The organism is Paraconexibacter antarcticus (genome assembly GCF_024220175.1).
GTDB classification, from domain to species: domain Bacteria; phylum Actinomycetota; class Thermoleophilia; order Solirubrobacterales; family Solirubrobacteraceae; genus Paraconexibacter; species Paraconexibacter antarcticus.
In genome coordinates this window covers 2,227,912-2,670,350 of record NZ_CP098502.1, presented here as the reverse complement: position 1 = coordinate 2,670,350, position 442,439 = coordinate 2,227,912, and the positions used below count along the sequence as shown (strand labels likewise).

Sequence of the window (442,439 nt, the reverse complement as noted above, 5' to 3'; positions counted from 1 at the left end):
GGCCGCCACGACAAGGACCTCGCCACGATGTGGGAGGCCTGCTACTACACGACGGGCAGCGACCCCGGCGTCATCGCCGGCCCGGGTGGCGTTCCCGTCGGCGCCGCGGTTTGCTGGGAGCTCATGCGCACCCAGACCGTCCACCGGCTGCGCGACCGCGTCGACCTGCTCGTCGGCGGCTCGGCATGGTGGTCAATCCCGGAGTACCCGCCCAAGGCGCTGACCCGCAAGCTCGAGGCCGCCAACGCGCGCACCGCGGCAGGGGTCGCGCCGGCGATGGCGCGGGCGCTCGGCGTGCCCGTCGTCCACGCGGCGCACTGCGGCTCGATCGTGTGCGGCGTGCCGTGGGTCCCGGGCCTGCCCTACCGCGGGCACTTCCAGGGCGGGGCGGCCATCACCGACGCCCACGGCGGCGTCCTCGCGTGGCGACCGGCGTCGGCCGGCCAAGGGATCGTCATAGCCGACGTCGACCCGCGACAAGTCGCGCCGACGCTCGACGTCACCGACGGCTATTGGCTGCACCCCCGCGGCGCGGTGGCGTCGGTGTTTTGGACCTATCAGCGCGCGCACGGGCGCCGCTGGTACGAGCGCCACGCCCGCTCACGTCCCGCAGACGCCCGGAGCCTTGACGAGCTGCTCGGCGCCCGCGAGCACCAGACGGCCTGAGCGCCCGCCGCCGCACCCAGTGCAGCAGCCGCTCCGCGGCGTCTCGACGACCGAGCTGCGCGGAACTGGGCCGCGCCGCGCGCCGACCGCCGTGCGGGCTGCCGGCCGACGACCGCCACAACGGGCTGGTCGTCCATCTTCACGTCGCTTGATGCCGTTGCGGCCGGCCCGTCGGCGCGGACGTCGCGCGAGCTGGCCCGCGACCCCAGGCGCGCGGGACTCCGCGAACCCCGGCGCGCAGACGACACCTGGCAACCAAGCCTCGATCCACCGTTGTGAGTTGTCGTCGCCGGGCGCGGCGGCCGCGCGCTCGTCGAGGCGGTCGCGAGTGTCTCGGTGGGGCCGCGATGCGGGCAAGCGAACGCCGGCGGTGTGGCACGGATGGTCGTTGCGGAGCCGGGCCGGGTCAGGCGGGTGGCGGCAGCGCGCGGATGCGGGCCAGGGCGGCGAGGAAGTCGTGTGCCCAGGGCCAGCGCGCGGATCGCGAGCTCGACGACGGCGTGCTGGCGGTGCTCGGCCTCTACGATTTCCAACGGTTCGGTGCGGTTGGTCAAGGACGCGAAGTGCCGCCAGTTAGGCCACAGTTCGGCTTGCGCACCGAGCAGCCGGGTGCGGCGCACGACCAGACGCTGGGTGCCGATCATCGTCTGCGCGATCTGGGCCTCGCCGTCCGCGGGGTAGTCCTCAAGCGGCTGCCAGCGGTCTCGGGGATCGCAGCGATCGCGGCAGGAATCTTGCCCTGGCGGCGCACCCCGATCGAATAGGTCCAGCCCGCGGCTTCGAGCTTGGCCATCAGCTTCTTGTTCCAAAACCCGGAGTCCGTGCGCAGCAGCTTCGGGCCGGTGGGCGCCCTGCTTGGCATGGCCGTTGAGCCGTCCCGGGATCGACGGGGACTTCTGAAACAGGCATTCGGTCTGTTGAGAGGAAGTACGTGGTCATATGGCTCGTGGAAGGAAGTACCCGCCGGAGTTGCGTGAGCGGGCCGTCAAGACGGTGCTGGAGTCCGGGCGTCCGATCGCGCAGGTCGCCCGCGACCTGGACGTGCACAAGGAGTCGCTTCGGAACTGGGTGCGGCTCGCCGAGGCCGACGCCGGAACGCGCAGCGACGTGCTGAACACGGTCGAGCGCGACCGGATGCGTCTGCTCGAACGTGAGGTCAAGGAACTGCGGCGGCAGAACGAGATCCTCAAGGCCGCTTCGGTGTTTTTCGCCAAGGAGCTCGACGGGACCCCGCGGAGGTGAGCGCCTTCATCGAAAAGCAGCGGGCGGCCGGCTTCGCTGTCGAGCTCACCTGCCGCACCCTCGGGACCTCGCCCTCGGCGTTCTACCAGCGCGCGACCGGGGTGTTGTCGACCCGCGCGCAGGAAGACGCCGTGTTGCTCGAGCAAATCCGGGCGGTGTACCGCGCCAACTACGAGGCGTACGGATCGCTGCGCGTGTGGAAGGCGCTGCGCCGTCAGGGCGTGCAGGTCGGCCGCGGCCGCGTTGAGCGGCTCATGGCAGCGGACGGTCTGATCGGGGCCAAGCGCCGCGGCCGAGCGTGGAAGACCACGGTCGCTGACCCGGCCGGCTCAGGGCGACCGGACCTGGTCAACCGCCAGTTCACCGCGACCCGGCCGGACGCGCTGTGGATCGCCGACTTCACGTATCTAAAGTCGTGGGAGGGCGTGGGGTTCTTCAGCTTCGTCCTTGACGTCTACTCCCGCCGGGTCGTCGGCTGGCAGCTCGCCGGCCACATGCGCACCGACCTCGTGCTCGACGCGCTGAAGATGGCCTTGGGCACCCGCCGACACGGCGCCGATCTACAACTTATCCATCATTCGGACAGGGGATCGCAATACACGAGCTTCGACTTCACCCAAGCGCTCCTGGACAACGACGTGCTCGGCTCGCTCGGCTCGACCGGTGACGCGTACGACAACGCGATGGCCGAGAGCTTCGTGGACAGCTTCAAGACCGAGCTGATCCGCGACCGCGTCTGGCAAACCCGCACCCAACTGGAGCTCGCCGTTGTGGAGTGGGTCGGCTGGTACAACCACGACCGCCTGCACTCCGCGATCGGTCACATCCCGCCCGTCGAATTCGAGACCCTCTACGCGATACGGTCCGGCTCACCCCTCTCCCACTGACGAGAGAGGAAACCCAAACAACAAGTCTCCGTGAAACCGGGACGGCTCAACTTGCCCGAGGGGAAGTGCGCGAGCGCCTGATCTTTGAGGTCGCGGATCGCGAGCTCAACGACGGCGTGCTGGCGATGCTCAGCCTCGACAATCTGGAGCTCGTCGGTGCGGTTGGTCGCGAACGGGTAGTGCTCCCAACTCGGGAGCAGCTCGCCTTGCTGGGAGAGCGTCCTGACTCGGCGGATGATCATGCGGAAGTCGCCGATCGTGGTCTCGGCGATCTGCGCGACAGAGGTCTTGGGGTAGTCCTCCAAGGTCACCCAGGCGTCCTCGTCGATCGCGTCGACGAGCGCGCGAACGTGAGGCTGCATGCGGATCCCGATCGAGAACTGCCAGCCGGCCCGGTCAAGCCGCACGAACGTCTTCTTCGCCCAGAACCCCGAGTCGGTGCGCAGCAGCTTCGGGCCTGTGGCGCCGGCGCGATCAACGCGGGCGATGAGCTCCTCGCAGAAGCGGAGCATGCCGCGGGAGGTGTTCGCCGAGCCCTTCCGCAGCCGGATGTGGAGGACCTCACCGGTGTCCGCGCGGGTCGCGAGCAGTGGGTGGTAGCCGAGCTTTCGGGTGTAGCCGTAGCCCGCGCCCTGCTTCTTGTAGCCGTGGACCTCGCCGACAAACGAATCAACGTCGATCACCAGCCGCTCGTCGCCCGGGCCGGCGCCCGCGGCCCACGCGCGTTCAAGCGCGAGGCCAAGCACGCGGTCTAGCTGCCTGACGTGCCCGAACGTGAACGCCCGCAGGAACGTGCCGAGCGTTGACGGCGCCGCAACGCGATGCCCGAGTACCGCGCCGGTCTGTCCTGAGCGCAGCAGATCGCAGTCGTCGATGCAGTCCGCACCGAGGACCATCGCCGAGCACATCGTCATGACCTTGCGGCCCGGATTCGCCGCGCCAGGACGGTCGCCGAGATCCACGCACTCTTCGATGAGTTGCTCAAGCCCGAGGCGCTGCGCGAGGAGCGCGGGGAGCATCACCCCAGCGTTCGCGACCGCCCGCGCATCATCGAACACCACGACCGCCGACTCGTTCACCATGAGGGTGACCTCCTGAGCAGAGCCGCGGTCGCCGCGAACGACCGCTTTCAAGCCCTGCTTGGGAGGTCACTCCACTTCAGACCCCGGATGGATCGGTGGATCGAGGCTTAGAAGCTGTCTCAATACCTCGGCGGGGAGGGCTTGGGGGCGGCGTGGCGAACGTAGCCAGGGAGACATAACCCTGGCTGTGGAGGTGGCTGGTGGCCGCGTCGATGTGGAAGGTCCGCGACGAGCTTTGGGAGGTCGCGGCACCGCTGCTTCCGGTGCACCGACCTGATCCTCGGGGCGGGCGGCCGCGCGTGGATGATCGGGTGTGCTTCAACGCGATCGTGTTCGTGTTGTTCACCGGGATCGCGTGGCAGCATCTGCCCCGTGAGGTCGGCTGCTCGCCGGCGACCGCGCACCGCCGCCTGGCCGAGTGGCAGGCCGCCGGGGTGTTCCACCGACTCCATCAGGAACTGCTGCGCCGACTGAACACCGCCGGGCGGATCGACTGGTCCACCGGGGTTGTCGACGGCAGCCATGTCCGTGCTCTTCAAGGGGGCCTTGACCGGGCCCTCGCCGGTTGACCGTGCCCGCACCGGGTCAAAGCACCACCTGCTGACCGACAGTCACGGCATTCCGCTGGCGATCAGCCTGACCGGCGGCAACCGCAACGACGTCACCCAGTTGCTGCCGCTCGTCGACGGCGTCGGCCCGGTCCGCGGGAAGGTCGGCCGCCCCAGGACCCGCCCCGACAAGGTCCTCGCCGACCGCGGCTATGACCACGACAAGTACCGCCGCGAACTGTGGAAACGCGGCGTGAAGCCGGTCATCGCCCGTCGCGGGGTCGAGCACGGCTCACACCTGGGCCGCGAGCGCTGGGTCGTCGAGCGGACCTTCGCGTGGCTGCACAACCTGCGCCGGCTGCGGATCCGCTACGAACGCTCCGGTGAGCTGCACCTGGCGTTCATGCTGCTCGGCTGCGCCGTGGTCTGCCAGCGCAAGCTCGCTGAGTGACGGTCACTCACCATCGTCATCGAAGGCGCGACGGCCGTACTGATCGGGGATCGAGCCCCACCCCCAGATCGCCACCGGGCCCGGGGGCACCGGCCCGTACTCCTCGGCGGGGTCGGCCTTCTCTGGAAGCACGGTGCAGTGGTGCTGCCAGTTGTCGCCGAAGTCAAAGACGTACTCAAACTCATCACCGGGCTTCAGCTCCCGCGCGACCTTCAGCTTCGCGTGGTCAAGCCACGTCATCTCCGGGCCGAACGAGTCGTCGGGGTAGCCGATCAGCCGCTCGTCCGCGAGCTCGAAGTTATGCAGATGCGAAAGGTCCCACCGCGCGAACGCGGAGTTGATCGCATCCGCGAACTGCTGAAACGTGTGCCCCGGACCAACGATGAAGATCCGACCCGGCGAGGGACGACACCGCACTCCACGCCCACCGACCAGGTCGACCTTGATCTGCAACCACGTCCGCGCCATCCCCGCGACAGCCTACGCAGGTATTGAGACAGCTTCTTAGGCGTCATCCCGCGGCGGAGCTCGGACGGCGACAACCGGTTCGGCTGAAGGTCCGTCACGCTCGCCATCCGCTTCGCCCAGTTCACGGCCTCGTAGGGCTTCAGCGGCGCCGTGCGCCCGACCCCGGGCGATCTCACCCTTCTGCCCTCGGCTTGACGCACAGGACCCCGTCGGCGGCCTCGGTGAGCCTGCCGTCGGCGACGAGCATGTCCACGGCGAGCTCGAGGATCGCCGGATGCCAGTACGCGACCTCGGGCATGCGTGAGATGTCGCCGACCGTGTGGACCGTCTCGGGTCGTCGGCCGATCCACTCGGCGAGGAGGTCGGCGCGCGCCTGCGCGATCGACAGGGAGGTGCGCCGGTTCATGCCGCCGCCTCATCCGCGGAGTCCCGGAGGTAGCGCTCGAGCTCGGTGATCGGGTAGAGCCGCAAGGTCCCGACGCGGACCGAGCGGAGGTGCACGCGGACGTGCTTGTCGAACACGTCGACGGACACCCCGATGGCTTTGGCGGCGTCTTCCCGGCGGAGCGCGAGCCGCGGAATGACGCCGAGGCTGTCGCTACGCTCAGTCCGTGGTGTGTGGGGCATGGCGTTGCCCTTCTCGAGAGCAACCCTGGCCGGGGTTGCTCTCGCTCGTTGTGGACTCGACGAGGGCCGCGTGGACGCGCTTGAGGACTTCCGAGCGACGAGGCTCGTAGCCCGCTTCAAGGAGCGCGACGCTGGCTCTTGAGCACCCGGCCTTCATGGCTAGCTGCACCTGGGTCATGCCGGCTTGCTGTCGCATCTCGGCAATGGATGCGGTCGGCGCGTGGGTTCGCACGGAAGCCACCTTTCGGAAACGTTCTTGGGCAGCCGTGCTCACAGCGCCTCCCGAACGGAAGACGGCTGGGTTGCTTTAGATGCCGCGATGAGGCGCCCTAGGCGTGCTTTCGTGCCCGGGTACGCGAACGGCCGCCATGGGCGGCCGTGGGTCCTTAACTCCTATGGGTCGAACAGGTGAGCGATTTTGGTCGCACCACTGGTGACGTGTGGGACAGAGTCTAGTACACGCTGAGGCGGCAAAAGAAAGGCCGCTCCATGGCGGCCTCTGATTTTGGTCGCACGTGTGGGACGTGCTCGGACACCGATACTAACCGACGCCCCGGCGGACCCTGTCCGGTCCTCAGAAACTGCAGCGCGCGCTGCAGTCGGTGGCGGTTTCTAGCGGTCTGTGGCGGACACAAACCCAGTGTTCATGGGCTTTACGCCCCCCACAGGACCCCTATTTTAGATGTAGTACATCGTGACCCCGGCCGCCCGGGTCTCGGCCTCGACGACATCCGCGATCGTCGTCTCGCCGAGGACCTTGCGGGCGGCGGCGGCGGCGTCGGCGAAGATGCCCTCCGCGTCCCGGCCGAGGGGGCCGTCGAGCAGCTCGACGACCTCCAGGACGGTGATCGTCGCGGGCTCACGGGCGAACGAGTAGCCGCCCTTCACCCCGCGCTGGGACTTCAGGACGCCGGCGCGGCGCAGGGTTGCGAAGAGCTGCTCGAGGAACTGGACCGGGACGTCCCGGCGACGGGCGAGCTCACCGATCGGCACCGGCCCGCTGTCGCCGGCGCGACCGAGCTCGGTCAGCGCCTTCAGGGCGTAGGGGCTCTTCGTCGTGATCGAGATCATCGGGGACCTCGATCGTATGGCACCGGACGGCGGGCTTCCCCGCCCGGGATGTTCCGGGCCCCTGGGCGAGGAACTCCCAGTGGTTCGCCGAGCCGCTAGGCGAGGCGAATCACAGCCAGCCCCGCTCCGTCGCCATCAGCACGGCCTGGGCGCGGTCGACGGCGCCGAGCTTGCCGTAGATGTTGTGCAGGTGGGTGCGGACCGTGCTCGTGGAGAGCTGCAGCTCGAGGGCGATCTGCTTGTAGACCTTGCCCTCGGAGAGGCGCTTGAGGACCTCGACCTCGCGGGAGGACAGCGGGCACGGGTCGATCTGGCGGGTGCGGCCCGTCGTCGGGTACGGGAGGTCGTACATGACCGAGCGCAGCTCGGTCGGGCCGAGGCCGATGACGCGGGCGCAGCGCAGCAGCTCGGTCGGGGAGACCGCGCCGCCCTGGGCGTAGTGGGCGAGCATGTCGGCGAGGCGGACGAACGCGGCCTCACCGGTCGCGTCGTCGGAGTGGTGACGCTCGATGACCGAGGCGACGGCCTTCGGCAGGCCCCAGCGGCGGGCGAGGACGCCGCCGACGAGGGCGTGATCGACGCCGAGCTCGCGGCGCTCACGGTGGATCCGCTCCTCGGGCGTGCGCGCGCCGGCGTGCACCTGCTGCGGGTAGCCCGGGTAGGCGTGCATGAGCACGAGCTTGCCGATGTCGTGCAGCAGCGCGGTGACCATCAGGCGGTCGCGGTGCTCGTACTCGGCCTCCTGCGCGAGGCGGTCGGCCGCCCGCTGCGTCGCGACGCCGTGCAGGCGAAAGCGCTCCGGCGCGGCGTCCCAGACGCTCGAACGCTCGAAGAAGTCGAAGGTGCGCGCGCGGGTCGCGAGCGACTGGACGGCCTCCGGCGAGAGCAGCTCGACGGCCTGGACCACCGACTCGACGCGGCCGCGGGTCTTGCCCTCGACCTGGTTGCCGAGCCGCAGGACGGCGATGACGAGGGCGACGTCGGACTCGACGGCGCCGACGACCTCGCTCGTCGAGACGCGGTCGGCGGAGACGAGGCGGAGCAGGCGGTTGCGGGACTCGGCCAGGGCGGGGAACGCCTCGAGGGCCTCGAACGCGGCGGTGAGGCGACGGCCGTGACCTTCGTTGTGATGACGCTGGGTGCCTGCCTGGTCGGCGCCGGTGGCGGTGTCGGGGCCGGGGGTGGTGGCGAAGGCGGCGGCGGGGGTGTTCATCGGGATAACGCTCTCAGGTCGATCCGTGGACGTCGGTACGACCCCTTCATCGGCAGATGTGGACGGATGATTGAACGATTCCGGAAAAGAAGTGTCAGATCACCCCTTCGGCACACCGCGCGCGAGACACCGTCCACCGCCCGGATTCCGGCGCGCGGGCCGTCGGCGCGGGCCGTCAGCGGGCGGCGGCGATGCGCTCGAGCGACGGCTCGCGCCCGAGGACGGTCAGCGTCTCGAAGATGCCGGGCGACACCGCGGTCCCGGCGAGGGCCACGCGAATGGGCTGGAAGAGCGCGCCGGGCTTCAGCTCACGCGCCTCGAGGACCTCCTGCAGCGCCGCCTCGATCGAGGGATGGTCCCAGGCGGGCAGCGCCGCGAGGGCGTCGTGTGCGGCGCCGAGCGTGGCGCGGCCCTCCTCGGTGAGCCACTTCGCGCGGGCCTTCTCGTCCCCGTCGGTCGGCCCGTCGAAGATGAAGCCGGCCAGCGGCCAGAAGTCCGCCAGCGTCTGGATCTTCTCGCGGGAGATCGCGACGGCCTCCCGCAGCCCGGTGCGCCCAGTGAACGCCTCGAGCTCGGCGGTCAGCTCGTCGAGCGAGAGCCCGCGCAGGTAGCGACCGTTCATCCAGCGCAGCTTCTTCTCGTCGAACTGCGCCGGGTTCTTCGACACGCGGGAGACGTCGAAGCGCCGGACGAGCTCGTCGGTGCTGATGAGCGTCTCGTCGTCCGTGTCGCCCCAGCCGAGCAGCGCGATGTAGTTGCGGATCGCGGCGGGCAGGTACCCGGCGTCGCGGAGCTCCTGCACCGAGGCGGCGCCGTGACGCTTGGAGAGCTTCTTGCCGTCGGGACCGTGGAGCAGCGGCAGGTGCGCGAACTGCGGCGGCTCCACGCCCATCGCGACGTAGACGAGCAGCTGCTTCGGCGTGTTGGAGAGGTGGTCCTCGCCGCGGACCACATGGGTGATGCCGGCGTCGGCGTCGTCGACGGCGACCGCGAAGTTGTAGAGCGCCGTGCCGTCGGCCCGGGCGATGACCGGGTCGTCGAGGTGGACGTGCTGGAAGGTCGTGTCGCCGCGGACGAGGTCGTGGACGACGGTCGCGCCCTCGTCCGGCACACGGAGGCGGACGGCGCCCTCGGCCTCCGGGGTGCCGCGGAACCCCTTGTCGGCCCCGTGCTCGGCCTTGTAGGCCTTGACGTCGTCGCCCGTCGCGGTGCTGCGGTAGGCGTGGCCCGCGTCGAGGAGCTGCTGCAGGACCTCCTCGTGGCGGCCGGAGCGCTCGACCTGGGAGATCGGGCCCTCGTCCCAGTCGATCTGCAGCCAGCGGAGCGCGTCGAGGATCTGCTCGACGTTCTCAGGCGTCGACCGCTCGCGGTCGGTGTCCTCGATGCGCAGGACCATCGTGCCCCCGCTGCCGCGGGCCATGAGCCAGTTGTAGAGGGCGGCGCGGGCACCACCGATGTGGAGGGCGCCGGTGGGGCTGGGGGCGAAGCGGACACGCATTGGGGACATGATGCCCGTGCGGGCTTCCGGCCCGCACCCTGACCCCCTCGACGCCATCCGGGCGTCATCCTTGTCCGATGCTCATCGGTTGCCACGTCTCCCCCGCCGGCGGGGTCTACAACGCCGTCGCCCGCGGCACCGAGCGCGGCGCGCGCGCCATCCAGATCTTCAACCAGAGCCCGCGGATGTGGCGGCCGACGGTCTACAAGGAGGCGGACGTCGCGCGCTTCCGCGCCGACATGGGGGCCTCGGCGGTCGACGCCCTCCTCATCCACGCGGTGTACCTCCTGAACGCGGGCTCGGACGATCCGGAGATCCGCGCGAAGACCCTCACGTCGCTGACGGCGTCGCTCGCGGCCGGGGACGCGCTCGGCGCGCACGCGGTCGTCCTGCACCCCGGGTCGGCGAAGACCGGCGACGTCGGCGAGGCGATCGCCCGCGCCGGCGCGCTCATCCGCGAGGCGCTCGCGGAGACCGAGCACTGCGCGCTCCACCTCGAGAACACCGCCGGGGCGGGCGGCACCCTCGGTCGCTCCTTCGACGAGCTCGCCGCGCTCATCGAGGCCGCGGGCGGCGACGAGCGCCTCGGCCTCTGCCTCGACTCCTGCCACCTCTATGCGTCGGGGCACGACATCCGGACGGCCGAGGGGCTGGCCGCGACGCTCGACGAATGCGACGCGAAGGTCGGCATCGGCCGCCTCGGCTCGCTGCACCTCAACGACTCCGAGGTCGGCCTCGGCTCGAACCGGGACCGGCACGCGGACATCGGCAAGGGCGAGCTCGGCGAGGACGGCTGCGCGGTCTTCCTGTCCGAGCCGCGCTTCGAGGGGCTGCCCGTCGTCCTCGAGACCCCGGGCCCGGACCGCAAGGGCACCCCGGCCGAGGAGCTCGCGCTCTGCGCCGTGCTCCGCGAGCGCGGGCTCGCCGCCCGCGCGTGAGGGGCCCCGGCCCTCGCCCGAGGCCCCCTCGGCCCGCGCCGCCGCCCGCGCCTGAGGCCGGAACCCGTTTTTCGTCCCCCAGTCGGGCGCTTGTCGGGTTTCGGCGGTTCGCCGCGGCGCGCCGGCCGTCGTCAGCCGCCCGCGAGGACGGCGTCGAGACCCTCGGCGGCGAGGAGCTCCATCACGGCGTCGCGGTGGTCACCCTGCAGCTCGATGACCCCGTCCTTGGCGGACCCGCCGACGCCGCAGCGCTTCTTGAGCTTGCCCGCGAGGTCACGGAGGGCGTCCTCGCCGAGCGGGACGTTCGACACCGTCGTCACGGTCTTGCCGCGCCGGCCCGAGGTCTCGCGGCGGACCTTCACGCGCCCGCCGGCGGCGGCGGCCGGCTTGGGGTCGCGGGCCTTGCGCAGGTCCCCGTCCGAGGTCGAGTAGACGACCCGGCTGCTGTCGCGCTTGGCCATGCCCGGGACGCTAGCGGGCGCCGCCGCTCAGGCGGGCTGCGGCGCGGAGTGGTGCTCCTCGTCGCCGGGCGCGAAGGACGGCTCCTGCGGACCCGGGTCGCCGTCGTGGCCGTCGTCGGCCACGGCCACCGAGACCTGGACCTCCTCGGTCACCACAGGGCGCCGGATCGTCGCCGCACCGAGGAGGTGGTCGAGCTCGGCCTTGAGCGTCGGAGAGGACTTCACGCGGTAGGCGTCGCCGAAGCGCAGCCAGCGCTGGCCCTGCGTCGTCTCGAGCGCGAGAACGAGCTCCGACTCCCCCGGGAACGTCTCCAGGATGTACTTCAGGTCGTCGATGATCGTGCGCGGGAGCTTCGTCGCGTCCACGTGGTATTGGATCGGCTGCGGGCCGACGGGGATCTTCGCGACGGCCTCCTTCGCCGCCTCGACCTCCTTCGCCGACGGCGTGAAGGGCTTGATCTCCTGGACGATGACGGAGGTGCCCTTGTCGCCGTGGTCGACCTTGCCGCGGACGATGATGACCTGGTCGACCTGCGGCTCGTGCTCCTGCAGCGTCTTCGGGAAGACGAGCAGCTCGACCGACCCCTCGAGGTCGTCGAGGGTCGCGAACATCATCGGGTCACCGGACTTCGTGCGGATCTTCTTCGCCGCGGTGACGATGCCGCCGACCTTCACCCACTCCTGGTCCTTGACGTTCCCGAGCTCGGACAGCCGGTAGTCCGTCTTGACGATGAGCGCCTCGCGGACCTCCTTGAGCGGATGCGCCGAGAGGAAGAGGCCGATCGACTCCTTCTCGAGGGCGAGGAGCTCGGTCTGCTCGAACTCCTCGTTCGGGATCGGCGGGTGCAGCGGCGCCGAGAACGCGGACGGGGCGTCGCCGCCGCCGGCGTCGAACATGTCGAAGATCGACCCCTGCCCGATCTGGGCGTCCATCTGCGCCTTCTGGCCGGCCCCCTGCGCCTGCTCGAGCACCTCGAGCATGCCCTTGCGGCTCGCACCGGTCGAGGAGAAGGCGCCGCACTTGATGAGCGACTCGATCGCCTTCTTGTTCACCGCGCGGGGGTCGACGCGCTCGCAGAACTCCCACAGCGACGAGAACGGGCCGCCCTCGTCACGGGCGGCCTTGATCGCCTCGACCGCGGCGTAGCCGACGCCCTTCACGGCGTCGAGGCCGAAGCGGATGTTGCCCTCGACGACGACGAACTCGTGGTCGGAGAGGTTCACGTCGGGCGGGAGGACCTCGATCCCCATCTCGTCGCAGCGGGCGGCGAAGAACGGGACCTTGTCCTTCGTGTCCATGACGGACGAGATGAGCGCCGCCATGTACTCGGCGGGGTGGTTCGCCTTCAGCCAGGCGGTCCGGTAGGAGATGAGGGCGTAGCAGGCGGCGTGCGACTTGTTGAACGAGTAGTCGGCGGACTTCTCGTTCGTCTCCCACAGCCAGTCGATCGTCTGCGGGGCGACGCCGTTCCTCGCGCAGCCCTCGCGGAACGCGGGCTCGAGCTCGGCCATCGCGGCACGGTTCTTCTTGCCGATCGCCTTGCGCAGGTCGTCCGCCTTGGCGCCGGAGAACCCGCCGAGCGCCTTGGAGATCTGCATGGCCTGCTCCTGGTACAGGATCACGCCGTACGTCGGGCCGATGATCGGGTCCAGCCGCTCGTCGCGGGACTGCACCGACTCGGGGTCGCGCTTGCCACGCGCGTAGGTCGGGATCTGGTCCATCGCGCCGGGGCGGTAGAGCGACACGAGCGCGACGAGGTCGTCGAACTCCGTGGGCTTCACCTTCTGCAGCGCGCCCTGCATCCCCTCGGACTCGAACTGGAAGACGCCGACGGAGTCGCCGCGGGCGAGCATGTCGTACGTCGCCTTGTCGTCCATCGGCAGGTTCGCCATGTCCGGCCGCGTGCCGGTGGACCGCTCGAGGATGTCCAGCGCGTCCTCGATGACGTCGAGGTTGCGCAGGCCGAGGAAGTCCATCTTCAGCAGGCCGAGGTCCTCGACCGGCTTCATCGAGAACTGCGTGACCTGCTTGTAGACCTTGTTGCCGTGCTCGTCCGTCGTGCGCGCGTCCGCGAGCTGCAGCGGCACCACGTCGGTGAGCGGCATGCCCGCGATGACGACCGCGGCGGCGTGGATCGAGTTCGAGCGGACGATGCCCTCGAGGCCGCGGGCGACGTCGATGACCTGCTTGGCGGTCGGGTCCGAGTCGTAGGCCGCCTTCAGGTCCTGCCCGTCCTGCAGGCAGGACTCGAACGTCGGCGAGCGGCCCTGCTCGGGGTCGGGGATGAGCTTCGCGAGGCGGTCGCCGACGCCGTAGTCGTGCCCGAGCACGCGGGCGGCGTCCTTCGTCGCCGCGCGCGGGAGCATCTTGCCGAAGGTGATGATCTGGGCGACGGACTCGCGGCCGTACTTCTCCACCACGTACTGCATCACGCGCTCACGCCCGCGGACGGAGAAATCGATGTCGATATCCGGCATCGACACCCGCTCGGGGTTCAGGAACCGCTCGAACAGCAGGTCGTGCTTGATCGGGTCGAGGTCGGTGATGTTCAGCGTGTACGCGATCAGCGAGCCCGCCGCCGACCCACGCCCCGGACCGACCGCCACGCCGTTGTCCTTGGCCCACTTCACGAAGTCCCACACGATGAGGAAGTACGCGTTGAAGCCCATCCGGTCGATGACCCCGAGCTCCATCTCCATCCGCTCGATCGCCTCCGCCGGCAGCGGCATGCCGTACCGGGCGTGCATCCCCTCCATCACCCGGTCACGCAGGTACTGCCGCTCGTCCTCACCTTCCGGGAGGAACCGCGGGATCAGCTGACCCCCCAGCGGGATCTCCACCTCACAGCGCTCGGCGATCTCCACCGTCGCCGCCAGCGCCTCCGGCCACTGCGCAAAGTCCTGAGCCATCTCCTCGTTGGACTTCAGGAAGAACTCGTTCGTGTCGAACGTCATCTTCGGCATCGCGAGCGTCGACTTCGTCTGCACGCACAACAGCGCCGTGTGGTGGTGATAGTCCTCCTTGCGCAGGTAGTGCACATCACCCGTCCCCACCACGGACGCGCCGAGATCACGCGCGATCCGCTCGATCCCCGGATTCGCCTTCTCCTGCGCCGCGATCCCGTTCTTCTGCAGCTCGAAGTACACGTTGCCCGGCCCGAACGCCTGCACGAGCTGATCGGCGTACTCCCGCGCCTCATCGTCACGATCGTTGATCAGCCGCTGGCAGAGCCGGCCGGCCAGGCACCCCGACAGGGCGATGATCCCGTCCGAGTGCGCCTCGAGCTGCGCCATGTCCACGCCCGGCTTGCCCCCGACCAGCCCCTCCAGAAAGCCCAAGGACGAGAGCTTGACGAGGTTGCGATACCCCTGATCAGACCGCGCCAGAAGCGTCAGGTGGTTGCGCTCGATCCGCCGGCCCGACCCCGGCTCCGGACGATCGGCGTGATCGTCCACGTAATAGACCTCACACCCCAGAAGCGGCTTGATCCCGACCTTCTTACACGCCTTGTAGTGCTCGATCGCCCCGTTCATCACCCCGTGATCCGTCAGCCCCAACGCCGGCTGACCGAACGACGCCGCCCGCTCGGCGAGCTTCTCGATCTTGCACGCACCGTCCAACAACGAGTACTCGGAGTGGACGTGCAGATGGGCGACAGGCGGGGTGCTCACGGCCTACGAGAGTACGCCCCGGTGCGGATGGTCCGGCCGGTCCCCGGAGCCTGCCGGTGATGACGCTGACCGCGCCGGGGGTCAGCCATCGAGGCCCTGGGCGATGTCGGCCCAGCCGAGCAGCAGCACGACGAGCTCGACGTCCCCGCCGACCCGGGCCCCCGCCTCGCCGGCGAGGAACCTCGCGAGCTCCCCGGGCGCGGTCCGGACGGTGGCGGCGGTGTCGACCGGCTCGCCCGAGCGGACGACGAGTGGCACGCCGTCGTCGACGACGACGTGGGCCACGAACGGCCCGTCGCCCTCGGCGAAGGCGACGCTGAAGCGCTTGCCGCGCGTCAGGGCCGGGTCGATCGCCCCGGCGACGAGCGCGAGCAGCGCCTGCGGCTCGAGCGGCTCCGGCAGCTCGGCGATCGCGTGCAGGCCGACGGGGTCCCGGAGCGCCTTCAGGAGCTTGCGGGCGCGGCGGCGCCGGCCGCTCACGGTGACGCCGTCCGGCGCGCGCCGCCCGGTGCCGCCCCCGGCGTAGGGCGCGAGCGCCTCCAGCGTGCCGGAGAGGCGGAAGTCGGCGCCGGCGGGTGGCTCGTCCTCGCCGAGCAGCTCCACCGTCGCGGTGCCATCCGCGTGGAGGCTGACGCGCTGCTCGGGAAGCTCGCCGATCGCGAGGTCGTACGTGAGGTCCTTGCGCAGGCGGTCCGCCTGGACGGTGACGAGCGCCTTGAAGAGCTCGGCGGCGGCCGCGTGGTCGCGGCGCGAGAGCACGAGCAGCGCCGGCGTGAGCCATAAGCCCCCCGCGACGCGGCGCGTGCTCGCGGCCGGCACGCGGGCCCCGAGCTCGACCTCGGTCAGCGGGAGCGCGGGCGCGGGCGCGGGCACGAGGTCGGCATCGGCATCGGCGTCGGCCGGGCCATCGGCCTCGGCCGGGTCCTCGGCCTCCGCGGCCTCCCCCTTCGGGGCGCGCAGCCGTGCGGCGGCGCGAGCGAGGTCGATGATCACCGAGTCGGGGTCCCCGGACGACGCGCCCGGGTCGATGTCGCCGTCGTCGACCTCCCCCTCGGAGCCGGCCGCGCCACGCCCCGTGAGCGCCGGATGGTCGGCCGGCGGCATCGGGGGCGGCGGGCGAAGCGTGGTCCGGACACGCTCGAGCTCGTCCTCGAGCTCGACGATGCGGTCCTCGGCGCGGGCGCTGGCCGCCTCCTCGCGCGTGAGGTCGGCGCGCAGCCGCGCGATGTCCTCCCCGGTCGGCTCGCCGGCCGCCGGCTCGGGGGCGGGAGCGTCGTCACCCTCCGCGCCGGGGCCGCCGGCGCGGGCACGGGCGAGCTCGGACTCGAGCGCCTGGCGGGCCGCCTGCTCCTGCGCGAACTCCCCCGCGAGCTCGGTCGCCGCCGCACCGAGCTGCGCGCGCAGCTCGGAGACCCGCGACTCCATCTCGCCGATCTCGCCGGCGAAGCGCCCGCGCTCGGCCTCGAGGGCCTGCTCGGCCGCACGGGTCATCGCCGCGCGGTCCTCCTCACGGGCGGCGGCGAGCGCGAGGAGCTCACGCTCAAAGCCCTCACGCAGCGACGTGGTGGTGCTCAGGAGCTCGCCGAGCAGCGCCTCGAGCTGCGCCTCACGGGGGACGCGGGCCTTGGCGTCCACGCGGACCTGCTCGAGCTCGGCGCGCAGGCTCGCGAGCGACGCGCGGAAGTCGCCCTCCACGACGCTGCGGGTGTCGAGCTCGGCGCGGGCGGCGGTGAGCGCGTCGATGAGGCGGTCGCGCTCGGCCTCGGCACGACGGGCGCGCTCCTCGGCAGCGACGGCCCCGGCCAGCGCCGCCTCGGCGCGGGCACCGGACTCGGCGATCGCCGCCTCGATGCGGCCGTGCTCGGCGGCCAGGGCGGCCTGCGCCTCCGTGAGCTCGTCCTGCGCGGCGGCGAGCCGGCTCTGCAGCTCGCGCGCCTCGAGGATCCGCCGCTCGCGCTCGTTCGCGTAGGCGGCGCGCTCGGCCTCCAGCCGGACCTCCAGGGACTCGCGGCCCTCGCGCTCGACCTGGACCTGCGCCTCGGCGGCGGTCCGGGCCGCGCGCTCCACGCCGATGCGAGCGTCGATCTCGGTCTCGGTCCGGATGAGCCGCTCGCGGACACCGGCGACGCCCTCGCGGACGGCGGCCATCTGCGTCTCGAAGCTCGCACGCTCGCGGGCGACGACGGCCTCGAGCTCGAGGCGGTGCTCGGCGATGCGCTCCTGCAGCGCGTCCCGCTCCGCGGCGAGCTGGAGCTGCAGCTGCGCCTCGGCGCGGGCCCGCTCGCGCTGCTCGGCCTCGAGGCGGGCGCCGATCTCCCGGGCGCGCTCCTCGGCGGCGATGACCGCATCCTCGGCGACCTGGAGCCGCACGCGGTTGCGCGCGGCGTCGGTGCCTGTACCGGGCAGGTCGCTCGTCGCCGCCTGGATCGACGCGCGCAGGCGTGCGAGCTCGGCCTCCGTGTGCGCGAGGGCCTCCTCGCTGCGCTGCAGCCGCTCGTCCCGCTCGGCGACGTCGGCCCGGGCGGCCGCGAGCTGATGCTCGAGCTCGCCGCGCTCGACGTGGAGCACGGCCAGGTCCTCCCGCAGCGCGGCCGCGGTGGCCGCGAGCTCCTCGAGCGCCGGCGAGCCGACGGACGTGCCCTCGGCCCGGGCACGGGCGGAGCTCAGCTCGCCGCGGAGCTCGGCGAGCTGCCCGGCGACAGCCTCGTGGATCTCGGCACGGCGGTCGAGCTCGTGCTGCAGCAGCGTGACCTCGGCGGCGGCGCGCTCGCGCTCGTCCTCGAGCGCCTGCACCGCACGGGCGCGGGCGGCGCGCTCGGCGGCGAGGGCATCCTCGAGGCCGGCGATCAGCTCACTGGTGTCGGCGAGGCGCTCCTCGAGACCGCCCCGGCGGGCGTCGAGCTCCGTGCGTGCCGCGGCGAGCCGGTCCTCGACGGCCTGAAGCTCGGCGAGACGCGCGGCGAGGACGGCCTCGGCGTCGGCGAGCTCCGCGCTGCGCCCACCCTCGCCCGTGAGCTCGGCGACCGCGGAGGCGAGGGCGTCGCGACTGGCGGCCTGCGCGGCGGTGCTCGTGCGCAGGGCCCGCTCGAGGTCCTCCTCGAGTTCGGTGACGCGCTGCTCCTCGGCCGCGAGGGCGAGGCGCAGCGCCGTTGCCTCCTCGTCGGCCTCGCGCCGCGCGACGGCGAGCTCCTCCTCGACCTCGGTGCGGCGGGCGCTCTCCGCGTGCTCCCCCTGGCGGGCGGCGCGGAGGTCGCGCTCGACCTGCTTCAGGCGGGCGGCGAGCTCGGCGCGCTGCTCGTGGGCGCCCTGCAGCTGGGCGCGGGCCAGCTCGAGCGCCCGCTCGGCCTCGCGCGCGCGGTCACGCATGGCTCCCTCGTTGATCTCCGCCCGGCGAGCCCGCCGTTCCGCGATGACCTTCGGGTCGATGACCTGCCCGGGATGTTCGGGGTCGTGAGGTTCTTCCACCGGCTGCACCGCGGCCGAGCGTACCCGCAAAACGACCGTTGTCGAGAAGCGGCCGGGATCTTTCGCCCGAAGCGGAAGGAATCCGGCGCCGGACGACGACGCGACGGCCCGGCCACGTGCACGCGCGGCCGGGCGGAGCGGGTGGGTTCCTACTCGGCGGAGCGCTCGCGGAGGCGGTGGGCGAGGCGGGACTGCAGCGACCACAGCTCGATGAAGCCGGGCGAGGCCTGCTGGCTGAAGAGGCCGCCGGAGGTCTCGAACGTCGCGAGCTGCGCGTCGTAGACGGCGTTCGGCGAGGAGCGGGTGACGACGCGGCAGTGCCCCTTGTAGAGCTTCAGCCCGATCTCGCCGGTCACCTGCTTGGAGACCTCGTTCATGTACGCGTCGAGGTCGGTGCGCAGCGGCTCCCACCACAGCCCCGCGTAGACGAGGTAGGCCCACTTGCGGTCGAGCTCGCCCTTGAACTGGTTCTGGTGGATCGTGCAGACGAGCCGCTCGAGCTCGGCGTGGGCCTGGAGGATGAGCGTCGCCGCCGGCACCTCGTAGATGTCACGGACCTTGAGGCCGACGATGCGGTCCTCGATGTGGTCGACGATCCCGACGCCGTGCTTGATGCCGAGGTCCTGGCAGCGGGTGATGAGCTCGACGAGCCCGAGGCGCTCGCCGTTGATCGAGACGGGGACGCTCTGCTCGAAGCCGATCGTGACGATCTCGGCCTCGTCGGGCGCGAGCTCGGGCCGCGTCACGAGCTGGAAGACGTCGTCGTCCGGCGCGTGGTCGAGATGCTCGATCCACTTGCCCTCGGAGGAGCGGCCCCAGAGGTTGTCGTCGATCGAGTACGGCGTCGTCTCGGCGCCGCCCTTGATCGGGATCCCGTGCTGCCGCGCGTAGGCGATCTCCTCCTCGCGGCCCATCATCCAGCCGCGGACGGGGGCGATGACCTTCAGCTCGGGGGCGAGCGTCGCGACGGTCGCCTCGATCCGGACCTGGTCGTTGCCCTTGCCGGTGCAGCCGTGGGCGACGGTGTCGCAGCCGTGCTTGCGCGCGTACTCGACGGCGAGCTTCGCGATGAGCGGCCGGCCGAGCGCGGTGAAGAGCGGGTAGGCGAGGCCGTAGATGGCGTTCGCCTTGATGGCCGGGAGGATGAAGTCGGTGGCGAACTCGTCGCGCGCGTCGACGACCTCCGCGGCGACCGCGCCGAGCTGCAGCGCCTTGCCCTTGACGACGTCGTAGTCCTCCCCCGGCTGCCCGAGGTTGATCGTGAGCGCGACGACCTCGGCGTCGTACTCGTCCTGGATCCACTTGAGCATGACGCTCGTGTCCAGGCCGCCCGAGTAGAGCAGCAGGACGCGGTTGACCTCACCCGGTTCGGCGAGGTAGCTCGCGGTGCGGGTGTTCTGGGCGGAGGGAGCGGCGTCGGTCATCTGCGCGAAGCGTACGCGAGAGCACCATCGGGCCGCCTCCCAGGTGGAAATCCCACAGTGAACAGGAGTACAGTCGATCACCTTCCGTAGGGGAAGCCAAGGCACCGGCAGGGGCTGGCGCTGGAATCGGCAACAGGGGGCACCACCATGCAAGCACCGGGCAACCGGGCCGCGCGCGCACTCGCGCTCGGTCTCACCGCCTTCGCGGCCACCGCTCCGGCGGCGTTCGCGGACACGACGTATCCGACGGCGAAGGGCAGCACCTTCGACAACGGCAGCGCGCAGGGCTGGACGGACGCGGGCAAGTCCTGCGGGATCCTGCTCAACCTCATCCAGAACACGCTGTGCACGGTCGACAGCGGCACCTCGCCGACGATCGGCGCCGGCGCGCCGCCTGCCCTCCCGGGCTCGCTGCGCCAGGACTACACGCCGGTGGCCGGCGCGCTCACGCCGCTGCTCGGCGGGGCGTCGGTCTCGCAGCGCTCGCCGTCGTTCACGGTCGCGGGCTACCCGACGATCAGCGGCGCGAAGCTCAACTACGACCGCCGGTTCACGAACCCGGCGCTCATCAACATCATGCCCGGCACCGTGACGCAGGTGTTCCTCGTCGACGAGACGCCGAACCCGGCCGTCGCGGTCCCGCTCGGCCCGGCCGAGGACATCAGCAACGTCAACGTGTTCTCGTCCCGTCCCGAGCTCCCGATCGACGCGGCGAAGTTCACGGCCGGTCACACGTACCATCTCGTGTTCCAGACGACGTACGCCCCGCTGCTGCAGGCCCTGCTCGGGACGAACGAGGCGCTGTACGACAACATCCGGCTCACCGTCGCCGACGGCAGCGTGCTCGCCACCGCGACGACGCTGCCGGCGACCAACGTCTCCGGCTCGGGCGCGACCCTCAACGGGTCCCTCACGACCGGCGGCCCGACCGTCACGTACCACTTCGAGTACGGCACGACGACCGGCTACGGCTATACGACGCCGGAGCGCACCGCTGCGACCAGCGGGCAGGTCCCGGGTGAGCCGATCGGTGGCCTCGCGCCGCTGACGACGTACCACGCGCGGATCGTCGTCACGAGCGCGGACGGCCGGGTGGTGGACGGCAACGACGTGTCGTTCGCGACGCTCACGACGACGGGTGCGACCGGCGCAACGGGCGCCACCGGCGCAACGGGCGCCACCGGCGCGACGGGCGCCACCGGCGCAACGGGTGCCACCGGCGTGGCGGGTGCGAACGGCACCAATGGGACGAACGGCGCCACCGGCGCCACGGGCGCGACCGGCGCCACGGGCCCGGCGGGTGCGAACGGCACCAACGGGACGAACGGCCCCGCCGGCCCCGCCGGACCGATCGGGCCGGTCGGACCCGCGGGCGCAACCGGCGCCCCCGGCCCCGCCCCCGTGTCGGGGTCCTCCACCGGCAAGACGATCATCATCCAGAACGGGTCGACGAAGAGCCTCATCAAGATCCGGGCCTCTCGCGTCACGCTCGTCACGCACGGACGCCTGAAGGGGCAGGTCCGCCTGCCGATCTTCTGCAGCGCGAAGACCGGCAAGGCCTGCGCCGGCACGGTGAAGATCCGGACGCTGTCGAAGATCAACCCGGCGACCCGGCCGCCCGCGCGCACGCCACGCCGGGTGACGCTCGCGACGTTCGACTACCAGCTCGCCCAGGGCAAGTCGGGCTTCGCGTTCGCGTACCTCAGCCAGGACAAATTCGACCTCATGTCGCGCCTGAAGTCGGTGGCGGTCACGATCAGCATCCAGGTGACCGACTCCCAGGGCAACCGCCAGATCGTGGTGCTGAACGGCACCCTGGTCGGCAAGCGGACCGCCTAGCCGCAGAACAACGTGCCCCATGACGAGCCCGCCTCCGGGCGGGCTCGTCTCCCCTAGGAAATGAGCTCGGCGAGGCGGGTGACCGCGTCGTCGAGCTCTTCCTCGGTGATGACGAGGGGCGGCAGCAGCCGCACCGTCGTCGGGCTCGTCGCGTTGAGGACGAGGCGCTGCTCCTTCAGCGCCCGCCCGACGAGCGCCATCGCATCGATGCCCTCGAGCTCGATCGCCTGCATGTAGCCGCGGCCGCGGACCTCACGGACGGCCGGCAGCTCGGCGAGGCGCGCGGTGAGCCGCTCGCCGGACGCGCGCACCCGCGCGAGGAGCGCCTCGTCGGTGACGATGTCGAGGACCGCGAGGCCCGCCGCGCACTGGACGGGTCCGCCGGCGAACGTCGAGCCGTGGTCGCCGGCCGCGAAGACGTCGGCCATCTCGGGACCGGCGACGAGCGCACCGACGGGCAGGCCGCCCGACAGCGCCTTCGCGACCGTGACGGCGTCCGGCTGCACCCCGGCGTGCTGCCAGGCCCAGAGGTCGCCGGTGCGCCCGAGGCCGCACTGGATCTCGTCGAAGATGAGCGCGGCCCCGTGGGCGTCGCAGGCGGCGCGCGCGGCGCGCAGCGTGTCGGCGTCGAGCGCGTAGACGCCGCTCTCGCCCTGGACGGGCTCCAGGATGAGCGCGGCGGTCCCTGAGTCGACGGCGGCGGTGATCGCCTCCGCCGTCGGCTCGACCGCCTCGAAGCCCGGGACGAGGGGCGCGAACGGCGCCTGCTTGCTCTCCTGCGGCGTCGCGCTGAGCGCGCCGTACGTCCGGCCGTGGAAGCCGCGGTGCACCGAGATGATCTTCCCGGCGCGGCGGCGCTTACGGGCACACTTCAGCGCCGCCTCGACCGCCTCGGTGCCGCTGTTCGTGAAGAAGACGCGCGTGCCGTCGCCGAGCGCCGAGACCGTCGCGAGGCGCTCGGCGAGCCGCACCATCGGGTCGGTGTAGAAGAGGTTGCCGACGTGGATCAGGCGGCCGGCCTGCTCGCGGATCGCGGCGACGACCGCCGGGTGGCAGTGGCCGACGGAGTTGACGGCGAGGCCGGTCTGCAGGTCGAGGTACTCGTTCCCCTCGGCGTCCCACAGGCGGGCGCCCTCGCCGCGGACGAACTCGACCGGCTGGCGCGCGTAGTTGTGGGTGAGGAAGGCGTCGGAGATCGTCATGTGGTGTCCCTTCGGTGCGCAGGAAGGCGAGCCTCACGGGCGAGCATCCCCGACGGTGAGCGAGCCCCTCGGGCGAGCCTCACCGCGCCGCCCTGATCTTGGTGCCGATGCCGGCGTCAGTGAAGAGCTCGAGGAGCAGCGAGTGCGGCACGCGCCCGTCGACGATGTGGGCGAACGTCACGCCGCCGTGGATCGCGTCGATGCAGGCCTGGAGCTTCGGGCGCATGCCGCCACTGATCGACGGGAGCGCCGCCTCGACCTCGTCGGCGTGCGCCTCGGAGATGACCGACGTCGGGTCCGCCGGGTCGCGCATCCAGCCCTCGACGTCCGTGAGGAACATGACCTTGTAGGCGCCCATCGCGCGCGCCACCGCCGTCGCCGCCTCGTCCGCGTTGACGTTGTAGGAGGCGCCGTCGGCGTCCGCCGCGATCGACGCGACCACCGGGATGTAGTCCTGCGCGATGTGGTTCAGCACGTCGACGTCGACCTTCTCGATGCGGCCGACGAAGCCGATGTCCTGCCCGCCGGTCGCGAGCTGCTTGGCGGCGCGGAAGAGGTTGCCGTCGTCGCCGCTGAGGCCGACGGCCGCCTGCCCGTAGCGGTTAATGCGCAGGACGATGTCCTTGTTCACCTTGCCGATGAGGACCATCTTCGCGATCTCGACGGTGTCGGCGTCGGAGACGCGCAGGCCGTCGACGAACTCGACCTCCATGTCGAGGCGCCGCATGTACTTCGTGATGTCGGGGCCGCCGCCGTGGACGACGATGACGTTCAGGCCGACGTACTTCAGGAGGACGACGTCGCGCGCGAACTCCTCGCGGAGCGCCGGGTCGGTCATCGCCGCGCCGCCGTACTTCACGACGATCGTGCGGCCGTGGAACTCGCGGATGTACGGCAGCGCCTCGAGGAGCGTGCCGACGTCGCGGGAGGGCCGGATGCCAGGCGTCTTCATCAGGTGGTGTACTCCGCGTTGATCGTCACGTACTCGTGGGAGAGGTCGGAGAAGAAGACCTCCGTCTCGTGGCCGTCGCCGGGCAGGCCGATGACGTAGTCGACCTCGTCACGGTCGACGAGCTGCGCGAGGGCCGCCTCGTCGAACCGGGCGGCGGCGCCGGCGACCGCGACCTGCACGCCCTCGATCGCGATGTCGAACGCGATCGGCGCCGACCCGTAGAGCGCGCCGCCGATCGCCTGCGCGATGCGCCCCCAGTTCGGGTCGCCGCCGTGGAGGGCGGCCTTCACGAGCGGCGAGTTCGCCACCGCACGGGCGACGACCTCCCCCGCCCCGTGGTTGCCGCCGCGCACGGTCACGCGACCGACCCGCTTGGAGCCCTCGCCATCGCGGACGATGTGCAGCCCGAGCTGCCGCAGCAGCGCGTCGAGGGCCTGGCCGAAGCGCACCTCGTCCTCGCTCTCGGGGGCGACGGTGACGCCCGAGGCGCCCGAGCACTGCAGGACGACGGTGTCGTTCGTCGAGAGCTGGCCGTCGACGGAGATGCGGTCGAAGGAGCGCTTCACGGTGACGCCGAGCAGGAGGTCGGCGGTCTCCGCCTCGAGCTTCGCGTCGGTCTGCACGAAGCAGAGCATCGTCGCGAAGCGCGGCTGGATCATGCCCGCGCCCTTCGCCTGCGCGGTGAGCCGGACCGGCCCGCCGGTGAGCTCGACGGTCAGCGAGGCGCGCTTGTCGAACGCGTCCGTCGTCATGATCGCCCGCGCGAATGCCTCCTCACCCTCCGCGGTCAGCTGCTTGCTCGCGTCGAGGATGCCGCGGGTGACCTTGCGCCCGTCGAGCTGCACCCCGATGACGCCGGTGGAGCACACCGCGACCGCGTCCTCCCCCACGCCGCTCGACATCGCGGCGGCACCCTGCATGCGGGCGGCCTCGTCGAGGCCGCGGCCGCCGGTCGCGGCGTTCGCGTTGCCGGAGTTCACCGCGACGACCTTGATCTGCGCCGCGTTCGCGCGGTCGCGCGTGACGAGCACCGGAGCCGCGACGACGGCGCTCGAGGTGAAGCGGATCGCGCTGGCGAGGTCGGGGCCGTCGCAGCGCATGAGCCCGAGGTCGAGGCTGCCGCTCTCCTTCAGCCCGCAGGCGACGCCGGCGGCGCGGAAGCCCTGCGGCAGCGCGCCCGGCGGCTCCTCGGTGACCCACTCCGGGACGTCGACCCAGCGAGAGGTGAAGAACGCGCCTGTCATGAGATACCCGTGGTCTCCTCGTAGCCGAGCATGAGGTTGAGGTTCTGGATCGCCTGGGACGAGGTCCCCTTCCAGAGGTTGTCGATCGCCGCGAAGACGAAGACCTTGTGCGTGCGCGGGTCGACGTGGACGTGCAGCCGGCAGAGGTTCGTGCCGCGCACGTCGCGCACGCCCGGCGGGCGGTCGACGAGCTCGACGAACGGCTCGTGCGCGTAGGCGGCCTCGAAGGCCCCGTGGACGTCCATCGGCTCGCGGAGCGTCGCGTAGCAGGAGAGCAGCTCGCCCTGGTCGAGCGGCAGCAGGTGCGGCGTGAACGTCGCGACAAGACCGGTCGCGCCCGCCGCGGCGAGCTCCTGATCGATCTCCGGCATGTGACGGTGGCGCCCGACGCCATAGGGCGTGACGTTCTCGGTGACGCTGACGAAGTGCGTCTTGTCGGTCGCGCCGCGGCCCGCGCCGGAGACCCCGGTCTTCGCGTCGATGACGACGTCGGCGAGATGACCGGCGAGCGGGGCGAGCGCGAGGATCGCGGCGGTCGGGAAGCAGCCGGGGTTGGCGACGAGCTCGGCCCCGCGCAGCTCGGCGCGGTAGCGCTCGGGCAGCCCGTAGACGGCGCCGTCGAGGAGCTCCGGCGCCGTGTGGTCGACATACCACTCCTCGTACGTCGCGCGGTCCCGCAGCCGGAAGTCGGCGCTGAGGTCGACGACCTTCAGCCCGCGCTCACGCAGCGCGGCGACCGTCTGGGCGGCCGCGCCGTGCGGGTAGGCGACGATCGCGGCGTCGACCCCCTCGGTGTGACGGTCGAGGTCGAGCTCCTCGAGGACCATCGGCACCCGGTGGTGCGGGAAGAGCTCGTCGAGGCGCTGCCCGGTGTAGGACCGGGAGGTGACGCCGCTGAGCTCGAGGTACGGGTGGCCGTCGACGAGCACCGCCGCGAGCGCCCCGGCGTAGCCGGAGGCACCCGCGACGAGCACCCGGGAGAGGGCGGGCTCAGCCACGGAGCTCACCCCCGAGCAGCGCGAGCTGCTTGACAAGCTTGGCCCGCAGGCGGGTCACGTCCTCCTCGCCGAGCGTGCGGTCCTTCGCGCGGAAGGCGACGTGGAGCGCGATCGACGTCCTCCCCTCCCCGACCTGGCTGCCGGTGTACACGTCGAAGACACGGACCTCGTCGGCGACCTTCGCGACGCACGCGACGACGTCGGCGGCGGCCACGGTGCCGGGGACGACGACCGCGAGGTCCTGCCGGACGGCGGGGTAGCTCGTGAGGTCCTCGTACGTGATGACCTCGGGGGCGGCGTCGATGAGCTGCTGCAGGCGCACGGCGAAGATCCCGACCGGCCGCGCCTCGAGGTCCCAGTGGGCGGCGACCGACGGGTGGACCTCCCCGACGAAGCCGACCCGCTGTGAGTCCAGGAGCACCTCGGCGCTGCGGCCGGGGTGCAGGAACGGCCAGTCCGCGCAGGGCCGGAAGCTCAGCGTCACGCGCAGCGCGCCCGCGACCGCCTCGAGCAGCCCCTTGGCGGAGAAGAAGTCCGCCGGCGGCGCCGCGCCACCCCGCCACGACGGCGGCGCGGCGGCGCCGGTGACGAGCGCGGCGAGCGCGTGGTGCTCGTCGGCGAGCGGCTGCGCCGGGTCCTCGTCCTGCAGGTAGACGGTGCCGGACTCGAAGATCGCGACGTCCCCCATGCCGCGCGCCGCGTTGTGGGACGCGACGTCGAGCAGCGAGCCGACGATCGTCGGGCGCAGGATCGACTGCGCCTCGCTCATCGGGTTCTCGAGCTCGACGACCTGGCGCATCCGGTGGCCCTCGGGGATCCGGAGCCGGTCGAGCAGCGCGGGCTGGGTGAACGACCAGCCGGCGATCTCGTGCAGGCCACGGCCGACGAGGACGTCCTCGGCCCGGCGGCGCAGCCGCTGCTGCGGGGTGAGCCGCCCGGGGAAGCCGGTCCGGTTCTCCTGCACCGTCGAGGGGAGCGTGTCGAACCCGTTCAGCCGCGCAACCTCCTCGATGAGGTCGGCCTCGCGCGTGACGTCGCGGCGGCGGAAGGCGGGCACGGTGACGTCGAGGCCGTCGTCGGCCTCGGCGACGCCGAAGCCGAGCGCGGTGAGGATCCGCGAGGAGGTCTCCCGCGCGACCGGCGCCCCGAGCAGCGCGACGACCCGCGCGTCGCGCAGGCGGATGGTCTGCAGCTCCGGGGCGGGCGGGATCCAGTTCACGACGTCGATCGTCCCCCCGAGCGGCGTCGCGCCGGTGAGCTCGACCATGAGCTGCGAGGCGACGGCCTGTGCCTCCATGACCTGCTCGGGCGCGAGGCCCTTCTCGTTGCGGGCGCCCGCCTCCGAGCGCAGACCGAGCTTCGCCATCGTCCGGTTCATGTTCGGGCCGTCCCAGTTGGCGACCTCCATGAGCACGCGGGTCGTGCCGTCGTGGACCTCCGAGCGCTGGCCGCCCATGACGCCGGCGATCGACGTGGGGCCGTCGGCGTCGGCGATGAGGACGACGTCGGGGTCGAGCGTGCGCTCGATGTCGTCGAGTGTCGTCAGCTTCTCCCCGTCGCCTGCGGCCCGGATCGTCAGCGACCCGCCCGCGACGCGGTCGAGGTCGAAGGCGTGCAGCGGCTGCCCCGTGAGGAACATGACGTAGTTCGTGATGTCGACGACGTTGTTGCGCGGGCGCTGGCCGGCCGCGAGCAGGCGCTGCTGCAGCCACAGGGGCGAGGGGCCGATCGTCACGTTCTCATACGCCCGGACGGTGAAGCGCGGGTTCAGCTCCGGGACCTCGACCGTGATCGAGACGCCGGGGATCGTGTCACCCGCGGGGTGCGGGTCGGTCGCCCACGGCGGCGGCGCCAGGTCGGCGCCGGTCGCCGCGTGGGCCTCCCGCGCGACGCCGTAGACGCCGAGGCAGTCGGGCCGGTTGGGCGTGATCTCGAGCTCGAGGACCGTGTCGCTGATCGGCAGGACGTCCCCGAGCGGCGTCCCGGCCGCGAGGGCGTCGTCGAGGACCATGATCCCGCCGGCGCGCTCGGCGGCGAGGCCGACCTCGGCGTCGGCGAGGATCATCCCGTTCGACGGCTGGCCGCGCAGCTTGCTCGCCTTGAGCTTCTGCCCGTCGACCATGATCGCCCCGGGCAGGGAGACGGCGACGGTCTGGCCGGCGGCGACGTTCGGCGCGCCGCAGACGATCTGGGACGGCTCGCCGTCGCCGACGTCGACCATGCAGACGCGCAGGCGGTCGGCGTCGGGGTGCTGCTCGGCGCTGAGGACCTTGCCGACGACGAAGCGGTCGAGGGCGTCGACGCCGTGGTGGTCGATGCGGTCGACCTCGGTGCCGGTCATCGCCAGGCGCGTCGCGAGGGCGCGCGGGTCGAGGTCCGGGACCGTGTAGTCGTGGAGCCAGCTCAGGGGGAGTCTCATCGTCGTGCCTCAGCCGAACTGCGCGAGGAAGCGCAGGTCGTTCTCGTAGAAGAGCCGCAGGTCGGGGACGCCGTGCTTGAGCATCGCGATCCGCTCGATGCCCATGCCGAAGGCGTAGCCCTGCCACCTCTCGGGGTCGTACTCGCCCGTCGGGACCATCCCGAGGACGTTCGGGTCGACCATGCCGGACCCGAGGATCTCGAGCCAGCCGGTGCCCTTGCAGAGGTTGCAGCGCGCGCCGGTCCGCGGCAGCGCGCCGGTGCCCGAGCACTGGAAGCACGAGACGTCGACCTCGACGCTCGGCTCGGTGAACGGGAAGAAGTGCGGGCGCAGGCGCACGTCGCGCTCGTCGCCGAAGATCGCGCGGGCGAAGGCGAGCAGCGTCCCCTTCAGGTCGGCCAGCGTGATGTCCTCGTCGACCGCGAGCCCCTCGATCTGGTGGAACTGCGGCGTGTGGGTCGCGTCGCTGTCGCGCCGGTACACCCGGCCGGGCACGATGATCTGGATCGGCGGGGCCTGGCGCTCCATCGCCCGCGGCTGGTTCGGCGAGGTGTGGGTCCGCAGGACGACCTCCCGCGAGGGATCGGGGCCGACGGCGTCCAGCACCGACTGCGGCCGGCGCACGTAGAACGTGTCGGTGCGGCTGCGCGCGGGGTGCGCGGGGTCGTGGTTGAGCGCGTCGAAGTTGTAGTGGACGAGCTCGACCTCGGGCCCCTCGACGACCGTGAAGCCGAGGCCGCAGAAGACGTCCTCGATCTCACGACGGGTCGCGGTGAGGACGTGCAGCCGGCCGACCGGCTGCGACGGGACGCCGGGCAGCGTCACGTCGACGGTGTCCGCGACGAGCTTCGCGTCGAGCTCGGCGCCGGCGAGGGCGCCGCCCCGCTCCTCGATGAGCGCCTCCAGCCGCTGGCGGGCCTGGTTCGCCGCCTTGCCGACGGCGCCGCGCTCCTCGGGCGGCAGCTGCGCGACCCCGCGCAGGAGATTCGGCAGCTCGGCCTTACGGCCCAGGTAGCCGACGCGCAGCTCCTCGAGGTTGGCGGTCGTCGTGGCGTTCTCGATGGCGGTGGACGCCTCGTCGGTCAGGGCCGCGATGCGGTCCAGTGTGCTGCTCATGTCAGGTGTTCCTCGTCATCTCGTACAACCCCACGGTGGCCGCCATCGCGGCGTTCAAGGACTCGGCGCTGCCGCTGATCGGGATGTGCGCGGTCTGCGCGCACGCCGCCAGGACGTCGTCGGGAAGGCCGGTGCGCTCGGCGCCGATCACGAGCGTGCCCGCCTGCGGGCCGCGGACCGGCTCGCCGGTGCGCGCGGCCAGCGCGATCGCGGGCGCCGGAAGCTCGTTGACCGACCGCACGCGGGCGACCGGCACCGCGAAGACCGCGCCCATCGAGGCGCGGACGGCCTTCGGCGAGAACGGGTCCGCGCACCCTGGCCCGACCGCGACCGACGCCGCGCCGAAGGCGAGCGCGCTCCGCAGCACCGTGCCGACGTTGCCGGGGTCCCCGACGCCCCACAGCGCGACGCAGACCGGGCCGGTCGGCGCGGGCGCCCAGCGCTGCTCGTAGACCGCGATGACGCGGGAGCCGGAGCCGAGCGCGCTGACCTTCGCGAGCAGCCCGGGCTCGACGAGGACGCCGGGGAGGTCCGAGTCCGGCGTGACGTACTGCTCGACCGCGGTCCAGCCCGCGGCCTCGGCGGCGAGGACGAGGTCCTCCCCCTCCGCGACGAAGCGCGAGGAGGCGCTGCGGAAGCGAGCCCCACCCGCCCGGGCGAGCCTGCGGACCTCCTTGAGCTTCGCGTTCTGGGGGCTGGTGATCATCGTGTTCGTGTTCGGACGGCGGGCGGGTCGGGCCAGGGCAAAAGAAAGGGCGCCGTCCTGATGATCAGGAGCGACGCCCGGGAAGACTGTCTGTCGGTGGAGTGCTGAGCTACGCAGCAGCAGTGGCCGACGACGCCTCACGGGCGGCGTCGACAAATCGCGAGAACGTCTCGGGATCGCGCACGGCGATGTCCGCGAGGACCTTGCGGTCGAGCTCGATGCCGGCCAGCTTCAGGCCGTGGATGAACGTGCCGTAGGTCATCCCGTTCAGGCGCGCGGCGGCGTTGATGCGGGTGATCCACAGGCGGCGGAAGTCGCGCTTGCGGTTGCGGCGATCGCGGTACGCGTACGCGTCCGCCTTCATGACCGCTTCCTTGGCGCGCTTGTAGTTCGAGTTCGCCTGGCCGCGGAAGCCCTTGGCGCGCTCGAGCGTCGCCCGGCGCTTCTTCTTGGCGTGGAGGCTGCGCTTGACGCGGGTCACTTGGTCTTCGCTCCCAGGAGCTTCTTCACGGTCTTGGCGTCCGAGGCGCAGAGCACGAGGTCGTTGCTCTTCGCACGCTTCAGCTTCGGCGACTTCTTCTCCAGGATGTGCGACATCCCGGCGTGACGCGCCTTGACCTTGCCCTTGGCGGTCAGCTTGAAGCGCTTCTTGGCGCCCGAATGAGTCTTCATCTTCGGCATGGCGGACGCGGAAGTATGGCAGACAGGCAGGGTCCGGCGCGGTCTGGCCGCGCCGGACGACAGGCCTGGCGGCCTGCTAGGAGGCGGGCTCCTCTTCGGGCTCGGCGTCGGACGTGGTCTCCGCCTCCGGCCCGGGCGCCTCGTCGACGTCGTCCGGGGCCTCGGACTCGGCGGCGGCCACGTCGGCCTCCTCCGCGTCGAACCCGGCGTCGTCGGCCTCCGGCTGCGCGGCGGCCTGGGCGGCCTCCCCGCGGGCGGCGGCCTCGGACGCGGCGATCGCCTCGTCCTCGGCCTCGGCGGCCCGGAGGGCCTCCTCGGCGGCGGCGGCCGCGGCCATCTCCTCGTCGAGCGTGCCGGCGAGCACGGCCTTGGAGGGGCCGAGCAGCATCGTCATGTTGCGGCCGTCCTGGATCGGGCGCTGCTCGATCTGGCAGAGCGCCGACAGGTCCTCGGCGAGGCGGTCGAGGATCATCACCCCGCGCTCGGGGTGCGTGACCTCACGCCCGCGGAACATGATCGTGATCTTGACCTTGTCCTTGTGGCGCAGGAAGCGCTCCACGTGGCCCTTCTTCGTCGCGTAGTCGTGCTCCGCGATCTTGGGCCGGAACTTGATCTCCCGGATCGTGATCTGCTGCTGGTGCTTCTTGGCGGCCTTGACCTTCTGGGCCTGCTCGTACTTGTACTTGGAGTAGTCCAGCACCCGGCAGACGGGCGGCTTGGCCTCGGGGGCGACCTCGACGAGGTCGAGATCCTTCCCCTGGGCGTACCGGAGGGCCTCATCGGTGCGCATGACGCCGACCTGGGTGCCCGTCTCATCGATGAGACGGACCTCCGGGACGCGAATGCGTTCGTTGATGCGCGTGTTATCGCGCTCCGGCATCCGCCGGTCGAACCTACGAGGGACCGGCACTAGCTGTGAGGACGCGTGGACGGCGCGTCGCGGCGGTGATTAGCAGTCAACCCGCGGGAGTATAACCAGCCTTTAGCTGCGGATGAGGATCAGCTCACGCCGACCGCGACGCGCTGACATCCGCCAGGCGCGCCGCGACATCGGCCACGGGCTCCGAGCCCTCGTCGCCCTCGCGGTGGCGGCGGACCGCCACGGTGCCGTCCTCGGCCTCGCGATCACCCACGACGAGCATGTACGGGACCTTGCGCAGCTCGGCGTCCCGGATCTTGCGCCCGACCGACTCGGTGCGCTCGTCGACCTCGACGCGCAGCCCCGCGGCCTTCAGCGTCGCGGCGGCCTCGCGCGCGGCGTCGGCGTGCCGGTCGGCGATCGGCAGGACGATCGCCTGGACGGGCGTGAGCCAGAACGGCAGCTCGCCGGCGGTGTGCTCCAGGAGGATCCCGATGAAGCGCTCGTAGGAGCCCATGAGCGCGCGGTGCAGGACGACCGGGCGGTGCTCGGCGTTGTCCGCGCCCGTGTAGGTGAGGTCGAAGCGCTCGGGCGCCTGGTAGTCGAGCTGGACGGTGCCGAGCTGCCAGGAGCGCTTGAGCGAGTCGGTGAAGTGGAAGTCGATCTTCGGGGCGTAGAACGCGCCGCCGCCCTCGCCGATCTCGTAGGCGATGCCGTTCGCCTTCAGGGCGTCGGCGAGGATGCCCTCGGCCTGGTCCCAGAACTCGTCGGTGCCCAGCCGGTTCTCGGGGCGGGTCGAGAGCTCGTACTTGATGTCCTCGTCGGTAAACCCGAAGAGCGCGTACGTGTCGCGGGCGAAGGCGATGCACGCGGTGATCTCGTCGAGGAGCTGGTCCTCGGTGACGAACAGGTGCGCGTCGTCCTGGCAGAAGTGCCGCACGCGCATGAGGCCGTGGAGGGCGCCGGAGAGCTCGTTGCGGTGCAGGAGCCCGGGCTCGCTGAAGCGCACCGGCAGGTCCTTGTAGCTCCACTTCGTCAGCCCGTAGAGCTCGAAGTGCCCGGGGCAGTTCATCGGCTTGAAGCCCATCGGGCGGTCGTCGCCGGTCTGGGTGAGGAACATGTCCTCCTGGTACTTGTCCCAGTGGCCGGACTTCTTCCACAGCTCGGCGTCGAAGAGCTGCGGGGTCTTCACCTCGGCGTAGCCGCGGGTGTCCCCCATCTCGCGGCTGAGCTCGACGAGCTGGTTGAAGACCGTCGTGCCCGCCGGCGTCCAGAACGCGGAGCCGGGCGCGGCCTCGGAGAAGTGGTAGAGCCCGAGCTCGCGGCCGAGCTTGCGGTGGTCGCGCTTCTTGGCCTCCTCGAGCAGCTCGAGGTGCGCGGCGAGCTCCTTCTTGTCGAAGAACGCCGTCCCGTACACGCGCGTGAGCTGCGTGCGGTTCGAGTCGCCGCGCCAGTAGGCGCCGGCGACGGACTGGAGCTTGAAGGCGCCGATGCGCTTGGTGCTCGGCGCGTGCGGGCCACGGCACAGGTCGGTGAACGGGCCGTTCGTGTAGAGCGACACCGTCTCCACGCCGGTGTTCGCGATGAGGTCCTCGATGAGCTCGACCTTGTACGGCTGGTCCTCGCCCTTGAAGCGCTCGAGCGCCTCGGCGGTGGTGACGTCCTCGCGCAGGAAGGCCTCGTCGGCCTTCACGTGCTCCTTCATCTTCTTCTCGACGGCGGGGAAGTCCGCGTCGGTGAACGTCACGCCCTCGGGGAACTCGAAGTCGTAGTAGAAGCCGTCGTCGATCGCCGGGCCGATGGAGATCTTCACGCCCGGGTAGAGCTCGAGCATCGCCGCGGCGAGCACGTGGGCGGTGTCGTGGCGGACGAGGTCCAGCGCGTCCTGCCCGGAGCGCTGGGTGATGATCTCCAGGGCGACGCCGTCGGGCAGCGGCGCGGAGAGGTCGTGGACCTCGCCGTCCCACTTGACGGCCAGGGCGGCGCGGAGGAGCCCCTCGCCGATCGCGCCGGCCGCGTCGGCGCCGGTGGCGCCCGCGGGAAGGTCGAGCTTGGTGCCGTCGGGGAGGGTGACCGTCATGGGGTCCCGATGCTACGACAGCGCGCCCCGCGCCACGTTCCGCTGCGTGAGGAGCGTCACACAGGCGAACGCGTGTTCGATCGACGGTGCTATGGTCTGCGTCCGGAGTGGTCCGCGCCCTCGTGCGCGCCGTCTGCCCGGGTGCCACCGACAACGCGTGAGCACCCCGGACGGTCGCCGCTCCGTCTGACCCCGACCGGTCCCCACCCGTCCCGCGCCCAGGCTCCTGCCGGGCGCTTCCGCGACACCGGGGCCCACAGGAAGGACGCCTCTTGCCCACGCTCTCCCCGAACACCCGTCGTGCGCTCGCGTTCGCCGGCCTCACCGGCGCGCTGGCCGCGCCGGCCACGATCGCCGCCGCGGCCCAGACGAGCGGCTCCGCCGCGCTGTCCCCCGTCTCCCTCACCGCCCCGGCCGACAGCCTCGACGTCGTCGCCACGCACCTGCAGGCGCACCTCGCCGAGACGCGTCACGACACGGTCGTCCGCCGCACCCTGCGCACCGCGCGGCACGCGGCGACGCTTCGTGGCTCGCACCTGCCGCACGGCTACCGCACGGTCCTCGACCGGCGCACCAACGCGGCGCTGAAGGCCAAGCGCCGTCATCTGCTGCGCGAGATCCGGACCCTGCGGAGTACCGCCGGCGCGCCCGCGATCGCCATCCCGGCCCAGCTCGCCGCGATCGCGGCGTGCGAGTCGGGCGGCAACCCGCAGGCGATCGGCGGCGGTGGCGCGTTCCGCGGCAAGTACCAGTTCGACTACGGCACCTGGGCGTCCGTCGGCGGCAGCGGCGACCCGGCCGCGGCCCCCGAGGCCGAGCAGGACCGCCGCGCCGCGATGCTCTACGCCCGGTCCGGCGCGACGCCGTGGCCGGTCTGCGGCCGCTGACGACGCCGCCCCGCCCCCGGTGGCCGGCGCCGCCTCGCGCCGAGCTGACCGACGTCGCCCCTTCCCTCCCGAGTGACAGCTCACGCAGACGTGTCCTGCGTCAGCTGTCACTCACCGGCGCCGGGCGCGACCCCACGCCCCGGACGCCCGCACCCGGGCCCGCACTACGCTGGCCCCATGGACCCTGCGAGCTTCCGTGAGCAGTTTCCGGTCTTCGAGCGGACGGCGTACCTGAACGCCGGCTCGTGTGGGCCGTTGCCGGGGGCGTGCCTGCGCGCGGCGGTGGATGTCGCGCTCGAGGCGGCCGAGGCGGGCCGCGGGATGCCCTACTTCCTCGCGACGACCGCGGCGGCGACGACGCTCCGCGGCCACTACGCCGCGGCCCTCGGCGCAGCCTCCCCCGCCGACGTCGCGCTCACGACGTGCACGTCCGAGGGGCTCGCGCGGATGATCGAGGCGCTGCGGCTGCAGCCCGGCGACGAGGTCCTCACCGCCCCCGACGAGCACCCCGGCCTGCTCGGCCCGCTCGCCGCCGCGCGCCGGCACCTCGGGATCGAGGTGCGGACCGCCCCCCTCGCCGAGATCGATGCGGCCGTCGACCCGGCCCGCACGAAGCTCGTCGCCTGCTCGCACGTGAACTGGACGACGGGCGCCCTCGCCCCGGCGGGGCTCGCCGACGTCGGCCGCGAGATCCCCGTGCTGCTCGACGGCGCGCAGGGCGCCGGCGCGATCGACGTCGACGTCACCTCACTCGGCTGCTTCGCGTACGCCGCCGCCGGCCAGAAGTGGATGTGCGGGCCGGTCGGCACCGGGATGCTCTGGGTCGACCCCGCCTGGCGCGAGCGCCTGCACGACATCGTCCCGGGGTACGTGAACCTCGTGGTCCCCGCGGACGGGCTCGAGGCCGCGGCCTGGGACGACGCGCGCGCCTTCGACGCCCCGGCGCTGTCCCGTGAGGTGATGGCCGCGGCCGCGGCCTCCGCCGAGGTCCTGGGCCGCGACGGGTGGGACGCGCTCTTTGCGCAGGCGCAACTGACGTGCGACGAGCTCGTGGCCCGCCTGGAGGCCGCGGGGCACGACGTCGCGCCCCGCGGGCCGTCGACGCTCGTGAGCTGGACCGTCGACGACGCGGCCGCCGTCGTCGAGCGGGCGAGCGCCGCGGGCGTGACGATCCGCCCGCTGCCCGGGACGCCCTACGTCCGTGCCTCGGTCGGTGCGTGGAACGACGCGGGTGATCTGGAGCGACTGCTCGCCGTGCTGTAGGCGCGCGATCGCGGGACGCCCCGCTCCCCTCGGCGCCGCCCCGAGCCCGGGAACGAGAACCCCCGGACTCCCGGGGTCTTCTTCTTCAGAGGCGACCTGGGATCGAACGCGCAGCGCGGGTCGGGGCTGGTAGGTCGGATTGCGGCGTGCTTAGCGCGCGTTCAGCGCGATCAAGTTCCATCGTGCTCGTGTCGTCCGCTTTGCGTTGATGTGAAGGAGTTGCCGCTCACGTAGAGTTCTGACCGGACGATGACGCGAATGACAGGACGCGCTTGCACGCGGACCGGAACCCTGCGGAGTTGAGCGCGTTACTCCGGGTGCGGGGCCGCCTGATGCCAACGACATCGGCGGCCCCGCTAACCGACGTCGGCACCACGACTCTCGATCGGTGCAAGTGGGGCATGTTGTCCGTCACACCCTTGTCCTAAGGTTCCGCCAACCTTCACGAAGGCGCGGCGTTGAGATAGAACGCGCGGCGTCGAAGCATGTAGCGAGGTCGCCCTATGCCAACGACTTAGGGCGGCCTCGCTACCTCCTTCGACGCCAGTCATAGACCGGGGACGTGCCCAGGGGTGCGTCAGGCGCACGCACCGGGACGGTCGGCTTGGCCGGCACTCGGGCCGAGTCGAGTCGGGCCGATCGTCAAGGTCGGCGCGGTGCGGGTGGCGGTGTCGCGGGCAGGCCCGATGCGCTTGCGCGCGGAGCTCGACGGCGTGATCGCCGTCGGCGCTGACCGGATGCCGGCCCGGCAGACCACGCGGATCTCGTTGTCGGCCTTCGGGCTGCTGTCGTAGGAGGTCGATCAGCCCAAAACGCTGTTCGGAAGGATCGGGTCACGCATGACCCGCCGACCATTGGCTTCCCTGGACGTCAATGCAACCATTGGGTTGCGTGCAGGGACTGGGACCTCGATTTTGGGTCCCGAAACGCGAAACGCCCGCTTTTGCGGGCGTTTCTGTAGTGCGCGATACTGGGCTCGAACCAGTGACCCCCGCCTTGTCGAGGCGGTGCTCTCCCAGCTGAGCTAATCGCGCCGGGGTCGGAAACTGTAGCAACGGCGATCGAAATGTGCGCGGCCGATACCGTGGTGGGCCGTCCGCCGACCCTCTGGAGCCGCCCCGATGTCCGAGTTCGTCAAGCCGTTGATGACGCGCCAGAAGGTGCAGCTCGCCGACGGCGACGTCCTGCCTCCGGGGCCGCCGCTGCCGGCCTTCGTGCAGACGCCATTGCTGTGGCTCGCGCGTCCGAGCTGGCTGCGTCTCCTGGCGCGCCGCTACGGCCGGACGTTCACGCTCAAGGACACGATGGCGGGCCGGATCGTCGTCCTCGCGGACCCGGTCGACGTCAAGGCGCTCTTCACCGGCTCTCCGGACGTCTTCCTCGCCGGGGAGGGCAACACGCTCCTCGGGCCGATCGTCGGCGAGCACTCGGTGCTGCTGCTCGACCGCGAGGAGCACCTGCGCGAGCGCAAGCTCCAGCTGCCTGCCTTCCACGGGGAGCGGATCGCGCGCACGGTGGGCCTGATGCGCGAGCTCACGGAGGCCGAGGTCCGGACGTGGCCGGTCGGGGAGCCGTTCGCCCTCCACGAGCGCACCCGTGCGCTGACGCTCGAGATCATCATCCGCGTCGTGCTCGGCGTCGAGGACGACGAGCGCGCCCGACGGCTCCACGACGCCCTGCGCGCCGCCGTCGAGTTCCGCCCGTCCTACTTCCTCCTCTGGGTCGCCCCCGCGCTGCGCCACGTCGGCCGCTGGAAGCGCTTCCTCGCCGGGATCGAAGCCGCCGACGAGCTGCTGTTCGCGGAGATCGCCGAGCGGCGGGCCGTCGCGGGCCGAGCCGACCGCGGCGACGTGCTCTCGATGCTCCTCGACGCCCACGACGAGGCGGGGACGCCGGTCGACGACCGCTGGGTGCGCGACGAGCTCATGACCCTGCTCGTCGCCGGGCACGAGACGACGGCGACCGGGCTCGCCTGGGCCTTCGAGCGCCTGCTGCGCCACCCCGAGGCGCTCGCGCGGGTCCGCGCCGGCCTCGACGACCCCCGCGACCCCTACGTCGACGCGGTCGTGAAGGAGACGCTCCGCGTCCGCCCGGTCATCCAGAACGTCGCCCGCGTCCTCGCGCGGCGCACGCGCGTGGCCGGGTACGACATGCCGCAGGGCACGCTGCTGCTCCCGTCGATCGCGCTCATGCACGAGAGCGACGCACACTTCCCGGAGGCGGCGGCGTTCCGGCCGGAGCGGTGGCTCGAGGGCTCCGGTGAGCCGTACACGTGGATCCCGTTCGGTGGCGGCGTGCGCCGCTGCCTGGGCGCGACGTTCGCGCTCACCGAGATGGCGGAGGTCCTGCGGACCGTCCTGCGCGAGGTCGAGATCGAGGCCGTCGGTGAGCCCGAGGCGGCGCACATGCACCACATCACGCTCGTCCCCGCGCGAGGCGCGCAGGTGCGCGTGCGGGCGCGACGCGATCGGGCCCAGGCAGCGGACGGAGCCGGCGCGGCGCCCGCGCCCACCCCCCTCGCGACCGCCTGACGGCGCCCGAAGACGTACACTCCGCGACGCGACTCGGCGACGTGGCGGAGTGGCTACGCAGCGGCCTGCAAAGCCGTGTACACCGGTTCGATTCCGGTCGTCGCCTTGATGAACCGGCCGGGTCCCCGATGGGCGGGGATCCGGCTTGTTGCGTTCTGGCGCGGGTGACGCGTCCTCCGACCAGAGGAGGATGCCGTGCCGCTGGTGCGGCTGGCAGGCACCACGACCCAAGCCCCCACCACCGCTGAACGGGGTCAGCGCGCGTCCGTCGCGGACGTTGCTTATACTTCGCCTCCCAGCGCGGCTGTAGCTCAGTTGGCTAGAGCGTCTGCTTGCCATGCAGAAGGTCGAGAGTTCGAGTCTCTTCAGCCGCTTGTTGGAAAAGCCCCGCAAACCGCGGGGCTTTTCTTTTGCCTGGTTTGTGGTGTGAGCGTGCTGTTTTCGCCAGCGGACCAATCCAGCGGACCAATCTGCGCGCGAAGTGCGTCAGCGCCTACGGGTTAGGCGGGCCCGCTAGCCTTGGTTTCGCGATGTTCGACATGCGAAAGCTGGAGCCGTCGAGGCTCACCTCGCTGACCTCCGTCGAAGCTGAGGCGCTACGTCTGGTCGTCGACGGCGCAAGCCCGCGCGACATCGCCGAGCGGCTGAGGATTCCCGAGGATGCGCTCTACCGCCTGGTCACGTGGGCGCTGGACGAGGTCGAGCCCGCTCCCGGGGGCCGCACCATCGATGACGTCCACTCCGAGCGCGGCAGCCGGCCGGCGACGGCGGCGGAACTGCTCGATTTCGAAGCCGCCTACGGGGCATCGCTCCCGCCCGACCACGAAGGCTGAGCGCGGGTGCCGCCGGTTCGTGGACCGGGGGCTCCGGCCTCGTTCGACGACGCGCTGTTCACCGCGGATCTCGCTCGGACGTCGGACCGCGGGCGTGCCGTGCTCCAGGCCGCACGGTCACGCATGGAGCAGGTCGGTGTTCTCGCCGCCGAGCGCCGGACCTGCGCTGCCGGGCACGCCTCCGGCACCGACCTCCCCGGCTGCGTGAAGGTCTACGTGCCCGACATGGCGGGGCGGTGGCGCATCCTCTTCTGTGTCGCCCGCCTGGCCGACGGCCGGCTCGGCCTCGAGTACCTCGCTGCGGGCATCGCGCACCAGCCCCGCGAGAGCCGGCGCCGCGATGTGTATGAGTTGGCGCACTACCGCCTGCACGGCCAGTGGCCGGTACGGCGAGGCTGACCCCCTCACAGGTCGCCTCATGCGGCTGGGCTACTCCCCCCCACCCTGTTCTGCGTCGAGGATCACCTGGACGACGTGGCTGCGGATGAAGCGCACGTGGCGGCCGAGCTTCACGCGGGGCAAGGTGCCGTTGCGGCCCCATTCGCGCACCGTGGACACCGGGACGCCGACAAGGTCGGCGACCTCGGTGGCGGTCATGAGCTCGGCGCGGGTGAGGCCGCGGGGCTCGTCGAGGTCGTCGAGCGACAGCTGCGGTCTCATCGTCCGGGCATTCCGATGTCCGGCGGGTCGAGGTCGCGATCGAGCAACGCGTTGACCGGCCAGCGGTAGGGGCCATGGTGTGGGCGGTCCGACGGCGTGGGCTCGGTGATCGCCGAGAGCCGGCGCTCGGCGGTCGTCTCGATCTCGTTGCGGTCATCGAGTTCGCGAGTGACAGCGAGTAGGCGGGCGGTGTCGGGGCCGTGACGCTCGAGCCACTGCTCGTCCGCTGCGCGCTGCCGGTCGTGCTCGGCGGCGAGTTCGTCCCGGTGCTCGCGCTCACGGGCCTGCCAGGCGTCGTTCCTTGCGATCCGCTGGCCGAGCGTCTGGTGCCGGCGGCGGTCGAACCACCTGAGTGCGTCGCGCTCGTCGACGAGCTCGCGCCCGGCCGCGGCGGCCGCCTCGACGGCCGCGTCGGCCCGGGCGAGGTCGCGCTCGTTCACCGTCGGTCTCCGGGGCGGCGGATCGGCCTGCAGCGCCGCGCGGACCCGTCGGTCCTCAGCCTCCAGGGCGTCCCGCCCAGCCTCGCTCAGTGAGTCGAGCGCGAGCTGCTGCGCGCGGGAGCGCTCGAGGAGGCGCGTGATGCCGCTGACCACGGGGTCGTACTCGGGCGGGGCGTCGCGGTGCGACTCGAGGTCCGGTCGGGCGACATAGAAGCGAGCCTCGCGCCGGTGCCTTGAGAGCGCGGTGTAGCCCCATTCGCGGTAGAGCTCCTCGGAGCCGAGGACGAACGTGCGGTCGACGGTGGCGCCCTGGGCGCGGTGGGCGGTGATGGCGTAGCCGTGGTCGAGGTGGCCGGGCCGTAGGTAGGTGTCGCCAAGCTCGACATGCCGGCCGCTGTCGAGCTCGACGTCGAGTGACCGGTGTTGGTGGTCGATGGCGACGATGGTGCCACGCTCGCCGTTGAGGATTCCGGCCTGGCGGTCGTTGCGGGTGGCGATCACGCGGTCGTGCTGGGCCCAGCGGCGACCGCCGGAGCTCAGCTCGTCTGGTCCGAGGTCGCCGCGGGCCTGACGGAGCTCGCGGGCGCGATGGTTGAGGTCCGCGACGTCATCGCGGCGTGCGGCGATCATGAGCGCGTCTCCCCCGGCCTGCGACCAGTCGTTGACGAGCGCAGCCCGGGTGTCGCGTGCATTGTCCGCAACGGTGATCCGCCCGCGCTCGCGGTAGGCCCGGGCCCAGCGGTCGACCTCACCGCTCCGAAGGGCGTCGAGCGCGGAGCGGTCCCACGCGGCCTCCTGACGACGGACCTCGCGTAGCTCGATCGCGTCCAGGCGCTCGGCGAGGGCGCGGAACGCGCCGCCGGCCTGGATCTCGGGGAGCTGGCGGTCGTCGCCGACGAGGACGAGTTTGGCATCGGCGACCTGGGCGGCTGCCGCGAGGTCGGCGAGTGCACGCGTGCCGACCATCCCGGCTTCGTCGACGACGAGGACCGATCGCGCGGGTAGCTGCCAGCCGCGGTCGAGCTGGTTCCGAAGCGCCGCGATCGTCACGGACTCGATCGCGGCCTGGTCGGAGAGCTCGAGCGCGGCGCGGGCCGAGAGCGCGCACCCGCGGACCGGGATGCCGGCGGACTCCCACGCCTCGCGGGCGGCGTCGAGGGCGAAGGTCTTCCCGGTCCCGGCCGCCGCGCGGACCACGGCGACGCCGTCGCCCCGGCCACACAGTCCGTCGACGAGAGCGCGCTGATCGCTGGTCAGTCCCCGGCCGTCACCCGCGCGCTCGATGGCCACGGCGGGCGCGACTGCGACACGGCAGCCGCGGCGCCGGAGCGCACCGTCGATGAGGTCCCGCTCGATGCGCAACAGGTCGCGGGTGGAGTAGCGGCGCTCGGTGATGGACGCGGCAGCGATGCCGTCGCGGAGCCTGACGATCCCGCGGTCGTCGAGGCTGGTGGCGGCGAGTTGCTCGAGGTCGGCGACTCGAGCGCCGGCGGGCTGGGCCTCGGCGAGGGCTTGGAGGAGTTCCGGGCGGCCGAACGTGCTCGCCTGCTCGGTCAAGACCTCCGGGTTGATCGCCTGGACCCGCGGCGCGTCCCGTCGTGCCGTCTGGCCGGCGAGGTCGGCGACCCGGTCTGGGGTGAGGCCGTGTTCTGAGGCGCGGGCGCGCCACTCCGTCCGCTGCCGGGCGAGCGGTGGTTCGCCTTTGGCGCGGCGGGTCTCCAGCGCGGCGACCTGGGCGGAGGCGGCGGAGCGGCCGCCGTGCTCGGCCATGTGCTCGAGGATCTCGCGGCGGCGCTGGGAGAAGTGCTCGACCACCTCCCGAGGCACTACAACGAGATCGGCGACGCCATGCTCCACCGGAGCCCAGTCAAGTCCGGTCCGCTCCGTGATCTCCGCGCGCAACACCGCCTGGTACAGGTAGCCCGCCGTCTTCGCCTGCCGATACAGGTGCCGCGCGTCGAGGGCGGTCCAGCGGCCGTCGGGACCTTGGGTCAGATTCCCCACGACGACGTGGGTGTGCAGCAGCGGATCGCCGGCCCGGGAGGCGCGATGCATGAACGCCGCCCCCACGAACCCACCACCGCGGACCTGGACCTTCCCGCCCGCTCCGCGGCGGGCCCAGCACGCCTCCCGCTCCAGGTAGCCCAACGCCTCCTGGACCGCCACGACATGCGCGGTGCGGAGCTCGTCGCCGAGCTCCTCGGGGCCGACCGCCCACAGGACGCTGACCGACTTCGGAGCGCGGAAGGTCAGATCGATCCCCACCACGCCGCCGGTCTTCGGCGGCCGCCGCAGCCCCGCGCCGCCGAGCAGGTGCGCGAAGACGTCCGCGTCGACCTCCCCCTCCCACCCCAGGACGGCGGCGCCGGCGCCGACCCACTGGCCGGGTTCTTCCTTCTGCCCGGCGTAATAGTCCTCCTGGCCGCGCGCGACCTGATCGGTGTAATACCGAGCGGCACCAGGTCCAGCAGCGATCTTCCCGAGCGACAACACAAAAGCCCTCACTTACTAAGTCGTGCGAGCGCCGAAACACCCCCCGGCAACCTTTCGGTAAATCGGCGGTTCTGGTTTCGGCACTGACGACCCGGCCGCGAGCCCATTCCTCCGCGGCGTTCGGCGACCGGACACGCAGCGTGCGCGGCAGCCACGTCGCTGGCGGCGACCTTCCCGATGAAGTCCATGCTCATCTAGGCGCAGCAGAGACCAAACACCCCAGGGCGACTTCGCGGAAAGACGAGATTTCTGATCGCGCGCGAACAGGTGCAGTACTCGCGCCGAGCCGATCACTGGCCCGGCGCGAAGCCGCGGCCGTTCAGGCACGCCCTCTAAACCTCGATCCACCGTTCGCCTTGATGTGGGCCGCGTCAGCGGCCGAGTGGGTCAGCTCGGGGTGGCGGCGCGGGTGATCGAGCGCGCTGAGGGATTCGCAGTGCGGGTGGGGCCAGTTGAGGCCGTCGCGGTGGCGTGAGTTTGGGTGGTCGCGGGCAGGCCGAGGCCAGCGGTCCTGCGGCTGAACGTCGGGAGCCCCTGGTGTCAGGCGGGTGGCGGCAGCGCCCGGATCAGGTCTAGGGCGGTGAGGAAGTCCTGTCGCCAGGGCCAGCGGGCGGGCATCCGCAGCAGCGTGCGGCGGCCGCTGCGGGCGAGTCGTCCGGGGACCTGAAGCAGCCGCCGGCGGAGGGTCCGCGCGGTGCGGGTGGTGGCGTCCGGGAGGGCGATCTTCTGGGTCCAGCGCAGCAGGTTGTGCGCGAGCGCGGCGATCACGGTCCAGGCGGCGTTGGCGTGGTACTTGCCCGAGGGGAAGTGCGCGAGCGCCTGATCTTTGAGGTCGCGGATCGCGAGCTCAACGACGGCGTGCTGGCGATGCTCAGCCTCGACAATCTGGAGGTCGTCGGTGCGGTTGGTCGCGAACGGGTAGTGCTCCCAACTCGGGAGCAGCTCGCCTTGCTGGGAGAGCGTCCTGACTCGGCGGATGATCATGCGGAAGTCGCCGATCGTGGTCTCGGCGATCTGCGCGACAGAGGTCTTGGGGTAGTCCTCCAAGGTCACCCAGGCGTCCTCGTCGATCGCGTCGACGAGCGCGCGAACGTGAGGCTGCATGCGGATCCCGATCGAGAACTGCCAGCCGGCCCGGTCAAGCCGCACGAACGTCTTCTTCGCCCAGAACCCCGAGTCGGTGCGCAGCAGCTTCGGGCCTGTGGCGCCGGCGCGATCAACGCGGGCGATGAGCTCCTCGCAGAAGCGGAGCATGCCGCGGGAGGTGTTCGCCGAGCCCTTCCGCAGCCGGATGTGGAGGACCTCACCGGTGTCCGCGCGGGTCGCGAGCAGTGGGTGGTAGCCGAGCTTTCGGGTGTAGCCGTAGCCCGCGCCCTGCTTCTTGTAGCCGTGGACCTCGCCGACAAACGAATCAACGTCGATCACCAGCCGCTCGTCGCCCGGGCCGGCGCCCGCGGCCCACGCGCGTTCAAGCGCGAGGCCAAGCACGCGGTCTAGCTGCCTGACGTGCCCGAACGTGAACGCCCGCAGGAACGTGCCGAGCGTTGACGGCGCCGCAACGCGATGCCCGAGTACCGCGCCGGTCTGTCCTGAGCGCAGCAGATCGCAGTCGTCGATGCAGTCCGCACCGAGGACCATCGCCGAGCACATCGTCATGACCTTGCGGCCCGGATTCGCCGCGCCAGGACGGTCGCCGAGATCCACGCACTCTTCGATGAGTTGCTCAAGCCCGAGGCGCTGCGCGAGGAGCGCGGGGAGCATCACCCCAGCGTTCGCGACCGCCCGCTCATCATCGAACACCACGACCGCCGACTCGTTCACCATGAGGGTGACCTCCTGAGCAGAGCCGCGGTCGCCGCGAACGACCGCTTTCAAGCCCTGCTTGGGAGGTCACTCCACTTCAGACCCCGGATGGATCGGTGGATCGAGGCTAAAGGGTGCAAATCTGTGCTCGCTGTTGGGGTCTTCGGGGTGGGGCGTCCGGAACGGCCCGGGCGGTTCGCGTGTCGGTCGCGGAGTGCGGGCGCTGGCCAGCGTCCGATGCCGGCACGTCCCCGAGGTCGGCCAGGTCGGGCGGTGCGCCCTGCCGCGGAGTCGCAGCGCGGTTCCGCAGCAGGAACTCGGTCCGCGGTTGCGTCGTACCGGCGGCGGGCGCCGAGGCTGCTACTTCCAGACGCGCACGTAGTCGACCTGCGTCGTCGCCGGGAGCGGCGTGGTCGCGGGGTCGAAGGCGTTGTTGCCGATGCCGAGCGCCTGGGTGAGGGCGATGATGAACGGCTGGTCGAAGGGCTGCGGGCTGATGAGCGGCGCGGCCGGGTTCCAGGTGTCGACGAGGCACGTGGTGCCGTCGTAGACGATCTTCAGCGTGCTCGTGGTCCACTCGACCGCGTAGGAGTGGAAGGCGGCGACGTCCGAGATGAAGCACGAGGTGTTGGTGACGTTCGGGTCGAACGCGCCGGCGTTGTAGTGGATGTAGGGGATCGCGCGGTCGGCGTACTGGCTGTAGACCTCGGCGATGTCGATCTCGCCGGAGCCCGGCCACGCGCCGTACTTGTACGGGTTCACCGGCCACAGCCAGAAGGACTCCTGCAGACCGGCCACCGTGGCGGCCGGCAGCTTCGCGCGGACCTCGAAGCGGCCGTAGGCCTGCCCGAAGCGGCCGTACGTCGAGACCATCCCGCTCGTGTACTGCGTGGTGAAGTCACCGGCGGGGTCGGTGCAGGTTAACGGCGCCGCCTCCTTGCGGGCGGTGAGGTTCAGCGTGCCGTTCGCCACCGAGATGTTGTTCGGGCTGTTCACGAAGCACGCGGTCAGGCCGCTCGTGTAGCCGCTGTTGGCCGTCTCCTGGGCGATCCACTTGGACCCGTCCAGGCTCGTCCCGCCGAACTCGTCGTCGAAGGTGCACGTCCACGCGCTGCCGCTGCTCTTGTAGATCGTCGTCCCGCAGGTCGGGGCGGACGGCTTGGTGGGCTTGCCGGCGGCCTGGGCGCTCGAGGGAGCGCCGGCCGTGGCCACGCCGGCGGCGAGCAGGAGGCACAGCGCGGAGCGGCGGAGCGAGAAGTTCACGGGTGGTCCATTCGGTTTGGTGCTGCGGGGATGTCCCGACGCGCACCGGAGGTGACGATCTGCTTGTTGGGGCTTCGGCACCGCCGGTCCCATCCTTGAGCGTGCGGCCGAGCGGGCGCCGGCACCGAGCGCGGTCCGGCGCCGCGCGCGCATCCCCTAAGCCTCGATCCACCGATCCATCCGGGGTCTGAAGTGGAGTGACCTCCCAAGCAGGGCTTGAAAGCGGTCGTTCGCGGCGACCGCGGCTCTGCTCAGGAGGTCACCCTCATGGTGAACGAGTCGGCGGTCGTGGTGTTCGATGATGAGCGGGCGGTCGCGAACGCTGGGGTGATGCTCCCCGCGCTCCTCGCGCAGCGCCTCGGGCTTGAGCAACTCATCGAAGAGTGCGTGGATCTCGGCGACCGTCCTGGCGCGGCGAATCCGGGCCGCAAGGTCATGACGATGTGCTCGGCGATGGTCCTCGGTGCGGACTGCATCGACGACTGCGATCTGCTGCGCTCAGGACAGACCGGCGCGGTACTCGGGCATCGCGTTGCGGCGCCGTCAACGCTCGGCACGTTCCTGCGGGCGTTCACGTTCGGGCACGTCAGGCAGCTAGACCGCGTGCTTGGCCTCGCGCTTGAACGCGCGTGGGCCGCGGGCGCCGGCCCGGGCGACGAGCGGCTGGTGATCGACGTTGATTCGTTTGTCGGCGAGGTCCACGGCTACAAGAAGCAGGGCGCGGGCTACGGCTACACCCGAAAGCTCGGCTACCACCCACTGCTCGCGACCCGCGCGGACACCGGTGAGGTCCTCCACATCCGGCTGCGGAAGGGCTCGGCGAACACCTCCCGCGGCATGCTCCGCTTCTGCGAGGAGCTCATCGCCCGCGTTGATCGCGCCGGCGCCACAGGCCCGAAGCTGCTGCGCACCGACTCGGGGTTCTGGGCGAAGAAGACGTTCGTGCGGCTTGACCGGGCCGGCTGGCAGTTCTCGATCGGGATCCGCATGCAGCCTCACGTTCGCGCGCTCGTCGACGCGATCGACGAGGACGCCTGGGTGACCTTGGAGGACTACCCCAAGACCTCTGTCGCGCAGATCGCCGAGACCACGATCGGCGACTTCCGCATGATCATCCGCCGAGTCAGGACGCTCTCCCAGCAAGGCGAGCTGCTCCCGAGTTGGGAGCACTACCCGTTCGCGACCAACCGCACCGACGACCTCCAGATTGTCGAGGCTGAGCATCGCCAGCACGCCGTCGTTGAGCTCGCGATCCGCGACCTCAAAGATCAGGCGCTCGCGCACTTCCCCTCGGGCAAGTACCACGCCAACGCCGCCTGGACCGTGATCGCCGCGCTCGCGCACAACCTGCTGCGCTGGACCCAGAAGATCGCCCTCCCGGACGCCACCACCCGCACCGCGCGGACCCTCCGCCGGCGGCTGCTTCAGGTCCCCGGACGACTCGCCCGCAGCGGCCGCCGCACGCTGCTGCGGATGCCCGCCCGCTGGCCCTGGCGACAGGACTTCCTCACCGCCCTAGATGGTTCGTTCCACGGATCGGTCAGGCGTAGTAGGCAGTGAGGTTGCGTGGTGGGCGGCCGAGGCGTTCGTTGAGAGCGATCGCGGCGGTGAGAGCGAGGAACTTGGCGGCCAGGCGGGTGCGGAGCGTGTGGAGCTCGCGGGCGCGGTGGTCCTCGAGGTTGAGCATGTCTTTGCATGTCCAGAAGATCGATTCCACGCATTGCCGGATCGGGGCCAGGTGCGGCTCTTTGCCGGCCTCGTCCTTGCGTCGGGGGCGGACGATCGTGGCGCCGAGCGCGGAGGCTTGGGCGTGGAAGTCGCGGCCGGAGTAGCCCTTGTCGCCGATGACGGTGACCGGGCCGTTGCGGTGGCAGCGGGCGAGCATGTCCAGCGCGACGTCTCGTTCGCCCGTTTTCGGGGAGGTCAGGGCAAGGGCGCGTGGAGTGCCGTCGGTCGCGAACAGGCCGTGCAGGCGGAAGCCCCAGAAGAAGCGGGAATGGCTGGCGCAGTAGCCGTACTCCGCGGCGTTGCCCAGGGCGCTGCGGCGCGTCGTTTCGACCGAGCGACCGCATTCGACCGGTGTGCTGTCGACCACGAGCAGGTCGTCGTCAAAGCCGTTGGTGTGGCGGGCGAACTCGAGGATCAGCGCTTCGATTTTGTCCGACAGGCGCTGGCGGCGTTTGACGAAACCCGGGCGCTTGGGCAGTCGCGGGAACAGGTGCCCCAAGCGATGCGGTGCCATCGCCCAGAACTGCTCGTCAGAGCTGATCCGCAGTACCTGCTGAGCCACGCTCAACGTGACGACCTCCGCGTCGGTCAAGATCCGTTTGGCGTTCTTGCCCTTCGCAGGCAGGAGATCGTCGCAGGTGCAGTAAACAGCGATCAGCAGCAGGTCGAGGTCGGCGTCCATCGAGGCCCCCAGGGTCGGCGTTGGCGAGATAGCACCGCCGACTTCGACCTGCCTGCTTATGTCACCTGCCTACCCGACTCCTCCGCCCCCGCCGTGGAACGAACCATCTAGTGTCCTGATTGATTAGTTCTGTTGCAGCGGGGGCATGGATACTTCATGCCTATCGCTGCCGCCCGTGAGATCGTGTTGACCGACCAGGAGCGCGCCGTTCTGGAGGGCTTCGCGCGGCGCCGCAAGAGCGCCCGGGGGTTGGCGCAGCGCTCACAGATCGTGTTGGAGGCGGCGGCCGGGCGGACGAACACGGAGATCGCGCAGCGGTTGCGTGTGAGCCGGCCGACGGTCACGCGGTGGCGCAACAGGTTTGTCGAGCGGCGCGTGGACGGGCTGCTGGATGAGCCGCGTCCGGGGCGCCCGCGGACGATCACCGATGAGGATGTGGAGGCGGTGGTGGTCAAGACTTTGGAGTCCACGCCCAAGGACGCCACGCACTGGTCGACGCGGTCGATGGCCAAGGAGGCCGGCCTGACGCAGAACGCGGTCCTGCGGATCTGGCACGCGTACGGGTTGCAGCCGCACCGCCAGGAGAAGTGGAAGCTGTCCAAGGATCCGTTGTTCGTCGACAAGGTCCACGACGTCGTCGGCCTCTACCTCAACCCGCCCGAAAGAGCTGTCGTGCTGTGCGTTGATGAGAAGTCCCAGATCCAGGCACTGGACCGCACCGCCCCGATCCTGCCGATGCGCCCCGGGACCCCTGAGCGCGTGACCCACGACTACAAGCGCTTCGGGACCTCAAGCCTCTACGCCGCGCTGGACGTGAGAAGCGGGCAGGTCATCAGCGCACTGCACCAGCGCCACCGCGCCGTCGAGTTCAAGAAGTTCCTTCAGCGCATCGACAAGGCCGTCCCGGCCGACCTGGACGTGCACCTGGTCCTCGACAACAGCAGCACGCACAAGACCCCGGCAATCCAGCGCTGGCTCAAAGCGCACCCCCGGTTCGTGCTGCACTTCACCCCGACCAGCAGCAGCTGGATCAACCTCGTCGAGCGCTGGTTTGCCGAGCTGACCCGCAAGCTGCTGCAGCGCTCAGCTCATCGCTCAGTTCGCAAGCTGAACATGGACATCACCAACTGGGTCGCGACCTGGAACGAGGACCCCAAACCGTTCACCTGGACCAAGAGCAGCGACGAGATCCTCGAATCCATCGCCATCCGCTGCAACGAAACTAACCGATCAGAACACTAGACCTGATCCGGGCGCTGCCGCCACCCGCCTGACACCAGGGGCTCCCGACGTTCAGCCGCAGGACCGCTGGCCTCGGCCTGCCCGCGACCACCCAAACTCACGCCACCGCGACGGCCTCAACTGGCCCCACCCGCACTGCGAATCCCTCAGCGCGCTCGATCACCCGCGCCGCCACCCCGAGCTGACCCACTCGGCCGCTGACGCGGCCCACATCAAGGCGAACGGTGGATCGAGGCTTAGAAGCTGTTTCGGAATGAAGTGGAAGTCCCCCGGTCTGGTGGACAGGTCGGGGTTAGGCCGCGTGAGCGGCCGTTGTTGTAGTCAACAGGGTCTGGTCGGGGGAGGGGGAGAAAGCCGTTCCCGTATCGCGTAGAGGGGTGTTCTCGTAGTCCACGGGGCTGAGCATCCCGAGGCGGGAGTGGCGTCGGCGGCGGTTGTAGAACGTCTCGATGTAGCCGAACACCGCTGTTCGCGCCTCGGTCTTGGTCGGCCACGAGCGGCGGTGGATGAGGTCCTTCTTCAGGCTCGCGTGGAAGCTCTCCATCGCGGCGTTGTCGTAGCAGTCGCCCTTGGATCCCATCGAGATGTCGATGTCCACGCTGCGGCAGCGCTGGGTGAAGATCAGAGACGTGTATTGCCCGCCCTGGTCGCTGTGATGTATCGGCCGCCCGTCGGGCCGGCGCCTGGCGACGGCCATCTCCAGCGCGTCGATGACGAGCTCGGCGCGCATGTGATCGGCCATCGCCCAGCCGACGATCCGGCGGCTGTAGCAGTCCATCACCGACGCCAGGTAGAGCCACCCTTCCCACGTGCGGATGTAGGTGATGTCGGCGACCCACAGCTGGTTGATCCGGGTCGGGTTGAAGTCGCGCTCCACCAGATCGGGTGCGGTCCGCACGCCCTGCACGCGGATCGTGGTGCGTCCGCGCCGTCGTTTGTGCAGGCCCGAGAGGCCGGCGTTGCGCATCAGCCGCTCCACGCGTTTGCGGCCGACCAGAACGTCGTGCTGCAGCCGCAGCTCGGCATGGATCCGCGGGGAGCCATAGGTCTTCAGCGCGTCCGTGTGGATGACCGAGATCTGGTCGGTGAGCGCCGCGTCAGCGACGGCCCGGGCCGACGGCGGCCGAACGATCCAGGCGTGATAGCCCGAGCGCGAGACCGCGAGCACACGGCACATCAGGCTGATCGAGTGGCAGGCCTTGTTCGCCAGAACGAACCGGAAGGCGATCACCGGTTCTTGTTCTCTGCCACGAAGAAGGCCGCTGCTTTTTTTAGGATCTCACGCTCCTCCGCGAGGATCCGGTTCTCCTTGCGCAGGCGCCGCAGCTCCTCGCGCTCGCTGGTGCTCAGGCCCTCCGAGCGACCTTCGTCAGCGTCAAGCTGCTCGCGCCAGCTGCGCAGCGACCCTTCCGAGACTCCGAGCTCCTTCGCCAGCTGCGGGACGGTGCGGCCGCTGGACCGCAGGAGCCGAACGGCCTCCAGGCGGAATTCCAACGAGTACGGCGGGACCTTGGGCATATGCAGACATCCTCTCGGGCTGAGCAACCTCAGCCATCAGATGTCCACGAAACCGGGGGAACTCCATTGAACGCGCCACGTCGCTGTCGCCGTAGCTGGGCTGACCCCATCACTCAGCCAATCCGGTGAGTCCTCGCGCCAGGGCGGCATCACGAAGACCGGCTCGACGCTCGCCCGCCGGCTGCTCGTCGAGGCCGCCTGGCACTACAGCCGAGAACCACGGCTCGGCGCGACGCTCGCAAACCGCCAACAGGGACAGCCCGACCCGTCCTGCAGATCGCAAACCGCGCTCAGCAGCGGCTCTACCGCGTCAGCTGCCGGATGCGGTCCCGCGGCAAGCCGCACAACGTCAGAGTCGTCGCCGGTGCCCGCGAACTCTCGTCTTCCTCCGGGCCGCTGCGACCGCCGATTAACCCCGCCCACGGACCCACAGTCGGTGGGCCGGGGCGCCGGGCCACAGGCGGCCGGCACGCGCGAATCTACTATGAGCAACACCCGATAGACGGGCGTCCGGAACCTGTCGGCGGGCGGGCCTCGGTTACCGGCGCCGGCAGTTGAGTCCGGCGAAGGCGACCGCCGGGTGCAGGGTGAGGTGGCTGGTGCGGTCGCGGAAGTAACCGATGCCGGTGATGTCGGCCTGGCCGCGCAGGTGGACGGTGCCCCGTCGCCTTCTGAGGCCGCAGCCCTGCAGAACGGCGCGACGGGCACGGGCGGCGGCGACGCGCAGGGCGTTGGGAGCCCGCGCGAGGCAGCCGGGGGCGGGGAACGCCGCCGTTGCCGTGGCCTGGTCACCGGGGTCAGACAGGGTGAGGGTCCACGTGCCGTCGGTGCTCAGGCGGGCTTGTGTGATGCGTCCGAGAACGTGGTAGCGGCGGCGCTCGGCTGCGGTTCGTGCGGCGCCGAGGCCGGCCGGGGCGCGGAGTTCGTGTAGATGCGAGACGGTTGTTGACGAGACCGTCCTGGAAACCTGTCTGGCGCCGGCGTCACCGAGGTCGCTTATCGTCGCCCGTCCCCCAGCCAGGCCGCAGACCCCGCCGCCGGTGGATCCTACGGGCGTCGAACCGGTGGTGTGCGTCGTGGTCGTGTGGGGCGTGGTGGCGGTCGTCGTACTCGTCGTTCCGGTTCCGGTTGGTGTCATCCCCTGATCGGTGACGGTGTGGCAGTAGTAGTGGACGCCGCCGTAGTCGATCGGCGTCTGATCTTCGGGGAGTCGCTGCGCGGGGTCTGATGTGCAGGAGAGGCCGCTCCAGACATACGAGTGGTCGTCGGACGGGCAGGAATGATCGCTGTGGCACGAGTTGGAGTGGCCGGTAGCGATCCCAACGAGCGCGCCGCCAACGGTCGCGGCAGCAACGACAGCCATCACCGCGAAAAACTGAACCTTGCGACGCACGGCGAACTCCCCCTGGACGTAAACACGGCCACGCTGACCATACGCCTCGCCACGGGCAAGCGACAACGCGGATCCGTCACATTCCGTGCCAGCACGCAGGGTCACCTACAACCGTCGGAATGCGTCAAATTACTCGTTGACAACCTTGTGCTAGGAAGAGGAGTGTTGCGGTTGTCGTCGACGCAGAAGGGGATGTCGGACGGCGGCCAGGGATGACGGACGGCGTCTGCGCGGATTGCGGAGGCGATGGTTCTGTGCGCCGCGATCGGGAGTGCTTTTTCCAATCCGTTGGGGGACTGCCACATGAGGTTTCCGAAGCTGCTGGCCGCACTTGGCCTGCTCGCCGCACTGATCGTCGGCGGGGTGTCGGTGGTTGGCGGCTCCGATGGACCGGGTCGTGCGCGCTCGGAGTCCCGCACTGGGCCCGGCCGGGAGCCGAGGGCGCAGGAGCACGAGAAGCAGGAGCAGCGCGAGATCGCGAAGAAGCTCCATGCCGACAAGAGCGGCAAGCTTCGCGCGGACCTCTATCGGGCGGCCAGTCGGCAGTGGGCGCGGCAGCGTGTCGATGCGAGCGTGACGATTCCCAGCGGCTCGACCTCGACCGCCCCCGGGGTCTCGCCGAGCATCGCCTCCGGCGGCGGCGTGGTCGGCGTGCAGTGGAGCCAGATCGGCCCCGCCCCGCTCGTCGTCGACAAGGAGCAGAACTACCAGGGCGCTGGCCCCGACGCCGGGCAGGCGGTCGCGATCGCCATCGACCCGCGCAACGCGACCGACAAGACGGTCTACGCCGGCTTCAACGACGGTGGCGTGTGGAAGACGACCGACGGCGGCGACAACTGGGCGCCGCTCACCGACCAGATGCCGAGCCTGTCCACCGGCGCGATCGCGCTTGACCCGGCCGACCCGTCGACCGTCTACGTGGGCACTGGCAACATCTACAACAACGGCTACTTCAAGGGCGTCGGCGTCTACCGCTCGTCCGACGGCGGGGACACCTGGGCTCTCACGGGAGACAGCGCGAAGCTCAACGGCATCGGCATCAACCAGATCGTGATGCCCGCCGCGAACACGCTGCTCGTCGCCACCAACGGCGGCCTGTGGCGCTCGACGAACCAGGGGGACACGTTCACGCAGGTGCCCGTCGGCGGCACGACGGGCGCGTTCATCACCGACATCGATCTCGACACCCAGAACCCGAGCACCGTGTACGCGGCGGTGTCTGGCCAGGGGATCTTCGTCTCGACCGACGGCGGCGTGACCTTCTCCGCCGCAAGCAACCTGTGGGGCAACGGGACCGGCGGCCCGACGGGCAGCTACGCCTTCGTGTCCTTCGCGCAGAGCACGACCGACAGCGGCCACACGATGTACGCCGACACCCAGGCCGTCGGCGGCACGTCGAACTTCGGCGGCATGTGGAAGTCCACCGACAGCGGCGTGAACTGGACGAGCATCACCGGGCAGGCCGATGCCGGCGGTCAGCTCGACGGGTGCCAGTGCGGCTACGACCAGACCATCGGTGTTGATCCCGTGGACGCCGGCAGCGTCTACATCGGCTTCCAGCAGCTGTGGCACTCCGGCGACGGCGGCGCGACGAACTTCACGAACATCAGCGACACCAAGACCCACTGGGACCACCACGCGCTCGTTTTCAGTCCGCCTGCCCACCGGACTGCCGGCGACCCGTCCACGCGCGTCTGGCTCGGGACCGATGGCGGGGTGCACTACACCGACGACATCGGCGGCTCTTACAAGCAGCGCAACGGGAAGATCGCGACGAACCTCTTCCGTGCGATGGACATCGGCCGCGGCTCGGCGGCGAACAACGCCTACAGCTACGGCGGCGCGCAGGACACCGGCACGATGGCCCGCCGGCCCGGCGACGCCGGGACGGACTGGCACGAGGCCGTCGACGCCGACGGCGGGCCCGTCGCGGTCGACTGGCAGCAGCCGAAGAATGCTTTCGGCATCTCCAACGGGCAGTTCATCCGCACGAGCGACGGCGGCGACAACTGGACCCGCCCCGGCTCCTCCGACCTGAGCTGCACGCCCACCACCGGCGCGGCGGCGGTCGACCCGAACGACGGCCAGAAGGTCTTCGTCCCGGTCAACAACGGCACGCTGAAGACCGATGCGTCCGGGAACCCGGTGCCCTGCCCGCAGGCCCAGGGCAACGGCGTCTTCCGCAGCACCGACGGCGGCGCGAACTTCCCGGGCGGGAATTTCGTCGGCACCTCCGCGGCGCCGGCCTTCCTCGCCACGACCCCGACCGACTCGAACGTCATGTGGGCGGCCTTGGCGAACGGGAAGGTCGCGGTGAGCACGGACATCGAGGGGGCGACGCCGACCTTCACCGACCACACGGTGCCCGGGGCTCCCGGCGCCCCGATCTCGATCGCGATCGACCCGTCGAACACGAACACGGCGGTCGTCGTCTTCCCGGGCTACTCCGGCAGCGCCGCGGGCGCCCTCTCGAGGCACGTGTTCCGCACGACGGACGGCGGCAGCACGTGGACGGACATCGGCGGGACCGCCGGCGTCGCGAACCAAATGGTGCCGGACACCCCGCTCTACTCGGTCGTCATCGACCCGCAGGTCACGCCGCACGCGATCATCGTGTCGACCGACTTCGGCGTTATGCGGACCAGTGACGGCGGCGGCACGTGGCAGATCCTCGGCGTCGGCATGCCGAACGTGAACGTCACGTCGCTGCAGCTCGACTCGTCCGTCACCCCGTCGCTGCTGCGTGCGGGCACCTACGGGCGCAGCGCGTTCGAGCTCACGACCGCGGCCGGCCCGCAGCTGCAGGTCAACTGCGACCTCGGGTTCGGCTTCACCGACGTGGGCGCGACGACGACGAAGCAGTGCACGCTCTTCAACGTCGGGTCGGCCGACCTGCACGTGAACTCGTTCACGCGGTCGGCCGGCAGCGCCGAGTTCTCGATCCTCTCGGGGCCGGCCACGCCCGTGACGATCGCCCCCGGCTCGCACATCGACTACACGCTGCAGTTCGCCCCGACCTCCGCGGGCGACAAGACGGCGACGTTCTCGATCAACAGCGACGACCCGTCCACCCCGGTGCTCCAGCTGCCGGCGAGCGGCACCGGCGTGGTCGGGCAGATCGCCCTGAGCGGCTCGCTGAACTTCGGCGTCGTCGCCCGTGGCCAGACCAAGGACAAGGACGTCATCGTCCAGAACGTCGGCAAGGGAACGCTGAAGCTCTCGAGCGTCACGATCACCGGTGACGCCATGTTCAGCATCGTCACTGGGCCGTCCACGCCGGTGTCGATCGCCCCCGGCTCCCAAGTGACGTACACGGTGCGGTTCTCCCCGCCCGCGAACGCCGGGCCGGGAACACACACCGCGACGTTCAGCATCGCGAGCAACGACCCGTCGTCCCCGACGACGCTCAGCGCGACCGGGGACGTCGGGGTGCCGACGTTCTCGCTCAGCACGACGCACCTTGCGTTCGGCGGGGTGCCGGTCGACAACCGCACGACGCCGTCGTCGAAGACGCTGACGACGACGATCTCCAACCAGTCCTCGTGCTCGGGCTGCGATCTGAACGTCACGGGCCTGGCGATCACCGGGGCGAACCCCGGCGACTTCACGCTCGTGTCGCCGCCAACCACGCCGTACACCGTCAGTGCCGGCAACGCCCTCGACCTGCAGGTGCGCTTCAACCCGCCGATCGCCGGCGGCCGGTCGGCGACGCTGACGATCACGACCGACGACCCCACCCACCCGTCGCTTACCGTCGACCTCGACGGCACCGGCCTCATCCCGGCGATTGACGCGGCGACCGCGCCGCTGATCTTCGGGCCCACCGTGTTCACGCCCGCGTGCGGCACGCTCTGCGGCAACACTCTGACGGAGAAGTTCACAAACAGCGGCGCCGCCGAGCTGATCGTCGACAAGGTGACGTTCCCGAGCTCGCCGGACTTCACCGGGCCAAACGCGACGACGCCGCCGACGCGGGTTCAGGTCGGCGCCTCGTTCGACGAGCCGGTGACGTTCACGCCGACGAGCGCCGGGAAGAAGACCGGCACGCTGCACACAGAGGACAGTTTCCTCGACCCGGGCGACACCCAGCCGCCGGTGACGAAAGACGTCACGCTCTGCGGTGAAGCGGTGGGCCGCGGCATCCGGGTGCTCGTGGTGAACAAGGCCGGCACGCCGGTCCCGAAGGTGGACATGCTCAAGCTGCAGGCCAACGGCGTCTCCTCACCGCCGAACATCAACCTGAAAAACCTGCCGCTGACGAACGTCACAACCAGCTGCCTGGCCTCGCAGGAGCACTATGAGAACCAGAACCTCTCAACGACCGACCAGACCGCGCCGAAGTCCTCCTACTACACGCTCAACGTCACCGTCGGGACCAAGAAGACAACAGTGACCTTCGGGCTGAAAGTCAACGAGTTCAAGATCATCGTCCTGACGGTCGGCTGACCGCCCCGGCGGGCGCCCCCCTGGGACGCCCGCCGCCTCGCCCAAGGGCCCACCGCCCGCTACCCGCCAGGCCGGCCGCGTGGCGGCACCGACCCCGACCGCCGCAGGTGCGGCTCCCGCGTGAGGAAGCGCGCGGTGCGCGGTACTGGCGCGGACCCCGTTGAGGCGTTGACACCTTGGCGGTGAGGAATCAGGGGGCGCCTCGCAGCGTCGGCAGCTCAACCCCGACCTGCAGCCCGGCGACCGCGCCTGTGACCTCGCCCGCAACGCGGCCCATGCAACCCTCAGCGCCGTTGTCGACACCCTGGCCGAGAACCTCTGGAGCTGAAAGGAAGATAGCCTTGGCCCCTACGGTCGCGCCGCAGGCGAACGCCAGCAGCCGCACGAGCCCCGGGGTCAGGCGCGGGGCAATGGGCGGTGCGGTCAGCACCCGCTCAATGTAGCCCCGGCGGGCGGCCGAGTCCCGCGGCGGCGGCCACTGTGCCCCCCGCCGGACTGGTGCTCGTGCGCCGGGTGTGGTCGACTCGCCGGATGCCCGCTTTCACGACCACCGACGGGCGCGAGCTGACGATCGTCCCGGGTTTCCGCGAGGCCGTGCTGCGCGGCCGGCCCTCCGGGACCCCGACGGCGGCGTGGACGCAGGCCGACTACGACCTCGCGGCGACGCGGCGCGTCGTCGCCGCCCGGCGCCGGATCGCCGACGCGCGACTCGCACTCGGGCAGCCCGGCCCGCTGCGGGCGCTCGACATCGGCTGCGGTGCCGGCCTGGAGAGCGTGATCGCGGCGGCGGACCGCGTGGGCGAGGTGATCGCCCTCGACCGGGTCCCGGCACTGCTGGCGCCCGGTGACCGCGGCACGCGAGCGCACCGGCTGGTCACCGCGGCGCTCGCCGCGGCCGGCAGTGCTCTGAACTCACGGGCGGCCCTCGCCGAGCTCCCGCTTCAGGTCCGCGCGGCCGATGCCGCCGCGCTCGGCCTGGCGGACGACAGCATCGACCTGGTGTGGTCACGCGCGGCGCTGGAGCATCTGCAGCCGTTGGACGCGACGCTGCGCGAGCTCACCCGGGTGGTGCGGCCCGGCGGCATCGCCCACCACGTCATCGACCCGTACTTCTGGGTCAAGGGCTGCCACGCGGGCGGCCTGATCGACATCCCCTGGGCACACGCGAGGCTGGCCCCCGAGGATTTCGCCCGCGCGGCGCTGCAGATCGCGGGCGCGCGGCGGGGCGTTCGGCGTGCGCAGTTCGTCACGTCGCTGAACCGGCTCGGCATCGCCGCATGGCGGGTCGCGCTGCTGGCCAGCGGGCCGTGGGACCTCGTCAGCTGGAGCGTGGAATCGTCTTCTCTGGCCCGGAGCCTGCTCGGTGAGCACCCTGAGGTCGCGGACACCGTGCTGGCCGGGGTGACCGGTCCGGACCTCGTCAGCCAGTCGATCACCGCGATCCTGCGCCTCCGTGATCCCGGCAAGTTTCATGCCGAGGTGTGATCTTGCCGATGCACTGGTGTTATCTCGATATGCCTGTTGCTGCGCGCGCTCCATCCGATCCCGACCTGATCGTCGTCCTCAACGGCTTCCCGCGCCTGTCGGAGACGTTCGTCCTGAACGAGCTCCTGGACCTCGAGCGCCGCGGCGTGCAGCTACACATCTTCGCCCTGCGTCATCCCGAGGAGATCATCGAGCAGGACCTCGTCGCGGATCTGCGGGCGCGCGTGGACTACCTCGACGACGCCCAGCCGGCCCGGACGATCGCCGTGCGCGCCGCCCACGCCGCCCTGCTGCTCCACGGCCGCGACCGGTACCTGTCGGGTGTGGCCGAGATCGTGGCGTCGCCGGACTTCTCTCGCGCGCGCTTCAAACAGGCGGCCCTACTGGCCCACCGGATGCTGCGCCTGGGTGCGCCCCCCGTCTACATCCACTTCGCGCACAAGCCCGCCACCATTGGCCGCTTCGCCGCTCTGCTGGCCGGGACCCCGTACGCCATGTCGGCTCACGCCAAGGACGTCTGGCTGACCCCCGTCAAGGAGCTGCGGGCGAAGGTGCGCGGCGCCGAGGCGGTTCTGGCGTGTACGCAGGAGTCGAGGGATCACCTGCAGGCGCTCGCGGGCTCGCACACCCCGGTGCACCTCATCCACCACGGCGTCGAGGTCCCGCCCGCCGCGCGCCCGGAGCCGGCCAACGACGTCCCCATCGTGCTCGCCGTGGGCCGCCTCGTCGAGAAGAAGGGCTACGACACGCTGCTGCGCGCGGCAGCGCTGCTGCGCGACCGCAGCGTGAGCTTCCGGCTACGCATCGCGGGCGACGGACCCTCGTGGGGTGGCCTGCAGCGTCTGGTCCATGAGCTGCATCTGGATGACGTGCTGACCTTTCTTGGCCCCCTGGAGGCCGCCGAGGTGCGGGCCGAGTACGACCGCGCGGACGTCTTCGCGCTCGCCTGCCGCCAGTTGGCCGATGGGGACCGCGACGGGCTCCCGAACGTCCTCGTCGAGGCGATGGTCCGCGGGCTGCCGGTCGTGGCGACGACCCTCCCCGGGATTCAGGAAGCCGTCCAGCACGGCGAGAGCGGGCTGCTCGTCGCGCCCGACGAGCCCGTCGCGCTGGCCGACGCGCTGCAGCGCGCACTGGCGGACCCCGGCCTGCGGGCGGCCCTGGGCGCCGCAGCGCGTACGAGCGCGACTGCGAGCTTTGACCGCGCCGCCAATCTGCCGTCGGTGTCCGCCGCCCTAGCGGCGGCTGGCATCGTGGCGGGAGACGTGGCGGGATGACCCCCCGCGTGATGTATCTGAACGCCGATCCGGGCGTCCCCGTCCTGGGTCTCAAGGGCGCCTCGATCCACGTCCGTGAGCTGACGCGCGCGCTCACCCGGGCGGGCGCGCACGTCGTCGTGGCGGCCCCGCGGATCGAGCCGGAGGGCGCCGATCCGCCCGCGGACGTGGACCTCGTCGCCATCCCGGGCGTCCTGCCTCGCAAGCTCACGCTCGCGGCGCTGGAGGCGGCGGTGGACGACCAGGCCGCCGCGGTGCAGACGGCCGCGCGCGCAGGCGGGGTCGACGCCATATACGAGCGCTTCTCCCTCTTCTCGGCCGCCGGGGTGCGCGCCGCCCGGGCCCTGGGCATTCCGCACGTCCTGGAGGTCAACGCGCCGCTACGCGATGAGGCCACGCGCTTCCGCACGCTTCCGCATCCGGAGCAGGCGCAGTCTCTGGAGCGCGAGATCCTCGCGGCCACCGACCACGTCATGGTCGTCTCGCCGCCACTGGCCGCACACGTCGTCGCCCACGGCGCGGACCCCGCGCGTGTCGCCGTGGTGCCCAACGGGGTCGACGGGGATGCCCCGGTCTCAGCCGGCCCCGGCGCCGGCCCCCTCGTTGTCGGGTTCGCGGGCAGCCTGAAGCCGTGGCACGGCGTCGAGGTCCTGCTGCAGGCCTGTGCGCTCGCCGCGCAGAACGTCCCCGGACTCGTCCTGGAGGTCATCGGGCACGGCCCGCTGACCGACGCCGTAACCGCTGCGGCGGTCGCGCCCGCCGAGCTGCGCCACCTCGGTGCTCTGGACCACGCGGCCACGCGCGCGCGCATCGCCACCTGGGACGTGGGCGCCGCCCCCTACCTGGCACTGGACGACTTCTGGTTCTCGCCGCTGAAGGTTCTGGAGTACATGGCGGCGGCGGTCTGCCCGGTGGCCAGCGCCCTGGGCGAGCTCCCGGAGCTGCTCGGCCACGGGGAGCGCGGTGTGCTCGTGGCACCGGGTGACGCCGTGAACCTGACGCAAGCGATCGTCGCGCTCGCCCAGGACCCCGCCGGGACGCACGCCCGCGGGCGTCTCGCGCGCGCGCACGTCCTGCAGCACCGTTCGTGGGCGGCGATCGCCCACCAGGTCCTGACCACGATCGCCGCCGGCAGGAGGCTGACGGCGTGAACCCCGGCGCGAGCACCCCGAAGGACCGTGCGGGCCGCGGGCGGATGGTCATCCACCGCTTCCGCCGCGACATCCGCAAGCGCCGCGGGGCGCTGGGTGCGGGCACGGCGTTCGCGGTGATCTACGCGCTCGCGCGGGTCGCGGAGCCGTGGCCGCTGAAGGTCGTCTTCGACCAGGTCCTCTTCCATCGCCCGACCGAGTACAACTGGCTGATCCGGCCGTTCACGGTCTTCGGTACCACCCCCCTGGCGTTGCTGGGAGGGGCGGCGCTGATCCTCGCGGTCCTCGCCGTCATCCGCGGCGTCGCCTACCAGTGGCAGGACTACCTGCTCTCGCGCGCCGCCCAGGAGATCGTGTACGGCATCCGCACGCGCCTGTACCGGCATCTGCACCGGCTGCCGCTGTCGTTTCACCAGAGCCGCAGCACGGGCGACACGCTCATGCGGCTGACCTCCGACATCGTGCTGCTGCGCGACGTCCTCATCGACTCGATCGTCAACCTCAGCACCGGCATCGTGCTGATCATCCTGATGCTCGTAGTGATGACGCTCGTGGACCCGGTGCTCACGCTCGCGGCGGGCGTCGTGATGCCACTGGTCATCATCATCTCGAGCTTCTACGGCGGGCGCATCCGCGTCAACGCCAAGCGCCAGCGGCGCCGCGAGGGGCAGACGGCGGCGATCATGCACGAGGCGCTCGCCGGGATGTCGGTGGTGCAGCTGCACACTGCGGAGGAGCGTGAGCAGGAGCGCTACCACGATCTCAACCGCCGCAGCCTCAAGCAGGGCATCAAGGGCGCCCGGCTGGAGGCGAAGATGAACCGCAGCATCGAGCTTGCGCTGGCGGCGGGCACGATCGTGGTTCTTTGGGTCGGGACGCTGCGCGCGATCCACGGCGCGCTCACGCCGGGGGAGCTGATCGTCTTCATCTCCTACCTGCGCGCCGCCTACCGGCCGCTGCGCCGCGCCTCCAAGACGGTGCAGCGCTCCGCCAAGGCGCTGTCGGCCGCCGAGCGCATCCTCGACCTGCTGGACACCGAGCCCGACCTGCAGGACCTCCCCGGCGCGATCGAGGCGCCGCCGCTGACCGGCCGCATCGCCTTCGATGACGTTCATTTCGCCTATCGCCCGGACGAGCCGGTCCTGGAGTCGATCACGCTCGAGGTGCAGCCGGGGAGCTCGATCGCGATCGTCGGCGCGACCGGCAGCGGCAAGTCGACGCTCCTGCGGATGATCCCGCGGCTGTTCGACGCGACGGCCGGCCGCGTGACCGTCGACGGCCATGACGTGCGCGACGTGACGCTGCACTCGCTGCGCCGGCAGGTCGCTCTCGTCGAGCAGGACTCCGTCCTCTTCGGGCTGTCGATCGCCGAGAACATCCGTTACGGGCACCCCGACGCCAGCGACGAGGAGGTCGCGGCGGCCGCGGCCGCGGCAGGGGTGGACGAGTTCGCCTCGCGCCTGCCCGAGGGCTACGACACCGTCGTCAGCGAGCGCGGCGCTTCGCTCTCCGGCGGGCAGCGCCAGCGCGTGGCGATCGCCCGCGCACTCGTCCGTGAATGCCCCGTCCTGCTGCTCGACGAGCCCAGCAGCGGGCTGGACCCCGTCACCCGCCAGGAGGTCTTCGACGCGCTCACGGTGCTCATGCACGGCCGCACGACCGTGCTCGTCACGCACGACCTGCGCCTGGTGCGCGACTGCGACCAGATCATCGTGCTCGACGCGGGCCGCGTGGTGGCGCAGGGCGATCACGACACGCTGCTGCGTGACTCCTCGCGCTTCCGCAGCCTGGCGGCCGAGTTCGAGGGTGCCGGCCGGCGACCCCCCGGGGCACCCGAGCGCCGCGCCAAGCCGCGCGGCGTCGCGGGCCAGCGGATCCTCTTCTACTCCCACAACGGCGTCGGTCTGGGCCATCTGCAGCGCCAGCTGGACCTCGCGACCGCCTTCCACGCCCGGCATCCGGAGACCGCCATCCTGATGGTGACCGGATCGCACGCTGCCGGCATGTTCGAGTACCCGCCCGGGATCGACTACGTCAAGCTGCCGTCGCTGGCGATGGTTGACCGCTACCGGACCTGGCGCGCCCGTGACCTGCCACTGGCCCACGCCGACATCATGTCGCTGCGCGCGGAGCTTTTGGAGGAGACGGTGCGCCGGTTCCGTCCGGACCTGCTCGTCGCCGACTTCCTGCCCGCCGGGCCCCACGGTGAGCTGCTCGGCGCTCTGGCCGAACTCGAGCGCGGCGGCGGCCGTGCCGTGGCGGGCTTCCGCGACGTCATCGACGAGCCGCCTTTTGTCCGTGAGCTGTGGGAGGCCAACGGCACCTACGAGGCGCTGCACCGCTATTACGCGGCGATCTGCGTCTACGGGGACCGCTCGATCGCCGACTTCGCCACCGACTACGGACTCACCGGCGCACTGGCCGACCGCACCCACTACTGCGGCTATCTAGGCCGGGGCGCACAGAGCGACATCGACGTGCCGCTGCTCGAGCGCCCGTTCGTCATCGCGACCAGCGGCGGCGGCGCCGACGGCGGACTGCTGCTGGAGCCGTTCGTGCACGCGGCCGCCGCCGTGCGCCCCGGGCGCGGCGGCACCTGGATGATGGTGACCGGACCGCTCATGGACGGCGTCGAACACGACCGCCTCGCCGCAATGGGCGCCGCCGCCGGCATCACGGTGCGCCGGGTGATTCCCAACCTGCGCGCCCACGTCGCGCTCGCCGACTGCCTGGTCGCCATGCCGGGCTACAACACCACCTGCGACCTGCTGTCCTTCCGCCTGCCGGCTGTGATCGTGCCGCGGCGCGGGCCCAGCCAGGAGCAGGCGCTTCGCGCGGCGCGGCTGCACGCCTGGGGTGTTGCGCAGGCGGTCACTGCCGACGCCGGCTGCGCGGACCATCTGGGCGCAGCGATCACGGCCGCGCTGGACCGTCCCCGCCCGCCCGTCGCGCCGGTCCCGCTGGACGGGCTCGCGCGCGCCGTCGACGTCTTCGAACAAGTGCTCGCGGGCACGCTGACCAAGGAGGATCATGTCCCGACAAGCACTTGAGCCGCAGACCCCGTACACGGCGCTCGTGACCGGTTGCGCGGGCTTCATCGGCTCGCACCTGGCAGCGCAGCTGCTCGCCGACGGCCACCAGGTGATCGGGGTGGACTGCTTCACGCCGTTCTACCCGCGGGCCGTCAAGGAGCGCAACCTGGGGCAGCTCACCGGGCTGCCCGGCTTTTCCTTCCGCGAACTGGACCTTGGTGTCCGGCGCGTCATCGGCCTGCTGGAGGGGATCGACATCGTCTACCACCTGGCGGGCCAGCCGGGTGTGCGCCCGAGCTTCGGCGGTGGTTTCAAGACGTACGTGCGCAACAACATCCAGGTGACCCAGCGCCTGCTGGAGCAGGCGTCACGCAACCCGGTGCAGGCGTTCGTGTACGCGTCGTCCTCCTCGGTGTACGGCAACGCCGAGCGCTACCCCAGCGGCGAGGACGATCCGCTGGCGCCGATCTCGCCGTACGCGATGAGCAAGCACGCCACCGAGGAGATCGCGAAGGTCTACCACCGCACCCGCAACGTCCCGGTGATCGGGCTGCGCTACTTCACCGTGTACGGGCCCCGCCAGCGCCCGGACATGGCGTTCACGCGGTTCTTCGACGCCGCGCTCGCCGAGCGACCCCTCCCCGTCCTCGGCGACGGCCTGCAGCTGCGCGAGTTCACCTACGTCGATGATGTGGTGCGCGGCACGCTCGCCGCTGCCGAGCACGGCGTACCGGGGCACGCCTACAACATCGGCGGGGGCTCGGCCGTGAGCCTCGAGGAGGTCATCGGCCGGATGGAGCACGTCGTCGGCCGCCCCCTTGAGCGAACGTACTCCCGCGCCCCGCGCGGCGACGTCCGCGAGACCCGCGCGGACGGCACCCTCGCCCTGCGCGACCTCGGCTACCGCGCGCTGATCAGTCTCGACGACGGCCTGCGGGCCCAGTACGCCGCCCATGCCTCACTCACCCCCTTGCCGGTTCCCATCCCATGAAGGAGTCCCGCACCATGTCTGACACATCCACACACCGACCGCTTCGCACCGCGGCCGCACTCGCCACCGGCCTCGCCGTCGCTCTCGGAGCTGGTTCCATAGGCAGCTCGAGCGCTGCGGTGACGCCGACCGTCAAGCTCAAGGTCAAGGGGCCCGGCAGCCATCACCACGCCCGTTTCTGCGGCAAGCACAAGAACGTCTACATCTTCCCCCGCGGCTCGAAGCTGAAATACAAGGGGACGGTCACACCGGCGCCCCCCAAGCACTTCCCGGTCGACATCAAGGTCGAGCGCTGCAGCGGGCGTCACTTCCGGCGCCTCACCACGCTGCACATCACCGGCGGGAGCGGGACCGGTGTCTTCAAAGCGCTCATCAAGGCACCGACGCCGAGGGGTCATGCCCGCGTCACGTACTTCTCGGCCGTGGCGGTCGCCGGCGGCAAGTCCAGCAACAAGCGCTACTTCGGCATCCACCGGTGAAAACCCCAGCGAGCACCCGCCGAGCCGGACGCTCCACGATCACCGCCGGGGCGCTCGTCGCCACCGTCCTCCTACTGAGCGTGGCGGCATCGCCCGCCCTCGGCGGGCCCTCGCTCAGCAGCCTGAAGACCTCCGTCACCAAGGCGCTCAAACTCGCCAAGACCGCGGACGCACGGTCGCGCAAAGCGCTGAAGCTCGCGGCGCGGCCCGGCCCCCGTGGCCCGTCCGGCCCCCCCGGCCCGGCCGGTCCCGCCGGCGGGACGGGGGCCGGCGGATCCGCGGCGGCCACCGTCCTGGACTTCCGCGCCGACCCGGGCACCACCAACCAGGTGATCTACGACCACGGCGGCCTGGTGCTCACAGCGAGCTGCACGACCGGCCCGACGATCCTCGTCACGGCGAAGACGCGCGTGGACCACGCGATCCTGCACGCGGCGAACATCATCGGTGGCACGCCCCCGGCGACGACGACCGAGTTGGTGCAGAAGAACGACTTCCTGATCAGCGGGACGCAGACGATCGCCTCCACCGGTCACCTCCAGGGCACCGCCACGTTCTCCACACCGACCGGCGGCGTGACGACCCTCGCCTACGGCGCCGAGCAGGGCGCCTTCGGCGCGGGGTCCGCCAAGGGCTGCTGGTTCGGCGGGACGGCGAACTCGGGATGAGCGTGCGGGCCGCGTGGCACGCGGCACCCCTCGTGCTGACGGGCGTCACGCTGCTGGCGTCGGGATGCGGCTCGGGGTCCTCGGGGCGCCCGGCCACCCCCGTCCCCGGGCTCCCGCGCGTGACCCTCATCCTGCGTCACAGCGGGGCCGACCACCAGCTGCTGGCCTGCTCCATCGTCCACCACTACGCCCGCTTCACCGCCCGGCGGCCGATCGTGTTTGAGGGCAACCTGCAGCCACGCGAGCACGCCAGCCATTTCAAGATCAAGATCAAGATCAAGCGCTGCGTCGACGGACACTTCCAGGACTCCGGGTCGTGGGACATCCGCGGCGGCCGCAACGGCCGCTTCCAGGGAATGCTGCCCATCCCCGGCAAGGGGATCTACTTCGCCCGTGCGCGCTACCGCAACGATGTGGGGACCGCGACAAGCGACAAGGTGTACTTCGACGTGGCGTGAGGCGTACGGCCGGCTCGCCGGCCGGGGTGGTCGAGCGGCTTGACGGCGCTGAGAGGGGGGTGCTGGTCGCCCGGTTGGCCACGAGGTCGCGCTGGGTGAGGTGCATGTAGCCCATGATCTTGCGGAACTGGCGTTCGGCTTCGAGCATGCCGGCGGCGGTCCAGCGCAGGCATATGTCGCCGGACTTCCCAGCGTTTGACGTTCCGTGAGGTGCGGCGGACGATGCCGATCATCGACTCGATCGGGTTCGTCAAGGACAAGGTCTTCCAGAGCTTGTGCCGTGCCAAAACGCGCGGATGCGCGATGAACGCTGAGGATTCGCCGAAGGTGGCGGTCGCGGCAGGGTTGGCGTCGTGGCCGTGCGTTTGCTCTACTTGGTGATCATGAGGGTCTTCGCGTGGCTTGCGCTATTGGGCCGGTCGGACGGTGCGAAGGAGGCCGAGATCTTGGTGTTGCGTCATGAGGTCGCGGTGCTTCGTCGTCAGGTCTCGCTTCCGCGGCTTCAGTGGTCTGACCGGGCATTGCTCGCGGCACTGTGCAGGGTGTTGCCGCGGGAACTGCGAGCGTTTCGACTGGTGACGCCGGCGACCCTGCTTGCGTGGCACCGCAGGCTGGTCGCGCGGCATTGGCGCTACCCGAACGCCACCGGGCGGCCACCGGTGCAGGACGAGGTCCGCGCGCTCGTGATCCGGCTTGCGCGCGAGAACCCGCGGTGGGGGTACCGTCGGATCCAGGGTGAACTCGGCCGGCTTGGCCACCGCGTTGGGGAGGGAACGATCCGCCGGATCATGGCTGCCGAGGGTCTGGGCCCGGCGCCACGCCGATCCACCGGGAGTTGGCGGGCGTTCCTGACAGCGCAGGCTCCTGGCTTGCTGGCATGCGACTTCCTCCACGTGGACACCGTTCTGCTGCGGCGGGTCTACGTGTTCTTCGTCATGGAAGTCGGAACCCGCCGGGTCCACATCCTCGGCGGCACCGCTAACCCGACAGGACCGTGGGTAGTGCAGCAGGCCCGGAACCTGCTGATGGACCTTGACGAGCGCGCCGGCAGTTCACGGTGTTGATCCGCGACCGGGACCGCAAGTTCACCACGGCGTTCGATGCGGTGTTCGCGTCGATCGGGGTCCGCACGCTGAAGACGCCAGTCCAAGCGCCGATGGCCAACGCGTATGCCGAGCGATTCGTCGGCACGCTCCGACGGGAGTGCCTGGACCATCTGCTGATCCGCAACGAGCGCCACCTTCGCGACGTCCTCGCTCGGTACGAGGCTCACTACAACGCCCACCGACCTCACCAGAGCCGCGGACAGCTCCCGCCGGATCACGACCTTGGCGAGGTCCTCGACTTGACCGCACGCATCCAGCGACGCCGCGTCCTGGGAGGCCTGATCAACGAATACCACAGGGCCGCTTGAGCGTTTTGGCACGGGACAGGGCCCGCCGGTGCACTTCGACGCATCGTCGTTCACCGACCCCGAGGCGCTCATCATCGGCTACCTGGGACGTCGACGGCGACGGCGTCGCCGGCAAGGAGACGACGGGCCCACGGCGGCGTTCGCCTACACCGGGCATGCGTCCTTCACAGCGAAGGTTGCGCCGACCGACTACCTGGGCGCCCGAGGGGTCGGCGAGCAGGACGATCTCGGTGTCGGGCCCGGTCAAGCCGGCGGGTGACAACGGGCCGGCCGGACCGACAGGCGTGGGTGGGCCCGACGCAGCACAGCGCGCCGGGTCCGACCGGACCGAAGAGCCCGGGGGAGAACGGCGCCGCCGGCTCGCGGGTCCGACCGGTCCAGCCGGCCCGCGCGGCCCCGCCGCCCCGCCGCCCCGGCCCACGGCGGCGGCCCTCCGCGCCCGGTTCGGAGTGTGGTGCGCGACCCACTGCTCCGACCGCTGCATCGTCGCCAGGCACCTCGGCGCGTTCACCCGTGGCGGGTGCCGCAACCACGGACTATGGCGCCACGACGGCCCCGGCGGAGGGTCACGATCCCCATACGCTGACGGGGCGCCCGATCTCCCCGAGCGCGATGTTGGAAAGTTGGCCACCGTCCCCCCCGCCCCGCGCAAGCGAACCACCGAACGGCAAGAACCCCACAAACGCGGGATTTCTCGGACAGCCGACGAGCAGATTCGTACCGCTGACCCCTTCAGCACGAGTGGCCAGATCGTGTCCGCCCAACGACGAGCGATCGCACGGCCGAGAGAGCGCCGAATCGTCGGCAATCGCGCCGAAACCGCGCGAAACCGGACCCCGCAGCCACTAGTGGCTACTCGCCCTCTCAAATGGCCGGCCGAATCGGCACCGACAGCACCGGCGGTTCTCCCCGCAAGCGGCGTCTTCTTCACGAGGGGTGAGCGACGGGACTCGAACCCGCGACCGCCTGGACCACAACCAGGAGCTCTACCAACTGAGCTACGCCCACCGCGCCCGCGGGAGGATACCGACGCGGGGGCGACGGTGCGGACCCGCACGTTCCGTCCGTACGCGAACAACGGTGTCTACCGGTCCCGCATGAACACGGGCAAGTACGACAAACGTCCGCAAATTTGGCATTAGACCGAAGGGACGTGGGTAAGACCAGTGACGTGAATCCAGAGATCGTCACCATTCTCGACGAGGACCCGGACCTGTCGCGGACCATCACCGAACCCCGCCTCGGCGCTGCTCGCCGGGAGTGCCGGGCGTCCGTCATCGACGTGCCCCTCGGCTCGTGGGACGCGCAGAGCGCCCTCGTGCCGGCCCGAGGCGGATACGGCCTGCTCGTCCTCGACGGCGTGCTCGCCCGCCGCGCCGGCCGCCGGCGCCGCCACGGGGTCGAACTGCTCGGGCCCGGCGACCTCATCCGCACCGAGGACGCGGCGGCCGACGGCGCCACCCTCCCCTTCGCCGTCACCTGGCGCGTCGTGGAGAGCGCGCGCCTGGCCGTGCTCGACACGGGCTTCGTGCGCCGGTCGGCGCCCTATCCCGAGATCGGCGTGCGCCTCATGGCCCGCGCGACGGGCCGCGCGCGCAACGTGCTCGTGCACCTCGCGATCGCCCAGCACGCCCGGATCGACGCCCGGCTGTGGCTCGCCCTGTGGCACCTGGCCGACCGCTACGGCCGCGTCACCCCGGACGGCGTCCTCCTACCGCTCCGGCTGACCCACGAGCTGCTCGCCGATCTCATCGCGGCCCAGCGCCCGTCGGTGACGCTCAGCCTCCAGCAGCTCGAGCGTCAGGGGCGCCTCGCCCGCCGCGACGGCTCGATCGTCCTCCTCGGCGACCCGCCGACCGAGGGCAACACCGGGACCACCGGCGCGCCGGCCGTGAAGAGCACGTCGTCGCCCGCCTGAGGTCCCGCGGGACCTCCACCAAATCGCCCGCCGTCGTCGCCGTCACCTGCCGGTGCGCGATGATGGCGCCGTGGCGGTGAGCGACGAGCACGGGACGGCGGAGACGCCGCGGGGCGTCCGTGCCGTGCTGGCCGCCCCGGGCGCCGCGCGCCTCATCGCCGCATCGCTCATGTCGGCGATCCCGGCCGGCGCGATCTCGGTGCTCCTCATCCTCCACGTCCGCCACCTCGGCGGGTCCTACGCCCTCGCTGGTCTGGCCGCGGGCGCCTACACGTTCGGCGCGACCGTCACCGGCCCGCTCGTCGGCCGGCTCGTCGACCGCCATCGGATCGTGCCCGTCCTCCTCGGCTGTCTCACGCTGACGGCCGCGGCGATGACCGGCCTCGCGCTGCTCCGCGCGTCCGACCCGCGCTGGCTCATCGTCGCGCTCGCCGTCTGCGGGGGTCTCACTCACCCGCCGGTCGGCGCGGTGACCCGGACGCTGCTGCCGGTCGTCATCCGCGACGAACCCACCGTGCACGCTGCCTACGCCCTGGAGTCGAGCGCGCTCGAGCTGAGCTACATCGCCGGTCCCGCCGTCATCGCCGGCCTCGTCGCGACCCAGTCGACGCAGGCAGCGCTGCTCGTCGACGCCGCCGTGCTCACCGCCGGCATCCTCTGGTTCGTGCGCCAGCCCGCCGCCCGCACCTGGAGGGCGGATCCTCCGGCGCCCGGCGCGGTCGCCCCCGCCCGCGCCGGTGCGCTCCGCATCCCGTCGGTCCGCCTGCTGCTCGGCGTCGTCACAACGTTCAGCCTCTCCTTCGGCGCCATCGAGGTCGCGGTCGCCGCGGCGGCCGGCCACCTCGGCCACCGGTCCCTCACCGGCCCCCTGCTCGCGCTGTGGGGGCTCGGCAGCCTCGTCGGGGGCCTGGTCCTCGCCGGGCGCCCGGCGCCGGCGGCAGCGCAGCGCCGGCTCCTGTGGCTCCTCGGCGCGCTCGCGCTGGGCGACGTGCTGCTCGTCGCGGTCGCGGGCACCTGGGCGTTCGCCGTCCTGCTCCCGCTGTCGGGTCTGGGGATCGCCCCGGCGTACGCGGTCGCCAACGCGATGACGGGCCTCGGCGCCGTCGGCGGCACGTCGACGGAGGCCTTCGCCTGGCTCGGCACCGGGACGAGCGCCGGGTTCAGCGCCGGTGCCGCGCTCGCCGGCCCGGCCGCGGACGCGGGCGGGGCCGCGGCGGCGTTCGCCGTCTCGCTCGGCGGTGTCGCCCTCGCGATCGTGCTGACGCTGTCGGGCGCCCGGGTTCTCGCCCCCGCCACCGCCGGCACCCGGCAGGCGTGGCCGGACGGCGACATCCGCGACCCGGGGCCCGCAGCACCCGCGCACGGCACACTGGCCCCGTGAACGTCCGTCGCCTCGTCCATCCCGTGGCCGCCGCCGTCATGGCGCTCGCCGTGCTGGTGCCGCTCACCGCCGGCCACGCCGCGCGCGCCCAGGTGCCCGCGGAGCCGCCGTGCGCCCCGGCCCCGGCTGATCCCGCGCCGTTCACGACGAACACGAACCGCACCGGGCTCGTCGACCTCTTCTTCTTCAACGCGCAGGGCGCGACCGTCACGTACTACGAGTGCGTCGGCGCGCGGGCGGTGAAGCTCGGCGAGCAGACCACGCCGAACGCCGGGGTGACCGAGCTGCGCTCGGCGGCGCCCTGGCGCTGCGGCCGCCTGGAGCGGCACTTCGCCGCGACCGCCATCGTCGACGGCGCGCCCCAGCGCGGACTGGCGAGTGTCCGCACGATGTCCTGCGCGCACCGCTTCCGGATCGAGGCGCCGCGGACCGCCGCGCTCGGCCGCACCACCCGGGTCCGCCTCGTCGACCGCTGGCGCCTCGGCGGCATCCGCACCCGCCTGTGCGTCACCGCGCCGAGCGGGCAGCGCGACTGCCACACGATCCCGTTCGCGGCGGCGAAGGCGACGCTCACGCGGACCTTCCGGCCGGCCGAGCGCGGCCGCTGGACGCTCGACCTCGCCGTCGCCGGCTTCCATGTCCACGACACCGTCGCCGTCGGCGTGCGCAGCGTCCCGGTCAAGCCGCTGCCGGTCGTGCTCGCGACCGGCGACTCCACGATGCAGGGCGTCGAGAGCTCGCTCGCCGACGACCTCGGCGCCGCGGCGGACGTCGTCAGCGACGTGCACCCGGGGTACTCCATGAGCCTCAACGACGGGTGGCCCGCGCTCGCCCACCGGCAGGTCGCCGCCTCCCACCCCGACGTCGTGCTCATCTCGCTCGGTGCCGCCGAGGGCTTCTCCATGAAGACCGCCGACGGGACGAGCCACGCCTGCTGCGACGCCGCCTGGGTCACCGAGTACACGCGGCGGGTGGCGCGCGTCATGGACATCTACCGCCGCGGGGGGACCCGGGTCTTCTACGAGACGATCGTCGCCCAGCGGGCACCGGCGCGGCAGGTCGTCGTGAACGCCGTCAACGCGGCCATCCTCGCCGCGGCCAAGGGACGCACCCGGGTCACGGTGCTCCGCGCGGACCTGCTGTTCTCACCGCACGGGTACCAGGAGTACCTGCACGACCGGGGCCGCGACGTCGACGTGCGTGAGCCCGACGGGGTGCACCTGAACGCGTCGGGGACCGCGATCGAGGCCCAGGAGGCCGCCGCCGCGATCCGCGGCAAGCCGTCTCCCGCGCCCTGAGCGCGCGCGGACGGCTCAGCCGTCGAAGAGCCGAGGGCGATGTGGCGGTGGCCGGGCGGCGACGTCAGGTCGCCGCGACCGAGTACACCGGCGGCAGGCGGGTGGCGACCTCGAACCACGTCACCCCCGCGTCGCCGGTGCCGAAGACGTCCCCCGACGTCGCGCCGAAGTACAGCTCGAGCCCGTCGCCCGCACCGTGACGCGTGAAGGCCTGGCGCAGCACGGTGAGGTACGCGTGCTGCTGAGGCAGGCCGTCGCCCCGCGCGGTCCACGTGGCACCCGCGTCACGGGTCTCGAACACGTTGACGCGGCCGTCGGGCGTGACGCGGTCGGTGTCGGCGGTGAGCGGGATGACGTACGCGCTGTCGGGGTCCGCGGGATCGGTCATGAGCGGGAAGCCGAAGTCCGACGGCAGCCCGTCGCCGATCGCCGTCCAGCCGGCTCCGCCGTCGTCCGAGCGGTAGACGCCGCCGTGGAACTGCATGAACAGGCGTTCGGGCCGCTGCGCCGAGCGCTCGACGTGGTGCACGCAGAGGGCGACCTCGTCGGGGGACACGTCCTCGGGGAGGTACCGGGGGCGCAGGCCGCCGTTGCCGCGCCGCCACGACTCGCCGCCGTCGTCGGTGAGCCACATGCCGGCGGCCGAGACCGCGATGGCGAGCCGGTCGGGCTCGCCCGGCCACGGAACGATCGAGTGCAGGCACAGCCCGCCGCCGCCGGGCTGCCAGGTCGGGCGGGAGGGCTCGTTCCACAGCGCCTCGTTGAGCGTCCACGTCTCCCCGCCGTCGCGGCTGACGAACAGCACGCCCGGGTCGCCGCCGAGGTACACGAGCCCGTCGGCCTCGCCCGTGGTGATGACCCAGATCCGCTCGAGCGCTGCCTCGCCGCCCTCCGGCAGGGCGACGCCGGCCGCCTCACGCCACTCGCCCGCCGCGTCATCGGCGTACATGAGCTTCGGCCCGTAGAACGGGGACGTCATCCCCGCGAGCAGCCGTCCGCTACGCGGGTCCCGGCAGGCGTACTCGACCGGCTCCCCCGCGAACGCGCGGGCGGTGACCGCGAACGGGCCGCCCGCCTCGCCCTCCAGCACGAACAGGCCCTTCTTGGTGCCGATGACGAGCTCCGTCATGTCGATCCTCCCGAAATCGCTGGTATGACCTCGACGCGGTCGCCGGCGGCGACCCCCGTCTCTCCGTCCGCCCACTCACCGTTGACGAACACGTTGATGTGGCGGCGGATCCGCCCGCGCTCGTCGACGATCCAGCCGGCCACCGCCGGATGCTCGCGCTCGAGCGCGCCGAGCACCTCCGCGACGGTCGCGCCGGCCAGCTCGTGGTCGGCGCGGTCGCCGGCGAGCTGCTTCAGCGGTCCGCGGAGGCGCAGTAGGGGCATCGTCCCCCAGACCGCCGCCGCCCGCGAAACTCATCGGTCCGCCCGCTGGCGCCGGCGCGGCTTGGAACACCGCGAGGCGAGGAGTACCGTCGGGCCATGCGGTTCGTGGTGGCCGGGGGCGGCGTCGCCGGGCTCGCGTGCGCGCTCGCCGTGGCGCGTGCGGGACACCGTGCGGTCGTGCTCGAGCGCGACGCGGTCCCGCCCGGCATCGCGGCGGGCGATGCGTTCGGCGTCACCCGGCGCGGGATCCCGCACTACCGGCAGCCGCACGCGCTGTTGCCGCGGGGGCGCAAGGTGCTCGGCGAGCTGGCCCCGGACGTCCTCGAGCTGCTGCTCGACGCCGGCGCCGAGCCGCAGGACCTCGCGGCCGGGCTGCGGGGCCCGCCGCAGCCCGGCGACGAGGACCTCGTCTACCTGTGGGCGCGTCGTCCCGTCATCGAGTGGGCCCTCCGGCGCGCGGCGACGTCCGAGCCGGGCGTCGAGCTGCGCGGCGGGACGCAGGTCACCGGCATCCTGCGCGCCGAGGACGGACGCAGCGCGGGCGGCGTCACCGTCGCGGGCGCGGAGCCGGTTCGCGGTGACGTCGTCGTGGACGCGCTCGGCCGCTACCGCTGCCCGGCCGGCTGGCCCCGCGCGGGGTCCGAGCCGACCGATTCCGGGGCGATCTACTTCTGCCGGTACTTCCGCCTCGCCGACGGCGCCGAGCACCTCGCCTGGCCGCTGCTGAACCCGCGGGGTGACCTCGGCTACCTCGGCTTCAACACGTTCCGCGGCGACAACCGCACCTACGCGGTCATCCTGCTGGCGCCCGCGGCCGACCGCGAGCTGCGCGTCCTGCGCGACGAGCGCGCGTGGATGGGCGCATGTGCGGCGATCCGGCCCCTGGACCGGATGACGTCACCGGGCCACGGGACCCCGATCACCGAGGTCATGCCGATGGGCGGGCTCATGAACACCGCGCGCTTCGCCGATCCCGGCCTCCGGCGGGTGGTGACGGTGGGCGACGCCCTGTGCCACACCGACCCGGCCTTCGCCTACGGCGTCTCGTTCGCGCTCGTCCACGCCCAGGCCCTCGCCACGGCCGCCGGCGACGCGGCCGGGCGCGACGACGTGCGCGACCGGTTCATGGCGGCGGCGGCGTCCGAGGCGCGCGAACGCCACGGGCTCGCCTGCGCGGCGGACGCGGCGCGCAGTCGCCGCTGGGCCGGCGAACCCCTGGACGTCGGGCGTGCGGACGGCTGCTACGAGCTGTTCTCGTTCGCCACCGCGCTCGCCGCCGCACCACACGACGACGCGGTCCTCCGGAGCACGATCCGCCGCATCGGCCTGCTCGACCGCACCGCCCGGTTCGACGACGACACCGCGCTGCACGCGCGCATCGAGGCGATCTTCGCCGGGCTGATCCAGGCGCCCCCGCCGCCGCCGGGGCCACCCCGCCCCGAGCTGCTGGCCCGCATCCACGGGGCCGTCATGGCCTGAGCCACGACGGCCGGCGGCGGGCCGGCCGCTCAGAGCGCCTTGAGGATGTCCTCGACGCGGTCCTTCGCGTCGCCGAAGAGCATCTGCGTGTTGTCGCGGAAGAACAGCGGGTTCTGGACGCCCGCGTACCCCGAGGCCATCGACCGCTTGAAGACGATGACGTGCTCGGCCTCCCAGACGTGGAGGACCGGCATGCCGGCGATCGGGCTGCCCGGGTCCTCCGAGGCGGCCGGGTTGACGGTGTCGTTCGCGCCGATGACGAGGACGACCGACGTGTCGGCGAAGTCGTCGTTGATCTCGTCCATCTCCAGGACGATGTCGTACGGGACCTTCGCCTCCGCGAGCAGGACGTTCATGTGGCCGGGCAGGCGGCCGGCGACCGGGTGGATGCCGAAGCGGACCTCGACGCCGGCCTCGCGGAGCTTGCGCGTCAGGTCGGCGACGCCGTGCTGCGCCTGGGCGACGGCCATGCCGTAGCCGGGCGTGATGATCACGGACTTCGCCGACTTCAGGAGGTCGGCGGCGCCCTCGGCGTTGATCTCCCGGTGCTCGCCGTAGTCCGTGTCGTCGCCCGACGGCGCCTCGATGCCGAAGCCGCCGGCGATGACGGAGACGAACGAGCGGTTCATCGCCTCGCACATGATGTAGCTCAGGTACGCACCCGAGGAGCCGACGAGCGCACCGGTGATGATGAGCGCGTCGTTGTCGAGCAGGAAGCCCGACGCCGCGGCCGCCCAGCCGGAGTACGAGTTGAGCATCGAGACGACGACGGGCATGTCGCCGCCGCCGATCGAGGCCACGAGGTGCAGGCCGAGGGCGAGCGCGAGGACCGTCGCAAGGGCGAGCGGGACCACGCCGGGGCTCGAGCAGAACCACACCGTCAGCAGCGCGAAGACGACGAGCGACCCGAGGTTGATCGCGTTCTTGCCCGGCAGCATGAGCGGCTTGGAGTTGATCTTCGCCGACAGCTTGAGGTTGGCGATGATCGACCCGGTGAACGTCACGGCGCCGATGAAGATGCCGATCGCGACCTCCGCATGGTGCACGCCGAGCGTCCCGAGGACGTCGAGGTGCTGCCACTCCTCCCCGTTCTTGCGATGTTCGACCTGGAGGAAGCCGTTCCACCCGACGAGCACGGCGGCGAGGCCGACGAAGCTGTGCAGGAGCGCGATGAGCTCCGGCATGCCGGTCATCTCGACGATCCGTGCGCGCCAGAGGCCGATGGCGGCACCGACGCCGATGGCGATGAGCATGAGGACGAGGCCCGAGCCCTGGATGTCGCCGTCGATCGCGAGCCAGATGGTGGCGACGAGCGCGATGCCCATGCCGGCCATGCCGTACTTCAGGCCGACCTTGGCGGTCTCGTGCTTGGACAGGCCGGCGAGGGCCGCGATGAAGAGCAGCGCGGCGACGATGTACGCGGCCTGGGCCGCGACCGTAGGAGTAAGGGACATGGGGCTCTAGCTCCTGGAGAACATGGCAAGCATGCGGCGGGTCACCGCGAAGCCGCCGAAGACGTTGATGCTCGCGAGCAGGATCGCGAGGGTCGAGATCGCCGTGATCCCGTCGTCGTGACGCCCGATCTGGATCAGGCCGCCGACGACGATGATGCCGGAGATCGCGTTCGTCACCGACATGAGCGGGGTGTGCAGCGCATGGTGCACGTGCCCGATGACGTAGTAGCCGATGACGATCGCCAGCGCGAAGACCGTCAGGTGCGGCACGAGCGTCGCGGGCGCGATCGCGGCGAGGATGAAGAAGACCGTGGCGGCGGCGAGGACGATGACGAGCCGCTTGTCGTCGGACATCGGCTCGGGGGGCGCGACCGGCTCGGGCGCGGATGCCGACCCACCCGCCCGCGCGGCCGGCGCGGCGGAGACCTGCACCTCCGGCGGCGGCCATGTCAGCTCGCCCTGGCGGACGATCGTCATCGACCGCTGCACGACGTCGTCGAAGTCGAGCACGAGGACGCCGTCCTTCTCGGGCGTCATGAGCTTCATGAGGTTCACGAGGTTCGTGCCGTACAGCTGCGACGCCTGCGCCGGCAGGCGGCCGGCGAGGTCGGTGTAGCCGATGATCGTCACGCCGTTCTCGGTGACGACCGACCGGCCCTTGACGGTGCCCTCGACGTTGCCGCCGTTCGCGGCGGCCATGTCGACGATGACGCTGCCGGCCTTCATCGACGCGACCATGTCGGCGGTGATGAGCGTCGGCGCCGGGCGGCCCGGGATGAGGGCCGTCGTGATGATGATGTCGACGTCCGGCGCGAGCTTCGCGTAGAGGTCCGCGGCACGCTGGTTGTAGTCGTCGGACATCTCCTTCGCGTAGCCCGTCGCGCTGACCTCCGCCTCGGCGGACTCGACCGAGAGGTACTCGCCGCCGAGCGACTTGACCTGGTCGGCCACCTCGGGCCGCGGGTCGGTCGCGTAGACGATCGCCCCCATGCTGCCGGCGGCGCCGATCGCGGCGAGGCCGGCGACGCCGACGCCGGCGACGAGGACCTTCGCGGGGTTGACCTTGCCGGCGGCGGTGACCTGACCGGTGAAGAAGCGGCCGTAGGTGTGGGCGGCCTCGACGACGGCGCGGTAGCCCGCGATGTTCGCCATCGACGAGAGCACGTCGAGCGACTGGGCGCGCGAGATGCGCGGCACCGCGTCCATCGAGAGCGCCGTGATCGGCCGCCGGGCCAGGTCGTCGACCATGTCCTGGTCGAGCCGCGGGGAGAGCAGCGAGACGAGCGTCGCCCCCTGCTTCAGGCCGTCCAGCTGCGCCTTCGACGGGGCGTTCACGCCGAACACGACGTCGGCCGACAGCGCATCTCCGATGCTCGCGCCGGCGTCGACGTACGCGTCGTCCGTGAAGCTCGAGGCCTCACCGGCCTCGCGTTCCACGACGACCTCGTAGCCGAGCTTGAGGAGCTGCTCGACGGTCGCCGGCGTCGCGGCGACCCGCGTCTCTCCCGCTTGCGCCTCCTTCAGCACACCGATCACCATTTGCCAACAGCTCCTTGTCCGTCGAGAACGTCCGGGTGGGCGCCCGGCAGCCGGTGCCGGGAAGACCAGAGACCGCGCGCACCCGCTCGCGGTCTACGGCGTCAAATACGCCGCGCGGCGCAGAACAGTACATGCCGCCGCAGGCGGCCCGGCGTCCGCTCCGCCGAGATCGCGCGTTCGGGCGGGTCCTGCGCCCGCCCGCGCGTGCGTCTCGGTCGAGGGCTCCCGGCGCCGGGGGCGCGCCGTGACGGGCGCCGCGGCGCCCGCGCGGACGGCGCCGCTGCCGCGCGATCGGGTGCGCCGGCGCCCACCCGCCGCCGGTCAACGGCGCAGCGTGATCGACCGCCTCGCCGATCGGTGCCTGGAGGCGTAGGTCGCCGTCGAGACCAGCGTGATCCTGAGCGCGCGCAGGCGCCGCAGTCGCGCGGACGCCTTCCGCGAGAGGCGCAGCGACAGCGACACGGCCCCGGCACGCTTGAGCGTGACGATCCGCCGGGTGAGCGTGACGGTGCGCGCGCCGCGGCGCACATGGAGACCGAGGCGTCGCGCATCGCGCGTACCGACCAGGGCCTGCACGGTCAGCGGCCTGCGGCCTGAAGCCGGCAGCGCACGATGACCGCCCGGCGCCGGACGATCAGGCGCGGCGACTGCCGGGGCACCGTGAGGACCGGCGCCGCCGCCCTCGCGGGGGCGCGCTGCACGGTCGGAACCGTGGTCGGACCCGACGCGGAGGCAGTCGGCGTCGGCGTCGGCGTCGTCGTCGTCGTCGGCGGCGGTGACGTCGAGCGTCTCGCAGCCGGTCACCACGTCGATGGCGTCCACGTGCGCGGTGTCGGTGCCGGGCCCGCCATCGATGGTGTCCTTCTCGCCGTCCTGTGCGTAGATCGTGTCGTTACCCGACCCCACGGTGCAGGTGCCGTAGATCGGGCCGTAGAAGCACGCAGCGGTGCGGTCCCCGCCGATGTCGTCCTGACCGGGCCCGCCGGTGATGACGTCGTTGCCGAACCCGCCGGAGATCTGGTCGGCGCCGGCACCCCCGTCGAGCGTGTCGGCCAGATCGCTTCCCGTGACGACATCATCCCCGCCGCCTGCCGAGACGGTGCCGTTCGTGAAGATCAGGTTGAAGGTCTCCGCCGCATCGCTGCCCGTGTACCTCGCCCCGGGTGCCGGATGGGACGGTTGGTAGCCGGTGTCGATGCGCTCGACCGCCTGCACGTCGTCGTTCTCGCCGGGACGGCCGTCGTTCGCCACACCGTCGAGGGTGGCGGTGGGCGCGGGATCCTCGTCGTTGGCGTTGCCGTCGTAGCGATACCAGTCGCCGTAGACGGTGTCGGTGCCGGCTCCTCCGTCGAGAACGTCGTGGCCGATGCGGGCGTTCTGGTCGACGGCGTCGCCGGTGAGTCGGTCGTCGCCGGCGCCGCCGTGGAGGATGTCGTCGCCGCCGTTGTCGATGGTCGAGTACTGGGAATCGCCGTCGCCGGACAGCGTGTCGTTGCCGTCGCCGCCGTCGAATGTGTCGCTGCCGCCGCGCCCGGTCAGGCGATCGGCCCCGCCGCCACCGGCGAGCGTCTCATCGGCGTCGCCACCGATCAGCGTGTCGTTGCCATCGTTGCCGTCGGCAGCGAGCTTGTAGGGCGCGCCGGCGGGGAAGCCCCCGGTCGCGCCCGCCTGGTAGAAGACGACGCCGTCGTTGCCGGCGCCACCTTCGACGCGCAGCCCGCTGTGGTCTGGATCCAGGATGCACGACAAGTCGTTGCCGGCCTCGACCGCGCAGGCCGACGGGTACGACGTGAACGCGTCGCCGTAGAAGGTCGCGCAGTCGTAGGTGACGCCCCCCGACGTCACGCAGCAGCCTCGTAGCCAACCGCCGTGTTCAACGTCTCGCCACCGTCGGCCGTGTAGATCAGCTGACCGTGGTCGCCACCGGCGTAGGACACCGTCGCGGCGTCGACGGTTGCCGGGGCCGCTGCTGCGGTCCTTCTGCGAGGGCGCCGCCGGATCGGCACGAGTGCTTAGGGCCGGGTGCGAGCCCCTTCTGACCCCGCGCCCGCTCGGGGCCGCTGTTGGACATCGCCGGCTCGGTCGGCGGCGACCTCGAGCAGGAGCCGGCGGCCGGCGCGGAGCCGTGGGGTGTTGCGGCGGCGTTGACGCGAGAGCTGACCGGCGGAGTTCCCTTCGACCGTTCGGACTCGGCCGCCGCGGGGACGTCCGATGACGAGGGCCTCGTGGGATGCGTGGTGTCCGGCGGGCATCGCCTGGTTCAGCGCGAAGAACACGATGTCGCCCGGTCGCACCGACGCGATCGGGATGCGCGTGAGCCCGTTCACTCAGCGGTCCGAAAGCGCTTTGACGCGATCGAGGTCGCGCTCGCCGCCGCCCACCAGACGACATTCATCACGGTCGGCCTCGCGCCACTACGGGCCGCGGAGAGCACCGCCGATGTCATGGCCCGAGCTGACGCGGACCTCGCCATCCGGCGATCACGACCTGACACGCCGCACTCAGCGCCTCGCCGGCAACACCAGCACCGGCCGCCGCCGGACTGACCCGGTCACAAACGGACCCGGCAGACCTGGCCGAATGGTCGAATCTTCGTGCGGATCGTGACAAACGCGCGCCCCCGGTCTTCCGCGCGGGGGTAGAAGGGGTTTGGTCCTGTCCCGATCCCGAGGAGTCCCATGAGCTCTGCCTCGCCTACCGCCCTGCCCGGACGTCGACGCTCGCCCTTCCACCGCCTCTGGAACCGTGAGCTGACGAGCTATCCGGAGAACGGAACGCGGTACACGAGCCTCGCGATCGTCGTGCTCACGACCGTCATCCTGTATTACCAGCTATATCTTGCCGGCGGCGTCGCGACGAACATCCTCCGCGACCTCCACATGTCGTTCGTCTACTACGTGAACGTCAGCGTCATCGGTTATCTGTTGGGGGCGGTCGCCTCCGTCGTCGCGGGCCTGGCCGATCGCTACGGGCGCGCGAACATCGTGACCTTCGGACTGCTCGTGGTCGGCCTGCTGTGTCTGTTCGCGCTCCCGAACGTGACCTCCAAGACCGGCTTTGCCGCCGTTTACATCGCGATCGGCTTCGTCGAGGGGATCATCCTCGTCGCGACGCCGGCGCTCGTGCGCGACTTCTCCCCCCAGCTCGGCCGCGCATCGGCGATGGGCTTCTGGACGCTCGGACCGGTCCTCGGCAGCCTCGTCGTCAGCGGCGTCGTCTCGAACTCCTCCGACACCACGACCTGGCAGGACCACTACCAACTCGCCGGCATCATCGGCATCGTCGTGTTCGCCATCGCGCTCGTCGGCCTGCGCGAACTCGCCCCTCGGCTGCGTGACCAGCTGATGGTCTCCTCGAAGGATCGCGCGCTCATCGAGGCGCGCGCCAAGGGCCTCGACATCGAGCTGGCGCTCAAGCACCCGTTCCGCCAGATGCTCCACGCCGACATCCTCGGGTCGGCGCTGGCCATCAGCCTGTTCCTGATCATCTACTACGTCGCCGTCGGCTTCTTCCCCGTGTTCTTCCAGACCGTCTTCGGCTACAGCCAATCCAAGGCGAACGCGCTCGGCAACTGGTTCTGGGCGTTCGACGCGGCCTCGCTGCTGCTCGTCGGCGTCCTCTCCGACCGCCTTCGCGTCCGCAAGCCCTTCATGGTCGCCGGCGCCGTGGCGGCGATCGCCTTCACCACGGTCTTCGCCTTCAAGGCGTCGGACGCGGGCACCTCGTACACCACGTTCGTCGTGCTGCTCACGCTGATCGCGGTCTCGCTCGGCACCGCGTTCGCCCCGTGGATGGCGAGCTTCACCGAGACGGTCGAACGGCGCAACCCGGCCCTGACCGCCACCGGCCTGGCCGTCTGGGGACTCATCATCCGCGTCGTGATCGCGGTCTCCGTGTTCTTCGTCCCGAAGATCGTCACGACCGTCACGCCCCTCGTCGAGCGGGGCCCCGTCATCCAGGGCATCCTCGGCGACCAGACCCCGGTCGGGAAGACGACGATCGGCGCGGTCGCCACCGCCGCGGCCGGGCATCCGGACGTCACCACGAGGCTCACCGCGATCAAGCAGCGGGACGGCGTCCTCATCAAGGCGCTCCAGGAGAACCCGACGGTCGCGCAGGCCCTCACCGCCGCCCAGGCGGCCGGGGTGAAGCCGACCGCCGCCCAGCTGGCGCAGGTCCGGCAGGCGCTCGGTGACGCGGCGTTCGCCATCCTCGTCAAACCCGGGACGCCGGCCGACCTGACATACCTGGCGACCACCGCACCCAAGGCGCTCGGCGCCGCCGAGTTCGCCGCCCTCAGCGCCCCGCCCCCGGCGCTCGAGCAGGCGCTCACCACGTTGGCGACGGACGGCCCCGGCGTCGCGAAGGCTGCCGCCGACTCACCCGACCAGTGGCGGACGTACTTCCTGATCGGCGCCGCCGGCCAGGTCGTCTTCATCCCGCTGGTCTTCCTGATGGCGGGCTTCTGGGACCCGAAGAAGGCGAAGCGCGCCGAGGAGGAGCACGCGGCGATGATCGAGGCCGAGATGGCGCGCCTCAGCGGGACCGGCCCACGGACCGCCTGACCACGAGGACCCGGCGATCGCCGCGGCGCGCGCGAGCGTCGCGGCGCCGACGACACCGGCGGCGTCGGCGAGCGCCACGGAGACGAATCGGAGGTCAGCGGTACTCGTTGATCAGGCCGCGGAGCATCTGGCGTTGCTGGGTGCGCGAGGTCAGGTCGACGACCTCGCCGTCGTCGTGATCGGGAGGGAGTTGCCGGCAGGCCTGGTGAGCGCGGTGGGCCATGTGGTGCGTTTAATACTGGCGAGAGCGCCGCGTCAATGCCGTTTGTTGCGGATCAGCCGGTGGTCCAAGCACTCTCGGCGGAGGGTGCCGACGAATCGCTCGGCGCATGCGTTGGCCATCGGCTTGCACGTGTGTCAACGGTCACAGATCCATCCCGTTCTCACGACGCTTATCGCCCTTACCGTGCCGCACGACGAGCGAACCGCGCCGCACGTCCAGATCCGTCTCGCTCAGCGTCGGTGCCTCACTGATCCGCAGGCCAGTTCACCGGGGTCCGCGCCAGTGCGCGCATCCGCAGCGCGCATGGACTGGTCCCGCGCGCCCGCATGACCGCGATGATCTCCTCGACCCCCGGCGGGGCCGCTCGATAGCGCATCCCCTTGTTCGCCGGGGCTCGGCCGGCAAGATAACCCGGCGCGGTCGCGGGCGAGCCGCAGAGCACCCAACGAGGTCCACACCTACCGAAGCCGACATGCCGACTCCTCAGTCGAAGTCACCGTCGTCTCCGGATGCTCCTCATCACTGCAGAAAGCGAGCCGATATTGCCGTGCTGAGTCAGGTGCAAAGCAGCACTGCGGCGCCCCCGCCCGTGTCGCCGTCTCTCCCGCTTCCCGTTTCGCGTGGAGGGGAGCGTTTCGGCACCGCCGCCCCTCGACGGCTACTCCAGGTCGAAGGCCATCGCGATTGCCTCGGCGAGGGCTGGTTCCTGGCGGTCGAGCAGGACACCAGTCTGCTGACCAAGCGCCGCGACGGGGATCGTTGTGATGTTGTCGCAGCTCACCACCGACGGGCCGGAGAGGCCGTTGGGCGGCCCGACCGGGACCTCGGTGGAGAGGCCGCGGATCGTGGTGGTGATCGGTGCGACGGTGACCGACCTCAGGTGAGCGCGCACCAGTTCGCGGGTGAGCACCAGGACCGGGCGGGTCTTGTCGAGCCGCGCGATATGGATGGGGCGCATCAGTCCAGGTCCAGCGGCACGCGCGCGGCGTACTCGGCCAGGCCCGCGAGCTCCGGGTCGCCGCCGGCGCGCGCGAGGATCTCGGCGTCGCGGGCGGCGGCGAGCCGGCGACGTTCACGCTCAAGCGCGCGGGTGACGACGGCAGCCCGGCTGCGCTCATCCCCCGACTCGACCACACGATCGACAAACGCCACCAACTCGTCCGACAGACGCACCGCGATCTGCTTACTCATAGGCTCATGGTACCGATCCGGTACCACCCCGCGATCGAGTCCAGAGCCCGACAGCAGCACCGAGAGCGCGCCCGTCCCGCGGCCTCAGATCAACGTGGCGTCCGGCACCGGCTCGCCGCCCAGATCGACCGCAAACGCGGCCGACAGCTTCGCTGCCGCGTCGGTCCGCGGCACGTGATGGACGTACCGCATGGTCGTGGTGATCGACTGATGACCCATGTAGGCCTGCACGTCGGTGAGCGGGAAGACCCGGACAGCGATCGTGCCGAAGGTGGGGCGCAGGTCGTGGAAGGTCATCGGGTTGCCCTTCTCGCGCACGTAGCCCAGGCCGGCGTCGGCGAGGCCGCGGTAGAACTCGTCGCGCACCCGCTTGTCGTCAAGGAGGCCGCCCTCGCGCGTGGGAAAGACGAGCGCCTCGGGCCCGGCCGGCAAGCCGTGCCGCACCAGGTGCCGGCTCACGCGGTCGAGCGCCACGGCGGCCACATCGATCACGGGGACCGACCGCGCATGACGCGACTTGGGTGCGTTCAGCTTCGAGCCGGCGGGCGCGGACACCGGCGCGTTGCGGCGCACGTGCAGCGTCGCGCCGGCGGAGTCCACGTCGCGCCAGCGCAGCGCGCGCAGCTCGCCGAACCGCAGCCCGGTGTAGGCGGCAATACGAAGGAGGTCGGCCATGACCGCCCGGCGCTCGGTCATGACCTCGAGCCCCCGCGCGTCGATGTCCAGGGTCTCCGCGCCGGAGGCGGCCCGGTAGTGCGGCACCTGGTGGTCGCGCACGGCCGCGATCGCCCGGGCGACGGCCTCGACCTGCCCCGGCTCGAGGTCGTTGAAGTCGCTGCCGGCCTCGGGCTGCGGGATGATCGCCGGGTTCTCCCCGAGCCACCCGAGGGCGACGGCCCGCGCGAGGATCATCCGCAGCATGATCATCCGGTGACAAACGGTGGCGCGCCCGGGGATCTGGCCACCGGGCGGCGGCACGGTCAAGCAGCGCTCCTGGTACTCCTCGAGCTGCCGTGGGGTGATCTCCCGCAAGAGCAGCTCGGGCGGGAACGCCTGGGCCAGGACGTTCACCACGGACTCGTAGCCGCGCAGCGTGCTCGGCGCGATTGCCCCGCGGCGCCCGCCGACCGTCGCCGCATGGCCCAGGAACGCCGCCGTTGCCTCCCCCATCGTCTTGTTGCGTGCCCATGAGGGCGTGGCCGCCTTCGCCCGCTCGCCGTCGAGGATCTCCTCGAGAACCGCCGCGGCGGCCTTCGGCGTCAGGTGACCGACCGGACACGAGCCGACGGCCGCACGCCACACCGTCGCCCCGCGCGAGCTGCGCCGCGCGCTCGGCTTCACCCACGCAGGCCCCAGGACCCGCCGCCGCTTGACCTTCCCGCTGTCGACGGGCCGACACCTGGAGAACATGATCGGGAACATGATGAGACGTTCAGTTTCGAACGTCTCTCCAAACAGGTCGTTTTGCAGGGACAAAACGAGCACCCCCACCAGGATTCGAACCTGGGACCTGCAGATTAGAAGCGCGGCGCCCCCTGCTCGTGGCGTGCGTGCTCGTCCGTCAGATCGCCCATTCCATCGGGGATCACGAGGCCCGGGTCGGACTGGCCCGCACGCTCCCGCACACCGGAGTCCGACCCCGGTCCGACCCCTTGTGCTCCCCCGAAGAGGTCCAGCGGGGCGCCGACGCCGTCGTCGAGGAGGTGCGCGTAGACGGTCAAGGTGAACGCCGGCGAGTGGTGGCCGAGCCACTTGCTCACCTGGACGATGTTGCGTCCCTGGTCGATGAGCGTCGACGCGCAGAAGTGCCGGAACGCGTGGAACCCGGCCCAAGGGACACCGGCCTCCTGGGCGGCGGGCATGAGCGTGCGCTTGCGGAGGTTCTCGTCGGCGATCGGCGTCCCGGTGGTCGACGGGAACGCGAGGTCGTCGGGGTGCGGCCACTCGGTCTGCGCGTGACGGGCCCGGAGGGCGTAGACGAGCGTCGGGGACAGCGGGACCGACCTCCGGGAGTGCTCGGTCTTCGGCGGGCCGAAGACGCCGCGGACGCACGCGCGGCGGACGCGGAGGTGCGCGGCGCCGCCGTCGAGCGTGAGGTCTCGCCAGCGCAGCGCCGTCGCCTCGCTGAACCGCAGGCCCGTCTCGGCCAGGAGGTGGAAGAACGTGCGGTGGCGCTGGTCGACGATTGTCATGAACGTGTCGAACTCCTCGCGGGTGAGCGTCTTCGCGGGGCCCTCGTCGTCCTCGTCGTCGATGCCGGCGGCGAACTTCCGCAGCCGGTCCCGGCCGGACGGCAGGGTGACGTCACGGGAGACGTTCGTCGGGATGAGGCCCTCCTCGGCCGCGGTCGCGAGCAGAGCCGAGAGCGGCGCGAAGAGGCGGCGCATCGTGGCGTCGGCGATGTAGTCGCCCTCGTCGCCGCCGTCGCGGGCCGCCAGGCGGTCGATGACGCGCCGCAGGTCCGCGGCGGTGATCGAAGCCACGGCGCGCGCGGAGAGGCTCGGGAGCCAGTAGAGCTCGATGTGGCGGCGGTAGTCGTTCCGGGTGCGCTCGCGGACGGCGCCGCGGCGGCCGGCGTAACGCCCGCGGGCGGGCTCCTGGCCGTCGGCGCGGGTCAGGTCGGCGCCGTAGAGCTCGCGGGCGTAGCGGCCGAACGTCGCCTTGCCCACCTCCGGCGCAGCAGGGGCTCCCTCGCGGGCTTCGCGCTCGCGGTCGGCCTTCCGGGTGCGGGCGTCGGCGAGCGTCTCTGCGGTGGCCCGCTGCCGCTTGCCGGCGGCGTTCGTCCACTCGTAGACGTACCGGGCGCCGCGCTTGTAGATCCCCGGGTACTTCGTGGCGACGAGCTTCGCGCCGGCCATCAGCGCCCTCCCCCGTCTCGTGCCTCGTGCGGCCGCGGCGCGCGGAGCTCGCGGACGAGCGCGTCGCGCTGACGAGGCGTGAGGTCCCACAGCGCCAGGTCGGGGCCCACGTCGGCGCGCGAGAGGATCTGGCGGGCGTACCACCGGCCCACGCCGCGGCAGGCGGCAAGGAGCTGGCGAACGGTGAGCCGGTCGAGCGCGGGGTGCGTCGCGTCGACGTGCTCGGCCGCGAGGTCCCGCGAGACGTGGCCCGGGGTCGCGGTGCGGATGTCGCGCAGGATGCGGGCGCGGACGGTTCGGGTGCGGGTCGCGGCCGCGGTGCGGCCGGTCGTCGTGGTCGTGGTGGTGGTCATGCCGAGGCCTCCCAGGTGCCGGGGCGGTCGATCTCGCGGACGACGCGGTCGACGAGGTGGTGTGCGTCGGGCCTGCGCGGCGAGTCGGCCGCGAGACCGTAGAGGGCGTGCGCGATGAGGTCGAGCTCGCCGGTGCTGAGGATGATCTGGTGCTGGTTGTGCGCGCGGGGCCGGAGGGTGCCGAGGTGGCGCTCGACGGCGTGCGCGTCGGCTCGGGCGGCGCGGCGCGCGTCCTCGGGCGTGTCGGGCGCCTCGAGGATGCGCTCAAGGGCGCGGAGGTGCGTTGCGACTCGGGCGTAGTCGCGCGAGCCGAGGACCTTGGCGGTCGTCCTGTAGCGCGGGGCGCGGGCGGCTGAGCTCGTCATGCGAGCGCCGGTGCTGCGTCGAGGAGCTCGAGGATGGTCGCGAGCGTGTGGCGTTCGTCGCGCTCTTCGTCGGCCTCGCCCGGGCCGCTCCAGTCGCAGTTCTCGAGGAGGTTTCGCTGGCCCTCGGCGAGCCACGCGAGCGTGGACGTCAACTCTTCGGGCGGCATCGTGAGGTGGTACTCGGTCCGGGGGTCATCCGGGGACCATCCGAGGTCGTCGAGGAGCCACAAGGTGCGGTGCATGTGTCGGCGCCAGGTCGGGCCCTCGGTGCCCTCCGCGAGCGCGATCACGGCGAGGTCGAAGTAGAACACGACGAGCGGCTGCAGCGCGGCGCGCTGGGCCGCGGTGACGAGCGCCATCGCGCTGGTCTCACCGGTACGGTGCGGGTGCATGGGAGTTACGGCTCCTTTGCCATGCCCCGGGATCGCTACCAACGGTCGCCGGGGCGCTTTTGTATGGAGACGCGAGCGTACTCTCGCCCTCGGCGGGGTCAAGCGCACTTCCCTGTCACTTCGAAGGGACGCAGACCGGACGGCTGTGCAGCCGGGGTGGCTGGCGTTAGGGTCGCGGCTCGTGGCTACCGCTCTCGGGATCGTCGCCGTCGTCGTGTCGCTGGCCTCGCTCGGGCTCGGGGTCGTGAACTTCCGCTCGCAGGCGGTGAGGCGGCGCCTCGACGCGCTGGAGCTCCGCGAGAAGTCGGTCCCCGGGATCGTGAGGTCGCTCGACAGCGTGTCGCAGCGGATCGAGAAGCAGCGGGTACCGCTCGCGCTGGAGCGGATAGCCACGGCGCTCGAGTCACAGCGCGAGGACGACGTGCCCTGAGTCACCGGTCACGCGCTGATCGGGTCGGGTGGGGTCGAGGCCGGCGCGGAATGTCGCCGAGCGTGCGCGGCGCTGGGCGTCGAGGTCGTAGCGGGAGAAGCGCGTGAGCCCGTCGGGGTCCAGGCGCCCACCGGTCCAGGTGCCGTCGGCGACGCCGCGGCGGAAGGCTGCGTAGCTGATCGCGAGGTGCGCGGCCGCCTGTCGCGACGTCAGCCACTCGCCGACTGGCGCGGATGGGACGGGTCGTGCCGGCGGTGCCGGGTCGGTGTTCGGCGGGGGCACGAGCGTGAGGCGAGGACGATCGGTCACGGAGCGACGTCGGAGCGGTAGTAGCCGAGGAAGCCCTTGGGGCCGGTGGTGGTTGCGGGGCCCTTCTCGGGGTCGCCCTGCATGCCCATGGAGATCGCTTGGCCGTTGCCGACGTAGACGGTCACGTGGGTCGTGTGGGCTTCGCTGTCGCCGAAGAAGCAGAGGTCGCCGGGGACGGGGGCGCCGATCTTCGTGCAGTGCGCGATGAGCGAGCCGGTGGCGCCGATCGGCGAGTAGTCCTGGTGGTTGGGGTCCGGGAGGCCGGCGGCCTTGTAGCAGAGGGTGGCAAACGCGCTGCAGTCCATGGTCCGGGGTGCGGGGCCGAAGAGGGTGCCGCGGTTTCCGCGTGCGTTCACGTCCTCGGTGTAGACGTACTTGTCCTTCTGCTGCAGGGCGATCTCGGCGGCCTGGGCGACGCCGGCGAGCTTCCCCTTGGTCACGGTGTTCGTGGTCGGCATCGCGACCGCTCCGGTCGCCGTGTCCTGCGCGCGGGGCTCGGGCAGCGGCTCGGGCGGGAGGACGAGCGTGAAGGTGGTGTGGATGTCGGCGAGGTTGTTGCGGGTGGCGTCCTGGACGATCCAGCGGCCGTCGGCGGGCCCGCAGCCGCGCAGGACGAACACCTCGCCGGCGCGGTACTGGTCCGGGGCGCACACGAGGTCCAGGTGAACCTCGGAGGGGGCGTCGGCCTTCGCGACGCGTGAGGGCGTCTTCTTCTTCCCGGTGGTCGGCTGCACGTGGGTGAACGACGTGTTGTCGACGCTCGTGTCGAGGCGGCTGATCATCGCCCGGTCCTCCACCCGGTCCAGGTACAGGGCGGGAGTCTGGCCGATCAGGTCCGGCCCCGACATGAAGTACACGCTGAGCGTGTCGGCAAACCAGAACCAGTCGACCTCCTGCGCCAGGCGGCTGCCGCAGTCCCAGGAGTCCTCGTCGGGGTTGTCGAGGGTGCCGCGGGTGAGCTGGCTTACGTCGCTCACGGGGGCGGCGGAGGCGCCGGAGAGGGCGTCGGCTTGGGAGCCGAGCGCGATGCCGCCGTAGGCGGCGATGATCGCCCGGGCCTCCGGCGCCCACTGGCCGTAGAAGCTCCCGGGCTCCCCGGACGCCTCGACCTTCGTGGCGATCTCGCCGGGATCGCTCACGGTGCGGGAGAGGGCCATCGCGCCGCCGGCCTGGAAGCCCTTGCCGCCCTTCAGGAACGCGGCGGCGAGCGCCGTGGGGTCGTGCACGTCGATGTTCGCGGGGTCGCCCTGCAGGACGCCTTGGTACTTCGCGGTGAAGGTGTCGGGGGCGGCGCCCATGTCCGACTCGCCGATCCCTGCGCAGATCAGCGCGACGGTCGCGAGCGGCCCGGCCTTGAGCAGTTCGGCGGTGCCGAGCAGCGCGTTGATGTTCGCGATCTGCACCGCGTTCGCCGGCTGGCCTTTGACGGTGATCGCCGCTTTCGGATGCACGCCGCGGGACTTTGAGGCCTTGGCGGCGGCGGCCTTCTGCTGCGCCGGGGTCTGCACGATCGTGGTGCCGGAGAGCGCGGTGAGCTGCGCCGGCGTCGCGGACGAGCTGGCGACGGCGGTCGTCGTGTCCGCGGCGAGGGGCTGCACGTCGGGCAGCGACGGGCAGACGAACCGGAGCTTGGGCACCCCGCCGGTGCGGCCGACTTCGTCGACGTTCGACTTCAGGAACTGCGCGCGGGTCGTCGTGCCGGGCGGCACGGTCTTCGGTCCCCAGTGATCGCGCAGGTACGCGACGACCCGGTCCTCGAAGGTGAGGGTGACGTTCGGGCCGCTGAGGTCCAGGGAGGCGTCGACGCCGACCAGGCGCCACCACGAGTCCGACCCGTCTGGATAGTTCACCTCGATCGTGTCGAGGCGGCCGTTCTCGTCGAGGTCGAGGAAGCCGCTGGTGAGGATGACCCAGTCGGGGTCGATGAGGTCGACGGTGAGGGTGCTCGCCCCGCTGATCTGTGAGCGGGTCTGGATCTCGCTGATCGCGGAGGCGAGGTCGATCGTCGACGGCGTCTTTCCCCCCGCCGAGCGCGTGATGTCGGCCGCGACGAGGTGCGGGATGGCTTGAGCGTCGGAGCGGTCGTCGAGCGTGTCAGTCACCGGTCAGGACCTCCAGCCGCCGCAGAAACCCGAGGATCTCCGCCTCGACGAACTCATCGATCCCGTGCTTTTCGCGGTAGGTCTTCGGGTCGCCGGTGAGGGCGCAGTGCCGTTCGCGCTCGTCGGCCATTTGGTAGAGCTGCCCGACGGTCTGGATCCCGACGCGTTGCAGGGCTTCGCGCGCCCGTTCGCTGAGCACGTCCTCGGCGCCGCTAGGGGACATGACGTGCCGGATGTCGTCAATCGTGGCGTCGATCCCTGAATCTGGCCAGATCACGTCCGAGGCCTTCAGCTGCAGGCCGCCTTCTTCCACAACGAGCTGGCGAAGCGTCTGCAGCTGCGCTGCGGTGGCCTCGGGCAGCTCGCTCTCGAGGAGGTCGTCTAGCGACGAGACGACGACGGTCGCGAGGTACTGAACCTTGGGATGAGGACGGGTCATAGGGCCTTGATAACCGAGAGGGGCACCTTGATGTGGGTCCCGAGCGGAAGGTGCTTGATGAGGTCCTGGTCGATGGACGGACCGAGGTGCAGCTTGCGGTTTGCGCGGTTGGCCTTCAGGACCTCGACGGCGGCGGAGTGCAGCGGGTTGTGGGCGTCGAAGATGGTGATCTTGCGGATCGTGTTGTGCGCGCTCGTGACGGGGAAGCTGGTGAACTGGTCCGCGAGCGGCTTGCGCGCCTGAGCCCGGACGGCGGGCGAATCCGCCGACATAGAGAACGACGTGGCCACGTACTCGGTCAGCGTGACGGTGACCGCCTGGCGGGTCCGGTCGCCGTGGGCGTTGCGGATCGGGTTGGTGTCGAACGCGAGGCTCGTCACGACCCACCGCAGGCCGTCGGTCTGGTACTGAGCGGGGACCAGAGCGCTCGTCACCCCGTGGGCGTCGACCGTCGACACGACGACGAGGGGCGAGTCGCCGCGCGCCGGCTGCCCGATGCCGGTCCGCTCGAAAAGAACGCCGCGGCCGCCCATCCACTCGAGCTTCTGGATGTCCGCCTCGACGTCGCCGGCGGGGCCCTTAGCGGCGTCGAAGAGGATCGGTATCTCGAGCGTCAGGGGGTCGTACCCGTCGAGGACGGTGATGCCCTTGCGTTGCGGCCGCGGGATGACGTTCCACCGCGCGAATCCGCCCGTAGGGGTCGGGCCACCATCGCCCGCGAGCACCGTGAACGTCTCCTTCGCGAAGTGCGCGCCGTCCGTGATCGATCCGATGAAGGTGATGTGCTGCGCGCGTGTCGACGGGCGCGCCGCAGCGGGCCGGGGACGCAGACCGGGAAGCAGTCCGCTCCCGACCGAGACGTCGCCCGTGATGGTGATGCGCACGCTCATGCGCCGCTCCTGGCGACGAGAGGTTCTCTGGCGTCGCGTGCGGTCACAGGTCCGCCGGCGGGACGAGGGACTTCTGCAGCGTCGCGCGCTCGCTCACGAGGCGGGCGTGCTCGTCGTCGAGCTCGCGGATCAGCTGCGTCCGGCGGGCGGTGTGCTCGAGGAGCTCGTCGGCGATGCGCGCCAGGCGCTTCTCGGTGCGGGCGTGATCGCGAGCGTGCCGGGCGCGCCAGGCCTCCTCCCTGGCGTCGCGTGCGGCCTGCGCCCGGATGCGGGCCTGCCGGCTGCGTTCGTTGGCTTCGGCGATCTGATCGGAGAGCGCCTCGTGGGAGCTCGGGACCGGGACACCGCCGAGTGAGCTGTCGCGTGCGGCGGCTTCGGCTTCCAGGCGCTCCAGGCGGGCGAGCAGGTCGGCGTCGGTGCTCACGGGCGGTTCCCCTCGGTCTCGCGGGCGATGCGCGCAGCGTCAGCGGTCGCGCGTCGCTCGAGATGGTCGTTCAGCAGGACGGCGCACTCGTAGCGGCCCTGGGCGGCGAGCTTGTGCGGGCCGGCCGCGGCGTGCGCGCCGTACAGCAGCTCTCCGACGGCGACCTCGAGCGCCGCGACGCGCGCGGCGAGCGCGGCGAGCGCGGCCTGCTCGGCGGCGCGGTCGGGCTCCGCGGCGGCGCTCACGACTGCCACCCGGCCTGGACGACCATGCCGGTGCCCGTGAGGACGGCGATGCCGGTCGGGATCCGGGCGACGAGCGCGGCGGCGTAGGTGCGCATCTGCACGCGGGCCTGCAGCGTGTCGGACTGGACCTCGGTGAACACGCTCATCCTGGGGACCGACTCCCAGAGGAGCATGTCCGTCGGGCGGCAGGCGAGGATCGCGTCCTGGGTGCCCGGGGCGCCGCCGAGGGTCTGCGGGATGGCGTCGTCGGGGAAGACCGGCCAGCCGAGGAGCGACGCCACGCGGGAGGGGCGGCCGTCGTCGAAGAGGTACGGGACGGCCGGCGGCGGGGTGTGTCCGGGGACGGCGAGCGGGAGTCCCTGCCCGTCCTCAGCAGATCCGAGCCAGGCCCAGCGCGCGGTGCGCATGAGCCAGACCTGGGGCGGCATCAGGCGGTTGTTCCCGATCCGGGCGGCGGCCTGCCCGGCGTACGGGAGCATCTTCGGGCCGGTCGGGGTGCCGTCGGTGTAGGTGACGGCGTTCGCGGCGCCGGCGCCGGTCGGGACGTTGAGCAGGCCGAGGATCTGGCCATTGGCGCCGGTGCCGGCGACGAGCTGCTGCTCGAGCTGCGCGTCGTAGGCGGCCGTGGCGTCAGCCCAGATGATCTCGTCCAGGTGGCCGCCGCCGACGGGGCTCTGCTCGAGCGCCTGCAGGCTGACGTCGACGCTCGCGGGGATGAGCGTCACGGGCGAGGTGACCGCGGCGTCGGTGACATCGGCCTCGGCCACGGCGGTGGTGTCAATGTGCGGCGTGCCGTTCGCGCCGACGATCAGCCGCGGGACGCTGACGCTCTGGCAGCCGCCGGGGAGCTCGTAGGCGCCGGGGATGAGGTCTGCGAGGACGCGGCCGGGGCGCGGCTGCTTGGCGAAGAGGTCGGTGAGCCACAGCGGCGGCGCGAAGCTGCCGCCCTGCCCGGGGTTGCGGCTGGGGTTGACCCTGCGCTCGAAGCTCACGCCGTCTGGGCCGTCGGCGCGGCGCTCGCGTGCCGGTCGGGAGCGCGTCTCGAGCTCGACCTCGCGGTCGTGACGGTCCAGGCGGGCGCGGGCCTCGGTTCCGTCGTTGCCGGACGCCAGGAGCTGGTCCACGAACCAGGAGTGCGGGGACTCCTCGGCGTAGGTGAGCGGTTCGACGGAGATCTCGACGCGGTGCTCGAAGTCGATCGCGCGGCTGGCCCACCGATCGGAGTCCGCGAGGGCTCGGTCGACGCTGGGCAGGTCGGTGCGTCCGCCGAGGTCGATCGCGCTGGCCGCGCGGCGGGCGTGCGCGTCGCGCTGCTTGACGGCGTGGGCGGCGAGGACCCGCAGCTCGTCGCGGGTGATCGGCGGGTCGGTGGACGTGCGGCTCATGTGCGGCTCCTGCTGATGGCGGTGGCGGGGTCGATCCCGTAGGCGAGGACGTCGAGGACTTCGCCGGCGAGCGCGGCTGCCTGGCGAAGGAACGGCGGGGCGGCGGTGTCGGTGGCGAGCGCGGCGGCGAACGCGCGACGCCTGTCGATGACGCGGTCCGGGAGCATCCGGACGCCAAGGGAGAGCTCGTCCAGCGTCATCGCCCGGCCCGCCCTGCCCGCAGCAGGATCAGCTGCTCCTGCGCCAGTTGGAGGGAGTCCGGGCCGACCGCGCCCGCCGTCGGCCGCGAGTGTGGCGCCAGCGCGCGGGCGCGCGAGCGGAGTGCAACAGACGTCGCGGGGTTCGCGGGGTTCGCCACGACGGAGACGTCGCCGCCGTCGAGGCTCAGGCTGCGGATGGTGCGCAGCGTGCCGTCGGGGGACCAGCTGTCGATCGCGTCCTTGAAGGCGAAGCTCATCGCCGAGAGCGCGCCGCTGCGCAGCTTGCTGGCCAGGAGTGCGCAGTCGGCGTCGTCGGGGTCCAGGTCGGCGCTCACGAGTAGGCCGTTGGCGTCTTCGGCCAGGCGCAGACGCCCGCTGCCGGTGCGGGCGAGCGGGAGCCCGCTGCCGGCACGGCCGTGATTCATGTTCAGCACGACGTCCGGCGCGCTGGCGAGCGCGTTGCGGAACGCGCCGGGCGCGATCTGCTCGCGGAACGGGCCGTAGTCGTACGCGTCGAAGGTGGAGGCGTACCCCTCGAGCTTCAGGACGCCGTCGGAGGAGCGGAGCGAGAGCCCAACGGCGCAGGCCCTCACCTCGAAGTCGGTGGCGGTGCTCATGATGCGGTCCCTTCGGTCGGAGAGGAAGGCGTTCCCGTCGTCGCGGGTCCGCGCCCGGGACGCACACCGTTGGGGCCTCCCGAACGACGGACCTCATCGGACCCCGGACGCGGACCCGCCACGACGGTTGGACGACATGCAGCGCACTGGACGGCCGCGCCGTCAGCGGTGCGCACGAAGGTGACGAGCTGGCCGCAGCCCGGGCAGGTGCCCACAACGATCGAGCCGCCGCGGATACCGCCCGGGGCGCTGGGCTCGTCGCCGACGAACGTCGCCGGGTCGCCGATCGCTGACGTCCCCCGGCAGGGCGGACAGAGCCCGTGCTGCGGGCCGTCCTGCTCGGGCGGGAACCCCGCGGCGCAGACTGCGCAAGCACGCTCGGTGTCCTTCGGTGAGCGAGTCGCCGCCATCAGTGCCAGACCCTCGAAGTCGGATTCGACCGCTGCGTCGGCGGAACGGGGCTGCAGCGTTCGTGCGCCGGGACGTAGCGCAGGGTCGGGGCATCGCAGACGAGCTTCCAGGCGGCGTCGGCGCCGATGACCTCGGCGCAGACGCTGCAGGTAACGTCGCCGCGGGCGACCCGTTCGGCCCAGCGGCGTCGAGCGGCGGTCAGGCGGGTTCGGCCGGCGTCGGTGATCTCGCTCATGCTCAGTACCAGACCCTCGAGTGCCGGGTGGGGGCCTGCGCGGCGCGGGGCGACGGCGGCCGGCGGCCGGCGGTCGCGCGGTTGCAGCGGGCGTGCGACGGGCCGATGTAGCGCGAGCGGTCCTGGTCATCGTGGTCGAGGTCCCAGGGCTCCCCGGGCTGAATCAGGCGGCGACAGCGAGCACACGCGACGTGGCCCTGCTCGACCTCGCGAGCCCAGCGCCGGCGCAGGCGCTTGTGGGCGTAGTTGTAGCCGCGGTCGGTCGTGCTAGCCATGCTGGCTGCGACCCTCCAGAGCATCGGGGGGAGAAATGTCGACGGCGTGGGTCGACACACCCACCGGTCCAGAGTCTGGACGCACACGCCCCCCTGAAACCCCACGACCAAAGGGCGAAAGGGCTACGCGCGCCGTCGCTCGCGCCCACTCCGGCGACTTTCTCTCCCCGGCAAGATCCGCGCGACGTGACGCCAGACGAGGCGTGTCCCACGGCGTCGCCTCGTTGATCGCCACGTCGATGAAGTCCGCGGCGGTGAGGAAGCGGCCGAGGCGCATCTCGAGGCAGCCGACGCACAGGTAGCCGGCGGGCGCGCCAGCCTGGGCCCACACGGTGTGGCTGACCATGTACCGCTCCCACGCGCCGTCGTGGCGACACCACGGGCGGTTCGTGCACGGCATCGTGTCTGTGGCGCAGTCCTCGCAGGGTGCGGGCTCGAGCGGGTCGCCGAGCCGGTGCGCGCGCGGGCCAGGCAGGCGCCAGCGGATGCGGTCGAGGACGCTCACGCCTGGCTCCGCTGATGCCGGGCGATGCGCGCCGCGTTCTCGGCGTGCGCCTGGTCGATGGCGTCCTGCGACACGCCGAGGCGAGCGAGGACCTCGCGGCAGGTGAACTCGGCGGACCGGGCGCCGCGCGCACTCGGCTCGGCGACGAGCCCGGTGAGCTGCACGTGGAGGCCGACGAGCATCGCCTGCGCCGCGGTGATCGCCTGCTCGTACGCGCTCGCCACTGTGTCGCCGCTCTCAAGCATCGACGGTGCCCTCGATGGCCTGCGCCGCGCGCCCTGCCTTCCACCGCTCCTCGTACTGCTGCGAGGCAGCGGCCACCAACTTGACCGCAGCGAGAAGCTCGACCTTCGGCGCGACCACGCTCGAGAGGTAGGTCTGGCACTCGGCGAGGTGGCGGGTCATCGACGCCAGCGCGTCGGGCGTCGGGTTGCTCTCGAGGGCGTGGCGCTCCTCGAAGAGGTCCTTGATCGGGCCCTCTGCGAGGGCTTCGAGCACGTCGCGGTAGGCGGTGTCGCGGTTCAGGATCACGACTACATGCTCCGGCCTGATGAGGCAGAAGCTGACCCGGCTTGGCCCGGCAGTCCCTTCGCCTCCGCGACAGCGCGCCATGCGTTGCGCTCGTCGGTCAGCACCTCGACGCGCTCCATCAGTCGCCAGATCTCCGCGTGCAGCTCCTCGCGCTCGTCCGCGAACTCGGCTATGACGAGGGAGCGCAGGTCGGCCGCCGACGGCGCCGGCAGACGCCGCCATAGGCGCCTGGCGGGCATCGTGCTCGTCCAGTCCGTCTCGAGCTCCTCCGGGTGCGCCTTCACAAAGTCACGGACGGCGCGGGAGAACGTCGACCTGGAGAACCTTGCGGCGGACGCACGTTCACGGATGTCCGTGGCCGAGCGCCACTCGCCGTCAGGTGGCAGGCCCTCGTCCTCGAACCATGCCAGCGCTGCCGCGCGGCTCACGTCCGCCTCCTGGTCGCCGACCACGGCCGGAGATCGGGGCTCGGGTCGCGCGCGAGCTGGGCCAGCGGCGGCGGTGCCACGCGGATGCGGCGGGCGTGGTCGTAGCGCGCCACCTGAAGATCCATCAGGCGGCGTCCGGGTCGGGGACGAGGAAGATGGCCGGCTGGGGGTCACGGCCCACGACACCCGCCCCCTTAAGGGGGTCGGGCCGGGTGTCGATGGCGTCGTGAGGTCGCGTGACCCCGTCGTGAGCAGTGTTGGTGGGCTTTCGTGATCCCGCGTGACCTTCGCGTGCGGGGGTCACGCTCGGGGTCACGGGGGTCACGGCCGTGTTCGCGGCCGCGTATCTCGCGGGCTTCCCGGGTGTCGTCGGGAGCTTGCGCGCGTCGCCGCTGAAGTGCAACGCGTCGAGGGTGCGGCGGGCTTTCTCGACGTCCGCGGGGCTGACGCTTCCGTACAACGCCCGCGCGGCGTCTCGAACCGTGACCGTGTCCTCGGTCCGCAGGAGCTCGAGCGGGTCGATGTCCTGCACGACCGTGCTCAGGCCAGCCTCGTGGTCGTGGACGACCCTCAGCGGACCGACGACGTCGGCGGGTTGCTTGAGGTGCAGCAACTCGACGATCGGGTCGCCCGCCTGGCCGTGCAGCAGGACGACGCTCCCGGCGCCGGCGGTGATCCAGGTCGAGCCGTAGACGTCGTCGAGCTTCGTGGGCTTGCTGTTCTCGCCGCCGCTCTTGCGCTGATGGTGCAGAGCGCACACCTCGATGCCGGCCTCCGTGAGGTGGGTGAGCATCAGCTTCACGGCGCTGCCTACGGCGTCGTCGCTGAGGCGCACCGCGACGTCCTTGAGCGAGTCGATGACGACCGTGCCTACGCCGTGGAGCGCTGCGACCTGCGCGAGCCGCTCGGGCTCGCTGACCGGATCGAAGTCGAGCGGCCCGCGCCAGACGATGAGCCGCCCGTCGAGGGACGAGAGGTGCTCGGCGGTGACCATGCGCCGTAGCGAGCGGGCGATCTGCGCAGGACGATCCGCCGCGACGTACAAGACCTTCCGATCGGGGTCGGGCGTGACCGTGAGCCCGAGGACCGTCGAGGGCGCCCAGAGGCCTCCGATGCGCGCTAGGACGATCTGCTGGACGAGCGTCGACTTCCCGACGCCGGGCGGCCCGCAGAGAAGCAGCGGCTCACCCATGGACCACAGAACCGAGGTCCCGTCGCCCCAGTTTGCGGGGACGTGCTGCTCCGCATCCCCGATGAATGCCACGCCATCGACGAACGGGCTCATGTTGCCCCGGTCAGGTAGGCGTCGAGCTCGTCGCGGTGGAAGAGGAGCCGGCGGCCGTCTCGGTGGCTCGGGAGCCGGTCGGCGGCGACGAGCTCGTAGACCCGCTTGCGGGCGCAGCGCAGTCGCGCCGCGGCCTCGTCGGGGGTGAGCCATGGCGACGTGGGCTCGCCCTCTGGCTTCAGCCGCGGCGCGAGGAGCGTCGCGAGGCGGTCGAGTGCCTCGTCGTCGAGGGACGAGAGGAACGCGTCGACTATCGCGGCGCTCATGACGCCGCTCCTGCGTGCCGCCGGCCGTGAGGGGCCGGCGGCGGTGGTTCGCCTGGGCCGTCGCCGCCCGAGTCGCCGCTCGCCGCGGAGGAGCGAGTAGCGCTACGCGAGCGGTGCGCCCGCGTGCGGGCGCCCGTGCGGCGGGACGCGGACGGACGTCGCGCCTTGGGAGCCACTGCGGCCCGCTGGCGAGGGAGCTTCGCGAGCCACCTGGAGGTGATCCGATCGTTGGCGCGATCGTGGCGCTCGTCGCGGTGGCGGGAGTCGGAGTAGTCGCACACCTGGACGATCGCGTCCCAGTCTGCGGCGTCGAACCCAGAGCCAGGCGTGCCGATGCCCTCGAGCGTCGCCTCGGCGATCGCGAAGGCCTCGGGGTCGTCGCCGACGATGGCGTTGAGGCGTTCCCAGTCGTCTAGGTCGGGCCATGCGGCGATGGTCTCGTCGGCGACGCCGAACCGACGCAGACGCTTCGGGATCTGGATCGTCCAGTCGTTCGGGTCGGCTCGCGTGAGGCGGACGGCCCATGCGGCGCGCGTCGCGGTCGGAAGGCCTGCGAAGTCGCGTGAGTGCGCGTCGCGGGCAGCGGGGGTGTGAGCGCCGTCTACTCCAGGCACTGTGGTGGTCTTGTCGTGTCGTATCTCATTCGCGCCGACGATCGTGGCGGATCGCTCGGACGGCTCACGCGCGAACGATCAACGCCCGCCTCTCACGTGCGCGAGCGACGGGCGTTGTCGGCGAATGGACAGCCACGAGAGGCAGACCGAGAGTGAGTGTGTCAGGGGACCCGGCGGCACCGGGCGGTGTCGTACGTCTCAGGAGAGAACCCGACCCCGGTCCGACCCCTCGCCCAGTCGGCCTGATCGGCGCTCGGGAGGCGCTCGAAAAGATGCCGTTTTGCAGGTAGTTCCTAGCACCCCCACCAGGATTCGAACCTGGGACCTGCGGATTAGAAGTCCGCTGCTCTATCCAGCTGAGCTATGGGGGCGGGTCCGCGGCGGCACGCGCCCCCGGGCGGGGGCGCGTGGCACGGAATCGGGGCGGCCGGACTTGAACCGGCGACCTCCGCGTCCCAAACGCGGCGCTCCACCAGGCTGAGCTACGCCCCGTGCACCCGGGAACTGTACGGCCCGGGCGGACGGCGGCGCGACGACCTGCGCTCGCCCGCGTGCGTGAGACGACGGCGGGGGCCCCGTGACGTCGGACGAATGTCCAGGACCGGGGACCACAAGCGGCGGCCGGCGCTGCGGCGCCGATGACGGGAGTGCGCCGCCTGTCCCCCCGCCTCGGCGCCCCACCCCCATGCTCTCGCTCCGCTCACGCCTGCTCTCGCTCGCCGCCACCGCCGTCACGGCCGTCGCGGTCGTCCCCGCCGTCACGGCCTCGCCGGCCACCGCGGCGAGCCTCCCGTGCGTCACGGTGCCCGGCGTCGTCTCGACCTGCCCCGCCCCGGCGCGCGAGGCGTGCCGGAACGAGTCGCTCGTCCCGACGCGCGGCAACCTCGGCGCCGTCGGGCGCGCGACACTCTGCCTCGTCAACCGCCAGCGCGCGCGCCACCACCTCGCGCCGCTCACCGCGCAGCGCACGCTGTCGCGGGTCGCACGTCGCTTCGCCGGGCTCCTCGTCGCCGACCGCTTCTTCGACCACACGACGCCGAACGGCACGACGATGGTCGACCGGATCAAGCACACGAGCTACCTGCGCGGGGGCCTGTCGAGCTGGTACATCGGCGAGAACATCGCCTACGGCACCGGCGTCCTCGCGACCCCGAAGGCGATCGTCACCGCGTGGATGCACTCCCCCGGCCACCGGGCGAACATCCTGGACCGGCACTTCCGCGAGGTCGGCCTCGGCGTCGCGATGGGCGCGCCGGACGGCTCGGCCGGCGGCGCCACCTACGTGCACGACTTCGGCGGCCGCGTCCGCTGACCGGCGGCCCGCCCGGGCCGCCACGCCGCGACGCGGCGCTACCGTCCTCGCGGATGGCCGAGATCCAGCCGCTGCGGGCCGTGCACCACGCCCTGGATCGGGTCCCGTCGCTCAGCGCCGTCATCGCCCCGCCGTACGACGTGAGCGACCCGGTCATCCGCGCCCGGCTGCTGGCTCGCACGCCGCTGAACATCGTCGCGGCGGACCTGCCGGACCCCGACCGCCCGGACGACCACGGCGACCCGGCCGGCCGCTACGCGCACGCCGCCGAACTGCTGCGCGAGTGGGCGGACACCGGCGTCCTCGTCCGCGACGAGCGACCGGCGCTGTGGGCCCTCGAGCAGCGCTTCCCCGGCCCGGACGGTACGACGCTCGTGCGGCGCGGCCTCTTCGCCCGCACGCGGGTGACGGACTACGGGGCGGGCCGCATCCGCCCCCACGAGCGGACGCACCCGGCCGCGGTCGAGGACCGTCTCGAGCTCACGCGGGCGACGCGCGCGAACCTCTCCCCCGTCTTCGCGCTGCACGACGACGCGGGCGGCGAGGTCGCGGCCCTGCTCGCGCCGGTCTTCGCCACGCCGCCCGTGGCGAGCGCCGTCGACGACGAGGGCACCGAGGACCGCCTCTGGCGCATCGGCAACCCCGCGGTCGTGGCCGCGCTCCGGGAGGCGCTGGCCGGCCGCGAGCTGCTCATCGCCGACGGCCACCACCGCTACGAGGCCTCCCGGCGGTACGCCGCCGAGCGCGGCGGCGAGGGCGAGCACCACCTCGCGCTCGTGCTGCTCGTCGCGATGCAGGACGACGGCCTCGTCATCCAGCCCACCCACCGGCTCGTCCGTGGCCTGACGCCGGCGGCCCGCGCCGCCCTCGACGCCCTGCTGGCCCGCGCCTTCGACGTGACCTCCGTCGCGCCGGCCGACCTCGCGCCCCCCGCCGGCGACGGCCCGTTCACGCTCGGGCTGCTCGATCGCGGCGGCCCGGGCGGGGAGCCGAGGGCCCGCCGCGCGGTCCTGCGCGACCCCGCGGTCGCGGACGCCGCGATGCCGCCGGACGTCCCCGCGCCCTACCGCCGGCTCGACACGGCGGTCCTCCAGCACCTCGTCCTGACCCGGACGCTCGGGCTGAGCCAGGACGCGATCGACCGCCGCGACGGGCTCGGCTACGCCCGCAACGACGAGGAGGCCCGCGAGCTCGTCGCCGACGGCACCTACGAGCTCGCGCTCTTCGTCCGCCCGTGCGCGGTCGAGCAGGTCCTCGCCGTCGCCCAGGCGGGCGCGACGATGCCCGCGAAGTCCACCTCGTTCGCCCCCAAGGTCCCCACCGGACTGCTGCTCAGCCCCCTCGGATGACGGCCGCCGGACGGACGGTCGAACACCCCGTCGGATTTGCCGCGGAGGCTCTACCATCGGAGGGACCATGAAGGCTCCAGACGCCATGAAGGCCACCTCGACCCGGTCCGGCGGGTTCAAGCAGACGGTGAAGGTCCGCTCGCACCAGCTGCTCGCCGACGAGCCCGCCAGCGAGGGCGGCGAGGACACCGGCCCGTCGCCCCAGGAGCTGCTCGCCGCGTCGCTCGCCTCCTGCACGGCCATCACGATGGAGATGTACGCCCAGCGCAAGGGCTGGGACCTCGGCGCGACCGAGGTGACGTGTCAGTACACGCCGTCCGACCGCGGCTGCCCGACCCGCTTCGACCTCGTCCTGCGCCTTCCCGACTCGCTGAGCGACGAGCAGGTCTCGCGCCTGCGCGTCATCGCGGCCAAGTGCCCCGTGCACCGGACGCTCGACGGCGAGGTCATGTTCGATGAGCGCATCGAGCGCGTGACGCTCGTCTCCTGACGCCTTCCGCGTGACCACCGCCCCGCGAGCCGCACCGCAGGACCGCGCCGCGCTGGCCGGCGCCCTGCGCGACGTGCTGCTCGACCCCGCCGAGGCGGCGGAGCTCGAGGTCCACGGCCGCACCCAGGCCGCCGTCCTCGTCCCGCTCTACATCGCCGGCGACGGCGAGCTCACCGCGGTCCTCACCCGCCGCCGCGACGACATGCGCCGTCACGCCGGCGAGATCTCGTTCCCCGGCGGCCGCCGCGACGAGGACGAGAGCGACCTGCGCGTCACGGCGCTGCGCGAGGCGCACGAGGAGATCGGCCTCGACCCCGTGGGCGTCGAGGTCGTCGGCGCGCTGCAGCCGACGCCGACGATCGCCACCGACTACGCCGTCTACCCGTTCGTCGGGCTGATCGAGCCCGGGCAGGTCTGGCGGCCGTCCGAGCGCGAGGTCGCCGAGGTCCTCGAGCTGCCCCTCACCGCGCTCCGCGCCGGGCACGGCCGGCGCCGGCTGATGCGCCGCGGCATCCCCTTCCGCACCGACGTGTACGTCGTCGGCGAGCATCTCGTCTGGGGCGCGACGGCCCGCATGCTCGGCGACCTGCTCGAGCGTCTGCCGGCCGCAGTCCTCGGCGTCGCCGCCGCCTGACGGGACGCCCCTGAATTGCGACGGGCGGCCACTGGGGCCGCCCGGTCACGAGGGATGTTCGTCTCATTCCCCGTTCGTGCAGGAATTCCTGCATCCGGCGGTGCATCCGGTCACCAGACCGACCATGATGTCCCCATGGAGGAGAAGAAGGCCGACACGCCGCCACGGATGGACCTCTCGAACGTCCGGGACCTGCCGCCGCCCGAGCCGCGTCCGAAGCGCGAGATCAAGGTCAAGCTGCTGCCCTACGACCAGCGCACCGGCATCTCGGCGCACGACCGCCTGCTGGCCGCGAAGGCGAACCGCCCGTCCGCAGCCGAGCGGATCGCGAAGGGGCTGATGGCGCTGCTCGTCGTGGCCGCGCTGCTCGTCGGGCTCTTCTTCCTCCTCAGCGCGTTCGACAGCGGGGAGCCGCCGCCGGCGCCGTGGTCGCACCAGAACGCCCCGATCGTCACGCCGGCGCCGCTGAGCGCCCAGTAACCGGCCGCGCGCTGGCCCGCGCCCCGCCCGCTCAGCGCGGGGCGCCGGCCACCGGCCGGTCGACGAGCAGGCCCTCGATGGCGGCACGCGCCGCGGCGACCCACGCCGCCTCGTCGCGGGCGTCCGCGTCGAGCAGCGCGTACGGGATCTCGTTCTTCTCGTTCGCCCAGCGGATCTCGTGGAGACCGGACGCGAACGTCGCCTCGTCGAGGCTGCCGGTCATCTCGTAGACGACCCCACGGACCGTCGTGTCCGTCGTCTTCTCGAGCATCATCTTCAGCCGGGAGCCGTGCAGCGCGGCGACGCTCTCGGGATCGTCCCCGCTCGCGTTGCCGAGCGCCCACACGAGGATCGTCACGTTCTCCAGGGCGTAGCGGAGCGTCCCGATGCGGTCGGGCGTCCCGATCCAGCACTCGCAGCCGGCGTCCTCGAGCTCGGCCCGGCGCGCCTCGGTGCGCGTGACCGCGCGCACGGCGTGCCCGTCGGCCACGAGCTCACGGGCGAGCGCGAGCCCGCGGGCCGAGCTCCCGACGAGCAGGACCCTCATGCGCCGCCCCCCCCGAGCTCGGTGCGGTACTGCTCGGCGGTGATCGGCGCCAGGCCCTTCTTGCGCCGGCGCCGGTTCTTGATCTCCAGCATCTGCTCGATCTCCTGGTCGGCCTGGTATTCGTCCCGCCGCCGCGAGGTCTCCGCCGTCACGGCGGCGATGCTCGCGTTCAGCGACTCCTCGGTGAGCTCGGGCGCCCCGCGCCGCCGGCGGCGGGAGTTCGCCGCCTCGAGCATCTGCTCGAGGTCGTCGATCTCGTTCTGCGCCTCGAGCTCGGGCGACCGGGTCGGCTTCCAGTCGAGCACGTCGGCCCCGTTGCCCGGGTAGAACCGCCCGAGCAGCAGGCAGGCGACGACGATGCCGCCGACACCGCCGAGGATGATGACCGCGAACGGGTCCATCGGGCGAGTCTACGCCGGGGCCGGACCCCGGCGAGGTGCGATGGCCCGACACGGCGCGACGGACGTACCCGTCGTGATGACCGCGCTCCTCCTCACCGCCGCGAGCGCCTGGTTCATGGCCGGCGCGGGCTGGATCGTGCAGGCCGTGCACTACCCGCGTTCGCGGGCGTCGGGGCCGACGGCTGGCTCGCCTACCACGCGGCGCACAGCCGCCGGATCACGTTCGTCGTCCTCCCCGCGATGTCGGTCGAGCTGGTCGGCGCGCTCGTCGTCGCGGCCGGGCAGCCCCGCGACGTCGGCGCCGCCCTCGCCCTCGCCCTCGCCGGCTTCGCCTGCGCCTTCGCGACGTGGGTCATCACCGGCCTCGCCGCCGTCCCGGCGCACACGGCGCTCGGCCAGGGCTTCGACGCGGCCGTCCACCGGCGGCTGCTCCGGGTGGACCGCGCGCGCACCCTCCTGTGGAGCACGCACGCCGTCCTCGCCGCGGTCATGGTGGCCCAGGGCGCGGGGTAGGCTCGCGCGTCATGGACTTCGCCCTCACCGACGAGCAGCAGCTCATCCGCGAGACCGCGCGCGACTTCGCCGATCAGGTCATCGCCCCGCGGGCGCGGGAGAGCGCGCGCCACCACCGCTTCGATCTCGAGCTCGCCGGCCGGATGGCCGAGCAGGGGTTCCTGGGGGCGATCGTCCCGCGCGAGTACGGCGGAGCCGGCCTGGACTACCGCAGCTACGGCCTCGTCGTCGAGGAGGTCGGGCGCGCCGACTCGTCCGCGCGGACCGTCGTGAGCGTCGTCACCTCGCTCGTCTGCTCGGCGATCCTCAAGTGGGGCACCGAGGAGCAGAAGCAGGCGCACCTGCCGAAGCTCTGCTCGGGCGAGTGGCTCGGGTGCTTCGCCCTCACCGAGCCGGACACGGGCTCGGACGCGGCGAACCAGAAGACCCGGGCGACGAAGGTCGACGGGGGCTGGCGCCTCAACGGGTCGAAGATGTGGATCTCGCTCGGGAACGTCGCGAAGGTCGCGCTCGTGTTCGCCCAGACCGACCCGGCGCTGAAGCACAAGGGCGTCGCCGCGTTCCTCGTCGACACCGACCAGGACGGCTTCCGGCCGAGCGAGATCCACGGGAAGATGGGCCTGCACGCGTCGGACACCGCGTCGATCGCCCTCGACGACGTCTTCGCCTCCGACGACCAGCTCCTCGGGCAGGTCGGCGACGGCTTCCGGATCGCGATGACCTCCCTGGACTCCGGGCGGTTCTCGGTCGCCGCGGGCTGCGTCGGCGTCTGCCAGTCGTGCCTGGACGAGTCCACGCGCTACGCGACCGAGCGCGAGCAGTTCGGCCGCCCGATCGCCGCCTTCCAGCTCGTGCAGGCGATGCTCGCCGAGATGCGGGTGAAGACGGACGCGGCGCGGCTGCTCGTGTGGCGCGCCGGCTGGCTGAAGGACACCGGGCAGCCCAACACGACCGAGACGTCGATCGCGAAGCTCTTCGCGAGCGAGGCGGCCGTGTGGGTGTCCAACGAGGCGATCCAGGTGCACGGCGGCGCGGGGTACGTCGACGACCATCCGGTCGAGCGCCACTTCCGCGACGTCCGCGTGACGACCCTCTACGAGGGCACCTCCCAGATCCAGAAGCTCATCATCGGGCGGGCGCAGACCGGCATCAACGCGCTCGTGCCGACGTGAGCGGGCCGGTGGGCGCCCACGCCCGCGCCCGCTCCCCCGTCCGCCGCGGCGCCTGACGCGCGATCTCACGTCCGGCCCGTCCGCGACGTTCTGCCCGTAGCCGTGCCCGCCGCCACCCCCACGCCCGTCCCCTTCCAGCGTTTCCTGGACGCCCACCGCGACCTCGTGTGGCGCTACCTCGCGGGCATGGTCGGCGCGGTCGACGCGGACGACTGCTTCCAGGAGACGTTCCTCGCCGCGCTCCGCGCCTACCCCGAGCTGCGGCCGGGCTCCAACGAGCGCGCCTGGGTGCTCACGATCGCGCACCGCAAGGCGCTCGACCACCTCCGCGGGCGGGGCCGCCGCGCCGTCCCGACCGACACCGTGCCCGACGTCCCCCACCACGATCCGCCGCCCGGCGAGGACGCGATCTGGGTCCGCGTGCGGGCCCTGCCGCCGAAGCAGCGCGCCGCGCTGACCCTCCGTTACGCGGGTGACCTCACCCACGCCGAGGTCGCCCTCGCCCTCGGCACGAGCGAGGAGGCCGCCCGGCGGTCCGCCCACGAGGGCCTGAAGACCCTTCGCGCCCAGGAGGCCGCCCGATGACCCGCCCCGACGACGAGGACTTCCCCGTGCCCGCCCCGACCCTCGATCGCTCCGCCGCCGCGGCCGCCGCGGCGCGCTTCGCCGCGAGCGCCGCCGCGAGCGGCGCCGCCGACCTCGCGTACGCCCAGATCGACTCGCCGGTCGGACGGCTCGTCGCCGCCGCGACCCCGGTCGGCCTCGTGACGCTCTCCTACGAGGACTTCCGCGGCGGCCTGGACGCGGTGCTCGAGGAGCTCGCGGCGAAGGTCTCGCCGCGGATCGTCGCTGCCCCCGCGCGCCTTGAGCAGACCCGGCGCGAGCTCGACGAGTACTTCGCCGGGCGCCGGACGCACTTCGACGTCCCGCTCGACTGGTCGCTCAGCCGGGACTTCACGCGGCGGATCCTCCAGGCGACCGCGGAGATCCCGTTCGGCGCGACGGCGACGTACGGCGCGATGGCGACGGCGGCGGGCAACGCGCGGGCCTCGCGCGCGGCGGGCCGCGCGCTCGGATCGAACCCGATCCCGATCATCGTGCCGTGCCACCGCGTCATCGGGACGAGCGGGCGGCTCACCGGCTACACCGGCGGCATCGAGCGGAAGATCAAGCTGCTCGAGATCGAGGGGATCAGCCTCGGCTGACGCCGCGCGTCCACCCCGCGAAATACCAAGGAAATCGATGTTTCGTGACGAACATCACCGAAGAACTCCCGCCCAGGCCGTAACACTTGAGCGGTTGCGGCGTTCTTCCCCTTAGATCCACATGGCACCTCATCACTTCACGTATCCCAAGGTCACACCCGTCAGCCGCCCGCAGCCCACGACGCCGTCCGCGTCCACCGGCTCGGCCGCCGCGCCGAAGACGCTCCCCGTCTCGGGCTCCGCGCTCCGCGCCGCCTGATCGCCGCTCCCGGTAGCTTCCGGGAGCGATGCGCAGCACCCCGCGGCCCGCCCCGCCCGCATGACGACCGGTCCCGCGCCGTCCCCGGCGCCCCGCGCCGGCTCGCTCGAGTGGCTCGCCGACCAGCAGCCCGACGCGATCGCCGTCGTCGACGCGCGTACCGGCCGCACCCTGACGCGCGCCGCCCACGAGGCGGCCGCCGCCGCCCTCGCCGACGGCCTCGCCGTCGAGCACGCGGTCGCCGGCGGCTCCCAGGTCGCGCTCCGCCTTCCCGCCGGCCCCGAGCTCCTCGTCGCCCAGTACGCCCTCGCGAAGCTCGGCGCCGCGCCGCTCGTCCTCGACGCCCGGCGCCCGGCCGACGAGGCCCGCCGGCTCGCGGCCGCCGCCGGAGCCGTGCTGCTCGTGACCGACGCCCTGCCGGGGCTCACGGCCGCCGGTGCCGTGCCCGAGTTCCCGGCCAGTGGGCTCGACCCCCTCATCGCGCGCCACGTCGGCTCGGGCCGGCGCCTGAGCGGCGAGCAGCCGCCCGCCGACGGCATCCAGGCGACGGACGGCGACGCGGGGCCGCCGGTGCTGCTCCTGCGCCGGCGCACGCCCGAGCGCGTCGCGCGCCTCGGCGCCGCCGTCGGCGACATCCTGGGCCGGGCCGGCCTGCCCACCGGCGGCGTCCACCTCCTCGGAGCCGCCGCGGCCGCCGGCGAGCCCCAGTTCTGGGCCTCGGTCGCGCTGCTCACCGCCGGCACGGTCGTCACCCAGCCCGACCCCGCCGCGGCCGCCGTGCTCGCGACGCTCGGCGCGCACGAGGTCACCTCCGCCGTCCTCACCCCCGCCGAGCTCCGCGCCCTCACGGCGCTCCCCGAAGACGTCACCGACGAGGCGGACCTCACGGCGCTGCAGCGCGTCCTCGTCACCGGCCCGGTGGACGCCGCCCTCGCGGATGTGGCCGCCGACCTCCTCGGCGAGGACGTCGTGCACGTCCTGCTCACGACCGCGCAGAGCGGGCCGTTCGCGCTCGCGCCCGCCGGCGAGGCCGTCGCGGACGGCGTGCGCCCGCTCACCGGGGTGACGGTCACCGCGTCGCCGGGCGGCGACCTGCTCGTCGTCTCCCCGCTCGCCGCGGACGGCGCGCTCGGGGACGGCGCCGCGCGCGGCGGGTGGCCGGCGCCGCCCGCCTGGACCGGCGCGCCGGTGCCGACCGGCCTGGCCGGCGCCGTGACGGCCGCCGGCCGGGTCCTCCCCGCCGGCTAGGAGGCCGGCTCGGCCGCGCCCTCGCCGGCCTCGGCGAGCGGCTTCAGCGGCGTGTCGCGCAGGTACCACTCGGCGTCGAGGGCCGCCTGGCAGCCGGACCCGGCGGCGGTGATCGCCTGCCGGTAGGTGTGGTCGACGAGGTCGCCGGCCGCGAACACGCCGGGACGGCGGGTGCGGGTCGACTTGCCCTCGGTCACGACGTAGCCCTCGGCGTCCGTCTCGACCTGGCCTGCCGCGATGCCGGACTGCGGCACGTGGCCGATCGCGATGAAGGCGCCCGAGATCTCGAGCGTCTCCTCGCTGTCGTCCTCGGTGTTGCGCAGGCGGACGGTCTGCAGCTGCGGCTCGCCCTCGAAGGCGATCGGCGCGAACGGCGTCTTCAGCTCGAGGTTCGGCACGGCCTTCGCGCGGTCGAGCATGATCGCCGAGGCGCGGAACTCGTCGCGCCGGTGCACGACGACGACCTTCGAGGAGAACTTCGCGAGGAAGATCGCCTCCTCCATCGCGCTGTCGCCCCCGCCGACGATGACGGTCGGCTTGTCCTTGAAGAACGCCGCGTCGCACGTCGCGCAGTAGGAGACGCCGCGGCCGCCGAGCTCCTCCTCACCGGGGACGCCGAGCTTCTTGTGCTCCGCACCCATCGCGAGGATGACCGTCCGCCCGAGGTAGACGTCGTCGCCGACGTGGACCTCGTGGACGCCGCCGGGCTCCTCGGAGAGCTTGAGCTCCGTCGCCTCGTCGGTGATGTAGCGGGCGCCGAACTCCTCGGCCTGCGCGCGCATCTTCGTCATGAGCTCCGGGCCCTCGATGCCGCCGCCGGGCCAGCCGGGGAAGTTCTCGACCTCGGTCGTCTGCTGGAGCAGGCCGCCCCACTGCCAGCCCTCGATGACGAGCGGCTCGAGGTCGGCGCGCGCGGTGTAGAGGGCTGCGGTGTAGCCGGCCGGGCCGCTGCCGACGATGATGACGTTCTCGACGCGGGGCTGCGTGGTGCTCATGGCAGTGGTGGTCTCTTCGGTCTCGTACGGGGGAGTCGCCTCGGAAACGAGGCACTTCACTTTGTATAGTGTAGCCTGATTACGGGGCGCTAAACGGCGTGCTGCAGCGCCTTGCCGGCTCGCCGCTGCTCCTGCCAGCGGCCGACCGTGGTGCGGAGCTGGAAGTAGGCGATCGCCCCCGGGACCGACGGCAGCCAGAAGGCGAAGAGCCGGTAGACGAAGACCGCGACGAACGCGTCGCCCCCGTCCACTCCGAAGGCGACGAACGCGCCGATCATGCCGCCGTCCACGCCGCCGACGCCGCCCGGGAGCGGCAGCAGGTTGCCGAGCAGGCCGACGAAGTAGCCCATGATGAGGACGGCGACCGGCGGGGCGTCGCCGTACGCGCGGAAGGCGGCGTAGAGGACGGCGATGTTGAAGCCCCACCAGCTGACGGTGCCGATCATCGCCGCGTCCGGGCGGCGCAGCGCGCCGAGCGCGAAGCGGACGCCGCCCGACAGCGAGGCCGGCCCCGTCGCGAGCCGGCGGACGACCGAGGCGAGCCGCGGGTTCTTCGGCTTGTAGCGCTCCAGCCGCCGCTCGAGGTCGTCGGGCACGAGCCCGACCGCGAGCATGATGAGGATCGCCGCGAGCGCGAGGACCCCCGGCAGGAAGGTCAGCGCGAACGTGCCCGGCCCGGGGAAGATCCCGAAGTAGAGCCCGAAGCCGCAGACGAGCAGCGCGGCCATGTAGACGCCGTAGAGGAGGACGAGGAAGGCGATCATGCGCTCGGCGACCTCGCGCCGCGGCATGCCGGACCGCCGCAGCGCCCAGGCCGTCAGGGCGACGCCGCCCGCGCCACCGGCCGCGAACAGCCGCGTCGCGGCGAGCCCGGCCATCGTGATGAGGTAGCTCTCGCGGTAGGTGATGACGGAGCCGGGCGGGACGTGGATCCCCTGGAAGATGAGGACGTAGCTGCCCATCGCGAGGATCTGGAAGCCGAGCGCGATCGTGATCCAGACGGCGTCGCCGTTGCCCAGGCGCCCCCACGTGTCGCGCACGTCCGACAGCTGCGGGAGGACGAAGTAGAGGAAGGCGATGGCCGAGACGACGAAGAGGCCGAGCAGCAACGCGCGGTCGCGCGTCATCTGCATCTTGGGCATCGCCTCCTCGAGGTCCTCCTCGGCGGTCGGCTCGCGATCGGCCGGCTGAACGCCCGCGCCCGACGTCATGTGGCGACCGCCCGCTCGAGGCGCTGCACGAGCCGTCCGACCACGCCGAGGGCCGGCGCCACGCGCGGTGCGGCGGCCCGGACGCCCTCGGTGAGCGCGAGCCCGGCGAGCAGGTCGACGACGTAGTGCTCCCCGAGGTAGACGAGGGCGACCCCGAGCGTCGCCGCGTAGGTGAAGCCCACGGCGCCGTGCACCGGCCCCACCTCGTCGAGGAGGTGTGCGGCCATCACGGATGTGGCGAAGTGGAGCGACGGCATCGCGGCCAGAGGGTTGCCTCCGAGGAAACCGTACAGCGGTTCCCAGCGGTCACCCCAGAAATCCTCACCGTGCTCGAGCATCATGCGCCGCAGCTCGGGGGCCCGGCCCTGCTGGGCGGCGTACCACGGAGGCGCCGTCGGAAGCGCCCAATAGGCCATGACGCCGAGGTCGAAGACCGCGTAGGTGTGCAGCGCCGCGTGCTCGAAGCGGTCGCGGTGCCGTGCGAGCATGAACAGCACGGTGCCGTGCGGCACGAGGAACCACAGCCAGTGGGACCAGACGAGCACCTGCTCGGGCCCGCGAACCGCGCCGGGGGCGCCGAAGCGACGCTGCAGCCGGGCGCCGGGCAGCTCCCCGAGGCCGAGGATGCGGTCGATCCGCACGGGATAGTCGACGCGGACCCGGGCCTTGAGCGCCTCGGGGTCGTCGTTCGGCATCTCGTAGTGGGCGAGATACCCCCACATCTGCAGGACGAGGGTCGCCACGTCACGGGTGCGGCTGCGGGGGACGACGGCGCACAGCGCGATCGGGGCCGCGACGGCGCAGCCCGTGACCACGGGAACGGGCAGGCGCGCCTTCCGGCGGGCGAGGGGTGCTGCGATCCCGGCGGCGACCACCGCCCAGGCAGCGCCACGCTTGGCACGGGTGGACAGGCGCAAGGCGCGGTGAGTATAGGTCGCCGGCGGGACGGGCCGGAACGCGCCGTCCGGCGGCGGGGCGGCCACGTGCGTCACTTCGTCCTGGCGGGCCGCTCGGGTAGAACCTGCGCCAGTGAGCAGCGAGCTGCAACCGGGCGACGCCTTCGCCGGGCACCGGATCGACGCCGTCGCGGGCCGCGGCGGGATGGGGGTCGTCTACCGGGCGACCCAGTTCGACCTCGAGCGGACGGTGGCGCTGAAGCTCATCGCGCCCGCCCTCGCGGAGGACCCGCTGTTCCGCGAGCGGTTCATCCGCGAGACGCGCGTCGCCGCGGGCATCGACCACCCGCACGTCATCCCCGTCTTCTACGCGGGGGAGCACGAGGGCCGGCTGTACCTCGCGATGCGGTACGTCGGCGGCGAGGACGTGCGTACGCTCGTCCGCCGGGAGGGCCCGCTCGCCCCCGAGCGGGCGGCGCGGATCGCCGCGCAGGTCGCGTCGGCGCTCGACGCCGCGCACGCGTCGGGCATCGTCCACCGCGACGTGAAGCCCGCGAACGTCCTGCTCGGCGCGGGCGAGCACGCCTACCTCACCGACTTCGGGCTCACCAAGCGCGTGCACTCCGCCACCGGCGCGACGCAGGCGGGCGGCTGGGTCGGGACGCTCGGCTACGTCGCCCCCGAGCAGATCCGCGGCGACCGTGTCGACGCCCGCAGCGACGTGTACGCGCTCGGGTGCCTGCTCGCGCAGATGCTCACGGGCGCGGCCCCGTTCCAGCGCGACACCGACGAGGCGACGCTGTGGGCCCACCTCTACGACCCCCCGCCCACCTTCGGGCCCGAGGTCCCCGAGGCGCTCGGAGCCGTCGTCGCCCGCGCGCTCGCGAAGGAGCCGGACGACCGCTTCCCCTCGGCCGGCGACCTCGGCCGCGCGGCCCTGGCCGCCGTCGGCCTCGACCACGCCGAAGGCCCCGAGCGCACGGTCGCCACCGGCGCCGCGGCGCCCGGCGGCGGCGACCCGCCGGTGGACGAGGAGACCGTCGCCTCCCCGGGCGGCACGGCCGTCACCGACGCGGCCGCGGGCCGCGGCGAGCGCAAGGCGCACCGCACGCGCCCGCAGACCGCCTTCCTCGCCGTCGTCGGCCTGAGCCTCGCCGTCGTCGCCGGGATCCTCGCGCTCGCGCTCGGCGGCGGGGACGGCGCGCCCGCCGGGGCGACGAGCACCCGGTCGACGGCGAAGCTCCCTCCGGCCGCGCCGCCGCCCGCGCGCCTGGCCGGCAGCGTCCCCGCGGGGCACAGCCCGAACGACGTCGTCGTCACGAAGGACGTCGTGTGGGTGTCGAGCTCGCAGGACCCGACGCTCACGCGGATCGCCACCGCGACGCCGACGGCGACGACGCAGGTCGACGTCGGGCTCGGCGTCCAGGCGCTCGCGACGGGCTACGGGACGCTGTGGGTCGCGAAGGGCAAGACGCACTCGCTGCGCCGCCTCGACCTCCGGACCGGCCGCCCGGCCGGGCGGGCCTTCACCCTGCCCGCCGGGCTGCCGGTCGCGGTGCAGGCGGGCGAGGGCGGCGTGTGGGTGGGCCTGCGCGGGACGAGCCTCCTCGTGCGCGTGAACCCCCGCACGGGCGCGATCGAGAAGCAGGCCTTCATGCCGCGCGGGATCCAGGACATGGCCGTTGGCGCGGGCTACGTCTGGGTCGTGAACCGCCAGGGGCGCGCGGTCACCCGGGTCGACCCGGACACGCTCGCGCACCGGACCATCCCGGTCGGGAGCGCGCCGAAGGGCATCGTCGTCGGCGGCGGCTCGGTGTGGGTCTGCGTCAGCTCCGGCAGGTACGTGCAGCGGATCGACCCGGCCCGCGCGCGCAAGAACGGGCAGGTCCGCACCGGCGACACGCCGACCGGCATCGACATCGGCGGCGGGCGGCTCTGGGTGAGCAACCGCCTCGACGGCAGCGTCACCGAGATCGACATCGGCGGCGCGCGGCCGGCCGTCATCGGCACGGTCGACACCGGCCTGACGAACCCGTTCGCGATCGCGGCGCGCGGGTCGGACGTCTGGGTGACCGACCCGGCCTCGGGCCGCGTCGCCCACCTGGCCGGCTGAGCCACCTCAGAGGTCGCGGACGCTGACGAGCCCGGCCTGCAGCGCCTCGGCGACGAGGCGCGAGCGCTTCTGGTTCTGCGGCAGGTGCTCGATGCCGAAGCGGGCGAAGAGCGTGCGCAGGTGGGCCTTCACCGCGTCGACGGAGAGATGCAGCTCGTCGGCGATCTGCTGGTTCGTCGCCGGAACGGCGAACTCGTCGTGCTTGTAGGGGCGCGCGAGGGCGACGAGCACCTGGCGCTGCAGCGGCGGCACGTCCCCCGCCGCGACGGGGGCACGCCCGCCGGCCCCGCCCGCGACCTGCGTCGGCATCGAGTCCTCGCGTTCGGGGCGCTTGAAGGCGAGCTGCGTGCGGCCGACGCGCACGACGTCCCCGTCCCGCAGGCGGTGGCGGCCGCTGATCCGCGCGCCGTTGACGAACGTGCCGTTGCGGGAGAGCCCGTCGTCGCTCACCGTCCACTCGCCGCCGATCTGCTCGAGCTCGGCGTGGAGCCGGCTGACCTCGGTGTCCCACGGCAGGTCGATGTCGTTCTGCGCGGCGCGGCCGATGCTCAGACGGGTCGCGTGCGGCTCGAGGTCGACGATCCGCTGGGGGCGGGCGGGGTCCGAGTGGTCCCGGAGCACGAGGAACGGCCGGCCGCGGCGCTCGGCCTCGATCCGGTCGCGCAGCTCGGCCGGGGATGCGGCGTGCGCGGCCAGCGGTGAGCGCCTCTCGTCCATCGCGTGCACACGATGCCACACGGTCCGGCGCGCGGCCGCCGCAGCCGTCAACCCACCCTGGGTGTGGAGACGCGACACCTCGGGTGGCCACGCCACACCCTCGGGCGGCTGGGCGCGGCGCCCGCGCGGCCCGATCCTCGACGGACACCCCGTCCCGTCCAGGAGCACCACGCCATGTCGCCCGCCACCGTCCTCATCCACCCCACCGCCACCCGCGTGAACGCCGCCGACGCCGCGCTCGTCGACCGCGTCCGCGCCGGGGACGACGGCGCCTTCGCCCTCATCGTCCGCCGGTACGAGGCGCCGCTCACCGGCTACGCGCGCCAGGTCCTCGGCGGCGCCCACCACGACGCCGAGGAGTGCGTGCAGGACGCGTTCGTGCGCGCGCTCGGCTTCCTGCGCACCCGCGCCGACCGCGAGATCGCGCTGAAGCCCTGGCTACACACGATCGTCCGCAACGCCTGCGTGGACCGGCTGCGCGCCCGCGCCGCCCGCCCGACGACCGACCTCGACGCCCTCGAGGCCGTGCTGCCCGACGGCGCCGGCGACCCGCTCGAGGCGCTCGACCGCCGCGAGCGGCTCGGCGTCGTCGTGCGCGGCCTCGGCGCCCTCCCCGAGCGTCAGCGCGCCGCGGTCGTCATGCTCGAGCTCGAGGGCCGCTCGCACGAGGAGCTCGGCCGGGCGCTCGGCGTCTCGGTCGGCGCGAGCAAGGCGCTCGTCTGCCGCGCGCGCCAGGGCATGGCGCACCTGCGCGCGGCCGCCTGAGAGCTCCCGCGGCGCGCGGGGTCAGGCCGCGCGGGCGTTCCGCGCGGCGGCGGCCTCGGCGACGAGCGCGCCGACGACCGGTGAGGTCTCGTCCGCCTCGGGATGCCACTGCACGCCGAGCGCGAAGCGGCGATCGGGCAGCTCGAGGGTCTCGGGCAGCTCGAGGGTCTCGGGCAGCTCGTCGTCGGTCGACCAGCCGGTGACGACGTACCCCTCGCCGACGGCGTCGACCGCCTGATGGTGGTGCGAGAGCGTGCGGTGACGCTCCTCCCCCGCGACCCGGGCGGCCAGCGAGCCCGCCTGGAGGCGCACGTGGTGGTCGTTGCCCGCGAAGGTCCCGACGTTGCGGCGATGCCGGTCGTGGCCGACGACGTCCGGGACGTGCTGGAGCAGCGTGCCGCCGCGGGCGACGTTCATGACCTGCATGCCGCGGCAGATCCCGAGCAGGGGCAGGTCGCGCTCCATCGCCCGCCGCGCCAGCGCGAGCTCGAAGTGGTCGCGCTCGGGCACGACGCCGAGCGTGTGCGGCCCGGCCTGCGCCCCGTAGGTCGCCGGGTCCATGTCGACGCCGCCGGCGAGGATCAGGCCGTCGAGGAGGTCGAGGACCTCGTCGGGGTCCTGCTCGGCGTGGGCGTCGGGCGGAAGCAGGAGCGCGAGGCCGCCGGCCCGCTGCACCGCGGTGATGTAGACGAGCGGCGTGAGCGCCGCCGGCTCGTGCCAGGCCCCGTACTGCGCGGGTTCCAGCGAGGTGCAGATGCCGATGCGGGGCCGTGTCACGGAGCACACGGTACGCCTCACGGCACCGGTGCCCGTCCGTCCATAGGATCCGGCGCATGAGCGACTTCGAACTCGTGCACGAGTACGACACGGTGAACCTCTGGCGGGACGGAGGCGCCGCGAAGATCGAGCTCGCGCGCCCCGACGCCCTGAACGCCTGGGACGCCCAGCTGTCGGCCGACCTGCGCACGGCCCTCGACCTCGTCGGCCCGGACCCCGAGGTCCGCGCCGTCTGCCTCACCGGCGCCGGCCGCGCCTTCTGCTCCGGCGCCGACCTGAAGGCCGTGGGCAACACGAAGACGACGCCGAGCGGCCGCCCGGACCTCTACAGCTCGCTCGTCGACCGCTACCACCCGGTCATCGCCGCCGTCCGCGCGATGCCGAAGCCCGTCGTCGCGGCGGTCAACGGCCCCGCGGTCGGCGTCGGCCTGTCGCTCGCGCTCGCCGCCGACCTCGTGATCGCGGCCGAGAGCTCCTACTTCCTCCTCGCCTTCATCAACATCGGCCTCGTGCCCGACGGCGGCGCCTCGGCCTTCGTCGCGAGCCGCGTCGGGTTCGCCCGCGCGACCGAGATGGCGATGCTCGGCGAGAAGATCGGCGGCGCGAAGGCCGAGCAGTGGGGCCTCGTGAACCGCGTCGTCCCCGACTCGGACCTCGCCGCCGAGGCCGAGGCGCTGACCCTCCGCCTCGCGTCCGGCGCGACCCTGGCCTACGCCGGCGCCAAGCGCGGACTCGACGCCTGGATGTTGTCCGGTCTGCACGGCCAGCTCGAGCTCGAGGCCCGCATCCAGCAGCAGATGGGCGCGAGCGACGACTTCGTCGAGGGCGTCACAGCCTTCATGCAGAAGCGACAGACCTCTTTTCAGGGTCGCTGACCGTGCCCCCTTCCGACCCCACGTCCACTTCGTGAATAGAATCCCGCCCGCCTTGCGACCGAATCGCTTCACCTCATCCCGCCGGCGCCTCGCGCTGGCCGCCGTCGCCGTCGGTGTCCTCTGTCTTCTGGAGACCTCCACGGCGTCCGCCTTCTTCACCCCGGAGTCCGGCGGCTCCCCCAATGCCGACAAGATCGACACGCTCTACAAGCTGATCCTCGCGGTCGCTGTGGTCGTGTTCGTCGGCGTCGAGGGCGCGCTCTTCTACTGCCTCTGGAAGTTCAAGGCGAAGAAGGGCGCCGTCGCCGCGCAGATCCACGGCAACACGCGCCTGGAGATCGGCTGGACCGTCGGCGCCGCCGTCATCCTCGTCGTCCTCGCCGGCTTCACCTTCGCCGCGCTCCCCGGCATCCGCAACCCCCAGAACACGGGGCCGAACGGGTACCAGACCGCGAACGGGGTGCTCACCGCCGGGACGACCAAGCGCCTGCCGCCGAACGGCAAGTCGCTGAACATCGACGTGAACGGCCAGCAGTACGTGTGGCGCTTCACCTACCCGGACAAGACGCCGAACACGACGCTCGACAACCCCTTCTCGTACGAGGAGCTCGTCGTCCCCGTCGACACGGCGATCACGCTCGACATCCGCGCGCAGGACGTCGCCCACTCCTGGTGGATCCCGAAGCTCGGCGGCAAGTTCGACGCCATCCCCGGCTACACGAACCACACGTGGTTCAGGATCCCGGCCAAGCTCGCGGGCCAGAGCTTCACCGGGCAGTGCGCGGAGCTGTGCGGCCGCAACCACGCGAACATGATCGCGCGGGTCAAGGCGGTGACGGCGACGCAGTTCGAGCAGTTCCTCGCCGACCAGAAGACGAACACGGAGGCCGCCGACAAGGCCGCCGCCGTGGCACGTAAGGCGTTCGAGAAGACGCTCAGCACCAACCAGTCCGCGACGCCCTAAGGCCCCCCTTTCATGGCTACTCAAGACATCACCATGCCGGCGCAGCGCACGCTCGCGCCCGTCCCCCAGATCACCGCGCACGAGGTCAGGCGCGAGAGCACGGGCTGGACGTCGTGGGTCACCACGACCGACCACAAGAAGATCGGGATCATGTACCTGGTCCTCACCTTCGTGTTCTTCCTGCTCGGCGGGGTCGAGGCCCTGATGATCCGCCTGCAGCTCGCGCAGGCGGACAACACGCTGCTGACGCCGCAGACGTACAACGAGCTGTTCACGATGCACGGGACGACGATGATCTTCCTGTTCGTCGTGCCGATCATGGCCGGCTTCGGCAACTACTTCGTGCCGCTGATGATCGGGGCCCGGGACATGGCGTTCCCGAAGCTCAACGCGCTGTCGTTCTGGATGCTCGCCGCCGGTGGCGTCGTCTTCTACGGCTCGATCTTCTTCTCCCCGCCGGAGTGCGGCTGGACGTGCTACTCGCCGCTGAGCTCCTCCCAGTACCTCCCCTCGGGCGGCGTGGACGCGTGGATCTTCCTCATCCACCTCACCGGCATCTCGTCGCTCGTCGGCGCGATCAACTTCTACGCGACGATCGTCAACATGCGCGCGCCCGGCATGGGCTGGGGCCGTCTGCCCCTGTTCTGCTGGTCGATCCTCACCTACGCGGTGCTGCTCATCCTCGCGCTCCCGGTCATCGCCGGCGCCGTGACGCTGCTGCTCACCGACCGCCACTTCGGCACCCACTTCTACGACGCGTCCAGCGGCGGCTCCCCGCTGCTGTGGCAGCACCTCTTCTGGTTCTTCGGGCACCCCGAGGTCTACATCATGGTGCTGCCGGGCTTCGGGATGATCTCGGAGATCCTCCCCGTCTTCGCCCGCAAGCCGATCTTCGGCTACAAGGCGATCGCCGCGTCGACCGTCGTCATCGCGTTCCTCGGCCTGCTCGTGTGGGCGCACCACATGTTCGCGACGCCGTCGCCGACGATCGTGCTCGTCTTCTTCATGATGAGCTCGTTCCTCATCGCGGTCCCGACGGGCGTGAAGATGTTCAACTGGATCGCGACGCTCTGGCGCGGGACGATCGAGTTCACGACGCCGCTGCTGTTCTGCGCCGGCTTCCTCTTCACGTTCCTCATCGGCGGCATCACGGGCATCTTCCTCGCGGTGTTCCCGGTCGACTGGCAGCTGACGGACACGTACTTCGTCGTCGCCCACCTGCACTACGTGCTCGTCGGCGGCGCCGTCCTCGCGATCTTCGCGGGCATCTACTACTGGTTCCCGAAGATCACGGGCCGCATGCTCGGCGAGGGCCTCGGCAAGCTGAGCTTCTGGCTCATCCTCGTCGGCTTCCACGTGACGTTCTTCATCCAGCACGCGATCGGCCTCGACGGGATGCCGCGCCGCGTCTACGAGTACCCGAACGTCGGGCACCTGCAGCTCTACAACCTCATTTCGACCGTCGGCTCGTTCATCCTGGCCCTCGGCGTCGGCGTCACCGTCGTCAACGTGCTCATCTCCCTGAAGAAGGGCGCCATCGCGGGCCCCGACCCGTGGAAGGCGAACACGCTCGAGTGGTTCACGACCTCGCCCCCGCCGGTGAACAACTTCGACACGGTCCCCCGCATCCGCTCGGTCGAGCCGATGAAGGACATCCGTCGTCAGGTCGCCCGGCAGGCCGAGCAGGCGCCCGCGGAGCCCGCGCCCGTCGGCTAGGGCGGCAGCCCTCGCCGAGGCCGTCTAGGCTCTCTGTCCTCCATGGAGGCATCCACCGTCACGACGGCACCGGTCATCCGGACCGGTGCCCGACAGGTCTTCGCGGACTACCTGGACCTGACCAAGCCCAAGGTCCAGTCGCTGCTGCTGCTGACGACGGTCACGACGATGCTCGTGGCCGGCACCCCGTCGGTCGGGCTCATCCTGCTGACCTGCCTCGGCGGGTACCTGTCGGCGGGCGGCGCCGGCGCGGTCAACCACTGGTACGACCGCGACATCGACCTGCAGATGGCCCGCACCGCGGACCGCCCCGTCCCCTCGGGCCGCGTCTCCCCGCGGGCGGCGCTGACCTTCGGCATCGGGCTCGCGATCGCGTCGTTCGTCCTCATGTCGCTGACGATCAACGTCCTCGCGGCGTCGCTCTCGTTCTCGGGCTTCGTGGGCTACGTCGGCGTCTACACGATGTGGCTCAAGCGCCGCACCGTGCAGAACATCGTCATCGGCGGTGCCGCCGGGGCCGTCCCCCCGCTCGTCGGCTGGGCCGCCGTCACCGGCAGCGTCAGCTGGATTGCCGTCTACCTCTTCGCGATCGTCTTCTTCTGGACGCCTCCGCACTTCTGGGCCCTCTCGATCCTCATGAAGGACGAGTACGCGAAGGTCGGGGTGCCGATGCTCCCCGTCGTCCGCGGTGAGCAGGAGACGCGTCGCCAGATCCTGCTCTACAGCGTCCTGCTGTACGCGGTGACCCAGCTCCCGTACTGCGCGGGCGGGTTCGGCACGATCTACCTCGTCGCCTCGCTCGGCCTCGGCCTGGCGTTCATCGGCGGGGCCGTCAAGCTGTACCGCGACGCCGATCGGGCCGCCGCGCTCAAGCTCTACCTCTTCTCCCTCGCGTACCTGGCGGCGTTGTTCGTCTCGATGGTCGCCGATGCGAAGCTCTGACCGACAGCAAAAGGAACCTGACACCATGGACCGCCAACTCGCTCGCAAGAACGTGCGCTCCGGCCTCATCGTCGGCGCGGTGTGCTTCTTCATGTTCGGCATGACGTTCGTCGCCGCCCTCATCTACAACGCCTGATCCAGATGAGCTCACTCGAGAAGCCCGTCCCCCCCGCCGGCGAGGAGATCCACCTGCCCGGTGGGTCCCTCCACCCGCTGCTGCTGACTGTCGGCATCACCTGCGCGCTCGTCGGCATCACGACCTTCACGGTCCTCCTCGTCGGTGGCCTGATCCTCACCGTCGGCGTGCTGTTCGCGTGGATCAAGGACGCCCGCGCGGAGATGGCCTCCCTGCCCACCTCCCACGGCGAGCACTAGGCTCCGCGCCCGTCGCGGCGCGCGGGATCCGGCCCCACGCCGGGCCGGGCGCGCCGCAAGCTGAACCGGTTTCAGCTACAACCCGGGCATGTCATCGCTCGATCCGCGCACCCCCGTCCTCGTCGGGGCCGGCCAGCTCTCGGTCCGCACGGAGGCGGGCGACGTCCCCTCCACGCTCGACCTGCTCGCCGGCGCCGTCCGCGCCGCGCTCGCCGATGCGGGTGACGCCGGGCCGGCCCTCGCCGCCCGGGCCGACGCCGTCGCCGTCGTCGATCTCTTCTCCTGGCCCGTGCCGGACCCGGCGGCCGCGGTCGCCGCCACCCTGGGGCTGACGCCCCGCGAGACCGTCCTCAGCGCCCGCGGCGGCAACGGGCCGGTCGCGCTGCTCGGCGCCCTGGCGGCCGACGTCCTCGCGGGCGACCTGGACGTCGCGATCATCACCGGCGGCGAGGCCATGACGCCGTTCATGCAGGCGGTGAAGACGGGCACCGAGACGGGCTGGCCGACCCAGCCGAAGGGCACGGCGCCGACGCGCATCGTCGGGCAGGACCGCGACGCGAGCCACGCGGTCGAGACGGCGGCCGACCTCCTCGCGCCGATCTTCTACTACCCGCTCTTCGAGCAGGCCCTGCGCCGCGAGGCCGGCCGCACCCCCGAGGCCCATCAGGAGCATCTGGGCCGCCTCTGGGCCCGCTTCGCCGCCGTCGCGGCGGACAACCCGTTCGCGTGGACGCGCGACGCCCCGGACGCGGACGCGATCGCCCACCCGTCCCCCGCCAACCGGCAGGTCTCGGCGCCGTACACGAAGCTCATGAACGCGAACATCCAGGTCGACCAGGCGGCCGCGCTCGTGCTCTGCTCGGTCCAGGCCGCCCGTGACGCCGGGGTCCCCGAGGAGCACTGGGTGTACGTCACCGCGACGGCGGGCGCCCACGACCACTGGTTCGTCGGCGAGCGCGACCGCCTGGACCGCTCGCCGGCGATCGCGGCCGTCGGCGCCGCCGCCCTCGGTCACGCCGGCCTGGAGATCGGCGACATCGACCACCTCGACCTCTACTCGTGCTTCCCGTCGGCCGTCCAGGTCGCCGCCCGCGAGCTCGGGGTCGACCTCGAGGACCCGGCGCGTGCCCCGACGGTGACCGGCGGCCTCACGTTCGCCGGAGGGCCCGCCAACGCGTACGTCGTGCACAGCCTGGCGACCCTCGTCGGCCGCCTGCGCGGGCGCACGGGCGAGCACGGCCTCGCGACCGCGGTCGGCTGGTACCTCACGAAGCACGGCGCCGCGATCCTGTCGAGCGACCCGCCGGCGCGCCCGTTCGCCGCCGTCGACGTGCAGCAGGAGGTCGACGCGCTCCCCCGTCGCGAGCTGACGGCCGCCCCGATCGGCGGCGCCGCGGTCGAGACATACACGGCGATGTACGGCCACGGCGGCGAGCCGACGATGGCGATCGTCAGCGTGCTCGACGCCGACGGCCGGCGGGGCCTCGCCTCCACGCACGACCCCGCGACCGTCGAGGCGTTCCTGCTCGCCGGCGACCCGCTCGAGCGCACCGTCGACCTCGACGGCGCCTCGGGCTTCACCGTCGCGGGCTGAGCCCGGCCGCACGCGGCCACCCCCTGCGCAGCGTGCGGTCCGGTAGGGGCCATTCCCCCACGGGACCGCACGCTGCGCGGGCAGGGCCGGCCGGTGGGACGCGCGGGCGGAGCTGGTCGGGCGCCTCAGGCCGCGCGGCCCACGCTCGCGGGAACGTCGCACGAGGCGCCCTCCCGCGTCCACACCCGCACGACGTCCCGCACCGACAGCATCCCCGCGATCTCCGCCCCGTCGAGCACGATGAGGTGGCGGAACGAGCCCTCGACCATCGCCGCCGCGGCCTCCTCCAGCGACCAGTCGGGCGCCGCGAAGACGATGTCGGTCGTGAGGTGGTCCGCGACGACCTCGTCGTCCGGGTTCTCGCCCCGGCCGACCGAGAGGAGCACGTCCCGCTCGGTCAGGATCCCCGGCCCCGCGCCGTCGGGATCGATGACCACCGCCGCACCGACGCGCCGCTCGCCCATCAGCCGGGCGGCCTCGCGCAGGGTGTGGCCCGGCCCCACCGTCAGGACCAGCGTGCTCATGCCGTCAACGACCTTCATCGCTACCCCCATACTTTGTATCGAATGCCTCAATGTAGCGTGCTGCGCTACGCTCTGGTGAGCGTTTGTGCGCCAACTAGCGGTCCTTTGCCCACCGACCATGCATCCAGTTGTGCCAGACCTTCCGCACTCCCTTACGACCATGCATCGTCCCGCCACCATCCGTCACCGCACGAGCCTCCTCGACGACGCCATCGCGATCGTCGAGGTCGAGTTCGCGTCGGACCTCGCGCTCGACGACATCGCGCGCCGTGTCGCGTCCTCGCGCCGACAGCTCCAGCGGGCCTACGCGGAGATCGGCGACACGACCTTCCGCGAGCATCTCGCCGCCGTCCGCATGGAACGGGCCGCCGAGATGCTCCAGAACCGCGGGCTCACGGTCCGCGAGGTCGCCCACCGCGTCGGGTACCGCCAGCCCGCGCAGTTCGCCAAGGCCTTCCGCCGGCACCACGGCGTCGCCCCGTCGGACTACCGCGCCGGCCGCCGCGCGCCGGCCGCCGACGACCTGTCCGTCGCCGCGGCCTAGCTCCGCCCGGCCTCGCGCGCGCCCGCACACGCGGGGGCGCACCCGGGCCATACTGCATCCGGCCGCTTCGTGCGCTGCGGTCGCGGTGCTCGCGCAGCGCCGCTGCGCCCGTTCGCGGAAGGGTGACGTCGGGCGTTGTCTCCGTCATCGGGTGCGGATAGGGTCGCCCCATGGCGGTCGACCCACGCGCAAAGACAAACCCCCGCACCATCGTGCAGATGGTCGTGGTGGGAGTGATCGCGTCGGCGATCGGCATCGCCCTCGGGCTGGCCATCAACTGGTTCCCCGTGCAGGGGTCCACCCAGTCGAAGAAGATCGACGACCTGTGGAACCTCATGCTTATCTTCGCGGTGCCGGTCTTCGTGCTCGTCGTGGTGGTGGTGCTGTTCGCGGTGAAGGAGTTCCGCCAGCGGCCGGGTGAGGAGAAGCTCGACGGCCCGAACATCCACGGCAGCACGAAGCTCGAGATCATCTGGACGACGGTCCCGTCGCTCATCATCTTCGTGCTCGTCGGCTACTCCGCCACGGTCCTCAGCGACATCGAGGCGGCCCCGGCGAACGCCGCCCAGGAGCTCAAGGTCGACGTCTACGGCCAGCAGTTCGCCTGGACGTTCAAGTACACCGGCGTCGACGGCAAGCCGGTCAACACGACGCGCCTGTACCTGCCGAACCACCAGTCGGTGAAGTTCAACGTCCACTCCAAGGACGTCATCCACGACTTCTGGATCCCCGCGATGCGGATGAAGATCGACGCGGTCCCCGGGATCACGACGAGCTACCGCATCACGCCGATCCGCGAGGGCAGCTACCCGGTCGTCTGCGCCGAGCTCTGCGGCCTCGGCCACGCGGTCATGCGCCAGACCGCCTACGTCCTGCCGCCCGCGAAGTTCAAGGCCTGGCTGACGAAGCAGTCCCAGCCGGCCGGCGGCGGCGCGGCGGCGGGCGGCGGCGCGGCCACCGCGGCGATCGACGCCAAGACGCTCTTCACCAAGGGCAACGGCAACTCGACCGCCTGCGGCAGCTGCCACCAGCTCACCGCCGCGGGCACCCCGGCCGGCGGGATCGGTCCCGACCTCGACACCGCGCTCGCCGGCCAGTCCGCCGCCCAGATCAAGCAGTCGATCGTGAACCCCCAGGCCGTCATCACGAAGGGCTACCCGCCGAACGTCATGCCACCGAACTTCGCGCAGACGCTCAAGCCCGCCGAGATCGACGCGCTCGTCCAGTACCTCCTGAAGAACCAGAAGAAGTGAGGAAGGCCCCATGACCGCAGCAGTTCGACAGCCCGGTTGGACCCGCGCGATCACCGCGATCGTGTTCGGGATCGCCTTCTCGTACGGCCTCTCCATCGGCGCCCGCGCGCTCTTTGGGTACGACCCGTACCTCGACGGCGAGGCGGTCCTCCAGATCGCGCTCATCGCGACCCCGTTCTTCTTCATGGTCGGGCTGGGCCTGTTCGACTACTGGGGCTACTGGATGTCGGGTCGCCCGACCCGTCCCGAGGACCACTCGGGCCACGGCGCGAAGAGCTGGAAGAGCTACTTCTACCCCAACACCGACCACAAGGTCATCGGGGTCCAGTACGTCGTCCACTCGTTCTTCTTCCTCTTCGTGGGCGGCCTCTTCGCGATGCTCATCCGCGCCGAGCTCGCCCAGCCGGGGCGCCAGTTCCTCGACGCGAACACGTACAACGGCGTCTTCAGCGTCCACGCGTCGCTGCTCATCTTCCTCTTCATCATCCCCGTGTTCGCGGGGCTCGCAAACTTCGTCCTGCCGCTCATGATCGGCGCGCCGGACATGGCGTTCCCCCGCCTGAACGCCCTGTCGTTCTGGATGCTCCCGATCGCCGGCGTGATGATGCTCGGCTCGTTCTTCGCCCCCGGTGGGTCGTTCGCGTCCGGCTGGACGGCGTACGCGCCGCTCTCCTCGTCGGCGCCCATAGGCCAGGTGTTCTTCACCATCGGCGTGCAGTTCGCCGGGGCCTCGTCGATCGCGACGGCGCTGAACTTCCTCGTCACGATCATCACCATGCGGGCACCGGGCATGTCGTTCTTCCGCATGCCGCTGCTCGTGTGGGCGAACTTCGCGACGTCGCTGCTCGTCGTCATCGCGACGCCGTTCATCGCCGCGTCGCAGTTCTTCGTCCTGCTGGACCGCGCGCTCGGCTTCAACTTCTTCGACAACGGCCAGGGCGGTGACGTGCTGATGTACCAGCACGTCTTCTGGTTCTACTCGCACCCCGCGGTGTACATCATGATGCTGCCCGGCTTCGGCATCATCAGCGAGGTCCTCGCCGTGAAGTCGCGCAAGCCGGTCTTCGGCTACCGCATGATGGCCTTCTCGCTGCTGGCCATCGTCGTGCTCGGCTTCACCGTCTGGGCCCACCATATGTTCGTGTCCGGCATGCAGACGTGGATCCGCGTGCCGATGATGATCACGACGGCGATCATCGCCGTCCCGACCGGCATCAAGATCTTCAGCTGGCTCGCGACGCTCTGGCGCGGCGTGCTGAAGCTCGACACGCCCATGCTCTTCGCGCTCGGGTTCCTCACGATGTTCACGTGCGGCGGCATCTCCGGCGTGATGCTCGCGATGATCCCCATCACGATCCACGTGAGCGACACGTACTTCATCGTCGCCCACATCCACTACGTCCTCTTCGGCGGATCGCTCTTCACGATCTTCGCCGGGACCTACTACTGGTTCCCGAAGATGACGGGCCGGATGTACGACGAGAAGCTTGGCAAGATCCACTTCTGGCTCACGTTCGTGTTCTTCAACGCGACGTTCGCCCCGATGCACCTCATCGGCGTCGAGGGCATGCCCCGGCGTGTCGCGGACTACGCCGACCAGTACGCCGGCTGGAACCTCGCGATCTCGATCGCGTCCTTCGGCCTCGGCCTCAGCACGCTCGTGTTCGCCTACAACATGATCTCGTCGTGGCGCGGCGGCCCGCGGGCGGTGGGCAACCCCTGGCGGGCGCTCACCCTCGAGTGGCAGGTCAGCTCCCCGCCCCCCGTGTTCAACTTCGACACGATCCCGACCGTCGTCGGCGGCCCCTACGAGTACGGCATCCCGGGCGCGGTGCACGGCGTGTTCGCCGACACGCCGCCACCGGTCACGGCCCGCACCACCCCCGCGACCACGTCGTCGCCGGCGCGCGACTAGCCCCGGCCCGACACGCCCCACCCGCAAGAACCCCAGGAGCAGCCCACCGTGAAGACCATCCTCGCCGTCGCCAACGAGACCATCGGCGGCAAGCACCTCATCGACACGATCAAGGAGAAGGCCGGTGGAGGCCAGGCCCGGCTGATCATCTGCGTGCCGCGGACCCAGCCGACGCACGGCAACGTCATCTACGACGACGCCGTGTACGACGCGGCGCGCGTGCGCGTCGACCTCGCGCGGACCTTCCTCCGGGGCGAGGGCATCGACGCGATCGGCGAGGTCGGCGACCCGGACCCGTACAGCGCGACGATGGACGCCGTCCGCGAGTACCACCCCGACGAGATCGTCATCTCGACGAGGCCCGCGGCGAGCTCGGGGTGGATGCGACGCGACCTCGTCGAGCGCATCGAGGACGCCTCCGGCCTCCCCGTCACCCACGTCGTCACGGACATCGACTCCGAGGGCATCGCCTTCGACATCACGCTCGTCGTCGCGAACCGGACCGCGTCCGGGGACGCGCTGCTCGACCAGCTGAAGGAGAAGGCGGCCGGCGACTCGCGCCAGGTCTTCATCGTCGTCGTCCCGCAGGAGGGCGGCGAGGGCACGGCCGCGAGCCGCGCTCGCGCCCGGCTCGTCCAGCTCGTCGACCGCCTGCGCGCGGCCGGCCTGCTCGCCGCGGGCATGATCGGCGACCCCGACCCCTACACGTCGACGATGAACGGCGTGCAGTTCTTCCACGTGAACGACATCATCATCTCCACGCTGCCCGCCACCCGCTCGGGCTGGCTGCGCGCGGATCTCATCCAGCGGGTGGCCTCGGCCACCGGGAAGACCGTCACCCACGTCGAGGCGTCGGCCCGGGCCGATTCCGCGGCCGCCTGAGACCAGGAGCACCTGACCCATGGAAGCCGCCGCAATCCCCGCAAACGCCGCCCACCACGACCACCACGGGCCGCCCGAGGCGAACCGCAGCTCGCGCGTCGATCCGCAGATGCTCGGGATGATGCTGTTCATCATCAGCGAGATCATGGTCTTCGGTGCGTTCTTCACGGCGTACTTCTTCATCCGCGTCGTGCACAACGACCCGTGGTTCCCGATCAACGGCGTCGAGCTGCCGAAGCTCGTCGCCGGCTTCAACACCGCGATCCTCGTCTCCTCGTCGCTCACGCTGCACTGGGCGGAGACGTGCGCGAAGAAGGGCAACCGCTTCGGGCTCAAGGCGGGCATGCTCACGACGTTCCTGCTCGGCCTGACGTTCCTGTTCGTCCAGATCAACGAGTACGTGCACATCGGCTTCGCGCCGCACGACCACGCCGAGGGCTCGATCTTCTACGGCCTCACCGGCCTCCACGGCGCCCACGTCGCCATCGGCCTGACGCTGCTCGCGATCGTCAACATCCGCGCGTTCAAGGGCCACTTCACTCCCGAGAACCACCTCGGGATCAACGTGCCGGGCATCTACTGGCACTTCGTCGACGTCATGTGGCTGGTCGTCTACTTCACCGTCTACATCCTGTAGATGGCGGCCGACCCCGGCCGTCGCGACGACGACGACCCGCCGCGCTGGCTGCGCCTCCTCGAGCCGTTCCGCACCGAGGAGGCGATGTTCCGCGTCCTCCTCTACGCCCTCGCGGTCTTCGTGGTCCTGACCGCCGCGATCTTCATCGGGCGCGCCGTCTTCTGACCGTAGGCCGCCCCGCGGCGGGGGCCGGTTCGGGCGCGACGCGGCGCGGGTATCCCCCGAGGCGTACCCGAGAAGAGGAACGGAGCACGCATGCTCGTCGAGCAGCTGGAGCAGTGGATCGGAGCCGAGGTCGTCGACCCCGACGGCGCGTCGGTCGGACGGCTCGGCGAGGTGTACTTCCGGGGCTCGGAGCCGGTGCTCATCGCCGCCAAGGGCGGCCGGCTGAGCCGCAAGCGCCGCCTCGTCCCGCTCGACGGTGCGACCGCCTCGCGCGACCACGTGCGCATCGCCTTCCCGGCCGGGCGGCTCCTGGAGACGAAGGGCGGCGCCGACCCGCTGAGCGCCGAGGACCTCGCGGCCGTCGCCGAGCACTACGGCGCCGCGCACGCCGCAGACCCCGCCGAGCTCGAGGGCTCGCACGCGCGCGCCGAGCGACTCCGGGTCGCGGCCGAGGCCGAGCGCCGCGCCGCGGAGCTCGAGGCCGAGGCCGAGGCGCAGGCCGCCCGCGCCGACGACGCCGGCCAGCGGGCCGAGCAGGCGTCGGAGGCGGCCCGCCGGGCCGAGGAGGAGCGCCGCGAGGTCTCCGCCCGCGCCGAGGCCGCGAGGGACGCCGCGCGGCAGCTCTGAATGTCGTGAAGGAGGGCCTCCCGGTGGCACGCTCCAGCGTGTCACCGAAAGAGCAACCACGAGGAGGCCCGCTCACATGTTGCATGCTGGATTGGATCTCAGCCGCAAGCGGCTGGACTATTGCCTGCTCGCCCCGGATGGCAAGCAGATCGAGGCCGGCGCGACGCCGCCGGACGCTGACGGGCTGCGCGGGTTCGCGCGCGGCGTAGAGACCCGGCATGGGCCGGTCCTAGTGCGGGCGGCGATCGAGTCGATGAACGGCGCCCGGTTTGTCCATGACGAGCTTGAGCGGCTCGGATGGGAGGTCGAGGTCGCCGACGCGCAGAAAGTCAAAGGCCTCGGCCCGTTGGCGTGCAAGACCGACCGGATCGACGCGTGGGTGCTCGCCGAGCTCTCACGGCGTGACCTGGTCCCCGCGGTGTGGCTTCCGGGCTTCGAGCAGCGCCAGGAACGCGAACGCGCGCGCTGGCGCCTGTTCTTGGTGCGCAAACGCAGCTCGCTGAAGCACCGCATCCACGCGCAGCTGCTCGCGTTCGGCCATACCTGCCCGGTGTCGGACCTGTTCGGCGCCCGCGGCCGCAAGCTCCTTGCGCGGCTCGAGTTCCCCGAGCCGTGGCACTCAGGGGTCCTCGCCGCGGTGCAGATGATCGACGAGCTCGACGCCGAGATCGCCGCGATCGACAAAGAGCTCAAAGCGCTCGGGGCCGATCACCGGTACATCCCGCTGCTGATGAGCGCCCCGGGGATCGCGTGGATCCTCGGGTACACGATCGCCGCGGAGATCGGCGACATCACCCGCTTCTCGAGCCCGAAGAAGCTCGTCGGCTACACCGGCCTGTGCCCACGCGTCTACCAGTCCGGCAACACCGACCGCCGCGGCCCCTTGACCCACGCCGGCCCGAAGTACCTGCGCTGGGCCTTGATGGAAGCCGCCGTTCACGCCTGCCGCCATCAGGTCTACGCCGCCCGCTACCAGGCCAACAAGAAGCGCCTGGGCAAACAGCGCGGCGCCAAGGTCGCCCAGGTCGACATCGCCCGCCGGCTCGCCGAGGCGATCTGGCACATGCTCACCCGCAACACCACCTTCGCTCCGGCAGGCGCCACGCGCGCTCTGGCCGCATAGACGGCCCTCTCTGAGATGCGCCACCGGAGCGATGCCCCTACAGCACCTGGTCCTCACACGATGAGGCGATAGAGAGTTGAGCCCCTGCTCCACGACCGACCCAGAGGACAACGACCCAGAACCCACACTTGACACCTCACCCTCCTTCATAGAGAGCGCCCGCGGGCCGCCTCAGGCGGCCCGCCCCACCGTCACTTGACGGTGAGGGTGCCCTTCATGCCCGCGGCCTCGTGGCCCGGGACCTCGCAGAAGTACGTGTAGGTGCCCGGCTTCAGAGTCGCCTTGAAGACGGACTTGCCCTTCGGGATGACGGGGCTCTTGCCGACGCCGGCGATCGCGATGTTGTGCGGGACGCCCGAGGTGTTGTCGAGCTCGATCGTGATCGGGCCGGCGGGGGCGGACGCCTTCGTCTCCGTGTAGGCGAGCTGCCCGCTCGGGTCGGCGTCGATCTTCAGGACGCCGCCGGCGGCCACCGCGGGCTTGCCGGAGCCGGGCGCCTTGACGGCGGTGGCGAGCAGGCCGGTGTCCTGGCCCTTCTTGCCGACCGAGGCCGCGACGTAGGCGGCGATGTTCGCGGCGTCGTCGCCCGTCACGAGCTTCGCCGGCATGATGCCCTGCCCGGCGTAGCCCGGGCGCGACGGGTACTCGATCTGCTTCTTCACGACGCCGCGGATGGCGTCGTCCCCGAGCCCGTCGACCTTCGCGCGCTGGAACGCCTCGTCGAGGTTCGGGCCGACGTTCCCCTTCGACCCCGCCCGCGCGAGCGTGTGGCAGGAGCCGCACTTCGACACGAACAATTGCTTGCCCGCGATCAGGTTGGGGTTGTTGTCGCTGACCGAGCAGCCGCTCGCAGCAAGGGCTGCGGCGACCATGATCGACGACACGGCAATGGGCTTCCCTCTCATGCTGCGCCGACCCTATAGGACGGCGCCGACACTGCGCCAGAGCAGCCGGGGGCGAGCAATCGGTAAGGTTCGCCCCGTGAGCATCCGTACGCGTTACCGCCTGCGCACGCCCTCGACGGGGCGCGAGATCTTCGTCGAGGCCGAGCCGGGCAAGACCTATCGGGACCGGGACACCGGCGAGGAGCTCGAGGTCGTCGGCAAGGTCCTCCCCCTCCCCCCGTCCGACTCGAACCTGCCGTGGGCCGTCGAGAACCTGCGCTTCTGCCCCTGGTGCGACCAGATGGCTCAGCGCGACCTCAACGAGTGCCCCACCTGCGGCCGGCGGATGGGCCCGATCCACGCGCACTGAGGCTCGGATGCTCCGGCCCCGCCCTGCCGCCGCCGTGCTGAGCGCCCTCGCGCTCGCCGCCGGTGTGGGCGCTTGCGGCGGGAGCACCCCGACCGGGGACGTCGTCCCGAAGAACCTCCCGGTCCTCCTCCCGCCCAGCAACTCGAGCCTGGCGCCCGCGGCGGCCACCGCGTCGGCGGCCGGCTCCACGTCGGCGACGAGCACCGACACGACGAGCGCCGACGCCACGAGCACGGACACGACCGCCACCGACTCGACCTCGGTCCCCGACACGACGGGTGGCGCGGCGGCCGGTACCGACCCCGGCGCCGCAACCGGCACGGGGAGCGCCGCGACCGGCACCGGGGGCGGCAGCGCCGCGACCGGCGGCGGGGCGAGCGCGACCGGGACCGGCGGCGCAACGGGTGGCACGACCGGCGACACGACCGGCACCGGCACCGGGACGGGAGCCACGGGCGGCGGCGCCGACGCCGGCGGCTTCAGCACCTTCTGCAAGGACAACCCGGGAGCCTGCCCGGGCGGCTGACGCCGGACGCGGGCCCGGCCCGCGTCCCGGCCCCGCCGCGGCCGGCCTCTACGACGCCGGCTTGGGGTCCGCCACGATCGTCGCGCTGTAGGCGAGCCGGGCGGTGCGGTAGAGGCAGTAGAAGCGCGTCACGTTGTTCGTGCTCGTCTGCGCGCTCTGCGTGTCGAAGTTGTTGCACTCGCCCTTGCCGCGGGAGGCGCGCCACGACGTCGTCCCCGGCTGACCGAGCGAGAGCGCGGGCGCCCACGTCGGGACCGTGATGCCGATGATGTACCCCTTCTTCACCGGGATCGACTTCTGCAGCGCGAACGTCGTCTTCTGACCGAAGTACGGCGTGAGCTTCACGGGCTCGCCCTGAGCGATGACGCGCGCGTAGAGCTTGTGGCCCGGGCGCAGGATCGTGAGCTGGGCCTGGGCCTCCCCGCCGAGGTTCTGGTTGAAGAACGCCGTCTGCTTGGGCCCGGGCTTGGAGAGCGTGATCGTCCACGCCACGATGCGCCCGTCGGCCTGCACGACGTCGACGGCCCTCGCGTCACCGACCTTGACCTGGTAGCCGGTCGTCCGCGGGATGGCCTTGCACGGCGGCGACGGGCACGACGGGACGACGTCCCCGCCGGCGTCACCGACCTCGGAGATCGTGGCCGGCGTGGCGGCCATCGCCGGGAGGGCGAGGATGCCGGCCGTCGCGACGCCCGCGACGGCGAGCAGGGATTTCGGAGAGCGCTTCATCACGCCTATTGAACACCAGCGGGCCCCGGAGTTGCGCTCGCGGGGCGGAACCGGTTGCGCATGCAAGTACCTGTACCCTGCGCGCATGGTGGCGATCGAGGTGTCAGGACTGGAACGGAAGTACCGGAGCGGGTTGATGGCCGTCGACGGCATCGACCTGCAGGTCCAGCCGGGCGAGGTGTACGGCTTCCTGGGGCCCAACGGCGCCGGGAAGACCACGACGGTCCGGATGTTGGTCACGCTCCTGCGCCCCACCGGCGGACGCGCGACGGTGGCCGGATTCGACGTCGCCCGCGAGCCGCAGAAGGTCCGCCGGAAGATCGGCGTCGCTCTCCAGGAGGCCGCGCTGGACCTCCTCATGACCGGCCGCGAGCTCATGGAGCTGCAGGCGACCTTGCACGGGATCCCGGCGAAGAAGGTCCACGCGCGCGCGGAGGACCTCATCGCGCGGGTGGGTCTGAGCGACGCCCAGGACCGCCGCGTCGGGACCTACTCGGGCGGCATGAAGCGCCGCCTCGACCTCGCAATGGCGCTCATCCACGCCCCGGAGGTCCTCTTCCTCGACGAACCGACGACCGGCCTGGACCCGACGAGCCGCGCGACCCTGTGGGACGAGGTCCGCCGGCTGAAGAACGACGGGACCACCGTCTTCCTCACGACCCAGTACCTCGAGGAGGCGGACCAGCTCGCCGACCGCGTCGGGATCATCAGCGCCGGGAAGATCGTCGCCGAGGGGACGCCCGCGGCCCTGAAGGCCGAGGTCGGGCGCCCGCACCTCGACCTCTGCTTCGACGGCGACGCCGACGTCGGCCGGGCGCGCGAGGTCCTCGCCGGCTTCGGCGAGGTCGCCGCCTCCCCCGCGGACGGCGTCGACCTGTCGATCGGCGTGCTCGAGGGCTCCCGGGCCATCGCCCCCGTCATCCGTGCCCTCGACGAGGCCGGGATCGTCGTCGGCCGCGTCGAGCTCGTCGAGCCGTCGCTCGACGACGTCTTCGCCGCCCGGACCGGCAGCCACCTCGAGGGGGCGGGCGCCGCCCCGGCGCCCGGCGCGGCGACGGTGTAGCCGTGGACCCCTTCTTCTTCCGTGTCGTCTGGGCCCTCGCCCGGCGCTCGCTCCGGGGGACGCTCCGGCGCCCGCAGTTCATCGCCCCGCTCGTGCTCTTCCCGTCGATGTTCCTCGCGGTGAACGTCGGTGGCCTGACGCGGACGACGGCGCTGCCCGGCTTCCCGAAGGTCAGCGGGTTCCTCGACTTCCAGCTGGCCGGCGCGATGACCCAGTCGCTGCTCATCGGCGGGGTCGCCACCGGGATCGCGACGGCGCTCGAGATCGAGGGTGGCTTCTTCGACCGCCTCGTCGCCTCCCCCATCCCCCGCGTCGCGCTCGTCTTCGGCCGGCTGCTCGCGACGAGCGTCGTCGCCGCCGGCCAGATCACCTACTTCCTCGTCCTCGGCTTCGTGTTCGGGGCGTCGGTCCAGGGCGGCGTCGGCGGGGTGCTCGTCGTGTACCTCATCGGGGTCGTGGCGGGCGTCGGCTTCGGCGCCATCGGGCAGGCCATCGCCCTGCGGGCCAAGAACGCATCGACGGTGCAGGGCATCTTCCCGCTCGTGCTCGTCGTCCTCTTCGCGTCCAGCGCCTTCTTCCCGCGCAAGCTCCTCTCGAGCCCGGTGGACACGGTCGCCCGGGCCAACCCGCTGAGCTACATCGCCGACGGCATGCGCACGCCGATCATCCAGGGCGTCGGCGCGACGTCGGTCACCGAGGGGATCGTCGCCGCGGTCCTCGTCGTCGGCGGCGCCTGCGGCATCGCCCTGCTCGCCCTCCGCGGAAGGCTGCGTGAGGCATGAGCCGGAGCGTCACCGTCATCGGCGCCCTCGTGCGCCGGGCCCTGAACGAGATCTCGCGTGTCCCCGGGGCCGCGATCCCCGGCGTCCTCGCGCCGACGATCTTCATGCTCGGTCTCTCGAGCGTCTTCGGCAAGGCGTCCGGCCTCGGCGGCTACCACGCGGACTTCCGCACGTTCATCGTCCCGGTCGGGCTCCTGCAGGGCGCAGGCTTCACCGGCGCGGCGACGGGCGTGAACCTCGCCCGCGACATCGAGGGCGGCTGGTTCGACCGCCTGCTCCTCTGCCCCGCCCCGCGCGCGACGTTGCTCGCGGGGGTCGTGGCGAGCGCCGCGCTGCGGGCGCTCATGCCGGGGACCTTCCTGCTCGTCGTCGCGTTCGCGCTCGGCGTGCCGGTCCCGACCGTGACCGGCCTGCTCATCGCGGCGCTCCTCGTCATGGGCCTCGCCTGCGTGATGGCGTGCTTCTCGATCACGATCGCGTTGCGCTTCCGCACCCAGCAGGCCGCCCCGCTCATGCAGATCGCGTCGTTCATCGGCGTGCTCTTCACGACCTCCTACGCGCCGAAGCCGCTGCTCACCGACTGGCTGCGGACGGCATCCGACATCAACCCGGTGACCCACGTCCTCGAGGGCGTCCGCCAGGGCTTCATCGGCGGGGTCGAGTGGCAGCACACGTGGCCGGCCTTCGTCGCTCTCGCGGGGATGATCGCGGTGCTCGGGACGCTCGCCGCGCGCGGGCTGCGGCGCTACGGCTACTGACGGTCAGCGTTCGGGCGGCGCCTCGAGGCGCAGGATGAGCTTCTTCGTCGCGGGCGCGTCCGGAAGCGTGTCGACGCAGCCGAGGCGGACGCAGCCGGCCCGGGTCGCCTCGGCGGCGAACTGGATGACGGGCGGCCTGCCGATGACGCTCTGGCTGAAGCGCAGGACGATCGAGCGCCTGCTCGGCCGCGTGACCACGGCGCTGCCAAGGCGCTTGGGCAGGGCGTTCACCTGCTCGGCCATGACGGTGCCGCGGAGCGTCCTGCCCTTCGCGTCCGGGGTCGCGCAGACGAGGAAGTCGGGCGGCAGGACGCCGGGCGTCGCGGCCGTGTAGAGCCGGAGGCAGACGGATCCGGGCGGGCCCGACGTCGCGACGAGCGCCGATTCCGGAAGGTTCGCGGCGAGGGTGATGCCGGCGCGCAGGCGCCCGTCGCTGCTGCGCCGGAGCGAGACCCGGGTGAGGTCCGGGGCGCTCGCCGCCGCGTCGCCGGCCTTCTCGGTCGCGACGACCGGGGCGCCCGGGGTGGCCGCGAGCGCGGCCGTCGCCGCGAGCGCGGCCGCAGACCCGAGGGCCGCGACGGCGAGCGCGGGGCGGGATGGCGCGCGGACGGACATGCGCCCGATCATACGAGGCGGCCCCGGCGGCCTCGGCCCGCTGCAAGGGGCCGTGCGCCTGGCACCGGCAGCGAAGCCCACCCATGCGGTGGGGTCCGCTGCCGCTCCGGCTCAGCGGCCGGTGTACGTCGCCTTGCCGGGGCCCTCGTCGAGGAACGAGCGCACCGCGCCCTTGAGGTCCTCGGACCCGAACAGCGGCCCCGACGTCTCGGCGACGATGGCGTCCGCCGCCCGGGCACCGCCGTTCAGCTGCTCGCGGACGAGGCGCTTCGTCGCCGCGTGGGCGAGGGTCGGCCCGTTCGCGATCTTCAGCGCGAAGGCGTGGGCGGCCTCCGCGAAGCCCTCGTCCGGGAGGACCCGGTTGACGACGTTCCACTGCTCGAGCGTCGCGGCCGGGTACAGCTCGCCGGTGTAGACGAGCTCGCGCGCGCGGGCCGGGCCGGCGCGCTCGGCCAGCCGCTGCGGCCCGCCCATCGACGGCGTCAGGCCGACGACGATCTCGACGAGGCCGAACTTCGCCTTCTCCGCGGCGAGCAGCAGGTCGCAGGCGAGGCTCAGCTCGAACGCCGCGGTGAGGCACAGCGCGTGGGCGGCGAAGACCGTCGGGAAGGGGAAGTCCTCGACCGTGTGGATGAGCGCCAGCAGGTCGTCCCACAGCTTCCCGCCCTGATCGGGCGTCAGGCCGTCGAAGAGGTGGACGTCCACGCCGCCGGAGACGGCGCGGCCCTCGGCGTTGATGAGCAGGCCGCGCGGATGCTCGGCCGCGACCTGGTGGACCGCCTGCGAGAGGGAGTCGATGAGCGCCTGGTCGAAGAGGTTCAGCGGCGGAGCCGTCAGGGTGATGACGGCGAGCGGCCCGTCGGTGGTGAGGGTGACCGGCTGTCTCATGCGGTGAGCTCCTGCGCGACGGCCTTGATGTCGTCCATGTCGCCGGGCGCGGGGATCCACGGGAGGCGCAGCGGGTCGCGGTCGGGGTCGTCGCGGTAGCGGGGGATGACGTGGATGTGAAGGTGGAAGACGGTCTGCCAGGCGTCGGCGCCGCAGCAGTTCAGGAGGTTCACGCCGTCGCAGCCGAGGCGCTCCTTCATGCGCCCGGCGAGACGCTGGGCGGCCAGCACGGTCGCCGTGAGGTCCGCCTCCGGGACGGTGAGGAGGTCCTGGCTGTGGTTGCGCGGGATGACGAGCGCGTGGCCGCGCGTGCCGGGGTTGATGTCCATGAAGGCGAGCGTGTGCTCGTCCTCCTCGAGCACGAAGGCGGGCAGCTCACGGGCGACGATCTTGCAGAAGATGCAGTCGGCCTCGGTGTGCGTGGGCGGGGACAGGTCGGCCATGGCGGGGAGTCTATGCGGGGCGGTCGGGACCGCGCGGTAGCCTCAGCTCCGTGACGACCGCCACCCCGACCCGCCCGCCCGAGCCCGACGCCGCGCTGCTCGAGAAGACCGTCCGGCACCTCGGCGCGATGGACCGCCCGTCGGCCTCACCGGGCGAGAGGGACGCCGCGTTCTGGATCGCCGAGGCCCTGCGCGCCGAGGGCGCGACCGTCCGCGTCGAGCGCGAGCGCGCGCACGGCGGCTACTGGTGGCCGCTCGGGCTCATGGCGGGGGCGGCCGGCCTCGCGGGCCTGCGGCGCGGCCGCGGCGCGGCGCTCGCCGTCGGCGCCGCCGCCGCGGCCGGCATCTTCGACGACATCTCCGGGGGCCGGCTCGCCTTCCGCCGGGCCGTCCTCCCCCATCACGACACCCACAACGTCGTCGCGACGCTCGGCGACCCGGACGCCGACCAGACCGTCCTCATCGTCGCCCACCACGACGCCGCCCACTGGTCGCTCCTCTTCCACCCGGGGGCCGGCGAGTTCGTCGGGGACCGCTGGCCGCAGCTGCTCGAGCTCTCCGACGACACCCCGCCGGTGATGTTCCCCGTGTTCGGCGGGCCGCTGCTCGTCGCGCTCGGCGCGCTCACCGGGCGCCGCGGCGTGCAGGTCCTCGGCGCGGTCGTGAGCACCGCCGTCGCCGCGGTCATGGCGGAGATCGGCTCGCGCTCGACCGTGAGCGGCGCGAACGACAACCTCACGGGCGTCGCGACGCTCCTCGGCGTCGCCCGGACGCTGAAGGAGCAGCCGGTCGAGGGCCTACGCATCATCCTGCTCTCGACCGGATCGGAGGAGAGCTTCATGGAGGGGATGCAGGCGTTCGCGCGGCGCCACTTCGCCGCGCTGCCGCCCGAGCGCACGCACGTCATCTGCGTGGACACCGTCGGGTCGCCCCAGCTGCTGCAGATCGAGGGCGAGGGCATGATCCGGATGCGCGAGTACCCGGCCGCCTTCAAGGACCTCGTGTCGGACGTCGCTGCCGAGCGCGGCGTGAGCCTCAGCCGGGGCCTGCGCCTGCGCAACGCGACCGACGGCCTCATCGCGCTGAAGGCGGGCTACCCGTCGGTGATGATCGGCTCGATGAACGAGTACCGGCTGCCGGCGAACTACCACTGGCCGACCGACGTGCCCGACAACGTCGTGTACGAGACGGTGGCGGACTGCGTGCGCGTCTGCGACGGCGTCGTGCGGCGGCTCGCCCGGACCCTCGGCCGCCCCGGCCCGGCCGGGGCCGGTCAGCCCTCGGCGAGCACGCCCGCCGCGTAGCGGACGGCGCCGGCCTCGTCGGCGACCTCGCCGGCGTAGCGGGCCTCGTCGATGGCGGCGAGCAGCGGCCCGAGGGCCGGTCCGGGCGTGATGCCGAGCTCGCGGGCGAGGACGTCCCCGCGGACGAGCGGCGGCTGCGCGCGCCACGCCGGCCAGGCGAGGGCCGGCCCGATGACCTGCCGCGCGAGCTCGAGGTGCGCGGCGATCGCGGGGGCGGCGTTGTCGCCGCGCGTGGCGAGGCGGTCGGCGACGGACAGGAGCGTGACGTCGACCTGGACGGGGTCGCAGGCGCGGAGGTAGGCGTGGAGCCCGCGGGCGTCCAGCGGCCGCTCCTTCACGCGGTACCCGAGCCGGAGGTGGTGGCGCGTCAGGTCGGCGACGTGGGCGCGCGTGCGCTCGCTCGCGCGCAGCCGGGTGAGGATCGTCCGGCTGAGGTCGGCGCCGCCGGTGTCGTGGCCGGGGAAGCCGACGAAGCCGTTCTCGTGGAGGGTGCGCGTGGGCGGCTTGGCGATGTCGTGCAGCAGGGCGCCGAAGCGCAGGGCCTGGCCGCGGGTGAGCTCGTCGGCGAGCGGCGTCGCGAGATGCGCGCGAACCGCGGCGGCGTGCTCGTCCCCGACGTGCGGGGCGGGGTCGTCCTCGAGGTCGATGACGGCCTGGAGCACCGCGAGTGTGTGGTCGTAGACGTCGAGATGGTGGAAGCGGTTCTGGGTGACGCCGGCGAGCGCGGAGAGCTCCGGGAGGACGGCCGCGGTCACGCCGAGCGCCTCCATGAGCTCCAGGCCCTCCAGGGCGGTCGGCGCGGACACGACGCGGGTGAGCTCCGCGAGGATCCGCTCGCCGGCGACGCGCTCGAGTGCCGGGGCGTGGGCGCGGGCCTCGGCGACGGTCGCCGCGTCGGGGGCGAGCCCGAGCTCGCAGGCGAAGCGCGCGAGCCGCAGCACCCGCAGCGGATCGTCGGGGAAGGCGCGCGGGTCCACCATCCGCAGGCGGTGCGCCGCGAGGTCGCCGGCCCCGTCGTGGGGGTCCAGCAGCGGTCCGCCGCCGAGCGGCTCGGCGATCGCGTTGACCGTGAAGTCGCGCAGCCCGAGATCCGCTTCGATCGAGCCGTCGCGCAGCGGGCAGAGGTCCACCTGCCAGGCGCGGTCCGGACCCATGACGCGCCACGCGCCGAACTCGTCGCTGAGCGGGAAGGCGGGCCCTCCGGCGCTCAGCCCGAGGTGCCGCGCGGCCGCGCGGACGTCACCCGCGACGACGACGTCGATGTCCCCGAGGGGGCGGCCCATGAGCCGGTCGCGGACGGCGCCGCCGACGAGCCACGCCGCCTCGCCGCGCAGCGCCGCGCGGACCGCGTCGAGCGCCACGCTCATCCGGCCGGGATCCCGGAGCGATGGTGGGCGCGCGCGGTGCGCGGCAGCAGCGCCGTCGTCACCTCGTAGTTGATCGTCTCGCTGCGCGCGGCGACCTCCTCCGCGCTCAGCCCCGGCCCGACGAGCACGACCTCGTCCCCCACCGCGACCTCGTCGAGGCCGGCGGGCCCGAGGTCGACGGTGATGTTGTCCATGCTGACCGTGCCCACCTGCGGGCGGAAGGTCCCGCCCACCAGGACGTCCGCCCGGCCGGTCGTGGCGCGGCGCCAGCCGTCCCCGTAGCCGACGGGGACGGTCGCGAGGACGGTGTCGCGGTCGGCGACGAAGCGGCGGCCGTACCCCGTGCTCTCCCCCGCCCGGCACCGCTTCACGGCGGCGACGTGGCTGACGAGCGCCAGCGCCGGCCGCAGGCCGGCGGCGGCCGCGTCCTCCCCGAAGGGGTCCAGGCCGTAGAGCGCGACGCCCGGCCGGACCATGTCGAAGTGCGCCGCGGGCTCGCGGAGGATCGCGGCGGAGTTCGCGGCGTGGACGACGAGCTCCGGGCGCGCCGCCCGCAGCGGCCCGACCCAGGCGGTGAAGCGCTGCAGCTGCTCGTCCATGAAGGGGTCGGCGCGGTCGTCGGCGGTCGCGAAGTGCGTCATCGCGCCCGCGAGGCGCGCCCCCGCCTGCTCGACCAGGCGGGTCGCGAGCACCGGATCGCGGGTGCCGAGGCGCCCCATCCCGCTGTCGAGCTTCACGTGGACCCGGGCGGTCGACGGGAGCGCGGCGAGGAACGCCTCGTCCCAGACGACGATGTCCGCGTCCGCGGCGAGGGCGAGACCGAGGTCCTCGTCGTCGAGCGAGCCCATGACGAGCAGCCGTCCCCCGACGCCGGCCTCGCGCAGCGAGGCGGCCTCCGCGGCCCCGGCGACGGCGAGCCAGTCCGCGCCCGCGGCCTGCGCCGCCCGCGCGCACGCCTCGGCGCCGTGACCGTAGGCGTTCGCCTTCACGACAGCGCACAGGCGCGCGCCGGACGCCGCCGCGGCGAGCGTCCGGACGTTGTGGGCGACGGCGTCCAGGTCGACGCGCGCGACCGCGCGGGCCATCGCCGGCGCTACTCCCCGGCGAGCGCCTGCAGGACGTCGATGCGCGTGACGACCCCGACGAGCAGGCCGTGCTCGACGACCGGGATGCGGTTGTGGCCGGAGCGGGAGATGAGCTTCGCGGCCTCCTGGACGGTGGCCTCCGGGCCGATCGTGTCGGGGTCCTTGGTCATCATGTCCGCCGCCGTGCCGGCGAAGGCCTTGCGCAGCCGCTCCTCGTACTTCTTGAGCGACTCGAGGTAGATGACGCCGCCGAAGAGCTCGATGTAGTGCGGGAGGTGCAGGTCGCCGTCGTCGCCTCCGATGATGAGGTCCGCCTCGGTGACGATGCCGACGAGCCGGCCCACCTCGTTGACGACGGGGACGCCGGGGAGCTCCTGCTCCTTCAGGGTCCGGACGACGGTCTCCACGTCGGTGTCCGGCGCGACCGAGAGCGGCTCGGCGTCCATGATGTCGGCGACGGTGATCGTGCTGCTCTCGGTCATTGGCGCCCAGCGTACCGTGCGCTCGCGATCGCGCCCGGGAGGGCCGCGACGATGTCCGAGGCGACGACCCCGTCGGGCCCGTGCGGCGAGGCGGCGCGGCGGCCGGCGAGCAGGTGGGCCCTGACGGCGGCACACGCGGCGTGCCACGGCTCCAGCCCCGCCGCGAGGCAGGCACCGACGACGCCCGCGAGGACGTCGCCCGTCCCGGCGGTCGCAAGGCCCGGAGCACCGCCCTCGCTCACCGCTACCGGGCCGCCGGGATCGACGACGAGCGTGTCGTCGCCCTTGAGGACGACGATCGCGCCGCTGCGGAGGGCGACCTCGCGCGCGCTGGCCAGGCGCGTGAGCTCGACCTCGTCGCTCGTGCGGCCGAGGAGCCGGGCGAGCTCGCCGGTGTGCGGGGTGAGGATCGTCGGGGCGCTGCGGGCGGCGAGGGCGTCGGCGTCCTTGGCGAAGGCCGCGAGGCCGTCGGCGTCGAGGACGAGCGGGCGGGGGGACGTCAGCGCGACCTCGCGGACGCACGCGAGGGCGCCGTCGGTGCGGCCGACGCCGCCGCCGAGGACGAGGACCCCGCCGCGGGCGGTGACCGCCTCGACGATCGGGCCGGCCGCGCGCGGGACGAGCGTGCCGCCGTCGTCCGGGAGCGCCCGGGTCATGACCTCCGTGAGCTTCACCTCGAAGATCGCCTCGAGGCTCGCCGGGACGCACGCGATGACGTAGCCCGCCCCGGCGCGCATCGCCCCCTCGGCGGCGAGGCAGACCGCGCCGGTGAGGCCGCGGGAGCCGCCCGCGACGACGACGTGCCCGGCGGTGAACTTCGTGGACTCCGCGGCCCGTGACGGCAGCGCCTCGAGCACCTCGTCGTCCGTGATGAGCCCGACGATGGCGTCGCGGTCCGCCCGCACCCCGATGTCGACGACGTGAACCGCGCCCGCGCAGCCCTTGCCGGGGGCGATCCAGAGGCCGGGCTTCGCGCCCGCGAAGGTCACGGTCGCCACCGCGTGCACGACGGTGTCCGGGTCGGGGACGGCGCCGGTGTCGGCGTCGACGCCCGAGGGGATGTCGCAGGCGACGACCGGCAGGCCGGAGGCGGTGAGGATCCGGATCGCGCGGGCGACGGCGCCGCGCGGCTCCCCGGTCACGCCGGTGCCGAGCATGGCGTCGATCACCCCGGCGCAGCCGTCGAGCGACTGCAGGTCGAACGGCCGCGGCTGCTCGGAGAGCCGCGCGAGGTTCTCGGCCGCGTCGCCCTGGGAGTCCTCGCGGGCGGCCGTCGTGAAGACGCGCACCTCGCGGCCCGCGCCGTGGAGCAGGCGCGCGGCGACGAACCCGTCCCCGCCGTTGTTGCCCTTGCCGCAGACGACCGCGATCGGGCCCTCGGGGATGATGTGGTTCGCGAGCATCGCGAGGCCACTGCCGGCGCGCTCCATGAGCGCGAGGCCCGGCGTCCCGGCCTCGATCGTCGCGGCGTCGGCGGCGCGCATCGCCGCGGACCCGGGGAGTGGGGCGAGCCATTCGGGGAGCGTCATGCGGAGCCTTCCAGTTCGGGCGAGGGAGCCTCGTGCGCGATCGCCACGGCGCCGGCGGTCGTCGGCGTGTGCGTCAGCGAGACGCGGACGTCGAGCCCGCGGGCGGCGGCGGCCTTCGCCGTCTCCCCGCTGAGCATGATCCCGACCTCCGCGCTGCCGCCCCCGCGCACCTCGATCTCGAGCGGGCGGAAGACGTCGAGCGACAGGGCCTTCGTCACGGCCTCCTTGGCGCAGAAGCGGGCGGCGAGGTGCTGGCCGGGCCGGGCGCGGCGGGCGGCGTACGCCTGCTCGCCCGCGGTGAAGAGCCGATCGGCGAGGCCGGGCCGGCGGGCCAGCGCACGCTCGAGGCGATCGATGTCCAGCAGGTCGAGTCCGATGCCGACGCTCATCGGCTCAGCCGAGGGCGCCGGGCACCAGGGCGACGAGGCGGGCGCAGACGTCGTCGGTCTCCTCCGCGGTCGGCGCCTCCACCATGACGCGGACGAGCTGCTCGGTGCCGGAGGGGCGGACGAGGACGCGGCCGCGACCGTCCAGCCCGGCCGACTCCGCGTCGACGGCGGCGAGCAGCGCGGTGTCGGTCATCGCCGCGTCCCGATCCCCCACCTTCACGTTGACGAGCTTCTGCGGGAGCTTCTCCATGCCGCTGCGGTCGGCGAGGTCGCCCCCGTCGAGCGCCTCGAGCGTGAGCAGGGCGCTCGCGATGCCGTCACCGGACGGGACGAAGCCCATGTCGATGATGTGGCCGGACTGCTCGCCGCCCAGGGCCCAGTCGCGGCTGCGGAGCTCCTCGAGGACGTAGCGGTCGCCGACGCCCGTCGTCGCGACCTCGATCCCCGCGGCCCGCATCGCGGAGTGGAAGCCGTAGTTCGTCATGACCGTCACGGCGACGCCGCCGCCCTTCAGGCGATCCTGGCGGCGGAGGTGGAGGGCGGCGAGGGCGATGAGCTCGTCGCCGTCGACGACGGCGCCGGTGCGGTCGACGGCGAGGACGCGGTCCCCGTCCCCGTCGAAGGCGAAGCCGATCGCGTGGCCGCCCGCGACGACGGCCTCGCCGAGCGCGGCGACGTGCGTGGAGCCGCAGCCGTCGTTGATGTTGCGGCCGTCGGGCTCGTCGGCCATGACGTGCACGGTCGCCCCGAGGCGGCGGAAGATCTCCGGGGCCACGCGGTAGGTGGCGCCGTGCGCGCAGTCGAGCAGGACGTCGACGCCGCGGAGGTCGAGGTGCTGGAAGCGGACGTGCAGCTCGCGCAGGTAGTCCTCCTGCGTGCCGTGGAGCGTCCGCACCCGGCCGATGCCCCCGTCGGGCGCGACGCGCGTGGCCGCCGCGTCCTCCTCGAGGAGCTCCTCGATGCGGGCCTCGGTGGCGTCGGTGAGCTTCAGCCCGTCGGCGCCGAAGAACTTGATGCCGTTGTCGGCGTACGGGTTGTGGCTCGCCGAGATGACCGCGGCGACGTCGAAGCCGTAGCGGCGGATGAGCAGCGGGGCGGCGGGCGTCGGCAGGACGCCGCCGAGGAGGACCTCCCCGCCGGCGCTCGTGACCCCGGCGGCGAGGGCCGCCTCGAGCATCTCCCCCGACTCCCGCGTGTCGCGGATGACGAGAGCGCGGACCCGCCCACCCTGCCGGGCGTCGGCCGCGAGCGTGACCGCCCGCCCGAGCGCGAGCGCGAGCTCCGCGGTGAGCACCTCGCCGGCGACCCCGCGGACCCCGTCGGTCCCGAACAACTTGCGCGTCATCGATGCACCGACCCCATCTGCGGCAGGCCGGCGCCCGGAACCGCCGCGCCCGGAACTGCCTTCCGGCGCGGCGGACCCCCTGGGAGCTGCCGTGGCAGTTCCATTTCGACGAAGTCGGACTAGCGCTTCGAGAACTGCGGCTTCTTACGGGCCTTCTTGAGGCCGGCCTTCTTGCGCTCCTTTACGCGCGCGTCACGCGTCAGGAAGCCGCGGCGCTTAAGCTCGCCACGGAGGTTCGGATCGGCCTCGAGCAGCGCCTTGGAGATGCCGTGGCGCAGGGCGCCGGCCTGCGACGAGACGCCGCCGCCGTGGATCGTCGCGATGACGTCCATACGGTCCTCGTACCCGACGGTCTCCAGCGGCTGGCGGATGTTCCGCTGCAGCGTGACGCGCGGGAAGAAGTCGTTCAGGTCCTTGCCGTTGATCGTGTAGACGCCGGTGCCCGGCTTCAGGATCACGCGGGCGACGCCGGTCTTGCGCTTGCCGGTCGCGCGGTAGCGCGCGTCGGCGGACAGGTCGACGTTCGCGACGATCGGCTGGTCGTCGATGACATCGCTGTCGTCGTCGTCCTGGATGATCTCCTCGCCGTCCTCGTCGTACAGCGTCTCGCGGCCGAGCGCGTCCTCGCCCTCGCGGACGATGTCGACCTCGAGGTCCATGCCGGGGATCGCGGGCTTGACGCGGGGGGTCTCGTCGACCTCCTCCTCGTCGTCCTCGATCTCCTCGACACCCTCGGCGTCGGCGTCGGCGTCGGCCTCCGCCTCGGGCGTCTCGGCGGCGGGCGCCTCGGCGACGGGGGTCTCGTCAGCCGCGGGCGCGGCCTCCTCGGCGGCAGGGGTCTCCTCGGCGGGCGCCTCGGGGGCGACGGCCTCCGGAGTCTCCTCGGGGACCTGCTCGTTCGGCGTCTCGTCAGCCATCAGGACTTGATCTCCATCGGGGTCGGGCTCTGCGCGGCGTGCGGATGCTCCGCGCCGGCGTAGACCTTGAGCTTCGTGATCTGCTTACGGGCCAGCCGGTTGCGCGGCAGCATGCCCTTCACCGCGATGCGGATGACCTCTTCGGGGCGACGCTCGAGCATCTCCTCGAGGGTGCGGGACTTCAGCCCGCCCGGGTAGCCCGAGTGGCGGTAGTACCGCTTCTCGGCGCGTTTGTTGCCCGTCACGCTGATCTTCTCGGCGTTGATGACGACGACGAAGTCACCCGTGTCCACGTGGGGGGTGTACTCCGGCTTGCGCTTGCCGCGCAGCGCGTCGGCGATCTGGGTCGCGAGGCGTCCGAGCGTCTGCCCGTTGGCGTCGACGAGCACCCAGTTGCGCTCACGGTCAGTTGGATTTGCGACGTAGGTCTTCACGGCTTGTGTGGCCGCGCTGTCGGCGCGCGGCGGCGGTGGAGTGTAGCGACGGAGCGCCTCCAGGCGCGCTGTGACGCGCAGCCGGGACAGGCCTTCCTGCGCACAGGGTATCCTGCCAGCGCAATCCATGACTGCCGAGTCCCCTCCCATGCCGCCGGGAGGGGAGCGGGGGACCCAAAGGAGCCCAGGCTCCAGGGGCGAATCCGGATGTGAATCCGGTAGCGCGGACCTTGACCGCGCGAGCCCGTCAGCTCACCCCGTAGGCACCGAACAAGGAGTCGTACCGCTTGCCGCCTACCCCGCTGGACCCACGTCGCCTGGCCGCGGCCGCCGCCTGCGCGCTCGCCGGCGCCGCCGCCGCGGGGGTCCTCGCCGTCCCCGCCCTCGCCCAGAACAGCGGCGGGGCGTCCGCCGACCCCGGCCGCGCCGCGAAGCCGGCTCCCGCCGCCTCCGGTGCCCAGCGGGTCACCGACGTCGGAACCCCGGCCGCGGTCACCACCCCGCCGAAGCCGCTGCTCATCACCTGCCGGACGGCGTGCGCCGGCCTCGACATCGTGCGCGCGGGCGGGATCGTCCGGGTGACCGGGGACGGCATGGACGGCGCGAGGACCGTCGTCTTCACGGGCGCGAAGGCGTCCGGCGACGAGGTCTCCGCCCCGGCCGTCTCGGTGAGCCCGGACGCGGTCGACGTCGTCGTCCCGGCCGGCGCCGTGACCGGGCCGGTCCAGGTGCTCGACGCCGCCGGCGCCGCGTCCCGCACGACGCGCAAGCGCATCACGATCGCCTCCGCGACCCGCGCCTCGTCCGCCGCCGCAGCCCCCGCCGCCCGCGTGGACGTCAAGAAGGTCTTCTTCCGCGGCCCGCACCGCGCGACGGTCAGCGTCTTCATCCCCGACGGCCCGCCCCAGCACGTCGTCGTCGACCTCGTCCGCGCGACCGACGGCGTCTCCGTCGGGCACTGGGAGCTCGACGGGGCCGGGGGGACGGTCCAGTCCGCGAGCTGGGGCGGCGTCGTGGGCGGCAACGTCCAGCGCGACGGGCGCTACCGCTTCCAGATCCAGCTGCCGAACGCCGCCGGCGCGTCCGCCGCGCAGGCGTCCCCCACGCTCGCCCCCGCGTTCACCTTCCTCGGCGACATGTTCCCCATCCGCGGCAGGCACACGTTCGCCGAGGGCGTCGGGCGCTTCGGCGCCGGGCGGGCGGGCCACACGCACCAGGGCCAGGACGTCTTCGCCGCGTGCGGGACGCCGCTCGTCGCCGCGCGCGGCGGGACGGTGAAGTTCTCGGGCTTCCAGAGCCGGGCCGGGAACTACGTCGTCATCGACGGGGCCGGCACGGGCGACGACTACGTGTACATGCACCTGAAGGCGCCCTCGCCGGTGAAGAAGGGCGACAGCGTCTACACCGGCGAGCCGATCGGCGAGGTCGGGGACACCGGCGACGCCGTGGGCTGCCACCTGCACTTCGAGCTCTGGACGGCGCCCGGGTGGTACACCGGCGGCGAGCCCGTCGACCCGCTCCCGAGCCTCAGGGCCTGGGACGCACACTCCTGAGCGACCGTCGGCCGCCGCGCGTCGCGCCTCGACCACGCGCGCGGGGACGCCGTGGACGCGGCCGCGGGCGGGGAGGCCGCGATCAGCGGGCCTGCGGCCCGCTCACTCCCACTCGATCGTGCCCGGCGGCTTGGACGTGATGTCCAGCACGACGCGGTTGACCTCGCGCAGCTCGCCGATCATGCGCGCGGCGATCTGCTCCAGCAGGTCGTAGGGCAGGCGGGCCCAGTCGGCGGTCATCGCGTCGTCGGAGGTGACGGCGCGGATGACGACGACGTAGCCGTAGGTGCGCTCGTCGCCCTGGACGCCGACGGTGCGGACGTCCGGGAGGACGCAGAAGGACTGCCACAGGTCCCGGTAGAGGCCGGCGTTCCGGATCTCGTCCTGCAGGATCGCGTCGGCGTCGCGCAGGAGGTCCAGGCGCTCCTTCGTCGCCTCGCCCCCGACGACGCGGATCGCGAGACCCGGGCCCGGGAAGGGCTGGCGCCAGACGAGGCGCTCGGGCAGGCCGAGCTCGGCGCCGACGGCACGGACCTCGTCCTTGAAGAGCGCGCGCAGCGGCTCGACGAGCTCGAACTCGAGGTCGTCGGGGAGGCCGCCGACGTTGTGATGCGACTTGATCGTCGCGGCGCCGGTGCCGCCGCCCGACTCGATGACGTCCGAGTAGAGCGTGCCCTGCACGAGGAACTTCGCGCCCTCGCCGCCCTCGGCGAGCTTCAGCGCCTCCTCCTCGAAGACGCGGATGAACTCGGTGCCGATGATCTTGCGCTTCGCCTCCGGCTCGCTCGTGCCGGAGAGCTTGGAGAGGAAGCGATCCTCGGCGTCGACCGCGACGAGCGGGACCTTGAAGGTGTCGCGGAACGTCTTGACGACCTGGTCGCCCTCGTTCTTGCGCATCATCCCGTGGTCGACGAAGACGCAGGTGAGCTGGTCCCCGATCGCGCGGTGCACGAGGAGCGCCGCGACGGACGAGTCCACGCCGCCGGAGAGGCCGCAGATGACCTTCTTGTCCCCCACCTGCTCGCGGATGAGGCGGATCTGGTCCTCGACGATGCTCGCGGCCGACCACGTCAGGTCGCAGCCGCAGATGTCGCCGAGGAAGCGCTTGAGGATGTCCTGCCCGAACGGCGTGTGGACGACCTCGGGGTGGAACTGGATGCCGTACGTCGCCTTCTCGACGGACTCGAAGGCGGCGACCGGGGAGACGGTCGACGACGCGAGCGCGGTGAACCCGGGCGGCGGCGCGTAGACCGTGTCGCGGTGGGACATCCAGCAGGCCTGCTCGAGCGGCAGGTCGGCGAGCAGCCGGCCCGGCTCGTTGACGGTGAGCGTCGAGCGGCCGAACTCGCCGACCTCGGCGCTCTGGACGTCGCCGCCGAGCGCCTGGGCGACGAGCTGCATGCCGTAGCAGATGCCCAGCACCGGGATCCCGAGCTCGAGCAGCGCGGGGTCGAGCGCCGGGGCGCCCGGCGCGTACACCGATGCGGGCCCGCCGGAGAGGATGAGCCCCTTCGGCTTGCGCCGCGCGACCTCGGCCGCCCCGACGTGGTGCGGGAGCAGCTCGCTGAACACGCCGCACTCGCGCACGCGCCGGGCTATGAGCTGCGAGTACTGACCGCCGTAGTCGAGGACGACGACCTCGTCGGTGCCCCGGGGGACGTCGACGGGCGCCGACTCGTCCGCCAGCTCGGTGGCGGCGGTCGACGCCGTGACGACGCTGTCCGGGTGGCTCAAGCGGAGGTCTCCGCGAGGGCCGGGGTCTTCTCCGCCGGGCCGTCCGCCGGACGCGGGGCCGGGACGGCGCTGCCGCGCGAGCCCATGCCGACGCCCTGCGACTGCTGGAGGAGCTTGCCCTCGGTCTGCAGCGCCGGGGCGATCATGAGTTCCGCCCGGTTGAACTCGGCGATGTCCTGATAGCCGCAGGTGGCCATCGAGGTGCGCAGGCCGCCCATGAGGTTGAACGTGCCGTCGTTCTCGTGGGCCGGGCCCATGACGATCTCCTCGAGGGAGCCGTTCTGGACCGTCTGCACGCGCGCACCGCGCGGGAGCGTCGGGTGGAACGTCGCCATGCCCCAGTGGAAGCCGCGGCCGGGCGCCTCGTAGGCGCGGGCCAGCGGCGAGCCGATCATGACGGCGTCGGCGCCGCAGGCGATCGCCTTGGACACGTCGCCGCCGGTGCGCATGCCGCCGTCGGCGATGACCTGGACGTACTCGCCGGTCTCCAGCATGTGGGTCGAGCGCGCGCCGGCGACGTCCGCGATCGCGGTCGCCTGCGGGACGCCGACGCCGAGGACGCCGCGCGTCGTGCACGCCGCGCCGGGGCCGACGCCGACGAGGACGCCCGCCGCGCCGGTCCGCATGAGGTGCAGGCCGGTGTGGTAGCTCGCGCAGCCGCCGGCGATGACCGGGATGCCGACCTCGCGTATGAACTCCTTGAGGTTCAGCGGCGTCGAGGTCATCGACACGTGCTCGGCGGAGACGACCGTGCCCTGGATGACGAGGATGTCGAGGCCGGCCTCGAGCGCGAGCTCGTAGTACTGCGCGACGCGCTGCGGGGTCAGCGAGGCGGCGGTGACGACGCCCTGCTCCTTGATCTCGCGGATGCGCTGCGTGATGAGCTCGGGCTTGATCGGCTCCTGGTAGATGGCCTGCATCTCCCGGGTGGCGACGTCCTTCGGGAGCTGCGAGATGCGCTCGAGCTCCTCCTCCGCGTTCTCGTAACGCGTGAAGATGCCCTCGAGGTTCAGGACGCCGAGGCCGCCGAGCTTGCCGAGGATGCCCGCGGTGCGGGGCGACACGACCCCGTCCATCGCGGAGGCGAGCAGCGGCAGCTCGAAGCGGTACGGGCCCAGCTTCCAGGTGATGTCGACGTCGTCAGGGTCGCGTGTGCGGCGCGAGGGCACGATCGCGATGTCGTCGAATCCATATGCGCGGCGGGCCTTCTTCCCACGCCCGATCTCGATCTCCATGGCGGTAAATCCTCAGTTTGTGGCGATGACGAAAAGACCCCGCGCAGGCGGGGTCGGGGAACGACGGATCCGGCGACCTGTGAGGCGGCAACCCAAGGTCTCTAGGAGGGTATCAGCGGACCTGGACGGGAAGCCACCGGGCCCGCCGCTCCGTACCCCCCGCATGACGCGTCCGCCGCTCGCCGCCCACTGGGGATCCGACCCGCGGGAGAGCAGCCTGCCGGCGACGGCGGACGCCCTCGTCCCCGGCGCCGACGAGATCTGGCTGCGTGCGGTGGACATCGCGGCGCCTGCGGCCTGCGTCTGGCCCTGGCTCGGGCAGCTTCGCGTCGCCCCCTACAGCTACGACTGGATCGACAACCTCGGGCGCCAGTCGCCGCGCGAGCTCACCCCGGGCCTGGCGCCGCTCGCCGCCGGGCAGCGCATCCTCATCGCCTTCACGGTCGCCGCCGTCGACCCCGGGCGCGACCTCACGGTGCTCACCCCCGGCTCGGCCCTCCTGCCCCGCATGGCGATGAGCTACACGCTCACCCCGCGCGGTGAGGACGCGTCCCGGCTCGTCGTCCGGATCGCGATCGACGCGCCGCGGGCGCTGCCGGGCCCGGTCGGCCGTGCCGCCCTGGCGGCCCTCCGCGCCGGCGACCTCGTGATGATGCGCCGCCAGCTGCTGAACCTCCGCGCGCTCGCCGAGCGGGACGCCCGGCGGCGTGTGGCCTAGAGCAGGTATGGCGTGGACGACACCGCACGCCGCCCGCGGGAACGAACGCGCTACGAGACCTCGACCGGCGTGGTGAGGCGCTCGACGCCCGGGCAGCGCCTCCCCCGGCGCTACGGGACCTCGACCGGCGTGGTGAGGCGCTCGACGCCCGGGCAGCGCCTCCCCACACGCTACGGGACCTCGACCGGTGTGGTGAGGCGCTCGATCGCTGTCTCGGCCACGATCCGGTCGAGCTCGCGCGGCTCGATGAGGCCGGCGCCGAGCCGCTTCGTCGACTCCGCGCCGCAGGCGACGGCGAAGCGCAGCGCCTGCTCGGCGGCCTGGCCCTGGTAGCGGGAGGCGACGTAGCCGGCCAGGAAGGCGTCACCGGAGCCGACCGCGGCGACCGCCTCGCGCGGCTCGATCCAGACGCGGGAGAGCGTCCGGTCGCCGTTCGGCTCGAGGATGGACGCGATGCAGCCGTCCGGCATCGTCATGAGCGCCTCGCGCGCCCCGAGCTGGATCATCTCGCGGACCGCGATGGCGCGGTCCTCCTCGTCGTTGAACTCGTGGCCGACGAGCTCCTCGGCCTCGAGGACGTTCGGCGAGATGACGTCGGGCTCGGCGCGGACGGCCTGGCGCAGCGGCTCGCCGTCGGTGTCGACGACGGTCAGGACGTCCATCCGCTTGAGGTCGCGGACGAGCCGCGCGTAGAAGTCGGTGTCCACGCCGCGCGGGAGCGAGCCGGCCATGACGACGATGTCGGCCCCGCGGGCGAGGTACAGGAGCTTGTCCCGGAAGAGCTCGATCTCCTTCGAGGTGACGGCGGGTCCGCGCTCGTTGATCTCGGTCTGCTGGCCGTTCGTCGGGTCGTACACCGCGGTGTTCGTCCGGGAATCCTCCCGGATGCGGATGAAGTCGTTGAGGATCGACTCCTCGGTGAGCTGCTCGACGATGCGGGTGCCGGTCGGCCCGCCGGCGAAGCCCGTCGCGATGACCGGCTGGCCCAGCGTCTTGAGCGTCCGCGCGACGTTGACGCCCTTGCCGCCGGCCATGGTGCGCTGTTCGACGGTGCGGTGGCGGCGGCCGAGCCGGAAGCTCGGGACCGACAGCGACTTGTCGATGGCCGCGTTGAGGGTGACGGTGATGATCATGCGATCTCAGCCTCGGCGCCGCCGTGCTCGCCGCGATGGGAGCGGCGGCGCAGCAGCACCAGGAGGAGGCTACCGCCCAGGAAGGCACCGAGCAGCAGCAGGGTCCCCGGGCGGCGTCCGTAGTCCGACAGGCGCTCGGTGGCGGTCGCCGCCGGGACGGCCCGCGCGGCGACGAGCGCGACGCGGTCCACGGTCCTCCCCCGCTGCCGCACGAGGATCGTGCCGAGCCGTGCTCCCTTCGCGAGCGGGCCCTCGACGGCCTTGGGCGCGCCGACGACCTTCGTGAACAGCCGCTGGCCCCGCCGGACGGTGCGTGAGACCGTCCGGGACGCGACGAGCTCGAGCGTCTGCCCGTCGCGGTAGCGGACGTCGGCGCTCGCGAGCGGCGTGCCGGCCTTGACGGCCGGGATCACGTGGTAGCGCTGCAGCCCGTAACGGAGCAGCCGGAGCGAGTTGCGGTCGCGGGCCTCCTCGGACCCGGTCCCGAGGACGACGCTCACGACGGTCACGCCGTCGCGGGTCGCCGACCCGACGAGGCAGTAGCCGGCCTGGTTCGTGTGCCCGGTCTTCACGCCGTTGACGAACGGGATCCGCTGGACGAGCGTGTTGCGGTTGACGACCCGGATCGTGCGCCCGCCGCGCACGCGCAGCGTCGCGTCGGGACGGTCGGTCGTCTCCCGGAAGAAGGCGTACGTGCGGAGGACGAGCGCGAGCTTCGCGAGGTCGGCCGGCGTGGAGTAGTTGCCGGGCGTGTCGAGCCCCACCGGCGTCTCGAAGTGGGTGTTCCTGAGCCCGAGCGCGGCGGCCTGGGCGTTCATGAGCTTCACGAACGCCGCGCGCGAGCCGCCGGTCCGGACCGCGAGCGTCTCCGCGGCGTCGTTGCCCGACGCGAGGAGCAGGCCGCGCAGGTAGTCCCGTACCGACATCCGCTCGCCGGTCCGGAGCCCGACGAGCGACTCGGCGCCCGCCGCCGCGTACGGGACCTGGGCGAGGACGTCGTCGAGCGAGAGCCGCTTCAGGGCGACGAGCGCCGTCATGAGCTTCGTCGTGGAGGCGATCGGCCGTCGCTGGTTCGCGCGCCGCTGGTAGACGATGTCGCCCGTCGCGGGCTCGATGAGCACGGCGGCCGGCGCGTCGATCGGGGGCGGCCCGGCGGCGGCGGTCGCCGCGGCGGCCTGCGCGCCGGCCGGGCGCAGGGCCGCGCCGAGGAGCACGACCGTGAGCAGCGCCGCGACCGCGGCGCGCAGGGCTACTGCCGGAGCTTCAGCGTGTGGCCGACGGCGAGCGTGTTCGCGTCCAGGCCGGGATTGAGCGCCTCGATGTGCGCGAGCGACAGCCCCGTCGTCTCCGCGATGCCCGACAGCGTGTCCCCGCTCTTCACGACGTACGACTTGGCGCGCCTCGGGCTGCTCGGCGAGACCTTGTGCGTCTTGGTGGTCGTCACCGCCGGCAGCGTCGTCGAGGCGGAGCCCGAATCCATGGTCGGCTGCACGAGGGCGTAGACCGCGATCGCCGCGGCGATCAGCGCGGCCGGAGCCAGGAAGCGAGCAGGGCTGCGATACGCCATCTGCAGGGGAATGTAGTCCGCGGGCCGCGGCGCGCAAGCTCATGCAAGCCCCCATGCGACGGCGCGTAGGCGCTCGGCCTCGGCGCGGGCTGCCGCCGCCGGATCGGCGGAGGCGCCGTCCGCCTCGTGCGCCCGGACGATCGACCGCGAGGCGGTGATGAGGCCACCCGCCGGGCCGGGCGCGAACGCGGGGGCGAGGTCCTCGACCCTCCCGCCCTGGGCACCGACGCCCGGCAGGAGGAACGGCGTGGACGGCATGATCGCCCGCAGGCGGGCGACGTGCTGCGGCGCGGTGGCCCCGACGACGGCGCCGACGTCGGAGAGCCCGCTCTCGGGACCGGGCTCACCGAGCGCATCGACGCGGCGGGCGACCTCCTCCCACACGGTGCCGCCGGACGCGAGCTCGAGGTCCTCGAAGTCGGCCGCGCCCGGGTTCGAGGTGCGGACGAGGACGATGACCCCCGCCCCCACGGCGCGGGCGGTCCGCAGCAGCGGCGCGATCGTGTCGGTCCCCATGTACGGGCTCGCGGTCATCGCGTCGGCGCCGAGGCCGGCGACCTCCCCGAACGGGGTCGCGGTCGTGCCGAGCAGCGACTGGGCGTAGGCGAGCGCGCTGACGTCGATGTCGCCGCGCTTGGCGTCCGCGAGGACGAGGAGCCCGGCCGCCTGCGCGTGCTCGGTGACGCGGCCGAGCGCGGCACGGCCCGGCGCCCCGAGGCGCTCGAAGCACGCGAGCTGCGGTTTGACGGCGACGACGACGTCGGCGACGGCGTCGAGGACGGCCCGGCAGTGGGCCTCGACCGCGGCGGCGGCGGCCCCGGCGGGCGTGCGCGTGTGGCCGGCGCCGGCCGCGGCGTCGCCGGCCCCGGGCCACAGGCGGGCGGGGTCGGGGTCGAGGCCGAGGACGATCTGCGAGTGCCGTGCGGTGACGGCCGCCGCGAGGCGGTCGCCGAAGTGGGGCCGCGCGCCAGGCCCCGTCAGGACCGGACCGCCTTCTTGAGCGCGGAGCCGGCGGTGAAGCGCGGGATCCGCGTGGCGTCGATGACCATCGCCTCGCCCGTGCGCGGATTCACGCCGGCGCGGGCGCCCCGCTGGGCGACGTGGAACTTGCCGAACCCGGTGAGCGTCACGGCCTGACCGTCGGCGAGCGAGGACTCGATGACGGCGATCGCCGCGTCGACGGCCCCGAGGGCCTGCTGACGCTCCAGGCCGGCCTGCGCGGCCACCCGGTCGATGAACTCCGACTTGGTCACAAAGGCCCTTCCGGCCGGATGATTCGCACCTGCACTGGCCCTGACGCTACCAGCCGCGCAGGTCGTCCAGGGTGGCCAGGAGGTCGTGGATGACGACCGCCTCGAGGGCCTGCGGGCCCATGGCCACGCCCAGCGCGTGGGCCCCGCTGCGCGCGGCGAAGAGGGCCCCGTCGCCGTACGGGGTCTGCCGCGCGGCGTCCGGCGGCGCCCCGGCGAGGAGCCGCGCGACGTGGGGCTCGAGCGCGGCGTCACCGGCGAGGATCGCGCCCCCGGCGTCGAGGACGACCGCGGCCCGCAGGTCGGCCGACAGGGTGGCGAGGTAGGCCAGGGCGATCGGGGCGGGCACCGCGTCCGTCATCGGGATGCGGGAGGATGCCAGGCGTGGACATCGGGCGCATCGGTTGGCTGCTCACGGTCGCGCTCTGCGCCGTCGTCGCCGTCGCCTGCCTCATCTCGGGGTACCAGGGCTACGCCGCCGTGACCGGCGCGGTGTTGCTGGCGGCCGCGATCAACCTCGCCGACTGACGCCGCGGCGCCCTGGCATCCGCGGCGCCGAGCGACGGCGCCGCGCTCGTGACGACCCGCGGGCCTACCGGGTCGCAAGCCACGCGCCGAGCTCCCGCGCGGCCCGGCCCCGGTGGCTGATGGCCGCCTTCTCCTCCGGGGTGAGCTCCGCCATCGTGCGCCCGTCGGCGATGTCGTCCGGGCGGAACGCCGGGTCGTAGCCGAAGCCGCCGTCGCCGCGCGGGCGGTCGTCGAGGACGCCGGTGCAGCGCCCCTCGAACGGGATCGCGGTCCCGTCGGACGGGTCGACGTAGACGAGGGCGCAGACGTAGGCGAGCGCGCTGCCCGCGGGGGCCTCGGCGAGCAGCTTCGCGAGGTTCTCGGCGTCGGTGGCGTCGGGGCCGGCGAACCGGGCCGAGTAGACCCCCGGCCGCCCGCCGAGCGCCTCGGACACGATGCCCGAGTCGTCGGCGATCGCGGGGACGTCGAGGGCCGTCACCGCGGCCATGGCCTTGATGAAGGCGTTGTCCTCGAAGGTCTCCCCCGTCTCCGGCGGGAGCACGACGTGGTCGGGGAGCGGGACGATCTCGTGGCCGGGCAGCAGCAGCTCGAACTCCTGCGCCTTGTGGGCGTTGCGGGTGGCGAGGACGAGCCTCACGATGCCGCCTCCCCCGCGCCGGCGGGCGCATCCGCGAGGCCTCCGGCGCCGACGGCGATCGCCATCTCCTGCGCCGCGCGGAGCTGCTCGATGCCCAGCGCGGCGAGCTCGAGCAGCGCGTCGAGGTGCGCTCGTGAGAGCGGGGTGCCCTCGGCCGTCGCCTGGACCTCGACGAGCCCGCCCTCACCGGTCATGACGACGTTCGCGTCGACCTCGGCGGTCGAGTCCTCGGGGTAGTCGAGGTCGAGGACCGGGACCCCGCCGACGATCCCGGCGGACACGGCCGCGACCGAGCCGGTCAGCGGGGAGCGGCGCAGGAGCTTCTGGGCGAGCAGGTGCTCGACGGCGAGCGCGAGCGCGACGTACGCGCCGGTGATCGACGCGCAGCGGGTGCCCCCGTCGGCCTGCAGGACGTCGCAGTCGAGGTAGATCGTCCGCTCGCCCAGGCGTTCCAGGTCGACGACCCCGCGCACCGAGCGGCCGATGAGGCGCTGGATCTCGATCGTGCGGCCGTCGGGCTTCCCCGTCGCGGCGTCGCGCCGCTTCCGCTGCCCGGTGGAGGCCGGGAGCATCCCGTACTCCGCCGTGACCCACCCCGAGCCGCGGCCCTTCATCCAGCGGGGGACCTGCTCGTCGACCGACGCGGTGCAGATGACGCGCGTCTCCCCGATCGAGATGAGCGCGCTGCCCGTCGCGGTCCGCACGAAGCCGGGCTCGATGGCGACCGGCCGCAGGCCGTCCGCGGCGCGGCCGTACGAGCGGCCGTCGGCGGCGGTCATGCGAGCGCCGGGCCCCCGCCGGCGAGCGCGCCCCCGGCGACGTCGACCTGCGCGACCTCGCCGAGCGGCATCTGGAGGAAGCGGGTGCCCATCGTCCGGAACGGCTCCGGGTCACCGGTGCAGAGGAACGAATAGGTGCCCTCCCCCTCGGTACGCCCGGCCTGGAGCGACCGCGAGCCGAGCACGTGCTCGACCTGGCGGGCGAGCGGGGCGCCGGAGCTGATGATCGTCACGCCCGGACCGAGCATGCGCTGGAGCATCGGGCGCACGAGCGGGTAGTGGGTGCAGCCGAGCACGACGGTGTCGACGCGTGCCTCGCGCAGCGGCGCGCAGTACCGGCGGACGGTGTCGACGACGCGCTGGTCGAACGGGAAGCCGCCCTCGATGATCTCCGTGAGGTCGGGGCACGGGACCTGGACGAGGTCCACGTGCGGGTCGGCTGCGGCGATCGCCTCCGCGTATGCGCCCGACTCGACGGTCGCCGTCGTCGCGAGCAGCCCGACGCGGCCGGTGCGCGTGGCGGCGACCGCGTGCACGGCCCCGGGACGCACGACGCCGATGACGTCCACCCCGAGCGTCGTGCGCATCATCCGCTCCTGGAGCAGCGGCAGCGCCGCCGCCGTCGCCGAGTTGCAGGCGACGACCAGCAGCTTCACCTGCCGCCGGATGAGCTCCTCGGCGATCTGCAGCGAGAACTCCTGCAGCTCGGCCTGGGAGCGCTCGCCGTACGGGAAGCGCGCCGTGTCGGCGAGGTACACGAAGTCCTCCTGCGGGAGCTGGACGAGCAGCTCGTGCAGGACGGTCAGACCGCCGACGCCGGAGTCGAAGACCCCGATCGGACGGTCGCGATGGGTGGAGGCGACCACGCAGGCCATGGTACGTCCCGGCCCCGGCGGCTCACTTCCTGCTCGTGCCGACGGTCGTGATGACCTCCTTGAGCTTCGTGCCGATCGTGGTGCCGATGTCGAAGTGGCCGTGGGTCTGCGTGACGACCGCGGTGAGGATCGCCGCGACGAGGAGCAGCAGGGCGACGTACTCGACGGTCCCCTGGCCGCCGTCGCCACCGAGACGGACGGCGAGGGCACGGGCACGGCGGGCGGGCGTGGTGGGCTGGCGGGGCATGGATCGGTCCTCCCGGATCGAGGTGACGCGGGTCCCGGACGGGGCCCGCTGTGGTCGGTCACCAGCGTCCGGCAGGGGCCTGTGACGGGACAACGGCACTCCTGTGCCGGACCTGCGACGACTCTGCGACGGTCTCCGCGCTAAGGCGGGGGCGCCGTCCGCTCCGACCCGCCACACTGCCCGGAGCCCGTGCGCGCTCTCGTCATCACCAACATGTGGCCGTCCTCCGAGGACCCGTCCTTCGGGGCGTTCGTCGCCGATCAGGTGCGCGCCCTGCGCGCCCTCGACGGCGTCGAGGTGGACGTCTTCTCCTTCGGCCCGGGCGGGTACCTGAAGGCGATCCGCGCCCTCCATCGCGCCCACGACGCGCACGACTACGACGTGGTCCACGCGCACTTCGGCCTCACGGCGATCCCCGCGGTCACCCTCCGCGGCGCCCCGCTGGCGATCACCCTGCACGGGACGGACCTGCGGCACCGGCGCTCGGGACGTGTCACGCGAGCGCTCCTGCCGCTCACCGACCTGGCGGCCGCGGTGTCGAGCGGGCTGGCGGCGGAGATCGCCGGCGCGGGCACGACCCGACGGGTCGCGGTCCTGCCCTGTGGGGTCGACCTCGACCGCTTCAAGCCGATCCCGCGCCGGGTCGCGCGGGAGCGGCTCGGGCTCGACCCGGCCGAGCCGTGCCTCCTCTTCCCCGCCGACCCGGCCCGGGCCGGCAAGCGCCACGACCTCGCGATCGATGCGGCCGACGGCGTGCGCCTGCTCTCGCTCGGCGGGATCCCGCCGGCCGACGTGCCGCTGTGGATCAACGCGGCGAACGCCGTCGTGCTGCCGTCCGAGGCCGAGGGCTTCGGCCTCGCGGTGCTCGAGGCGCTCGCCTGCGACGTCCCCGTGGTCGCGACGCCGGTCGGGATCCACGCGCTCGCGCTCGCCGACGTCGCCGGGACGCTGTGTGCCCCGTACGACAGCGCCACGTGGCGCGCGGCGCTGCGCCCGCACGTCGCGGCCGTCGAGCCGCGCGTGCCCGGGCGCCGGCGCGCCGCCCTGTTCTCCTCCGAGCGCATGGCGCGACGTGTCGCCGCCGCGTGGTCGGAGCTCACCCCTCCGCGGCTATACTCCGCCGCCGCGGTGCCAGAGGAGACATCGCCCCCGTCATGAACGGCCGTCTGCCAAAGCTCCGTCGCCCCGGCGACAGCACCCCCGCCGGCCCCGCACCCGCGGGCCCCACCGCCCCCTCGGAGCAGCCGACCGCCCAGGCGCAGACGCTCTTCGCCGAGCCGCCCCCGCCGCCGGTGCCCGCCGACGTGGACCCTGCCGCGGAGAGCGAGCCGAGCTTCCGCGACCGCGGCCGCTACCGGCGCCGCCTGCGCTATCTGCGGCGCGTCCGGGAGCTCGGGTTCCGGGACCTCGGCGGTCTCGTGTTCGACCTGCACCGGTTCGGGCGCAGCGGCGACCAGCTCATCGCGAGCAAGCTCGCCGCGCTCGCCGCGGTGGACCGCGAGCTGCGTGCCCTCGAGCGCGTCATGCGCGACGAGCAGGCCTTCACCGACCTCCGCGAGCCCGGCATCGCCGCCTGCGCGCGCTGCGGCGCCCTCCACGGCAGCGACGCCCGCTTCTGCCCGTCGTGCGGCATCCAGCTCGGCGGCCCGCGGGCGCTGAACGAGCTCGCCGTCGTCGCCGCGCCGGTGCCCGCCGCGGGTGCTCCCGTCCCGGTTCCGGTGCCCGTCGCGCCGCACGTCCCGCCGTCCGCCGCGACGGTCGCCGAGCCCGAGCCCGACCCCGCGACGGACGTGCCCGTCATCCCCTCCGCAGGCCCCGAGCCCGTCACCGAGATCATCCGCCCGGGTGAGGGCTCAGGCCCGGCGCCGGCCGACGCGACCGGCGGCCCCGCGCCCGCCGCCGAGGCCGAGCCGACCTCCGAGCCCGCCGCCGAGCGCGCGCCCACCGCCGACGCCGAGCCGGAACCCGCCCCGGCCCCGCCGGCTCCGCCCACGTCCTCGACGCTCCCGGTCCCGCCCCCGCCGCCGGTGCCTCCGCTGCCCCCTGGCGGAGCGGGCCCCGGCGCCCGCGGCTGAGGGTCCGGCCGTGAGCACCCCGCCGACCGCCCCCGAGGCCCCCGAGGCGCAGCCCCCGCTCCCGCCGCCGGGAACGATCCCGTGCCCGCGCTGCCAGGCCCTCGTCGGCCCGCAGCAGGACTGGTGCCTGAGCTGCGGGGCCCCCGCCCGCACGCGGCTCGCCCCCGCGCCGAACTGGAAGCTCCCGCTCGCGATCGCGGGCTCGCTCATGGCGCTCGCGGCCATCGTCCTCGTCGTGGCCTTCGTCGCCCTGACCAACAGCAGCGACCCCGCGACCGGGACGACGATCACGACGAGCACGACCGTGCCCCCCGCGGCGACGACGCCGGGCGTGACGACGACCCCGGGCGGGGGGACGACCGTTCCCGGGACGAGCACCGCGGCGCCCGCCCCGGGCGCCACGACCGCCACGCCTCCGGCGGCGACCCCGCCGGCGACCACGACGAACCCGGCGACCTCGACGGTCCCCGGCCTCTCCGGCACGACGACGGCACCCGCCCCGGTGACGCCCTCGACGAAGACCGGCGGCGTCGACCCGTCGACCCCGCCCTCCGGCTGACGGCTGACGACCGACGGCGCCTAGGCCGGCGCGTCGCCGGCGAGCGCCGGCCACCACGTCGCCAGGCGCTCGCGCGCCGCCGTCGCGAGCGGATGCTCGGCGAGCGCCGGGTCCGCTGCGGCCCCGTCCTCGCCGGACAGCGCCGCGAGCGTCGCGCTCAATCCGCGGCTGAGCGCCCCGAGGTCGTAGCCGCCCTCGAGCACGAGGCCGACCGGCGCCCCCGCCGCCGTCGCCGCCGCGCGCACCGCTCGCGCCATCCGCGCGTAGCCCGCGTCGGTCACCGCGCATCCGGCGAGCGGGTCGTCCGCGTGGGCGTCGTAGCCCGCCGAGATGAGCACGAGCCCGGGCTCGAACGCGGCGAGCAGGGGCGCGACGACGTGCTCGACGAGCGAGCAGAACGTCTCGTCGCCCGAGCCGCCGGGCACCGGCAGGTTCACCGTGCGTCCGGCGGCCTCCCCGGTCCCGCTGTCCTCGACCGGGCCGGTGCCCGGGTAGAGGGGCGACTCGTGGATCGAGCAGAAGAGGACCTCGGGGTCCGCCCGGAAGATGTCGTTCGTCCCGTTGCCGTGGTGGACGTCCCAGTCGACGATGGCGACGCGCACGCCGTGGGCACGCACCGCGTGCCGGGCGGCGATCGCGACGTTGTTCACGAGGCAGAAGCCCATCGCCTGCGCCGCCTCGGCGTGGTGCCCGGGCGGGCGGTGCACGGACGCGCCGGTGCTCGCCCCGCCCGTCAGCAGCGCGTCGACCATCGAGCAGGCGCCGCCGGCGGCGTGCAGCGCGGCGTCGAAGGAGTCGGGGCTCGTGACGGTGTCGCCGTCGATCCACCCGCCGCCGTCGGCGCAGAGGGCGCGCAGCGCGTCGGTGTGGGACGCCGGGTGGACCGCCCCGAGTTGCTCGTCCGTCGCGGCCGGGGATTCCCGCACCTCGTAGCCGAGCCAGCCGAGCGCGGTGAGCGTCTCCTCGATCGCGACGATGCGCGCAGCCCGCTCGGGGTGGCCCGATCCGGTGTCGTGGAGGACCGACGACGGGTGGCGGAACAGGACGGCGGCGGACACGTCACTACGCTACCGCCATCCCCGCCGGTGCCGACAGCCCTCTCAGCACGGACGTCGTGGTCGTCGGGGCCGGCGGCGCCGGCCTCTACGCGGCGCTGACGGCCGCCCTGGAGGGCGCCCGCGTCGTCCTCGTCGCCGCGACCCCGCTGGCGCAGACCGCGAGCTACTGGGCGCAGGGCGGCCTTGCCGCCGCGCTCGCCGCCGACGACTCGCCGGACATCCACCGTCAGGACACCGAGACCGCGGGCCGCGGCGCCGTCCGGCGCAGCGCCGCGAACGTCCTCGTCCGCGAGGCGCCGCACGCCGTCGACGACCTGCAGCGGCTCGGCGTCCGCTTCGACGCGGACCGCCGCGGCCGGCTCGCCCTCAGCCTCGAGGGCGGCCACTCCCGGCGCCGGGTCGCCCACGCCGGCGGCAGCGCGACCGGCCGGCGCGTCGTCCGCCAGCTCAGCGCGGTCGTCGCCGAGGACCCCCGCATCACCGTCCTGGAACCCGCTCGCGCCGCCGCGGCCTGGACCGTCGACGGCCGCTGCGTCGGCGTCGTCCTCGAGGACGGCCGCGCGATCCACGCCCGGGCCAGCATCCTCGCGACCGGCGGCGCCGCCGCGCTGTGGTCGCGCACGACGAACCCGCCCGGCTCGCTCGGCATCGGGATGCTCCTCGCCCACGACGCGGGCGCCGCGCTCGCCGACCTCGAGTTCGTCCAGTTCCACCCCACCGCGGTCACCGGCATCCCGGGCCGCGAGGGCTTCCTCGTCACCGAGGCGATCCGCGGCGAGGGCGCGACGCTCCACGACGCACGCGGCGAGCGCTTCGTCGAGGAGCTGGCGCCGCGCGACGAGGTCTCCCGCGCCGTCCATCAGACGATGCGCGAGCAGGGCGTCACGCACGTCGACCTCGACATGCGCGAGGTCGACATGGCGAAGTTCCCGAACGTCGTCGACGCGCTCCGCGAGTCGGGGCTGGACCCGGCCACGACCCGGATCCCCGTCGCGCCGGCGTCGCACTACGTCATGGGCGGTGTCGTCGCCGACCTCGACGGCGCGACGACCGTCCCCGGCCTCTACGCCGTCGGAGAGTCCTCGTGCACCGGGCTGCACGGCGCGAACCGCCTCGCGTCCAACTCGCTGAGCGAGTGCTTCGTCTGGGGCCGGCGCGCCGCGCTCGCCGGGCTGACGGAGACCGAGGTCCCGGCCGCGTCCCTCCCGGCCCCGCCCGCGGCCGCCCCGATCCAGAAGCCCTCACGGGCCACGCAGGAGGCCCTCTGGACCTACGCGGGCATCGAGCGGACGCGCGAGGGCCTCGAGCACCTGCTCACCGACCCTCACCCTCTGGCCCGGCTCGTCGCGCGCTGCGCGCTCCTCCGCGAGGAGACCCGCGGATCCCACCGCCGCAGCGACTTCCCCGAGACCGACCCGGCGCTCGACGGGCGCCACGCCGTCGTCCGCGGCGAGCACGAGCCGGTCTCCGAACCCTGGATCTGAGCGCCGGCGCGCCAACCGCAGCGCGGATCGGCCCCCGCGAGCGGTGACGTGCCAGAACAGTGTGACCCCGGTCACACGCTTAACGCGAAGTCAACACTGCGTGGGTTGAGGGGTTCACACGCGCCCCCCATACTGGCCCGCGGGAAAACCTCTGGGCGGGGGTGACGGAGAGAGAATCCACGAGGGAGGGTCACTCCATGTATCAGTTCAGCCGCGCGATCTACCGGGAGTTGGCGAAGGACATCGCCGACCCTCACGGGACCGGACGTAACGGACACGAAGAGGTCCTGCGTGCCTGTGAGGCCACCATGGACCGCCTGTCCGCCGACCGGCACTACTTCGCCAAGCCGGCCCGGACATTGTTCACCGACATCCGGCCGTACTTCCCGATGAACGCCCAGGCCCGCGTCTGGCTCGTCGTGCAGCGGTACATCGCCTGCGCCGAGGAATGGCTGGCGCGTCAGCCGCGTCACGGCGTCGACGCGAACGGCAACCCGCTGCAGTGCCGGGCGACGACGCGGCGCGGCACCCCGTGCCAGCGTGAGCCGCTCGCCCGCAACGGCTACTGCCCCTCGCACCAGCATCTCGCCGAGACCGAGAGCTGCGAGGTCGCCGTCCTCGCCGCCGTCGCCTGACGCGGGCGCCGCTCACGCCGGACCGGAGAGCCGCGCGCGTCGCCGGGTCAGCTCGGCGCGCTGCGCGTCGTTCGCGCTGAGGTCGAGGGCGCGGTCGTAGGCTGCGATCGCCGCGGCGTCGTCCCCGGCGCGCCGGTGCAGCTCCGCGTCGGCGGCGTGGAGCGGGACGTAGCGCCCGAGCGGCTCCCGCACCGCCTCGAGCAGCGCGCGCCCGGCCGCCGGATCCCCCGCGAACGTCAGCGCCACGGCGCGGTTCAGCTCGACGACCGGCGACGGCGCGAGCTGCGCGAGCCGCCCGTACAGCGCGGCGATCTGCGGCCAGTCGGTGGCGGCGTCGCTCGGCGCGGCGGCGTGGAGCGCGGCGATCGCGGCCTGGACCTGGAAGGGCCCCGGGATCCGCCGGCTCAGCGCCCGCTCGAGGGCGCCCGTCCCCTCCGCGATCGCGCGGCGGTCCCAGCGGGTCCGGTCCTGCTCGGCGAGGGGGACGAGCCCGCCGCCGGGGCCGACCCGCGCCGCGCGGCGCGCGTCGGTGAGGAGCATGAGCGCGAGCAGCCCTAGGACCTCGGCCTCGTCGGGCATGAGGACGCAGAGCAGCCGCGTGAGGCGCAGCGCCTCCGCGCTGAGGTCGGGACGGTCGAGCACCGGGCCGGCGCTCGCCTCGTAGCCCTCGTTGAAGACGAGGTAGAGGACGTCGAGGACCGACGCGAGGCGGTCCGGGAGGTCGTGATCGGCCGGCACGGCGTAGCGGATCCCGGCGACGGCGATCTTCCGCTTGGCCCGGACGATCCGCTGCGCCACGGTCGGCTCCGGCAGGAGGAACGCCCGGGCGATCTCCCGTGTGCTCAGGCCGCCGGCCGCGCGCAGCGTGAGCGCCACCCGCACGGCCGGGTCGAGGGCGGGGTGGCAGCAGGTGAAGATGAGCCGCAGGCGGTCGTCGGGCACGGCGGTCTCGTCCTCGTCGGGGTCCGGGTCGCCCTGGGCCTCGAGCGCCCGGAGGGTGCCCGCCGCCTCCGCGCGCCGGGTCTGCGCCCGGTCGCGGCGGATGCGGTCGACCGCCCGGCGCCGGGCCGTGACGGCGAGCCACGCGCCGGGGCGGTCCGGCACGCCGTCGCGGGGCCAGGCGGCGGCGGCCGCCGCGAAGGCGTCGGCCGTCGCCTCCTCGGCGGGACCGACGCCGACGTGGCGGGCGAGCGCCGCGAGCACGCGGGCCCACTCGTCGTGGAAGGCACGCTCCAGGGCGGCCCCGGCGTCGGTCACGCGGCGGCGCCGACGTTCATGATCGGCCGCACCTCGACCGAGCCGCGGCCGACGAGCGGGATCTTCGCCGCCCACTCGATGGCGGTGTCGAGGTCCGGCACGTCGATGAGGTAGAAGCCGGCGAGCGCCTCCTTCGTCTCGGCGAACGGCCCGTCGCTCAGCAGGCGCTCGCCGCCGCGCTCGCGGACGGTCGTGGCCGTGTCGAGCCATTGGAGGGCCTGGCCGCCGCGGTGGACGCCGGCGTCGATGAGCTCCTGGGTGTAGGCCGTCCACCTCGGGTGCTCGGCGGCCGCCTCCTCGGGGCTGGGCCCGCCTGTGGTGGGGCCGTACAGCAGCAGCGCGTATTCCATCTCGTTCGACCTCCTGGGTCGTCGCCGTCGGTTGCCGGGTGCGACCGACGTTCGACCATTCGACGCCGCCGCGCACCCCGTTTCGACCGGGCGCGCCAAGCTGGCGCGTCGACGCTCGCCTGCCGGCCCCGACTACGCTGCCGGAGGATGCTCCTCGGGGTCGACGTCGGCGGCACGTTCACGGACGCGGTCCTCGTGTCCGGCGGACGGGTGTGGACGGCGAAGGCGCCGAGCACGCCGGAGGACCAGTCGGCCGGCGTGCTCGCCGCGATCGAGGCGGTGCTCGGCGACGCCGGCGCCGCCCCCGGCGACGTGCGCAGCCTCGCCCACGGGATGACGGTGGCGACGAACGCGCTGCTCGAGGGGCGCAGCGCGCGGACCGCCCTCCTCGTGACCGCGGGCTTCACCGACGTCGTCGCGCTCGGGCGCCAGGCCCGCCCCGAGCTGTACCGGCTCCAGGTCGCGGCGCCCCCGCCGCTCGTGCCCGCCGAGCGGCGCATCGCCGTCCCCGAGCGGACCGGGCCGGACGGTGTCCTCCGGGCGCTGACCGACGCGGCCGCCGCCGAGGTCGCGGAGGCCGTGGCCGCGCTCGACGTCGAGTCGGTCGCGGTCGGCCTCCTCCACGCCGACCGCCATCCCGGCCACGAGCGGCTGCTCGGCGACGCGCTCCGGGCGCGGCTCGGCGACGACGTGCACCTCTCGCTCTCCCACGAGGTCGTCGGGACGTTCCGCGAGGCCGAGCGGCTGACGACGACCGAGGTCGACGCCGCCCTCTCCCCGCTGCTCGCGCGGTACCTCCGCGCGCTGCTGGCCGGTGCCGCGACGGCCGGCCTGCCGGAGCCGCTCATCATGCAGTCCAGCGGCGGTCTCACCGACGCGGCGGCGGCCGCGGCACACGCGGCGTTCACCGTGCTCAGCGGGCCGGCCGGGGGCGCCGCCGCCGCCCAGCTCCTCGCCCGCGAGAGCGGCCTGCGTGACCTCGTCTGCTTCGACATGGGCGGCACGTCGTGCGACGTGTGCGTCGTGCAGGACGGTCGCGTGCGGCAGTCGGCGGGCCGCGAGGTCGGTGGCCGCCACCTCGCGCTGCCGATGGTCGACATCCACACCGTCGGCGCGGGCGGCGGGTCGATCGCCTGGGTCGACCCGGGCGGGGCGCTCCGCGCCGGCCCGCGGAGCGCCGGGGCGCGGCCCGGCCCGGCGTGCTTCGGCCATGGCGGCACCGAGCCGACGGTCACCGACGCGCACGTCGTCCTGGGTGCGGTGACGGGAACGCTGCCCGGCGGCATCCCGATCGACGCCGGTGCCGCGCGGATCGCCGTCGCCACCCTCGGCGCGGCCCTCGGGACCGACGACGTCGAGGAGATCGCGCGCGGCATCGTCGCCGTCGCCGACGCGGAGATGCTCGGGGCGCTGCGGGTCATGACCGTGCAGCAGGGGGTCGACCCACGCGACTTCACGCTGCTCGCCTTCGGCGGCGCGGGCGGCCTGCACGCCTGCGCGCTCGCGGAGGCGCTCGAGATGCGCCGGGTGATGGTCCCCGCCGCGGCCGGCGTCCTCAGCGCGCTCGGGCTCGCGGCCGCCGACCAGCGCCGCGACGAGGCGCGAACGGTGATGCTCCGCGGGGACGGGCTGACCGCCGAGGCGCTGCGGGCGGCGGCCGGGTCCGGTGCCGAGGTCGCCTGGGAGGCGCGCTACGCCGGCCAGTCGCACGAGCTCACCCTCGAGGGCGTCGCCCCCGATCCCGGCGCGATCGCGGACGCGCTGCGCCGGGTCCACGAGGAGCGGTACGGCTTCGCCCCCGCGACCGACGCCGCCGTCGAGGTCGTCACCGTCCGCCGCACGGTCCGCACGCCCGGGCCGGAGCTCACCCTCGCCACCGGGAGCACGGCCGCGCCCGGCGACGCCGGCGCCTGCGGCCCCCGGACGATCGCCCTGCCGGGCGCGACCTTCGCCCTCCGCGCGGGCTGGCGGATCACCGGCGACACGGGCGGCTGGATCGTCGCCGAGCGCGACACGGACGACCGGAGCCCCGCATGAGCGACACCGTCGACGCCGTGACGCTCCAGGTCACCGTCGGCGCCCTGCGCGCCGCGTGCCAGGAGATGGGCGCCGTCCTCGTCCGGGCCGCGCACTCGGCGAACATCAAGGAGCGCCGCGACTGCTCGACGGCGCTCTTCGACCCCGCCGGGCAGATGGTCATGCAGGCCGAGCACATCCCGGTGCACCTCGGCGCGATGCCCGCCTCGGTCGCCGCCGTGCTCGGCGAGGCGCACGCCCCGGGCGTCTCGTGGATCCTCAACGACCCCTTCGCAGGCGGCACCCACCTGCCGGACATCACGGTGCTCACGCCCGTCTTCGCCGAGGACGAGCGGACGCTCCTCGGCTTCGCCGCCACCCGCGCGCACCACGCCGACGTCGGCGCGCGCGAGCCGGGCTCGATGCCCGCGGACTCGACGACGCTCGCGGAGGAGGGCGTCGTCATCCCTCCCACGCGGCTCACCGCGGCCCTCGTCGACGAGCTCGTCGCGCAGATGCGCCAGCCCGCCCAGCGCCGCGCGGACCTCGACGCCCAGCTCGCCGCCAACGTGACCGGCGCCCGGCGACTGCGCGAGCTCGCTGCCCGCGTCGGAGCCGCGCGGCTGCAGGCGATCACCGACGCCGTCCAGGACTACGCCGAACGCCGCACCCGCGCCTGCCTGGAGGCGCTCGCCGACGGCGAGCGGACGGCGACCGACGTGCTCGAGGGCCGCACCGGCGAGGACCTCGAGCTGCGGCTCGCCGCCACCGTCCGCGGCGACGAGCTCACCCTCGACTTCACCGGGTCGAGTGCCCAGGACCCCGGCAACCTCAACTGCCCGCTCGCGGTCACGGTCTCCGCCTGCCTGCTGGCGCTGCGGGTCCTCACCGACCCGGACATCCCGCCCTGCGCGGGCGTCCTGCGCCCGCTCACCGTCACCGTCCCGCCCGGCACGCTGCTCAACGCCGCCGCCCCCGCCGCCGTCGCGGCGGGCAACGTGGAGACGTCCTCGCGCGTCGCCGACCTCGTCCTCGAGGCCTTCGGGCATGCGCTCGGCCAGGGGACGATGAACAGCCTCACGCTCGGCGACGACACCTTCACCTACTACGAGACCGTCGGCGGCGGGCAGGGCGCGAGCGCGACCGCCGACGGCCCCTCGGGGGTCCACGTCGCGATGTCGAACACGCGCAACACGCCGGTCGAGGCGCTCGAGCTCGAGTTCCCGCTGCGGGTCACCGAGTACGCGCTGCGCGGCGGCAGCGGCGGCGCGGGCGCGCACCGCGGCGGCGACGGCGTCGTCCGCGAGATCGAGGCGCTCGCGGAACTGCGCTTCAGCGTCATCGGCGAGCGCCGCCGCCACGCGCCGCGGGGCGCCGGCGGCGGGGCCGACGGGGCCCGCGGCCGGACGCTCGTCATCCGCGCCGACGGCACCGTCGAGGACGTCGGCGGCAAGGCGACCGGGACGCTCCGTCCGGGCGACCGGCTGCGTCAGGAGACGCCGGGCGGCGGCGGGTACGGCCCGGTGCCGTGACGCGCCGGCCCGCCCGGCCGGTGGAGCACGCCCACGCCCTCGCCGCTGCGGCTCTTGTCTGCGCCGGGGAACGCCGGCGTGGGCCGCGCACGTTAGGGGCTCTCCCCTATGGCGGGTGCGCGAGTCCGGAGTTAGCGTCGCGACGGGGACGGGACTCCCGCCACACATCACCACTCGAAGGGGAAACGCATGAACTCGCTCGGACGCGTGCCGGGAGCCGCTGTCGTGACGCTCGTCGCGGTCCTGCTGTCGTCGTCCCCGGCGGTCGCGGCACCGTGGGTCCCGCGGCTGCCGGGGACCCACGCGTCGACGAATCCGGAGCACTTCAACTCGCACTACTGCGACGGGTGCGACCCGCCGCTGACGTACGCGGGTGGGCGCGTCGCGGACACGACCGGTGAGGCGGGCCTGACGATCAGGCCGATCTACTGGATCCCGGCCGCCTCCAGGCCGTTCGACAAGGGGTACGTCGAGCTGACGTCGCGCTACATCACCGACATCGCCGCCGCGAGCGGGGCCACGGACAACGCGCTGTCGCTGACGCCGCAGTACTTCCAGAAGTTCCCGGGAGCGCAGACCTTTCTGCGCAATCGCTACACCGCGGAGCCGGCGATCATCGACACCCACCCGTTCCCTGAGGGCGACTGCGGGCCGTCGGAGGACTACACCTACTGCCTGACCGACGATCAGCTCCGCGACGAGCTCACGCGGCTGCGGACGGAACTCGGGCTCCCGACCGGCCTGGACCACTTCTACCCCGTGTTCCCCGCGCCGGACCTGCAGACGCAGGACCGCGACGGGTCCTACTCCGCGGAGGCGTACTGCGGATACCACCGGTCCTTCGGGTCCCACGCCTCGCCGATGGTCTACGGCAACGAGACCTACCTCGACGACGGCTGCGGCGAGGGGCAGTCGCCCAACCACAACATCCCGGCCGACAGCGCCATCAACGTGTTCAGCCACGAGCTCGCCGAGATGGTCACGGATCCCGTCGAGGACGAGGACGCCTGGCGCGACGGCAGCGGCGCGGAGATCGGTGACATCTGCGGCGACGACTACGGCAGGCCCCTGGGCTCGGCCGACCCCGGCGATCCGGACCACACGAAGTACAACCAGCTGATCAACGGCAACATGTACTACACGCAGACCGAGTTCAGCAACATCGCGTTCGCGAAGAAGGGCTTCGGCTACGGCTGCCAGCAGCGGGCCGACGCGGTGACACCTCCGGCACCGCCCGCCGGCAAGCTGGACCTCCAGGCGGTCGTCCCGACCCTCGCGGCGAACGGGAAGGCGAAGACCGACGTCTACGGCGTCGTGACCACGCCGGCCGGCGACGCGCTGGCCAACGATCCGGTGCAGTTCAACGCGTACACGTGGGCGGGGACGGGCGGCTGCGGCACGGTCTCCGGCGCGGACGCCAAGACCGGTGCCGACGGCACGGTGGACGCCACGTACACGGCGTCCAAGGACGACGCGATCTGCGCCGTCGTCCTCAAGGACGCGCTCGCCGGCAAGTCCACGACGGTGCTCGTCTACCAGGGCAGGTACCGCACCGTGGCGCCGAAGGGGGGCGACTCGTTCCCGACGCGCATCGCCGCCAACGGCAGGGCCCGGACGTTCGCCACGACGTTCCTCAACCGGTCCGGCGCGGCCATCGACCACGCCGCGATCTCGCTCGACCTGTTCCCGGGAAGCTCGGGCCGGACGCTCAAGGCCTCTCGCGTGAAGCTGTCCTACTCGCTGACCGGTCCGCGCGGCCGCTTCCTCCCGTTGCGGTTCACGGGATACCGGACGATCGGCGACGAGACCGTCTCGCTGCCGGTGGGCAGCCGGACCGGCCAGAGCATCGGCGCGCACCGGAGCCTGAAGGTCTACTACCGGATGACGATCCTGCCCGGCGCCTACACCGCCCGGGGAGCGGCCGACGTGTTCCACATCGGCAGCTTCCTCGACCAGGTGAACGCCGCCGCGGGCACCTCCGCGACGGTGGCCGAGACGCTGACGACCTACGTCAAGGTCGTTCCGCGCCGATGACCCGCGGACGACGGTCCGCCGGGTCGCAGGGGGGCGGCGGCCCGGCGGCCGGTCGCGGGCTTCGGGCCGGCGTCGCCGGGCTGTCGGCGGCGGCGCTCGGTGCCGCCGGGGTGCTCCTGGTCCCCGTCACGGGCTCCGCGGCCGGAGACCCCGCCCCCACCGCGGTCTGTCCGGCGGCGACGACGACGGCCGGCGGCGTCGTCCGCTGCGGGGCGCTGTTCGGCGGCGCGCGGCCACTGCGCCTGCCCGCCGACCCCTCGGTGACGTCCCGCTACGGGGCCTTCCGCCGCGGCAATGGCACGCACCTGAGCACGCGCGGCGGTCTGCTGAAGGTCACCGGCGCGATCGCCGAAGAGATCGGCAGGACGACGATGGCCGGCGGGGCCGGGCCCGGGTACGCGAGGACCGTCTACCTCGCCACGGTCTCCGGCAGGACGGTGACCGCGCTGAAGCCGGCGGTGATCATCACCGAGAGCGCGATCATGCGCCGCGTCTTCGGCGGGAGGGTCCTCGAGGGCCGCATCGGCGCCCGCGTCCCGGGGACCGACACCTACAGCGAGACGGTGATGCTGCCGATCCGCGTACAGCTCGCCGTGGCGACGAGGACCGGGGTCCTCTCCGGGCGTATCGAGAACGCGAGCCGCGCGGTGCGCGCGGCCGGCGGCCGGTGCCTCCCGTCGCTCGCGAAGAGCGGCGCGCGCGACCCGCTCACCGGTCGCATCTTCACGCCGCGCATCGGGCTGCAGCGACGGCCCTCCATGCACCTGCCGTTCGACGACGAGCTCATCGTCCGGTGGAGCACCTCGGCGAGCGACATGGGCCAGGCGTTCTACCCGAGCGTCGCCACGCTCATGGGCGCCGACCCGCTCGGCCGGCGCTGGAGGGCCTACATCCACGGCGTCCCGGACCTCGGCCCGGCACTCGACCTGCACCTCGCCTTTGGCGGCGGCGGGAGCTGCCGGTGATCCTCGTCCCATCCATCCGAAGGAGACCTCCCATGACGACACCGAACCGCATCCCGCTGCTCCTCGCCGCGGCCCTCGGGGCGGCGCTGCCGGGGACCGCCGCGCTGGCGACCCCGGCGACGCCCCCGCGGGCCGCCGGGGCCGCCGTCACCGCGTCCGCCGCGCAGGGGGAGGGCGACGAGATCCTCCTCGAGGTCGCCTCCACCTGGAAGCTGAAGGGGACCAGGATCACCGGCACCGTGACGAACGCCGACCGCTCTGCCCTGACCGGGACCGCGAAGGTCACCCGCGACTCGTCGAAGGGCACGCCGATCACGTTGGCGACGGGTGGCAGGCTCGCGGTCGCCGCCGGTCGCAGGCAGGTCGTCACGCTCACCCTCACCACCGCCGGCAAGCAGTACTTCCGGCACCGTCGGACGGCCTCGGTGGACCTTGCGCTCCGCGAGTTCGCCGGCACGCGCAGGGGCGAGGTGGGTGAGGGAATCGTCGTCCGCAAGGTGACCTGAGGCCGGTCGCCGGCGGTCCGGCGGCGCGCCGGGCCGCACCACCGGACGGCCCCCACCGGCTCGGACTGACCGACCCCTGACGCGCCCGCAGCACGGCCGGGCCCGCGCCTTCGTAGGATCGGCGCATGAGAGTCGCCTTCCTCGGCCTCGGCATCATGGGATCGCGGATGGCCGCGAACCTCGCCGCCGCCGGTCACCAGCTGTCCGTCTGGACCCGCACCGACGGCAAGGCCGCGGCCTGGGCCGCCGAGCACGGGGCGACCGCGCAGCCCACGCCCGCCGCGGCCGCCACCGGTGCCGAGGTCGTCATCTCGATGGTCGTGGACGGCCCGCAGGTCCTGGCGCTCGCCGGGGAGCTCGCGAACTCCGGCCACGGCGAGGGCCGCCTGCTCGTCGACATGTCGACGATCGGCCCCGAGGCCGCCCGCACCGCCTCCGCGGTCCTCGCGGCCGCCGGCTGGGGCTTCATGGACGCGCCGGTGACCGGCTCCTCCCCGAAGGCGGCGGACGGCACGCTCACGATCATGGCCGGTGGCCGCACCGAGGACTTCGAGCGCGTGCGGCCGCTCCTCGACGCCATGGGCGCCCTCGTCCTCCACGTCGGGGACACCGGCCAGGGGCAGATGGTGAAGCTCATCAACAACGCGACGGCCGCGGCGAACACGGCGGCGGCGGCGCAGGCGCTGCTCGTCGGCTCCGCGACCGGCGTCGACCTCGACGCGCTCGTGCAGGTCATGAACGCCGGCTCGGGCGGGAGCGCCGCGCTCGCGCTCAAGGCCGGGCCGATGCGCGAGCACGACTACACGACGCTCTTCAAGCTCGAGCACATGCTCAAGGACGTCCGGCTCTGCCTCGAGGAGGCCCAGCGCGCCGGGGTGCCGTTCTCCGCCGCGTCCGCCGCCCGCGACGTCCTCAGCGCGGCGATGGGCCGGGGCCTCGGCGACGCGGACTTCGTCGCCCTGCTCGAGCCCCTCGAAGGCCTTGCCGGCCGCCGCCTCTAGGACCCGGGCGCCGATGGACTTCCACCGCGTCGCGGACGCCATCGACGGCGTCCCGTTCATCGATCGCTGGCACGGCCGCGCGCTCTACGACCACGTGCGCGAAGCGGGCGCCCGCGACGTCCTCGAGCTCGGGACCGCCCACGGGGCCTCGGTCTCCTACCTCGCGGCCGCGGTGGCGGCGAACGGCGGCGGGACCGTCACGACCGTCGACCGCTACCACTTCCAGTCCCCCACGCCGGAGGAGACGGTCGCGCGCGCCGGGCTCGAGGGCGCCGTGACCTTCGTCCGGGTCGACCACAGCTCCTACACCTGGTGGCTCAAGGAGCAGGTCCAGGCCCGGAGCGACGCGGCCGGCAACTGCGAGCCCGCCTACGACTTCGTCATGCTCGACGGCTCGCACGACTGGCACATCGACGGCCTCGCGGTCCTCCTCGCCGAGCGCCTCATGCGCCCCGGGGCGTGGATGGCCCTCGACGACCTCGACTGGTCCTACGAACGCAGCGGCGTCGAGCGGCCGCCGAACCTCTCGGCCGACGAGATCGTCACACCGCACGTCCGCGAGATCTTCGACGTGCTCCTGCGGCCGCACCCCGCCTTCGGCGAGTTCCGCATCGAGAACGAGACGTGGGGCTGGGCGCGCAAGGTCCCCGGCGCCGCGCGGACCCTCACGCTCGAGCGCACGACCGTCGACCGCTCGATCCTCGCCGAGCGCGCCCTGCGGGCCGCCCGCCGCGCGCGCCGCGCGGTCCGCGAGCGCGCCGGGCGCTGAGGCCGGCCGGATCCGGACGGCGTCCGGCGGCGTTTCGCCCGGCGGTCCAGGTCCCGATCTGGGGCGTTCGCCCTCCGGTCGAGCGTCTACGCGCCAGGCATGCACAAGCTTTAAGTGTCAATTTGCAGGGAAGTTATGGGGTTTGCACCGTTGTTTGCGACAATGTGACAGCGCCGGGGCCGCCGCTTGCTTCTCGCAGCCGCCGCGACCCGCGTTCCCCTGTCTCCCAACTCCCCGACTTCGTTATGCCAATTGCTTTCAAGGAATGGGCGGTCACCGTCCGTGCTCTCGCCGAGGGCGAGCAGCTTCTCACGCTTCGTAAGGGTGGCATCCGCGAGGATGGCAAGCACTTCGAGCTCGAGCACGAACGGTTCTTCCTGTATCCGACCTTTGACCATCAGCGCAACGACCTCGTCCGCGCGTCTCACATGCCCGAGATGCGCCGCGCGCTCGAGGAGGGGGTCTGGCCTGACGGTGAGCCTCCGGCGCACGCGCTGACGCGCGACGGCGGGATCCCGCAGCCGGACCGCGTGCGCGTCCGTGCCTGGGCCGAGGTCGCCGCGCATTTCACGGTGTCGGACCCGCGGATCGTCTGCGACCTCTCCCCGTACTACGTGTGGACCACGGACTACGCGGAGAAGCGCCTCTCGTGGAAGCGCCGCGAGCCGCTGCACGTGCTGCTGCTCCGCACGTACCGCATCCCGCGCCCGGTGACCGTCAAGGTCCGTGACGAGTTCGGTGGCTGCCGCTCCTGGCTCGAGATCACGCGTGATCTGCCGTTCGAGGGCACGCCCGTCCTCAACGACGACGAGTTCGCCGGCGCCTCGGCCTCCATCCAGGCCATCTGCGAGGGCGCGAACATCCCCTCGCTGGTCTAGCCGTACCGCGCAACCTGTCGACCTCCGCCCCCGTCCCCGATCCGGTCGCACGCGCCACCCGCGCGCTGTGCATCGGCATCGGTGGCGGGGGCGACGTCGTGGGCGCCCTCGCCTTCGCCGTCTGGGCGCACGCCGCCTGCGGCCTCGAGACGGTCGTCGGGGGCCTCACCTGGGAGCGCCGGCCGGTCGACCCGCTCCCCGGCCCGCGCCGTCTGGGCGAGGTCGTCGGCGCCGAGCCCCTCAACCTCGCGGTCGCCGTCGCCGGGCCGGACACCACCGGACCGGGCGGCTTCGCGTTCGCCGAAGCCCGGATGGCCGGGTTCCTCGGCCGCCCCACCGTGCTCGTCGACCCGAACGCCGGGCCGGCCGCCGTGGGCCGCGCCCTCGCAGATGCGGCGCGGCAGCGCGGCGCCGACCTCGTCGTGCTCCTCGACGTCGGCGGGGACGTCCTCGCCCACGGCGGCGAGGCCGGCCTGGCGAGCCCCCTCGCCGACGCCGTCCTGCTCGCCGCCGGCCCGGCCTGCGCGGCCGCCGGTGTCCCGGTGCTCGGCGCGCTCTTCGGCGCGGGCTGCGACGGGGAGCTGAAGCCCGCCGAGGTCGCCGAGCGGCTGGCGGAGCTCGAGGCGACCAGCGCCCCGGTCGACCGCATCAAGCTGCCCGCCGAGCTCCTCCCCCGGCTCGCCGCGGCCGCCGTCACCGTCCCGACCGAGGCGAGCGCGATGGCGATCGCCTGCGCCCGCGGCGATCGCGGCGAGCGGCCGATCCGCGGCGGCCGCCGTCTCGTCGAGCTCACCGAGCTGGGCGGGCGCCTGTGCCTGTTCGACGTCGGCGCGGCCCTCGCCGGCCCCGCCCGCCTCGCGGCGGCGCTCGACCCGGACGGCACGCTCGCGGACGCCGACCGGCTGCTCGAGGCGCGCGGCATCCGGACCGAGCTCGCCTACGAGCGCGACGCCGCCGCGGCCGGCACCGTGCCGGACCCGCTCCCGTGAGCAGCTGGGAGGAGACCGACTCGCCGCACTTCGCGGCGCGTCACGACTCGGTCGACTCAGGCGACGTCGTCGCGGTCCTCGAGCTGCTCGAGGGCACCCGTCAGCGGCTCGGCCGCCTCTTCCCCGACCTGCCGGAGGTCGTCGACGTCGTCCTCCACGGGACCCGCGCGCAGCTCTACGCGGCCCAGCCCGAGCTCGGTCTCATCATGCGCCTGACGAGCCCGGCCGCCCGCCGCTACCTCGTCGGCTGGCCGACCACCGACAGCATGCACCTGCTCGCGCCCCGTCACGCCGACGCACGGGCGTCGAACGTCCCCGGATCGCACGAGATGGCGACCCTCGCCCCCGCCGCCCTGTACGCCCAGCTCGTCGTCGGGCACAACAACCCCGACCTGCCGCCCCCGTTCCGCGCCCGGTCGGTCCGCCACATGCTGCGCTGGGCGTGGCTGTGGGCCGGCGCGGGCCAGTTCTTCGGCGGCCAGACGCCCTACGCGCGCCCGGCGATCGCCCGGCGCCTGCGCGAGGGCGGCGAGCCGTCCTTCCCGCCCTCGGTGAAGGACGCGCTCCTGCTCGGCGGCAGCGTCCTGGACCTCCTGGCCCAGGAGCGCGGCGAGCAGCACGTCGTCTCGATCGCCTGCCGGCTGCCGGACGGCAGTCCCGAGAGCGCGCTCGAGCGTGCCTTCGGCACCTCGCTCGTCAACGCCGGGGGCCTCTGGCGCACCCACCTCGCGCGCCTCGCCGGGCAGCAGTAGCCCGCCGCGGTGCGGGCCCTCACGTCGTGAGGATCGTCCCGACCCAGAGGACGAGCGCGACGACGAGGATCGCGAGCGCCAGGCCGGCCGCGATGCGCCAGGGTGCGTCGATCGGCCCGCGCCCCTGATCGCCGGTGGTGACGTCGGCCGCCAGCAGGATCTCGCGGGCCGCCGCGGCCCCACCCTCCGGCACGAGGACGTCGCGGGGCCCCGCCGCGAGCATGTCGGGGACGTCGAAGCCGCGAGCGCGGCGGGTCATCGACGCGACGCCCTCCTCGAGGAGGAGGCCCTGGATCATCTCGGCCTCGGCCTGGTGCTGCGCGACGGCGACCCGGACGAGCTCACCGTCGAGGTACTGCCGCTTCACCTTGCGGGCCCGGGCGTGCGCCGCGGTCACGGGCTGGTCGACGCCGGTGGTCCCCGCGTAGACGAGGGGCATCCCGCAGTCCGGGCAGAACCGCTCGTCGAGGGCGTGCGTCGTCGCGCAGCGCGGGCAGACGAGGGGCTCGGACGCGGTCATCCGCCTCCGGTCACCTCGACGGGGACCTCGGTCACGTCGCCCTGCGGGGAGATGAGCCAGCTGCGGACGGTCACCTCGCCCTTCGTCCCGACGATGAGCCACTCGACCCCGGGCCAGTTGACCCCGAAGTTCACGTCGGTCGGCGAGGGCACCGGGTCCGAGCGCGTATGCGAGTGGTAGATGACCATGTCCGCGCCGGCGTCGTCGATCGCGAGGTAGGTCTCCCGGAGCACCTTCGGCTCGATCTCGAAGCGGAACGGGCTCGGCTGGGCGTTCTCGAGCTCGTAGACCTTCTCGGCCACGCCGTCGCGGACGGCGAGCATGCCGCAGCACTCGTTCGGCGCGTCGCGCAGCGCGTGGTCGATGACGACCTGGAGCAGGGACTGGTCGATCTTCACGACCCTGAACCTACTAACTGCGCCGCGCGGGTCCGCGCGGCGCAAGCAGTGGGCGCTACTCGGACTTCAGGGCGGCGCGATCGTCCTTGTCGGAGTCGCTGTCGCCACTGAGGGCGTCCTTGAACTCGCGCATGCCCTTGCCGACGGACTTGCCGACTTCGGGGAGCTTCTTGGGGCCCAGCACGATCAGCGCGATCGCGAGGACGATGATGAGTTCCATGGGGCCGACGTTCGGCATTGCGTCACAACCTTGTCGTTGATCTTCAGGACCCGCCTGCACATCGTAGGCGGGTCGGGGTCTGATTGGGTTAACGCAAGGTGGCGCGTTTTGGCTCACTCACCACCAAATTGTCGAATCGAGGTTCGCGACCTCGTCGACGGGCAGCGTGTACACGCCGGAGCTCAGGTACTTCCAGCCGTCGTCGCAGACGATGAAGACGATGTTGCCCTCGTCCATCTCGTTCGCCATGCGCACGGCGATCGACGCGATGGCCCCGCTCGACACGCCGGCGAAGACGCCCTCCTCGTCGAGGAGGCGACGCGTCCACACGATCGCGTCGTGGTTCGTCACGAAGATCTTCCGGTCCAGGACGCTCAGGTCGATGATCGGCGGGATGAAGCCGTCGTCGAGGGAGCGCAGGCCCTGCACGGGCTCACCCTGCATCGGCTCGGCGGCGACGATCTTCACGCGGTCGCCGAGCTCCTCCTTGAAGCGACGGCCGTTGCCCATGAGCGTGCCGCCCGTGCCGAGGCCCGCGACGAACGCGTCGACCTGGCCGTCGAGCTCCTCGAGGATCTCGACCGCGGTGCCGTTGTAGTGCGCGAGCGGGTTGGCGGGGTTGCCGTACTGGTACGGCATGTAGATCGTGGGGTCCTCGGCCGCGAGCTCCTGCGCCATGGCGACCGCGCCGTTGGAGCCCAGGTTGCCGGGCGAGTAGACGATCTCGGCGCCGTACATCTTCAGGAGCTGCGTGCGCTCCTGCGTGACGTTGTCGGGCATGACGACGCGGAGCTTGTAGCCCTTGCGGCTGCAGATCATCGCGAGCGAGATGCCGGTGTTGCCGGAGGTCGGCTCGAGGATCGTCGTGCCCGGGCCGATCATGCCCTTCTCCTCCGCGTCCTCGATGAGCGCCCGCGCGACGCGGTCCTTCACCGAGCCCGTCGGGTTGTGCGACTCGAGCTTGGCCCAGATGCGGACGCCGGGCTTCGGCGAAAGGCGCTTGAGCTCGACGAGCGGGGTGTTACCGATCGCGGCGACGATGTCGCTGTAGCGACCACCGCAGGGACGGTTCTGGAGCGGGAGCTGACCCATACTTCATAAAGTGTAGCCAGGGTCCGCGGGCGCCGAACATGCGTACGCGCCACGCGGCCGCCACCGGTTCACTGCGGGCGCGTGACGGGCACGCTGCGGGCCCGCCGGCGGTCCCGCGGCGGGGTTACCGGCCGCCGGCCATCGCCGGCAGGATGACGAGCGAGTCGCCCGCGCCGACCGCCGTCTGCAGGCCGTCGAGGACGCGCACGTCCTCGTCGTTGAGGTACACGTTCACGTACCGGTTCAGGTCGCCGTCGGAGCCGAAGATCTGCGCCTCGGTCTCGGGGTGCGCCTCGGTGAGGGACCGCAGGACGGCCTCGATCGTGTCGCCGTCGGCGGTGACCTCACGCTCGCCGCCCACGGACGGGCGCAGGACGGGGGGAATGCGGATGGTGGCCATGGTGTTGGTCCTCTGGGGTGGCTTGGGAAGGAAGGAGCGGGCGGCGGCGCGGCGGAGGGCCGCCGCGCGCGCGGGTGCGGGGACGGGCGGGGACGCTACCCCGCCGCGGCGCAGAACGCCTCGTAGTCGGGGAAGACGCCCATCTCCTCGTCGGTGATGGCCCCCGGCTCGCGGGAGCAGACGGGGCACTCCGGGTCGCGCCGGATCTTGACCTCGCTCGTCGACGCGTCGAGCGCGTCGTACATGAGCAGGCGGCCGATGAGCGGCGAGCCGGCACCGATGATGAGCTTCATGACCTCGGTCGCCTGGAGCAGGCCCATCGTGCCCGGGAGCACGCCGAGGACGCCGTTGGCGCCGCAGGAGGGCGCGAGCTCGGCGGGCGGCGGCACGCGGAAGAGGCAGCGGTAGCACGGCCCCTCGTACGGCGCGAAGACGCTGAGCTGACCCTCGAAGCCGAGGATCGCCGCGCTTACGACCGGGATCTTCAGGCGCACCGAGGCGTCGTTGAGGAGGTAGCGCGTCGGGAAATTGTCGACGCCGTCGACGATGATGTCGTAGCCCTTGATGATCTCCATGATGTTGGAGGCGTCGAGGCGGGTCTCGTACTTCTTCACCGTCACGTCGGGGTTCAGGGCGTTGATCGCCTGCTCGGCCGAGTCGACCTTCGGGAGGTCGACCGTGTCGGTGCGGTGGATGACCTGGCGCTGGAGGTTCGAGATGTCCACGACGTCGTCGTCGACGAGGCCGAGCGTGCCGACGCCCGCCGCCGCGAGGTACAGCGCGGTCGGGGAGCCCAGGCCGCCCGCGCCGAGCAGGAGGACCTTCGACTCCAGGAGCTTGCGCTGGCCCTCCTCGCCCACCTCGGGCAGCAGGAAGTGGCGGCTGTAGCGCTGGCGCTGGTCGGGCTTGAACGCGAAGGGGACCTCGACCTCGTAGCCGCGGTCCTTCCACAGCGTGTAGCCGCCGGTCATCGACTGGACGTTCTCGTAGCCCATGTCGCGCACGAGGGTGTTCGCGGCGTAGGCCGAGCGGTTGCCGGAGGCGCAGTAGAGGATCACCCGCTGGCCGCGGTCGGGGGCCACCGACTCGATGCGGGACTCGAGGAAGCCGCGCGGGATGTGGGCGGCGCCCGGAAGCTTGCCCGCGGTCACCTCCTCGGTCTCACGGACGTCGACGATCGTCACGCCTTCGTGGACGAGCTGGTTGACCTCGGAGGGGTCGACCTCGTCGATGCTGCTCTTGACCTGCTTGAGGAACTCTGCGCCGGAAGGGCTCACGCGGAAATCACCTGAATCTCGCTCGGGTTTACTTCACAAAATATAGCGACCTCGCGCGGGCACCACCGGCGACGGTGCCGCGCGCCGGGGCGGCGGCGGCGATCTGCCTGCTCAGAACGGCGTTCGGCCCCCGGTCCGGAGCCCTCCCGTGGGAAGGCGCCCGGCCCGGGGGCCGAACTTCTGCAGTGTGGTGCGGGTCCGGGCGGTCCAGGCTCGGAGGGTCGGAGCGGGGCCCGCCGCCGGGGTGGTGATGCGGCGGGCCTCTCCAGTGCTTGCTCACCAGGGGTATCGGACCGGACGCGGGACGCCGATATGGGGTGAAGACCCCAACTGCACCCCTGCCGCCTCCTCCCGGCCCGCCTCGCATGAACCGCCGCCCCACCCTCATCACCCAGCTGCTCGCGATCAACACGGTGTTGATCGCCGCCGTCGTGGTGGCGACGAGCGCGGCCGGGCGCCTCGACGTCTCGGTCGGCGCGCAGCGCAGCCAGTACGCGGTGCTCGTGGCGGGGATCCTCGCGACGGTCCTCGTGAACGGGTTCGTCCTGCGCCGCCGGCTCGCGCCGCTGCAGGCGATCATCGAGACGATGGAGCGGGTCGACCTCACGGAGGGCGGCCTGCGGGCGAGCGGCCGGGCCGACACCGAGGAGGTCGTCCGCCTCCACGCCGCCTTCAACCGCATGATGGACCGCCTGGAGACCGAGCGGGCCGAGGCCGCCGACGCCGTGCTCCGCGCGCAGGAGGACGAGCGCGCGCGCTTGGCCCGCGACCTGCACGACGAGGTCAACCAGGCGCTCACCGCCGTCCTCCTGCGCCTGCAGGCCACGACGCTCGCCGCCCCGCCCGAGCTGCAGGCGGAACTCCAGGAGACGCAGCGCGTGGCGACCGAGGCGATGGGCGAGCTCCGGCGCCTCGCCCACGAGCTGCGCCCGACCGCGCTCGACGACCTCGGGCTCGCCGCCGCGCTGCGCAGCCAGATCGACGCGTTCCAGGCGAAGGCCGGCATCGAGGCGCGCCTGCAGATGGGCGGCGACGTCGACGGCTTCCGCGAGGACGAGCAGCTCGTCGTCTACCGCGTCGTGCAGGAGGCGCTCTCCAACTGCGCCCGGCACGCCGGCGCGCGCCACGTCACGGTGTCGGTGCGGCGCAAGGGTGCCCGCGGGGTCGTGCAGATCTCCGACGACGGACGCGGCATCGACCCGCAGGCCGTCCGCGGGCACGGCCTCGCCGGCATGCGCGAGCGCGCGCGCCAGGCCGGCGGACGCCTCGACGTCCTCTCCACCCCCGGCGGCGGGACGACGATCGAGCTCGAGCTCGGGCGCACCGCGCCGAGCACCCCCCAAACCGCCAGGAGAGCATGGGCATGAGACTCATGATCGCCGACGACCACTCGATGGTCCGCGGAGGGCTCAAGCTCCTCCTCGACCGCCAGGCCGACCTCGAGGTCGTCGCGGAGGCGGGCGACGGGGCCGAGGCCGTGGCCGTCGCGCTCGAGCAGCGGCCGGACCTCTGCATCCTCGACGTCTCGATGCCGAAGCTCACCGGGCTGCAGGCGACGCGCGAGATCAAGCTCCAGGCGCCCGAGATCAACGTCCTCATCCTCTCGATGCACGACGACGAGCGGTACCTCTTCGAGGCGCTGAAGGCCGGGGCCGGCGGCTACGTCCTGAAGACCGAGGCCGACCGGGCGCTCGTCGACGCCGTGCGCGCCGTGTCCCGCGGCGAGCCGTTCCTCACGAGCGGCGCGCAGCGCCGCCTCGTCCGCGACTGGCTCGCGGACCCCTCGTCGGGGCCGAGCGAGCCGCTCAGCCCGCGCGAGCAGGAGGTCCTGAAGCTCATCGCCGAGGCCCACACGAACCGCGAGATCGGCGAGATCCTCCACCTCTCGGAGAAGACGGTCGAGTCCCACCGGGGCAACCTCCTGCGCAAGCTCGGCATGCGCGACCGCGTCGAGCTCGTCCGCTACGCGATCCGCCGCGGGCTCATCGAGGCCTGAGGCCGCGGCCCGGCCGCGGGCGCGACGTGCGGCCACGGGCGTCGCCTACCCTGTGGCGGCGTGCTCGCCCGTGTCCAGCTGACCCTCGCCGCCGTCCTCGGGCTCGTCGCCCTCGTCCTCGCCGGGGTCTACGTCCTCGGGCCGGACGGCGGCGTGAAGACGGGCTCCACCGCGCGGCTGGCGGTCGGCCCGTTCGGCTACGTCGGCGCGGTCGCCCCGCCCGGCCTGAAGGTCCGCGACTTCACGCTCGCCGACGAGGACGGGCACACGCGCTCGCTCGCCGCCGAGCGCGGGAAGGTCGTCGTCCTGACGTTCATGTACTCCACCTGCCAGGACACCTGCCCGGCGACGGCGTCGGCGATCCGCCTCGGCCTCGACGAGCTCGGCCGCGCGGCGGCGGACGTCCCCGTCCTCGCGGTGAGCGTCGACCCCGCCGGCGACACCGAGCTCAACACGAAGCGCTTCCTCCTGAAGCAGTCGCTCCTCGGGCGCATGCACTTCCTCCGCGGGACGCGGGCGCAGCTCGCCCCCGTGTGGAAGGAGTACTTCGTCCACTCGCAGGGGCCGGGGACCAAGCAGCAGGACGAGCACACGATCGAGGTGCTCATCCTCGGCCGCGACGGGCGGCAGGTCGTGAGCTTCCCCGTCGACGCGATCACGCCGGAGGCGCTCGCGCACGACCTGCGCAAGGTCATCGCGGCCAGGCACCCCGCCTGAGGCGCGACGGCCCGGCTACTGGCTCGAGGCGCTCAGCAGCCAGAGGCCGAGGCTCGTGAAGCCGACCATGATCGCGAGCATCCAGTACTGCGAGCGGGCGGCGTCCCGGGCCTTGCGGTAGAGCGCGAGCGCCCGGTCGTGGGCGAGCACGAGGCCCGCGGCGTGGCCGAGGACGAGCGCGGCGACCTGGATGTACCAGATGCCGGTCGCCTGGATGAAGTAGTCGATGCCCCGGTCCGCGGTGCCGAAGTAGTCGTGCCCGTCGCCGAGCGGGTCGGAGACGAGATAGGCCATCGCCTGCCCCTGGTAGAGGAGCGAGGAGACGTAGTGCGCGATGACGTACGCGAGCGAGATCGGGACGAGGGAGTGCGCGAACCGGCCGGCGAGCCCGGCCGGGCCCGACGTCCCGCCGACGCTCCGCATGCCGACGATCCCGAGGCGGTAGAGGCCGCCGACGACGAGCACGACCACGACGAGCCCGAGCGTCTCGGCGGCCTGCAGGGCGTGGCCGATGCTCAGGCCGAGGTTCTGGAAGAGGTCCTGGAGGTGCGGGACGAGCGAGAGCCACGTCGGCCCCTGCGAGAACCCGTCGAAGCTCGTCGTCCCGATCATCGTGCAGAGCAGGCCGACCGTGCCGGCGGTCACCGTGATGCCGGGCACGCCGCCGAGCCACGGGCGCGTGCGCAGCTCGCCGCCGCCGACGTACAGGGCGGGGATGCGTCCGTAGAACCCGAAGACGACGCCGAACGCGTCGGCGCGGTCGCACCACGTCTCCACGCCGTAGAGGCTCATGCCGACGAGCTGGATCGCGGCGTAGACGCAGGCCATCGTCGCGAGCTGGCTCGGGTCGTGGCGGGAGGTCGAGACGAGCTCCACCCAGGCGAAGACGAGGATGCCCGCCGCGGCGGGCCAGCGGCCGAGCCACGCGGGGTACTCGAGCGGCTCGGGCTGCGTCGCCCCGCCCGCCCGCGCGGCGAGCGTCCCGACGGCGCGACCGACCGCCCGCCACGGGTTGAAGGCACGGAAGACGTCGCCGAGGAGCAGGCTCAGGACCGGGAACCCGACCCAGAAGATGACGAAGATGACCGTCGGCGCGAGGTTCGCGTTCTCGTCATGGGCGCCCGCGAACCCGCACGGTGATGGCGAAGGCGAGGACGCCGAGCGCCCCGCAGACGATCTCGGCGGGCAGCCGCGGCACGCCGAGCAGCCGGCGGCCGGCTGGGGCGTCCTGGAGGCGCGGCTTCGGCCAGAGGGTCGCGAGCGCGACGAACGAGATGACGAGGACGGCGGCGGCGGCCCACGCGAACAGCCACTTCGGGATCGGGAGGTCCTGACGGCCGACGAGCCCGTGGGCGGAGGCGACGGCGGGCCCGAGGGCGGCGAGGGTCGTGCTCGCCACCAGCGCGGCGGCGAGGGTGCGCGCCGCGCAGGCTCTCACGGAGTGACCTTGAGCTCGGCGATCTGGACGCCGGCGTTCTCCAGTTCGATCTCGAAGATGCCGTCGATCTTCGCGGGGAAGTCGAAGCTCACCCTGCCGCCCTTCGCGACGTCCTTGTGGAAGTCGTAGCCGTGCACGTGGATCTCGTCGGCGACGTCCGAGGCGACGGTGAAGCGCACGTCGTCGCCCTTGGCGAACGTCAGCTTCTTGATGCCGCCGGCGGGCTTGCCGCCGGTGATGGTGATGACCGGCGTCGCCGGGGCCGGGGCCGCGGCGGTGCTCGTCGTGGCGGCGGTCGTGGTGCCGGAGGCGGCCGACGTCGTGGTCGCCGTGACCGACGCCACCGACGAGGAGCCCTTGTTGTCGTTCTTGCTCCCGTTCGCGATGACGAATCCCACGACGAGCACCGCCACCGCGACGGCGATGACGGCGATGCGCTGCCTCTGGCTCATGCGGCGCATCCTAGAACGACGCCGGGGCGGGCCGCGTCGGCGGCCCGCCCCGGAGGACGTCGGTACGGCAGCGGCTGTGTCAGCCGATCAGCACTTCGAGGTGGTCTTCACCGAGACCTTGTTCGTCGCGCCGGCGCCGTCGATGAACGTGAAGTCGCCGCCGAAGTTGTACTTCTTGCCGGTGCAGCCCGTGGAGACGATGTAGGGCGTGCCCTTGTAGGTCGCCTTGACCTTGGTGAGGAAGCGCGTGAGCGTGATCCGCAGGCCGAGGTTGTTGTAGTACGCCTTCGGGATGGAGACGGTCAGCTTGCTGCCGTACTTGCCCGTGTCCTTCGAGAGCTTCGCCGGGATGACGCCGGTGTCGTCGACCGGGTCGATCGTGCCCTTGGCCAGACGCAGGTAGAACGCGCCCTTCGGGCCGTTGAAGGCCTGGATCGTCGGGTTGGCGGCGAGCGTGCCGGGAGCCGGCTCGATCTTCGCGTTCGCGCTGCCGGAGCCGACCTTGGAGCCCGCCGGGCACTTGTCCGGCGTCGCGACGACGACGTTGATCGCGCAGGTCGGGAACTTCTTGTTGTTGAACTTCAGGTTCTTGTCGAAGTGGATGACCGCCTGCGAGGTGCCGAAGGTGCCGTCCGGCGTCGCGCCGGTGCCCTTCGTCGTCGTCGTGACGGTGAAGCCGATCGGGCGGGGCTTGGCCTTCGTGCCCTTCTTCCCCGTCGTCTTGACGGTGAGGCCCTGGTCGGCCGTCACGGCGGCCATGGCGACGGACACGATGCCGAACAGCGCGGCGATGGATACGGCCAAGAGCGCGACTTTGCGCATGCGTTCCTCCTGGGAACAGAACTCGGTGGGACGGGTGGACCCGCGGGTGATGAGGGAGAACTACCTGGTTTACGCCGGTCGACGCAAGCCTCTGCCCAGGTGACCATCGAACATCCGACGAGAAACCTTGAGCGACCATCGTCGGCAGCCGAACGATGAATACCGGTGCGCCGCCCGTCGATGTGGCGTCTGGACGAACGTCCGAGGCCGGCCGGTGCTGCTACGGTCCGCGACCCCGTGCGTGTCCCCGCCGACGTCGAGATCCCCGCGCCGATGTTCCCGGCCAAGCTGCCGTGGGTGAACGTCGCCCCGCTGCGGATGGACAAGCAGCGCGGCCGCCCGGTGCTCGTCGAGTTCTGGGACTTCCTCCGCGTCCCCTCGCTGCGGACGCTCCCGTACCTCAAGGCGTGGCACGAGCGGTACGGCGCCGTTCCCTCCCCCACGACCGGCCTGCGCGTCATCTCGGTGCACTGCGGCGGGTACCCCGCGTCCCAGGACGAGGCGGCGATCCGCGAGGCGGTGGGCCGGCTCGGGATCGAGCACCCGGTGCTCATCGACTCCGAGTTCGAGCTGTGGCGGATGTACGACAACCCGGGCTGGCCCGCGCGCTACCTCTTCTCCGGCGAGGGCCGGCTCGTCGACGTCCACCACGGCGAGGGCGGGTACCTCGAGACCGAGGCCGTCATCCGCGAGCTGCTCGAGGACGACGGCGACGACGTCGGCCTCCTGCGGGCCGAGGACGATCCCGAGGCGCTCGTCGTCGTCCCGACCGAGGACGTCGAGGGGCCGTACAGCGGCCCGTACGAGGCCGGCGGGGTCTGGGGCGTCTTCACCGGGGCCGGCACGGTCACGACGAACGGCATGGCGATGGAGCTCACGACCGCCGGGGCGTTCAACCTCGTCTGGCACGAGGAGCACACCGCCGGCGTGCTCGAGCTCGAGGTCGGCGAGGGCGTCGAGTGCCTCGCCACGTGCTTCACGCCGGGCCTCGCGCCGGCGGACGCGTAGCCGCCGCTCAGTCCCCCTCGCGGGTCTCCGCCGTCCCGAGGTCCTCGATGATGCGGACGAGGCGCGGCGGCCCGTCCGCGTCGACCTCGACGCCGCGTCCCGCCCAGTAGGGCGACTGCGGCCCCCCGCGGGTGAGGACCGGCTCGTCCGACCAGCAGCCGCAGTTGTGCAGCTGCGTCCCCGCCGGCGTGCGCCACGGCGCCGGATCGTCGTCCGGCAGCGGGCCGGCGCGGTGGGTGTGCCCGAAGACGACGTGCGGCGCGTCGACGCCGAGGCGCGCCAGCGCATCCCCCATCGCGGCGAGGCCGGCGTCGCGCAGCGCCTCCCCGGTGAGCTCGGCCTTCAGCGGGCCGATGCCGACGCGGTTCAGCCCGAGGATCCCCAGCGGGAAGAGCCCGGCGAGCGCCCGCGCGCGGAGCGGCCCGCGGTTCGACGACGAGAGCGTGTCCCACGCGGAGGCCGACGCGGAGCTGCCGCTCGGCCCGCGGGCCCAGCGCCCGTCCCGGGTCTCGGCGAGCGCGTCGAGGAACGCGTACATCGGCCCCAGGCGCGCCTCGAAGTCGTCCGGGGTCGCGGCGCCGGGGCCGGCGGGGAGCGGGCCCATGATCCGCGTCGTGATGCCGGCGCCGAGGCGCTCGAAGGCCGGCAGCGTCGTGACGCAGTCGAGGTAGTGCCCGTGCGTCGCGTAGACGTCCTCGCGCAGCCACAGGCCCGGGTAGCGGACGCTGAGCGTCGCGGGCGCGGCGGCCGCGGCGAGGCGGCGGACCGCGGGCGTCGCGCGCGGTCCGGCGGCCTCGTCGAGCGCGAGCGGTCGGGGTCGCCGGCGGGCACCCCGCGCGCGCAGCCACGGGGTGAGCAGCCCGTGGTCGTGGTTGCCGGGGACGAGGACGATCTCGCCGGCCGGGCCGAGGGCGGCGCCGATCGCGGCGAGGACCGGCTCGGCCATCGCGAGCGCGTCGCGGGCGGGGCCGTGCCGGAGCTCGATCGCGTCGCCGAGCAGCACGAGCCGGCCGGCCCCCTCGAGGTGGGCGCAGAAGGCGGCGAGCGGCTCCGGCCGCCGGAGCACGTCGGTCGCCCGCTGGGCGCCGAGGTGCAGGTCGCTGACGACGACGGTCCGCATGCGCGCCAGCGTAGTGCCGCGCGCGGCGCGCACCGCGAGGCGGGCGCGCCCGGCGGGCGGCTCAGGCCTCGGCGGCCGCCATCGCGACGCGGATCGGCTTCGGGAGCATGAAGCGGACGTCCTCCTGCATGACCTCGAACTCGCTGACGTCCGTCGTGCCGCGGTCGCGGAAGAACGAGACGACCTGCTGGACGAGCTCCTCCGGCGCGCTGGCCCCGGACGAGATGCCCACGGTCGCGGCTCCCTCGAGCCACGCCTCGTCGATCTGGGAGGCGTTGTCGATGAGGTGCGCGGGCGTGCCGAGCTCCTCGGCGACCTGCACGAGCCGGTTCGAGTTCGAGGAGTTCTGCGAGCCGATGACGAGGACGAGGTCGCACTGCGGCGCCATCTGCTTGACGGCGACCTGGCGGTTCGTCGTCGCGTAACAGATGTCGTCGGTGCGGGGCCCGGTGATCTGCGGGAAGCGCTCGCGCAGGCGGGCGATGATCGCCTTCGTCTCGTCGACGCTCAGCGTCGTCTGCGAGATGTACGCGACCTTCGACGGGTCCTCGAGCTCGAGGGCGTCGACGTCCGCCTCGGTCTCGACGAGGACGATGTGCTCGGGCGCCTCGCCCATCGTGCCCTCGACCTCCTCGTGGCCGTCGTGCCCGATGAGGACGATCGTGTAGCCGTCCTGCGCGAACTTCACCGCCTCGCGGTGGACCTTCGTCACGAGCGGGCAGGTCGCGTCGATCGTGCGCAGGCCGCGGCGCTCGGCGTCGGCGTGGACCATCGGCGAGACGCCGTGCGCGCTGAAGACCGTCATCGCGCCCTCGGGCACGGTGTCGTCGAGCTCGTCGATGAAGATGGCGCCCTTCGCCCGGAGCGTCTCGACGACGTGCTTGTTGTGGACGATCTCCTTGCGGACGTACACGGGCGGCCCGTAGAGCTCGAGGGCGCGCTCGACCGTCTGGACGGCGCGGTCGACGCCCGCGCAGTACCCACGGGGGGCGGCGAGCAGGAGCTTCTCGGGGGCGACGGGCATGGTCCTCATGGTACGGCGTCGCGCGCGCCGGGATACGCTCGTGGCGTGAAGCAGATCGCGGACGACGTCCACCTCATCACCGGGCTGCCGCCCTACGCCATCAACGCGTACCTCGTCGGCGACGTCCTCGTGGACGCGATGACGAAGCTCGACGCGGGCCGCATCCGCCGGGCGCTGCGCGGGCACGTGGTGACGGCCCACGTCCTCACCCACGCCCACCCCGACCACCAGGGCGCGAGCCACGCGATCTGCACCGAGCTCGACATCCCGCTGAGGGTCGGCGAGCTCGACGTCCCGCCCGCGGAGGACGCCTCGCTCATCGCCAAGCGGCAGCCGCCGCATCCGCTGAACACGCTCTTCGGGAAGGTCATGGCGGGGCCGGGACACCCGGTCGCCCGTGCGCTGCACGAGGGGGACGACGTCGCGGGTTTCACCGTGCTCGACACGCCGGGCCATAGCGCCGGCCACATCTCGCTCTGGCGCGAGCGCGACCGCGTGCTCATCCTCGGCGACGTCCTGAACAACCAGCATCCGCTCCTCGGCCTCCCGCGCGGGCTCCGCGAGCCGCTGGCGATCTTCACCCCCGACGCGGCCCGCAACCGCGAGTCGATCCGGCGCCTCGGGACGCTCGAGCCGGCGACCGTCCTCTTCGGCCACGGGCCGCCGCACCGGGACCCCGCGGCGTTCGCGGCGTTCTGCCGCTCCGTCTGAGCGCCCGGCCTCAGCGCACGCCGCGCAGGTACGCGACGACGGTCTCGCCGACCGCGTCGAGGGCGCGCACGTCGATGCGCTTCATGCCGTCCTTCAGCGTGTGCCCCGGGTAGGACCAGTCGATGAAGTCGACGGCGGGGACGCCGGCCCGGAGGAAGGGCGTGTGGTCGTCCTGGATGAGGACGCCCGTGCGGTCCGGGAAGACGGCGGCGACGCCGGCGCGCGTGGCGGCGGCGCGGACGTCGCCCCACAGCGCCCGGTCCGAGCTGCCCTCGCGCGGGAGCTGCAGGCGCCGCCCGCCGACGTAGTCGAGCAGCAGCATCGCCCGCGTCTGCCCCGGGTGCCGCGCCACGTAGGCCCGCGACCCGCGCAGGCCCGCGTGGTAGAAGTCGGCCTGCTCCTCCGGGAGCCCCGCGTCGGGCTCCTCGCCGTCGAAGAGGACGAACTTCAGCTCGGGCGCGCCGGCGGGGCGCCTGAGCGCCCGCAGGGCCCGCGCCACCTCGATGACGATCGCGCTGCCCGCCGCGCCGTTGTTCGCCCCGACGAAGCCCTTCGGCTTCACGAGCGTGTCGTAGTGGGCGCCGATGACGATGGCGGGCTTCGTGCCCGGCAGCGTGCCGACGATGTTGCGCAGCGGCTTCGCCGCCGTCGACCCCGGCAGCGGCTCGAAGCGGCCGTCGGGCAGCAGGGGCCGCAGCCGCTCGGCGAGCCGCGCGAGCTGCGGTGAGCCCGCGGGGCGCTGGCCGTAGCGGACCTGCTCGGCGGTGAGGCGGTACGCGGCCCGGGCGTCGAACGCCCGGGCCTTCGCGAGCGGCAGGGTGTCGGCGCGCGCGGCGGACGGCCCGCCCGTGAAGAGCGAGACGCTCGTGGCGAGGTAGACGAGCCCGGCGAGCAGCAGCAGCGGCGCCGCGAGCGCGGCGGCGAGCAGCGGCCCCGAGAGGTGGGTGCGGCCGATCCCGGGGCCGGCGTCCTCGTCGGGGCCCGCGTCCACGGCCGTCAGTCGTTCGCCGTCGCGGCGGCGAGGATGTGCTGGAACTTCTCGCGCGCGGCGGCCTGGCGCGTCGGGACGTGCTCGGTCGGGACCCCATCGAGCGGGGCCGTGTAGCCGCGCAGGAGCTGCCGCGCGACCGACTGGCGGTGCACCTCGTCGGGGCCGTCGTAGAGCCGCGCGGCCCGCGAGAAGCGGTACATCGCCTCGAGCGGCATGTCGGTCGAGTAGCCGAGCGAGCCGTGCGCCTGCAGGGCGCGGTCGACGACGTCGTGGAGCACGCCCGCCCCGAAGAACTTGATGAGGGCGATGTCGGTGCGCGCCGCGCTCGCCCCCTGCGTGTCCATCTTCCAGGCGGCGTGCAGCGTCATGAGGCGTGCCGCCTGCATCTGCGCCGCGGAGTCCGCGATCCAGTTCTGGACGGTCTGCTTGTCGGCGAGCAGGCCACCGTGGGCGTAGCGCGACTGGGCGCGCTCGCAGAGCATGTCGAAGGCGCGCTGGGAGACGCCGAGCCAGCGCATGCAGTGGTGGATGCGGCCGGGCCCGAGCCGGTGCTGGGCGATGAGGAAGCCGGCGCCCTCGTCGCCGAGGCGGTTCTCCACCGGGATGCGGACGTTCTCGTAGCGGATCTCCGCGTGGCCGCCGAGCTTGCCGAACTCCTCCTGCGGGTGCTCCATCGTCGAGACGTCGCGGAGGATGTTCACGCCGGGCGTGTCGACGGGGACGATGAACATCGTGGCGCGCTGGTGGGCGCGCGCGTCCGGGTCGGTGACCGCCATGACGATGAGGAAGTCGGCGATCGATGCGTTCGACGAGAACCACTTGTGGCCGTCGATGACGTACTCGTCGCCGTCGCGCACCGCGCGGGTCTGGAGCAGGGTCGGGTCGCTGCCGGCGGTGTGCGGCTCGGTCATCGAGAAGGCGGACTTCAGGTCGCCGTTCAGGAGCGGGTGCAGGTAGCGGTCCTTCTGCTCCTCGGTGCCGACGAGCGCGAGGATCTCGCTGTTGCCGCTGTCCGGCGCCTGGCAGCCGAAGGCGTTCGGCGCGAACGGGCTCGTGCCGAGGATCTCGTGCATGAGCCCGAGCTTCACCTGGCCGAAGCCCTGCCCGCCGAGCTCGGGCTCGAGGTGCGCGGCCCACAGGCCCCGGGCCTTGACCCGGGCCTGCAGCGGGGCGTAGATCGCGTCGACCTGCGCCTGGTCGAGCTCGCCGTAGATCGACTCGAGCGGCCAGATCTCCTCCCGGACGAACTCGCGCATCCACGCGAGCTGCTCCTCGAACTCGGGTTCGGTGCTGAAGTCCCACGCCATGTCGTGCTCTCCTGTCGTGCTTGCCGTCGTGACCGCTGCGGCCGAGTCTAGTCCCGGCGGCCGGGCCCGCCGGTCGCCGCCAGGAAGCCGAGCAGCAGGGCGCTGATGTCGGCGGGACGCTCCTGCTGGATCCAGTGGTCGGCGCCGTCGAGGATCTCGATGCGCAGGTCGTCGACGAGGCCGTCCATCGCGGCCGCGGGCATGAAGTGGCGCACCGGGTCGCGCGAGCCCTGGACGAAGAGCGCCGGGACCGTGACGTGCACGCCGTCCCACTCCCCCATCACCCGCTGGTTGCGATCGAGGTTGCGGTACCAGTTCAGCCCCCCGGTGAACCCCGTCCGCGCGTAGGCGGCGGCGAACACGCCGAGCTCGTCCTCGGTCATGGACGGCGGGCAGGGCGGGACGTCGTCCTCGACCTCGCCCCAGCTGCGTGACCACTGCCTCGTCGTCGCGAGCGTCCGGCGGACGTCGCGGGCGAGCATCGCCTCGGCGACGCCGGGCTCCTGGAAGTGGACGATGTAGAAGTCCTCGCCGAGGTGCTCGCGCATGATCGGCACCGGCGGCTCCGGCGCGCGCGGCAGGAACGGGACCGACAGGCCGGCGACGGCCTGCACGCGCTGCGGGTGGATCGCCGCCGTCCACCAGGCGGGCGGAGCGCCGCAGTCGTGGCCGACGACGGTGGCGCGCTCGAGGTGCAGCGCGTCGAGCACGCCGACCGCGTCGCGGACGAGGTGCAGGAGGTCGTACGTGTCCGGGTTCGCCGGCGCGGCGGTGCCGCCGACGCCGCGCAGGTCGGGCGCGAGCACGCGATAGCCCGCCTCGCCGAGCGCGCGGAGCTGGTGGCGCCAGGAGAACCACAGCTCCGGGAAGCCGTGCAGGAGCAGGACGGGCCGACCGTCCTCCGGGCCGCTGGAGGCGAGGTGGACGTCGATCCCGCCGGCGTGGAGCTGCTCGTGACGGACGCCCGGCAGGGCCGGCCAGTCGGTGAGCGGGACGGGGCCGGGCACGAGCGTCAGTGGACGGTCGCCGTGACGACCGTGTCGGCGTGCAGCGGGGTGCTCTCGCGGTTGCCGGCGCGGTCGACGCCGATCGACCAGAAGCGGTAGCGCGAGCCACGGCGGACGCGGACCCGGTACGCGGCCTTCGTGGTCGTGGCGATGCGGTGGGCCTTCCCGCCGTTCGACGCGCGCCAGATCTCCACCTTCCTCACGCCCGAGGCGACGCAGTACGCCGGCGCCGTGTCGCGGCTGCGGACGCGCAGGGTGACCCACCGGCCGCGCACGACCTTCGCGCTCGCGGTGAGCCGGGTGGACGGCGGACGGCGATCGGCGACGCGCGTGAGCGCGGCGGCCGCCCCGCCGTCGAGGATGCCCCACCCGAGGTCGGGGGTCCACCCGGTGCCGGCCGGACGGCGGGCGGTCTGCTTGAGGATCCGCACGATGTCGGTCGCGCTCAGGTCCGGATTCAGGTGACGAAGGTCCGCGGCGACCGCGGTGACCATCGGGGCGGCCATCGACGTCCCCTGGATGTAGGCGTACCGCGCGTCGCCGCCGAACGTCGTGCGGCAGTTGCACCCGGCTCCGAAGATCGTCGGCCGCTCGAGCTCGGTCGAGTTCGCCGGGAACGCGCCGAAGATGCCGCGGGGTCCGGCGCTCTGGTCGAACGAGCCGTAGGCGGCGAGCGAGATCTGGCTGCCGAAGCCGGCGAACGGCGACCGGGAGCCCGCGTGGTTCGCCGAGGTGACCGAGAGGCCCAGGCCCTGGGTCATGTCCGACCCGGAGCCGGTCGGCTGCAGGACGTTCGACGGGTCCCCCTGCTCCTGGACGGGATCGTCGGCGGCCGCGGCGACGAGCACGACGCCCTTGCTCACGGCGTAGTCGACCGCGTGGACGATCGCCGAGGCGGCGGGACGGCTGCCGTCGGTGCCGAAGCTCATGTTGATCGCGTCGGCGCCGGCGTCGACGGCGGCCATGATCGACTCGGCGATGCTCGAGTCCGAGAGGTCGCTCTTCACGATGATGAGCCCGCAGTCGTGCCCTGCGCCCGCCAGCCCGACGCCGTTGCCCGCGTCCGCGCAGGCGAGGGACGCGACGTGCGTCCCGTGCCCGACCTGGTCGGTCCCCGGGCCGGGCGCCCCGGCCGTCGTGTCCTTGTCGACGAGCGCGTGGATCCGCGACGCGAGCTCCGGGTGGCTCGCGTCCGCCCCGGTGTCGATGACGGCGACGGTCGCGCCCTCGCTGTTCGGCACCAGGTCCCACAGCTGCGGCAGGTCCTCGGCGGCCGCCCACCACTCGACGACGGTGCCGGGCGGGGTCCCCGGGGCCGTCTCCGGGGTCGTGAAGGCCGGGTCGTCCGGCACGACGCGCAGCTGGGCGCGGTGCTCGACCTCGACGGACTGCACGCCCGGCAGCGCGCGCAGCGCGGCGGCCGTCGCGCGGGGGGCGGCGCCGGCGGCCGGGCGGACCGTGAGCAGGCGCAGGCGCGGGTCGACGGGGCCGGCCACGCGGGCCCCGGTGGCCCGGAGACCGGCGCTCGCCGCATGGGCGATGACGCCGGGCGCGGAGGCCTTCAGCGTGACGAGCAGGCGGCCCGTCGGCGGGTCGGGGGCGGCGGACGCCGTCGCGGCGGCGGGCCCGGTGAGCGCCAGGGCCAGGGCGGTGAGGACGGCAGGGGCGTGGCGGCCCCGCGCGGGGCCCCGGGCGCGCACGAAGCGAGCTGCGGCGCTAGTACCCGAGGGCGAACTTCGCGTCTTCGCTCATGCGGTCGGGCGTCCACGGCGGCATGAACGTCATCTCCACCGAGACGGACTCGACCCCGTCGAGCTCGCTGACGAACTCCTCGATCTGCTCGGTGACCTGCGGGCCGATCGGGCAGCCGGGCGAGGTGAGCGAGAACTGCACGTGCACGTTCCCCCCTCCGATGTCGATCCCGTAGATGAGGCCGAGCTCGACGAAATCGAGACCCAGCTCCGGGTCGATCACGTTGCTCAGTGCGGCTTCGACGTCGTCGACGGTGACCATGGAGGCAGTGTAGAGACACCCCTTCCCGGCAGCGCAGCCTCCGGGGCGGCGAAGCGTCCCGCGACAGCGCGACGCAGCTTGGACACCTCGCTCGAACGCGCCAACTTGACATGGTGTCCATGTGAGATTGCGCACACCGTGCCCGGTGGGTAGGGTCGCGTCATCGTCTCGTTCAGCGAACAGACCGGATTACTGATCTGTAAGGGCGACGAGGACCGCACGACCCAGGCACGACGCCGCCGTGCGCTGTCCCGCTCGCTCGCGTCCACCGTGGACGTGCGCGTCGACCTCAGCGAGCTCGTGTTCGCCGACGCCTCGCTCATGGTCGACCTCGCGATGGTCGCGCGGCGGCTGCGGAAGGCCGGGCGGCGCCTGTACCTGCAGGACGCGCAGCCGCAGATCCGCAGGCTCATCGAGATCGTCGGCCTCGACCGGCTCGCCGGGGTGACGATCGCGCCGCTCCCCGCCTGAGCCCGGGCCGCCGACCCCCTACCCTGGAGGGCGCGATGCCCTTCCTCCTGCTCGCCCTCATCGTCGTCCCGATCGTCGAGCTGTACGTGATCATCAAGGTCGGCGAGTCGATCGGCGTCCTCTGGACGATCGCGCTGCTCATCGGCGACTCGATCCTCGGCGGCTGGCTTATGCGGTCGCAGGGCCGCCGCGCCTGGATGCGCTTCACGGCCGCCATGTCGGAGGGCCGCGTCCCCGCGAAGGAGACGGTCGACGGCGCGCTCGTCATCTTCGGCGGCGCCTTCCTCATGACGCCGGGCTTCATCAGTGACCTCTTCGGGTTCGCGCTGCTCGCGCCGCCGACCCGCGTGATGGCCCGTCGCGCGCTCATGCGCCGCTTCAGCGCCGGGCTCGGCTTCGTCCGCCTGGGTCCGTTCGGCGGTGGCGGGCCGTTCGGCGGCGGCGCGTCCGGCGGCGACCCCTTCGGCCGGCCCTCCGGCGGTCCGCGTCGCGCCCCCCGGGGGGACGCCGACGTCGAGGGCACCGCCGTCGAGGTCGACCCCCGCGAGCTCCCGCCGAACCGCCGGTAGGAACGCCCGCCCGGCGGCACCGCGACGCAACCGGCGGCGCCGACCGGCGAGAATGGCCCCTATGGCGATCACCAGCGCGCACGAGCAGCCGCAGCCGTCCTCGTCCGCCGCGTTCAGCGACGCGGTCACGTTCGCGTTCGGCGACCCGGCGGCCGACGTCTACGGCGTCGCGCGGGTCGGGCTGTCCACCGGGCCCGACGGCGAGCCGCAGGGCAGCGGCCTGGCCATCGTCTTCACCGGCCGCGAGCCCGTGGCGGTCCGCGCGGCCGGCGGCCTCCCGGTCGCGGAGCCGTCCTTCGACGCGGTTGACGCCGCCGGGGTCCGTACGACGACGGTCACGCCCCTGCGCGAGTGGACGCTGTCCTTCACGGGCGAGGACGGCACCGTCGGCTTCGCGCTGACCTACACCGCCCTGAGCGAGCCCGGCGAGGTCGAGCCGGGCAGCGCCGCGGCGAAGCACGGCGGCATGGAGGGCTACGAGCAGCTCTGCCGCGTCACCGGGACCGCGCAGGTGCGCGGCGGGACCCGCGCCATCGACTGCCTCGGCCAGCGCGGGCACTCGTGGGGCGCGCCCGACTGGGACAGGCTCACGCTCGCCCGCACGGTCAGCGCCTGGGCCGGCGAGGACCTGGGCGTCGCGCTGACGAGCGTCCGGCCGGTGAAGGCGAAGAGCCACGCCGACGAGGCGGTGGCCGCGGCGATCTTCGCGGCGCCGGCCGACGACGCGCCGGGCCTCGCGGTCGCGATCGCGCCGGACGAGGCGCGCCTGTCGACGACGTACGACGGCGAGGGGCGACAGCGCCGGGCCGGCCTTGAGATCTACGAGACCGAGGAGGGCTACCCGCACCGCGGCGCCGGGGACGTCATCTGCGGGACGTCGCTCGACCTCGGGCGCCTGCGTCTGGACTGCGCGTTCTTCCGCTGGCAGCTGGACGGCCGGGAGGGTGTCGGTCGCTACGACATCCTGCGCCGGGTGGAGGACCTCGCATGAGCGACATCGCGATCACGACGGTCGTCAGCGACTACGGCGGCGTCCTCACCACGCCGCTCGCCGATGCGTTCGTGCAGATCAACGAGCGGCACGACCTCGAGCCCGAGGCGCTCGGCGCCGCGATGGCCCGGGCGGGCGAGCAGGTCGGCAAGAACCTCCTCTTCGAGCTCGAGTGCGGCCGCATCGCCGAGGTCGAGTTCCTCGCCCTGCTCGGGGCGCAGCTCTCCGCCGACCTCGGCCGCACGGTCGATCTCTCGCGCTTCTCCGAGCACTACTTCGAGGGCCTCTCCCCCAACACGCCGATGATCGACGAGCTCGTCGCCGTGCGGGCGGCGGGGTACCGGATGGGCCTGCTGACGAACAACGTCGTCGAGTGGGGCCCGCGGTGGCGGCCCACCGTGCCCGTCGACGAGCTGTTCGACGACGTCGTCGACTCGGCCTTCGTGGGGATGCGCAAGCCCGACCCGCGGATCTACGAGCTCACGTGCGAGCGGCTCGGCGTCACGCCGCACGAGTGCGTCTTCGTCGACGACTTCGCGCACAACTGCGAGGCGGCCGCGGCGCTCGGCATGACCGTCGTGTGGTTCCAGGAGACCGAGGACGCCATCGCCGAGCTGCGCCGCGTCCTCGCCGAGCGCGGGGCCCCGCCGCTGACCGGGGGTGCGTGAGCGATGTACCTCATCGCCATGGCCCTCTCCGGCCTCGTCATCGGCGGCCTCGCGCGGCTCTCGCTGCCCGGCCGCGACCCGATGAGCATCTGGGCGACGATGGGCCTCGGCATCGCCGGGTCGCTCATCGGCGCGCTCGTCGTCCTGCTCATCGCCGGCAGCAGCTACGGGGCCGGGCTCCCCGTGAGCATCGCCTGCTCGTCGCTCATCCTCTACGTCGTGCGGCGCCGCCGTGGCGGCGGCCTGACCGACCCCGGCATCCGCTGAGGCGACCGCGGCCCGCACCGCGGCGGCGCGACCGGCGGGCGGCCGGCGTCGCGTGGCCGGCGGCCGGGTCAGGCGGCCACCGCGAAGGTCAGCGTGCGGGTCGCGACGTCGGCGGCCTCGAGCGTGAGCTCGACCGCCGTGCCGGCGGTGAGCTGCGCCCCGGGGATGCGGGTGCGGACCGCCGGTGCGGTGAGCTGGACGAGGTCGTCGTCGATCGCGACGGCGGGGAAGCGCTCACCGACGCGGTCCGCCAGCAGGACGGTCTCGACGAGGTCGATCGCGGCGCGCTCGGCCCTGTTCGCGCGCTGGGTGCCGGTCGCCATCTCGCCCGGGAGCACCGGCAGCGCGGGGCGCACGTCGGGCGGCGGGTCCGCCCCCGCCGCCAGCGCGGCGCAGAGCTCGAGGACGTAGCGGTCGGCCAGCCGGCGCAGCGGTGCCGTCACGTGGGCGTACGGCGCGGCGATGGCGAAGTGCAGCGCGTCCGCGGCGTCCGGCGCCTGCCCGTCGAACGCCGTGTAGCCGGCGCCGCGGCCGGCCCCGGCCGCCTGGTGCAGGAGCGCCGCGGGGGCGGGCACGGCCGGGTCGAGCGTGCGGATCCACTCCGGGTAGGACACGCCGTCGGGCCACGGCGCGCCGAGGGCGACGGAGGCGGCGCGCAGGCGGCGGAGGGCCTTCTCGTCGGGGGCGGGCTGGGTGCGCAGCAGCCCGACGCCCGCGCGGACCATGAGGTCGGCCGCCGCGATGCCGGTGAGCAGCGAGATCTGCGCGTTCCAGTCCTCGGTGGGCCGGGCGGCGCGGTAGGCGATCGACCAGCCGCCGCCCGTGCGGGTGACCTCCTGCTCGGGCACCCGGAGCGAGACGCCGCCGCGCGCCTGCTCGATCGCGATGCGCCGCTCGCCGATCTCCTGCAGGAGGGTGCGGAGCTCGCCGTCCACCGAGTCGTAGTCCAGGCGCGCGGCCGAGCGGACGGTGGCGCGGCGCAGCTCGGTCGCGACGAGCGCGCCGTCCGCGTCGAGGTCGAGCTGCCAGACGAACGCCGGGCGGTCGACGCCGGGCAGCAGGCTCGCCCCGCCCTCCGAGAGCGCCGGCGGATGCAGCGGGATGCGGCGGTCGGGGAGGTACGTCGTGACGGCGCGCGCGTGGGCCTCGCGGTCGATGGCGTCGCCGGGAGCGACGAAGGCCCCGACGTCCGCGATGGTGTAGCTCACGCGGTAGCCGCCGCCCGGCCGCCGGGCGAGGTGCATCGCCTGGTCGAGGTCCATCGAGCCCGGCGCGTCGATCGTCGCGAACGGGAGGTCGAGGGACGGGTGGGCGGTCGCGGGCGCCGGCGCGCCCGGGGGCGCCGGCGCCGGGGGCGCGGCGGCCGCCGCGACGCGGTCGGCCTCGGCGAGCGCGTCCGGCGGGAAGGCGGCGGGCAGCTCGAGCTCGACGCGGATCGCCTCCACGCCGTCGGCGATCGCGTCGGGCGGGGTGACGTGGACGACGCGCGGCGGCATCGCCGCAGCCTATGCGCGGCGGCGGCCGGTCAGCAGCCGTCGACGCCGCAGCTGTCGCCGTCGGCGACGACGGTGATCGGCTCCGGTGCGCGGGCGGCCCAGCCGCGGCGCAGGAGCTCGAGCAGCTGCTCGGGCGGGTGGGCGCCGGACGCGCCCATGGCGCGGTCGACGACGAAGAACGGGACGCCCTGCACGCCGAAGCCGTACGCCGTCTCCTCGTCCGCGCGGACGTCCGCCGCGAACCGGTCGGAGGCGAGCATCGCGCGGACCTCGCCCGAGTCGAGGCCCGCGTCGGTCCCGAGGCGCACGAGCGTCTCGTGGTCGGACATGAGCTCGCCCTCGGTGAGGTAGGCGCGCATCAGCCGCTCCTTCATCGCGTCCTGGAGGCCGTGCTCGGCTGAGAGGTGCAGGAGGCGGTGCCCGTCGAAGGTGTTGCCGCTGCGCAGACGCTCGAAGTGGAAATCCAGGCCGTCGCCGGCGGCCATCGCCGTCATCTCGTCGAGCTTGGCCTGGCCCTCCTCCGGCGTCATGCCGTACTTGCGCGCCAGCATCGCCGCGTAGTCGCCGGTGCGCTCCGCCGGGGCGTTCGGGTCGAGCTCGAAGCTCCGCCAGGTGACGGTCACCGCATCCCTGTGCTCGAACCGCTCGAGGGCGGCCTCGAAGCGGCGCTTGCCGACGTAGCACCAGGGGCAGGCGATGTCCGACCAGATCTCGACGTTCATGCCGCCCAGGCTAGCGGTGAAGTCCCGCGTCCCTACGAGGCCGCGACGTTGTGAGGCGCAGCCGAGCAACTCGCTCAAGGGCATCCGAGCCTTCAGGCGAGGATGCCTAGTTGTCGGAGCCGAGCCGGTCCCACAGGTAGAGCTCGATGCACTCCTCCGCGAGCTCCATGGCCCGGTCGCGCGAGAGGCGCGGCAGCACGGTGTCGAGCGCCTGGTCCTCGGCGATGCCCGCGTCGAACGCCTCCTCGCCGCGGAAGCCGGCGGCGATCTTCAGCGCCTCGCGCCGGTTCTCCCCGAGGGTCGGGAAGACGTTGACGAGGAACTCGCGGTTGGCGATCGGCTGGCCCACCTCGAGCGAGGCGTGCCAGGCGGCGAGCATCGAGAGGTCGTGCTCGTCGAGGTCGGCGACGGCCTTCGCGTAGTGACCGTCGAGCTCGCGCTCGGGGATCTCGTCGACCCAGGCCCGCACGAGCTCGCCGAGGAGCTGGCGACGGGCCTCGCGGCCGACGGAGTCGGCGATGACGCGGATGGCGTCGGCGGGTTCGATGAAACAGAGGGGCACGAACCGGGAAGGTACGGGCACCGTCGGACGGCAAAATCGGCGTGCTGGCGGGCGATTCCCGCTGTTTGCGGGATCGTCGCGGGGAGGCCGCGCCGGTCTCCCCGCAAACACCGGGAAAAGCGCGCGGCTAGAGGACCGGCAGGTAGCGGTCGAGCTCCCACTGCGTGACCTGCACGCGGTAGTCCTCCCACTCCTGGCGCTTGATCTCGACGTACCGGTTGAACATGTGCTCCCCGAGCGTCCGCAGCACGAGCTCGGACTCGGCCGTCAGCTCGATCGCCTCGCCGAGGGTCTCCGGGAGCTGCTCGATGCCGAGGCGCTTCCGGTCGTCCGGGGCGAGGTGGTAGAGGTTCTTCTCCATCGGCTCGGGCAGCTCGTAGCCCTTCTCGATGCCCTCCAGCCCGGCCTGCAGCAGCGCCGCGAAGGTCAGGTAGGGGTTGCACGCGGGATCGGGGCAGCGGAGCTCCATCCGCGTCGTCTTCTCCTTGCCGGGGTGGTAGAGCGGCACCCGGACGAGCGCGGAGCGGTTGCGGCGCGACCAGGCGACGTAGACCGGCGCCTCGTAGCCCGGGACGAGCCGCTTGTAGGAGTTCACCCACTGGGCGAAGATCGACGAGAGCTCACGCGCGTGGCGGAGCTGGCCGGCGATGAACGCCTTGCCGATGTCGGAGAGGAAGTACGTGTCGTCGGCGTCGAAGAAGGCGTTGGACCCGTTCTTGAAGAGCGACATGTGGGTGTGCATGCCCGAGCCGTTCTCGCCGAAAAGCGGCTTCGGCATGAAGGTCGCGTGCCACCCGTACTTCATGGCGTACTCCTTCACCGTGATCCGGTACGTCATGCAGTCGTCGGCCATCTTCAGGGCGTCGGCGTACCGCATGTCGACCTCGTGCTGCGAGGGGCCGACCTCGTGGTGGGAGTACTCGACGTGGATGCCCTGCTGCTCGAGCGCGAGGACCGTCTCGCGGCGCACGTCCGAGCCGGCGTCGAGCGTCGTGAGGTCGAAGTAGCCGCCCTCGTCGAGCGTCTCGGTGCCCTTGTTGTCCTTGAAGAGGAAGTACTCGAGCTCGGGACCGACGTTGAAGGTGTCGAAGCCCATCGCGTGCATGCGGTCGATCGCGCGCCGCAGGACGTGGCGCGGGTCGCCCTCGTACGGCGTCCCCTCCGGCGTCTGGATGTCGCAGAACATCCGGGCGACCCCCTGCTCCTCCGGCCGCCACGGGATGATCCGGAACGTCGTCGGGTCGGGCATGGCGATCATGTCCGACTCCTCGATCGCGTTGAAGCCGGTGATCGACGAGCCGTCGAAGCCCATCCCGCCCTCGAAGGCGTCGTCGAGCTCCTCGGCGTTGATCGAGAAGGACTTCAGCTGCCCGAGGATGTCGGTGAACCACAGCCGGATGAACCGGATGCCGCCCTCGTCGACGAGGGCCTTGACGTCGGCAGCGCTGGTGGGGCGGTCACTCATATGGCGCGCACCCTATTGGGCGGGCCTGACGCACGCGAGGGCCCCGCGGCCAAGCCGGGACCCCGGGCGTATGTACACGCGGGCGGGGTCGCGTCAGTTGGCGCGCGTCGCCGCGCGGGCCCGGTCCTCGTCCAGCCAGTGCTGCGCCCACGCCTTGAGCGCGACGACGGCCGGCTCGAGCCCCGCCCCCATGTCGGTGAGGGCGTACGCGACGCGGGACGGCGCCTCCGGGGCGAGCCGCCGCTCGACGACCCCGCGCGCCTCGAGCTCCCGCAGGCGCTCGGCGAGCATCCGGTCCGACAGCTGCGGCACCGCCTGGGCGATCTCGCCGAAGCGCAGCGCGCGGGACGGGTGGGCGTCCATCAGCGTCGCGACGATCGCACCGGTCCAGCGACGGCCGATGAGCTCGACCGCCTCGTGGTAGAGGGGGCAGCACCCCGGCCGGGCGTCCGGCGACGCGTGTGAGTCGCGGCTCATCGCGGTCCAGGGTAGAAGGTCGGCAGGCGGCACCGTCCCGGCGGCCGGGCGGCCGCTCGCGTGCTCCGGTGCCCCCGGCGGCCCGGCGGCACCACGACGTTCCGGCTAGGAGACGCCGCCGGAGCTCAGGGCGGCGACGAGCACGAGGAAGACCCCGAGCAGCACCGCGTACATCGCGACCCGGTCGGGGCGATGCTCGGCGGGTTCGGAGACCGACCGCGGGCGGCGGATCTCGATCTCGCGGAGCGCGCGGCGCTCGGCGACCTCCGCCTGGGGCCCCCCGTGCCCGCTGATGCGGACGGTCGGGCGCTCGGCGTCGGCGGACGCCGGACGCGAGCCGCGGCGGGGGGCGGCGTGGCGCGGGCCACCCTCGTCGCCGAGCCGCCGGGCGGTCGGGGCGCTGTCGGCGCGGCGGCGCCCCGAGAGCACGATCTCCCGCGACTCGGCACGCGCGGCCGGGGCCCCGAAGGCCCCGTCGAGGTCCATCGCGGCGGCGAAGTCCGCGGCGTCCGCGCGGCGCAGGACCGCGAGACGCTCGTCGCGGGCGCGGGCGCGGTCCGCGCGGGCCTGCTCCTCGCGGTCGCGGCCGGACCGGGCCGGCTCGTCGCGGGGGTCGCGGGCGGCGCGGTCGCGATCAGTGCGCGCACGGTCGTCGGCCGGCAGCGGGCGGCCGGTGATGCGGCCGTGACGGGCCGGAGCCTCGTCGACCGGGTCGGGTCGGTCCCTGGTGTGGTCCGCGACGGCGCTCGGCACGCCGTGGAGCGGAGCGGAGGGGCCGTCGGCGCCGGGGCGCAGATGGTCCACGTCGGCCCACCAGGATCTGTCGTCAGCGATCTCGGTCATGCTCGTCTGAGGCTGTCCCATCCCCGTCGATCAACACCACCCAAGTGATCTGGTGACACTAACCCGGGGTCCGGTCGGAACGTCCACGCATCGTACCAGCGGACGTTTTCCCTGCACCTGTCGGTTTCCTGCATGGTTTCTTGCAAGATGCGGGGTTCGCGACCCGTGCCCACGCGTCCGCGCGCGCCGTTCGATCCGATTCCGGCGCGTCCGCGCGCGCCGTTCGACCCGATCCCGGCGCGTCCGCGCGCCGGCGAAGCCCGGCTCAGCCGTGCCCGGCTGTCGCGGCGACGTAGGCCGCCACGTCCTTCGCATCCTGCCCGTCCACGAGGCCGGCGGGCATCTGGCCCTGTCCACGGGCGCGGCCGAGCTGGATCGCGTTGAGGGTCAGGGCCGCCACGGGGCGGATCTGATCGAGGCTGGGGCCGACCTTGCCGACCGCGTTGCTCGCGGCGAGCGTGTGACAGGTCGAGCAGTTCTTCGCGAAGATCTTGCGCCCGTGCTGCTCGGAGGCGGTGAGCTTCACGCCGCCCGGCGCCTTCTTCGACTGGTTGTCGTGGTTCGACGCGAGGACGGCGACCGGGATGCCGACGCCGAAGGCGATGGTGACGACGAACATGACGCTCAGCGCGAACTTGTTGCCGCCGCGGCTCTGACGATGCAGGTTGCGCCGGGCCCCGCGCGGGCCGCCGCCGAAGGCCAGGAAGACGACCGTCAGGCCGATGGTCAGGAAGCCGAGGACGAATGCTGCTGTTGCGATCACGCGGGGCAGACTACCGGCCCAGGGGGCGTCATGGGCAACCCGTGGGTGACCAGATGCGCCCTCATCCCCGTCGCTCCATGTCGGCCGTCACCGCCGCCCGATGTGCCCTCATCGCCGTCGCCCGGCTCCGAAGCTCATGACCGCGGGCGCGACGGCCCGGAAGTCCCCGCCGGAGCCCCCCGCCGCCGCGACCTGTCCGTCCGCGGCGGCGGCCGCCTGGTCCCCGGCGGCGGACTCACCCGTGCGCCGCTCGAGCTCCCGCAGGTCCAGCGGCGAGAAGTCCTTCACCTCGGCGAGCAGCCGGTCCGGAGCCTCGAGCGCCCACAGGCGCCGGGTGAGGACGTTGACCTGGCCGCCCGCGGCCGGATGCCGCTCGAGCCGCCCCTCGGCCACGATGAGCGGCTCGGTCCGGACGAGCAGCCGGTGGTGCTCGTAGACCTCCGGGGGCAGGATGAGGTTGATCGTCCCGCCCTCGTCCTCGAGGAGCATGAAGACGATGCCCTTCGCCGTCCCGGGCCGCTGCCGCGCGACGACGAGCCCGCCCACGCGCACGGTCCGGCCGTGGCGGGCCTGCCGCAGCCCGAGGCTCCCGAGCGCCCGCTGCCGCTCGAGCTCGCCCCGCAGCAGCGCGACCGGGTGCGTCGCGGTCGTCACCCCGGAGCTCGCGTAGTCGGCGATCATCGCGTCCCAGGAGCCGAGCTCGGGCAGGCCGGGCGCCGTCGGCGGCGCGAGCGGCAGCGCGAGCTGGGTCCCGTGGTCCTCGAGCCGCTGCCCGCCCGGGCCGCGCGCCTGCAGCCGCACCCCGGGGGCCGCCGCCCCCAGCCGCCAGAGCACCGCCCGCCGGCGATGCCCCGGGACCGGGATCTCGTCCGCCACGAGCGCGTCACAGGCGCCCGACCACGCGAGCCGCTCGAGCGCCGCCCGCCCCGAGCCGGCCCGCGCGACGAGGTCCTGCACCGAGGTGAACGGCCCGCCGGCCTCCCGCGCGGCGACGATCGCGGCGACCTCGTCCCCCTGGACGCCGATGACGTAGCCGAGCCCGAGCCGCACCGCGCTCGCGAACGCCGACCCCTCCGGCGCCGGTTCGAGCGTGCATTCGACCGCGCTGTGGCGCACGTCGGGCGGGTGCACGGTGATGCCGCGCCGCTGGGCCTCGTGCACGAGCGCGTCGGGCGGGTAGAAGCCCATCGGCTGCTCGTCGAGCAGCGAGCAGAGGAGCTCCGGCCCGTGGTGCACCCGCAGCCACGTCGACTGGTAGGCGAGCAGCCCGAAGGCGGCCCCGTGGGCCTTCGGAAAACCGAACCCAGAGAACCCGACGATCATCGCGTAGACCCGTTCGGCCACCTCGGTCGCGACGCCGTGCGTCCGCACCGCCCCCGCGATGAAGCGGTCGCGGTAGGCGTACATCGCCGCCTCCGAGCGCTTGCGGCTCATCGCGCGCCGCAGGCCCTCCGCCTCCCCGGCCGAGAACCCGGCGAAGGCCATCGCCACCGCGATGACCTGGTCCTGGAAGATGATCGTGCCGAGCGTGTCCTTCAGCACGGGCTCGAGCGACGGGTGCTCGTAGGGCACCCGGTAGGACGGGTCGTGGCGGAGCCGCTGGCGCCGGTCGATGTACGGGTTGACCGCCCCGCCCTGGATCGGCCCGGGCCGGACGATCGCCACCTGGATCGTGAGGTCGTCGAGCGACTCCGGCAGCGTCCGTAGCAACGACGCCATCTGCGCCCGGCTCTCGATCTGGAAGACGCCGGTCGTCTCCGCCCGCTGGATCGCGGCGTACGTCGGCTTGTCGTCGTAGGGGATCCGCGAGAGGTCCACGCGCTCCCCGCTCGTCACCGCGATGAGCTCCACGCAGCGCTCGACCGCCGAGAGCATCCCGAGCCCCAGCAGGTCGATCTTCAGGAAGCCCGCGTCCGCACAGGAGTCCTTGTCCCACATGACCATCTGCCGGCCCTCCATCGCCGCCGGCACGACGGGACAGCAGTCGACGAGCGGCCGGGTCGCGACGATCATGCCGCCGGAGTGCTGGCTCAGGTGACGGGGCAGGCCCTGCGCCTCCTTCGCGAGCCGCACGAGCCAGTCCCAGCGGCCGGCCTGGGCGGGCTCGGCGGCGTCCTGGACGGCGGCCAGGCGCCCCTCTCCCAGCGCCGCGACGACGTCCTCGCCGACCTTCTGGCCGCCCCAGCCCTCCGACGCGCGCGCGACCCGCTCGATCTCCCCCGGAGGCAGGCCGAGCGCCTTGCCGAGCTCACGGACCGCCCCCCGCGAGCGGTACGTCGGGAAGGCCGCGACGAGCGCCGAGTGGTCGTGGCCGTAGCGCTCGTGGATGCGGGGGATGAGCGTCGCGCGGACGTCCCGCGGGAAGTCGAGGTCGATGTCGGGCAGCGACGTGATCTCGGCGTTGAGGAAGCGCCCGAGGAAGAGCTCGTTCGCCACCGGGTCCACGTGCGAGAGGCCCGTGAGGTAGCAGACGATCGAGGAGACGCTCGACCCGCGGCCGCGCCCCGGCGGCAGCAGCGCGCGGACCGTGCCGGGCCCCCGGACCTCGATCGCCACCTCACGCGCGAGCTCGAGCAGGTCGTGGTGGAGGATGAAGAAGCCCGACAGGCCGAGCTGCCGGATGAGCCCGAGCTCCTGCTCGAGCCGGGCGGCCGCCCGGACGCGGAGCGCCTGCGCCGCGGCCCCGGCCGGGCCCCGCCCGCCGGGCGGGTAGCGCGTGTCGAAGAGGCCCTGGCAGGTCGCCGCGAGCGTCTTGTCGGCCTCGGCGTCGTCCGACCCCGGGTAGCGGTACCCGAGGTCCTGCCCGAGGTCGAACGTCAGGGTGGCGGCCAGGCGCGCGGTCTCCGCCACCGCGTCGGGGTGGTCGGCGAAGCGGGCGGCCATCGCCGACGGACCCGCGAGGACGTGGGTGTGGTTGCCGCGGCGCAGGGGCTCAGACGCGTCGAGCGTCGTGTGCTCCCGGACCGCGACGAAGGCGTCCTGCAGCTGCGCCCGGCTCGGCGCGTGCGCGTGGACGTTGCCGGTCGCCACGCACGGCAGCTCCAGTCCCCGGGCGAACGCCTCCAGCCGCCGGTTGCGGGCCCGGTCGTCACGGGCGAAGGGACGCTGGAGCTCCACCCGGAGGCGCTCGCGCCCGAACGCCTCGCGCAGCTGCCGCAGCGACGGCTCGTCATGGATTCCGCGCCGGGCGCAGCCGCTGAGCGCGACGAGCCCCTCGGCGTGGGCGGCGACGTCCTCGAGGGTCACCGACGGAGCGAGCTGGTCCCGGCGGCGGGTGGGGGTCTCGCGCGTGTGCGCGTGGGCGCGCGTGAGCAGGCGGCAGAGGCTCCGCCAGCCGGCGGCGTCGCGGACGAGCAGCGTCAGGTGGCGGAGCTCGTGGCCCGGGACCTCCAGCGGGGAGCGGCCGGAGGCCCGGACGCTGACCTCCGCCCCGTGGATCGCCCGCAGCCCGTACGCGCCCGCGGCCTGCGCGAACTCCATCGACCCCGAGAGCGTGTCGTGGTCGGTCAGCGCCATCGCCGTGTGCCCCTGCTCGAGCGCCCGCAGGACGAGCTCGTCCGGGAGCGACGCCCCGTCGAGGAACGAGAAGGCCGAGTGGCAGTGGAGCTCGACGTACGACGACACGAACACATGTTCGCACCCCGGGGGGACGGGTCGCGCCGCGCCGGCCGGCCGCCGGAATGTCCCTGCACCGGGCCGATGCACCGGACGTCAGACCCGGGCGAGGCAGTCGAGGCGGGGCTCCCAGACCCCGCCGGGAGGCCGGGTCCAGGCGTCGAGCAGGACGCTGCGGGCCCGGACCACCTCGAGGTCCAGCCCGGCGGCGGCCCCGAGGCCCGCCTCGGCCCCGCCGCCGTACCGCCGCTCCTGCCGGCCGTAGGTCGCGACGTCGACGCGGGCACCGGCGGCGAGCGTCGCGCCGAAGGCCCGGGCGGCGGCCGTCGCCTCCCCCGCGCCCGCGGGCAGGCGCGCGAGCGCGTGGAGCAGCCGCACGAGCGCGGCGCCGCCCCCGGGCGCCGCCGCGTCGAGCGTCGCGGTGACGACCGCGCTGCGCTCGGCGGCCTGCGCAGCGGTCACCTCCGGGCGCTCTGCCCCGCCGGGACGGCCGGCGTACCGCCCGGTGACCCGTCCCGTGCCGGTCACCGCCACCGTCAGCGGCCGGCCGTGGCGGTTGATGGTCACCGCGAGCCGTGCCTCCCCCGTGAGCTCCACGCCGGCCAGCCCCGACAGCAGCGCGGCGCCGCCGGCGGCGTCGACCGCGAGGTAGATCGTGCCACCGCCGGCGACGAGATCCCGTCCGCCGCCGACGGTGACGTTCGCGGCAGCGTGGAGCGCGAGCCCCAGCGGCCCCTCGACCTTCAGGCCGCCACCGATCTTCGCCGAGACGATCCGCTGCGACGGGCGCGGCAGGTCGACGCCGCTGCCGACCCCCGCGAGCCGTTGGGCGAGGGACAGGGCGGGGCCGACGAGCGGCAGCGAGCTGCCCGTGCGGCCGACGAGGACCTGCACGAGCGTGCGCTGCAGCGCGTCGGCCGCGGCACGATCGGGCACCCGCCACACCCGGCCGCCACCGAGCTGGGCGACGACCGAGGCCTCCGCGAGCCCGCCGATGCCGACGTCGTGTCCGCCGAGCTCGAGCCGTCCCGACGCGCCGGCGGTCGCGACGAGGCCGCCGTCGACCTTGTCGAGCAGGGTCACGTCCACGGTCCCGTCCGAGCGCTCGGTACGCAGCAGCCCGGCCGCCCGGCCGAGCCGCACGAACGTCACCTTGACCTTCGCGCTGATGTCCGTCCCGGCGGTGCGCACGGTGCAGACCGGCGGGGTGAGCGTCCGGCACCCCGTCCCCGTGACGACGCACAGCGCGCGCTGGAAGGCCCCGCCCACGCCGTTCGCGATCGCCGGGCCGGCGACGACCGTGCTGACCGCGGCGAGGACGACGGCGACCACCGCGACGACCGCGACGTACTCCAGGCTCGCCTGGCCGGCGCAGCCGGCCGGGCGACGCGTGCGCCGCCCGGTGGGGGCGTGGGCACGGGCGCGGGTGGGCGACGACGGGGATGAGGGCGGGAGCGGCGACGGCGGCGGCGGCGGCACCCGCGCACCGTCACACGAGCACCTGCGACAGCGCTACCGCGCACCTGCACCGACTCCGTGCGGGAAGCGTGCGCCCGGCGTTACACCTGCCGGGGCCGCTCAGGCGAGCGCCGGCTCGGGCAGGCGCGCCCCGACCCGGGTGACGGTCACCGGCACGCCGTGCCGCGGCGCGAGCGTGATCCCGCGCAGGACGACGGGGTCGGCGGCGGCGCGCACCGGCGTCAGCTCCGCCCGGGAGACGACGACGCGCAGCACCTCGGTGAGCTCTGCCTGCGCGAGGGCCGCCCCGACGCAGCGCCGGATGCCGCCACCGAACGGGAGCCACGCGTACGACTCGACGCCACCTTCGAGGAAGCGCTCCGGGCGGAACGCCTCGGGGTCGGGGTACAGGTCGGCACGCCGCTGGACGAGCACGATCGCGGGGTAGACCTTCACGCCGGCGGGCAGCTCCCAGCCCGCGACGCGCCGCGGCCGGGTGAGCGTCCGCTCGGCGGCGTCGATGACCGGGCGCAGGCGCAGCGTCTCGCGCGCGACCGCGTCGAGCCGCGCGTCGCCGCCGTCCGCCGCGACGGCGGACCGCAGGCGGTCGTACTCGCCCGGGGTGCGGAGCAGCAGCTCGAGCGCGAAGGCGAGCGCGGTCGCGGTCGTCTCGTGCCCGGCGGCGAGCATCGTGATGAGCTCGTCGCGCAGCTCGCGGTCGGTCATGCCGCGGCCCTCCTCGTCGCGCGCGCGGAGGAGCAGTGAGAGCACGTCCTCGCGCTCGTCGAGGTCACCGGCCCGGCGGCGGGCGGCGATCTCCGCGTAGAGCAGCGCGTCCGCCGCGCGGAGCCTGCGGGCGAAGCGGCCGCCGGGGCTCCAGCGTCCGAGGTCGCGCCGCAGCGTCTCGCCCACGAGCAGGATGCTCGCGCTGTCGAGGACCGCGGTGAGGGCCGTGCGCAGCCGCTCGACCCGCACCGGGTCGGTCACGCCGAAGACCGCGCGGCAGATGATCTCGAAGGTCAGCGCCCGCATCCGCGCCCGCAGGACGAGCCGCTGCCCCGGCCGCCACGTGTCGACCTCGCGCTCGGCGACCTCGCGGATGAGCGCCCGGAAGCCGGCGACCCGCGAGCCCTGGAACGGCGGCAGCAGGAGGCGGCGCTGGCGCAGGTGCTCCGGGCCGTCGAGGACGAGGACCGACCCCTCGCCGAGGATCGGCGTCAGGAACGAGTTCGCCTCCCCGGCGAGCAGGTCCGACTGGTCGCCGGTCATGAGGTCGCGGATCGCGGCCGGGTCGGCGACGTAGACCCCGGTCCCGAAGCCGAGGAACGGCACCGTGAAGACGTCTCCGTAGCGCCGGTGCCAGCGCACGAGCGTGTCCAGCGGGCGGGCCGCGAAGGCGAGGGTCAGCAGCGCGGCGGGCCCGCGCGGGCCGGGCGGGAGGACCATGGGACGAGCGTAGTGCCGGACGGCGGCGGCGCGCGACGGGGGGGGCCTACCGCTGCCGGAACCACCCCCCTTCCACGAGGTCGCGGAAGACGACGAGGTCACGCCCGCCGACGGTGACGACCTCCCAGTAGCGGCGCCGCAGCGGCGTCGCCGTCCACCAGCGATCCTCGACGAGCCAGGACTCGCGGACCGCGTCGACCGGGTCGCCGTCGACGTGCAGCGGCCGGCCCGTGGGCCCGGCGTCGACGGCGACGCGGACCGGCAGCCCGAGCCGCCGCGGCCCCCCGGGCGCCCGCGGCGGCGTCGCGCGCCCGCGCACGACCCGCACCGGCCGGGACGAGCGCGCGCGGCCACCCGCCCCACCTCCGCCGTCACCTCCTTCGGGGGGCGCGCTCATTCGAACGGGGCCAGCACGGCACGCCGCTCGGGCACGCGTGAGTCGGGTTCGACGCAGAGGATCCGCAGCGCGGCGTCCGGGCCCGCGGCCAGCCGGGCCTGGCGCACCGCCTCCCGCAGCCGCGCGCGGCGCACGGCCGCGGCATCCTCGAAGAGCGGCGCCCCCGGCGCGCTCGGCGGCCCGAAGCGCTCCACCGCCAGCCGCAGCGTGCTCGCCGGCGCGGGCAGCAGCGCGAGCCGCAGCGCGAGCACCATCCGCATCCGCGCGGCGTCCGCCAGCGGCTCCCGGAAGACGACGCGGTCCTGCCACGTCCCGCCCTCCACGAGCCGCGCCGAGAGGACGACCGCGCGCAGCGTCCGGCCGCGGCGCGCGCGGGCCGCGAGCAGCTGGTCGATGAGCAGCTCGAGCGCGCGCTGCGCCTGCACGCCGCTCGCCGCCTCGGGGAGCTCGAGGCTCTCCTGCACGACCTCGCCGGGGACGCGCGGGCGCAGCGGCGTGTCCTGCCCGAGCGCGAGCTCGTGGGCGCGCAGGCCGGCGGCCCCGAAGCGGTCGGCGAGCGCGGGACGGCCGAGCGCGGCCAGCGCGCCGAGCGTCCCGATGCCGAGCCGGTCCAGGGCGGGGACGAGGGCCGCGGTCTCCTCGTAGCGGCGCAGCAGCGCGACCGGCTCGGCGGCGAGCGCGACCGCCCCGGCGACGAGCTCCGGCCGCCGGGACCGCGCCCGGGCGGCCCCCGCGACCGCACAGAAGCGGGACGGCCCGGCGCCCACGCGCGCGGGCAGGGCGAGGGCCCGGCGCACGACCGCGACGACGGCGTCGAGCCACGGCGGCGGCTCGGCGCGCCCGATGCGGCGCAGGCCGGGCGCCGGCTCCGTCACGTCCTCCACGACGACGCGCCCGCCGTACAGCCGTCGCAGGCTCGCCGCCTCGAAGCAGGCGCTGCCCGGCCACGGTGTCTCGACCGCCGCGCCGACGGCCTCCAGCCGCCGGACCGCCGCCTCCCACTCGTCGGCCACGCCGACCGGGTCGGGCGGCAGCAGCGCGAGGGCGGGACAGCGCGAGAGCGCCTCGCCGAGCCGCATCCCCGGGTACACGCCGACCGCCTCGGCCGCCGCCGACACCTCCCCCACGAGCTGCTCGCGACCGGGCTCCGGGGCGAGCGCCGCCGGGCCGAGCGCGAGCAGGGCGTCCCGGCCGCCCGCCGCGACGGCGAGCTCGAACCGGGGAAGCTGGACACAGACGACCATGGATGACACGAACACATGTTCGCATCCCCGGCGGACGGGTTCAGACCCCGCGCAAAAGCCCTGCACCCGGCCGGATCGGGCTCCGCACAGCCCCCGCGCACCCACCCGGGCAGAGGCTCCTACTGCCCGAACATCGGCCCCAGACGCGTGGCGAGCGAGAAGTCGCCGCGGAGGTCCATCCGCCCGCCGAGGAGCAGGTGCCCGGGGTCGAGCTCGCCGGCCGCGAGGCGGACGAAGTCGGCGAGCCCGAGCTGCACCGTCAGCGCCGGCTCCTCCACCGGCCCGGGCGCGACCGTCGCCCCCGTCGGCGTGATCCGCACCCCCCACGTCCGGACCCGGCCGTCGGCGTCGCGCAGCTCGTACGCGATCGCGCCGAGGAAGCCCTGCGCCGCCTCCGGCACGTAGCGCGACCGCATCGCCGTGAAGATGACCCGCAGGCCGCGGTCGCTGCCGAGCGTCCGCTCGAGCCAGCGGTCGTCCGCCCGGGCGACCGCGCGCCGCACCGCGATCGTCCCGCCCGCCCCGAGGCTCCCGCGCAGGCGCTCCCGGGAGACGCGCAGGCGCGCCGCCGGGCCGGCGGGCGACGGGCGGTCCGCGCCACCCGCACCCTCCCCCGCGGCGAAGGCCACGCCGACCGCCGGCCCGGACGACGACGACGGCCCTGCGGCGGGTGCCGGAGCCGGCGCCGGCGGTGGCGCCTCCGCCAGCGCGCCGACCGCCTCGGGCAGGAACGGCGGCGGCACCGGCCGGCGGGCGAGCGCCTCGCGCACGGCCGTCCGCAGCTCGTCGTCCGGCGGCACGTCCGCCGGCACCCCGGGCAGCACCTCGGCGGCGAACAGGCGCAGCGCGTCGGCGACGGCGTCCTCCCCCGTCGCCTCGTCCCGGCCGGAGCCCGCGCCCGCTCCTGCTCCCGCGCTCACCGCCGCCCCCGCGGGCAGCACGAGGAGCAGGTCGTCGACCCCGGCCGCCGCGTAGCGGCCCACGAGCTCGGCGACCTGCGCCGGTGTCCCGACCGCACCGCGCACCGCGGCCTGCCCGTCCCGCAGCACCCGCACCGACAGCGGCTGCCCGTCGGCCACGACCGCGTCACGCGCGAGCCCGACGTCCGCGCGGCGGGCCAGGAACGCCGCCCAGAGGTCCGTCCCCCCGGGCACGTGCTCGCCGAAGCGCTCGTAGTGGGAGGTGGCGAAGGCCTGGAAGTGGAGGCCGTCGATCCCGGTGTCGATCGCCGTCGCCTCGTCCGCGTGCACGAACATCGGCACGCACACCGCGACGCGCGGCTCGACCGCCGCGCCGACCGGCACGCAGCGCGTCGACCGCAGGACCCCGCGGTACTCGGCGATCCACTCGGCCGCCTCCTCGGGCTCGAGGACGGACCGGCAGAGCGCGCCGAGCCCGAGCCGGGCCGCGGTCCCGATGTCGGCCGGCCGATCGCACCTCGCCCACAGCGGAGGGTGCGGCTGCTGCCACGGGCGCGGGAGCACGACGCGAGGCGGGAGCGCCGCGGACGTCCCCTCCCCCGCGCCGCCGAACGGCGCCTCCGCGAGCATCCGCGCGAGGACCCCCGTGTACTGCTCCCAGCGGGACCTCGCGGTCTGCCGTGCGAGCCCGAGCCCGGCGACCTCGATGCCGGTCCGGGCGACGCCGGTCGCCACGTCGAGCCGCCCCTCGGCGAGCAGGTCGAGCGTCGCGACGTCCGCTGCGAGCACCGCCGGGTGGCGGACCGCCGGGTCGACGCTGAGGACGCCGAGCCCGAGCCGCAGCGCCGTCGTCCGCCCCGCGGCGGCCGCGAGGAACGGGACCGCGCCGCCGCCGTGCCCGAGCTCCTCGAGGAAGTGGTGCTCCTGCACCCACGCGCTGCCGAAGCCGAGCGTGTCGGCCAGCGCGATCCGGTCGAGCTCGCGGGCGAGCAGCGCCCGCTCGGAGGCGGCGCTCCAGGGACGCGGGAGCTGGAGGTCGCAGACGATGCCGATGCGCACGCGCCGCAGGCTACCCACGGTCCGGGCGCGGGGTGTGGCCGTCGTGTTGGGCGGCGCCGACGCCGCTCCGCACCGGTGCGCAGGCGGCGCGGCGACGGAGCGCTCGATGCGGGGGAAGCACAGCGTGCACTTCTCGGCGTACATCGCCCCCGACGGGCAGGAGGCGACGCACTACGGCCCGACCGGGGCCAACCGATGCGCGCGTACATGCGCAAGCGGGAGGTGCTGGGCGAGGTCGACGCGACGATCGCCCCCGGGTCGGGATGACCGGCGCGGAGCTCGAGCGGATGTACCGGCTGCTGGCCATCGCCAACTACGAGGACCGCTACGTCATCCCGCAGGCCCACGCCGAGCAGGGCGCCGAGCTCATGCGGGAGCAGGGGTCCTGCGGGCTGGACTTCGACGGCGGCCCCGGCAACTGCGGCGCCGTCGAGCGCCGGCCCGACAGCTCGTCGCCGATCGTCCCCTCCGCCGGCGACGACGACTTCGACCTCATCAAGATCCTCAAGCGCGGACGGCCATGAGGCGCCCCCGCTCCCGCCCCCAGCCACCGCCCTACGCGCTGCTGTCGCACCTGATGCGCTACCCCGAGGACGGGCTGGCCCTCGCACGGACCGAGGTCGACGCGCTCCCCGCGGGGGAGGCCCGTGTCGCGCTCGAGCGCTTCCTGGCCGCGATCGACGACGGCACCGACCCCCGGGTGCGCTACGTGGCGACCTTCGACCTCAAGCGGCAGATCACGCCGCACCTCACCTACTACGAGCATGGCGACACGCGCCGCCGCGGGGTCGCGCTGCTGCGCCTGAAGCGTCTGTATCGCGAGGCCGGGCTACCGGTCGCCGACGGCGAGCTGCCCGACCATCTCGCCGTCATGCTCGCGTTCACCGCGCTGGCCCCCGCCGGCTACGGCGACGCCGTGCTGGCCGAGCACCGTGCCGCGCTCGAGTTGCTGCGGGGCGCCCTGCACCAGACCGGAAACGCCTACGCCCACGTCCTCGACGCCCTGGTCTGCGGACTCCCGGCGCTACGCGTCGAAGACCGGGACGAGCTCGTGCGCATGGCGGCGGAAGGGCCGCCGGACGAGGCGGTCGGCCTGGAGCCGTTCGCGCCGCCGGAGGTCATGCCGATCGGAGGACGCCGATGAGCACCAGCTCGATCCTGCTGTGGGTCATCGTCCCCTACGCGGCGATGGCGACCTTCGTCGTCGGACACTGGTGGCGCTACCGCACCGACCAGTTCGGCTGGACGAGCGGCTCGACGCAGCTGCTCGAACGCAAGGTCCTCGGCTGGGCCAGCCCCGCGTTCCACTACGGGGCACTCGCCGCCATCGGCGGGCATGTCGTCGGCCTGCTGATCCCCAAGTCGCTCACCGAGGCGGTCGGCCTGTCCGAGCACACCTACCGCTGGTTCTCGGCCGTCGCCGGGGCCATCGCGGGCGCGGTCTGCGTCGTCGGGTTCGTCGGCCTGGTCTACCGCCGCAGCACCAACCTCCGGGTCCGCCGGACGACCTCCCGCACGGACCTGGGCACCTACCTGCTGATCACGGTGCTCATCGGCCTGGGCTGCTACATGACCTTCGCCCGGAACCTCCTCGCCAGTTCGCCGTACGACTACCGCGAGTCGGTGTCCCTGTGGTGGCGATCGCTGTTCTACCTCGACCCCGACGTCGCCGCCGTCGAGCACGCCAGCACCGTCTACCAGGTGCACGCCATCATCGCCTGGGGCTTCTGGGCGCTGTTGCCGTTCAGCCGCCTAGTAGTGCTCCGTTAGGTTGTTGCAGGAGGTTATGGAGTCTTGGCGAACTTCTTGTGCATGAGTTCGTCGGCGGGGCAGGTCAAGATCGGGTCGGTGGCCGGTCTCTCGGACAAGCAGCTGGCGCGGGTGCGGCCGCGGCTTGAGGCGTTCGCGGAGGACATGTTCGAGCCAATGGTGCGTCGCGATCAGCGGCGGTGGGGCGGCGTGTATCTGCGGGGGTTGATGCTCGATGGCAAGCGCAAGAGCATCGAGCCGATGGCTGCCCGCCTGGAAGATGGCGATGAGCAGTGCTTGCAGCAGTTCGTCAACCAGTCGCCGTGGCGGTGGGAACCGGTGCGTAAGCGCTTGGCGGTCCGGCTCAGCGAGGCGATCGTGCCGGCGGCTTGGGTGATTGACGACACCGGCTTTCCGAAGTTCGGCGACAAGTCAGTCGGCGTGGCGCGCCAGTACTCCGGCGCTTTGGGGAAGGTCGGCAACTGCCAGATCGGGGTCTCGATCACCGCCGCCACCGTGCACGCGTCGTGCCCGATCGACTGGCGTCTGTTCCTGCCCGAGTCGTGGAACGAGGACCCGCGCCGCGCCGGCTGCAAAGTCCCCGACGACGTCGTGCATCGGCCGAAGTGGCAGCTCGCGTTGGACATGATCGACGAGCTTCAGGCGTGGGGGCTGCAGGCTCCGCCGGTGCTCGGCGACGCCGCCTACGGTGACGTGACGGAGCTGCGCATCGGCCTGGAAGAGCGCGACATCCGCTACGTGCTGGACGTCAAGGGCACCACGTCGGCGCTCCCGGCCAGCACCGAGCCGCAGACGCCGACCTACGCCGGCAAAGGACGGCCGCCCGCGCCGCGCTACCGCCGACCGTTCAGCAGCGTCGCGGCTTTGGCGGCCGAGGTCGGCGAGGACGCCTATCTGCGGATCTGCTGGCGCCAGGGCACCAAGGGCGAGCTGGCCTCGCGCTTCACCGCGATCCGCGTGAAGCTCTGCAACATCAAGCTGCGCAGCGCCCACGCAGACGGCAATCTGCCGGTCCGGTGGCTGCTGGCGGAGTGGCCCGAAGGCAAGAGCGCCCCGACCGACTTCTGGATCAGCGACCTCCCCGACGACACGCCGATCGCGGACCTCGTCGCGCTGGCGAAGCTGCGCTGGCGGATCGAGCAGGACTACCGCGAGCTCAAAGACGCCCTCGGCCTAGACCACTTCGAAGGCCGCTCCTGGCCCGGCTGGCACCACCACACAACCCTCGTCTCCGTCGCGCACGGCTTCCTGACCCTGGAACGACTGCGGCGACCTCAACGCCGGGCGGCCGCCTGACCTCACTGTTCGAGGTCGTTCGGGAGCTGCAAACGCTCTTGGCCTGCTGGCACGGGACATGCCCGACCTGCCGCAGACGGCTGCCGCCCGACACCCCCTACCTCAACGACACCTAACGGAGCACTACTAGTCCACGCGTGGTCGATCCCGCTGCAGTACCTGGGCCGCCCCTGGATCCTGTACCGCCGTCGCTACGCGCCGGCACGGGGGCGCTGACCGCGCCGGGAAATCACGGAGCACGTCTGCGGCGCGTCACCGTTGTCCATGCGCCGGCCGGCACCGAGGATGAGGAGACCATGAGACCGATGCCCGCAACGCCGCACCCCGTCCGGACGGCGTCCGTCCCTCGTGCCTCGACCGACGTGGTCGGAGCCACCCGCAAACCTCGCCCTGGCGACGATGGCCTTCACCGCGTGCTTCTACGACTGGAGCATCATCGGACCGCTCTCCCCCGACCTGCAGATGCACCTGGGCCTGTCCGAGTTCCAGACCGCAGCCATGGTGGCCGTGCCGGTGCTGCTCGGCTCGGTGCTGCTCGGCTCGGTGCTGCGCGTCCCGCTCGGTCTGCTCGCCGACCTCTACGGCGGGCGCAGGGTCTTCGTCATCCTGATGAGCTTCAGCATCGTGCCGATCGCCGCCCTGTCGGTCTGGCACGGGTCCCTGGCGAGCATGATCGCCCTCGGGTTCCTGCTCGGGATCGCGGGCGCGTCGTTCGCCGTCGGCGTGGTCTTCGTCAACGGCTGGTACGCCCCCGAGCGTCGTGGCTTCGCCCTCGGCGTCTACGGCATGGGCATGGGCGGCACCGTGCTGGCGGCCCTCTCCGCCCCGCGCATCTCGAGCCACTACGGGCTGCGCGCGCCGTTCCTCGTCGCTGCCGGCCTGCTCCTCGCCAGCACCGTCGTGTTCGCCGTCATGGCCCGCGATGCCCGGACGCCCGCGCCCCGGACGGGGCCGCTGAACCTGCTCGCCCCGCTGGCCGTGTTCCGGACATCGTCGCGGGCCTGGGCGCTGACGCTCTTCTACTTCCTGTCGTTCGGCGGCTTCGTGGCGATGTTCCTCTACCTCCCCAAGCTCCTGGTCGGCGTGCACGGCCTCACCAAGACCGACGCCGGATCCCGGGCCGCGGGCTTCGCCCTCCTGGCCGTCCTCGCGCGCCCGGTCGGCGGCTGGCTCGCCGACCGCATCGCGGCCCAGCGGGTGCTGCGCCTCTGCTTCGCCGCGACCGTCGTGCTCGCCGTGCTGCTCGCGTTCACCTACGAGCACATGGTCCCGCTCACGATCGAATGCCTCACCCTCGCGATCTTCCTCGGACTCGGCACCGGGGCCGTGTTCAAGCTCGTCGCCCACTGGTTCCCCGAGCAGGTCGGGGCCGTGACCGGCGTCGTCGGCGCCGCCGGCGGCCTCGGGGGCTTCTTCCCCCCGCTCGTGATGGCGACGGTCAAGTCGGCCACCGGCAGCTACACCATCGGCTTCCTGCTCCTGGCCGCTGTCGCGGCCGCCGCCCTCGTCGTCGCCGCCCGCGTCGGCGACCCCGCCGGCTGAGCGATCCGCCGGCAGCGCCGGGGTGCCCCGGCCCCACGGCCGCCGCGGGTCGCGCGGACGCGTCGCCCCATAGAAAAACCCCGCCGGAGCGGGGTTTTCCCTTAGCAGGTCGGTAAGCCGGATTCTGTCGTTGGGCAGCCATCCATCTGATGCGACCTACCTGGGCCTCGGCGGGCAGCCTGCGAACGGCCCTGCTTGGTCTAGCACCGGGTGGGGTTTACCCGGCCGCCGCGTCACCGCGACGCCGGTGCGCTCTTACCGCACCATTTCACCCTTGCCTGTGCGCCCGAGGACGCCATCGGCGGTGTGTTTCTGTGGCACTTTCCCGCGGGTTTCCCCGGGTCGGTCTCCCGACCACCCTCGCCCTGTGGTGTCCGGACTTTCCTCGAGGACGCTCGCGCGCCCCCGCGACTGCCTGACCTGCGTCCGCCACGGTACCCGGTTCGCGATCTCTGTGAGGTCGAGCACATTCCGGCGCGTTGCGGGGACATCGTGGCTACGCTCGCCGCGTGAACGTGAAGTTCGGACGCTGATGTCCTGGGTCGAGGTGTTCGCCGTCCTGCTCGTCTGCCATCTGGCGGGCGACTTCCTCCTGCAGACGGAGTGGCAGGCGACGACGAAGCAGGGCGGCCTCGGGCGCGACGGCGAACGGCGGGCGGCGCTCATCTCGCACGTCGCCACGTACGCGATCCCGTTCCTCCCCGCGTTCGCGTGGATCGCCCATCAGCACGACGGCACGCACGCGGCCCTCGTCGCGGGAGCCGCGCTCGGCACCCACCTCGTCCAGGACGACGGACGCCTCCTCGTCGCCTACGTCCGCGTGGTGAAGCACACGATGACGCCGTTCGGGTCGCCGCTGTGGATGGCGATCGACCAGTCCTTCCACGTCTGCTTCCTCTTCGGCGCGGCGCTGCTCGCGGTCGCCTGAGCCGCCCCTCCCTGCGCCGGGCGCCCACGGACCGGTGCCAGCGCGACGCTGCCGCCGGCACCCGTCCCTGGGGCCCACGCCGAGGCTCAGATGTTGTCTCGATACCCGAGAGGTATCGAGACAGCCTCTCAGCCCAGCACGGACCCGCAGTCGCCGCAGCGACCGCCGGCGGCACCCTGCCCGGCGCCGTACCGCGGCCGCATCGCGGCCGCGTGGCAGACCGGGCAGGTGACCGTGCGGTGTGCAGAGAGGTCCTCCCAGGCGCCCACGAGGAACTCGTCGAGCGTCTGCCCCTCCGCGGGACGGTCGAAGATGGCGTCGAACGCCATCGAGTCGGTGGCGGGCCGCCGCCGGCGATGCCGGGGCACCGGCACCGTGGCGGCGCGCACACCGGTGGTCGTCGCGGCGCTCATGAGACGCTCCGGAACAGGCCGACGACGCGGCCCATGATCTGGACCTCGCGCGTGCGGATCGGTTCCAGCTCGGTGTTCTCGGGCTGCAGCCTGATGTGGTCGCTCTCGCGGAAGTACCGCTTCACCGTCGCCTCCTCGCCGACGAGCGCGACGACGATGTCGCCGTCGGTCGCGGTGTCCTGCCGCTGGACGACGACGAAGTCGCCCTCGAGCATCCCGATGTCGCGCATCGAGTCGCCGCGGACGCGGAGGATGTACTCCCCGGTCTCACCGCCGGCGACCGGCGGCACCTGCACGTACTCCTCGATGTTCTCCTCGGCGAGGATCGGCGCGCCGGCCGCGACCTGCCCGACGACCGGGAGACCGGGGCCCGCGACGAACTGGCGGACGTTCTCGACGACCTGGTCGACCTCGCGGCCGACGCGGTCGAGCAACTCGATCGCCCGCGGCTTGGACGGGTCGCGCCGCAGCAGGCCGAGCTTCTCGAGGTTCGCGAGATGCGCGTGCACCGTCGACGACGAGGCGAGGCCGACGGCGGTCCCGATGTCGCGGACGGTCGGCGGGTACCCGTACTTGGCCGAGTACTTCTTGATGAAGTCGAAGATCTCCTGCTGGCGCTTGGTCAGATCCACCGGGGATGCTCCTTGCTGGGACGGACACCGAACATGTGTTCGCACACAGTAGCGGGACGCGCCGACGGAAACAACCGCGCTACACTCACGCCCCCATCGCGCCGGTGGCGGAATTGGTAGACGCGCAAGGTTGAGGGCCTTGTGGGCTTTATGGCCCGTGGAGGTTCGAGTCCTCTTCGGCGCATGGATTTGGAAAGCCCCGCACACGCGGGGCTTTCTGCGTTCTACGCCGACGCGCTCGCCGCGATCCCGGATCTCGGGGGTGGTAACGGATTGGTAACGGCCAGTACGGCCGTGATCAAACCGTCGCCCGCAACGGCGGACAACAAATGCCCGGCTCTCGCCAGGGAACAAGGTATGAGCACCTGCGCCGACGCCGGCGGGCCGCCCACCCGCGACGGTTCCACCGCCGAGGACGGACCGATCGACCTACTGACCGTCAGCGAAGTCGCGGAGCTGCTGCGCGTCTCCGACTCCTGGATCTACCTCGCGATCCAGGACCAGCGGATCCCGTCGCTGCGCATCGGAGGCTCCGACGGGCCGATCCGTTTCCTCCGCTCTGAGCTCACCGCGGACATACGCAGCTGCCGGGTTGGGCCGCACCCACCGCGGCGACCTAACCCGGGGTGCCCGGCCGGCCCCCGCACGGTCTTCGTGCCCCTCACCGAGCACGACGGCGGTGCGTGATGAGTGCGCTGAAGGTCAAGAACACGCGGCCACCGGAGGTCGTCGCCGAGGACTCGCTGCGGCTGCTGACCGCCACGGAGGCGGCGGCGCTGCTGAAGGTCTCCTCGACCTGGATCTACGCCGCCTCCCGTGACGGGCGCCTGCCGTGCGTGCGGCTCGGCGACCCTGGCGGCCCGCTGCGCTTCCGCGCCGTCGAACTGCTCGAGCACCTCGCGAGCGCGAGGTCGGCGTGGACCCCGGCCCAGCGGCCCGGGCAGGCGCTGCGGCTGGTCTCCGGCGGCGGTGCGTGATGGCCCGCGGCTCGGTCTACCCCCGCCAGCTGGCCAGCGGCGCCACGGTCTATGACGTGCGCTACCGCTCCTCCAACGGCAAGCAGCGCCACAAGCGCGGCTTCACCCGCAAGCGCGAAGCCGACCAATACCTAAGCCTCGATCCACCGATCCATCCGGGGTCTGAAGTGGAGTGACCTCCCAAGCAGGGCTTGAAAGCGGTCGTTCGCGGCGACCGCGGCTCTGCTCAGGAGGTCACCCTCATGGTGAACGAGTCGGCGGTCGTGGTGTTCGATGATGCGCGGGCGGTCGCGAACGCTGGGGTGATGCTCCCCGCGCTCCTCGCGCAGCGCCTCGGGCTTGAGCAACTCATCGAAGAGTGCGTGGATCTCGGCGACCGTCCTGGCGCGGCGAATCCGGGCCGCAAGGTCATGACGATGTGAGCCGTCCCGGGATCGACGGGGACTTCTGAAACAGGCATTCGGTCTGTTGAGAGGAAGTACGTGGTCATATGGCTCGTGGAAGGAAGTACCCGCCGGAGTTGCGTGAGCGGGCCGTCAAGACGGTGCTGGAGTCCGGGCGTCCGATCGCGCAGGTCGCCCGCGACCTGGACGTGCACAAGGAGTCGCTTCGGAACTGGGTGCGGCTCGCCGAGGCCGACGCCGGAACGCGCAGCGACGTGCTGAACACGGTCGAGCGCGACCGGATGCGTCTGCTCGAACGTGAGGTCAAGGAACTGCGGCGGCAGAACGAGATCCTCAAGGCCGCTTCGGTGTTTTTCGCCAAGGAGCTCGACGGGACCCCGCGGAGGTGAGCGCCTTCATCGAAAAGCAGCGGGCGGCCGGCTTCGCTGTCGAGCTCACCTGCCGCACCCTCGGGACCTCGCCCTCGGCGTTCTACCAGCGCGCGACCGGGGTGTTGTCGACCCGCGCGCAGGAAGACGCCGTGTTGCTCGAGCAAATCCGGGCGGTGTACCGCGCCAACTACGAGGCGTACGGATCGCTGCGCGTGTGGAAGGCGCTGCGCCGTCAGGGCGTGCAGGTCGGCCGCGGCCGCGTTGAGCGGCTCATGGCAGCGGACGGTCTGATCGGGGCCAAGCGCCGCGGCCGAGCGTGGAAGACCACGGTCGCTGACCCGGCCGGCTCAGGGCGACCGGACCTGGTCAACCGCCAGTTCACCGCGACCCGGCCGGACGCGCTGTGGATCGCCGACTTCACGTATCTAAAGTCGTGGGAGGGCGTGGGGTTCTTCAGCTTCGTCCTTGACGTCTACTCCCGCCGGGTCGTCGGCTGGCAGCTCGCCGGCCACATGCGCACCGACCTCGTGCTCTCGGCTCGACCGGTGACGCGTACGACAACGCGATGGCCGAGAGCTTCGTGGACAGCTTCAAGACCGAGCTGATCCGCGACCGCGTCTGGCAAACCCGCACCCAACTGGAGCTCGCCGTTGTGGAGTGGGTCGGCTGGTACAACCACGACCGCCTGCACTCCGCGATCGGTCACATCCCGCCCGTCGAATTCGAGACCCTCTACGCGATACGGTCCGGCTCACCCCTCTCCCACTGACGAGAGAGGAAACCCAAACAACAAGTCTCCGTGAAACCGGGACGGCTCAGCACGACGTCACCGACCGGCAGGCGCACACGCTGGTGGAGGTCCTCTCGGCGGCCCGCAAGCCGCACGACCGCCGGCGGGAAGCCGCACAGGCGGGGCAGCGCGCCCATCAGGACGAGCAGACACGCCTGATCGGCGACCCGGCCGCGCTCCGTGAGCACCTGCGTGAGCACTACCGCCTCCGCGAGGCCGTCATCGGGTCCCTCTCCCCTGAGGGCACGACCGCGTTCGAGCTGCTCCTGGACGCCACGAACCCTCCGGACGTCGACGAGGCGGCCGCGCTGCGCGACCTCGGCCGCGAGCTCGCAGACCACCTGCCGTTCAGCCTCCACGCCACAACCCCGCCCACGGTCAGCAACCACCTGATCGAAGGCCTCGCCGCGCACTACCTCCACGAGCAACACGCTCAGATCCACGGCCTCGGCGAAGCGCACGGCCGTGGCCCGCATGTGCGCCGCGCCGAAAACCAACTCGCCAGCGGCGCGCTGCTCGGCTGCCTCGCGGTCCGGCGCCTGGCCGACAACGCACAGCACGACGAGCGGGCGCTCGCCACCCAACGCCAGCGCCGCGCGGCCTACCTCCAGTTCCGCGAACACGAAGCCCGCCATCGCGCCCGCGAACAGCCCCTCAGCACCCGCCTACGCCACGGCCCCGAGACCTACCTCGACGAGATCGACGCGCACTGGCTACGCGACTGCGACGCCTGCAACGAACTGACGTACCCCAACACCCGCAACGAGATCGACGGCAGCGACGACACCCCTGCATACGAATGCGGCTTTTGCGGGAGCCGAGAACTTCGCCCTGCTGGGCCGCGTGACGCGTAGCCTTCCCCCCGCTTCGCGAGACACCGGCGAGCTGACTGCCGCCCGTGCGACCAACGCCGGTCGACCCGGCGGCCGTACTCGGCGTTCGTGCCCCGGCGCGTCCCGCCCCTCCCGGCCACCCCGAGCTGGTCGTGAGCCGACCCCAGCCGCCACACTGCCGTTGACCGAGCGGCACGGGTTGGCGCGTCGTGGTGCACCAGGTTCATCGCCGCCGTGCGGTCACCCAGGTGAATGCCTGGTCGCTGCCGGCCGGGGTGCGGTGCAGCTCGCGGTCCTCGCTGAGGAGCGTGAAGTCCGGGCCCAGCGTGGACATGACGTCGGCGGCCGAGCTTCGCCGCGCCGGAAGCCCAGAGCATCGCTCGGGGCCGTCCACCGCGAAGGTCGCGATGATGGCAGTGCCACCTGGGGCGATGGCCGCCTGCAACGTCTGACCGTACCGAGCGCGGTCGTCGTCGTCGGTGAAGAAGTGCAGGGCCGCCCGGTCGTGCCAAAGGTCGTATCGTCGCCGGGGCCGCCAGGCGAGGACGTCCCCAACGATCCAGTCGACCTCGGACGCCCGTGCTCCCATCCGCCGCTGAACAAGGTCGACAGCGGCGGCGGACAGGTCCAGCACGGTCACGTCGGTGATGCCGAGGTCGAGGAGTTCAGCGGCCAGAGGCGAAGAGCCGCCACCGATGTCGATGACGGCCATGCCAGGACCCGCGCCGGCGGCGGTGACGGCGCGCAGCGACCGCGTTGGCCGACCGGTGGTCCAGCTCTTCGTCGCGTCACCTTCGGCGTACGCGGTGTTCCAGTGATCGGCCGCGGCGTGGGTCATGCGTCGTCCATCACTGTGTGGGCAGGTCGCGGCCGACGTGCACGTCGTAGATCCCGACGTGGTGTGCCAGGAGACGCCGGACGCTCATGCCGCGCGAGGGCAGCGTCGTTGGCCAGGCATCGGAAGGTGTCATGTGGGAGGCGGTTGCAGGTGCAGCCCGGGCGCGCTCTGCGCAGCGCGTTCGGGCACGAGCATCCGTTTGCGTTTCCAAGTCTACGCTTGTAGGCTCAAATAGTGAAACGCGAAGGAGGTAGCCCCCTGAACCAGCTTGCGGTGGACCTGATTGCCGAGCGGTTCGCGTTGCTCGCCGAGCCGATGAGGATCAAGGTTCTCGACCACCTCCACCGCCATGATGAGGCCTCCGTCCAGGAAGTCGCGACAGCCCTGGGCGCGTCTCACGCCACAGTCTCGCGGCACCTCAACCTCTTTCACCGCGCGGAGATCCTCGGGCGACGTCGTGACGGTCCACGAGTGCGGTACCGGATCACCGATCCGGCTGTTCTTCGTCTCTGCGACGAGGTCTGCCAAGGCCTCGCGGAGCGTCATCCAGGTCTCGACATCCAACTGACCCAACAAGCCCAGGAGGCAGCAGCATGATCTTCCGTCAGATCACTCACGACGACCTGGGTTGTGCGTCATACCTTGTCGGGGACTCCACGGCAGGCGTTGCCGTCGTCGTCGACCCCCGCTTCGAGATCGACATCTACCTCGACCTCGCCCGCTACATGAACGTGCGCATCGAGCACATCCTGGAGACGCACAATCACGCCGACCACGTTTCGGGGCACGGGCGCCTGGCCGCAGCTACGGGCGCGACGATCCACGTCCACCGTCTGGCTGAGCCCGAGTACGACCACGAGCCGTTCGACGACGGCTGGGAGCTCGCCGTCGGGGACCTCGTCATCCGCGCGCTTCACACCCCGGGTCATCGCCCCGAACACACCGCTTTCGCCCTCATCGACGGTAACCGCGGACCTGAGCCTTGGGCCCTCCTGAGCGGTGACACCCTCTTCGTGGGGGACGTCGCGCGTCCCGACCTCGCGGTCGACAAGAGCGAGGGTGCCCGCGGCATCTTCACCAGCCTGCAGAGCATCCTCGCCCTCCCCAGCGAGTGCGAGGTCTGGCCGGGGCACCTCGGTGGGTCGATGTGCGGCGGCCCCGGGATGGACATGAAGGTGTCATCGACGATCGGCTACGAACGTGCTCACAATCCGATCCTGTCCGAGACCGACCAAGACAGCTTCGTCGAGCAGTCGATCGCCAAGCTCGGTCCCCAGCCGCCGAACTTCCAGGCGATCGTCGCGCTCAACCGCGGCCCCCTGCTCACGTCGGGAGTCGAGCCGCTGCCGCTGACCCCGCGGCAGGTCGAGGTCAAGCAGTCCGAAGGTGCGCTGCTCGTGGATGTGCGCACGGACCGCCAGTTCGACGACGCCCACATTCCAGGAGCCCTCTGCATCACCAAGCTCAACGCCGGCTTCGGCAGCAAGCTCGCTTGGGTCGCCGATCGCGAGCAGGACATCATCCTGGTCGGTCGCGACGACGAGGACGCGCGCGAGGCCTCCAAGCTCGCCACCGCCGTCGGGATCCGGCGCATCGCCGGATTCCTTCACGGCGGGATGACGAGCTGGCGCGAGGAAGGCCGGCCCGTCGGCCGGATCGAGCGGGTGACCGTCGACGAGCTCCACGAGCGTCTCGACGCCGATCCCGAGCTCCAGATCCTCGACGTCCGCGCCCAGGGCGAGTGGGACGCCGGGCACATCCCTGGCTCGGTCCACGTCCCGTATCACGACGTGACCGAGGTCCCAGAGGCCTTCGATCCCGCCCGCCCGATCGCCGCGATCTGCGGGTCCGGTCAGCGTGCGTCGCTCGCCGCCAGCCTGCTTGCGTTGCATGGCGCGGCGACCGTCCTCCACGTCACCCCGTTCGGGGTCCCAGCGTGGGGCCGGGCTGGGTACGCGCTCGACGTCGAAGAAGCCTCCGTCGCGGCGGCGTCCTGAGCATGCCCCTTCCCACTCGCGAACTCGCCCTCGAAGCCCTGCTCCCGGTCATGGACCCCGAGCTGCGGCGATCGATCGTCGAGCTCGGCATGGTCCGGCGCATCGACGTCGCCGCTGACGGACAGGTCTTCGTCACCGTCTCGCTCACCACGCCGGGCTGCCCGATCAAGTCGCACTTCGAGCAGGAGGTGACCGCCGCCCTGATGCAACTCGATGGGGTCATCGCCGTCGACGTGACATTCGATGTCCTCTCCGACGGCGAGAAGGGCCAGCTCCAGGAGCGGCTTGGGCGCTCTGCCCTTCCGGAGGGCTCGCTGGCGCAGGTCGGCACCGTTCTGTGCATCGCCTCCGGTAAGGGCGGTGTCGGCAAGTCGACCCTGTCAGCCAACCTCGCGGCCGCGCTGTGGCGGGAGGGCAAGCACGTCGGCGTGCTCGACGCCGACGTGTGGGGCTACTCGATCCCGCGGATGTTCGGCGTCAACCAGCGGCCCGTCGTCTCGTCGGAGCGCACGATCGTGCCGCCGCTCGCGCACGGGACCATCAAGCTCATGTCGATCGGGTTCTTCGTCGAAGAGGACTCCGCCGTCGTGTGGCGTGGGCCGATGCTGCACAAGGCCCTTGAACAGTTCCTCGGCGACGTCGCCTGGGGTGAGCTCGACTATCTCGTGGTCGACCTACCGCCCGGTACCGGTGATGTGTCGATGTCGCTGGCCGAGTTTCTCCCGCAAGCTCGTTTCGTCCTGGTGACGACGCCGCAGGTCGCCGCCCAGAAGGTCGCGCGCCGTGCCGCGAAGATGGCACTGAAGCTCGATCACGAGGTCATCGGCGTCGTCGAGAACATGTCCGGCTACGTCGACGACACCGGTCGCGTTCACCCGATCTTCGGCGAGGGCGGCGGCGACGCCCTGGCGGAGGAGCTGGACGTGCCGCTGCTCGGCCGCGTCCCGCTGACCATTCCGCTCCGCGAGCATGCCGACACCGGCACCCCGCTGGTCCTGGAGCGTCCCGACGATCCGGCCGCGCAGGCGATCCAGCGAATCGCGGCGCGCCTGACGGCACTCACGCCGCAGCGCCCCGTCCCGCTCCCGATGGCAGACGCCCCGCAGCCAGTTGGCATGTCGCTGCCGATGGCCTGAGCCGGCTGATCACAATCCGAGGGCGAACCGCGCGTCCTCGGACATCTTATCGGGCGTCCACCGTGGTTCGAAGATCAGGCGGGGAAAGACGCTGCGCACCCCTTCGAGCGACCCGACGACCTCATCCATCTCGTCGGCGACCATCGGCCCGATGCCGCAGGCCGGAGTGGTCAGCGTGAACTCGATGTGGACGTCGGCGTCCTCGATGCGCACGTTGTAGACGAGGCCGAGGTCGACGAAGTCGAGTTCGAGCTCGGGGTCTATGACGGCATGCAGTGCAGACCAGATCTCCTCTTCGGTGACCATCATGTTCCTCCCACGGATTCGAGGAATCGACGGCGTTCGCCCTCGGCCGCGTATCCGAGGTCTGGTGTCGGCGCATCGATCTCGACACTCGCTTCCCCATCAGGCGGCAGGCCGTTCGGGTAGCTGATTCTGATCCGGCTCATCGATCCGCCTCCATGGTTGATGTAGCAGCTCGGTTGCGGCGCAGCCGCAGGCTTCGGCGGTTCGATACCGAAGTCGGCGAGGACGGCATCGGCGGCGTTCCGTCCGCCGGTCGCCGCCACGTCGGCCGCGCGCGGCAGGCCGGTGGCGGCTGCGTCACCGATGACGAAGACGCCGGCGACTGAGCTGTGGCCGCGGGCGTCGACCTTCACCAACGGCCCGACGGCATCGAGGTCGGCAAGCATGGCCGACCGGCAGTGCGGCGGAATGACGAAGGCGAGCTCGTACTCGAGCGCCCTTCCGTCGACCGCTCGGAGCACACCGTCCTCGCTGGCCCCCAGGTCGACGTCGAACTTCCGCTCGATCTCGACCTTGGCACCGGCGCACGAGTCCATGAGGAACGCCGGCGCCTCGCCGCCGACGCCCATCAGCGGAAATGCCTCCGGCGTCACGACGCACACCTTGGTGAAGCGCCCGCTCGCGCGATGGGTGCGGGCGAGGGCCATGGCGAGTCCGTACGGGGCGGGTGGGCAGCGGTACGGGAGCCCGCAGACGACGACGGCCAGCGTCCCCCCCGGCACCGCCTCCAGCCGCGGCGCCGCAGCGACGGCCGCGTCCAGGTCCCAGCCCGTGCACGCCCGCGACCAATCGGGGACAACGTCGACGTCCGGCACGAGCCCGGGCGAGGCGATGACGGCGTCGGCGTCGACGCGCCGGCCGTCGATCACGGCTCCCCCGCCGTCGACGACGCTCACCTCGCCCGCCGTGCACCTCACCCCGGGAAGCGCGACGGCGCAGGACAGGTTCTCTGCTTCGGCAGCGCCGATCGCGACCGGCACGGAGCCGGCGAGGTGCGTCGCGGTGCCTCCGCGGGTGACGAGTTCGATCTCGACCTGGCCGTCGCCGCATTCGCGCAGTCGATGGGCCGCGGCAATCCCGCCGGGTCCGGCGCCGACGATCAGGACGCGCGGGAGGCTCATCGCTGGGGTCCCGCTTCGAACTCGAGGAATACGTCACCGGCCTCGATGACGGTGCGGATGCTCACGGCTGCTTCGTCGGCGGGCCCGCGCACGCGCTCGCCGTCCGTGACGCGGAACTGGCTCCCGTGGCGCGGGCAGGTGATGATGTCGCCGTCGAGCTCGCCCTCGCACAACGAGGCGCCTGCGTGTGGGCAGGTGTCGACGAGCGCGGTCAGCTTGCCCGCGATGTGGAACACCGAGACCGGGCCGACCGGAGTCTCCTCCACCTTGCCGACGAACCCCAGCCGGCCGGCGAAGTCCTGCTCGGGCGCCAGCCGGACCCGGCGGCTGCGACGCGCCCCCGACAGGTGGTCGGTGACGAGCCGCGCGAGCTCGCGATCCGCGCGACCACGCGTCGTGACGAGATCAGCACCTGCGCTCTCTCCCTCGTGCCACAACGCTGACTCCGGGGTGCTCAGGAACGCGACGATCACCAGCTGCGGGTGAGCCGCCCGCCAACGTGTCAGGGCGTCGATCGCGCCGTCGAGTTCAAGCTCGACGAGCAGCCCAGCCGGGGCGGTCTCGCTCGCCTCGCCGGAGGCGACGCGGACCTGCAGGGCCTCCAGGCCGAGGCGGCTGGCCACGCGGACGACGCGACCACAGACGAGCGGGTCGCGGGCGAGGACGGCGAGCAACGGAGGCATCCCGATCAGTCCGCGCAGCGCATGCAGGTGATCTGGTCGCGCTCGATGATGTCCTGATACTGCTCGAAGGCCACCCGGCCGTCCACCAGGTGTCCGCGCTCGTCCTCCAAGCGCTGCGGCGCGACGCGTGCGAGCCAGCCCTGCCCGTAGGGGTCTCGGTTGGCGATGAGGCCGTCGGCCGCGAACGCGACCTCGTTCGTCTCGAGCAGCTCACCCGTCAGCGGGGCACGGAAGGGCCCGACCCACTTCGCGCTCTCTACGACGGCGAGCGTTCGACCACGCCGTACGTCGGCACCCACGGGCTTGAAGCTGAGCGAGACGATCTTCCCGCACATCGTCTGGGCGACGTCGGTCATGCCGACTCGCGCGGTACCGTCGTCTTCCAGACGCACCCAGACGTTGAAGGCGACGTCGTAGAGGTACTCCTCCGGGATCGCGCAGCCGCGGTAGACCTGCATGCGGGCCCTACGCCGCGTCGGCGCAGGAGATGCCCTCCGCGTCCATGAACGCCTTGTAGGCGTCCAGCCCCGGCTGGCCGGTGACGAGCTCGGCGGAGTCGGTGTCCCAGTCCGTGGGCGCGAGCTTGGCCACCCAGCCGTCACCGTACGGGTCGCTGTTGAGCAGGCCCGGATCGGCGGCGAGGGCGTCATTCACCGCGACGATCTCACCGGCAACAGGGGCGGGCACCGGTCCCACCCACTTGCCGCTCTCGACGGTGCCGAGGCTCTTGCCCTTGGCGAGCATCTTCCCCTGCTTCTTGAGCGTGACCGAGATGATCGATTTCGCGAGGTTCTGGGCGACATCGGTCAGGCCGACGACGACGACATCGCCTTCGGGACGGGCCCAGACGTGCTTCTCGACGAGGTAGAAGAGATCGTCCGGCAGGTTGCACTCGTTCACGGTTGCCATGGCGGCGTCACTCCTCCTCGTGCTCAGCGGTCATGTGATTCAGCAGCATGTCGAAACCCACCATCCGGACCTCCGTCGAAAACGTCGCCAGGAACTCGCGATCGGTGCTCCGCGGTTTGACGCGGTGCTCGTAGTCCGCCCCGCACTGCGGGCAGACGACCCGGTAGCGCATACGACCGGTGCGCTCCTCCGTCCACATCTCGACGTGCTCGGGGTGCTCGTCGACCATGTGGCGATGGATCTCGTCGCGCGGACCCTGGCGGGAGCAGAACGGGCACGTGCTCACCGGTGCCTGCGCTTGGAGAGCCAGCGGGCGACGTCCGCTTCCAGCCCGCTGACGAGCTCGAGTATGCCTGTGCCCGCCGGCGTCGACATGACCGTGTCGGCCTGCAGGTCGCGGGCAACCAGCCCGAGCTGAATGAGGCTGTGGATGCGCTCGATCAGGGCGAGGCGGGAAAGTCCGACGTCGTGGGCGAGCTGATCCAGCAAAGCTCCGGTGGGATGCGCCGAGGCCGCCGCGATCAGGGTGTAGTTCAGCGGATCGCCGACCGCGACGAAGGTCCGCAGGACGAAGTCGTGTGCGGTCGCGAGCTCCTGCCCGTCCGCGAGTGCAGGGCTTGGGGACTCGGCCGGCCTCGTGTCGTAGGCGAAGGACGCAAGCCGGTCGGCGGCCTCGCTCGCATCGCGCAGGCGCGCGGCCAGGCCACGGGCCAGACCGCCCGCGCGGTCGTCTTGCTCGGCCGCCGGTCCGTCGAGCTCGGAACGGGGCACGCTGCTCACGCCGCATCCCCGGCCAGCACCGCGCCGTCGTCGCGGAGCCCCATGGCCTGCTCCACCAGCGCGCTGACCTCCAGGACCTGGAAGTCGACGCCGACCGTGGCGGCCGCGTCCGAGTACATCGCGAGGTCTTTGGGGCAGGTCACGACGAAGTAGTCGAGGTCGCCGAGCGCCGCGGCCTCTTTGACGCGCTGCTCGCTGGGCCGCTCGACGAGCTTGGAGTCGTCCATCCAGATCCGTCCGCCGCCGGCCCCGCAGCAGAAGGTGTTGGTGCCGTTTCGCGGCATCTCGAGCAGCTCGGCGCCGACGGCACCGAGAAGCCGGCGAGGTGCGTCGGTGATGCGGTTGTACCGGGCGAGGTAGCAGGGGTCGTGGTAGGTGACCTTCGAGCCGACCGGTTCGCTGAGCGCGATCTCTCCGCTCTCGATCAGCTCCACCAGCAGTTCGGTGTAGTGGTAGACCGGCTTCATCTCGCCGAACTCGCTGTACTCGTTCTTGAGCGTGTTGAGCGAATGCGGGTCGGTGGTGAAGATCGCGTCGAACTCCGCGCCGGCAAATGCCTCCATGTTCTGCTCGACGAGGAGCTCGAACAGTCCTTCCTCGCCGATCCGCCGCACATCGTTGCCGGCGTTGCGCTCCGCCTCGTAGAGCATGCCGAAGCTCACGCCCGCGTGGTGGAGGATCTTCGCGATCCGCCGCGAGGCCTCCTGCGAGCGCTCGTCGAAGGACGCGAAGTCGCCCACGAACCACAGGTACTTGACGTGCTCCTTGCGAGCGTCGGGGATCTTGAAGTCCAGGCCCTTGGCCCACCGGGCGCGCATGCGGCTGGATTTGCCGTAGGAGTTGCCCTGCTGGGCGAAGTTCTGCAGCGTGTCCTGGAGCATCGGCTCCATCGCGCCCTGGTCGACGAGCTTGCGCCGGCCCTGGATGATCGTGGGCACGTGCTCGATGCCGACCGGGCAGGCCTCGACGCACGCCATGCACGTCGTGCACGACCACAGCACCTCGTCGCTGACGATCTTGTCGTCGGTTCGCTCCGTCCGTCCCAGGAAGTCATCCCGAAGGTCAAGGATCAGCTGCCGGGGAGCAAGCGGGGACCCGCTCGCCGTCGCCGGGCACACCGCCGAGCAGCGGCCGCACTCGGTGCAGCTGTACATGTCCAGGACCTGCTTCCACGTGAAGTCGTCCGGCTTGCCGGGGTCAGGCTTGCTGAGCTGGCCGCGGGGACGCAGCGACCCGAAGAACACGTTCGGGATCGCGGTAATGATGTGGAAGTGCTTGGACAGCGGCAGCAGGTTGAGGAACGTCAGCACGATCAGGTTGTGCATCCAGAACCCGACGTACGTCATCGTGTGCGCGGCGGAGCCGGGGATCAGGTGGCTGACGAGGTTCGAGACCGGCTCCCAGCCGCGCTCGGTCTCGGTGCGATGTTCACCGGCGAACAGCACCAGCCGCGCGCCCTCGTGGATCAGGCTGCCGCCCATGATCCCGAGGATCAGGAAGAGGATCAGGATCCCCTCCCAGTGCGGCTCGTCGTGCAGCCGCTTCTCCGCGGGCTGGAAGCCGAAAAGCCGCGGCGTGTGCTGGATCAGGCGCCGGTAGAGCGCGTACGTGACCGCGATCACCACGGTGACCTGGATCACGTCCCGGAGCAACGTGTACGCGTCACCCAGGGGCTGACCGGGGTGGAGAAGCGGGATGTAGAAGTCAGCGTCGAACGCGCGTCCGAAGAGCGTCACGACCGTCAGGCCGAGCGTCATGAAGCCCCAGAAGATGAAGGCGTGCATCAGGCCCGCGGGCTGCTCGCCGCGGAGGAACTTCTTCTGCCCGAACGCGTAGATCGCGGTGATCTTCAGCCGTTCGCCGAGGTGGTCGAAGCGTGCCGCCGGGGCCGCCGAGAAGAGTTTGAGCGCTCGCCGGCCGAGGATCGACGAGAACGAGCCAAGCGCAAGGACCAGCGCGATGCTGAAGGCGATCGGGCTCATGCCACCGCGGCTTCGATCTGCTCGGTCAGCGCGGGGAGGACATCGAGGACGTCCTCCGTGGTGCCGAAGTGGGCGACGTCGAAGATCGGGGCGTTCGCGTCGGAGTTGATCGCGATGATGAGCTCCGCGTCGCTCATGCCCTCGAGGTGCTCGGGCGCGCCCGAGATCCCGCAGGCGATGTAGAGCTTCGGCTTGACCTTCTGGCCGGACTTGCCGACCTGCCGTGTCTTGGACAGCCACCCGGCGTCGGTGACCGGTCGCGAGCCCGACACGACGCCGCCGAGCGCATCGGCGAGCTCCTGCGCGAACTCGATGTTGTCCGCGCCGCCGATCCCGCGACCGACCGAGACGAGGATGTCCTCGGCGGTGATGTCGACGTCGGACGCCTCCGGCTCGATCCGGGCGAGGAACGTCGTCGTCAGGTTGTCGATCCCGGAGGCCGTGACATCCTGGATGTCCGGTGAGCCACCCGTGGCGGGCGCGAACGAGCCGGAGACGACCGAGCAGATCGCCGGGCCTTCGACGGCGACTTCGGCGTTGAGCTTGCCACCGAAGACCTGGCTGATGGCGACGAGGGTGTCGCCTTCGAGCGTGATCGCGTTGCAATAGGCGACCAGGCCGTTGCCGGTCCGCGCCGACAGGCCGCCGGCGACGTCCATGCCAACGGTGGAGTTGGCGACGAGGACGACGCGCGGCTCATGGTCGGCGACCAGGGCGGCGAGCGCCTTCACGTAGGCCTCCGGCAGGAAGTGCTCGAGCGCGGGGTGCTCGACGGACAGGACGACGTCGGCGGCGAGGCCGTCGGCGCCCGCACGTGCGCCCGAGTGCAGCAGGCAGGCCACGGAACGGCCGCCAGTGGCCGTGGCCAGCTCACGTGCCTTGCCGAGCAGCTCGTGGGTGCTGTCGTCGACCGTGCCTCCGACGTGCTCGACGAGGGTGAAGACGTCAGATCCCATGTTCAGCTCAGCTCCTTGACGATGCCGCGTTCGCGGACGATCTCCAGAATTCGGGCAGCGACCGCGTCGGCGTCGCCCTCCAGCATCTCGGCGTGCGACGAGGACTCGGGCGCATACAACCGGCGCACCGTCGTCCCGGTCGGCGCGTCGACGTCCGCGGCGGGCAGCGTCTCGAGCGGCGAGTCCTGCATCGCTGCGCGGACACGCGAGATCGAGACGTACCGCGGTGCCGCGGTGGCCGCCTGCACACCGACGACCGCTCGGCCGCTCAGCGCGAGCTCGTGCACGGTGCCGCCACCGAACTCCTGACGGACCTTCACACCGCCTTCGTGGGGCTCGACGCCGATCGCCACCGATACGTGGGCGGTGTCCAGGAGGTTCGCGAGGATGACGCCGGTCTGCCCGTCGAGGTCCTCGGGACTCTGGACGCCGACCATCACGAGGTCGAACTCCTGGGTGCCGAGCCAGGCGGCGAGGATCGCCGCGCGTTGATGGCTGGAGATCCCGTTCTCGAAGTCACCGGTGAGCTTGACCGCTCGATCGGCGCCTTTGGCGAGGGCCGAGAAAAGCGTGCCGTCGACGTCGGTCTCGTCGATCCCGACGACCGTCACCGAGCCGCCGGCGGCCTCCTTCAGCAGCAACGCCTCCTCGAGCGCCTGCTCGTCCCATTCGTTGGCGACGAACTTGAGGTACTCCCGCTCGACCCCGGTGCCGTCGTCGTTGAGCTCGAGCTCCTCGACGAGGTCGACGGTCTGCTGCATCGGCACGATGATCTGCATCTCAAACCTCCGGGTTTGGGGCGAAGCGTCCGGCCGCAGGCGGGGCGCAAAGGTGGGCGGGACGGGTCGGACCGGGCCCGGGCTCGATCAGCGCTTCCAGGTCGAGCTGCTCGCGCACGGCGGCCTGGTCCTCGGCGGTCGGCCGCCACGGGTAGTCGCGAGGAGACTCGGTCGGGCGCCAGCTGCCCATCGGCCGGGTGCAGCCAGGCTCGCCACCGGAGCTCGGGCAGCCGTTGGTCATGAACGCGTAGCCGTCGGCGACCACCTCGTCGATGAGCGCCCGGGGGGCGCGGATGCGGCTGAGCATGCCGTCGTCGTCGAAACGGAACGCCGCGGGATCCAGGCCGCGCTCCTCCAGCAGGAACTTCGCCAGTTGGATGCGGCGCCAGCGCTCGATCGGCGTCTTCGGGCGGTCACCGAGACGGGAGTCGGGCTCCGGGTTGAAGCAGAACAGGTAGGAGAAGACCTCGCGGTTCAGCAGGCGGCCGAAGATGTCCATCAGCTGCGCGTCGTTCTCGCCAAGCCCCACGAGGGTGTGGCAGTTCACGTGCCACGGGCCATAGATGTCGCGCGCGAAGGCGACGGTCTCCCAGTACTGATCCCACTTCAGTCCTCCCTGCGGCACGTTCGTTCGCAGCGAGGCGAACAGGTCTTCGGTGACCGCGTCCATGCCGATGCCGATCATGTCGGCGCCGGCCGCCTTCAGGGAGCGTAGGCGCTCCTCGTTCAGCGTCGGTGGCGCGACGAGCAGCGAGAGCGGCGCCCGGACCTTGGAGGTGATCCGCTCGGTCAACTCGAGGGTGTCGGGATAGGCGCGGCCGTGCGTGACCATCGAGATGCACAGGCGGGTCAAGCGGTCCTCGTAGCGGACGAGGCGATCGATGAACTCGTCCGTGCGGACGAGCGGCCACTCCACGCGGATGAACGACTTGTCGTCGTACTCCCCCGGGCGGTTGCGCGCGAGGCCGCAGTACCCGCAGTCCGACAGGCAACCGGAGTCGTAGGACAGCAGCAGGTTGATGCCGCCGAATTTGAACTCGCGGCTGAACCTGCCCGAGCGGAAGCGCAGCGCGATGGCGCTCGCGTAGCTGATGCGGACCCAGTCGGGGCTGTCCTGCCTGACGGCCGGGGTGGCGTCCGCCATCGGGAGCGTGGTCGTCATACGAGCTCCGCTTCGTTGGTCGAGGTGGTCGATCGAATTGCCGGCCGGGCGTCGCCGTCCGGGAAGTAGCAGGAGCCGCTGGGCCGGACCGGGTGGGCGCCGCCGGCAACACCCAGCGCACGCTCCGTGGCCTCCCAGACGGCGGCGGCGAGGACGTTTGGCGAGACGCCGAGCGCGTCATCGTCGACCGTGTCGTGGACAGCGGCGGTCACTGCCGACGGTGTCGCCGGCGTCCAGCGCAGCTGTGCTTCGAGCGCGACGAGCTCGTCCGGGAGCGTGTTGAAATCGCCGGTGACGAACGCGCTCTTGATCGTCGCCCCATGGGTTGCGACGTAGATTCGCGCGAGGCCTTCGGGCGTCTTCAGCAGCGCGGTCCCGTGCGCGTCGCGAAGGTGGGTGCGCTGCTGCGTCCAGGCGTCTTTTGCGTATCGGTCGCGTACCAGCGAGTCGCGCCGGTCGCATTCGTCTGCGGACGGCTCATCGGGCTGCAGCTCGACGCCCAGTGCCGAGCGGAACCCGGCCGCCACGGCGGCGCGGACCTCGCTGACGGGCACCGGACGACCGAGCTGCTCGGCGACGGTGGTGATCCGCTGCTGGACACGTTCCGCCGGCTTGTCGGCAAGCTTGGCTCCGGGGATCTTCAGGACGTCGAGCATCAGGTCGACGTTCAGGTCGGCCAGCACGCTCGCGTGGAACAGCAACGCGCCGCGCTCGTCGACGTGCAGTCCGAGGCCGGCGATCTTGCGCCCGCCGACCTGAAGGTCGTTCTTGCCCGCCGACTCGGCAGCGATGCCGAGCGTGGCCAGCCCGGCGATGATGCCGTCGGCGTAGCGGGCAAGCAGCGCCCGCGGCGTGGATGCGGCCGGCGCGCGCGTCGCGACCGCAACGCCGAGTTGGTCTTCGCCCATGACGATTGCCCCGCCCCCGGTCGGTCGCCGGCCGACGTCGATGCCGTGCCGGGCCGCCACGGCAAGATCGATCTCGCCGTCCAGCGACTGGAAGCGGCCGACGAGTGCCGCGTGTGAGCGGTAGGAGTAGAGGCGCAGCGTCGCGGCGTACTCGCTCCGGGCGGTGCGACCGTACGGCAGCATCAGCGCCTCGTCGGTGGCGAGGCCGGTTGCGGCGTCGGCGCTGTCGTCGATGAGCAGGCGCCAGCGCGTCATGAGTTCGCCCAGGTGAGCGAGCAGCAGTACTCGTAGAACGCGGGCTCGAGACCCTGCTCCTCGGCGTACGCGACCATGCCGTCCGCCGGATAGGCGATGCCGTTCAGCCCGTGGGTGATCGCGGCACGGTCCAGCGCGACCTTCATCGCGCCCATCGGCCGTCCGCAGCCGAGGTTGATCCGCGTGTCCGGCATGGTTACACGCGCGAGGGCGAAGAAATCGGTGACGTCGCCGACCGGCGGCGGCTCCAGATGACCCATCGGCGTGCCGACGAGCGGCGTGAGGACGACGAGGATCAGCGTCGACACCGGGTAGCGGCCGATCATGTCAAGCGCATGCCACTCACCGAGGAACTGCCCGTAGTGAAGGCCCAGCACGATGTGCGGGATGATGCGCATCTGCCGCTCGGCCAGGAGTTCGAGCGACCGCTCGAAGTCGGCCGGCGTGAGGTCGAGATGGTAGACCTCGCGGATGGTGGCCTCGGAGCCCATGATGTCGAGCATCACGCCGTCGACCTCCGCCTCCGCGAGACCGGCGGCCAGCTTCGGTGACACGACACCGGAGTGCACGATGACGCGCATCCCGAGCTCGTCCTTCACCCGGCGCATCGCAGCGACGTGCGGGAGCAACGGAACGCCGCCGGTCCGGGTGGAGCCGCCGGAGACCAAGAGACCTTCGGTGCCGCCGGCCTGCAGTCGCTGCGCGGTGGCGAAGAGGTCGGTCTCCTTGGTGACCGTGACCATGCCCTCGAGGACCTTGGTCTTGCAGTGATCGCACTGCAGGGCGCACGCCGTGCCGGTGACGCTGACCGGGAGGAATCGGTTGGGCTTCTCCGGCACCCACTCGGAGCTCTGCCAGCGCTTCAGGCCGGGCGCGTAGAACTCGATCGTGTTGCCGAAGTTCTCCCGGCGGACCCGCATCGCCTCGGCCGGTTCGACCAGCGCGTTCGTGCTCATTCGGCGATCGCCCCTTGGGTGCGGAAACGGTCCACTTCGACGGTGAACCATGGTCGGAGTTGCTCGGCGCCCGACAGGAACGCGTCGAGTTCGTGGCGGGTGCTCGGATCCAGCGCGACCGTGACCAGCCAATTGGTCGCCGGGTCGCGGTTCAGCAGTGCGGGCTCCAGCAGGACGTCGCGGTTGACCTCGTCCACCGTTCCCGTGACCGGTGAGACGAGCGGCCCGACGAACTTCGCGGCTTCCAGGTCGCCGACCGATTCGCCTTGGGCCACGATCGTGCCCGGCTCGACGAGCGACAGCGCAACGACGTCGCCCGAGGTCTCGCTGCTGAGCGGGTCCAGGCCGATCCGGGCCCGGCAGCCCTCCTGGAGCTGGACCCACATGTGGGTGGCTGGGTCGTACAGCCGATCGAGGCGAAGCTCGTATCCCGCGATTTCGATCACCAGCGTGCCTCCAGTCCAGGGCCGATGGCGGCCAGAATCTGGCCGCCGCACTCTCCGAACGGCGCCAAGCGCGCGGCAAGCGCACCGGGTGCCACGACGTTGCCCACCAAGGCACGTTCAAGCGCGGCGGCGGTGCCGTTGAGCGCCGGCGCCGCGACGGTGGCGCACTCGATGTCGTCGCCGACGACGCTCGCGAGGACGCTCACGCCGTCCTGCTCGCCGTGGACGACGAAGACGTTCGAGCGGACCTTCACTCGGCGCCCGGCACGTTCCGGGAGATCTGGGCCGCGCTGCCACGCGGGGTCGCGGAGGCGCGCCTCGAACCTCGTGATCTCCGCGACTTCGGCGGCGGTGGGCTCGGCTGACGTCACAGCGCCGTCGAGCGCCGTCGCGTAGGCGTCGCGCAGCGCCGTGGCGGCGTCGGCGGCGGTGACGTGGGCGAGCCCTTCGTCGCGCAGGCTGGAGACGTGCCGGCGCATCAGCCGCAGGCACTCGTCGTGCATCCCCGGATCCGGAAGGGCGAGCACCCTGGCCATCCGTGCGTGATCGAAGTCGAAGATCACGTTGCCGACCACCACCACGGCCTCGCCGATCTGGCCTGCACCCGTGCCGGAGATCTTGCGGGGGCCGACGGCGATGTCGTTGAGACCGTCGACGCGCGCGTCGAGACCGAGCGCGCGGAACGCGGCGGCCGCCGGCTCCAGCAGCGTGGCGTAGAGCCGGCTGATCGAGGCCGGCGCCCGGCGTACCGGCATCGTGATCTGGAAGAAGAGCTGCTGGTCGTCGATGAGCACGGGGCCGCCGCCGATCCGCCGGCGCAGGATCGGCAGACCCTCGCGGGAGCATGCCGCCTGATCCAGCTCGTCCAGCCGGCGGTGGTACCCGAGCGACATGTAGGCCTCGCCCGGCCGGCAGAGTGACAGCGTCGGCTCGTCGTCCGGCCCCATCGCCGCGGCGATGCCGTGCCAGAGGGCCTGCGAACGCAGCGCGCCGACGGTGCCGGCGTCGATCAGCCTCACGCGGCGTCCTCGGTCGGCGCGACCGCGTCGATGCCGCCGAGCGCCTCGTCGAGCAGCTCGGCGATGTCCATCACCCGCAGCTGGCCGTCGAGGTTGGTGGACTTGCAGGCGTCCTCGAACCGGGAGACCTCGTACGGGCAGCAGACCGCGAGGACGTCGGCGCCCGACTCGGCCGCTTCCTTCACCCGTCGCTCGGACAGCCGCTCGGTCGTGTGGTTCTGCGTGTGGCTGTCTAGCCACATGCCGCCGCCACCACCACCACAGCAGTAGCCGTTCTCGCGGCAGCGCATCATCTCGGTCAGCTTCAAGCCGGGGATGGCCATCAGCAGCGTGCGGGGGGCGTCGTACTCGCCGTGATGCCGCCCGAGGTAGCACGGGTCGTGGAAGGTCACCGTGTAGTCGAGCTCGCGCGTCCATTTCAGCTGGTCGACGAGCGGTGCGAGCAGCTGGGTGTAGTGGAGGACGTCGTAGGTGTGCCCGTACTTGGGGTAGACCGTCTTCAGCGCGTTGAACCCGTGCGGGTCGGGGGTGACGATCTGCTTGAACTCGTACTTGTCGAGGGTCTCGACGACTTGCTCGACGAGCATCTCGAACAGGCCCTTCTCCCCCGCCAGGCGCTGGGAGTCGCCGAGCGTCTTCTCCTCGTGACCGAGGATGCCGTAGTCGATGCCGAGCTGGTGGAAGACGCGAGCGCAGGCCTGGGCGGCGTCATGGCCACGTGGGTGGTAGGACCAGTAGTCCTCGACGTAGAAGAGGTACTCCACCGGGCCGGGCTCCTTGGGCAGCTGCCGCACGGGGACGCCGGCGCCCTTCGTCCACGCGGCGCGCTTGCGGGCGCTCTGCCCGAGGGCGTTGCCCTGCTTGAAGGTGCTCTCGAACACGCCCTGCAGCTCAGCGGGGACGGGGTTGCCCTTCGCCATGGCCGCCTCGCGGGCAGCGGGCATGATCTTGATCATGTCCACCTCTTTGGGGCACACGCGCAGGCAGTTGCCGCAGGTGGTGCACAGCCAGAGGTCGGGATCGTTCAGGAGGTCGAAGCCGGTCTGCGCCTTGCGGTGGATCTTGCGTGGGCCGTACTCGCCGACCACGTCGACCGGGCAGACCGGGACGCACTTGCCGCACCCGTAGCACCACTCGATCGACTCGGCGTCCGTCAGCTCTGCGAGCGCGAACAGGTTGGTCGTGTCGTAGTCCAGGATGACCCGTGATTCGAGCTGGCGATTCCAATCCGCGGTCAGCTCCACGCCTTCGACGATGGCGCTCTCCAGCTCATGGACCACCGGCTGCTGCTTGTGTCCACCGATCGGCATCAGGCCTGTACCTCCATCCGATGCACACCGAGCAAGCGGCGTGCGAGTTGCGGGAGGGGCGGGACGAGCGAGTTGAACTCCTGGCTCATCTTCAGCCCCAGAACCGTGTTCATGTACACGCCGTAGACGCAGGCGAGGAACACGTCGGTCGCGAGCGTCCCGCCGCCATGGCGGCGGAAGCTCGCGGCCTCCGGTGAGTCGTCGACCGACCGCATCGCGCCGCCGAGGCGCTCGTAGGCGGCGCCGATGCTGTCGGCTTCGAGGTCATAGCCGTCGGTGACGAGCAGCGGCAACGCGCCGGTGCGCGTGTCGGCGTTGTAGATGAAGCGCGACGCAAGCCAGTACCGCGTGGGGTTGCTGAAGTGCAGGAGCTCGCCGGCCAGTTCGACCGCCTTGACGTCCGCGAGCTGGACGGCCGCGCAGAACGCAGCCACCCGGCGGCCGACGGGCGCGTCGTCCCAGAGCAAGGCGCCGACCGTGTCGCGAAGCTCCACGGCGGGTCGCACGCCGAACAGCGCGCCGACCTGCCGGCGGCTGACGAAGATCCCGCGCAGCACCGCACGCAGGCCTGCCTCGTCGGCAACGGCCAGCGCTGCCGGTTCGAGCGCCGCGGCGAACCGCGCGGCCTTGACCTCGAGCAGTCCGACGATCTCGATGATCTGAGCGCCGGTGATCCGCTGATGGATCTCCTCCAGCAGTTCGCGGGCGGTCGGCGCGTCGACCGGGACGGTGTCGGCGAAGGCCGGAGGTCCGGCGCCGCCGGCCATCTCAGACGACCGCCGGCGATCCGCGCCGGATCAGCGCGACGGCCTTCGAAGCCGCGGCACCGGCGGAGGAGATGGTGTCCTCGAGGTCCGCGGGACCGAGCGCCGCGCCGGCGGCGAAGATCCCCTCCCGGTTGGTGGACACGGTGTCCAGCGGCGGCCGGGCGACCTCGATGAAGCCGTACTTGTTCTGCTCGACGCCGAGCACCCCCGCCATGGTCTTCGTGCCCTCCGAAGGCTCCATGCCGACCGACAGCACGACCATGTCCATCGCGACCTCCATCGGCCGGCCCATCGTCGTGTCCTCGCCGCGGACGATCAGGCCACCCTGCTTCTCGAGGATCTCGGTGATGATGCCCTTGATGTACTGGACGTGGTACTGCTCCTGCGCAGGCCAGTAGATCTGCTGTTCCCAGTAGCCGTACATCCGCATGTCGATGTAGAAGATGTAGGCGCGGCTGTCCGGCGCGATCTTGCGCACCTCGATCGCCTGCTTGGAGGCGACGCCGCAGCAGACCTTCGAGCAGTACTCGTTGCCGATGTTCCGGTCACGTGAGCCGACGCACTGGACCCAGCAGATCCGTTCGGGGACCTTCCCCGTCGACGGGACGCGGACGTCGTGGGCCTTCAGCATCACCTCGAGGTCCTGGAGCGCCAGCACGTCGGGGTACTGGTAGTAGTTGTAGATCTGCCGTTCGCGACCGGGATCGAAGTGCGTGAAGCCGGTGCAGAGGACGACGGCACCAGCCGCGACCTCCTCGCTTCCGGAGGGTCCGTCGACCGTGACGACGAAGTCGCCGGCCTCACCGCTGATCGCCGTGACGGTCGAGTTCGTCCGCACGTCTGCCCCGGCCCGCTCGGCGAGGGCGGCGATCATGCCGTCCATCGCCTCCTCGGCGTCGTCGAAGTGCGGGGTGAGGGCCGCGTAGGACTCGAAGATCGGGGTGCCGCCGAGACGCTCGCGCTCCTCGACAAGGACGGCCTTCATCCCCAGGTCGGCGATGTTCCGGGCCGCCTCGATGCCGGCGGGACCGCCGCCGATGACCACCACCGTGTCGCTCATCGGGCCGCCTCCACCGGCGCAGAGTCCACGTCCTCCCAGGTGAGGTACTTCGCCTCGTTGCGCTCCAGGCGGCCGCACTGCTCCTCGAACTCGGCCCAGGCCTTCTCGTGGTCGATGCCCATCTTCTCCAGCAAGGGCTTGTAGTCCGCGGCGTGCCAGTGCAACTGGCAGACCAGGAACGGATGGGCGCCCATGGCCAGCGCAGCGAACTGCGCTTCGGAGAGCACGGGAATCGTGGCGAAGTCCTTGTCCTGGGCCTTCGCGGCGAACTGGCTCTTGTCGAGCGTGGTGACACACCCGGTGTCATGCGTCAGCGTGACGTCGGGGTCCGCCTCTTCCTTCATCCGCTTGATCTTCCGCTGAGTGGCGAACGAGCGGCTGAAGTCGCGTTGGACGAGGATGTGGCGGAAGCCGAACCCGCAGCAGTCAAACCACGTGGAGTAGTCGCGGACCTCGGCACCGAGCGCGGTCGCCAGTCCGGTGACGATCGCGGTGCGCTGCCCGCCGTAGACCTCGGGGTCGTAGATCGCGTCCCCTTCGACCAGCTTGTAGTAGTGGCAGGCCGGGTGGACCGTGACCGCGATCTTCGAGAAGTCGAGCACCTGATGCTTGGCGATGTCGTGCCGCATCGCGTGGAACCACTCGGAGTAGTGGATCATCTCCTCGGGCATCACCAGTGGCTTGCCCATCGAGGCCAGGATCTCGCGCACCTCGGCCCGGAGCTTGGCGTTGGTGAGGATCTCGTGGCGGACTTCCTTGTAATGCCCGAACGATGTCCCGCAGTGGATGATCGGAAAGTGGTCTGACTCGTAGGCGGCCGCGAAGTTGCGCATCGCCACACAGGCCTGCGCTGCCTGGTTGGAAGTCGCCGAGGCGTAGTAGTTCCACGCCGTGCACGAGGTCTGATCGGTCGGGTCGTTGTACTCGATCCCGAGCTTACGATTGACCCAGAAGATCGACGTGGAATAGCCGGGGATGTGACCGCACTGCCCGCACGACTTGTGGTGCCAGGTCTGCCCGATCGGCACCTTCTTCGTGCGCCCGTACTTGACCGGCACCTCGAGGTACGGCTCCGGCACCCGCTGCACGACGAGCTCGCCGGCCGCCTCCAGCTCCCAGAGGTGGTCGTGGAAGTCCTCAGGAGCGTGCTCCTCGCTGAAGGTGAACTCCTTCTTGTTCTTGCGGCCGGGGCCGTTGACCAGCTCGACGGGAATGGTCATAGCTCGTATCCCTCTTCTTCCAGTAGGTCTTCCATCACTTCTTCCAGGAGCGAGTGCAGCCCCTCGTCCAGCTCCGAGATCAGATCCAGCGCGCCTGTCTTGTGCCAGATCAGGTAGAGCTCCACGAGGGTCTTGGTGGAGATCTGCCAGCCGGTCTTGGTGGTGTGGTGCGTGTCCGGCGGCAGCGCGCGGCGCCACAGCTCGAGGTTCTCCGACGTCGCCGCGACCGTCGGGCCCCAGTCGGGGAAGGCGTCGGCCTGCAGCATGTCGGGCGACACCTGGGTGCCCGTCGACATGATCTTGTAGATGATTCGCGTGTAGCCCTTGAGGGCCTCACGGGCGCTGTCGAGGCCGTTATTGACGGCGACCTCGCGCATGATCGTGATGATTCCCCCCGGGTTGTTCCCTCGCGGGCAGCGCAGGCAGGAGAAGCACTGCGAGCAGTCCCAGATGTCCTCCTGGATCTGCTCGAAGATCAGCTCGACATCCTCGCGCGCGGCGGCCTGGGCGATCCGCCGCGGGGAGAAGTCGTAGTAGCGCGCCGACGGACAGGCGGCCACGCAGATGCCGCACTCGTAACAGCCGTAGAGGTAGTCGTCGTAACGCGCGTCGGCCTTGATCTCGGCGAACAGGCGCGCCTTCTCCTCGTACGGCACCTCCGGGTACTTCGGCTCAAGCTTGAACGCGGCGCCGATGCCGGTCATCAGAAGGTCACCACCGCGCTGGCTTCCATCGCCATGCCGTTGAACGCCGCGCCGCCGATCATCTTGACGCCGTCGATGAGGTCCTCGGGCTCCAGGTCGTTGAGGTCCAGGCTCGGCTGGCAGACGTAGAGGCTGACGCCGCACTCCAAGGCCTGGTCGATGAAGAACGCGAGCTTCTGGCCGTCGTCGCCCTTGGGGCCCATCTCCTCGGCGACGCCCTTCTTCAGGAGCTGTGGTCCGTTCATCGTGAAGTAGATGCCGGTCTCGAGGTCCATCGCCGCTGCGGTCGACGCGAGGAAGAACGGTGTCGCGCAGCGCTCGGGCGATTCGAGCCCGTGCGTCATGACGTAGAGGACAGACTCGTCGTCGTCGCTCATGCCGAATCAGTTCTTGCGGACGACGACGCGGAAGACCTTGCCGGTCTGGTCGATGGAGACGAGCTCGTTGCCGGTCTGCTTCGTCCACGCCTTCATGTCGGGTTCGACTCCAGGATCGGTAGCCAGGATCTCGAGTTCGTCCCCAGGGCTCATGGCCTTCATGGCCTTGGCCGTCTTGACGACCGGGATCGGACACGACATCCCCTGGACGTCCAGGGTCTGCATCGACTGGGGCACGGGTCCTCCTCCTGAAGCCTGTCCGGCACCGCTCGGCCGGCTCGAGTCAGTTCTAACAGCGCCGGGTTCGTGTTGTCAAGCTTGCCTAAATACTCAAAGACGGATAGCGTTCGCTCTTGAGCGCTTACGCGAACACCGCCAGTACAATCCGTTGATGCCTGCCAAGCGCACTTCCAAGCCTCCTGCCTTCGGCGAAGACCTACCGCCCGCGGTCCTCGAGCGGGTGGCCGACCGTTTCAAGATGCTGGGCGATACGACGCGGCTGACGCTGGTCAACGCGCTCCACGCTGAGGGAGAGCTCTGCGTCGGCGATCTGGTCGAGAAGCTCGACATCTCCTACGGCGCGGTCTCCAAGCAACTCGCGCTCCTGCGCTCACACGGCCTGGTCGCCAAGCGCCGCGACGGGACGCGCATCTACTACCGCATCAACGACCCATCCCTGAGCGACCTGTGCGACGCGGTGTGCAAGAACATCCGCGAGGACTGGGAGCGCTGGGGGCGCAACCTCGAGCAGGACCTCACCCGCTGATCTGGCCGCGACGGCCAGGAAGGAGAACCATGGCTGTTACCGCCTCGCACACCGCAGATCTCGTCTCGTCGATGAGCCGCGGCGAACTCGAAGAGCTCGTCGGCAAGATGATCGAGGCGAAGGATCCGCGCGATCCGAACCTCGTAACGCTCGTCGCCTGCAGCGGCGACCTCGACAAGATCTGGCCGACGACGATCCTGGCCAGCACCGCTGCGGCGGGCGGCATGGACGTCGCGGTGTTCTTCACCTTCTGGGGGCTCTTCTCCCTCGTCAAGGAGGACCGGCGCGTGACCGGCGACAACTGGATGACCAGGGGCCTGTCGCTGATGAACCGTCCCAGCGCCGAACACGCGGCGCTCTCCAAGCTGAACATGGGCGGGGCCGGGCCGATGATGATGCGCAAGCTCGCCAAGCAGCACGGCGTGGCCGCACCCGAGGAGCTCATGGAGATGGCGAAGGACCTCGACGTGAAGATGTGGCCTTGCCAGATGACCATGGACCTCATGGGCCTCAAGCGCGAGGACATGATCGATGGCCTGGACGAACCGGCCGGCGCCGCCACTGCGCTAGCGCGCATGCAGAAGTCCGCCATCAGCCTCTTCATCTGAGGACGCGCGTGCCCGATAGCTCGGCGGAGCGAGCGGCATGACCCGCTACGGCTTCGCCCTCGATCAGCGCAAGTGCATCGGCTGCCATGCGTGTACGGTCGCCTGCAAGGCGGAACACGGCGTCGAACTCGGCGTGTTCCGCACCTGGGTCAAGTACATCGAGACCGGCGAGTTCCCGGACAACCGCCGGCACTTCTCCGTGCTGCGCTGCAACCACTGCGACGACGCCCCGTGCGTCGCGGTGTGCCCGGTCAAGGCCCTGTACAAGCGCGAGGACGGGATCGTCGACTTCGACGGCTCGCGGTGCATCGGCTGCAAGGCCTGCATGAACGCGTGCCCGTACGACGCGCTGTACATCGACCCCAAATCCCAGACGGCGGCGAAGTGCAACTTCTGCGCTCACAAGGTCGACGTGGGCCTGAAGCCGGCGTGCGAGACCGTCTGCCCCGCCGAGGCCATCACCTCGGGCGATCTGGATGACCCGGACTCCGAGATCAGCCGCCTGATCAGCGTCGTGCCGGCCCAGGTCCGCGCTCCGGAGCAGGGCACCGGCCCCAACGTCTTCTACCTGGGCGCACACGAGGCAGCGCTGAACCCGTTGATGGTCGGCGGGGACGGCGCATACATCACGACGGAGATGCCGAAAGCGCAGCAGATCAAGCTCACGCCGCTGAACAAGAAGGCCACCGCGCGGGCGATCAGCGACATCGACCACGCGCCACCATGGGGTTGGCTGGTGTCCAGCTACTTCCTGTCGAAGGGGGTGGCGGCCGGCGCCATGATGCTGTCGGCGCTACTGCTCGTGATCGGGGCGGACGGCTCGGCCCTGGCGGACATCGTGCCGGGACTTGTGGCGCTGGCCGGCATCGCACTCACCGGCATCTTCCTGATCGCCGACCTCAAGCAGCCCAAGCGGTTCTACTTCCTGTTCACCCGGCCGCAGTGGCGATCGTGGCTGGCGATCGGGGCGCAGTTCATCAACCTCGCCGCGCTCACCTCGCTGGCCTTCACCGTCGCCGCCGCCACGGACTCCACCGGCGCGCGCGACGTGCTGCGGTGGGTGATGGTGCCGTCCGGCATCATGCTCGCGGCCTACACGGGGTTCCTCTTCAATCAGCTCGAGGGACGCGACCTGTGGCAGAGCCCACTGCTCGTCCCCCACACCGTGGTGAACGCGCTCCTCGCAGGCTCAGCCACGCTCGGCATCGCGAGCCTGGCCATCGACGCCCCGCACGACATCGGGCAGGCGCTCGGCTGGACGCTCGTGCTGTCGGTCGCGGCGAGCGCGATCACCATCGCGCTCGACACGTTCGGCGGTCACCCGACCGCCCAGGCCGAGCGCGCCGCCCACAACATGTGGCGCGACATCTACGCCCAGCGCTTCTGGCTCGGCGGGATCCTCACGGGGCTCGTCCTTCCCGGCGCCCTCGGCACGGTCTACCTTGCGATCGGCGGCGGCGGGTGGCTGGCCGCAGCCGGCCTCCTCGGGCTCGTCGGCCTGTGGTGCTACGAGGACGCATGGGTCAGAGCGGGCCAAAGCGTTCCGCTGAGCTGAACACGACGGGAGCACCTGACATGAGCGCGAAAAGCCACGCCCAGAGGGCTTGCTTTCCGTTGACGTCGTCACCGATCCGGAAGGTTGTCCGATGAGCAACGAAGGCATCGACCGCAAGGGCGCGCGCCGCCCCACGGGCTACGGCGCCCGCACCGAAGGACTGAAGTCGTTCCCGCCGGTGGAGCAGTGGGACTCGTGGACCGAATACGACGTCGACGCCTGGCCGAGAAAGGTGCCGCGCGAGTACACGCTCGTACCGACGGTGTGCTTCAACTGCGAGTCCGCGTGCGGGCTCACAGCGTTCGTCGACAAGGAGACGTTCGAGGTCCGCAAACTCGAGGGCAGCCCCCACCACCCCGGCAGCCGCGGGCGCAACTGCGCCAAGGGCCCGGCCACGATCAACCAGATCAAGGATCCGGAGCGAATCCTGTACCCGCAGCGGCGCACCGGCCCGCGCGGCGGCGGGTCATGGGAGCGCTGCAGCTGGGACCACGTGCTCGACACCTTCGCCGAGAAGATGCACGACGCGTTCTCGGCGGACCGCCCGAACGACGTGCTCTACTTCGTCGGCCGCCCCGGCGAGGACGGCTTCGCCGACCGCTTCCTCGAGACCTGGGGCTCGGACGGCCACAACTCCCACACCAACGTCTGCTCCTCCGGCGGCCGCGCGGGGTACGGCTTCTGGTCCGGCACCGACCGCCCGTCCCCCGACTACGCCAACAGCCGCTTCATGCTGCTGATCTCGGCCCACCTGGAGTCCGGGCACTACTTCAACCCCCACGCCCAGCGGATCGTGGAAGCCCAGCAGCGGGGCGCGAAGATCGCGGTCATGGACCCGCGCCTGTCGAACACGGCGTCGATCGCCGACTACTGGCTACCGACGTGGCCGGGCTCCGAGGCCGCGGTGCTCCTGGCGATCGCCAAGATCCTGCTGGACGAGAACCTCTACGACCGCGAGTTCATGCGGCGCTGGGTCAACTGGCAGACCTACCTGGCGCACCGCTCGCCGGGGACCGACCCGACGTTCGACGCCTTCATCCGGGAACTGCGCAGCGAGTACGCGAAGTACACCCCCGAGTTCGCCGAGCAGGAGAGCGGGCTGCCGGCGGCGACGATCGTGCAGATCGCCCACGAGATCGCCGCCGCCGCTCCGGCCTTCACCTCGCACATCTGGCGCGCGGCCGCGGCGGGCAACCTGCACGGCTGGCAGATCACCCGGGCCGTCATGCTCCTCAACGCGCTCACCGGCGCGGTCGGGGCCGTCGGCGGCACGTCGCCGAACGCCTGGAACAAGTTCATCCCGGCGCCGTGGGACAAGCCCAAGCCGAACCTGCAGTGGAACGAGCTCAACTGGCCCCGCGAGTACCCGCTGGCCCACAACGAGATGAGCCCGCTGTACCCCCACCTGCTGCTCGACGGCCGCGGCACGCAGCCGGTCCTCTTCACGCGAGTCCTGAATCCGATCTGGACCTACCCGGACGGCTACTCCTGGCTCCGTGCGCTGCGGGACGAGAAGCTCGTCGGCCTGCACGGCGCGATGACGCCGACGTGGTCGGAGTCGGCCTGGTGGGCGGACTACGTGCTGCCGATGGGCCACGGCCCCGAGCGCCACGACACCCACTCCTATGAGACGCACTCCGGCAAGTGGCTCGGCTTCCGCCAGCCGGTGCAGCGCGTCGCGATGGAGCGCGCGGGCAAGCACATCGACTTCACGTACGAAGCGAATCCGGGCGAGGTCTGGGAGGAGGGCGAGTTCTGGATCGAGGTCTCCTGGCGCGCCGATCCCGACGGCTCCCTCGGCATCCGCAGGTACTACGAGTCGCCGTACCGCCCCGGCGAGAAGATCCGCCTGGAGGAGTACTACCAGTGGATGTTCGAGAACTCGGTTCCCGGGCTGCCCGAGAAGGCCGCGGCCGAGGACCTCACGCCGCTCGCCTACATGCGCAAGTACGGCTCCGTCGAGGTCTCCCGCGACGAGTACCTCCAGCACGAGGTCGAGGTCGAGGTTCCGGAGGACTCCGCGGTCAAGGGCCTCGAGGACACCATCACCGCCCACACGTTCGACCCCGGTCACCTGCCGCTCACCGGCCGGCCTGACACCACCGGGACGATGGTCGACGGCGTCGCGCGCCGCGGATTCAACACGCCCTCACGGAAGCTCGAGCTGTACTCCGAGACGCTCGAGGAGTGGGGCTGGGCCGACCAGGCCACCCCGCACTACCGCCGCAGCCACGTTCATCCGTCGCTGATCGACCACGCGCTGGGCGAGTACGTCCTGCTGCCGACCTACCGGCTGCCGACGATGATCCACTCGCGCTCGGGCAACGCGAAGTATCTGAACGAGCTCTCGCACACCCATCCGCTGCTCGTCTGCCCGCAGGACGCCGAGCGGATCGGCCTGACCACCGGCGGCCTGGCCCGGGTGGAGACGGAGATCGGGTTCTTCGTCATCAAGGCGTTCGTGACCGAGGGCATCCGGCCCGGTATCGTCGCCGCCTCGCACCACATGGGCCGCTGGCGGCTGAAGGAATCCGAGGGCATGGAGCGCTGGTCATCCGCGCTCGTGGACATGACGGAGACCGAGAGCACGGTCACGTTCCGCCAGATCCATGGCGTGCAGCCGTGGGAGTCCGACGACCCCAGCTCGTCGCGGGTGTGGTGGAGCGACGCGGGCGTTCACCAGAACATCACCTTCCCCGTCCACCCGGACCCGATCAGCGGGATGCACTGCTGGCACCAGAAGGTCCGCGTCCGCGCCGCCGAGCCCGGCGACCGCTACGCCGACATCCACGTCGACTTCGCCAAGTCGCGCGAGGTCTACCGCAAGTGGCTCAGCGTCACGCGACCGGCCAGCGGGAACCTGCGCCGGCCGATCTGGCTGTTCCGGCCGGTCAAGCCCGTGCTCGACGCCTACTCCCTGCCCCAGGACGAGGCGACCCTCGCGGCCCGCGAGCGTGCTCAGGCCGGGAGGCTCCCGGACGCCGATCGCCTGTGCGAGATCCTCGACTGGTCGCCCGCGGCCGTGTGGGGTGACGTCGACCCGAGTAAGCGGTGACGATGACCGTACCTGTCGTTGCGATCGGCGGCGGCCACCGTGCGGGCCGGATGAGCGTACTCGCCGCCCGCGTTCAGACGACGAGCAGGACGACCCCGACCAGGGCCGAGACGGTCGCCGCGAACGTGATCGCGGCGAGCTTGCGCAACGAAGCCGGCCGGGCGATGGCCGCATCCGAGCGCAGCGATCCTTCCCGCTCCTCGTAGTCCTCGTGCTGGCCGAAGAGCAGTACCGCTGCAGCCATCAAGAGACCCAGGCCGAGGAGATAGCCCACCGTCGGGACGACCATGTGTCGCGCCGCTCGCAGCAGGAGACCGCCGATCGCCAGAAACGCGATCGCCGTGCGCGCCCAGGCGAGCGACGTGCGCTCGTGCTGGGCTCCGGTGTCGCCGTGCCGGTCGAACAGGGCGGAGCGGGGCGCGCCGTCCGCCATCACAGGTGGATGATCGCGAGCGTCACGCCGACCAAAGAGACGATCGCGACAGTTACGGCGACCACCTGTGCGAGGCGGTCGTATCCGAGCGGCTCGTGCAGGCGCATCGCCCGCTCGTCGCGCTCCCAGCGCCGGTAACTGGCCCCGGCGACGACGCTTGCGAGTACGGCCAGCGGGAGGCCCACTGCGGCACGGGCAAGCGGCGGCTGCGAGACGAGGAACTCGGTCGATCCGATGCCCGCGGCAGCCAGCGCAAGTGCAGTGCGCAACCACGCGAGCATCGTGCGCTCGTTGGCCATGGTGAACCGGACGTCCGGCTCCTCGCCGACGTCGGACAATGTCCGCGGGTCGCCAAACAGCCCGGGTCCTCTCTCGGGCCGGCCGGCGTCGTCGCTGCCAGTTCTCGGTTGACTTTGCATTCGCCTTATTGAGAATATGGGAAAGTCCGACTGACGACGTGGGAGGCGCGACGTGGCGGCGACTGGCAGGGGTCTGACCCGCCGCGGCGGGGTGTCCGCCCCTGAACTCCTGGGCTACGACCAGCCCGGGAAGCTCGTTCGGCTCAGGGTACAGCGGCTTGGCGGTATGACCGCGCTCGCGTTGCAGGCGATGATCGCCGCGGTCCGTTCTCCCGACCAGTGGCGGCGTCAATTCGTCCTGCAGTGCGTCTTCATCCTGAAGGTCGCTGCCCTCCCGATCGCGGTCTCGATCGCCGCATGGGGATTTTCGGGCCCCGGACTCCAGGCCGGAAACTTCCTCGTCACCTTCGGCACCATCGACCGCTCGGGCGGTTTCATGGTCGTTGCGATCGTGCGCGAGTTCGGGACCTTCGTGACCGCGACCGTCGTCGCCGGCATCGTCGGCACGACCATCACCGCGGAGCTCGGCGCGCGCAGTATCCGCGGGGAGCTCGACGCGCTGCAGGTGCTCGGCGTTCATCCGATCGGCGAGATGGTCACTCCACGCATCCTCGCGTTGACGCTGATGATGATGGCTCTCGACGTCCTCGCCCTCATCTGCGGGGTCGCCGGTGGGTACGTCGCGAGCGTGGGCGTGCTGGGCGGGACCACCGGCGCGTTCTTCGTGAACTTCTTCGCGAACACCACCTTCCTCGACCTCGTCGCCAGCGTCGTCAAGGTCGGGATCTTCGGCTTCCTCATCGGCACGATCTGCTGCTACAAGGGACTGAACGTCAAGGGCGGCGCCCAAGGGGTCGGGCGCGCGGTCAACGAGGCGGTCGTCGCGTGCTTGATCGCCATCTTCTTCGTGAACCTCGTCTACACGCAGTTCTTCCTCGCCGCGTTTCCCGATGTCGGGGTGTTCCGATGAGCGTTGACGGGCCGGGCGTCAGCCCGGTCGGGCGCTACCCGCCGAGCGCCCCCGAGCGCGACCTCGGGAGGGCACGCATCCCGGGCGGCGAGCCGGGGCTCGGCTTCTTCGGCTCGGTCGGCGCCGTGACCATCTTCACGTGGGTGGGGCTGCGACAGATTCCGAAAGCGCGGCCGTTCGCAGCAGAGATCATTCGGCAGGCCGCGATCATCGCCACCGGCAGTGTGCTGGTCATCATGGGGATCGCGTTCCTCGCCGGCGGCAGCTGCGGGCTCGAGTCGACCGCTCTGGCGCGATCGTTCGGCGTCGACCCGGTCGCCGGAGGCTTCTCGACGTGGTGCACGATGCGCGAGGTCGTGCCGTTCGTGTTCGGCTACATCCTCGCGGCGAAGGTCGGCTGCGGCATCGTTGCCGAACTCGGCGCGATGCAGGTCGCCGAGGAGGTCGATGCCCTCGACGTGATGGCGGTGCCGTCGATCCCCTACCTGGTCTCCACCCGGATGGTCGCCTCGGCGATCGTGCTCCCGATCGCCTACACGCTGGCGATCGCCTCGAGCTACCTCGCCGCCTTCCTGATGTCCGTCTACCGCTTCGGCGACGTCTCCCCCGGGACCTGGAAGCTCTTCTTCTACAACTTCCAGGACCCGGTCGACCTGCTGTACTCGTTCACCAAGGGCATGACGATCACCGCCTTCGTGATCGCGGTCGCGCTGTTCTTCGGCTACCGCGTGCGCGGCGGCCCGATCGAGGTCGGCACCGCCACCGCGCGGTCGATGGCGATCAACATCATCGGCGTCACGGCGATCAGCATGTTCGGGACCCTCATCTTCTGGGGCGCGAACCCGCGTATCCCGCTGGGATGATCACCCGGGTGCGCCAGCGGCCCGCCGCGGTCGCCCTGCTCCTCGTTGCCCTAGTGGCGGTAGTGCTGCTCACCGATCACGGCGGCACGCACGAGGTCACGGCCGTCTTCCGGCAGGCGAACGGACTGGTCACCGGCGGGGACGTCAAGGCCGGCGGCGTCCGCGTCGGGCACATCATCGCGATCGATCTCGGCGATGACGGCCTGCCGCACGTGAAGATGGAGATCGACAACGACTTCGCGGTCCGCGCCGGCGCCCATGCCGACGTCCGCTTCACCTCCGTCGCCGGGGAGATCAACCGCTACGTCGCGCTGACCGCCGGCACCGGCGCGCCCGTCGCCGACCACGCCGAGATTCCCGTCGCCCGCACCGACAACCCGGTCGAGATCGACCAGGTGCTGTCCACCCTGGACCCCGCTACGCGGCGCGACGTGCGTAGCGTCCTGCGGGACGTCGACGCGGCGACCAGGCGCCGTGGCCCGCTCATCGAGCGAACGCTGTCCCGCAGCGCCGACGCGCTCGAGCAGGTGACCGAGGTCGTCCGCCAGATCCGTGGCGACGGCGACACACTGCGCCAGGTCGTCCAGGACGGCCACACGACGTTGACCGCACTCGCCGCCGATCCGGGCGGGCTCGGCGCGACCGTCACCCAGCTCGCGGAGACCCTGCGCACCACCGGCGCGCGGCAGCGTGAGCTGACGCAGATCACCGCGCGACTGGCTCCGGGCCTGCGCGCGCCGACGCGGGCTCTCGAGACCGCCGACCGAGCCTCCGGGCGTCTGCGCGCACTGGTCGCCGAGCTCCGGCCGAGCGTCGCCGAGCTGCCCGGTTTTGCCGCCGACCTGCAGCCCGCGCTCCACGCGGGTCGCCCGGCGCTCGCTTCCGCCCGCGCCCTCGTGACGTCGGCCCCCGCCGAACTGCGCCGGGTCCTTCCGCTGCTCCGCACCGCGAAGCCCGTCCTGCACACCCTGGACCCGGTGCTCCGCGACACCGCGCCGATGCTCGATCAGTTGCGCACCCGGCTCCCCGATGCGTTCGCGTTCCTGTCGGGATGGGCCGATTTCGGATCGAACTACGATGCCAACGGTCACCTCGCCCGCGTCGGCCTCGTCTTCCCGCCGGCCCCCGTCAACACGATCGGGCCGAGCGACCCCGGCGCCGGCCAACTCTCGCCGCCGTTTCTGCGCACGCCCGGCGTTCTCGAGGGCGAGCCGTGGACGACGTTCGAGCAGAGCTTCGTCGGAGGCACGCCGTGAGGCGTTTCCGATCCGTGATCGTAGCGTCGTGCGCAGTGGCGGCACTGGCGCTCGCGGTCCACACCGCGACGCGCGACGACGGCCGGACGATCCGCGCCGAGTTCACCAACGTCCGTGGCCTGCTCGTCGGCAACGACGTCCGCATCGCCGGAGCCAAGGCCGGGCGTATCAAGAGCATCCGCCTCACCGCGCAGAACGCCGCGCTGGTGACGATGAGCCTCGACGACGGCGCACCACCGGTCCGCGCCGACGCGGTCGCCGCGATCCGCCCGGTCGACCTCCTCGGTGACATCTACCTCTCGCTCTCCCCCGGCCACTCGGCGGCGCCGCTGACCGAGGCGATCCCCGTCGCACGCACGAGCAACGCCCCCAGGATCTCCGACGTCCTCGGCGCGTTCCGTGCCCCCGTCCGCACCGGGCTTCAAGCCGTGATCGTCGAGCTCGGACTCGGTCTCGAACGCCGTGGCGACGACGTGTCACGGGCGGCGGTCAGCCTTCGCCCGGCTCTCGAGGCCACGACCCGCCTGCTGAACGAGGTCGACACGCAGACCGCCGACATCCGCGGGCTGGTCCGCGACGCCGGCAGCATGAGCCACCAGCTCGCGACGCAGAACCGGGCGCTGCGCGCGTCGATCAACGGCCTCGCGGGCACGCTGACGCCGATCGCCGACAGCGGCCCTGCCCTGCCGGGCGCCCTCCGCGCCGCGCCAGACCTCCTCGGGCGCCTGGAGCGCACGTCGGGCCTCCTCTCGCGGACCGCGTTGCGAGGCCGGCCACTGGCGATCGAGCTCGGCCGCGCAGCCGCCCCCCTCACGGCGTTCCTCAACCAAGCCCCGCCGTTCCTTCGCGACGCCCGGAGCACCCTCGTGGCGACGCGGCCGACGCTCCGCAGCCTCGAGTCCGTGCTCAGCGGCGGGCGGTCGACGGTCAGGCGTCTCGCAAGCGGACTGCGCCGAACCGCCGCTGCCGCCCCCGCGACCGCCGACCTCGTACAGGCGATCGTGCCGGCGGCGGCCGATATCTCGGACGGGTTCCTGCGCAACTTCCCAGACCAGGCGAAGGAGCCGGGCAACCAGCCCTTCGACCCGTTCGCCAGCCCCGACCGCCACTACTGGAAGGGCGCGGCCGTGCTCTCATGCCAGTCGTTCGGGCTGCCGATCACGCCCGGGTGCATCGACAAGGTCGGCGGCCAGACGCATCGCAAGACGCCACCGTCCGCACACAGGCCGCCACCGAAGACCTCTGCGCTGCTGACGCCTCCTACCTCCGGCGCCGACCAGGCCCCGGGCCCCGCCAACCAGTCAGTGCACGGCACCGTCAAGAAGGCGCTCACACCGGTACAGCAGCTGCTCGGCTCGATCCTGCCAGGCCGACCGACACCGCCCGCCCCGCCGCCCCCGTCCACGGGAGGCGCCGCCGGCCTCCTCGACTACCTCCTCGGCCCATGACCCCCCGGCGACCGATCGGGGAGCGCATCGCGCACGCGGCAGCGGGCCTTGAGCGTCACGCGGTCATGGTCGGCGTCGCGGTGCTGGCCGTGATCGCCGCGATCACCTACGTGTCGATCATCGCGATCAACGGCGTGCCCTTCGCCGACCCCTACAAGGTCAGCGTCGTCCTTCCCGACGCCGCACCGCTGCTGAAAGACGGAGACGACGTGCGGATCGCCGGGCAGCTCGCCGGGGCCGTGCGCGCCGTGACCGTCGACCACGCCGGCCATGCCGTCGCCCGCCTGGATGTCAACCGCGACCGCACGCCACTCGGCCGTAACGCCCACGTCACCGTGCGTCTGCGCGGTCTGGCCGGCGCCGTCTATGTCGCGCTGGATCCGGGCGACACCAGCAGACCGCTGACCGAAGGCGCCACGCTGCCCCGCGCGCAGAGCTCGAGCGGCGTCCAGCTCACGCAAGTCCTCGACACCTTCGACCCCGCAACCCGCAGCGCTCTCTCCCGCACCCTCAGCGCCTACGGGAGCGGCCTCGTCGGCCGGGGAGAGCACATCAATCGCGCGCTGTCCGACCTGCCTCCCACGCTCCCCGAGCTCACCCGCATCGCCCGCGCCTCCAGCCCGCGCGACGGCGACCTGGCCGCCGTGCTGGGCGGACTGCGCCGCACGTCCGCCGGCTTCGCGACCCCCCACGGCCGTGAGCTCGCGGCGTTGCTGCCCCCCGCCGCGGGGACCCTCGAGGCACTGGCCGCCCGAGGGCCGGCGATCCGGCGGAGCATCGTCGCGGTCCCGCCGCTGGAGGCGACAGCCGCGCGTGTGCTCCCGGTCGCCGACGCCACCCTCACGCAGGCGGCGGACGTCGTCACGCGACTGACCCCCACCTTGCTCGCACTGCGGCGGACGCTCCCGGCCCTCCAGCGCCTGGCGGGTCAACGGCCCGGGCTCCAGGATCTGGGGACCCTCGCCCGCCGGGCCGACCCCGTCCTGCAGGCCACCCGTCCGCTGCTCGCCGAACTCCACGACCCGGCCGCCATGCTCAGCCCACTCGCACGCGGCCTCGCCCCACTGAGCGCCTACCTGGCGACCTACCGGTCCGACATCGCCGGCGCTGCACACGGATTCACCACCTGGGGCGGCTTCAGCTACCCGTTCGGCCAGGCGCCGGGCACCCGCGCCGTCCGGTTCGCCCCGATCTTCACCTGCGCGCACGGCCGCGACGTCTACCCCGCCCCCGGTCAGGCGATCGCCGAAAGGCAGCCATGCGGCCAGTGACCCGGCCAAGGCGCGACCTCACGGTGGCACGGCAACGCAGCATCGGCATGGTCGTGATCGCCCTCACCGCCGTCATCGTGTTCGTCGGGTACACCCGTCCTAACCCATTCGGCAACGAGCGCACCGCCCACGTGATGTTCCGTGACGCCGGCGGCATCGGCGTCGTCGGCGCCGACGTCCGCGTCGACGGCGCGCGAGCCGGAAAGATCACCGAACGCAAGCGCGAGGGCGACCACGCCGTCCTGACCCTCCAGCTCGACAGGGATGTCGGCGCCATCCACCGCGACGCTCGCGCCGAGCTGCGCCCGCGGACAGCGTTCGAGGGGACGGCCTACGTCGACCTTGACCCCGGGTCCGCCGCGAGTCCTGCGCTCGGTGACAGCGTGCTCCCGACGTCCCGTACCCGGGTCTACGTCGCGTTGGACCAGGCGCTGCGCTTCGCCGGGCCGTCGACCCGGCAGGCGACGCGCGCCGACGTGCACGCGCTCCATGAGATCTTCGCCCACGGAGGGACCGACGGCATCAGCCACCTGCTCCGCATCTCGCCGGCGCTCACCCGTCAGGCCGCGGTCGCGGGACACGCGGCACGCGGCCCGGGAGGCCAGGCACTCCGCGGGGCGGTCGATGCGTTCGCGGCCACGCTGCACACCGTCAGCGGGAGCCGTGAGGACCTCGCCGCCGCCGTCCGAGATGGGGGCCCGACGTTCGCCGCGATCAACGCCGACGGCTCCCGGCCGCTGGACCGGACGCTCGCGATCCTCCCCGCGCGGCTGGCCGACCTTCAGGCCGGCGGCACAGCGCTCCAGACGGTCCTCGCCCGACTCGACGCCCTGTCCGGCGACCTGGGCCGGGGCGTGCGCGACCTGCCCGCGACGCTGCGCCAGACCCGCCCGATCCTCCGGACCGCCCGGCCCGTGCTGGCCGACGCGCCGCCGCTGCTCGACGCTCTGCGCGGCGGGATTCACGACGTCGCCCGCTCCTCCGCTCCGACCCGACGCCTGCTCAGGTCGCTCAGCCCGGTTGACGAGCTGCTCACCTCATCGCTGCTTCCGGCACTGCTCAAGACGACGAGCCTCGGCGCCCCGGCCTACCTCCAGTTCATCAACCTCTTCCAGGGCGGCGGCGGCGCGTTCAGGCCGTACCAGACGGCGGTGCAGGGCAACGCCCCGCTCCAGGCGGGCCCCGGCCATTTCGTGCGCTTCAGCGCACGGTTCTTCACCGGGGCCGGCTACCCGCTGCCCCCGTGCTCAGCCTTGGAAAAGGTCAATGCGTCGCTCGCCGCGACGTTCGCAAAGAACGACGTGTGCCAGTGACCGCCCGGCGCCCACCCGTCCGCCCGTTGCCGTTCGGGCGGCTGACGATCATCTTCCAGGCGGTCGTCGCGGTGGCCTTCGTCACCTACCTGTTCGCCAGCGACAACGTGCGGCTCCCGTGGCTCTCGGACACCTACACCCTCCACGTGGCCTTCACGAACGCCGGCGGCCTCGACGGCCGCAATCATAACGCGGTCCTGCTCGCAGGCGTACGCGTCGGCGAGGTTCGCTCGGTGAAGATCGCCGGCGGACGGGCCGTTGCCACGCTGCGCATGGACTCGGGCTCCCGCGGCCATGTCCTGGCCGGCACCGTTGCCCGCGTGGTGCCACGCTCCGCGCTCGAGGACCAGACCCTCGAGCTCGCGCCGGGCCGCGGCCGCGCGCTCGGCGACGGTGATGAACTCCGCGCCGCCCCCGACGCGGCACCGGTGCCGCTCGACCGCGTTCTGGCCACGCTCGACTCCGACACCCGCGCGCAGCTGCAGATCCTGCTCGGCGAACTCGACACCGCGACGAAGGGGCGGGCCACGCCGCTGGGCAGAGCCCTCGCGAGCCTGGCGGACACCGGCGACGTCGCCCGGAGCGTCAGCACCAAACTCGCTTCACGCCGGCGTGAGTTGACCGCCTTGGTCGGGGACATGCGCACGGTGTTCACGACGCTCGCCGAACGCGACGTCCTTCTGCGCAAGGCGCTGCGCAGCGGCAGGGTCGTGCTCGGCGCGACGGCCAGCCAGGACGCACAACTCGCCGAGACGATGCGGCGCCTGCCCGCAGCGATCGATGCGCTCGGCGGCGCTCTGCGCGACGTGCGCGGCCTCTCCGCGCCGCTCGCGCCGGCGCTCAGCCGCCTGCGCCCCGCGGCCCGTGCCCTGCCGACCACGGTCAGCGAGCTGCGCACAACCCTGCCCCAACTGCGCGGCTTGATCGGTGACCTGCGGACGCTCGTGGCCAACGGCACCACGCCTGCAAAGGACCTGCGGCGCGCCGCTCAGGCGCTGCGCCCCGCCGCGTCGGGACTCACCCCCGCCATCGACGGCCTCCTGCCCATCCTCAGGCAGATCGACCGCAACCGCGACGGCGTCGGGCTCGTCGGCGAGCGGTTCAGCGGGGTCTTCTCGACCAACGACGTCAACGGACCGATCCTGCGCGGCCTCGGCTTCTTCGAGCAATTCAATCCAGCTGACTTCGGTGCCCCCGGCGCAACCGGTCCGCAACTGCGAACCCTGACCAACAAGGTCGCCCAGGCTCTGACCAGCACCTGCGAGTCCAACGCCGTCGCCTGCCTTGTCCGCTATCTCGTACCGGGGCTCCCAGGTGCGGTTCGTCGGGCGACGGCGCCTCTGGGAGCCACCCGGGGCGCCCGTGCCCACGCGCTGCGGGCCGCCGCGGGTGACGCCGACGCCGCCGGCCGACAGGGCATCACGCCCGCGACCGGGGAGGGCTCGACACCGTGAATCTTCGCATCTTCAGGCCCAGCGCGATCGCCACTGTCCTCTTCGTCGTGCTCGCCGCGATTGTGTTCGTGTGGCTCATGGGACGTTTCGGTGGGCCGTCGGTCAGCGTCGGCGGGAGCTCCTATCGCGTGCACGTCACCGTCCCCGACACCGAAGGCCTGGCCAAGAAGTCCGACGTCCTGACCCGCGGCGTGAAAGTCGGTGAGGTCAGCGCCATCAACATCCACGGTCGTACTGCCGACATCGCCCTGAGCATGCTCCCTCGGTACCGACCGATCCCGGCCGCTGCGCGCGTGAGGGTCGGGCAGAAGACGCTCCTCGGCGAGGCCTACGTCGAGCTCACGCCTCCTCGCCGGCCCGGCCCCAGCGTGCCCGACGGTGGTCGGCTGGCCGCGTCGTCGATCACCGACGCCGTCGAACTGGACGAGGCGCTGTCCGCCGTCGGTGCGCGGGCTCGACCGGCCGTTCGTTCGTCACTCGGCACGTTCGCGCGGGGCGCGCGCTCCCCCGTCACATCGGAGCGCCTGAGCGCCACCCTCGGCCGTCTCGACGGGCTCACCGGACAACTGCGCAACCTGACCTCGACGCTCCACGGCCAGTCGCGGACCGTTGCCGCTCTGGTCACCGACGCCCGGCCGGTGCTCGGCGAACTGGGTGACCGCCAGCGCCAGATCACCGACATCGTGACGGCCGGGCGTCAGACGCTCGCGGCCCTCGGGCAACGGCGGACGGACCTCCAAACCGGCCTGGAGCAGGTGCCGCGAACGCTCGTCGTCGCGCGGCGTAGCCTCGTGACGTTGCGCCCGCTGCTCGTCGAGGCCCGGCCGCTGCTGAGCGACCTGCGACGCGCCGCCCCGGCACTCACCCTGGCGCTGAACGACCTGCGACCGGTGAGCACCGACGCGGCGACCGTGCTCGCCCGCATCGGACGGCTCAGGCGCAGCGCCGATCCGGTCCTCAAGCTCGCCGGGCCAGTAATCGCGGAGGCACGACCGGTGGCTCGCCGACTGGATCCGACGCTCGCCAACCTCGTCCCGATCGTCGACTATCTGGAACCGCGCAAGAAGGTGCTTGCTGCCTGGTTCTCCCAGACCGCCGCGTTCAGCCAGCAGGGGGATGCCAAGGGCAAGTTCGTCCGCTTCGGCATCTTCGTCGATCCGGCCACCGCATCCAGCGGCAACGGCAGCTCGCAGGGCAACGCCTACCCGGCGCCGGGAGATCAGGCGAGCAACGCACCGTATGCGCGTGGGTCCTATCCGCAGCTGAGGGCATATATGCCGTGAAGGCGCATCCCCCTCCCCCGATCTTCGTGACCTAGTAGTGCTCCGTTAGGTGTCGTTGAGGTAGGGGGTGTCGGGCGGCAGCCGTCTGCGGCAGGTCGGGCATGTCCCGTGCCAGCAGGCCAAGAGCGTTTGCAGCTCCCGAACGACCTCGAACAGTGAGGTCAGGCGGCCGCCCGGCGTTGAGGTCGCCGCAGTCGTTCCAGGGTCAGGAAGCCGTGCGCGACGGAGACGAGGGTTGTGTGGTGGTGCCAGCCGGGCCAGGAGCGGCCTTCGAAGTGGTCTAGGCCGAGGGCGTCTTTGAGCTCGCGGTAGTCCTGCTCGATCCGCCAGCGCAGCTTCGCCAGCGCGACGAGGTCCGCGATCGGCGTGTCGTCGGGGAGGTCGCTGATCCAGAAGTCGGTCGGGGCGCTCTTGCCTTCGGGCCACTCCGCCAGCAGCCACCGGACCGGCAGATTGCCGTCTGCGTGGGCGCTGCGCAGCTTGATGTTGCAGAGCTTCACGCGGATCGCGGTGAAGCGCGAGGCCAGCTCGCCCTTGGTGCCCTGGCGCCAGCAGATCCGCAGATAGGCGTCCTCGCCGACCTCGGCCGCCAAAGCCGCGACGCTGCTGAACGGTCGGCGGTAGCGCGGCGCGGGCGGCCGTCCTTTGCCGGCGTAGGTCGGCGTCTGCGGCTCGGTGCTGGCCGGGAGCGCCGACGTGGTGCCCTTGACGTCCAGCACGTAGCGGATGTCGCGCTCTTCCAGGCCGATGCGCAGCTCCGTCACGTCACCGTAGGCGGCGTCGCCGAGCACCGGCGGAGCCTGCAGCCCCCACGCCTGAAGCTCGTCGATCATGTCCAACGCGAGCTGCCACTTCGGCCGATGCACGACGTCGTCGGGGACTTTGCAGCCGGCGCGGCGCGGGTCCTCGTTCCACGACTCGGGCAGGAACAGACGCCAGTCGATCGGGCACGACGCGTGCACGGTGGCGGCGGTGATCGAGACCCCGATCTGGCAGTTGCCGACCTTCCCCAAAGCGCCGGAGTACTGGCGCGCCACGCCGACTGACTTGTCGCCGAACTTCGGAAAGCCGGTGTCGTCAATCACCCAAGCCGCCGGCACGATCGCCTCGCTGAGCCGGACCGCCAAGCGCTTACGCACCGGTTCCCACCGCCACGGCGACTGGTTGACGAACTGCTGCAAGCACTGCTCATCGCCATCTTCCAGGCGGGCAGCCATCGGCTCGATGCTCTTGCGCTTGCCATCGAGCATCAACCCCCGCAGATACACGCCGCCCCACCGCCGCTGATCGCGACGCACCATTGGCTCGAACATGTCCTCCGCGAACGCCTCAAGCCGCGGCCGCACCCGCGCCAGCTGCTTGTCCGAGAGACCGGCCACCGACCCGATCTTGACCTGCCCCGCCGACGAACTCATGCACAAGAAGTTCGCCAAGACTCCATAACCTCCTGCAACAACCTAACGGAGCACTACTAGGAAGGCCACCTGACCGATGATTGCCGTGACCTGGCGCAGTGCGCACGCCCTCGAGGTCCTCGCCGAACTCGCTCGAGCAGACGAGGGTGAGCTGATTCCCATCGGCGAGATCGTCCGTCGGCGAGGACTTCGCGAGAGCACGATGGCGAGCATCACCCCGTTGCTCCGCAAGAGCGGCCTGATCTCTGCGCGTCGCGGCGTCAGCGGTGGCTTTTGCCTGGCTCGGCCGGCGTCCGCGATCACGGTTGCCCAGGTCGTCGCGGCCATCGACGGAGCTGTGGGGGCAGACTGCGAGGGCGTGTTCGCTGACGCCGCCGAGGCCATCCGGGACGCCCTGGCAGGCTGCACCCTCCTGGAGTACGCGGAGAACGAGCGGCGCGACGCGCTGACCCACCCCGAGCATTCGCCCCACATGTATTACATCTAGCGGCGCGGTCAGGTCCCAGCGGCTCCGCCGGCCACCGCCGTCGCGGTGATGACGTATCCGGCGACCATCACCAGCAGGACGGCAAAGCCCTGGGCGAGCCTCTGCGCCGTCAGGCGGCGCCCGAACTGCGGGCCGGCAACCGCGCCGGCGACGCACCCGGCGCCCAGCGGGACCGCCACGGCAAGATCGATCGTGCTGCCCGAAGCCAGGTGGGCGCCGAGGCCACACAGCGAGACGATCGTGACGATCGCCAGCGAGGTGCCGATGGCCCCGCGCATCGGCATCGCCAGCAGGACCGCCAGCCCCGGGACGATGACGAATCCGCCGCCCACGCCCAGGAAGCCGGTGAGGAAACCGACGCCGAGCCCGGCCGCGGCAACTCGACCGCGCTGGATCGGCGGGCAGTTGGTGCCGATGACCCCTTCGGTCACGCTGCCGCCCTTGGCCCAGGTGGCGAGCGCGGCCGCCAGCATCAGGCCGGCGAACAGCAGCAGCAGGAGCGTGGGCCCGACCAGCTGGTTGAGCGCAGTGCCTCCGACGGTCCCGGCGAGTGCCGTCGGCGCGAACGCGGTCGTGTGCTTCCAGCAGACGCACTCCTCCTTGGCCTACCCGTACGCGCCCATCCCGGCCGCCGCGGCAACGACGAGCAACGACGTCGTCGTCGCCTCATGCACGTCCTGCCCGAGGACGTAGACCAGCACCGGCACCGTGAGGATCGCCCCGCCGCCACCGAGCATGCCGACGACGACCCCGATCACGAGGCCGAGCGCCACCGCTTCGACGACCACGCGGGCTATGCCGCCTTGAACGACGGAGATGTCGCGCCGGGTGCGAACGACCAGCCGTTGCGCCCCCATCTGGGCACCCCGCCGTCGATGATGTGGATCACGTCCGACACACCGGCCCTTTGCACGAGGCTCGCGCCGGTGGCCGCACGCTGCCCCGAGCCACAGATGACGGCCACCGGCTGCCCCCGGTCGACCGACTCCGGAAGCTGCTTGAGGTCGTGGTAGGCGCAGAAGTGGGAGCCGGGGATGTGGCCCGCGTCCCACTCCGACCGCTCGCGGACGTCCACCAGCTGCAGCGACCCGGTCGGCGACCACAGGTCGTGCAGCTGCTCGATCGTCATCCGCGTGATCCGGTCCACCGGGCGACGTTCCTCACGCCAGCTCGTCATACAGCGGGCGAGGTACCCGCCGATCCTCGTGATCCCGACCGCCTGGGCGAGATCGACGGCAGCGCGCGCGTCATGGTCATCGCGACCGATCAACACCACGTCGCGATCGCGGTCCGCAAGCCAGGCGAGCTTGGTGCCGAAGCCGGCGCGCAGCGCGGTGATACACACAGAGCCTGGGGTGTGGGCCTCGTCGAACTGCTGGTCGGTTCGCATGTCGACGAGCAGCGCCCCGTCGGCGAGTGCGCTCTCGACCTGGCGCGGGGTCAACGGATGGCCCTGCGCTCCGTCGCGGTACAGCGGGCCACGATTGATGGCGACGATCGCCTGGAAGTAGGGCGGCTGCGGCCCGAGCTTGGCCAGGGCGTCGGCGACGAATGCGTCCTCGTCGTCGATCGCGAGCGCCGTATTCTCGGCGCGCTCGTAGCCGATCGTCGAGCTGATCTTCATGTCCATCCCCGGACCGCCGCACATCGAGCCGCCGAGGTGTCCGGGCCAGACCTCCACGTCGGCGGGCAGTGACAAGAGCTTGGCCTGCAGCGACCGGAAGATCCCGCGGGCACCCTCATCCTTGTCCACGGCAAGGTCAGGGCGGGCGACGTCGCCGACGAACAGCGTGTCGCCGGTGAGCGCCGCCCACGGACGGTCGGGGTCGCGGCCGTCGTCGAAGAGCAGGAACGCGGTGTGCTCGGGCCGGTGGCCGGGAGTGTGGAGGGCGCGGACGCGGACGTCGCCGAGCTCAAGCTCCCAGCCGTCGTCGAAGGCATGGTGCTCGTAGTCCGGTTCGGCGAGACGGTGGATGTGGATCTGCGCCCCCGTCGCCGCCGCGAGCCGGCCGTGGCCGGAGACATGGTCGGCGTGGTTGTGGGTCTCGAGAATGTGCTCGATCGAGACGCCGAAGTACCGCGCGAGCTGGAGGTACTCGTCGATCTCGAGCTTGGGATCGACGACACAGGCCACTCCGGCGCTGTCGTCGCCGATCAGATACGAGGCGCATCCGAGGTCATCGTGCGTGATCTGGCGGAAGATCAACGGTTGCCCTTCTTCTTTGTCTGGGTGGGCAGGCCGGCGGCCTGCCACGCGGAGAAGCCTCCGCGCACATTGGAGATGTCGGTGCGGCCGGCGGCGACGGCGGCCTTGGCCGCCTTGCCGCTGCGCATGCCCGACTGGCAGGTCAGCGCCACCGGCCCGTCCGGCAGCGACGCGACCGCGGTCGGGAAGCCGCTCAGCGGGACGTTGATCGCCCCCGCCGGATGCCCGGCGGCGAACTCGTGTGGCTCGCGCACGTCGACCAGCTTGAGTTTTCCGGTGGTCGCGCCGTCGTTCGCCGCGTTCACGGTGATGCTCGCTGCGCGACCGCCGCCCCCGGCTCGCGCGAACAGCTTGCGCAGCATCAGACCCGTCCCTTCATCATCGCGTTCCAGTACAGGGCAGGGAGCCCGTATCGCTTGAGCTGGTACATCGACCAGCGCTCTTTGGTGGTGTCGAACGGGAAGCTCGGCGTCGGCTCCAGGTCGTAGTTGAACTCAGCCAGGACGAGCTTTCCGTAGCCGGTGGTCAGCGGGCAGGACGCGTAGCCGTCATAGCTCTTGAACGTGCTCTCGGGCCTCCCGGAGATCACCGCCATGAGATTGTGCACCAGGACACCGGATTCCTTACGCACGGCGGCGCCGGTCTTCGACGTCGGCAGGCTCGAGGCGTCCCCGAGCGAGAAGACGTTCGGGAAGTCGGGGCTCCGGAGCGTGTGCTTGTCGACCGCGCACCAACCGGCGGGATCAGACAGGGGCGAGGCCTTCAGGAACTCCGGTGCGCCCTGCGGCGGGGTGACGTGGAGGAAGTCGTACGGCACGCTGGTGTGCTCGCCCGTGTCGAGGTTCTCGAACACGGCGGTCTTCTCCCCGGCTTGCACGGCGACGAGCTTGTGCTTGAAGTGGGTCTGGATCTCCTTGCGGGCCAAGACCTCGTTGAGCGTCTTGGCGAAGGCCTTGACGGAGAAGATCCCTGGTGTGCCGGCGTAGTAGGAGACCGTCGCCTTGCCACGCGCCCCGGTCTTTCGCCAATGGTCATCGGCGAGGTACATGATCTTCTGTGGCGCGCCGGCACACTTGATCGGGGGCGGCGGCATCGTGAACACGGCGTTGCCGCCGGTGAAGGCCTGGACCTCATCCCACGTCTTCTCGCACTGCTCGTAGGCGTAGTTCGACACCACGCCGCCGTGGCCGAGCGCCTCCGTCAGGCCGTCGACCTGATCCCAGTTGCACACCAGGCCCGGGCAGACGATCAGGTAGTCGTACCCGACCGCTGACCCGTCGGACAGGACCACGGCGTCGTCGGCCGGGCGCAGCTCGGTCACCCGGTCCTTGATCCACGTGGCCTTGGCCGGGATCAGCCCCTGCTCCCGCCGGACCGTGCTCTCCTTCTTGACCACGCCCGCGCCGACGAGGGTCCACAGCGGCTGGTAGTAGTGCTGCTCGGAGGGCTCGATGATCGCCACGTCCGCTCCGTCCAGCTTGCGGCACAGCTGCGCAGCGACCGTGATCCCCGCAGTACCACCGCCGACGATCACAATCCGGTGGCGGCGGGATGGGGCTGGTGCGTCGGTCATTGGGGTATGGCTCCTCTGGTGGGTGCGTCGAGCGGCCGGGAAGACACAGCGAGCCCGGGCGGGTGCCGGGCTCGCTGACTCTCGGGTGGCTTGGTCGGTCAGTGGCCGAAGCGGACCTTCGGGAGCACCCGTTCCAGCGGTTTGGGCAGCCACCATGCGGCCCGGCCGGTGATGGCGAGGATCGCCGGGACGAGCAGCAGGCGGATGAGCGCCGCGTCCAGGAGGACGGCAATGCCGAGGATGACGCCCATCTCTTTCGGCGGCAGCGGCCCTGAGAGCGCGAAGGTGAAGAACACGGCAACCATCACGCCACCGGCGGCGAAGATCACCCGGCCGGAGTGCGCGAGACCGCCGACCATCGCCTCCTCGGGATCACCGGTGCGGTCCCAGTGCTCCTTCGCGCTGGACAGCAGGAACAGCGTGTAATCCATGGAGATCGCGAAGATCATCGCGAAGAAGAAGATCGGCCCCCACGCGTCCAGGAAGCCCTGTGACTCGAAGCCGAGCAGGCTGTGCAGGGCGCCGTCCTGGAAGATCCACTTCGCGACCCCGAACGCGGCACCGACCGCGAGCAGGTTCGAGATCACCCCGAGGAAGGCGAGCAGTGGGGCCTGCAGCGCGACGAGCAACAGCAGGAAGCCGAGGGCGAGGACCATGCCGATCGCGTACGGCGTTGTCGTGGCGAGGACGTGCTCGAGGTCGTGGTTCTCGGCCGCGGCGCCGCCGACCTTCGCCCCGGGCGGGAGCGCGCGGCGCAGACGGTCGATCGTCGCACCGGTGGCCGGGGCCGAGGGGTCGGTCTGCGGGACGACGGACAGCAGCACGGTGCGGCCGTCGCGGCTCGTCTGCGGCGGGGAGACCTGCACGACGTTCGGGTCGGCCTTCGCAACCGTCGCGACGGCGGCGGCGTCCCCGGCGGGGGCGATCACCTGGAGCGTGCCGGGGGCCCCCTTGCCGAAGCCGGCCTGGACGAGGTCGTAGCCGACGCGGGCGCTGTCGCCCTTGGGCAGGACCTTGATCGACGGCATGCCGGTGTTCAGCGAGAGCGCGGGGATCGCGAGGGCGAGCAGGACGAGGACCGTGACGGCCGCGGGCACGTGCGGCCGCTTCCACAGGCGGCGGCCCCAGGCCTCGAAGCGGGCGGAGCGGTGCTCGCCGGTCTTCGCCCACGGCAGCGCCATGCGGTTGACCCTGTGGCCGAGCCGGGCGAGGACGACGGGCAGCAGCGTGAGCGTCGCCGCGAGGACGAAGACGACCGAGAGCATGATCCCGAGCGCCATCGACCGGAACGCCGGCGACGGCACGAGCATCACCGCGGACAGCGAGACCATGACGGTGACGCCGGAGAAGAGGATCGCCTTGCCGGCGCTGTCCATCGTCGTCGCCGCCGCCTCGGCCGGGCTGCGGCCCTCGCCGAACAGCGCGGCGCGGTAGCGGACGACGAAGAACAGGGCGTAGTCGATCCCCAGCGCGAGGGCGAACATGAGCGCGAAGTTCATCGCCCACACCGACACCGGGGTGATCAGCGTCATGAGGTACAGCGAGCCGGCGGTCGCGACGAGCCCGAGGATCGTGAGCATGAGCGGCAGCCCGGCGGCGACGAGCGCGCCGAAGGCGAGCACGAGGATGAGCATCGTGACGGGCCACGACACGAGCTCGGAGTGGAGCATCGCGCTGAGGTTCGCCTTGTTGAAGTCCGACCACAGGCCACTGGCGCCAGTGAGCGCGACCCGTACGTCGCCCGACCCGGCGGCCTTCAGCGGCCCCTTCAGGTCGTCGGCGACGCGGACCATCTCGTTGCTGTCGCGGCCGGCCCCGCCGGCCACGATCGCCGTGTGGCCGTCGCGGCTGATCGACGCCCCGGGCTGCGGCGGAACGACGGTGCTTACGCGCGAATCGCCCTTGAGGATGCCCTCTACGCGGGTGATGGTCTGCCGGAACGCGGGGTCGGCGGTCGTCGCCGTGGGGCTGTGCAGGACGACGCTCAGGCCGTAGGACGAGAGGCCGCCGAACTCGCGGTCGACGGTGTTCCGCACCAGCACGGACTCCGAGCCCGAAGCCTCCCAGCCGGCGCCGGAGAGCGCCTTCTCCACCCGCGGCGCGAACGCGCCGAGGCCGATCACGAGCACGACCCAGACGACGGCGACGGCGCGCGAGTGCTCGACGAACCACGCGCCGGCGCGGCCCATCGGGCCGAGGACCAGGGGGACAGGCGTCGCAACGCGTGTGTCGCCGGCCGGAGCAACGATGGTGGCGGGCGGGGTCATGACGCCACCTGCCGCTGCACCTTGAATACTCGCTGCAGCACGATCGACGCCGGGCACTCGCCCACCGCCACGTAGAGCAGCTGGTTCGCCCCGACGAACGCCGTGAGCAAGAGGAACTTCGGGCTCACGAACGCCGACAGCGCGGCCGACGCCACGCCCATCGTCCCGCCCATCGCGAACAGGACCCGCTCAAGCGGCCACCCCCGCTCACCGCTCATCGCGCACGTGGGCGCGGAAACCGCCGGGCTCGAGTTCCTCGTCTGGGTGCTCATCGCGTCTCCCCCCGGACGACGGCGTTCATCTCGGCAACCTGCCGCTGCAACCCGCCACACACGAGCTCGCACAGATCGAACACCGACGAGTCGACGATCCGGTACATCGCCGTCGTCCCGTCCTTCCGCCGTGCCACGATCCCGGCCTGGAACAGCACCTGCAGGTGCTTGGAGACGTTCTGCTGCGTGGCGCCGAGGGCGTTCGTCAAGGCGTGGACGCTGGACTCTCCGTCTCGTAGGTGGTCGAGCAGGCGGATTCGCAGCGGCTCACCGATCACGCGAAAGCGCTGGGCGATCAGGTCGGATAGATCGACGGGGATCGGATGCGGGACGGAGGTGACTGCTTGGCTCATGACAACGATTATGGTCTACGACCGTACAGTTGTCAATGCCGAAATACTCGATACTTGAGATCTATTTCGCGTGTACACCGATGTTCTAGTGTCGTGATACGGCGCCCCCAGCCATGGGGGCGAGGATCATCTGCGCGCGTTATTGGACTCTGCGTGGGCGCAGCGACTCGCCGCGCCTCCTACCGTCGAAGCCCGGGTCCGGAGCGATACGACCTTGCCGGGCATGCAACACCGCTGGTCGATCGGGGCTGGGCTCACTGGTCATCTTCGGTGGTGTCGGGGCCAGTTCGCACGGCAAGGTGCTTCAGCGCAGCCGCGAGGGCCTCCGCCGCGATGCGGTGCGCGTCGCTGATGGCACCAAGGTGAAGCAGGGATTCGGTCTCAGCGGCGATCTCACCGTCTCCGAGCCGCATGACGACCGCGATGTCCGGGGCGAGGTCGCTCGCAGCGAGCCCGACCGAGACGTTGACGAGGTCGTCGGAGGTCGCCGCGACGACGACGGCGCAGCGCTCGATGCGCAGCCGCTGCAGCGTGTGACGGTCGTCTCCCCGTGCGATGGCGACGGGGATCCCCGCTTTGCGCGCCAGCCGCACGCAGGGAGCAGTCGGGTCCCGTTCGACGGCAAGGACGGGTATGCCCTGGGCACGAAGCGCCTGACCGAGACGGAAGCCGACCTGTCCCAGGCCGACCACGAGCACGTGGTCGTACGCCGGCGCGGCGCATGGTCCCCAGATCGTCGTGAGGCGTGGCCGGCTCACGCGGCGGACGAGCGCAGCGGTGAAGACGGCGACCAGCGCAAGCGAGGCCAGCATGTTCGCAGCCGAGAACAGTTTGAACCAGGCCGGACCGTGAACCGCTTCCGGGGCCGCGGCCACGGTAGCCACGGTGCGTGCGCTCAGGTACACCGCGTCGACGAATCCTTCATGCAGGGCGAGCATCGACGCCGCGGTCTCGAGCCCCAGAGCGAGCCCGAGCCCCAGTCCGGCGCCCACGAGGAGCCGCAGCGCTCCATCTACAAGCTGCAGGCGGGACCGGTGCCACGGCACGGCGCGGGCGCCGGCCCGCGCGCAGTGCGCGCTCAGATCGCGCGCGGCCAGGGCCGAGGGCGAGATGATCTCGACCGCCGGAAGCGCGTCGTGCAGTTTGCGACCGGACGTGCGATCAAACAGCGTGGTGAGAAGCGGCACGTCGGGCGCGACGTGGGCGCACAGCAGCGTCAACCGCAGCGCGAGCACATCGTCACGGGCCACGATGCCCACCGCCTGCCAGCACGCCTCGCGTAGGCGCTCAGCGATCTGGGCGTCGGTCAGATCGGTGAGATGGATCGTGGGAATACCCTCCCCCCCCGAGGCGGGTGATCAGCGCGGCCGCGAGTCCGCCCGCTTCTCCGAGGACCAGCACGGGCTGCGTCATCGGCCTCCTCCTCCCGCCGTGTCCTGACCGAGCCGGTTCGACACGGTCGGGGGGACCGCCGCAGCGGCGTGCCGGGGCGTCCGGCCGGAGGGGCGCGCCGGCGCTGCGCTTCTTGCGCATCCGCAGAGAGCGATCGCCCCGCCGGCGGCGAGTCGCGTGCCGCCCTTGGCCGCTGAACGTCGCGTCGCCCATCGCGGTCGAACGCCACCGGCGTGCACGGTCAGCGGGCCAGCGGGCACGCCGCAGGCAGGCGGGCCAGGGATCGAACTGGCGGGCAGCATCGACTGATCCTCGCAGCCTCGGGCCCACGAACTTCAACGCGTCAACGGGATCTCAGCGCGAAGAGGAAGCGCCGGTCGCCGGACGGGCGCGCGTGAGCGGCGGGGGCGCGGCAACCGACGAGATCGGCAGCAGGCAGGGCCGCCACCCTCCGGCGGCGGCGTCCGGTCGTCCCAGTTCGGACTCGGGCAGGCGTCGTGGCAGGTCGGCGCCGGCGGTGATCAGGGCTTGGGCGACGTCGGCGTCGCCGTTGCTTGCGGCGCCCATCAGCGGCATCGCCTGTTCGCTGATGTCCCGCGCGGGTGGGGTTCGCCCGCTGGCGCGGGACGACGGGTCGCTCGCTCCGCGGGCCACGCAGAGCTATGGTCAGCGCGCTGTCAGACCATCCCGTGCTCCCCGCGTCCCTGAGATCTGCGCCCCACCCGCTCGCCCTCGGCGAGCCCGGCGCCGCTCCGGTCGACCAAGGCCCCGCCGCCGCAAGCGCCACACCCGGCTACAAGCCGCCGTCAGCGTTTGGGCGCGTGGTAACGGCTGTGGTAACCATTCGGCCCTCCGTGGCCTTGAACCTCACCTTCCCCCACCACCAAATCACCGACCAACGCAAGGAGTTGGACACTCGTGTCAACGCAATTTTTGATTGAGGGCCTTGTGGGCTTTATGGCCCGTGGAGGTTCGAGTCCTCTTCGGCGCATGGAACAAAACCCCCGTAAACACGGGGGTTTTGTCGTTAACAGGGTGGGGCGCGGCCGCGCCCGGCCATCGCCGGTAGCGTGCCGGTCATGGACGAGGAGCGCCGCATCAGCCCCGGACCGTTTGCGGCGCTGCTCGGCTTCCGGCCGCTGCGGGCCGACGCGGACGGCGCCCTCGTCGAGGCGCTGCCCGGTCCCGAGCACCTCAACGGCGGCGGGATCGTCCACGGCGGCTACCTCACCGCCCTGCTCGACAGCGCGACCGGCTGGGCGGTGCACCAGCACGTCCCGCCGGGGGTCGCGGCACCGCACGTGCAGCTCAGCGTGCAGTACATCCGCGCGGCGGTGGCGGGGGAGCTGCTCGTGTGCCACGGCCGGTGCGTCGCCGCGGGGCGCCGCATCGTCTCCGCCGAGGCGGAGATCACGCAGGGCGACCGCGTCATCGCCCGCGCGGTGACGAGCCACGCCGTGCTCCGGCCCGCCTGAGCGGACCGCCTGAGCCGGCGCCGCCGGCCTCCGGGCCACCGCGCCCGCCCGCGGTGGTCCCCCCGGGGGGGGCCGGATCAGCTCGCGGACGCCTTCCGCCGCTCCTTGGCCTTCGACGCAGCCCCCTTCAGGCGCGCGGCCTCGTCGGCGGCGGTCAGCGCCTTCCCCTCCTCGGCGAGCGCGGTCTCGCGGCCGGAGAGCTCGGCCAGACGCGCCTTCTTGTCCTGCGTGGCGAGCTGCTGCTCGCGCGCGGCCGCGTCCTCCTCGATCGCCTTCTTCCGGCGCGCCGCCTCCTTCTCGGCCTGCGCCTCCTCACGGCGCTTGCGCGCGTCCGCGTCCTTCTTGCGCTTCGCGGCGGTCTCGGCCGCCTGCTCCTTCTTCGCCTGGGCCTGCTGCTTGGCGGCGGACTCGCGCTTGGCCGCGCTCTTCTCCGCCTGCTCCTTCAGGCGCCGCTCGCGGGCCGTCGCGTCACGACGGCTCTGCGCCGCCTCCTCACGGGCCTCGGTGCGGAGCGCCTCGGCGCGGCCGGCGAGCTCGGCGGCCTTCGCCCGCTCGTCGGTCGCGGCGGTGCGGCGCGACCCCTCGGCCCGCAACGCGTCGTCGCGCAGGACGGTCCCGGCCGCCGAGCGCACGGCGCCGTCGACGCGGTCGACGGCGAGGGCGGCCCCGGAGGTCGCCTCACCGCGGCCCGTGAGCCTCAGCGCGGCGTCCACGGGGACCCGCAGCGCCTTCAGGTACGCACCGACGACGGTGCGGGGAATGGTGGTGAGCGGCATGTCTAGGACTCCTGGGGATCGATGTTCTGGGCCCGCCGGGCGGCGGCGTCCGCGGCCTGCTCGAGCTGCGCGGCCTTCTGCTCGGCGGCGGCGCGGTCCTCCTCGGCCTGGCGGCGCTCGATGCTCGCCTGCGAGGTCGCCACCGAGGCGACCGTCTCGCGGTCCTGCTCGGCGCGGCGCTGCTCGCCGGCGGCCTCGGCGGAGGCCCGCTGCTCCTCGGCCCGGCGCTCGCGCTCGGCCCGGGCCTTGTCCTCCGCGGCCTGCGCGGCGGCCTCGCGCTCGGTCTCCTCGGCCTGCGCGGCGACCTGGGCCTCGCGCTCCTCGGCCGAGAGCTCGGTCCGCAGGCGCTCGGCCTCGAGCGCGTTCTCGCGACGCTCGGCCTCGAGCTTCGCCTCCTGCTCGGCCTGCTCGGCCTCGGCGCGGGCCTTCGCCGCGACGGCCTCCTGGTCGGCGCCGGCCTCCTGGAGGTTGCCCTCCCGGGTCAGCTCCTCGTTGCCGAGCAGCGTTCCGGCCGTGGCCTTGACCTTGCCTGCGATCTTGCCGGCGAGACCGCCGGTGACACCATCTTCTGAAGTAAGCACGCCATTCCGCCTACCCACGACGAGCAGACGCAACCGCGACCATCTCGCGTTCACGCCCCCGCGGGCCGGGTAGGAGGCGGCGGATGCCCCGCCTGCTGCTCGGCGGCCTCGTCCTGGCCGTCGTCATCTACCTCGTCTCCGGAGGACACGTCCTCTTCCTGCCGCTGCTGTTCGTGCTCCCGCTCGGACTGTTCGGGCGCCGTCGCCGGCGCCGGTCCTGGCCCTGAGCCCGCGCGGCCGCCGTCCCGTCGGGACCGCGCCCGAGCGCGTCTCCTTCCCGCCCGTCGCGTGGGCGGCCATGGCCCTCGTCGCCGTCGCGCTGCTCGGGACCCTCGCCGCCCAGCTCACGCTCATCCACCAGCAGCGCGATCTCGCCGTCCAGCAGCGTCACCTCGCCATCACCCAGCTGCACACGCTCGCGCCGCTCGCCGACGCGGCCACCCCGCTCGCCCGCAAGACCCTGCGCGGCCTGCCCACGGTCCGGGCGACCGCGCGCCGCGCCGACGGGCTCACGCGCGCGGCCACGCCGCTCGTCGCGGGCCTGACGGCGGCCGGCCTCCCGGCCACCGTCGCCGAGGTGTCGCAGGCCCTCGCCGCCCTGCGGGGTGCGGACGCGGGCGCAGTCGTCCGCTCGCTCGGCGAGGTCACCGCGGGGCTCACGGCGCACGCGCGCCTCACGCGGCTCGTCCGCAGCGCCATCACGGTCCTCGGGTCGGTGAGGTCCTCCGGGCTCGTCGCGCGGCTCGCCCGCGCCGTGCCCCGTCTGGACCGGGCCCAGGGGCAGGCGCTCGCCATCCTCCGCCGGACGCTCGCGCTGCAGCGCGAGGCGGTCGGCCGGAACCGCCGCAACCTCGCCACCGCCGAGGCGACGCTCGCCGTCGCGCGCCAGACGCTGAGCCACGCGGCGAGCCTCGACGAGAAGTTCGCTGGGCCGGTGCTCGGGACGGGCCGCGCGGGTCCCCCGTGACGGCCGCGCCTCACCGGCGGGGCGGCGGCCGGGCCGTCGGGTGCTACTGCGCACCGCCGGGCCGCCGGCGCGCTTGGGGCCGCGGTCGCCGGACACAAGGGACGTCGTGGCCGCAGTCGGCCACAGGCCCAGTCCGAGCCCCTCGGCTTTTCAGGAAGGGCCCCATGGCCACCACCTCCCCCACCACCCGCGACGCCGGCACCGACCGCGGCGGCCGCACCACGATCGCGCGCCTCTCGACCGAGACCAAGCACGCGTTCAAGACGACCGAGTTCGTCGCGATGGTCGTCGTCATCGTCGGCATCCTCGTGAGCGCCGCCGCCATCAAGGGCGGCGACACGAACGGCACCGACGAGTTCGTCGCGCGCCAGGCCTGGCTCTACGTCTCCATCGTCGCCGGCGCGTACTTCGTCAGCCGCGGCCTCGCCAAGTCCGGCAGCCGCGAGCCCTACTTCGCCGGCGGCACCAACGCCGAGCTGGACACCGACCGCCGCTGAGCCGGTCGCCCCGCACCGCACGACGAGGGCCCGCCGACGCGGGGCCCTCGGTGTGCGTGCGCGCGCACACCGAGGGGATCGCCCCGCGGGCTGCGCCCGCCACCCGGCGGGCGCCGCTCCGGTCGCGACCGCGCCACCAGACGGTAGGGTCGACGGCACTGCCGGACCCGCGGGGCCTGAACATCCCTGGCGTACGGCTTCTGCTTCCGACGTGGTCAGGAGTTCGCACCGGCAATGAGGCCCGAAGGGTTCCGGACGGAGTTGCACGAGCTGGGCCCCGGGACCCAGGCTCTGCGCTGCCTGGGCGACCTCGACCTCGTCGCCGCCCCCCTCTGCGGGCAGGCGGCTCTCCGGGCCACCGCGCCGCGCCTGGTGCTCGACCTGCGCGGGCTCGCCTTCCTGGACTCTTCCGGCCTCGCCGTCCTGCTCACCGTGCAGCGCCGTCACCCCGGCGGCCGTCTCGCGACCTGCATCGAGCCGGGCGGCCCCGTGGCCCGGGTCCTCGACCTCGGCGGCGTGCTGTCCCTCCTGCAGGTCCACACCTCGATGGACGAGGCGCTCGTCGCGCTCGCCCCCGTGGACGCCGTTCCTCCCCCGACCGATCTGGACCCCCCATCACCATGACGACCCCCACCCCCTCCCCCGCGGACGCGCTGCTCTCAGCGGTGCTGCTGGAGGACTCCGCGGTGCTGCTGACCGCCTGGGCCGCCGCGCTCGACCGCCAGTTCGCGGGCGCGCGCGACGTCGCGGACGCCGAGCGCGAGTGCGGCCGGCTGCTGACCGCGGTCGGCCGCGAGCTCCGGGCGGACCCGGCGATCCCCCCGCGCGGCAGCACCCGCTGGGAGCCGCTGCGCGACGTGCTCGTCGAGCTCTCCCGCGACTGCGCGCAGGCCGGGCTGTCCCCGTCGGAGACCGCGACCCTCGTCTTCCTGCTCAAGCAGCCGCTGTTCGACCGGCTCCGCGAGCGCGCCGCCGAGAGCGCCGGCGGCGCCGAGGGCCTGACGGACGCGCTGTGGGCCGCGACGACGTTCGTCGACGAGCTCGGGCTCGAGAGCTTCGACGCCTACCTGCGCTCGCGCGAGGACATCATCCGCCGCCAGCAGGACGAGCTCCTCGAGCTCTCCACCCCGGTCGTGAAGCTCTGGACGGGCATCCTCGCCGTGCCGCTCATCGGGACGCTCGACAGCGCCCGGACGCAGGTCGTCATGGAGAGCCTGCTCGAGAAGATCATCGAGACGGACGCGCCGATGGCGATCATCGACATCACGGGGGTGCCGACCGTTGACACGCTCGTCGCGCAGCACCTGCTCAAGACGGTCGCCGCCGCCCGGCTCATGGGCGCCGACTGCATCATCAGCGGCATCCGGCCGCAGATCGCGCAGACGATCGTCCACCTCGGGCTCGACCTCAGCGACGTGACGACGAAGGCGAGTCTCGCGGACGCGCTGCGCGTCGCCCTCGATCGCTCGGGCTACGAGGTCCGCAAGATCGGCCGCCCGGCCTGAGCGATGGACGGCGACTCCCGCATCCCGATCCTCCGCATGGGGCGGCTGCTCCTGGTGACGATCCAGGTCGACATGCACGACCGCATGGCCGTCGCCCTGCAGGAGGACCTCACCGGGCAGATCGTGCGCACCGGCGCCACCGGCGTCCTCATCGACATCTCGGCCCTCGACCTCGTGGACTCGTTCATCGGCCGGATGCTGGCCGACATCGCCGCGATGGCCCGGGTGCTCGACGCGGCCACGGTCGTCGTCGGCATGCGCCCCGCCGTCGCCATCACCCTCGTGGAGCTCGGCCTGTCCCTCGAGGGGGTGCAGACGGCCCTGAACGTCGAGCGCGGGATGGCGCTGCTGCCGTCCGTCGCGACCGAGCCCGACGCCGACGAGGGCGAGGACGAGGACGACGGCCCGGTCTCCGAGGCAGACGCCGCGCCCGCGCGGTGAGCGGCGACGAGGTGGCACTGAGCAGCGACGAGGACGTGGTCCGCGCGCGGCACGTCACGCGGCGGCTCGCCGTCGAGGCCGGCCTGCGCCTCGTGGACCAGACGAAGCTCGTGACCGCCGTCAGCGAGCTCGCGCGGAACACCGTCATCCACGGTGGCGGCGGCGTCCTGACGGCGGGGCTCGTGCACGACGGGCCGCGCACCGGGGTGCGGGTCACCTGCCAGGACGAGGGGCCGGGCATCGCCGACCTCGACCGGGCCTTCCAGGACGGATACACGACCGGCAACGGCCTCGGCCTCGGGTTCGGCGGCGCGCGCCGCCTCGTGCACGACTTCGACGTGCGGACCGCCCCCGGGCAGGGCACGACGATCACGGTCGTCCGATGGGGCTGAATGCGACGATCCGCCTGCGGATCCAGGACCTCAGCGGCGTCGGCCCGGCGCGGCGCGCGGCCGAGCGCCTCGCGCGCGAGGCCCAGCTCGACGAGACCCGGATCGGGCGGGCGTCGATCCTCGTCAGCGAGCTTGCGACGAACATCGCCCGCCACGCGGCCGGTCGCGGCAGCCTCGCACTGCGCGCCTCCCCCGGGCTGCTCACCGTCGCCGCCTGGGACGCGGGACCCGGCATCGCCGACCTCGCGCGGGCCGCGCGCGACGGGTTCTCCACCGGCGGCACCGCCGGCACCGGCCTCGGCGCCGTCGGGCGGCTGAGCGACGTCGTCGACGTGACGAGCACGCCGGGCGCCGGGACGGTCATCACCGCGTGGCTCGGGCACCGGCCGGCCGACGCCCCGGACGTGGACGGGCTCGCGCTGCCCATCGACGACGACGGGCCGTGCGGCGACGCCTTCGCGACGCGCGTCGACGACGGCGTCATGACGATCCTGCTCGCCGACGGGCTCGGGCACGGCCCGAGCGCCGCCGAGGCCTCGGACGACGCGGTGGCGTCGCTCCTCACCGGCCCGCGCCGCGACCCGGCCGAGGTCCTCGCCGACGCCCACGCCGCGCTCCGCCACACGCGCGGGGCGGCCGTGTCCGTCGCGTGCCTGGACCCCGTCCGCGGCGAGGTGCGCTTCGCCGGGGTCGGCAACGTCGCCGGGGTCGTCTGCGGCGCGGGCGGCGCCCGCGCCATGGCCGCCCACAACGGCATCGTCGGTCACCAGGCCCGGCGCCTGCAGCAGTTCACCTATCCGCTCGGCGCCCGCGACCTCGTCGTCCTGCACTCCGACGGCGTCCGCGGGGCCTGGGGCCTCGACGCCCACCCCGGGCTGATGCGCCGCGAGGCGCTGACCATCGCGGCGACGATCATCCGCGACGCCGAGCGCGGCCGCGACGACGTGAGCGTCGTCGTCGCGCGTCCCGGACCGCGCGGGGCGGTGGCGTGATGCTCCTCGCGCAGATCCCGCTGACGACCGACGAGAGCGTCGTGACCGCGCGCCGGCAGGCGCGTGAGGCCGCCGCGCTCCTCGGGTTCGACGCCCAGGACCAGACCCGGATCGCGACGGCGGTCTCCGAGCTCGCCCGCAACGCGCACCGCTACGCCCGCCGGGGTCGCGTGCGGCTCGAGGTCCCCGAGCCGGCCCGCGACCGCCTGCGCGTCGAGGTCGTCGACGAGGGCCCCGGGATCGCGGACGTCCCGCTCGTCCTCAGCGGCCGCTACGTGTCGGCGACCGGGATGGGACGCGGGCTGTCGGGCGTCCGCCGGCTCATGGACGACTTCGACATCGACTCGGGCCCCACGGGCACGACCGTCGCGATCGCCAAGCGCGGCGCCGGGGTCGGCGACGGCGACCTCGCCGCCGTGCGCGACCGGCTCGGGAGCCGGCGCTCCGACACGGCGCTCGACGAGGTCGAGCAGCAGAACCGGGAGCTGCTGCGCGCGCTCGGCGAGCTCCGCGCCCGCCAGGACGAGCTCGTCGCCCTCAACCGGGAGCTCGAGGACACGAACCGCGGGGTGGTCGCCCTGTACGCCGAGCTCGACGAGACCGCCGCCCGCCTGCGCGAGGCCGACACGGCCAAGACCCGCTTCCTGTCGAGCTTCAGCCACGAGCTGCGCACCCCGCTGAACTCGATCCAGGCGCTGGCCGGCCTCCTGCTCGAGCCCGGCGCCGACCCCCTCACCGCCGAGCAGTCCCGGCAGGTCACCTACGTCCAGCGTCTGGCGGGCGACCAGATCGAGCTCGTCGGGGACCTGCTCGACATCGCGAAGATCGAGGCGGGCCGGCTCGACGTGACGGTCCGCAGCTTCTCGATCACCGAGGTCTTCGCGCTGCTGCGCGCCTACCTGCGGCCGCTCGTCGACGAGGAGGCCGTCACGCTGACGTTCACGACGCGGGGCGACATCCCCGAGCTCGACACGGACGAGGACAAGCTCGCGCAGATCCTGCGCAACTTCATCGCGAACGCCCTGAAGTTCACCGAGCGGGGCACGGTCACCGTCACCGCGGAGGCCGACGCCGGCTGGCTCTCGGTGCGGGTCGCGGACACCGGGATCGGGATCCCCGAGGACGCTCTCGGCCGCATCTTCGAGGAGTTCACCCAGGGGGACCGGGCGCCTGTCCGTGGCGGGCGGGGCACCGGCCTCGGCCTCGCGCTCGCGCAGCGCCTCGCCGGTCTCCTCGGCGGCGCGGTCGGCGCCGAGAGCGTCGTCGGCGAGGGGTCGACCTTCTGGCTGCGCGTGCCGCTGCGGCACGCGGGGCTCTCCCCGGGCGACGGCCCGATCCTCATCGTCGACGACGACGAGCCGGCCCGCTACGTCATCGCGTCGCTGCTCAAGCCGCTCGGGTGGTCGACGCTCGAGGCGGCCGGCGGGGCCGCCGCCCTCACGACGATCCGGGACACGCCGCCGGCCGCCGTCGTGCTCGACCTGCAGATGCCGGGCCTCGACGGACGCAGCGTCCTGAAGCGGCTGCGATCCGAGCCGGTCACCGCCCGGCTGCCGGTGGTGATCCACACCGCGGCGGCGCTCGCGTCCACGGACCGCGCCCACCTCGACGCCCTCGGGGCCGTGGTCCTCGACAAGGCGCGCACGTCACGGGACAGCCTGCTGCGGGCCCTGTCCGCCGCGTCCGACAAGGTCCGTCGATGAGCGCGTCCTCCGTGCCGCCCGAGGTGCTGCTGGCCGACGACGACGACGTCGGCCGGTACGTCGTCGCCACCTCGCTGCGCCGGTCGGGCTTCAGCGTGCGGGAGGTCGCCGACGGGGACAGCGCGATCGCGACGGCCCTCGCCGCGCCGCCCGACGCGATCGTGCTCGACGTGAAGATGCCGGGCCGCGACGGCTTCGACGTCTGCGCCGCCCTGAAGCAGCATCCGCGCACCGCCGCGGTGCCCATCCTGCTGCTCTCGGCGACCTTCCTCGAGTCGGAGTACCAGGTGCGCGGGCTGGAGAGCGGGGCCGACGCCTACCTCACGCAGCCGGTCGAGACCCCGGTGCTGAACGCCACCGTGCGGGCGCTGCTCCGGACCCGCCTGGCCGAGCGTCAGGTGCGGCTCGTCGCCGAGGAGTGGCAGACGACGTTCGACGCGATCAGCGACGCGGTCTGCGTGCTCGACCCGGCGGGGCGCATCGTGCGCGCCAACCAGGCGTTCATCGCCCTGGCGCCCGGGCTCGACGAGAGCGCCGACAGCACGCTCGGGGCGGTCCTGCCGGAGCTCGCGACCATCCTCCACGCCGGCAGCGGGGGCGAGCTCCGCCACCGCGGCCGCCACCACGCGGTGCGCCGCCACGAGGTCCACGATCCCGAGGCGTCCACGGAGCACGTCGTCCTCACGCTCACCGACGTGACCGCCGAGCGCCGGGTCGAGCACGAGCGCGCGGCCGCCCAGCAGCGCGACCGGGCGATCGCGCGGCTGCTCCAACGCAGCCTCCTCCCCGACGGGCTGCCGCAGCCCGACGGGTGGCAGCTCGCCGGCCGCCACCTGGCCTTCGGCATCGACTCGCTCGTCGGCGGGGACTGGTACGAGGCCATCCGCATCGACGAGCACGCCCTGTGGCTCGTCATGGGCGACGTCGCCGGTCACGGCGTCGAGACCGCCGCCCGTGCGAACGCCCTGCGCCACAGCCTCCGCATCTACGCCCGTGAGGGCTACACGCCCGCCGGGGCGATGGCGAAGCTCAACGAGATCCTCCTCGAGGACGAGCTCATGGGCCTCGCCACGGTGGCCCTCGCCGGCATCGACCTGGCGAGCGGCGACACCGACCTCGTCATCGCCGGGCACCCGCCGCCGATCATCGTCACGGCGGCCGGGGAGGCGGTCACGACCGGCGGCGCGCGCGGCCCCGTGCTCGGCGTCCCCGACACCACCTGGCCGACGCAGCCGCTCACGCTCGACCCCGGCGATCGCCTGCTGCTCTACACCGACGGGCTCGTCGAGCGCCGCGGCGAGGACATCAACCTCGGCCTCGCGCGACTCGCCACGGCGTGCGAGACCCTGCCCGAGGAGCTCGACGACGCCGCCGCGCACCTGCTGCGCACGCGTCCCGCCGGCGCCGAGCTCGCCGATGACGTCGCCGTGCTCATCGCGGGTCGCCGCCGCGCGCCCGGCGGCGGCTGACGGCACGGCCCGCCGCGGTCCTCACCCGGCCGGCACCTCGAAGCGCACGGCGGTCCCGACCGCCGCGTCGGCGAGCCAGATCCGCCCGCCGTGCGCCTCGACGATCGCGCTGCAGATCGCCAGGCCGAGGCCCGCGCCCGCGTCGGTCCGCGAGCGGTCACCGCGGTAGAAGGGCTCGAAGACCCGCGCCCGGTCCGCGGGCGCGATGCCACTGCCGTTGTCGGCGACCTCGACCTCGACCGTGCCGTCGCCCGCCGAGGTCCGCACGGTGATCGAGCCGTCAGGGGGCGTGTGGCGGATCGCGTTCTGGATGAGGTTGAAGAGGACGCGCTGAAGCTTCTCCGGGTTCGCGCGGGCGGCGACCGGCGTCGCCCCGCCGATGCGCACGGCGATCGTCCCCGCCGCGGGCCGCATCGCCTCGACGGTGTCGGCGACGAGCTCGTCGAGGCGGACGGCCTCCATCGTCCACTGCAGGTCGCTGCTGCGCAGGCGGGTGAGCTCGAAGAGATCGTCGATGAGGGCGCTGAGCGCGCGCACGTGGGTGCTCATCCGCGCGGCGTACTCCCGGCGCATCGCGGCGTCGACGAGGTCGTCGTCGATCGCGTCGGCGAGCAGGCGCAGCGACGTGATCGGCGTGCGCAGGTCGTGCGAGACGGCGGCCATGAGCGTCGCCCGCGCCTCCTCCTCCCCCGCGAGCCGCGCGACCATCCCGTCGACGTCGGCGGCGAGCGCGGCGACCTCGTCCCCGCCGGTGACGCCGGTGAGGACGTCGCGCCGTCCGTCGCCGACCGCGGTGAGCGTGCTGCGGACCGCGTCGAGGTCGTCGAGCGCGGCCCGGCCGAGCAGCCGCGCGGTCCAGCCCGCGACCGCGGAGGCGTAGAGGACGACGAGCACGGTGAAGAAGGCGTCGTGCGCGCTGACGAACATGAGCTGCGCGAAGAGGAGGACCGCCGCGGCGAACTGCAGGCCGGCGACGGCGGCCACGACGACGAACTGCCGGCGCAGGCCCCCGGCGCGCTGACGGTTCGTCGCCCACCACTCGGCCGCGAGGACGGTGATGACGCCGAGGGGCGCGAGCAGCTCGAACGTGACGACCGCCGCGTGCGTCCCGTACCCCACGAGCGCGAGCGCCGTGATCGCCGTGGTCAGCGCCAATGCGAAGGCGACGCCGGCGAGCCTCCGGCTCATGCCGCGAACCGGTACCCGACGCCCCACACCGTCTCGATCCAGCGCGGGCGCTCGGGGTCGGCCTCGAGCTTCGTGCGCAGGCGGCGGATGTGGACGGTGACGGTCGAGGTGTCGGAGTAGAACGAGTACTGCCACACGTGGTCCATGAGCTGGTCCCGCGTGAAGGCCTGGCCGGGGTGGCGCGCGAGGAAGAGCAGGAGGTCGAACTCGCGCTGGGTGAGCTGAGCCTCCTCGCCGGCGACGTGGACGCGGCGCCCGGCGGGGTCGATCGTCAGGCCGTCGAGCTCGAGGGCGGGCTCGTGCGCGGGGACCGTGTCGATGCGGCGCAGGACCGCGTCGACGCGGGCGACGAGCTCCGCCGGGGAGAACGGCTTGACGACGTAGTCGTCGGCGCCGAGCCGCAGGCCGGTGATGCGGTCGGCCTCCTCGCCCTTCGCCGTCAGGAGGATGATCGCGGGGCGGCGCTCGCGTGCCTCGCGGACACGGCGCATGACCTCGAGCCCGTCGATGCCGGGCAGCATGAGGTCGAGGACGATGAGGTCCGGCCGCACGCGCGCGTTCGTCGCCACCGCGCTCGTCCCGTCGAGGGCGATGTGCGTCTCGTAGCCGGCCCGCTCGAGGTAGCGGGCGACGACCTCGCCGATCGTCGGCTCGTCGTCGACGACGAGGACGGATCCCCGGGTGTGCGCCGCGGCGGTGGCCATCGGCGCAGTGTCGCAGGGAGCGCCGCCCGCGGACACGGTCCACGGGCGCCGTTCACCGGATGTTCAGCCCGCCGGCACGGGCTCGGCGCGGGGCGGGGCGGCGGCGAACTCGGCCATGCCCGCGGCGAAGTCCTCGCGCGCGGTGAAGCCGAGTCGGGCGGTCGCGCGGGCCGGGTCGGCGAAGACGTGCCGCACGTCGCCGAGGCGGTAGGCGCCGGTCGTCCGCGGGGCGGGAACGCCGCCGAAGCCCGCCGCGTGGAGGGCGTGCGCCATCTCGCCGACGCTGCGCGGGACGCCGCTGCAGACGTTGAACGCCCCCGGCACCGGCTCGGCCGCGGTGAGCGCGAGGACGTTCGCGCGGGCGACGTCGCGCACGTGGACGAAGTCCCGCAGCTGGCGGCCGTCCTCGAAGACGCGGGGCGCCTGCCCGGCGTTCAGCGCGCTGACGAAGATCGACGCGACGCCGGCGTACGGGGTGTCGCGGGGCATGCGCGGCCCGTAGACGTTGTGGTACCGCAGCGACGTCACGGGGATGCCGGTCTCGCGGCTGAAGGCGACGGCGAGCAGCTCCTGCTGCAGCTTCGTCGCGGCGTAGACGTTGCGCGGGTCGACCGGGGCGTCCTCCGGGATGGCGAGCGGCTCGAGCGGGGCGCCGCAGCGGGGACAGGCCGGCTCGAAGCGCCCCGCGTCGAGGTCGGCGGTCGTGCGCGCGGGGGGCCGCGTCTCCCCGTGCTCGGCGCACCGGTAGCGACCCTCGCCGTAGACGACCATCGAGGAGGCCTGGACGAGGCGGCCGCCGAACCGGGCCCGCGCGAGCTCACGCAGGAGGACCGCGGTCCCGAGGTCGTTGTGCGCGACATAGTCGGCGATGTCGAGGATGTCGGTGCCGAGCCCCACCATGGCCGCCTGGTGGCAGACGTGGTCCACCCCGGCGAGCGCGGCGACGACGTCGGACGCCTCGCGGACGTCGCCACGGCGGAAGTCCACCGCGGCCGGGAGGTCGGCCGGCCGTCCCCGGTCGGCGTGCGCGGCCGGGTGCAGCCAGTCGAGCACGCGGACCTGGTGGCCGGCCTCGAGCAGCGCGTCCGCGATGTGCGACCCGATGAAGCCGCCGCCGCCGGTGAGCAGGACGCGGCTCACGGGCGCACGGTCCTCACGCCCGCCGCGGTGCTCACAGCGAGGCGGCCGCTCGTGAGCGCCGTGGCCCCGAAGGCGCAGCGGCGGCTGATCGTCCCCGCCGCGACCCAGCGTCCGCCGCGGCGGCGGTAGCGCTCGAGCCGCCCCGAGCGCACGCCGCAGACCGCGACCTGCGTCGGGGTGAGGACCGCGAGGCCCGAGGGGGCGACGCGGCGCGGCAGGTTCGTCACGTCCTGCGGCGCCCCGCCGCCGGCGTCGCCGCGGGCGATCCGCTCGGGCCGGGTGCCGGGGGCGTTGTCGGCGACGAGGACGCCCGGGCCCCCGGTCCCGGGGTACGGGACGAAGGCGTAGGGGTTGTTCCAGCCCCGGCTGAGGACGAGCGGGCGCTGCGACGGCGGGCCGGCCGGGTCGAGGCTGAGGAGCTTGCCGTTCGGCGTTGCGGCGTCCGGGGTGCGCGCGGGGTCCTGCAGGTCGCCGACGCCGACGACGAGCCGCACGCCGAGGAGCGCGAGGTGGCCGCCGTCGGCGAGGTCGGTCGACGGCGGTCCGGTCCACACGCGTCGCACGGGCCCGGGGAGGATCTGCGCCACGACGAGCCGGCGGCGGCCGCCGCGCTCGGTGTAGGCCGCGTAGGTCGGGCCGCCCGGGACGACCGCGAGGCCGAGCAGCCCGCGCTGGCCGCCGGTGCTGACGGGGACGCGCGTGAGGACGGGACCGACGGGCCGCGCGGCCGCGTCGAGGTCGCGGACGACGCCCGTCGTCAGCTCCCCGGTCCGCAGGCCGCCGCCGGGCAGCGCGGCCATCGCCGCCACGATCGCGGGGCCGGACGGCGGGCGGCGCCGGTCGGTCGCCGAGGCGGTCGCGCGACGGTCCGTGCCTGCGCTCCCGCCGGTGCCACCGGACCCGCAGCCCGCGAACCCCGCGAGCGCGGCGGCGAGGGCGACCGCGGCCGCGGCGCGCCTCACCACGGGGACCGCACGGTCGCCTGGACGACGAGGCCGACGAGGAGCTGCAGCGCGAGCCAGCGGCGTGAGCGCCCGAGCGCCGCCGTCGCGACGAGCACCCACGGGACGAAGGGCAGCCAGATGCGCTCGGTCTCGCCGCGGGAGAGCCCGCTGAGCGCGGCGGCGAGCACGGCCGCCAGCCCGCCGCCCGCGAGCAGCCAGGCGCGCCGGTCGCGGAGGCGCGCGACGCCCGCGACCGCGGCGGGCCCGAGCGCGACGAGGAACGCCGCGAGGTCGATGAGGAGGAAGTCGCCGTAGGGCCGCCGGGAGGCGACACCGGCGTGGTAGAGCCGGCTCGTGGCGTGGAGCCCGTCGGGCCAGAGGAACCCCGCCGCGGCGAACGCGGCGCCGACGGCGAGGACGCCCGTCGCGACGAGCACGCCGGTGCGCAGCGCGCGCCGCCACACGAGGAGCCCGGCGACGAGCAGCCCCAGCGGGGCGATGCCGTAGCTCAGGAAGAGCGCGGCGCCGAGCGTGAGCCCGCCCGCGAGCGCGAGCGCGGCGGCGGACGCGCGGCGGCGGGACGGGGCGGTCGCCGCGAGCGCCACGAGCGCGATGCCGCACGCGGCCACCCCGGCGAAGAGGGCGTCCGCCGACGTGGCGACCCACACCGCCGCCGGCGTGAGGGCGAGGAACGGGGCCGCCGCGCGCGCGGTCGCCTCCCCCGCGACGGCCCGGAGCGCGACGAGCGTCGCCGGGGCGGCGAGCGCGCCGCCCGCGATGACGAGCACGGCCGCCACGGTCGCGCCGCCGAGCCCGATCCGGTCGAGCCCCGTGAGCAGGAGCAGCAGGCCCGGCGGGTGCCCCTTGACGTGCGTCGGGTAGCCGGGGAGCACCGCGACGAAGGTCCGCAGGAAGCCGCCCGGGGCGTGCTCGGCGCGGCCGACCGCCGTGAGGTACTCGTACCGGGACGTCAACGGCGCGGGGATCGCCGCCCACCCGTCGGAGGCCGCCAGCAGGACCGCCCACGCCGCGCCGCCCGCCCAGGCGGCGACGAGCAGCAGCCGCCAGCGGAGCGCCGCCGCCAGCGCCGGGGCGCCCGCGACCGCCGCCGCGGCGAGCAGCACCGCCCCGCCCAGGCGCCACGACACGCGCACGTCGCCGCCCCCGACGAGCGGCGGGGCTCCGATGTGGACGCGGTGGTCGCGGACGAGGAGCCCGTGGCCGACGAGGTGACCGGCGAGGACGAGGCCGCCCCACAGCACGAGGACGCCGACCGCCAGGCGGGCCGCCGGGGCGGCGCCGCGCGCGCGCCGGGCCCGCTCGCCGCCCGCGGGCGGCCGGGGTTCGGCGGGGGGTCCGGCGGGCCGGGTGAGGGTCGTCGCGAGGGGCATCGGCGGGCAGGGCGCCACGCTAGTCGCGGCCGGGGTGTGCGGACGCGCCCGGACGGCCGTGTTTCGCAGGCGTTCATCGTTTCGGCGACCGCCCGTCCGTACGTTGGCCGAGATGACCGACGTGATCCTCCCGGTGCTGAACGAGTCCGCCGCGATCCCCTGGGTGCTCGGGCGGATGCCGCCGGGCCTGACCCCGATCGTCGTCGACAACGGCTCGACCGACGGCTCCGGCGCGCTCGCCGCACGGCTCGGCGCGCAGATCGTCCACGAGCCGCAGCCGGGGTTCGGCGCGGCGTGCTTCGCCGGCCTGCGGGCCGCGACGGCCGACGTCGTCTGCTTCATGGACTGCGACGCCTCGCTCGACCCCGGCGACCTCGCGCGGGTGCTCGATCCGGTCGAGCGCGGAGCGGCCGACCTCGTGCTCGGCGCCCGGCGGCCCGTCCCCGGCGCGTGGCCGGCGCACGCGCGCCTCCTCAACGCCGGCCTCGCCTTCGAACTGCGCCGCCGCGCCGGCGTGCCGCTGAGCGACCTCGGCCCGATGCGCGCCGCGCGCCGCGCGCCGCTCCTCGACCTCGGCCTCGCGGACCGCCGCTTCGGCTGGCCGCTCGAGATGGTCCTCAAGGCCGCGGCCGCCGGCTGGCGCGTCACCGAGGTCCCCGTCCTCTACCACCCCCGCGTCGGGCGCTCCAAGGTCACCGGCACCGTCCGGGGCACCGCCCGCGCCCTCCGCGACATGACCGAGGTGCTCGCCGCATGACCATCGCCCTGGCCGTCATCGCGAAGGCGCCGCGCGCCGGCCACAGCAAGACGCGGCTCACGCCGCCGTGCACGCCGCAGCAGGCGGCGGACCTCGCCGAGGCGGCGCTCGCGGACACGCTGCACGTCGTCCTCGAGACCCCGTGCGACCGCCGCGTCCTCGTCCTCGACGGCGCGCCGGGGCCGTGGCTCCCGCCCGGCTTCGACGTCATCCCCCAGCGTGGCTCAGGCCTCGACGAGCGGCTCGCAGCGGCCTTCGCGGACATCGGCGCGCCGACGCTGCTCGTCGGGATGGACACGCCGCAGCTCACGCCCTCCCTCCTGACCGCGGGCGTCGACGCGCTCCGCGCGGGCGCGCCCGCCGTCCTCGGCCTCGCCGACGACGGCGGGTACTGGGCCATCGGGTTGCCCGACAGCGACCCGGCGCTCTTCCACGGCGTGCCGATGAGCACCGGCGCGACCGGCGCCGCCCAGCGCGCCCGCCTGCGCGCCCACGGCCGTGACCCCGTGCTGCTGCCCCCGCTCCGGGACGTCGACCACTTCGCCGACGCGCTCGCCGCGGCGGCCCTCCGGCCGGCCGGGCGCTTCGCCCGGGCCGTCGCGGCGCTCGCGGCATGAACCCCGCCGACCTCTACGGCCTCGGCCTGCGCGGCGACGAGCCCGGCCTCGTCCTCCGCGAGGCCGACGGCCGCACCGGCCCCGTCCCGATCGCCACCTGGCTCGGCCCCCTCACCCCGGCCGACCACGACGTCCTCGCGCGGGCGGCGGCCCCGGTGCTCGACGTCGGCTGCGGCCCCGGGCGGCACGTCGTCGCGCTGGCGCGCCGCGGCGTCTTCGCGACCGGCGTCGACGTCTCCCCCGTCGCGGTCGAGGTCGCCCGGGCGCGCGGCGCCCGCGTCATCCACGCCTCGGTCTTCGCGGCGATCCCGGGCGCGGGGACGTGGGGCACCGCGCTCCTGCTCGACGGCAACATCGGCATCGGCGGGCAGCCCGTCCGCCTCCTCGCCCGGCTGCGGGCGCTCCTGCGCCCGGGCGGCGAGATCCTCGCCGAGCTCGACGCCCCCGGCACGGCGTCGCGCACCGCGAGCGTCCGGCTCGAGGGCGCCGGCGGCGTGAGCGAGTGGTTCCCGTGGGCGCGGGTCGGCGTCGACGGCATCCACGCCCAGGCCCCGCTCGCCGGCCTGCGCGTGACCGAGACGTGGGAAGGAGCGGGACGATGGTTCGCCCGGCTCGCCGCCGCACGGTAGGGGACGAGCTGCGCGCCGGGCGCTCGCTCGGCGAGGCGTTCGAGGCCGAGTTCGGCCACCTCGCGGCCGGCCCGTTCGCGGAGGACGCCTTCCCGAGCCGCCTGCACGACGAGCGCGTCACCGCGGTCCTCGGCGTCGCACTCGGCGTGGCGTTCCTCACGTGCTTCCTCACCGGCCTGCTCTCGCACTTCGCCCAGCAGCCGCTCGACGTCGGGTTCCTCTCGATGCCGGCGAGCCCCGCCGGGCTGTACCGCGTCACGCAGGGCGTCCACGTCGCGGCCGGCACCGCCGCGATCCCGCTGCTGCTCGTGAAGCTCTGGTCGGTCTTCCCGAAGCTCTTCAGCTGGCCGCCGGTCGAGAACCGGGCGCAGATCGTCGAACGCATCAGCATCCTCCCGCTCGTCGCCGGGTCGATCTTCCAGCTCTTCAGCGGGCTGTCGAACACGGCGCACTGGTACCCGTGGACCTTCAGCTTCACCGTCACGCACTACTGGACCGCGTGGATCGTCATCGGCGCGCTCGTCGCGCACGTCGGGGCGAAGGTGACGATCACCCGGCGCGCGCTGGCCCCCGCCGCCCGCCGCGCCCCGGAGCCACCCGGCACGGGGCTGAGCCGCCGCGGCCTCTTCGCCGCGACCGGCGCCGCCGTCGGCGCCGTGACGCTCACGACCGTCGGGCAGACCGTGCGCCCCCTGAAGGACCTCGCGCTCCTCGCGCCGCGGCGGCCGGACCAGGGGCCGCAGGGCCTCCCGGTGAACAAGAGCGCGGTCGGCGCGCGCGTCACCGACCTCATCGCCGACCCGGGCTACACGCTGACGATCGACGGCCGCGTGCCGCACCCGGTGACGCTGACGCTCACGCAGCTGCGGGCGCTACCCCGGCACGAGGCCGACCTCGCGATCGCGTGCGTCGAGGGCTGGAGCGCCGGGGCGACGTGGCGTGGCGTCCGCGTCCGCGACCTGCTCGCGCTCGCCGGCGCGCCGGACGGCGCGGAGGTCGTCGTCCACTCCGTGCAGGCCCGCGGCGGCTACCGCACGAGCGGGCTGAACGCCGCCCACGCACGTCACCGGGACACGCTGCTCGCCCTCGAGGTGGACGGCGCGACGCTGCACCCCGACCACGGCTATCCGGTGCGGCTCATCGCGCCGAACCGGCCGGGGGTCCAGCAGACGAAGTGGGTCGGCCGGCTGGAGGTGATCTGAGTGGCCTCCCCCGCGCCCGCGCCCGCGCCCGCGCCCGCCCCCGGCGCGAGGCCCGCCGCTCGCGACGCGCCCGGCGGCGCCCTCTTCTGGCTCTCGAGCGCCGTCGGCGGCGGCATCCTGCTCTTCGGCGTCCTCGGCCTCCTGCGCCACCACGCGCAGACCGTCCCGTCGAACTGGCTGAAGTTCGTTCTCGGCGCCGTCGTCGCCCACGACGCGCTCTGGGCGCCGGCCGTCGGCCTCGCCTCGCTGCTCGCCGTGCGCGTCGTCCCCGCGCGTGTGCGGCCCGCCCTGCAGGGGACGCTCCTCGTCAGCGCGGCCGTCGTCCTCGTCTCGATCCCGGTCCTCACCGGGCGCGGGCGCAACCCGAACAACCCGTCGATCCTGCCCGGGCACTACGGCACCGCGCTGCTCGAGGTCCTGGCCGCCGTCTGGGCGGCCGGCGCCGTCGCCGCCCTCCTGGCGTTGCGGCGACCGCCGGCCGCCGGGGACGCGCCGCCGCCGCTGCCGCCGGCGCGCCCGGGCTGGTGAGCGCGGTCAGGCGGCCTCGCGCGCCCAGAGGCGGACCGCCCGCGCCGCCGTGATGAACGCCTCCGCGTCGCCGGGGCCGCCGAGGTCGACGAGCCCCTCGTCGGCCCCGCGCTCGACCCCGGCCGCGGCGAGCAGCGCGTCCGCGTCCGGGCCGCAGCCGATGAACTTCGCGTGCGCGAACGCGTCGCTCACGAAGTCCTTCGCCGCCGGGTGGCCCGCGAGCTGCGCGGCGCCGTCCGCCGAGACGAGCAGCGCCACCGCGTCGTAGAGCACCGACGGGCCGCCGCCGACCTGCTGGCCCGCCGGCCGCTGCTCGCCGTCGCTCGTCCGCACGCCACCGACCGCCGGGGCGACGAGCTCGGTCGTCATACCCTCCTCCTCGGCCGCCGCCAGCAGCGCGTCGAGCAGCGCGGCGTCGGTCCCGTCGCTCACGAGCACGCCGAGCTTGCGCCCGGCCAGCGTCTGCGGGCCGTTCCGCAGGAGGCTCAGGGCGGGCGACGGCTTCAGGTCGTCGACCCGTGCGCGGGCCGCCGGCAGCGCCTCCGGCAGCTCGCCGAGCCCGAGGCCGTCGCAGACCTGCTGCGCGAGCCCCTCGTCGACGTTCCGCAGCCCGGCCACCATCCGCCGCCGGATGTCGACCCGCTCGACCTTGCTCAGCTCGAAGGTGAACGCCGCGGCGATGTGGGCCTGCTCGACCTCGGTCTGGCTGAGGTAGAACTGGCGCGCCTGGCTGTAGTGGTCGGCGAACAGCTCCGCCCGCACCCGGCGCTTCTCGCCGGCGACCGCCTCGGCGTGGCTGCGGAAGCCGTGCTCGGGGTCCTCGCGCGGGCCGCCCTCCTCCCCGGGCCACGAGTTCGGCTCGTAGTTCGCCCGGCCGGTGGGGACGTCGGTGGCCATGTGGCCGTCCCGCTGGAAGGTCGCCATCGGGCACTTCGGCGCGTTGATCGGCAGCTGGGTGAAGTTCGGGCCGCCGAGCCGCTTGAGCTGCGTGTCGAGGTAGGAGAAGTTGCGGCCCTGGAGCAGCGGGTCGTTCGTGAAGTCGATGCCCGGGACGATGTTCTGGGTGCAGAACGCGACCTGCTCGGTCTCAGCGAAGAAGTTGTCGACGACGCGGTCGAGGACGAGGCGCCCGACGCGGCGGATCGGCACGTCCTCCTCGGGGATGAGCTTCGTCGGGTCGAGCACGTCGAACGGGAACGCGTCGGCGAAGTCGTCGTCGAAGAGCTGCAGCCCGAGCTCCCACTCCGGCAGGTCGCCCGCTCCGATGGCGTCCCACAGGTCGCGCCGGTGGAAGTCGGGGTCCGCCCCGATGAGCTTCACCGCCTCGTTCCAGACGACCGACTGCATCCCGGCCTTCGGCTTCCAGTGGAACTTCACGTACGTCGAGCGCCCGTCGGCGTTCACGAGGCGGAAGGTGTGCACGCCGAAGCCCTCCATGAAGCGGAGGGACCTCGGGATCGCGCGGTCGGACATCGCCCACAGGAGCATGTGCGTCGACTCGGGCATGAGCGACGCGAAGTCCCAGAAGTTGTCGTGCGCGGTCTGCGCCTGCGGGAAGCCGCGGTCGGGCTCCTGCTTGGCCGCGTGCACGAGGTCGGGGAACTTCAGCGCGTCCTGGATGAAGAAGACCGGCATGTTGTTGCCGACGAGGTCCCAGTTGCCGGCCTGCGTGTAGAGCTTCACCGCGAAGCCGCGCACGTCACGCGCGAGGTCCGCCGACCCCTTGTTGCCCGCGACGGTGGAGAAGCGCACGAACGCCGGCGTCCGCTCGCCGGCCCGCTGGAAGAGGTCGGCGCTCGTGATGTCGGCGAGCGACTCGTACGTCTCGAAGAACCCGTGGGCGCCGTAGCCGCGCGCGTGCACGACGCGCTCGGGGATGCGCTCGTGGTCGAAGTGGAAGAGCTTCTCACGCAGGTGGAAGTCCTCGAGCAGGGCCGGCCCGCGGTCGCCGGCGCGCAGCGAGTTCTGGTCGTCGGCCACGACGATGCCCTGCCGGGTCGTCAGCGGAGGACGGCCCCCGCCGGTCACCTGGTGGGTCTCGCCGCCGCTGCCGCGGCGGACCTCCTCCTCGCCGTACCTCACCGGCTCGCCGCCGTTCGTCGTGCGCTCGGACATCGCGTCTCCCGTCGTGCTGCGTGGGTCAGTGGTCCGGACGCCCGCTACCCGATGTCTCGGGGGTCAAACGCCGCAGACGGGCGATCGCACCGCCCGCCCGCGTCAGAGCAGGCTCGAGATGCCGTGGACCGCGGCGCTCCCGAGGGCGACCTCGAGCGACACGCCGACGAGGCCGACGACGACGCCGGCGGCCGCGACGAGCGCGTCCTCGAGCAGGACCCCGAGCGACAGGACGACGACGCCGAGCGCGGGGAGCGTGTCGAGGCCCGAGAACGGCGGGGCGAAGAACGCCGCGACGGTGAGCCCGATGACCGTGAGCCCGAAGAGGATGTTCGTCGCGCGGCGGTCGAAGAGCCACCGGGCCCGCGGCCGGGAGACGCGCTCGAGGCGGCGGATCCCGCGGAGCAGGCCGTCGAGGAAGCGCTGCTGCTTTCGCCCGTCGAGCCGGAGCCCCTCCCAGCGGCGGGGAATCGTGATGCGCTCCCGGCCGGCGACGAGCTGCGCCGCGACGAGCACCGCGACGACATCGAAGACGTGGGTGGCGCCGCCCGTGGGCAGCGGCAGGGCCGACACGCCGAGCAGCAGCACGAAGAGCAGGGCGAACGCCTTCTCGTCGAACACGTCGACGAGGCCGGCGAGCGTCCTCTCGCCGTCCCCCTCGAGCCAGGCGGCCAGCTCGTCGCTGATCGACGGCTGGGCGGGTGCGGGGGGCGGGGCGTGCTCGGTGGCCGGTGTGCGCATCCGGCAGGGATACCCGAAACCGGCCCGGCCCACCCGGCCGGTCCGCGACCGGTCAGTCGCCGAAGACCTCGCGCGCCGGCCGGGGGCACCCGAGCGCGAAGCCCTGCACCCGGTCGACGCCGAGCTCGAGGAGGCGCGCGACGGCTGCGGGATCCTCGACCCCCTCGGCGATCGTGTCGAGCTCGAGGCCGCGGGCGAGCCGGACGATGGCCTCGACGACGTGCATGTCGGCGCTCCCGTCGACGAGGTCGGTGACGAACTCGCGATCGATCTTCAGGGTGCCGACCGGCAGCCGCTTGAGGTAGCGGAAGCCGCCGTACCCGGTGCCGAAGTCGTCGAGGGCGACGCCGCAGCCGCGCGCGGTGACGCCGCGCACGAACCGCTCGGCGCTGTCCTCGTCCTCGACGAGCGCCGTCTCGGTGATCTCGAAGACGACGAGCCCGGGCCGGACGTGGAGGTCGACGAGCAGCTCGTCGACGTGGTCGAGCAGCGTCGGGTCGCCGAGCGCCGCGGCCGAGACGTTGAGGTTGACGGCATGGCCCTCGGCGGCGAACTGCAGGCCCTTGCGGATGACGACGCGGTCGATCTCCTGGATGAGGCCGCAGCGCTCGGCGACGGGCAGGAAGCCGGCCGGCAGGACGAGCCGGCCGCCGCGGTCCCGCATCCGGATGAGGAGCTCGTGGCTGACGGTGTCGCCGGTGGCGGCGTCGACGATCGGCTGGGCGTGGAGCTCGAAGCGGTCCTCGCGGAGGGCGCGCTTGATCCGCGCCTGGCAGCGGAGCGTGTGGACCTCGCCGCGGCGCGGGCCGTCGAGCGCGCTGCCGCGCCCCGGGAGCGGGCGGTGGCTCACCATCGCGCCGCCCGCGACGCCGTGCCGGAACGCCCCGATCGTGACCGAGAACCAGCGCGTGACGTGGCCGACGTGGGTCGCGTAGTCGAACTCGACGGGCTCGAGCTCGCCCTCGATCGCCGCGAGGATCGCGCTGTGGACCGCGAGCGCGATCGCGGGATCACCGTCGGTGACGGCGCCGGCGGCCTCGGCGTAGGCCACGCCGACGACCCGGAGCCCCGCGTCGGCGGCCGTCGTGTGCCAGTCGCGGTTCGCGGCGACGATGACGGCGTCGGCGTCGAGCACGGCGACGTGGCCGGGCATCGCGTCGAGGGCGCTCTGCAGCAGCTCGAGGCCGGTCGTCGCCACGGCGGATCCCTCCCGCAGGCTCACGGCGTGTCCTCCGTCGGCGTGGTCAGGGCCCAGCGGCCGCCGACGAACGTCGCCTCGCCACGGCGCTCGAGGGCCAGCAGCGCGGTGCCGATCTGGCCGACCGGCATCCCGGTCACCGCCGCCATCTCGTTCAGGCGCAGGCTCCTCGTGGCGCGGCGCAGGGCGCCGAGGACGAGGTCGGCCGAGCGCTCGCCCGCGCTCATCGCCTCACGTTGGACGCGCCGCCGCTCCTCCGCGTCGCCGCCCCCGGGCTCCCGGGGGACGCCGGGCGGGGTGGTGGCCGCGGCGGCGGCCTCTTCGCGGGGGGTGGAGAACACACGAGCATCGTCGCCCACCGGGCCCGTCCCTACGACCCTCCGATGTGATGAGCGGGTTGATGAACGTGACGGCGGGACTGCGCTACTCGAGCAGCCCCTGGCGCATGGCGACCGCCACCGCGGCGGCCTGCGTGGAGACGTCGAGCTTCTCGTAGAGCGACTGCAGGTACGTGCGGACGGTCGCCGGGCTGAGGTGCAGGGACTCGGCGATGCGCGGGGCCGACAGCCCGTCGGCGAGCAGGCGGAGGATCTCCTGCTCCCGCTCGGTGAGGCGCGGCCCGTCGGCCTCGCGCCGCCCCCGGATCTCGGCGAGCAGGCCCGGCTGCAGCTCCTGGGGCAGGACGGACTCGCCACGGGCGACGGCCGCGATCCCGTCGCACACGACCTGCGCGGGCGTGAGCTTGGAGAGGAAGCCGCTCGCTCCCGCGGCCAGGGCGTCGTAGACGAGATGGCTCTCGACGTGCGCCGAGAGGACGAGCACCTTCGTCGGCAGCTCCTCGCGGCTGATCGCGTTCAGGACGGCGGCGCCGTCGAGCTCGGGGAGCCGCAGGTCGAGGACGAGGACGTCGGGACGCGTCTCGCGCACGCGCGTCAGCGCCTCCCGTCCGTCGGTCGACGATCCGGCGAACTCGAGGTCGGGACGGCCCTTGACGGCGAGCGTCAGCCCGTTGAGGAACAGCGGGTGGTCCTCCGCGAGCCAGACGGAGACGCGCCGTTCAGGCATCGGCGCCGGGGGTCGGGGGCACGGGCTGGGGGCGGATGGCGGCGAGGGCGTCGCGGACGGTGAGGAGGAAGCGGTCGACGTCGAGGGGTTTCGTGAGGTACGCGACGGCTCCTGCCGCGACGAAGCGCCGTTCCTGCCCGGCTCCCGCGTCGGCGGAGATGACGATCACCGGGATCGCCGCCGTCGCGTCGTCGGCCTTCAGGCGCAGGAGGACGTCGTCGCCGCCGATGTCGGGCAGGTGGACGTCGAGCAGGATGAGGTCCGGGCGCTCCCGGCGGGCGCGGTCGAGCCCGGCGACGCCTTCGGTCTCGGTCCCGAGCCGCACGGCGGTCTGGGCGGTGAGGATGTCGCGCACGAGACGGATGTTCGCGGCGTTGTCCTCGATGTAGAGGATCGACACGGACGGCAGCTCGACGTCGGCCGCGGCGCGGGTGACGGGCGCCGGCGGTGTGTCGGGCGCCATCGGCGGCGAGGTACGCGGGAGGTCGACGACGAAGGTCGAGCCGACGCCGGTCTGCGTCGTCATCCGCAGCTCGCCGCCCATCGCCTCGACGAGGCCCTTGGAGACGAAGAGGCCGAGGCCCGTCCCCTGCTCGCGACCCTCCTCGGCGCCGAGCCGCTCGAAGGGCCGGAACATCCGCGGCAGGCGCTCCGCGTCGATTCCGGGGCCGGTGTCGGTGACGAGGAAGCACAGCCGCGTCTCGTCCGAGGCGTCGAACGAGATCGTGATGCGCCCGCCCGGGCGGTTGTACTTCACCGCGTTGGAGAGGAGGTTCAGGAGCACCTGGCGCAGCCGCTGGTAGTCCGCGTGGACGTAGCGGAACAGGCCGTCGTGCGCGTCGACCTCGAGCTCGAGGTGCCGTTCGGCGACGAGCGTCCGGGTGAGGTCGATGACCTCGCGCAGGACGTCGGTCGCCGCGACCGCCTCCATCGAGACACCCATCTCGCCGCGTTCGACGAGCGCGACGTCGAGGAGGTCGTCGATCATGTCCGTGAGGTGCCGGCCACCGGCGACGATCTGCGTGATGCGCTCCTGCTGCACCGGGTCGTCCGTGTCGCGCTCGAGGAGCTGCGCGAAGCCGAGGATCGCGTTCAGCGGGGTCCGGAGCTCATGGCTGATCCGCGAGACGAACGCGCTCTTCGTGCGGTCCGCGAGCTCGGCGGCGTCGCGCGCCGCGCGGAGCTCCTGCGCCGACCGCTCGCGCTCGAGGTAGCGCCCCATGACCGCGGCGATCGTCTCGAGGAGCTCCATGAGCTCGGGGTCGCGCGGGCGGCGGTGGCCGACGAGCTGCAGGACGCCGAGCGGCAGGTCGTCGGGCGCGGCGCCCCGGACCGGCATGGCGACGAGCGTCTCCTGGCCGGGGACGATGGCGGCGCGCAGCTCCCCCTCCCGCGGGCTGAGGTCCTCGAGCGTCGCGAGGTCCTCGACCCAGACGGGCGTCGCGTCCTGCCACAGCCGCCCGGTGACGCCCTCCCCCGCCGCCGCGTGCACCGCGCGGATGCCCGCGAGGTACTCGTCCGGGGCGATCTCGGGGCGCTGCCACACGTGACGCGCGGCGATCTCGTCGCCGTCGGCGAGCCACAGGATCCCGAGGTCCCAGTCCATCTCCGCGGACACGATGCGCACCGCCGCCTCGAGCGCCTCGTCCACGGGCAGGCCGCCGGCGAGGAGCTCGCCGAGCGCCTCCCGCGTGGCCCGGTGCCGGGCGAGCGTCTCCTCGCTCGTGATGTCCCGTGCCACCCCGAGGTACTCGCTGTCCCCGAGGCCGGTGATGGTCAGCTGCACCGGCAGGTGGCTGCCGTCCTTGCGCACGTAGGTCCAGCGGCGCGTCACCGCCTGCGACTCGGTCGCCCCGGCGACGAGGGCCGCCGCGCCCGAGTCGACGCCGAGCTCGCGCGCCCGCTGCTCGAGCTCCTCCGGGAGGTTGAAGATCTCCGCCGGGTGGCGGCCGACGACCTCGTCCGCCGTGTAGCCGAGCATCCGCTCCGCCCCGGGGGAGAAGAACGTGACGTGCGTCCGGCGGGCCCCGATGACGGCGTACTCGGTGATGCCCGCGACGACGGCGCTCAGGCGGTCGGCCTCGGCCGCAGCCTGCGCCTCGCTGCGCTGCAGCCGCACGTCGCGCTCCCGCAGGGCCCGCGTGGTGGACTGCAGCAGCAGGATGGCGAAGAGCGTCCGGAGCACCGTCACCAGCAGGCCGGCGGTCGCGAGCACGACGACGGCGAACGGCGGCTCCTCGCGCGCCGCGTACACGAGCAGCGCGACGCACGTGAGCGCCGAGACGCCGGGCGCCAGCACCTGGGAGACGTCGCGCCTGCCCGCGCGCGCCGGTGTCTCGGCCGGGGCGAACGGCGCCACCGCGATGATCGCCGTCGCGGCGAGCGACAGCGCCGCGATGCCCGAGCCCGGGTGGAACGTGCCGCGCGTGGACTCGTAGAGGAAGACGGCGTCGCAGACGGCGAACCCGACGACGCCGGCGCCGGCCATCCAGAGGCCGGCCGCGACCCGCCACGACCACGTCGTAAAGACGCCGACGATGACGAACACGAGCAGGAGGTCGGTGATCGGGTAGGCGATGTTCGTCGCGACGGCGTTCGCCGGCAGGCCTGGCGCGGTGAGCGCGACGAGCGTGCCGTAGAGCAGCGTGAGCGCGAGCGCCGCCGCGGCCAGCGCGCCGGCGAGCGCGTCGAGGGCGACCCGGGCGAGGACCGCGTGCGTGGGCTGCCGCGCGAAGCGCACGAGGCCCACGGCGAGCAGCAGCGGCATGAGCAGCCATGCCCCGTCGGCGTAGGACGGGTAGTCGACCGGGGGGTGGCGCCGCACGATCGCGAGGAAGACGACGAAGCCGGCGGCGCGCGCGACGAGCCCGGCCGCGACCCACTGCCAGCCCCGGCGGTGCCGCCCCGCGCGCCGCGAGCCGAGGACCGCGACGACCGCGGTCGTGACGTACGCGGCGCCCTGCAGCCAGCCGTCGAGGAGGTCGTGGAAGCGGGCGTCGGACCGGACGCCCGAGATCGTCGAGACGAGGAAGACGGCGACCTCGACGGCGAGCAGCAGGAGCGCGGCCGTGGCGACCGCGCCGCGCGGCCGCCGGGCGACGCGCGGGGTGGCCTCGGCGGCGGGCATCGGCGGAACCTACCGGCGCCGCGGGGCGGCCGCCGGAATCACGGCGCGCGGTCGCGGCCGAGATCCGTCCAGCGTCAGGCGGCCGGCGGCCCGTCGGGCGGCACCGCGATCGAGGCGAACTGCTCCTTCATCCCTGCCGCCACCGCGGCGAGCCCGGACATCGGCCGGATCATCACGACGAGCTCGGTGACGAGGCCGTCGGGCCCCGTCCGCAGCAGGTCGACGCCGTGCACCTCCGCGTCGCCGACGCGCGCCTGGAACTCGAGCACGTGGTCGGGGCCCGCGGGGTCGCCGATCTCCCGGACGTAGCGGAAGTCCTCGAAGACGCGCGAGACCCCGCTCAGGATCGCCGACACGAGCTCGCGGCCGTGGTACGGGGTGTGGGCGACGGGGCTGCGGAAGACGACGTCCTCGGCGAGCAGCGCGGGGACGGCGTCGAGGTCCCACGCCTCGATGGCGGAACGGAAGGGGTGCATGGCGGTAGGTTCGCACCATGGCCCTCCCCGTGCCCTCGGAAACGTCCACCGCGCTCGTGACGGGCGCCTCCTCCGGCATCGGCGCGGACCTCGCGCGCGAGCTCGCGGCGCGCGGTCACGGCGTGACGCTCGTCGCGCGCCGCGAGGACCGGCTGCAGACGCTCGCGGGCGAGCTGCGCGACGCCCACGGCGTACGCGCCGAGGTCCTCGCGTGCGACCTCGCGGACCCGGAGGCGCGCGACGCCCTCCCGGAGCGCATCGCCGCGCTCGGCCTCACCGTCGAGGTGCTCGTCAACAACGCCGGGTACGGCAGCGCCGGCCGGTTCGTCGGGCTCGACGCCACGAAGGAGACCGGCCAGGTGCGGCTGAACTGCGAGGCCGTCGTCGCGCTCACGCACGCGTTCGCGCCCGGGATGGTCGGGCGCGGCCGCGGGGCGATCCTCGTCGTCGCGTCGTCGGCGGGCTTCCAGCCCTTGCCGGGCCAGGCGACGTACGGCGCGACGAAGGCCTTCGCGCTCTCCTTCGCCGAGGCGCTCCACGGCGAGCTCGGCGTTCACGGCATCGCGGTCACCGCGCTGTGCCCCGGCCCGGTCCACACGGAGTTCATGGAGGTCGCGGCCGCCACCGAGCTCGCGTCCTCCGCGCCCGGCTTCGCCTGGGTCGACTCCGACGAATGCGCGCGGCAGGCGGTCGACGGCCTCGTGAAGAACCGCCGCGTCGTCGTCCCCGGCCTGGCGATCAAGGTCGTGACGCTCGCGGGGCAGCACACCCCGCGCTCGATCCTCCTGCCGCTGCTGAAGCGCTTCTACCCCGCCTGAGTGAAGACGATCTTGCCGGCGGTCTCCCCGCCGACCATCGCGCGGAAGCCCTCCTCGGCCTGCTCGAGCGGCACCTCGAGGCCGATCTTCGGCTTGATCGACTGCTGCGCGCAGTAGCTCAGGAGGTCCTGCAGCTCGTCGCGGGTGCCCATCGTCGAGCCGATGACGGAGAGCTGGAGGAAAAAGATCCGCTGTAGCTCGGCCGTGCTCGGCTCGCCGGTCGTCGTCCCGGAGATGATGATCTCGCCGCCGGGGCGCAGCGACTTCACCGAGTGCGACCACGTCGCGCCGCCGACGGTCTCGAAGACCGCGTCGACGCGCTCGGGCAGGCGCGCCCCGGTCTCGAAGACGGCATCGGCGCCCTGGGCGGTCGCGAGCGCGCGCTTCTCCTCGGTGCGGCCGGTCGCCCACACGCGCATGCCGGCGGCGCGGCCGAGCGCGACGAGGGCGGTCGCCACGCCACCGGAGGCGCCCTGCACGAGCATCGTCTGGCCCGGGCGCAGCGAGGACTTGACGAAGATCATGCGGTAGGCGGTGAGCCACGCGGTCCCCATGCAGGCGGCCTCGGCGAAGCTCAGCGACTCCGGCTTCGGGAGCACGTTGCGCTTCGGCACGATGACCTTCTCGGCGAACGTCCCCTGGTGGACCTCGGTGAAGAGCGAGCGCTTCGGGTTCAGCGTCTCGTCGCCCTGCCAGTCCTCGGAGACGACGCCGTGGATGACGACCTCGGTGCCGTCGTCGAGCACGCCGGCGCCGTCGCAGCCGAGGATCATCGGGAACCGGTCGGCCTTGATCCCGACGCCGCGGAGCGTGAAGACGTCATGCATGTTGAGGCTGGAGGCGCGGACGTTCACCGTGACCCAGCCCTCGGGGGCCTGCGGCTCGGGGCGGTCCCCGATCGTCAGGCCGGCGAGCGGGTCGTCGGGGTTGGGCGCGGAGGCGTAGACGGCGAGCATGGGGCCGATGCTATCCCCCGTCAGGCCCGGCGCAGGACCTCGTCGATGTAGGGACCGATCAGGGCGGTGACGTCGGCGGCGGTCTGACCGGGGCCGCCGGAGGGCAGCGCGGCGTGGCTGATGGCGAGGCGGACGACGCTCTCGGCGAGCAGCCGGGTCTGCTCGGGGTCGGTCTGCGGCCACCCCTCGTGCATGACCCCGTCGAGGGACGCGGTCGCGATCCCGAGGACGGGGCCGCCCTCGGTCGTGACGAGCGCGAGCAGGCCGTCGGTGCCGTCGCCGGACGCGATCGCCCGGATGAGCGGGCGCTCGGCGGCCGCCTCGAGGAACAGCGCGAACGCGGACTGCACGGCGGTGCGCGGGTCGTCGCGGTGCGCGAGGACCGTGTCGCGGACCGCCGCGAGGAAGCGGTCGGCCTCGCGCAGGACGTACTCCTGCGCGAACGCCTCGCGCGACCCGAACTCGTTGTAGACCGTCTGCCGGCTCACGCCGCCGGCCTTCGCGATGTCGGCCATCGAGATGGCGGCCCACGGGCGCTCGCGCAGCAGGTCGTCGGCGCCGTCCAGGACGCGGGCGCGGAGCAGCTCGCGCGTGGCCTCGGCGAACGTCGGCCGCGTCGCGGCCGCGGCGGGTCCGGCCGCGGCGCCGCTCACGGCGCGTCCTCCGCGGGCTCGAAGTCGACCTTCTCGCGGACGGCGCAGTCCGGGCAGCACCAGTCGTCCGGGACCTCGCTCCACGGCGTGCCGGCGGGGAAGCCCTCGCGCGGCGCGCCGGTCGCCTCGTCGTAGACGTACCCACAGCCGGGGCAGCGGTAGGCGCTCACGAGGTGCCCTCCCCCGCCCCGGGCCGCGCGAGGATCTGCCGGCGGCGGCGCGGGTGGATGTTCGCCCGCGTGACGTCGCCGCCGTAGTGCGCGAGGACGCGCTTGTCCATGACCCGGCGCCACAGCGGCGGGAAGTACGCGAGCGTGATCATGGTCCCGTACCCCGAAGGCAGCTCGGGGGCCTCGTCGAAGTGGCGCAGCGCCTGGTAGCGGCGGACCGGGTTCGCGTGGTGGTCGGAGTGCCGCTGCAGGTGGTAGAGCAGGACGTTCGACGCGGTGTTGTTCGAGTTCCAGCTGTGCTGGGGCGCGCACCGCTCGTAGCGGCCGTCCTCGCGCTTCTGCCGGACGAGCCCGTAGTGCTCGAGGTAGTTGACGACCTCGAGCAGGGAGAAGCCGAAGACGGCCTGCAGGAGCAGGTACGGGAGGACGACCGGGCCGAAGGCGACGACGAGCGCGGCGAACAGGACGACGGTCATCGCCCAGGCGTTGAGGACGTCGTTGCGGTACGTGAACGCCGGGCTCTGCAGACGGTCGAGGCGGATCTTCTCGAGCTCCCACGCCGACTTCAGGCTGCCGGTCACCGTACGGGGCAGGAACGCGTAGAGGCTCTCGCCCAGGCGGGAGGACGCGGGATCCTCGGGCGTGGCGACGCGGACGTGGTGGCCGCGGTTGTGCTCGATGAAGAAGTGGCCGTAGCCGGTCTGCGCGAGCGCGACCTTCGACGCCCAGCGCTCGCCGTTCTTGCGCTTGTGGCCGAGCTCGTGGGCCGTGTTGATCGCGACGCCGGCGACCGTGCCGACCGTGAACGCGAGGCCGATCGCCTCGAGCGCCGAGAGGTCCCCCGTGCTCCACTTCCAGCAGGCGAACACGAGGCCCGCGTACTGCAGCGGGATGTACAGATACGTGCACCAGCGGTAGTAGCGGTCCTCCTCGAGCGTCTTCACGATGCTCTCGGGCGGGTTCTCGGCGTCGCTGCCGACGACCGTGTCGAGCAGCGGCAGGATGACGTACATGAACATCGGGCCGAACCACCAGAAGACGCCGAGGCCCGTCGCCGCGACGAGCCCGACCGCGAGGAACGGCAGCGTCGGGACGAGCAGCCCGAGCAGCCACAGGTAGCGCTTCGGGTCCCGCCAGGTGACCTCGTCCTGCGTCGCGGACGGGTCCCCCGCCGTCCGCATCGTCGCTGCCTCCATCGATCCGCCTCCAGTCTCGATTGACACCAGCAGGCCCTTCCGCCCGCCTGCTTTACAGCAAGCGTATCGCGTGTAAAGCGTCCCGACAAGGTGTCAGCGCTCCGGCCCCACCCCGCCCCCGGGCGGCGTGCGGTCTCGTAGGGGTTATTCCCCCACGAGACCGCACGCTGCCCGCCCCGGCGGACCTGGCGGCCCGGCCGGGCGGTCGCTACAGTGGGAGGCCGACGCACCCCAACTCGTCGCGGCTTGCCGTGGCGGGAGTGTCTATTCCCCAGGCACGCCACATCAATTAGGTCCTGGGACTCGTTTCAATTGGGTGGGTGTGATCGGCAGGCTCTGAGCGGACACCAGTCGTCCGCTCATCTTGTTTAAGGCCTGCCCTACGAGGCGAGCGACAGCTCGCGCCGGGCGGCGCCGAACTCGGCGGCGACCTCGGCGAGGACCTCGGCGAGGACCTCGAGCATCGCCTCGCGCGCCGGCGAGCAGTACGAGCCCTTGAGCGTCGCGGCCATGATGCGGCGCACGGGCGGCCGGGCGCCGAGCGAGCGGACGACGACGTCGTCGCGGAGGTTGATGAGCGCGAGGTCGGGGACGAACGCGAGCCCCATGCCGGCGGCGACGAAGCCCTGAATCGACGGGTAGTCGTTCGAGGCGAAGGCGATGCGCGGCTCGAAGCCCGCGGCCTGGCAGGAGCGCAGGAAGATCGTCGCGTCGGGGCACGTCCCCGTCGAGCCGAGCATCCACTGCTCCTCCGCGAGGTCGGCGAGCCGGAGCGAGCGCCGGTGGGCGAGCGCGTGGGTCTCGGGCAGGATGACGTACATCGGGTCGTCGAGCAGGTGCTGCTCCTCGATCCCCGGGCCGTACATGCAGCTGCTCTCGTCGAAGGTGCTGGCGATCGTCAGCGCGAGGTCGACCTCCCCGGCGCGCAGCAGCGCGACGCCGTCCTCGGGCTCGGCGGGCTGGAGCGACAGGTCGACCGCGGGGTGCCGCTCGCGGAAGACGGCGATCGCGCGCGGCATGACCGACGCGCCCGCGGACGGGAAGGCGGCGAGGCGCAGGCGGCCACCACGCAGGCCGGCGAGCGCCTCGAGCTCGGCCTCGGCGTCGGCCAGCCGCGCGAGGATCGCGTCGGCGTGGCCGACGAGGATCGCCCCGGCCTCGGTGAGGTAGACGCCGCGTGCCGAGCGCTCGACGAGCTTCACGCCTGCCTCGCGCTCGAGGGCGGCGATCTGCTGGGAGACGGCTGACTGGGTGTAGGCCAGCGCCTCGGCGGCGGCGGAGAAGGAGCCTCGCTGGGCGACTTCTCTCAGGACACGCATCCGCCGGACATCGAGCATGAGCGAATCTTATACCAACCCCGGCTCAATGTCATTTGTACTGATGCAAAGCCGGGAGGAACATGACCGTCATGACCCCGACAGCGACCTCCTCCACTCCGACCGTCGCGATGCGCCTCGCGACCCCGGCCGACGACGCGACCGTCGAGCGCCTGGCGACCCTCGACAGCGCGACCGTCCCGGCGGGCCCCCTGCTCATCGGCACGCTCGACGGCGTCCCGGCGGCGGCGATCGGCATCACGAGCGGTGACGTCGTCGCGGACCCGTTCCGCCCGACCGCTGCTCTCGTCGACCTGCTCCGGCTGCGCGCCGAGCACCTGTGCGGCCCCGCCCGGTCGCCCGGCGGCGTGAGGCGCCTCGCGCGGGCACTGCGCACCCGCACGAGCCTCGCAGCCTGAGGACGGCACGCCGGTCGGGCCGCGGCTCGCGGGCCGCGAAGCGCGGCCCAAGCGCCGCGCCGCGCGGCGCGGGCCTGATCAGCGCGCCAGCAGCGGATGATCCGGCGCGGCGCCCGGGCCGGCGACGGCCCGCGCCTCACGCGGATCGGCGACGACGGTGCCGCACGTCTCGCAGCGGCGGTCGACGAGGCGCCCGCCGCACCCCCGGTGCACGATGACCGTCGGCGGCCCGCCGGGCGCCGGGGCGTACTCGTCGCCCCACGCCATCAGCGCGGTGATGACCGGCCACAGCCCGAGGCCCCTCTCGGTGAGCCGGTACTCGTGGCGGACCGGGCGCTCCTGGTAGGGGTGGCGCTCGAGCACCCCGTGGTCGACGAGCGCCTGCAGCCGGCCGGTGAGGACGTTGCGCGCGACGCCGAGGTCGCGCCGGATGTCCTCGAAGCGCCGGATCCCGAGGAAGACGTCACGCAGGATGAGCAGCGTCCAGCGCTCGCCGACGATCTCGAGGGCGCGGGCGACCGAGCAGGTCTGGGTGTCGTAGGTGCTGCCGAGCATCGCTGAGGACCGACTGTAGCGCCCCTGGGTTGCATCATGCAACTTGGCCTTGCTACGGTCCGTTGCATCATGCAACTACGCCTTGGGAGCCGGACCGCAATGGAACGTCGCTGGCAGGTCCTCACCGTCGTGTGCGTCGGGGTGTTCATCTCGAGCCTCGACCTCTTCATCGTCAACATCGCCTTCCCCGACATCCAGGCGGACTTCACGGGGTCGAGCCTCGGCGCCGTGTCGTGGATCCTCAACGCGTACGCGATCGTCTTCGCGGCGCTGCTCGTCCCGGCGGGCCGCTGGGCGGACGCGCTGGGCCGCAAGCGCACCTTCCTCACCGGCCTCGCGCTGTTCGTCGCGGCGAGCGGCCTCTGCGCCGCCGCGCCGGACGTCGAGCTGCTCGTCGCGGCCCGCATCCTGCAGGCGGCGGGCGGCGCGATGCTCCTGCCGACCTCCCTCGCCCTGCTCCTTCCCGAGTTCCCCGCCGAGCAGCGCCCCGTCGCCATCGGCATCTGGGCGGCGGCCGGCGGCGTCGCCGCCGCGGCCGGCCCGCCGATCGGCGGCCTGCTCGTCCAGCTGAGCTGGCACTGGGTCTTCCTCGTGAACATCCCCGTCGGCCTCGCCGCGCTCGTCGCGGGCAGCCGCATCCTGCACGAGAGCCGCGACCCCGCGGCGACCCGGCCGGACCTCATCGCCGCGCTCGCCCTCATCCTCGGCGTCGGCACGCTCGTCGGCGGCATCGTCAAGGGCGAGGAGTGGGGCTGGGCGAGCGGCCGCGTCCTCGGCGCGTTCGCCGCGAGCGTCGCGCTCATCGGCGTCGTCGCCGCCCGCTCGCGCACCCACCCGACGCCCGTCGTCGACCCGGCGATCGTGAAGGTGCGGACGTTCTCGCTCGCCGTCGCCGGGGCGACGCTGTTCTTCATGGCGTTCTCGGCGATGCTCCTCGGCACCGTCCTCTTCCTCACCCACGTCTGGGGCCGCGACACGCTCGAGGCCGGCCTCATGGTCGCGCCCGGCCCGATGACGGCGGCCGCGTTCTCCGTCCCCGGCGCCCGGCTCGGCGCGCGCTACGGCAACCGGCTCGTCGGCACCGCCGGCGCGCTGCTGATGGCGGCCGGCGGCGCCTACTGGTCGCTGCGCCTCGGCACGACGCAGGACTACGCCGCCGACTTCCTCCCCGGCTTCATGATCGGCGGCGCCGGCGTCGGCCTCGTGAACCCGTCGCTCACCGCCGCGGCGGCGGCGTCCCTCCCGCCGGCCCGCTTCGCCACCGGCGCCGCGCTCCTCACGATGGGCCGGCAGATCGGCTCGGCCGTCGGCGTGGCCCTGCTCGTGCCCGTCCTCGGCACCGGCCTGGACGCGAGCGCCTACGACGGCGCCTGGGTCATGATGATCGGCTTCGCCACCGCGTCCGCCGTCGCCCTGTGGTCGATGGGCAGCCTCGCCGGCGCGCCGCCGGTGACCGAGGTCGTCCCCGACGCCGCCGTCGCCTACGAGGTGGCGACATGAGCGCGAGAGACTGCGCCCACGGGACGCGCGTCTCGCCCGCGCCCCCGGCGAGTCGCGGGGTGACGTCGTGAGCGCGACCGACAGCGGCGTGCGCGCCGGCACCCACACGTTCAGCTGGCAGGACCCGACGCCGACCTGGCAGGCGGGCGCGACGATGAGCGGCCTGGAGATCTGGCGCGCGGTCGCCGCCGGCGAGCTGCCCCCGCCGCCCATCGGCGAGGCGATGGGCCTCACGATCCCCGTCGTCGAGCACGGCCACGTCGTCTTCGCGGCCGACGCGGCGCCGTGGATGCTCAACCCGCTCGGGTCCGTCCACGGCGGGGCGATCGCCACGCTCTTGGACTCGTGCGTCGGCTGCGCCGTCCACACGACGCTGCCCGCCGGCGTCGGCTACACGACGCTCGAGCTGAAGCTGAGCTACGTCCGCGCGGTGGCGGCGGACGCGGGTCAGCTGCGCGCCGAGGGGACGGTCATCCACGCCGGGGGGACCGTCGCCACCGCCGAGGGCCGCCTCGTCGCCGCCTCCGACGGGCGCCTCCTCGCCCACGCGACGACGACGTGCCTCATCATGCGGCCACGCTGACGGGCGGGCCCCCACCCTCTCAGCCCGCGGGACCGGCGCTCACGCGGTGGATAGGCTCGAGCCCATGATCGACCCGGCGAAGCACTTCACCTGGCAGGACGGCGAGCGGACGATCCGCTTCGGGCGCGGCGCGATCGCGGACACGCCGGGCCTGCTCGGGGACGGCTTCGTCCTGCTCACGACCGCGCGCGGACGGGCCGCCGCGCCCGCCGTGGCCGACGCCGCCGCCCACGTCCTCGACGTCCGGCCCGGGTTCGTCGACGAGATTGCCGCCGAGCTGCTCGCCGCCGGGCTGCCGGGCGGCGACGCGCTGCTCGTCGCCCTCGGCGGCGGCCGCGTCATCGACACGGCGAAGGCGCTCGCCGCGGCGACCGGCCGCGCCGCCGGAGCCATCCCCACGACGCTGAGCGCCGCGGAGATGACGAAGGTCCACCGCCTGCCGGCCGGCGTGAGCGGCGTGAAGGGCGTGCGCCCGCGCGTCGTCGTCAACGATCCCGGCCTGTGCGCGTCCCAGCCCGACGCCGAGCTCGCCGCGTCGGCCGCGAACTCCCTCGCCCACGCCGTCGAGGCACCGCTGACGACGCTGGGCTCGCCCGTGCCGTCGCTCGCGGCGCTCGAGGCCGCGCGCCTCACCGCCGCCGCCTACCGCGATGCTCCCGACGAGCCCGACCGCGACGCCCTCGCGCTCGCCGCCCTGCTGTCCGGCTACGGGATCGACGGCAACTGGTACGGCCTCTCCCACGTCTGCTCGCAGACGCTCGTGCGCGTCGGCGGGGCGGGCCACGGGCCGTCCAACGCCGTCGTCCTCCCCCACACGACCGCGGCGCTCCGCCGCCGCTTCCCCGATGGCCTCGCCGCGCTCGACGACGCCTGCGGCGAGCCGGTCGAGGTGCTCGCCGCGCGTCTGGCCGCCCGCGCGGGCGCCTCGCGCATCCGCGACCTCGGCGTCGACGAGGCCGCCCTGGAGGCGTGCGCGGACGCGGCCGCCGGCCGCGGCGAGCTGCACAACACCCCGCCGCCCGCCGACCGCGAGGAGCTGCTGGGGATCTTCCGGGCGGCCTGGTGAGTCGCCCGGCGAAGGTGAATGAAGGTTCAGGGTGCCCTGGGCACCGTGAACCTTCATTCATCGGGCCGAGCGGCCCGCCGGCCCGGCGCGCCTAGCGCGGGACGATTTCGCCGTCGCCCTGGTGGCGCGGGCCGAAGACGAGGTACTCGAGGCCCTCGTCGCCCGCGTCGAACGTGCGCGTGAGCTTCGGGCTCACCCGCACCGCGTCGAGCGCGGTGACCGGGATCGACTCGTCGCCGACGATCATCGTGCCGCTGCCGGCGATGACGACGTAGACCTCCTCGGCCTCGTCGTGGCGGTGCGCGAACGGCACCGAGACGCCCGGGGCGAGCGTCTGGAGCGCGAACCCGGTCGCCTCGCACTCCAGGGCACCCGCCGCGAACCGGGCGGAGAACCCCTCGCCCATGCCGTTCTTCGCGGCGTCGTCCTCGAGCTCGCGGAGGTTCTTCTTCGTGTAGCCGCTCATGCCGGCGAGCCTACCGGGCGCTCGGGGCGCCGACGCGGGTCAGGCCCAGGGCTTCTTCAGCAGCACGATCGTGTTGATCACGAACAGCACCGCGAAGAAGACGGTCCAGCGGTTGAGGTTGCGCTCGACGAGCGAACCGCCCCCGAGCGGCCCCGCCCCCGTGCCGACGCCGAAGGCCCCGGAGAGCCCGGCGTCCTTGCCCGAGTGCATGAGCACCAGGAAGATCAGCGCCACGGAGATGCCGACCTGGATGACGGAGAGGATCGTTTCCACGAAGGGGGATGGTAGCCGGTCAGTCCGCGGCGGGCGGCGTGTCCCCGGCGGCCTCGTCGTCGTCCCCGCCGAGGGCGTCCAGGGCGTGGAGGATCTCGATCGCCTCCGCGCGGCGTGCCCGGTCCTGGATGCGGAAGTCCTCGTCGGAGAGCTTGCCCGTGCGGTGGTCGAGCTCGAGCTCCCGGATCTCCCGGTACTTCGCCTCCTTCGCGGCGAGCAGCGCGTCCCGCTCGACCGCGACGCGGTCCTCCCCGCGGCCGGAGCGCGCGTGGCGGATCGGCGCGCTGACGAGCCAGACGACGACGCCGAGGATCGCGATGACGAGCAGGGGTTCCACGAGACCTCAGGGCCGGGCGACGGGGCCGGGGGTGCGGAGGACCGCACCGACCCGGCGACCGGCTACGCCCGACCGAGCTCCTTGGCGACCCGGGCCGCGTACCGGCCGCGGGCGCGGCGACGCACGCCGTCGGGTGCCGGCCACATCGCGATGAGGCCGCCGCCGAAGGTGATGATCGCGCCGATCCAGATCCACATGACCATCGGCGAGACGATGACGCGGAAGCTCGCCGCCGGCGTGTTCGCGACGTAGCGCCGGTCGACCTCCGCGAAGACCGCTGCGCGGCGCTGGGCGACGAACCGGCCGACGACGGTCTGCATGACCGCGGTGTTGACGTTCGGGAACTTCTGCACGACGCCCTGCATGACGCCGACGATCTTCTGCTCCTGCCCGGCGATGTACGTGCGCAGCGGCGTGAGGTCGGGCTGCACGGCGATCCAGAGGTCGCGCGTGAGGCCCGCCTTCAGGCCGACCTCGCTCGTCGCCTCCCCGTCGAAGGCCGAGGAGATCGGCGCGAACGACGAGTTGACCGGGTAGTAGCCGCGGTTCGGCCGCAGCGTCGCGACGTACCGGCCTTGCTTCGAGACGCGGATGACGGCGCCGAACTCCATGCGCTCGAGGCGCCCGGCGGACGTCACGACGCGGCTCGTCGCACGCACGTAGTGGAAGGAGTAGCCCCCGTTGCGCGCGGTCTGGCCGGGGAGCAGCTGGACGTCCTTCGCGTGCTGGAAGGCCGACGAGGCGGCGACGCCGACGAGCACGGTCGCGAAGCCGACGTGCGCGATGTAGCCGCCGTAGCGGCGGCGGTTGCGGCCGATCATCGACACGAACGCGCCGGGGATCGAGCCGCCCGCCATCGCCCGGCGCGCGCGCACGCCCCGGGCGAACTCCTGGCCCACGGTGATGAACACGAAGGCGGCGCAGAAGAACATCCCCAGCGCCTTCGGGCGGGACGCCGCGTCGGTCACGACGGCGAGCAGCGCGACGACGGCGACGGACCCGAGCGCCGGCGCGACGAAGTTCCGGCGCGCGTTGACGGCGGTTGCGCGGCGCCAGGCGATGACGGGCCCGATGCCGCTGAGCAGGACGAGCGCGAGCCCGAGCGGCACCGTGTAGCGGTCGAACCACGGCGGGCCGACGGCGGACTTCGTGCCGGTGACCGCCTCGCTGATGAGCGGGAAGAACGTCCCCCAGAAGGTGACGAAGGCGAGCCCGACGAGCACGAGGTTGTTCGCGATGAACACCGCCTCGCGCGAGAGCAGCGAGTCGAGGCGGTTCTCGGAGCGGAGGGTGTCGCGCCGCATGACGACGAGGCCGATCGAGCCGCAGATGAGGACGGCGATGAAGACGACGAACGGGGTGCCGAGCGTCGAGGCGCCGAAGGCGTGGATCGAGTCGAGGATCCCGGAGCGGACGAGGAACGTGCCCATGATCGCGAGCGTCCCCGTCGCGAGGATGAGCGACGCGTTCCAGATCTTCAGCATCCCCCGCCGCTCCTGGATCATGAGCGAGTGGAGGAAGGCGGTGCCGGTGAGCCACGGCAGCAGCGAGGCGTTCTCGACCGGGTCCCAGGCCCAGTACCCGCCCCAGCCGAGCTCGGAGTAGGACCAGCGCGCGCCGAGGACGATGCCGATGCCGAGGAAGAACCATGCGGCGAGGGCGAAGCGGCGGGTCGCCGTGATCCACTCGGCGTCCACCCGGCGGACGAGCAGCGCGGCGACCGCGAACGCGAACGGGACCGTGAAGAGCGTGTACCCCGAGTAGAGCATCGGGGGGTGGATCATCATCGCCGGGTGACGCAGCAGCGGGCTCAGGCCGGTGCCGTCGCTCGGCACCGACGCGAGCGTGTCGAACGGCGAGGCGAGGAAGACGAGCAGGCCGGCGAAGAACGCGCCGAAGACGCAGAGGACCGCCGTCGCGTACGGCGTCACGTCGCGCATGCGGTGGCGCGTGAGGTAGAGCACGAGGCTCGACCACAGCGAGAGCAGCCAGAGCCACAGGAGGAGCGAGCCCTCCTGGGAGGACCAGGCGGCCGCCGCCTTGTAGAGGGTCGGCGTCGTCGTCGACGAGTGCGAGGCGACCGTCGCGAAGCTGAAGTCCGAGCGCAGGAAGGCGAGCTCGAGGAGCAGGAACGCGATCGTCGCGAGGGCGCTCAGCGCGTAGACCGCCCGGCGCGCGGACGCGGCCCAGTCACGGTCCTGCGTGCGCCCGGCGTAGACGCCCGACCCGACGCCGTAGAGCGCGGTGCCGAGGGCGAGGATGAGGCAGGCGCGGCCGAGGGTGGCGCTGTCCACGACGTCAGACCTCCTGCCGGCGGGCGCCGGCGGCCCCGCGCGCGACGCGGTCCATCAGGACGGCGTGGCCTTGTTGTTGTACTTCGACGGGCACTTCGTGATCAGCGAGTCCTTCTCGCCGACGAACGCGCCGCCGTCCTTGCGGACGGTGATGATGACCTCGCGGCCGTTGCGGAACGGGTCCGGGACCGGGCCGTTGTAGACGACGGGCACGCTGCCCGAGCCCTTGCGGTCGTGCAGGACGAAGTGCTGGACGGAGCCGCTCTTCTGCCAGTCGGCGACCTTGCCGGTCACCTGGTAGCTCTTGCCCGGCACCGCGGACGACGCGAGGCGGCTGGGCGACACCGACGGGTCGCCGGCGCTGAAGCTCGTGTAGATGAGCGCCCCGGCGAGCAGGACCGCCGCGGTGAGCGCAACGACGAGGCGGGCTGTGCGTTTGCGAGCGGGATCCATGACCGCGCCTCAGTCTACGAGACGCAGGCCCGGGTTGCGCCTGCGGATGCGCCCGGACCGTCGGCTGTCCGTCCGCTCGGCATCTCGGCGCTTCAAGGAAGAGGGTTAGTCGTCGAACAGTCGAACAGAAACTTCGTGGGCGCCACGGCGTCCTGACCGATGGGAGCCGACGTGAGCATGCGACTGAGCCGAGCCACCGACCAGCGACGAGCCCGCGGATCCGCCCGCGCGCGGCCGGCCTCGGCCCCGCAGGTCGCGCCGGCCCCGACGCCCCGCAATCGCGGCACCGATCCGCTCGCCCCCGAGCGGCGGATGCGCGAGGCGGGCGGCCCCGTCGACAACGCGACCTACGGCTGCACGTGCGGCCTGGTCTTCGAGGCGGCGGTCTCCACGAGCGTCGCCTGCCCGGTCTGCGGCACCCGTCAGGCCTGGTAGCCGCCGGCGCCTCCGGCGACCCCGCGGGGCGGTCGCACGACATTGGACGATGCCGTAACATTTGTCCGATGCTGGGGACGCACAACAGGCTTCTCGCGGTCGCGCTCATCGCCGTGATGGCGGTCGGCAGCATCCTCATGTGGCTCGGGATCCCCTTCGGCTGGATCTACGTCGTGTCGCAGTCGCAGAAGTCGACGCAGCCGTCGATGGGTCCGTATGTCCTGCTGCTCGTCGCGATCCCGGCGTCGATGATGGTCGTCGGGAAGCTCCTCGGCAGCCTCAACCGGTACTACGGGCGCGTCACCCGGACGACCCCCGAGGTGCGCGTCACCCTTCCGTGGCACCGGTCGATGCGGGGTGAGCGCGACGCGGGCCACCCGCGCACCGTGCTCGACGTCGTCATGGTCGTGAGCGTCGCCCTCGCGATGATCGTGTTCGGCGTCTGGTTCTTCCTCTTCGCCGGGTCCTCGCTGCCGGGAGCCTGAGGCGCGCGGACCGCCGCAGGATGCGCGCGCCCGCAAGGATGCGTGCGTGCCGTCGGGCCCCGACGGTAGACCGGCGGGATGCTCCGAGAGGTCCCTGGTGCCGAGATCGTCTGCCACCGCCGCACCGCGCTCGGGCGGCGCTGGCGGCTGCAGGTCGGGACGCGCACGTCGGCGGCCGAGTGGCGGACGCCCGCGGTCCGGGCCCTGCTCGCGGCCGCGCAGGCCGAGCCGGTGCTCGTCGTCGACGACGGCGCCGGGCGCTACTGGCTCTTCGAGGAGCGCTTCTACCGGGAGGCGTCGGGGCTGTCGGCGGACGACGTCCTCGCGCTCGTGCGCGAGCGCGAGGCCCGCGACCGGCGCCGGCTCGAGCGGGCGCACGCCGCCGCCGCGCGTGAGGGCGCGCCGCCGCCCGGGCGCCGCGAGCCGATCCCCCGCGCCGTGCGCGTCGCCGTCTTCGAGCGGGACGGCGGAGCCTGCGTCGAGTGCGGCTCGCGCTTCGAGCTGCAGTTCGACCACGTCATCCCCGTGAGCCTCGGCGGTGCCGGGACCGCCGAGAACCTCCAGGTGCTGTGCGGCGACTGCAACCGGCGCAAGGGGGCGGCGGTCGGGTGACGCGCGCGAGGCGCCCGGATGGCGAGGCGTTCGTGCGGAGTGCGGCGTGACGCGGCTGCCACACTGCGCGCCGTGACCGACGTGTCCCCCACCCCGCCTGCGGCGGCCCCGGCCCCGGCCCCGGCGGCCGAGGCGCCACCGCTGCGCCGGCTCATCCGCTACGCGTCCGGGCACCGGCGCGCCGCCCTCGTCTCCACCGGCTGGAGCGTCGCGAACAAGGCCTTCGACATCGCGCCGGAGCTGCTCATCGGCGTGGCCGTCGACGTCGTGGTCCGCGGCCGCGGGTCGATCGTGTCGAGCGTCTTCGGGGTCGACGACCGCTTCCACCAGCTCGTCGTGCTCGCGCTCGTGAACGTCGTCGTCTGGGCCCTCGAGTCGGTGACCGAGTACCTCGCCGCCATCGGGTGGCGATCGCTCGCGCAGACGATCGAGCACGAGGCGCGCATGGACGCCTACGCGCACGTGCAGCGGCTCGAGCTCGGGGCGCTCGAGGACCGCGAGACCGGCGACCTGCTCGCGGTCCTGAACGACGACGTCAACCAGCTCGAGCGCTTCCTCGACGTCGGCGCGAACCGCCTCATCCTCACGGTGATGAACGTCGTGCTCGTCGGGCTCGTGTTCGTCGTCATCTCGCCCCTGCTCGCGCTGCTCGCGTTCCTCCCCATCCCGGTCATCGCGTTCGGGTCGCTCGCGTTCCAGCGGCGGCTCGAGCCCCTCTACGCGACGGTCCGCGACCGGGCGGGCGCGGTCGGGGCGGTCCTGGCGAACAACCTCGCCGGGCTCGCGACGATCAAGTCGTTCACCGCGGAGGACCGCGAGGTCGCCCGGATCAGCGCCGCGTCGCTCGCCTACCGCGACGCGAACCGCGAGGCGATCCGCGTCTCGAGCGCGTTCGTCCCGCTCATCCGGATGGCGATCCTCGCCGGGTTCACGACGACGCTCGTCGTCGGCGGGAAGGCGGCGCTCGACGGCCACCTCGAGGTCGGCGCGTTCAGCGTCCTCGTGTTCATGACGCAGCGGCTGCTGTGGCCGCTGACGCAGCTCGGCGAGGTCCTCGACCTCTACCAGCGCGGGATGGCGTCGACGCGGCGGATCCTCGACCTGCTCGACGTGCCCGCGCGGATCGTCGGCGGCGAGGAGACCCTGGCGACGCCCGTCGCGGGCGCGGTGCGGCTAAACGACGTGCGGTTCTCCTACCACTCCCTCGGGGAGGTCGAGGTGCTGCGCGGCGTCACGCTCGACGTCCCCGCCGGCGAGACCCACGCGATCGTCGGGCCGACCGGGGCGGGGAAGTCGACGCTCGTCAAGCTCCTGCTCCGGCTCGAGGATCCGACGAGCGGGACGGTGTCGCTCGACGGCGTCGCCCTCCCCCGGCTGCGGCTCGAGTCGCTCCGGGGCGCGCTCGGGTACGTCGCGCAGGACGTCTTCCTCTTCAGCGGCACGATCCGCGAGAACGTCGGCTACGGCCGCCCGGGCGCGAGCGACGAGCAGGTCCGCGGCGCGCTCGCCGCGGCCGAGGCGCTCGAGTTCGTCGCCGCGCTGCCGGACGGACTGGGCACGCTCGTCGGCGAGCGTGGCATGCGGATGAGCGGCGGCCAGCGCCAGCGCCTCTCCCTCGCGCGCGCCATCCTCCGCGACCCCGCCGTCCTCCTGCTCGACGAGGCGACCGCCGCCGTCGACACCGAGACCGAGGCCGCGATCCAGCGCTCGCTGCAGACCGTGAGCCACGGCCGCACGACGATCGTCATCGCCCACCGCCTCTCCACCGTCCGTCACGCCGACCGCATCCACGTCCTCGAGGCCGGCCGCGTCGTGGAGGCCGGGACGCACGACGAGCTCGTGGCCGCCGGTGGCCGCTACGCCGGCCTGTGGGCGGTCCAGACCGGTGAGGCGGGTCCCGCCGCGGCGCGCTAGCATCCGCCCCACGCGGGAGTAGCTCAGTTGGTAGAGCATCAGCTTCCCAAGCTGAGGGTCGCGAGTTCGAGCCTCGTCTCCCGCTTGTAGGAAAGCCCCGCAAAAGCGGGGCTTTTCTTTTGGTCCAGGTGGGGTAGATCGGGCGGGTTTGAGTGCGAGTACCGCTTGCGAGTACCACTTCGCGATCTGGCGTACACGCGCGCGTCATGGCGTGCGTTCGCGTACCGCGATGGGGGCGACGACGGCGCTGGGGCGAGCGGTGGCGCTCGGCTACCGGAGCCGGCGCGAGGCGCGGACCGCGAGGATCACGGCGCCGATGACGATCACGGCGCTGAGGGCGAGCCGCAGGAGCAGGCGGTCGCTCGGCCGCCGCCCAGGCCCGCCATGCCGCAAGCACCCCCGCTGACCGCGCCCTCGCCGCCGAGGCGCAGGCCGCCGTCGCCGAGCAGCAGGACGCAAACATCGTGAAGCTCGCCAAGCTGCTCCCCCGCACGCACGGCACGGTGCAGAACCAGGTCGCGCAGACCGCCCTGACGGACACCACCGGCCGCGACAAGGCGCTCGCCGTCCTCGCCGCCGTCGCGCTCGCGGCTCCTTCGCAGGCGCAGGCCGGTCTGGCGCATGCTGTGCAGGCGCTCTCCACCGATCGCTCAAGGGAGGTCACTGCCGACGCCAAGGCGCTGGTGAGCGACGCCGTGACGCCGGCCAACAAGCAGACGCTCGCCACCGCGGTCAAGGCCGACATCACCGGCCAGACCACGGCCGCCGCAAAGCTCAAGCAGCTACTCGGTGCGTCGTCCACCCCGGACGCGGCCAAGCCCGGTCTGTCCAAGGCCTACGACGCGGTGAGCACCGAGCACGGCACCCTCGCGGACATCCTCAGCCGCTTCTCGGACCGCATGCCCGCCTCGATCCGCAGTTTCGTGACGAGCATCGTCACCCACGCCCGCACCGACGCGCGCACGATGCACGAGAACCGCCCCACCCCGCCGTCGCATCCGTCCGGCAGGCCCGGAAGCTGACGTCCGCGGGCTGGCCGACCGGGCACCGCACGCCGTCGCCCGGCCGGCCGGCCGGCCCCTGGGATGTACCCATCGCTCCGCGGCATCCCCCGAAGTGCCGCGAGCGCGGCCGCCCGCCTCTCAGCGGCGGCTGTGGCCACGAGTGGCTCCGTCCGGCACCCCGCACCTCACCGCCGGCGGGGCCGCTCGCGACCGTGTGTTCCCAAGGAATGCGCACCGCTTTCCGGGGCCGTTCGCCGTGAGGGGCTTGGTGCCGGCGAGCCTCCTCGAGCCTGCCGACGGTGCGGAATATCTTGCCGCGGGACGAGTCGCCCGTTTGAAGCTGGCTGATCGTCCCGCGTGGGATGTACGACCAACCTTTGCTGGTGTTGTGCGTTGTCAGCACGTGCCCCTGACCGTCCCTCCTTGTTGATGCTTTCTCTTCAGCGCCGGACCTCCCTCCAGCAGCTCCTGCGGCTCGTGATCTGGGGCCTCAGTGTGGCGGTGTTGATCCCGCTGGTCATCCTCGGCGGCGGCGCCGCGGTCCTCTTGGGGGCCGTCACGATCGTGGTGCGCGCCGTCCGGCGCAGTCCGCTGGCACCCCGGGTTCGGGCTCTGCAACCCGGCCCGGTCATGCCGCGCCCCGCGCGAGGGCGCGGGGTGCCGGGCGAGCTCCGGACCGTGCCGGCGGGCCGCGCCGTATGAGAGGGACCCGGCGGTTGCTGGGCGCATCCGCTGTCCTTGTCCTTCTCGCGAGCAGCGCGCTGGCTGCTGCAGATGTTGGCGGCGTCCCGGCGGACACGATCGCCACGGGCTACGGCCCGATCGGGCCCGGGACGGTCTACGACGGCCGGTTTGTCAGCGAGACGGACGTGGACTACCTCCTCTTCGACATCCCGACGCCGGGGACGACCTACCGGTTCGACCTACGCAACACGGTCTCGCCGTGTCTCTCCCTCGACCTCACCGGCTGTCCGGTGTACGCGTCGCTGCTGGACCTCGACGGCGGGCAGCTCGGTGGGGAGGGCAGCGGGGCCGGTAGCGGCCCCGTGACCGACGATTACTCCGAGGAGACGTTCGACTGGACGTTTCCGGAGGCGGGCCGCTACGTCATCGCGATGGACTCGGGCGGCGACGATCCGACCTACGCCATCTCCTACGACCTGGCGCCGCCCCCGCCGCCCCCGGCCCTGCCGACTGGTTCCGGCCCGGGCACGAGCGGCGGCAGCGGCGGCGGCGGCGGCAACAACGGGACTGCGAGCGGCGCCACCGGCACGATCGGCGGTACCGGGTCCACCTCGAGCAACGGCGCGCGGGGAACAGGCGCCGCGGTCGCGTCGTTCACCGTCGCGCAGGCCGGGAGCTCGGCTGCACGGGCCCGTGTCACGGTGCGGCGACCGCTGGACACGCTGCGCCTGCGCATCCGGGATGGACGCGGGCGCACCGTCGCGACCGCAGTTCGGCGCGACGTCCCCGTCACGACGCTCACGGTGCGCCTCGCGCTGGACGCGCGTGCCCGCCGTGCGCTGACCCGCGGCGGCCACCTGGCCCTCCGCGTGTCCCTCAGCGCGAGGACCCTGGACGGCACGACGGCGACGGCACGGCGCACCGTGCTCCTGCGCGCGCGATGAAGGTGCGATCCGATTTGCTGCCGTGGGTCTGAGCTTCTCCTACAAGGCCGGCCACCGGTTCTGCGGGTGAGACGGTCGCGATCGTCGGGCCAACCGGCGTCGGCAAGGCAATGATGGTGAACCTCCTCGTCCGTTTCTTCGACCCGGCGAGCGGCCGCATCCCGATGGCCGGCGAGACGCTCCGCGCGCTCGAGCTCCGCGCTGCACCCAAGGACACCGACGTCAGCGCAGTCGCCGCTGAAGCACTTCGCGCGGCGACGCGCGCAGCCTGACGTAGCCGCCTTCTCAGCCAGGTAGAGACGGCTCCGCCGCGTGCTCGTATGCGAGCCGGTGACGACCGCGCCCTCACGAACCCGCCATCGCTTCAGCCCGAGCTCGCGAAGAACTATCTGCCTCAAGCCGGGCGACGCCCGGTCCGGCTGCCTGCACGCGAGGGGAAGGCCGTGCGCGAGATCTCGTGCGTCGTCGGGCCCCGGGCGGTCCCCGCTCCGGCTCGGCTGCCCAGCCCGTCAACACCACCGGCCGCCAAAAGGTGAGGACCCCTCCGGTGCCTCGTGGATCGCCGGGCGAGGGTCGCCCGGTCCAGCGGCAAGCGGTCTACCCAACCTTGCCGCTCTTGGCCCGTTGTACTACTTGAGAAGGGTCAACCTGCAGTGCTAAGTCAAGGAGTGAAGATGCGCAAGTCATCTCTTATGTCCGTCGCCGCCGTCGCGGCGCTCGCTGTTCCGGCCGGGGCGTCGGCCGCCGATGTGCAGACCGGCGTTGACGCCGCGATGAGCCACACCAGCAAGGCCGACAGCGCGCTCACCCATGCGCTGAGCCTGTTCAAGGGCGGCGATGTGACCCGCGGCACGTCGGCGTTCACGAGCAGCCGCAAGGAGATGGGGCTGGCTCGCTCGGCCGCTGCCCAGGCGCGTCACGCGTCGACCGGGGCCGCCGACCGCGCGCTCGCAGCCGACGCGGAGGCCGCTGTCGCAGAGCAGCAGGACGTCAACATCGTCAAGCTCGCCAAGCTGCTGCCGCGCACGCACGGCGCGGTGCAGAGCAAGGTCGCGCAGGCCGCGCTGACGGACACCAAGGGCCGCGACAAGGCGATCGCCGTCCTCACCGCGGTCACGCTCACCGCACCGCCGCAGGCGCAGACGGGACTTGCGCACGCGGTGCAGGCGCTCTCGACCGATCGCTCCGGTGAGATCACCGCCGACGCCAAGGCGCTGGTCAGCGACGCGGTGACCCCGGAGAACAAGCAGGTTCTTGCCACGGCGCTCAAGAGCGACGTCAACGGCCAGACCACGGCCGCCGACAAGCTCAAGGAGCTGCTCAGCGCCTCGTCCACCCCGGACGCGGCCAAGCCGGGGTTGGCCAAGGCCTACGACGCGGTCACGGCCGAGCACGGAACGCTGGCGGATATCCTCAGCCGCTTCTCGGACCGCATGCCGGCCTCGATCCGCAGCTACGTCACGAGCGTCGTCACCCACGCCCGCACCGACGCGCGCACCATGCACAACGACCGCCCGACCCCGCCGTCGCACCCCACCGGCAAGCCCGGAAGCTGAGATCCTGGGTGGCCGCGCGAGCACGTAAAGGCCGTTCGGCCGCCCCTGGATGCACCGACCGCTCTGCGGCAACCCCCGCTACGCCGCAAGCGCGGTCGCCTGCCTCTCAGCGGCGGCTGAGGACATGAGTGGCTCCGGTCGGTGCGCCGCACCTCCGCGCCGTCGGAGCCGCTCATGACCCTGCGGTGGGCCGTCGCGCACGGCGTCGGCAACGCCCCCGGCAGCGGGCTCAAGCCCAGCACAGTTTCTGCCGATGGCTGTCAGAGCCAGGTCGCTGGGCCTGCGTCGTAGCTTCCACCCTGGGGTCTTCACATGTTCGTCACCGCTCGTCGTACCGGCCGAACGGCCGTCGCCGCTCTCATCCTCTCCCTGGCCTCGGCCTCGGCCGCGGTCGCGGCGCCGTCGGCGCAGGGGGTGGCGCACAAGGCGGTCTGTCCCGGAGCGCCGGCCGGGTTCGCGCACTGCGATTCCCAGGTCGTGACCGACGGGTCGGGCGCGCCGCTGGCCACCGCGACGCCGTCGGGCTACGGGCCGGCCGACCTGCAGGCCGCGTACGTGCTGCCGTCGGCCACGGCGGGTGCGGGGCGGACGATCGCGATCGTCGACGCCTACGACGACCCGAACGCCGAGTCAGACCTCGGGGTCTACCGCGCGCAGTACGGACTGTCGCCGTGCACGACCGCAAACGGTTGCTTCAAGAAGGTCAACCAGGCCGGGGTGCAGGGCTCCTACCCCCGTGCTGACGGCGGGTGGGCGCAGGAGATCTCGCTTGACGTGGACATGGCGTCGGCGGTCTGCCCGAATTGCAAGATCCTGCTGGTCGAGGCCAAGACCAACAGCTTCGCCAACCTGAGCACGGCGGTCGACACCGCCGCGGCGCTTGGGGCCTCCACGATCTCCAACAGCTACGGCGGCAGCGAGTACGCCTCCGAGGTCACCGACCAGTCCCACTACAACCACCCCGGGATCGCCGTCACGGTGTCTTCGGGTGACAACGGGTACGGCGTGGAGTTCCCCGCCGCCTCGCAGTACGTCACCGCCGTCGGCGGCACGTCGCTGAAGCGGGCCGCGAGCACCCGGGGCTGGGCCGAGACGGCCTGGTCGGGCGCCGGCAGCGGCTGCTCGGCGTACATCGCCAAGCCCTCGTGGCAGAAGGACACCGGCTGCTCGAAGCGGACGGTCGCGGATGTCTCGGCGGTCGCCGACCCCAACACCGGCGTGGCGGTCTACGACTCCTTCCGCGGATCGGGTGGCTGGCTCGTGTTCGGCGGCACGAGCGTGTCGGCGCCCGTGATCGCCGGGGTGTACGCCCTCGCGGGCAACACGGTCAGCGACGGCTCCTACCCGTACCTCCACACGAGCGATCTGTTCGACGTGACCTCGGGGAGCAACGGCACCTGCGGCGGGAGCTACCTCTGCACCGCGACGACCGGCTTCGACGGCCCGACCGGCCTCGGCACCCCCAACGGCGTGGGCGCGTTCTAGCACCGACCGTGTCGGCGGCGCCCGGCGTACCGGGCACCGCCGGCGCCTGTTGATCGCGGGAAATCCTTCCAACGTTGGGTGCTCGGCGTTGTTGAGGGGATATGTCGTTCTCTCGGTCTGATGACGTCGGCCGCTTTCGGTCCTGGCCGGTGCTTGTGGTCGTCGCGGTGCTCGGGTTTGCCTGCGCGGTGCTGCCGGCGCTCGCCTCCACGCCAACCATTCGCGCGACGAGCTCGAACACCTGGAGTCCGAGCACCGTCACCGTCACCGCGGGCGACACGGTGCACTTCTCCGACACCGATGACGGCACGCACAACCTGCGCTTCGACGGTGAGGCCGCGGCGGTCACGCCGCTGAGCTCCTCGTGGACGTACGACCGGACGTTCGCGAGTGCCGGGAGTTTCGGCTTCTACTGCGAGGTCCACCCGCGGATGACCGGCACGGTCATCGTGCAGGCGGCGAGCACCACGACAACGAGCACTGGCACCACGTCAACGTCGACCGGGGGCACGACGACCACGAGCACAACGACCTCGCCGACGACGAGTACCACCACCTCCGGCGGGCAGGCGAGCACGACCGGTGGATCGACGACGACCGGCGGCGCTGGCGCGACCACGACCCCTTCGCCCACGGCCGGGTTCGCCTCCTCGCCGCGGCGTTTGCGCGTGTCCGCTCACGGCCGGTTCCGCTACCGCTTCAGGGCGACGCCGTCGAGCGGCGGGACGTTCGCGCTGCGCAGCGTGAAGCAGCTGAGGGTCGGCGCCGTCCGCAGGCGAGTCCGGGTCGGCCCGGTGCGGTTCATTGCGTCCTCGACGGGCCACGTGCTGGCCAAGGCCAAGCTCGCCAGGAGTGGGCTTCGCGCGTTGCGCCGGGTAGGGCGGATCCGTTTCCGGGTCGTGGTCGTGCTCGGCGGGCAGACGTTTACTGCGCACGTGACGTTGCTCGCGCCCTGATCGGCCCCGGGGGGCGTCGGGACGCCGTGCGGACGGACTCGGTCAGCCGGCCGCGGTGCCGCCGGCCCCGGGGCCGGAGCGAGGGGCTGTGCCGCTGCCACCGCCGCTGGTCGGGACGGTGGGCGTGGTCGGTGCGGTCGTGGAAGTGGTGGTCGGGGCGCTCGCAGATGCCGTCGGCGTTGTGGTTGTGGATGACGACGGGACGGGCGCGGTGGTTGTGGGTGTCGTCGGTGCGGCGGTCGGCCCTGTGGTGGTGAGCGGACGCGCGGTCGTCGTCGGCGCTGCTGCCGTTCCGGTGCTCGTCGGCGGACGTGTCGCGGTATTTGGGCGCGTCACGGTCGTCGGGGCGGGCGCCGAAGGTGTCGCGGTGACCGGGCGTATCCGCGTCGGCGCGGGACGCTGGGCGGCGGGGACGCTCGTCGGCGACGCGGAGGGCTGATGTGCGGCCGTGGTCTGCGACGGGGCGCCCGTCGCGCTGTTGTGCGCTTGCGGCATGTTGTGGGTCGAGTCGCCGCCGGCCGTCGTCGGTCCGGACGCGCGGCTGGAGGCTGCGCGGCGGCTCGTCCCCGCGGTCGCCGGTGGCGTGGCTGCAGGACCGGAGGTCGCGGCGCGGTGCCCGGCCGTGTTGGCGGGTCCGTTGGAGCTGATGGACGTCCGCGGCGCCGGGTGGGTCGTGGCGTGGTGATGGACCGCGACGCCGGTGGCCCCGGCGGCGGCGACGCCCGTCGCGGCCAGGACGGCCATCTTGGTGGTGATGGCGGCGGCGACGGTGCTGGTCGTTCCGGCGGCCCCGCCGGCGCCGGCGGTGAGGGCGCCGCCCTTGGCGGCGGCGCCGCCGGTGTGGAAGAGGTGGCCGAGCAGCGCCGCGCTCGCGGCAACGGGCAGAACGGGGAAGAGGGCGCCGAGCTCCTGGGGCCGTGCGGTGAGCGCGAGGTCGAAGTGACGGCAGGCGGAGCAGCTTGCGAGGTGGCCGCGCATACGCCGGCCGCGGCGGACGCGGCCGTCGCCGTCGGAGAGCTTGCGCTGGATCTCATCGCACTGCATCGCGCGTCCTTCGGCGAGCTCGGCCAGGGCGGTGCGGGCTTCGAAGATCGTCTGCTTGACCACGGTCGGGGCGCAGTCCAGGACCTTGGCGATCTCCTGGTGGGAGAGGCCGCTGAGCTCGCGCAGCACGAGCGCCTGGCGCTGGCGGTCGGGGAGCAGCGTCAGGTCGCTCCAGAGCTGCTTGAGGCGGTCGCGGTCGGCGACCATGTCGCTCGTCGGCGGGCCCTTGCTGGCGTGTGTGGTGTCCAGTTCGCTCGTCGGGCGCTGCTGGCGGATGCGGTTGATCGCTTCGTTGTGGGCGATCCGGAACAGCCACGGACGCAGCTCGAAGTCGCGGTCCTCCTGTTGGAGCGCGACGATCGCCTTGACCATCACACTCTGCAGGACATCCTCGGCGTCGGCCGGGTCGCGGAGGATCGAGCGGATGTACCGGTACAGGTCCTGATGGTGCTCGCGGTAGACCTGCGAGAACAGCGTGCAGTCCGCCCGGACCGCGCTCGAGCGCACGGGTAGGCGCCGGGCGAGCAGGCCCGTCGGCGAGGGGAGGGTGTGTGGTGGGCTCACGGCCACGTCCCATGTATCGACAACACCCCGCACGCGCTGAAGTCAGTCCGCATCTGCACCGAACGGGGCGAGTCGCGCGAGTGCAGGCGCCGGGTCGGCATCGGGGTCAGTATCCCGGGTTGGTGGGGCAGCTGGCAAAGGGGTCCGTCGCGCCGGCGGGCAGCGGCGGGCAGCGGGTGTAGTGGCGGCGCACAAACGGGTGGGTAGGGGTGCTGAGGTTCAGCCAGTAGGAGACGATCACGCGCCGGTAGGTGTGGCCGGCGTGGCCGATCGCGGAGACCTGCCGGACGATCAGCTGCCCGGCCGGGATGCTCGTGGAGGCGGCGACGGTGCTGGGGAGGGTGATCGTGGTGGAGATCGCGTAGCGGTAGGACTCGCCGTCGGAGAGGGGCTGCTCAGTGGTCATCTGGCAGAAGTTGTTGCCCGCGGAGATCGGCGCGACCTGGACCCCGGCGGTGGTGGTGCTGAGGGTGGCCAGCGGGGTGCTGACGGTCGCGGTGGTGGCGGGCTGGGCGGGGATGCTGGTGGTGCTGGCGTCGTTCATCTGCACGCCGACGCAGCCGAGGGTGCGCAGCGTGCCGGTGGCGAGGCCGAGCAGGCCGTCGCTCTCGGGGGCGATCAGGGTCTTGCTCATGCGGTAGCCGGCGATGTCGGCGCCGGCATCGGCGGCGGCCTGGGCCTTCTCGCTGTCGCGGGCGGGGGTCGCTCGCTGCAGGCCGGAGACGGCGACGGCGATCGCGGTCCCGGCGAGCAGCAGCACGATCGACAGGACGATCATCGTCGCGACCATCGTGAACCCCGCATCAGTGCTCGAGGACGTGGGCCTGCGGGTCATAACAGGTGGGCGTCGGGGTTGGTGATGACGGTGGTCAGCCAGATGTAGTTGCGGGGCCCGATGTCGGGGCTGCTTGAGACGGGCCGGACGGCGATGCTGACGCGCACGGTGTTGTGGGCGCTGCCGGTGTTCAGCACGGCGAGCAGCGCGCTCGCGCGGTCGGTCTGGGTGCTGGCGAGCGTGCCGAGGTCGACGCTCGTCTGGGTGCTCACGGTCGCGGTGACGGTGCGCCCGTCGGCGGCGCTGACGCCGAGGCTGCCGCTGAGCGTGACCGAGCCGGCCGCGGCGGTGACCGCGTCGTCCTGGGAGGAGATCGTGCTCAGCAGGCTGTCGGCCACGCCGAGCACCACGTTATCGAGCGAGCTCGAGAGGTCGGTGACCTTCTGATCCAGCGTCGTCGAGGTCGAGGTCAGGGTGGCGAGCTGGGTGGTGAGGGTCGGGAGCGCCTGGCTGATGGCGGCGAGGTCGCGCAGGTCCGGGAGGGTGGTGCTGTCCGGGAGCTGGCACAGATCAACGCGCGTGCCGGTGAGTCCCGCTGTGGTGGTTCCCGCGGTGAGTTTCTGCCGTAGCGGGTCAAGGCCGCTTGAGAGGCTGGTGAGCGCGCTGCGCAGCCCGGCGACCGCGGTCTGCAGTGGCGCCGTCCCGCCCTGGATCGCATCCAGGCTCGTGCTGAGCGCGGCCTGCGTCTTGGCGCCGAGCGTTGATCCGAGCAGGGCCAGCACCGTCGAGGTGAGCTTGGCCTGCGCACCGGTGGTGTCGGTCACGATCTTCGCCAAGAGGCCGCCGGTGCCGGTGCTCCCGACGAGCTGGTAGAGGAAGTTCTGGGTTCCGCTGGAGGCGGTGAGCGCGGCGATCGCGGCCTGGACGCTGGTGATGGTGTCCGCGAGCCGGCTGAGGTCAAGGACCGGGCAGCTCTCCTGGCGGTAACTGACAATGCGCCACACATCGAACGTCCGAGGACCCTTGTCGGTCTGCACCACGAAGCGCTCGTAATCCGCCGGTGCCGTCGGGTCCGTGGAGTACGGCACCAGCGGCTCGGTGACCTGGGTGCCGGTGCTGTCGGTGAACGTGTAGGAGCCGTTGCTCACGCGGCCGGGATCCACCGCATCGGCGGGCGGGGCGGTGTGGCGGACGGCGGCGGTGCTGAGCGTCGACCACGGCCGGGCGCGGAGCTGCTCGATCGCCGCAGTGCCCACGTCGGAGGCGATCTGGATGTTCTGCGAGGTCGCGGCGGTCTGGTGCCCGCGGGTGAACACCTCGTAGGCCGGGAGGATCCCGAGGCCGAGGACGAGCATCGAGACGAGCACCTCGATCAGCCCGAACCCCGCCTCACCCCGGACGCGTCTCATGGCCATGGGCAGTCACTCCCGACGGTCAGCGGGATGGTCTGGCAGTTGCGCGGCACGAACGTCGTGTCGAAGTCGACGGTGGCCGGCCGCGAGGCGATCGGCGCCGACAGCCGCACCCGGACGCTCGGCAGCCCGCCGGCCCCGCTGACGGGGGCGAGCACGGTGAACGCGCTGACCCCGGAGACGGTGAACTGCCCCGGGGCCGGCTGGTCGGCAGTCCCGGCAGTGAGGTCACGTCGTACGCATGCCCACGTCGCGGCACCGGCGGGCGCGGCGCAGTCCCACCGGATCGTGTGAAGCGCGATCGCCCCGTCCGACTGGCGGGTCAGCACCTGCAGATCGAGCGTGTCGCTCGGCGTCGTCGGGCTGCTGGTCCACGGGGCGACAGCGAAGCTCTGGCGCACGTCGTCGCCGATCCGGGCGATCGTCTGGTCAGCGTCGTCGGTCCCGGCAACCCTTCCGGCCACGGCGAGTTCGTGCACGGCCGAGCCGTCCAGCAGCGACAGCACGGCGAAGAGGATCACCACGCCGACGAGCATCGTGACGAGGAGCTCGACGAGCGTGAAGCCGGCCTCATCACGACGGCGGGTGGATGGAGGGTGGGGGGCTGGAGGGGGGTGGAGGGTCATGAGCGGCTGGGCCGCCTCACCGTGGTGAGGTCCCTGGCTTTGCGTCCCCGCCTCGCGACGGGTTTGCCTTTGGTCGGTGTCAACGGGCCCGAACAGGCTCGGGCGGCGGGTCAGGCCTTCCCGGTCGTGTCGTTTGCGGCGATGGCGGGAAGCGCCCGCAAGGTGGTCAGCCGGGGGTGCCCGGAATGCCCGACCGCTCGCGCCTGAGCGTGAGCGGGGAGATGACGCAGGAGCGTGGCGAGATGGTGCGCGACCGTGCGCGCGAGCGTGAGCTGCTGGCGGGTCCAGGGCCGGTCCTCACTGCTGAAGACCTCAAGCAGCCCGACGGCCTGTCCGCAGGCGCGCAGCGGGATCATCATCAGTGCGGCCAGGCCGTTGGTGTGCAGCAGTTGCAGCTCGTGCTCGTCGGCGCCGGTATCCCCACGCAGGACCTGGGCGGCGTCTCCGGTCCGCAGCAACGCGCCCGTGGTCGGGTAGTCGGCGACGCGATAGCAGGGCTCGTCCTCCCAGACGGACCCGGCGCAGGTCTGCAGGTAGGGGTCCCCGCCCGGGTCCTCGAGGCGGGAGATGCTCAGGCCGTCGGCTTGCAGCAGCAGCTGCAGCTGGGGAAGGGTAGCGTTGAGGTCTGCGAGGGAGGTGCAGTTGCTCAGCCGGGCGGCGAGCGCCTCCTGCAGGATCTGGACGTGGTCGCCGAGCGGCCGGTCGCCGTGGCGCAGCGCCGAGGCCAGGCCCTCCCGGCAGGCCAGCGCGGCCATCGGCGCGACGGTCGGCCACCGGGCGTGGGGGCGGGCGAGGTAGAAGCCCTGGCCGATCGGCACGTCGAGGTCGGCGAGCGTGGCGAGCTCGTCCTCGTGCTCGATGCCCTCGGCGCAGAGCATCGCGCCGGTGCGCACAGCGAAGCGGCTGAGGGCCTCGATGAGCGCAACCTTCGCCGGGTCAAGGTGCACGCCGGACACGAGCTCGCGGTCGAGCTTGATGATGTCGGGGCGCAGCAGCATCACCTGCCTGAGGCTCGCGTACCCCGCGCCGGCGTCGTCGACCGCGATCAAGGCTCCTCGGCCACGGAGGTCGTCCAAGTGGGTCTGGATCGAGGAGCCGTGCAGCACGAGCTCGTTCTCGGTGATCTCCAGGATGAGCCCCGACAGATCACGAGGCAGCATCCGCTGCACCGCGTCGGAGGCCAACGCTGAGGCGCTGACGTTGACCGCCAGCAGCGCGCCGCCGGGTGGCCGACCGCCGCGGAGGGCCAGCGTGATCGCCAGCGCCTCGGCCACCGGGCCGGCGCCCTCGCGGCGGGCCTTCGCAAGCCACGCGGACGGCGAGGCCGACTCTGGGCGCAGGAGCGCCTCGTACGCCCACGGTCGCCCGGTCTGCAGATCGACCATCGGCTGATAGGCGATCGTGAGGCCCTCGGTGATGTCGGTGCTGGACGTCATCGCGTAGGTGGAGTTGAACCGCACGGCGATCGGCGGCGACCCTTCGGGGGTCGCCGCCGACAGGCCGTTGCTCAGCGGCGGCTCGTGGCCGTCGTCGGGTCCGTCGGGGCCGGGTCCGTCGTCGGGTCGGTCGCGGGCGCCGGGTCGGTGCTCGGGTCCGGGGTCGTGACGGCCTGATCCTTGGCGAGCTTCGCGGCGGCCTTCACGCACTGGCTGAACGCGGTCCCGTGCTGACCGGCGACGTGCTTCTTGCTCAGCGACTTGCAGGCGCTGGTGGGGTTGCTCGTCACGCCCGAGGCGAGCTTGGCCATGGCGGTGACGCACTTGCTGAACGGCGTGCCGGTCTGCCCGTCGACCGGCTGCTTGCTCTCACCCTTGCAGTAGGTGCCGTAGGCCTTCGCCTTGCTCGAGGCCGACGCGTTCGGCCCCGGCGTGCCGGCGGGCTTGTGGCTCATACCCGGGTTGCTCGTCCCGGTCGGGTGGTTGTCGGCGGTCGGCGTGCCCGACGGCACGTACGCGCTACCGGGGTTGCTCGTCGCGGTCGGGGTGCCCGACGGCGCAGCGGTCGTGGCCAATGCGGGCGGGCCGGCGGTGAACCCGGCCGGGATCCCAGCCGCGAACGCGGCGGCGGGCGTGAGCGCGACCGAGAGGGTCGCGGCGATGGTGGTGAGCGTCGTGCGGTACATGGATGCCTCCTGGGCAACTGGGCGGCCTTCCGTCCGTGGAAGACCCCTGGCTTTGCGTCCCCGCCTCGCAACGGGTTTGCCTTGATCGGGTAGGTCCGAGGACAAGCCTCTAAGCCAGACAACACGGGCCGCTGGGCTCGGTCAGCCCCAACTTCCCAGATCAAACGAACGTCCAGAACGCCGCCGTGCGGTCCCCCGCGCCGGGAGGCGGACGGCGACCGAGATGCGGCAGCGGGAGTTGCAGAGCGAGGATCCGAATCCGACAAGATGCCCGCCTTAGGGGATGCGCGCGCGGCGCCGGACCGCGCTCGGTGCCGGCGCCCGCTCGGCCGCACGCTCAAGGATGGGACCGGCGGTGCCGAAGCCCCAACAAGCAGATCGTCACCTCCGGTGCGCGTCGGGACATCCCCGCAGCACCAAACCGAATGGACCACCCGTGAACTTCTCGCTCCGCCGCTCCGCGCTGTGCCTCCTGCTCGCCGCCGGCGTGGCCACGGCCGGCGCTCCCTCGAGCGCCCAGGCCGCCGGCAAGCCCACCAAGCCGTCCGCCCCGACCTGCGGGACGACGATCTACAAGAGCAGCGGCAGCGCGTGGACGTGCACCTTCGACGACGAGTTCGGCGGGACGAGCCTGGACGGGTCCAAGTGGATCGCCCAGGAGACGGCCAACAGCGGCTACACGAGCGGCCTCACCGCGTGCTTCGTCAACAGCCCGAACAACATCTCCGTCGCCGGCGGGACGCTGAACCTCACCGCCCGCAAGGAGGCGGCGCCGTTCACCTGCACCGACCCCTACGGGAACTTCACCACGCAGTACACCAGCGGCATGGTCTCCACCTACGGCCGCTTCGGACAGGCCTACGGCCGCTTCGAGGTCCGCGCCAAGCTCCCCGCCGCGACCGTCGCCGGGCTGCAGGAATCCATGTGGCTGTGGCCCGTGGACCCGTACAAGTACGGTGCCTGGCCGGGCTCAGGCGAGATCGACATCGCCGAGGCCTACAGCCAGTACCCCGACCGCGCGATCCCCTACATCCACTACAACGCGGCCGCCTTCGACCCGAACGTCACCAACACCTCGTGCCTGATCTCAAACCTCGCCGCCTTCCACACCTACGCGGTTGAGTGGACGACGAGCACGCTGAAGATCATCTACGACGGTCAGACATGCCTCATCGACGACTGGAACCCGGCATCGCCGCTCATCAAGCCCCAGCCGTTCGACCAGCCGTTCATCATCGCCCTCACCCAGGCGCTCGGCATCGGCACCAACGCCTTCGACCCCGCCACCACCCCGCTTCCCGCCACCACGAGCATCGACTACGTCCGCGTCTGGGAGTAGCCGCGACGTCGCGGCACGGGCGATCTAAATGCCGCGGCTAACTCGTCGGCATCGACGAACGTCGCGTGCTCCGCGACCGTCGTAATGCCCTCGCGGACTTGTCGACGGCGTCGAACATCGCCTGCGCGGCCCCTGAGTGTGGCGTGTCAAGGGGAGTGGTCATCGGTCCCAGGCTCGGATCACCTCGCCGTATCCGTCGATTCGTCCAAAGCGGCGGGACCCACGTCGTGAACGTCACTCCCCCGCTCCGATCATGTCGTCGAGGTACTTCGTCCACCGTGCCGCCGCGTCCGACTGATCGCGCGCGTGCGCGTACCGCTGCGCGGTCCGCGCGTCCTTGTGTCCGACGAGCTTGCGGACGGCGTCTGCGTCGAAGACGCTCCGTAGGTCGGTGGTCGCGCCGGGGCGGAGGTCGTGGACGCGCATGTGGCGGTCGATCCCCGCGGCTTCGCACGCGGCGCGGAAGCGGCGGCGGAAGGCGCGGAGGTCGACGTGCTTGCCGACCGCCGAGCAGAAGACGAGGTCGTCGCGGCCGGTGAAGTACGGGCGGCGCGAGAGACCGTCGAGGACGGCGGCGACCTGGTCGGGGACGACGGTCCAGCGGGCCTCGCCGGCCTTGGTCGGGGTCTCGACGAGGTTCGTGGAATTCCAGGAGCGGTCGATGCGCAGGCGGGAGGAGGCGAACTCGATGTGCCGCCAGCTGAGGGCCGCGGCCTCCCCCACGCGCAGCCCGCAGAACGCGAGCAGCATCACCATGGCGGCGTCCTGCTCGCTCTCGCGGTCGCGCTCGACCTGCGCCTCGGGCTTGCGGGAGGTCGCGCCCCCGCGGGCGCGCGCGGCGCGGTGACTGCCGGCTCGCAGGGCGCCGACGACGAGCATGACCTCGCCGGGCGTGAGCGGCTCGCGTTCGGGCGCGGGCTCCTCCCCGAGCGGCTCGCAGTGCTTGACCGGGTTCAGGAGCAGGCCATAGCCCTTCTGGTCGATCGGACGGCAGGCGAACTCGAAGATGCGGTGGAGGACCATGCGGGCCTTGTTGATCGTCCGCCGGGAGACGATGCGCTCGCCCTCCTCGTCGCGCCGTGCGTCGAGCTCGTCGCGCCAGTCGATGACCTTCCCGGTGGTGATGCCGGCGATGGGGCCCGCCAGGTGCGGCGACGTGAGGAGGTGGACGTCCACGACCGAGCGGTACTCACGCAGCGTGCTGATGCGCAACCCCTTGACCCGCTCGCGGTTGTCGAGCCAGATCCCGGCGGCTTCGGCGAGCGTCGGGTCGTGGCCGCCGAGGGCGGCGATGCGGTCGGCCTCCCGGCGCTGAGCTGCACGCTGCACCTCGACGTGATCGACGAGCTCGCCCGCGAGGGCGATGGCTTCGTCGACGCCGAGCGTCCCGTCCTTGCCGCGCTGCGGTCGACCGCTCCGCGTGACGGGGACCTCCCAGCGTGCCCGCCAGCCGTCACCGGCGGATCGATCGTCGGCCGGGCGCCGCCGCAGCAACGCCGGCCCGAGGCGGCGCTTGACCTGCTCCCCGCTGGAGCGCCACTTCGCCTCCCAGACCGGCGAGCCGTCCTTCGTCTCGACGACGAAGAGGGCCGGCACGGGAAGGTCTCGGGGCTTCATGGCGACGTGATCGAGGGGCTGAAAAGAGGTCGGACTCCCGACCCTCAGTCCGAGCGTACAAATCTGCGAGTACCACTCGTACCCGTCGCGAACCGCAGAAACGACCCCTTAACCAAGGGCTTCTTGCCGATTAACACAGGGTTCTAGTAGTGCTCCGTTAGGTGTCGTTGAGGTAGGGGGTGTCGGGCGGCAGCCGTCTGCGGCAGGTCGGGCATGTCCCGTGCCAGCAGGCCAAGAGCGTTTGCAGCTCCCGAACGACCTCGAACAGTGAGGTCAGGCGGCCGCCCGGCGTTGAGGTCGCCGCAGTCGTTCCAGGGTCAGGAAGCCGTGCGCGACGGAGACGAGGGTTGTGTGGTGGTGCCAGCCGGGCCAGGAGCGGCCTTCGAAGTGGTCTAGGCCGAGGGCGTCTTTGAGCTCGCGGTAGTCCTGCTCGATCCGCCAGCGCAGCTTCGCCAGCGCGACGAGGTCCGCGATCGGCGTGTCGTCGGGGAGGTCGCTGATCCAGAAGTCGGTCGGGGCGCTCTTGCCTTCGGGCCACTCCGCCAGCAGCCACCGGACCGGCAGATTGCCGTCTGCGTGGGCGCTGCGCAGCTTGATGTTGCAGAGCTTCACGCGGATCGCGGTGAAGCGCGAGGCCAGCTCGCCCTTGGTGCCCTGGCGCCAGCAGATCCGCAGATAGGCGTCCTCGCCGACCTCGGCCGCCAAAGCCGCGACGCTGCTGAACGGTCGGCGGTAGCGCGGCGCGGGCGGCCGTCCTTTGCCGGCGTAGGTCGGCGTCTGCGGCTCGGTGCTGGCCGGGAGCGCCGACGTGGTGCCCTTGACGTCCAGCACGTAGCGGATGTCGCGCTCTTCCAGGCCGATGCGCAGCTCCGTCACGTCACCGTAGGCGGCGTCGCCGAGCACCGGCGGAGCCTGCAGCCCCCACGCCTGAAGCTCGTCGATCATGTCCAACGCGAGCTGCCACTTCGGCCGATGCACGACGTCGTCGGGGACTTTGCAGCCGGCGCGGCGCGGGTCCTCGTTCCACGACTCGGGCAGGAACAGACGCCAGTCGATCGGGCACGACGCGTGCACGGTGGCGGCGGTGATCGAGACCCCGATCTGGCAGTTGCCGACCTTCCCCAAAGCGCCGGAGTACTGGCGCGCCACGCCGACTGACTTGTCGCCGAACTTCGGAAAGCCGGTGTCGTCAATCACCCAAGCCGCCGGCACGATCGCCTCGCTGAGCCGGACCGCCAAGCGCTTACGCACCGGTTCCCACCGCCACGGCGACTGGTTGACGAACTGCTGCAAGCACTGCTCATCGCCATCTTCCAGGCGGGCAGCCATCGGCTCGATGCTCTTGCGCTTGCCATCGAGCATCAACCCCCGCAGATACACGCCGCCCCACCGCCGCTGATCGCGACGCACCATTGGCTCGAACATGTCCTCCGCGAACGCCTCAAGCCGCGGCCGCACCCGCGCCAGCTGCTTGTCCGAGAGACCGGCCACCGACCCGATCTTGACCTGCCCCGCCGACGAACTCATGCACAAGAAGTTCGCCAAGACTCCATAACCTCCTGCAACAACCTAACGGAGCACTACTAAGAAGCTGTTTCGGAATGAAGGGTTATGTCTCCTGATCTGGAATCCGTCGGCGGTGTCGTCGAGGATTGGAGGTCGTGGAGGTGCCCTCTCGCTTTGAAGTCAGCGATGAGCTGTGGGCGGAGATCGAGCCGTTGATCCCCGTCCGCGTGCGTCGCCGTCGTCACCCGGGCCGCAAGGCGATCGATGACCGGCTGGTCCTCAACGGCATCCTGCACGTGCTGCACACCGGCATCGCGTGGACGGATCTGCCGCGCGAGTATGGCTACGGCTCCGGGGTCACGTGCTGGCGACGACTTCGCGATTGGCAGCAGGCCGGCGTCTGGGAGGCGCTGTACCAGAAGCTGCTGGTCAAGCTCAACGCCGCGGGCGTGATCGACTGGTCTCGCGCCTCCGTTGACGGCTCTCATGTGCGTGCGCTTTTGGGGGGCTCCACACCGGGCCATCCCCAGTAGATCGCGGGCGCAACGGCTCAAAGCACCACCTCCTGGTCGACGCCGGCGGGATCCCCCTGGCCGTCTCGCTGACCGGCGGCAACCGCAACGACGTCACTCAGCTGATCCCGCTGCTTGAGGATCTGCACGCCCGTCCGGTCGCCGGCAAGGTCGGCCGACCACGCCAAAAGCCCGACGTCGTGCTCGCCGACCGAGGCTATGACCACGACAAGCACCGCCGTCTGGTCCGGGCCCGCGGAATCACCCCCGTGATCGCCCGCCGCGGCGTCGCACACGGCTCCGGCCTCGGTCGTCAGCGCTGGGTCGTCGAACGCGGCTTCGCGCACCTACACAACTTCCGCCGGCTACGCATCCGCTACGAACGCCGCCCCGAGATCCACGAGGCCTTCCTCAGCCTCGCCTGCGCGATCCTCTGCTTCCGGCGCCTGCCCTCATTTTGAAAGACCTTCTAAGACCGCGGCCACCGTGCACGAATCCCGGTGCGCCGCCGTGGCGGTGATCGAGGGTGAGTGCCGTGGACGCGGTCGACCTCCGAAGCGGATCGACACGCCGAGGCTCTCGCGGTTCTCGGGGCCGCACCCCTTCCGAGAATCGCGGTCTCTTCGTCGCCTGGTTCGGTCTCCAGACCGAAGCGGTCACCAACCCCCGAACTGCGGCCCGCCGCCGTAGACGCACCGCTGCACCACCTCGGTGGGGCTCGGCCCTATGGCGTCTCCTGCGCCGTCAAGAACGCCTCGAGCTCCAGGTTGACCGCCGCGGAATGTGTCAGGTTCGCGGCGTGACCTGCCCCGTCGATGACCGCGAGTCGACCGGCGGGAAGCCTCTGGGCGAGCGCGCGCCCCTCGTCGACGCCGATGGCGAGGTCATCGGAGCCGTGCACCACCAGCGCCGGCATCGTGAGCTCGCCGATGCGCTCGGTGATGTCGTCGCGGGTGGCCAGCGTGCTGTATATCTGTCGGACGGTTGCTTCGGGGATCGACGCGGCCTCGTCGATCCAGCGTGCGCCGCCGGAGTGGCCGGCTCCGATGATGATCGTGCTGAGGGTCTCGCGCACCTCGGCCGGCGGGCCGTCGGGCGAGAGCCAGGCGTCGATGAGCTGGTCGTAGCCCGCGGCCTTCTCGGCGGCGTCGAGGCCGGACTGCGTGTCGATCAGGACGAGCGCCCTGACGCGTTCGGGCGCGGAGAGGGCGGCACGAAGCGAGACGTACCCGCCCTGTGACATCCCGGCGAGGACGGCCTCTTCGATCCCGAGCGCATCGAGCAGGCCCAGAAGATCTGCTGCCGAGTCCCAGTAGCTGAAGGGATCGTCGGTCGCCTCGGTCGCGCCGTGGCCGCGGGCGTCCCACGTGATGCAGCGCCACCGGTTCGCGAGAGCTGCGACCTGCGGCGCGAACATCGCCTGGCTCATGAAAAAGCCGTGGGAGAAGACGATCACGTCGTCGCCCGATCCAGTGTCCCCGTAAGCGATTCGCTGGCCGTTCACGTTGACATACGGCATCGTCAGGCCACCTTGAATCCCGCGTAGTCGGGGGTCGAGCACTGTTGCACCTGCTCGAGGTACATGGGGACGCCTCCGGCGAACTGGAGGAGTTCCTGCTTCTTGCCGGGGATGTTCGCGCCGACGTACCAGCCGGTCGTGGCCAGCCGGAAGAGGGTCTGCTCACCGATGCCTAGGACGAGACCCCGCCAGGCCTCGTCGGCCTCGGCGGTCGACTCCAGACGGGTGTGCCCGTCGTCCCTGAGGCTCTCGAGGAGGTTTACGATCGCGTCGCCCTGCAGTTCTGCGCAGCTGGGCCCGTTGCAGAAGGCACCAGGGCTCTGGGGCCCGTAGAGGAACAGCAGGTTCGGGAAACCCGAGGTGGCGATGCCCAGGTGGGCGCTGACGCCCTCGACCCACTTCTCGCCCAGGGTCTCCCCGGACGTGCCGCGGATGTCGATGGCCGTGAGACCGCCCGTGACGGCGTCGAAGCCGGTGGCGAGCACCAGCACGTCGATGCGGTGCTCGCCGGTGCTGGTCACGGCGCCGTGCTCGGTGATCCGTTCGATCGGCGTCTCAGTGACGTCGACGAGGGCCACGTTGTCGCGGTTGAACACCTCGTAGTACGACTGCTCGAGCGAGGGACGCACCACGCCGAACGGGTGCGGTTGGACGGAAGGGGCCAGCTTCTCGGCGAGCGCGGGGTCGGCGATGCGCTCGCGGGTGCGGTCGCGCCAGAACTCGTAGACCTCGCGGTTAATGTCCATGTCGACGATGAGGTCCGAGAAGCTCCCCAGCCAGAAGCTGAAGCCGCCGATCTCCCACAACTTGGTCAGTTCGGCCTGCCGCTCATCGAACGTCAACTCGCTCCCCGGTCGGGGGAGGAAATCGAAGTCACCGCCTCCGAACGTCTTGGAACGGCGGGCCATCCGTTCGGGGAGCTCGGACTGCAACGCGCGCTGCTGCTCGTCGTCGAGTCGGCGTTGACGCATCGGGATCGCGATGTTGGGCGTGCGTTGGAATACCGTGAGGTGCTCGGCGACACTCCCGGCTTCCTGGATGACCTGCACACCGCTGGCGCCCGTGCCGATCACCGCGACGCGCTTGCCGGCGAGTTCGAGGCCATCCTGCGGCCAACGCGCGGTGTGGTGGCGCTCCCCGGCGAAGTCCTCCAGGCCCGCGATCTGCGGGATGTACGGCTTGGCCGCGAACCCGGTGCACATGATGAGGAAGCGCGCGCTCGCCACGTCCCCGCCGGCGGAGGTGACGGTCCACCGGCGCGTGTCCTCGTCGAATTCGGCTCGGGTGACGCGAGTGTTGAACGTGACGTCCCGGCTCAGGTCCAGCTTGCCGTCAACGTAGGCGAAGTAGTTGCGCAGTTCCTCGCGGCCGGGATAGGCCTCGTCAAAGCTCCACCCCTGCAGCAGGTCGGGCCGTGAGTACTGGTAGATGCGGCCCGGGGAGTCGACCCGTGCTCCCGGGTAGCAGTTCCAGTACCAGACACCCCCGAGCTCGGGGGCCTCCTCCCACACCTTGACGGCGAAGCCCCGTTCGCGGAGCCGGTCGAGTTGGTAGAGGCCGTTGAAGCCGGCCCCGACGACCAGCGCATCGAGCACGTCGATGTCGCCGGTCTCCCTCGTGGTGTGCGTGGTCACTCGTCTCTCCTCTGTGAAGGATCAGGTGGTTCTGTGATGGCGGAGTCCCACGGCGACTAGAGCCACGCCTCGGGGGTGTCCAGCGCCAGGCGGTCTCCGCGCGCCAGCAGGCCGAGGCCGGTCTGCGCGCGCGGCAGCTCGTGGGTGTAAAAGAAACGCGCCGCGTTGCGCTTGCCCTCGTAGAAGTCACCTTCGCCGCCGTGGGCGGCCGCGACCTGCTCGAGCCAGAGCCAGGCGACGACGATGTGCCCGAACGCCTCCATGTAGAGGGTCGCGTTCGCCAGGGCGACGTCGGGAGCCGCTGCCAGCGTCGCCGTCGTGGCCTCGAGCTCGCCCGCGACCGTCTCGAGCTCGGAGGCGAGTCCGCCCGCAAGCCCGCCGCACGCTCGTGCGCGACCGACGGTCTTTTCGATCTCCTCGAGCAGGACCCGCAACCCGGCGCCGTCGTTCTTGAACACCTGACGCCCGAGGAGGTCCAGCGCCTGGATGCCGTGGGTGCCCTCGTAGATCGAGCTGACCCGGTTGTCGCGGTACAGACGCTCCACGTCGTAGTCGCGGGCGTAGCCGTAGCCCCCGTAGACCTGGATGGCCAGGTCGTTGGCGGCGAGGCCCCACTGCGAGGGCCAGCTCTTGACGACCGACGTCAGCGTTCCCAGCAGCACCTGCGCGCGCTCGCGCTCCAGTGCGGTCGGCAACGTCAGCGTGTCGTCAAGCAACCGGGCTGCGAACAGCACGAGGGCGAGGCCGCCCTCGACGTACGACTTCTGCTTGAGCAGCATGCGGCGCACGTCGGCGTGGCGAATGATCGGCACGGGCGGCGAGGTCGACGGAACGCCGAGCTCGCGGCCCTGAAGTCGCTCCCGCGCGTACTGCAGCGATCGCAGGTAGGCGGTGTAGCCCATGGCGGCGGCGGCGGCACCAACGCCCAACCGGGACTCGTTCATCATGTGGAACATCGCGGCCAGGCCGCGGCCCGGCTCGCCGACGAGGTAGCCGACGGCGCCCGCCTCGCCGGTCGGGAGGTGAGCGCCCTCGCCGAACGACAGCAGCGTGTTGACGGTGCCGCGCTGGCCCATCTTGTGGTTGATGCCGGCGACGACGACGTCGTTGCGCTCGCCGGGTCGTCCCTCGGCGTCGACGAGCCACTTCGGCACGATGAACAGGCTGATCCCGGCCGTTCCGGCCGCCGTCTCGGAGGACTTGGCCAGGACGAGGTGCACGATGTTCTCGCCGATGGTGTGCTCTCCCGCCCCGATCCACATCTTCGAGCCGAACAGCCGGAAGGTGCCATCGGGTCGGGGCTCCGCCCGGGTGGCGATGTCGGCCAGCGAACTGCCGGCCTCCGTCTCGGACAAGCACATGGTTCCCAGGAACCGGCCCTCGAGCATGGGCGGAACCCAAGTCTGCACCTGATCGGGGGAGCCGCACGTGAGCAGCAACCGGGCGGCGCTGGTGGTGAGGCCGTGGTAGACGGTCGTGCCGACGTTCGCGGCGTTGAACCAGCAGGCACACGCCGTCTCGAGCAGGTGCGGCATCTGCGCGCCGCCGACCTCTTCGTCGAGCGACATCGCCACGAACCCTGCGTTTGCATGGGCCGCGAGCGCTTCGCCGATCGCCGGGATGAGCTTGACCGAGTCTCCTTCCAGCTGTGGCTCCTGCTGATCGGCTTGTCGTGCGTGCGGCGCGAAGCGCTCGGTCGCGATGCGCTCGGCGAGCTGCAGGACGTCCGCGAACGTCGATGGGGAGTGCTCGCGATACCGCTCACGCTCGCCGAGGCCGTCGAGGTCGAGCCACTCGTTGACCATGAACCGCAGGTCCCGGGCGCTCATCAAGAGCGCGGCGGCGGTCGTCTGGGGCTCAGGCAGCGATGTTGCCAAGGGGTGCCCGTCGATCGAGGGACTGCTGTGCCGCGTCGGCGAGCGCGATGACGCTGGCGGTCAGAAACGCGACGGCGTCATCGCGCGTCAGGCGGTGGCGCACGAGCCACTCCTGCGCACCCGCTTCGATGAGGCCGACGGCGGCGCGCGCAACGGCCCGCGCGTGGTCTTCCGAGAGGTCGGCCGCGGCCTTGCCGAGCGCGGCAAGCGCGAGGTCGGCCGACCGCTCACGTCCTCGCTCGACGATCTCCTGGATGCCGTCGGGGTGCTCGGCTTCCGTGCCCCCGATGACCGCCAGCCACGAGCACCTGCTGTGTTCGATCGTGGTGAGCCCGTGCTCGACGAGGGCCGTGACGCGCTCCTCGAGGGTGTCCTGGGCCAGATCCGGCTCGCGCGTCGACTCGACGATGCTTTCCAGGACCGCTCGGTACAGGCCCGCCTTGTCGCCGAAGTAGTGCGCGACGAGCGACCAGCTCACCCCCGAGGCCCTGGCGATGTCCGCGGTGGACAGCGCGACATAACGGCGTTCGGCGAACAGGTGCCGACATGCCTCCAGGATCTCGGCGCGCCGCACATCGGCCGGAACGTGTCTGCGGGTCGCCCGTCGCATCTTTTGAGAAGCTATCAGAACTTTTGATATCTTCTCAGAACATGCACGACCTGGTTCTCCGCCGTGACGAGGCAGGGGTCGCGACCCTGACGCTCAACCGTCCCGACAAGCTCAACGCGCTCACGCCGCAGGTGCTCGGACGCCTGCACGAGCATGTCGACGCCATCGCCACGGACCCGTCGGTCGCGTGTGTCGTGCTGACGGGCGCGGGGCGCTCGTTCTGCGCCGGGCACGACCTCGAAGCCATCTCCGACGGTGACCACGACGCCCAAGCGGAGGGTCGTGCCGTCGATGCCGTCGAGCGGCTGCCACAACCGGTCATCGGGGCGATCCGCGGCCACTGCCTCACCGGCGGTCTAGAGCTTGCGCTCGCGTGCGACCTGCTCGTCGCGACCGAATCGTCCCGGTTCGCCGACACCCACGCGACGTGGGGCCTGGTCCCGGTGTGGGGCATGTCGGTCCGGCTCCCGGAGCGGGTCGGAGTCCAGACAGCAAAGCGTCTGATGTTCACCGCCGGCCGCGTTTCCGGAACCGAGGCGCACGCTCTCGGGCTCGTCGACCAAGTTACGGTCGACGACGCCCTCGACGAGACGGTCGCCGCGCTCACAACGGAGATCGTCGCCAACTCGGCCGACGCGCTGAGGATCATCAAGGCCCTCTTGCGTGACAGCACCGAAATGCCCCGCAGACGGGCGCTCGACGCCGAGCGGACGCTGCCGTACGGACTGCCCGCGGACATGGCCGACCGGCTCGGCCGGAGCCCGGCGCCCCGGGGGTAGCGAAGCTCATTGCGTGCCCCACGCCATAGGCGTAGGCGTAGGCGTGGGCGGTTTACAAGTTCGGATCCCGGGCCCCGGCACCACAGGACGTCAGGCGCCGTTCGGGCGCCCGAGGGTCAGCAGCCCGATGATCTGACTGAAGAGACCCCCAGTCGGCGCTGGCGCCGTGGCCGGCGCCGCAGGAACCATGGAAGCCGCCCGGTCGGCGAAGACGCCGAGCAAGCTGTTGATCGCGTCGGCCAGCGGGGCGACCGCGACGCCCTGGACCGCTGGGAGTCCCGAGACGACCCCGGCCGCATCGCTGACCACCGCTTGAGCGCGTTGGACCAGCTGGGCCAAAGATGCGGGGATGGTGCTCATTGGCATCTCGGCCAGGGCCGCCTTGGCTCCGGTCGTCGCCTGTTGGGTGAGCTTCGTCAGAAGCGTCACCACGTCGCGGAGGATTGGCGTCGCGGCATCCGCGGCCGCTCCCGGCTGGGCGGCCGCGAGCACGTCGGACGTCAGCTGGTCGATGTCTCCCAGCGGCAGTTCGGCCAGCGCGGCTGCGATGGCCACGCGTGCGGGCTCGGCAGCCGGGCCGCGTCCTCACGTGCCCGCAGCTCAGGGATCTTCGCGCCGCGGTCCCACGGTGAGAGCACCCGATAGTCCTTGTGCACCCGCAGCCGCCGCACCAGCCGCCGCCCCTGCCGATCCAGATCCGCACGCGGACCCTCCAGAAGCACTGAGATCGACGCGTCGATTCCGAAATACCGCGCCGCGACCTGCTGCGCCTTCTCACTCGACGTGCCCGGCACCTCGATCGAGCTCGGCGAGATCCGCGCCGCAAAGCTCAGCCCCTGCACCACCAGCACCAAAGTGACCGCCGCCCACAACGCGATCGTAGCTTCGGCCGCGCGATCGCGAACGCCCCCGCGCGCGTCATCGCTCTGCCCTGTCCGAAACACCCATGACAAGACGTACCTGATGGTGGCTTTTTGTGCACCGAAAGGTGCGCTCCGCCGGGGACGCGACTAGCGTATGCCGATGCGGGCCGACGGCGATCTCACACGCAAAGGCGAACAGCGCGCCACCGCAATCCTCGACGTCGCCCTGCGCTGCCTCGCCCGCGACGGCTTCGCCGCCACCTCACTGCAACGCGTCGCCGACGAGGCCGGCCTGAACAAGCGCGCCGTCATCTACTACTACGACTCGCGCGAGGGACTGTTCGGGCGCGTCGTCGAGCATGTCGGCGGCCGCTTCATCAAACAGCTCGAGGACACCGTTCAGGGCCTCGAAGACCCCAGCGACATCGTCGAGCGCGGCTTTGAGACGTTCTGGGCCGCGATCACCACCGACCGCGCACTCCTCGTCGCCCGGTTTGGCCTCCAGGCCGAGTCGATCACCAACCCCGCCTTTCTCGGCGCCGCCCGCTACATCTCCACCCGCTTCCGCGACCTCGTCAGCGGCCTCATCGACGACGCCATCGGCCGCGGGCGCACCCTTCTGCTGGACCGCGCCAGCCTCGAGGTCCTCATCCTCACCAACGTGCAAGGCCTCATCCTGAACTACCTCGAGAACGGCGACACCCACCCCCGAACTCCATACCGCGATCAAGACCGTCCAGTCCGCTTTGACCTACGTCAGCCAGCCGCCCGTGGAATCAGGCGTCAAGCCACGCGCAACCTAGTAGGTCGGACATGGTTCTTCTTGCTGCTGGCCATGGTGCTCGCGACCCTGGCCGGGGTGACCTGTCGATCGGTCGGTGGAGACGGTCGCCCCGACCTTGGCCTCTTGGAGGCCGCGCCCGGTGACACGACATCGCGATCAAGGGATCTGGCGTCGCACACGGACACGCGGAGACCTATCGCTTCACGGGCGGGGCTGGTAACCGGCCCTGAGCAGCGCTGCTGCCTCGGGATCGAAGGCGCGTTCGGAGGTGCGGCGGCGCGGCAGCGATGAGCGTGCCGGCGCGGGAGCGCAGGGCGCCGTCGGCGTTGAGGACGTCACCAACGCGCTCCTGCTGCGCCCGTTCCAGGCGCGCAAAGCCGCCGATGATGGCGCTGCCGCCGTCTGGATCGTCGAGCACGAGGCAGGCAACGGTGATCGCCTGCTCCCAGAGGTCGTGCTCGTCCGCAGCCACCAGCAGCGCGTCGACAGAGGCGTCCGGCAGACGGTCGATGACGGCAACGATACGTTGCGCCTGCTCGGGCCCGATGTGCGTGGCCAGCGAGATGGCCTCACGCCACAGCGCCTGCTCCTGGGCAGTGACGAAGAGCTCGTCCAAGCGGTGGTCGGGCAGCAGCGCGACGACCGAGTCCAAGCGGGCGAGGTCCTCGATGACGAAGCCCGCGCGCAGCAGCGCCTCGCCGTCGAAGAGGTCAAGCAACACCTCGAGCTTGGCGGCCGGCACATCACCAACGAAGGCCGACAGGACGATCCACTCCCCGCGCTCGCGCAGGACGCGCCCGGCCCCGCCCATCGTGTCGGTCGGGATGCCGCCGATGAGCGGTCCGACGTGCCGCAGGTCCACGTGCGTGGCGACGTCTGCAAGGAACTCCGCGGGCAGCCGGCCCGCGAGGTCGGCGGCCATGTCGGCGCTCAACAGCGCCGACGCGCGACCGCCGAGGACCGGTCCCATCGCGCGCTGGGCGAGCATCGCCGCCAGGGCACGCGGGATCTTGTCCGCCAGCGCGACCGCGCGCTCGAACTCTTGGCGGCTGCGCTCCAGCAGCCGGTCCAGGACGGCAGCGCGGACCTTCGCCAGATCCGCCACCAGCGCGTCCTGCAGGAAGGCGAGCTCCTCGGACTCGACGCCCAGCACGCGCGCCAGACGCAGCGTCTCGGACCGATGGGCCTGGGCGTCGCTCATCCCAGCAGCACTTTGCGGACGATGCCGCGCACGGGCCACGGAACGAGCTGCAGCGCGGTCTGGAGCGCTGCCTCGGCCTCGTCGGCCTGCCGCTGCTCGGCCTGGCCGACGAGGGTCTGCAGGCGGGCGACGGCGTCCGGGCCCAGCGCCCTGATCCCGGACGGGAGGTCGATCGGGTCCATCACCGCTCCATCAGCTCCCGCATCGCCGCGAGGTACTCGTCGCGACCGAAGTGCATGACGTGGCTCCCGGGAAACCAGCGCAGCTGCGGCCGCCCCCAGTGCTCCCACAGCAGCAGGCTCTGCTCGGGCGGCGCCAGCCGGTCACCGAGGCCGCCGACCACCATGAGCCGCTCCCTGGGCACGACCGGCGCGTAGGTCAGCGGGCTGTGAACCGCGAGGGCCTGCGCCAGCAGCTCGCCCGGGACGCCGTTGATCCGGCGCACGACCGCGGTGCTGATGTTGGCGGGAAACCAGCTGTCCAGCAGCGGGGGCAGCCACGTCACGGCCGCGTTGGGGATCGCGAAGTCCAGGCGCTCGTCGACGGCGGCCAGCAGCGCGGAGGTATAGCCCCCGAGTGACAGCCCCGTCACGCCGATCCGCGGCGCGCCGCTCGCCTGCAGGTGGTCGAGGAACGCGCGGAAATCGTGGACGGCGTGGATGATCGCCTCGCTGAACTGCGCCATGCCGTGGGCGAAGAGATCCGTCCCGTTGACGGCGACCTTGCGCGTCCGGCGCGAGCCGTGGAAGGGCAGCGTGTAGAGCAGGATGTCCCACCCGTCCGCGAAGAACTGCTTCAACGAGAAGAACGCGGTGTTGAACCACGCCGGCGAAGCGCCGAAGCCGTGGATCACGCAGAGCGTCTGCCGCGGTCCGTCCTCGTGGCGCCAGTGCTGCGCGCGGGCGGTCCGGTTGTTCTCGTGCCGGGCGTAGCGCTGCCGCATCGGCGGGTTCAGCGCGACGTACGGGCTGTCGAAGCGCAGCAGCTCCACACGTCCACCGGGAACGCCGGGACCCCGCCCCGCCTCGGCACGCATACGGACCGGCGCGGGCGCGGCGAAGACGCTCGGCGCGTCCCTCGCCGACGCCGCCTCGGCGTAGAACTCCAGCGCGCCACGTTCGTCCCGGGACCGGTCCCGGAGCGCATCGGGCAGCATCGCTGCGCTGAGCACCGAGGCCAGGCCGGTGCGCAGTCCGTAGTCGGCGACGACGGAGCCGTGGTAGAGCACCCTCGCGACGGGGTCCAGCTCGGCGGTGGCGGGGGCGCTCACGCCGCGGTTTCCAGCACGTAGGGCTTGGGATCGAAGCGCCGGGTGCGGCGGCGGAAGTGCGCGGCGAAGCCCGGGTAGAGTCCGAAGTTGCGGCCCGTGTCGTCGACGTAGTACGCCTTGCAGCCGCCGGCCGTCCACACGGTGCCCTCGCTGCGGCGGTCGACCTCGCGAACGAAGCCCTCCAGCGCCTCCGCTCGCACCTCCAGCCGGCGCACGTTACGCCGGTCCATCGTCCGCAGCGCGTCCATGACATAGGCCATCTGCGACTCGAGCGAGAAGATGACGGAGTTGATGCCGATCGAGTTGGGCCCGAGCAGGATGAACATGTTCGGAAAGCCCGGGACCGACGACCCCAGGTAGGCGCGCGGCGAGCGGTTCCAGACCTCGCCCAGCGTGCGCCCGTCCTGCCCGGCGATGCGGTGGGCCAGCAGCGAGCGGCTGTACCTGTAGCCGATGGCGGTGATGACCGTGTCGACCTCGTGGCGGGCGCCGTCGGTGGTCACGACCGCGTTCCCGTCGACCTTCGCGATGGGCTCGGTGATGACGGTCGCGTTCTCGGCGGCCAGGGCCGGGTTGTACGTGTTGGACAGGATCGGGCGCTTGCAGCCGAAGCGGTAGTGCGGCGTGAGCTTGGCCCGCAGCACGGGGTTCTTGACCTGGCGGCGCAGGTGCGCGCGACCGATCGCCTCGACCGGCGCGATCAGCGCGGTCTGCCCGCGGAAGCCGACACCCATCGACTCGTAGACGGCGAAGAGCGCGTTGCGCTGCACGTCCTGGAGCACCGGCAGCGCGCGGTACAGCAGGCGCTCGGGCAGCGGCACGGGCCGGTCGACGTGCGGCAGGACCCACGGCGGGGTGCGCTGGAAGACGAGCAGGCGGTCGACCTGCGGCTGGATTCGCGGGACGAACTGCGCGGCCGCCGGGCCGGTGCCGATGACCGCCACGCGCTCGCCGGTCAGGTCGTGGTCGTGATCCCACCGCGCGGAGTGGAAGCGACGGCCCGTGAAGCCGGCCAGACCCTCGATCTCCGGCTCGTCGGGCTCCCCGGTCGCGCCGATCGCGCTGATGAGCAGATCGGCGGTCAGCTCGTCGCCGTCCGCCGTGCGCACCCGCCACAGGCCGGCCGCCTCGTCCCAGGCCGAGCGCTCCATCTCGGTGGAGAACCGGATGTGCGGCGTGACGCCGTATTCGTCCGCGGTGTCGCGGACGTACTCGAGGATCTCCTGCTGCGGCGGGAACATCCGGGACCAGCCCGGGTTGCGCGCGAAGGAGTAGGAGTAGAGGTTCGCCGGTACGTCGCAGCCGCAGCCGGGGTAGGTGTGCTCGAACCAGGTGCCGCCGACCGAGGCGTTGCGCTCGAGGATCACGAAGTCCTCGATGCCGGCCTGGCGCAGCTTCACGCCGAGGCCCACGCCGGCGATGCCGGCGCCGATGATCACGAGGCGATGGTGGGTGCTGGTCATCGGATGCTCCTAGAGCTCGGTGCGGGCCACGAGGCCTTGGATCGGCTGCGGCGCGCCGCGCAACAGCTTGTATGCGAGGGTCGACTCGAAGCCGACGGGGACGACGTCCCGGTTGCGCTTGACGCAGTCGACGATCGCCTTGGCGACGAGGTCCGGCGAGTGGCCCATGCCGAGTGCCTTCTCGGGCCGGCCCTGCCGCTCCGCCATCCGCCCGCGGTAGCGGGTGCGCGAGGCGATCGGCGTGTCGATGACGCCGGGGCAGACGACGGAGACGCCGACGCCGTGCTCGCGCCAGTCCGCGCGCAGGCACTGCGACAGCATCACGACCGCCGCCTTCGTCGCGCAGTACGCCGCCATGTGCCGGTTGGGGATGTACGCGGCGCCCGACGCGACGTTCACGACCTGCCCGCGCCCACGCGCCACCATGCCCGGCCCGAAGGCTTGGCAGCCGTGCGCGACACCGTCCAGGTTGATCGACCGCAGCCAGTGCCAGTCGGCGAGGTCGGCGTCGAGGAACGGCCCGGCGATGCCGACGCCGGCGTTGTTGACGAGCACATCCACGGGGCCGTGGTCACGGTCGATGTCCTCCGCAAGCTTCACCATCGCCGCGGCGTCCGCCACGTCGCACACGTAGGCGTCCGCGGCGCCGCCGGCCCCACGACAGGTCTGCGCGGTGTGCTCGGCGGTCGTCCCGTCGATGTCCACGGCGATGACGTGCGCGCCGCCGGCGCCAAAGCGTGCCGCGGTCGCCGCGCCGATCCCGCTCCCGGCCCCGCTGATGACGACACGTGCGCCCTCGACCTTCACGCGGCTCACCGGACGACCTCGGTCGTGTACGTGTGCCGCGTCCCGAAAAACGTCTCCTCGGCCTGGCCGAGCTCGGTCACCGGGGCGTCGCCGAAGAGCCACTCACGCGCGACGTCGAACCACGTGTTCTGCGCCTGCAACTGCCCGAGCAGACCGATGACGAGCATCACCCCGCGCATGAGGACGAAGTGCTCGGCTGGGAGCGTCAGCTGGTCAAGGCCCTCCTGCCCGCGCATCTGCGTGTAGCGGCGCATCATGTCGGCCGTCTGCGTGACGTCGACGCGTCGCGGCTCCTCCACCATCAGCCAGCCGAAGATCGCCTCGTAGTTCTCCAGGAACGGCTCGGCCAGGCGAGGGTCGGGAGGCAGCGACCCGAGCTCGGCGACGATCGCCAGCAGCCGGTCGGCGTCCCGCTCGTACGTCGCCTGCGTCGTCTGCACGAGGTGGCGGACCTCGTCGTCCCCCATGTGCTTGAAGAAGCCAAAGTCCAGGAAGGCCACGCGACCGTCGTCGAGGAACAGCACGTTGCCCGGGTGCGGATCGCCGTTGAGCAGCCGGTGGCGCATCGGCCCGTTGAGGTAGAAGCGGACGATGATCTCGCCGGCCCGGTTGCGTTGCTCTTGGGTTGCCGTGGCGTTGAATTCGGCGAAGCGCTTAGCGTCGACGAAGTCGCTGACGATGACGCGTTCGCGGGAGAGGCTCGTGACAACGTCGGGCACGACGACGAACGGGTGCCCGCGGTAGGCGCGTGCCATCGCGCGTTGGTTGGCCGCCTCCAGCTCGTAGTCGAGCTCTTCGGCGATGCGCTCACGGATCTCGCCGGCGATCGCCCCCGTGTCGATGCCGGGGGCGATGGCGCTCAGCAGCTTGAGCCCGAGGCGGAGATTCTGCATGTCGGCGTGGATCGCCTCGGCGATGCCGGGGTACTGCACCTTCACGACGACGTCACGGCCGTCGTGCAGGGTCGCGCGGTGGACCTGGCCGATCGACGCGGCGGCCAGCGGCTCGGGATCGATGTCGGCGAAGACGTCGGCCAGGCGCTCGCCCAGGTCCTCCTCGATGACCTTCGCGATCGACCGGAACGACACGGGCTCCGCGCTCTGCTGCAGCGACGCGAGGATCGCCTGGAACTCGGGGCGGATCTCCTCCGGCACCGTTCCCAAGTCAACGGCGCTGAGCGTCTGTCCGACCTTCATCGCAGCGCCGCGCATCCCGCTGAAGAGCTTGACGAGCGCCTGCGCGGACTTCAGCTGCTGCCGCGAGGCGGCGCTGCGCCGTGCGTCCGAGGAGCCCGTCGCGAGGAGCGCCCGGGCGGCGCCCTCCCGCGCCGCGACCCCGGCAGCCGTGCCGCTCATGCGAGCGGCCCGGCGGACCCTCGACCCCTTGATTTCGTCCCGTGCCACGTGCCATCCTCCCGATCATCACGCGATTCGCCGTTCACTCGATCGACGACGGACCGTACCATACCGATCACGTGATCGGTGACACGGAGACAACGGTGCCTCAACCGCGACGGCCGACCCGGGCCCAGCAGCGCATCGCGACGCGGACCGCGCTGCTGGACGCGACCCGCGACTGCCTGGTCGAGGACGGCTGGGGCGGCCTGAGCACGCGCAACATCGCCGAGCGCGCAGGCGTCGCGCAGAGCACGCTCATGCACCACTTCGAGACGCGCGAAGCGCTCCTCATCGAGGCCGTCACGCACCTGGCCTCCCGGCTCGCCGACGACGCGCTGGAGCAGATCGATCTTGCAGCGCTACGCAGCCCCGACCAGCGAGCCGCCGGCCTGGACCAGGCCTGGCGCGAACTCAGCTCACCCCCCGCACTCGCCGCCGCCCAGCTGTGGGCCGCCGCGTGGTCCGAGCCCGAGCTCGCCGCGACCCTGCGCGAGCTCGAGCAGCGCCTGAGCGGCATCTTCGTGAACACCGCCGTGGTGCTCTTCCCCGAATTCGCGGACGACCCACGCTTTCTCGCCTTCCTCGACATCGCCATATCGCTCTTTCGCGGCCTCGTCATGGCGATCCCGGTCTCCGGGCGCGACCAGGTAGACGCACGGTGGCGGGCGATGCGGCCGATCCTCCTGGAATCCGCAGCGCAGTTCCTTGGTGAGGAGCCCGCCTGACGCGTCCCGCTGTGTAGCCCTCGCAGAGCAGCAGCGCGAACGTCGGCGCTCTGCGGGCAGCCCGGTTGTCACGCTGTCTGTTCGGCGGCTTCCCAGCGGCCGTGTTGCGACGGCTGGCGCTTGCGACGGTCTTCAGCACCGCTCCATTTTTTCGGACCGTGGTCCGGTGATCGACGGGGACGATACGCGCCGGAGTCTCGGTCGCAAAAGCCCTTGAACAAGGGCTTTCGCATAGTGGTGCCGGCCGTCGTCGATCGGCCGTCCGGGGGGCCGTCGAAACGGTGGCTCTGTGGGAAATCTTGGGGTAGTCGTACCCCGATTCCAGCGGTCTTCAGCGGTTCTGAGCGGCGATACGTCGCCGCTCGAGTACCGTGTTGAGGGCTGCAGAATCCCTGCAAAAAGCGGAGAGACAAGAGACAGGGATTCAAACCCTGGGTACGGCTTACACCGCACAACGGTTTGCGAGACCGTTGCATCGAGAGCGGCGAATCAGCTCCCGACGGCGAAGCCCCGAAGAGCGCGGTGCACCGTCCAGAAGCGGTCAACCGCGTCGGGCGACACGACGTCCATGTGCGCTGGGTTCTCACGCTCGATCGCGTAGACCGTGTCGATGGCCGGCAGGGCCGACCCGAAGCGCCTCCTCGACTCCAGGGGCAGCACCCTCGATCCCGTCCAGCAACCGCCATACCTCGCCAAGGCAGGCCTTCGCCTCTACCAGGTCTTCCACGAACTCCTGCCACTCAGCGTTGTCCATCGTGTCTCCTGTGTTCGGCGATCAGCCGACGCGCTTGCGGGCGCGCCGGATCTCGGTGTCGATGTTGACCTGTCAGCGGTGACGCCATTTGTTCATCACATGGCTGTAGACGTCGAGGACCGTGGAGGTCTTGTCACCGATCTGCTCGGAGATCTCGACGATCGACAACTTCTTCTCGGCGATCAGCAGCGATGCCCCGTATGACGCAGGTCGTAAGGGCGCGGGGTGGCCAGCCCGACGTTCTCCGCAGAAACGACGTAGATCCGGCGTCGCCACGTCCGATAATGCTCTTCCCGCCAGAGCCCGCCCTGCGTCTCATGCGGGAAGACGAGCTGGCTGTCCGCCGGCATCCCGCACATCTCGCGCCAGGCGACGAGGTCTGCGTGGACCGCAGGCTTCAGGTCGACCGTGCGGCTGCGCTCCCGCGAGCGCTTGCGGTTCTTGAGGCGATCGAGCTCTCCGTCGGCATTGGCGACTTGACTGAGCAGCGTCTTCTCGCGAACCGCGAACCGCGAACCAGTGCAGCGCAAGCGCCTCTTGCGGCCGCAGCCCGGTGCAGGCCATCAGCCGCACGAGCACCGCCGACATCTCATACCCACGACCTCGTAGGTGGTCGGCCAGGCGCTCGACGTCCAGAGGCGTCAGCGGCTGGGCGTCCCGCGACGGCCCAGGGGTCGGCTTCTGCACGGCCTTGAACGGGTTGAACGCCACGTCGCCGTACTCGACGGCGTCTCGGAAGACGCGCTGCAGCATGGACAGCGTCTTCACCACCGAGTGGCGCCCGACGCCGGCTTCCAGCAGCTCGTGCGCGGAACGCGACGACCTTGCGGGCGTCGATGTCACGAAGCGGTAGCGAGCCCAGCCGAGGCTGCGCGTGCGTTTCCCAGAGGCAGCGGTACACCGCAAGCGTCGAGCGCTTGAGCTGGACGACCCCGTGAGTCATCCACCACTCGTCGAAGAACTCGGTGAGCGTCTGGCGACCGCCCTGCTCTTGGCGCAGCTCCTCGGGCCGCCACCGCTTGGCGCTGCGTCGCTTCGCCAGGAAGTCCATCGCGTCCTCGAGCGAGTCGAACGACCGTCGCGGCCGGGCACCGGACGCCTCCACGTAGCGGACGGCGAAGGTCTCGGTGATCGTGCCGTCCCCGCGCCTGTACCGGCGCAGCTCCACCCCGGGCGGCAACGTGCGACGGGTCATCGCCCACCTCCTGACCGAGGAGGCAGCGGGAGGCGTTCCGCCGAAGACGACCGACGACGTGCCTTGCGCCGGACCGGACGCGCCGCGTCCGCAGTCGCCAGAAGCTCGAGCGGCAGCTCCGGCGCCGCGTTCGCGTTGACACGCCGCGATCGCCACCAGCTTGCGGCATCGGCAGCAAGAATCCGCAGCCCGCACGCGCGACTGGCCGGCAGGTCGCCCCGGCTGACCGCTCGGCGCACCGACCGCGCGTCGACGCGCAGCCGGGCCGCGACCTCCTGGGCCGTCAGGACCGCGGACGGCTCCAGATCATCAAACGGTGTTGTGGGCTCGGCAGACACGTGGCAGAAGACAGAGGGCTCTGAGGCTCTGTCGTGCCAGCCGGGAAACCACCCCCTCCCGAATGTCGTTCTGGGAAAGGGTCGTCTGTGGGGCGCTTCCGGGGCGCCGAGCGCCCCACAAACGCCCCAGTAAGGCGCCGGTCGAGGATTTGAACGGGACCCCGGGAACAAGAAACCCCCGCGTGTGCGGGGGAATCTGATGAAGCTCTCTATCGGATTCGAACCGATGACCCCTTCCTTACCATCCTTGGCCAGGGCGGTCATCGTGTCCCCAGACGCCCCGGATGACCGGGAAACGCTGGACATAGCGGACACGATGGTACATAGCGGACAGGATGACCCGCCCCGGAAACGCCCCACGGATCGTCAGTCCGACCACCGTGACGTCCAAGCTCATCGGCTCTTTTAGGAGTCGACGACGAGGAGCACCACGATGGGCGAGAGCCGGATGATGACCCCTCCCGATGTCGCTGCGCGTGTGACGGACGGCGAGCACGGCGACCTGCCGCGCGACTCAGGTCGACAAGGACCGCGTCAGCCGCCTTTGCTCCAAGCTCGACGAGCACGTCGAGGCGTTCTGGGGCGGCGGCTGGAGGGCGCCGGACCGCCGGCCTGACGCCTAGCCCCTCGAACTCCGCGACGTGGCCGCGCCGTCCCGATGGCCTGGTCGGCGCCTGAACGCCTAAAGACGGACCGGCAGGGTCTTGAGCTGGTTGGCGAACGGTGAGAGGACGTGTGTCACGCCGCCGTCGATCGCCATCGCTGGGAAATGCACCAAGGTCTCCTCGAGCAGTACTCGCAGCTCCAGGCGCGCGAGGGCGGTTCCGAGGCAAAAGTGCCGGCCCCCGGCACCGAACGCCTGGTGCTCCGGGTTGCGCCTCACGTCGAAGCGGTCGGCGTCCTTATAGCGCGTCTCGTCGCGGTTGGAGGAGGGGTACCAGAGCGCGACCTTGTCCCCCTTGCGGATCTGCACGCCGCTGAGCACGGTGTCCCTCGTCGCCGTGCGCCGGAAGTGCGAGAAGGCCGGGAACATCCGCAGAGCCTCCTCCACGGCGCTCGGGACGAGCTCGGGTTCCGCCAGGAGCAGATCGCGCTGGTCCGGGTTCTCCATCAAGGCGCGCATGGCGCTGGTGTAGGTGGCCTTCGTGGAGTCGTTGCCCGCAGCCATCAGGAGGAAGAACCCCATGACGATCTCGTGTTCCTCCAACTTCTCGCCATCGACCTCGGCGTGGACCAGGACGCTTGTGAGGTCCTGGCCCGGAGTCTCGCGGCGCGCGGCGATGAGCGCTTGGCAGCGCTCGAAGATGAGCGGCACCTGGCTCTGCATGATCGCCTCCGGCCCCTCGGGGTTGAGGTCGGGGTCGCCCGAGGCGACCATGGCGTTCATCAGGACCGCCCACGGTTCGTCGTCCTCCGGCGCGATACCCATGAAGCTGCCGATCACCCGCGACACGACGGGCTGCGCGACGTCCGCCACGAGATCGCACCGCTCACGGTCCGCCAGGCCCTGAAGCACGCCCACAGCGATGGCGCGGATCTCGTCCTCGTGTTCGGCGATGCGCTTGGGCGTGAACCCGCGCTGGAAAAGGGCCTTGAGCCGGTCGTGCTTCGGCGGGTCCATCCCGATGAACATCGATGAGATCAGCTCGACCGGCATCACCGCGTCGGAGACGACGGTGATGCCGCTGGCCGATGAGTACGTCTCCCAGTCCCGGCTGACGGTGTGGACGTCGTCCGCCCTCGTGACCGACCAATAGCCCGCCTCGGTCGGGTACTCGTCGACGCCGTCGCTCCAGTGCACAGGGCACGTGCCGCGCAGGCGCTTGAAGAGCTCGTGCGGCGGCCCCTGCTGCCAGTGGCCCTCAGCGATCACCCGTGTTGCGTTCGGGTCGTCCGATTCTGGAGCCATGACCGTGACGGTACCGTAGAACGCACCGATGGGTGCGATAGATATGTTGGGCCGAAGGAATCTGACGCCGACAGGGCGATCCCGCCCCATCACCCGCACTGTCGCGGCTGCAGGCCGGAGAACTCGGCGGGCGGTACGGGGGCAACCGTCCTCGACGACGCACTCGCGCGAGTTCGTGCTCGACGCGTGGTATGAGGATCTCGACGGTCGCAAGATCCGCCGGCCGGAGCGCTGCGTGACGGGGGCCCCCAGCGCCAGGCGGGAGACGGCGCTCGGGTGGGAGTCGCATCCCGTCTCCCGTGCCAAGGTCTTTAGTGTTGTTACACAGCAGCGCTACATGTAGCATCAGTCGGCGATGAACCCGCTCCTGGTTCCGCCCCGCCTGCTCTTTCGGGCCCTCGATGACCTGCACTCGCTGGCGCGGACGGCCGAGACCATCGCCGCAGCCGCCGAGCGGTTCCAGTCCGTCGATCTGGACGCAGGGCTCGAGCATCTGGCGGTTGTCGGCGCTGCTGCGGCGCGGCTCCCGGAACTCGAGGCGGCGCTGGCCGGGATCGAGCAACAAGCGCTGATCCGGATCGCGAGCCTCGACGATCGCCTGGGAAAGGTCATCGACCTTGTCGAGCGCATCCAAGGCGGGCTCCCGGTGATCGGCGAAGTGCTCGACCGGGTCGCCGGCCTCGAGACTCAGCTCGGCGCGGCACTGGAAATCGTAGGCCGCCTGGAGAGCGACATCGCCAGCCTGGGGCGCATCGCTCCGTCTGTCGACATCCTCACCGAAGCAGCGGGGCGGCTCGCCGACACCGCGGAGCCATTGCAGGGCGCGTCGGAACGTCTGGGCCGGATCGCTGACCGTCTGCCTGGCAGTTCACGCGCGCGCGCCTGAGAGAAGACCGCCGAAGCAGGGCGTCCACGCGGTGCGGCTGGCTCAGCCGACGCGAGGGCGATGGCGGCAGGTGCGTGACGACACGCTGCGCGCCCGTCGCGCCGTAGCATTCGGGCACCCAGCGACCGATCTGCTCGGGCGACCCGGATGACGCTATGCCCGACGGAAGGCCGGATCGGGCAATGGCGAGAGCGATGCCGCGCTCACCCGAGTGCCGCTCCTCCGCGTAGATGGCGCTCATGTTCCCGGACTCATCGGTGCCCATCCGGTCGAGCGTGTCGAGACCGTTTCGCCCCATGGGCGCGCCTCATGGACGACCTCCCACGGGGTGTGCTGCTCGCGGGCGTGCAGCGCGGCCACCGGCCGTATCGCCTCGCTGGCGGGAGCGGTGGCAGTGCTGTTGCCAACCGCGCTGCTCTTCGCTGGATCTGAAGTCCATGGCTCCTCCGGTCCGCTCACGCGAATGATCGTTCACTCCGGGCGTGCGTGGCCGCGCGCTGTGGCCGCGGAGGTCTGGGCTGGCTACCGAGCGATCTCACAAGCAAAGGCCAACAGCGAGCCACCGCGATCCTCGAAGCCGCTCTGCGCTGCCCCGCTCGCGACGGCTTCGCCGCCACCTCACTGCAACGCGTGGCCGACGAGGCCGGCCTGAACAAGCGCGCCGTCATCTACTACTACGACTCGCGCGAGGGACTGTTCGGGCGCGTCGTCGAGCATGTCGGCGGCCGCTTCATCAAACAGCTCGAGGACACCGTTCAGGGCCTCGAAGACCCCAGCGACATCGTCGAGCGCGGCTTTGAGACGTTCTGGGCCGCGATCACCACCGACCGCGCACTCCTCGTCGCCCGGTTTGGCCTCCAGGCCGAGTCGATCACCAACCCCGCCTTTCTCGGCGCCGCCCGCTACATCTCCACCCGCTTCCGCGACCTCGTCAGCGGCCTCATCGACGACGCCATCGGCCGCGGGCGCACCCTTCTGCTGGACCGCGCCAGCCTCGAGGTCCTCATCCTCACCAACGTGCAAGGGCTCATCCTCAACTACCTCGAGAACGGCGACACCCCTGAACTCCATACCGCGATCAAAACCGTTCAGACCGCGTTGACTTACGTCAGCCAGCCACCCGTCGACTCAGGCGTCAAGACAAGCGCCACCTAGTGTCCTGATTGATTAGTTCTGTTGCAGCGGGGGCATGGATACTTCATGCCTATCGCTGCCGCCCGTGAGATCGTGTTGACCGACCAGGAGCGCGCCGTTCTGGAGGGCTTCGCGCGGCGCCGCAAGAGCGCCCGGGGGTTGGCGCAGCGCTCACAGATCGTGTTGGAGGCGGCGGCCGGGCGGACGAACACGGAGATCGCGCAGCGGTTGCGTGTGAGCCGGCCGACGGTCACGCGGTGGCGCAACAGGTTTGTCGAGCGGCGCGTGGACGGGCTGCTGGATGAGCCGCGTCCGGGGCGCCCGCGGACGATCACCGATGAGGATGTGGAGGCGGTGGTGGTCAAGACTTTGGAGTCCACGCCCAAGGACGCCACGCACTGGTCGACGCGGTCGATGGCCAAGGAGGCCGGCCTGACGCAGAACGCGGTCCTGCGGATCTGGCACGCGTACGGGTTGCAGCCGCACCGCCAGGAGAAGTGGAAGCTGTCCAAGGATCCGTTGTTCGTCGACAAGGTCCACGACGTCGTCGGCCTCTACCTCAACCCGCCCGAAAGAGCTGTCGTGCTGTGCGTTGATGAGAAGTCCCAGATCCAGGCACTGGACCGCACCGCCCCGATCCTGCCGATGCGCCCCGGGACCCCTGAGCGCGTGACCCACGACTACAAGCGCTTCGGGACCTCAAGCCTCTACGCCGCGCTGGACGTGAGAAGCGGGCAGGTCATCAGCGCACTGCACCAGCGCCACCGCGCCGTCGAGTTCAAGAAGTTCCTTCAGCGCATCGACAAGGCCGTCCCGGCCGACCTGGACGTGCACCTGGTCCTCGACAACAGCAGCACGCACAAGACCCCGGCAATCCAGCGCTGGCTCAAAGCGCACCCCCGGTTCGTGCTGCACTTCACCCCGACCAGCAGCAGCTGGATCAACCTCGTCGAGCGCTGGTTTGCCGAGCTGACCCGCAAGCTGCTGCAGCGCTCAGCTCATCGCTCAGTTCGCAATGTGCGAGGAGGAGCGGGTGTGGTTCTCCTACTCCGAGGAAGAGCTCGTGGTCGAGTCGATCGCCGCACCGTCCAGCAGCCCGACTCCTGACCCCCACCCCGAGGTCCCGGCGGCATGAGCCGTCAGGACCCGCACACATTTGCATTGGAAATGCGAATCGACCCTGGGGTGTTTGGTCTCACGCACGCCTAGACCTACATGCTCTCCATCGGCAAGGTCGGCGGCGGCGACGCAGACCCCACCTACTACACCCGCTCGGTCGCCCAGGGCCGCGAGGACTACTACACCGGCCAAGGCGAAGCCAAAGGCACCTGGACCGGCAAAGGCGCACACGACCGCGGCCTGGACGGCGAAGTCGACGAAGAGGACTTCATCACCGCGCTCACCCCACCCGCGGGCAGCAAGCGCAAGCTCCTCGGATTCGACCTGACGTTCTCCGCACCGAAGTCCGTCTCCGTCCTCTTCGCCGTGAGCGACGTCGAGGTCGCCGAACTGGTACGCGAGGCCCACGACGCGGCGGTCGAGGAGGCGCTTGGGTACATCGAGCGGCACGCCGCGTGGACGCGCCGTGACGTCGACGGCCACCGTCACGTGCAGGGCGACGCGCTCACGATCGCGACGTTCCGCCACCGCTCTTCCCGGGCCGGGGACCCGCAGCTGCATACCCACTCGGTCATCGTCAACGAGGTCACCGCCGAAGGCCGCGCGACCGCTCTCGACGGCCGCGCGCTTTACGCCCACGGACGCACCGCCGGCTTCCTCTACCAAGCCGCCCTCCGCCACCACATCACCGCCACCGTCGGCGTGGAATGGGAACCGGTCCACAACGGCGTCGCGGAGATCAAGGGCATCGACGAGGACGTCCGCCGGGTCTTCTCCCGGCGCAGCGAAGAGGTCCGCGCCCACATGGCCAAGCACGGTGGTCGCTCCGCCAAGTCCGCCCAGATCGCCGTCCTAGAAACGCGGCGAGCGAAGGAGTACGACGTCCCGATCGGCCACCTCCGAGACGACTGGGAAGCCCGCGCCGCCGAAGCCGGATTCGGACGCGACGAACTAGCCGCCGTCCTCAACGCCCGCGCGGCGGGCCGCCCAGTCGCCCCCGACCTCGCCGCCGTCGCCGAGGAGCTCAGCTCGCCGCACGGGGTGACAAGGCAGATGAGCACCTTTGACCGCCGCGACGTGCTCCGCGAATGGGCGGCCGCACACCGCGAAGGCGCACCCGTCAACCGCCTTGAGACCCTCGCCGACCGTTGGGTCGCCTCGCCCCAGACCACCGTCCGTCTCGACGACGGACAGCGTCGCCGGCACCTCGGCGGACCTCGCTACTCCACCCCCGAGATGCTCGACCGTGGATGGCGCGGCCGAGCGCAAGGACTCCCCTCTACGCGATGATGGAACGGCTTACCCCCTCTCCCTTCAAGAAGAGGGCATCCCTAACTGAAAAGTCTCCGTGAAGTCGGGACAGCTCAGGTCGGGCTGCTGCAGATGACGATGCTCGATGCCGGCTCCAGCTGGACGATCGCCCTCCCCGGACTGGTGCTCTGCGGCCTGGGCTTCGGGCTGGCCAACCCGACGGTGGCCGCGGTCACCCTGGCGGTGGCGCCCCCGGCGCAGGCCGCCACAGCCACGGGCATGAACTCCACCTTCCGCCAGGTCGGGGTCGCCACCGGTGTCGCGGCGATGGGGGCCATCTTCGACCACGCGCTGAGCACGACGTCGACGCCGGGCACCGGATCTGCGGAGGCCGCGTCCGTGGCGTACGCCGACGCGCTGCATCACGTGTTCTTGGCCGGTAGCGCGATCGCCGCCGTTGGCGCGGTCCTCGCGGCGGTCCTCGTCCGTGCCACGCCGACGTCCGCGCCCCGACATCCGTCGACCGAGCAGGGCCTCGCGACCGCCGCTTGACCCCATGGCCCCGTCGCGCAGGCGGGTAGCGTTGACCCGGTGACACCGCAGACCGGATCCCCGCACCAGTCGCCGCCGCGCCTGACGCCGAAGGGCGACCGGCGAGCGGCGTCGATCCTGCAGGCCGCCACAACGGTGCTGGCGCGTGACGGCTTTGGCGGCGCCACGCTCGGACGCATCGCCGCAGAAGCCTCAGCGGAGAAACGCAGCGTCCTCTACTACTTCGGCACGCGCGAGCGGCTGCTGGTCAAGGTCGTCCACGACCTCGGGGCGCGCATCGCCGAGACCGTCCGTCAGACCACCCCCCACCCCGAGGACCCGCGCGCGCTGCTCGACGCGATCGTGAGCACCACGTGGGACGGGGTGACGTCCGACCCGCAACTCGTCCGCGCCTACTTCGCGCTCGTCGCCGGCGACGTCGAAGCGGGCGAGGTCGACGATGCGCTGAACACCATCAAGGATCTCTACCGCACCCTCATCCGCGAGCAACTCCTCGCCCTACAGGCCGCCGGATGGACACTCCGCGGTGACCTGCACGTCTCCGCCTCGGCGCTCTTCGCGCTCCTTCGCGGATACCTCCTGCAGTGGCTGGAAGAGGGCGAATCGGCGCTCACCGAAGGCGGCCTCGACCAGTTCAAGGCGCTGATGGCAGCCCAGTTCCACCCCTACGAATAAAAAGTACCCGATCGGATACAAAGACTGGTACGGTCGCCCCATGAGCGGAACAGGGCGACTCCAGCAGGCACTGCCTGCGGCCAGCGCCGGCCGGTCTGTGCGCGGTGACCTTGAGGCATGCCGAACGACCGTGCGAAGCCGCGAGCAGTCCGCCGCCCTTCACACGTTGAAGCATCGTCAACGGCGTGCGACGTCGCTCGCCGAGGTCTACGACCTCGCCCTTGCCGCCGCGCGCCGCCCGGGCCCGGGCGCGTGTGGGGTCATCGTTGCGGTCGACGCCGAGCGCCTCAGCGCTCATACCGGCCTGCTCACCAACCCGTCGCCGGTCAGCGAGCGCGTCACCCGGCAGCTCCGGATCGCCCCGATCATCCTCGATGCCAGCGTGGTCAGGGCGATCGAGCGCCATCGCGATCCGAGCGCGCCGGATCCCCTGGAGCACATGCTGCGACGGCGCCTGGACCTCACGGCACCGGTCATCGGCCGCATCAGGCTCGACGACGCGGTCATCGCACTGCTCGTTCTCGACCGAGGCTCCACCACCACACCGCGCGCCGACCGCCCGTTCGCGCAGCAGATCGCCGACCTCACCTCCACGGCAATCGCCCGCATCCGTCAGAGCTTCTTCACCGACCTCACCGACACCCAGCCGCCGCTGAACCACCACACCGATTCGCCACTACGAGCCACTGCCCTCGCATAGTCCAGCGAGGTCCGCGGCCGAGCCGACACTCATGGGCTGCACATCGCTCCCGCCGGAGCGCCGTTCTGGCTGGGCCCTACCCGAGCTGGACGTATTCGGCGGCGATCGAGCGCTTCAGCCGCTGCAGGCTTGCCGCGCTAGCCGCGGTGTCGCCGGTCTCCGTCCACTCCAGCAGCAGACCGCGGAACACCGCGAGGGTCAGCGTGACCATGCCCGGAAGGTCGTCGCGCAGCCGCCACCGGGTGTGGCTGATCGACTGCAGCTGCCGGGAGATGAGCCGCTCGTAGGCGTCTTTGAGCCCTCGCAGGGCCGCTTCAACCTCGGGGGTGCCGGCGCCGCCGCCGATCAGGGCGAAGTAGGAGCGCGCGAGCTCGGGCGCGGAGGTGATCCCCGACCACATCGCTTCGACGAGTGCGTCGGCGAGCGCTTCGGGGGTGTCGATCTCGCCGACGGTCTCCTCGATGTGTCCGGCGACGCGCTCGCCGACGGTCTGGACCACGCGTACCAGCAGCGCCTCGCGGGTGTCGTAGTAGTAGAGGACGTTGCGCTTGTCCAGGCCTGCTTCCTCCGCGATCCGGCCCAGCGTCGCGCCGCCGAACCCGTCGCGTGCCAGCACGGTGGTCGCCGCTTCCAGGACCCGGGCGGCCGTTCGCTGGCCCTTGGCGGTCAGGTGCTTGCCCGTGCTCATGCCGCCGCTCGGTCGGTCACCGCGCGCGGGGCGACGATCGCGATCGTGCCCTGGGCGGCGGCGACGAGCCTGCCGTCCATGTAGGCCTCCGCCCGCACGACCGCGCTGCGGTTGGTGATCGCCAGGACCGTCGCGTCGGCCTGCAGCAATCCCGCCGCGACGGGCGCGATGTAGTTGAGCTTCAGCTCAGTCGTCGCCCCCCAATGCCCGTCCGGGATCAACGGGTAGACCACCGCGCCGGTGATGTGGTCCAGGATCGCGGCGACGACCCCTCCGTGCACGTTCCCCGACGGCGTCGGCACCTGGCCGGTGAGGTCCGCCTCAGACCAGAGCCGTCCCGCAGCGAAGCGCAGCAACCGCACACCCAGGAACTCGGGCAGCCCCGGCATCTCGTTGCTGATGGCGAGCATGCTCTCGGCCATCGCGTCGTCATAGCGCTCCTCGATCCTCAGGCGCGCCACAAGCTCTCCCGTTCAGCATCCACGCCACCAGCATAACGTACCGATCGGAGTAGTTTTCTTACTCGTTCGGTGCAAAATGTGGTTTGCTTGGGACATGCCGACGTCCGCCACCAAAGATCCATCCGCCGCGGCGGCGTCCGCGCTCGGTCCGCTCGGCCGGCTGGCGTACGCGTCGGCCACCCACGCACGGCGTACCGCAGTCGTGTGGTTCGTTGTGGTGGCCGGTTTGGGCGCGTTCCTGCCGCAGCTTGAGCATTCGCTGGCCGGGTCGGGGATGTGGGCGACGGGCTCGGACTCGGTGAAAGCCCGCGACGTTGTGCAGACGGCCGATCCGCTGGCCTCCAGCTCGGCGCTGAGCGTGGTCATGCACGGCGCCCGGCCGTATGCCGAGGACCCGGCCTTCCGGCGCGCTGCTCGCGCCGAATCGCGCCTGCTCGGCGGCGATAAGGCCGTCCGCGGCACGGTCGGGCCGCAGAAGGCCGGACTCATATCGGCCGACGGGCGCACCGTGATCGTCACCGCGGGCGCCGGCGCGAGCCCGAAGGAGATGATCCGCGCCGCCGACCGCCTCCGCGGCCAGGTGCCGAAGGTCGCCGGCCCGCGCTACCGGGCCTACCTGTCTGGGCTCTCGGCGCAGTGGGCGGACTTCAACAAGGACAACCGCGACGCCACGCTGCACTCGGAGACCTACGCGCTGCCGATCACGCTGCTGGTCCTCGCCCTGGCGTTCGGGTCGCTGATGGCCGGCGGCCTGCCGCTGCTGATCACCGTCATCGGCCTAGCCGTGACCGGCGGCACCCTGACAATCCTCACCCACCTGTTCGACATCTCCCTGTGGGCGCTGACGTTCACGCTGATCTTCACGATGGCGCTCGGCATCGACTACGCGCTGTTCATCGTCATGCGCTTCCGCGAGGCCCTGCGAGAACACGCTGATCCCGCCCTGGCGGCGGCGGTCACGATGGATACCGCCGGTCGCGCGATCGCGTTCTCGGGCACGACCGTGTTCCTGGCGATCGGGGTGTGCTTCCTGATCCCCAGCCCGATGCCTCGAGCGATCAGCCTCGCGATCATGCTCTCCGTCACCCTCGTCTTGACGGTGATGTTCACGCTGATGCCGATGCTGATGGCCCGGCTCGGGCCGCGGATCGACGCCGGCGCGACGCCCTGGCGCCGCCGCCAGAACCAGCGCGGCGCCCGCGCCGACGGTGACGGGCTGATGACCCGATGGGGGGCGTTCGTCTGGCGCCACCCGCGGCCGCTGGCCGCCGCGGCGATCCTTGTGCTCGTCGTGCTGGCGCTCCCGCTCGGCCATCTGCGGATCGGCATTCCCGGCGACGCGATCCTGCCCGATGACGCGCCGGCCCGCCAGGGCGCGCAACTGGTCAACCACGCGTTCGGCGTGTCGGGCATCGCGCCGGTCACCGTCGCCGCACCCGCAGGGGACGGCGCCCGCGCGGAGGCGGTCATGCGCGCCGACCGCGACCTGGTCGGCGTGCGCCCGCTCCCGACGACGCCGGGCACCGATCACGTTCTGCTGCAGGCCGCGCTCCGGGTGGCACCCGACAGCCGGGCGGCCGGAACCCAGATCGATCGGCTCCGCGCCGAACTCCCGCCAGACGCACTGGTTGGCCACGCCCCCGCCGAGCTGCACGATCTGCAGCGGGCGATGACCAACAAGGCCCCGCTCGTCCTGGGGATGATCCTCGTGCTCGGCTCGATCCTGCTGCTGATCGCCGTGCAGGCGCCGCTGATCGCGCTCGCCGGAACGCTCACCAGCGTGTTGTCCACGGCGGCCGCGCTCGGGATCACCGTCCACGTCTTCCAGGACGGACACCTCACCGGTCTGCTGGGATTTCAGTCCCAGGGCTTCATCGACTTCTGGGTGCCGGTGTTCTTCAGCGCGATGATCTTCGCGATCGCGATGGACTACACCGTGTTCTTCATCTCCTCCGCCCGCGAGCGCTGGGATGAGACCCGGGACGCCCGCACCGCCGTCGTTCACGGCATGGGCCGCTCCGGACCGGTGATCGTCGCGGCCGTCGCCGCGATGCTCGGCGTCTTCGGCTCCTTCGCCTTCTCCCCCGCCGTCCCCGCGAAGGAGATGGGCGTCGTGCTCGGCGTCGCCGTCCTGCTCGACGCCTTCCTGGTCCGGCTGCTGCTCCTCCCCGCCCTGATCAGCATCGCCGGCCCCCGCGCCTGGCATCAGCCCCACTGGCTCGGACGACTGCTGCCGAAGTTCAGCCTCTCCCACCGGCAACCCGGCGCCGTCGCGCCCGGCACCCAGAAGCCCAACCAGCCGGAGGTCGCCGTTCATGCCTGAGCAGATGTCACGTCCCGCGCCTACTGGGTCCTCGGCATCCTCTGCGCGTCGGTCGGACTTGTCGTCGCGTCGATCACCACGCTCTACATCGCCGGGCCACAGATCGCCCGCGAGATCGGGGCAAGTCAGACCGAGCTGACCTGGATCATCGACGTCTACACCCTCGCGATGGCCGGCCTCCTGCTCCCCGCCGGCGCCCTCGGCGATCGCTTCGGCCGCCGCGGCGTGATGATCGCCGGCCTCGGGATCTTCGCCGCCTCCGCCGTCGCGCTGCAGTTCGTCGACACCCCCAACGCCCTGATCGGCGCCCGCGCCGCGCTCGGCGTCGGCGCCGCGCTGATCCTCCCCTCGACCCTGTCGCTGATCACCAGCACCCTGCCCATGGACATGCGCGATGCCGGCGTGAGCATCTGGACCGCCGCGTTCTCCCTCGCCGGCGTGCTCGGCGGCCTCGTGGCGGCGATCCTGCTTGAGTTCTTCTCCTGGCGCTCGGCCTTCTGGAGCATCCTCGCCGGCGCCGCGATCGTGCTCGCCGTCTCCCCGACGCTGCCGTCCTCGCGCGACGAGGACCAGCCACCGATCGACGTCTGGGGCGCCCTGGCCGCACTCATCTGCGTCAGCGCCCTGGTCGCCGCGTTCATCCAGGCCGGCCTGGACGGCTGGAGCGACCCGAAGATCATCGGCCTGCTGAGCCTCGGCGTGCTCGCCGGCGGCGCCTTCGCCGCGATTCAGCTGCGCCGCCGCTACCCGCTGCTGGACGTGCGGCTGTTCGCCAACCGCTCCTTCGCGGTCGCGTCGTTCACCGTCATGATGTGCTTTGCCAGCGTCTACGGCCTCGCGTTCCTGATCATCCCCTACCAGCAGGTCGTGCTCGGCGACACCGCGCTGGCCGCGTCGCTACCGATGTCGGCGACCGCGTTCACGCTGATCCCGATCACGATCTACGCCGGACGCCTGACCCGCCGCTTCGGCCTACGCGTCATCGTCTGCGCTGGCTGCATCTTCAACGCCCTCGGGTTCCTCATCCTCCTCGGGATCGGCAGCGCCGGACCGGTCTGGGTCCTGTTCGCCGCCACGCTGCCGATCGGCCTCGGGCTCGGCATGGCGATGGTCCCCTGCACCCAGGCGATCATCAGCAACGTCTCCGAGGCCAAACAAGGCGTCGCCGCCTCCGTCAACCACACCACCCGCGAACTCGGCACCTCGCTCGGCGTCGCGCTCTTCGGCGGACTGCTGTCCGGCAAATACACCTCCGACATGCTCGCCATCACCGACAAGCTCCCCGCCCCCGCCCGCGACGCCAGCCGCGGATCGGCCGCCGGCGCGCTCCAGGTCGCAAGCCGCCTGGGCCCCAGCGGGCAGGCCCTGGCCGACAAAGCGCGGGACTCCTACGTGCACGCCACGCAGCACACCTCGCTGGTCATGGTCTTCATCATGCTCGCCGCCGGCATCCTCGCCGCGCTCTGGGCGCCACCGAAAGATGCCGCTGAGCCCCCAGGGGCGTCGACGCCGCATGAAGCAGATCTGCGCGAGCCGTCAGCCGTCGCCTGAGAGAAGCCCCTGTAAAGCGACGTGGAACCGCGGAATCACCACCAGCGCGAGGACAGACGCTGGGTCATCCCGCTCGTCCTGATCCCGCAGTTCCTGCTCTCAGGTCGGTTGGCGCCGCCGGGGCGGATGCGGTGGCCTCAAGGCGACATGCAGCGCGGATACCCCGTCTGTGGCGGTAGCGTCTCGTTTCTTCCGTCCAGCGTGCCGGCGCAGCGCGTCGGCCAGATCGTCGACAGCGACCGCGGCGTCGGCGAGCAGGCCGATCTGGAGGTGGAAGACGTGCCAGCGCCGGGAGTAGCGGGTGTGTTCGATCCGCCCGCCCGGGTGGGCGCCCACCGCGGCGACGAGCGCGTCGACGTCGACGGCCAGCGGGTCGTCGCCGGCGGAGTGCACGACGATCGGGGGCAGCCCGGAGAGGTCGCCGAGGACGGGCGAGATCAGCGGGTCGGTCGCGGCCCGGCCGCCGAGGTAGGGGTCGACCCATTCGGTGACGATGCTCGGCACGATGAGGGGGTCACGGAGGGCGACCCGGGTGCGCGCGGCGTCGGCGGCGAGGTCGAGCCATGGGCAGATCAGGCCGATCACCGCCGGTTGGGGCAGGCCCTGCTCGCGGAGGGACATCGCCAGCGCGAGCGAGAGTCCGCCGCCGGCGGAGTCGCCGGCGAGGATGATGCGGCCGGGGTCGTAACCGGATTGCAGCAGCCCGCGGTAGACGGTGAGGACGTCGTCGAGCGCCGCGGGGAAGGGGTGCTCGGGCGCGAGCGGGTAGTCGGGGACGACGGCGACGGCCCCGACCCGCTGGGCGAGCTGGGCGGCGAAGCCGCGGTACGCGCGGGCGCTGCCGAGCGCGTAGCCGCCGCCGTGGAGGTACAGGAGGATCCGGCCGTCGGTGGCCGTGGGGGGCGTGGCCTGCTCGCAGGCGACCCCGCCGATCTGCGTTCGCTCGCAGCGGGTACCGCGCGGGGCGCGCACGCGGGTGAGCGCGTCCACGAGGCGCCGTGTCGTCGCGAGCGAGATCCGGGGCGAGAGGATCACCGGCCGGGCGGCGCGGAGGCCGGCCCGCAGCAGCGGTGGCGGGACCTGCATCGTGCGTCGCCTCATCGCGCTGCCGCGCTCTGGTCGTGAGTCTGCACGAAGGTCGAGACGCCGGCGTGCCCGGCACGGGCCCGGTCGTCGGCGACCTTGACGGCGGCGGCGGTCGCGGCCGCCCCGGCTCGTTCGGCGAGCGGCAGGAAGACGCCCGGCGCGAGCAGCATCGGGAGGATCCAGCGGGGGGCGAACACCCGTCGCGACCGTCCGGCGACGCCTCGGGCGATGACCTCCCCGGCGCGGGAGACGGGGATCGGGCGTGTGATCGCGGCGGGGAGTCCGGCGATCATCGCGGCGGTCGCCGGGTCGGCTGAGGAGTCGCGGAGCAGGTCGGTGTCGATCGCGCCGAAGTAGGCGCAGCCGACGGCCACGCCGTCGCAGGCGAGCTCCGCGCGCAGCGCTTGGGCGAAGCCGTTGACCCCGTGCTTGGCGGCGGTGTAGTGCGTTCCGAGCGCGAGCGGCATCGCCCCGGCGAGCGATGAGACCGGGAGGATGTATCCCTGCCGGGCGACGATGTGGGGCAGGACGGCCCGGACGGTGCGCACGACACCGAGCAGGTTGATCTCCACGACGCGCTCCCAGACGTCGGCGGTGGTGCCGCGCATGGTGCCGACGGCGTTGACCCCGGCGTTGGCGACGACGGCGTCGATCGCACCGAACCGCTCGAGGGTCGCGAGCACCGTGGCGTCGAGCTGCTCGGCACTGGTGACGTCGCACTCGGCGACCAGCGTGCGTGGCCCGATCTCCGCGGCCCGCTGCTCGAGCAGCTCGGGCTCCAGGCCGGCGAGCACGACGTTCATGCCCCGCGCGTGGAGGCTGCGCGCGGCGGCGGCGCCGATGCCGCGGGCCGCCCCGGTCACCACGACGGTCCGACCCTGCGGATCCCAGCTCATGACCGGCCCCTGCTGATGACCATCGTGCCGTTCTTCGGGGCCATGAGCACGACCTTGTTGCGGGGCTTCTCGAGCGCGGGCGAGGCGGCCTCGAGCGTGGCGTGGGTCAGGACGTGCTTGATGACGGTGCGCATCTCCATCGGCGCGAAGTTCGCGCCGATGCAGCGGCGCACGCCGCCACCGAACGGGATCCACTCGTACGTGCCCGGCCGGGTGTCGAGGAACCGCTCGGGGTGGAATCTCAGCGGGTCCTCGTAGAGGTCGGGACGGCGGTTGACCATCCAGATCGAGCAGAACAGGGTGATGCCGGGGGCGAAGTGGTAGTCGCCGAGCTCGATCGGCTGCCGAATGACCCGCTGCGCGGTGACGACCACGGGGCGCAGCCGCAGCACCTCTTGGACCACGGCGGTGAGGTAGCTCTCGTCGCCGGCCGCGAGCTCGTCCTGCAGCCGCCGCAGGACGGCGGGCTCGTGGAGGATGAGGTCGAACGCCCAGGACAGGGCGGTCGCCGTCGTCTCGTGGCCGGCGACGAGCATCTCGAGGAGGTTGTCGTGGATGTCCGCATCGGAGAGCTCGGTCTGCAGGAGCATCGAGAGGATGTCCTCGCGGTCGGCGAGGTCGGGAGCCGATCGGCGCGCGCGGATCTCCTCGTATACGAGGCGGTCGGCGATCTCCTTGTTGTGCTGGATCTTCGTCCAGCCGCGGGAGGCGCCGAAGTTGCGGCGCAGCTGCGGGAACGTGAGCGTGAGCGTGCCGAGCAGATCGGTGCCGATGAGGTTGAGGACCGCGTGACTGAGCTCGTGCTGGCGCTTGCCGTCCTCGACGCCGAAGACTGCGCGCATCACGACTTCCGTGGTGATGTTCGCCATGTGCGGGCGCATCGCGAACGCCTGGTCGGTCGGCCACGTCCGCAGCGAGCGGTCGGCCGCTTCGGCGGTGATGCTCGTGTACTTGAGCATCCGCTCACCGTGGAACGGCGGCAGGACGAGCTTACGCCGCTTCAGGTGGGCATCCTCGTCGAGGTTCAGCAGCGCCGTCGGCCCCGCGATCGGCTCCACCGCGATGCCGGCCATCTCACCGAGGCGCAGCGCGGAGGGGCTGCCCTTGAAGACCTGCTCGATCATCCGAGGATCTGCCACGAAGACGTTGCGGCCGGTACCAAAGCCGCGGATCTTCGCCCGGAACACGTCGCCGAAGCGCTCGTGGTAGCGCTCCATGAACAGGTCGGGACGGGCGGCGAACCGCACCGTCTGCGCCCACGCGGGTTCGCGAATGGCAGGCATGGTCGACGTCGAGGCCAACCGGGGGCGGGTGCTGATCGATGGGACGGTGGTGCTCATATGGCCTCCGCAAGGGGCGGTCGCAAACAGGTGAGTAAGTACTCCCTACACTAGCTTCCACACTAACTCGGAGACCGCGCCCGCGCAACCCGATCGGTGGAAAGGGCTTCCGGAGTAGGTACCTACTTGACTTGTGCGGACGCGGTCGACGAGTATCGGCCCCAGGCTCTGAAGGACACCGGACGGACCCGATGCAGACCACCCACTTCCAATCACCTCCCCCTCCCGTCGTCACGGACCGGCCGCAGTGTCCGGCCCCTGGGGAGAGGGCGCGATGAGCGACGTCACGGTTCGGAGCGGCTCGCGCAAGCCTCGGCCTCCGCGGCCCGTCGTGCCGGTCTCCGGCGCGGCCCGGGGCTGGGGGGGCTCGGGGTTCTTCACCCAGCTCGGCGGGATGGGTCAGCTCGCCGGGCAGGCCATCTCGCGGGGGCTGCGCCCGCCGTTCTCCTACGGCGGGGAGTTCGCTGCGCAAGTCTCGTTCATCGTTCGAATTTGCTGGATGCCGCTGATCGTCACCTCCTTTGCACTGTCGTTCGGCCCCGCCGGTGTGCAGGCCTCGGGGTTCCTCGGGCTGCTCGGCGCGCTGGACCGGCTCGGCACCCTGTACGTCCTGATCGTCTTGCGGGTCTTCGCGCCGCTCGTCACCGCGATCGTGCTTGCCGGGGTCGCCGGCACGGCGATCTGCGCCGACCTTGGCGCCCGCGAGGTCCGGGAGGAGACCGACGCCCTGCGGGTGCTCGGGGTGGATCCGATCAAGAGCCTCGTCGTCCCGCGGCTGTTCGCGCTGATGCTGCTGTCGGTCGTCTTCGACATCTGGGCGCTGCTGGCCGGGATGGCGGGAGCGACGCTTGTCGTGATCCAGCATCACCAGCCGCTGGCGCCGTTCTTCTCGACGTTCATCTCGAACGCGACGCCGCTGGAGCTCGGCGCGTCGTTCGCGAAGTCAGCGATTTACGGCGCGGTCATCGCCGTCGTTTGCTGTTACAAGGGCATCAAGGCCTCCGGGGGCGCCGAAGGCGTGGGCCGAGCGGTGAACCAGTCGGTCGTCATCGCGTTTCTGCTGATCGGCGCGATCGACTACGTCTTCTCGCAGTTGCTGCTGGCCACCCACCCGGTGCTTTCGGAGGTTCGATGAGCACGCAGCCTCGCCTCGCCGCCCGCGAAGCCCTGCGCAGCGGCGCGCTCGCGTTCGGCGAAGGTGCTGAGTTCTTCGGGCGGACCGTCCGCGGGGTGGGGCGGGCGCTGCGGTTGTACAGCGGCGAGGTCGTCCGGCAGGCCTACATCCTCGTCAGCGGCTCGGCGATCATCGTCATCGGGATGGCGTTCATGTTCGGCCTGGTCGTGGGCATCGAGGCCTCCTACGCCGGCCGCCTGGTCGGGGCCCCCGCGGCGGCCGGCGCCTTCACCGCGATCTCCGACCTGCGCGAAATCGCACCGTACGCCTTCGCGTACATGATGGCCGCGAAGGTCAGCACCGGCTATGTGGCCGAGCTTGGGACGATGAGCATCTCGGAGGAGATCGACGCGCTCGACGTCATGGGCCTGGACTCGATGGCCTTCCTGTGCTCCACGCGGGTCCTGGCGACGTGGCTCGTGTTGCCGTTCCTGTACGCGATCGCGGTCCTGGTCTGCTTCGTCGGGTCGTTCATCGCCGTCGTGCTTCAGGTCGCGCAGGCATCGTCCGGCGGCTACTTCGAGCTCTTCTGGAAGTTTCAGAGCGTCGATGACTGGTTCTTCTCCGAGGTCAAGGGCATTCTCATGGGGACCTTCGTGGTCCTCGTCGGCTGCTATTACGGCTTCCGCGTGCGCGGCGGCCCGGTCGAGGTCGGCCGCGCCACGGCCCGGGCGATGGTCGTCAACCTGCTGGGGATCCACCTGATCGGCATCCTCACCACCCAGCTCTTCTGGGGCGGCAACTCCCACCTGCCGATCGGCGGATGACGGCAATGCGCGAGCAGATCATGCGCAAGCGGCGGGCGTTCGCCGGGGCCGGAGCGTTCGTGGTCGGGGCCGCGGTGCTGCTATGGGTCCTGATCGGGTCAGGTGGCGGCTACACGATCCACGCACGGTTCGCGAACGCGGGCCAGCTCATCAAGGGCAACGACGTCCAGGTTGCCGGCCGCAAGGTCGGCACGATCAGGGACATCACCCTCACCCCCAACGGGGAGGCCGACGTCAGGCTCTCGATCAGCGACGGGTCGATCACGCCGCTGCACCAGGGCACCCGTGCGAGCATCCGGGCGGTCGGCCAGGCGGGCGTGGCCAGCCGCTTCGTCGACCTGACGCTCGCGCCCCCCTCCGCCCCGGAGATTGCCGACGGCAGTGTCCTGCCCGCGTCGCAGACGACTGGGATCGTCGACCTCGACGCGCTGCTGGACACGTTCGGGCCCGACCAGCGGCGTGATGTGGCCGCGCTGATCGACCACAGCTCGCAGGTCTTCGCGGGCTCGGGCTCGCGCTACTTCCACTCGATGCTCGGGAAGCTCGATCCCGCGATGGGCGAGGTGCAGAAGGTGCTGCAGGAACTGGCGTTCGACCGCGGCGCCCTCGCGCGCTTGATCCACACCGGCGCGCTCGCCTCCCGGGCGGTGGCCGCCCAGCCGTCCGAGCTGGACGGCGCCGTCGTCAATGCCGCGCGGACGTTCACAGCGCTCGCCCAGGTCCGTGATCCCCTCGGCGACGCGCTGCACCGCGCGCCCGCGGTCCTGCAGCAGGCGCGGGGCACCTTGCGGCGTACCTCGGTCGCCGTGCAGGCCTTGCGACCGACGCTGCGTGCCGTGCCGGCGGCCGCCGGGCCGCTGCGCGCCGTCGCCACTGAAGCCGCCCCCGCCCTCCTCGGCGCGCGGCCGGCCGTGCGCGATCTCATCGGGCAACTCCCTGCGCTGCGCCGCTCGCTGCGCGGGCTGCCGCAGCTGGAGCAGCCGGGCGTCGCGGCCCTGCGCGCGGTCGCGCCGGCGGCGGAGGGGCTGCGGCCGATCCTGCGCGGGCTGCGCTACTACGCGCCGGACTTCCTGCTCGGCGTGACCAACGGCCTGGCCGGCCTGCTGTCGTCGAGCTACAACCGCTCCGGCCACTACGCGCGGCTGAGCTTCGAGGTCAACGGCCAGACCGAGGTGTCCGGGCTGGCGAGTGAGCTACTGACGAAGTTCCCGACCGTCCCGGGGCTGCTGAACGCCCGCACGCACCTGCTCGCTCCCTGCCCGGGCTCGGCCGCACCCCCGGCACCCGACCACTCCAACCCGTGGATCCCCGACGCGTCGCTCTGCGACCCGCGCGACAGCATCCCGGCGAGCGTGAACATCCCGTGAGACGCTCGTTTCCCGCCGCCGCCGTCGCAGCCGTCGGAGTCGTGCTCGCCGCCATCGCCCTGCTGCACTCAGGCGACTCGTCCAGCTACCGGGTGAACGCGGTCTTCGACACCGCCAAGGGCATCGTCCCCGGCCAGCTCGTGAAGATCGCCGGCGTGCGTGTCGGCACGGTCACCGACGTCAAGCTGACCGCTGATCGCAAGGCCCGCATCACGCTGAAGGTCAAGGCCGGGTTCGCCCCGTTTCGCAGCGACGCGAGCTGCCGGATCCTTCCAGAGGGCCTGATCAGCGAGAACTTCGTCGAATGCACGCCAGGCTCCTCGTCACGGCCCCTGGCCGCCGGGCCCGGCGGCACGCCCACGGTTCCCGTCCAGCACACCACGGTCCCGGTGGAGCTGCAGGACGTCATCAACGTCTTCTCGCTGCCGGTCGACAAGCAGATCGGCGCGCTCGTCAACGAGCTCGGCATCGCGACCGCTGGCCGTGGCGATGACCTGAACGCGATCCTGCGGCGCGCGAACCCCGCCCTGACCGACGCGCGGCGGGCCCTGACGCTGCTCGCCGATCAGCGTCGGCAGATCGCCGACGCCGTCAGCCAGACCGACACCGTGTTGGCGAGCCTTGCCGCCGGCCGGAATGACGTGTCACGGTTTGTCACCAACGCGGGCGCGGTGGCCGGCACGACCGCGGGGCACGCCGCGCCGCTCGCCGCCGCCGTCCGTGACCTGCCGCCGATGCTCGCTTCCGTGGACCGCGGCCTGCGGTCGGTGCGGCGCATCACCGCGACCGGCACGCCGCTGCTGCGGGAGCTGCGGACCGCCGCCCCGGCCCTGAACACCTTCGCGCACGCGATCGTGCCGTTCGCCCGGCAGGGCGAGCCCGCGGTGAAGCGGATCGGCGCGGTGACCGAGAAGGGCCGAACCGACCTACGTGCAGCGACACCGGTGTTCGGCCACCTCAGTGACCTGGCGGCCAGCCTGCAGCCCGCCGCCCGTCAGGTCGCGTTGCTGGTCGACAGCATGACCAAGCAGGGCGGGACCGAGAACGTGATGAAATTCTTCTACCAGATGGCCGCGATGTCCGGCGGCTACGACAGCACCTCGCACTTCGTCGCGGTCCTCATCAACGTCTGGGCCAACTGCCTGCTGAACCTTGCCACCAAGGGCTGCAGCCAGGCCTACTCCGCCCCCGGCGGCGGCACGATCCCGGCGAACGCCCCGAGCGTCGGCCCGCAGCGCCTCGGAACCGTGCTCGAGCCCGGCGCCCCGGTGCTTCGCAGCACGCAGATGGAGCAGCTTGCCAAGCAGCACCCCGAGCGCATCAAGGCCCTCCTCGACCTCTTGCTGAAGTGATGAGCGCCCGCATTCGCCGACCCACCCGAACCGGGCTGCTCCCCACCATCGGGCTGGCCATGACGATCGCTATTGCGGTCATCGTGTACGTGGCATACAACGCCAACCGCAGCCTGCCGCTGCAGAGCACCTACACGATCACCGTCAACGTGCCGAACGCCGCGAAGCTCGCGGCGACCAACGACGTGCGCATCGCCGGCATCCGCGTCGGTCAGGTCGCCAACGTCGACGCGATCACCCCCGCCGGCGGCCGGGCGCCGTACGCTCGCGCCGAGCTGAAGCTCAAGCGCTCCGCGGCCCCGCTGCCGGCCGATACGCGCGTGAAGGTCCGCCCCGCCTCGATCCTCGGGACGACCTACGTCGATCTGGAGCCGGGGAAGGGGTCGCAGATGGTGCCCGACGGCGGTGCGCTGCCGCTGAGCCAAGCGCAGTCCACCGTCGATCTGACCGACTTGCTCGACGTCTTCGACCGGTCGACCGCGCGCGCCACGCAACAGGCGCTGACTTCCCTCGGCGAGGGCCTTGCCGGCCGCGGTACCGCCCTGAACAGCAGCCTCGGTTCGCTGAAGCGGTTGCTCCCGCCCGTCGGGCGCGTCAGCGCAACGCTCGCTGCGCCGGGCACCCGGCTGCCCGCGTCGATAGACGGCTACGACGCCTTTGTGCGGGCGCTCGCCCCGGTCTCAAGCCCACTGACCGGTCTGCTGCGCGGCGGCGCGCAGACCTTCGGTGCGCTGCGGGACGCGGGAGGCGCCCTCGGCGACACGATCGACGCCGCCTCGCCCGCCGAGCGGGCGACGACCAACGGCCTCACCCGGCTGCAGCCCGCGCTTGACCGCTTGTCCACCCTGGTCACCGACCTTCGAGCGCCCGTCGCGCTCATGCCGGCCGCACTACGCCGGGGGAGTGCAGCCGTCTCGGCCGGCGTGCCCCCGCTGCGGGCGCTGCCGACGCTCGCCGGGCACCTCGGCGGCACGCTCACCTCGCTCGGGAATCTCAGCCGTGATCCCGCGACCAGCGGTGCGCTGCGCAAGCTGCGGGAGATGTCGGACTCGGCCCTGGTCACGCTCAATGCGCTGACGCCCGCCCAGGTGCAGTGCAATGTCATCTCGCTCTTCGCGCAGAGCTTCGGCACCGCATACGGGTCGGTCGGCTTCGGTCAGGGCCCGCCGATGGCGTTCATCGGCGAGAAGCACCTCGGCTCCGTGGGCGAGTCGCTGCAGAACCCGGCGCCGTCCTCCGGGATGGCGATCAACGTCAACCCGCACGAGAACTACCAGGAGTGCGAGTCCGGGAACGAGCCCTACCCGTACGGCTCGCTGCCGGTGTTCAACGGCCCCGGAAAGCCGATCCTCGGCAACCCCCCCGGCCTGCAGAGCAACCACACCCTCGACACCTACCCGCCCGACGGCGTGCATGCGCTGGCTGCCGCCGCGCATCTGCTGCCGACGATGCCACCCGGAGAGAAGATCCCGTGAGCGCCGCCCGCCGTCCCACCGCCCGGGCCGTCGAGCGGCGTCGCCTACGAGCAGCCGCGCTCGCCGTCGTCGTCGTCGCCTTGGCGGTCTACGCCGCCACGATCCGCGAGCTGCCCTTCCAGCATCACTTCACGCTGCGCGGCCAGTTCGCGACCGCAAACCAGCTGCACGCCGGCGACGCGGTCCGCCGCGCCGGAGTGAACATCGGCAAGGTCACCGCGATCCGGCCGGGACCGAACCACACCTCGATCGTCGAGATGCGGATCGACGACCACCAGGACCTGCACGCCAACGCGAGCCTGTCGATCAAGCCTCGACTCCTGTTCGAGGGCAACTTCTACATCGACGTGCACCCCGGGACGCCGGCCGCCCCGCCGCTCGATGACGGCACGACGGTCGCCCTCGCCCACACGAGCGTCCCGGTGCAGATCGATCAGGTGCTCAGCAGCCTGAACGCGCCCGTCCGCACCGCCCTGACCGACTCGGTCAGGGCGATCGGACACGGGCTCGGTGGCGGCCTCGGTGCGCCGGCCGGCGCGGCCGGCCTGCAGGCCGCTGCCCGGCAACTCGACGGAGCACTGCTCAGCGTCCAGCGCGCCGCCCGTGGCCTGCACGGCACCCGTCCCGGTGACCTGCACCGCGCGGTCGGCTCGGCCGGCGACTTCACCGGCGAACTCGCTCAGGACCCCGCCGCGCTCGCCGGCGTCGTGAGCGACTTCAACCACGTCGCCGGCGCCCTGTCGACCGACCAGGCCGCGCTCTCGAGCAGTGTGCGGAGCTTTGACACCGTGCTGCGCGTGGCTCCGGCGAACCTCACCGCCCTCGACGGTGCCCTGCCCGTCCTGACGACGTTTTCCGACCGGCTGCGCCCGGCGCTGCGAGCCGCGCCGGCGTCCCTCACCGCGACCACCGGCCTGCTGCGTCAGGTCCGGCTGCTCGGCCGGGCCCCCGAGCTGCCGGCGCTCGTCCGTGCGATCCGGCCCGTCACCGCCAACCTTCCGAGCCTGGAGCCGCAACTCGCCACCGGGCTGTCGCTGGTCGACCACGCCGCGAGCTGCCTGAACCAGACCGTGCTCCCCGCGCTGAACACCAAGATCCCGGACGGAGCGAACTCGACCAACCGGCCGATCTGGCAGGACATCCTGCACCTGGGGTCCAACATCCTCGGCGCGTCCGCGGGCTTCGACGGCAACGGCGGCACGCTGCGCCTGGGGTTGAGCGAGGGCGCCAACGCCATGCAGGAGCACCTGCCGGGCATCGGCGAGGTCATCGGCTACGGGAAGTTTGAGGGTGTGAATCCCGTCTGGCTCGGGGCGAACGCGACGCTCGACTACCGGCCCGACGTGTGGTGTGAGACGCAGGAGGTGCCGAACTACGGTGCGCGCTCGCGGATCGGGCTTCCGCCGAATCTCCAAGTTACCCGCGCGCACCAGGAGACGCCGGCCGAGGAGCGCCTGGCCGCGAAGGTCTTCCGCCTCTACACCGGCGACAAGAGCGACCGCCACGAACTGCTCAAGCTGCTGCTCGACCGGATCCCCGGACTCGACCAGGTCGTCGCGGGCCTCGGCAAGCAAACCGCGGCCCCGACCAAGCCGGGCGCTTCCAAGCCGCCTGCCGCTCCCGCGCCGAAGCTCCCCGAGCCCGCACCGGCGCCGGCCAAGCCTGTGCCGGCACCGGCGCTCCCTGCCCCGGTACAGCAGGTCGGGTCCGCCGTCGGCAACGTCCTGAAACATCTGCTCGGGGGACTGAAGCCGTGAGCGACCACCGTCCCCGCGCCCTGACCGCCCTCGTGCTCGCTGTGCTCGCCGTTGCCGGCCTGGCCTCCGCGGGCTACGTGCTGCTGCACGAACGGGCGCCGGTGCCCTTCCGCGACACCTACAAGCTCAAGGTCGAGGTGTCGGCCGCCGACGGCGTGCAGCCCGGCCTCGGGCAGCCCGTGCGGGTGGCCGGCGTCGGGGTCGGGACCGTCACCGGCCTGAAGCTCCAGCACGACAACGCGCTCATCACCCTGGACATCGACCGCCACCAGCTCCCGCACGTCTACGCCGATGCGCACGTCTCCCTGGAGCCGATCACGCCGCTGAAGGACATGCAGATCGTCCTCGACCCCGGAGAGGCACCGGCGGCCGCACTCGCCGACGGCGCCACCCTCGACGTCGGCCGCAGCCGTGTCCCCGTCCCGCTCTCAGACCTGCTCTCAAGCCTCGACGGCGACACCCGCGCGTTCCTCGCATCGCTGCTCTCCTCGATCCAGCAAGGCACCCGCGGGCAGGGCGCAAACCTGCGCCACGTCCTCACCACGCTCGGCCCGACCACCAAGCAGGTCCGCGCGGTCAGCGCGTCGCTGGCCGACCGCCGGCGTGCCCTCGCCCGCCTGGTCCACAACGTCGCGCTCGTCACGCGTGCCGCCGCCGACAACGGCCAGCTCTCGGACGTCGTCCTGTCCTCCCAGCGCACCCTGCACGCCGTCGCCTCCCAACAGCGGGCGCTACGCCAGACGATCGCCCGGATGCCGGGCGCGCTGCAGACCACGGCCACCGCCCTGCGAGAGACCGGGGATTTCGCGCGCGAGCTGCGCCCGTCATTGACCGCGCTGATGCCCGCCGTCGCCCAGCTCCCCGTAGCGCTGAACGCGCTCAAGCCCTTCGCCGCGACGGGCACGACCGCGCTCTCGCGGGGGGTGCGCCCGTTCGTGAGGACGGCGGTCCCGGCGGCCCGCAGGGTGGCTCCGGCGGTGGCCTCGTTCGATCGGCAGGCCCCGGATCTGATCACCGGGCTGAAGGGCCTGAACTACTTCTTCAACGAGCTGGCCTACAACCCGCCGGGGCAGAAGCTCGGCCATGACGACGAGGGCTTCCTCTTCTGGGCGCCGTGGTTCTTCCACAACTACAACTCGATGATCAGCGCCAAGGATGCCCACGGCGGCATCGCCCGCGGACAGGTGATGGTGAGCTGCCCGCAGGTCCTCAGCTTGGCCGGCTTCGACGAGATCCTGCGGCTGCTCGTCCCCACCTACACCTTGTGCCCGGGGAAATAGACGATGGAGACCCGTACCCCCAACCTCGCCCGCTTCCTGCCGTTCATCGGGCTGATCCTCGCCAGCATCGTGCTGGCGATCATCGCGTTTCGGATCTTCGGCGGCTCCGTGCCGCTGGAGGCGCAGGGCTACCGCGTGACACTTACCCTGCCCCAGGCCACGAGCCTGAACCCGCAGGCCGACGTCCGCATCGCGGGCGTGAAGGTCGGCCGCGTGGTGAGCGTCAAGCTCGCCAACCGCCGGGCCCGCGTGGTCATCGAGGTCCAACACCGGTACGCGCCGCTGCGCGCGGATTCCCGGCCGCTGCTGCGCTCCAAGACGCTGCTCGGCGAGGCCTACCTCGAGCTGACCCCCGGCTCCCCCCGGGCCCCCGCCGTGGCTGACGGTGGGCAGATCGCCGCCGACCAGACCCGTCCGACCCAGCGGCTTGACAACGTGCTGCAGACGTTCGCGCCGCGCACACGGGCCCGCATGCGGAGCGTCATCGCCGGGCTGAGCTCGGCCTTCGGCGGTCGGGCGGCGGACGTCAACGCCTCGGCGGCACGCCTGGCCCCGGTGACCGCGGACCTCGGTGACGTCGCCGACCAGATCGACCGACAGCGGACGAGCCTCGGGACACTGGTCGCCGATTCGGGGACCGTCTTCGCGACGCTCGGCCGCCGCCAAGGCGAGCTGCGCGCGGCGATCACCGCCGCAGACCAGGTGCTGGCCCGCACCGCCGAGCACCGCCGGGACCTCGACGCCACCGTCCGTGCCCTTCCTCCGTTCCTGGCCTCGCTGCAGGACTCCTTCCAGCGGCTCGGGGACGCCAGCGGAGACCTGACCCGGGCGGTGACGGCGCTGCGCCCCGTCGTCCCGACGCTCGAGCCCGCCCTGCGGTCCGTCACGACCGCCGCGCCGACCTACCAGCGGCTGTTCGACGCCCTGCCGCCGGTGATCCGAGCGGGCAACCGCGGTCTGCCCGCGGCGACGCGAATCCTCACCGCCGCCCCGCCGGCGCTGCGGCAGACCTACCCGACCGTTCGCGAGTTCACCCCCACGCTCGACCTGCTCGGTCTCGTCCGCGACTCGCTGGTCCTCACCCTCGCCAACGTGGGACAGATCCACGGCGGCTACGCAGTCGGGCCCGGGAACGTCGTCACCAACTACGTTCCGGGCGTCATCACCCTCTGGAACGAGACCGTCGCCGGCTGGACCAAGCGCCTGCCGACCAACCGCGGCAACCCCTACCCCGCCCCGGATTTCCTCAAGGACATCGGGCACTTCAAGACCTTCGACTGCCGCCACGTCAACAACCACCTCTACCTGCCGGCCTTTGGCACGGCGCCGCCGTGCGTCCAGCAGCAGCCGTGGACCTACAAGGGCGTCACCGCCTACTTCCCGCGCCTGCAGCCCTCACCACCATGAGGCGAAGGTTCCAGGATCAGGTCGGCGGGCGCTCGATCAGACCGTCGATGATGAGCGAGGCGATGGTCTCGGCCGTCGTACGCGGATCGCGCTTCCGGTCGCTGAAGCGGTCGGCAAGGACGGTGAACCACGCCATCCCGAACACCAGGTGGACGACGAGCTCGACGTCGAAGTCACGGTGAGCCCACGCACGGCGATGCGCGTCGACGACGTCTTCGACCCGTTTCAAGGACGGGGCGACGCGCTCGCGGTAGTACTCGGACGCCACATCGACATCCCCGAAAAGCACGATGCCGAGAAGCGGCGCGATCTCCTCCATAGCCCGCAGCAGGTCCTCGATGAACTGAGTCGTGCGCTCACGCATCACCGCGCCGCCCGCGTCGAACTCCTGCGGCGGCACACCCGAGCTCTCGACCATCGCCGCCACCGCCTCCTCCAGCGGCCGCGCGACCGCCGCCTCGAACAGCTCGTCCTTGGAGGCGAAGTGACGGTAGAGCAGCCCCTCGTTGATGCCCGCCTCCGCGGCCACATCCTTGGTTCTGGCCCCGGCCAGTCCCGAACGCACGAACACCCGGCGCGCCGACTCGAGGATCTGCTCGCGCCGCTCCTCGCCGCTCAGGCGCGAGCGCTTCTCACGGGCGTCCGCGCCCGACACGTCCGTCACTTAGCGAGCGGTGAAGTAAGCACGTACTGCAGTCTATCCCCGTGCGATCGCGAGCGGTAGCGTCGGCACCGACCACAGGGTGCCGGGCGCGACCGCGAGCGGCCAGCGGCCAGCGGCTGACGCCACAGCACGCGGCGCCGCCGTCGCCCCCACTTCCAGGCGCCCGTCGACCAACCCTCAGCCACCACGCAGGTGAGCCTGAGAAAAATCATCCGGGCAGGAAGTGCAGCTGAATCAGCTCGGCGTGCGCGATCACCCATTCGCGGATGATCTTGGCGCGGTGCGCGGGGTGCCCGTCGATGATCAGCACGAGCTTGCGGCCCTTGGCGTCCTTGACAGGAGCCTCTGGCCCGGCCGGCCGAGACCACACCCGGCCCCGGACAACGCCAGCATCTCCCACGCCGGGACGCGACTTGATCCGAGTGAAAGTATCTGTATAGTTACATCGGGTCACTCGACGATCGGCGAAGTGTGGGGAAACAGCGCAGCGTGGGGACAACAGCCGAAAGCGACGCGAGCTCGTCGACGTGGAGGGCGTGCACCCTCGAGCCGCCGCCGCATCGGGAATCCGTGATCGCGGCTGGACTGCATGGCGCGTGACGGCCGGGACAGTCCGCGCCGCCCGCAGCCGAGTCCGCCGTCCGTCCCGGTCACATACACGGTGAACGGCGTGGGCCGGTCGGGGGTCGGCCCCCGGTACGCCGCGTCCGTCCTTGAGCCGGGCACGGGACGAGTCGCTCCCGTGGCGCCACCCGCGGCCCGGCCGCCGAGGGCGGCGGCCTGGGTCGCACGCCGCCGCGCGATGCGCGGCGTCGCGTTCGAGATCGGCGGCATGTGCCACTTGGCGGCCCTCGTGGTGGCACGCGGGCTCCGCCCGCCGTTCATCTACGGTGCGGAGTTGCTCGCCCAACTGCGCTTCGTGGTGACGATCTCCTGGTTCCCGCTCGTGCTGACCGCGTTCGCGCTGTCGTTCGGCCCCGCCGGGATCCAGGCGTCCGGCTTCCTCGGGCTGTTCGGCGCGCTCGATCGCCTCGGTGCGGCGTACGAGCTCATCGTCGTGCGTGAGTTCGCACCGCTGGTGACCGCCATCGTCGTCGCGGGCGTCGCGGGCACCGCGATCTGCGCCGATCTGGGAGCGCGTGAGGTACAGGAGGAGACCGACGCCCTGCGCGTGCTGGGCGTCGATCCCGTCAAGAGCCTCGTCGTCCCCCGGGTGATCGCGCTGGTCACGGTGTCGCTCATGTTCGACGTGCTCGCGCTGATCGCCGGCATGCTCGGCGCGGTCGTCGTCGTGCTCCAGAACCACGCTCCGCTCGGTCCGTTCTTCAGCACGTTCTTCAACAACGCCACGCCGCTGGAGCTCGAGGCGTCGTTCCTGAAGGCCGCGATCTACGGCGCGGTGATCTCGATCGTCTGCTGCTACAAGGGCCTGAAGGTGACGGGGGGACCGGAGGGCGTCGGGCGGGCGGTCAACCACGCGGTCGTGATCTGCTTCCTGGCGATCGGCGCGATCGACTACGTCTTCACCCAGCTGCTCCTGGCTACGAACCCGATCCTGTCGCAACCCCGGTGAGCCGCCGGGCCATCCAACCTCCGGGCGCCCGCGTCCGCAGCGGGGTGCTCTGGTTCGGCCAGGGGGCCGATTTCTTCGGGCAGACCCTTCGTGGCGTCCTGAGCGGTCGCGTCCTGGTCTATTTCAGAGAGGTGATACGCCAGGCGGACATCTTCATCAGGGGCTCGCTTCTGATCGTGCTCGGGCTCGTCTTCGCGCTCGGGCTCGTCGTCGGGATCGAGGGGTCCTACGGCGCCCGGCTCGTGGGAGCCCCCGCTGCTGCGGGGGCCTTCACGGCGATCGCCGACCTCCGCGAGATCGTGCCGTACGCCTTCGGCTACATGATGGCGGCCAAGGTCAGCACGGGCTTTGCGGCCGAGCTCGGAACGATGCGCATCGCCGAGGAGATCGACGCGCTCGAGGTCATGGCCCTGCCGCCGGTCCTCTATCTCTGCTCCACCCGCCTGCTGGCGACGTGGCTCGTGCTGCCGTTCGTCTACGCGCTGGCGATCGTCGTCGCCTTCGTCGGCTCGTTCATCGCGGTCGTGCTCCAGGTCGGCCAGGTTTCGGCGGGCGGCTATCTGCAGCTCTTCTGGAAGTTCCAGAGCACCTCCGACTACCTCTTCTCGGGCATCAAGGGGCTGGTGATGGGGACCTTCGTGGTCCTCGTCGGGTGCTTCTACGGGTACACGGCGCACGGGGGGCCGAAGGGCGTGGGCCGCGCCACGGCGAAGGCCATGGTCGTCAACCTCATCGGCGTCCACATCATCGGGATCATCGGGAGCCAGATCTTCTGGGGCGGCTCCCCTCGGCTGCCGATCGGAGGGTGAGCAGGCGCATGGCCCACCGTTCCGGTCCACGGCTCGCGCCGGTCCAGGACCCCCCGGCGGGTACCGGGCCCCGTCGTCGCGGCGCCGGGTCCACCGCCCTCGCTCGCGCCGGTGGCCTCACCCTGCTGCTCGCGGCCGCAGCGCTCCTGTTCGTCGCCCTGGCCCGCAGCGACGGCCCCTATCGCCTGCACGCTCGCTTCCTGAACGCGGGCCAACTGGTCCGGGGGGGCCAGGTGCAGGTCGCCGGCCGGGCCGTGGGGAGGATCTCAGCGATCGGGGTGACGACGAACGGGCTGGCCGACGTCGTCATGACCTTCCACGGCGACGGCGTGACGCCACTGCACCGGGGCACACGCGCGCGCATCCGCGCGGTGGGTCAGGCCGGGGTGGCCAACCGCTTCGTCGATCTGTGGCCCGGGCCGGCGACGGCACCCGTGATCCCTGACGATGGGGTACTCCCGACGACGCAGACGACGGGCATCGTCGACCTGGACGCCGTGCTCGACGCCTTCGACGGGCCGGCTCGCCGCGACCTGCGATCCCTCATCGGATCCAGCGCTGCGATCTTCGCGGGATCGGGTTCCGCCCACCTGAACGCGATGCTCGCCCGTCTGGATCCGGCCCTCGGGGAGGTGCAGGGGATGCTGGGGCAGCTCGCTGATGACCGCACGGCGCTGACGCGCTTCGTGAGCACCTCCGCTCGATCGGCTGCGGCGCTCGCGGCCCGCCGCCGTGACCTCGAGGGCGCCGTCGTCCACACGGCACGGACGGTCGCCGCCGTCGCGCGCGAGCGCAGGTCGCTGTCGTCGGCGCTCGCCCGCGCACCCACGGTGCTCCGGCAGGCCCGCGGGACGCTGGACCACCTCTCGCGTGCCGTCGCCGACATCCGCCCTGCGCTCCGCGACGTCCCGCGCACGGGACCGCCGCTGCGCGAGTTCCTCCAGCGACTCGACCCGACCCTACAGCGGGCACGGCCGGTCGTCCGCGACCTTGCCGCGCAGCTGCCGGGCCTGCGCACGTCGCTGGCGGGGCTGGGGCCGCTGGAGCGACCGGCCACAACGGCACTGCGAGACCTCGCGTCGGCGGTCGCGGGGGCCCGGCCGATCCTGACCGCACTGCGCTACTACGCGCCGGACTTCATCATCGGAGTCACCAACGGCCTGGCCGGTATCCTCGCCTCGAACTACAACCACTCAGGTCACTACGGGCGCCTGAACTTCGTCGAGAACCCGCAGCTCGTGCCGGCCGGCCTGCCCGCCGCCCTGCTGTCGTCGTCCGCCCTGGTGCCCGGGGTCCTGAACACCCGCAAGGGGCTCGATGCCCCGTGCCCCGGGGCCGGCGCGCCGCCCGCACCCGACGGCTCCAACCCCTGGGTCCCCGATCCGGGCCTCTGTGATCCCGCGGACGGCATCCCGGCGAGCGTGAACACGCCATGAGACGGGCGGCGTTCGCGCTCATGGCGGCGCTGGCGGGGGTCGGAGCGATCCTGGCCGTCGGCAACAACGTTACGGGCCCGCCGCGGTACCGCGCCGCCGCAGTCTTCGACACGGCCAAGGGGATCGTGCCGGGGCAGCTGGTGAAGATCGCCGGCGTTCGCGCCGGGACCGTCGATGCGGTTGCAATCACCGGCGCCAACAAGGCACGACTCAGCTTCCACGTCGATGCGAAATTTGCGCCCTTCCGAAGCGACGCACGCTGCCGGATCCTGCCCGAGGGCCTGATCAGCGAGAACTTCGTCGAGTGCGACCCCGGCGTGGCGAGGACACGGCTGCCGGCGGCCGGTGACGGGACTCCGACCGTCCGGCTGGCCCGGACCTCCGCCCCGGTCTCCCTCCAGGACGTCATCGACGTGTTCAAGCTTCCCGTCGACGAGCGAATCCGCGTGCTCATCGACGAGCTCGGGTTGGGCACGGCCGGCCGCGGCGGCGATATCAACGCGATCCTGCGGCGAGCCAACCCGGCGCTGGTGGAGGCGCGGCGGGCGTTGACCATCCTCGATGAGCATCGCCGCGTGATCCGCGCAGCAACCGTGCAGAGCGACCACGTGCTGCGCGCGCTGTCGCGGCGCCGCCGGGAGCTGCGGGGCGTCGTCCGGGCGGCGGCCGAGACCGGCACCGCGACCGCCGCTCACGCCGCGGCGCTCGGGCACGCCGTACGGCTGCTGCCGGCGACCCTCACCGCGGTACGGGAGGGGCTCGGTGCCCTGCGCCGGGTAGCGGTGGCGGGTACCCCGGTGCTCGGAGATCTGCGCGCTGCCGCCCCCGTCCTGTCTGCGGTCGCCGAGGGCCTGCCGCGGTTCACCCGGGTCGGGGACCCTGCGGTGCGCGCGATCGGCGCCGCCGCCGCGGCGGGCCGGCCTGCGCTCACGGCGGCGGCGCCGGTGGTCGCGCACCTGCGGGAGGGCGCACGCCGGGCGATCCCCTTCACGAGCGATTCCTCGCGCCTGCTGACCAGCGTCACCGACACCGGCGGGGTTGAGTCGCTGCTCGGGCTCGTCTACCACTTCGCCGCGATGTCCGCCCCCTACGACTCCCTCTCCCACGTGGGCGGGGCGCTCATCGGGGTGTACGCGCAGTGCCTGATCCTCGGCCTGAACGTGCCGGGATGCCGTCACGACTACGCAGCGCCCGGACATGGGACCATCCCCGTCAACGCTCCGGAGGCCGGCCCGCAGCGACCAGGCAATCTCCTGCCGCCCACCACGCGGATCGTCGAGCCGTCCAAGCTGCGGCTGGCCGCGCGCCATCCCGAGGCCATCAGATCGCTGCTGGAGTTCCTGCTCAAGTGATGCGCCGAACGCAGCCGCCATCCCGTCGTGATGCCACGCGCCTGTACCCGGTGATAGGCCTCGTGGTGCTCGCCGCGCTCGCAGGCATCGCCTACGTTTCGTACACGGCCAACACCGGCCTGCCCCTGCAGCGCCGCTACCGGATCGACGTGGTGCTGCCGGACGCCAAGCGCCTGGCCAAGACGAACGACGTCCGGATCGGTGGGCTCCGAGTGGGGCAGGTCGCGCGCGTGCAGGCCTTCCGGCCGGGGGCCCGGCAGCGGGTCCGCGCCCGGATCGAGCTCGCCCTGAACCGCTCGGTCGGGCGGCTCCCGATCGACACACAGGTCAAGGTGCGCTCGGCGTCGATCCTCGGCGCCACATACCTCGACGTCATCCCAGGTCGGAGCACCACCACGATTCCGGACGGTGGGGAGCTGCCGCTCGCCCGCTCGTTGCCGACGGTCGAGCTCACCGATCTGCTCGACGTCTTCAACCGCGGCACGGCGCGGAGCGCGCAGGCCGCGTTCATCTCCCTCGGCGACGGCCTGGCCGGGCGCGGCGGCGGGCTCAACCAGACGATCGCGTCGGTCGCCGAGTTGCTGCCTCCGCTGGGAGTCGTGGGCACCACTCTCGCCTCGCGCGGCGCGCGCCTGCCGCAGTTCATCGACGGGCTGCACGTCTTCACGCGCGCCCTCGCACCGGTGTCGGGCGATCTCGCACGGCTCACCGCCGGCGGCGAGCGGACGTTCGGCGCGCTCGCTCGCAAGCGCGCGGCCCTCGCGTCGTCCATCGAGGAGGCCGTGCCTGCTGAGCGGTCGACGATCGCCGCGCTCGGTGCCGCGCGGCCCGACCTCGTCAGGCTCGCGGACCTCCTCACAGAGGTCGGGCAGGCGACACCGCGACTGCGCCCCTCGCTCCGCGAGGTCAACCGGATCCTCGCGGCGGGGGTGCCGCCGCTCCGGGCGCTCCCACCCGTCGGTACGAGGCTGCGCTCCACGCTGCGTGCGCTCGATGCCCGCAGCCGCGATCGAGCGACGGACGGCGCGGTGCGCAAGCTCACACAGGCGGTGCGGGCGGCAGAGACCACGCTCGAGGTCCTGACCCCCGCGCAGCGGCAGTGCAACATCGTCAGCCTCTGGGCCGAGACCTTCGGCTGGGGCTTCGGCGGCCCCGGGTTCAGCCAGGGCCCCGCACTCGTGAGCACTGGCATCACCCACTACGGAGCGCTCGGGGAGTTCCTGCAGAGTCCGACGCCGTCCCCCGGGATCGCGATCAATAACACGCCGCACGAGAACACACGGGAGTGCGAGGCGGGCAACGAGCCGTACCCCGAGACGTTCCCGGTCTTCAACCCGCCGACCAAGCCGCAGCTCATCGGCAACCCCGCCGGCGACCAGGCCAACACCACGGTGCGCACACGGCAGCCACCCGGGGTCCGGGAGCTCGCGCGTGAGGCCGGCGTCCAGCCGACCGTGAGGGCCGAGCCGTGACCCGCACGCGCGTCGAATCCCGCGGCACCGAGCGCCGCTACCTCCGTGCCGCGGCGCTGGCGACGGTGCTGGTGGTCGCGCTCACGTACGTGGCGTTCGGCGGCCGCGGGCCGTTCGCCCGCGATTTCGAGCTGCGCGGCGTCTTCCGGAGCTCGAATCAGCTCAAGCCCGGTGACCCGGTCCGGGTTGCCGGCGTCGACATCGGCCGGGTGAGGCGGCTCTCCGCGGGGCCCGATCACACGACGCTCGTCACGATGCGGATCGTCCGGGCCGACGGCCTGCTCGCAAACGCTGCGCTGTCGGTCCGGCCGCGGTTGCTGTTCGAGGGCAGCTTCTACGTCGACGTGCAGCCGGGGGCACCGCCGGCCGGCCCGCTGCGATCGGGGATGACGATCCCGGTTAACCGCACGCGCGGGCCGGTGCAGGTCGATCAGGTGCTCAGCGTCCTCGACACGCCGGCCCGGGATGCCATCACCCGGAGCATGCGCGCGATGGCGACCGGGCTCGGCGGACCCCGAGCACGGAGCGGGTACCGCGGTCTGCGCCGCGCGACGCGCGAGCTCGATCGATCGCTGACGAGCATCCGCCGGGTGGCGGGCGCCGTCCAGGGCACGCAGCCCGGGGACCTGCACCGGGCGGTCGCGGCGGGCGGCAATGTGACTGCCCAACTGGCGAGCGACCCAGCGGCTCTCGGGGGCCTCGTCACGAACGTCGACCGGGTCGCCGCCGCGCTCGGCGGCGACGACGGCGCGCTGGCCGCGAGCGTGCGCAGGTTGGACGAGGTGCTCCGGGTCGCTCCCGTCAACCTACGCCTGCTCGACGGCGCGCTGCCGGCCCTCGGGTCGTACGCCGGTGAGCTTCGGCCGACGCTACGCAGGCTCCCGGCGACGCTGGCGAGCGGGACCCGGCTGCTGCGCGCGGTGCAGGCGGTCACCGACCCGTCCGAGCTGCCGGCGCTCGTACGTGCGCTGCCGCTCGTCAACGCCAGCCTTCCAGGCGTCGAGCGGGGGCTCGCGACCGCGTTCGCGCTCGCCGCTCCGGCGGCGCGATGCATCTCCCGGAACGTGCTCCCCGTCCTGAAGACGGAGGTGCCGGACTCAGGGCTGTCGACGGGCCGGCCGGCATGGCAGGACCTGCTGCACATGACGGCGAACCTCACCCAGACCTCGCCGGGTTTCGACGGCAACGGCGGCACACTCAGAATCGGCCTGTCGGAGTCCGAGAACACCCTTGTCGGCGACCTGCCCGGGATCGGCGAGGTCATCGGCTATGGCAACCTGCAGGGCCTGCGTCCGGTCTGGCTCGGGGCGGGGAAGGTGCCCGAGTACCGACCCGACCAACCGTGCGAGCGCCAGCCCCTGCCGGACCTGAAAGCGCGCTCGAGGCCCGGGCTGCCGCCCGGCCTGCGCTCTGTCCCAGCCCCGAAGGTTGGCGCCGAGCAGCTCCGCCGACAGCAGAGCATGCTCCGGGCACTGACCGGGTCCGACGCGCAGCGCCGGGACCTCCTGCGGAAGCTGCTCGTCACCCCCAAGCCGGGCCGGAGGCCGTGATGGCGCGCCGGTCGTGGTCCGTGGTGCTCTTCCTCGCGGTGGCCTGCGCCGGCCTCGTCGCCGCAGCCTACGTGCTGGTCCACGAGCGGGCACCGATCCCGTTCCGGCACACATACCAGATCAAGGCGCAGGTGACCGCAGCGCACGGCATCGCCCCGGGCTTGGGCCAACCGGTCCAGGTCGCGGGGGTGCAGGTGGGGACCGTCGCCGGTCTGCGGGCCACTGACGGGCGGGCCCTGGTCACCCTCGAGATCGACCGGAGCCGGCTCCGCCGCGTCTACGCCAATGCTCGCGTCTCGCTGGTCCCGGTCACGCCGCTCAAGGACATGCAGGTCGAGCTCGATCCCGGTCGGCCGCCGGCCCCGTCCCTCGCGGACGGCGCCACCGTCGACATCGCCCGCACTCGGGCCCCGGTACCGCTGGCCGACCTGCTCTCGTCGCTGGATGCCGACACACGCGAGTTCTTCACGTCCTTGCTCGCGTCGGTGGAGCAGGGCACCACGCGCCAGGGGGTTAACCTGCGCCGCCTCCTGCGGACGCTCGGGCCGACAGTCGGCCAGTTGCATGGCGTGAGCGCGGCGCTGGCGCAGCGACGCGTGGAGCTCGCGCGGCTCGTACACAACCTCGCGCGGGTCAGCGACGCCGCCGCTAGCGACGGGCGGCTGCGGCAGCTCGTCTCGTCGGCGAACACGACACTGCTCGCGCTCGCCGAGCAAGAGCGACCGCTGAGGCAGTCCGTCGCCCGGCTTCCGGGCACGCTCAGGACGACCGCCGCGGCGCTGGCGGACGCTGGAGGCCTCGCCCGCGCGCTGCAGCCGACGATCGCGGCGCTCAGGCCGGCGACACGGCGGTTGCCGGCAGCGCTCGACGCAGCGCGCCCGTTCGCGCAGCGGACCGCTCGGGTGCTCTCCGAGCCGGTGCGTCCGTTCGTCGCGGAGGCGGCACCGGTGCTCCGCGACGCTGGCGCGGCGCTGACCGACCTTCGGTCCCAGGTCCCGGGGCTCGTGACCAACCTCAAGGGGACCAACTACGTGCTCAACGAGCTTGCGTACAACCCTCCGGGCCAGAAGCTCGGCTTCGACGACGAGGGGTTCCTGTACTGGGCGCCGTGGTGGTTCCACAACTTCAACTCGCTGTTCAGCACCGGAGACGCGCACGGCAGCGCCGCGCGCGCGATCGTGATGTTCAACTGCGAGCAGCTGAGCGAGCCCGTGCTCGGTGCCGCCGGCCCGCTCGTGAAGTTGCTGCTCGGTGCCTCGACCCTCTGCCCCGAACGCTGATGGACACGCAGAACCCCGGCCTGCGGCGCCTGCTACCCGCCCTCGTGATGATGATGGCGAGCGCCGTGGCGGCGATCTTCGTGTGGCAGGCCTTCGGCGGCCGTGTCCCGCTCTCCGCCAAGGGCTACCGGGTGCGCGTCGCGCTGCCGCAGGCGTTGAACCTGTACCCGATGGCGGACGTGCGGATGGCCGGGGTGAGTGTCGGCCAGGTCGTCGCCGTCGACCGGGTCGGAGCAGCGGCGCGGGCGACGATCGAGCTGCGCGGCCCATTCGTGCCCATCCGCACGGACGCGACCGTGATCCTCCGGAGCAAGTCGTTGCTCGGCGAGACCTACCTCGAACTCACCCCGGGTTCACGGAGCGCGAGCGCGGTGCCCGACGGCGGGCAGCTCCCGGTGTCCGCGGCGCGGCCCGCGCAGCAACTCGAGGATGTGCTCGGCGTCTTCGCCCCGAGCACCCGGAGGCGTATGCGCGCGCTGCTCGCCGGGCTGGCCGAGGGCATGGCCGGCCGCCAGCAGGACCTCAGCGACTCCGTGGCGCGAATGGCGCCCGTCAGCGCCGACCTGGCGCACGTCACCGGCCGGCTCGCCGCGCAGAGCGCGGACCTGCGATCGCTGCTGGCGAACGCCGGCGATGTCTTCGGCGCGATCGGTGAGCGCGACGGCGCCCTGCGCGCGGCGGTCCGATCGAGCCGGCTCGTGCTGAGCGTCACCGGCGAGCGCAATCGCCGCATCGCCGCGACCGTCCACGAGCTGCCTGCGTTCCTGCGCGCCCTGCGCACTGCGACGGGGCGCCTGGGGGCCGCCACGGGGGATCTGCATCGGACGGTCGGGGCGCTACGGCCCGCCGCGCCCGCGCTCGGCCCGGCGCTCGATGAGATCCAGGCGACCGGGCCCGAGGTGCGGCGCCTGCTCAGCCGATCACCGGCCGTGATCCGGGCGGGCAACCGTGGCCTACCGGCCCTCACGTCGATCCTGCATGCCTCCGGCCCCGCCCTGCGGCAGACCTACCCGGCGCTCCGGGACGTGGTACCAGTCCTCCGGCTCCTGGGCACGAACCGCGATTCGGTGATCACGACGCTGGCCAACGTCGCGCAAGTGCACAACGGAACGTACGTCGGGCCTGGCGACCGCGTGTTCAGCTACGCCAACGGGCTCATCAACATCTGGAACGAGACCGTCGCCGGGTGGGTCAAGCGCCTGCCGAGCAACCGCGGTAATCCCTACCCGAAGCCGGGCTTCGTCAGCGGAATCGCGAAGGGCCTGGCGAGCTTCGACTGCCGACACCTGCGTAATCCCGCGTACCTTCCGCCGTTCGGCGGGGTCCCCCCGTGCCACGAACAGGGCCCGTGGACGTTCGATGGCAAGACCGCCTACTTCCCGCGGCTGAGCCGCGCCGCGCCCTGACCGACGTGGAGCGTCCGCCGCCCGGCGACGCCCTCGCGCCGTGCCATCCGCGGGCCCGGCCGTTCAGCCCGGACATGCCTCCAGCCCGAGGAGGATGTTGTCCGCGAGGGCGGCGGCGAGCTGCGCGCGGTCGGAGGAGGATGCGTGACCGAGCTTCGTGTCGAGGTTGACCGCGACGCAGGTGGCGAGCCCCGAGAGCACCACGAGGCGGACATCGAAGTCCCGATGCTCCCACGTGTCGCTGAACGCCTCGATCTGCTCCACGAACACGTCGATCGTCCGGTCCACGCGCTCGCGATAGAACTCTCGCCCACGGTCGGGTTCGGCGAACATCAGCACGCTCAGCAGCGGCAACAGGTAGTCCAGGCCGGTCAGCAGCGTGTGGAGGAGGTTCGCCAGCCTCTCCCGCCGCAGCTCCGGCGATTCGAGATAGCGGTCTGCGTCGAACCCGTAGGCGAGGAGGCGTTCTACCGTGTCCTCGAACGGCTTGGCGATGGCGGCCTCGAACAGTTCCTGCTTTGAGTCGAAGTGGCGGTAGATGAGCGCCTGGTTGATCCCGGCCAGGACGCTGATGTCGCGCATCCGGGCCCCCGCGAGGCCGGATCGCAGGAACACCGTACGGGCTGCGTCCAGGATGTGCTCGCGTCGGTCGGCGGCGGCCAACCGGACGCGCGTGACGCTGGTTCTGCGGTCGGGTCCATCGTGTGCAGGACGCGGCGCCACCATCGATATGCTACCGGACCGACCTTCCGGCCCCGGCCCCGGCGGGTCGCGTCAGCGGCGCCGGATGGCCATGGTCCCGTGTCGCGGGGCGAGCAGCACGACCCGGTTGACGGGTCGCTCGAGTTTCGGGGAGGCCGCCGTGAGGTTCACCTGCGTAAGCACCTGGCGAAGCACCACCTTCATCTCCATGGGCGCGAAGTTGGCACCGATGCAGCGCCGGACCCCACCGCCGAACGGGATCCACGTGTACGTGCCCGGCCGCTTGTTGAGGAAGCGCTCCGGCCGGAAGGCGAGCGGGTCGGGGTAGATGTCAGGCCGTCGGTGGACGAGCCAGATGCCCGCGAGGATTGTGATCCCGCTCGGGAGCTCGTGGTCGCCGACCGCCATCGGGGCGTGGAGGATCCGCTGCGATGTGGCGACGACCGGTCGCAACCTCAGCGCCTCCTGCACGGTCGCCTCGAGGTAGCTGTCGTCGCCCCGCCGGAGGCTGTCCTGGAGCGTGGCGAGGACCTCAGGGTGGTGCAGGAGCAGATCGAACGTCCACGCCAGGGCCGAGGCGGTCGTCTCGTGCCCGGCGAGCAGCATCGTGATGAGCTCGTCGTGGAGCTCGTCGTCGGACAGCTTCGCCCCGTCCCGGCGGTTGGCGAGGAGCAGCATCGAGAGGATGTCCTCGCGGTCGTCGAGGTCGCTCTGCCGACGCCGGGCGATCTCAGCGTTGAGCAGCGTGTCGACGCGGGCCTTGTCGCGCTGGAAGTTCGACCAGGTGCGGATGGGACCGAAGTCGCGGCGCAGTCGCGGGAAGGCGAGCGAGAGGACGTTTGCGACGTTCGTGTTGCCGAGCAGCGTGAGGAGCGCAGCGCTCAGTTCCTGGTAGCGGTGCCCTTGCTCGACGCCGAAGACCGTCCGCATGACGACCTCCATCGTGATGTCGGCCATGCGCGGGCGGAGCGCGAACGGCTCGTCGAGCGGCCACCGCTCAATGGAGCGGTCGGTGGCCTCGGCCATGATCCCGGCGTAGGCGAGCATGCGCTCGCCGTGGAACGGCGGCAGGATCAGCCGGCGGTGGGCGAGATGCTCGTCGCCGTCCAGCACAAGCAGCGAGGAGGGCCCGGTGATCGGTGTGAGGAACTTGTCGGCGACCTCCCCGAGGCGCAGGTCGGTGGGGCTCCCCTTGAAGACCTGCTCGATCATGGCCGGGTCGGCCAGGACCACGTGCCGGCCCGTTCCGAAGCCCTTGATCCGGAGGCTGAACACATCGCCGTACTGGTGCCAGTTGCGCTCCAGGAAGACGCCGGGGCGGGCGAGGAACTCGGCGGCCTGGAGCGCCGCGGGCATCCGGGGACCCGGGATTGCCGCGGCTCCCCGGCTGGTGTGAGCCGGCCCGTCGTCTGGAAGGGCCGCCGGATGGCGTCGAGCGGTGGCGGGCATGTCGAACTCCTCGGGGTCGTCACGTGGGGGCGGGCGCAGCCTGCGGGGCTAAGTCACTGACTGTTTACAATACCGGAAGGCGACGCCCTGAACCACCTGCCGTTCGGCGACCCGGAGGTCCGCGTATCGCGAGGATGGGCAGGGTCGCGCTACGTTCGACCCCGCGATGATGGTCGCGCTCGTGCTCTACGCCTTCGCGATCGGCGAGCGATCTTCCCCGGGCGTCGAGCGGCGCTGCGTGGAGGACATCGCATTCTGCGTGATTCCCGCGAACCAGCCGACGATCGCGCGGTCCGCGTGCGCCACCAGGATGCCCCGTCGAATTGCCTTGTGGGGCCGTCCGGTGTGCGTGGCCCGGTGTGGGTCGACCCAGTGACTGTGTCCGGCGGTGCCGGCCCACGGACCCGTCGTCGGCTGGACCTGGTCAGGCCCGCTCGGCGACGCGGATCGCCTCTAGCAGCCGCTTGTCGCGCTCCATCGAGCGGTCGATGATCGGGTTCAGGACGCCGCGCAGCACCGAGTACACGCGCCAGTAGCTCGGGGTGATGATCCGTGCCGCCCGCTGCTCGATCCCGTTGACGACGACCGCGCCCGCCTGGGCGGGGGTCTGGCGCTTGCGGGTGAAGCTCGGGAAGAGGGCCTGTAGTCGCTGGGCCACCGGGTCGCCGATGCCGTCGAAGGCGTCCCGCACCATGTCGGTGTCGATGAAGCCGAAGTACGCCACGCTGGCGCTGGCCCCGTGGATCTTCAGCTCGGTGCGTAGCGCGCGGCCCAGTTGCTCCACGCCGGCCTTGCTGACCGCGTAGGGCGCGGACAGCACGCCGGGAGCGAACGCGGCCACGGAGGCGACGACGACGACGTGGCCGCGCCGGGCGACGATCTGCGGCAGGACGGCGTCGACGGTGCGCCAGACGCCGAGCAGGTCGACCTCGACGATCCGCTCGAAGACCTCGCCGCCGATCTTCGTCATCGGCTTCATCGGCGGCGCGACGCCGGCGTTGGCCACGGCGATGTCAAGACCACCGAAGTGCTCGACGGTGACGCTCACGGCGCGGCGGAGCGCCGCGGAGTCGGTGACGTCGGCGGCGAGCGGCAGGGTGCGTGCGCCGATCTGCTCGCAGGCGCTCTGCGCTGCGTCGAGGTCGAGGTCCAGGACGGCGACCGACGCGCCGCGCTCGTGCAGCTGACGGGCGGTCTCGAAGCCGATGCCGCGCGCGCCGCCGGTCACGAGCGCGACTTTTCCGGGAAGGGGGAGCTGGGTCTTCATGGGATGCCTTTCGGGGGGACGGCGGTCAGGACGAGGGTCGGGCCCAGAACCCCAGCTTGCGACCGCGCGAGCCGAGGATCTCGTAGGTCGCGTCGATCAGCGACTGACCGCGGGCGTTCAGGGCGGTGCCGACGCCGTGGCGGTTCATCGTGTATCCGAACGCGAGGCGGTAGGCGGGGTCGGCGAAGCCCATCTGGCCCCCCATGCCCGGGGTGCCGAACGCGTCCTCGCCGATGATCACGGAGGAGTCCGCGACCCCGGGGTTGGGCCAGGACTTGCTGAAGCCCATGGTGTAGGAGGTGCGGATGCCGAGCACGGCGTCGATCTCGTGGACGGACTGCGGGTGGCGCATGCGGGCGATCCCGTCCGCGCTGACGAGGCGGACGCCGTCGACCGTGCCCCCGAGGGCCAGCGGCGTGTAGGCGCCGGCGAGCCCGCGGGCGTTGGCGACGGCACCACCGGCGGGGACCTCCGCCGCGTGGGCGACCGGGGTGTCGAAGTGGTCGGGCAGCCAGTCGCCCATGTTTCCCATGAGCGCGAACAGCAGTGGATCCAGCTGGGCGAGGCGGGCCATCAGGTTCGGCGGCAGGTCGGCGGCGTCGACGTGGCGGGCGAGCTCACGCGCGATCCGCCGCTGCACAGCCGGGCTCGCGGCGGCGACGCGGGAGAGGACCCTGAACGCCCGTCCGGTCGGGTCCAGCAGGCGCTGCGCTGCCGGCGGTAGCTCGGGGATCGGCAGCTCGAACGGGATCGACCGCGCGACCCGGTGCTCCTGCGCCTCGGGGAGGCCGATCCAGCAGTCGGTCAGGCCGAGCGGTTCGGCGACCTCCTCGCGGAAGAACGTCCCGACGGTGCGGCCGCTGACTCGCCGTACGAGTTCGCCGACGAGCCAGCCGACGGTGAGGCCGTGGTAGCCGGCACGGGTTCCGGGGGTCCAGAACGGCGTCGTGCGCTCGACGAGCGCCACCATCAGCTCGTAGTCGTTGATGCCGCCGGGCGGCACCCGCTCGTCGACGTGCGCCACCCCGGACTGGTGGTTGAAGACCATCCGGACGGGAATGTCGGCCTTGCCCGCCTGGGCGAACTCGGGCCAGTAGCGGGCGACCGGTGCGTCGGGGTCAAGCTCGCCGCGGTCGATGAGCATGTTGCCGCAGATCGCCGTCAGGCCCTTCGAGCAGGACATCACGACGTTCATCGTGTCGCGCTGCCAGGGCCGGCCGTCACGTTCGTCGGCGATGCCACCCCAGAGGTCGACAACCGGCTCGCCGTCGACAATTACGCAGACCGAGGCGCCGAGCTCGCCGCGCTCGGCGAAGTTGCGCTCGAACTCTTCTCGCACCCTCGCGAAGCGCGGGTCGCAGCTGCCGTCCACGGTGTGCAGTCGTTCCATGAAGTTCTCGGGGGCCATGGCCGCGGTGCCGGTGCGTCTAACTCGTCGCCCGGGCCGGATGCGGCACGGGCACGGGCTCGGCCGTGCGTGAGTGGTATGCCGTCAGATCGAAGCGGGAGAGCCGCTGCTGCATTGAGCGCATCGTCCACGGCCACGCCAGGGCGACGCGCCCGGCCGTGTCGATGTAGTAGCTCGTGCAGCCTCCGACGAGGAACGTCGTGCCCTCCACGCCGCGGTCGATCTCGTCGACGAAGGCCTGCTGCGCCTGCTCGCGCACGTCGATCGATTCGACGCCGGCGGCGTCCATCGCGCGGATCGCGGCGGTGAGGTAGTCGACCTGGCACTCGGCCATGACGAAGCCCGAGAGGGTGCCGATGTTCGGGCCGAACATGATGAACGAGTTCGGGAACCCGGCGATCGAGGTGCCCATGTAGGCGCGCGGGCTGCCGTCCCAGTACTCGGCGAGCGTCTCGCCGCCGCGTCCGCGGATGCGGTCCGCGATCGGGTGCGTGGTGATGACGTGAAAGCCGGTGCCGAAGATGATCGTGTCGATCTCCCGCTCGGTGCCGTCGACGCCGACGATCGAGTGCTCGCGGATCTCCTTGACCCCGGTCGACACCACCTCGACGTTCGACTTGGCGAGCGCGGGGTAGTACTCGTTGGAGAACATCGCCCGTTTGCAGGTCAGCGTGTACTGCGGCGTGAGCGTCTTGCGCAGGCGCCGGTCCTTGACTGCGCGGCGGATGTTGAGCCGTCCGGCGAGGTGGCCGATCGCGGCCGCCCGCGGATGGTGCACGGTGCCCATGAGGAACGCGTCGAGCACCCGCCACTGGGCCGCCCTGACCGCTGACATGAGCTTTGGCACGCGGTGTAGCAGCCAGCGCTCGATCCGCGTGGTGCGCCAGTCCATCTTCGGCAGCACCCACCCAGGGGTGCGCTGGAAGACCGTCAACTGGGCGACCTTCGGCTGGATCCGCGGGATGAACTGCACCGCGGAGGCCCCGGTGCCGACCACCGCCACGCGGCGTCCGGTCAGGTCACGGTCGTCCTCCGGCCAGTTCGCCGAATGGAACATCGGGCCGCGGAAGCTCGAGAGGCCGGGAAGGCCCGGGATGACCGGGTCGTGAAGCGGCCCCGCCGCGATCACGAAGAACCGCGCACAGATCCGGCCGCGGCTCGTCGTGACCTGCCAGCGCTGCGCCTCCTCGTCCCACCGCGCCTCCAGCAGTTCGGTGTCGAGCGAAAGGTGGTCGTGGAGCCCGAAGCCGCGCGCGGTGTCCTGGATGTAGCGCTCCAGCTCGGGCTGCTCGACGTACACGCGGCCCCAGTCGGGGTTCATGGCATACGAGAACGAGTACAGGTGCGAGGGGATGTCGACCGCGCATCCGGGGTAGCGGTTGTGATGCCAGGTGCCGCCGAGCGCCCGGCCGCGCTCGATGATGAGGAAGTCCTCGCGACCGTCGCGCTTGAGGCCGATCGCGGCCGCCAGACCGCAGAGCCCCCCGCCGAGGATCAGCGTCTCCACGTGGCGAATCTCACCGTCCACGGGCGCTTCGGCTTCGGCAGAGGCACCCTCGGGCAGCGAGAGCCTGAGCGCGAGCTCGCGATCAAGGCCATCGGCGCCGAGGTCGTACGCCGGCCGCGTGCTGGACCGTGTGGGCGGGTGCGTCATGTCGTCTCCCTGGGTGGTTTCCGGGCTTTCCCGAGCGGCGGACCGCCCCGGTGCGGAATGAAGTAAGTATCTACTACGGTGAAGTTCTGGTCAACCCGAGCCCTGGCGACTGTCTTGGTGCGCCGGTCGTGCGGTGGCGTGGCCGCCCTCATGGCGGGGCGGGCTGCAGCGTGGGGTAGTACCGCCGCTCGCCGTTGAACGTCCACGGTCCCTGGGTGATGCATGGCGGCGTGCCCCCGAACGGCGGCAGGTAGTTGGGGTTGTGCACGTGCCGGCAGTCGAAGGACTCAAGGCCGGTGGCGATCTTGTCCAGGAACCCGGGCTTGGGATAGGTGTTGCCGCGGTTGGAGGGCAGGCGCCTGACCCAGCCGCCGATGCTTTCGTTCCAGAGCGTGATGATCCCGTTGGCGTAGTGCTGCACGCGGCCGTCCTCGGCGAGGAAGGTGCCGTTGTGGATCTGGCTGACGCCGGCGAACGTCGTCACCGCCGAGTCACGGACCGTCGCGAGCAACTGGAGGACCGGCAGCGCCTCGCGTAGCACGGGATGCAGCGCGTCCAGTGCTGGCGCGGCCGCACCGAGGATCCGGCGCAGCGCGGGCAGCCCGCGATCGGCCGCCGGCAGCGTGGCCGCGACCGCGTCGAGCGTGCGGCGGGCCTCCGGGGCGACAGCCCGCAGCTGCAAGAGAGCCGGCCGGACGGCGGGCGCCACGCCTGCGAGCGCCGAGGCTGCAGGTTGCAGGTCGGCGTTCGCGGCGCCCAGGGTCCGCGCGGTGCCCCGGAGGGCGACCAGGAACGGGGGCAGCGCCCGGACGGTCCGGCGCAGCGCCCGGTTGCGGGCCGCGGTGACGGCGAAGACCCGGCCGGCGCCCGTGATCGCGCTGCGCAGAGCGCCCTCGTGTCGGCCGAGGGCGGACACGACTGTCGCCGAGTTGGCCACGAGCTGCCGCAGGCTGGTGCCCTGCCGGTCCAGCACACCGAGCGTCATCTGCAGGCCGGCCGTCGCCGGCTCGGCCTCTCCGAGCGTCTGGTTGACGTCGCCGCCGGCACCTCGGGTGGCCCGTGCCAGGCCGCGGGCCAGCGCACGCAGGTCCGCGCGCGTGGCGGGGTCAAAGGTCCCCAGGACGTCGTCGAGGCGCTGGGCGGGCACGATGTCCGCCGCCCGCAGCGCGCCCCCGTCGGGGATCGCGCGTGTCTTCCGGCGGGGTGGGGTGAGCTCCAGGAAGCCTTCGCCCAGCAGCGACTTGCTGCGCAGCGTCGCGCGCGTGCCAGCCCGCACGGGGACGAACTCGGGGCGGATGTCCAACTGGGCGTCGGCGGTCGTGCCGCGCCGTGTGACGCGCGTGATCTTACCGACGCTGAGGCCGGCGATCCGCACGTCGGAGCCCGGGAAGAGGTTCGGGGCGTCCGTGAGCGGCACGTTGATGCGATAGCCGCGCGCCTGCAGCGGCGTGTCGCCACCGAAGCTGCGCCACATGAAGATTCCGCCGACGATGCAGGTGAGCACGAACAGCCCGGGTAGGACGAGCGACCGCCAGGGCGGGAGACGCGTCTCCATCAGGCACCGCCCTTGCACAGCGAGTACGTGCCGAGCACGGTCTTGAGGATGTCGCCGAGGCCGACGAGACCGGTGAGCTGCTGGCAGTTCATCAGGACCATGGCGCGGGCCGCGCTGCCGTGGGCGTCCTGCGCCCCGAACATCGACCCGTAGTTGTGAAACCACCACGGAAACCAGAACAGCAGGCCCTCGTCGTCGCCCGGCGGGTTGTAGGCCAGCTCGTTGAGCGCGTAGTTGGTGGCGCGCAGCGTCGCGGATGCCGCCGGCGCGGTCCGCCGCAGCGACGGGACCGCCTCGCCGAGCGTCCGCACCGTGGGCTGGGCCTCGCGCACGAGCGGCCGGATCTGCTGCCGCAGGGCCACGGTGGTGGCCTTCGCGAAGGGGCCTAAGGCACGCAGCGTCGCCGGCAGCTGCGTCGTCGGCGGGGTGAGGGCTGTGAGGGTCGGGGTGAGCTCGCGCATGAACGTGCCCGTGCTGCTGAGGGTGGTGCGCACGGTGTCAAGGGTCCCGGGGAGGCGCCGCAGGCCGGCGTCCAGGGCGGCCTCTTGCCCGGCAACGGCCTGCAGCACCTGGTCCCCGGACGCGACGACGCGCGCGAGCGCCCGGTCGTCGGCGGCCGCCGCTGTCACCGCGGAGAGGTTGTGGACCAGACGCGCGAGGGCGTGGCGCCGCCGGTCCAGGCGCGTGGTGATACCCCGGAGCTGAGCCGTGGTCGGGCCGAGGCTCCGCAGCGCCTCGCGGACGCCGGCGGCCCGTCCTCGGGTGCCATCGGCGACGTTGGCGATCAGGGAGGCGACGAAGTCGCGGGTGTCGCGGTCCAACGAGGAGAGCACCTCGGAGAAGGGCGCCGGCGCGTCCGTCCGGGCGACGCCGATCACCGCGCCGTCGGGAAGCTCGCCGCGTGCCGGAGTCCCCGGGTTCAGGTCGACCTGCAGATCCTCAAGTGGCGTGATCGGCACCAGCGCTGCTCGCGCGTCGCGGTAGACGTGTGGCAGGGTGCCGCGTTCGATCTCGAGGGTGACGCGCGCGAGGCCGTCGTGGATGCGGGCCGCGGAGATCGACCCGACCTTCACCCCGGCGACGCGGACGGGCTGGCCGAGCCCCGGTGCGACGCCATCGGCGGCGGTCAGGTCGATCGCCACGTCGTAGGTGTCCGTGCCGGGCAGCGTGAGCCGCTGGTGCACGAGCACGTAGCTCCCGGAGGCGATGCCGGCGAGCACCAGCACGCCGAAGAGCGCGAGCGTGATGCGGGCGCGAAGGCTCATGGCCGCCGTCCGGGGCCCAGGCCGGGCAGGAGCTTCTTCAGCAGCTCGGTCACCGCGGGCAGGGGCGCCGGCGCCGTGGTGGGGGCCGGCGGCACGCGGTCGGGTCCGGTCGCCGGCGCCGGGGTTGGGGCCGCCGGCCGCGATGGGAGCGGGAGCCCCGGGAGCAGAGGTCGCCGGGTGGTTGGCGTGGCCGGGGCCGGGCGGGGCGTGGGCGTGAGCGCGGCGATGCCGCGCATGAGACGGCGGTAGAGGGACAGGCGGTCCGCGCGCGACCCGTAGATGCCGCGGACGATCGCTGCCTTCCTCTGCGCGGCCGCCGTCGACAGCGACGGCTCCGCCACACGCCGCAGCCCGGTCGGCAGCCCCGGGGCAGAGCGCTTGGCGAGGTCGGGGAGCGCTTGGTCGGTGCAGGGCGCGTCCGGGCGAAACGGCGGCGTGGCTCCAGGGCCGAGCCAACGCGGGCGGACCCCTTCGAGGTTGGCGGAGGAAACGATCGGGCCGAGGCCGGGCAGCAGGCCGCGGACCGCGTTCGCGCCCTCGGCGATGCTGATGCGCAGCGTCCCGCCGTTGCCGTCGAAGCCGGGTGAGGTGCCGGTGAGCGCGGCGGCCATGTGCAGCAGGTCCTGCCAGGCCGGCCGTCCGCTCGACAGCCGGCCGTCGGGGAGCTCCTTGTTCAGCGTCGGCACGACGTTGCGGCTCACGCAGCGGCTCGCCTGGTCCACCAGCGCCGTCGTCCGCGTCAGCTCGTCGGTGAGGGCCGGCAGTGACGAGGTCACGGGGCGCAGCGCGCTCAGCAGCCGCGGCAGCTCACGTGGGCCGGCCGCGGCCTGCACCTGCGCCAGCGCCGCGGTGGCGGCCCGGAGCGGCGGCGGAGCGGTACGCAGAACCGGGCGCACCTGGTCGGCGTAGCGGGCCAGCGGATCGAGGCCGGCGTCGATCTGCTGGAGTTGGGCGGGTGCCCGCCGGAGGGTGAGCGCCAGTCCGTCCACGCTCTGCTGCAGGCTGCGGTCCCGGGCGCTGAGGACGCCGATCACGGTGTCGTAGTGGCCGACCAGGGCACCGAGCCGCGCCGGGTCGGCGGCGAGCTGGGCCGCGACGTCGCGTGCGCCGGCCACCGCCCGCTGCAGGTCACCTGGGCGGGTGCCGCGGAGGCTCTCGGCGACGCGGGTGAAGGACGGCAGCGCCCGGGCGAGCTCGCCCGAGGCGCCGCGCAGGGCGGCGGCCCCTGATGTGCTGCGGGCGGGGTCGGTGTGCGGCCCCTGCCCGAGCATGCCGTGAAGCTCCCGGATCCCGGCCCGCAGCGCCGCTCTGGTGGCGGGCTGCAGGACACTGAGGACCTGGTCCAGCTGGACCGGCGCCGACGTCCGCGCCCGGGGCAGACGATCGCCGTCGTGCAGCGGGGGCGCGGTCGGGGTTCCCGGGTGCAGGTCGACGTAGGAGTTGCCCTCGACCAGCAGCCGCGGGGCGACGGCGAGGGAGGCGTCGGCGTGCAGCCCGGCGTGGGCGTCAAGCCGCAGGACGATCGTCGCCGTGGAGGCCCCGCCCCGGCGAATCGCCGTGACCTCGCCGATCTGGATCCCGGCCATCCGCACCGGGCTGCCGTTGCGCAGTCCGACGGTCGAGGTCACCTCGGCGGAGATCTCAAAGCGCCGGGCGAGCGGGTTGCCGGGCCCGAAGGCGAGGTACATCATGGCCGCGATCAAACCGAGGGCGACGGCGGCGGCCATGCGCTCGGGCGGCCGCCGCCGCCGCTGCTTGCGGGGCCTCATGGGGTCACCTCGTCTGGGGTGATGAGCCCGACCGAGCGCGCCCGCTCCAGCGTCCCGGCCGGCGGCCGGGTCCGGCGCGTGGCAGTCGACTGCAGCCCGGCCGGGTTGCCGATGGCCTGCCGTCCCTGGTAGGGCTCGTTGCCGGATTCGCACTCATCGCTGGTCTCGTGCGGGTTGTTGTTGATCGCGACGTTCGGTGAGGGCTTGGCGTTCTGGAGCATCTCATTGGACGCGCCGAGGTGGGTGAGGAAGACCGATGCCGCGCTCGGGCCGTCGTTGAAGCCGAGTGACCCGAAGCCGTTGGCGAAGTTCTCGCCCCACAGGCTGATCACGTTGCACGTCACCTGGGCCGGGGTCAGGACGTCCAGGGTCGTGCCGAGCGCCGCGGCCACGTCTGCGCCCCGGCGAAGGCTCCCGGCTGCTGACGGACGCAGCGCGAGGCGGCGCAGCGTGGCCAAGGTCGCGCGCAGGCGGCGGGCGGTGGCGGGCAGGCGCTGCAGGAGCGGCAGGCCGGCGCCCAGCGCCCGGCCGGTCTCCTGCAGCGAGGGTTGCAGGAGCGGGCCGGCCGGCCGCAGGATCGACACGGTGCGGTTCAGGCTCGTCAGGGTCGGGCCCAGGCGGGCGAAGTTCGAGCTCACCGCGAGCTCGGTGGACGGCGCCACGTCGAAGAGGCGCCGCAGCGACCGCGGCTCACCGGCAAGCGTCCCGAAGGTCGTGCCACCGCCCTCCAGCAGGCCGGTCAGCTCGCCGCGCACTCCGCTGACCTCGCGCATCAGCGTGCGGTAGGACCCGATCAGCGGCTCCAGGCGGGTCGCGGGTGCCGCCAGTGCGGCGGAAACGCGCGACAGGCTGCCGAGCGTCGGCCCCAGATGGCCGATGGTCGCCCCCAGCGGGAAGCCGCGGCCGGCCAGCCCGGCGGCCGACTGCCTGCTCGTGCGGGTGATGCTCGCCGCCGTCTGGCGGTCGAACACGTCGAGCAGGTCGGTGAGCTGCACCGAGCCCGTTGCGCGTGCGGCCGCCAGGCGGCCGCCGTCGGGCACCGTGCGCCTGGACGTCCCCGGGGTCACGGCGACGTAGCTGGCGCCGAGGACCGACGCCTGCCGCAGGCGCACGGCGGTGTCGACGGGCAGCGGCCCGACATCGGGCTGCAGCCGCAGCCGGATGCGGGCCCGCGGGGAGGCGCCGGGTCGGGCCACGGCGGTGACGGCGGCAACGCGGCCGACCCGGATCCCCGCGATGCGCACCGCGTCGTTGGCGACCAGGCGCTGGGCGTCGGGGACCTCGACGGTGACCTCATAGCCTGAGGCGAACGGCAGCCCGCTGTTGGCCCGGAAGGCCACGAGCACCAGCAGGGCGACGGCGAGGAGCGTCGTGCCGCCGAGCAGTGGCAGCAGCCGGCGCTCACGGGCGGCGGTGCGGTGGTGGCGGGAGGTCATCGAAGCAGGAAGTCCAGGAGGGCGGAGGCGGTGCGGCGGCTGGCCGGCGCACTCGGAAGCGCGCGGCGGGCGGCCGGGTTGGCGCGGGCGCCGCTGAGGACCGTGTCGAACTGGTCCTGCGGCCCGGCGCCGGGGGCGTTGACGGGGACGGTGCCGTGGCCCGGGGCGCCGAAGCGGTGATCGCAGCCGGGCGGCAGCGCGGTGTTCAGGAGGTTCGCGACGATGCAGCCCGGCGCGACGCCGATGTAGACGCCCGCCATGTGCGAGACGGCGTCGTACCCGGAGGACATCGACGCCAGGGTGTATCCGAGGTTCAGGACTCCCTCGATCCCGCCGGTGTTTCGCAGACTCACGAGGAGGTCGCGCAACTGCGGTGCGACCGGCTGCGCCGCCCGGGCCAGTCGCCGCAGCGCGCCGACGAGCCGGGAGGCGGGCGGCAGCGTGCGGCGGCCGGTGCTGGCGGCCTGGGCCAGCGCGTCGACCGCCGGCCCGCCACGGCGCGAGAAGGCCCCGAGCACTCTTGCGGTCGTGCCGAGCGCGGGCGCGGCGACACGGACATCGTGCAGGAGCGGCGTTGCGTGCGTGGTGAGCCGCCGCACCTGGCCGAGCGTCGCGTCGGTGCTCGCGAGCGCCTGCGGAAGGCCCCGGACGGTCGCGGCGATCCCATGGCTGGCCGGGGCCAGGGTGTCGCTGAGGTCGGCGGCGCGGCCGACGAACGTCCGCACCGCGCGGCGGTCGCCGGCGAGCGCGCCGAGCACCCGGTCGGTCTGGTCCACGGCATCGCCGATCGTGCGGTTCTGGCGGTCGAGGATTGCGGTCAGCGCGCGAGCCTGGGTGAGCGACGGGTTGGCGCGCCGCAGCACCGCGTTGAGTTCGCGGCCACGCCCGGCCGTGGCGATCCCGAGCTCGTTGAGCACGATGCGCAGCCGCTCGCTCGTCGGCGCCGCGAACACGTCGATGACGTTCTGCAGCGTGACCGGGACGGTGGTGTGCGCGCGGGGCACCGTCGGGACCCCGTCTGCTGCGGCGGGAAGGTGCACGCGGGAGCGCCCCGGGTCGCACTCGACGTAGTTCTCGCTGATCAGTCCCTCCGGCAGGATCCGGCAGTGCGCGTCGACGGAGAACGGCCCATACCGGCCGGGGATCTTCAGCTGGATCTTCGCGGCCGGTCCCGGGACGAGCTGCACGCCGACGACGTGCCCGACGCGGGCGCCGGCGATCTTCACCGTCTGCCCGGGCACAAGCCCCTTGGCGGTGTCGAAGACCGCGTCGACGCGGTAGCTCGAGCCGCTGCTGCCCCCTCCCCAGGCGAGCAGCAACGCGCCGAGCACCGCGACCGCGAGCGCGGCGCCGATGGCCGGTCGGCGCCTCATCCGCCGTTCACCGAGGCCGGGATGCTCTGGGACGGGTCGCACAGCGACCGGTCCACGACCACGCGGTTCGATCCGTCCGGGGCGGGTGGCTGGTTGCCGCCGGGGCACAGCGCGGTCACACCGGTCCGGGTGCTCAGCAGCCCGGGGACGAGCGCCTGCTTGCTGAGGATGCTGGCAGGGATGCCGGCGAGCAGCGTCTGGGGGTTCTCGACGAAGTTCAGCCGTCCGTAGTGCCCGACGCGGTTGTAGTTGGAGGTGATGATGCCCGCGAGCCCGTTGGTGACGCCGAGCACGAAGTCGGCCCCGTAGATCCGCAGCCCCCGGATGATCGGTGCAGACGCGGTGAGCGCGCCCTGCAGGGAGCCGAGTGCCTGTGCCGCCGGGGCGGCGAGCCGCGCGAGGCCCGTCAGCGACGCGCGGGTGTCCGGAAGCTGCCCGCGGAGCTGCCGCAGGACCGGCCGCAGCCGCGGAAGCGTCGCGGCCAGCTGCCGCAGCACATCGCGCAGCGGGGCTGCGGCGGGCACGACATCGCGTAGCGCCGGACGGACCCGCGCGACCGTTGTGTCGACGTGCCGCAGCGTCCGTGTCGCCCGGGTGAGCGTTCCCGGGGCGCGCACGAGCACTTGGCCGAGCGCCTCACGGCGGTCGGCCAGCGCGTTCAGCGCCGCGGCGCTGTGCTCGACCGAGCCCTCCAGCGCGCCGCTGCGGCGGGCGAGCGCGCCGGCCGCCGTGGCGGAGTCGCGGACCAGAGCCGCCAGTGCGTGATCATCGGCGCCCAGTTCGCCGGTGACGTTCGTGATCGCGAGCATCGCCGGGTTCAGGCGGCGGAGCATCGTGTTGAACGTCCGTGCGCCGGAGCCGGCGAAGATCTCCGAGCTGCGTCCGATGAGCCCCCGTAGCTGCGCGCGGGTCGCGGGGTCGAGCGTCGTGAAGACCTGGTCGAGGTCGACGATGCCGCGCGTCCAGCGCAGGGTCAATATGGCGCCGTCGGGCAGCGGCCCCGCCCCGACGGGGCCGGGGTCAAGCTCGACGTAGCGGTTGGCCAGCCCGGCCTGACCGGTCGCGCGGACGGCAGCGTGGGTGCCGGCGGGTAGAGGTCCCTCGCCACCGCGCAGGCTCAGCGTGGCGTCGACCTGGCCGCTATCGGTCAGGCGGAGCTTGGTGATGGTTCCGACCTGACGCCCCGCGACCCGGACGGCGGAGCCCTTCACAAGCTGTCCGGCGTCGGCGAACCGCGCGTGCAGCGTGTACCCGCCGGCGTCGCGCAGGACGATCGCGGTGAGGGCGCCGATCACGACCGCGGCAGCGGCGAGCAGCGGCAGCCACCTCCTCAGTTCACGACGCCGGCCAGCGAACATCACGATGCCCATGCGTCCCTCAGCCTCCGATCGGGAGCCGGGCCGAGCCGCCCCAGAAGAGCTGGCTGCCGACGATGCCGATGACATGGACGCCGACGAGGCTGATCAGCATGCAGCGGGCGGTCGCGCGGCCGACCTCGACCGGGCCGCCTCGCGCGGTGTAGCCGAAGTAGCAGCCGACGAGCACGACGAACGTCGCCATCGCCATGCCCTTGGACGCGGAGAAGAGATAGTCGCCGGGGCTCTGAAACTTCCAGAACAGCTCCAGGTACCCGCCCGCGGAGACCTTGCCGATCTGCACGACGACCGAGATGAACGAGCCGGCGAAGGCAACGAGGATCGCGGTGGCGTAGACGAACGGCAGCAGGATCCACGACGCGAGCAGGCGTGTGCTGCAGAGGTACACGAGCGAGTCGATCCCCATGACCTCCAGCGCGTCGATCTCCTCCGTGATGCGCCGGGTCCCGATCTCGGCGACCAGGCCGGTGCCGACCTTGGCCGACATCATGTACCCGAACGCGTACGGCGCGATCTCGCGAAGGTCGGCGATCGCGGTGATCGCCCCGGCGGCGGATGGCGTGCCGACCATCTGCGCCCCGTAGGAGCCCTGGATCCCGACGACAAGCCCCAGCGCGAACACGAACCCGAGCACGATCAGGGCCGATCCGGTCGTGAGGATGCCGACCTGCCGCGCCACCTCGCCGGCGTACCTCACCGCTCGGCGGCTAAAGCCGCCGCGGACGACCCGCCAGAAGAAGTACGCGCCTGCACCGAAGGAGGTCTCCCTGCCGGCGGGGGATGCTGCTCGGCGGGTGCTCATCGCGGCTCCGAGAGGATCGGATGGGTCGCTAGCAGCATTTGGGAGAACACGTAGTCGATGGCACCGATCGCCAGGAAGGCGATCACGACCGCCTCGTTGACCGATCGGCCGACGCCCTCCGGGCCGCCCGATGTCGTCAGCCCTTTGTGGCAGCAGACGATCGCGATCACCGCCCCGTAGACGGCCGATTTCACGAGCGAGGAGGCGAGCTCCAGCGGTGTTGCGGCCGCGAAAAACGTTGTGAAGAACGCCGAGACCGACGCCCCGTTCTGGACGACGACGAGCAGTGCCCCCGCCAGGCCGCTGACGATCGCGAAGACGTCGAGCAACACGGCGATGCCGACCACCGTAAGCACGCGCGGCACAACGAGGGAGCGCACCGGGTCGATGCCGAGAACACGGAGCGCGGAGATCTCATCACGCACCTGGCGCGCGCCGAGGTCGGCGCAGATCGCCGTTCCAATGACCCCGGCCATGATGATCGCCGTGACCAGCGGGGCGAACTCGCGCACCACGATGAGCTCGTAGGCGCTGCCGAGCCGATCGATCGCACCGAGGAGGGAGAAGAACGCCGATGCCTGGATCCCCGCCGGCCCGAACGACAGCGCGAACGAGGTCAGGATGACCGGCAGCACGGCCGCGCGCACCGTCGCGCGCACCTGCACGGCGAGCTCCGGGCCGTAGGTCAGCGGTGGGCGGACGCTGCGAGCGGCGACCTGCAGCGCGAGCTGAACCATGCCACCGACCTGGACGAGCGGACCGGTGCCCGCCACCGCCGTCGCGGGGACGCCGGAGGTCCCCACCGCATGCCGGGGCGGGATCCCGCGTATGACCTTCACTCCTCCTCGACCCATTGTAAGTCAATCTTTACTTGTGTTAGCGTGGGATTGCAAGTGTGAACCGCATTCGAGGTCAGGACACCGCGTCGCCATGTCGAGCATCAGCCCCCCCGCCGCCGTCGAGCCACCCCGCACCACCCCCCTCGGACGCAGCTCGCGCGTGCCCGGATCATCGGCTCCCGCCGCCATCCAGACCGCGCAGTTCCTGCGCAGCATCGACGGCTTCCTGGAGCGCGGACGCCGCCGGTACGGCGACGTGTTCTCGGCCCGGATCCTCGGCTTCGCGACCGGCCGCATCGTCTTCCTCGCCGACCCCGAGCACGTGGAGCAGGTCTTCAAGACCGGACCGTCCGTCGCCCGCGCAGGCGACGCGGCACGACGAAGTGTCGAACCGGTCGCCGGCGTGTCGTCGCTGCTCAGCCTCGACGGGCCCCGCCACCTGGACCACCGCCGCATCCTTCTGCCGCGCTTCCACGGCGACCGGCTGGAGCTCTACACCGGCGTGATGCGCGAGGAGGTCGACGCGGCGGTCGCCGCTTGGCCGATCGACGAGCCCTTCGCGATGCGCGAGGCCATGGCCGACCTCACGCTCGAGGTCATCATGCGTGCGGTGTTCGGTCTGCGCCACGGGCGCCGCTACGACGAGGTCCGCGCCGCGCTCGTCGCGATGATGGAGAACGACCTCGCCTTCAACCTCGCGCTGATGGTGCCGGTCCTGCGCCGCGAGATCGGCCCGTGGAAGGCCTGGGGCGATTTTCAGCGGGTGCGCGCACAGGCCTACAGCCTGCTGCGCACCGAGATCGAGGAGCGCCGCGCGGCGCCCGACCTGGAGCAGCGGACCGACATCCTCTCGATGCTCATCCAGGGGCGCGCGAAGGACGGGACGGGCCTCAGCGACGACGAGCTCCTCGACGAGCTGATGACGTTGCTCGTCGCGGGCCACGAGACGACAGCGACCGCGCTCGCATGGACGTTCGAGCTCCTCCACCGCCACCCCGCGGTCAAGCACCAGCTGGTGGCCGAGCTGGCCACCGGGGACGAGGCCTACCTCGGCGCGGTGATCGACGAGGTGCTGCGGCTGCGGCCAGTGGTCCCGTTCGTCGCGCGTGTCCTGCACGAGCCGCTGCAGATCGGGCCGCACGTGCTCGAACCGGGTGTCACGGTCGCACCGTGCGTCCACCTCGTGCACCGCCGGGAGGACATATACCCCGATCCAGAGGCCTTCCGCCCCGAGCGCTTCCTCGACACGCGGCCCTCGACCTATGAGTGGATCCCCTTCGGCGGGGGCACGCGACGGTGCCTCGGTGCGAGCTTCGCCCCGCTGGAGATGAAGGTCGTGATCCGGCGAGTGCTCGAGACCGCACGGCTGGAGCCCGCGAGCCCCGAACCGGAGCGCATCCGTCGGCGTACCGTGTTCTTCGTCCCCGAGCACGGCGCCCGCACCATCCGGCGAGCTGCGGTCACCTGATGTCCGGCGACGCACGATGAGTACCGTCGGGCACCACGTATGAGACCCCACCACACGCACCGCATTCCCGAGCCGAGCGGCGCGGGACGATGACAACCGGCGATCCCGACGCACCCGTCCTGGCCGCCGGCCGCCGGCGCATGCCCGCCCCCGAACGCAAAGCCCAGATCATCGCGGCGGCCGCACGCGTGTTCGTCAACGCCGGGTTCGCCGGGGCGCGGATCCAGGACATCAGCCGCGAGGCCGGCGTGAACGAAGCCGTCCTCTACCGCCACTTCGCCTCCAAGGAGGAGCTCTTCGAGGCCGCGATCGCCGAGCCCCTCAGCCGGCGCGTGGAAAGCCTGCTGCAACTCGGCGAGCACGCCGGCGAGGCCCTCGCCGCGAACCGGGACCTGTTCTTCACCGAGCTGCTAAGCGAGTTGCTCAGCGCCGTCAGCGATCTCGCACCGATGCTCGGGGTGATGCTCTTCGCCCAGGGCGACCGCAGTCGCCCGTTCTACGAGACGCACGTATCCCCCGCCATCGATCGCCTTGCCGCCGCCATCGAGGAACACGACGACGAGTGGGAGCACGGCGAGTTCTCCGCCCGCCTCGTGGTGATGTTCGCCGTGGGGGCATGCCTGATGATCGCCGCCGACCGTCGCCTCCGCCGCGACGACACCGACGCCGACGCCCCTCGCCAACTCGCCCAATACCTCCAGGCCGCGCTCGAACGCCGTGGCTGAAGAGTCGGCGCCCGCGACCTCCAGCGCCGCAGTCGACGACACCACCACCCGCACGCGCCCGCACGCACCCGTCCTCGCCAGCGAAACCCACCAGGTCCGGAACCCACGGGACCCGCGCCGATGGCCCCGGACCCTCGTCGTGGTCCCCGGCGTCGTTGGTGCCGTATTGCTTGCCGCACAGTTCGTCCTGCCCGCGCTCGCGGCCTCGATTATCCGCCACCAGCTCGGCCGTGACGGCGTCGTCAAGCGCGTCCACGTCAGCGCGTTCCCGGCCGTCGAGCTGCTCTGGGGACACGCCGACACGGTCCAGATCCATCTCGAAAAGCTCGACACCAGCGTGGACCGCGCCACCGAACTGGCCAGCCAGGCCCACCGAGTCGACGACGCCCAGGTCACGATCGACACCCTGCACGAGGGGCCGCTCACCGTCCACCACGTCCGCGCCCGGCTGCATCACGCGCAGCTCAGCGTGTCCGCCGCACTGGCGACGAAGGACCTCCAGCACGCGCTTCCTCCGCAGCTGACGATGAACGCCCGTCGGGGCTCGGCCGGCCACCTCGTCGTCCGCACCACTGCTGACATCCTCGGCGCCCAGGTCGGCATCGACGCCGTCGTGTCCGCCCAGGACGGCGCGCTCGTGGCCAGCCCCACCCTCCCGCTCCTCGGGAACCTCCTCACCTTCACGCTGTTCTCCGATCCACGGATCGCGATCGAGTCGATCCGCACCACCCCACGCTCTGACGGCTACCACGTCACCCTCGCCGCCCGCGTACCCCGCGGATAAGCCCATCGCGGTGAGAAGCGTTCGCGCCACGCTCAACCGGACCGGATCACCTGAACCCCACCGTTCAGTACATTCCCACCGGACGGCCGACCGCCGCAACAAGGACCACGCGCTTCCCGCCATCGCTCCGAGATTCGTCGGAGCCGCGCCGTGTCCCGTCAACCGCGATGAACACGGCCCCGGACAGCGCACCAGCACGGCATCGCGCGACCTCGGGCGCCCGGTCACGACCGGCGTTGTCGTCAGCCGTGAGCCGCGACGTTCACTGCGGAGTCCGACGGACGCGCGACCCGCGAGCGTCGACTGCAAGGAGCTGTGATGGCTGATCTCACCTATGCCTCCGCCGCCGGCCCACGACCGGCTCACCTCGCAGTCCCTCCCGGCGACGGACCGTGGCCCGGCGTCGTCGTCGTGCACGACGCCCTCGGCCTCAGCGACGACATCCGCAGTCAAGCCGACCGGCTCGCTGCCTCGGGATACCTCGCGCTGGCACCGGACCTCTACGCCGGGGATGGACTGCGCTGCGTGCTCGCCACGCTACAGGCCTCGCGTTCAGGCGGCGGCCGCGCCTACCAGCACCTCGAGGCCGCGCGACGATCGCTGAGCGAGCGCCCCGACTGCAACGGCCGCGTCGGCATCATCGGGTTCTGTATGGGCGGTGGCTTTGCGGTGCACTGCGCGCCGCAGTACGAGTTCCAGGCTGCCTCGGTGAACTACGGCGAGGTCCCGAAGGACGCTGTCGAGCGCCTGCGCGGCGCCTGCCCGATCGTCGCGAGCTTCGGCCGCCGCGACCTGACCCTGAGAGGTCGCGCCGAGCGGCTTGAGCACGCGTTGACCACCCTGGGGATCCCGCACGACATCAAGGAGTACCCGGATGCCGGTCACAGCTTCCTCAATCACATCGGCGGTGGCCCGGTGATCGGCACGCTGCTGCGTGTCACGCACTTCGACTACCACGAGCCGTCCGCCGACGACGCATGGTCGCGCATCGTCGCGTTCTTCGATGAGCATCTGCGGAACCCACGCGCGAGGACCCCGACCGACGACGGTGAGGATCGAACCTGAACCCGCGACAATCGCCGAGGCCACGCACACATGCCGGCGTGACCCCGTTCGCCCGGTCCCCGGCCTTCGCAGAGGACGACGCCCCGTGAGCGATCATCACATCTTCGAGCCCGATCCCGGAATCCCCGATGGTCACGGCTCTTCGCTGCAGGCAACGAGCTGATATGAGACCTACGCCGAGCGCTGCGTGGAGACGTACGACCTGCGCCGGCATCTGCGCCTGAACACGGTCGTCGAGAAGGCAACCTTCGACGAGAGCAGACATCTCTGGCGCGCATACCAACGACGGCGTCGTCACCTCACGGTTCCTCATCAGCGCCCTCGGGCCCCTCGACCGGCCCGGACATCCCGACATCGAGGGAATCGGTGCCCGCGGCGAGGCAAAGCGGCATCGGCCGTGAACGACCTGACTCGCGCGCGTCGTTCGGCATCGCCATCGCCGCGTCGGCGTTCTCCCGGGACTCGATCCAAGCGCACGCCGCGGCACTGCCGCCGCGACTGCGCGCATCGCGATCGACTCGCGCCCAGGCATGGTGGCGTCGAGCGTCGCGTCGGTATCTCGGGGCCGCCGCGGGTCGGTCCCCACACCACCGAGGACTACGTTCGACCGCACGGGCCGGGCTGTGGCCGGGCTGTGGCCGTGCTGGTGGCCATCGCGCTCGCGGTGACAGCCCCCGGGGCGGCGCCGGCGACCGCAGGACCCACAGCGCCGCGCCTCCTCTCGGGCGTCGAGATCGCCGCGGCTGCATGAGCTGACGATCGACTCTCCCGCGACGGGTGGCATCACGAAGCCCGCATGATCGTCCCGGTCGGCTACGACGCTGCGCCCACCCGCCCGCGAACCGTGCTCTACCTCCTACATGGCGCCAACGGCGACGAAACATCGTGGACCCCGACGCCGGCGAGTGTGGCGCTCACCGCGCCATACAACTCGTCGGCGAGCCGGGCCCAAGTCGACGAGTGACTCGCTCGTGCGCAGTCGTGACGGCCCAACAGCCCCAGGCGGATGACACCGGTGACCAGCAGGGCGCGTGCGCGTCGACGCCAGGCCCGGTCCGGCCCCTCGTCGAGCGCCACCAGAGCGTGATGAGGCCGAGTCGTCTGCGCAGCAATCCGGCGAGGTCGTCAACTGCGCTCCCTCACCCATGCCTCGAAGTCCGCCGCGACGATCCGCTCGTCGTGCACCCCACGCGCTTCCGGGGAGGCAAGCCACACGACAGGCGGGCCCATCACGTCGGGATCGAGCAGGGCGTCGCGGGCCTCGCGAGTGAGCTCATCGGGGATCATCCCGGTGGCCGTGGCCCCGCCGGGCAGCAGCAGGTTGACCGAAACGTTCGTGCCCTCGAGGTCGGCCGCCATGATCCGCGAGAGCGCCTCAGCCCCGGCCCGGGACGGCCCATACGGAACGAAGCCCTTACGGTTCATCGTGGAATGGTTCATCGAAACGTTGACGATGCGCCCTCCGCCGCCGGCGAGCATCTGCGGCACCACGGCCCGGGCGACGAGGAAGTAACCGGTGAGGTTCGTCTCGATCACCGCGCGAAAGCCGTCTACCGGCACCGTCCAGAACGGCTCGGGATCCGTGAGGAATCGTGGGTTGAACGTCCGCATCCCGATCCCCGCATTGTTCACGAGCATGTCGATACCGCCGAGGCGATCGGTCGCCTCGGCGACCGCGGAGGCGACCGATGCCTCCTCGCGCACGTCCATCACCACCGCTGCGACGTCACCGTCCAGGTCGGCCGCCGCCGCGCGGGCGGTGTCCGACCTCCGACCCGTCAGCACCACGGCTGCACCCTCTCGCGCCAAGGCCCTGGCCATCGCGAACCCGAGGCCCGTCGTCCCGCCGGTTATGAGCACCCGTGTCCCGTAGAGCTGTGTCATGGCCCGTCGTGGTACCCCGCGACGCGTCCGGTCAACCGCGCTACGATCACGGGCGGGACTCGACCGCCGGGGTATCCCGCGGTCGGCCGGAACGGCCCCGCGAGCCGGTCACACCCGGGGCGGCCGTTCCGTCTCGCAGGACCACCGGCTCGCGCAAGGACCGCCGCAGCCGCAGCAACGCCACGGTGGCGAGCGCCGTCGCGCTGGGGCCAAGCGAAGCCGTCGCTCTCAACCCAGCGCCATACGGCGTGGTACACGAGGATCGCCGGAGCGGCGTAGGTCGCCGGGACCCCGGCCAAGCAGCACAACCCGGAGCCGCCGCTCGTCGCCACCCCGCGGGCAACCTGCGGGCCCGGATCCAGGCCCGAGCCGGACATCCAGGGGCGCGTTCCCGCCCACGCCGCCGACACCGCCCTGCGCTGCAACATGACCCTCGTGTCGCACCAGGGGACATCGGGCGGCTTCAAGGTGCTGCGTTACGTGGACCCACAAGGCCAACGAGTGCGCGTACTACGACACCGCACTGCTGTTCCCCGTCAACGCGCTGAAGCTCGATTCCACCTCGACCGGCGTCGTCGTCCTGGACATGTCCGACCCGGCGCACCCGATGCAGACCGACACCCTCACCGAGTTGCCGATGCTCTCCCCGCACGAGTCGCTGAACCTCAACGTCAAGCGCGGCCTGATCGCCGCCGTGGTGGGGAACCCCGCGACCTACCCGGGCCTCGTGTCGATCTACGACGCCCACGCGGACTGCCGCCACCCGAAGCTGCAGTCCACGGGGCTGCTCGCCCGCTTCGGTCACGAGAGCGGCTTCTCGCCGGACGGCAGGACGTTCTACGCGACCGGCACCGCCGTGCAGGCGATCACGGCGATCGACGTGACGGACCCCAAGCACCCGCACGACCTGTGGCAGGGCAACGTCCTCTCCCACGGGATGTCCCTCAGCGACGACGGCAACCGCGCCTACATCGCCGACCCGACCGGCGGCGACATGGCGATCCTCGACACCAGCGAGATCCAGGCCCGCAAGCCGAAGCCGCAGGTCCGCGAGATCAGCCGCCTGACCTGGGCCTCGGCGTCGATCCCCCAGAACGCGATCCCCTTCACCCGGGACGGCAAGCGCTACGTCCTTCGAGTTCGACGAATACACGGCCGGTACCCTCGGCAGCGGATCACCGGACGCCGTCGGGGCCGGGCGTATCATCGACATCTCCCACGAGCGAAGGCCGCGGGTGATCTCGAACCTGCGCCTCCAGGTCAACCAGGCCGCCGAGCACGCCGCCACGAAGGGGGACCCCGGCGCCGCGAGCCCGCTGCAGGGGTACGCCGCGCACTACTGCAACATCCCCACCCGCGTGGATCCCACCGTCGTCGCGTGCTCGTTCATCGCCTCCGGCCTGCGCGTGTTCGACATCTCGAGCCTCACCGCTCCGAAGGAGATCGCCTACTACGTCGCGCCCACCGTCGCGCGCGCGGAGAACTTCCTGATGGCCAGCGACTTCGCGATGTCCCAGCCCGCCTTCGCCGAGGACCGTCACGAGATCTGGTATTCGGACGGCGCCTCGGGCTTCAACGTGCTCCGCGTCGATCCGAAGGTGTGGCCACAGCGGCTCGACTGCTCGAGTCGACGCCGCTTCACCGCAACGCTCCGGCTGCCACGCGGCGGAGTCCTGCAAAGCGCCACGGCGACGCTCCGGGGACGCAGGCTCGCAGCCCGCCACACGGGCCGGAGTGTCTCGGTGACCGTCGACCTGCGCGGGGTCCGCCGTCTGAGCGCCCGGCTCGTCATCCGCGCGACGCTGCGCGACGGCCGCGTCCTCCGCAGCTACCACCCCTGCCGACCACGAGCATGAGACGCGCGGGCATCCTGGTGGCGTAGGCCGCCCAGCACGAGCTCGAGGAAGTGGGCGCGGTCGTGGTCGCCGGGCTGCGGCTCGGTGGGGATGGCCACGGCGAGCATGCGCAGCAGGACCGCCACGTCGCCGGTGCTCAGGTCGGCGCGGACCACGCCGGCCTCGCGGGCGCGGGTGACCAGCGGTTCCAGGATCTCGCCCGAACGCCGCCGGAGCCCGTCCAGGCCGAGGCGGAGCTCCAGGTCCGGGCGGCCATGGTCGGCCAGCAGGTGCATGAGCCCGCGGTCGGCGTCCATCTCCTGACAGGCCCTCAGCATGTACGCCTCCAGCGCAGGCAGCGGCTGAAGCGAGGCGACCTCGGCGGCATACACGGCCAGGGCATCGACGTGCTCCTCGAAGATCGCCAGCACGAGGGACTCCTTGGTCGGGAAGCGGCGGTACAGGGTCCCCATCCCCACGCCGGCCCGCCGGGCGATCTCCTCGACCCCGACATCGATCCCCGTCTCGGCGAACGCCTCGCGGGCGGCCGCGACGATACGCGCACGGTTGCGCGCCGCGTCCGCGCGCAACGGTCGGGGGGAGTCGGTCGCGCCAGGTATCACCGAAGCGTACCGCCGATCTCCCACGCAAGCGGAATCTGAACTCCGCTTTTGGTAGCTTGGCGGCCATGCGCGCCGAACGCAGCTCACCGACCATGACCCTCAGCGTTCTGTGCCTCGCGGTGCTGACGTATTCGATGTCGCAGACCGCGGTGATCCCGGCGATCGAGCCGATCGAGCGTGAGCTCGGCGCGTCATCGTCCTCCGCGGCGTGGATCCTCACCGGCTACCTCGTCTCCGCCTCGATCGCCACCGGCCTGCTCGGGCGGCTCGGGGACATCGTCGGCAAGAAACGCGTCCTGGTTCTCGTGCTCGGCCTGTTCGCGGCCGGCTCGCTGATCTGCGCGCTCTCGCAATCGATCAACGTGCTGATCGCCGGCCGCGTGGTCCAGGGGGCCGCCGGCGGCCTCTTCCCGCTCGCGTTCGGGATCATCCGCGACGAGTTCCCGCGCGAGAAGGTGCCCGGCAGCATCGGACTGGTCAGCGCCATCCTCGGGATCGGCGGCGGGATCGCCCTCGTCCTCGGCGGACTGATCGTCGACCACGCCTCCTTCCACGACCTCTTCTGGCTCTCGCTCGTGCTGACGCTCATCGCGATGGCAGCCACGATCGTCCTGGTCCCCGAGTCCCCGGTCCACACGCAGGCGTCCGTGGACTGGGCCGGCGGGGCGATCTTCTCCGTCGGGCTCGCCGCGCCGCTGATCGCGATCTCCCAAGCCAACACCTGGGGGTGGGGCAGCGCGCGCACCATCGGCCTGTTCGTGGCCGGCCTCGCCGTGCTCGGCGTGTTCGTCCGGTTCGAGCTACGTCGCGAAGACCCCCTGATCAACATGCGACTGCTCGCCGAGCGCCCGGTGTGGACGACCAACCTCACCGCCGTCTTCGTCGGCTTCGGCATGTTCGGCTCCTTCCTGCTGATCCCCCAGATGGCGCAAGCGTCGACCTCCACCGGGTACGGGTTCGGCTACAACGCGACCCGCGGCGGCCTGCTGCTGCTCCCGTCCACGATGATGATGCTGATCGCGGGCCTGCCGTCGGCCCGGCTCACGGCGCGACGCGGCCCGAAGGCGTCGCTCCTCGTCGGCTGTCTGGTCACCGCGTTCGGGCTGGCGCTGCTCGCCGTCCTCCACGCGACATGGCTACAGGTCGCGATCTCGATGGTCTTCCTCGGCACCGGCATCGGATTCGCGTTCGCCGCCATGCCGAACCTCATCGTGGAAGCCGTGCACCCATCGCGCACCGGGGAGGCGACCGGCGTGAACACCATCGCCCGCTCGGTCGGCTCATCGCTCGGCGGACAGCTCTCCGCCACCCTCCTGGTCTCCATCACCATCGCCGGCTCGTCGCTCCCGCGGGATTCCGCCTACACCACCGCCTACGCGATGTCGGCCGCCGCCGCGCTGCTCGCCTTCGCCTGCGGCCTGCTCATCCCCGGCCGCACGCGGCCGGGCTCCGAGGCGGAGGCACGGGCGATCGGCGAAGCCGAGCTCGACCACGTCGCCGCGCAGGTCGCCTGACGTCAGGCACCGCGTCACCGGTTCAAGGGTCATCTCCTCGGTCGGACGCACGCCCCCAGCGCGCTCGTGCCCGCCGCTCCAAGCCCAGCGGCACGGCCGCGGATCGGCGTACGCGCGAGGCTGGCGGTTGCCGCCTTTGGCCAAGCGGTGGCGGTCGGTACGACCGGAGGAAGCCAGGATCGGCGCCGATCCGGCCAGACGAGCGAGCTTCGCGTGGCTGGAGAACCGGTAGATGCCGGCGTTCTCGCTGATCATCCCGGCCGCCGTCAGCACGCCGCACCCGCGCTCGGCCGTTCTCGGTGATGCCCTGGGTGCCCTGACGCGGCATCGATGAGCACACCTGCCCGAGAGTCAGCTCATCGAGCGAGTGTGCGGGAGCGTGATGGGCGCTGCCATTCACCGCGGACGCGATCGAATTCCTCCCAGGGAAGCAGTGGTCCGTCGGGGCCCGACGGACCGGGCTCATCCGGCCCCGGGCCGTCGTCGTCGCCGTCCTCAGGCGGCGGGCAGCCGATCCACAGCAACAGCATCCAGCATGCCTCGGCGGCGGCCGCGGCCACCGCCGCCGGACACGCCACGCGGGCGACCCCGACCGGCGTCACCCACGCGATCAGCAGCAACAGGCCGCTGGCGGCGAGGCTGAGCACCATTCCCCGCTGCAGCCACCGCACTACGGCGCTCGCCCACCAGGGCGACACCACGCGTGGACGAACCAGCAAGCACAGCAACGTCGTCGCCGCGATCACGCTCACACCGGTCCACATGTACAACGGCATCGTCACGACGCTAGTCCCCCTGCGTCCCGCGTCAAGACCGCCACCAGACCTGGCGCGTTGACGCTGAGCAACGTGGTCGGCGTCAGCGGCATCGCGATGCCTCTGACGCCGACACTGATCCAGGCGCTGCTCGTCAGTCGCCCGGCCGCGGGGGGCGCGCGGGCAGCTGTGTGAGCCAGGCGGATTTCGTCAGACAGCCTGGCTCAGAGGATGCGAGATCCCCCGCGGGGGCCTGCCCGTGGTCCGCGCAGGTGGTGCTGTGGCGTGCCCGGTCACAGAACGCGCCGCGGAGACGGGTCGTTGCTCAGGTGGTGCGGGGCGGGTGCCGACGGAGCGTTCGGGGTTCGTGGTCAGCACCGGCCGGTCTGCGCGCACGGGGGTTCGCGTCCGGGCCGGGTGCACTCGCGGTGAGGGTGCGGAGCTCGTCGGCGAGCAGGTCGGGCAGCTCGCTGACGTGCGGGAGCGCGTCGGGGTCAGCGTGCAGGCCGACATGCAGGTGCTCGCCGTGGGAGAACATGCCGACCGCCAGTGCGTGGGCGTGCCCGATCGGCACGACGGGGTAGAGCTCGTCGAGGCGGGCGCCGAGCAGGTGCAGCGGCGTACGGGGCCCGCGGACGTTCGACACCACGAGGTTGTAGGTGCGTGGCGAGACGACGAGCCGCAGCAGCGCGTCGCGGGCGGGGCCCTGCAGGAGCCCCAGGCCGCCTGCCAGGATCTGGTGAGCCTGTGCGCGCTCGGTGTGCTTGTGGTGCTCGGTCTGCTCGCGTACGGCGTGCAGCCGGTCCAGCGGGTGCTCCAGGTGCAGCGGCAGCCGGATGAGCATCTGAGAGATCCGGTTGCCGAGTTGAGCGTGCTCGTGCGGAAGGCGGACGCTGACCGGGATCATCGCCTTTAGCGAGTGCGTCGGCTCGCCGTGGCGTTGGGCCATGCTCCGCAGGGCGCCGCTGACCATCGCCAGGGCCACGTCGTTCAGCATGCCGCCGCCACCGGTGCGGACCGCGCGCAGCTCGTCGATCGGGAAGCGGCAGCCGATGAGGGTGCGCCGCGGCCCGTTGGGGGTGTTCAGCGAGCAGTCATGGGCGCGGGCGAGGACGTCTTCGCGCAGCGCCGCAGTGAGGGAACCGGCGCCGCGCAAGCCTTCGCGCAAACTCCTCCGTGGGGAGCGGACCGCCCGCGAGCCGCCGGCGAGCGCACCGGCGGTAAGCCGGACGCTGTCCGCGAAGGGGTCGGCGACCCAGCGGGCCGCGCGGGGCGGGCTCTGGGGCAGCCACACGGGCGGCTGACCAGCCGGGACTTCAGCGCTGTCGAGCAGCAGGCCGGCGATCAGCAGGGCCGCGGTCCCGTCGGCCATCGCGTGATGCACGCGGCCGAGGATCCCGACGCGGCCGTCCTCCAGCCGGGGGATGAGCATGATCTGCCACAGCGGACGCGAGCGATCCAACGGCTCGCCGAGCAGCGCGTCACGCACTCGCGCGAAGCTCTCCTGGCTCACCGGCCGATCCGGGTCGGGGAGCGTGAGCAGATGCTCGGTGAGGTCAAAGCGGGTGTCGTCCACCCAGCGGGGCTCGCCGATGCCCCCAAGCGGCGAGGGACACAGCCGCTGGCGGCAACGCGGAACCCAGTGCAGGCGCGCGGCCGCGCGGGTACGCAATGCATGCACCGTCGGGCGCTCGGCACCTAACGGCACGGAGAACACGGCGCTCCACCCGATGTGCATCAGCGCGTGCTCGGACTCAAGCCGCAGGAACGAGGAGTCGATCGCCGACAGCCGCTGCCCGTGGACGTCCCCGGCGCTCACCGCTCACCCCGTTCGCGGCGCAGGGTGAGCGGGACGGGGATCACTGCGTACTTCTCGTCTCCAGGCATCGGGGCTTCCGTGAGTCGAGGGTCGGGGGCGCTGTGGTGACGCGGTAAGGCCATGCCTGCCGGTGATGCGGGGCATCTCCCGTGCGCTACGGGAGCCAAGTCCGCGGCGCACGTTTGCTCCCTGTCGCGGGCGCCGAGCGCCGTGTGGTACGCCAGCACCATCACGTCCCGACATGGGGCCTGGCCCGGATCGTGTTCGGTGCTTCGCGCCGCCGCTGAGCCGCGAATGCTCTCCGAGCCGAAGCTGATGTTCGCGGTGCCCTTGCTTGCGCCGCGCTCGTGAACGTCACCGCCTTCGGGCTGGGAGTTCTGATGAGCGGTCTCCTTCCGCCAGCGGTCGACCGAGCGCCGCAGCGACTGGATCGAGAGCAGTCCGACCGCGGCTGGGAGCCAGATCGCGACCGCGCGATAGGCCAGAACGGCGGCCAGCACCGGGCCCGCGGGCCCTCCGAGGGCGACCTGCGCACCGACCAGTCCTGCACTCAGGCTGCCGGGCAGGGGGATGAGGTTGGCCATCGTGCCCAGGAAGTACGCCAGCACGACGACCGCCGGGGCAGGTCGTGCCCCGAAGGCGCCAAGCATCGCGTAGAGCACGGCCACGTCCAGCAGCCAGTAGGCGAGGGCGCCGAGCAACACCGGCCGCGGCCGGCGGATCAACACCAGAACCTGGCCGAGCGCGCCGTGCATCACCGGTCCCCCGGCCGCCGCACCTCCAGCTATCCGCCCGATCGCGCCGGGCCTGCCGCTGAGCGTGACCAGCGTCCGGACGAGCACGCTGGGGCCCGCAAGCAGAAGGACGGCCGCTCCCGTCACGGCCAGGCCGAGAACCACACCCAGCACACCGAGCGCCGAGCCACTTGGCGGCGCCGCTACGCCCGTCGCCACCGCGACCCCCGACAGGACCAATGCGGCCATGAACACCGCGTACTGGACGGCGAGAAACACGATCAGCCGCTCGCCGATGTGGCGGCCGCGCAGGCCGTGAGCGCGCAGCGCCCACAGCGTGACAGCGGCGCCGCCGAGCCCGGCGGTCGGCAGCAGGCGCATCGCTGCCGCGCCGGCCAGGGCGATGTCGTAGGAGTCACGCCTGCGTAGCCGCGGGCTGGCGGAGCTGACCAACCCGTGCAGCAGCGTCACGTACCCGGCGAGCGAGCCGGCCTCGAGCGCGATCGCGGCGATCACCCATGGCCAGCCGTCGCGCAACGCGTGATGCAGCGCACCGGCAAACACAACGGCGTGAACCACGGCAAACGCGGCGGCGGCGGCCACGACGGCCATGCTCAACCAGCGCCAGGCCAGCCGCCGCCCCCGATGGGCGGCCGAATCGGAAGGTCGGATGTCGGCAACGATGGCGCGGACGTCGGCGAACCGCTCGGGCACACCGCGCACGGCCGCCAGAGCGCCCGCGGGCGTCACTGCCCCACGCTTCGCAGACCGTCGGCGATCAGGCCGGCGTACCGGCGCCAGACCGCGGCATCGTGCTCATCGGCCTGGTTGAGCACGTGCGCGACCCCGGCGAACATCACGCGAACCTCCTGCACCGTCGCATCAGGCCGCATCGCACCCTGCTCCTGGGCCCTGTGCATCACCCGCTCGATCGCCGCGAGCACGGACTGGCGCGCCGCGCTCAGCTCTGGCAGTTCGCACGCCGAGGCCAGCGCCCCGCCGAGGATCCGGTCCGTGGCCTGCGTCTGCGCCATCGCCCCAAGAAGCTCGCCGAACGCCGCCCACGCGTCCGGCGCTCGAAGCGCCTGCTCCGCCAGCCGCGCAATCCCTTGCAGACGCTCACACGCCACCGCAGCAACCAGGTGCTCCTTGGTGGGGAAGCTGCGGTAGATCGTCGCCTTCCCCACGCCCGCTCGCGCGGCGACCTCGTCGATGCTCGCATCCAGGCCACCATCGCCGAACACCGCAGCCGCGGCAGACACCACGCTGGCACGGTTCCGCACCGCGTCGGCGCGGAGAGGGCGCACCGCCGCCGAACCGGGGACCTGTGATCGGGGAAGGGAGGAAGGGTGGATCACCGTGGCGGTACCAGCGTCGCAAGTCATACGGACTATCAAGTCCGTATATTACCTGAAGTGCGAACTTGCCAGTCCGTTTCGTGGGCCGCGAGGCTCGGGGCCCGTAGATGCTGAGGCTGCGTCCGGATTCTGAACCCAGCCGGTGGGCGGTCCTTGCGCTGTTGGGCGTCGCCCAGTTGATGGTCGTGCTGGACGCGACGATCGTAAACATTGCGCTGCCTTCCGCGCAGCGGGCGCTTGGGTTCTCCACCGACAGCCGGCAGTGGGTCATTACGGCCTATGCGCTGGCGTTTGGGAGCTTGCTGCTGCTGGGCGGCAAGCTCGGGGATCTGTTTGGGCGCAAGTGGACGTTCATCGCCGGGCTGATCGGCTTCGCGGTCGCGTCGGCGCTCGGCGGCCTGGCGCAGTCCTTCGGCGTGCTGGTCGCGGCGCGTGCGCTGCAGGGAGCCTTCGGAGCGCTGCTGGCGCCCGCGGCGCTCTCGCTGTTGACGGTGACATTCGAGGGCTCGCCCGATCGGTCCAAGGCATTCGGGATCTTCGGGGCGATCGCCGGGGGCGGCGCCTCGATCGGCCTGATCCTCGGCGGGGCGCTGACGCAGACGTTGTCGTGGCGGTGGTGCCTGTACGTCAATCTTGTGATCGCCGTCCCCGCTGCCGTTTTCGCGGTACGGCTGCTCGTCAACCAGGGCCACCCCGAGCGCCCGCGGATCGACGTGCCCGGCGTGCTCATCGCGTCCGCCGGACTCTTCCTGCTGGTGTACGGCTTCTCCAACGCCGAGACACACTCGTGGACGGCCCCGATCACGATCATCGCGATCGCCGTCAGCGTCGTGCTGATGGCCCTCTTCGTGCGGATCGAGCGCCGCACGAGCGATCCGCTGCTGCCGATGCACATCGTCTGGGACCGTGCGCGCGGCGGCGCCTACGCCACGATCGCCCTGTCGGGCTCCGGGGTCTTCGGCGTCTTCCTGTTCCTCACCTTCTACATGCAGCAGAACCTCGGCTTCGCCCCACTGAGATCCGGGCTGGCGTTCTTGCCGATGACGGGCATGATCATCCTCAGCGCCGCGATCGTGCAGACCAAGCTGCTTGACCGCTTCGGCGTCAAGGCGCTGATCACCACCGGCATGGCCCTCAGCATCGTGGCGATGCTCACGTTCACGCGGCTAACCCCCGACGCGGGATACATCGGCCACGTGCTCCCCGGCCTGCTGATCATCGGACTGGGGATGGGCTGCATCTTCGCGCCCGCGTTCGGCACCGCGACCCTCGGGGTCGACCGCCACGACGCCGGCGTCGCCTCCGCGATGGTCAACACCTCACAGCAGGTCGGCGGCTCCGTGGGCACCGCGCTGCTGAGCACGCTCTTCGCCAGCGCCGTGACGCGCTACACCACAAGCCACACCGGCGACGCGGACCTGCGCAACGCCGCGACCATCCACGGCTACACCACCGCGTTCTGGTGGGCCACGGCGATCTTCGTGATCGGCCTCCTCGTCGCGGCGACCGTCCTACCGTCTTCCCGGCAGCCCGTCGCTCAGCCCTCCCCTGCAGCGCCGCGAGAGGAACGCGACGGAGAAACCGCTTCGACAGGCCACGCGCCGGTACCACTGGGGCGAACCCGCAAGTGAGGGGGCCCACCCAGAGACAGGCTCGCACGAGTCCGTCCCTGGTAAGAGGCCGTCCACCAGGCAGGGCAGCTCAGCAGAGGCGCTCGCAGACCACCGTGGCACGGGCCGGAGCTCCAGCTTCTCGACGAGGTCCTGCTCCGAACCGGCGCCTGACGTGAGGACTCGACGAGCATGCCATCGATCACGAAGTCAGCGCCGCACGGCCAGCGCCTGCGCCAACCCTGAACGCGGCGAAGTCCCCGCGGCGGGCGAGCAAGCACTCCACCGGTAGGCGCGATCTCGCGGGCTGCACCGCGGGTCGAGACACCCTCCGCGAACACGACTACCCCGACTGGGATGTGGATTCTGCGCCGAGCGCGGACAGCGGCCCTCCTGAGTGCCAGTGGACAGAGCGCCAGCCGATCAGCGCACCGCAGGGCTCTGCGAGTCCGTTCAGTCGCCCCCGGCTGGGGCTGGGCCCGATGCCCGCCCGGTGTCGGTGGACGCAACGGCCCGTACGGTCGCCACCCGCTTGCCGTCCAGCACGGGATGCGCAGCCTGGATCGTGCGGTAGCGGCCGCGTCGCGAGGGCGGAAGCAGCGCGGCGGCCTCGCTGGTCGCCAGCACCGTGCCGGGACGAGCGGCCCGCGTCGCGATGTGCGCAACGTTGATCGGAAGCCCGAACACGTCACCGGCCCGCTGTACCACCGCACCCCACGCCAGCCCCCCGCGAGCGCGCAGCGGAAGCACCTCTTCCAGGCGGCGCACCACCTGTAACGCTACGTCGGCGACCTCTGACACGTCGCGTCCGGCGACGAACAACCCGTCACCGACGTACTTCACCACGTGCACCGAACGGTGCGCCGTGGCGGCTTGACCGGCCTCGAATAGCGCGTCGACCAGACGCTCGAGCTCACCAGGGCCGCTCGTGGTCAGATAGCGGGTGGATCCCACAAGGTCCACCATCGCGATCGCCATCGGATCATCCCCACCCGGATCCTCGATACCGGCTACGACCTCGACCAGCGCATCGAGCAGCAGCATCTGGTGCAGGAGGTCGAAGCCCTTTGAAGCCAGCGGCACGAGCCCGTCAAGCGTCTCGTCGAGGATCCGCGCTTGCGCCTCGCTCGGCTGACCGACCAACAGGCCTCTGGCGATCTCAGCCTCGGCCGCAGCGATACGCCCTACACCGCGCACGTATGCCTGAAAGACCGTGGAGATCGCATCACGCGGGAGATCACGCATCACCCGACGCCCCAGCAGCGCCCTGAGCCCCGGCATCAGGCCGCCGAGATCAGAGGGTCCCATGGCGATCAGCCCGAACAGCGCGGCGACATCGTGGTCAAGGTCCGATGCGCCTCGCCTCCGCCAGGCCCGGAACGCCTCCAGACGACCCCTCGCATTCTGCGCACCCTCACCCCGACGCCCGAGATGCCCCCACAACACCTCCAGGAGACCCCCGTCGCTCGCAGCCCCACTGTCGGCCTTCGGCATCTGGCCATCATCCCCCAGGCTGCGGTCAGCCTTCCCGGGGGAACGGGAACGGGTCGGGGAGGAGCAGCCGCGGTGACAGTTGCGCGCGCCGCGGTCGGTGGCGCGTCACGGCCTGCTGAAGCGTCGGGGAATGACGGGCGGCGCACGTGGCGGTTCCTTCACGGGACTGGCGAGCGTCGCTCCTGATATGCGATCGCTGGGCTGGGTACGGCAAGCAGGATGAGCCGCTAGCGCTGGGGCCGGCGACGGACGAGCCGGAGCACGCGCCGCAGGCCCGCGACCATGAACTCGCCGAGGTCGTCGCTCGTCTGTTTTCCGGGCGGCGGGCTGATCGCTGCGGTGATCTCGGCGACGACGCGCTGGCCCTCAGCTTCCAGCAGTCAGGCCATGAGCTCTTCGCGGTTGGCGAACGCGGCCTAGACGACGGGCTTGGTGACGCCCGCCTACAGCGCGACCGCCTCCATCGTCAGCGCCGGGTAGCCACCGTGGGCGAGCACGCGCCCGGCGGCCTGCAGCAGCTGCTGCCGGCGCTCGGCGGCGGGTAGCCGGGTGGCGTAGGCGCGATGGGTCGCGGCCCTCGCCACGGCCCATGCACCGGTCGGGCGGGGTCGGGCGAACGTGTCGATGACGGCACGCACGCCGTCCATGCCGGCGAATGCCGGGGGCCACCGAAGGATGTGTTCGTAGACGCCGGCCCAGCGCTCGGCGCATCGCTGGCGGACTTCGTCGGGGGTGCCGGAGAGGACGATGGTGTCGAGCGTCTCATCGGGAACGGCCTTCACGGCGGCGGCGAAGTCGCCGACGATCCAGCGGCGTGCGGCCGAAGGCGTAGGCGATCGCGCTGCCCAGCGTGATCGTGCTCGCGGCGGTGGCCATCGCCGCGAGCGAGACGGTGGCCGAGCGGTCGTAGAACTCCGTCATCCACGCGCCGGCGAAGCCGGCCTCCTCCGCCATGCGGGCGGATTCGGCGATCTCCGCCAGCCCACCCCCGCCAGTGATCAGCAGAGACGACCGCTGAAATCTGCACCGATGCCTGACCGGCCGGCCTCGTCTGCTCCGTGGCCACCAGACATGCTGTTCAGACTGGCCAAGGCCCATGGTGGTGGCCACGCGGATCGTGTTGGTGGGCCGCGACTACGGCTACAACGCCACCGGAGGCCCCGTCGGCTCCCCCACCGCCACCGCCAAATCGATGGTCGTGAACACCGTCTTCGTCCATCTCATCGGCATGCTCGGCACCCAGTTCTTCTGGGGCGCCAACCCACGCGTCCCGATCGGAGGATAAGCCGGGCCGGGTGCACGCAGTCGGCTCCCGCGTCGTTCCAGGCCCGCGGCGTTACTGGCCCAGGACCAGCGTGGCGGCGTCGAGCAGGATCGGCTTCATCGCGGACCAGCGGGCATCGACGGCCTGTTGTCCGGAGATCGGGATGGCGGTGATGAGGCCGCACATCAGTGAGACCACGGTGTCGATCAGGGCGACGAAGCGCGGCGTGGATGCCTCCACCGGGAAGAGCGCGGCCGCGGTGGCGAGGATGATGCCGCCGAGACGCTTCTCGACCTCGCTGAGCGTGACGGCCAGTTCGGGCTCGTTCCACGCGGCCACCCAGAGCTGGGCCGCACCGAGGGCGAACGGGGAGGTGAACTGCCGCCATGCCTGGTCCAAGACGGCCTCGCGTTGGTCTGGACGTCGCAACGCCGCCAGGTCGATCTCCTCGAGCGCGTCGTCCGCGAGTCGCATCGCCATCCCGGTGACCGTCGACGTCAGCAGCGCCTCCCGGGTCGGGAAGTGGTGCATGAGCGTGCTCTGCGCCACTCCCGCCCGAGCGGCCACCGCTCGCGTCGTCAGACCCGCGTAGCCGGCGTCGACCAGGCACGCGGCCGCCGCATCGACGAGCGCCCGCTGAGTGATGACACGCTGCTCGGCGCGGGTCGGCCGCCGCACAGTTGAAGCCTTTTCACCGATCATATGAACGACATGCTACCGTCCCATTCGCCGATCAGCTGATCGGCGACCCGTTTACGAAAGGCAACGCGTGAAGAGCGACGAGATCAAGGGCTCGCGACTGCGCCGGGCTGCGCAGATGACCGGCGTCGCCGCGAACGTGGCCGCGCGGGAGGCGACGGCGCGAGCGATGAGCGTCGGCGGCACCCCGGGCGGGCGCGAAGCCGCCGGCCGTCAGCAGCTGAAGTCGGCCGAAGCGCTGGTGAAGGTGTTTGCCGGGATGCGCGGGGCGGCGATGAAGGTCGGCCAGACGCTGTCGGCGGTCGATCTGGGTCTGGTGCCGGAGGAGCTGCGCCCGCAGTTTCAGGAGATCCTCGCGACGCTCCAGCACGGCGCAGATCCCGTGTCGTTCAAGGCGATCACCAAGGTCATCGAGCGCGACCTGGGCGAGAAGCTGAAGGTGAGCTTCGCGGACATCGATCCTGAGCCGATCGCGGCCGCCTCGATCGGCCAGGTGCACCGCGCCACCCTTCACGACGGAAGGGATGTCGCCGTCAAGGTGCAGTATCCGGGCATCGCTGAGGCGATCCAGGCCGACATGCAGAATCTGCGCCTGGCGCTGAAGCTGCTCAGCGCGATTGCGCCCGGCATCGACACGGGCGCGATCGCCTGCGAGATCCGTGAGCGCATCACCGAGGAGCTCGACTACGAACTGGAGGCCTCGAACCATCGCGAGATGGCCCGCGCCTACCGCGGACATCCGTTCGTCGTCGTGCCGGGGATCGTGACCTCGATGTGCCGCGAGCGGGTGCTGGTCAGCGACTTCGTCGACGGCGCCCGCTTCGCGAGCCTGCTCGACGCCCCGGCGGCCAGCCGGGACCGCATCGGCGAGATCCTCGTCCGCTTCTACCTGAACGGGCCGCTGCGCCATCGCCTGCTCAACGGCGACCCGCACCCGGGGAACACGCTCTTCCTCCCCGATGGCCGGGTCGCGTTCCTGGACTTCGGGTTCTTCAAGCACCTCGGCGACCAGGACGTCGGGCAGCTGCTGGCCTCCACCCGCGCGACCTACGCCGGTGATGCTGACGCGTTGCTGGCGGTCGTCTGCGAGCTCGGCGCGCTTCCGGCGGACCCACAGCTGGCCGCACCGTTCCTGGAGAACTACCAGGCAATCTTCGGGTGGCTGATGGCCGAAGAGCCGCTGAGGATCGACGCGTCGCAGACCGCGGACATGATGCGGCGCTACACGAGCATGCGCGGCGACGACGCGTTCGCAAAGCTGACCCTGCCTGCCGAGCATTTCGTGCTGATCCGCTCGGTGATGCTGCTGATCGGCCTGCTCGGTCAGCTGCGGGCCACAGGCACGTGGCTGGACGTCGCGCGTGAGTGGCTGTTCGAGGATGCGCCGGTCACAGAGCTCGGACGCCTGGAGGCGGAGTTCTTCAAGGGACGCTTTGCCTACCGAACGGAGATCGTGGCATGACCACCGCTACCCGCAGGACCCCGCGCATCAGCGGAACGCGCGTCGCGCAGGAGATGTTGATGGAGGGCTTGACGTCCTTCACGCGGATCGCGGAGGCTGCGTCCGGCAGCGACATCGTCCGCTGGCGCAGCGGTCATCGCCACGTGTTCGCGATCACCCACCCCGACTACATCGAGCATGTGCTGCGCCAGCACGCCGACCGCTACCACAAGTCGGTCGAGTATCAGCTAGTCAGCGCCGTCCTCGGCCGTAGCCTGTTCACCGACGACGGTGAGTCCTGGCGCCGTCACCGGATGATGCTCAACCCCATCATGGGGCGGCGCCACCTGAACGGCGTCGTCGACCTGATGATCGACCCGATCGCCGAGTATGTCGCGGCACTGGAGGACCGAGGCGACCGGTTCGAGATCGAGATGGTCGCCGACATGACTGAGCTGACGCTCGACGTCGTCGGCGCCGCCTTGTTCGGACGTGGTCTGGGCAGCGTCGCGAAGAAGATCGGCTCGGCGGTCACCACCGGCCTGCGCCTCGGGGAGATCGCCGCGCGGATCACCATCGTGGCCGCCCCGCCGGCCTGGTCGGTCAAGTTCTTCGGCGAGCTGGTGCACCATGCGCCGCTGCTGCCCTGGCCCCTGGACCAGGCGCAGCACACGATGAAGACGATCGACCGCATGATCTGGGACGTCATCCACGACCGCGAGGCCAACCCGACCGACGAGAACGACCTCCTCGGACTGCTCCTCCGGGCGCGCGACGAAGACGGCTCGCTGACCGCGTCCCGCGTCCGCGACGAAGCCACCACGTTCATGGTCGCCGGACACGAGACCACCGCCAATGGCCTGGCGTGGATGTGGTACCTGCTGAGCCTCAACGCCGGCCACCGCGACCGCATGGTGCAGGAGATCGACGACGTCCTCGACGGGCGCCGACCGACCGCCGAGGACATCCCGCTGCTGCCCTGGACCAGCGCCTGCTTCCAAGAGGCGCTGCGCTACTTCTCCCCAGTGTGGGTGATCCCCCGCACGGCGATCCAGGACGATGAGATCGACGGGCATCACATTCCGAAGGGCTCCACCATGATCGTGCCCGTCAACGCCGTCCACCACGACCCCCGCTGGTGGGATGACCCCGGCGCGTACGACCCGTCGCGGTTCATGCCCGACGCCGGCAGAGATCGCCACCGCTTCTGCTACCTGCCGTTCGGCGCCGGGCAGCGCGTGTGCATCGGCATGAGCTTCGCCCTGATGGAGGGCACGCTGATCGCCGCGATGATGGCCCAGCGCTTCCGCTTCGACGTCGTCCCCGGACACCCCGTGCAACCCGAAGCGACACTCACCCTCCGCCCCCGCAACGGCGTGCGCATGATCGCCCACCAGCGCACCGCGACCGTCCCCATGACCGCATGACCCGCGTCACGCTCACCGATGGGCTCGCCCTGATCACCGGCGCCGGCAGCGGCATCGGCGAGGCGACCGCGCTGCGGCTCGCCCGCGAGGGCACGCGGGTCCTCTGCGCCGACATCGACGACGAGGCCGCCGGCCGCGTCGCAGAAGCGTGCTCAGCCGCCGGGGCCCCGGCTGCCGCGCTCCGCTGCGACGTGGCCGACGCCCCCGCGATGATCGCGCTGGCCGACTCGGTCGAGCGCGAGCACGGCCCGCTGGACATCCTCGTCAACAACGCCGGCGTCGGCGTGCTCGGCGACTTCCTCGGCTCCACGGTGGCGGACTGGGAGTGGCTTCGCTCGATCAACCTGGACGGTGTCGCGCACGGCTGTTACGCGTTTGGGCCGGCGATGACCGAGCGCGGCCGCGGGCACGTGGTCAACGTCGCTTCCGGCGCCGCCTACGTCCCGAACCGGCAGATGGCGGCCTACTGCGCCTCCAAGGCGGCCGTCGTCTCGCTCTCGCAGTGCCTACGCGCGGACTGGGCCCGGCATGGCGTCGGGGTCAGCGTCGTCTGCCCCGGGGTGATCAGCACCCCGATCGCCACGAACTCGCGCTACCGAGGCGGGGCGGACGGGAAGCAGTCCCGCGCCGACCGCACGCTGCGGATGGGCCATTCACCGGATCTGGTGGCCAAGGCGATCGTCTCCTGCGTGCAGCGCAACCGCGACGTGGTCCCGGTCGGGCTGGAATCAACCCTGGCCTACAAGCTGCTTCGCGGCGCCCCGCAGCCCCTGCTCGGCCTCGTGGCCCGCGCGACCGCTCTCTGATCTGTCCGCCGACTCCCGAGGAGCCTCATGACCCCGTCCACAACAGCGTCCCGTTCACGCCGCCGGCCGGCAGGCGCCGCTGAGGCGCCGCACCACCGCCTCGTGATCATCGGCGCGGGCATCGCCGGCGTCGGCCTCGGTGTGCGCCTGCGACAGGCAGGGATCGACGACTTCGTGATCTGCGAGCGCAACGAATCGGTCGGAGGAACCTGGTTCGAGCACACCTACCCCGGCTGTGCGTGCGACATCCCCACCCACCTGTACTCCTACTCCTTCGCCCGGAACGCCAACTGGACCCGCCTGTTCCCCAGACAGGACGAGATCCTCGCCTACGTGCGCCACACCGCCGACAGGCACGGCGTCACCCCACACATCCGCCTGCGCTGCGAGATGCATCGCAGCACCTGGGACGAGGAGGAAGGCCGCTGGCACGTCCACACCAGCACGGGCGACATGACCTGCGAGGTGCTGGTGACGGCGATCGGCGCGACCGCCGAGCCCGACGAGCCCGACATCCCCGGCCTGCAGACGTTCGCCGGGCACCGGTTTCACTCCGCGCGCTGGGACCACGAGCACAAGTTGGCCGGCGAGCGCGTGGCCGTCATCGGAACCGGCCCAGCCGCGGCCCAGTTCGTTCCGCGCATCCAGCCGGAGGTCAGCCACCTCACGGTGTTCCAGCGGACGCCGCCGTGGGTCATACCGCACCCCGACCGGCCCGTGCCCTGGGTCGAGCGGCAACTCTACAAGCTTGCACCCCCAGCCCAGGATCTCCAGCGCAACATCATCTTCGGGCTGTACGAAGCCTGCGGCATCGGGTTCCGCGGCCACATGAGCATGATCGCGCCGATCGAGGCGCTCGGGCGTGCGCATCTGCGCCGGCAGGTCAAGGACCCCGTCCTGCGCGAGAAGCTCACCCCGCGCTACCGCTTCGGCTGCAAGCGCCCGATCCTCTCCAACACTTACTACCCCGCCCTCGCCGCCGACAACGCGCAGGTCGTCACCGACGGCATCGACCGCGTCGAGCCCGACGCGGTGATCACCACCGACGGCACCCGGCACGAGGTCGACACCATCATCACCGCGATCGGCTACAAGTACAGCCGCTCGCTGCTCGTCGACCGCATCGTCAACCACGAAGGTCGAACGATGCGACACGTCTGGGATGAGTCGCCCCGCGCCTACCTCGGCTCGACCGTCCCAGGCTTCCCGAACATGTTCATCCTCCTCGGACCCAACTCGATCGGTCTGAACTCGGTGATCTTCACCGTCGAATCCCAAATCGCCTATGTGATGGACGCCCTGCGGGTGATGAAGCGCAACGACCTCGGCCGGATCGAGGTCCGCCAGGACGCCCTCCAGCGCTTCGTCGACGACGTCGACCGCCGCAGCAACGACACCGTGTGGACCGCCGGAGGCTGCAACAGCTACTACCTCGACGACACCGGCCGCCAGTTCGCCATCTACCCCGGGTTCGTCTCCTCCTACCGGCGCCAAACCCGCCGCTTTGATCCGGAGGCGTACACAACCGCGGCCGCCGCATGACCCGGGCCGCGGCGCCGATCGACAGCCGGCTGCGGGAGGCCGACGCGGGCACGGCGGGGCGCGAACACGAACGTGCTGCCGCACGGCTTCGCCGACTCCCGGTAGCCGCAGTTTGGGCGCGCCCGCCCGCCCGGTCGGCCGTCGCCGCGGACATGCCGCACTCTGGCGCGGCAGCGGTCGCGCGCGGCCGGCCCGCTGCTCCCCGCCCTAATAGTGCTCCGTTAGGTGTCGTTGAGGTAGGGGGTGTCGGGCGGCAGCCGTCTGCGGCAGGTCGGGCATGTCCCGTGCCAGCAGGCCAAGAGCGTTTGCAGCTCCCGAACGACCTCGAACAGTGAGGTCAGGCGGCCGCCCGGCGTTGAGGTCGCCGCAGTCGTTCCAGGGTCAGGAAGCCGTGCGCGACGGAGACGAGGGTTGTGTGGTGGTGCCAGCCGGGCCAGGAGCGGCCTTCGAAGTGGTCTAGGCCGAGGGCGTCTTTGAGCTCGCGGTAGTCCTGCTCGATCCGCCAGCGCAGCTTCGCCAGCGCGACGAGGTCCGCGATCGGCGTGTCGTCGGGGAGGTCGCTGATCCAGAAGTCGGTCGGGGCGCTCTTGCCTTCGGGCCACTCCGCCAGCAGCCACCGGACCGGCAGATTGCCGTCTGCGTGGGCGCTGCGCAGCTTGATGTTGCAGAGCTTCACGCGGATCGCGGTGAAGCGCGAGGCCAGCTCGCCCTTGGTGCCCTGGCGCCAGCAGATCCGCAGATAGGCGTCCTCGCCGACCTCGGCCGCCAAAGCCGCGACGCTGCTGAACGGTCGGCGGTAGCGCGGCGCGGGCGGCCGTCCTTTGCCGGCGTAGGTCGGCGTCTGCGGCTCGGTGCTGGCCGGGAGCGCCGACGTGGTGCCCTTGACGTCCAGCACGTAGCGGATGTCGCGCTCTTCCAGGCCGATGCGCAGCTCCGTCACGTCACCGTAGGCGGCGTCGCCGAGCACCGGCGGAGCCTGCAGCCCCCACGCCTGAAGCTCGTCGATCATGTCCAACGCGAGCTGCCACTTCGGCCGATGCACGACGTCGTCGGGGACTTTGCAGCCGGCGCGGCGCGGGTCCTCGTTCCACGACTCGGGCAGGAACAGACGCCAGTCGATCGGGCACGACGCGTGCACGGTGGCGGCGGTGATCGAGACCCCGATCTGGCAGTTGCCGACCTTCCCCAAAGCGCCGGAGTACTGGCGCGCCACGCCGACTGACTTGTCGCCGAACTTCGGAAAGCCGGTGTCGTCAATCACCCAAGCCGCCGGCACGATCGCCTCGCTGAGCCGGACCGCCAAGCGCTTACGCACCGGTTCCCACCGCCACGGCGACTGGTTGACGAACTGCTGCAAGCACTGCTCATCGCCATCTTCCAGGCGGGCAGCCATCGGCTCGATGCTCTTGCGCTTGCCATCGAGCATCAACCCCCGCAGATACACGCCGCCCCACCGCCGCTGATCGCGACGCACCATTGGCTCGAACATGTCCTCCGCGAACGCCTCAAGCCGCGGCCGCACCCGCGCCAGCTGCTTGTCCGAGAGACCGGCCACCGACCCGATCTTGACCTGCCCCGCCGACGAACTCATGCACAAGAAGTTCGCCAAGACTCCATAACCTCCTGCAACAACCTAACGGAGCACTACTAGGCCGAAAACGTCAGTTCCCAAGCTGAGGGTCGCGAGTTCGAGCCTCGTCTCCCGCTTCGTCAAAGCCCCTGGAAACCCGGGGGGTTTGTCGTTGAGGTCTACCCGACGTCGGTGCGCGCCAGGCCCACGGGGCACTCAGGGACACCTTTGACGCTCGTGCCGCGCGAATCTCGGCCTCCGGGTCGATGCGGAGGCCGCCGTCGAGTTCCTCGATGAGGTGGCCGTAGGTGGCGAGAGTCAGGTTCGCGCCGTGGCCCATCTGCCCGGCCACGTGCGTGGCGACTGCCTGCACCTTCGACGGCAGAAGCGGGACCCGGCGACGAAGCCTCACCGGTCCCGACCGTTCGTTTACCCAGGCCGTGCCCGCAGCGCCCGCTCCAACTCCGAGAGGCCGTTCAGGCGATGCTGAGGTGCATCTCGGAGGTCGCGACCTCCGAGACGGGTCCAACCTCAGCCACGGTGACCGAGCGGTGCGCCTGGCCGGGCTCGTTCAGGACGAGCTCGAGGCCCTCGCGGACACTCTCGACCAGCTCCTCGATCGTGTCGCCGGTCGCGAAGACGCCGGGGTACTCCTCGACAGTCGCCCAGAGGCTTCCGTCTTCCTCGCGCATCTTGATCGTGACGTCAGTCGCCATGTGCTCTCAATCGTAGTAATCGGGTCAAGACGGGTCTACTGCAGCCCGGCCTGCCGACGGAGTGCGCTCTCGAAGCCCTTCGTGTAGGCCTGACGCTTGTTCGCCGGGAGAGTGATCGGCCGATGACCGGGCTTGGTCATCTTCACCTGGTGCTTGCCGCCGGTCTCGTGGGTCCAGCCCTCGGCCTCGAGGATCTTGATCCACTGCTTCTGCGTCTGCGGCATCCGGCGGGCATCCTGGCAGGCCGAGCAGACCGAGCCGAAGTGACGCCTCTCCCCCGAAGGTCACCACGATCGCGTCACGAGCTCGCCGCCTGCCCACCCAACTGCACGACCACCGCCAGCGCCACCCCCACGCGGAGCACCCTGACGTTCCGGCGCGAGACGCCGCTGCCGGCGAGCCCGCCGAGCGTGACGAGGTCCGACAGGTCGACCGCGGCCCCCGTCAGCAGGGCGGCGCGCTGCCCACGGCTCGTGCCGCGCGCCGCCGCGAGGACCGCGCCGCCCATCGCGATCTCGCGCGCGCCGAGGGCCCGGGCGAGAACGACCGTCGCCGGCACCGGATCGGCGGCGTCGACGACGCGCAGCAGCCGCCGGGGAGCGGCCAGCGCCGCGACGCCCGCGGCCGCGCGGATCGCCCCTGCGACGGCCACGACGGCCGCGGTGCGGCGCGGGGTCGTCACACGAGCACCGGAGCGCGGGCGGCGAAGGTGGCCACCCCGCCGCGGCCCGGGGCGACGGCGAAGTGCCGCCGGACCATCGACTCGCCGGCGTCCCCGGTCGCCTGCAGCGTCCGCTCGCGCAGGATCGTCCGCATGACGACGCGCATCTCGAGCATCGCGAACGCGCCGCCGAGGCAGCGGTGGGCGCCGCCGCCGAACGGGAGCCACGTGTAGGTCCCCGGACGCACCCCGAGGAACCGTTCGGGGCGGAAGCTCAGCGGGTCCGGGTAGATGTCCGCACGCCGGTGCAGCAGCGTGATGAACGGGACGACGGCCACGCCGGCGGGGACCTCGAGGTCGCCGAGCATGAACGGGCTCTCGACCCAGCGGCCGGTGAACGGTGCGACCGGCCGGAGCCGCATGCTCTCGGCGATGACGGCGTCGAGGTAGTCGTCGTCGCCGGCGTCCACGCCGGCCTGCAGGGTGTCGAGGACATCCGGGTGACGCGTGAGGCGCTCGATCATCCAGCCGATGCTGAGTGTCGTCGTCTCGTGGCCGCCGAGCAGGAGCCCGCGCATGTTCTGCGCGATGCGGGCGTCGTCCATGACCTCGCCGTCGGCGCCCGTGCGCATGTACATCGCGAGGAAGTCGTCGCGGTCCTCCGCACCCTCGCGCCGGCGATGGGCGATCTCCTCGAGCACGACGTCGTCGACCCGCTTGACGGCGTTGCGGATGTTGCCGTAGGCCCCGGGCCAGTTTCCCTTCCGGGCGAGCGCGAAGACCATGACGGCGGTGAAGTGCCAGGAGCCCACAAGGCCGTCGAGGCCGGCGATCGCCTCCCGCAGCCGCGCGGCCCGGTCGCCCTCGGTGACGCCGAAGATGACCTCGATGATGACGTCGAGGGTGAGCTCCTGGAGCAACGGCACGACCTCGACCGGACGGTCGACCGGCCACGAGCCCAGGTGCTCCTCGGTCACGCGGACCATCGTCGGCTCGAAGGCCTTCAGGCGGTCGCCGTGGAACGGCGGCGCGAGCGTCCGGCGCTCGCGCTGGTGCTCCTTGCCGTCCAGGAAGATGAGCGAGTCGCCGCCGACGAGTGGCTCGTGCGGCGCGAAGCGGCGCAGGACCTCGGCCATGCGCAGGGACTCCTGGCCCTTGGTGAAGATCGTCTTCACGTCCTCGGGCGACGTCGTGCACACCCAGGTCGGCAGCCCCGGGATCTTGATGACGAAGCGCTCGCCGACACCGTCGAGGTCGTCGAAGAACCGCTCCGGGGAGAGCCAGTACTCGAGGCCGAGGATCGCGCCCGGTCGGCCGGGGCGCGGCAGCTCGTCGATGGTCGTCACGCGCCGGCCACCGGCTGGGGGTCGCCGGCGAGGAGCTGCTCGCGGACGACGCGACGCAGGACCTTGCCGATCGGCGTCTTGGGCAGCTCGTCGACGAAGGCGACCGCGGTGACGCGCTTGACCGCGCCGAGGCGCTCTCGCGTCCAGTCGACGAGCTCCGTCTCCGTGGCGCTGTGCCCGTCGCGCAGGACGACCGCGGCGTGCGGTGTCTCCCCCCATTTCTCGTGCGCGACACCGACCACCGCCGCCTCGGCCACCGCCGGGTGCGAGGCGAGCGCGTTCTCGAGCTCGGCGGGCCAGATGTTGAACCCGCCCGAGATGATGAGGTCCTCCTTGCGATCGGCGAGGAACAGGTAGCCGTCCGCGTCCAGGTAGCCCATGTCGCGGGTGAGCAGGCGCCCGTCGGGGAGCAGCCGCTGCGCGGTGGCGTCCGCGTCGCGCCAGATGCCCTCCATGACCGTCGGCGACCGCGCGGCGATCTCCCCGACCTCGCCGACCGGCAGGGTGGCGCCGGCCTCGTCGACGATCGTGATCTCGCTCGAGGGCGTGGGCCGTCCGGCCGAGCGCAGGAGGCGATGGCGCGGATCGGCCGGATCGGCGACGTGATCCTCGGGCCGCAGCACGGTCAGCGGGACCCCCTCGCTCTGGCCGTACATCTGGTACATCACCGGGCCCCAGACGGCGTCGGCCTCGGCGAGCGTCTGCTCGCTGATCGGGGCCGCGCCGTAGATGAGGACGCGCAGGCTCGACACGTCGCGGTCGTGCACGCCCGGCGTCCGCACGATCATCTGGATCATGGTCGGGACGAGGAACGTGACGGTGCAGCGGTGCTCCTCGAGCAGGTCGAGGAACCGCTCGGGGTGGAACGCGGGCATGACCACCACGGCGCCGCCCGCGGCGAGGACGGGCCACATCGGGAGCATCGCCGCGTGCGACAGCGGGCCCGCGGCGAGGTAGCGGTCGTCGGGCGTCAGCCGGGGCATGACGAGCGCCATCTCGTTGCCGACGGCGGTCCAGCGGGCGCTCGTGTGGAGGACGCCCTTGGGCTTGCCCGTGGTCCCGGCGGAGAACCGGACGACGTGCGCGGCGTCGCGGTCGGGGGCAGTGCCCGGGTCGACGGGCGCCGCCGCGGCGAGCGCGGTCTCGTAGTCGGTCGTCCCCTCGGGCGCCTCGCCGTCGAAGACGATGACGTGGCGCAGCGACGGGCAGTCGGCCAGGAGCGGCGCGATGCCGTCGTAGTGGCGGCGCTGGACGACGAGGCACACGGCCTCGACGAGGTTCAGGAGGTAGAGGTTCGACTCCGGGCTGTTGTGCGTGTAGGCGGCGCTGCGGACGAAGCCGCCGAGCGCGATGCCGACCATGTGCTCGATCGTCTCCGCGCCGTTGTCGCTGAGCGTCATCACGCGCTCGCCCGGCGTGACGCCGAGGGCGCCGAGGGCGCCCGCAAAGCGGCAGGCGCGTTCGTGGAGCCGGCCGTAGGTCTGGACGCCGTCGCCGCAGATGACGGCCGGGCGATCGGCGAACTGCTGGGCGCCCTTGCGGACGAGCATCGTCAGCTCCATGTCGTCTCCTTCTCCTCGGGCCGGGCGGGCATCACGCGGACACCGAGTATCCGCCGTTGACGGGGTAGGTCTGGCCGGTGATCCACGACGCGGCCGGGGAGGCGAGGAAGGTGATGAGCGCCGCCGGGTCGGCGGGCTCGCCGAGCCGGCCGAGCGGGTAGGCGCGCAGGACCTTCTTGAGGATCGCCTCGTTCTGGAGCATCGGCTCGATCGTCGGGGTGCGCACGGCACCGAGGGCGACGCAGTTGGCGGTGACGCCGTGGGGCGCGACGGACTTCGCGAGCCCGCGCATGAAGCCGGCCGCGCCGGCCTTCGCACCGGAGTAGACGACGAGGTCGGCCTCACCGACGCGCCCGGCGTCGGAAATGACGGTGATGACGCGGCCGTGGCCGCGCTCGACCATGCCGCCGACGACCGACCGGGTGGCGAGCAGGACGCCGGTGAAGTTCACGTCGATCCACGGCGCCCAGTCGGCCGGGTCGGACTCCCAGAACTTCGGGACCGGCGCGAGCGCCGACTGATCGGCGCCGGCGTTGCCGGCGTTGTTGACGAGGATGTCGACGGGGCCGAGCTCGCGGGTGACGAGGTCTGCCATCGCCTGCACGCTCTCGGGGTCCGACACGTCCGCCTGCACCCCGAGGGCGCGACCGGACGCGGCCTCGATGTCCGCGGCCACGCCGTCGGCTCGCTCGGCGCGGTAGTCGTTGACGGCGACCGTCGCGCCCTGGGCGGCGAGCATCCGGGCGACGGCCTCGCCGACCCCCTGGCCGGCGCCGGTGACGAGGGCGACCTGCCCGGTGAGGTCGAGCAGCCCGGAGAGGCTGTCGTCGGTGTGGGTCTGGGTGTGCATGGCTTCGGTCCTCAGCTCGTCGGGGCGGCGGTACGGGTCTTCGGCTCGCGGCCGAAGACGTCGCGGGCGATGATCAGCTTCTGGATCTGCGGGGTGCCGTCGCCGATGAGCAGCGCGGAGACGTCGCGCCTCATGGCCTGCAGCGGCATCTCGTCCGACCAGCCGACGTGGCCGTGGATGACGATGCACTCCTCGATGGCCTGCAGGGCGATGTGCGGTCCCCACCACTTCACCATCGCGGCCTCCTTCGTGTGGGGCCGGCCGGCGATGCGGAGGCTGAGCGCGCGGTAGCAGAGCCAGCGCGCGGCCTCGAGCTTCGTCAGGTGCTCGGCGATCGGGAAGGTGATGCCCTGGTACTCCGACAGCGGCCGCCCGAACGTCGTGCGCTCCTGGGCGTAGGCGACGGTGAGCTCGATCGCGCGCTCGGCGACGGCGATCGCCATCAGGCCGAGCA

447 protein-coding genes, 9 tRNA genes, 1 other RNA gene, 9 pseudogenes and 3 riboswitches (2 of these 469 only partly in view) are annotated in these 442,439 nt (G+C 72.2%); of the genes and pseudogenes, 203 read left to right on the top strand and 263 right to left on the bottom strand.

Annotation, left to right across the window (positions count from 1 at the left end; all coding sequences use genetic code 11):
• The 4 genes from NBH00_RS13195 to NBH00_RS13180 all read left to right on the top strand — a co-directional run.
• Nucleotides 1-666, top strand: partial view of a carbon-nitrogen hydrolase family protein gene (locus tag NBH00_RS13195; RefSeq protein ID WP_254569055.1) — the 3' portion only. Its footprint begins 318 nt before the window's first position; 666 of the gene's 984 nt are visible here — the last part of the coding sequence; its start codon lies beyond the left edge, outside the window; its stop codon occupies nucleotides 664-666.
• Between the two features lie 500 nt (nucleotides 667-1,166).
• Nucleotides 1,167-1,430, top strand: coding sequence for a hypothetical protein (locus NBH00_RS13190; protein WP_254569054.1), 264 nt, complete (start codon nucleotides 1,167-1,169; stop codon nucleotides 1,428-1,430).
• Between the two features lie 175 nt (nucleotides 1,431-1,605).
• Nucleotides 1,606-1,908, top strand: coding sequence for a transposase (locus NBH00_RS13185; protein WP_254569053.1), 303 nt, complete (start codon nucleotides 1,606-1,608; stop codon nucleotides 1,906-1,908).
• Nucleotides 1,905-2,795 (top strand): IS3 family transposase, encoded by an 891-nt coding sequence (locus NBH00_RS13180; protein WP_254569052.1) that lies wholly within the window; start codon nucleotides 1,905-1,907, stop codon nucleotides 2,793-2,795. The genes NBH00_RS13185 and NBH00_RS13180 overlap by 4 nt, the downstream gene beginning before the upstream one ends.
• On the opposite strand, the gene NBH00_RS13175 is transcribed toward NBH00_RS13180, so the two are convergent.
• Entirely contained in the window at nucleotides 2,759-3,877 is a 1,119-nt protein-coding gene (locus NBH00_RS13175; RefSeq protein WP_254569051.1) for an IS1380 family transposase, read from the bottom strand. The genes NBH00_RS13180 and NBH00_RS13175 overlap by 37 nt on opposite strands.
• 212 nt (nucleotides 3,878-4,089) lie before the next feature.
• Between NBH00_RS13175 and NBH00_RS13170 the strand changes: the two genes are divergently transcribed.
• A protein-coding gene (locus NBH00_RS13170; protein ID WP_437126619.1) for an IS5 family transposase occupies nucleotides 4,090-4,876 on the top strand; the annotation gives its coding sequence in 2 pieces (ribosomal slippage) (nucleotides 4,090-4,424 and nucleotides 4,423-4,876; 789 coding nt in all).
• Nucleotides 4,877-4,879: 3 nt separating this feature from the next.
• Here NBH00_RS13170 and NBH00_RS13165 read toward each other — a convergent pair.
• From NBH00_RS13165 to gltX, 7 genes are all read right to left on the bottom strand, one after another.
• Nucleotides 4,880-5,344 (bottom strand): IS1096 element passenger TnpR family protein, encoded by a 465-nt coding sequence (locus NBH00_RS13165; protein ID WP_254569050.1) that lies wholly within the window; start codon nucleotides 5,342-5,344, stop codon nucleotides 4,880-4,882.
• A 172-nt stretch (nucleotides 5,345-5,516) separates the two neighbouring features.
• Entirely contained in the window at nucleotides 5,517-5,750 is a 234-nt protein-coding gene (locus tag NBH00_RS13160) for a hypothetical protein (RefSeq protein WP_254569049.1), read from the bottom strand.
• On the bottom strand, nucleotides 5,747-5,971 hold the full coding sequence (locus NBH00_RS13155; RefSeq protein WP_254569048.1) for a hypothetical protein: 225 nt from the start codon (nucleotides 5,969-5,971) through the stop codon (nucleotides 5,747-5,749). Before NBH00_RS13155 ends, NBH00_RS13160 begins: the two co-directional genes overlap by 4 nt.
• On the bottom strand, nucleotides 5,949-6,167 hold the full coding sequence (locus NBH00_RS25515; RefSeq protein ID WP_367401327.1) for a helix-turn-helix transcriptional regulator: 219 nt from the start codon (nucleotides 6,165-6,167) through the stop codon (nucleotides 5,949-5,951). The genes NBH00_RS13155 and NBH00_RS25515 overlap by 23 nt, the downstream gene beginning before the upstream one ends.
• Before the next feature lie 482 nt (nucleotides 6,168-6,649).
• Nucleotides 6,650-7,042 (bottom strand): RrF2 family transcriptional regulator, encoded by a 393-nt coding sequence (locus NBH00_RS13150; protein WP_254569047.1) that lies wholly within the window; start codon nucleotides 7,040-7,042, stop codon nucleotides 6,650-6,652.
• 109 nt (nucleotides 7,043-7,151) lie between these two features.
• Nucleotides 7,152-8,255 (bottom strand): HDOD domain-containing protein, encoded by a 1,104-nt coding sequence (locus tag NBH00_RS13145; RefSeq protein ID WP_254569046.1) that lies wholly within the window; start codon nucleotides 8,253-8,255, stop codon nucleotides 7,152-7,154.
• 175 nt (nucleotides 8,256-8,430) lie between these two features.
• Nucleotides 8,431-9,753, bottom strand: coding sequence for a glutamate--tRNA ligase (gltX, locus tag NBH00_RS13140; RefSeq protein ID WP_254569045.1), 1,323 nt, complete (start codon nucleotides 9,751-9,753; stop codon nucleotides 8,431-8,433).
• Nucleotides 9,754-9,830: 77 nt separating this feature from the next.
• Here gltX and NBH00_RS13135 point away from each other — a divergent pair, with 77 nt between their 5' ends.
• The gene (locus NBH00_RS13135) at nucleotides 9,831-10,691 is read left to right on the top strand and encodes a deoxyribonuclease IV (RefSeq protein ID WP_254569044.1); all 861 of its coding nucleotides are present in this window, start codon (nucleotides 9,831-9,833) and stop codon (nucleotides 10,689-10,691) included.
• Nucleotides 10,692-10,822: 131 nt separating this feature from the next.
• Here NBH00_RS13135 and NBH00_RS13130 read toward each other — a convergent pair whose 3' ends face one another.
• The 4 genes from NBH00_RS13130 to NBH00_RS13115 form a co-directional block, all read right to left on the bottom strand.
• Complete coding sequence (locus NBH00_RS13130) at nucleotides 10,823-11,152, bottom strand: translation initiation factor (protein WP_254569043.1); 330 nt, start codon at nucleotides 11,150-11,152, stop codon at nucleotides 10,823-10,825.
• Between the two features lie 27 nt (nucleotides 11,153-11,179).
• Nucleotides 11,180-14,824: a DNA polymerase III subunit alpha gene (dnaE, locus tag NBH00_RS13125; RefSeq protein ID WP_254569042.1), complete on the bottom strand. Its 3,645-nt coding sequence runs from the start codon at nucleotides 14,822-14,824 to the stop codon at nucleotides 11,180-11,182.
• An 81-nt stretch (nucleotides 14,825-14,905) separates the two neighbouring features.
• Complete coding sequence (locus NBH00_RS13120; RefSeq protein ID WP_254569041.1) at nucleotides 14,906-18,298, bottom strand: coiled-coil domain-containing protein; 3,393 nt, start codon at nucleotides 18,296-18,298, stop codon at nucleotides 14,906-14,908.
• 140 nt (nucleotides 18,299-18,438) lie between these two features.
• Entirely contained in the window at nucleotides 18,439-19,713 is a 1,275-nt protein-coding gene (locus NBH00_RS13115; RefSeq protein WP_254569040.1) for an argininosuccinate synthase, read from the bottom strand.
• Nucleotides 19,714-19,860: 147 nt separating this feature from the next.
• Between NBH00_RS13115 and NBH00_RS13110 the strand changes: the two genes are divergently transcribed.
• A complete protein-coding gene (locus NBH00_RS13110; RefSeq protein WP_254569039.1) occupies nucleotides 19,861-21,552 on the top strand; it encodes a collagen-like triple helix repeat-containing protein in 1,692 nt (563 codons plus the stop codon).
• A 53-nt stretch (nucleotides 21,553-21,605) separates the two neighbouring features.
• Here the strand turns inward: NBH00_RS13110 and NBH00_RS13105 are convergent, their stop codons facing one another.
• The 11 genes from NBH00_RS13105 to thrS all read right to left on the bottom strand — a co-directional run bounded on the left by NBH00_RS13105 (nucleotide 21,606) and on the right by thrS (nucleotide 33,809).
• Nucleotides 21,606-22,754, bottom strand: a complete 1,149-nt coding sequence (locus tag NBH00_RS13105) for an aspartate aminotransferase family protein (protein ID WP_254569038.1) — start codon at nucleotides 22,752-22,754, stop codon at nucleotides 21,606-21,608.
• A gap of 79 nt (nucleotides 22,755-22,833) precedes the next feature.
• Nucleotides 22,834-23,706 (bottom strand): acetylglutamate kinase, encoded by an 873-nt coding sequence (argB, locus tag NBH00_RS13100; RefSeq protein WP_254569037.1) that lies wholly within the window; start codon nucleotides 23,704-23,706, stop codon nucleotides 22,834-22,836.
• Nucleotides 23,706-24,950: a bifunctional glutamate N-acetyltransferase/amino-acid acetyltransferase ArgJ gene (gene argJ, locus NBH00_RS13095; RefSeq protein ID WP_254569036.1), complete on the bottom strand. Its 1,245-nt coding sequence runs from the start codon at nucleotides 24,948-24,950 to the stop codon at nucleotides 23,706-23,708. Before argJ ends, argB begins: the two co-directional genes overlap by 1 nt.
• A complete protein-coding gene (gene argC, locus NBH00_RS13090) occupies nucleotides 24,947-25,948 on the bottom strand; it encodes an N-acetyl-gamma-glutamyl-phosphate reductase (protein WP_254569035.1) in 1,002 nt (333 codons plus the stop codon). Before argC ends, argJ begins: the two co-directional genes overlap by 4 nt.
• Nucleotides 25,941-28,367, bottom strand: a complete 2,427-nt coding sequence (pheT, locus tag NBH00_RS13085) for a phenylalanine--tRNA ligase subunit beta (protein ID WP_254569034.1) — start codon at nucleotides 28,365-28,367, stop codon at nucleotides 25,941-25,943. The genes argC and pheT overlap by 8 nt, the downstream gene beginning before the upstream one ends.
• Nucleotides 28,368-28,376: 9 nt before the next feature.
• On the bottom strand, nucleotides 28,377-29,483 hold the full coding sequence (gene pheS, locus NBH00_RS13080; RefSeq protein ID WP_254569033.1) for a phenylalanine--tRNA ligase subunit alpha: 1,107 nt from the start codon (nucleotides 29,481-29,483) through the stop codon (nucleotides 28,377-28,379).
• Between the two features lies 1 nt (nucleotide 29,484).
• Nucleotides 29,485-30,189 carry a TrmH family RNA methyltransferase gene (locus tag NBH00_RS13075; protein WP_254569032.1) on the bottom strand — a complete coding sequence of 235 codons (705 nt, stop codon included), beginning with the start codon at nucleotides 30,187-30,189 and terminating at the stop codon, nucleotides 29,485-29,487.
• 109 nt (nucleotides 30,190-30,298) lie between these two features.
• Nucleotides 30,299-30,670: a 50S ribosomal protein L20 gene (gene rplT, locus NBH00_RS13070; RefSeq protein ID WP_254569031.1), complete on the bottom strand. Its 372-nt coding sequence runs from the start codon at nucleotides 30,668-30,670 to the stop codon at nucleotides 30,299-30,301.
• Nucleotides 30,667-30,870 carry a 50S ribosomal protein L35 gene (gene rpmI, locus NBH00_RS13065; protein ID WP_367401254.1) on the bottom strand — a complete coding sequence of 68 codons (204 nt, stop codon included), beginning with the start codon at nucleotides 30,868-30,870 and terminating at the stop codon, nucleotides 30,667-30,669. Before rpmI ends, rplT begins: the two co-directional genes overlap by 4 nt.
• A 76-nt stretch (nucleotides 30,871-30,946) precedes the next feature.
• A complete protein-coding gene (gene infC, locus NBH00_RS13060) occupies nucleotides 30,947-31,750 on the bottom strand; it encodes a translation initiation factor IF-3 (RefSeq protein WP_254569029.1) in 804 nt (267 codons plus the stop codon).
• 124 nt (nucleotides 31,751-31,874) lie between these two features.
• Nucleotides 31,875-33,809, bottom strand: coding sequence for a threonine--tRNA ligase (gene thrS / locus NBH00_RS13055; RefSeq protein ID WP_254569028.1), 1,935 nt, complete (start codon nucleotides 33,807-33,809; stop codon nucleotides 31,875-31,877).
• A 272-nt stretch (nucleotides 33,810-34,081) separates the two neighbouring features.
• On the opposite strand from thrS, the gene NBH00_RS13050 reads away from it, so the two are divergent.
• Together NBH00_RS13050 and NBH00_RS13045 are read left to right on the top strand one after the other, a co-directional pair.
• Nucleotides 34,082-34,696, top strand: a complete 615-nt coding sequence (locus tag NBH00_RS13050; protein WP_254569027.1) for a transglycosylase family protein — start codon at nucleotides 34,082-34,084, stop codon at nucleotides 34,694-34,696.
• A gap of 177 nt (nucleotides 34,697-34,873) precedes the next feature.
• Nucleotides 34,874-35,959, top strand: coding sequence for an aminotransferase class V-fold PLP-dependent enzyme (locus tag NBH00_RS13045; protein ID WP_254569026.1), 1,086 nt, complete (start codon nucleotides 34,874-34,876; stop codon nucleotides 35,957-35,959).
• A 961-nt stretch (nucleotides 35,960-36,920) separates the two neighbouring features.
• On the opposite strand, the gene NBH00_RS13040 is transcribed toward NBH00_RS13045, so the two are convergent.
• Nucleotides 36,921-36,993, bottom strand: a tRNA-Val gene (locus NBH00_RS13040).
• 87 nt (nucleotides 36,994-37,080) lie between these two features.
• On the opposite strand from NBH00_RS13040, the gene NBH00_RS13035 reads away from it, so the two are divergent.
• From NBH00_RS13035 to NBH00_RS13015, 5 genes are all read left to right on the top strand, one after another.
• Nucleotides 37,081-38,490: a cytochrome P450 gene (locus NBH00_RS13035; RefSeq protein WP_254569025.1), complete on the top strand. Its 1,410-nt coding sequence runs from the start codon at nucleotides 37,081-37,083 to the stop codon at nucleotides 38,488-38,490.
• A 35-nt stretch (nucleotides 38,491-38,525) separates the two neighbouring features.
• Nucleotides 38,526-38,596, top strand: a tRNA-Cys gene (locus NBH00_RS13030).
• Nucleotides 38,597-38,790: 194 nt separating this feature from the next.
• Nucleotides 38,791-38,864 (top strand) — tRNA-Gly (locus tag NBH00_RS13025).
• A gap of 156 nt (nucleotides 38,865-39,020) precedes the next feature.
• On the top strand, nucleotides 39,021-39,323 hold the full coding sequence (locus tag NBH00_RS13020; RefSeq protein ID WP_254569024.1) for a helix-turn-helix domain-containing protein: 303 nt from the start codon (nucleotides 39,021-39,023) through the stop codon (nucleotides 39,321-39,323).
• A gap of 123 nt (nucleotides 39,324-39,446) precedes the next feature.
• On the top strand, nucleotides 39,447-39,722 hold the full coding sequence (locus tag NBH00_RS13015; RefSeq protein ID WP_254569023.1) for a hypothetical protein: 276 nt from the start codon (nucleotides 39,447-39,449) through the stop codon (nucleotides 39,720-39,722).
• Nucleotides 39,723-39,752: 30 nt separating this feature from the next.
• Here the strand turns inward: NBH00_RS13015 and NBH00_RS13010 are convergent, their stop codons facing one another.
• From NBH00_RS13010 to NBH00_RS12995, 4 genes are all read right to left on the bottom strand, one after another.
• Nucleotides 39,753-39,983 (bottom strand): helix-turn-helix domain-containing protein, encoded by a 231-nt coding sequence (locus NBH00_RS13010; protein WP_254569022.1) that lies wholly within the window; start codon nucleotides 39,981-39,983, stop codon nucleotides 39,753-39,755.
• Nucleotides 39,980-42,913 (bottom strand): MobF family relaxase, encoded by a 2,934-nt coding sequence (mobF, locus tag NBH00_RS13005; protein WP_254569021.1) that lies wholly within the window; start codon nucleotides 42,911-42,913, stop codon nucleotides 39,980-39,982. The genes NBH00_RS13010 and mobF (NBH00_RS13005) overlap by 4 nt, the downstream gene beginning before the upstream one ends.
• Nucleotides 42,914-43,456: 543 nt before the next feature.
• The gene (locus tag NBH00_RS13000; RefSeq protein ID WP_254569020.1) at nucleotides 43,457-44,740 is read right to left on the bottom strand and encodes an IS1380 family transposase; all 1,284 of its coding nucleotides are present in this window, start codon (nucleotides 44,738-44,740) and stop codon (nucleotides 43,457-43,459) included.
• A 339-nt stretch (nucleotides 44,741-45,079) separates the two neighbouring features.
• Nucleotides 45,080-45,982, bottom strand: coding sequence for a glycoside hydrolase family 16 protein (locus tag NBH00_RS12995; protein ID WP_254569019.1), 903 nt, complete (start codon nucleotides 45,980-45,982; stop codon nucleotides 45,080-45,082).
• Between the two features lie 267 nt (nucleotides 45,983-46,249).
• Between NBH00_RS12995 and NBH00_RS12990 the strand changes: the two genes are divergently transcribed.
• A complete protein-coding gene (locus NBH00_RS12990; protein WP_254569018.1) occupies nucleotides 46,250-47,542 on the top strand; it encodes an IS1380 family transposase in 1,293 nt (430 codons plus the stop codon).
• Here NBH00_RS12990 and NBH00_RS12985 read toward each other — a convergent pair.
• Nucleotides 47,523-48,392: an IS982 family transposase gene (locus NBH00_RS12985; RefSeq protein WP_254569017.1), complete on the bottom strand. Its 870-nt coding sequence runs from the start codon at nucleotides 48,390-48,392 to the stop codon at nucleotides 47,523-47,525. The genes NBH00_RS12990 and NBH00_RS12985 overlap by 20 nt on opposite strands.
• A 156-nt stretch (nucleotides 48,393-48,548) precedes the next feature.
• On the opposite strand from NBH00_RS12985, the gene NBH00_RS12980 reads away from it, so the two are divergent.
• Complete coding sequence (locus NBH00_RS12980; RefSeq protein ID WP_254569016.1) at nucleotides 48,549-49,634, top strand: IS630 family transposase; 1,086 nt, start codon at nucleotides 48,549-48,551, stop codon at nucleotides 49,632-49,634.
• 382 nt (nucleotides 49,635-50,016) lie between these two features.
• On the opposite strand, the pseudogene NBH00_RS12975 reads toward NBH00_RS12980, so the two are convergent.
• Nucleotides 50,017-51,152 (bottom strand): annotated as a pseudogene (locus tag NBH00_RS12975) (IS3 family transposase); the annotation flags it as partial.
• A 97-nt stretch (nucleotides 51,153-51,249) separates the two neighbouring features.
• On the opposite strand from NBH00_RS12975, the pseudogene NBH00_RS25695 reads away from it, so the two are divergent.
• Nucleotides 51,250-51,654: pseudogene (locus NBH00_RS25695) on the top strand (transposase); the annotation flags it as partial.
• A 36-nt stretch (nucleotides 51,655-51,690) separates the two neighbouring features.
• Here the strand turns inward: NBH00_RS25695 and NBH00_RS12965 are convergent.
• Nucleotides 51,691-52,650 (bottom strand): hypothetical protein, encoded by a 960-nt coding sequence (locus NBH00_RS12965; RefSeq protein ID WP_254569015.1) that lies wholly within the window; start codon nucleotides 52,648-52,650, stop codon nucleotides 51,691-51,693.
• A 198-nt stretch (nucleotides 52,651-52,848) separates the two neighbouring features.
• Between NBH00_RS12965 and NBH00_RS12960 the strand changes: the two genes are divergently transcribed.
• A complete protein-coding gene (locus NBH00_RS12960) occupies nucleotides 52,849-56,991 on the top strand; it encodes a choice-of-anchor D domain-containing protein (protein WP_254569014.1) in 4,143 nt (1,380 codons plus the stop codon).
• A gap of 190 nt (nucleotides 56,992-57,181) precedes the next feature.
• Here the strand turns inward: NBH00_RS12960 and NBH00_RS12955 are convergent, their stop codons facing one another.
• Nucleotides 57,182-57,421 carry a hypothetical protein gene (locus tag NBH00_RS12955; protein WP_254569013.1) on the bottom strand — a complete coding sequence of 80 codons (240 nt, stop codon included), beginning with the start codon at nucleotides 57,419-57,421 and terminating at the stop codon, nucleotides 57,182-57,184.
• Between the two features lie 101 nt (nucleotides 57,422-57,522).
• On the opposite strand from NBH00_RS12955, the gene NBH00_RS12950 reads away from it, so the two are divergent.
• From NBH00_RS12950 to NBH00_RS12915, 8 genes are all read left to right on the top strand, one after another.
• On the top strand, nucleotides 57,523-58,476 hold the full coding sequence (locus NBH00_RS12950; protein WP_254569012.1) for a class I SAM-dependent methyltransferase: 954 nt from the start codon (nucleotides 57,523-57,525) through the stop codon (nucleotides 58,474-58,476).
• Nucleotides 58,473-59,753, top strand: a complete 1,281-nt coding sequence (locus NBH00_RS12945) for a glycosyltransferase (RefSeq protein WP_254569011.1) — start codon at nucleotides 58,473-58,475, stop codon at nucleotides 59,751-59,753. Before NBH00_RS12950 ends, NBH00_RS12945 begins: the two co-directional genes overlap by 4 nt.
• A complete protein-coding gene (locus NBH00_RS12940) occupies nucleotides 59,750-60,904 on the top strand; it encodes a glycosyltransferase family 4 protein (protein WP_254569010.1) in 1,155 nt (384 codons plus the stop codon). The genes NBH00_RS12945 and NBH00_RS12940 overlap by 4 nt, the downstream gene beginning before the upstream one ends.
• The gene (locus NBH00_RS12935) at nucleotides 60,901-63,954 is read left to right on the top strand and encodes an ABC transporter transmembrane domain-containing protein (protein WP_254569009.1); all 3,054 of its coding nucleotides are present in this window, start codon (nucleotides 60,901-60,903) and stop codon (nucleotides 63,952-63,954) included. The genes NBH00_RS12940 and NBH00_RS12935 overlap by 4 nt, the downstream gene beginning before the upstream one ends.
• Nucleotides 63,935-64,927, top strand: coding sequence for an NAD-dependent epimerase/dehydratase family protein (locus NBH00_RS12930; RefSeq protein ID WP_254569008.1), 993 nt, complete (start codon nucleotides 63,935-63,937; stop codon nucleotides 64,925-64,927). The genes NBH00_RS12935 and NBH00_RS12930 overlap by 20 nt, the downstream gene beginning before the upstream one ends.
• A gap of 119 nt (nucleotides 64,928-65,046) precedes the next feature.
• Nucleotides 65,047-65,406 (top strand): hypothetical protein, encoded by a 360-nt coding sequence (locus NBH00_RS12925; RefSeq protein ID WP_254569007.1) that lies wholly within the window; start codon nucleotides 65,047-65,049, stop codon nucleotides 65,404-65,406.
• A complete protein-coding gene (locus NBH00_RS12920) occupies nucleotides 65,403-66,074 on the top strand; it encodes a hypothetical protein (RefSeq protein WP_254569006.1) in 672 nt (223 codons plus the stop codon). The genes NBH00_RS12925 and NBH00_RS12920 overlap by 4 nt, the downstream gene beginning before the upstream one ends.
• On the top strand, nucleotides 66,071-66,532 hold the full coding sequence (locus NBH00_RS12915; protein ID WP_254573765.1) for a hypothetical protein: 462 nt from the start codon (nucleotides 66,071-66,073) through the stop codon (nucleotides 66,530-66,532). Before NBH00_RS12920 ends, NBH00_RS12915 begins: the two co-directional genes overlap by 4 nt.
• Nucleotides 66,533-66,638: 106 nt before the next feature.
• Here the strand turns inward: NBH00_RS12915 and NBH00_RS12910 are convergent.
• A pseudogene (locus tag NBH00_RS12910) lies at nucleotides 66,639-66,804 on the bottom strand (IS256 family transposase); the annotation flags it as partial.
• A 111-nt stretch (nucleotides 66,805-66,915) separates the two neighbouring features.
• Here NBH00_RS12910 and NBH00_RS12905 point away from each other — a divergent pair.
• Nucleotides 66,916-67,946 (top strand): annotated as a pseudogene (locus NBH00_RS12905) (integrase core domain-containing protein).
• 28 nt (nucleotides 67,947-67,974) lie between these two features.
• Nucleotides 67,975-68,205, top strand: coding sequence for a hypothetical protein (locus NBH00_RS12895; RefSeq protein ID WP_254569003.1), 231 nt, complete (start codon nucleotides 67,975-67,977; stop codon nucleotides 68,203-68,205).
• Nucleotides 68,206-68,881: 676 nt separating this feature from the next.
• On the opposite strand, the gene NBH00_RS12890 is transcribed toward NBH00_RS12895, so the two are convergent.
• Nucleotides 68,882-68,954, bottom strand: a tRNA-His gene (locus NBH00_RS12890).
• Nucleotides 68,955-69,117: 163 nt separating this feature from the next.
• Between NBH00_RS12890 and NBH00_RS12885 the strand changes: the two genes are divergently transcribed.
• The 3 genes from NBH00_RS12885 (at nucleotide 69,118) to NBH00_RS12875 (ending at nucleotide 72,543) form a co-directional block, all read left to right on the top strand.
• Nucleotides 69,118-69,864, top strand: a complete 747-nt coding sequence (locus NBH00_RS12885) for a Crp/Fnr family transcriptional regulator (protein ID WP_254569002.1) — start codon at nucleotides 69,118-69,120, stop codon at nucleotides 69,862-69,864.
• A 70-nt stretch (nucleotides 69,865-69,934) separates the two neighbouring features.
• On the top strand, nucleotides 69,935-71,245 hold the full coding sequence (locus tag NBH00_RS12880) for an MFS transporter (protein ID WP_254569001.1): 1,311 nt from the start codon (nucleotides 69,935-69,937) through the stop codon (nucleotides 71,243-71,245).
• Nucleotides 71,242-72,543 (top strand): DUF459 domain-containing protein, encoded by a 1,302-nt coding sequence (locus NBH00_RS12875; RefSeq protein WP_254569000.1) that lies wholly within the window; start codon nucleotides 71,242-71,244, stop codon nucleotides 72,541-72,543. The genes NBH00_RS12880 and NBH00_RS12875 overlap by 4 nt, the downstream gene beginning before the upstream one ends.
• A 64-nt stretch (nucleotides 72,544-72,607) precedes the next feature.
• Here the strand turns inward: NBH00_RS12875 and NBH00_RS12870 are convergent, their stop codons facing one another.
• Together NBH00_RS12870 and NBH00_RS12865 are read right to left on the bottom strand one after the other, a co-directional pair.
• The gene (locus NBH00_RS12870) at nucleotides 72,608-73,672 is read right to left on the bottom strand and encodes a WD40/YVTN/BNR-like repeat-containing protein (protein WP_254568999.1); all 1,065 of its coding nucleotides are present in this window, start codon (nucleotides 73,670-73,672) and stop codon (nucleotides 72,608-72,610) included.
• Entirely contained in the window at nucleotides 73,669-73,935 is a 267-nt protein-coding gene (locus tag NBH00_RS12865) for a MoaD/ThiS family protein (RefSeq protein ID WP_254568998.1), read from the bottom strand. Before NBH00_RS12865 ends, NBH00_RS12870 begins: the two co-directional genes overlap by 4 nt.
• Nucleotides 73,936-74,031: 96 nt before the next feature.
• Here NBH00_RS12865 and NBH00_RS12860 point away from each other — a divergent pair, with 96 nt between their 5' ends.
• Nucleotides 74,032-75,414 (top strand): FAD-dependent oxidoreductase, encoded by a 1,383-nt coding sequence (locus tag NBH00_RS12860; protein WP_254568997.1) that lies wholly within the window; start codon nucleotides 74,032-74,034, stop codon nucleotides 75,412-75,414.
• A gap of 29 nt (nucleotides 75,415-75,443) precedes the next feature.
• Here NBH00_RS12860 and pntB read toward each other — a convergent pair whose 3' ends face one another.
• From pntB to NBH00_RS12845, 3 genes are all read right to left on the bottom strand, one after another.
• A complete protein-coding gene (gene pntB, locus NBH00_RS12855) occupies nucleotides 75,444-76,868 on the bottom strand; it encodes a Re/Si-specific NAD(P)(+) transhydrogenase subunit beta (protein WP_254568996.1) in 1,425 nt (474 codons plus the stop codon).
• A 6-nt stretch (nucleotides 76,869-76,874) separates the two neighbouring features.
• Entirely contained in the window at nucleotides 76,875-78,407 is a 1,533-nt protein-coding gene (locus tag NBH00_RS12850) for a Re/Si-specific NAD(P)(+) transhydrogenase subunit alpha (protein WP_254568995.1), read from the bottom strand.
• 321 nt (nucleotides 78,408-78,728) lie between these two features.
• Nucleotides 78,729-80,252: a calcium-binding protein gene (locus NBH00_RS12845; protein ID WP_254568994.1), complete on the bottom strand. Its 1,524-nt coding sequence runs from the start codon at nucleotides 80,250-80,252 to the stop codon at nucleotides 78,729-78,731.
• 218 nt (nucleotides 80,253-80,470) lie between these two features.
• On the opposite strand from NBH00_RS12845, the gene NBH00_RS12840 reads away from it, so the two are divergent.
• Together NBH00_RS12840 and NBH00_RS12835 are read left to right on the top strand one after the other, a co-directional pair.
• Nucleotides 80,471-80,953, top strand: coding sequence for a hypothetical protein (locus NBH00_RS12840; protein WP_254568993.1), 483 nt, complete (start codon nucleotides 80,471-80,473; stop codon nucleotides 80,951-80,953).
• A gap of 132 nt (nucleotides 80,954-81,085) precedes the next feature.
• Entirely contained in the window at nucleotides 81,086-82,972 is a 1,887-nt protein-coding gene (locus tag NBH00_RS12835; protein WP_254568992.1) for an MFS transporter, read from the top strand.
• A 94-nt stretch (nucleotides 82,973-83,066) separates the two neighbouring features.
• Here NBH00_RS12835 and NBH00_RS25255 read toward each other — a convergent pair whose 3' ends face one another.
• The 9 genes from NBH00_RS25255 to NBH00_RS12800 form a co-directional block, all read right to left on the bottom strand.
• Nucleotides 83,067-83,195, bottom strand: a complete 129-nt coding sequence (locus NBH00_RS25255) for a hypothetical protein (protein ID WP_302182630.1) — start codon at nucleotides 83,193-83,195, stop codon at nucleotides 83,067-83,069.
• A 32-nt stretch (nucleotides 83,196-83,227) separates the two neighbouring features.
• A complete protein-coding gene (locus NBH00_RS25510; protein ID WP_367401326.1) occupies nucleotides 83,228-83,314 on the bottom strand; it encodes a hypothetical protein in 87 nt (28 codons plus the stop codon).
• Between the two features lie 539 nt (nucleotides 83,315-83,853).
• Nucleotides 83,854-84,153, bottom strand: coding sequence for a type II toxin-antitoxin system PemK/MazF family toxin (locus tag NBH00_RS12830; RefSeq protein WP_254568991.1), 300 nt, complete (start codon nucleotides 84,151-84,153; stop codon nucleotides 83,854-83,856).
• Complete coding sequence (locus NBH00_RS12825) at nucleotides 84,153-84,386, bottom strand: hypothetical protein (RefSeq protein WP_254568990.1); 234 nt, start codon at nucleotides 84,384-84,386, stop codon at nucleotides 84,153-84,155. The genes NBH00_RS12830 and NBH00_RS12825 overlap by 1 nt, the downstream gene beginning before the upstream one ends.
• An 84-nt stretch (nucleotides 84,387-84,470) precedes the next feature.
• A complete protein-coding gene (locus tag NBH00_RS12820) occupies nucleotides 84,471-85,877 on the bottom strand; it encodes a tyrosine-type recombinase/integrase (protein WP_254568989.1) in 1,407 nt (468 codons plus the stop codon).
• A gap of 26 nt (nucleotides 85,878-85,903) precedes the next feature.
• Nucleotides 85,904-87,244 carry a tyrosine-type recombinase/integrase gene (locus NBH00_RS12815; protein WP_254568988.1) on the bottom strand — a complete coding sequence of 447 codons (1,341 nt, stop codon included), beginning with the start codon at nucleotides 87,242-87,244 and terminating at the stop codon, nucleotides 85,904-85,906.
• On the bottom strand, nucleotides 87,244-87,597 hold the full coding sequence (locus NBH00_RS12810) for an NFACT family protein (RefSeq protein ID WP_254568987.1): 354 nt from the start codon (nucleotides 87,595-87,597) through the stop codon (nucleotides 87,244-87,246). The genes NBH00_RS12815 and NBH00_RS12810 overlap by 1 nt, the downstream gene beginning before the upstream one ends.
• Nucleotides 87,594-87,962, bottom strand: a complete 369-nt coding sequence (locus tag NBH00_RS12805) for a hypothetical protein (protein WP_254568986.1) — start codon at nucleotides 87,960-87,962, stop codon at nucleotides 87,594-87,596. The genes NBH00_RS12810 and NBH00_RS12805 overlap by 4 nt, the downstream gene beginning before the upstream one ends.
• Nucleotides 87,959-88,354: a hypothetical protein gene (locus NBH00_RS12800; RefSeq protein ID WP_254568985.1), complete on the bottom strand. Its 396-nt coding sequence runs from the start codon at nucleotides 88,352-88,354 to the stop codon at nucleotides 87,959-87,961. Before NBH00_RS12800 ends, NBH00_RS12805 begins: the two co-directional genes overlap by 4 nt.
• Before the next feature lie 181 nt (nucleotides 88,355-88,535).
• On the opposite strand from NBH00_RS12800, the gene NBH00_RS12795 reads away from it, so the two are divergent.
• Nucleotides 88,536-88,784 (top strand): hypothetical protein, encoded by a 249-nt coding sequence (locus tag NBH00_RS12795; RefSeq protein WP_254568984.1) that lies wholly within the window; start codon nucleotides 88,536-88,538, stop codon nucleotides 88,782-88,784.
• Here NBH00_RS12795 and NBH00_RS12790 read toward each other — a convergent pair.
• From NBH00_RS12790 to NBH00_RS12700, 20 genes are all read right to left on the bottom strand, one after another.
• Nucleotides 88,758-89,093 carry a hypothetical protein gene (locus NBH00_RS12790; protein WP_254568983.1) on the bottom strand — a complete coding sequence of 112 codons (336 nt, stop codon included), beginning with the start codon at nucleotides 89,091-89,093 and terminating at the stop codon, nucleotides 88,758-88,760. The genes NBH00_RS12795 and NBH00_RS12790 overlap by 27 nt on opposite strands.
• Complete coding sequence (locus tag NBH00_RS12785; RefSeq protein WP_254568982.1) at nucleotides 89,090-91,195, bottom strand: NlpC/P60 family protein; 2,106 nt, start codon at nucleotides 91,193-91,195, stop codon at nucleotides 89,090-89,092. The genes NBH00_RS12790 and NBH00_RS12785 overlap by 4 nt, the downstream gene beginning before the upstream one ends.
• Complete coding sequence (locus tag NBH00_RS12780; protein WP_254568981.1) at nucleotides 91,188-91,634, bottom strand: hypothetical protein; 447 nt, start codon at nucleotides 91,632-91,634, stop codon at nucleotides 91,188-91,190. Before NBH00_RS12780 ends, NBH00_RS12785 begins: the two co-directional genes overlap by 8 nt.
• The gene (locus NBH00_RS12775) at nucleotides 91,631-92,524 is read right to left on the bottom strand and encodes a hypothetical protein (protein WP_254568980.1); all 894 of its coding nucleotides are present in this window, start codon (nucleotides 92,522-92,524) and stop codon (nucleotides 91,631-91,633) included. Before NBH00_RS12775 ends, NBH00_RS12780 begins: the two co-directional genes overlap by 4 nt.
• Before the next feature lie 43 nt (nucleotides 92,525-92,567).
• A complete protein-coding gene (locus tag NBH00_RS12770; RefSeq protein WP_254568979.1) occupies nucleotides 92,568-92,948 on the bottom strand; it encodes a hypothetical protein in 381 nt (126 codons plus the stop codon).
• Nucleotides 92,945-93,193, bottom strand: coding sequence for a hypothetical protein (locus NBH00_RS12765; RefSeq protein ID WP_254568978.1), 249 nt, complete (start codon nucleotides 93,191-93,193; stop codon nucleotides 92,945-92,947). Before NBH00_RS12765 ends, NBH00_RS12770 begins: the two co-directional genes overlap by 4 nt.
• Entirely contained in the window at nucleotides 93,190-94,578 is a 1,389-nt protein-coding gene (locus tag NBH00_RS12760) for a phage major capsid protein (RefSeq protein ID WP_254568977.1), read from the bottom strand. Before NBH00_RS12760 ends, NBH00_RS12765 begins: the two co-directional genes overlap by 4 nt.
• Nucleotides 94,575-94,778, bottom strand: coding sequence for a hypothetical protein (locus tag NBH00_RS12755; RefSeq protein WP_254568976.1), 204 nt, complete (start codon nucleotides 94,776-94,778; stop codon nucleotides 94,575-94,577). The genes NBH00_RS12760 and NBH00_RS12755 overlap by 4 nt, the downstream gene beginning before the upstream one ends.
• Entirely contained in the window at nucleotides 94,775-95,395 is a 621-nt protein-coding gene (locus tag NBH00_RS12750; RefSeq protein ID WP_254568975.1) for an HK97 family phage prohead protease, read from the bottom strand. The genes NBH00_RS12755 and NBH00_RS12750 overlap by 4 nt, the downstream gene beginning before the upstream one ends.
• A 409-nt stretch (nucleotides 95,396-95,804) precedes the next feature.
• Nucleotides 95,805-96,041 (bottom strand): hypothetical protein, encoded by a 237-nt coding sequence (locus tag NBH00_RS12745; RefSeq protein ID WP_254568974.1) that lies wholly within the window; start codon nucleotides 96,039-96,041, stop codon nucleotides 95,805-95,807.
• A 2-nt stretch (nucleotides 96,042-96,043) separates the two neighbouring features.
• Complete coding sequence (locus tag NBH00_RS12740) at nucleotides 96,044-96,316, bottom strand: hypothetical protein (protein WP_254568973.1); 273 nt, start codon at nucleotides 96,314-96,316, stop codon at nucleotides 96,044-96,046.
• Nucleotides 96,309-96,821 (bottom strand): hypothetical protein, encoded by a 513-nt coding sequence (locus tag NBH00_RS12735; RefSeq protein WP_254568972.1) that lies wholly within the window; start codon nucleotides 96,819-96,821, stop codon nucleotides 96,309-96,311. Before NBH00_RS12735 ends, NBH00_RS12740 begins: the two co-directional genes overlap by 8 nt.
• Nucleotides 96,818-97,066 carry a hypothetical protein gene (locus NBH00_RS12730; protein ID WP_254568971.1) on the bottom strand — a complete coding sequence of 83 codons (249 nt, stop codon included), beginning with the start codon at nucleotides 97,064-97,066 and terminating at the stop codon, nucleotides 96,818-96,820. The genes NBH00_RS12735 and NBH00_RS12730 overlap by 4 nt, the downstream gene beginning before the upstream one ends.
• The gene (locus NBH00_RS12725) at nucleotides 97,059-97,352 is read right to left on the bottom strand and encodes a hypothetical protein (RefSeq protein WP_254568970.1); all 294 of its coding nucleotides are present in this window, start codon (nucleotides 97,350-97,352) and stop codon (nucleotides 97,059-97,061) included. The genes NBH00_RS12730 and NBH00_RS12725 overlap by 8 nt, the downstream gene beginning before the upstream one ends.
• Before the next feature lie 2 nt (nucleotides 97,353-97,354).
• Entirely contained in the window at nucleotides 97,355-97,780 is a 426-nt protein-coding gene (locus NBH00_RS12720) for a hypothetical protein (RefSeq protein WP_254568969.1), read from the bottom strand.
• Nucleotides 97,777-97,905, bottom strand: coding sequence for a hypothetical protein (locus NBH00_RS25250; protein WP_302182629.1), 129 nt, complete (start codon nucleotides 97,903-97,905; stop codon nucleotides 97,777-97,779). The genes NBH00_RS12720 and NBH00_RS25250 overlap by 4 nt, the downstream gene beginning before the upstream one ends.
• Nucleotides 97,905-99,065, bottom strand: coding sequence for an AAA family ATPase (locus NBH00_RS12715; RefSeq protein WP_254568968.1), 1,161 nt, complete (start codon nucleotides 99,063-99,065; stop codon nucleotides 97,905-97,907). The genes NBH00_RS25250 and NBH00_RS12715 overlap by 1 nt, the downstream gene beginning before the upstream one ends.
• On the bottom strand, nucleotides 99,062-99,331 hold the full coding sequence (locus NBH00_RS12710) for a helix-turn-helix domain-containing protein (protein WP_254568967.1): 270 nt from the start codon (nucleotides 99,329-99,331) through the stop codon (nucleotides 99,062-99,064). Before NBH00_RS12710 ends, NBH00_RS12715 begins: the two co-directional genes overlap by 4 nt.
• Nucleotides 99,332-100,242: 911 nt before the next feature.
• Nucleotides 100,243-100,316: transfer RNA gene (locus tag NBH00_RS12705), tRNA-Arg, on the bottom strand.
• Between the two features lie 47 nt (nucleotides 100,317-100,363).
• Nucleotides 100,364-100,437: transfer RNA gene (locus NBH00_RS12700), tRNA-Pro, on the bottom strand.
• Between the two features lie 193 nt (nucleotides 100,438-100,630).
• Here NBH00_RS12700 and NBH00_RS12695 point away from each other — a divergent pair.
• The 5 genes from NBH00_RS12695 to NBH00_RS12675 all read left to right on the top strand — a co-directional run bounded on the left by NBH00_RS12695 (nucleotide 100,631) and on the right by NBH00_RS12675 (nucleotide 104,210).
• Nucleotides 100,631-101,257, top strand: a complete 627-nt coding sequence (locus NBH00_RS12695; protein ID WP_254573688.1) for a CAP domain-containing protein — start codon at nucleotides 100,631-100,633, stop codon at nucleotides 101,255-101,257.
• Nucleotides 101,258-101,310: 53 nt separating this feature from the next.
• Nucleotides 101,311-102,606, top strand: a complete 1,296-nt coding sequence (locus tag NBH00_RS12690; protein WP_254573687.1) for a DUF1015 domain-containing protein — start codon at nucleotides 101,311-101,313, stop codon at nucleotides 102,604-102,606.
• A gap of 67 nt (nucleotides 102,607-102,673) precedes the next feature.
• Nucleotides 102,674-103,096: an OsmC family protein gene (locus tag NBH00_RS12685; RefSeq protein ID WP_254573686.1), complete on the top strand. Its 423-nt coding sequence runs from the start codon at nucleotides 102,674-102,676 to the stop codon at nucleotides 103,094-103,096.
• A gap of 10 nt (nucleotides 103,097-103,106) precedes the next feature.
• On the top strand, nucleotides 103,107-103,730 hold the full coding sequence (locus tag NBH00_RS12680; RefSeq protein WP_254573685.1) for an NUDIX hydrolase: 624 nt from the start codon (nucleotides 103,107-103,109) through the stop codon (nucleotides 103,728-103,730).
• Between the two features lie 135 nt (nucleotides 103,731-103,865).
• Nucleotides 103,866-104,210, top strand: coding sequence for a hypothetical protein (locus NBH00_RS12675; protein ID WP_254573684.1), 345 nt, complete (start codon nucleotides 103,866-103,868; stop codon nucleotides 104,208-104,210).
• A gap of 31 nt (nucleotides 104,211-104,241) precedes the next feature.
• Here NBH00_RS12675 and NBH00_RS12670 read toward each other — a convergent pair whose 3' ends face one another.
• Both NBH00_RS12670 and NBH00_RS12665 read right to left on the bottom strand, forming a co-directional pair.
• On the bottom strand, nucleotides 104,242-104,757 hold the full coding sequence (locus tag NBH00_RS12670; protein WP_254573683.1) for an NAD(P)H-binding protein: 516 nt from the start codon (nucleotides 104,755-104,757) through the stop codon (nucleotides 104,242-104,244).
• Entirely contained in the window at nucleotides 104,754-105,158 is a 405-nt protein-coding gene (locus tag NBH00_RS12665) for a hypothetical protein (protein ID WP_254573682.1), read from the bottom strand. Before NBH00_RS12665 ends, NBH00_RS12670 begins: the two co-directional genes overlap by 4 nt.
• 240 nt (nucleotides 105,159-105,398) lie before the next feature.
• Between NBH00_RS12665 and NBH00_RS12660 the strand changes: the two genes are divergently transcribed.
• The 6 genes from NBH00_RS12660 (at nucleotide 105,399) to NBH00_RS12635 (ending at nucleotide 109,555) form a co-directional block, all read left to right on the top strand.
• Entirely contained in the window at nucleotides 105,399-105,671 is a 273-nt protein-coding gene (locus NBH00_RS12660; protein WP_254573681.1) for a hypothetical protein, read from the top strand.
• Nucleotides 105,672-105,682: 11 nt separating this feature from the next.
• On the top strand, nucleotides 105,683-106,843 hold the full coding sequence (locus NBH00_RS12655) for an acyl-CoA dehydrogenase family protein (protein WP_254573680.1): 1,161 nt from the start codon (nucleotides 105,683-105,685) through the stop codon (nucleotides 106,841-106,843).
• A gap of 102 nt (nucleotides 106,844-106,945) precedes the next feature.
• Nucleotides 106,946-107,428: an RNA polymerase sigma factor gene (locus tag NBH00_RS12650; protein ID WP_254573679.1), complete on the top strand. Its 483-nt coding sequence runs from the start codon at nucleotides 106,946-106,948 to the stop codon at nucleotides 107,426-107,428.
• A complete protein-coding gene (locus tag NBH00_RS12645) occupies nucleotides 107,425-108,048 on the top strand; it encodes a methylated-DNA--[protein]-cysteine S-methyltransferase (protein ID WP_254573678.1) in 624 nt (207 codons plus the stop codon). The genes NBH00_RS12650 and NBH00_RS12645 overlap by 4 nt, the downstream gene beginning before the upstream one ends.
• 121 nt (nucleotides 108,049-108,169) lie before the next feature.
• Entirely contained in the window at nucleotides 108,170-108,307 is a 138-nt protein-coding gene (locus NBH00_RS12640) for a hypothetical protein (protein WP_254573677.1), read from the top strand.
• Nucleotides 108,308-108,367: 60 nt separating this feature from the next.
• Entirely contained in the window at nucleotides 108,368-109,555 is a 1,188-nt protein-coding gene (locus NBH00_RS12635; RefSeq protein ID WP_254573676.1) for an AMP-binding protein, read from the top strand.
• Here the strand turns inward: NBH00_RS12635 and trxB are convergent.
• The 3 genes from trxB to NBH00_RS12620 form a co-directional block, all read right to left on the bottom strand.
• A complete protein-coding gene (gene trxB, locus NBH00_RS12630) occupies nucleotides 109,552-110,550 on the bottom strand; it encodes a thioredoxin-disulfide reductase (protein ID WP_254573675.1) in 999 nt (332 codons plus the stop codon). The genes NBH00_RS12635 and trxB overlap by 4 nt on opposite strands.
• A gap of 89 nt (nucleotides 110,551-110,639) precedes the next feature.
• Complete coding sequence (locus tag NBH00_RS12625) at nucleotides 110,640-111,761, bottom strand: lysylphosphatidylglycerol synthase transmembrane domain-containing protein (protein WP_254573674.1); 1,122 nt, start codon at nucleotides 111,759-111,761, stop codon at nucleotides 110,640-110,642.
• Complete coding sequence (locus NBH00_RS12620) at nucleotides 111,758-112,678, bottom strand: phosphatase PAP2 family protein (RefSeq protein ID WP_254573673.1); 921 nt, start codon at nucleotides 112,676-112,678, stop codon at nucleotides 111,758-111,760. Before NBH00_RS12620 ends, NBH00_RS12625 begins: the two co-directional genes overlap by 4 nt.
• A 112-nt stretch (nucleotides 112,679-112,790) precedes the next feature.
• Here NBH00_RS12620 and NBH00_RS12615 point away from each other — a divergent pair, with 112 nt between their 5' ends.
• A complete protein-coding gene (locus tag NBH00_RS12615; protein ID WP_254573672.1) occupies nucleotides 112,791-114,770 on the top strand; it encodes a protein kinase domain-containing protein in 1,980 nt (659 codons plus the stop codon).
• A 6-nt stretch (nucleotides 114,771-114,776) separates the two neighbouring features.
• Here NBH00_RS12615 and NBH00_RS12610 read toward each other — a convergent pair whose 3' ends face one another.
• The gene (locus NBH00_RS12610; protein WP_254573671.1) at nucleotides 114,777-115,487 is read right to left on the bottom strand and encodes an FHA domain-containing protein; all 711 of its coding nucleotides are present in this window, start codon (nucleotides 115,485-115,487) and stop codon (nucleotides 114,777-114,779) included.
• Between the two features lie 174 nt (nucleotides 115,488-115,661).
• Here NBH00_RS12610 and NBH00_RS12605 point away from each other — a divergent pair, with 174 nt between their 5' ends.
• The gene (locus NBH00_RS12605; RefSeq protein WP_254573670.1) at nucleotides 115,662-116,252 is read left to right on the top strand and encodes an RNA polymerase sigma factor; all 591 of its coding nucleotides are present in this window, start codon (nucleotides 115,662-115,664) and stop codon (nucleotides 116,250-116,252) included.
• A gap of 21 nt (nucleotides 116,253-116,273) precedes the next feature.
• On the opposite strand, the gene NBH00_RS12600 is transcribed toward NBH00_RS12605, so the two are convergent.
• Nucleotides 116,274-117,029, bottom strand: coding sequence for a gamma-glutamyl-gamma-aminobutyrate hydrolase family protein (locus tag NBH00_RS12600; protein ID WP_254573669.1), 756 nt, complete (start codon nucleotides 117,027-117,029; stop codon nucleotides 116,274-116,276).
• A 56-nt stretch (nucleotides 117,030-117,085) separates the two neighbouring features.
• Here NBH00_RS12600 and NBH00_RS12595 point away from each other — a divergent pair, with 56 nt between their 5' ends.
• The 6 genes from NBH00_RS12595 to NBH00_RS12570 all read left to right on the top strand — a co-directional run bounded on the left by NBH00_RS12595 (nucleotide 117,086) and on the right by NBH00_RS12570 (nucleotide 123,495).
• A complete protein-coding gene (locus tag NBH00_RS12595) occupies nucleotides 117,086-117,904 on the top strand; it encodes an enoyl-CoA hydratase/isomerase family protein (protein WP_254573668.1) in 819 nt (272 codons plus the stop codon).
• Between the two features lie 52 nt (nucleotides 117,905-117,956).
• Nucleotides 117,957-118,868 carry a cytochrome c oxidase subunit II gene (gene coxB / locus NBH00_RS12590; protein ID WP_254573667.1) on the top strand — a complete coding sequence of 304 codons (912 nt, stop codon included), beginning with the start codon at nucleotides 117,957-117,959 and terminating at the stop codon, nucleotides 118,866-118,868.
• A 33-nt stretch (nucleotides 118,869-118,901) separates the two neighbouring features.
• Nucleotides 118,902-120,584, top strand: a complete 1,683-nt coding sequence (gene ctaD, locus NBH00_RS12585; RefSeq protein ID WP_254573666.1) for a cytochrome c oxidase subunit I — start codon at nucleotides 118,902-118,904, stop codon at nucleotides 120,582-120,584.
• Between the two features lie 42 nt (nucleotides 120,585-120,626).
• Nucleotides 120,627-121,526, top strand: a complete 900-nt coding sequence (locus NBH00_RS12580; RefSeq protein WP_254573665.1) for a heme o synthase — start codon at nucleotides 120,627-120,629, stop codon at nucleotides 121,524-121,526.
• Nucleotides 121,527-121,667: 141 nt separating this feature from the next.
• Complete coding sequence (locus NBH00_RS12575; RefSeq protein WP_254573664.1) at nucleotides 121,668-121,901, top strand: hypothetical protein; 234 nt, start codon at nucleotides 121,668-121,670, stop codon at nucleotides 121,899-121,901.
• An 88-nt stretch (nucleotides 121,902-121,989) separates the two neighbouring features.
• Nucleotides 121,990-123,495 carry a hypothetical protein gene (locus NBH00_RS12570; protein WP_254573663.1) on the top strand — a complete coding sequence of 502 codons (1,506 nt, stop codon included), beginning with the start codon at nucleotides 121,990-121,992 and terminating at the stop codon, nucleotides 123,493-123,495.
• Nucleotides 123,496-123,620: 125 nt separating this feature from the next.
• Here NBH00_RS12570 and NBH00_RS12565 read toward each other — a convergent pair whose 3' ends face one another.
• A complete protein-coding gene (locus NBH00_RS12565) occupies nucleotides 123,621-124,037 on the bottom strand; it encodes a CBS domain-containing protein (RefSeq protein ID WP_367401295.1) in 417 nt (138 codons plus the stop codon).
• Nucleotides 124,038-124,179: 142 nt separating this feature from the next.
• Here NBH00_RS12565 and NBH00_RS12560 point away from each other — a divergent pair, with 142 nt between their 5' ends.
• From NBH00_RS12560 to NBH00_RS12525, 8 genes are all read left to right on the top strand, one after another.
• Nucleotides 124,180-124,563, top strand: coding sequence for a helix-turn-helix transcriptional regulator (locus NBH00_RS12560; protein WP_254573661.1), 384 nt, complete (start codon nucleotides 124,180-124,182; stop codon nucleotides 124,561-124,563).
• 170 nt (nucleotides 124,564-124,733) lie between these two features.
• Nucleotides 124,734-125,816 (top strand): cytochrome c oxidase subunit II, encoded by a 1,083-nt coding sequence (gene coxB / locus NBH00_RS12555; protein WP_254573660.1) that lies wholly within the window; start codon nucleotides 124,734-124,736, stop codon nucleotides 125,814-125,816.
• Nucleotides 125,817-125,826: 10 nt separating this feature from the next.
• Nucleotides 125,827-127,731, top strand: a complete 1,905-nt coding sequence (locus NBH00_RS12550) for a cytochrome c oxidase subunit I (RefSeq protein ID WP_254573659.1) — start codon at nucleotides 125,827-125,829, stop codon at nucleotides 127,729-127,731.
• A 48-nt stretch (nucleotides 127,732-127,779) separates the two neighbouring features.
• Nucleotides 127,780-128,613: a hypothetical protein gene (locus NBH00_RS12545; RefSeq protein ID WP_254573658.1), complete on the top strand. Its 834-nt coding sequence runs from the start codon at nucleotides 127,780-127,782 to the stop codon at nucleotides 128,611-128,613.
• A 19-nt stretch (nucleotides 128,614-128,632) separates the two neighbouring features.
• Nucleotides 128,633-129,250, top strand: coding sequence for a cytochrome c oxidase subunit 3 (locus NBH00_RS12540; RefSeq protein WP_254573657.1), 618 nt, complete (start codon nucleotides 128,633-128,635; stop codon nucleotides 129,248-129,250).
• Nucleotides 129,251-129,415 carry a hypothetical protein gene (locus tag NBH00_RS12535; protein WP_254573656.1) on the top strand — a complete coding sequence of 55 codons (165 nt, stop codon included), beginning with the start codon at nucleotides 129,251-129,253 and terminating at the stop codon, nucleotides 129,413-129,415.
• Nucleotides 129,416-129,505: 90 nt separating this feature from the next.
• Complete coding sequence (locus tag NBH00_RS12530; RefSeq protein ID WP_254573655.1) at nucleotides 129,506-130,042, top strand: PRC-barrel domain-containing protein; 537 nt, start codon at nucleotides 129,506-129,508, stop codon at nucleotides 130,040-130,042.
• A 91-nt stretch (nucleotides 130,043-130,133) separates the two neighbouring features.
• Nucleotides 130,134-131,165: an IS110 family RNA-guided transposase gene (locus tag NBH00_RS12525; protein WP_254573654.1), complete on the top strand. Its 1,032-nt coding sequence runs from the start codon at nucleotides 130,134-130,136 to the stop codon at nucleotides 131,163-131,165.
• A 191-nt stretch (nucleotides 131,166-131,356) separates the two neighbouring features.
• On the opposite strand, the gene NBH00_RS12520 is transcribed toward NBH00_RS12525, so the two are convergent.
• Nucleotides 131,357-132,070: a c-type cytochrome gene (locus NBH00_RS12520; RefSeq protein WP_254573653.1), complete on the bottom strand. Its 714-nt coding sequence runs from the start codon at nucleotides 132,068-132,070 to the stop codon at nucleotides 131,357-131,359.
• Nucleotides 132,071-132,146: 76 nt separating this feature from the next.
• On the opposite strand from NBH00_RS12520, the gene NBH00_RS12515 reads away from it, so the two are divergent.
• Entirely contained in the window at nucleotides 132,147-132,419 is a 273-nt protein-coding gene (locus NBH00_RS12515; RefSeq protein ID WP_254573652.1) for a hypothetical protein, read from the top strand.
• A 7-nt stretch (nucleotides 132,420-132,426) separates the two neighbouring features.
• Entirely contained in the window at nucleotides 132,427-132,945 is a 519-nt protein-coding gene (locus tag NBH00_RS12510) for a hypothetical protein (protein ID WP_254573651.1), read from the top strand.
• Between the two features lie 48 nt (nucleotides 132,946-132,993).
• Here the strand turns inward: NBH00_RS12510 and NBH00_RS12505 are convergent, their stop codons facing one another.
• Entirely contained in the window at nucleotides 132,994-133,674 is a 681-nt protein-coding gene (locus NBH00_RS12505) for a hypothetical protein (RefSeq protein WP_254573650.1), read from the bottom strand.
• Between the two features lie 85 nt (nucleotides 133,675-133,759).
• Between NBH00_RS12505 and NBH00_RS12500 the strand changes: the two genes are divergently transcribed.
• Genes NBH00_RS12500 through NBH00_RS12490 form a run of 3 tightly spaced genes read left to right on the top strand, consistent with a single transcriptional unit; the run spans nucleotide 133,760 to nucleotide 136,277 of the window.
• Nucleotides 133,760-134,737, top strand: coding sequence for an ATP-binding cassette domain-containing protein (locus NBH00_RS12500; protein ID WP_254573649.1), 978 nt, complete (start codon nucleotides 133,760-133,762; stop codon nucleotides 134,735-134,737).
• Between the two features lie 2 nt (nucleotides 134,738-134,739).
• Nucleotides 134,740-135,519, top strand: a complete 780-nt coding sequence (locus tag NBH00_RS12495; RefSeq protein ID WP_254573648.1) for an ABC transporter permease — start codon at nucleotides 134,740-134,742, stop codon at nucleotides 135,517-135,519.
• Nucleotides 135,516-136,277: an ABC transporter permease gene (locus tag NBH00_RS12490; RefSeq protein WP_254573647.1), complete on the top strand. Its 762-nt coding sequence runs from the start codon at nucleotides 135,516-135,518 to the stop codon at nucleotides 136,275-136,277. Before NBH00_RS12495 ends, NBH00_RS12490 begins: the two co-directional genes overlap by 4 nt.
• A gap of 3 nt (nucleotides 136,278-136,280) precedes the next feature.
• Here NBH00_RS12490 and NBH00_RS12485 read toward each other — a convergent pair whose 3' ends face one another.
• The 3 genes from NBH00_RS12485 to NBH00_RS12475 all read right to left on the bottom strand — a co-directional run bounded on the left by NBH00_RS12485 (nucleotide 136,281) and on the right by NBH00_RS12475 (nucleotide 138,223).
• A complete protein-coding gene (locus tag NBH00_RS12485) occupies nucleotides 136,281-136,892 on the bottom strand; it encodes a hypothetical protein (protein WP_254573646.1) in 612 nt (203 codons plus the stop codon).
• 111 nt (nucleotides 136,893-137,003) lie between these two features.
• A complete protein-coding gene (locus NBH00_RS12480; RefSeq protein ID WP_254573645.1) occupies nucleotides 137,004-137,780 on the bottom strand; it encodes an enoyl-CoA hydratase/isomerase family protein in 777 nt (258 codons plus the stop codon).
• Nucleotides 137,777-138,223: an HIT family protein gene (locus NBH00_RS12475; RefSeq protein WP_254573644.1), complete on the bottom strand. Its 447-nt coding sequence runs from the start codon at nucleotides 138,221-138,223 to the stop codon at nucleotides 137,777-137,779. Before NBH00_RS12475 ends, NBH00_RS12480 begins: the two co-directional genes overlap by 4 nt.
• Before the next feature lie 50 nt (nucleotides 138,224-138,273).
• On the opposite strand from NBH00_RS12475, the gene NBH00_RS12470 reads away from it, so the two are divergent.
• Nucleotides 138,274-139,527, top strand: coding sequence for a M28 family peptidase (locus tag NBH00_RS12470; protein ID WP_254573643.1), 1,254 nt, complete (start codon nucleotides 138,274-138,276; stop codon nucleotides 139,525-139,527).
• On the opposite strand, the gene NBH00_RS12465 is transcribed toward NBH00_RS12470, so the two are convergent.
• The 8 genes from NBH00_RS12465 to rplM all read right to left on the bottom strand — a co-directional run bounded on the left by NBH00_RS12465 (nucleotide 139,497) and on the right by rplM (nucleotide 147,075).
• A complete protein-coding gene (locus tag NBH00_RS12465; protein WP_254573642.1) occupies nucleotides 139,497-140,894 on the bottom strand; it encodes a tRNA nucleotidyltransferase/poly(A) polymerase-related protein in 1,398 nt (465 codons plus the stop codon). The two genes, NBH00_RS12470 and NBH00_RS12465, sit on opposite strands and share 31 nt — an antisense overlap.
• Nucleotides 140,891-141,979: an alanine racemase gene (gene alr, locus NBH00_RS12460; RefSeq protein WP_254573641.1), complete on the bottom strand. Its 1,089-nt coding sequence runs from the start codon at nucleotides 141,977-141,979 to the stop codon at nucleotides 140,891-140,893. Before alr ends, NBH00_RS12465 begins: the two co-directional genes overlap by 4 nt.
• Nucleotides 141,980-141,987: 8 nt before the next feature.
• Entirely contained in the window at nucleotides 141,988-142,461 is a 474-nt protein-coding gene (locus NBH00_RS12455; RefSeq protein ID WP_254573640.1) for a CBS domain-containing protein, read from the bottom strand.
• Nucleotides 142,458-143,990, bottom strand: a complete 1,533-nt coding sequence (locus tag NBH00_RS12450) for an NAD(P)H-hydrate dehydratase (RefSeq protein WP_254573639.1) — start codon at nucleotides 143,988-143,990, stop codon at nucleotides 142,458-142,460. The genes NBH00_RS12455 and NBH00_RS12450 overlap by 4 nt, the downstream gene beginning before the upstream one ends.
• Entirely contained in the window at nucleotides 143,987-144,379 is a 393-nt protein-coding gene (locus NBH00_RS12445) for a holo-ACP synthase (RefSeq protein WP_254573638.1), read from the bottom strand. The genes NBH00_RS12450 and NBH00_RS12445 overlap by 4 nt, the downstream gene beginning before the upstream one ends.
• A gap of 4 nt (nucleotides 144,380-144,383) precedes the next feature.
• Nucleotides 144,384-145,724, bottom strand: a complete 1,341-nt coding sequence (gene glmM / locus NBH00_RS12440; protein ID WP_254573637.1) for a phosphoglucosamine mutase — start codon at nucleotides 145,722-145,724, stop codon at nucleotides 144,384-144,386.
• A 119-nt stretch (nucleotides 145,725-145,843) separates the two neighbouring features.
• Entirely contained in the window at nucleotides 145,844-146,239 is a 396-nt protein-coding gene (gene rpsI / locus NBH00_RS12435) for a 30S ribosomal protein S9 (RefSeq protein ID WP_254573728.1), read from the bottom strand.
• 401 nt (nucleotides 146,240-146,640) lie between these two features.
• Nucleotides 146,641-147,075, bottom strand: coding sequence for a 50S ribosomal protein L13 (rplM, locus tag NBH00_RS12430; protein WP_254573636.1), 435 nt, complete (start codon nucleotides 147,073-147,075; stop codon nucleotides 146,641-146,643).
• A 122-nt stretch (nucleotides 147,076-147,197) separates the two neighbouring features.
• Nucleotides 147,198-147,356: riboswitch (cyclic di-AMP (ydaO/yuaA leader) on the top strand.
• Between the two features lie 6 nt (nucleotides 147,357-147,362).
• On the opposite strand from rplM, the gene NBH00_RS12425 reads away from it, so the two are divergent.
• Nucleotides 147,363-148,628 carry a M23 family metallopeptidase gene (locus NBH00_RS12425; protein ID WP_254573635.1) on the top strand — a complete coding sequence of 422 codons (1,266 nt, stop codon included), beginning with the start codon at nucleotides 147,363-147,365 and terminating at the stop codon, nucleotides 148,626-148,628.
• Between the two features lie 102 nt (nucleotides 148,629-148,730).
• Here NBH00_RS12425 and guaA read toward each other — a convergent pair whose 3' ends face one another.
• The gene (guaA, locus tag NBH00_RS12420) at nucleotides 148,731-150,314 is read right to left on the bottom strand and encodes a glutamine-hydrolyzing GMP synthase (protein WP_254573727.1); all 1,584 of its coding nucleotides are present in this window, start codon (nucleotides 150,312-150,314) and stop codon (nucleotides 148,731-148,733) included.
• Nucleotides 150,315-150,358: 44 nt separating this feature from the next.
• On the bottom strand, nucleotides 150,359-151,597 hold the full coding sequence (locus tag NBH00_RS12415) for a GuaB3 family IMP dehydrogenase-related protein (RefSeq protein WP_254573634.1): 1,239 nt from the start codon (nucleotides 151,595-151,597) through the stop codon (nucleotides 150,359-150,361).
• Between the two features lie 163 nt (nucleotides 151,598-151,760).
• Between NBH00_RS12415 and NBH00_RS12410 the strand changes: the two genes are divergently transcribed.
• Entirely contained in the window at nucleotides 151,761-152,315 is a 555-nt protein-coding gene (locus tag NBH00_RS12410) for a hypothetical protein (protein WP_254573633.1), read from the top strand.
• Nucleotides 152,316-152,485: 170 nt separating this feature from the next.
• Here the strand turns inward: NBH00_RS12410 and NBH00_RS12405 are convergent, their stop codons facing one another.
• The 6 genes from NBH00_RS12405 to NBH00_RS12380 are packed head-to-tail and all read right to left on the bottom strand — an operon-like array spanning nucleotide 152,486 to nucleotide 156,614.
• On the bottom strand, nucleotides 152,486-153,448 hold the full coding sequence (locus NBH00_RS12405; RefSeq protein ID WP_254573632.1) for a 1-phosphofructokinase family hexose kinase: 963 nt from the start codon (nucleotides 153,446-153,448) through the stop codon (nucleotides 152,486-152,488).
• A complete protein-coding gene (locus NBH00_RS12400) occupies nucleotides 153,445-154,662 on the bottom strand; it encodes a D-alanyl-D-alanine carboxypeptidase family protein (protein ID WP_254573631.1) in 1,218 nt (405 codons plus the stop codon). Before NBH00_RS12400 ends, NBH00_RS12405 begins: the two co-directional genes overlap by 4 nt.
• Nucleotides 154,663-154,697: 35 nt before the next feature.
• A complete protein-coding gene (locus tag NBH00_RS12395; protein ID WP_254573630.1) occupies nucleotides 154,698-155,015 on the bottom strand; it encodes a LysM peptidoglycan-binding domain-containing protein in 318 nt (105 codons plus the stop codon).
• 39 nt (nucleotides 155,016-155,054) lie between these two features.
• The gene (gene pyrF, locus NBH00_RS12390) at nucleotides 155,055-155,996 is read right to left on the bottom strand and encodes an orotidine-5'-phosphate decarboxylase (RefSeq protein ID WP_302182750.1); all 942 of its coding nucleotides are present in this window, start codon (nucleotides 155,994-155,996) and stop codon (nucleotides 155,055-155,057) included.
• Nucleotides 155,993-156,268, bottom strand: coding sequence for an HU family DNA-binding protein (locus tag NBH00_RS12385; protein ID WP_254573629.1), 276 nt, complete (start codon nucleotides 156,266-156,268; stop codon nucleotides 155,993-155,995). The genes pyrF and NBH00_RS12385 overlap by 4 nt, the downstream gene beginning before the upstream one ends.
• A 46-nt stretch (nucleotides 156,269-156,314) precedes the next feature.
• Nucleotides 156,315-156,614, bottom strand: coding sequence for a hypothetical protein (locus tag NBH00_RS12380; RefSeq protein ID WP_254573628.1), 300 nt, complete (start codon nucleotides 156,612-156,614; stop codon nucleotides 156,315-156,317).
• A 35-nt stretch (nucleotides 156,615-156,649) separates the two neighbouring features.
• On the opposite strand from NBH00_RS12380, the gene NBH00_RS12375 reads away from it, so the two are divergent.
• Nucleotides 156,650-156,793 carry a hypothetical protein gene (locus tag NBH00_RS12375; RefSeq protein WP_254573627.1) on the top strand — a complete coding sequence of 48 codons (144 nt, stop codon included), beginning with the start codon at nucleotides 156,650-156,652 and terminating at the stop codon, nucleotides 156,791-156,793.
• Between the two features lie 64 nt (nucleotides 156,794-156,857).
• Here NBH00_RS12375 and rdgB read toward each other — a convergent pair whose 3' ends face one another.
• From rdgB to NBH00_RS12355, 4 genes are read right to left on the bottom strand one after another with little or no spacing between them, the layout of a single operon-like run.
• Nucleotides 156,858-157,430 (bottom strand): RdgB/HAM1 family non-canonical purine NTP pyrophosphatase, encoded by a 573-nt coding sequence (rdgB, locus tag NBH00_RS12370; RefSeq protein WP_254573626.1) that lies wholly within the window; start codon nucleotides 157,428-157,430, stop codon nucleotides 156,858-156,860.
• Nucleotides 157,427-158,209 carry a ribonuclease PH gene (gene rph, locus NBH00_RS12365; protein WP_254573625.1) on the bottom strand — a complete coding sequence of 261 codons (783 nt, stop codon included), beginning with the start codon at nucleotides 158,207-158,209 and terminating at the stop codon, nucleotides 157,427-157,429. The genes rdgB and rph overlap by 4 nt, the downstream gene beginning before the upstream one ends.
• Nucleotides 158,206-159,075 carry a glutamate racemase gene (gene murI, locus NBH00_RS12360; protein WP_254573624.1) on the bottom strand — a complete coding sequence of 290 codons (870 nt, stop codon included), beginning with the start codon at nucleotides 159,073-159,075 and terminating at the stop codon, nucleotides 158,206-158,208. Before murI ends, rph begins: the two co-directional genes overlap by 4 nt.
• 31 nt (nucleotides 159,076-159,106) lie before the next feature.
• Nucleotides 159,107-159,331: a hypothetical protein gene (locus tag NBH00_RS12355; RefSeq protein WP_254573623.1), complete on the bottom strand. Its 225-nt coding sequence runs from the start codon at nucleotides 159,329-159,331 to the stop codon at nucleotides 159,107-159,109.
• Between the two features lie 189 nt (nucleotides 159,332-159,520).
• Here NBH00_RS12355 and NBH00_RS12350 point away from each other — a divergent pair, with 189 nt between their 5' ends.
• From NBH00_RS12350 to NBH00_RS12340, 3 genes are read left to right on the top strand one after another with little or no spacing between them, the layout of a single operon-like run.
• On the top strand, nucleotides 159,521-160,489 hold the full coding sequence (locus NBH00_RS12350; RefSeq protein ID WP_254573622.1) for a glycosyltransferase: 969 nt from the start codon (nucleotides 159,521-159,523) through the stop codon (nucleotides 160,487-160,489).
• A complete protein-coding gene (locus NBH00_RS12345) occupies nucleotides 160,486-161,406 on the top strand; it encodes a zinc ribbon domain-containing protein (RefSeq protein ID WP_254573621.1) in 921 nt (306 codons plus the stop codon). Before NBH00_RS12350 ends, NBH00_RS12345 begins: the two co-directional genes overlap by 4 nt.
• 10 nt (nucleotides 161,407-161,416) lie before the next feature.
• The gene (locus NBH00_RS12340; protein WP_254573620.1) at nucleotides 161,417-161,965 is read left to right on the top strand and encodes a hypothetical protein; all 549 of its coding nucleotides are present in this window, start codon (nucleotides 161,417-161,419) and stop codon (nucleotides 161,963-161,965) included.
• Nucleotides 161,966-161,985: 20 nt separating this feature from the next.
• Here the strand turns inward: NBH00_RS12340 and NBH00_RS12335 are convergent, their stop codons facing one another.
• Nucleotides 161,986-163,023: a histone deacetylase family protein gene (locus NBH00_RS12335; protein ID WP_254573619.1), complete on the bottom strand. Its 1,038-nt coding sequence runs from the start codon at nucleotides 163,021-163,023 to the stop codon at nucleotides 161,986-161,988.
• Between the two features lie 56 nt (nucleotides 163,024-163,079).
• On the opposite strand from NBH00_RS12335, the gene NBH00_RS12330 reads away from it, so the two are divergent.
• Together NBH00_RS12330 and NBH00_RS12325 are read left to right on the top strand one after the other, a co-directional pair.
• Nucleotides 163,080-164,507, top strand: a complete 1,428-nt coding sequence (locus NBH00_RS12330; protein WP_254573618.1) for an L-aspartate oxidase — start codon at nucleotides 163,080-163,082, stop codon at nucleotides 164,505-164,507.
• A 197-nt stretch (nucleotides 164,508-164,704) separates the two neighbouring features.
• Nucleotides 164,705-165,142 (top strand): DUF5763 domain-containing protein, encoded by a 438-nt coding sequence (locus tag NBH00_RS12325; RefSeq protein ID WP_254573617.1) that lies wholly within the window; start codon nucleotides 164,705-164,707, stop codon nucleotides 165,140-165,142.
• Between the two features lie 12 nt (nucleotides 165,143-165,154).
• On the opposite strand, the gene NBH00_RS12320 is transcribed toward NBH00_RS12325, so the two are convergent.
• Nucleotides 165,155-166,399, bottom strand: coding sequence for an RNA polymerase sigma factor (locus tag NBH00_RS12320; protein WP_254573616.1), 1,245 nt, complete (start codon nucleotides 166,397-166,399; stop codon nucleotides 165,155-165,157).
• Nucleotides 166,396-166,749, bottom strand: coding sequence for a YciI family protein (locus NBH00_RS12315; RefSeq protein ID WP_254573615.1), 354 nt, complete (start codon nucleotides 166,747-166,749; stop codon nucleotides 166,396-166,398). Before NBH00_RS12315 ends, NBH00_RS12320 begins: the two co-directional genes overlap by 4 nt.
• 147 nt (nucleotides 166,750-166,896) lie before the next feature.
• Between NBH00_RS12315 and NBH00_RS12310 the strand changes: the two genes are divergently transcribed.
• The 10 genes from NBH00_RS12310 to NBH00_RS12265 all read left to right on the top strand — a co-directional run bounded on the left by NBH00_RS12310 (nucleotide 166,897) and on the right by NBH00_RS12265 (nucleotide 178,191).
• Nucleotides 166,897-168,786 carry a hydantoinase/oxoprolinase family protein gene (locus tag NBH00_RS12310; RefSeq protein WP_254573614.1) on the top strand — a complete coding sequence of 630 codons (1,890 nt, stop codon included), beginning with the start codon at nucleotides 166,897-166,899 and terminating at the stop codon, nucleotides 168,784-168,786.
• Nucleotides 168,783-170,297: a hydantoinase B/oxoprolinase family protein gene (locus tag NBH00_RS12305; protein WP_254573613.1), complete on the top strand. Its 1,515-nt coding sequence runs from the start codon at nucleotides 168,783-168,785 to the stop codon at nucleotides 170,295-170,297. The genes NBH00_RS12310 and NBH00_RS12305 overlap by 4 nt, the downstream gene beginning before the upstream one ends.
• A 189-nt stretch (nucleotides 170,298-170,486) precedes the next feature.
• Complete coding sequence (locus NBH00_RS12300; protein WP_254573612.1) at nucleotides 170,487-172,331, top strand: hypothetical protein; 1,845 nt, start codon at nucleotides 170,487-170,489, stop codon at nucleotides 172,329-172,331.
• Nucleotides 172,328-173,296, top strand: a complete 969-nt coding sequence (locus tag NBH00_RS12295) for a hypothetical protein (RefSeq protein ID WP_254573611.1) — start codon at nucleotides 172,328-172,330, stop codon at nucleotides 173,294-173,296. Before NBH00_RS12300 ends, NBH00_RS12295 begins: the two co-directional genes overlap by 4 nt.
• Nucleotides 173,297-173,328: 32 nt before the next feature.
• The gene (locus NBH00_RS12290; protein WP_254573610.1) at nucleotides 173,329-173,802 is read left to right on the top strand and encodes a hypothetical protein; all 474 of its coding nucleotides are present in this window, start codon (nucleotides 173,329-173,331) and stop codon (nucleotides 173,800-173,802) included.
• A gap of 125 nt (nucleotides 173,803-173,927) precedes the next feature.
• Nucleotides 173,928-174,803, top strand: coding sequence for an NAD(P)-dependent oxidoreductase (locus NBH00_RS12285; protein WP_254573609.1), 876 nt, complete (start codon nucleotides 173,928-173,930; stop codon nucleotides 174,801-174,803).
• A 13-nt stretch (nucleotides 174,804-174,816) separates the two neighbouring features.
• Nucleotides 174,817-175,572 carry a class I SAM-dependent methyltransferase gene (locus NBH00_RS12280; RefSeq protein ID WP_254573608.1) on the top strand — a complete coding sequence of 252 codons (756 nt, stop codon included), beginning with the start codon at nucleotides 174,817-174,819 and terminating at the stop codon, nucleotides 175,570-175,572.
• Nucleotides 175,573-175,817: 245 nt separating this feature from the next.
• Entirely contained in the window at nucleotides 175,818-176,450 is a 633-nt protein-coding gene (locus NBH00_RS12275) for a DUF1802 family protein (RefSeq protein WP_254573607.1), read from the top strand.
• Complete coding sequence (locus NBH00_RS12270) at nucleotides 176,417-177,439, top strand: DUF1152 domain-containing protein (protein ID WP_367401325.1); 1,023 nt, start codon at nucleotides 176,417-176,419, stop codon at nucleotides 177,437-177,439. Before NBH00_RS12275 ends, NBH00_RS12270 begins: the two co-directional genes overlap by 34 nt.
• Nucleotides 177,436-178,191: a hypothetical protein gene (locus NBH00_RS12265; protein WP_254573605.1), complete on the top strand. Its 756-nt coding sequence runs from the start codon at nucleotides 177,436-177,438 to the stop codon at nucleotides 178,189-178,191. Before NBH00_RS12270 ends, NBH00_RS12265 begins: the two co-directional genes overlap by 4 nt.
• Before the next feature lie 19 nt (nucleotides 178,192-178,210).
• Here the strand turns inward: NBH00_RS12265 and NBH00_RS12260 are convergent, their stop codons facing one another.
• The 6 genes from NBH00_RS12260 to moeB all read right to left on the bottom strand — a co-directional run bounded on the left by NBH00_RS12260 (nucleotide 178,211) and on the right by moeB (nucleotide 182,098).
• Nucleotides 178,211-178,711 (bottom strand): hypothetical protein, encoded by a 501-nt coding sequence (locus NBH00_RS12260; RefSeq protein ID WP_254573604.1) that lies wholly within the window; start codon nucleotides 178,709-178,711, stop codon nucleotides 178,211-178,213.
• Entirely contained in the window at nucleotides 178,708-179,109 is a 402-nt protein-coding gene (locus tag NBH00_RS12255; RefSeq protein ID WP_254573603.1) for a M67 family metallopeptidase, read from the bottom strand. The genes NBH00_RS12260 and NBH00_RS12255 overlap by 4 nt, the downstream gene beginning before the upstream one ends.
• 55 nt (nucleotides 179,110-179,164) lie before the next feature.
• Nucleotides 179,165-179,347: a Sec-independent protein translocase subunit TatA/TatB gene (locus NBH00_RS12250; RefSeq protein WP_254573602.1), complete on the bottom strand. Its 183-nt coding sequence runs from the start codon at nucleotides 179,345-179,347 to the stop codon at nucleotides 179,165-179,167.
• Nucleotides 179,348-179,446: 99 nt separating this feature from the next.
• Complete coding sequence (locus NBH00_RS12245; protein ID WP_254573601.1) at nucleotides 179,447-180,421, bottom strand: PLP-dependent cysteine synthase family protein; 975 nt, start codon at nucleotides 180,419-180,421, stop codon at nucleotides 179,447-179,449.
• A 124-nt stretch (nucleotides 180,422-180,545) separates the two neighbouring features.
• The gene (locus tag NBH00_RS12240; RefSeq protein ID WP_254573600.1) at nucleotides 180,546-180,821 is read right to left on the bottom strand and encodes a ubiquitin-like small modifier protein 1; all 276 of its coding nucleotides are present in this window, start codon (nucleotides 180,819-180,821) and stop codon (nucleotides 180,546-180,548) included.
• Between the two features lie 95 nt (nucleotides 180,822-180,916).
• Complete coding sequence (gene moeB, locus NBH00_RS12235) at nucleotides 180,917-182,098, bottom strand: molybdopterin-synthase adenylyltransferase MoeB (protein WP_254573599.1); 1,182 nt, start codon at nucleotides 182,096-182,098, stop codon at nucleotides 180,917-180,919.
• A 365-nt stretch (nucleotides 182,099-182,463) separates the two neighbouring features.
• On the opposite strand from moeB, the gene NBH00_RS12230 reads away from it, so the two are divergent.
• Genes NBH00_RS12230 through NBH00_RS12220 form a run of 3 tightly spaced genes read left to right on the top strand, consistent with a single transcriptional unit; the run spans nucleotide 182,464 to nucleotide 184,811 of the window.
• Nucleotides 182,464-183,465, top strand: a complete 1,002-nt coding sequence (locus NBH00_RS12230) for a sensor histidine kinase (RefSeq protein ID WP_254573598.1) — start codon at nucleotides 182,464-182,466, stop codon at nucleotides 183,463-183,465.
• Nucleotides 183,462-184,094 (top strand): response regulator, encoded by a 633-nt coding sequence (locus NBH00_RS12225; protein WP_254573597.1) that lies wholly within the window; start codon nucleotides 183,462-183,464, stop codon nucleotides 184,092-184,094. The genes NBH00_RS12230 and NBH00_RS12225 overlap by 4 nt, the downstream gene beginning before the upstream one ends.
• 60 nt (nucleotides 184,095-184,154) lie before the next feature.
• On the top strand, nucleotides 184,155-184,811 hold the full coding sequence (locus tag NBH00_RS12220) for an SCO family protein (RefSeq protein WP_254573596.1): 657 nt from the start codon (nucleotides 184,155-184,157) through the stop codon (nucleotides 184,809-184,811).
• Nucleotides 184,812-184,826: 15 nt separating this feature from the next.
• Here NBH00_RS12220 and NBH00_RS12215 read toward each other — a convergent pair whose 3' ends face one another.
• The 4 genes from NBH00_RS12215 to NBH00_RS12200 form a co-directional block, all read right to left on the bottom strand.
• On the bottom strand, nucleotides 184,827-185,687 hold the full coding sequence (locus tag NBH00_RS12215) for a hypothetical protein (RefSeq protein WP_254573595.1): 861 nt from the start codon (nucleotides 185,685-185,687) through the stop codon (nucleotides 184,827-184,829).
• 235 nt (nucleotides 185,688-185,922) lie between these two features.
• The gene (locus tag NBH00_RS12210) at nucleotides 185,923-186,249 is read right to left on the bottom strand and encodes a hypothetical protein (protein WP_254573594.1); all 327 of its coding nucleotides are present in this window, start codon (nucleotides 186,247-186,249) and stop codon (nucleotides 185,923-185,925) included.
• A complete protein-coding gene (locus NBH00_RS12205) occupies nucleotides 186,246-186,701 on the bottom strand; it encodes a hypothetical protein (protein WP_254573593.1) in 456 nt (151 codons plus the stop codon). Before NBH00_RS12205 ends, NBH00_RS12210 begins: the two co-directional genes overlap by 4 nt.
• An 87-nt stretch (nucleotides 186,702-186,788) precedes the next feature.
• Nucleotides 186,789-187,523: a hypothetical protein gene (locus NBH00_RS12200; RefSeq protein ID WP_254573592.1), complete on the bottom strand. Its 735-nt coding sequence runs from the start codon at nucleotides 187,521-187,523 to the stop codon at nucleotides 186,789-186,791.
• Between the two features lie 237 nt (nucleotides 187,524-187,760).
• Here NBH00_RS12200 and NBH00_RS12195 point away from each other — a divergent pair, with 237 nt between their 5' ends.
• Entirely contained in the window at nucleotides 187,761-188,531 is a 771-nt protein-coding gene (locus tag NBH00_RS12195) for a thioredoxin domain-containing protein (RefSeq protein ID WP_254573591.1), read from the top strand.
• A gap of 7 nt (nucleotides 188,532-188,538) precedes the next feature.
• On the opposite strand, the gene NBH00_RS12190 is transcribed toward NBH00_RS12195, so the two are convergent.
• Together NBH00_RS12190 and NBH00_RS12185 are read right to left on the bottom strand one after the other, a co-directional pair.
• Nucleotides 188,539-189,651, bottom strand: coding sequence for a metallophosphoesterase family protein (locus tag NBH00_RS12190; protein ID WP_254573590.1), 1,113 nt, complete (start codon nucleotides 189,649-189,651; stop codon nucleotides 188,539-188,541).
• Between the two features lie 61 nt (nucleotides 189,652-189,712).
• Entirely contained in the window at nucleotides 189,713-190,675 is a 963-nt protein-coding gene (locus NBH00_RS12185; RefSeq protein WP_254573589.1) for a 4-hydroxy-3-methylbut-2-enyl diphosphate reductase, read from the bottom strand.
• A 45-nt stretch (nucleotides 190,676-190,720) separates the two neighbouring features.
• Here NBH00_RS12185 and NBH00_RS12180 point away from each other — a divergent pair, with 45 nt between their 5' ends.
• Nucleotides 190,721-191,386: an MBL fold metallo-hydrolase gene (locus NBH00_RS12180; protein ID WP_254573588.1), complete on the top strand. Its 666-nt coding sequence runs from the start codon at nucleotides 190,721-190,723 to the stop codon at nucleotides 191,384-191,386.
• A gap of 10 nt (nucleotides 191,387-191,396) precedes the next feature.
• Here NBH00_RS12180 and NBH00_RS12175 read toward each other — a convergent pair whose 3' ends face one another.
• The 5 genes from NBH00_RS12175 to NBH00_RS12155 are packed head-to-tail and all read right to left on the bottom strand — an operon-like array spanning nucleotide 191,397 to nucleotide 196,704.
• Nucleotides 191,397-192,377, bottom strand: a complete 981-nt coding sequence (locus NBH00_RS12175) for a M28 family metallopeptidase (protein WP_254573587.1) — start codon at nucleotides 192,375-192,377, stop codon at nucleotides 191,397-191,399.
• 5 nt (nucleotides 192,378-192,382) lie between these two features.
• A complete protein-coding gene (locus tag NBH00_RS12170) occupies nucleotides 192,383-193,684 on the bottom strand; it encodes an acyl-CoA dehydrogenase family protein (protein WP_254573586.1) in 1,302 nt (433 codons plus the stop codon).
• 47 nt (nucleotides 193,685-193,731) lie between these two features.
• Nucleotides 193,732-194,691 (bottom strand): alpha/beta fold hydrolase, encoded by a 960-nt coding sequence (locus NBH00_RS12165; protein ID WP_254573585.1) that lies wholly within the window; start codon nucleotides 194,689-194,691, stop codon nucleotides 193,732-193,734.
• Between the two features lie 5 nt (nucleotides 194,692-194,696).
• Entirely contained in the window at nucleotides 194,697-196,391 is a 1,695-nt protein-coding gene (locus NBH00_RS12160; RefSeq protein WP_254573584.1) for a S8 family peptidase, read from the bottom strand.
• A 16-nt stretch (nucleotides 196,392-196,407) separates the two neighbouring features.
• Nucleotides 196,408-196,704 carry a metal-sulfur cluster assembly factor gene (locus tag NBH00_RS12155; protein ID WP_254573583.1) on the bottom strand — a complete coding sequence of 99 codons (297 nt, stop codon included), beginning with the start codon at nucleotides 196,702-196,704 and terminating at the stop codon, nucleotides 196,408-196,410.
• Nucleotides 196,705-196,866: 162 nt separating this feature from the next.
• Between NBH00_RS12155 and NBH00_RS12150 the strand changes: the two genes are divergently transcribed.
• From NBH00_RS12150 to NBH00_RS12130, 5 genes are all read left to right on the top strand, one after another.
• Nucleotides 196,867-197,175: an STAS domain-containing protein gene (locus NBH00_RS12150; protein WP_367401324.1), complete on the top strand. Its 309-nt coding sequence runs from the start codon at nucleotides 196,867-196,869 to the stop codon at nucleotides 197,173-197,175.
• Nucleotides 197,176-197,210: 35 nt separating this feature from the next.
• Nucleotides 197,211-197,744 (top strand): FxsA family protein, encoded by a 534-nt coding sequence (locus tag NBH00_RS12145; RefSeq protein WP_254573582.1) that lies wholly within the window; start codon nucleotides 197,211-197,213, stop codon nucleotides 197,742-197,744.
• A 61-nt stretch (nucleotides 197,745-197,805) separates the two neighbouring features.
• Nucleotides 197,806-198,735, top strand: coding sequence for a DUF7064 domain-containing protein (locus NBH00_RS12140; RefSeq protein WP_254573581.1), 930 nt, complete (start codon nucleotides 197,806-197,808; stop codon nucleotides 198,733-198,735).
• Complete coding sequence (locus tag NBH00_RS12135; protein WP_254573580.1) at nucleotides 198,732-199,403, top strand: HAD family hydrolase; 672 nt, start codon at nucleotides 198,732-198,734, stop codon at nucleotides 199,401-199,403. The genes NBH00_RS12140 and NBH00_RS12135 overlap by 4 nt, the downstream gene beginning before the upstream one ends.
• Before the next feature lie 3 nt (nucleotides 199,404-199,406).
• Entirely contained in the window at nucleotides 199,407-199,670 is a 264-nt protein-coding gene (locus NBH00_RS12130) for a GlsB/YeaQ/YmgE family stress response membrane protein (RefSeq protein WP_254573579.1), read from the top strand.
• Nucleotides 199,671-199,738: 68 nt separating this feature from the next.
• On the opposite strand, the gene NBH00_RS12125 is transcribed toward NBH00_RS12130, so the two are convergent.
• The 13 genes from NBH00_RS12125 to NBH00_RS12065 all read right to left on the bottom strand — a co-directional run bounded on the left by NBH00_RS12125 (nucleotide 199,739) and on the right by NBH00_RS12065 (nucleotide 216,137).
• Nucleotides 199,739-201,166: an RNB domain-containing ribonuclease gene (locus tag NBH00_RS12125; protein ID WP_254573578.1), complete on the bottom strand. Its 1,428-nt coding sequence runs from the start codon at nucleotides 201,164-201,166 to the stop codon at nucleotides 199,739-199,741.
• Between the two features lie 29 nt (nucleotides 201,167-201,195).
• Nucleotides 201,196-201,888 (bottom strand): DsbA family oxidoreductase, encoded by a 693-nt coding sequence (locus NBH00_RS12120; RefSeq protein WP_254573577.1) that lies wholly within the window; start codon nucleotides 201,886-201,888, stop codon nucleotides 201,196-201,198.
• A 106-nt stretch (nucleotides 201,889-201,994) separates the two neighbouring features.
• On the bottom strand, nucleotides 201,995-202,450 hold the full coding sequence (locus NBH00_RS12115) for a hypothetical protein (protein WP_254573576.1): 456 nt from the start codon (nucleotides 202,448-202,450) through the stop codon (nucleotides 201,995-201,997).
• Nucleotides 202,451-202,577: 127 nt separating this feature from the next.
• Nucleotides 202,578-203,915, bottom strand: coding sequence for a glutamine synthetase family protein (locus NBH00_RS12110; protein WP_254573575.1), 1,338 nt, complete (start codon nucleotides 203,913-203,915; stop codon nucleotides 202,578-202,580).
• Nucleotides 203,916-204,008: 93 nt separating this feature from the next.
• Nucleotides 204,009-204,392, bottom strand: a complete 384-nt coding sequence (locus NBH00_RS12105) for a winged helix-turn-helix transcriptional regulator (RefSeq protein WP_254573574.1) — start codon at nucleotides 204,390-204,392, stop codon at nucleotides 204,009-204,011.
• A 105-nt stretch (nucleotides 204,393-204,497) separates the two neighbouring features.
• Nucleotides 204,498-205,235, bottom strand: a complete 738-nt coding sequence (locus tag NBH00_RS12100; protein WP_254573573.1) for a hypothetical protein — start codon at nucleotides 205,233-205,235, stop codon at nucleotides 204,498-204,500.
• Nucleotides 205,236-205,500: 265 nt separating this feature from the next.
• Nucleotides 205,501-205,998 carry a c-type cytochrome gene (locus NBH00_RS12095; RefSeq protein WP_254573572.1) on the bottom strand — a complete coding sequence of 166 codons (498 nt, stop codon included), beginning with the start codon at nucleotides 205,996-205,998 and terminating at the stop codon, nucleotides 205,501-205,503.
• 108 nt (nucleotides 205,999-206,106) lie between these two features.
• Complete coding sequence (locus NBH00_RS12090) at nucleotides 206,107-209,622, bottom strand: DNA polymerase III subunit alpha (RefSeq protein ID WP_254573571.1); 3,516 nt, start codon at nucleotides 209,620-209,622, stop codon at nucleotides 206,107-206,109.
• An 87-nt stretch (nucleotides 209,623-209,709) separates the two neighbouring features.
• A complete protein-coding gene (locus tag NBH00_RS12085; protein ID WP_254573570.1) occupies nucleotides 209,710-211,092 on the bottom strand; it encodes a hypothetical protein in 1,383 nt (460 codons plus the stop codon).
• 99 nt (nucleotides 211,093-211,191) lie between these two features.
• The gene (locus NBH00_RS12080; protein ID WP_254573569.1) at nucleotides 211,192-212,517 is read right to left on the bottom strand and encodes a cytochrome P450; all 1,326 of its coding nucleotides are present in this window, start codon (nucleotides 212,515-212,517) and stop codon (nucleotides 211,192-211,194) included.
• 46 nt (nucleotides 212,518-212,563) lie between these two features.
• Complete coding sequence (locus NBH00_RS12075) at nucleotides 212,564-212,845, bottom strand: hypothetical protein (protein WP_254573568.1); 282 nt, start codon at nucleotides 212,843-212,845, stop codon at nucleotides 212,564-212,566.
• A 65-nt stretch (nucleotides 212,846-212,910) separates the two neighbouring features.
• Nucleotides 212,911-214,158 (bottom strand): Y-family DNA polymerase, encoded by a 1,248-nt coding sequence (locus NBH00_RS12070; RefSeq protein WP_254573724.1) that lies wholly within the window; start codon nucleotides 214,156-214,158, stop codon nucleotides 212,911-212,913.
• Nucleotides 214,159-214,277: 119 nt separating this feature from the next.
• Nucleotides 214,278-216,137, bottom strand: a complete 1,860-nt coding sequence (locus NBH00_RS12065; protein ID WP_254573567.1) for an LLM class flavin-dependent oxidoreductase — start codon at nucleotides 216,135-216,137, stop codon at nucleotides 214,278-214,280.
• Between the two features lie 263 nt (nucleotides 216,138-216,400).
• On the opposite strand from NBH00_RS12065, the gene NBH00_RS12060 reads away from it, so the two are divergent.
• The 5 genes from NBH00_RS12060 (at nucleotide 216,401) to NBH00_RS12040 (ending at nucleotide 220,745) form a co-directional block, all read left to right on the top strand.
• Entirely contained in the window at nucleotides 216,401-216,661 is a 261-nt protein-coding gene (locus tag NBH00_RS12060) for a hypothetical protein (protein ID WP_254573566.1), read from the top strand.
• Nucleotides 216,658-217,281: a nitrate reductase molybdenum cofactor assembly chaperone gene (gene narJ / locus NBH00_RS12055; protein WP_254573565.1), complete on the top strand. Its 624-nt coding sequence runs from the start codon at nucleotides 216,658-216,660 to the stop codon at nucleotides 217,279-217,281. The genes NBH00_RS12060 and narJ overlap by 4 nt, the downstream gene beginning before the upstream one ends.
• The gene (narI, locus tag NBH00_RS12050; protein ID WP_254573564.1) at nucleotides 217,278-217,907 is read left to right on the top strand and encodes a respiratory nitrate reductase subunit gamma; all 630 of its coding nucleotides are present in this window, start codon (nucleotides 217,278-217,280) and stop codon (nucleotides 217,905-217,907) included. The genes narJ and narI overlap by 4 nt, the downstream gene beginning before the upstream one ends.
• A 42-nt stretch (nucleotides 217,908-217,949) precedes the next feature.
• A complete protein-coding gene (locus NBH00_RS12045) occupies nucleotides 217,950-219,203 on the top strand; it encodes an IS701 family transposase (protein ID WP_254569724.1) in 1,254 nt (417 codons plus the stop codon).
• Nucleotides 219,204-219,602: 399 nt separating this feature from the next.
• Nucleotides 219,603-220,745, top strand: a complete 1,143-nt coding sequence (locus NBH00_RS12040; RefSeq protein WP_254573563.1) for an MFS transporter — start codon at nucleotides 219,603-219,605, stop codon at nucleotides 220,743-220,745.
• Nucleotides 220,746-220,845: 100 nt separating this feature from the next.
• Here NBH00_RS12040 and rnpB read toward each other — a convergent pair.
• An RNA gene (rnpB, locus tag NBH00_RS12035) (RNase P RNA component class A) lies at nucleotides 220,846-221,169 on the bottom strand.
• 108 nt (nucleotides 221,170-221,277) lie between these two features.
• Here rnpB and NBH00_RS12030 point away from each other — a divergent pair.
• On the top strand, nucleotides 221,278-221,673 hold the full coding sequence (locus tag NBH00_RS12030; RefSeq protein WP_254573562.1) for a DUF3307 domain-containing protein: 396 nt from the start codon (nucleotides 221,278-221,280) through the stop codon (nucleotides 221,671-221,673).
• Between the two features lie 128 nt (nucleotides 221,674-221,801).
• Here the strand turns inward: NBH00_RS12030 and NBH00_RS12025 are convergent, their stop codons facing one another.
• Nucleotides 221,802-222,086 (bottom strand): hypothetical protein, encoded by a 285-nt coding sequence (locus tag NBH00_RS12025; protein ID WP_254573561.1) that lies wholly within the window; start codon nucleotides 222,084-222,086, stop codon nucleotides 221,802-221,804.
• Complete coding sequence (gene lexA / locus NBH00_RS12020) at nucleotides 222,083-222,718, bottom strand: transcriptional repressor LexA (RefSeq protein ID WP_254573560.1); 636 nt, start codon at nucleotides 222,716-222,718, stop codon at nucleotides 222,083-222,085. Before lexA ends, NBH00_RS12025 begins: the two co-directional genes overlap by 4 nt.
• Before the next feature lie 98 nt (nucleotides 222,719-222,816).
• Between lexA and NBH00_RS12015 the strand changes: the two genes are divergently transcribed.
• From NBH00_RS12015 to NBH00_RS11975, 9 genes are all read left to right on the top strand, one after another.
• Nucleotides 222,817-222,902, top strand: a tRNA-Leu gene (locus NBH00_RS12015).
• The gene (locus NBH00_RS12010; protein ID WP_254573559.1) at nucleotides 222,902-223,405 is read left to right on the top strand and encodes a helix-turn-helix domain-containing protein; all 504 of its coding nucleotides are present in this window, start codon (nucleotides 222,902-222,904) and stop codon (nucleotides 223,403-223,405) included. Before NBH00_RS12015 ends, NBH00_RS12010 begins: the two co-directional genes overlap by 1 nt.
• Nucleotides 223,405-223,695 carry a helix-turn-helix domain-containing protein gene (locus tag NBH00_RS12005; protein WP_254573558.1) on the top strand — a complete coding sequence of 97 codons (291 nt, stop codon included), beginning with the start codon at nucleotides 223,405-223,407 and terminating at the stop codon, nucleotides 223,693-223,695. Before NBH00_RS12010 ends, NBH00_RS12005 begins: the two co-directional genes overlap by 1 nt.
• A complete protein-coding gene (locus NBH00_RS12000; RefSeq protein WP_254573557.1) occupies nucleotides 223,695-223,871 on the top strand; it encodes an Arm DNA-binding domain-containing protein in 177 nt (58 codons plus the stop codon). Before NBH00_RS12005 ends, NBH00_RS12000 begins: the two co-directional genes overlap by 1 nt.
• 66 nt (nucleotides 223,872-223,937) lie before the next feature.
• The gene (locus NBH00_RS11995; RefSeq protein WP_254573556.1) at nucleotides 223,938-224,117 is read left to right on the top strand and encodes a hypothetical protein; all 180 of its coding nucleotides are present in this window, start codon (nucleotides 223,938-223,940) and stop codon (nucleotides 224,115-224,117) included.
• A gap of 68 nt (nucleotides 224,118-224,185) precedes the next feature.
• Nucleotides 224,186-224,488 carry a transposase gene (locus tag NBH00_RS11990; RefSeq protein ID WP_254569053.1) on the top strand — a complete coding sequence of 101 codons (303 nt, stop codon included), beginning with the start codon at nucleotides 224,186-224,188 and terminating at the stop codon, nucleotides 224,486-224,488.
• Nucleotides 224,485-225,075, top strand: a complete 591-nt coding sequence (locus tag NBH00_RS11985) for an IS3 family transposase (RefSeq protein ID WP_254573555.1) — start codon at nucleotides 224,485-224,487, stop codon at nucleotides 225,073-225,075. Before NBH00_RS11990 ends, NBH00_RS11985 begins: the two co-directional genes overlap by 4 nt.
• A complete protein-coding gene (locus NBH00_RS11980; RefSeq protein WP_254573554.1) occupies nucleotides 225,036-225,239 on the top strand; it encodes an IS3 family transposase in 204 nt (67 codons plus the stop codon). Before NBH00_RS11985 ends, NBH00_RS11980 begins: the two co-directional genes overlap by 40 nt.
• A gap of 83 nt (nucleotides 225,240-225,322) precedes the next feature.
• Complete coding sequence (locus tag NBH00_RS11975) at nucleotides 225,323-226,114, top strand: hypothetical protein (protein WP_254573553.1); 792 nt, start codon at nucleotides 225,323-225,325, stop codon at nucleotides 226,112-226,114.
• 202 nt (nucleotides 226,115-226,316) lie between these two features.
• On the opposite strand, the gene NBH00_RS11970 is transcribed toward NBH00_RS11975, so the two are convergent.
• Together NBH00_RS11970 and NBH00_RS25245 are read right to left on the bottom strand one after the other, a co-directional pair.
• Nucleotides 226,317-226,931, bottom strand: a complete 615-nt coding sequence (locus NBH00_RS11970; protein WP_254573552.1) for a class I SAM-dependent methyltransferase — start codon at nucleotides 226,929-226,931, stop codon at nucleotides 226,317-226,319.
• 10 nt (nucleotides 226,932-226,941) lie between these two features.
• Nucleotides 226,942-227,064 (bottom strand): hypothetical protein, encoded by a 123-nt coding sequence (locus NBH00_RS25245; RefSeq protein ID WP_302182735.1) that lies wholly within the window; start codon nucleotides 227,062-227,064, stop codon nucleotides 226,942-226,944.
• A gap of 182 nt (nucleotides 227,065-227,246) precedes the next feature.
• Between NBH00_RS25245 and NBH00_RS25500 the strand changes: the two genes are divergently transcribed.
• Genes NBH00_RS25500 through NBH00_RS11955 form a run of 3 tightly spaced genes read left to right on the top strand, consistent with a single transcriptional unit; the run spans nucleotide 227,247 to nucleotide 230,064 of the window.
• Nucleotides 227,247-227,528 carry an ArsR/SmtB family transcription factor gene (locus NBH00_RS25500; protein ID WP_367401322.1) on the top strand — a complete coding sequence of 94 codons (282 nt, stop codon included), beginning with the start codon at nucleotides 227,247-227,249 and terminating at the stop codon, nucleotides 227,526-227,528.
• Nucleotides 227,525-228,928 (top strand): MBL fold metallo-hydrolase, encoded by a 1,404-nt coding sequence (locus NBH00_RS11960; protein ID WP_254573550.1) that lies wholly within the window; start codon nucleotides 227,525-227,527, stop codon nucleotides 228,926-228,928. Before NBH00_RS25500 ends, NBH00_RS11960 begins: the two co-directional genes overlap by 4 nt.
• Nucleotides 228,925-230,064, top strand: a complete 1,140-nt coding sequence (locus NBH00_RS11955) for an Mrp/NBP35 family ATP-binding protein (RefSeq protein WP_367401321.1) — start codon at nucleotides 228,925-228,927, stop codon at nucleotides 230,062-230,064. Before NBH00_RS11960 ends, NBH00_RS11955 begins: the two co-directional genes overlap by 4 nt.
• 9 nt (nucleotides 230,065-230,073) lie before the next feature.
• Here NBH00_RS11955 and NBH00_RS11950 read toward each other — a convergent pair whose 3' ends face one another.
• The 22 genes from NBH00_RS11950 to NBH00_RS11845 are packed head-to-tail and all read right to left on the bottom strand — an operon-like array spanning nucleotide 230,074 to nucleotide 248,001.
• Nucleotides 230,074-230,370 (bottom strand): metal-sulfur cluster assembly factor, encoded by a 297-nt coding sequence (locus NBH00_RS11950; RefSeq protein ID WP_254573548.1) that lies wholly within the window; start codon nucleotides 230,368-230,370, stop codon nucleotides 230,074-230,076.
• Nucleotides 230,370-231,491, bottom strand: coding sequence for an FAD-dependent oxidoreductase (locus NBH00_RS11945; RefSeq protein WP_254573547.1), 1,122 nt, complete (start codon nucleotides 231,489-231,491; stop codon nucleotides 230,370-230,372). The genes NBH00_RS11950 and NBH00_RS11945 overlap by 1 nt, the downstream gene beginning before the upstream one ends.
• Nucleotides 231,488-232,174, bottom strand: coding sequence for a Rieske (2Fe-2S) protein (locus NBH00_RS11940; RefSeq protein WP_254573546.1), 687 nt, complete (start codon nucleotides 232,172-232,174; stop codon nucleotides 231,488-231,490). Before NBH00_RS11940 ends, NBH00_RS11945 begins: the two co-directional genes overlap by 4 nt.
• A 5-nt stretch (nucleotides 232,175-232,179) precedes the next feature.
• Nucleotides 232,180-232,632, bottom strand: a complete 453-nt coding sequence (locus NBH00_RS11935) for a biotin/lipoyl attachment domain-containing protein (RefSeq protein ID WP_254573545.1) — start codon at nucleotides 232,630-232,632, stop codon at nucleotides 232,180-232,182.
• A gap of 7 nt (nucleotides 232,633-232,639) precedes the next feature.
• On the bottom strand, nucleotides 232,640-233,083 hold the full coding sequence (locus NBH00_RS11930) for a glycine cleavage system protein H (RefSeq protein ID WP_254573544.1): 444 nt from the start codon (nucleotides 233,081-233,083) through the stop codon (nucleotides 232,640-232,642).
• A gap of 7 nt (nucleotides 233,084-233,090) precedes the next feature.
• Nucleotides 233,091-233,369, bottom strand: a complete 279-nt coding sequence (locus tag NBH00_RS11925; protein WP_254573543.1) for a hypothetical protein — start codon at nucleotides 233,367-233,369, stop codon at nucleotides 233,091-233,093.
• Nucleotides 233,366-233,863 (bottom strand): hypothetical protein, encoded by a 498-nt coding sequence (locus NBH00_RS11920; RefSeq protein ID WP_254573542.1) that lies wholly within the window; start codon nucleotides 233,861-233,863, stop codon nucleotides 233,366-233,368. Before NBH00_RS11920 ends, NBH00_RS11925 begins: the two co-directional genes overlap by 4 nt.
• Nucleotides 233,860-235,845 carry a (Fe-S)-binding protein gene (locus NBH00_RS11915; RefSeq protein WP_254573541.1) on the bottom strand — a complete coding sequence of 662 codons (1,986 nt, stop codon included), beginning with the start codon at nucleotides 235,843-235,845 and terminating at the stop codon, nucleotides 233,860-233,862. Before NBH00_RS11915 ends, NBH00_RS11920 begins: the two co-directional genes overlap by 4 nt.
• On the bottom strand, nucleotides 235,842-236,801 hold the full coding sequence (locus NBH00_RS11910) for an electron transfer flavoprotein subunit alpha/FixB family protein (RefSeq protein ID WP_254573540.1): 960 nt from the start codon (nucleotides 236,799-236,801) through the stop codon (nucleotides 235,842-235,844). The genes NBH00_RS11915 and NBH00_RS11910 overlap by 4 nt, the downstream gene beginning before the upstream one ends.
• A 2-nt stretch (nucleotides 236,802-236,803) precedes the next feature.
• A complete protein-coding gene (locus NBH00_RS11905) occupies nucleotides 236,804-237,580 on the bottom strand; it encodes an electron transfer flavoprotein subunit beta/FixA family protein (RefSeq protein ID WP_254573539.1) in 777 nt (258 codons plus the stop codon).
• A gap of 1 nt (nucleotide 237,581) precedes the next feature.
• The gene (locus NBH00_RS11900; RefSeq protein ID WP_254573538.1) at nucleotides 237,582-238,742 is read right to left on the bottom strand and encodes a radical SAM protein; all 1,161 of its coding nucleotides are present in this window, start codon (nucleotides 238,740-238,742) and stop codon (nucleotides 237,582-237,584) included.
• The gene (locus NBH00_RS11895; protein WP_254573537.1) at nucleotides 238,739-239,905 is read right to left on the bottom strand and encodes a lipoate--protein ligase family protein; all 1,167 of its coding nucleotides are present in this window, start codon (nucleotides 239,903-239,905) and stop codon (nucleotides 238,739-238,741) included. Before NBH00_RS11895 ends, NBH00_RS11900 begins: the two co-directional genes overlap by 4 nt.
• Nucleotides 239,902-240,861, bottom strand: coding sequence for a radical SAM protein (locus tag NBH00_RS11890; protein WP_254573536.1), 960 nt, complete (start codon nucleotides 240,859-240,861; stop codon nucleotides 239,902-239,904). Before NBH00_RS11890 ends, NBH00_RS11895 begins: the two co-directional genes overlap by 4 nt.
• Nucleotides 240,858-241,307 carry a glycine cleavage system protein H gene (locus NBH00_RS11885; protein ID WP_254573535.1) on the bottom strand — a complete coding sequence of 150 codons (450 nt, stop codon included), beginning with the start codon at nucleotides 241,305-241,307 and terminating at the stop codon, nucleotides 240,858-240,860. Before NBH00_RS11885 ends, NBH00_RS11890 begins: the two co-directional genes overlap by 4 nt.
• Nucleotides 241,304-242,326, bottom strand: a complete 1,023-nt coding sequence (locus NBH00_RS11880; protein ID WP_254573534.1) for a lipoate--protein ligase family protein — start codon at nucleotides 242,324-242,326, stop codon at nucleotides 241,304-241,306. Before NBH00_RS11880 ends, NBH00_RS11885 begins: the two co-directional genes overlap by 4 nt.
• On the bottom strand, nucleotides 242,323-243,636 hold the full coding sequence (locus NBH00_RS11875; protein ID WP_254573533.1) for a (Fe-S)-binding protein: 1,314 nt from the start codon (nucleotides 243,634-243,636) through the stop codon (nucleotides 242,323-242,325). Before NBH00_RS11875 ends, NBH00_RS11880 begins: the two co-directional genes overlap by 4 nt.
• The gene (locus NBH00_RS11870; protein ID WP_254573532.1) at nucleotides 243,636-244,403 is read right to left on the bottom strand and encodes a hypothetical protein; all 768 of its coding nucleotides are present in this window, start codon (nucleotides 244,401-244,403) and stop codon (nucleotides 243,636-243,638) included. The genes NBH00_RS11875 and NBH00_RS11870 overlap by 1 nt, the downstream gene beginning before the upstream one ends.
• Nucleotide 244,404: 1 nt before the next feature.
• The gene (locus NBH00_RS11865) at nucleotides 244,405-245,463 is read right to left on the bottom strand and encodes an FAD-dependent oxidoreductase (protein ID WP_302182734.1); all 1,059 of its coding nucleotides are present in this window, start codon (nucleotides 245,461-245,463) and stop codon (nucleotides 244,405-244,407) included.
• Nucleotides 245,460-246,683, bottom strand: a complete 1,224-nt coding sequence (locus tag NBH00_RS11860) for a heterodisulfide reductase-related iron-sulfur binding cluster (protein ID WP_254573531.1) — start codon at nucleotides 246,681-246,683, stop codon at nucleotides 245,460-245,462. Before NBH00_RS11860 ends, NBH00_RS11865 begins: the two co-directional genes overlap by 4 nt.
• Nucleotides 246,680-247,387 carry a 4Fe-4S dicluster domain-containing protein gene (locus NBH00_RS11855; protein ID WP_254573530.1) on the bottom strand — a complete coding sequence of 236 codons (708 nt, stop codon included), beginning with the start codon at nucleotides 247,385-247,387 and terminating at the stop codon, nucleotides 246,680-246,682. Before NBH00_RS11855 ends, NBH00_RS11860 begins: the two co-directional genes overlap by 4 nt.
• On the bottom strand, nucleotides 247,387-247,764 hold the full coding sequence (locus NBH00_RS11850) for a DsrE family protein (RefSeq protein WP_254573529.1): 378 nt from the start codon (nucleotides 247,762-247,764) through the stop codon (nucleotides 247,387-247,389). The genes NBH00_RS11855 and NBH00_RS11850 overlap by 1 nt, the downstream gene beginning before the upstream one ends.
• 6 nt (nucleotides 247,765-247,770) lie before the next feature.
• Nucleotides 247,771-248,001 carry a sulfurtransferase TusA family protein gene (locus NBH00_RS11845; protein WP_254573528.1) on the bottom strand — a complete coding sequence of 77 codons (231 nt, stop codon included), beginning with the start codon at nucleotides 247,999-248,001 and terminating at the stop codon, nucleotides 247,771-247,773.
• 154 nt (nucleotides 248,002-248,155) lie between these two features.
• Between NBH00_RS11845 and NBH00_RS11840 the strand changes: the two genes are divergently transcribed.
• The 4 genes from NBH00_RS11840 to NBH00_RS11825 all read left to right on the top strand — a co-directional run bounded on the left by NBH00_RS11840 (nucleotide 248,156) and on the right by NBH00_RS11825 (nucleotide 253,748).
• Nucleotides 248,156-248,530 carry an ArsR/SmtB family transcription factor gene (locus NBH00_RS11840; protein ID WP_254573527.1) on the top strand — a complete coding sequence of 125 codons (375 nt, stop codon included), beginning with the start codon at nucleotides 248,156-248,158 and terminating at the stop codon, nucleotides 248,528-248,530.
• A gap of 29 nt (nucleotides 248,531-248,559) precedes the next feature.
• Nucleotides 248,560-249,138 (top strand): DsrE/DsrF/DrsH-like family protein, encoded by a 579-nt coding sequence (locus NBH00_RS11835; protein WP_254573526.1) that lies wholly within the window; start codon nucleotides 248,560-248,562, stop codon nucleotides 249,136-249,138.
• A 37-nt stretch (nucleotides 249,139-249,175) separates the two neighbouring features.
• On the top strand, nucleotides 249,176-250,693 hold the full coding sequence (locus tag NBH00_RS11830) for a 4Fe-4S dicluster domain-containing protein (protein WP_254573525.1): 1,518 nt from the start codon (nucleotides 249,176-249,178) through the stop codon (nucleotides 250,691-250,693).
• A 91-nt stretch (nucleotides 250,694-250,784) separates the two neighbouring features.
• Nucleotides 250,785-253,748, top strand: a complete 2,964-nt coding sequence (locus NBH00_RS11825; RefSeq protein ID WP_254573524.1) for a molybdopterin-dependent oxidoreductase — start codon at nucleotides 250,785-250,787, stop codon at nucleotides 253,746-253,748.
• Nucleotides 253,749-253,821: 73 nt separating this feature from the next.
• Here NBH00_RS11825 and NBH00_RS11820 read toward each other — a convergent pair whose 3' ends face one another.
• Nucleotides 253,822-254,181, bottom strand: a complete 360-nt coding sequence (locus tag NBH00_RS11820) for a DUF202 domain-containing protein (RefSeq protein WP_254573523.1) — start codon at nucleotides 254,179-254,181, stop codon at nucleotides 253,822-253,824.
• Entirely contained in the window at nucleotides 254,181-254,519 is a 339-nt protein-coding gene (locus tag NBH00_RS11815) for a YidH family protein (protein ID WP_254573522.1), read from the bottom strand. Before NBH00_RS11815 ends, NBH00_RS11820 begins: the two co-directional genes overlap by 1 nt.
• 247 nt (nucleotides 254,520-254,766) lie before the next feature.
• On the opposite strand from NBH00_RS11815, the gene NBH00_RS11810 reads away from it, so the two are divergent.
• From NBH00_RS11810 to NBH00_RS11775, 8 genes are read left to right on the top strand one after another with little or no spacing between them, the layout of a single operon-like run.
• Nucleotides 254,767-255,510, top strand: coding sequence for an MlaE family ABC transporter permease (locus NBH00_RS11810; RefSeq protein WP_254573521.1), 744 nt, complete (start codon nucleotides 254,767-254,769; stop codon nucleotides 255,508-255,510).
• Nucleotides 255,507-256,373: an MlaE family ABC transporter permease gene (locus tag NBH00_RS11805; RefSeq protein ID WP_254573520.1), complete on the top strand. Its 867-nt coding sequence runs from the start codon at nucleotides 255,507-255,509 to the stop codon at nucleotides 256,371-256,373. The genes NBH00_RS11810 and NBH00_RS11805 overlap by 4 nt, the downstream gene beginning before the upstream one ends.
• Nucleotides 256,370-257,629, top strand: a complete 1,260-nt coding sequence (locus tag NBH00_RS11800) for an MlaD family protein (RefSeq protein WP_254573519.1) — start codon at nucleotides 256,370-256,372, stop codon at nucleotides 257,627-257,629. Before NBH00_RS11805 ends, NBH00_RS11800 begins: the two co-directional genes overlap by 4 nt.
• Nucleotides 257,630-257,664: 35 nt before the next feature.
• On the top strand, nucleotides 257,665-259,077 hold the full coding sequence (locus NBH00_RS11795; RefSeq protein ID WP_254573518.1) for an MlaD family protein: 1,413 nt from the start codon (nucleotides 257,665-257,667) through the stop codon (nucleotides 259,075-259,077).
• Nucleotides 259,074-260,348 (top strand): MlaD family protein, encoded by a 1,275-nt coding sequence (locus tag NBH00_RS11790; RefSeq protein ID WP_254573517.1) that lies wholly within the window; start codon nucleotides 259,074-259,076, stop codon nucleotides 260,346-260,348. Before NBH00_RS11795 ends, NBH00_RS11790 begins: the two co-directional genes overlap by 4 nt.
• A 47-nt stretch (nucleotides 260,349-260,395) precedes the next feature.
• Nucleotides 260,396-261,661, top strand: coding sequence for an MlaD family protein (locus NBH00_RS11785; protein ID WP_254573516.1), 1,266 nt, complete (start codon nucleotides 260,396-260,398; stop codon nucleotides 261,659-261,661).
• A gap of 26 nt (nucleotides 261,662-261,687) precedes the next feature.
• Complete coding sequence (locus NBH00_RS11780) at nucleotides 261,688-263,115, top strand: MlaD family protein (RefSeq protein WP_254573515.1); 1,428 nt, start codon at nucleotides 261,688-261,690, stop codon at nucleotides 263,113-263,115.
• Between the two features lie 47 nt (nucleotides 263,116-263,162).
• Nucleotides 263,163-264,398 carry an MlaD family protein gene (locus NBH00_RS11775; RefSeq protein ID WP_254573514.1) on the top strand — a complete coding sequence of 412 codons (1,236 nt, stop codon included), beginning with the start codon at nucleotides 263,163-263,165 and terminating at the stop codon, nucleotides 264,396-264,398.
• 161 nt (nucleotides 264,399-264,559) lie between these two features.
• Here NBH00_RS11775 and NBH00_RS11770 read toward each other — a convergent pair whose 3' ends face one another.
• Nucleotides 264,560-265,813, bottom strand: a complete 1,254-nt coding sequence (locus NBH00_RS11770; RefSeq protein WP_254569724.1) for an IS701 family transposase — start codon at nucleotides 265,811-265,813, stop codon at nucleotides 264,560-264,562.
• Between the two features lie 76 nt (nucleotides 265,814-265,889).
• Between NBH00_RS11770 and NBH00_RS11765 the strand changes: the two genes are divergently transcribed.
• Complete coding sequence (locus tag NBH00_RS11765; RefSeq protein ID WP_254573513.1) at nucleotides 265,890-266,300, top strand: RrF2 family transcriptional regulator; 411 nt, start codon at nucleotides 265,890-265,892, stop codon at nucleotides 266,298-266,300.
• Between the two features lie 8 nt (nucleotides 266,301-266,308).
• On the opposite strand, the pseudogene NBH00_RS11760 reads toward NBH00_RS11765, so the two are convergent.
• From NBH00_RS11760 to NBH00_RS11715, 10 genes and pseudogenes are all read right to left on the bottom strand, one after another.
• Nucleotides 266,309-266,881, bottom strand: a pseudogene (locus NBH00_RS11760) (TSUP family transporter); the annotation flags it as partial.
• Nucleotides 266,882-266,905: 24 nt separating this feature from the next.
• Nucleotides 266,906-267,088 carry a TSUP family transporter gene (locus tag NBH00_RS11755; RefSeq protein ID WP_254573512.1) on the bottom strand — a complete coding sequence of 61 codons (183 nt, stop codon included), beginning with the start codon at nucleotides 267,086-267,088 and terminating at the stop codon, nucleotides 266,906-266,908.
• A 5-nt stretch (nucleotides 267,089-267,093) separates the two neighbouring features.
• Entirely contained in the window at nucleotides 267,094-268,506 is a 1,413-nt protein-coding gene (locus NBH00_RS11750; protein WP_254573511.1) for an MBL fold metallo-hydrolase, read from the bottom strand.
• Nucleotides 268,503-268,868, bottom strand: coding sequence for a rhodanese-like domain-containing protein (locus NBH00_RS11745; RefSeq protein ID WP_254573510.1), 366 nt, complete (start codon nucleotides 268,866-268,868; stop codon nucleotides 268,503-268,505). The genes NBH00_RS11750 and NBH00_RS11745 overlap by 4 nt, the downstream gene beginning before the upstream one ends.
• Nucleotides 268,868-270,079, bottom strand: coding sequence for an NAD(P)/FAD-dependent oxidoreductase (locus NBH00_RS11740; RefSeq protein WP_254573509.1), 1,212 nt, complete (start codon nucleotides 270,077-270,079; stop codon nucleotides 268,868-268,870). The genes NBH00_RS11745 and NBH00_RS11740 overlap by 1 nt, the downstream gene beginning before the upstream one ends.
• A gap of 98 nt (nucleotides 270,080-270,177) precedes the next feature.
• Nucleotides 270,178-272,268 (bottom strand): MMPL family transporter, encoded by a 2,091-nt coding sequence (locus NBH00_RS11735; RefSeq protein ID WP_254573508.1) that lies wholly within the window; start codon nucleotides 272,266-272,268, stop codon nucleotides 270,178-270,180.
• 74 nt (nucleotides 272,269-272,342) lie between these two features.
• On the bottom strand, nucleotides 272,343-272,618 hold the full coding sequence (locus NBH00_RS11730; RefSeq protein WP_254573507.1) for a DUF2892 domain-containing protein: 276 nt from the start codon (nucleotides 272,616-272,618) through the stop codon (nucleotides 272,343-272,345).
• On the bottom strand, nucleotides 272,615-272,971 hold the full coding sequence (locus NBH00_RS11725) for an ArsR/SmtB family transcription factor (RefSeq protein ID WP_254573506.1): 357 nt from the start codon (nucleotides 272,969-272,971) through the stop codon (nucleotides 272,615-272,617). The genes NBH00_RS11730 and NBH00_RS11725 overlap by 4 nt, the downstream gene beginning before the upstream one ends.
• A gap of 254 nt (nucleotides 272,972-273,225) precedes the next feature.
• Nucleotides 273,226-274,230 carry an NAD-binding protein gene (locus tag NBH00_RS11720; RefSeq protein WP_254573505.1) on the bottom strand — a complete coding sequence of 335 codons (1,005 nt, stop codon included), beginning with the start codon at nucleotides 274,228-274,230 and terminating at the stop codon, nucleotides 273,226-273,228.
• Nucleotides 274,231-274,717: 487 nt separating this feature from the next.
• Nucleotides 274,718-275,017: an ankyrin repeat domain-containing protein gene (locus NBH00_RS11715; RefSeq protein WP_254573504.1), complete on the bottom strand. Its 300-nt coding sequence runs from the start codon at nucleotides 275,015-275,017 to the stop codon at nucleotides 274,718-274,720.
• Between the two features lie 425 nt (nucleotides 275,018-275,442).
• On the opposite strand from NBH00_RS11715, the gene NBH00_RS11710 reads away from it, so the two are divergent.
• Nucleotides 275,443-275,838 carry a PaaI family thioesterase gene (locus NBH00_RS11710; protein WP_254573503.1) on the top strand — a complete coding sequence of 132 codons (396 nt, stop codon included), beginning with the start codon at nucleotides 275,443-275,445 and terminating at the stop codon, nucleotides 275,836-275,838.
• Between the two features lie 77 nt (nucleotides 275,839-275,915).
• Here the strand turns inward: NBH00_RS11710 and NBH00_RS11705 are convergent, their stop codons facing one another.
• On the bottom strand, nucleotides 275,916-276,614 hold the full coding sequence (locus NBH00_RS11705) for a hypothetical protein (RefSeq protein ID WP_254573502.1): 699 nt from the start codon (nucleotides 276,612-276,614) through the stop codon (nucleotides 275,916-275,918).
• A 2-nt stretch (nucleotides 276,615-276,616) separates the two neighbouring features.
• A complete protein-coding gene (locus NBH00_RS11700) occupies nucleotides 276,617-277,195 on the bottom strand; it encodes a hypothetical protein (protein WP_254573501.1) in 579 nt (192 codons plus the stop codon).
• Nucleotides 277,196-277,278: 83 nt separating this feature from the next.
• Here NBH00_RS11700 and NBH00_RS11695 point away from each other — a divergent pair, with 83 nt between their 5' ends.
• The 10 genes from NBH00_RS11695 to NBH00_RS11650 all read left to right on the top strand — a co-directional run bounded on the left by NBH00_RS11695 (nucleotide 277,279) and on the right by NBH00_RS11650 (nucleotide 285,161).
• Nucleotides 277,279-277,422: a hypothetical protein gene (locus tag NBH00_RS11695; protein ID WP_254573500.1), complete on the top strand. Its 144-nt coding sequence runs from the start codon at nucleotides 277,279-277,281 to the stop codon at nucleotides 277,420-277,422.
• A gap of 71 nt (nucleotides 277,423-277,493) precedes the next feature.
• Complete coding sequence (locus NBH00_RS11690; protein WP_254573499.1) at nucleotides 277,494-278,162, top strand: Mce/MlaD family protein; 669 nt, start codon at nucleotides 277,494-277,496, stop codon at nucleotides 278,160-278,162.
• A gap of 164 nt (nucleotides 278,163-278,326) precedes the next feature.
• Nucleotides 278,327-278,659: a hypothetical protein gene (locus tag NBH00_RS11685; RefSeq protein ID WP_254573498.1), complete on the top strand. Its 333-nt coding sequence runs from the start codon at nucleotides 278,327-278,329 to the stop codon at nucleotides 278,657-278,659.
• A 261-nt stretch (nucleotides 278,660-278,920) separates the two neighbouring features.
• A complete protein-coding gene (locus tag NBH00_RS11680) occupies nucleotides 278,921-279,283 on the top strand; it encodes an STAS domain-containing protein (RefSeq protein WP_254573497.1) in 363 nt (120 codons plus the stop codon).
• On the top strand, nucleotides 279,280-280,164 hold the full coding sequence (locus tag NBH00_RS11675) for an STAS domain-containing protein (protein WP_254573496.1): 885 nt from the start codon (nucleotides 279,280-279,282) through the stop codon (nucleotides 280,162-280,164). Before NBH00_RS11680 ends, NBH00_RS11675 begins: the two co-directional genes overlap by 4 nt.
• Nucleotides 280,165-280,167: 3 nt before the next feature.
• Nucleotides 280,168-280,605 (top strand): STAS domain-containing protein, encoded by a 438-nt coding sequence (locus tag NBH00_RS11670; protein WP_254573495.1) that lies wholly within the window; start codon nucleotides 280,168-280,170, stop codon nucleotides 280,603-280,605.
• Complete coding sequence (locus NBH00_RS11665; RefSeq protein ID WP_254573494.1) at nucleotides 280,602-280,997, top strand: anti-sigma regulatory factor; 396 nt, start codon at nucleotides 280,602-280,604, stop codon at nucleotides 280,995-280,997. Before NBH00_RS11670 ends, NBH00_RS11665 begins: the two co-directional genes overlap by 4 nt.
• Nucleotides 280,988-281,989 carry an ATP-binding protein gene (locus NBH00_RS11660; RefSeq protein ID WP_254573493.1) on the top strand — a complete coding sequence of 334 codons (1,002 nt, stop codon included), beginning with the start codon at nucleotides 280,988-280,990 and terminating at the stop codon, nucleotides 281,987-281,989. Before NBH00_RS11665 ends, NBH00_RS11660 begins: the two co-directional genes overlap by 10 nt.
• Entirely contained in the window at nucleotides 281,989-283,692 is a 1,704-nt protein-coding gene (locus tag NBH00_RS11655) for an ATP-binding response regulator (RefSeq protein WP_254573492.1), read from the top strand. Before NBH00_RS11660 ends, NBH00_RS11655 begins: the two co-directional genes overlap by 1 nt.
• A complete protein-coding gene (locus NBH00_RS11650; protein WP_254573491.1) occupies nucleotides 283,689-285,161 on the top strand; it encodes a SpoIIE family protein phosphatase in 1,473 nt (490 codons plus the stop codon). Before NBH00_RS11655 ends, NBH00_RS11650 begins: the two co-directional genes overlap by 4 nt.
• A 21-nt stretch (nucleotides 285,162-285,182) precedes the next feature.
• Here NBH00_RS11650 and NBH00_RS11645 read toward each other — a convergent pair whose 3' ends face one another.
• The 5 genes from NBH00_RS11645 to NBH00_RS11625 all read right to left on the bottom strand — a co-directional run bounded on the left by NBH00_RS11645 (nucleotide 285,183) and on the right by NBH00_RS11625 (nucleotide 290,528).
• On the bottom strand, nucleotides 285,183-286,349 hold the full coding sequence (locus NBH00_RS11645; RefSeq protein ID WP_254573490.1) for a sensor histidine kinase: 1,167 nt from the start codon (nucleotides 286,347-286,349) through the stop codon (nucleotides 285,183-285,185).
• On the bottom strand, nucleotides 286,346-287,053 hold the full coding sequence (locus NBH00_RS11640; RefSeq protein ID WP_254573489.1) for a winged helix-turn-helix domain-containing protein: 708 nt from the start codon (nucleotides 287,051-287,053) through the stop codon (nucleotides 286,346-286,348). The genes NBH00_RS11645 and NBH00_RS11640 overlap by 4 nt, the downstream gene beginning before the upstream one ends.
• Before the next feature lie 63 nt (nucleotides 287,054-287,116).
• Entirely contained in the window at nucleotides 287,117-288,193 is a 1,077-nt protein-coding gene (locus NBH00_RS11635) for an NAD-dependent epimerase/dehydratase family protein (RefSeq protein ID WP_254573488.1), read from the bottom strand.
• The gene (locus NBH00_RS11630) at nucleotides 288,190-289,155 is read right to left on the bottom strand and encodes a PQQ-dependent sugar dehydrogenase family protein (protein ID WP_254573487.1); all 966 of its coding nucleotides are present in this window, start codon (nucleotides 289,153-289,155) and stop codon (nucleotides 288,190-288,192) included. Before NBH00_RS11630 ends, NBH00_RS11635 begins: the two co-directional genes overlap by 4 nt.
• Complete coding sequence (locus NBH00_RS11625) at nucleotides 289,152-290,528, bottom strand: hypothetical protein (protein WP_254573486.1); 1,377 nt, start codon at nucleotides 290,526-290,528, stop codon at nucleotides 289,152-289,154. Before NBH00_RS11625 ends, NBH00_RS11630 begins: the two co-directional genes overlap by 4 nt.
• A gap of 112 nt (nucleotides 290,529-290,640) precedes the next feature.
• Between NBH00_RS11625 and NBH00_RS11620 the strand changes: the two genes are divergently transcribed.
• Genes NBH00_RS11620 through NBH00_RS11600 form a run of 5 tightly spaced genes read left to right on the top strand, consistent with a single transcriptional unit; the run spans nucleotide 290,641 to nucleotide 294,261 of the window.
• A complete protein-coding gene (locus tag NBH00_RS11620; protein ID WP_254573485.1) occupies nucleotides 290,641-291,285 on the top strand; it encodes a glycosyltransferase family 2 protein in 645 nt (214 codons plus the stop codon).
• On the top strand, nucleotides 291,282-291,902 hold the full coding sequence (locus NBH00_RS11615) for a TIGR04282 family arsenosugar biosynthesis glycosyltransferase (protein ID WP_254573484.1): 621 nt from the start codon (nucleotides 291,282-291,284) through the stop codon (nucleotides 291,900-291,902). The genes NBH00_RS11620 and NBH00_RS11615 overlap by 4 nt, the downstream gene beginning before the upstream one ends.
• On the top strand, nucleotides 291,899-292,531 hold the full coding sequence (locus tag NBH00_RS11610; protein ID WP_254573483.1) for a class I SAM-dependent methyltransferase: 633 nt from the start codon (nucleotides 291,899-291,901) through the stop codon (nucleotides 292,529-292,531). Before NBH00_RS11615 ends, NBH00_RS11610 begins: the two co-directional genes overlap by 4 nt.
• Nucleotides 292,501-293,733 carry a molybdopterin-dependent oxidoreductase gene (locus NBH00_RS11605; protein ID WP_254573482.1) on the top strand — a complete coding sequence of 411 codons (1,233 nt, stop codon included), beginning with the start codon at nucleotides 292,501-292,503 and terminating at the stop codon, nucleotides 293,731-293,733. Before NBH00_RS11610 ends, NBH00_RS11605 begins: the two co-directional genes overlap by 31 nt.
• Nucleotides 293,734-294,261 (top strand): hypothetical protein, encoded by a 528-nt coding sequence (locus NBH00_RS11600; protein ID WP_254573481.1) that lies wholly within the window; start codon nucleotides 293,734-293,736, stop codon nucleotides 294,259-294,261.
• Nucleotides 294,262-294,267: 6 nt separating this feature from the next.
• On the opposite strand, the gene NBH00_RS11595 is transcribed toward NBH00_RS11600, so the two are convergent.
• The 7 genes from NBH00_RS11595 to NBH00_RS11565 all read right to left on the bottom strand — a co-directional run bounded on the left by NBH00_RS11595 (nucleotide 294,268) and on the right by NBH00_RS11565 (nucleotide 302,983).
• Nucleotides 294,268-296,376, bottom strand: a complete 2,109-nt coding sequence (locus NBH00_RS11595; RefSeq protein ID WP_254573480.1) for a catalase — start codon at nucleotides 296,374-296,376, stop codon at nucleotides 294,268-294,270.
• A gap of 102 nt (nucleotides 296,377-296,478) precedes the next feature.
• Nucleotides 296,479-297,117 carry an exopolysaccharide biosynthesis protein gene (locus NBH00_RS11590; RefSeq protein WP_254573479.1) on the bottom strand — a complete coding sequence of 213 codons (639 nt, stop codon included), beginning with the start codon at nucleotides 297,115-297,117 and terminating at the stop codon, nucleotides 296,479-296,481.
• A gap of 52 nt (nucleotides 297,118-297,169) precedes the next feature.
• Complete coding sequence (locus tag NBH00_RS11585; protein ID WP_254573478.1) at nucleotides 297,170-298,339, bottom strand: EAL domain-containing protein; 1,170 nt, start codon at nucleotides 298,337-298,339, stop codon at nucleotides 297,170-297,172.
• Complete coding sequence (locus NBH00_RS11580; RefSeq protein ID WP_254573477.1) at nucleotides 298,336-298,656, bottom strand: hypothetical protein; 321 nt, start codon at nucleotides 298,654-298,656, stop codon at nucleotides 298,336-298,338. Before NBH00_RS11580 ends, NBH00_RS11585 begins: the two co-directional genes overlap by 4 nt.
• A gap of 82 nt (nucleotides 298,657-298,738) precedes the next feature.
• Complete coding sequence (locus NBH00_RS11575) at nucleotides 298,739-299,380, bottom strand: response regulator (protein WP_254573476.1); 642 nt, start codon at nucleotides 299,378-299,380, stop codon at nucleotides 298,739-298,741.
• A complete protein-coding gene (locus NBH00_RS11570) occupies nucleotides 299,373-302,507 on the bottom strand; it encodes an ATP-binding protein (RefSeq protein WP_254573475.1) in 3,135 nt (1,044 codons plus the stop codon). Before NBH00_RS11570 ends, NBH00_RS11575 begins: the two co-directional genes overlap by 8 nt.
• Before the next feature lie 74 nt (nucleotides 302,508-302,581).
• Complete coding sequence (locus NBH00_RS11565; protein ID WP_254573474.1) at nucleotides 302,582-302,983, bottom strand: nuclear transport factor 2 family protein; 402 nt, start codon at nucleotides 302,981-302,983, stop codon at nucleotides 302,582-302,584.
• 17 nt (nucleotides 302,984-303,000) lie between these two features.
• Here NBH00_RS11565 and NBH00_RS11560 point away from each other — a divergent pair, with 17 nt between their 5' ends.
• Entirely contained in the window at nucleotides 303,001-303,801 is an 801-nt protein-coding gene (locus tag NBH00_RS11560; RefSeq protein ID WP_254573473.1) for an SDR family NAD(P)-dependent oxidoreductase, read from the top strand.
• On the opposite strand, the gene NBH00_RS11555 is transcribed toward NBH00_RS11560, so the two are convergent.
• The 5 genes from NBH00_RS11555 to NBH00_RS11535 all read right to left on the bottom strand — a co-directional run bounded on the left by NBH00_RS11555 (nucleotide 303,789) and on the right by NBH00_RS11535 (nucleotide 308,113).
• Nucleotides 303,789-304,757, bottom strand: coding sequence for a zinc-binding dehydrogenase (locus tag NBH00_RS11555; RefSeq protein ID WP_254573472.1), 969 nt, complete (start codon nucleotides 304,755-304,757; stop codon nucleotides 303,789-303,791). The two genes, NBH00_RS11560 and NBH00_RS11555, sit on opposite strands and share 13 nt — an antisense overlap.
• 20 nt (nucleotides 304,758-304,777) lie before the next feature.
• Nucleotides 304,778-305,410: a TetR/AcrR family transcriptional regulator gene (locus NBH00_RS11550; protein ID WP_254573471.1), complete on the bottom strand. Its 633-nt coding sequence runs from the start codon at nucleotides 305,408-305,410 to the stop codon at nucleotides 304,778-304,780.
• On the bottom strand, nucleotides 305,407-305,580 hold the full coding sequence (locus NBH00_RS11545; protein WP_254573470.1) for a rubredoxin: 174 nt from the start codon (nucleotides 305,578-305,580) through the stop codon (nucleotides 305,407-305,409). The genes NBH00_RS11550 and NBH00_RS11545 overlap by 4 nt, the downstream gene beginning before the upstream one ends.
• Complete coding sequence (locus NBH00_RS11540) at nucleotides 305,577-306,776, bottom strand: alkane 1-monooxygenase (RefSeq protein ID WP_254573469.1); 1,200 nt, start codon at nucleotides 306,774-306,776, stop codon at nucleotides 305,577-305,579. The genes NBH00_RS11545 and NBH00_RS11540 overlap by 4 nt, the downstream gene beginning before the upstream one ends.
• Before the next feature lie 380 nt (nucleotides 306,777-307,156).
• Nucleotides 307,157-308,113, bottom strand: coding sequence for a LysR family transcriptional regulator (locus NBH00_RS11535; protein ID WP_254573468.1), 957 nt, complete (start codon nucleotides 308,111-308,113; stop codon nucleotides 307,157-307,159).
• Nucleotides 308,114-308,184: 71 nt separating this feature from the next.
• On the opposite strand from NBH00_RS11535, the gene NBH00_RS11530 reads away from it, so the two are divergent.
• Nucleotides 308,185-308,511, top strand: coding sequence for a hypothetical protein (locus tag NBH00_RS11530; RefSeq protein ID WP_254573467.1), 327 nt, complete (start codon nucleotides 308,185-308,187; stop codon nucleotides 308,509-308,511).
• A 78-nt stretch (nucleotides 308,512-308,589) separates the two neighbouring features.
• Here NBH00_RS11530 and NBH00_RS11525 read toward each other — a convergent pair whose 3' ends face one another.
• The gene (locus tag NBH00_RS11525) at nucleotides 308,590-309,066 is read right to left on the bottom strand and encodes a winged helix-turn-helix transcriptional regulator (RefSeq protein ID WP_254573466.1); all 477 of its coding nucleotides are present in this window, start codon (nucleotides 309,064-309,066) and stop codon (nucleotides 308,590-308,592) included.
• A gap of 99 nt (nucleotides 309,067-309,165) precedes the next feature.
• Here NBH00_RS11525 and NBH00_RS11520 point away from each other — a divergent pair, with 99 nt between their 5' ends.
• From NBH00_RS11520 to NBH00_RS11510, 3 genes are all read left to right on the top strand, one after another.
• A complete protein-coding gene (locus NBH00_RS11520; RefSeq protein WP_254573465.1) occupies nucleotides 309,166-310,566 on the top strand; it encodes an MFS transporter in 1,401 nt (466 codons plus the stop codon).
• Nucleotides 310,567-310,633: 67 nt separating this feature from the next.
• Nucleotides 310,634-311,149, top strand: a complete 516-nt coding sequence (locus NBH00_RS11515; RefSeq protein ID WP_254573464.1) for a PaaI family thioesterase — start codon at nucleotides 310,634-310,636, stop codon at nucleotides 311,147-311,149.
• Nucleotides 311,150-311,213: 64 nt separating this feature from the next.
• On the top strand, nucleotides 311,214-312,215 hold the full coding sequence (locus NBH00_RS11510; RefSeq protein ID WP_254573463.1) for a dehydroquinate synthase/iron-containing alcohol dehydrogenase family protein: 1,002 nt from the start codon (nucleotides 311,214-311,216) through the stop codon (nucleotides 312,213-312,215).
• Nucleotides 312,216-312,306: 91 nt separating this feature from the next.
• Here NBH00_RS11510 and NBH00_RS11505 read toward each other — a convergent pair whose 3' ends face one another.
• The 5 genes from NBH00_RS11505 to NBH00_RS11485 form a co-directional block, all read right to left on the bottom strand.
• Nucleotides 312,307-312,681 (bottom strand): cupin domain-containing protein, encoded by a 375-nt coding sequence (locus NBH00_RS11505; protein ID WP_254573462.1) that lies wholly within the window; start codon nucleotides 312,679-312,681, stop codon nucleotides 312,307-312,309.
• 39 nt (nucleotides 312,682-312,720) lie between these two features.
• On the bottom strand, nucleotides 312,721-312,954 hold the full coding sequence (gene secG / locus NBH00_RS11500; RefSeq protein ID WP_254573461.1) for a preprotein translocase subunit SecG: 234 nt from the start codon (nucleotides 312,952-312,954) through the stop codon (nucleotides 312,721-312,723).
• Nucleotides 312,955-312,973: 19 nt separating this feature from the next.
• Complete coding sequence (locus tag NBH00_RS11495) at nucleotides 312,974-313,291, bottom strand: hypothetical protein (protein WP_254573460.1); 318 nt, start codon at nucleotides 313,289-313,291, stop codon at nucleotides 312,974-312,976.
• 62 nt (nucleotides 313,292-313,353) lie between these two features.
• A complete protein-coding gene (locus NBH00_RS11490; RefSeq protein WP_254573459.1) occupies nucleotides 313,354-315,585 on the bottom strand; it encodes a heme lyase CcmF/NrfE family subunit in 2,232 nt (743 codons plus the stop codon).
• A 54-nt stretch (nucleotides 315,586-315,639) separates the two neighbouring features.
• Nucleotides 315,640-316,038 carry a cytochrome c maturation protein CcmE domain-containing protein gene (locus tag NBH00_RS11485; RefSeq protein ID WP_254573458.1) on the bottom strand — a complete coding sequence of 133 codons (399 nt, stop codon included), beginning with the start codon at nucleotides 316,036-316,038 and terminating at the stop codon, nucleotides 315,640-315,642.
• A gap of 177 nt (nucleotides 316,039-316,215) precedes the next feature.
• Between NBH00_RS11485 and NBH00_RS11480 the strand changes: the two genes are divergently transcribed.
• From NBH00_RS11480 to NBH00_RS11430, 11 genes and pseudogenes are all read left to right on the top strand, one after another.
• A complete protein-coding gene (locus NBH00_RS11480; RefSeq protein WP_254573457.1) occupies nucleotides 316,216-316,473 on the top strand; it encodes a hypothetical protein in 258 nt (85 codons plus the stop codon).
• 68 nt (nucleotides 316,474-316,541) lie between these two features.
• On the top strand, nucleotides 316,542-316,958 hold the full coding sequence (locus tag NBH00_RS11475; RefSeq protein ID WP_254573456.1) for a hypothetical protein: 417 nt from the start codon (nucleotides 316,542-316,544) through the stop codon (nucleotides 316,956-316,958).
• Between the two features lie 78 nt (nucleotides 316,959-317,036).
• Entirely contained in the window at nucleotides 317,037-317,570 is a 534-nt protein-coding gene (locus tag NBH00_RS11470; protein WP_254573455.1) for an HNH endonuclease, read from the top strand.
• A gap of 81 nt (nucleotides 317,571-317,651) precedes the next feature.
• The gene (locus NBH00_RS11465; protein WP_367401319.1) at nucleotides 317,652-319,484 is read left to right on the top strand and encodes an ABC transporter ATP-binding protein; all 1,833 of its coding nucleotides are present in this window, start codon (nucleotides 317,652-317,654) and stop codon (nucleotides 319,482-319,484) included.
• A gap of 12 nt (nucleotides 319,485-319,496) precedes the next feature.
• A tRNA-Gly gene (locus NBH00_RS11460) sits at nucleotides 319,497-319,569 on the top strand.
• Between the two features lie 379 nt (nucleotides 319,570-319,948).
• Complete coding sequence (locus tag NBH00_RS11455; RefSeq protein ID WP_254573453.1) at nucleotides 319,949-320,506, top strand: hypothetical protein; 558 nt, start codon at nucleotides 319,949-319,951, stop codon at nucleotides 320,504-320,506.
• Nucleotides 320,507-321,204: 698 nt separating this feature from the next.
• On the top strand, nucleotides 321,205-322,116 hold the full coding sequence (locus NBH00_RS11450; RefSeq protein WP_254573452.1) for a hypothetical protein: 912 nt from the start codon (nucleotides 321,205-321,207) through the stop codon (nucleotides 322,114-322,116).
• Between the two features lie 71 nt (nucleotides 322,117-322,187).
• Nucleotides 322,188-322,388 (top strand): annotated as a pseudogene (locus NBH00_RS11445) (ATP-binding cassette domain-containing protein); the annotation flags it as partial.
• Nucleotides 322,389-322,808: 420 nt separating this feature from the next.
• Nucleotides 322,809-323,672 (top strand): hypothetical protein, encoded by an 864-nt coding sequence (locus NBH00_RS11440; RefSeq protein ID WP_254573450.1) that lies wholly within the window; start codon nucleotides 322,809-322,811, stop codon nucleotides 323,670-323,672.
• Nucleotides 323,673-323,984: 312 nt separating this feature from the next.
• Entirely contained in the window at nucleotides 323,985-325,157 is a 1,173-nt protein-coding gene (locus NBH00_RS11435) for a S53 family peptidase (RefSeq protein ID WP_254573449.1), read from the top strand.
• Nucleotides 325,158-325,306: 149 nt separating this feature from the next.
• Entirely contained in the window at nucleotides 325,307-326,113 is an 807-nt protein-coding gene (locus NBH00_RS11430) for a cupredoxin domain-containing protein (RefSeq protein WP_254571068.1), read from the top strand.
• A 42-nt stretch (nucleotides 326,114-326,155) separates the two neighbouring features.
• Here the strand turns inward: NBH00_RS11430 and NBH00_RS11425 are convergent, their stop codons facing one another.
• The 6 genes from NBH00_RS11425 to NBH00_RS11400 form a co-directional block, all read right to left on the bottom strand.
• A complete protein-coding gene (locus NBH00_RS11425; protein WP_254571067.1) occupies nucleotides 326,156-327,721 on the bottom strand; it encodes an RNA polymerase sigma factor in 1,566 nt (521 codons plus the stop codon).
• A gap of 106 nt (nucleotides 327,722-327,827) precedes the next feature.
• The gene (locus NBH00_RS11420; protein ID WP_254571066.1) at nucleotides 327,828-328,556 is read right to left on the bottom strand and encodes a hypothetical protein; all 729 of its coding nucleotides are present in this window, start codon (nucleotides 328,554-328,556) and stop codon (nucleotides 327,828-327,830) included.
• Nucleotides 328,553-329,905, bottom strand: coding sequence for a prepilin-type N-terminal cleavage/methylation domain-containing protein (locus NBH00_RS11415; protein WP_254571065.1), 1,353 nt, complete (start codon nucleotides 329,903-329,905; stop codon nucleotides 328,553-328,555). Before NBH00_RS11415 ends, NBH00_RS11420 begins: the two co-directional genes overlap by 4 nt.
• Entirely contained in the window at nucleotides 329,902-330,534 is a 633-nt protein-coding gene (locus NBH00_RS11410; protein WP_254571064.1) for a PulJ/GspJ family protein, read from the bottom strand. The genes NBH00_RS11415 and NBH00_RS11410 overlap by 4 nt, the downstream gene beginning before the upstream one ends.
• Nucleotides 330,533-330,612: riboswitch (cyclic di-GMP riboswitch) on the bottom strand. It overlaps the preceding gene by 2 nt.
• A 32-nt stretch (nucleotides 330,613-330,644) precedes the next feature.
• Nucleotides 330,645-331,970: an EAL domain-containing protein gene (locus NBH00_RS11405; protein WP_254571063.1), complete on the bottom strand. Its 1,326-nt coding sequence runs from the start codon at nucleotides 331,968-331,970 to the stop codon at nucleotides 330,645-330,647.
• Between the two features lie 71 nt (nucleotides 331,971-332,041).
• Nucleotides 332,042-332,656, bottom strand: a complete 615-nt coding sequence (locus tag NBH00_RS11400; protein WP_254569725.1) for a hypothetical protein — start codon at nucleotides 332,654-332,656, stop codon at nucleotides 332,042-332,044.
• Nucleotides 332,657-332,665: 9 nt separating this feature from the next.
• Nucleotides 332,666-332,747, bottom strand: a riboswitch (cyclic di-GMP riboswitch).
• Nucleotides 332,748-333,092: 345 nt separating this feature from the next.
• On the opposite strand from NBH00_RS11400, the gene NBH00_RS11395 reads away from it, so the two are divergent.
• The gene (locus tag NBH00_RS11395) at nucleotides 333,093-333,995 is read left to right on the top strand and encodes a glycoside hydrolase family 16 protein (protein ID WP_254573448.1); all 903 of its coding nucleotides are present in this window, start codon (nucleotides 333,093-333,095) and stop codon (nucleotides 333,993-333,995) included.
• A gap of 234 nt (nucleotides 333,996-334,229) precedes the next feature.
• Here the strand turns inward: NBH00_RS11395 and NBH00_RS11390 are convergent, their stop codons facing one another.
• Nucleotides 334,230-335,612, bottom strand: a complete 1,383-nt coding sequence (locus tag NBH00_RS11390) for a tyrosine-type recombinase/integrase (protein WP_254573447.1) — start codon at nucleotides 335,610-335,612, stop codon at nucleotides 334,230-334,232.
• Between the two features lie 273 nt (nucleotides 335,613-335,885).
• A complete protein-coding gene (locus NBH00_RS11385; RefSeq protein WP_254569724.1) occupies nucleotides 335,886-337,139 on the bottom strand; it encodes an IS701 family transposase in 1,254 nt (417 codons plus the stop codon).
• Between the two features lie 134 nt (nucleotides 337,140-337,273).
• Between NBH00_RS11385 and NBH00_RS11380 the strand changes: the two genes are divergently transcribed.
• Nucleotides 337,274-338,091, top strand: a protein-coding gene (locus NBH00_RS11380) for an IS5 family transposase (RefSeq protein ID WP_437126613.1) whose coding sequence is annotated in 2 segments (ribosomal slippage) — nucleotides 337,274-337,619 and nucleotides 337,619-338,091 — 819 coding nt in all. Because the reading frame shifts where the segments join, the coding sequence is not laid out codon by codon here.
• 263 nt (nucleotides 338,092-338,354) lie between these two features.
• Here NBH00_RS11380 and NBH00_RS11375 read toward each other — a convergent pair.
• From NBH00_RS11375 to NBH00_RS11360, 4 genes are read right to left on the bottom strand one after another with little or no spacing between them, the layout of a single operon-like run.
• On the bottom strand, nucleotides 338,355-339,191 hold the full coding sequence (locus NBH00_RS11375) for an alpha/beta fold hydrolase (RefSeq protein WP_254573446.1): 837 nt from the start codon (nucleotides 339,189-339,191) through the stop codon (nucleotides 338,355-338,357).
• Nucleotides 339,152-340,783, bottom strand: coding sequence for a flavin-containing monooxygenase (locus tag NBH00_RS11370; protein WP_254573445.1), 1,632 nt, complete (start codon nucleotides 340,781-340,783; stop codon nucleotides 339,152-339,154). The genes NBH00_RS11375 and NBH00_RS11370 overlap by 40 nt, the downstream gene beginning before the upstream one ends.
• Before the next feature lie 56 nt (nucleotides 340,784-340,839).
• On the bottom strand, nucleotides 340,840-342,612 hold the full coding sequence (locus tag NBH00_RS11365; RefSeq protein WP_254573444.1) for an acyl-CoA dehydrogenase: 1,773 nt from the start codon (nucleotides 342,610-342,612) through the stop codon (nucleotides 340,840-340,842).
• Nucleotides 342,613-342,640: 28 nt separating this feature from the next.
• Nucleotides 342,641-343,270, bottom strand: coding sequence for a TetR/AcrR family transcriptional regulator (locus tag NBH00_RS11360; protein WP_254573443.1), 630 nt, complete (start codon nucleotides 343,268-343,270; stop codon nucleotides 342,641-342,643).
• Nucleotides 343,271-343,311: 41 nt separating this feature from the next.
• Here NBH00_RS11360 and NBH00_RS11355 point away from each other — a divergent pair, with 41 nt between their 5' ends.
• On the top strand, nucleotides 343,312-344,049 hold the full coding sequence (locus tag NBH00_RS11355; RefSeq protein WP_254573442.1) for an enoyl-CoA hydratase/isomerase family protein: 738 nt from the start codon (nucleotides 343,312-343,314) through the stop codon (nucleotides 344,047-344,049).
• Between the two features lie 90 nt (nucleotides 344,050-344,139).
• Here NBH00_RS11355 and NBH00_RS11350 read toward each other — a convergent pair whose 3' ends face one another.
• Both NBH00_RS11350 and NBH00_RS11345 read right to left on the bottom strand, forming a co-directional pair.
• The gene (locus NBH00_RS11350) at nucleotides 344,140-344,604 is read right to left on the bottom strand and encodes a hypothetical protein (protein WP_254573441.1); all 465 of its coding nucleotides are present in this window, start codon (nucleotides 344,602-344,604) and stop codon (nucleotides 344,140-344,142) included.
• The gene (locus NBH00_RS11345) at nucleotides 344,550-345,002 is read right to left on the bottom strand and encodes a hypothetical protein (RefSeq protein ID WP_254573440.1); all 453 of its coding nucleotides are present in this window, start codon (nucleotides 345,000-345,002) and stop codon (nucleotides 344,550-344,552) included. Before NBH00_RS11345 ends, NBH00_RS11350 begins: the two co-directional genes overlap by 55 nt.
• A 70-nt stretch (nucleotides 345,003-345,072) precedes the next feature.
• On the opposite strand from NBH00_RS11345, the gene NBH00_RS11340 reads away from it, so the two are divergent.
• Entirely contained in the window at nucleotides 345,073-345,987 is a 915-nt protein-coding gene (locus NBH00_RS11340) for a TetR/AcrR family transcriptional regulator (protein ID WP_254573439.1), read from the top strand.
• Here the strand turns inward: NBH00_RS11340 and NBH00_RS11335 are convergent.
• The 6 genes from NBH00_RS11335 to NBH00_RS11310 are packed head-to-tail and all read right to left on the bottom strand — an operon-like array spanning nucleotide 345,890 to nucleotide 351,792.
• A complete protein-coding gene (locus NBH00_RS11335; RefSeq protein ID WP_254573438.1) occupies nucleotides 345,890-346,897 on the bottom strand; it encodes a hypothetical protein in 1,008 nt (335 codons plus the stop codon). The two genes, NBH00_RS11340 and NBH00_RS11335, sit on opposite strands and share 98 nt — an antisense overlap.
• The gene (locus NBH00_RS11330; RefSeq protein ID WP_254573437.1) at nucleotides 346,894-347,079 is read right to left on the bottom strand and encodes a hypothetical protein; all 186 of its coding nucleotides are present in this window, start codon (nucleotides 347,077-347,079) and stop codon (nucleotides 346,894-346,896) included. The genes NBH00_RS11335 and NBH00_RS11330 overlap by 4 nt, the downstream gene beginning before the upstream one ends.
• Nucleotides 347,079-348,167 (bottom strand): alpha/beta hydrolase family protein, encoded by a 1,089-nt coding sequence (locus NBH00_RS11325; RefSeq protein WP_254573436.1) that lies wholly within the window; start codon nucleotides 348,165-348,167, stop codon nucleotides 347,079-347,081. The genes NBH00_RS11330 and NBH00_RS11325 overlap by 1 nt, the downstream gene beginning before the upstream one ends.
• The gene (locus NBH00_RS11320) at nucleotides 348,164-349,630 is read right to left on the bottom strand and encodes a flavin-containing monooxygenase (protein ID WP_254573435.1); all 1,467 of its coding nucleotides are present in this window, start codon (nucleotides 349,628-349,630) and stop codon (nucleotides 348,164-348,166) included. Before NBH00_RS11320 ends, NBH00_RS11325 begins: the two co-directional genes overlap by 4 nt.
• A 9-nt stretch (nucleotides 349,631-349,639) precedes the next feature.
• Nucleotides 349,640-350,446: an SDR family NAD(P)-dependent oxidoreductase gene (locus NBH00_RS11315; RefSeq protein ID WP_254573434.1), complete on the bottom strand. Its 807-nt coding sequence runs from the start codon at nucleotides 350,444-350,446 to the stop codon at nucleotides 349,640-349,642.
• The gene (locus tag NBH00_RS11310) at nucleotides 350,443-351,792 is read right to left on the bottom strand and encodes an ABC1 kinase family protein (protein WP_254573433.1); all 1,350 of its coding nucleotides are present in this window, start codon (nucleotides 351,790-351,792) and stop codon (nucleotides 350,443-350,445) included. The genes NBH00_RS11315 and NBH00_RS11310 overlap by 4 nt, the downstream gene beginning before the upstream one ends.
• Before the next feature lie 119 nt (nucleotides 351,793-351,911).
• Between NBH00_RS11310 and NBH00_RS11305 the strand changes: the two genes are divergently transcribed.
• Nucleotides 351,912-352,559, top strand: a complete 648-nt coding sequence (locus NBH00_RS11305) for a TetR/AcrR family transcriptional regulator (protein ID WP_254573432.1) — start codon at nucleotides 351,912-351,914, stop codon at nucleotides 352,557-352,559.
• Between the two features lie 409 nt (nucleotides 352,560-352,968).
• Here NBH00_RS11305 and NBH00_RS11300 read toward each other — a convergent pair.
• Nucleotides 352,969-353,058, bottom strand: a tRNA-Ala gene (locus tag NBH00_RS11300).
• Between the two features lie 111 nt (nucleotides 353,059-353,169).
• On the opposite strand from NBH00_RS11300, the gene NBH00_RS11295 reads away from it, so the two are divergent.
• Nucleotides 353,170-353,517, top strand: coding sequence for a hypothetical protein (locus tag NBH00_RS11295; protein ID WP_254573431.1), 348 nt, complete (start codon nucleotides 353,170-353,172; stop codon nucleotides 353,515-353,517).
• On the opposite strand, the gene NBH00_RS11290 is transcribed toward NBH00_RS11295, so the two are convergent.
• The 4 genes from NBH00_RS11290 to NBH00_RS11285 form a co-directional block, all read right to left on the bottom strand.
• Nucleotides 353,496-353,843, bottom strand: coding sequence for a site-specific integrase (locus tag NBH00_RS11290; RefSeq protein WP_254573430.1), 348 nt, complete (start codon nucleotides 353,841-353,843; stop codon nucleotides 353,496-353,498). The two genes, NBH00_RS11295 and NBH00_RS11290, sit on opposite strands and share 22 nt — an antisense overlap.
• 59 nt (nucleotides 353,844-353,902) lie before the next feature.
• Nucleotides 353,903-354,364 (bottom strand): tyrosine-type recombinase/integrase, encoded by a 462-nt coding sequence (locus NBH00_RS25495; protein WP_367401318.1) that lies wholly within the window; start codon nucleotides 354,362-354,364, stop codon nucleotides 353,903-353,905.
• Between the two features lie 140 nt (nucleotides 354,365-354,504).
• Nucleotides 354,505-355,110 (bottom strand): helix-turn-helix domain-containing protein, encoded by a 606-nt coding sequence (locus NBH00_RS25490; protein WP_367401294.1) that lies wholly within the window; start codon nucleotides 355,108-355,110, stop codon nucleotides 354,505-354,507.
• 418 nt (nucleotides 355,111-355,528) lie between these two features.
• Nucleotides 355,529-356,845 (bottom strand): cytochrome P450, encoded by a 1,317-nt coding sequence (locus NBH00_RS11285; protein ID WP_254573429.1) that lies wholly within the window; start codon nucleotides 356,843-356,845, stop codon nucleotides 355,529-355,531.
• Nucleotides 356,846-357,110: 265 nt separating this feature from the next.
• Between NBH00_RS11285 and NBH00_RS11280 the strand changes: the two genes are divergently transcribed.
• From NBH00_RS11280 to NBH00_RS11250, 7 genes and pseudogenes are all read left to right on the top strand, one after another.
• Nucleotides 357,111-357,641 carry a hypothetical protein gene (locus tag NBH00_RS11280; protein WP_254573428.1) on the top strand — a complete coding sequence of 177 codons (531 nt, stop codon included), beginning with the start codon at nucleotides 357,111-357,113 and terminating at the stop codon, nucleotides 357,639-357,641.
• A 486-nt stretch (nucleotides 357,642-358,127) separates the two neighbouring features.
• A complete protein-coding gene (locus tag NBH00_RS11275) occupies nucleotides 358,128-358,796 on the top strand; it encodes a TetR/AcrR family transcriptional regulator (protein ID WP_254573427.1) in 669 nt (222 codons plus the stop codon).
• 45 nt (nucleotides 358,797-358,841) lie between these two features.
• Nucleotides 358,842-359,795: pseudogene (locus NBH00_RS11270) on the top strand (IS630 family transposase); the annotation flags it as partial.
• A 195-nt stretch (nucleotides 359,796-359,990) separates the two neighbouring features.
• A complete protein-coding gene (gene mobF, locus NBH00_RS11265) occupies nucleotides 359,991-361,184 on the top strand; it encodes a MobF family relaxase (RefSeq protein ID WP_254573426.1) in 1,194 nt (397 codons plus the stop codon).
• A 93-nt stretch (nucleotides 361,185-361,277) separates the two neighbouring features.
• Nucleotides 361,278-361,697, top strand: a complete 420-nt coding sequence (locus tag NBH00_RS11260) for an MFS transporter (RefSeq protein ID WP_254573425.1) — start codon at nucleotides 361,278-361,280, stop codon at nucleotides 361,695-361,697.
• A 39-nt stretch (nucleotides 361,698-361,736) separates the two neighbouring features.
• On the top strand, nucleotides 361,737-362,372 hold the full coding sequence (locus tag NBH00_RS11255) for a TetR/AcrR family transcriptional regulator (RefSeq protein ID WP_254573424.1): 636 nt from the start codon (nucleotides 361,737-361,739) through the stop codon (nucleotides 362,370-362,372).
• Between the two features lie 40 nt (nucleotides 362,373-362,412).
• A complete protein-coding gene (locus NBH00_RS11250; protein WP_254573423.1) occupies nucleotides 362,413-363,072 on the top strand; it encodes a hypothetical protein in 660 nt (219 codons plus the stop codon).
• A 76-nt stretch (nucleotides 363,073-363,148) separates the two neighbouring features.
• On the opposite strand, the gene NBH00_RS11245 is transcribed toward NBH00_RS11250, so the two are convergent.
• Together NBH00_RS11245 and NBH00_RS11240 are read right to left on the bottom strand one after the other, a co-directional pair.
• Complete coding sequence (locus NBH00_RS11245) at nucleotides 363,149-363,760, bottom strand: TetR/AcrR family transcriptional regulator (RefSeq protein ID WP_254569974.1); 612 nt, start codon at nucleotides 363,758-363,760, stop codon at nucleotides 363,149-363,151.
• Nucleotides 363,757-364,221 carry a PaaI family thioesterase gene (locus tag NBH00_RS11240; protein ID WP_254569975.1) on the bottom strand — a complete coding sequence of 155 codons (465 nt, stop codon included), beginning with the start codon at nucleotides 364,219-364,221 and terminating at the stop codon, nucleotides 363,757-363,759. The genes NBH00_RS11245 and NBH00_RS11240 overlap by 4 nt, the downstream gene beginning before the upstream one ends.
• Before the next feature lie 94 nt (nucleotides 364,222-364,315).
• On the opposite strand from NBH00_RS11240, the gene NBH00_RS11235 reads away from it, so the two are divergent.
• A complete protein-coding gene (locus NBH00_RS11235) occupies nucleotides 364,316-366,544 on the top strand; it encodes an MMPL family transporter (protein WP_254569976.1) in 2,229 nt (742 codons plus the stop codon).
• A 36-nt stretch (nucleotides 366,545-366,580) separates the two neighbouring features.
• Nucleotides 366,581-368,095 carry an MFS transporter gene (locus NBH00_RS11230; protein ID WP_302182746.1) on the top strand — a complete coding sequence of 505 codons (1,515 nt, stop codon included), beginning with the start codon at nucleotides 366,581-366,583 and terminating at the stop codon, nucleotides 368,093-368,095.
• A 99-nt stretch (nucleotides 368,096-368,194) separates the two neighbouring features.
• Here NBH00_RS11230 and NBH00_RS11225 read toward each other — a convergent pair whose 3' ends face one another.
• Genes NBH00_RS11225 through NBH00_RS11215 form a run of 3 tightly spaced genes read right to left on the bottom strand, consistent with a single transcriptional unit; the run spans nucleotide 368,195 to nucleotide 371,360 of the window.
• Entirely contained in the window at nucleotides 368,195-369,196 is a 1,002-nt protein-coding gene (locus NBH00_RS11225; protein WP_254573422.1) for an alpha/beta hydrolase, read from the bottom strand.
• Entirely contained in the window at nucleotides 369,193-370,077 is an 885-nt protein-coding gene (locus tag NBH00_RS11220) for an SDR family NAD(P)-dependent oxidoreductase (RefSeq protein ID WP_254573421.1), read from the bottom strand. Before NBH00_RS11220 ends, NBH00_RS11225 begins: the two co-directional genes overlap by 4 nt.
• Complete coding sequence (locus NBH00_RS11215) at nucleotides 370,074-371,360, bottom strand: cytochrome P450 (RefSeq protein ID WP_254573420.1); 1,287 nt, start codon at nucleotides 371,358-371,360, stop codon at nucleotides 370,074-370,076. The genes NBH00_RS11220 and NBH00_RS11215 overlap by 4 nt, the downstream gene beginning before the upstream one ends.
• A gap of 331 nt (nucleotides 371,361-371,691) precedes the next feature.
• On the opposite strand from NBH00_RS11215, the gene NBH00_RS11210 reads away from it, so the two are divergent.
• The 8 genes from NBH00_RS11210 to NBH00_RS11175 are packed head-to-tail and all read left to right on the top strand — an operon-like array spanning nucleotide 371,692 to nucleotide 381,996.
• On the top strand, nucleotides 371,692-372,552 hold the full coding sequence (locus NBH00_RS11210; protein WP_254573419.1) for an MlaE family ABC transporter permease: 861 nt from the start codon (nucleotides 371,692-371,694) through the stop codon (nucleotides 372,550-372,552).
• Nucleotides 372,549-373,358: an MlaE family ABC transporter permease gene (locus NBH00_RS11205; RefSeq protein ID WP_254573418.1), complete on the top strand. Its 810-nt coding sequence runs from the start codon at nucleotides 372,549-372,551 to the stop codon at nucleotides 373,356-373,358. The genes NBH00_RS11210 and NBH00_RS11205 overlap by 4 nt, the downstream gene beginning before the upstream one ends.
• Nucleotides 373,355-374,725, top strand: a complete 1,371-nt coding sequence (locus NBH00_RS11200; protein ID WP_254573417.1) for an MlaD family protein — start codon at nucleotides 373,355-373,357, stop codon at nucleotides 374,723-374,725. The genes NBH00_RS11205 and NBH00_RS11200 overlap by 4 nt, the downstream gene beginning before the upstream one ends.
• Nucleotides 374,722-376,077: an MlaD family protein gene (locus NBH00_RS11195; RefSeq protein WP_254573416.1), complete on the top strand. Its 1,356-nt coding sequence runs from the start codon at nucleotides 374,722-374,724 to the stop codon at nucleotides 376,075-376,077. Before NBH00_RS11200 ends, NBH00_RS11195 begins: the two co-directional genes overlap by 4 nt.
• Nucleotides 376,077-377,552, top strand: coding sequence for an MlaD family protein (locus NBH00_RS11190; protein WP_254573721.1), 1,476 nt, complete (start codon nucleotides 376,077-376,079; stop codon nucleotides 377,550-377,552). The genes NBH00_RS11195 and NBH00_RS11190 overlap by 1 nt, the downstream gene beginning before the upstream one ends.
• Nucleotides 377,549-379,309 carry an MlaD family protein gene (locus NBH00_RS11185; protein WP_254573415.1) on the top strand — a complete coding sequence of 587 codons (1,761 nt, stop codon included), beginning with the start codon at nucleotides 377,549-377,551 and terminating at the stop codon, nucleotides 379,307-379,309. Before NBH00_RS11190 ends, NBH00_RS11185 begins: the two co-directional genes overlap by 4 nt.
• On the top strand, nucleotides 379,306-380,589 hold the full coding sequence (locus NBH00_RS11180; RefSeq protein ID WP_254573414.1) for an MlaD family protein: 1,284 nt from the start codon (nucleotides 379,306-379,308) through the stop codon (nucleotides 380,587-380,589). The genes NBH00_RS11185 and NBH00_RS11180 overlap by 4 nt, the downstream gene beginning before the upstream one ends.
• A gap of 3 nt (nucleotides 380,590-380,592) precedes the next feature.
• On the top strand, nucleotides 380,593-381,996 hold the full coding sequence (locus NBH00_RS11175) for an MlaD family protein (protein ID WP_254573413.1): 1,404 nt from the start codon (nucleotides 380,593-380,595) through the stop codon (nucleotides 381,994-381,996).
• A gap of 16 nt (nucleotides 381,997-382,012) precedes the next feature.
• Here NBH00_RS11175 and NBH00_RS11170 read toward each other — a convergent pair whose 3' ends face one another.
• Nucleotides 382,013-382,651 carry a TetR/AcrR family transcriptional regulator gene (locus NBH00_RS11170; RefSeq protein ID WP_254573412.1) on the bottom strand — a complete coding sequence of 213 codons (639 nt, stop codon included), beginning with the start codon at nucleotides 382,649-382,651 and terminating at the stop codon, nucleotides 382,013-382,015.
• A gap of 751 nt (nucleotides 382,652-383,402) precedes the next feature.
• Between NBH00_RS11170 and NBH00_RS11165 the strand changes: the two genes are divergently transcribed.
• From NBH00_RS11165 to NBH00_RS11130, 8 genes are all read left to right on the top strand, one after another.
• Complete coding sequence (locus NBH00_RS11165; protein WP_254573411.1) at nucleotides 383,403-384,233, top strand: MlaE family ABC transporter permease; 831 nt, start codon at nucleotides 383,403-383,405, stop codon at nucleotides 384,231-384,233.
• 131 nt (nucleotides 384,234-384,364) lie between these two features.
• Complete coding sequence (locus tag NBH00_RS11160; protein ID WP_254573410.1) at nucleotides 384,365-385,042, top strand: ABC transporter permease; 678 nt, start codon at nucleotides 384,365-384,367, stop codon at nucleotides 385,040-385,042.
• 8 nt (nucleotides 385,043-385,050) lie between these two features.
• Nucleotides 385,051-386,478, top strand: a complete 1,428-nt coding sequence (locus NBH00_RS11155; RefSeq protein ID WP_254573409.1) for an MlaD family protein — start codon at nucleotides 385,051-385,053, stop codon at nucleotides 386,476-386,478.
• A gap of 20 nt (nucleotides 386,479-386,498) precedes the next feature.
• Entirely contained in the window at nucleotides 386,499-387,830 is a 1,332-nt protein-coding gene (locus NBH00_RS11150; protein WP_254573408.1) for an MlaD family protein, read from the top strand.
• The gene (locus NBH00_RS11145; RefSeq protein ID WP_254573720.1) at nucleotides 387,830-389,302 is read left to right on the top strand and encodes an MlaD family protein; all 1,473 of its coding nucleotides are present in this window, start codon (nucleotides 387,830-387,832) and stop codon (nucleotides 389,300-389,302) included. The genes NBH00_RS11150 and NBH00_RS11145 overlap by 1 nt, the downstream gene beginning before the upstream one ends.
• Nucleotides 389,299-390,852: an MlaD family protein gene (locus NBH00_RS11140; RefSeq protein WP_254573407.1), complete on the top strand. Its 1,554-nt coding sequence runs from the start codon at nucleotides 389,299-389,301 to the stop codon at nucleotides 390,850-390,852. Before NBH00_RS11145 ends, NBH00_RS11140 begins: the two co-directional genes overlap by 4 nt.
• Nucleotides 390,852-392,132, top strand: a complete 1,281-nt coding sequence (locus tag NBH00_RS11135) for an MlaD family protein (protein ID WP_254573406.1) — start codon at nucleotides 390,852-390,854, stop codon at nucleotides 392,130-392,132. The genes NBH00_RS11140 and NBH00_RS11135 overlap by 1 nt, the downstream gene beginning before the upstream one ends.
• Complete coding sequence (locus NBH00_RS11130; RefSeq protein ID WP_254573405.1) at nucleotides 392,132-393,538, top strand: MlaD family protein; 1,407 nt, start codon at nucleotides 392,132-392,134, stop codon at nucleotides 393,536-393,538. Before NBH00_RS11135 ends, NBH00_RS11130 begins: the two co-directional genes overlap by 1 nt.
• Before the next feature lie 63 nt (nucleotides 393,539-393,601).
• On the opposite strand, the gene NBH00_RS11125 is transcribed toward NBH00_RS11130, so the two are convergent.
• Nucleotides 393,602-394,261 (bottom strand): TetR/AcrR family transcriptional regulator, encoded by a 660-nt coding sequence (locus NBH00_RS11125; protein WP_254573404.1) that lies wholly within the window; start codon nucleotides 394,259-394,261, stop codon nucleotides 393,602-393,604.
• 51 nt (nucleotides 394,262-394,312) lie between these two features.
• The gene (locus NBH00_RS11120; protein ID WP_254573403.1) at nucleotides 394,313-395,596 is read right to left on the bottom strand and encodes a cytochrome P450; all 1,284 of its coding nucleotides are present in this window, start codon (nucleotides 395,594-395,596) and stop codon (nucleotides 394,313-394,315) included.
• Nucleotides 395,597-395,819: 223 nt separating this feature from the next.
• Between NBH00_RS11120 and NBH00_RS11115 the strand changes: the two are divergent.
• Nucleotides 395,820-396,065: pseudogene (locus tag NBH00_RS11115) on the top strand (transposase); the annotation flags it as partial.
• 48 nt (nucleotides 396,066-396,113) lie between these two features.
• On the opposite strand, the gene NBH00_RS11110 reads toward NBH00_RS11115, so the two are convergent.
• The 11 genes from NBH00_RS11110 to NBH00_RS11060 form a co-directional block, all read right to left on the bottom strand.
• Nucleotides 396,114-396,956 (bottom strand): short-chain dehydrogenase/reductase, encoded by an 843-nt coding sequence (locus NBH00_RS11110; protein ID WP_254573401.1) that lies wholly within the window; start codon nucleotides 396,954-396,956, stop codon nucleotides 396,114-396,116.
• Between the two features lie 25 nt (nucleotides 396,957-396,981).
• Complete coding sequence (locus tag NBH00_RS11105) at nucleotides 396,982-398,364, bottom strand: serine hydrolase domain-containing protein (protein ID WP_254573400.1); 1,383 nt, start codon at nucleotides 398,362-398,364, stop codon at nucleotides 396,982-396,984.
• A gap of 19 nt (nucleotides 398,365-398,383) precedes the next feature.
• Entirely contained in the window at nucleotides 398,384-400,018 is a 1,635-nt protein-coding gene (locus NBH00_RS11100; RefSeq protein WP_254573399.1) for a flavin-containing monooxygenase, read from the bottom strand.
• Between the two features lie 148 nt (nucleotides 400,019-400,166).
• On the bottom strand, nucleotides 400,167-401,573 hold the full coding sequence (locus NBH00_RS11095; protein ID WP_254573398.1) for an MlaD family protein: 1,407 nt from the start codon (nucleotides 401,571-401,573) through the stop codon (nucleotides 400,167-400,169).
• Nucleotides 401,573-402,838 (bottom strand): MlaD family protein, encoded by a 1,266-nt coding sequence (locus NBH00_RS11090; protein ID WP_254573397.1) that lies wholly within the window; start codon nucleotides 402,836-402,838, stop codon nucleotides 401,573-401,575. The genes NBH00_RS11095 and NBH00_RS11090 overlap by 1 nt, the downstream gene beginning before the upstream one ends.
• Complete coding sequence (locus NBH00_RS11085) at nucleotides 402,835-404,607, bottom strand: MlaD family protein (RefSeq protein WP_254573396.1); 1,773 nt, start codon at nucleotides 404,605-404,607, stop codon at nucleotides 402,835-402,837. The genes NBH00_RS11090 and NBH00_RS11085 overlap by 4 nt, the downstream gene beginning before the upstream one ends.
• Nucleotides 404,604-406,043 (bottom strand): MlaD family protein, encoded by a 1,440-nt coding sequence (locus NBH00_RS11080; protein ID WP_254573395.1) that lies wholly within the window; start codon nucleotides 406,041-406,043, stop codon nucleotides 404,604-404,606. The genes NBH00_RS11085 and NBH00_RS11080 overlap by 4 nt, the downstream gene beginning before the upstream one ends.
• Nucleotides 406,040-407,416 carry an MlaD family protein gene (locus tag NBH00_RS11075; protein WP_254573394.1) on the bottom strand — a complete coding sequence of 459 codons (1,377 nt, stop codon included), beginning with the start codon at nucleotides 407,414-407,416 and terminating at the stop codon, nucleotides 406,040-406,042. The genes NBH00_RS11080 and NBH00_RS11075 overlap by 4 nt, the downstream gene beginning before the upstream one ends.
• Complete coding sequence (locus NBH00_RS11070; protein WP_254573393.1) at nucleotides 407,413-408,786, bottom strand: MlaD family protein; 1,374 nt, start codon at nucleotides 408,784-408,786, stop codon at nucleotides 407,413-407,415. The genes NBH00_RS11075 and NBH00_RS11070 overlap by 4 nt, the downstream gene beginning before the upstream one ends.
• Before the next feature lie 7 nt (nucleotides 408,787-408,793).
• Complete coding sequence (locus tag NBH00_RS11065) at nucleotides 408,794-409,594, bottom strand: MlaE family ABC transporter permease (RefSeq protein WP_254573392.1); 801 nt, start codon at nucleotides 409,592-409,594, stop codon at nucleotides 408,794-408,796.
• Nucleotides 409,591-410,367 (bottom strand): MlaE family ABC transporter permease, encoded by a 777-nt coding sequence (locus NBH00_RS11060; RefSeq protein WP_254573391.1) that lies wholly within the window; start codon nucleotides 410,365-410,367, stop codon nucleotides 409,591-409,593. The genes NBH00_RS11065 and NBH00_RS11060 overlap by 4 nt, the downstream gene beginning before the upstream one ends.
• A gap of 226 nt (nucleotides 410,368-410,593) precedes the next feature.
• Here NBH00_RS11060 and NBH00_RS11055 point away from each other — a divergent pair, with 226 nt between their 5' ends.
• The 4 genes from NBH00_RS11055 to NBH00_RS11040 all read left to right on the top strand — a co-directional run bounded on the left by NBH00_RS11055 (nucleotide 410,594) and on the right by NBH00_RS11040 (nucleotide 414,475).
• Nucleotides 410,594-411,901, top strand: a complete 1,308-nt coding sequence (locus tag NBH00_RS11055; protein WP_254573390.1) for a cytochrome P450 — start codon at nucleotides 410,594-410,596, stop codon at nucleotides 411,899-411,901.
• Nucleotides 411,902-412,041: 140 nt separating this feature from the next.
• Entirely contained in the window at nucleotides 412,042-412,626 is a 585-nt protein-coding gene (locus NBH00_RS11050; protein ID WP_254573389.1) for a TetR/AcrR family transcriptional regulator, read from the top strand.
• A gap of 166 nt (nucleotides 412,627-412,792) precedes the next feature.
• Nucleotides 412,793-413,410: an LmeA family phospholipid-binding protein gene (locus NBH00_RS11045; protein WP_254573388.1), complete on the top strand. Its 618-nt coding sequence runs from the start codon at nucleotides 412,793-412,795 to the stop codon at nucleotides 413,408-413,410.
• Between the two features lie 318 nt (nucleotides 413,411-413,728).
• Nucleotides 413,729-414,475: a dienelactone hydrolase family protein gene (locus tag NBH00_RS11040; RefSeq protein ID WP_302182733.1), complete on the top strand. Its 747-nt coding sequence runs from the start codon at nucleotides 413,729-413,731 to the stop codon at nucleotides 414,473-414,475.
• A 1,125-nt stretch (nucleotides 414,476-415,600) separates the two neighbouring features.
• Here NBH00_RS11040 and NBH00_RS11035 read toward each other — a convergent pair.
• Together NBH00_RS11035 and NBH00_RS11030 are read right to left on the bottom strand one after the other, a co-directional pair.
• On the bottom strand, nucleotides 415,601-416,359 hold the full coding sequence (locus tag NBH00_RS11035) for an SDR family NAD(P)-dependent oxidoreductase (RefSeq protein ID WP_254573386.1): 759 nt from the start codon (nucleotides 416,357-416,359) through the stop codon (nucleotides 415,601-415,603).
• Nucleotides 416,360-417,325: 966 nt separating this feature from the next.
• A complete protein-coding gene (locus NBH00_RS11030) occupies nucleotides 417,326-417,469 on the bottom strand; it encodes a hypothetical protein (RefSeq protein ID WP_254573385.1) in 144 nt (47 codons plus the stop codon).
• Nucleotides 417,470-417,594: 125 nt separating this feature from the next.
• Here NBH00_RS11030 and NBH00_RS11025 point away from each other — a divergent pair, with 125 nt between their 5' ends.
• The gene (locus tag NBH00_RS11025) at nucleotides 417,595-418,215 is read left to right on the top strand and encodes a hypothetical protein (protein ID WP_254573384.1); all 621 of its coding nucleotides are present in this window, start codon (nucleotides 417,595-417,597) and stop codon (nucleotides 418,213-418,215) included.
• Here NBH00_RS11025 and NBH00_RS11020 read toward each other — a convergent pair.
• Complete coding sequence (locus NBH00_RS11020; protein WP_254573383.1) at nucleotides 418,188-418,784, bottom strand: TetR/AcrR family transcriptional regulator; 597 nt, start codon at nucleotides 418,782-418,784, stop codon at nucleotides 418,188-418,190. The genes NBH00_RS11025 and NBH00_RS11020 overlap by 28 nt on opposite strands.
• A gap of 125 nt (nucleotides 418,785-418,909) precedes the next feature.
• Between NBH00_RS11020 and NBH00_RS11015 the strand changes: the two genes are divergently transcribed.
• A complete protein-coding gene (locus NBH00_RS11015) occupies nucleotides 418,910-420,331 on the top strand; it encodes an MFS transporter (RefSeq protein ID WP_254573382.1) in 1,422 nt (473 codons plus the stop codon).
• A gap of 126 nt (nucleotides 420,332-420,457) precedes the next feature.
• On the opposite strand, the pseudogene NBH00_RS25485 reads toward NBH00_RS11015, so the two are convergent.
• The 5 genes and pseudogenes from NBH00_RS25485 to NBH00_RS10995 all read right to left on the bottom strand — a co-directional run.
• Nucleotides 420,458-420,604: pseudogene (locus NBH00_RS25485) on the bottom strand (transposase); the annotation flags it as partial.
• An 83-nt stretch (nucleotides 420,605-420,687) separates the two neighbouring features.
• Entirely contained in the window at nucleotides 420,688-421,107 is a 420-nt protein-coding gene (locus NBH00_RS11010; protein WP_254573381.1) for a hypothetical protein, read from the bottom strand.
• Between the two features lie 304 nt (nucleotides 421,108-421,411).
• A complete protein-coding gene (locus NBH00_RS11005; RefSeq protein ID WP_254573380.1) occupies nucleotides 421,412-422,905 on the bottom strand; it encodes a wax ester/triacylglycerol synthase family O-acyltransferase in 1,494 nt (497 codons plus the stop codon).
• Complete coding sequence (locus NBH00_RS11000; RefSeq protein ID WP_254573379.1) at nucleotides 422,902-424,389, bottom strand: lysylphosphatidylglycerol synthase transmembrane domain-containing protein; 1,488 nt, start codon at nucleotides 424,387-424,389, stop codon at nucleotides 422,902-422,904. The genes NBH00_RS11005 and NBH00_RS11000 overlap by 4 nt, the downstream gene beginning before the upstream one ends.
• Nucleotides 424,386-424,904, bottom strand: a complete 519-nt coding sequence (locus tag NBH00_RS10995; RefSeq protein WP_254573378.1) for a TetR/AcrR family transcriptional regulator — start codon at nucleotides 424,902-424,904, stop codon at nucleotides 424,386-424,388. The genes NBH00_RS11000 and NBH00_RS10995 overlap by 4 nt, the downstream gene beginning before the upstream one ends.
• A gap of 200 nt (nucleotides 424,905-425,104) precedes the next feature.
• Here NBH00_RS10995 and NBH00_RS10990 point away from each other — a divergent pair, with 200 nt between their 5' ends.
• Nucleotides 425,105-426,628, top strand: a complete 1,524-nt coding sequence (locus NBH00_RS10990; RefSeq protein ID WP_254573377.1) for an MFS transporter — start codon at nucleotides 425,105-425,107, stop codon at nucleotides 426,626-426,628.
• 432 nt (nucleotides 426,629-427,060) lie between these two features.
• Here the strand turns inward: NBH00_RS10990 and NBH00_RS10985 are convergent, their stop codons facing one another.
• The 3 genes from NBH00_RS10985 to NBH00_RS25240 all read right to left on the bottom strand — a co-directional run bounded on the left by NBH00_RS10985 (nucleotide 427,061) and on the right by NBH00_RS25240 (nucleotide 429,199).
• Entirely contained in the window at nucleotides 427,061-428,101 is a 1,041-nt protein-coding gene (locus NBH00_RS10985) for an adenylate/guanylate cyclase domain-containing protein (RefSeq protein ID WP_254573376.1), read from the bottom strand.
• Between the two features lie 443 nt (nucleotides 428,102-428,544).
• Nucleotides 428,545-428,883 (bottom strand): hypothetical protein, encoded by a 339-nt coding sequence (locus NBH00_RS10980; RefSeq protein WP_254573375.1) that lies wholly within the window; start codon nucleotides 428,881-428,883, stop codon nucleotides 428,545-428,547.
• Nucleotides 428,864-429,199, bottom strand: a complete 336-nt coding sequence (locus NBH00_RS25240) for an LLM class flavin-dependent oxidoreductase (RefSeq protein WP_302182745.1) — start codon at nucleotides 429,197-429,199, stop codon at nucleotides 428,864-428,866. The genes NBH00_RS10980 and NBH00_RS25240 overlap by 20 nt, the downstream gene beginning before the upstream one ends.
• Between NBH00_RS25240 and NBH00_RS10970 the strand changes: the two genes are divergently transcribed.
• The gene (locus tag NBH00_RS10970; RefSeq protein WP_254573373.1) at nucleotides 429,198-429,386 is read left to right on the top strand and encodes an ABC transporter permease; all 189 of its coding nucleotides are present in this window, start codon (nucleotides 429,198-429,200) and stop codon (nucleotides 429,384-429,386) included. The two genes, NBH00_RS25240 and NBH00_RS10970, sit on opposite strands and share 2 nt — an antisense overlap.
• Nucleotides 429,387-429,437: 51 nt before the next feature.
• Here NBH00_RS10970 and NBH00_RS10965 read toward each other — a convergent pair whose 3' ends face one another.
• Complete coding sequence (locus NBH00_RS10965) at nucleotides 429,438-430,067, bottom strand: TetR/AcrR family transcriptional regulator (protein WP_254573372.1); 630 nt, start codon at nucleotides 430,065-430,067, stop codon at nucleotides 429,438-429,440.
• A gap of 67 nt (nucleotides 430,068-430,134) precedes the next feature.
• Between NBH00_RS10965 and NBH00_RS10960 the strand changes: the two genes are divergently transcribed.
• The 4 genes from NBH00_RS10960 (at nucleotide 430,135) to NBH00_RS10945 (ending at nucleotide 435,280) form a co-directional block, all read left to right on the top strand.
• Nucleotides 430,135-431,526, top strand: a complete 1,392-nt coding sequence (locus NBH00_RS10960) for an ABC1 kinase family protein (RefSeq protein ID WP_254573371.1) — start codon at nucleotides 430,135-430,137, stop codon at nucleotides 431,524-431,526.
• Nucleotides 431,523-432,932 (top strand): cytochrome P450, encoded by a 1,410-nt coding sequence (locus NBH00_RS10955; protein WP_254573370.1) that lies wholly within the window; start codon nucleotides 431,523-431,525, stop codon nucleotides 432,930-432,932. Before NBH00_RS10960 ends, NBH00_RS10955 begins: the two co-directional genes overlap by 4 nt.
• Nucleotides 432,929-433,738 carry an SDR family NAD(P)-dependent oxidoreductase gene (locus tag NBH00_RS10950; protein WP_254573369.1) on the top strand — a complete coding sequence of 270 codons (810 nt, stop codon included), beginning with the start codon at nucleotides 432,929-432,931 and terminating at the stop codon, nucleotides 433,736-433,738. Before NBH00_RS10955 ends, NBH00_RS10950 begins: the two co-directional genes overlap by 4 nt.
• A gap of 102 nt (nucleotides 433,739-433,840) precedes the next feature.
• A complete protein-coding gene (locus tag NBH00_RS10945; RefSeq protein WP_254573368.1) occupies nucleotides 433,841-435,280 on the top strand; it encodes a flavin-containing monooxygenase in 1,440 nt (479 codons plus the stop codon).
• A 337-nt stretch (nucleotides 435,281-435,617) separates the two neighbouring features.
• Here NBH00_RS10945 and NBH00_RS10940 read toward each other — a convergent pair whose 3' ends face one another.
• The 8 genes from NBH00_RS10940 to NBH00_RS10905 form a co-directional block, all read right to left on the bottom strand.
• Entirely contained in the window at nucleotides 435,618-436,871 is a 1,254-nt protein-coding gene (locus tag NBH00_RS10940) for an IS701 family transposase (RefSeq protein ID WP_254569724.1), read from the bottom strand.
• A gap of 455 nt (nucleotides 436,872-437,326) precedes the next feature.
• Nucleotides 437,327-437,566, bottom strand: coding sequence for a type II toxin-antitoxin system HicB family antitoxin (locus tag NBH00_RS10935; protein WP_254573367.1), 240 nt, complete (start codon nucleotides 437,564-437,566; stop codon nucleotides 437,327-437,329).
• Between the two features lie 35 nt (nucleotides 437,567-437,601).
• Entirely contained in the window at nucleotides 437,602-437,790 is a 189-nt protein-coding gene (locus NBH00_RS10930; RefSeq protein ID WP_254573366.1) for a type II toxin-antitoxin system HicA family toxin, read from the bottom strand.
• 74 nt (nucleotides 437,791-437,864) lie between these two features.
• A complete protein-coding gene (locus NBH00_RS10925; RefSeq protein ID WP_254573365.1) occupies nucleotides 437,865-438,248 on the bottom strand; it encodes a hypothetical protein in 384 nt (127 codons plus the stop codon).
• Nucleotides 438,245-439,573: a cytochrome P450 gene (locus NBH00_RS10920; RefSeq protein ID WP_254573364.1), complete on the bottom strand. Its 1,329-nt coding sequence runs from the start codon at nucleotides 439,571-439,573 to the stop codon at nucleotides 438,245-438,247. The genes NBH00_RS10925 and NBH00_RS10920 overlap by 4 nt, the downstream gene beginning before the upstream one ends.
• Complete coding sequence (locus tag NBH00_RS10915) at nucleotides 439,570-441,135, bottom strand: class I adenylate-forming enzyme family protein (RefSeq protein WP_254573363.1); 1,566 nt, start codon at nucleotides 441,133-441,135, stop codon at nucleotides 439,570-439,572. The genes NBH00_RS10920 and NBH00_RS10915 overlap by 4 nt, the downstream gene beginning before the upstream one ends.
• 31 nt (nucleotides 441,136-441,166) lie before the next feature.
• Nucleotides 441,167-441,985, bottom strand: a complete 819-nt coding sequence (locus NBH00_RS10910) for an SDR family NAD(P)-dependent oxidoreductase (RefSeq protein ID WP_254573362.1) — start codon at nucleotides 441,983-441,985, stop codon at nucleotides 441,167-441,169.
• A gap of 11 nt (nucleotides 441,986-441,996) precedes the next feature.
• Nucleotides 441,997-442,439: the end of an acyl-CoA dehydrogenase family protein gene (locus tag NBH00_RS10905; protein ID WP_254573361.1), read on the bottom strand. The gene runs 730 nt beyond the window's last position; only the last 443 of its 1,173 coding nucleotides appear in the window; its start codon lies off the right edge, out of view; its stop codon occupies nucleotides 441,997-441,999.

Excerpts from the sequence above, each read along its gene's own strand:
- NBH00_RS12135 (WP_254573580.1), top strand. The coding sequence starts at position 198,732 with ATGAGCGACATCGCGATCACGACGGTCGTCAGCGACTACGGCGGCGTC.
- NBH00_RS11840 (WP_254573527.1), top strand. The coding sequence starts at position 248,156 with ATGCCTGCCAAGCGCACTTCCAAGCCTCCTGCCTTCGGCGAAGACCTA.
- NBH00_RS12105 (WP_254573574.1), bottom strand. The coding sequence starts at position 204,392 with ATGAGCCGCGACTCACACGCGTCGCCGGACGCCCGGCCGGGGTGCTGC.
- NBH00_RS12205 (WP_254573593.1), bottom strand. The coding sequence starts at position 186,701 with ATGAGCCAGAGGCAGCGCATCGCCGTCATCGCCGTCGCGGTGGCGGTG.
- NBH00_RS11825 (WP_254573524.1), top strand. The coding sequence starts at position 250,785 with ATGAGCAACGAAGGCATCGACCGCAAGGGCGCGCGCCGCCCCACGGGC.
- NBH00_RS12860 (WP_254568997.1), top strand. The coding sequence starts at position 74,032 with ATGCGGTTCGTGGTGGCCGGGGGCGGCGTCGCCGGGCTCGCGTGCGCG.
- NBH00_RS25510 (WP_367401326.1), bottom strand. The coding sequence starts at position 83,314 with ATGGCCAACGCATGCGCCGAGCGATTCGTCGGCACCCTCCGCCGAGAG.
- NBH00_RS11510 (WP_254573463.1), top strand. The coding sequence starts at position 311,214 with ATGATCGACCCGGCGAAGCACTTCACCTGGCAGGACGGCGAGCGGACG.
- NBH00_RS12005 (WP_254573558.1), top strand. The coding sequence starts at position 223,405 with ATGAGTGCGCTGAAGGTCAAGAACACGCGGCCACCGGAGGTCGTCGCC.
- NBH00_RS12500 (WP_254573649.1), top strand. The coding sequence starts at position 133,760 with ATGGTGGCGATCGAGGTGTCAGGACTGGAACGGAAGTACCGGAGCGGG.
- NBH00_RS12170 (WP_254573586.1), bottom strand. The coding sequence starts at position 193,684 with ATGGCGTGGGACTTCAGCACCGAACCCGAGTTCGAGGAGCAGCTCGCG.
- NBH00_RS11130 (WP_254573405.1), top strand. The coding sequence starts at position 392,132 with ATGGACACGCAGAACCCCGGCCTGCGGCGCCTGCTACCCGCCCTCGTG.
- NBH00_RS11485 (WP_254573458.1), bottom strand. The coding sequence starts at position 316,038 with ATGGATCCCGCTCGCAAACGCACAGCCCGCCTCGTCGTTGCGCTCACC.
- NBH00_RS12485 (WP_254573646.1), bottom strand. The coding sequence starts at position 136,892 with ATGTCCGTCCGCGCGCCATCCCGCCCCGCGCTCGCCGTCGCGGCCCTC.
- NBH00_RS13075 (WP_254569032.1), bottom strand. The coding sequence starts at position 30,189 with ATGATCACCAGCCCCCAGAACGCGAAGCTCAAGGAGGTCCGCAGGCTC.
- NBH00_RS11480 (WP_254573457.1), top strand. The coding sequence starts at position 316,216 with ATGCGACTGAGCCGAGCCACCGACCAGCGACGAGCCCGCGGATCCGCC.
- NBH00_RS11440 (WP_254573450.1), top strand. The coding sequence starts at position 322,809 with ATGTCCGTCGCCGCCGTCGCGGCGCTCGCTGTTCCGGCCGGGGCGTCG.
- NBH00_RS13020 (WP_254569024.1), top strand. The coding sequence starts at position 39,021 with ATGTTCGACATGCGAAAGCTGGAGCCGTCGAGGCTCACCTCGCTGACC.
- NBH00_RS11410 (WP_254571064.1), bottom strand. The coding sequence starts at position 330,534 with ATGACCCTCCACCCCCCTCCAGCCCCCCACCCTCCATCCACCCGCCGT.
- NBH00_RS12310 (WP_254573614.1), top strand. The coding sequence starts at position 166,897 with ATGCTCCTCGGGGTCGACGTCGGCGGCACGTTCACGGACGCGGTCCTC.
- NBH00_RS13115 (WP_254569040.1), bottom strand. The coding sequence starts at position 19,713 with ATGACCGACGCCGCTCCCTCCGCCCAGAACACCCGCACCGCGAGCTAC.
- rpmI (WP_367401254.1), bottom strand. The coding sequence starts at position 30,870 with ATGCCGAAGATGAAGACTCATTCGGGCGCCAAGAAGCGCTTCAAGCTG.
- NBH00_RS11645 (WP_254573490.1), bottom strand. The coding sequence starts at position 286,349 with ATGAGCCGGAGGCTCGCCGGCGTCGCCTTCGCATTGGCGCTGACCACG.
- NBH00_RS12760 (WP_254568977.1), bottom strand. The coding sequence starts at position 94,578 with ATGAGCCGCACGTCCACCGACCCGCCGATCACCCGCGACGAGCTGCGG.
- glmM (WP_254573637.1), bottom strand. The coding sequence starts at position 145,724 with ATGACGCGCAAGTTGTTCGGGACCGACGGGGTCCGCGGGGTCGCCGGC.
- NBH00_RS12810 (WP_254568987.1), bottom strand. The coding sequence starts at position 87,597 with ATGACCACCACCACGACCACGACGACCGGCCGCACCGCGGCCGCGACC.
- NBH00_RS11625 (WP_254573486.1), bottom strand. The coding sequence starts at position 290,528 with ATGCCCCTCGCGACGACCCTCACCCGGCCCGCCGGACCCCCCGCCGAA.
- NBH00_RS13135 (WP_254569044.1), top strand. The coding sequence starts at position 9,831 with ATGCTCATCGGTTGCCACGTCTCCCCCGCCGGCGGGGTCTACAACGCC.
- NBH00_RS12960 (WP_254569014.1), top strand. The coding sequence starts at position 52,849 with ATGAGGTTTCCGAAGCTGCTGGCCGCACTTGGCCTGCTCGCCGCACTG.
- NBH00_RS11850 (WP_254573529.1), bottom strand. The coding sequence starts at position 247,764 with ATGAGCGACGACGACGAGTCTGTCCTCTACGTCATGACGCACGGGCTC.
- NBH00_RS10985 (WP_254573376.1), bottom strand. The coding sequence starts at position 428,101 with ATGCCGAAGGCCGACAGTGGGGCTGCGAGCGACGGGGGTCTCCTGGAG.
- NBH00_RS11830 (WP_254573525.1), top strand. The coding sequence starts at position 249,176 with ATGACCCGCTACGGCTTCGCCCTCGATCAGCGCAAGTGCATCGGCTGC.
- alr (WP_254573641.1), bottom strand. The coding sequence starts at position 141,979 with ATGGCCCGCGCGGTCGCGCGCGTCGACCTGGACGCCGTCGCCCACAAC.
- NBH00_RS12490 (WP_254573647.1), top strand. The coding sequence starts at position 135,516 with ATGAGCCGGAGCGTCACCGTCATCGGCGCCCTCGTGCGCCGGGCCCTG.
- NBH00_RS11660 (WP_254573493.1), top strand. The coding sequence starts at position 280,988 with ATGGGGCTGAATGCGACGATCCGCCTGCGGATCCAGGACCTCAGCGGC.
- NBH00_RS11610 (WP_254573483.1), top strand. The coding sequence starts at position 291,899 with ATGAACCCCGCCGACCTCTACGGCCTCGGCCTGCGCGGCGACGAGCCC.
- NBH00_RS12805 (WP_254568986.1), bottom strand. The coding sequence starts at position 87,962 with ATGACGAGCTCAGCCGCCCGCGCCCCGCGCTACAGGACGACCGCCAAG.
- NBH00_RS11090 (WP_254573397.1), bottom strand. The coding sequence starts at position 402,838 with ATGAGCCTTCGCGCCCGCATCACGCTCGCGCTCTTCGGCGTGCTGGTG.
- NBH00_RS12740 (WP_254568973.1), bottom strand. The coding sequence starts at position 96,316 with ATGGCTAGCACGACCGACCGCGGCTACAACTACGCCCACAAGCGCCTG.
- NBH00_RS11050 (WP_254573389.1), top strand. The coding sequence starts at position 412,042 with ATGCCCGCCCCCGAACGCAAAGCCCAGATCATCGCGGCGGCCGCACGC.
- NBH00_RS12715 (WP_254568968.1), bottom strand. The coding sequence starts at position 99,065 with ATGAGCCCGTTCGTCGATGGCGTGGCATTCATCGGGGATGCGGAGCAG.
- NBH00_RS11145 (WP_254573720.1), top strand. The coding sequence starts at position 387,830 with ATGCGCCGAACGCAGCCGCCATCCCGTCGTGATGCCACGCGCCTGTAC.
- NBH00_RS11295 (WP_254573431.1), top strand. The coding sequence starts at position 353,170 with ATGGCCGGCAGGGCCGACCCGAAGCGCCTCCTCGACTCCAGGGGCAGC.
- NBH00_RS12010 (WP_254573559.1), top strand. The coding sequence starts at position 222,902 with ATGGATTTGGAAAGCCCCGCACACGCGGGGCTTTCTGCGTTCTACGCC.
- NBH00_RS11210 (WP_254573419.1), top strand. The coding sequence starts at position 371,692 with ATGAGCGACGTCACGGTTCGGAGCGGCTCGCGCAAGCCTCGGCCTCCG.
- NBH00_RS11560 (WP_254573473.1), top strand. The coding sequence starts at position 303,001 with ATGGCCCTCCCCGTGCCCTCGGAAACGTCCACCGCGCTCGTGACGGGC.
- NBH00_RS11095 (WP_254573398.1), bottom strand. The coding sequence starts at position 401,573 with ATGGAGACGCGTCTCCCGCCCTGGCGGTCGCTCGTCCTACCCGGGCTG.
- NBH00_RS11535 (WP_254573468.1), bottom strand. The coding sequence starts at position 308,113 with ATGCTCGATGTCCGGCGGATGCGTGTCCTGAGAGAAGTCGCCCAGCGA.
- NBH00_RS11355 (WP_254573442.1), top strand. The coding sequence starts at position 343,312 with ATGCACGACCTGGTTCTCCGCCGTGACGAGGCAGGGGTCGCGACCCTG.
- NBH00_RS12070 (WP_254573724.1), bottom strand. The coding sequence starts at position 214,158 with ATGGTCGTCTGTGTCCAGCTTCCCCGGTTCGAGCTCGCCGTCGCGGCG.
- NBH00_RS11310 (WP_254573433.1), bottom strand. The coding sequence starts at position 351,792 with ATGAGCGGCACGGCTGCCGGGGTCGCGGCGCGGGAGGGCGCCGCCCGG.
- NBH00_RS11950 (WP_254573548.1), bottom strand. The coding sequence starts at position 230,370 with ATGGTCACCGAAGAGGAGATCTGGTCTGCACTGCATGCCGTCATAGAC.
- NBH00_RS11235 (WP_254569976.1), top strand. The coding sequence starts at position 364,316 with ATGCCGACGTCCGCCACCAAAGATCCATCCGCCGCGGCGGCGTCCGCG.
- NBH00_RS12300 (WP_254573612.1), top strand. The coding sequence starts at position 170,487 with ATGAACTCGCTCGGACGCGTGCCGGGAGCCGCTGTCGTGACGCTCGTC.
- NBH00_RS11890 (WP_254573536.1), bottom strand. The coding sequence starts at position 240,861 with ATGAGCACGAACGCGCTGGTCGAACCGGCCGAGGCGATGCGGGTCCGC.
- NBH00_RS11835 (WP_254573526.1), top strand. The coding sequence starts at position 248,560 with ATGGCTGTTACCGCCTCGCACACCGCAGATCTCGTCTCGTCGATGAGC.
- NBH00_RS11980 (WP_254573554.1), top strand. The coding sequence starts at position 225,036 with ATGGCCGAGAGCTTCGTGGACAGCTTCAAGACCGAGCTGATCCGCGAC.
- NBH00_RS11285 (WP_254573429.1), bottom strand. The coding sequence starts at position 356,845 with ATGGGGCGGGATCGCCCTGTCGGCGTCAGATTCCTTCGGCCCAACATA.
- NBH00_RS11910 (WP_254573540.1), bottom strand. The coding sequence starts at position 236,801 with ATGGGATCTGACGTCTTCACCCTCGTCGAGCACGTCGGAGGCACGGTC.
- NBH00_RS13160 (WP_254569049.1), bottom strand. The coding sequence starts at position 5,750 with ATGAACCGGCGCACCTCCCTGTCGATCGCGCAGGCGCGCGCCGACCTC.
- NBH00_RS11685 (WP_254573498.1), top strand. The coding sequence starts at position 278,327 with ATGGCCACCACCTCCCCCACCACCCGCGACGCCGGCACCGACCGCGGC.
- NBH00_RS11790 (WP_254573517.1), top strand. The coding sequence starts at position 259,074 with ATGACCCCCCGGCGACCGATCGGGGAGCGCATCGCGCACGCGGCAGCG.
- mobF (WP_254573426.1), top strand. The coding sequence starts at position 359,991 with ATGCTCTCCATCGGCAAGGTCGGCGGCGGCGACGCAGACCCCACCTAC.
- ctaD (WP_254573666.1), top strand. The coding sequence starts at position 118,902 with ATGCCGGCGCAGCGCACGCTCGCGCCCGTCCCCCAGATCACCGCGCAC.
- NBH00_RS13045 (WP_254569026.1), top strand. The coding sequence starts at position 34,874 with ATGGACCCTGCGAGCTTCCGTGAGCAGTTTCCGGTCTTCGAGCGGACG.
- NBH00_RS11735 (WP_254573508.1), bottom strand. The coding sequence starts at position 272,268 with ATGGGCCGCGCCGGCGCGTGGTTCGTCGAGCACTCGCGCGCCGTCGCC.
- NBH00_RS12030 (WP_254573562.1), top strand. The coding sequence starts at position 221,278 with ATGTCCTGGGTCGAGGTGTTCGCCGTCCTGCTCGTCTGCCATCTGGCG.
- NBH00_RS11865 (WP_302182734.1), bottom strand. The coding sequence starts at position 245,463 with ATGAGCGACACGGTGGTGGTCATCGGCGGCGGTCCCGCCGGCATCGAG.
- NBH00_RS25255 (WP_302182630.1), bottom strand. The coding sequence starts at position 83,195 with ATGGCCCACCGCGCTCACCAGGCCTGCCGGCAACTCCCTCCCGATCAC.
- NBH00_RS12415 (WP_254573634.1), bottom strand. The coding sequence starts at position 151,597 with ATGGAGATCGAGATCGGGCGTGGGAAGAAGGCCCGCCGCGCATATGGA.
- NBH00_RS12315 (WP_254573615.1), bottom strand. The coding sequence starts at position 166,749 with ATGGAATACGCGCTGCTGCTGTACGGCCCCACCACAGGCGGGCCCAGC.
- NBH00_RS11080 (WP_254573395.1), bottom strand. The coding sequence starts at position 406,043 with ATGACCTCCCGCCACCACCGCACCGCCGCCCGTGAGCGCCGGCTGCTG.
- NBH00_RS12710 (WP_254568967.1), bottom strand. The coding sequence starts at position 99,331 with ATGAGCGCCGCGATAGTCGACGCGTTCCTCTCGTCCCTCGACGACGAG.
- NBH00_RS12660 (WP_254573681.1), top strand. The coding sequence starts at position 105,399 with ATGTCGGTCGAGCTGGTCGGCGCGCTCGTCGTCGCGGCCGGGCAGCCC.
- NBH00_RS25495 (WP_367401318.1), bottom strand. The coding sequence starts at position 354,364 with ATGGACTTCCTGGCGAAGCGACGCAGCGCCAAGCGGTGGCGGCCCGAG.
- NBH00_RS11200 (WP_254573417.1), top strand. The coding sequence starts at position 373,355 with ATGACGGCAATGCGCGAGCAGATCATGCGCAAGCGGCGGGCGTTCGCC.
- NBH00_RS12245 (WP_254573601.1), bottom strand. The coding sequence starts at position 180,421 with ATGGGTCAGCTCCCGCTCCAGAACCGTCCCTGCGGTGGTCGCTACAGC.
- NBH00_RS12000 (WP_254573557.1), top strand. The coding sequence starts at position 223,695 with ATGGCCCGCGGCTCGGTCTACCCCCGCCAGCTGGCCAGCGGCGCCACG.
- NBH00_RS13185 (WP_254569053.1), top strand. The coding sequence starts at position 1,606 with ATGGCTCGTGGAAGGAAGTACCCGCCGGAGTTGCGTGAGCGGGCCGTC.
- NBH00_RS11175 (WP_254573413.1), top strand. The coding sequence starts at position 380,593 with ATGGAGACCCGTACCCCCAACCTCGCCCGCTTCCTGCCGTTCATCGGG.
- NBH00_RS12645 (WP_254573678.1), top strand. The coding sequence starts at position 107,425 with ATGACCCGCCCCGACGACGAGGACTTCCCCGTGCCCGCCCCGACCCTC.
- NBH00_RS12395 (WP_254573630.1), bottom strand. The coding sequence starts at position 155,015 with ATGGCGTATCGCAGCCCTGCTCGCTTCCTGGCTCCGGCCGCGCTGATC.
- NBH00_RS11135 (WP_254573406.1), top strand. The coding sequence starts at position 390,852 with ATGGCGCGCCGGTCGTGGTCCGTGGTGCTCTTCCTCGCGGTGGCCTGC.
- NBH00_RS12530 (WP_254573655.1), top strand. The coding sequence starts at position 129,506 with ATGCTCGTCGAGCAGCTGGAGCAGTGGATCGGAGCCGAGGTCGTCGAC.
- NBH00_RS12040 (WP_254573563.1), top strand. The coding sequence starts at position 219,603 with ATGGCCTTCACCGCGTGCTTCTACGACTGGAGCATCATCGGACCGCTC.
- NBH00_RS25500 (WP_367401322.1), top strand. The coding sequence starts at position 227,247 with ATGAGGATCAAGGTTCTCGACCACCTCCACCGCCATGATGAGGCCTCC.
- NBH00_RS12865 (WP_254568998.1), bottom strand. The coding sequence starts at position 73,935 with ATGCCCCTACTGCGCCTCCGCGGACCGCTGAAGCAGCTCGCCGGCGAC.
- NBH00_RS10990 (WP_254573377.1), top strand. The coding sequence starts at position 425,105 with ATGCTGAGGCTGCGTCCGGATTCTGAACCCAGCCGGTGGGCGGTCCTT.
- NBH00_RS11110 (WP_254573401.1), bottom strand. The coding sequence starts at position 396,956 with ATGAAGACCCAGCTCCCCCTTCCCGGAAAAGTCGCGCTCGTGACCGGC.
- NBH00_RS11360 (WP_254573443.1), bottom strand. The coding sequence starts at position 343,270 with ATGCGACGGGCGACCCGCAGACACGTTCCGGCCGATGTGCGGCGCGCC.
- NBH00_RS11590 (WP_254573479.1), bottom strand. The coding sequence starts at position 297,117 with ATGCGCACACCGGCCACCGAGCACGCCCCGCCCCCCGCACCCGCCCAG.
- NBH00_RS12275 (WP_254573607.1), top strand. The coding sequence starts at position 175,818 with ATGCCAATTGCTTTCAAGGAATGGGCGGTCACCGTCCGTGCTCTCGCC.
- NBH00_RS13105 (WP_254569038.1), bottom strand. The coding sequence starts at position 22,754 with ATGACGATCTCCGACGCCTTCCTCACCCACAACTACGCGCGCCAGCCG.
- NBH00_RS11960 (WP_254573550.1), top strand. The coding sequence starts at position 227,525 with ATGATCTTCCGTCAGATCACTCACGACGACCTGGGTTGTGCGTCATAC.
- NBH00_RS11010 (WP_254573381.1), bottom strand. The coding sequence starts at position 421,107 with ATGCCGTTGTACATGTGGACCGGTGTGAGCGTGATCGCGGCGACGACG.
- argB (WP_254569037.1), bottom strand. The coding sequence starts at position 23,706 with ATGAAGACGCCTGGCATCCGGCCCTCCCGCGACGTCGGCACGCTCCTC.
- NBH00_RS11385 (WP_254569724.1), bottom strand. The coding sequence starts at position 337,139 with ATGAGTTCGTCGGCGGGGCAGGTCAAGATCGGGTCGGTGGCCGGTCTC.
- NBH00_RS12690 (WP_254573687.1), top strand. The coding sequence starts at position 101,311 with ATGGCCGAGATCCAGCCGCTGCGGGCCGTGCACCACGCCCTGGATCGG.
- NBH00_RS11655 (WP_254573492.1), top strand. The coding sequence starts at position 281,989 with ATGCTCCTCGCGCAGATCCCGCTGACGACCGACGAGAGCGTCGTGACC.
- NBH00_RS11335 (WP_254573438.1), bottom strand. The coding sequence starts at position 346,897 with ATGAGCGACGCCCAGGCCCATCGGTCCGAGACGCTGCGTCTGGCGCGC.
- NBH00_RS11970 (WP_254573552.1), bottom strand. The coding sequence starts at position 226,931 with ATGACCCACGCCGCGGCCGATCACTGGAACACCGCGTACGCCGAAGGT.
- NBH00_RS12815 (WP_254568988.1), bottom strand. The coding sequence starts at position 87,244 with ATGGCCGGCGCGAAGCTCGTCGCCACGAAGTACCCGGGGATCTACAAG.
- NBH00_RS12405 (WP_254573632.1), bottom strand. The coding sequence starts at position 153,448 with ATGATCATCACCGTCACCCTCAACGCGGCCATCGACAAGTCGCTGTCG.
- NBH00_RS12575 (WP_254573664.1), top strand. The coding sequence starts at position 121,668 with ATGAGCTCACTCGAGAAGCCCGTCCCCCCCGCCGGCGAGGAGATCCAC.
- NBH00_RS12100 (WP_254573573.1), bottom strand. The coding sequence starts at position 205,235 with ATGACCGAGATCGCTGACGACAGATCCTGGTGGGCCGACGTGGACCAT.
- NBH00_RS12850 (WP_254568995.1), bottom strand. The coding sequence starts at position 78,407 with ATGGTGATCGGTGTGCTGAAGGAGGCGCAAGCGGGAGAGACGCGGGTC.
- NBH00_RS25240 (WP_302182745.1), bottom strand. The coding sequence starts at position 429,199 with ATGGGCCTTGGCCAGTCTGAACAGCATGTCTGGTGGCCACGGAGCAGA.
- NBH00_RS12200 (WP_254573592.1), bottom strand. The coding sequence starts at position 187,523 with ATGCGCAAAGTCGCGCTCTTGGCCGTATCCATCGCCGCGCTGTTCGGC.
- NBH00_RS12665 (WP_254573682.1), bottom strand. The coding sequence starts at position 105,158 with ATGGACCCGTTCGCGGTCATCATCCTCGGCGGTGTCGGCGGCATCGTC.
- NBH00_RS11100 (WP_254573399.1), bottom strand. The coding sequence starts at position 400,018 with ATGACGCACCCGCCCACACGGTCCAGCACGCGGCCGGCGTACGACCTC.
- NBH00_RS12570 (WP_254573663.1), top strand. The coding sequence starts at position 121,990 with ATGTCATCGCTCGATCCGCGCACCCCCGTCCTCGTCGGGGCCGGCCAG.
- NBH00_RS13035 (WP_254569025.1), top strand. The coding sequence starts at position 37,081 with ATGTCCGAGTTCGTCAAGCCGTTGATGACGCGCCAGAAGGTGCAGCTC.
- NBH00_RS12750 (WP_254568975.1), bottom strand. The coding sequence starts at position 95,395 with ATGAGCACCGCCACCGACTTCGAGGTGAGGGCCTGCGCCGTTGGGCTC.
- NBH00_RS11870 (WP_254573532.1), bottom strand. The coding sequence starts at position 244,403 with ATGGCCGGCGGCGCCGGACCTCCGGCCTTCGCCGACACCGTCCCGGTC.
- NBH00_RS11670 (WP_254573495.1), top strand. The coding sequence starts at position 280,168 with ATGGACGGCGACTCCCGCATCCCGATCCTCCGCATGGGGCGGCTGCTC.
- NBH00_RS12305 (WP_254573613.1), top strand. The coding sequence starts at position 168,783 with ATGAGCGACACCGTCGACGCCGTGACGCTCCAGGTCACCGTCGGCGCC.
- NBH00_RS11745 (WP_254573510.1), bottom strand. The coding sequence starts at position 268,868 with ATGCTGCGCAAGCTGTTCGCGCGAGCCGGGGGCGGCGGTCGCGCAGCG.
- NBH00_RS12730 (WP_254568971.1), bottom strand. The coding sequence starts at position 97,066 with ATGCTTGAGAGCGGCGACACAGTGGCGAGCGCGTACGAGCAGGCGATC.
- NBH00_RS12505 (WP_254573650.1), bottom strand. The coding sequence starts at position 133,674 with ATGAAGCGCTCTCCGAAATCCCTGCTCGCCGTCGCGGGCGTCGCGACG.
- NBH00_RS11995 (WP_254573556.1), top strand. The coding sequence starts at position 223,938 with ATGGTGAACGAGTCGGCGGTCGTGGTGTTCGATGATGCGCGGGCGGTC.
- NBH00_RS12695 (WP_254573688.1), top strand. The coding sequence starts at position 100,631 with ATGCTCTCGCTCCGCTCACGCCTGCTCTCGCTCGCCGCCACCGCCGTC.
- NBH00_RS12110 (WP_254573575.1), bottom strand. The coding sequence starts at position 203,915 with ATGAGTGACCGCCCCACCAGCGCTGCCGACGTCAAGGCCCTCGTCGAC.
- NBH00_RS11280 (WP_254573428.1), top strand. The coding sequence starts at position 357,111 with ATGAACCCGCTCCTGGTTCCGCCCCGCCTGCTCTTTCGGGCCCTCGAT.
- pheS (WP_254569033.1), bottom strand. The coding sequence starts at position 29,483 with ATGAGCAGCACACTGGACCGCATCGCGGCCCTGACCGACGAGGCGTCC.
- NBH00_RS11015 (WP_254573382.1), top strand. The coding sequence starts at position 418,910 with ATGACCCTCAGCGTTCTGTGCCTCGCGGTGCTGACGTATTCGATGTCG.
- NBH00_RS12610 (WP_254573671.1), bottom strand. The coding sequence starts at position 115,487 with ATGGACGAGAGGCGCTCACCGCTGGCCGCGCACGCCGCATCCCCGGCC.
- NBH00_RS11905 (WP_254573539.1), bottom strand. The coding sequence starts at position 237,580 with ATGCAGATCATCGTGCCGATGCAGCAGACCGTCGACCTCGTCGAGGAG.
- NBH00_RS12410 (WP_254573633.1), top strand. The coding sequence starts at position 151,761 with ATGACGCGTCCGCCGCTCGCCGCCCACTGGGGATCCGACCCGCGGGAG.
- NBH00_RS11205 (WP_254573418.1), top strand. The coding sequence starts at position 372,549 with ATGAGCACGCAGCCTCGCCTCGCCGCCCGCGAAGCCCTGCGCAGCGGC.
- NBH00_RS12605 (WP_254573670.1), top strand. The coding sequence starts at position 115,662 with ATGTCGCCCGCCACCGTCCTCATCCACCCCACCGCCACCCGCGTGAAC.
- NBH00_RS11150 (WP_254573408.1), top strand. The coding sequence starts at position 386,499 with ATGGCGGCGCTGGCGGGGGTCGGAGCGATCCTGGCCGTCGGCAACAAC.
- NBH00_RS11805 (WP_254573520.1), top strand. The coding sequence starts at position 255,507 with ATGAGCGTTGACGGGCCGGGCGTCAGCCCGGTCGGGCGCTACCCGCCG.
- NBH00_RS11875 (WP_254573533.1), bottom strand. The coding sequence starts at position 243,636 with ATGCCGATCGGTGGACACAAGCAGCAGCCGGTGGTCCATGAGCTGGAG.
- NBH00_RS12080 (WP_254573569.1), bottom strand. The coding sequence starts at position 212,517 with ATGGTCCTCCCGCCCGGCCCGCGCGGGCCCGCCGCGCTGCTGACCCTC.
- NBH00_RS12520 (WP_254573653.1), bottom strand. The coding sequence starts at position 132,070 with ATGAGAGGGAAGCCCATTGCCGTGTCGTCGATCATGGTCGCCGCAGCC.
- NBH00_RS11075 (WP_254573394.1), bottom strand. The coding sequence starts at position 407,416 with ATGAGGCGCCGACCGGCCATCGGCGCCGCGCTCGCGGTCGCGGTGCTC.
- NBH00_RS12550 (WP_254573659.1), top strand. The coding sequence starts at position 125,827 with ATGACCGCAGCAGTTCGACAGCCCGGTTGGACCCGCGCGATCACCGCG.
- NBH00_RS12870 (WP_254568999.1), bottom strand. The coding sequence starts at position 73,672 with ATGACGGAGCTCGTCATCGGCACCAAGAAGGGCCTGTTCGTGCTGGAG.
- NBH00_RS12675 (WP_254573684.1), top strand. The coding sequence starts at position 103,866 with ATGGAGGAGAAGAAGGCCGACACGCCGCCACGGATGGACCTCTCGAAC.
- NBH00_RS10935 (WP_254573367.1), bottom strand. The coding sequence starts at position 437,566 with ATGGCGACTGACGTCACGATCAAGATGCGCGAGGAAGACGGAAGCCTC.
- NBH00_RS11475 (WP_254573456.1), top strand. The coding sequence starts at position 316,542 with ATGCTGGGGACGCACAACAGGCTTCTCGCGGTCGCGCTCATCGCCGTG.
- NBH00_RS12225 (WP_254573597.1), top strand. The coding sequence starts at position 183,462 with ATGAGACTCATGATCGCCGACGACCACTCGATGGTCCGCGGAGGGCTC.
- NBH00_RS12670 (WP_254573683.1), bottom strand. The coding sequence starts at position 104,757 with ATGAGGGTCCTGCTCGTCGGGAGCTCGGCCCGCGGGCTCGCGCTCGCC.
- NBH00_RS12120 (WP_254573577.1), bottom strand. The coding sequence starts at position 201,888 with ATGAACGTCGAGATCTGGTCGGACATCGCCTGCCCCTGGTGCTACGTC.
- NBH00_RS11040 (WP_302182733.1), top strand. The coding sequence starts at position 413,729 with ATGGCTGATCTCACCTATGCCTCCGCCGCCGGCCCACGACCGGCTCAC.
- NBH00_RS11190 (WP_254573721.1), top strand. The coding sequence starts at position 376,077 with ATGAGCGCCCGCATTCGCCGACCCACCCGAACCGGGCTGCTCCCCACC.
- NBH00_RS13175 (WP_254569051.1), bottom strand. The coding sequence starts at position 3,877 with ATGGTGAACGAGTCGGCGGTCGTGGTGTTCGATGATGCGCGGGCGGTC.
- NBH00_RS12780 (WP_254568981.1), bottom strand. The coding sequence starts at position 91,634 with ATGACCCGTCCTCATCCCAAGGTTCAGTACCTCGCGACCGTCGTCGTC.
- NBH00_RS11245 (WP_254569974.1), bottom strand. The coding sequence starts at position 363,760 with ATGAGCACGGGCAAGCACCTGACCGCCAAGGGCCAGCGAACGGCCGCC.
- NBH00_RS11935 (WP_254573545.1), bottom strand. The coding sequence starts at position 232,632 with ATGCAGGTCTACCGCGGCTGCGCGATCCCGGAGGAGTACCTCTACGAC.
- NBH00_RS11330 (WP_254573437.1), bottom strand. The coding sequence starts at position 347,079 with ATGGACCCGATCGACCTCCCGTCCGGGATCAGGGCGCTGGGCCCGGAC.
- NBH00_RS11070 (WP_254573393.1), bottom strand. The coding sequence starts at position 408,786 with ATGGGCATCGTGATGTTCGCTGGCCGGCGTCGTGAACTGAGGAGGTGG.
- NBH00_RS12260 (WP_254573604.1), bottom strand. The coding sequence starts at position 178,711 with ATGACCGCGTCCGAGCCCCTCGTCTGCCCGCGCTGCGCGACGACGCAC.
- NBH00_RS11540 (WP_254573469.1), bottom strand. The coding sequence starts at position 306,776 with ATGGAGGCAGCGACGATGCGGACGGCGGGGGACCCGTCCGCGACGCAG.
- NBH00_RS12830 (WP_254568991.1), bottom strand. The coding sequence starts at position 84,153 with ATGCGCCCCATCCATATCGCGCGGCTCGACAAGACCCGCCCGGTCCTG.
- NBH00_RS11930 (WP_254573544.1), bottom strand. The coding sequence starts at position 233,083 with ATGGCAACCGTGAACGAGTGCAACCTGCCGGACGATCTCTTCTACCTC.
- NBH00_RS12450 (WP_254573639.1), bottom strand. The coding sequence starts at position 143,990 with ATGACGCTCCCCGAATGGCTCGCCCCACTCCCCGGGTCCGCGGCGATG.
- NBH00_RS12290 (WP_254573610.1), top strand. The coding sequence starts at position 173,329 with ATGACGACACCGAACCGCATCCCGCTGCTCCTCGCCGCGGCCCTCGGG.
- NBH00_RS11155 (WP_254573409.1), top strand. The coding sequence starts at position 385,051 with ATGGCCCACCGTTCCGGTCCACGGCTCGCGCCGGTCCAGGACCCCCCG.
- NBH00_RS11405 (WP_254571063.1), bottom strand. The coding sequence starts at position 331,970 with ATGACGTCCAGCACCGACATCACCGAGGGCCTCACGATCGCCTATCAG.
- NBH00_RS12635 (WP_254573676.1), top strand. The coding sequence starts at position 108,368 with ATGACGACCGGTCCCGCGCCGTCCCCGGCGCCCCGCGCCGGCTCGCTC.
- NBH00_RS11390 (WP_254573447.1), bottom strand. The coding sequence starts at position 335,612 with ATGAAGCCCCGAGACCTTCCCGTGCCGGCCCTCTTCGTCGTCGAGACG.
- NBH00_RS11765 (WP_254573513.1), top strand. The coding sequence starts at position 265,890 with ATGATTGCCGTGACCTGGCGCAGTGCGCACGCCCTCGAGGTCCTCGCC.
- NBH00_RS11420 (WP_254571066.1), bottom strand. The coding sequence starts at position 328,556 with ATGACCCGCAGGCCCACGTCCTCGAGCACTGATGCGGGGTTCACGATG.
- NBH00_RS12045 (WP_254569724.1), top strand. The coding sequence starts at position 217,950 with ATGAGTTCGTCGGCGGGGCAGGTCAAGATCGGGTCGGTGGCCGGTCTC.
- NBH00_RS12480 (WP_254573645.1), bottom strand. The coding sequence starts at position 137,780 with ATGAGACAGCCGGTCACCCTCACCACCGACGGGCCGCTCGCCGTCATC.
- NBH00_RS12155 (WP_254573583.1), bottom strand. The coding sequence starts at position 196,704 with ATGGTCACCGTCGACGACGTCGAAGCCGCACTGAGCAACGTGATCGAC.
- trxB (WP_254573675.1), bottom strand. The coding sequence starts at position 110,550 with ATGAGCACCACGCAGCCCCGCGTCGAGAACGTCATCATCGTCGGCAGC.
- NBH00_RS11730 (WP_254573507.1), bottom strand. The coding sequence starts at position 272,618 with ATGAGCACCCAGACGAGGAACTCGAGCCCGGCGGTTTCCGCGCCCACG.
- NBH00_RS11340 (WP_254573439.1), top strand. The coding sequence starts at position 345,073 with ATGCGGGCCGACGGCGATCTCACACGCAAAGGCGAACAGCGCGCCACC.
- NBH00_RS11435 (WP_254573449.1), top strand. The coding sequence starts at position 323,985 with ATGTTCGTCACCGCTCGTCGTACCGGCCGAACGGCCGTCGCCGCTCTC.
- NBH00_RS12745 (WP_254568974.1), bottom strand. The coding sequence starts at position 96,041 with ATGAGCGAGATCACCGACGCCGGCCGAACCCGCCTGACCGCCGCTCGA.
- NBH00_RS11035 (WP_254573386.1), bottom strand. The coding sequence starts at position 416,359 with ATGACACAGCTCTACGGGACACGGGTGCTCATAACCGGCGGGACGACG.
- NBH00_RS11215 (WP_254573420.1), bottom strand. The coding sequence starts at position 371,360 with ATGCCTGCCATTCGCGAACCCGCGTGGGCGCAGACGGTGCGGTTCGCC.
- NBH00_RS12560 (WP_254573661.1), top strand. The coding sequence starts at position 124,180 with ATGCATCGTCCCGCCACCATCCGTCACCGCACGAGCCTCCTCGACGAC.
- NBH00_RS11740 (WP_254573509.1), bottom strand. The coding sequence starts at position 270,079 with ATGACCGACGCACCAGCCCCATCCCGCCGCCACCGGATTGTGATCGTC.
- NBH00_RS12595 (WP_254573668.1), top strand. The coding sequence starts at position 117,086 with ATGAGCGACTTCGAACTCGTGCACGAGTACGACACGGTGAACCTCTGG.
- NBH00_RS11940 (WP_254573546.1), bottom strand. The coding sequence starts at position 232,174 with ATGCCTCCGTTGCTCGCCGTCCTCGCCCGCGACCCGCTCGTCTGTGGT.
- NBH00_RS25490 (WP_367401294.1), bottom strand. The coding sequence starts at position 355,110 with ATGACCGCCCTGGCCAAGGATGGTAAGGAAGGGGTCATCGGTTCGAAT.
- NBH00_RS11520 (WP_254573465.1), top strand. The coding sequence starts at position 309,166 with ATGGAACGTCGCTGGCAGGTCCTCACCGTCGTGTGCGTCGGGGTGTTC.
- NBH00_RS11530 (WP_254573467.1), top strand. The coding sequence starts at position 308,185 with ATGACCCCGACAGCGACCTCCTCCACTCCGACCGTCGCGATGCGCCTC.
- narJ (WP_254573565.1), top strand. The coding sequence starts at position 216,658 with ATGAGGCGCCCCCGCTCCCGCCCCCAGCCACCGCCCTACGCGCTGCTG.
- NBH00_RS11690 (WP_254573499.1), top strand. The coding sequence starts at position 277,494 with ATGGCCCTCGTCGCCGTCGCGCTGCTCGGGACCCTCGCCGCCCAGCTC.
- NBH00_RS12835 (WP_254568992.1), top strand. The coding sequence starts at position 81,086 with ATGAGCTCTGCCTCGCCTACCGCCCTGCCCGGACGTCGACGCTCGCCC.
- NBH00_RS10965 (WP_254573372.1), bottom strand. The coding sequence starts at position 430,067 with ATGATCGGTGAAAAGGCTTCAACTGTGCGGCGGCCGACCCGCGCCGAG.
- NBH00_RS11800 (WP_254573519.1), top strand. The coding sequence starts at position 256,370 with ATGATCACCCGGGTGCGCCAGCGGCCCGCCGCGGTCGCCCTGCTCCTC.
- NBH00_RS12280 (WP_254573608.1), top strand. The coding sequence starts at position 174,817 with ATGGACTTCCACCGCGTCGCGGACGCCATCGACGGCGTCCCGTTCATC.
- NBH00_RS12510 (WP_254573651.1), top strand. The coding sequence starts at position 132,427 with ATGCTCCGGCCCCGCCCTGCCGCCGCCGTGCTGAGCGCCCTCGCGCTC.
- NBH00_RS11120 (WP_254573403.1), bottom strand. The coding sequence starts at position 395,596 with ATGCCCGCGGCGCTCCAGGCCGCCGAGTTCCTCGCCCGCCCCGGCGTC.
- argJ (WP_254569036.1), bottom strand. The coding sequence starts at position 24,950 with ATGACAGGCGCGTTCTTCACCTCTCGCTGGGTCGACGTCCCGGAGTGG.
- NBH00_RS11570 (WP_254573475.1), bottom strand. The coding sequence starts at position 302,507 with ATGCCCGCCGCCGAGGCCACCCCGCGCGTCGCCCGGCGGCCGCGCGGC.
- NBH00_RS12685 (WP_254573686.1), top strand. The coding sequence starts at position 102,674 with ATGAAGGCTCCAGACGCCATGAAGGCCACCTCGACCCGGTCCGGCGGG.
- NBH00_RS11365 (WP_254573444.1), bottom strand. The coding sequence starts at position 342,612 with ATGAGCGCCCGGGACCTGCGGTTCATGGTCAACGAGTGGCTCGACCTC.
- NBH00_RS11810 (WP_254573521.1), top strand. The coding sequence starts at position 254,767 with ATGACCGCGCTCGCGTTGCAGGCGATGATCGCCGCGGTCCGTTCTCCC.
- pheT (WP_254569034.1), bottom strand. The coding sequence starts at position 28,367 with ATGAGACTCCCCCTGAGCTGGCTCCACGACTACACGGTCCCGGACCTC.
- NBH00_RS10970 (WP_254573373.1), top strand. The coding sequence starts at position 429,198 with ATGGTGGTGGCCACGCGGATCGTGTTGGTGGGCCGCGACTACGGCTAC.
- NBH00_RS13010 (WP_254569022.1), bottom strand. The coding sequence starts at position 39,983 with ATGAGACCGCAGCTGTCGCTCGACGACCTCGACGAGCCCCGCGGCCTC.
- NBH00_RS12145 (WP_254573582.1), top strand. The coding sequence starts at position 197,211 with ATGCCCTTCCTCCTGCTCGCCCTCATCGTCGTCCCGATCGTCGAGCTG.
- NBH00_RS11525 (WP_254573466.1), bottom strand. The coding sequence starts at position 309,066 with ATGCTCGGCAGCACCTACGACACCCAGACCTGCTCGGTCGCCCGCGCC.
- NBH00_RS11640 (WP_254573489.1), bottom strand. The coding sequence starts at position 287,053 with ATGGCCACCGCCGCGGCGCACACCCGGGGATCCGTCCTCGTCGTCGAC.
- NBH00_RS11945 (WP_254573547.1), bottom strand. The coding sequence starts at position 231,491 with ATGAGCCTCCCGCGCGTCCTGATCGTCGGCGCCGGACCCGGCGGGATT.
- NBH00_RS13015 (WP_254569023.1), top strand. The coding sequence starts at position 39,447 with ATGGAGCAGGTCGGTGTTCTCGCCGCCGAGCGCCGGACCTGCGCTGCC.
- NBH00_RS12025 (WP_254573561.1), bottom strand. The coding sequence starts at position 222,086 with ATGAGCGCCGCGACGACCACCGGTGTGCGCGCCGCCACGGTGCCGGTG.
- NBH00_RS12355 (WP_254573623.1), bottom strand. The coding sequence starts at position 159,331 with ATGCCCCGCCAGCCCACCACGCCCGCCCGCCGTGCCCGTGCCCTCGCC.
- pntB (WP_254568996.1), bottom strand. The coding sequence starts at position 76,868 with ATGTCCCTTACTCCTACGGTCGCGGCCCAGGCCGCGTACATCGTCGCC.
- coxB (WP_254573660.1), top strand. The coding sequence starts at position 124,734 with ATGGCGGTCGACCCACGCGCAAAGACAAACCCCCGCACCATCGTGCAG.
- NBH00_RS12940 (WP_254569010.1), top strand. The coding sequence starts at position 59,750 with ATGACCCCCCGCGTGATGTATCTGAACGCCGATCCGGGCGTCCCCGTC.
- NBH00_RS11565 (WP_254573474.1), bottom strand. The coding sequence starts at position 302,983 with ATGCACCCCTTCCGTTCCGCCATCGAGGCGTGGGACCTCGACGCCGTC.
- NBH00_RS12915 (WP_254573765.1), top strand. The coding sequence starts at position 66,071 with ATGAGCGTGCGGGCCGCGTGGCACGCGGCACCCCTCGTGCTGACGGGC.
- NBH00_RS12775 (WP_254568980.1), bottom strand. The coding sequence starts at position 92,524 with ATGAGCGTGCGCATCACCATCACGGGCGACGTCTCGGTCGGGAGCGGA.
- NBH00_RS11895 (WP_254573537.1), bottom strand. The coding sequence starts at position 239,905 with ATGACGCGCTGGCGCCTGCTCATCGACGACAGCGCCGACGCCGCAACC.
- NBH00_RS11225 (WP_254573422.1), bottom strand. The coding sequence starts at position 369,196 with ATGAGGCGACGCACGATGCAGGTCCCGCCACCGCTGCTGCGGGCCGGC.
- NBH00_RS13110 (WP_254569039.1), top strand. The coding sequence starts at position 19,861 with ATGCAAGCACCGGGCAACCGGGCCGCGCGCGCACTCGCGCTCGGTCTC.
- narI (WP_254573564.1), top strand. The coding sequence starts at position 217,278 with ATGAGCACCAGCTCGATCCTGCTGTGGGTCATCGTCCCCTACGCGGCG.
- NBH00_RS11710 (WP_254573503.1), top strand. The coding sequence starts at position 275,443 with ATGGACGAGGAGCGCCGCATCAGCCCCGGACCGTTTGCGGCGCTGCTC.
- NBH00_RS12990 (WP_254569018.1), top strand. The coding sequence starts at position 46,250 with ATGGTGAACGAGTCGGCGGTCGTGGTGTTCGATGATGAGCGGGCGGTC.
- NBH00_RS11260 (WP_254573425.1), top strand. The coding sequence starts at position 361,278 with ATGACGATGCTCGATGCCGGCTCCAGCTGGACGATCGCCCTCCCCGGA.
- NBH00_RS12185 (WP_254573589.1), bottom strand. The coding sequence starts at position 190,675 with ATGCCCGTCGCCCCCGAGAAGCTCCTGCTCGCCGCCCCCCGTGGGTAC.
- NBH00_RS11725 (WP_254573506.1), bottom strand. The coding sequence starts at position 272,971 with ATGAGCCAAGCAGTCACCTCCGTCCCGCATCCGATCCCCGTCGATCTA.
- NBH00_RS11595 (WP_254573480.1), bottom strand. The coding sequence starts at position 296,376 with ATGTCCGAGCGCACGACGAACGGCGGCGAGCCGGTGAGGTACGGCGAG.
- NBH00_RS12060 (WP_254573566.1), top strand. The coding sequence starts at position 216,401 with ATGACCGGCGCGGAGCTCGAGCGGATGTACCGGCTGCTGGCCATCGCC.
- NBH00_RS13130 (WP_254569043.1), bottom strand. The coding sequence starts at position 11,152 with ATGGCCAAGCGCGACAGCAGCCGGGTCGTCTACTCGACCTCGGACGGG.
- NBH00_RS12755 (WP_254568976.1), bottom strand. The coding sequence starts at position 94,778 with ATGACGCTGGACGAGCTCTCCCTTGGCGTCCGGATGCTCCCGGACCGC.
- NBH00_RS13155 (WP_254569048.1), bottom strand. The coding sequence starts at position 5,971 with ATGCCCCACACACCACGGACTGAGCGTAGCGACAGCCTCGGCGTCATT.
- NBH00_RS11860 (WP_254573531.1), bottom strand. The coding sequence starts at position 246,683 with ATGACCATTCCCGTCGAGCTGGTCAACGGCCCCGGCCGCAAGAACAAG.
- NBH00_RS13000 (WP_254569020.1), bottom strand. The coding sequence starts at position 44,740 with ATGGTGAACGAGTCGGCGGTCGTGGTGTTCGATGATGAGCGGGCGGTC.
- NBH00_RS25245 (WP_302182735.1), bottom strand. The coding sequence starts at position 227,064 with ATGACACCTTCCGATGCCTGGCCAACGACGCTGCCCTCGCGCGGCATG.
- NBH00_RS11915 (WP_254573541.1), bottom strand. The coding sequence starts at position 235,845 with ATGAGCCCGATCGCCTTCAGCATCGCGCTGGTCCTTGCGCTTGGCTCG.
- NBH00_RS11650 (WP_254573491.1), top strand. The coding sequence starts at position 283,689 with ATGAGCGCGTCCTCCGTGCCGCCCGAGGTGCTGCTGGCCGACGACGAC.
- NBH00_RS10940 (WP_254569724.1), bottom strand. The coding sequence starts at position 436,871 with ATGAGTTCGTCGGCGGGGCAGGTCAAGATCGGGTCGGTGGCCGGTCTC.
- NBH00_RS10950 (WP_254573369.1), top strand. The coding sequence starts at position 432,929 with ATGACCCGCGTCACGCTCACCGATGGGCTCGCCCTGATCACCGGCGCC.
- NBH00_RS12445 (WP_254573638.1), bottom strand. The coding sequence starts at position 144,379 with ATGAGCGTCGGCATCGGACTCGACCTGCTGGACATCGATCGCCTCGAG.
- NBH00_RS11615 (WP_254573484.1), top strand. The coding sequence starts at position 291,282 with ATGACCATCGCCCTGGCCGTCATCGCGAAGGCGCCGCGCGCCGGCCAC.
- NBH00_RS12455 (WP_254573640.1), bottom strand. The coding sequence starts at position 142,461 with ATGACCGAGAGCAGCACGATCACCGTCGCCGACATCATGGACGCCGAG.
- NBH00_RS11505 (WP_254573462.1), bottom strand. The coding sequence starts at position 312,681 with ATGAGCGGCTACACGAAGAAGAACCTCCGCGAGCTCGAGGACGACGCC.
- NBH00_RS12540 (WP_254573657.1), top strand. The coding sequence starts at position 128,633 with ATGGAAGCCGCCGCAATCCCCGCAAACGCCGCCCACCACGACCACCAC.
- thrS (WP_254569028.1), bottom strand. The coding sequence starts at position 33,809 with ATGACGGTCACCCTCCCCGACGGCACCAAGCTCGACCTTCCCGCGGGC.
- NBH00_RS13145 (WP_254569046.1), bottom strand. The coding sequence starts at position 8,255 with ATGAACACCCCCGCCGCCGCCTTCGCCACCACCCCCGGCCCCGACACC.
- NBH00_RS11820 (WP_254573523.1), bottom strand. The coding sequence starts at position 254,181 with ATGGCGGACGGCGCGCCCCGCTCCGCCCTGTTCGACCGGCACGGCGAC.
- NBH00_RS11855 (WP_254573530.1), bottom strand. The coding sequence starts at position 247,387 with ATGACCGGCATCGGCGCCGCGTTCAAGCTTGAGCCGAAGTACCCGGAG.
- NBH00_RS11605 (WP_254573482.1), top strand. The coding sequence starts at position 292,501 with ATGGTTCGCCCGGCTCGCCGCCGCACGGTAGGGGACGAGCTGCGCGCC.
- NBH00_RS12535 (WP_254573656.1), top strand. The coding sequence starts at position 129,251 with ATGGCGGCCGACCCCGGCCGTCGCGACGACGACGACCCGCCGCGCTGG.
- NBH00_RS12130 (WP_254573579.1), top strand. The coding sequence starts at position 199,407 with ATGTACCTCATCGCCATGGCCCTCTCCGGCCTCGTCATCGGCGGCCTC.
- NBH00_RS12655 (WP_254573680.1), top strand. The coding sequence starts at position 105,683 with ATGGACTTCGCCCTCACCGACGAGCAGCAGCTCATCCGCGAGACCGCG.
- NBH00_RS12240 (WP_254573600.1), bottom strand. The coding sequence starts at position 180,821 with ATGGCCACCATCCGCATTCCCCCCGTCCTGCGCCCGTCCGTGGGCGGC.
- NBH00_RS11900 (WP_254573538.1), bottom strand. The coding sequence starts at position 238,742 with ATGACGACCACGCTCCCGATGGCGGACGCCACCCCGGCCGTCAGGCAG.
- NBH00_RS11105 (WP_254573400.1), bottom strand. The coding sequence starts at position 398,364 with ATGGCCCCCGAGAACTTCATGGAACGACTGCACACCGTGGACGGCAGC.
- NBH00_RS11785 (WP_254573516.1), top strand. The coding sequence starts at position 260,396 with ATGGTCGTGATCGCCCTCACCGCCGTCATCGTGTTCGTCGGGTACACC.
- gltX (WP_254569045.1), bottom strand. The coding sequence starts at position 9,753 with ATGCGTGTCCGCTTCGCCCCCAGCCCCACCGGCGCCCTCCACATCGGT.
- NBH00_RS25515 (WP_367401327.1), bottom strand. The coding sequence starts at position 6,167 with ATGCGACAGCAAGCCGGCATGACCCAGGTGCAGCTAGCCATGAAGGCC.
- NBH00_RS11220 (WP_254573421.1), bottom strand. The coding sequence starts at position 370,077 with ATGAGCTGGGATCCGCAGGGTCGGACCGTCGTGGTGACCGGGGCGGCC.
- NBH00_RS12625 (WP_254573674.1), bottom strand. The coding sequence starts at position 111,761 with ATGACGTCGGGCGCGGGCGTTCAGCCGGCCGATCGCGAGCCGACCGCC.
- NBH00_RS12345 (WP_254573621.1), top strand. The coding sequence starts at position 160,486 with ATGAACGGCCGTCTGCCAAAGCTCCGTCGCCCCGGCGACAGCACCCCC.
- infC (WP_254569029.1), bottom strand. The coding sequence starts at position 31,750 with ATGCCGGAGCGCGATAACACGCGCATCAACGAACGCATTCGCGTCCCG.
- NBH00_RS12800 (WP_254568985.1), bottom strand. The coding sequence starts at position 88,354 with ATGCACCCGCACCGTACCGGTGAGACCAGCGCGATGGCGCTCGTCACC.
- NBH00_RS12825 (WP_254568990.1), bottom strand. The coding sequence starts at position 84,386 with ATGAGTAAGCAGATCGCGGTGCGTCTGTCGGACGAGTTGGTGGCGTTT.
- NBH00_RS12565 (WP_367401295.1), bottom strand. The coding sequence starts at position 124,037 with ATGAAGGTCGTTGACGGCATGAGCACGCTGGTCCTGACGGTGGGGCCG.
- NBH00_RS12930 (WP_254569008.1), top strand. The coding sequence starts at position 63,935 with ATGTCCCGACAAGCACTTGAGCCGCAGACCCCGTACACGGCGCTCGTG.
- NBH00_RS11575 (WP_254573476.1), bottom strand. The coding sequence starts at position 299,380 with ATGCCTGAACGGCGCGTCTCCGTCTGGCTCGCGGAGGACCACCCGCTG.
- NBH00_RS11250 (WP_254573423.1), top strand. The coding sequence starts at position 362,413 with ATGAGCGGAACAGGGCGACTCCAGCAGGCACTGCCTGCGGCCAGCGCC.
- NBH00_RS11990 (WP_254569053.1), top strand. The coding sequence starts at position 224,186 with ATGGCTCGTGGAAGGAAGTACCCGCCGGAGTTGCGTGAGCGGGCCGTC.
- NBH00_RS12325 (WP_254573617.1), top strand. The coding sequence starts at position 164,705 with ATGTATCAGTTCAGCCGCGCGATCTACCGGGAGTTGGCGAAGGACATC.
- NBH00_RS12295 (WP_254573611.1), top strand. The coding sequence starts at position 172,328 with ATGACCCGCGGACGACGGTCCGCCGGGTCGCAGGGGGGCGGCGGCCCG.
- NBH00_RS12125 (WP_254573578.1), bottom strand. The coding sequence starts at position 201,166 with ATGCCGCCGCGCGTCGTCCACGTCACCCCGCCCGACGCGATCGCCGAC.
- NBH00_RS12250 (WP_254573602.1), bottom strand. The coding sequence starts at position 179,347 with ATGCCGAACGTCGGCCCCATGGAACTCATCATCGTCCTCGCGATCGCG.
- NBH00_RS11620 (WP_254573485.1), top strand. The coding sequence starts at position 290,641 with ATGACCGACGTGATCCTCCCGGTGCTGAACGAGTCCGCCGCGATCCCC.
- NBH00_RS12465 (WP_254573642.1), bottom strand. The coding sequence starts at position 140,894 with ATGAGCGTGGCGCTCGACGCGGTCCGCGCGGCGCTGCGCGGCGAGGCG.
- NBH00_RS12580 (WP_254573665.1), top strand. The coding sequence starts at position 120,627 with ATGGAGGCATCCACCGTCACGACGGCACCGGTCATCCGGACCGGTGCC.
- NBH00_RS12230 (WP_254573598.1), top strand. The coding sequence starts at position 182,464 with ATGAACCGCCGCCCCACCCTCATCACCCAGCTGCTCGCGATCAACACG.
- NBH00_RS13150 (WP_254569047.1), bottom strand. The coding sequence starts at position 7,042 with ATGATCTCGATCACGACGAAGAGCCCCTACGCCCTGAAGGCGCTGACC.
- NBH00_RS13165 (WP_254569050.1), bottom strand. The coding sequence starts at position 5,344 with ATGGCGCGGACGTGGTTGCAGATCAAGGTCGACCTGGTCGGTGGGCGT.
- NBH00_RS11675 (WP_254573496.1), top strand. The coding sequence starts at position 279,280 with ATGACGACCCCCACCCCCTCCCCCGCGGACGCGCTGCTCTCAGCGGTG.
- NBH00_RS12190 (WP_254573590.1), bottom strand. The coding sequence starts at position 189,651 with ATGCGGACCGTCGTCGTCAGCGACCTGCACCTCGGCGCCCAGCGGGCG.
- NBH00_RS11705 (WP_254573502.1), bottom strand. The coding sequence starts at position 276,614 with ATGCCGCTCACCACCATTCCCCGCACCGTCGTCGGTGCGTACCTGAAG.
- NBH00_RS11695 (WP_254573500.1), top strand. The coding sequence starts at position 277,279 with ATGCCCCGCCTGCTGCTCGGCGGCCTCGTCCTGGCCGTCGTCATCTAC.
- rph (WP_254573625.1), bottom strand. The coding sequence starts at position 158,209 with ATGACCGCCGCCGACGGCCGCTCGTACGGCCGCGCCGCGGACGGCCTG.
- NBH00_RS12985 (WP_254569017.1), bottom strand. The coding sequence starts at position 48,392 with ATGGACGCCGACCTCGACCTGCTGCTGATCGCTGTTTACTGCACCTGC.
- NBH00_RS12640 (WP_254573677.1), top strand. The coding sequence starts at position 108,170 with ATGGCACCTCATCACTTCACGTATCCCAAGGTCACACCCGTCAGCCGC.
- NBH00_RS11770 (WP_254569724.1), bottom strand. The coding sequence starts at position 265,813 with ATGAGTTCGTCGGCGGGGCAGGTCAAGATCGGGTCGGTGGCCGGTCTC.
- NBH00_RS11555 (WP_254573472.1), bottom strand. The coding sequence starts at position 304,757 with ATGCTCGCCGTCTACGCCTCCGCGCCCAACCCCGACGACCCGCTCGCC.
- NBH00_RS11470 (WP_254573455.1), top strand. The coding sequence starts at position 317,037 with ATGCTCCGAGAGGTCCCTGGTGCCGAGATCGTCTGCCACCGCCGCACC.
- NBH00_RS12140 (WP_254573581.1), top strand. The coding sequence starts at position 197,806 with ATGGCGATCACCAGCGCGCACGAGCAGCCGCAGCCGTCCTCGTCCGCC.
- NBH00_RS25250 (WP_302182629.1), bottom strand. The coding sequence starts at position 97,905 with ATGGATCTTCAGGTGGCGCGCTACGACCACGCCCGCCGCATCCGCGTG.
- NBH00_RS10955 (WP_254573370.1), top strand. The coding sequence starts at position 431,523 with ATGACCACCGCTACCCGCAGGACCCCGCGCATCAGCGGAACGCGCGTC.
- NBH00_RS11320 (WP_254573435.1), bottom strand. The coding sequence starts at position 349,630 with ATGACCAGCACCCACCATCGCCTCGTGATCATCGGCGCCGGCATCGCC.
- NBH00_RS11085 (WP_254573396.1), bottom strand. The coding sequence starts at position 404,607 with ATGAGGCCCCGCAAGCAGCGGCGGCGGCGGCCGCCCGAGCGCATGGCC.
- NBH00_RS10910 (WP_254573362.1), bottom strand. The coding sequence starts at position 441,985 with ATGCACACCCAGACCCACACCGACGACAGCCTCTCCGGGCTGCTCGAC.
- NBH00_RS10915 (WP_254573363.1), bottom strand. The coding sequence starts at position 441,135 with ATGGAGCTGACGATGCTCGTCCGCAAGGGCGCCCAGCAGTTCGCCGAT.
- NBH00_RS11415 (WP_254571065.1), bottom strand. The coding sequence starts at position 329,905 with ATGAGACGCGTCCGGGGTGAGGCGGGGTTCGGGCTGATCGAGGTGCTC.
- NBH00_RS12475 (WP_254573644.1), bottom strand. The coding sequence starts at position 138,223 with ATGGCCGACCTGTCCCCGCCCACGCACACCGAGGCCGACTGCATCTTC.
- NBH00_RS12950 (WP_254569012.1), top strand. The coding sequence starts at position 57,523 with ATGCCCGCTTTCACGACCACCGACGGGCGCGAGCTGACGATCGTCCCG.
- NBH00_RS12285 (WP_254573609.1), top strand. The coding sequence starts at position 173,928 with ATGAGAGTCGCCTTCCTCGGCCTCGGCATCATGGGATCGCGGATGGCC.
- NBH00_RS11065 (WP_254573392.1), bottom strand. The coding sequence starts at position 409,594 with ATGAGCACCCGCCGAGCAGCATCCCCCGCCGGCAGGGAGACCTCCTTC.
- NBH00_RS11400 (WP_254569725.1), bottom strand. The coding sequence starts at position 332,656 with ATGTACCGCACGACGCTCACCACCATCGCCGCGACCCTCTCGGTCGCG.
- NBH00_RS10930 (WP_254573366.1), bottom strand. The coding sequence starts at position 437,790 with ATGCCGCAGACGCAGAAGCAGTGGATCAAGATCCTCGAGGCCGAGGGC.
- NBH00_RS12980 (WP_254569016.1), top strand. The coding sequence starts at position 48,549 with ATGCCTATCGCTGCCGCCCGTGAGATCGTGTTGACCGACCAGGAGCGC.